At 46.1% G+C, this 373,690-nt stretch carries 347 protein-coding genes, 6 tRNA genes, 1 other RNA gene and 3 riboswitches (1 of these 357 only partly in view); of the genes, 181 read left to right on the top strand and 173 right to left on the bottom strand.

What is annotated here, in order from left to right; genetic code table 11:
* Positions 1-465: 465 nt before the first annotated feature.
* A complete protein-coding gene (locus tag WH96_RS03890; protein WP_047762734.1) occupies positions 466-1,452 on the bottom strand; it encodes a tyrosine-type recombinase/integrase in 987 nt (328 codons plus the stop codon).
* 101 nt (positions 1,453-1,553) lie between these two features.
* Positions 1,554-1,630 (bottom strand) — tRNA-Arg (locus WH96_RS03885).
* Between the two features lie 422 nt (positions 1,631-2,052).
* Here WH96_RS03885 and WH96_RS03880 point away from each other — a divergent pair.
* Positions 2,053-2,667 (top strand): septation protein A, encoded by a 615-nt coding sequence (locus WH96_RS03880; RefSeq protein ID WP_047762862.1) that lies wholly within the window; start codon positions 2,053-2,055, stop codon positions 2,665-2,667.
* 19 nt (positions 2,668-2,686) lie between these two features.
* On the opposite strand, the gene WH96_RS03875 is transcribed toward WH96_RS03880, so the two are convergent.
* Together WH96_RS03875 and WH96_RS03870 are read right to left on the bottom strand one after the other, a co-directional pair.
* A complete protein-coding gene (locus tag WH96_RS03875) occupies positions 2,687-3,775 on the bottom strand; it encodes an alpha/beta hydrolase (protein ID WP_047762733.1) in 1,089 nt (362 codons plus the stop codon).
* Between the two features lie 200 nt (positions 3,776-3,975).
* The gene (locus WH96_RS03870; protein ID WP_047762861.1) at positions 3,976-4,923 is read right to left on the bottom strand and encodes an ABC transporter ATP-binding protein; all 948 of its coding nucleotides are present in this window, start codon (positions 4,921-4,923) and stop codon (positions 3,976-3,978) included.
* Positions 4,924-5,316: 393 nt separating this feature from the next.
* On the opposite strand from WH96_RS03870, the gene WH96_RS03865 reads away from it, so the two are divergent.
* The 6 genes from WH96_RS03865 (at position 5,317) to WH96_RS03840 (ending at position 10,110) form a co-directional block, all read left to right on the top strand.
* Entirely contained in the window at positions 5,317-5,496 is a 180-nt protein-coding gene (locus tag WH96_RS03865) for a zinc-finger domain-containing protein (RefSeq protein WP_047762732.1), read from the top strand.
* Between the two features lie 169 nt (positions 5,497-5,665).
* Positions 5,666-7,030, top strand: a complete 1,365-nt coding sequence (locus WH96_RS03860; protein ID WP_047762731.1) for a DNA-3-methyladenine glycosylase 2 family protein — start codon at positions 5,666-5,668, stop codon at positions 7,028-7,030.
* The gene (locus WH96_RS03855) at positions 7,030-7,569 is read left to right on the top strand and encodes a methylated-DNA--[protein]-cysteine S-methyltransferase (RefSeq protein ID WP_047762730.1); all 540 of its coding nucleotides are present in this window, start codon (positions 7,030-7,032) and stop codon (positions 7,567-7,569) included. The genes WH96_RS03860 and WH96_RS03855 overlap by 1 nt, the downstream gene beginning before the upstream one ends.
* A 146-nt stretch (positions 7,570-7,715) precedes the next feature.
* Positions 7,716-8,624: a DUF4344 domain-containing metallopeptidase gene (locus WH96_RS03850; protein ID WP_082130308.1), complete on the top strand. Its 909-nt coding sequence runs from the start codon at positions 7,716-7,718 to the stop codon at positions 8,622-8,624.
* A 106-nt stretch (positions 8,625-8,730) separates the two neighbouring features.
* Positions 8,731-9,261 (top strand): RNA polymerase sigma factor, encoded by a 531-nt coding sequence (locus WH96_RS03845; RefSeq protein ID WP_047762728.1) that lies wholly within the window; start codon positions 8,731-8,733, stop codon positions 9,259-9,261.
* An 18-nt stretch (positions 9,262-9,279) separates the two neighbouring features.
* Positions 9,280-10,110, top strand: coding sequence for an anti-sigma factor (locus WH96_RS03840; protein WP_047762727.1), 831 nt, complete (start codon positions 9,280-9,282; stop codon positions 10,108-10,110).
* Positions 10,111-10,226: 116 nt separating this feature from the next.
* On the opposite strand, the gene WH96_RS03835 is transcribed toward WH96_RS03840, so the two are convergent.
* Both WH96_RS03835 and WH96_RS03830 read right to left on the bottom strand, forming a co-directional pair.
* Positions 10,227-10,571: a hypothetical protein gene (locus WH96_RS03835; protein WP_053005640.1), complete on the bottom strand. Its 345-nt coding sequence runs from the start codon at positions 10,569-10,571 to the stop codon at positions 10,227-10,229.
* A gap of 99 nt (positions 10,572-10,670) precedes the next feature.
* A complete protein-coding gene (locus tag WH96_RS03830; protein ID WP_047762726.1) occupies positions 10,671-11,993 on the bottom strand; it encodes a molybdopterin-dependent oxidoreductase in 1,323 nt (440 codons plus the stop codon).
* Positions 11,994-12,228: 235 nt separating this feature from the next.
* Between WH96_RS03830 and polA the strand changes: the two genes are divergently transcribed.
* Positions 12,229-15,009, top strand: coding sequence for a DNA polymerase I (gene polA / locus WH96_RS03825; RefSeq protein WP_047762725.1), 2,781 nt, complete (start codon positions 12,229-12,231; stop codon positions 15,007-15,009).
* Between the two features lie 53 nt (positions 15,010-15,062).
* Here polA and WH96_RS03820 read toward each other — a convergent pair whose 3' ends face one another.
* The 3 genes from WH96_RS03820 to WH96_RS03810 all read right to left on the bottom strand — a co-directional run bounded on the left by WH96_RS03820 (position 15,063) and on the right by WH96_RS03810 (position 17,288).
* Complete coding sequence (locus tag WH96_RS03820; RefSeq protein ID WP_047762724.1) at positions 15,063-15,842, bottom strand: HAD-IIA family hydrolase; 780 nt, start codon at positions 15,840-15,842, stop codon at positions 15,063-15,065.
* Positions 15,843-15,959: 117 nt separating this feature from the next.
* The gene (locus tag WH96_RS03815; protein WP_047762723.1) at positions 15,960-16,400 is read right to left on the bottom strand and encodes a DoxX family protein; all 441 of its coding nucleotides are present in this window, start codon (positions 16,398-16,400) and stop codon (positions 15,960-15,962) included.
* A gap of 102 nt (positions 16,401-16,502) precedes the next feature.
* Positions 16,503-17,288 (bottom strand): HugZ family pyridoxamine 5'-phosphate oxidase, encoded by a 786-nt coding sequence (locus WH96_RS03810; RefSeq protein WP_082130307.1) that lies wholly within the window; start codon positions 17,286-17,288, stop codon positions 16,503-16,505.
* Between the two features lie 391 nt (positions 17,289-17,679).
* Here WH96_RS03810 and WH96_RS03805 point away from each other — a divergent pair, with 391 nt between their 5' ends.
* Positions 17,680-17,901, top strand: coding sequence for a cold-shock protein (locus WH96_RS03805; RefSeq protein ID WP_342667206.1), 222 nt, complete (start codon positions 17,680-17,682; stop codon positions 17,899-17,901).
* Between the two features lie 92 nt (positions 17,902-17,993).
* Here WH96_RS03805 and WH96_RS03800 read toward each other — a convergent pair whose 3' ends face one another.
* Positions 17,994-19,028: an NAD(P)/FAD-dependent oxidoreductase gene (locus tag WH96_RS03800; protein ID WP_156176681.1), complete on the bottom strand. Its 1,035-nt coding sequence runs from the start codon at positions 19,026-19,028 to the stop codon at positions 17,994-17,996.
* Positions 19,029-19,358: 330 nt separating this feature from the next.
* On the opposite strand from WH96_RS03800, the gene WH96_RS03790 reads away from it, so the two are divergent.
* The 8 genes from WH96_RS03790 to ptsP all read left to right on the top strand — a co-directional run bounded on the left by WH96_RS03790 (position 19,359) and on the right by ptsP (position 26,535).
* The gene (locus WH96_RS03790; RefSeq protein ID WP_047762720.1) at positions 19,359-20,057 is read left to right on the top strand and encodes a response regulator transcription factor; all 699 of its coding nucleotides are present in this window, start codon (positions 19,359-19,361) and stop codon (positions 20,055-20,057) included.
* Between the two features lie 81 nt (positions 20,058-20,138).
* Positions 20,139-20,639, top strand: a complete 501-nt coding sequence (locus WH96_RS03785) for a hypothetical protein (RefSeq protein WP_047762719.1) — start codon at positions 20,139-20,141, stop codon at positions 20,637-20,639.
* A gap of 26 nt (positions 20,640-20,665) precedes the next feature.
* The gene (locus tag WH96_RS03780) at positions 20,666-22,318 is read left to right on the top strand and encodes a stimulus-sensing domain-containing protein (RefSeq protein WP_047762718.1); all 1,653 of its coding nucleotides are present in this window, start codon (positions 20,666-20,668) and stop codon (positions 22,316-22,318) included.
* Positions 22,319-22,771 carry an HPr kinase/phosphorylase gene (locus WH96_RS03775; RefSeq protein WP_047762717.1) on the top strand — a complete coding sequence of 151 codons (453 nt, stop codon included), beginning with the start codon at positions 22,319-22,321 and terminating at the stop codon, positions 22,769-22,771. It abuts the gene before it with no gap.
* Between the two features lie 45 nt (positions 22,772-22,816).
* A complete protein-coding gene (rapZ, locus tag WH96_RS03770) occupies positions 22,817-23,716 on the top strand; it encodes an RNase adapter RapZ (RefSeq protein WP_047762716.1) in 900 nt (299 codons plus the stop codon).
* A 238-nt stretch (positions 23,717-23,954) separates the two neighbouring features.
* Positions 23,955-24,347 carry a PTS sugar transporter subunit IIA gene (locus WH96_RS03765; RefSeq protein WP_047762715.1) on the top strand — a complete coding sequence of 131 codons (393 nt, stop codon included), beginning with the start codon at positions 23,955-23,957 and terminating at the stop codon, positions 24,345-24,347.
* 64 nt (positions 24,348-24,411) lie between these two features.
* Positions 24,412-24,660: an HPr family phosphocarrier protein gene (locus WH96_RS03760; RefSeq protein WP_047762857.1), complete on the top strand. Its 249-nt coding sequence runs from the start codon at positions 24,412-24,414 to the stop codon at positions 24,658-24,660.
* Positions 24,661-24,768: 108 nt separating this feature from the next.
* The gene (gene ptsP, locus WH96_RS03755; protein WP_047762714.1) at positions 24,769-26,535 is read left to right on the top strand and encodes a phosphoenolpyruvate--protein phosphotransferase; all 1,767 of its coding nucleotides are present in this window, start codon (positions 24,769-24,771) and stop codon (positions 26,533-26,535) included.
* Between the two features lie 24 nt (positions 26,536-26,559).
* Here ptsP and WH96_RS03750 read toward each other — a convergent pair whose 3' ends face one another.
* Complete coding sequence (locus WH96_RS03750) at positions 26,560-27,264, bottom strand: ureidoglycolate lyase (RefSeq protein WP_047762713.1); 705 nt, start codon at positions 27,262-27,264, stop codon at positions 26,560-26,562.
* A gap of 120 nt (positions 27,265-27,384) precedes the next feature.
* On the opposite strand from WH96_RS03750, the gene WH96_RS03745 reads away from it, so the two are divergent.
* The 8 genes from WH96_RS03745 (at position 27,385) to trxA (ending at position 40,770) form a co-directional block, all read left to right on the top strand.
* Positions 27,385-28,269: a LysR substrate-binding domain-containing protein gene (locus WH96_RS03745; RefSeq protein ID WP_047762712.1), complete on the top strand. Its 885-nt coding sequence runs from the start codon at positions 27,385-27,387 to the stop codon at positions 28,267-28,269.
* Positions 28,270-28,447: 178 nt separating this feature from the next.
* Complete coding sequence (gene ahcY, locus WH96_RS03740) at positions 28,448-29,743, top strand: adenosylhomocysteinase (protein WP_047762711.1); 1,296 nt, start codon at positions 28,448-28,450, stop codon at positions 29,741-29,743.
* Between the two features lie 211 nt (positions 29,744-29,954).
* Entirely contained in the window at positions 29,955-32,429 is a 2,475-nt protein-coding gene (locus WH96_RS03735; protein ID WP_053005639.1) for a PAS domain-containing sensor histidine kinase, read from the top strand.
* Positions 32,426-32,947, top strand: a complete 522-nt coding sequence (gene tsaE / locus WH96_RS03730) for a tRNA (adenosine(37)-N6)-threonylcarbamoyltransferase complex ATPase subunit type 1 TsaE (RefSeq protein ID WP_342667205.1) — start codon at positions 32,426-32,428, stop codon at positions 32,945-32,947. The genes WH96_RS03735 and tsaE overlap by 4 nt, the downstream gene beginning before the upstream one ends.
* Positions 32,948-33,033: 86 nt before the next feature.
* Entirely contained in the window at positions 33,034-33,771 is a 738-nt protein-coding gene (locus WH96_RS03725; RefSeq protein WP_047762710.1) for a nucleotidyltransferase family protein, read from the top strand.
* 3 nt (positions 33,772-33,774) lie between these two features.
* Entirely contained in the window at positions 33,775-36,870 is a 3,096-nt protein-coding gene (addB, locus tag WH96_RS03720; protein ID WP_047762709.1) for a double-strand break repair protein AddB, read from the top strand.
* The gene (gene addA, locus WH96_RS03715) at positions 36,867-40,346 is read left to right on the top strand and encodes a double-strand break repair helicase AddA (RefSeq protein ID WP_047762708.1); all 3,480 of its coding nucleotides are present in this window, start codon (positions 36,867-36,869) and stop codon (positions 40,344-40,346) included. Before addB ends, addA begins: the two co-directional genes overlap by 4 nt.
* A 100-nt stretch (positions 40,347-40,446) precedes the next feature.
* On the top strand, positions 40,447-40,770 hold the full coding sequence (trxA, locus tag WH96_RS03710) for a thioredoxin TrxA (protein WP_047762707.1): 324 nt from the start codon (positions 40,447-40,449) through the stop codon (positions 40,768-40,770).
* 164 nt (positions 40,771-40,934) lie between these two features.
* On the opposite strand, the gene WH96_RS03705 is transcribed toward trxA, so the two are convergent.
* The 16 genes from WH96_RS03705 to aroA form a co-directional block, all read right to left on the bottom strand.
* Complete coding sequence (locus WH96_RS03705; RefSeq protein WP_281175825.1) at positions 40,935-41,177, bottom strand: 2-hydroxymuconate tautomerase; 243 nt, start codon at positions 41,175-41,177, stop codon at positions 40,935-40,937.
* A 51-nt stretch (positions 41,178-41,228) separates the two neighbouring features.
* Positions 41,229-42,518, bottom strand: a complete 1,290-nt coding sequence (locus WH96_RS03700; protein ID WP_047762705.1) for a bifunctional folylpolyglutamate synthase/dihydrofolate synthase — start codon at positions 42,516-42,518, stop codon at positions 41,229-41,231.
* A gap of 86 nt (positions 42,519-42,604) precedes the next feature.
* Positions 42,605-43,531, bottom strand: a complete 927-nt coding sequence (gene accD / locus WH96_RS03695) for an acetyl-CoA carboxylase, carboxyltransferase subunit beta (protein WP_047762704.1) — start codon at positions 43,529-43,531, stop codon at positions 42,605-42,607.
* 23 nt (positions 43,532-43,554) lie between these two features.
* Positions 43,555-44,385 carry a tryptophan synthase subunit alpha gene (gene trpA, locus WH96_RS03690; RefSeq protein WP_047762703.1) on the bottom strand — a complete coding sequence of 277 codons (831 nt, stop codon included), beginning with the start codon at positions 44,383-44,385 and terminating at the stop codon, positions 43,555-43,557.
* A gap of 12 nt (positions 44,386-44,397) precedes the next feature.
* Positions 44,398-45,609 carry a tryptophan synthase subunit beta gene (gene trpB, locus WH96_RS03685; protein ID WP_047762702.1) on the bottom strand — a complete coding sequence of 404 codons (1,212 nt, stop codon included), beginning with the start codon at positions 45,607-45,609 and terminating at the stop codon, positions 44,398-44,400.
* An 87-nt stretch (positions 45,610-45,696) separates the two neighbouring features.
* On the bottom strand, positions 45,697-46,578 hold the full coding sequence (locus tag WH96_RS03680) for a phosphatase PAP2 family protein (RefSeq protein ID WP_047762701.1): 882 nt from the start codon (positions 46,576-46,578) through the stop codon (positions 45,697-45,699).
* Positions 46,579-46,592: 14 nt separating this feature from the next.
* A complete protein-coding gene (locus tag WH96_RS03675) occupies positions 46,593-47,240 on the bottom strand; it encodes a phosphoribosylanthranilate isomerase (RefSeq protein ID WP_047762700.1) in 648 nt (215 codons plus the stop codon).
* Positions 47,241-47,285: 45 nt separating this feature from the next.
* The gene (locus WH96_RS03670) at positions 47,286-48,254 is read right to left on the bottom strand and encodes a hypothetical protein (RefSeq protein WP_047762699.1); all 969 of its coding nucleotides are present in this window, start codon (positions 48,252-48,254) and stop codon (positions 47,286-47,288) included.
* 76 nt (positions 48,255-48,330) lie between these two features.
* Positions 48,331-49,188 carry a hypothetical protein gene (locus WH96_RS03665; protein WP_047762698.1) on the bottom strand — a complete coding sequence of 286 codons (858 nt, stop codon included), beginning with the start codon at positions 49,186-49,188 and terminating at the stop codon, positions 48,331-48,333.
* 46 nt (positions 49,189-49,234) lie between these two features.
* Positions 49,235-49,942, bottom strand: coding sequence for an orotidine-5'-phosphate decarboxylase (gene pyrF, locus WH96_RS03660; protein WP_047762697.1), 708 nt, complete (start codon positions 49,940-49,942; stop codon positions 49,235-49,237).
* A 131-nt stretch (positions 49,943-50,073) separates the two neighbouring features.
* On the bottom strand, positions 50,074-51,021 hold the full coding sequence (gene lhpI / locus WH96_RS03655; RefSeq protein WP_047762696.1) for a bifunctional Delta(1)-pyrroline-2-carboxylate/Delta(1)-piperideine-2-carboxylate reductase: 948 nt from the start codon (positions 51,019-51,021) through the stop codon (positions 50,074-50,076).
* A gap of 135 nt (positions 51,022-51,156) precedes the next feature.
* Positions 51,157-51,489 carry a lipopolysaccharide assembly protein LapA domain-containing protein gene (locus WH96_RS03650; RefSeq protein WP_053005638.1) on the bottom strand — a complete coding sequence of 111 codons (333 nt, stop codon included), beginning with the start codon at positions 51,487-51,489 and terminating at the stop codon, positions 51,157-51,159.
* A gap of 18 nt (positions 51,490-51,507) precedes the next feature.
* Entirely contained in the window at positions 51,508-51,801 is a 294-nt protein-coding gene (gene ihfB / locus WH96_RS03645) for an integration host factor subunit beta (RefSeq protein WP_047762695.1), read from the bottom strand.
* Positions 51,802-52,063: 262 nt separating this feature from the next.
* Positions 52,064-53,755 carry a 30S ribosomal protein S1 gene (gene rpsA / locus WH96_RS03640; protein ID WP_047762694.1) on the bottom strand — a complete coding sequence of 564 codons (1,692 nt, stop codon included), beginning with the start codon at positions 53,753-53,755 and terminating at the stop codon, positions 52,064-52,066.
* Between the two features lie 149 nt (positions 53,756-53,904).
* Entirely contained in the window at positions 53,905-54,546 is a 642-nt protein-coding gene (cmk, locus tag WH96_RS03635) for a (d)CMP kinase (RefSeq protein WP_047762693.1), read from the bottom strand.
* Positions 54,547-54,609: 63 nt separating this feature from the next.
* On the bottom strand, positions 54,610-55,935 hold the full coding sequence (gene aroA, locus WH96_RS03630) for a 3-phosphoshikimate 1-carboxyvinyltransferase (protein WP_047762692.1): 1,326 nt from the start codon (positions 55,933-55,935) through the stop codon (positions 54,610-54,612).
* Between the two features lie 347 nt (positions 55,936-56,282).
* Here aroA and WH96_RS03625 point away from each other — a divergent pair, with 347 nt between their 5' ends.
* Positions 56,283-56,612: an FYDLN acid domain-containing protein gene (locus tag WH96_RS03625; RefSeq protein ID WP_082130304.1), complete on the top strand. Its 330-nt coding sequence runs from the start codon at positions 56,283-56,285 to the stop codon at positions 56,610-56,612.
* Between the two features lie 117 nt (positions 56,613-56,729).
* Positions 56,730-56,805 (top strand) — tRNA-Ala (locus WH96_RS03620).
* A 114-nt stretch (positions 56,806-56,919) separates the two neighbouring features.
* Here WH96_RS03620 and WH96_RS03615 read toward each other — a convergent pair.
* A complete protein-coding gene (locus tag WH96_RS03615) occupies positions 56,920-57,885 on the bottom strand; it encodes a LysR family transcriptional regulator (RefSeq protein ID WP_047762691.1) in 966 nt (321 codons plus the stop codon).
* 203 nt (positions 57,886-58,088) lie between these two features.
* On the opposite strand from WH96_RS03615, the gene WH96_RS03610 reads away from it, so the two are divergent.
* Positions 58,089-58,844, top strand: coding sequence for a Stf0 family sulfotransferase (locus tag WH96_RS03610; protein ID WP_082130303.1), 756 nt, complete (start codon positions 58,089-58,091; stop codon positions 58,842-58,844).
* Positions 58,845-59,009: 165 nt separating this feature from the next.
* Positions 59,010-60,002, top strand: coding sequence for an MBL fold metallo-hydrolase (locus tag WH96_RS03605; protein ID WP_047762689.1), 993 nt, complete (start codon positions 59,010-59,012; stop codon positions 60,000-60,002).
* 98 nt (positions 60,003-60,100) lie between these two features.
* Here WH96_RS03605 and hutG read toward each other — a convergent pair whose 3' ends face one another.
* Positions 60,101-60,952 (bottom strand): N-formylglutamate deformylase, encoded by an 852-nt coding sequence (hutG, locus tag WH96_RS03600; RefSeq protein ID WP_047762688.1) that lies wholly within the window; start codon positions 60,950-60,952, stop codon positions 60,101-60,103.
* Positions 60,953-61,045: 93 nt separating this feature from the next.
* On the opposite strand from hutG, the gene WH96_RS03595 reads away from it, so the two are divergent.
* The 3 genes from WH96_RS03595 (at position 61,046) to WH96_RS03585 (ending at position 63,553) form a co-directional block, all read left to right on the top strand.
* Positions 61,046-62,428, top strand: coding sequence for a formimidoylglutamate deiminase (locus tag WH96_RS03595; RefSeq protein WP_047762687.1), 1,383 nt, complete (start codon positions 61,046-61,048; stop codon positions 62,426-62,428).
* Positions 62,425-63,126, top strand: a complete 702-nt coding sequence (locus WH96_RS03590; protein ID WP_082130302.1) for a GntR family transcriptional regulator — start codon at positions 62,425-62,427, stop codon at positions 63,124-63,126. Before WH96_RS03595 ends, WH96_RS03590 begins: the two co-directional genes overlap by 4 nt.
* Before the next feature lie 109 nt (positions 63,127-63,235).
* On the top strand, positions 63,236-63,553 hold the full coding sequence (locus tag WH96_RS03585; RefSeq protein WP_053005636.1) for a hypothetical protein: 318 nt from the start codon (positions 63,236-63,238) through the stop codon (positions 63,551-63,553).
* Here the strand turns inward: WH96_RS03585 and WH96_RS03580 are convergent.
* The 4 genes from WH96_RS03580 to WH96_RS03565 form a co-directional block, all read right to left on the bottom strand.
* Positions 63,550-64,080, bottom strand: coding sequence for a helix-turn-helix transcriptional regulator (locus WH96_RS03580; protein ID WP_162200109.1), 531 nt, complete (start codon positions 64,078-64,080; stop codon positions 63,550-63,552). The genes WH96_RS03585 and WH96_RS03580 overlap by 4 nt on opposite strands.
* Positions 64,081-64,163: 83 nt before the next feature.
* Positions 64,164-64,688: a cytochrome b/b6 domain-containing protein gene (locus WH96_RS03575; protein ID WP_047762686.1), complete on the bottom strand. Its 525-nt coding sequence runs from the start codon at positions 64,686-64,688 to the stop codon at positions 64,164-64,166.
* A 92-nt stretch (positions 64,689-64,780) separates the two neighbouring features.
* The gene (locus tag WH96_RS03570) at positions 64,781-65,050 is read right to left on the bottom strand and encodes a PepSY domain-containing protein (protein WP_082130300.1); all 270 of its coding nucleotides are present in this window, start codon (positions 65,048-65,050) and stop codon (positions 64,781-64,783) included.
* A 282-nt stretch (positions 65,051-65,332) separates the two neighbouring features.
* A complete protein-coding gene (locus WH96_RS03565) occupies positions 65,333-66,577 on the bottom strand; it encodes an aminotransferase class V-fold PLP-dependent enzyme (RefSeq protein ID WP_047762685.1) in 1,245 nt (414 codons plus the stop codon).
* A 279-nt stretch (positions 66,578-66,856) separates the two neighbouring features.
* On the opposite strand from WH96_RS03565, the gene WH96_RS03560 reads away from it, so the two are divergent.
* Positions 66,857-68,545, top strand: coding sequence for a sensor histidine kinase (locus WH96_RS03560; RefSeq protein WP_047762684.1), 1,689 nt, complete (start codon positions 66,857-66,859; stop codon positions 68,543-68,545).
* 11 nt (positions 68,546-68,556) lie between these two features.
* On the opposite strand, the gene WH96_RS03555 is transcribed toward WH96_RS03560, so the two are convergent.
* The 14 genes from WH96_RS03555 to WH96_RS03490 all read right to left on the bottom strand — a co-directional run bounded on the left by WH96_RS03555 (position 68,557) and on the right by WH96_RS03490 (position 84,380).
* Entirely contained in the window at positions 68,557-69,519 is a 963-nt protein-coding gene (locus WH96_RS03555; protein WP_047762683.1) for a carbon-nitrogen hydrolase family protein, read from the bottom strand.
* Between the two features lie 141 nt (positions 69,520-69,660).
* Positions 69,661-70,725 (bottom strand): putative transporter, encoded by a 1,065-nt coding sequence (locus WH96_RS03550; protein WP_047762682.1) that lies wholly within the window; start codon positions 70,723-70,725, stop codon positions 69,661-69,663.
* Positions 70,726-70,970: 245 nt separating this feature from the next.
* Positions 70,971-71,840, bottom strand: coding sequence for an NAD(P)-dependent oxidoreductase (locus WH96_RS03545; protein ID WP_047762681.1), 870 nt, complete (start codon positions 71,838-71,840; stop codon positions 70,971-70,973).
* Positions 71,841-72,106: 266 nt separating this feature from the next.
* On the bottom strand, positions 72,107-74,503 hold the full coding sequence (locus WH96_RS21065) for an ATP-binding protein (RefSeq protein WP_053005635.1): 2,397 nt from the start codon (positions 74,501-74,503) through the stop codon (positions 72,107-72,109).
* Positions 74,504-74,621: 118 nt separating this feature from the next.
* On the bottom strand, positions 74,622-75,053 hold the full coding sequence (locus tag WH96_RS03535; RefSeq protein ID WP_047762680.1) for an iron-sulfur cluster assembly scaffold protein: 432 nt from the start codon (positions 75,051-75,053) through the stop codon (positions 74,622-74,624).
* A complete protein-coding gene (locus WH96_RS03530) occupies positions 75,050-76,666 on the bottom strand; it encodes an NTP transferase domain-containing protein (RefSeq protein ID WP_047762679.1) in 1,617 nt (538 codons plus the stop codon). Before WH96_RS03530 ends, WH96_RS03535 begins: the two co-directional genes overlap by 4 nt.
* On the bottom strand, positions 76,663-77,340 hold the full coding sequence (locus WH96_RS03525) for an XdhC family protein (RefSeq protein WP_047762678.1): 678 nt from the start codon (positions 77,338-77,340) through the stop codon (positions 76,663-76,665). Before WH96_RS03525 ends, WH96_RS03530 begins: the two co-directional genes overlap by 4 nt.
* Positions 77,337-77,684 (bottom strand): XdhC family protein, encoded by a 348-nt coding sequence (locus tag WH96_RS03520; RefSeq protein WP_047762677.1) that lies wholly within the window; start codon positions 77,682-77,684, stop codon positions 77,337-77,339. Before WH96_RS03520 ends, WH96_RS03525 begins: the two co-directional genes overlap by 4 nt.
* Positions 77,685-77,709: 25 nt before the next feature.
* Positions 77,710-78,930, bottom strand: a complete 1,221-nt coding sequence (locus tag WH96_RS03515; protein ID WP_047762676.1) for a vWA domain-containing protein — start codon at positions 78,928-78,930, stop codon at positions 77,710-77,712.
* 6 nt (positions 78,931-78,936) lie between these two features.
* Complete coding sequence (locus WH96_RS03510; RefSeq protein ID WP_047762675.1) at positions 78,937-79,863, bottom strand: AAA family ATPase; 927 nt, start codon at positions 79,861-79,863, stop codon at positions 78,937-78,939.
* Between the two features lie 77 nt (positions 79,864-79,940).
* On the bottom strand, positions 79,941-80,720 hold the full coding sequence (locus WH96_RS03505; protein ID WP_047762674.1) for an FAD binding domain-containing protein: 780 nt from the start codon (positions 80,718-80,720) through the stop codon (positions 79,941-79,943).
* Between the two features lie 14 nt (positions 80,721-80,734).
* Positions 80,735-83,086 (bottom strand): xanthine dehydrogenase family protein molybdopterin-binding subunit, encoded by a 2,352-nt coding sequence (locus WH96_RS03500; RefSeq protein ID WP_047762673.1) that lies wholly within the window; start codon positions 83,084-83,086, stop codon positions 80,735-80,737.
* A gap of 2 nt (positions 83,087-83,088) precedes the next feature.
* Positions 83,089-83,556, bottom strand: coding sequence for a (2Fe-2S)-binding protein (locus tag WH96_RS03495; protein ID WP_047762672.1), 468 nt, complete (start codon positions 83,554-83,556; stop codon positions 83,089-83,091).
* Between the two features lie 230 nt (positions 83,557-83,786).
* Complete coding sequence (locus WH96_RS03490; RefSeq protein WP_047762671.1) at positions 83,787-84,380, bottom strand: SRPBCC family protein; 594 nt, start codon at positions 84,378-84,380, stop codon at positions 83,787-83,789.
* A 360-nt stretch (positions 84,381-84,740) separates the two neighbouring features.
* On the opposite strand from WH96_RS03490, the gene WH96_RS03485 reads away from it, so the two are divergent.
* On the top strand, positions 84,741-84,956 hold the full coding sequence (locus tag WH96_RS03485) for a hypothetical protein (RefSeq protein WP_156176680.1): 216 nt from the start codon (positions 84,741-84,743) through the stop codon (positions 84,954-84,956).
* A gap of 378 nt (positions 84,957-85,334) precedes the next feature.
* Here WH96_RS03485 and WH96_RS03480 read toward each other — a convergent pair whose 3' ends face one another.
* Positions 85,335-85,526 (bottom strand): hypothetical protein, encoded by a 192-nt coding sequence (locus WH96_RS03480; protein WP_047762669.1) that lies wholly within the window; start codon positions 85,524-85,526, stop codon positions 85,335-85,337.
* 109 nt (positions 85,527-85,635) lie between these two features.
* On the opposite strand from WH96_RS03480, the gene WH96_RS03475 reads away from it, so the two are divergent.
* A complete protein-coding gene (locus tag WH96_RS03475; RefSeq protein WP_047762847.1) occupies positions 85,636-86,562 on the top strand; it encodes a LysR family transcriptional regulator in 927 nt (308 codons plus the stop codon).
* Positions 86,563-86,572: 10 nt separating this feature from the next.
* Here WH96_RS03475 and WH96_RS03470 read toward each other — a convergent pair whose 3' ends face one another.
* On the bottom strand, positions 86,573-87,712 hold the full coding sequence (locus WH96_RS03470; protein WP_053005633.1) for a PQQ-dependent sugar dehydrogenase: 1,140 nt from the start codon (positions 87,710-87,712) through the stop codon (positions 86,573-86,575).
* A 288-nt stretch (positions 87,713-88,000) separates the two neighbouring features.
* Here WH96_RS03470 and WH96_RS03465 point away from each other — a divergent pair, with 288 nt between their 5' ends.
* From WH96_RS03465 to WH96_RS03450, 4 genes are all read left to right on the top strand, one after another.
* Positions 88,001-89,308, top strand: coding sequence for an aspartate aminotransferase family protein (locus tag WH96_RS03465; RefSeq protein ID WP_047762668.1), 1,308 nt, complete (start codon positions 88,001-88,003; stop codon positions 89,306-89,308).
* Between the two features lie 309 nt (positions 89,309-89,617).
* Positions 89,618-89,812, top strand: a complete 195-nt coding sequence (locus tag WH96_RS03460; protein ID WP_047762667.1) for a hypothetical protein — start codon at positions 89,618-89,620, stop codon at positions 89,810-89,812.
* Positions 89,813-90,044: 232 nt separating this feature from the next.
* The gene (locus tag WH96_RS03455) at positions 90,045-90,326 is read left to right on the top strand and encodes a hypothetical protein (RefSeq protein WP_047762666.1); all 282 of its coding nucleotides are present in this window, start codon (positions 90,045-90,047) and stop codon (positions 90,324-90,326) included.
* 285 nt (positions 90,327-90,611) lie between these two features.
* A complete protein-coding gene (locus tag WH96_RS03450) occupies positions 90,612-91,703 on the top strand; it encodes a glycosyltransferase family 87 protein (protein ID WP_156176679.1) in 1,092 nt (363 codons plus the stop codon).
* Here the strand turns inward: WH96_RS03450 and WH96_RS03445 are convergent.
* From WH96_RS03445 to WH96_RS03435, 3 genes are all read right to left on the bottom strand, one after another.
* The gene (locus WH96_RS03445) at positions 91,700-92,887 is read right to left on the bottom strand and encodes an NnrS family protein (RefSeq protein WP_047762664.1); all 1,188 of its coding nucleotides are present in this window, start codon (positions 92,885-92,887) and stop codon (positions 91,700-91,702) included. The two genes, WH96_RS03450 and WH96_RS03445, sit on opposite strands and share 4 nt — an antisense overlap.
* 116 nt (positions 92,888-93,003) lie before the next feature.
* Positions 93,004-94,353: an oxygen-independent coproporphyrinogen III oxidase gene (gene hemN, locus WH96_RS03440; protein WP_047762663.1), complete on the bottom strand. Its 1,350-nt coding sequence runs from the start codon at positions 94,351-94,353 to the stop codon at positions 93,004-93,006.
* A 106-nt stretch (positions 94,354-94,459) separates the two neighbouring features.
* Positions 94,460-94,996 carry a c-type cytochrome gene (locus WH96_RS03435; protein WP_047762662.1) on the bottom strand — a complete coding sequence of 179 codons (537 nt, stop codon included), beginning with the start codon at positions 94,994-94,996 and terminating at the stop codon, positions 94,460-94,462.
* Between the two features lie 317 nt (positions 94,997-95,313).
* Here WH96_RS03435 and acnA point away from each other — a divergent pair, with 317 nt between their 5' ends.
* Together acnA and WH96_RS03425 are read left to right on the top strand one after the other, a co-directional pair.
* On the top strand, positions 95,314-97,992 hold the full coding sequence (gene acnA / locus WH96_RS03430; protein ID WP_047762845.1) for an aconitate hydratase AcnA: 2,679 nt from the start codon (positions 95,314-95,316) through the stop codon (positions 97,990-97,992).
* A gap of 154 nt (positions 97,993-98,146) precedes the next feature.
* Positions 98,147-98,995, top strand: a complete 849-nt coding sequence (locus tag WH96_RS03425; protein WP_053005632.1) for a DUF1223 domain-containing protein — start codon at positions 98,147-98,149, stop codon at positions 98,993-98,995.
* Positions 98,996-99,095: 100 nt separating this feature from the next.
* Here WH96_RS03425 and htpG read toward each other — a convergent pair whose 3' ends face one another.
* Positions 99,096-100,997 (bottom strand): molecular chaperone HtpG, encoded by a 1,902-nt coding sequence (gene htpG, locus WH96_RS03420; protein WP_047762661.1) that lies wholly within the window; start codon positions 100,995-100,997, stop codon positions 99,096-99,098.
* A 234-nt stretch (positions 100,998-101,231) separates the two neighbouring features.
* Between htpG and WH96_RS03415 the strand changes: the two genes are divergently transcribed.
* The gene (locus WH96_RS03415) at positions 101,232-101,876 is read left to right on the top strand and encodes a hypothetical protein (protein ID WP_047762660.1); all 645 of its coding nucleotides are present in this window, start codon (positions 101,232-101,234) and stop codon (positions 101,874-101,876) included.
* Between the two features lie 66 nt (positions 101,877-101,942).
* On the opposite strand, the gene WH96_RS03410 is transcribed toward WH96_RS03415, so the two are convergent.
* Positions 101,943-102,620, bottom strand: a complete 678-nt coding sequence (locus tag WH96_RS03410) for a copper resistance D family protein (RefSeq protein WP_162200108.1) — start codon at positions 102,618-102,620, stop codon at positions 101,943-101,945.
* A gap of 213 nt (positions 102,621-102,833) precedes the next feature.
* Complete coding sequence (locus tag WH96_RS03405) at positions 102,834-103,193, bottom strand: copper resistance CopC family protein (RefSeq protein WP_053005629.1); 360 nt, start codon at positions 103,191-103,193, stop codon at positions 102,834-102,836.
* Positions 103,194-103,438: 245 nt separating this feature from the next.
* Between WH96_RS03405 and WH96_RS03400 the strand changes: the two genes are divergently transcribed.
* Genes WH96_RS03400 through WH96_RS03390 form a run of 3 tightly spaced genes read left to right on the top strand, consistent with a single transcriptional unit; the run spans position 103,439 to position 107,259 of the window.
* Positions 103,439-106,201, top strand: coding sequence for a helicase-related protein (locus tag WH96_RS03400; protein ID WP_047762659.1), 2,763 nt, complete (start codon positions 103,439-103,441; stop codon positions 106,199-106,201).
* 11 nt (positions 106,202-106,212) lie between these two features.
* Positions 106,213-106,608 (top strand): RNA-binding S4 domain-containing protein, encoded by a 396-nt coding sequence (locus WH96_RS03395; RefSeq protein WP_047762658.1) that lies wholly within the window; start codon positions 106,213-106,215, stop codon positions 106,606-106,608.
* Positions 106,609-106,620: 12 nt separating this feature from the next.
* Entirely contained in the window at positions 106,621-107,259 is a 639-nt protein-coding gene (locus tag WH96_RS03390; RefSeq protein WP_047762657.1) for a hypothetical protein, read from the top strand.
* 6 nt (positions 107,260-107,265) lie between these two features.
* Here WH96_RS03390 and WH96_RS03385 read toward each other — a convergent pair whose 3' ends face one another.
* Entirely contained in the window at positions 107,266-108,108 is an 843-nt protein-coding gene (locus tag WH96_RS03385; protein ID WP_047762656.1) for an EamA family transporter, read from the bottom strand.
* A gap of 141 nt (positions 108,109-108,249) precedes the next feature.
* Between WH96_RS03385 and WH96_RS03380 the strand changes: the two genes are divergently transcribed.
* Complete coding sequence (locus WH96_RS03380) at positions 108,250-109,167, top strand: LysR substrate-binding domain-containing protein (protein ID WP_047762655.1); 918 nt, start codon at positions 108,250-108,252, stop codon at positions 109,165-109,167.
* Between the two features lie 2 nt (positions 109,168-109,169).
* Here the strand turns inward: WH96_RS03380 and WH96_RS03375 are convergent, their stop codons facing one another.
* Entirely contained in the window at positions 109,170-109,841 is a 672-nt protein-coding gene (locus WH96_RS03375) for a DUF938 domain-containing protein (RefSeq protein ID WP_047762654.1), read from the bottom strand.
* Between the two features lie 179 nt (positions 109,842-110,020).
* Between WH96_RS03375 and WH96_RS03370 the strand changes: the two genes are divergently transcribed.
* The 5 genes from WH96_RS03370 to WH96_RS03350 all read left to right on the top strand — a co-directional run bounded on the left by WH96_RS03370 (position 110,021) and on the right by WH96_RS03350 (position 113,518).
* Positions 110,021-110,485 carry a tellurite resistance TerB family protein gene (locus WH96_RS03370; protein ID WP_053005627.1) on the top strand — a complete coding sequence of 155 codons (465 nt, stop codon included), beginning with the start codon at positions 110,021-110,023 and terminating at the stop codon, positions 110,483-110,485.
* A 75-nt stretch (positions 110,486-110,560) separates the two neighbouring features.
* Positions 110,561-110,899 (top strand): ferredoxin FdxA, encoded by a 339-nt coding sequence (gene fdxA / locus WH96_RS03365; protein WP_047762653.1) that lies wholly within the window; start codon positions 110,561-110,563, stop codon positions 110,897-110,899.
* A 468-nt stretch (positions 110,900-111,367) separates the two neighbouring features.
* Positions 111,368-111,865, top strand: a complete 498-nt coding sequence (locus tag WH96_RS03360; protein WP_047762652.1) for a CarD family transcriptional regulator — start codon at positions 111,368-111,370, stop codon at positions 111,863-111,865.
* Positions 111,866-112,031: 166 nt separating this feature from the next.
* Positions 112,032-112,832, top strand: coding sequence for a hypothetical protein (locus WH96_RS03355; protein WP_047762651.1), 801 nt, complete (start codon positions 112,032-112,034; stop codon positions 112,830-112,832).
* Positions 112,832-113,518, top strand: a complete 687-nt coding sequence (locus WH96_RS03350; protein WP_047762650.1) for a helix-turn-helix transcriptional regulator — start codon at positions 112,832-112,834, stop codon at positions 113,516-113,518. The genes WH96_RS03355 and WH96_RS03350 overlap by 1 nt, the downstream gene beginning before the upstream one ends.
* Here the strand turns inward: WH96_RS03350 and WH96_RS21060 are convergent.
* From WH96_RS21060 to WH96_RS21055, 4 genes are all read right to left on the bottom strand, one after another.
* Positions 113,515-115,401 (bottom strand): adenylate/guanylate cyclase domain-containing protein, encoded by a 1,887-nt coding sequence (locus WH96_RS21060; protein WP_053005625.1) that lies wholly within the window; start codon positions 115,399-115,401, stop codon positions 113,515-113,517. The genes WH96_RS03350 and WH96_RS21060 overlap by 4 nt on opposite strands.
* Before the next feature lie 14 nt (positions 115,402-115,415).
* Positions 115,416-116,900, bottom strand: a complete 1,485-nt coding sequence (locus WH96_RS03340) for a M48 family metalloprotease (RefSeq protein WP_053005623.1) — start codon at positions 116,898-116,900, stop codon at positions 115,416-115,418.
* 61 nt (positions 116,901-116,961) lie between these two features.
* Positions 116,962-117,381 (bottom strand): rhodanese-like domain-containing protein, encoded by a 420-nt coding sequence (locus WH96_RS03335; protein WP_047762649.1) that lies wholly within the window; start codon positions 117,379-117,381, stop codon positions 116,962-116,964.
* A 25-nt stretch (positions 117,382-117,406) separates the two neighbouring features.
* Entirely contained in the window at positions 117,407-118,291 is an 885-nt protein-coding gene (locus tag WH96_RS21055) for a thermonuclease family protein (RefSeq protein ID WP_053005621.1), read from the bottom strand.
* A 1-nt stretch (position 118,292) separates the two neighbouring features.
* On the opposite strand from WH96_RS21055, the gene pip reads away from it, so the two are divergent.
* From pip to WH96_RS03315, 3 genes are all read left to right on the top strand, one after another.
* The gene (gene pip, locus WH96_RS03325; protein ID WP_204248100.1) at positions 118,293-119,249 is read left to right on the top strand and encodes a prolyl aminopeptidase; all 957 of its coding nucleotides are present in this window, start codon (positions 118,293-118,295) and stop codon (positions 119,247-119,249) included.
* Between the two features lie 420 nt (positions 119,250-119,669).
* Complete coding sequence (locus WH96_RS22635; RefSeq protein WP_047762647.1) at positions 119,670-121,856, top strand: CAP domain-containing protein; 2,187 nt, start codon at positions 119,670-119,672, stop codon at positions 121,854-121,856.
* Between the two features lie 367 nt (positions 121,857-122,223).
* Positions 122,224-122,300, top strand: a tRNA-Arg gene (locus WH96_RS03315).
* Positions 122,301-122,316: 16 nt separating this feature from the next.
* Here the strand turns inward: WH96_RS03315 and WH96_RS03310 are convergent.
* The 3 genes from WH96_RS03310 to WH96_RS03300 form a co-directional block, all read right to left on the bottom strand.
* On the bottom strand, positions 122,317-124,230 hold the full coding sequence (locus tag WH96_RS03310; protein ID WP_204248099.1) for a patatin-like phospholipase family protein: 1,914 nt from the start codon (positions 124,228-124,230) through the stop codon (positions 122,317-122,319).
* Between the two features lie 745 nt (positions 124,231-124,975).
* Positions 124,976-125,581 carry a membrane protein YczE gene (yczE, locus tag WH96_RS03305; RefSeq protein WP_245629409.1) on the bottom strand — a complete coding sequence of 202 codons (606 nt, stop codon included), beginning with the start codon at positions 125,579-125,581 and terminating at the stop codon, positions 124,976-124,978.
* A gap of 132 nt (positions 125,582-125,713) precedes the next feature.
* The gene (locus WH96_RS03300; protein ID WP_047762644.1) at positions 125,714-126,577 is read right to left on the bottom strand and encodes a radical SAM protein; all 864 of its coding nucleotides are present in this window, start codon (positions 126,575-126,577) and stop codon (positions 125,714-125,716) included.
* Positions 126,578-126,868: 291 nt separating this feature from the next.
* Between WH96_RS03300 and WH96_RS03295 the strand changes: the two genes are divergently transcribed.
* Positions 126,869-127,180 (top strand): hypothetical protein, encoded by a 312-nt coding sequence (locus tag WH96_RS03295; protein ID WP_156176678.1) that lies wholly within the window; start codon positions 126,869-126,871, stop codon positions 127,178-127,180.
* Positions 127,181-127,199: 19 nt separating this feature from the next.
* On the opposite strand, the gene WH96_RS21050 is transcribed toward WH96_RS03295, so the two are convergent.
* Both WH96_RS21050 and WH96_RS03285 read right to left on the bottom strand, forming a co-directional pair.
* Positions 127,200-127,688, bottom strand: a complete 489-nt coding sequence (locus WH96_RS21050) for a PAS domain-containing protein (RefSeq protein ID WP_053005619.1) — start codon at positions 127,686-127,688, stop codon at positions 127,200-127,202.
* 201 nt (positions 127,689-127,889) lie between these two features.
* Complete coding sequence (locus tag WH96_RS03285; RefSeq protein ID WP_047762642.1) at positions 127,890-128,378, bottom strand: PAS domain-containing protein; 489 nt, start codon at positions 128,376-128,378, stop codon at positions 127,890-127,892.
* Positions 128,379-128,626: 248 nt separating this feature from the next.
* Between WH96_RS03285 and WH96_RS03280 the strand changes: the two genes are divergently transcribed.
* On the top strand, positions 128,627-129,472 hold the full coding sequence (locus WH96_RS03280) for a mechanosensitive ion channel family protein (protein ID WP_047762641.1): 846 nt from the start codon (positions 128,627-128,629) through the stop codon (positions 129,470-129,472).
* A 42-nt stretch (positions 129,473-129,514) separates the two neighbouring features.
* On the opposite strand, the gene WH96_RS03275 is transcribed toward WH96_RS03280, so the two are convergent.
* Positions 129,515-130,417, bottom strand: a complete 903-nt coding sequence (locus WH96_RS03275) for an ion transporter (RefSeq protein ID WP_218044991.1) — start codon at positions 130,415-130,417, stop codon at positions 129,515-129,517.
* A gap of 331 nt (positions 130,418-130,748) precedes the next feature.
* Between WH96_RS03275 and WH96_RS21045 the strand changes: the two genes are divergently transcribed.
* Positions 130,749-131,906 (top strand): GGDEF domain-containing protein, encoded by a 1,158-nt coding sequence (locus WH96_RS21045; RefSeq protein ID WP_053005617.1) that lies wholly within the window; start codon positions 130,749-130,751, stop codon positions 131,904-131,906.
* Between the two features lie 156 nt (positions 131,907-132,062).
* Here the strand turns inward: WH96_RS21045 and WH96_RS03265 are convergent, their stop codons facing one another.
* Entirely contained in the window at positions 132,063-134,006 is a 1,944-nt protein-coding gene (locus WH96_RS03265) for a methyl-accepting chemotaxis protein (protein WP_047762640.1), read from the bottom strand.
* Between the two features lie 332 nt (positions 134,007-134,338).
* Between WH96_RS03265 and acuI the strand changes: the two genes are divergently transcribed.
* Together acuI and WH96_RS03250 are read left to right on the top strand one after the other, a co-directional pair.
* On the top strand, positions 134,339-135,331 hold the full coding sequence (gene acuI / locus WH96_RS03255) for an acryloyl-CoA reductase (protein WP_047762638.1): 993 nt from the start codon (positions 134,339-134,341) through the stop codon (positions 135,329-135,331).
* The gene (locus WH96_RS03250; protein WP_047762637.1) at positions 135,318-136,253 is read left to right on the top strand and encodes a GNAT family N-acetyltransferase; all 936 of its coding nucleotides are present in this window, start codon (positions 135,318-135,320) and stop codon (positions 136,251-136,253) included. The genes acuI and WH96_RS03250 overlap by 14 nt, the downstream gene beginning before the upstream one ends.
* A gap of 95 nt (positions 136,254-136,348) precedes the next feature.
* On the opposite strand, the gene WH96_RS22740 is transcribed toward WH96_RS03250, so the two are convergent.
* Entirely contained in the window at positions 136,349-136,744 is a 396-nt protein-coding gene (locus WH96_RS22740; protein ID WP_407060093.1) for a DUF2946 family protein, read from the bottom strand.
* A 309-nt stretch (positions 136,745-137,053) separates the two neighbouring features.
* Here WH96_RS22740 and WH96_RS03240 point away from each other — a divergent pair, with 309 nt between their 5' ends.
* The 4 genes from WH96_RS03240 (at position 137,054) to WH96_RS03225 (ending at position 140,664) form a co-directional block, all read left to right on the top strand.
* Complete coding sequence (locus WH96_RS03240) at positions 137,054-137,980, top strand: carbohydrate kinase family protein (RefSeq protein ID WP_162200107.1); 927 nt, start codon at positions 137,054-137,056, stop codon at positions 137,978-137,980.
* A 28-nt stretch (positions 137,981-138,008) separates the two neighbouring features.
* Positions 138,009-138,935, top strand: coding sequence for a pseudouridine-5'-phosphate glycosidase (locus tag WH96_RS03235; protein WP_047762634.1), 927 nt, complete (start codon positions 138,009-138,011; stop codon positions 138,933-138,935).
* A 128-nt stretch (positions 138,936-139,063) separates the two neighbouring features.
* The gene (locus WH96_RS03230; RefSeq protein ID WP_047762633.1) at positions 139,064-139,702 is read left to right on the top strand and encodes a TetR/AcrR family transcriptional regulator; all 639 of its coding nucleotides are present in this window, start codon (positions 139,064-139,066) and stop codon (positions 139,700-139,702) included.
* Positions 139,699-140,664 (top strand): DUF7379 domain-containing protein, encoded by a 966-nt coding sequence (locus WH96_RS03225; RefSeq protein ID WP_047762632.1) that lies wholly within the window; start codon positions 139,699-139,701, stop codon positions 140,662-140,664. The genes WH96_RS03230 and WH96_RS03225 overlap by 4 nt, the downstream gene beginning before the upstream one ends.
* Positions 140,665-141,085: 421 nt before the next feature.
* Here the strand turns inward: WH96_RS03225 and WH96_RS03220 are convergent, their stop codons facing one another.
* A complete protein-coding gene (locus WH96_RS03220) occupies positions 141,086-142,537 on the bottom strand; it encodes an NAD-dependent succinate-semialdehyde dehydrogenase (protein ID WP_082130319.1) in 1,452 nt (483 codons plus the stop codon).
* A gap of 388 nt (positions 142,538-142,925) precedes the next feature.
* Here WH96_RS03220 and queC point away from each other — a divergent pair, with 388 nt between their 5' ends.
* From queC to WH96_RS03195, 5 genes are all read left to right on the top strand, one after another.
* The gene (gene queC / locus WH96_RS03215; RefSeq protein WP_047762631.1) at positions 142,926-143,627 is read left to right on the top strand and encodes a 7-cyano-7-deazaguanine synthase QueC; all 702 of its coding nucleotides are present in this window, start codon (positions 142,926-142,928) and stop codon (positions 143,625-143,627) included.
* A gap of 3 nt (positions 143,628-143,630) precedes the next feature.
* Positions 143,631-143,987 carry a 6-carboxytetrahydropterin synthase QueD gene (gene queD, locus WH96_RS03210; protein WP_047762630.1) on the top strand — a complete coding sequence of 119 codons (357 nt, stop codon included), beginning with the start codon at positions 143,631-143,633 and terminating at the stop codon, positions 143,985-143,987.
* Complete coding sequence (gene queE / locus WH96_RS03205; protein ID WP_082130297.1) at positions 143,984-144,772, top strand: 7-carboxy-7-deazaguanine synthase QueE; 789 nt, start codon at positions 143,984-143,986, stop codon at positions 144,770-144,772. Before queD ends, queE begins: the two co-directional genes overlap by 4 nt.
* Before the next feature lie 89 nt (positions 144,773-144,861).
* Positions 144,862-145,329, top strand: a complete 468-nt coding sequence (queF, locus tag WH96_RS03200; RefSeq protein ID WP_047762629.1) for a preQ(1) synthase — start codon at positions 144,862-144,864, stop codon at positions 145,327-145,329.
* A 263-nt stretch (positions 145,330-145,592) separates the two neighbouring features.
* Positions 145,593-151,793 carry a DUF5801 repeats-in-toxin domain-containing protein gene (locus WH96_RS03195; protein WP_047762628.1) on the top strand — a complete coding sequence of 2,067 codons (6,201 nt, stop codon included), beginning with the start codon at positions 145,593-145,595 and terminating at the stop codon, positions 151,791-151,793.
* 293 nt (positions 151,794-152,086) lie between these two features.
* On the opposite strand, the gene WH96_RS03190 is transcribed toward WH96_RS03195, so the two are convergent.
* The 4 genes from WH96_RS03190 to WH96_RS03175 all read right to left on the bottom strand — a co-directional run bounded on the left by WH96_RS03190 (position 152,087) and on the right by WH96_RS03175 (position 156,266).
* Positions 152,087-152,620: a PAS domain-containing protein gene (locus tag WH96_RS03190; RefSeq protein WP_162200106.1), complete on the bottom strand. Its 534-nt coding sequence runs from the start codon at positions 152,618-152,620 to the stop codon at positions 152,087-152,089.
* 187 nt (positions 152,621-152,807) lie between these two features.
* Positions 152,808-153,653 carry a fumarylacetoacetate hydrolase family protein gene (locus WH96_RS03185; RefSeq protein WP_047762626.1) on the bottom strand — a complete coding sequence of 282 codons (846 nt, stop codon included), beginning with the start codon at positions 153,651-153,653 and terminating at the stop codon, positions 152,808-152,810.
* 175 nt (positions 153,654-153,828) lie between these two features.
* A complete protein-coding gene (locus tag WH96_RS03180; RefSeq protein ID WP_281175821.1) occupies positions 153,829-154,926 on the bottom strand; it encodes a hybrid-cluster NAD(P)-dependent oxidoreductase in 1,098 nt (365 codons plus the stop codon).
* Between the two features lie 89 nt (positions 154,927-155,015).
* On the bottom strand, positions 155,016-156,266 hold the full coding sequence (locus WH96_RS03175) for an aromatic ring-hydroxylating oxygenase subunit alpha (RefSeq protein WP_047762625.1): 1,251 nt from the start codon (positions 156,264-156,266) through the stop codon (positions 155,016-155,018).
* Positions 156,267-156,414: 148 nt separating this feature from the next.
* Positions 156,415-156,654: riboswitch (cobalamin riboswitch) on the bottom strand.
* 162 nt (positions 156,655-156,816) lie between these two features.
* Between WH96_RS03175 and WH96_RS03170 the strand changes: the two genes are divergently transcribed.
* Positions 156,817-157,479, top strand: a complete 663-nt coding sequence (locus WH96_RS03170; RefSeq protein WP_047762624.1) for an O-methyltransferase — start codon at positions 156,817-156,819, stop codon at positions 157,477-157,479.
* Between the two features lie 47 nt (positions 157,480-157,526).
* Here WH96_RS03170 and WH96_RS03165 read toward each other — a convergent pair whose 3' ends face one another.
* The 3 genes from WH96_RS03165 to WH96_RS03160 form a co-directional block, all read right to left on the bottom strand.
* The gene (locus WH96_RS03165) at positions 157,527-158,486 is read right to left on the bottom strand and encodes an alpha/beta hydrolase (protein WP_047762623.1); all 960 of its coding nucleotides are present in this window, start codon (positions 158,484-158,486) and stop codon (positions 157,527-157,529) included.
* 27 nt (positions 158,487-158,513) lie between these two features.
* On the bottom strand, positions 158,514-158,678 hold the full coding sequence (locus WH96_RS21705) for a DUF3012 domain-containing protein (protein ID WP_082130294.1): 165 nt from the start codon (positions 158,676-158,678) through the stop codon (positions 158,514-158,516).
* 141 nt (positions 158,679-158,819) lie between these two features.
* On the bottom strand, positions 158,820-159,776 hold the full coding sequence (locus tag WH96_RS03160) for a PDR/VanB family oxidoreductase (protein ID WP_047762622.1): 957 nt from the start codon (positions 159,774-159,776) through the stop codon (positions 158,820-158,822).
* A 221-nt stretch (positions 159,777-159,997) separates the two neighbouring features.
* Here WH96_RS03160 and WH96_RS03155 point away from each other — a divergent pair, with 221 nt between their 5' ends.
* From WH96_RS03155 to WH96_RS03140, 4 genes are all read left to right on the top strand, one after another.
* A complete protein-coding gene (locus WH96_RS03155) occupies positions 159,998-162,964 on the top strand; it encodes an intermembrane phospholipid transport protein YdbH family protein (protein ID WP_047762621.1) in 2,967 nt (988 codons plus the stop codon).
* A gap of 102 nt (positions 162,965-163,066) precedes the next feature.
* Positions 163,067-163,297 (top strand): YnbE family lipoprotein, encoded by a 231-nt coding sequence (locus tag WH96_RS03150; RefSeq protein WP_047762620.1) that lies wholly within the window; start codon positions 163,067-163,069, stop codon positions 163,295-163,297.
* 25 nt (positions 163,298-163,322) lie between these two features.
* Positions 163,323-163,664 (top strand): YdbL family protein, encoded by a 342-nt coding sequence (locus WH96_RS03145; RefSeq protein ID WP_053005615.1) that lies wholly within the window; start codon positions 163,323-163,325, stop codon positions 163,662-163,664.
* A gap of 179 nt (positions 163,665-163,843) precedes the next feature.
* Entirely contained in the window at positions 163,844-166,036 is a 2,193-nt protein-coding gene (locus WH96_RS03140) for an RNA degradosome polyphosphate kinase (protein ID WP_082130292.1), read from the top strand.
* Between the two features lie 153 nt (positions 166,037-166,189).
* Here WH96_RS03140 and glpK read toward each other — a convergent pair whose 3' ends face one another.
* The gene (gene glpK, locus WH96_RS03135) at positions 166,190-167,680 is read right to left on the bottom strand and encodes a glycerol kinase GlpK (RefSeq protein WP_047762619.1); all 1,491 of its coding nucleotides are present in this window, start codon (positions 167,678-167,680) and stop codon (positions 166,190-166,192) included.
* 169 nt (positions 167,681-167,849) lie between these two features.
* Here glpK and WH96_RS03130 point away from each other — a divergent pair, with 169 nt between their 5' ends.
* The 3 genes from WH96_RS03130 (at position 167,850) to pyk (ending at position 171,659) form a co-directional block, all read left to right on the top strand.
* Entirely contained in the window at positions 167,850-168,614 is a 765-nt protein-coding gene (locus tag WH96_RS03130; protein WP_082130291.1) for a DeoR/GlpR family DNA-binding transcription regulator, read from the top strand.
* Positions 168,615-168,911: 297 nt separating this feature from the next.
* Complete coding sequence (gene gap, locus WH96_RS03125; RefSeq protein ID WP_047762617.1) at positions 168,912-169,919, top strand: type I glyceraldehyde-3-phosphate dehydrogenase; 1,008 nt, start codon at positions 168,912-168,914, stop codon at positions 169,917-169,919.
* A gap of 297 nt (positions 169,920-170,216) precedes the next feature.
* Positions 170,217-171,659: a pyruvate kinase gene (gene pyk / locus WH96_RS03120; RefSeq protein WP_047762616.1), complete on the top strand. Its 1,443-nt coding sequence runs from the start codon at positions 170,217-170,219 to the stop codon at positions 171,657-171,659.
* A gap of 116 nt (positions 171,660-171,775) precedes the next feature.
* Here the strand turns inward: pyk and WH96_RS03115 are convergent, their stop codons facing one another.
* Positions 171,776-172,636, bottom strand: a complete 861-nt coding sequence (locus tag WH96_RS03115; RefSeq protein ID WP_047762615.1) for an MBL fold metallo-hydrolase — start codon at positions 172,634-172,636, stop codon at positions 171,776-171,778.
* Between the two features lie 379 nt (positions 172,637-173,015).
* Between WH96_RS03115 and WH96_RS21040 the strand changes: the two genes are divergently transcribed.
* On the top strand, positions 173,016-174,227 hold the full coding sequence (locus WH96_RS21040; RefSeq protein ID WP_053005613.1) for a sensor histidine kinase: 1,212 nt from the start codon (positions 173,016-173,018) through the stop codon (positions 174,225-174,227).
* Positions 174,228-174,237: 10 nt separating this feature from the next.
* Here WH96_RS21040 and WH96_RS21850 read toward each other — a convergent pair whose 3' ends face one another.
* Complete coding sequence (locus WH96_RS21850) at positions 174,238-174,414, bottom strand: hypothetical protein (RefSeq protein ID WP_156176675.1); 177 nt, start codon at positions 174,412-174,414, stop codon at positions 174,238-174,240.
* Positions 174,415-174,711: 297 nt separating this feature from the next.
* Between WH96_RS21850 and WH96_RS03105 the strand changes: the two genes are divergently transcribed.
* Both WH96_RS03105 and WH96_RS03100 read left to right on the top strand, forming a co-directional pair.
* Positions 174,712-175,164, top strand: a complete 453-nt coding sequence (locus tag WH96_RS03105; protein ID WP_053005612.1) for an Hsp20 family protein — start codon at positions 174,712-174,714, stop codon at positions 175,162-175,164.
* 128 nt (positions 175,165-175,292) lie between these two features.
* Positions 175,293-175,511 (top strand): DUF1150 family protein, encoded by a 219-nt coding sequence (locus WH96_RS03100; protein ID WP_047762613.1) that lies wholly within the window; start codon positions 175,293-175,295, stop codon positions 175,509-175,511.
* A gap of 75 nt (positions 175,512-175,586) precedes the next feature.
* Here WH96_RS03100 and ptsN read toward each other — a convergent pair whose 3' ends face one another.
* The 8 genes from ptsN to WH96_RS03060 all read right to left on the bottom strand — a co-directional run bounded on the left by ptsN (position 175,587) and on the right by WH96_RS03060 (position 182,522).
* Positions 175,587-176,051, bottom strand: coding sequence for a PTS IIA-like nitrogen regulatory protein PtsN (gene ptsN, locus WH96_RS03095; RefSeq protein WP_047762612.1), 465 nt, complete (start codon positions 176,049-176,051; stop codon positions 175,587-175,589).
* A gap of 29 nt (positions 176,052-176,080) precedes the next feature.
* Positions 176,081-176,650, bottom strand: coding sequence for a ribosome hibernation-promoting factor, HPF/YfiA family (hpf, locus tag WH96_RS03090; protein ID WP_047762611.1), 570 nt, complete (start codon positions 176,648-176,650; stop codon positions 176,081-176,083).
* Positions 176,651-176,857: 207 nt separating this feature from the next.
* Entirely contained in the window at positions 176,858-178,387 is a 1,530-nt protein-coding gene (gene rpoN, locus WH96_RS03085; protein WP_047762610.1) for an RNA polymerase factor sigma-54, read from the bottom strand.
* A gap of 11 nt (positions 178,388-178,398) precedes the next feature.
* Positions 178,399-179,184, bottom strand: coding sequence for an LPS export ABC transporter ATP-binding protein (gene lptB, locus WH96_RS03080; protein ID WP_047762609.1), 786 nt, complete (start codon positions 179,182-179,184; stop codon positions 178,399-178,401).
* The gene (locus WH96_RS03075; protein ID WP_047762608.1) at positions 179,181-179,993 is read right to left on the bottom strand and encodes an LptA/OstA family protein; all 813 of its coding nucleotides are present in this window, start codon (positions 179,991-179,993) and stop codon (positions 179,181-179,183) included. Before WH96_RS03075 ends, lptB begins: the two co-directional genes overlap by 4 nt.
* Positions 179,990-180,694, bottom strand: a complete 705-nt coding sequence (gene lptC, locus WH96_RS03070) for an LPS export ABC transporter periplasmic protein LptC (RefSeq protein ID WP_053005610.1) — start codon at positions 180,692-180,694, stop codon at positions 179,990-179,992. Before lptC ends, WH96_RS03075 begins: the two co-directional genes overlap by 4 nt.
* A 14-nt stretch (positions 180,695-180,708) precedes the next feature.
* Positions 180,709-181,713 (bottom strand): KpsF/GutQ family sugar-phosphate isomerase, encoded by a 1,005-nt coding sequence (locus WH96_RS03065; protein WP_156176674.1) that lies wholly within the window; start codon positions 181,711-181,713, stop codon positions 180,709-180,711.
* A gap of 185 nt (positions 181,714-181,898) precedes the next feature.
* On the bottom strand, positions 181,899-182,522 hold the full coding sequence (locus WH96_RS03060) for a ribonuclease D (RefSeq protein WP_047762607.1): 624 nt from the start codon (positions 182,520-182,522) through the stop codon (positions 181,899-181,901).
* Between the two features lie 148 nt (positions 182,523-182,670).
* Here WH96_RS03060 and WH96_RS03055 point away from each other — a divergent pair, with 148 nt between their 5' ends.
* The 3 genes from WH96_RS03055 to gltB all read left to right on the top strand — a co-directional run bounded on the left by WH96_RS03055 (position 182,671) and on the right by gltB (position 189,886).
* A complete protein-coding gene (locus WH96_RS03055; RefSeq protein WP_245629407.1) occupies positions 182,671-183,681 on the top strand; it encodes a complex I NDUFA9 subunit family protein in 1,011 nt (336 codons plus the stop codon).
* Positions 183,682-183,905: 224 nt separating this feature from the next.
* Positions 183,906-185,333: an NAD(P)-dependent oxidoreductase gene (locus tag WH96_RS03050; RefSeq protein WP_082130290.1), complete on the top strand. Its 1,428-nt coding sequence runs from the start codon at positions 183,906-183,908 to the stop codon at positions 185,331-185,333.
* Between the two features lie 11 nt (positions 185,334-185,344).
* Positions 185,345-189,886: a glutamate synthase large subunit gene (gene gltB / locus WH96_RS03045; protein WP_047762605.1), complete on the top strand. Its 4,542-nt coding sequence runs from the start codon at positions 185,345-185,347 to the stop codon at positions 189,884-189,886.
* A gap of 73 nt (positions 189,887-189,959) precedes the next feature.
* Here gltB and WH96_RS03040 read toward each other — a convergent pair whose 3' ends face one another.
* Together WH96_RS03040 and WH96_RS03035 are read right to left on the bottom strand one after the other, a co-directional pair.
* Positions 189,960-190,292: a hypothetical protein gene (locus tag WH96_RS03040; RefSeq protein ID WP_047762604.1), complete on the bottom strand. Its 333-nt coding sequence runs from the start codon at positions 190,290-190,292 to the stop codon at positions 189,960-189,962.
* 86 nt (positions 190,293-190,378) lie between these two features.
* Positions 190,379-191,068: an ArsR/SmtB family transcription factor gene (locus WH96_RS03035; RefSeq protein WP_047762603.1), complete on the bottom strand. Its 690-nt coding sequence runs from the start codon at positions 191,066-191,068 to the stop codon at positions 190,379-190,381.
* A 215-nt stretch (positions 191,069-191,283) separates the two neighbouring features.
* Between WH96_RS03035 and WH96_RS03030 the strand changes: the two genes are divergently transcribed.
* On the top strand, positions 191,284-191,955 hold the full coding sequence (locus tag WH96_RS03030; RefSeq protein WP_047762602.1) for a glutathione S-transferase family protein: 672 nt from the start codon (positions 191,284-191,286) through the stop codon (positions 191,953-191,955).
* A gap of 42 nt (positions 191,956-191,997) precedes the next feature.
* Here WH96_RS03030 and WH96_RS03025 read toward each other — a convergent pair whose 3' ends face one another.
* Positions 191,998-192,777 carry a tetratricopeptide repeat protein gene (locus tag WH96_RS03025; protein WP_053005608.1) on the bottom strand — a complete coding sequence of 260 codons (780 nt, stop codon included), beginning with the start codon at positions 192,775-192,777 and terminating at the stop codon, positions 191,998-192,000.
* 102 nt (positions 192,778-192,879) lie between these two features.
* Here WH96_RS03025 and WH96_RS03020 point away from each other — a divergent pair, with 102 nt between their 5' ends.
* Positions 192,880-193,767 carry an SDR family oxidoreductase gene (locus tag WH96_RS03020; protein WP_047762601.1) on the top strand — a complete coding sequence of 296 codons (888 nt, stop codon included), beginning with the start codon at positions 192,880-192,882 and terminating at the stop codon, positions 193,765-193,767.
* A gap of 2 nt (positions 193,768-193,769) precedes the next feature.
* On the opposite strand, the gene WH96_RS03015 is transcribed toward WH96_RS03020, so the two are convergent.
* The 5 genes from WH96_RS03015 to WH96_RS02995 form a co-directional block, all read right to left on the bottom strand.
* Positions 193,770-194,144, bottom strand: coding sequence for a cupin domain-containing protein (locus WH96_RS03015; RefSeq protein WP_047762824.1), 375 nt, complete (start codon positions 194,142-194,144; stop codon positions 193,770-193,772).
* A 65-nt stretch (positions 194,145-194,209) separates the two neighbouring features.
* A complete protein-coding gene (locus WH96_RS03010; protein ID WP_047762600.1) occupies positions 194,210-194,527 on the bottom strand; it encodes an AzlD domain-containing protein in 318 nt (105 codons plus the stop codon).
* Complete coding sequence (locus WH96_RS03005; protein ID WP_082130289.1) at positions 194,527-195,339, bottom strand: AzlC family ABC transporter permease; 813 nt, start codon at positions 195,337-195,339, stop codon at positions 194,527-194,529. The genes WH96_RS03010 and WH96_RS03005 overlap by 1 nt, the downstream gene beginning before the upstream one ends.
* 10 nt (positions 195,340-195,349) lie before the next feature.
* Complete coding sequence (locus WH96_RS03000) at positions 195,350-196,312, bottom strand: bifunctional helix-turn-helix transcriptional regulator/GNAT family N-acetyltransferase (RefSeq protein WP_047762599.1); 963 nt, start codon at positions 196,310-196,312, stop codon at positions 195,350-195,352.
* 127 nt (positions 196,313-196,439) lie between these two features.
* The gene (locus tag WH96_RS02995; RefSeq protein ID WP_047762598.1) at positions 196,440-197,237 is read right to left on the bottom strand and encodes an alpha/beta fold hydrolase; all 798 of its coding nucleotides are present in this window, start codon (positions 197,235-197,237) and stop codon (positions 196,440-196,442) included.
* Between the two features lie 32 nt (positions 197,238-197,269).
* On the opposite strand from WH96_RS02995, the gene WH96_RS02990 reads away from it, so the two are divergent.
* Complete coding sequence (locus tag WH96_RS02990; protein ID WP_053005606.1) at positions 197,270-198,502, top strand: glycosyltransferase family 4 protein; 1,233 nt, start codon at positions 197,270-197,272, stop codon at positions 198,500-198,502.
* A 23-nt stretch (positions 198,503-198,525) separates the two neighbouring features.
* Here the strand turns inward: WH96_RS02990 and WH96_RS02985 are convergent, their stop codons facing one another.
* Positions 198,526-199,566 carry a D-cysteine desulfhydrase family protein gene (locus tag WH96_RS02985; protein ID WP_047762821.1) on the bottom strand — a complete coding sequence of 347 codons (1,041 nt, stop codon included), beginning with the start codon at positions 199,564-199,566 and terminating at the stop codon, positions 198,526-198,528.
* A gap of 303 nt (positions 199,567-199,869) precedes the next feature.
* Between WH96_RS02985 and thrS the strand changes: the two genes are divergently transcribed.
* The 3 genes from thrS to WH96_RS02970 all read left to right on the top strand — a co-directional run bounded on the left by thrS (position 199,870) and on the right by WH96_RS02970 (position 203,821).
* Positions 199,870-201,789: a threonine--tRNA ligase gene (thrS, locus tag WH96_RS02980; protein WP_047762597.1), complete on the top strand. Its 1,920-nt coding sequence runs from the start codon at positions 199,870-199,872 to the stop codon at positions 201,787-201,789.
* Positions 201,790-201,976: 187 nt separating this feature from the next.
* The gene (infC, locus tag WH96_RS02975; protein WP_047762596.1) at positions 201,977-202,498 is read left to right on the top strand and encodes a translation initiation factor IF-3; all 522 of its coding nucleotides are present in this window, start codon (positions 201,977-201,979) and stop codon (positions 202,496-202,498) included.
* 105 nt (positions 202,499-202,603) lie between these two features.
* Positions 202,604-203,821, top strand: a complete 1,218-nt coding sequence (locus WH96_RS02970; RefSeq protein ID WP_047762595.1) for an NAD(P)/FAD-dependent oxidoreductase — start codon at positions 202,604-202,606, stop codon at positions 203,819-203,821.
* 54 nt (positions 203,822-203,875) lie between these two features.
* Here WH96_RS02970 and WH96_RS02965 read toward each other — a convergent pair whose 3' ends face one another.
* Together WH96_RS02965 and WH96_RS02960 are read right to left on the bottom strand one after the other, a co-directional pair.
* Complete coding sequence (locus WH96_RS02965) at positions 203,876-207,019, bottom strand: efflux RND transporter permease subunit (protein WP_047762594.1); 3,144 nt, start codon at positions 207,017-207,019, stop codon at positions 203,876-203,878.
* Positions 207,020-207,021: 2 nt separating this feature from the next.
* A complete protein-coding gene (locus tag WH96_RS02960) occupies positions 207,022-208,131 on the bottom strand; it encodes an efflux RND transporter periplasmic adaptor subunit (RefSeq protein ID WP_053005604.1) in 1,110 nt (369 codons plus the stop codon).
* Positions 208,132-208,468: 337 nt separating this feature from the next.
* Here WH96_RS02960 and rpmI point away from each other — a divergent pair, with 337 nt between their 5' ends.
* From rpmI to WH96_RS02925, 7 genes are all read left to right on the top strand, one after another.
* The gene (rpmI, locus tag WH96_RS02955; protein WP_047762593.1) at positions 208,469-208,669 is read left to right on the top strand and encodes a 50S ribosomal protein L35; all 201 of its coding nucleotides are present in this window, start codon (positions 208,469-208,471) and stop codon (positions 208,667-208,669) included.
* Positions 208,670-208,686: 17 nt separating this feature from the next.
* Positions 208,687-209,043, top strand: coding sequence for a 50S ribosomal protein L20 (gene rplT / locus WH96_RS02950; RefSeq protein ID WP_046504215.1), 357 nt, complete (start codon positions 208,687-208,689; stop codon positions 209,041-209,043).
* Between the two features lie 198 nt (positions 209,044-209,241).
* Entirely contained in the window at positions 209,242-209,640 is a 399-nt protein-coding gene (locus WH96_RS02945) for a hypothetical protein (protein ID WP_156176672.1), read from the top strand.
* A gap of 43 nt (positions 209,641-209,683) precedes the next feature.
* Positions 209,684-210,754: a phenylalanine--tRNA ligase subunit alpha gene (pheS, locus tag WH96_RS02940; protein ID WP_047762591.1), complete on the top strand. Its 1,071-nt coding sequence runs from the start codon at positions 209,684-209,686 to the stop codon at positions 210,752-210,754.
* A gap of 14 nt (positions 210,755-210,768) precedes the next feature.
* Positions 210,769-213,177 (top strand): phenylalanine--tRNA ligase subunit beta, encoded by a 2,409-nt coding sequence (gene pheT / locus WH96_RS02935; RefSeq protein WP_047762590.1) that lies wholly within the window; start codon positions 210,769-210,771, stop codon positions 213,175-213,177.
* A gap of 229 nt (positions 213,178-213,406) precedes the next feature.
* Positions 213,407-214,054: a hypothetical protein gene (locus WH96_RS02930; protein ID WP_053005601.1), complete on the top strand. Its 648-nt coding sequence runs from the start codon at positions 213,407-213,409 to the stop codon at positions 214,052-214,054.
* A gap of 252 nt (positions 214,055-214,306) precedes the next feature.
* On the top strand, positions 214,307-215,035 hold the full coding sequence (locus WH96_RS02925; protein WP_156176671.1) for a hypothetical protein: 729 nt from the start codon (positions 214,307-214,309) through the stop codon (positions 215,033-215,035).
* On the opposite strand, the gene WH96_RS02920 is transcribed toward WH96_RS02925, so the two are convergent.
* Both WH96_RS02920 and WH96_RS02915 read right to left on the bottom strand, forming a co-directional pair.
* Positions 215,032-215,601, bottom strand: coding sequence for a nucleotidyltransferase family protein (locus tag WH96_RS02920; protein ID WP_053005599.1), 570 nt, complete (start codon positions 215,599-215,601; stop codon positions 215,032-215,034). The two genes, WH96_RS02925 and WH96_RS02920, sit on opposite strands and share 4 nt — an antisense overlap.
* 124 nt (positions 215,602-215,725) lie before the next feature.
* Complete coding sequence (locus tag WH96_RS02915; RefSeq protein WP_047762588.1) at positions 215,726-217,312, bottom strand: ATP-binding protein; 1,587 nt, start codon at positions 217,310-217,312, stop codon at positions 215,726-215,728.
* A 244-nt stretch (positions 217,313-217,556) separates the two neighbouring features.
* Here WH96_RS02915 and lepA point away from each other — a divergent pair, with 244 nt between their 5' ends.
* Complete coding sequence (gene lepA / locus WH96_RS02910) at positions 217,557-219,359, top strand: translation elongation factor 4 (RefSeq protein ID WP_047762587.1); 1,803 nt, start codon at positions 217,557-217,559, stop codon at positions 219,357-219,359.
* Positions 219,360-219,461: 102 nt separating this feature from the next.
* Here lepA and WH96_RS02905 read toward each other — a convergent pair whose 3' ends face one another.
* Entirely contained in the window at positions 219,462-219,776 is a 315-nt protein-coding gene (locus WH96_RS02905; RefSeq protein ID WP_047762586.1) for a hypothetical protein, read from the bottom strand.
* A 227-nt stretch (positions 219,777-220,003) separates the two neighbouring features.
* On the opposite strand from WH96_RS02905, the gene WH96_RS02900 reads away from it, so the two are divergent.
* Both WH96_RS02900 and WH96_RS02895 read left to right on the top strand, forming a co-directional pair.
* Positions 220,004-220,093: transfer RNA gene (locus WH96_RS02900), tRNA-Ser, on the top strand.
* 92 nt (positions 220,094-220,185) lie between these two features.
* The gene (locus WH96_RS02895) at positions 220,186-220,584 is read left to right on the top strand and encodes a DUF805 domain-containing protein (RefSeq protein WP_047762585.1); all 399 of its coding nucleotides are present in this window, start codon (positions 220,186-220,188) and stop codon (positions 220,582-220,584) included.
* A 21-nt stretch (positions 220,585-220,605) separates the two neighbouring features.
* Here WH96_RS02895 and WH96_RS02890 read toward each other — a convergent pair whose 3' ends face one another.
* The 4 genes from WH96_RS02890 to WH96_RS02875 form a co-directional block, all read right to left on the bottom strand.
* Entirely contained in the window at positions 220,606-221,181 is a 576-nt protein-coding gene (locus WH96_RS02890; protein WP_047762584.1) for a peroxidase-related enzyme, read from the bottom strand.
* A 136-nt stretch (positions 221,182-221,317) separates the two neighbouring features.
* The gene (locus tag WH96_RS02885) at positions 221,318-221,803 is read right to left on the bottom strand and encodes a YajQ family cyclic di-GMP-binding protein (protein ID WP_047762583.1); all 486 of its coding nucleotides are present in this window, start codon (positions 221,801-221,803) and stop codon (positions 221,318-221,320) included.
* 193 nt (positions 221,804-221,996) lie between these two features.
* Complete coding sequence (locus WH96_RS02880; RefSeq protein ID WP_047762582.1) at positions 221,997-223,148, bottom strand: methyl-accepting chemotaxis protein; 1,152 nt, start codon at positions 223,146-223,148, stop codon at positions 221,997-221,999.
* Positions 223,149-223,152: 4 nt separating this feature from the next.
* The gene (locus tag WH96_RS02875) at positions 223,153-223,686 is read right to left on the bottom strand and encodes a PAS domain-containing protein (protein WP_047762581.1); all 534 of its coding nucleotides are present in this window, start codon (positions 223,684-223,686) and stop codon (positions 223,153-223,155) included.
* Between the two features lie 409 nt (positions 223,687-224,095).
* On the opposite strand from WH96_RS02875, the gene WH96_RS02870 reads away from it, so the two are divergent.
* Positions 224,096-225,511, top strand: coding sequence for an MltF family protein (locus WH96_RS02870; RefSeq protein WP_162200105.1), 1,416 nt, complete (start codon positions 224,096-224,098; stop codon positions 225,509-225,511).
* 114 nt (positions 225,512-225,625) lie between these two features.
* Here the strand turns inward: WH96_RS02870 and WH96_RS02865 are convergent, their stop codons facing one another.
* Positions 225,626-226,114 carry a YHS domain-containing (seleno)protein gene (locus WH96_RS02865; RefSeq protein ID WP_047762580.1) on the bottom strand — a complete coding sequence of 163 codons (489 nt, stop codon included), beginning with the start codon at positions 226,112-226,114 and terminating at the stop codon, positions 225,626-225,628.
* Positions 226,115-226,345: 231 nt separating this feature from the next.
* Here WH96_RS02865 and WH96_RS02860 point away from each other — a divergent pair, with 231 nt between their 5' ends.
* Positions 226,346-227,422: a DmpA family aminopeptidase gene (locus WH96_RS02860; RefSeq protein ID WP_047762579.1), complete on the top strand. Its 1,077-nt coding sequence runs from the start codon at positions 226,346-226,348 to the stop codon at positions 227,420-227,422.
* Here the strand turns inward: WH96_RS02860 and WH96_RS02855 are convergent.
* Complete coding sequence (locus WH96_RS02855) at positions 227,419-228,351, bottom strand: LysR substrate-binding domain-containing protein (protein ID WP_082130287.1); 933 nt, start codon at positions 228,349-228,351, stop codon at positions 227,419-227,421. The two genes, WH96_RS02860 and WH96_RS02855, sit on opposite strands and share 4 nt — an antisense overlap.
* A 159-nt stretch (positions 228,352-228,510) precedes the next feature.
* Here WH96_RS02855 and WH96_RS02850 point away from each other — a divergent pair, with 159 nt between their 5' ends.
* The 3 genes from WH96_RS02850 (at position 228,511) to WH96_RS02840 (ending at position 233,035) form a co-directional block, all read left to right on the top strand.
* The gene (locus WH96_RS02850) at positions 228,511-229,509 is read left to right on the top strand and encodes an arginase family protein (protein ID WP_047762577.1); all 999 of its coding nucleotides are present in this window, start codon (positions 228,511-228,513) and stop codon (positions 229,507-229,509) included.
* A 141-nt stretch (positions 229,510-229,650) separates the two neighbouring features.
* A complete protein-coding gene (locus WH96_RS02845; RefSeq protein WP_047762576.1) occupies positions 229,651-231,447 on the top strand; it encodes a methyl-accepting chemotaxis protein in 1,797 nt (598 codons plus the stop codon).
* A gap of 94 nt (positions 231,448-231,541) precedes the next feature.
* Complete coding sequence (locus WH96_RS02840) at positions 231,542-233,035, top strand: alkaline phosphatase D family protein (protein WP_047762575.1); 1,494 nt, start codon at positions 231,542-231,544, stop codon at positions 233,033-233,035.
* Between the two features lie 29 nt (positions 233,036-233,064).
* Here WH96_RS02840 and WH96_RS02835 read toward each other — a convergent pair whose 3' ends face one another.
* Both WH96_RS02835 and WH96_RS02830 read right to left on the bottom strand, forming a co-directional pair.
* Positions 233,065-233,523, bottom strand: a complete 459-nt coding sequence (locus WH96_RS02835) for a methylglyoxal synthase (RefSeq protein WP_047762574.1) — start codon at positions 233,521-233,523, stop codon at positions 233,065-233,067.
* Between the two features lie 34 nt (positions 233,524-233,557).
* The gene (locus tag WH96_RS02830; protein ID WP_047762573.1) at positions 233,558-234,481 is read right to left on the bottom strand and encodes a LysR substrate-binding domain-containing protein; all 924 of its coding nucleotides are present in this window, start codon (positions 234,479-234,481) and stop codon (positions 233,558-233,560) included.
* Positions 234,482-234,583: 102 nt separating this feature from the next.
* Here WH96_RS02830 and WH96_RS02825 point away from each other — a divergent pair, with 102 nt between their 5' ends.
* The 3 genes from WH96_RS02825 (at position 234,584) to WH96_RS02815 (ending at position 239,585) form a co-directional block, all read left to right on the top strand.
* Complete coding sequence (locus WH96_RS02825) at positions 234,584-236,179, top strand: trimethylamine methyltransferase family protein (RefSeq protein ID WP_047762572.1); 1,596 nt, start codon at positions 234,584-234,586, stop codon at positions 236,177-236,179.
* Between the two features lie 55 nt (positions 236,180-236,234).
* Positions 236,235-237,419: a mandelate racemase/muconate lactonizing enzyme family protein gene (locus WH96_RS02820; protein ID WP_047762571.1), complete on the top strand. Its 1,185-nt coding sequence runs from the start codon at positions 236,235-236,237 to the stop codon at positions 237,417-237,419.
* Between the two features lie 126 nt (positions 237,420-237,545).
* Positions 237,546-239,585 (top strand): NADH:flavin oxidoreductase, encoded by a 2,040-nt coding sequence (locus WH96_RS02815; protein ID WP_047762570.1) that lies wholly within the window; start codon positions 237,546-237,548, stop codon positions 239,583-239,585.
* Positions 239,586-239,600: 15 nt separating this feature from the next.
* Here WH96_RS02815 and WH96_RS02810 read toward each other — a convergent pair whose 3' ends face one another.
* Together WH96_RS02810 and WH96_RS02805 are read right to left on the bottom strand one after the other, a co-directional pair.
* Positions 239,601-240,299 carry a GntR family transcriptional regulator gene (locus tag WH96_RS02810; RefSeq protein ID WP_053005596.1) on the bottom strand — a complete coding sequence of 233 codons (699 nt, stop codon included), beginning with the start codon at positions 240,297-240,299 and terminating at the stop codon, positions 239,601-239,603.
* A 110-nt stretch (positions 240,300-240,409) separates the two neighbouring features.
* The gene (locus WH96_RS02805; protein WP_047762569.1) at positions 240,410-241,315 is read right to left on the bottom strand and encodes a DMT family transporter; all 906 of its coding nucleotides are present in this window, start codon (positions 241,313-241,315) and stop codon (positions 240,410-240,412) included.
* Between the two features lie 114 nt (positions 241,316-241,429).
* Between WH96_RS02805 and WH96_RS02800 the strand changes: the two genes are divergently transcribed.
* The 4 genes from WH96_RS02800 (at position 241,430) to WH96_RS02785 (ending at position 244,793) form a co-directional block, all read left to right on the top strand.
* A complete protein-coding gene (locus WH96_RS02800) occupies positions 241,430-242,335 on the top strand; it encodes a LysR family transcriptional regulator (RefSeq protein WP_047762568.1) in 906 nt (301 codons plus the stop codon).
* 199 nt (positions 242,336-242,534) lie between these two features.
* A complete protein-coding gene (locus tag WH96_RS21035) occupies positions 242,535-243,107 on the top strand; it encodes an arsenate-mycothiol transferase ArsC (protein WP_053005594.1) in 573 nt (190 codons plus the stop codon).
* 89 nt (positions 243,108-243,196) lie between these two features.
* Positions 243,197-244,099: a MipA/OmpV family protein gene (locus WH96_RS02790; protein ID WP_082130286.1), complete on the top strand. Its 903-nt coding sequence runs from the start codon at positions 243,197-243,199 to the stop codon at positions 244,097-244,099.
* A gap of 169 nt (positions 244,100-244,268) precedes the next feature.
* Complete coding sequence (locus WH96_RS02785) at positions 244,269-244,793, top strand: CBS domain-containing protein (RefSeq protein WP_053005592.1); 525 nt, start codon at positions 244,269-244,271, stop codon at positions 244,791-244,793.
* 118 nt (positions 244,794-244,911) lie between these two features.
* Here the strand turns inward: WH96_RS02785 and WH96_RS02780 are convergent, their stop codons facing one another.
* Together WH96_RS02780 and WH96_RS02775 are read right to left on the bottom strand one after the other, a co-directional pair.
* The gene (locus WH96_RS02780; protein ID WP_047762566.1) at positions 244,912-245,736 is read right to left on the bottom strand and encodes a DUF4198 domain-containing protein; all 825 of its coding nucleotides are present in this window, start codon (positions 245,734-245,736) and stop codon (positions 244,912-244,914) included.
* A gap of 145 nt (positions 245,737-245,881) precedes the next feature.
* Positions 245,882-246,119: riboswitch (cobalamin riboswitch) on the bottom strand.
* Positions 246,120-246,155: 36 nt separating this feature from the next.
* The gene (locus tag WH96_RS02775) at positions 246,156-247,550 is read right to left on the bottom strand and encodes an aminotransferase-like domain-containing protein (protein ID WP_047762565.1); all 1,395 of its coding nucleotides are present in this window, start codon (positions 247,548-247,550) and stop codon (positions 246,156-246,158) included.
* Positions 247,551-247,631: 81 nt separating this feature from the next.
* Between WH96_RS02775 and WH96_RS02770 the strand changes: the two genes are divergently transcribed.
* The gene (locus tag WH96_RS02770) at positions 247,632-248,594 is read left to right on the top strand and encodes a DMT family transporter (protein WP_047762564.1); all 963 of its coding nucleotides are present in this window, start codon (positions 247,632-247,634) and stop codon (positions 248,592-248,594) included.
* Between the two features lie 65 nt (positions 248,595-248,659).
* Here the strand turns inward: WH96_RS02770 and WH96_RS02765 are convergent, their stop codons facing one another.
* Positions 248,660-249,271 carry a TetR/AcrR family transcriptional regulator gene (locus WH96_RS02765; protein WP_082130285.1) on the bottom strand — a complete coding sequence of 204 codons (612 nt, stop codon included), beginning with the start codon at positions 249,269-249,271 and terminating at the stop codon, positions 248,660-248,662.
* Positions 249,272-249,439: 168 nt separating this feature from the next.
* Positions 249,440-249,673: riboswitch (cobalamin riboswitch) on the top strand.
* A 200-nt stretch (positions 249,674-249,873) separates the two neighbouring features.
* Between WH96_RS02765 and WH96_RS02755 the strand changes: the two genes are divergently transcribed.
* The 9 genes from WH96_RS02755 to WH96_RS02715 all read left to right on the top strand — a co-directional run bounded on the left by WH96_RS02755 (position 249,874) and on the right by WH96_RS02715 (position 257,679).
* Positions 249,874-250,662, top strand: coding sequence for a DUF4198 domain-containing protein (locus WH96_RS02755; RefSeq protein WP_047762561.1), 789 nt, complete (start codon positions 249,874-249,876; stop codon positions 250,660-250,662).
* A gap of 12 nt (positions 250,663-250,674) precedes the next feature.
* Positions 250,675-251,472, top strand: a complete 798-nt coding sequence (cbiM, locus tag WH96_RS02750; protein WP_047762560.1) for a cobalt transporter CbiM — start codon at positions 250,675-250,677, stop codon at positions 251,470-251,472.
* The gene (locus WH96_RS02745) at positions 251,459-252,106 is read left to right on the top strand and encodes a transthyretin-like family protein (RefSeq protein WP_047762559.1); all 648 of its coding nucleotides are present in this window, start codon (positions 251,459-251,461) and stop codon (positions 252,104-252,106) included. Before cbiM ends, WH96_RS02745 begins: the two co-directional genes overlap by 14 nt.
* Position 252,107: 1 nt before the next feature.
* Positions 252,108-252,893 carry a cobalt ECF transporter T component CbiQ gene (cbiQ, locus tag WH96_RS02740; RefSeq protein WP_047762558.1) on the top strand — a complete coding sequence of 262 codons (786 nt, stop codon included), beginning with the start codon at positions 252,108-252,110 and terminating at the stop codon, positions 252,891-252,893.
* Positions 252,893-253,552 (top strand): energy-coupling factor ABC transporter ATP-binding protein, encoded by a 660-nt coding sequence (locus WH96_RS02735; protein ID WP_047762557.1) that lies wholly within the window; start codon positions 252,893-252,895, stop codon positions 253,550-253,552. Before cbiQ ends, WH96_RS02735 begins: the two co-directional genes overlap by 1 nt.
* A gap of 277 nt (positions 253,553-253,829) precedes the next feature.
* Positions 253,830-255,020 carry a TAXI family TRAP transporter solute-binding subunit gene (locus WH96_RS02730; RefSeq protein WP_082130284.1) on the top strand — a complete coding sequence of 397 codons (1,191 nt, stop codon included), beginning with the start codon at positions 253,830-253,832 and terminating at the stop codon, positions 255,018-255,020.
* Between the two features lie 244 nt (positions 255,021-255,264).
* Positions 255,265-256,644: a leucyl aminopeptidase family protein gene (locus WH96_RS02725; RefSeq protein ID WP_047762556.1), complete on the top strand. Its 1,380-nt coding sequence runs from the start codon at positions 255,265-255,267 to the stop codon at positions 256,642-256,644.
* A gap of 154 nt (positions 256,645-256,798) precedes the next feature.
* Entirely contained in the window at positions 256,799-257,245 is a 447-nt protein-coding gene (locus WH96_RS02720; protein ID WP_047762555.1) for a universal stress protein, read from the top strand.
* Between the two features lie 95 nt (positions 257,246-257,340).
* Positions 257,341-257,679 carry a MarR family winged helix-turn-helix transcriptional regulator gene (locus WH96_RS02715; RefSeq protein ID WP_156176669.1) on the top strand — a complete coding sequence of 113 codons (339 nt, stop codon included), beginning with the start codon at positions 257,341-257,343 and terminating at the stop codon, positions 257,677-257,679.
* A 73-nt stretch (positions 257,680-257,752) separates the two neighbouring features.
* Here the strand turns inward: WH96_RS02715 and WH96_RS02710 are convergent, their stop codons facing one another.
* The 7 genes from WH96_RS02710 to WH96_RS02680 all read right to left on the bottom strand — a co-directional run bounded on the left by WH96_RS02710 (position 257,753) and on the right by WH96_RS02680 (position 266,475).
* Complete coding sequence (locus tag WH96_RS02710; RefSeq protein WP_047762554.1) at positions 257,753-258,682, bottom strand: 2-hydroxyacid dehydrogenase; 930 nt, start codon at positions 258,680-258,682, stop codon at positions 257,753-257,755.
* Between the two features lie 157 nt (positions 258,683-258,839).
* A complete protein-coding gene (locus WH96_RS02705) occupies positions 258,840-260,501 on the bottom strand; it encodes an ABC transporter ATP-binding protein (RefSeq protein ID WP_047762553.1) in 1,662 nt (553 codons plus the stop codon).
* On the bottom strand, positions 260,498-261,520 hold the full coding sequence (locus tag WH96_RS02700; RefSeq protein ID WP_047762552.1) for an ABC transporter permease: 1,023 nt from the start codon (positions 261,518-261,520) through the stop codon (positions 260,498-260,500). The genes WH96_RS02705 and WH96_RS02700 overlap by 4 nt, the downstream gene beginning before the upstream one ends.
* A 48-nt stretch (positions 261,521-261,568) precedes the next feature.
* Positions 261,569-262,666 carry a microcin C ABC transporter permease YejB gene (locus WH96_RS02695; RefSeq protein WP_047762551.1) on the bottom strand — a complete coding sequence of 366 codons (1,098 nt, stop codon included), beginning with the start codon at positions 262,664-262,666 and terminating at the stop codon, positions 261,569-261,571.
* Positions 262,666-264,774, bottom strand: coding sequence for an extracellular solute-binding protein (locus WH96_RS02690; protein WP_047762550.1), 2,109 nt, complete (start codon positions 264,772-264,774; stop codon positions 262,666-262,668). The genes WH96_RS02695 and WH96_RS02690 overlap by 1 nt, the downstream gene beginning before the upstream one ends.
* A gap of 224 nt (positions 264,775-264,998) precedes the next feature.
* On the bottom strand, positions 264,999-265,796 hold the full coding sequence (hisN, locus tag WH96_RS02685; RefSeq protein WP_047762549.1) for a histidinol-phosphatase: 798 nt from the start codon (positions 265,794-265,796) through the stop codon (positions 264,999-265,001).
* A 136-nt stretch (positions 265,797-265,932) separates the two neighbouring features.
* Complete coding sequence (locus tag WH96_RS02680) at positions 265,933-266,475, bottom strand: c-type cytochrome (RefSeq protein WP_047762548.1); 543 nt, start codon at positions 266,473-266,475, stop codon at positions 265,933-265,935.
* A gap of 248 nt (positions 266,476-266,723) precedes the next feature.
* Between WH96_RS02680 and WH96_RS02675 the strand changes: the two genes are divergently transcribed.
* Both WH96_RS02675 and WH96_RS02670 read left to right on the top strand, forming a co-directional pair.
* The gene (locus WH96_RS02675) at positions 266,724-267,482 is read left to right on the top strand and encodes a 3-deoxy-manno-octulosonate cytidylyltransferase (protein ID WP_047762547.1); all 759 of its coding nucleotides are present in this window, start codon (positions 266,724-266,726) and stop codon (positions 267,480-267,482) included.
* A gap of 89 nt (positions 267,483-267,571) precedes the next feature.
* Entirely contained in the window at positions 267,572-268,420 is an 849-nt protein-coding gene (locus tag WH96_RS02670) for a prephenate dehydratase (RefSeq protein WP_047762546.1), read from the top strand.
* A 76-nt stretch (positions 268,421-268,496) separates the two neighbouring features.
* Here the strand turns inward: WH96_RS02670 and nudC are convergent, their stop codons facing one another.
* A complete protein-coding gene (gene nudC, locus WH96_RS02665) occupies positions 268,497-269,405 on the bottom strand; it encodes an NAD(+) diphosphatase (RefSeq protein ID WP_047762545.1) in 909 nt (302 codons plus the stop codon).
* A gap of 109 nt (positions 269,406-269,514) precedes the next feature.
* Between nudC and ffs the strand changes: the two genes are divergently transcribed.
* The 6 genes from ffs (at position 269,515) to WH96_RS02640 (ending at position 274,837) form a co-directional block, all read left to right on the top strand.
* An RNA gene (gene ffs, locus WH96_RS21700) (signal recognition particle sRNA small type) lies at positions 269,515-269,612 on the top strand.
* 151 nt (positions 269,613-269,763) lie between these two features.
* Positions 269,764-271,671, top strand: coding sequence for a DNA polymerase III subunit gamma/tau (locus WH96_RS02660; RefSeq protein ID WP_047762544.1), 1,908 nt, complete (start codon positions 269,764-269,766; stop codon positions 271,669-271,671).
* Positions 271,671-271,994 (top strand): YbaB/EbfC family nucleoid-associated protein, encoded by a 324-nt coding sequence (locus tag WH96_RS02655; RefSeq protein ID WP_047762543.1) that lies wholly within the window; start codon positions 271,671-271,673, stop codon positions 271,992-271,994. Before WH96_RS02660 ends, WH96_RS02655 begins: the two co-directional genes overlap by 1 nt.
* Positions 271,995-272,003: 9 nt before the next feature.
* Positions 272,004-272,600: a recombination mediator RecR gene (recR, locus tag WH96_RS02650; RefSeq protein ID WP_047762542.1), complete on the top strand. Its 597-nt coding sequence runs from the start codon at positions 272,004-272,006 to the stop codon at positions 272,598-272,600.
* 118 nt (positions 272,601-272,718) lie between these two features.
* Positions 272,719-273,285, top strand: a complete 567-nt coding sequence (locus WH96_RS02645; RefSeq protein ID WP_047762541.1) for a hypothetical protein — start codon at positions 272,719-272,721, stop codon at positions 273,283-273,285.
* 100 nt (positions 273,286-273,385) lie between these two features.
* Positions 273,386-274,837: a DUF4139 domain-containing protein gene (locus tag WH96_RS02640; protein ID WP_047762540.1), complete on the top strand. Its 1,452-nt coding sequence runs from the start codon at positions 273,386-273,388 to the stop codon at positions 274,835-274,837.
* A gap of 18 nt (positions 274,838-274,855) precedes the next feature.
* On the opposite strand, the gene rmuC is transcribed toward WH96_RS02640, so the two are convergent.
* Positions 274,856-276,352 (bottom strand): DNA recombination protein RmuC, encoded by a 1,497-nt coding sequence (rmuC, locus tag WH96_RS02635; protein ID WP_047762539.1) that lies wholly within the window; start codon positions 276,350-276,352, stop codon positions 274,856-274,858.
* 205 nt (positions 276,353-276,557) lie between these two features.
* Between rmuC and def the strand changes: the two genes are divergently transcribed.
* From def to truA, 3 genes are all read left to right on the top strand, one after another.
* On the top strand, positions 276,558-277,076 hold the full coding sequence (def, locus tag WH96_RS02630) for a peptide deformylase (protein WP_047762538.1): 519 nt from the start codon (positions 276,558-276,560) through the stop codon (positions 277,074-277,076).
* 78 nt (positions 277,077-277,154) lie between these two features.
* The gene (gene fmt, locus WH96_RS02625) at positions 277,155-278,108 is read left to right on the top strand and encodes a methionyl-tRNA formyltransferase (protein ID WP_047762537.1); all 954 of its coding nucleotides are present in this window, start codon (positions 277,155-277,157) and stop codon (positions 278,106-278,108) included.
* On the top strand, positions 278,108-278,908 hold the full coding sequence (gene truA, locus WH96_RS02620) for a tRNA pseudouridine(38-40) synthase TruA (protein WP_047762536.1): 801 nt from the start codon (positions 278,108-278,110) through the stop codon (positions 278,906-278,908). Before fmt ends, truA begins: the two co-directional genes overlap by 1 nt.
* Positions 278,909-278,934: 26 nt before the next feature.
* Here the strand turns inward: truA and WH96_RS02615 are convergent, their stop codons facing one another.
* From WH96_RS02615 to WH96_RS02600, 4 genes are all read right to left on the bottom strand, one after another.
* The gene (locus WH96_RS02615; RefSeq protein ID WP_156176668.1) at positions 278,935-279,477 is read right to left on the bottom strand and encodes a hypothetical protein; all 543 of its coding nucleotides are present in this window, start codon (positions 279,475-279,477) and stop codon (positions 278,935-278,937) included.
* A 29-nt stretch (positions 279,478-279,506) separates the two neighbouring features.
* The gene (dapE, locus tag WH96_RS02610; protein ID WP_047762534.1) at positions 279,507-280,670 is read right to left on the bottom strand and encodes a succinyl-diaminopimelate desuccinylase; all 1,164 of its coding nucleotides are present in this window, start codon (positions 280,668-280,670) and stop codon (positions 279,507-279,509) included.
* 20 nt (positions 280,671-280,690) lie between these two features.
* Positions 280,691-281,533: a 2,3,4,5-tetrahydropyridine-2,6-dicarboxylate N-succinyltransferase gene (gene dapD / locus WH96_RS02605; protein WP_204248098.1), complete on the bottom strand. Its 843-nt coding sequence runs from the start codon at positions 281,531-281,533 to the stop codon at positions 280,691-280,693.
* A gap of 181 nt (positions 281,534-281,714) precedes the next feature.
* The gene (locus WH96_RS02600; protein ID WP_047762533.1) at positions 281,715-282,413 is read right to left on the bottom strand and encodes a pyrimidine 5'-nucleotidase; all 699 of its coding nucleotides are present in this window, start codon (positions 282,411-282,413) and stop codon (positions 281,715-281,717) included.
* Positions 282,414-282,592: 179 nt separating this feature from the next.
* Between WH96_RS02600 and WH96_RS02595 the strand changes: the two genes are divergently transcribed.
* Together WH96_RS02595 and WH96_RS02590 are read left to right on the top strand one after the other, a co-directional pair.
* Positions 282,593-284,296 carry a sensor domain-containing diguanylate cyclase gene (locus tag WH96_RS02595; RefSeq protein ID WP_047762532.1) on the top strand — a complete coding sequence of 568 codons (1,704 nt, stop codon included), beginning with the start codon at positions 282,593-282,595 and terminating at the stop codon, positions 284,294-284,296.
* Positions 284,297-284,331: 35 nt separating this feature from the next.
* A complete protein-coding gene (locus tag WH96_RS02590; RefSeq protein ID WP_162200104.1) occupies positions 284,332-285,573 on the top strand; it encodes a DUF2336 domain-containing protein in 1,242 nt (413 codons plus the stop codon).
* A 68-nt stretch (positions 285,574-285,641) separates the two neighbouring features.
* On the opposite strand, the gene argB is transcribed toward WH96_RS02590, so the two are convergent.
* The 6 genes from argB to rpmH all read right to left on the bottom strand — a co-directional run bounded on the left by argB (position 285,642) and on the right by rpmH (position 290,169).
* Entirely contained in the window at positions 285,642-286,550 is a 909-nt protein-coding gene (gene argB, locus WH96_RS02585) for an acetylglutamate kinase (RefSeq protein WP_047762530.1), read from the bottom strand.
* A 118-nt stretch (positions 286,551-286,668) separates the two neighbouring features.
* Positions 286,669-287,349 carry a ribosome biogenesis GTP-binding protein YihA/YsxC gene (gene yihA, locus WH96_RS02580; RefSeq protein WP_047762529.1) on the bottom strand — a complete coding sequence of 227 codons (681 nt, stop codon included), beginning with the start codon at positions 287,347-287,349 and terminating at the stop codon, positions 286,669-286,671.
* A 175-nt stretch (positions 287,350-287,524) separates the two neighbouring features.
* The gene (gene yidC / locus WH96_RS02575; RefSeq protein ID WP_342667202.1) at positions 287,525-289,327 is read right to left on the bottom strand and encodes a membrane protein insertase YidC; all 1,803 of its coding nucleotides are present in this window, start codon (positions 289,325-289,327) and stop codon (positions 287,525-287,527) included.
* Positions 289,324-289,593: a membrane protein insertion efficiency factor YidD gene (yidD, locus tag WH96_RS21695; protein ID WP_245629404.1), complete on the bottom strand. Its 270-nt coding sequence runs from the start codon at positions 289,591-289,593 to the stop codon at positions 289,324-289,326. Before yidD ends, yidC begins: the two co-directional genes overlap by 4 nt.
* A gap of 26 nt (positions 289,594-289,619) precedes the next feature.
* On the bottom strand, positions 289,620-290,030 hold the full coding sequence (gene rnpA / locus WH96_RS02570) for a ribonuclease P protein component (protein ID WP_047762527.1): 411 nt from the start codon (positions 290,028-290,030) through the stop codon (positions 289,620-289,622).
* A 4-nt stretch (positions 290,031-290,034) separates the two neighbouring features.
* Positions 290,035-290,169 carry a 50S ribosomal protein L34 gene (gene rpmH / locus WH96_RS21690; RefSeq protein ID WP_082113995.1) on the bottom strand — a complete coding sequence of 45 codons (135 nt, stop codon included), beginning with the start codon at positions 290,167-290,169 and terminating at the stop codon, positions 290,035-290,037.
* A 391-nt stretch (positions 290,170-290,560) separates the two neighbouring features.
* Between rpmH and WH96_RS02565 the strand changes: the two genes are divergently transcribed.
* The 3 genes from WH96_RS02565 to WH96_RS02555 all read left to right on the top strand — a co-directional run bounded on the left by WH96_RS02565 (position 290,561) and on the right by WH96_RS02555 (position 294,309).
* Positions 290,561-291,295, top strand: coding sequence for a TVP38/TMEM64 family protein (locus WH96_RS02565; protein WP_245629402.1), 735 nt, complete (start codon positions 290,561-290,563; stop codon positions 291,293-291,295).
* A gap of 138 nt (positions 291,296-291,433) precedes the next feature.
* Positions 291,434-292,849 carry a dihydrolipoyl dehydrogenase family protein gene (locus WH96_RS02560; protein ID WP_156176667.1) on the top strand — a complete coding sequence of 472 codons (1,416 nt, stop codon included), beginning with the start codon at positions 291,434-291,436 and terminating at the stop codon, positions 292,847-292,849.
* 35 nt (positions 292,850-292,884) lie between these two features.
* On the top strand, positions 292,885-294,309 hold the full coding sequence (locus WH96_RS02555) for a sensor histidine kinase (RefSeq protein ID WP_047762526.1): 1,425 nt from the start codon (positions 292,885-292,887) through the stop codon (positions 294,307-294,309).
* A gap of 10 nt (positions 294,310-294,319) precedes the next feature.
* Here WH96_RS02555 and WH96_RS21030 read toward each other — a convergent pair whose 3' ends face one another.
* Both WH96_RS21030 and WH96_RS02545 read right to left on the bottom strand, forming a co-directional pair.
* A complete protein-coding gene (locus tag WH96_RS21030) occupies positions 294,320-294,805 on the bottom strand; it encodes a GNAT family N-acetyltransferase (protein WP_162200103.1) in 486 nt (161 codons plus the stop codon).
* Positions 294,806-294,810: 5 nt separating this feature from the next.
* The gene (locus WH96_RS02545; protein WP_047762525.1) at positions 294,811-296,016 is read right to left on the bottom strand and encodes a class I SAM-dependent rRNA methyltransferase; all 1,206 of its coding nucleotides are present in this window, start codon (positions 296,014-296,016) and stop codon (positions 294,811-294,813) included.
* 245 nt (positions 296,017-296,261) lie between these two features.
* Between WH96_RS02545 and panC the strand changes: the two genes are divergently transcribed.
* Positions 296,262-297,119 (top strand): pantoate--beta-alanine ligase, encoded by an 858-nt coding sequence (panC, locus tag WH96_RS02540; RefSeq protein ID WP_047762524.1) that lies wholly within the window; start codon positions 296,262-296,264, stop codon positions 297,117-297,119.
* 25 nt (positions 297,120-297,144) lie between these two features.
* On the opposite strand, the gene gpt is transcribed toward panC, so the two are convergent.
* From gpt to WH96_RS02520, 4 genes are all read right to left on the bottom strand, one after another.
* Positions 297,145-297,624 (bottom strand): xanthine phosphoribosyltransferase, encoded by a 480-nt coding sequence (gene gpt, locus WH96_RS02535; protein ID WP_047762523.1) that lies wholly within the window; start codon positions 297,622-297,624, stop codon positions 297,145-297,147.
* Between the two features lie 107 nt (positions 297,625-297,731).
* A complete protein-coding gene (locus tag WH96_RS02530) occupies positions 297,732-298,487 on the bottom strand; it encodes a sulfite exporter TauE/SafE family protein (protein WP_047762522.1) in 756 nt (251 codons plus the stop codon).
* Positions 298,488-298,545: 58 nt separating this feature from the next.
* Entirely contained in the window at positions 298,546-298,824 is a 279-nt protein-coding gene (locus tag WH96_RS02525) for a hypothetical protein (RefSeq protein ID WP_047762521.1), read from the bottom strand.
* Positions 298,825-298,968: 144 nt separating this feature from the next.
* Positions 298,969-300,132: a hypothetical protein gene (locus tag WH96_RS02520; protein WP_047762520.1), complete on the bottom strand. Its 1,164-nt coding sequence runs from the start codon at positions 300,130-300,132 to the stop codon at positions 298,969-298,971.
* Positions 300,133-300,437: 305 nt separating this feature from the next.
* Here WH96_RS02520 and WH96_RS02515 point away from each other — a divergent pair.
* The 3 genes from WH96_RS02515 to rfbB all read left to right on the top strand — a co-directional run bounded on the left by WH96_RS02515 (position 300,438) and on the right by rfbB (position 302,387).
* Positions 300,438-300,514, top strand: a tRNA-Arg gene (locus WH96_RS02515).
* Positions 300,515-300,812: 298 nt separating this feature from the next.
* A complete protein-coding gene (locus tag WH96_RS02510) occupies positions 300,813-301,226 on the top strand; it encodes a response regulator (RefSeq protein WP_053005585.1) in 414 nt (137 codons plus the stop codon).
* Between the two features lie 93 nt (positions 301,227-301,319).
* Positions 301,320-302,387, top strand: coding sequence for a dTDP-glucose 4,6-dehydratase (gene rfbB, locus WH96_RS02505; RefSeq protein WP_047762519.1), 1,068 nt, complete (start codon positions 301,320-301,322; stop codon positions 302,385-302,387).
* Positions 302,388-302,467: 80 nt separating this feature from the next.
* Here rfbB and WH96_RS02500 read toward each other — a convergent pair whose 3' ends face one another.
* The gene (locus WH96_RS02500; protein ID WP_047762518.1) at positions 302,468-302,863 is read right to left on the bottom strand and encodes a helix-turn-helix domain-containing protein; all 396 of its coding nucleotides are present in this window, start codon (positions 302,861-302,863) and stop codon (positions 302,468-302,470) included.
* A gap of 494 nt (positions 302,864-303,357) precedes the next feature.
* Between WH96_RS02500 and WH96_RS02495 the strand changes: the two genes are divergently transcribed.
* A complete protein-coding gene (locus WH96_RS02495; RefSeq protein ID WP_047762517.1) occupies positions 303,358-305,079 on the top strand; it encodes a putative bifunctional diguanylate cyclase/phosphodiesterase in 1,722 nt (573 codons plus the stop codon).
* A 145-nt stretch (positions 305,080-305,224) separates the two neighbouring features.
* On the opposite strand, the gene phaR is transcribed toward WH96_RS02495, so the two are convergent.
* Positions 305,225-305,848, bottom strand: coding sequence for a polyhydroxyalkanoate synthesis repressor PhaR (gene phaR, locus WH96_RS02490; RefSeq protein ID WP_047762516.1), 624 nt, complete (start codon positions 305,846-305,848; stop codon positions 305,225-305,227).
* A 226-nt stretch (positions 305,849-306,074) separates the two neighbouring features.
* On the opposite strand from phaR, the gene WH96_RS22100 reads away from it, so the two are divergent.
* The 6 genes from WH96_RS22100 (at position 306,075) to WH96_RS02465 (ending at position 310,746) form a co-directional block, all read left to right on the top strand.
* Entirely contained in the window at positions 306,075-306,503 is a 429-nt protein-coding gene (locus WH96_RS22100) for a hypothetical protein (protein WP_047762515.1), read from the top strand.
* Positions 306,394-307,560, top strand: coding sequence for an alpha/beta fold hydrolase (locus tag WH96_RS02480; RefSeq protein WP_162200102.1), 1,167 nt, complete (start codon positions 306,394-306,396; stop codon positions 307,558-307,560). The genes WH96_RS22100 and WH96_RS02480 overlap by 110 nt, the downstream gene beginning before the upstream one ends.
* A gap of 230 nt (positions 307,561-307,790) precedes the next feature.
* Positions 307,791-308,966 (top strand): acetyl-CoA C-acetyltransferase, encoded by a 1,176-nt coding sequence (locus WH96_RS02475; protein WP_047762513.1) that lies wholly within the window; start codon positions 307,791-307,793, stop codon positions 308,964-308,966.
* A complete protein-coding gene (locus tag WH96_RS21845; RefSeq protein WP_156176665.1) occupies positions 308,950-309,102 on the top strand; it encodes a hypothetical protein in 153 nt (50 codons plus the stop codon). The genes WH96_RS02475 and WH96_RS21845 overlap by 17 nt, the downstream gene beginning before the upstream one ends.
* Before the next feature lie 54 nt (positions 309,103-309,156).
* Positions 309,157-309,882, top strand: a complete 726-nt coding sequence (phbB, locus tag WH96_RS02470; protein WP_047762512.1) for an acetoacetyl-CoA reductase — start codon at positions 309,157-309,159, stop codon at positions 309,880-309,882.
* A gap of 180 nt (positions 309,883-310,062) precedes the next feature.
* Positions 310,063-310,746: an HAD family hydrolase gene (locus WH96_RS02465; protein WP_053005583.1), complete on the top strand. Its 684-nt coding sequence runs from the start codon at positions 310,063-310,065 to the stop codon at positions 310,744-310,746.
* A gap of 30 nt (positions 310,747-310,776) precedes the next feature.
* Here WH96_RS02465 and WH96_RS02460 read toward each other — a convergent pair whose 3' ends face one another.
* The 3 genes from WH96_RS02460 to gloB are packed head-to-tail and all read right to left on the bottom strand — an operon-like array spanning position 310,777 to position 312,646.
* Positions 310,777-311,205, bottom strand: a complete 429-nt coding sequence (locus WH96_RS02460) for a cupin domain-containing protein (protein ID WP_047762511.1) — start codon at positions 311,203-311,205, stop codon at positions 310,777-310,779.
* 3 nt (positions 311,206-311,208) lie between these two features.
* Positions 311,209-311,826, bottom strand: a complete 618-nt coding sequence (locus tag WH96_RS02455; RefSeq protein ID WP_047762510.1) for a glutathione S-transferase N-terminal domain-containing protein — start codon at positions 311,824-311,826, stop codon at positions 311,209-311,211.
* Positions 311,827-311,881: 55 nt separating this feature from the next.
* Positions 311,882-312,646, bottom strand: coding sequence for a hydroxyacylglutathione hydrolase (gene gloB / locus WH96_RS02450; protein WP_047762509.1), 765 nt, complete (start codon positions 312,644-312,646; stop codon positions 311,882-311,884).
* Positions 312,647-312,831: 185 nt separating this feature from the next.
* Here gloB and WH96_RS02445 point away from each other — a divergent pair, with 185 nt between their 5' ends.
* The 4 genes from WH96_RS02445 (at position 312,832) to WH96_RS02430 (ending at position 316,712) form a co-directional block, all read left to right on the top strand.
* Entirely contained in the window at positions 312,832-313,602 is a 771-nt protein-coding gene (locus WH96_RS02445; protein WP_047762508.1) for a class I SAM-dependent methyltransferase, read from the top strand.
* 204 nt (positions 313,603-313,806) lie between these two features.
* A complete protein-coding gene (locus tag WH96_RS02440) occupies positions 313,807-314,652 on the top strand; it encodes a chorismate mutase (protein ID WP_047762507.1) in 846 nt (281 codons plus the stop codon).
* 52 nt (positions 314,653-314,704) lie between these two features.
* Positions 314,705-315,787 (top strand): histidinol-phosphate transaminase, encoded by a 1,083-nt coding sequence (gene hisC / locus WH96_RS02435; RefSeq protein WP_047762506.1) that lies wholly within the window; start codon positions 314,705-314,707, stop codon positions 315,785-315,787.
* Positions 315,780-316,712 carry a prephenate/arogenate dehydrogenase family protein gene (locus WH96_RS02430; protein WP_047762505.1) on the top strand — a complete coding sequence of 311 codons (933 nt, stop codon included), beginning with the start codon at positions 315,780-315,782 and terminating at the stop codon, positions 316,710-316,712. The genes hisC and WH96_RS02430 overlap by 8 nt, the downstream gene beginning before the upstream one ends.
* Before the next feature lie 53 nt (positions 316,713-316,765).
* Here the strand turns inward: WH96_RS02430 and WH96_RS02425 are convergent, their stop codons facing one another.
* The gene (locus WH96_RS02425; protein ID WP_047762504.1) at positions 316,766-317,827 is read right to left on the bottom strand and encodes a DUF2125 domain-containing protein; all 1,062 of its coding nucleotides are present in this window, start codon (positions 317,825-317,827) and stop codon (positions 316,766-316,768) included.
* Positions 317,828-317,951: 124 nt separating this feature from the next.
* Between WH96_RS02425 and WH96_RS02420 the strand changes: the two genes are divergently transcribed.
* Positions 317,952-318,542, top strand: a complete 591-nt coding sequence (locus tag WH96_RS02420; RefSeq protein WP_047762503.1) for a gamma-glutamylcyclotransferase — start codon at positions 317,952-317,954, stop codon at positions 318,540-318,542.
* A 119-nt stretch (positions 318,543-318,661) separates the two neighbouring features.
* Here the strand turns inward: WH96_RS02420 and WH96_RS02415 are convergent, their stop codons facing one another.
* The 5 genes from WH96_RS02415 to ftsE all read right to left on the bottom strand — a co-directional run bounded on the left by WH96_RS02415 (position 318,662) and on the right by ftsE (position 321,865).
* The gene (locus WH96_RS02415) at positions 318,662-318,868 is read right to left on the bottom strand and encodes a hypothetical protein (RefSeq protein WP_047762502.1); all 207 of its coding nucleotides are present in this window, start codon (positions 318,866-318,868) and stop codon (positions 318,662-318,664) included.
* A complete protein-coding gene (locus tag WH96_RS02410) occupies positions 318,869-319,519 on the bottom strand; it encodes a lysophospholipid acyltransferase family protein (RefSeq protein ID WP_162200101.1) in 651 nt (216 codons plus the stop codon). It lies immediately after the preceding gene.
* An 88-nt stretch (positions 319,520-319,607) separates the two neighbouring features.
* Positions 319,608-320,237: a YdcF family protein gene (locus tag WH96_RS02405; protein WP_047762501.1), complete on the bottom strand. Its 630-nt coding sequence runs from the start codon at positions 320,235-320,237 to the stop codon at positions 319,608-319,610.
* A 21-nt stretch (positions 320,238-320,258) separates the two neighbouring features.
* Entirely contained in the window at positions 320,259-321,149 is an 891-nt protein-coding gene (locus tag WH96_RS02400) for a cell division protein FtsX (RefSeq protein WP_047762500.1), read from the bottom strand.
* Positions 321,149-321,865, bottom strand: a complete 717-nt coding sequence (gene ftsE / locus WH96_RS02395) for a cell division ATP-binding protein FtsE (RefSeq protein WP_047762499.1) — start codon at positions 321,863-321,865, stop codon at positions 321,149-321,151. The genes WH96_RS02400 and ftsE overlap by 1 nt, the downstream gene beginning before the upstream one ends.
* 177 nt (positions 321,866-322,042) lie before the next feature.
* On the opposite strand from ftsE, the gene WH96_RS02390 reads away from it, so the two are divergent.
* Together WH96_RS02390 and WH96_RS02385 are read left to right on the top strand one after the other, a co-directional pair.
* Positions 322,043-322,828, top strand: a complete 786-nt coding sequence (locus WH96_RS02390) for a zinc-ribbon domain-containing protein (protein WP_047762498.1) — start codon at positions 322,043-322,045, stop codon at positions 322,826-322,828.
* Between the two features lie 121 nt (positions 322,829-322,949).
* A complete protein-coding gene (locus WH96_RS02385) occupies positions 322,950-323,318 on the top strand; it encodes a response regulator (protein WP_047762497.1) in 369 nt (122 codons plus the stop codon).
* A gap of 32 nt (positions 323,319-323,350) precedes the next feature.
* Here the strand turns inward: WH96_RS02385 and WH96_RS02380 are convergent, their stop codons facing one another.
* The 4 genes from WH96_RS02380 to argH all read right to left on the bottom strand — a co-directional run bounded on the left by WH96_RS02380 (position 323,351) and on the right by argH (position 328,915).
* Positions 323,351-325,891, bottom strand: coding sequence for a TIGR02302 family protein (locus WH96_RS02380; RefSeq protein ID WP_047762496.1), 2,541 nt, complete (start codon positions 325,889-325,891; stop codon positions 323,351-323,353).
* A 74-nt stretch (positions 325,892-325,965) separates the two neighbouring features.
* On the bottom strand, positions 325,966-327,237 hold the full coding sequence (gene lysA / locus WH96_RS02375; protein WP_047762495.1) for a diaminopimelate decarboxylase: 1,272 nt from the start codon (positions 327,235-327,237) through the stop codon (positions 325,966-325,968).
* Between the two features lie 5 nt (positions 327,238-327,242).
* Complete coding sequence (locus tag WH96_RS02370; protein WP_047762494.1) at positions 327,243-327,548, bottom strand: hypothetical protein; 306 nt, start codon at positions 327,546-327,548, stop codon at positions 327,243-327,245.
* Positions 327,545-328,915 (bottom strand): argininosuccinate lyase, encoded by a 1,371-nt coding sequence (argH, locus tag WH96_RS02365; RefSeq protein WP_218045002.1) that lies wholly within the window; start codon positions 328,913-328,915, stop codon positions 327,545-327,547. The genes WH96_RS02370 and argH overlap by 4 nt, the downstream gene beginning before the upstream one ends.
* A gap of 92 nt (positions 328,916-329,007) precedes the next feature.
* Between argH and WH96_RS02360 the strand changes: the two genes are divergently transcribed.
* Positions 329,008-329,586 (top strand): TlpA disulfide reductase family protein, encoded by a 579-nt coding sequence (locus WH96_RS02360; RefSeq protein WP_053005578.1) that lies wholly within the window; start codon positions 329,008-329,010, stop codon positions 329,584-329,586.
* 129 nt (positions 329,587-329,715) lie between these two features.
* On the opposite strand, the gene WH96_RS02355 is transcribed toward WH96_RS02360, so the two are convergent.
* From WH96_RS02355 to WH96_RS02320, 8 genes are all read right to left on the bottom strand, one after another.
* Positions 329,716-330,600, bottom strand: a complete 885-nt coding sequence (locus WH96_RS02355; protein WP_047762492.1) for a 3-hydroxybutyryl-CoA dehydrogenase — start codon at positions 330,598-330,600, stop codon at positions 329,716-329,718.
* A gap of 139 nt (positions 330,601-330,739) precedes the next feature.
* Positions 330,740-331,672, bottom strand: a complete 933-nt coding sequence (locus tag WH96_RS02350) for an FAD-binding protein (RefSeq protein WP_047762491.1) — start codon at positions 331,670-331,672, stop codon at positions 330,740-330,742.
* Positions 331,673-331,674: 2 nt separating this feature from the next.
* The gene (locus WH96_RS02345) at positions 331,675-332,424 is read right to left on the bottom strand and encodes an electron transfer flavoprotein subunit beta/FixA family protein (protein ID WP_047762490.1); all 750 of its coding nucleotides are present in this window, start codon (positions 332,422-332,424) and stop codon (positions 331,675-331,677) included.
* Positions 332,425-332,574: 150 nt separating this feature from the next.
* Positions 332,575-333,138, bottom strand: coding sequence for a cob(I)yrinic acid a,c-diamide adenosyltransferase (locus WH96_RS02340; protein ID WP_047762489.1), 564 nt, complete (start codon positions 333,136-333,138; stop codon positions 332,575-332,577).
* Positions 333,139-333,331: 193 nt separating this feature from the next.
* Complete coding sequence (locus tag WH96_RS02335) at positions 333,332-333,529, bottom strand: twin transmembrane helix small protein (RefSeq protein ID WP_047762488.1); 198 nt, start codon at positions 333,527-333,529, stop codon at positions 333,332-333,334.
* A gap of 49 nt (positions 333,530-333,578) precedes the next feature.
* Positions 333,579-334,439 (bottom strand): DUF4743 domain-containing protein, encoded by an 861-nt coding sequence (locus tag WH96_RS02330; RefSeq protein WP_047762487.1) that lies wholly within the window; start codon positions 334,437-334,439, stop codon positions 333,579-333,581.
* 145 nt (positions 334,440-334,584) lie between these two features.
* Complete coding sequence (locus tag WH96_RS02325) at positions 334,585-334,764, bottom strand: hypothetical protein (RefSeq protein ID WP_047762486.1); 180 nt, start codon at positions 334,762-334,764, stop codon at positions 334,585-334,587.
* Between the two features lie 282 nt (positions 334,765-335,046).
* Positions 335,047-337,101: a methylmalonyl-CoA mutase family protein gene (locus WH96_RS02320; protein WP_245629419.1), complete on the bottom strand. Its 2,055-nt coding sequence runs from the start codon at positions 337,099-337,101 to the stop codon at positions 335,047-335,049.
* 189 nt (positions 337,102-337,290) lie between these two features.
* Between WH96_RS02320 and ccrA the strand changes: the two genes are divergently transcribed.
* Positions 337,291-338,574, top strand: a complete 1,284-nt coding sequence (ccrA, locus tag WH96_RS02315) for a crotonyl-CoA carboxylase/reductase (RefSeq protein WP_046504587.1) — start codon at positions 337,291-337,293, stop codon at positions 338,572-338,574.
* A 225-nt stretch (positions 338,575-338,799) separates the two neighbouring features.
* The gene (locus tag WH96_RS02310) at positions 338,800-340,458 is read left to right on the top strand and encodes an acyl-CoA dehydrogenase family protein (RefSeq protein ID WP_047762484.1); all 1,659 of its coding nucleotides are present in this window, start codon (positions 338,800-338,802) and stop codon (positions 340,456-340,458) included.
* Between the two features lie 43 nt (positions 340,459-340,501).
* Here the strand turns inward: WH96_RS02310 and gluQRS are convergent, their stop codons facing one another.
* Positions 340,502-341,362, bottom strand: a complete 861-nt coding sequence (gene gluQRS, locus WH96_RS02305) for a tRNA glutamyl-Q(34) synthetase GluQRS (RefSeq protein ID WP_047762483.1) — start codon at positions 341,360-341,362, stop codon at positions 340,502-340,504.
* A gap of 40 nt (positions 341,363-341,402) precedes the next feature.
* On the opposite strand from gluQRS, the gene WH96_RS02300 reads away from it, so the two are divergent.
* The 3 genes from WH96_RS02300 (at position 341,403) to WH96_RS02290 (ending at position 343,680) form a co-directional block, all read left to right on the top strand.
* A complete protein-coding gene (locus WH96_RS02300) occupies positions 341,403-342,032 on the top strand; it encodes a DNA-3-methyladenine glycosylase family protein (protein WP_047762482.1) in 630 nt (209 codons plus the stop codon).
* A 125-nt stretch (positions 342,033-342,157) separates the two neighbouring features.
* Positions 342,158-342,832: an alpha/beta hydrolase gene (locus tag WH96_RS02295; RefSeq protein ID WP_047762481.1), complete on the top strand. Its 675-nt coding sequence runs from the start codon at positions 342,158-342,160 to the stop codon at positions 342,830-342,832.
* 266 nt (positions 342,833-343,098) lie between these two features.
* Positions 343,099-343,680 carry an HNH endonuclease gene (locus WH96_RS02290; protein ID WP_047762480.1) on the top strand — a complete coding sequence of 194 codons (582 nt, stop codon included), beginning with the start codon at positions 343,099-343,101 and terminating at the stop codon, positions 343,678-343,680.
* Positions 343,681-343,732: 52 nt separating this feature from the next.
* Here WH96_RS02290 and WH96_RS02285 read toward each other — a convergent pair whose 3' ends face one another.
* The 3 genes from WH96_RS02285 to WH96_RS02275 form a co-directional block, all read right to left on the bottom strand.
* Complete coding sequence (locus WH96_RS02285) at positions 343,733-344,248, bottom strand: disulfide bond formation protein B (protein ID WP_047762479.1); 516 nt, start codon at positions 344,246-344,248, stop codon at positions 343,733-343,735.
* Between the two features lie 20 nt (positions 344,249-344,268).
* On the bottom strand, positions 344,269-344,850 hold the full coding sequence (locus tag WH96_RS02280) for a YqaA family protein (protein ID WP_047762478.1): 582 nt from the start codon (positions 344,848-344,850) through the stop codon (positions 344,269-344,271).
* Positions 344,851-345,004: 154 nt separating this feature from the next.
* Complete coding sequence (locus WH96_RS02275) at positions 345,005-345,511, bottom strand: cold-shock protein (protein WP_047762477.1); 507 nt, start codon at positions 345,509-345,511, stop codon at positions 345,005-345,007.
* A 323-nt stretch (positions 345,512-345,834) separates the two neighbouring features.
* On the opposite strand from WH96_RS02275, the gene WH96_RS02270 reads away from it, so the two are divergent.
* Positions 345,835-345,919: transfer RNA gene (locus WH96_RS02270), tRNA-Leu, on the top strand.
* Positions 345,920-346,059: 140 nt separating this feature from the next.
* Positions 346,060-346,518 carry a hypothetical protein gene (locus WH96_RS02265; protein WP_047762476.1) on the top strand — a complete coding sequence of 153 codons (459 nt, stop codon included), beginning with the start codon at positions 346,060-346,062 and terminating at the stop codon, positions 346,516-346,518.
* On the opposite strand, the gene WH96_RS02260 is transcribed toward WH96_RS02265, so the two are convergent.
* Positions 346,506-347,423 carry a LysR family transcriptional regulator gene (locus WH96_RS02260; protein ID WP_053005576.1) on the bottom strand — a complete coding sequence of 306 codons (918 nt, stop codon included), beginning with the start codon at positions 347,421-347,423 and terminating at the stop codon, positions 346,506-346,508. The two genes, WH96_RS02265 and WH96_RS02260, sit on opposite strands and share 13 nt — an antisense overlap.
* Positions 347,424-347,536: 113 nt before the next feature.
* Here WH96_RS02260 and WH96_RS02255 point away from each other — a divergent pair, with 113 nt between their 5' ends.
* Both WH96_RS02255 and WH96_RS02250 read left to right on the top strand, forming a co-directional pair.
* Positions 347,537-347,950 (top strand): VOC family protein, encoded by a 414-nt coding sequence (locus WH96_RS02255; protein WP_047762475.1) that lies wholly within the window; start codon positions 347,537-347,539, stop codon positions 347,948-347,950.
* The gene (locus WH96_RS02250; RefSeq protein ID WP_047762474.1) at positions 347,947-348,882 is read left to right on the top strand and encodes a 2-hydroxyacid dehydrogenase; all 936 of its coding nucleotides are present in this window, start codon (positions 347,947-347,949) and stop codon (positions 348,880-348,882) included. The genes WH96_RS02255 and WH96_RS02250 overlap by 4 nt, the downstream gene beginning before the upstream one ends.
* A gap of 8 nt (positions 348,883-348,890) precedes the next feature.
* Here the strand turns inward: WH96_RS02250 and WH96_RS02245 are convergent, their stop codons facing one another.
* Positions 348,891-350,141 (bottom strand): BaiN/RdsA family NAD(P)/FAD-dependent oxidoreductase, encoded by a 1,251-nt coding sequence (locus WH96_RS02245; protein WP_082130276.1) that lies wholly within the window; start codon positions 350,139-350,141, stop codon positions 348,891-348,893.
* 252 nt (positions 350,142-350,393) lie between these two features.
* On the opposite strand from WH96_RS02245, the gene WH96_RS02240 reads away from it, so the two are divergent.
* From WH96_RS02240 to WH96_RS02225, 4 genes are all read left to right on the top strand, one after another.
* The gene (locus tag WH96_RS02240; protein ID WP_047762473.1) at positions 350,394-351,044 is read left to right on the top strand and encodes an NnrU family protein; all 651 of its coding nucleotides are present in this window, start codon (positions 350,394-350,396) and stop codon (positions 351,042-351,044) included.
* Positions 351,045-351,104: 60 nt separating this feature from the next.
* Positions 351,105-351,797 carry a cyclic nucleotide-binding domain-containing protein gene (locus tag WH96_RS02235; protein WP_047762472.1) on the top strand — a complete coding sequence of 231 codons (693 nt, stop codon included), beginning with the start codon at positions 351,105-351,107 and terminating at the stop codon, positions 351,795-351,797.
* Positions 351,798-351,888: 91 nt separating this feature from the next.
* Positions 351,889-352,233 (top strand): ArsC family reductase, encoded by a 345-nt coding sequence (locus WH96_RS02230; RefSeq protein ID WP_047762471.1) that lies wholly within the window; start codon positions 351,889-351,891, stop codon positions 352,231-352,233.
* 9 nt (positions 352,234-352,242) lie between these two features.
* A complete protein-coding gene (locus tag WH96_RS02225; protein WP_053005575.1) occupies positions 352,243-353,835 on the top strand; it encodes an RsmB/NOP family class I SAM-dependent RNA methyltransferase in 1,593 nt (530 codons plus the stop codon).
* A gap of 116 nt (positions 353,836-353,951) precedes the next feature.
* Here the strand turns inward: WH96_RS02225 and WH96_RS21025 are convergent, their stop codons facing one another.
* On the bottom strand, positions 353,952-354,389 hold the full coding sequence (locus WH96_RS21025; protein WP_053005573.1) for a DUF2846 domain-containing protein: 438 nt from the start codon (positions 354,387-354,389) through the stop codon (positions 353,952-353,954).
* 246 nt (positions 354,390-354,635) lie between these two features.
* Here WH96_RS21025 and WH96_RS02215 point away from each other — a divergent pair, with 246 nt between their 5' ends.
* The 11 genes from WH96_RS02215 (at position 354,636) to WH96_RS02165 (ending at position 368,649) form a co-directional block, all read left to right on the top strand.
* Positions 354,636-355,067: a MaoC family dehydratase gene (locus tag WH96_RS02215; RefSeq protein WP_082130275.1), complete on the top strand. Its 432-nt coding sequence runs from the start codon at positions 354,636-354,638 to the stop codon at positions 355,065-355,067.
* A gap of 190 nt (positions 355,068-355,257) precedes the next feature.
* The gene (locus WH96_RS02210) at positions 355,258-356,259 is read left to right on the top strand and encodes a bifunctional riboflavin kinase/FAD synthetase (RefSeq protein WP_047762469.1); all 1,002 of its coding nucleotides are present in this window, start codon (positions 355,258-355,260) and stop codon (positions 356,257-356,259) included.
* Between the two features lie 24 nt (positions 356,260-356,283).
* Positions 356,284-359,142 carry an isoleucine--tRNA ligase gene (gene ileS / locus WH96_RS02205; protein ID WP_047762468.1) on the top strand — a complete coding sequence of 953 codons (2,859 nt, stop codon included), beginning with the start codon at positions 356,284-356,286 and terminating at the stop codon, positions 359,140-359,142.
* Positions 359,143-359,156: 14 nt separating this feature from the next.
* Positions 359,157-359,648 (top strand): signal peptidase II, encoded by a 492-nt coding sequence (gene lspA / locus WH96_RS02200; RefSeq protein ID WP_342667201.1) that lies wholly within the window; start codon positions 359,157-359,159, stop codon positions 359,646-359,648.
* A gap of 30 nt (positions 359,649-359,678) precedes the next feature.
* Positions 359,679-360,260, top strand: a complete 582-nt coding sequence (locus WH96_RS02195) for a DUF3035 domain-containing protein (protein WP_047762799.1) — start codon at positions 359,679-359,681, stop codon at positions 360,258-360,260.
* 202 nt (positions 360,261-360,462) lie between these two features.
* Positions 360,463-361,815 (top strand): M16 family metallopeptidase, encoded by a 1,353-nt coding sequence (locus WH96_RS02190; protein WP_047762466.1) that lies wholly within the window; start codon positions 360,463-360,465, stop codon positions 361,813-361,815.
* Entirely contained in the window at positions 361,815-363,167 is a 1,353-nt protein-coding gene (locus tag WH96_RS02185) for a M16 family metallopeptidase (RefSeq protein ID WP_047762465.1), read from the top strand. Before WH96_RS02190 ends, WH96_RS02185 begins: the two co-directional genes overlap by 1 nt.
* A 113-nt stretch (positions 363,168-363,280) precedes the next feature.
* Positions 363,281-364,582 (top strand): hypothetical protein, encoded by a 1,302-nt coding sequence (locus WH96_RS02180; RefSeq protein ID WP_047762464.1) that lies wholly within the window; start codon positions 363,281-363,283, stop codon positions 364,580-364,582.
* A 14-nt stretch (positions 364,583-364,596) separates the two neighbouring features.
* A complete protein-coding gene (gene mutL / locus WH96_RS02175) occupies positions 364,597-366,543 on the top strand; it encodes a DNA mismatch repair endonuclease MutL (RefSeq protein ID WP_047762463.1) in 1,947 nt (648 codons plus the stop codon).
* 98 nt (positions 366,544-366,641) lie between these two features.
* A complete protein-coding gene (locus WH96_RS02170) occupies positions 366,642-367,784 on the top strand; it encodes a DUF3095 domain-containing protein (RefSeq protein WP_047762462.1) in 1,143 nt (380 codons plus the stop codon).
* A gap of 118 nt (positions 367,785-367,902) precedes the next feature.
* On the top strand, positions 367,903-368,649 hold the full coding sequence (locus WH96_RS02165) for a hypothetical protein (protein WP_047762461.1): 747 nt from the start codon (positions 367,903-367,905) through the stop codon (positions 368,647-368,649).
* Positions 368,650-368,667: 18 nt separating this feature from the next.
* Here the strand turns inward: WH96_RS02165 and rsmD are convergent, their stop codons facing one another.
* Together rsmD and WH96_RS02155 are read right to left on the bottom strand one after the other, a co-directional pair.
* Positions 368,668-369,255, bottom strand: coding sequence for a 16S rRNA (guanine(966)-N(2))-methyltransferase RsmD (gene rsmD, locus WH96_RS02160; RefSeq protein WP_047762460.1), 588 nt, complete (start codon positions 369,253-369,255; stop codon positions 368,668-368,670).
* 27 nt (positions 369,256-369,282) lie between these two features.
* Entirely contained in the window at positions 369,283-370,353 is a 1,071-nt protein-coding gene (locus WH96_RS02155) for a pseudouridine synthase (RefSeq protein WP_053005569.1), read from the bottom strand.
* Between the two features lie 134 nt (positions 370,354-370,487).
* Between WH96_RS02155 and WH96_RS02150 the strand changes: the two genes are divergently transcribed.
* The gene (locus WH96_RS02150; protein WP_204248097.1) at positions 370,488-370,970 is read left to right on the top strand and encodes a nucleoside deaminase; all 483 of its coding nucleotides are present in this window, start codon (positions 370,488-370,490) and stop codon (positions 370,968-370,970) included.
* Positions 370,971-371,026: 56 nt separating this feature from the next.
* On the opposite strand, the gene purD is transcribed toward WH96_RS02150, so the two are convergent.
* A complete protein-coding gene (purD, locus tag WH96_RS02145; RefSeq protein WP_047762459.1) occupies positions 371,027-372,307 on the bottom strand; it encodes a phosphoribosylamine--glycine ligase in 1,281 nt (426 codons plus the stop codon).
* 215 nt (positions 372,308-372,522) lie between these two features.
* On the opposite strand from purD, the gene xseA reads away from it, so the two are divergent.
* Positions 372,523-373,690, top strand: the 5' portion of a protein-coding gene (gene xseA, locus WH96_RS02140; protein ID WP_047762458.1) for an exodeoxyribonuclease VII large subunit. It continues 470 nt past the right edge of the window; the window shows 1,168 of its 1,638 coding nt (coding positions 1-1,168); it begins with the start codon at positions 372,523-372,525; its stop codon lies beyond the right edge, outside the window.

Raw genomic sequence — 373,690 nt, 5'->3', positions numbered from 1 at the left:
TTGTTGTACTACTCGTCTGGGCATAAGCGCCACCAACAAAAGAGGCACAGAGACTTCCTGCCAAGCATATTCCCGTCAGACTTAACTTCGTCAGACGTGGCCCAGCCGCACGTAAACGCGATAGCAACAACATCTATGATGATCCCCCCAGATCGAACCTGAAAACTTTCAAAAACCAAGAACTAAAAAACGACGTTTTTCAGAAACCGAGAACTCGGCAACAAGAATAGAAACACTAGAAATAATTACCAATCTGTCAACTAGGGAGTGACAGCTGTCGTATTTATTGTCCCATAATCGGTTAAAACCACCGCATTCATGCGGTAAAACTAATTGAAGGTGCGTGCAAAGCACGCTCGTTATTCACATAGCCGACTTTTAGTCGGTCCTATGAGAAACCTACCGACTTTAGTCGGTAGTGGTTTAGTTCATACTGCTTGTTCGTCTGGCTCTTGAGCTGAGAAGTTATCCCATCTTTTTTGCTAGATCAGCTGCCTTTAAATTTGTATATCGTTTAAGGCTCTGAGGGTCTTTATGGCCAGAAACTGCGGCTACTTCCATGACGTTCCAATTTGCTTCAAATAGTCTTGAAATGGCTTCGTGTCTGAGGTCGTGAAAATTAAAGTGTTCTAGGTCAGCGCGTTTACGTGCTCTCTCAAAGGCATTTTTTATTCCTTCGGCGGTTGTTCGCAGAACTTGTCCACTTTCTTGTTGTGGTAAGTTTTTTAGAGTTTGTATTGCGATAGAGGACAAAGGAACATCTCTTGAGTGTCCGTTTTTTGTATCGGGGAGATGTGCTACTCGGGTTTCCAGGTCAATGTGTTGCCATTGCAAATTAAGTAATTCGCTTCGCCTCATTGCTGTTTCTAGGGCTAGAGTGACTGCAGGTTTAATCCAAGGGTTTCGGCAAGAATCAAGAGCGGTCATTAATCTTGCTTCATCATCTCCGTAGAAACGCATGATACGGTTATCATTCACTGTAGGACGCTTCACTTTCGTAACCGGATTTTCCAATAGGCCGAGCCTTCGTAGAGATGATTCTATAACGCTGTGAAGGAGGCCAAGTTCTCTTTTTACTGTGCCTGGTGCTTTGTTTTCGTTTAGGCGTTTATCACGATAGCTTTCAAAGTCTTCAATGGTTAGCGTTGCCATGATACGACAAGTTAGATCTTGTTCACCGTGTAAGAATTTTTTGAGACGCGCTATTTCTGCTCTGCCACCCTTATGCTTGGGGGCAATATCCTTAATGTAGCGATCGATGACATCTTCCAGAGTTTCTCGTTCACTCAAGGATCGATCAATGAAGACAGAGCGCGTCATTTCAGATTCAATAACAGACGCCCATGCTTCTGCCTCACGTTTAGAATCAAAAGTTTTACTCTGTACAGGGTAACCTTGTTTGCGAATCTTGGCCTGCCATTGATATGCCCCGCGTTTGGAAATAGTCGCCACTTTCCTGCTCCTAAAAGAAAAGACTTTAGAAGTCAGTGTCCCAAAATTGTCCCAAAAAGGCAAAAAAGAGATTCTTGAAAATGCTAAGTAATTGATTTTATTGGCGCACCCGACAGGATTCGAACCTGTGACCTTCGCCTTCGGAGGGCGACACTCTATCCAGCTGAGCTACGGGTGCTTAAGCATAGGGCCAATAGGGCGGACATTACTGCAAGCTATGGACGAGGTAAAGGGGCAAAATGGCTGTTTCCTTTGTTGTGGGTCATAAAGTTATTGAGTTGGTAAAATTATCTTAAAGAGCTTCGACATTGGTTATGCTTTACTTGGTAAGCCCATCTGTCTCGCGGTGAAAACCAAGATGTTGACGTCTCTAAAGAGGCCTTGGAATTTCCGATACCTTTCCTATATTGCTTTGATAATAAGTTGAACGCGCTGCGTTAGTGCTTTTTTCTTGTGTTCTACCTGTCCTTTGTGGCTTGTTGGGCAACAGATTTTTTGGATGTGGTAAGATGCTTTCTTCTGATTGAAGGCATTTATCGCTGGTTTGATGTTCTGATACCGCTGAGATTGCGTTTGATCAGAACAAAAAGGGAGTTAGGAATGGCGCGTCAAAAACCGAATTGGATGGGACCTGCAATTGAATATGGTCCAATTCTGATCTTTATGGGGATCTATTATGGTTTTGATCGTATTGTCGCCGCCTTCCCGCATGAGCTTCTCCAGAATACAACACAGTTGATTGCCGCGACTGTGGGCCTGATGATCACCACCGTGATCGGGATTGCCTTTTCACTCTATTATGATGGCAAGATTCCAAAGGTTCCCCTGATTACCGCTGTTGTGGTGATGATTTTTGGTGGTTTGACGGTCTATCTGAACGATGAAACTTTTATCAAAATGAAGCCAACGATTATCCAGACCATCTTTGCGTTGGTTCTTTTCGGTGGCCTGTTTATTTTCAAACGTCCATTGATCAAGCCTTTGATGCAAAAAGCATGGAACATGACCGATGAAGGCTGGCGCATTCTAACCATCCGTTTCGGTTTTTACTTTCTTGGTATGGCGGTGTTGAACGAGATTGTCTGGCGCACACAGTCTAATGATTTCTGGGTGAACTTCAAAGTTCTTGGGTCAATGGGTTTGATGGTGCTCTTTATCTTTAGCCAGTATCCTGTGATCCGCAGATATCATCTACCTGAAGAAGACGAGGCATAGCCCCCTCTTTATTTATAGCTCAATCTCTTTTTGCGTTTTGTTTCAGATCTTCCTGATCCAGTTTTTTCTGGGCGTTAAGGTCGGCGCTCGACGGCAAAGGCGTTGCCGGGTCTTTCACCCAGTTTGCAATGTCGGTAAGGACTGTTTCGGCTTGTAAATCCCGTAACAGCATGTGCCACCCTTCCGGGTAGAGCGCGGCCTTTTGCGGGCCGGAAATGCCGTTGGGCAATCGCTTCCAGACATCGCGCGTCGGGTGCCAGGGCACAACTTCGTCCTTTTCGCCATAGAGCAATAGTGCGGGCAGGGTCAGACTGTCGGGCGACCCATAGGCGGCATCCATTAAATCAGTCAGGCCATAGACGCTATCAATCCGGGTGCTTTTGATCACAAGGGGATCTTTGCCAAGGCCAATCAACATGGGAATATTGTCCGAGGCCTGTATCTTCAGCCCGCTGCCGGTAAAGCTTGCCCATGGGGTGGTATGGGCAACCAGCCACAACGATGCGCGTTGGTACCACGGCATGGTTTTTCTGGCCCATACAGCCGGCGCGGAGAGAATAACGCCATCAATATCTAACGTGGTAATCTTGTGAGGAGCTGAATCGCTTTGCTCTGACGCGTTTTGTTCTTCCAAAGCAGCCATGGCTACTGCGCCACCCATGCTGATACCAAGCACATAAAGCGGTGTATCGGGATGTCGCTGACGCAAAAGTTTAGCGGCCGTGCGCAGATCTGAGGTCATACGTTTATGTCCACCCCACAAGCCGGGATGAGGGGCTGCACCAAACCCACGTTGATCATAGGCATAGGTGGCAATCCCGGCGTCTTTCCAAAAGGTTCCGGGACCATCAAAGGCATTGGAATAGTCATTGAAGCCATGAAGACCGAGAATGATAACGGAGGGTTTCTCTTCGGGTAGCCAGCTTCGTAGAGGAAGCTGCAGACCATCGTCTGTAACCAGGTAATCATCGGTGAGCTCTGCGGCCTGTGTAAGTTCACCGACGGGACCAAGGCGCGGCGTACAGGCGGCAAGTGACGTTATCAGTATTAGGCACAAAAAAAGGGAGTGCCATAACCTGTTATCTAGAACTTTACCCGTACTAAACATTCCTAACCTTCAAGCTATTCTTCGTCTGGCAGTCTGACTTAGATATGAGACTGGGCGCCTGAATGAAGTATCTGATTCCTCGTAGTTTATGGCAAGAAATCAGTTTCGATATTTAAAAGGAATGAACTGGTAAAAGATAAATTGGGGGTACAGGGGGAAGATAACCTTCCCCCTGAATTATGTTCTTATACGGTCATATTCTATGCCGCTGCGTTATGCGCCCCGCGGGTCAGTTGCAGGAAGATATCTTCCAGATCGCCCTGATCCGTTGTCAGATCCAGAATGGAAAGACCGGCGTTATGCGTTGCTTTGAGGATCTCTGCGAGCTGGCCGTCATCTGACTTGTAGGTAAAGGTTAGCTCTCGGGCTGATTTTTGTTCAACGTGGAAAGCCGTAAAGCTGCCGGGCAGGCTATCAAGATCTTCGCCGAGGGTAAGGGTCAGCGTTTTGCTTTCGATACGTGCAAGCAGGGCTTGGGTGGTGTCACAGGCAATGACCTGTCCGTGATTGATGATGGCTATTTCATCACACAATTCTTCTGCTTCTTCCAGATAGTGCGTGGTCAGCAGAATGGTGGTGCCACGTTTGTTCAACTCGCGCACATAGGCCCAGAGCTGTTGGCGGAGCTCGATGTCCACACCTGCGGTTGGCTCATCAAGAACAAGTACCGGTGGGCTGTGCACCATGGCCTTACCAACCATCAAACGACGTTTCATACCGCCGGATAGGCTACGGGTATAGGTTTTTGCCTTGTCGGTGAGGCCCATAACATCCAGAATTTCTTCACTGCGGCGCTCGCTTTTGGGAACGCCATAAAGGCCCGCTTGAAGTTCGAGTAGTTCCAGAGGTGTGAAGAAAGGATCAAAGTTCAGTTCCTGTGGCACCACACCAATTGACATGCGCGCGGGACGCATTTCGTCCACAATGTCATGACCCCAGATCGTGGCAGAGCCGCTGGTTTTATTGACCAGACCAGCAAGTATGTTGATCAGTGTTGATTTCCCGGCACCGTTTGGTCCCAAAAGGCCAAAGATACTACCGCGCGGGATTTTGAGATCAACAGAACTCAGGGCGCGTTTTTCTTCGGCGTTTCCGGCGGCTTGATAAACCTTGGTCAGACCTTCGAGTTCGACGGCGTAAGTGGGCATGCCAGATGGATCCTTATCTGTTGTGTCCTTATGTGCAGAGTCTGGAAATTCAGACTGCTCCGAAGTGTTTTGTCCCAAGCTGTTTTGTGGGGAGGGATTGCTTGTTTGGGCGTAACTGTGATCGTCAGGCATAATATGTACTATCTGTCCGTCTTAAAAGGCTGTTTACCCAAAAAGGTCTAGAATGGTTTAAACTGTTGTCCGGCGGGGAAAAGGAAGCCGTTGGAAAAAGAGGCTGGAAACTTTCCTGTCTGGACGGTAAAAGAATTTCAGCATCATTACATAGTGACTATTGTCTCAATAATAAAGTCCCCCATGGAAAAGTGGGCTGAAAATCGCAAGGAAGACTTGCTGTTCAGTTCGAAAAACAAGGGGTGAAGTCAGGAAAGAATTATGGCCGTTACTGAAACGCAAGAGGTTGAAACCAACGTTGTTGCCTGTGATGGCGGCAGTGGTCCCGAGGGACATCCGCTCGTTTATCTCAACATGAACGGGAAGAATGAGATTACCTGCCCCTATTGCAGTAAGCATTTTACCCTTAAAGAAGGTGCTGGCGGTGGAATCGGTCACTAAGCCCTTCGGTTCAAGATATGTTCAAAAGCTCCATACTCTAGGTGTGGGGCTTTTTGTTTTTTGTGAGTCGGGTTGACTTTTTTTTGCGTTCAGTTCCGTTTTTAGCCAGAATTGTCCGGGTCGGGATTTAATATGATGTATGTATCTATTTAGCCCGTTAGAGAGTCCGATGCTTGATTCAAAAGTTTGCCAAAAAGCCCGATTATCCAGAGACCCTCGGTTCGATGGTAAATTTTTTACAGCGGTCAAAACCACAGGGATTTATTGCCGTACGATCTGTCCGGTCTATCCGCCGAAAGAAAAGAACGTCTTATATTTCCCTTCTGCGATAGAGGCGGCGAATGCTGGCTATCGGCCTTGTTTGAGATGTCGCCCTGACAGCGCACCGGGTTCACCAGCGTGGAAAGGAACCAATGCGACATTGGACCGTGCAATCAGGTTGATTGACGAAGGCGCTTTGCAGGATGGATCTCTTGAACAACTTGCTGATCGATTAGGGATTACAGACCGGTATTTGAGGCGTCTCTTTGATAAAAATCTTGGTATTTCCCCGAAGACTTATGCGCTTTATCAGCAGTGTCTGTTTGCGAAGCAGTTATTACATCAGACGAATTTGCCAATTATTCAGGTAGCGTTTGCGAGTGGTTTTAAGAGCCTGAGACGCTTTAACGATTGTTTTAAAACACATCTCAAATTGACGCCTTCACAGGTGCGGAAGAAAGGGCAATCAACTTCAAATATCCTGCAGCTAAATCTCTACTATCGTCCTCCCTACGATTGGAAATCCATGCAGAGGTTTTTAGCAAAGAGAGCTATAGGTAAGCTGGAATGGTGCGATGAAACCAGTTATGGGCGGACCTTTAACTGGCTTGGTTCTCAAGGTCATTTTACCGCACGTCATGATTCAGCAAAAAACCGCTTTATCGTTACGATTGCTCTGGATGATCTTTCTCATCTGAAAGCAGTGGTCGCCAACATCCGCAGGGTGTTGGATATGAATGTGGATATTCAAGCCATAGAATCAGATATTGAGGGCTGTATTTGTCCGTTGTTCCCGCTTAAATCCGGACTGCGATTACCGGGCATATGGTCTTCTTTTGAGGCGGGTGTCCGTGCCATTCTGGGGCAGCAAATTTCGGTTGTGGCTGCTCATGAACTGGTCAAAATTCTCGTAGAGGCGTTGGGGAGTTCCATGGGTGATAACAAGATTTTCCCAACGCCCGAGCGATTGGCCGAAAGTGACTTTGATTTTCTGAAAATTCCAATGTCACGGAAGCAAACGTTACGAAACCTGGCACACCACTATCTTGATCATAATACCCCGGATGATCTGTCCACTTGGCATAAGTTGCAAGGAATTGGACCGTGGACAATTGGCTATGTCCAGATGAGAGGGCAAAGTGACCCAGATGTTTATCTTGATAGTGATCTCGGTGTGAAAAACGCGCTGCAAAAATATACCACAGCGATCAATTCTGACATGGCGGCCCCTTGGCGAAGCTATCTAACCTTACAGTTATGGAACCAGTTATAATGTATACTGACTATATCGAAACACCCCTTGGCATGGTGGAAATCAAAGCGTCAGAAAAAGGTGTTCGACACATTATTTTTTGCGGTTCCGAACGAACAGCTGTCGAGCCGAACTCTATCACAAATCGCTGCAAACAGCAGCTTAAAGAGTATTTTGACGGTTCGAGAAAAGAATTTGATTTGCCGCTTGATCCTCAGGGAACTGATTTTCAAAAATCAGTTTGGGCTATTTTGGCCAAGATTTCCTTTGGGGAAACACTTTCTTATATGGATATTGCTGAGAAGCTGAACAATCCGAAGGGAGTACGCGCTGTGGGTGGTGCAAATGGCCGTAACCCAATTAGTCTCATTCTTCCTTGTCACAGGGTTGTTGGCAGCAATGGAACGCTTACGGGCTATGCAGGTGGTGTGGCCAGAAAGCAGTGGTTATTGGAACATGAAGGTATTCAGTTGAATTTTCTCAGGAAAAACGAGCAACTCGATCTTGGAGATGTGATCCATACCCGTCAGGATAAGACCCGGTTTTTAAATAAACCATAATCCTCATTAACATATTCACTTAGACAGATACTAAGGCAATCTTCATACCTTAAAAGTTATGCTGAAGCCCAATTTCGCCCTTTTTCGTTTTTTGAAAGTAGGCTTATACTTTTGCACGCAAGATTATTGATGAGGTTTCGCAAGAGATGAAGCTTATGTGGTGGCGTTTGGAAACTTTAGCCAAGCATGTTTATAGAACAGTTCATGGTTTGAAAATTTCTGTGTCCAAGAGTTGCGTTCTTGGAACTGTTGCGCTTGGTATCATTGGCTGTAGCACCTTGTTATCAACACAGCTACATGCACAGGATGAAGAAGAACTGTCCGCGCAGGAGTTTATCGCAGGAAATATTCTGCTGACACTCTATCACGAAGCAGGGCACGCCTTTGTGTCTATGTACAATCTTCGACTGACTGAAAATGAAGAAGATGCCGTTGATCACTTCTCTATCATCGCCCTGACCGAAGAACTTAACGAAGGTAATCTGAGAGAAGAGCGGGAAATTCAGCTCGATAACTATCTTTTTTCAACGGCTCTCTATTGGTTGGTCATGAGTGAGGATGAAAGCTTTGACGCCAGCAGTGAAGGTCGTGAGCATTCACTGGATTCAGAGCGGTTTTTGCAACACCTGTGTATGGTTTACGGATCAGATCCTGATGTCTATGTGGATTTGCCTGCGGACTTTGATGTTGCTGATTTAGTTACGTCGGAATGTGTTGGCGAGTACGAAGACAAAACCGATGAGTGGTATGACATGTTGGCATCACACTGGCTTGGAGATCGCATCCGTACAGACAGGATTGTAATTGCCGAAGATAAACCGGACCCGCGCTACAAGGGCTATCGTGAGTGGTTGCATGTACATGGTATTCTTGATGAGTTTGAAAGCTATGTTGAGGGAAACTTTTATCTGCCGCGTAAAATTACCCTGCGATTGATGTCCTGTGGCGAAGCCAATGCTTTTTGGGACCCGGAAAGCTTTGAAATTATCCTTTGTGATGAACAGATTGCAGAATACAGCCATATCTATGATCGCCTTGCGGAAGAGAACGGATAAGGCTTTGGACCTAACCTGATTATTATAGTATCTTTTCTTCTAAATAATACGCATCAGAGAGAATGATTTTGATCTTGTCTCAAGATGGTTTTGGTCAGGGAAGCCTTTGTTACGGTCATTTTTCGGCAGTCGTCGACGCATAGAAAAACTGGTTCCGGATTTGAAAGCCTATGCCATCGCCCTTTGTGGCGATCGGGATCAAGCTGAAGATCTGGTGCAGGAAGCAATCGCGCGGGCGTTAGAATCTGGATCACGATTAAAATCAGCAGACGAATTACGGCCCTGGCTGTTCCGTGTTCTTCGCAACCACTTCTTTGATGAACAAAGAAAAAAGACGGTGCGTAGGGAATATTTTGCACAGGAGAAACGTTGGGTAAGTGAGATCAACGACCAATCCCTTGATCCTGAAGATACTTTATCAATCAGAAAGGCTTATGAAGAACTCTCCGCGGATCATAGAGAGGTTTTGGCCTTGGTGGATATTTTGGGATTACGTTACAAAGAAGTGGCCGAGCTATTGGACATTTCTCCGGGCACGGTTATGAGCAGGATTAGTCGTGCACGGCAAGCGTTGTTGCAAAGGCTGGAAGATGAGGCGGAAGAAAAGATTGTTAAGTTCCCATATGAATACCGTTAATTGTGAGTACTGTTAATTATGTCCTCTAAGGATGGCCCCATCGGTGAAAAGCCGAATTGGGAAATACTAAATGCTTTTCTCGATGGTGAATTATCTCCGTCCCAAGAGGCATGGGTAGAAAGCTGTGCCAAAAAAGATCTGGATATTGCGTCTGAAATTGCACGACTTAAGCTTTTAAAGAACGCCCTGGCGGGGAGTGCTTTGATCAGTTCTGACGAACAGACATCTGCCACAGAGGAAAGAAAAACGACTGGGTACAAACAGATCGCGGGCGGGGTATCTGCTCTTGCTGCGGTTATTGTCTTGTTTGTGATGCTATTTCCTTTGGGGTATTTTTCTTCTCCCGATTTTGACTATTGGGCGCTGGACCGTCATGAAGATCTGTCCGGCCAAAGTTTTGTTGTATCGGAGCTTGAATACAAGCCTCTGATCGCGGCTGCAGTATCGGGCACGATACAAGCGCCGGACCTTACAGGCAGCAAGCTTTATCTTGTGGATTTGTCTATCAGCACTTTTGATCGTGATGACGCAATTGTTATGCATTATCGGGGCTTACGGGGATGTCGGGTTTCTTTGTTGGCAACGCCCCTTCAGAATGGTCAAAAGCTTCATAACAGTGAGATCGAGGAAGGGTTTTCTGATCGTGTCGGGGCAAAAAATCTAGTATCCGATTTCTGGAATGGGGAGCGTTTTCGTTTTGCTTTGCTGGCAACAGGTATGGAACAAAAGCGGTTTGATTCTATTGCGACTTATCTGAAGCTTGAAGGGGAAAGAAACCTTCCTTCTTCTAATGATGAAGTGCAGTACGCAATGCAGCAGGTCTACGCGCAGTCGACACCTTGTGCGTAGGTTGTTTGAGACTTCGCAAGCAGCCTAATCAAACAATATAACAAAGATGAAGCCGGACAAATATTTGCCCGGCTTTGTATTGAGCATATTCCCTGAAACAAATATGGTTTTCCAACTTAGTTTGTCGGGAAATTTGGACGATCGACGTTATAGTTCTTGGCGAGATAATCGAGAATTAAAGTTAAATCAGGTTCGTCAATCTCGCTCATGCCCTGATCTTCGACCATCCATTCCAGTGTTTCCGCCCACTCATCCCGAGACAACCCTTGTTGTTGGACAATTTTTGTTGAGTGGCAGGCGGAACAGTAAATCAAAACCTCTTCCTGTCCTGGGCCTGCGACAAGTCCTTCAAACTCGTCTTCGTCGGTATCTTGCCCGAGACTCGGAGCACTAAGGGCAAAAAAAGCGGAAACCAATAGGAAAGCTGTTGCAGCACCGCGACGCAGTGATGTTTTTGTCATCGTGTAATTATCCATACATAGAGTGTTCATGACCATAGCACGAACCACCTTGGCGGTGAAAATGACCGCCAAGGTACAAACAAAAAGAACTGGAAGAGTTTAAGAAACCCGAACAGCGATGCGGTGCATGGTATTGTTCAGATAGCCTTTGGGGTTCCAGTCAATCGCATGGGGTTGGCTTTCGCCTTCAGAATCTGTGGCTTTGGCCCAAATTTCGTAATAGCCCTTTTCTGGTAAGGCGATCTCAGCAGACCAATTTTGCCAAGCGCCTGTATTTGCCGCTGTGTTCAGTTTGGCATCCAGCCAAGTTGCCCCGAAATCAACAGAAACTTTCAACGAACTGATATCTCGATCCCCGGACCATGCGTGTCCGCGAACGGTAATGTTCTTATCTGCGGTTTCCAAACCGGATTGCGGGAAGGTAATAAGGGATTTAACTGGCATACGTTCGATAATTTCAAAGTCTTTTTTATCGACTTTTTCACCTGGGGAAACCGGATGATTAGGAACGCGGTAGGCTTTGCCTGTCATTTTAGGACCATCGTGAACCTGATCCCGTAGCCAGATGCGCGTTAGCCATTTCTGTGAACAGGATCCGGGCCAGCCCGGAACAACAAGACGCAAAGGTGCACCGTTCATGGGATGAATTGGTTCGCCATTCTGTTCAAAAGCAATCAGAATATTCGGATCCATTGCTTTAGCTATGGGAACACCACGAGAAATAGGCAGCTTTTCCGGATCCCCTGAAAGGTGGGCGTCTGCACCTTCATGTGCGGTATAAACCACACTGCTTTGAACACCAGCGGCTTCCAGAACATCCTTCAAACGCACACCTGTCCATTGAGAACAGGCAACTGCACCAAGGGTCCATTGGTTACCTTTTGCAGGTGGATTAAAATAGGCGCGTCCATTTCCGCCACACTCGATGACGAGTGCTTTGGTGACAACTTCAAATTTACTTTTTAGATCAGCAATTGAGAGCGTCATAGGTTTATCGACGAGGCCGTCAATGGTCAGGGTCCAGGTCTCTGGATCCATTTCTTCTGGTGGAATGCCGTTATTGCGAATGAAGTGATGATTTACTGGTGTTATAGCATCATCAAGAAGGTGTGGCGGTGTTTCTGCATTGAGAGGGCGATCATTGAGGAGCGTTAATCCGTCTTTCCCTTCGATGACACCATTTGTTTCAGCAAGGGCAACCGGGATTAAGCCGGATGGCATGTTTTTGCTAAAGGGAATTGAAGCTCCAAGCATTGCCCCCATTGTGGCAAGACCCGCACCTTTTAGAAAGCCACGGCGATTTTGATCGGGAACACGCCCGAAAATTTTGTAATCAGCGGCAGCTGGATCGGATGAGTAGAGGTCAAAAAGCTTTGGAATTCCAGAGTTTTTAGTAGGTTTTTTTGATGGTTTTTCAGTCATGTATTCCCCGTGTACGTAGTGAATTATTTATTTTTATTCTCTTTGTAACTGTTGGAATAACGTCTCGGACTTTGGTTTTATTCCATTTGGAATGAAAAAAATTGACTGATTTCGTCGGGTAAGTCTTTTTTGTATTTTATGCTGGATTTTCAAGAAATTAAATTTTTATGATTTCAGGGCATATTTCTATCATTCCTGCTCGACTTAACAGTGCCTCTTGGGCATTCTGTGCAGCATGACTGATAACGTACCTTTCAAGCACCTCTACCTCGTCGATGGTTCCGGATATATTTTCCGGGCTTTCTTTGGCATTCCCCCGATGACACGGCCTGACGGAACACCCGTTAATGCTGTTTTCGGATTTACCAATATGTTGCTCAAACTGCGCGACGATATGGAAGCTGATGGTATTGCGGTTATCTTTGACGCCGGACGCGAAAGTTTCCGGATGGATATCTATGAAGATTATAAATCCCATAGACCGGATGCACCTGAAGATCTGATCCCTCAATTTGCCCTTATCAGAGAAGCAACTGAGGCCCTGAACCTGCCGCAGGTGGAAATGAAAGGCTTTGAAGCGGATGATCTGATTGCGACCTACGCGCGTCAAGCCAAGGAAAAAGGCATTGATGTAACCATCGTGTCATCAGACAAGGATTTGATGCAGTTGGTCGAACCAGGCATCTCCATGATGGACCCGATGAAGAACAAAACCATTGGTCCGGCTGAAGTCTTTGAAAAATTCGGTGTTCAACCGGACAAGGTTGTTGATGTACAGGCCTTGGCAGGTGATTCCGTTGATAACGTACCGGGAGTGCCGGGTATCGGAATCAAAACCGCTGCCCAACTTATTACTGAATATGGGGATCTTGAAAGTCTGCTTGAACGTGCAGGTGAGATTAAACAGCCAAAACGCCGTGAAAAGCTTCAGGATAACGCAGAACTTGCCCGTATCAGTAAGCAACTGGTGACACTTAAACAGGATGTACCTGTCGAAATTCCGTTGGAAGGTTTTGCGACCCGGGAACCTGAGGCAGAAATTCTTCGTCCCTTTTTGGAAGTAAATGCTTTCAGATCTCTTTTGGCGAGAATGTCAAAGCGACTTGGGGATGCACCGATGGAAGTGGCTGACGAAGCTGCTTCTGAAGATGGCGATCCCGAATATGAATTGGTGCAGGATGAAGTCGCACTTATGCGCTGGATTTCTGATGCGAAGCTAAAGGGAACTGTTGCCGTTGATACGGAGACAACGTCACTGAATGCCATGAGCGCCAATCTTGTTGGCGTGAGTTTGTCCACTGGGGGCAACAGGGCTTGTTACATTCCGCTCGATCATATTGCGATCTCTGAAAGTGGTGATGGTGGGCTTGATCTGTTGGGCGGTTCAGCAGATCGCCCGACGCAAATACCGAAAGAGCGTGCCATAGAACTTTTGAAGCCGTTGCTGGAAGATCCGTCGGTTCTCAAAATCGGGCAAAATATCAAGTATGATATGGTGATTTTTGCTCAAAACGGTATCTCTGTCTCTCCGGTTGATGACACGATGCTGTTATCTTATGTGCTTGAAGGTGGTATGCACGGTCATGGCATGGACGAATTGGCTGAGCTTCACCTGGATCACACGACTATTAAATTCAAGGAAGTTGCCGGAACAGGGAAATCTCAGGTTACCTTTGATAAGGTGCCTTTGGATAAAGCCTTGGATTATGCTGCGGAAGATGCCTTGATTACCTATCGTCTTCATGCTGCTTTGAAGCCACGTCTGGTTCCTGAAAAGATGACAACTGTCTATGAGACGATTGAACGGCCTTTGGTAAAAGTGCTGTCGGATATGGAACAGCGCGGGATTAAGGCGGATCGACCTTTCCTGCATCGCCTTTCTAACAATTTTGCCCAACGTCTGGTCGAATTGCAATCCGAGATTCATGAAATAGCCGGTGAGCCCTTTACCATTGGATCCCCCAAGCAGTTGGGTGAAATTCTGTTTGATAAACTGGGATTACCGGGGGGTAAAAAAGGTAAAAGCGGTTCTTACAGTACCGGGGCAGACATTCTAGAGGGGTTAGCTGCCGAAGGTCATACTTTACCGACTAAAGTTTTGGAATGGCGTCAGCTTGCCAAGTTGAAAAGTACCTATACAGATGCTTTGCAGGATCAAATCAATAGCAAAACGGGACGCGTCCATACCTCCTATGCGCAGGCCGTGGCATCAACCGGGCGATTATCTTCATCCGATCCAAATCTGCAGAACATTCCTGTACGCACCGAAGAAGGTCGAAAGATCAGAGATGCTTTTATTGCTGAAGATGGTTTTAAACTGCTTTCTGTGGATTATTCTCAGGTAGAGTTACGGCTTGTGGCTGAAATCGCTGAAGAAGACGCTTTACGTCAGGCCTTTATTGAGGGGCAGGATATTCATGCCATTACGGCACATCAGGTTTTTAATACGCCAATTGAAGGCATGGATCCGATGATACGCCGACAGGCCAAGGCGATTAATTTCGGTATTATCTATGGGCAGTCGGCCTTTGGTTTGGCCGCGAGCTTGGGGATTTCCCGAAAAGATGCCAAAGATTATATCGATGCTTATTTCGGACGTTTTCCGGGGATCAAACGCTACATGGAAGAAACCAAAGAGTTTGCCCATAAACATGGGTTTGTGAAAACACTCTTCGGGCGTCATATTCATGTGCCGTCGATCAATGAGAAAAATCCAATGCGGAAGAACTTTGGTGAACGTGCAGCCATTAATGCACCAATTCAGGGAACAGCAGCAGATATTATTAAACGGGCAATGATCAGAATGCCAGCTGCGTTGGGCAATGCTGATTTAAACGCAAAAATGCTGCTTCAGGTGCACGATGAATTGATCTTTGAAGTTCCCGAAGCAGAAGTTGAAGCGACTTCAGAGGTTGTTCGTTCTGTTATGGAAAATGCCTGTGATCCTGTGCTGAAACTCTCAATACCTCTTACCGCAGATGCAGGTGTTGGACGTAGCTGGGGCGAGGCACATTAGAAATAAATGCTGAGTGATATTGAAAGAACCGGGTTTTATGCCCGGCTTTTCTATTATTCAAACAAGATGTCAGCGAGGTCTTTATAGTCTTCGGCAATCCAGGTTGGTTTATATTCAGCATGTTCGCCATCTTTGCGGCTGGCCACACCAGTCAGGATCAGAACAGATTTCATACCTGCCTTGTGTCCTGCAAGAATATCCGTGAAGAGGTTATCCCCGATAATGGCACACTGATCTGCTGGTTTCCTTATGCGTTTTAAAGCAGCATCCATAATGGGCTTTTCAGGTTTTCCAAAAATTTCAGGCTCTTTATTTGTTGCGGCCTGAACCGCGGCAACCAGTGGTCCGGCTTCGGGTAAAATGCCGTCTTCGACTGTGATCAAGCGGTCTGTATTGGTTGCAATGAAGCGTGCGCCTTTATCGATAAAACGAAGGGCATGGCTTAGTTTTTCATAATTGATGCCGCGGTCATAGCTGACGACAACGGCATCGACGGCATGATCCGTGGTACTTTCCATAATAACCATGCCAGCTTCTTTGAGTGTTTCTTTAAGTGGTTCCTCCCCTAGGCAATAGATTTTGGTTCCGGGGGTGAGCCCCATGGCAACGGCCTGTGCAGAGGTCAGGACATCATCTTCAGTGCAGGGGATGCCCATAGATACAAGCTGATCTGCGACGGCAGAGGGGTGTCGATTGCCACGATTGGTCACAAATAAAAAGGGAATGTTGCGCTCTTTCAAAGTGGTAATGAAATCACTCGCGCCGGGAATGGCATCTGTCCCTCGATAAACGGTGCCATCAAGATCAAATAGAAGGGCCGAGATATTATGCATTAACAAAGTCCTTTTGAAATCAATTGTGGCTTAATAGCAGACTTTATTGCCAATAAAAAAGCCCAACCTTTCGGTCGGGCTTTGGTATTTTCTATGTGGTCAATTTTGGAGATCGAATCACATATTGCTTGTACTAAATTTGGGGTCGGTTCCCAGATGTTTCAAGAGGGGAACAAACTCATCTCGACGCAGATACATGATGATCAGCCCGGAGAACCAGACGCCGACAGCTTGAGTGAAGAGTTTCCCGCCGTCATTATAAGGATCAATACCCAGTGGCGTGAAGACGTGGAAGAAAATAGCGCCTGTCATCAGGGCCAGTGACAGCAAGCCGCCAAGTGATTGAAGTCTTGGGATGAAAAGCAAAATACAGGCAAGTAACTCTGCACCACCTGTTAAGTAGCGACCATGCGGTTCAAACCACACAAGCCCACTCCAATCTTCGAGAACTTGAAAAAGATGACTACCCTTGGCAAATTTGAAGGGCAGGTATCTTAAAAAAACATAGGCGATAAATATTGCAAGCAAATATGGTAGTGCTTTTTTGATCATAGACATTTGTTTTATTCCCCAAGTCTGTGTTCCATGAAGTGCATATGACTTCTTAAGTGATCAAGCACCAGTAACATTTTTGATAACAAGATGTTATCAGGATGCGCCTTACTTTGTGGTTCGGGCCTCTTTAGTTTGGGATACCAGTGCATTCCTTGCTTCAGCTGGCGTGGTAACAAGTTGGTCAAATGAGCATCTGGCATGAACGTGGCCGTTGTGCAGATCCCACCCTTCAGGATCAATACCGCACATGCGCCATTTACCCGGATCCAACCGAAAAGTTTTTTCTGCAATCAGATTAATTGCATCTGCATGGTCGCTGTTCATATGGTCGATGATGGATGTTGCGGCTTCGATGAGTTCCTGAGATTCATTGCAATCCAGTTTTAGATCTTCCGCGGGGACCCAGATGGCTTTTGCAAACCCGCCGATAAGATGTGCTTCCTGTATGTTGTAACGATAGAGGCTAAAGTCTTTGAACTCGGCATAGAGTTTTGATGCAGGATGCCGGGTTAAAAAGCGTTGTAACATCCGGTCATTATTTACTTTGTGCATGGTGCCGATCAAAGTAACGCGCCCGCCGGCCAAGGGATCTCGATATCCAGCTGTACCATCAAACAGCATCCCGGTTTTGGGGTTCTGTGCCATGTTTTGGCTGTGATCGGCGAGATCGGATAGCATCATGTAAGGCGTTGCGTCATGATCCAGTGCAACAAGAGACAATGAGGCATAGGGATGCGAACTTGAAACGGTCATTGCTTTTCCGCCGGGAGCATCCGCTGGCTTGGTATTCGGGGAAAGCTCTGTTGCAATATAGGCTTTTGTTGCCCAACGCATTAGATTTCGTGCTTTTTCAGCTTCACTAGAATTGGGGTTGGGTTTAATTTTATTCATTTGGAGTACCTGATCTAGATTTCACTAGGTTAATGTGGTCAATATATTGAAATTAAATAGAAAAAAGTGAATTTGACAATTTGTCTCTGCTTCATTGGAGACAAGAAATTATTCACTAAAACAGAGTGTAGTATTTTGGAATACTTATAAAAATTAAAAAAGATGACGTTAAATGACAACCTATTATTGATATTAACCATAATTGAAACTATTATTTGAGGAAATGTTGCTGTTGATTTTCAGTGGCTTGATTTCTATCAAGCTGTTTGTGTGTATAGAAAATCCAGACATATTTGTTAACGATTGCCAGTATTAAGGGATACTGGTTTGGAAAAGCTACAATAAGCGGTGCACCTCTGGGGTGTGCCGCTTGTTTTTTAAGGAGTTAATCTTGATACAGCAGGGGATTGTCCGTTGGTTTAGCAGCCAAAAAGGATATGGTTTCATCACGCCGCAATCGGGGGGGGAAGATGCATTTGTACATTTTGCCGCGGTGCAGAAATCTGGACTGGCAGGCTTGGTAGAGGGGCAGCAGGTAGAATATGAACTGGTTGAAAGCAGAAAAGGGCGTCTGGCCGCTGATAACATCCGGTTGCTTCAGTCTGTTGGGTAGTACTGCAAAGTATAATCGACTTGATTGGCGATAGTAGAAAACAGGGCATGGTTCATTGCCCTGTTTATTAAAGCCTCAACCCTCAGGTTATTTTATTCCCCGGGAACGCCTTGTGATGTTGAATACTGAAAGTGTAGTTCCTGATCAGGAAACACTCTGGGGTGGATGGCGTGAGCTGCCATGGCTGCTTCGGAAAAGCCGCACAGGATAAGTTTCAACTTGTTTTCATAGGTTGCGACATCTCCGATAGCATAGATGCCGGACTGTTTGGTTTCGCAGGTAGCTGGATTGACAAGAATATGATTGCGTTCCAGTTCAAAACCCCAGCCTGCAATAGGACCAAGGTCTGTTGCCAGCCCATAAAAAGGTAACAGGATATCGGCCTCCAAGGCACGTTCATTTCCCTGTAGATCCTTGACGATGACGGATGAGAGTTTTCCGTCTGTTCCTTCCAATCCATGAAGCTGGTAGGGAACAACCATCTCTACTTTGTCAGTCTCTGCCAAGGCTCTCATTCTGGCAACTGACTCCGGCGCTGCCCGGAACTTGTCGCGTCTGTGGACGACATAAACTTTTTTGGCGACCTGTGGCAGGGACATGGCCCAATCGACAGCACTGTCACCACCACCCGCAATAACAACGGTTTTGTCTCTGAAATCTTCACGGCGTTTGACCAGATAGAAAACAGATTTGCCTTCAAATCTTTCGAGACCATCAAGAGGGGGACGGTTGGGGCCAAAAGCACCTGCGCCAGCCGCAATAATAACGGCTTTGCAGTCAATAACAGTGTCTTTTGTAGTTGTAACGCGCCATGTATTATCGCTCTGTTGCGTCAGGCCGCAGACTTGCTGATCTAAATGATATGCAGGATCAAAAGGTGCAGCTTGTTGTTCCAGATGTTCGATAAGTTCGGCTGCTGCGACGGTTGGAAAACCGGGAATGTCATAGATCGGCTTTTCGGGGTAGAGCGCTGTACATTGTCCGCCTGTAGCTTCCAGGGCATCTATTACATGAGCCTTCATGCCAAGCATGCCGCATTGGAACACGGAAAAAAGACCAGTTGGTCCTGCGCCGATAATTACAACGTCAGTTTTCTGGATAGTTTGACTCACGTAGATAATCCTCATGATCGCCATAAGAGGCAGTTAGAATAGCTCTATAAAAGGCGCATTGTATTTAAGCTTTGGGGCGATTCAATAGTAGAAAAACGCCAAAGCCATGTTTTTCTTCCATACAGAAACGTAATTTGATCGCAGATTTTACGTAAATCGATATATTTTTTACTCAAAGTTTGAAAATTATCTTCCCATAAGTGCCCATTCAGGAACAAAATGCTGCCATAGTCACGCGCCACATTGCTTAATGTGACAGGATACTTACTATTTGATTCGCTTAAGCGAAATAAGGGTGTCGCCCCGGATAAAGGCTCGACCCCTGAACTTGAAATGAGGAATGGCATGGAAGGCAATATCGTACTGGTAGATGACGACAGAAATATTTTAACGTCGGTATCTATTGCTCTTGAATCCGAAGGCTTCAAAGTTAGAACCTATACAGATGGTTCCGAAGCGTTGCGTGGAATGGCCTCCAATCCAGCAGATCTTGCTGTTCTTGATATCAAGATGCCCCGAATGGATGGCATGGAACTTTTGCGTCGTATTCGTGAGGGCAACTCTATCCCCGTGATTTTCCTGACATCGAAAGATGATGAAATCGACGAAGTTTTGGGACTTCGTATGGGGGCGGATGATTATATCACTAAACCTTTTTCTCAGCGATTGCTCGTTGAGCGAATCAGAGCATTATTGCGTCGGGAAAAAGCGAAGCAGGATTTCAGCGAAGGCAAAGAAGGCGAAAAGCCTATCCAGCGCGGTGAAATGATGCTTGATGCATCACGTCATCTCTGTACCTGGAAGGGGAAGCACGTCAATTTGACTGTGACAGAGTTTTTAATTCTCAAAGCCTTGGCCCAACGGCCTGGACATGTGAAAAATCGCGATCAATTAATGGATGCGGCATACGGCGATGCGGTCTATGTTGATGATCGAACAATTGACAGTCATATCAAAAGATTACGGAAAAAATTCAAAGAGTGTGATGACGATTTTGGCCAGATTGAAACGTTATATGGCGTTGGCTATCGCTATCGTGAATAGGTGGAATATCCAGCAAAATATCCAATGGGGGGATAGCTGTAAGAAAGAGCTTGAGGCTCTTGTGATACGGAGAACCTTTTGATGGATAGGATGGAACGCATAGGTCTGTTTATTGGGATGGGACTGATTGTTCTCGGACTGGTAACATTGTTTGACGGTACGAATGAACATTCAGATTTGAAGTCGAAGACGAATAGATCCGAATTGTTGAGTAATAATACCGGGGAGAAGACATCTGGCCCGGTATTACCCGACTACGATATTATCCTTGTGAACTCTGCTGGCGTCAGCAGTGGTTCACCTGCGCAGTCTTTGAGCCGACAGCAGGAAAAAGTAATCCGCTTGGCCCTTAAAACTGGTGGAACTGGTTCACCCTGTGATTTGCAGGGGAAACGCCCTGACCGCGTTTTATGGGGGCAACGGGGAAACCAGAAGCATTTGGATAGCCTGTCAGTTTTTTCTGATGAGAAATTGATTTATCTTGGTAGTTATCTTGAAGCCTGGAAAATACAGGCGACTGGTGGGACTGTGACTTGCTACAGTTTAAATGACCAGGCTGCCAAAATCTTGACTGAGCTATAATAATTTGATGTTGTTTGGGGGAAACTGTGGCTGACGAAAGCCATAAGCAAAAAGCAGAAATAGCACAGACCGTTAAAAAGCACCGTAAGGGGCGCAAGCGGGGATGGCGTTCGTCTTTAACACACAAAATTCTCCTGATTAACAGCTTTGTTCTGATGATCCCTGTTGTCGGATTGATGCACTTGGAACAGTACAGACTGAGCCTTATTGCGTCGGAACTGGATGCTTTGTCGATACAGGGTCGTGCTTTTTCTCTTAGTTTGGGATCAACGGCTGTTGTGGCCAGTCAAGTGGGAAGTGAAAAACTTGTGCCCGAACTGACGCGCAGTTTGATGCGGGCAATGCTGAATGACATCGGTGTCCGAGCCCGCATCTTTGCAACCAGCGGGGAAATGTTGGCTGATAGTCTCTATCTTGCCGGGGTTGGTGGTCCTGTTGAAGTCGGGGAACTTCCGCCGCCTGGGGGCATGGGGATGGTGGATCGCATCATTCTGTTTTACGAAGAGATCATTAACTGGCTGCCGGGGCATGATGATTGGCCTCTCTATAGAGAAGCGCAGCATCAAAGTGCAGAAGACTATACCGAAGTGCTTATTGCCTTGAACGGTGAACCTGCAGGCATGGTACGGACGGATACAACAGGCCGCCTTGTTCTGTCGATGGCAGTTCCTGTGCAACGATATCGCCAAGTTCTTGGCGCTTTAATGCTTTCAAAAGATGCGCAGGTCGTGACACAAGCGGTGCAGGATCGTCGCAGGGATATTCTCGCAGTTTGCGGTTTGGCGCTGGGTGTTACGGTTCTTTTATCTCTATATCTTGCGGGAATTATTGGGCGCCCGTTGCGTCGGTTGGCAAATGCAGCCGACTTTGTGCGGTATGGGAAAGGGCGTGAATACGAAATTCCCGACTTTACCCATCGTGGCGATGAAATCGGTGATTTGTCTGGCGCTCTGCGGGCAATGACCGAAGCATTGTGGGCCAGAATGGATGCCATCGAAGGTTTTGCTGCGGATGTTTCCCATGAGATCAAAAATCCACTGACGTCGCTTCGCTCAGCTGTTGAAACCGTTGCTCGTGTGAGTGACCCTGAACAACAAAAAAAGCTTTTGGCCATTATTATGGATGATGTTCAACGGTTGGATCGTTTGATCAGCGATATATCTGATGCATCACGTTTGGATGCAGAGCTTTCCCGGGCCAAGATGGAAGAGGTTGATGTTGGTAAGCTTTTGGAAGCTTTGGTCGAAATTCAACGTGTCGATAAAAATTGTCCTGTTTTTGAAACCGACATAAAAACGGATGAAAAGCTTTGTGTTCAGGGATTGGAAGGGCGATTGGGGCAGGTTTTGCGTAATCTGATGACCAACGCAAAAACATTCAGCCCGAAAGATGGTAAAATTCGCTTGGCAGCAAGATCAGAAGACGGGAAAGTGATCATTACTGTTGATGATGATGGTCCGGGTATTATCCCCGGTAAATTTGAAGCCATTTTTGATCGCTTTTACACCGAACGTCCTGAAGGTGAAAAATTTGGAACCCATTCTGGCCTTGGCCTGAGTATTTCCAAACAGATTATTGAAGCTCATAACGGAGCCATAACGGCAGAAAATAGGATGGATGAAAACGGTGATGTCCTTGGGGCACGTTTTATTATCTCTTTACCGGAAGAACTGCGATAGATGTCTGATAGTCAACTTGTACACAGCACAACGATTGCCTTTGAAAAAGGTGGATGGTTGACGGCTGTGCTGTTGCGGGGCGAACCTGGAGCGGGGAAATCGGACTTGGCGTTAAGGGTAATTGATGCTGGACGCGCTGAACTTGTTTCTGATGATCAAACCATTTTGGTTAGACAGGGAAATAAACTCCTCGCTTCGGCCCCCTCAACGATTGCAGGCAAATTGGAAGTCAGAGGCTTGGGAATTGTTTCTTTTTCCTATTGCTCTGATGTGCCTGTGGGGTTGATCGTGGATCTTGTATCTCGTGAAGAGGTCGAACGATTACCCGAATCAGCCAGAGAAGAAATTTTAGGTATTGAGATCTCACGGATGCGACTGCATAGCTTTGATCATTCAACTGTCGCAAAGCTGTTACTTGCCATATCCAATCCAGAAAGCGATATAGTAAGATAAAATATTGTTCTTTCTGTCATTTGCTGGGTACTGGGGCGCGCATTAATGTCAATCACTCAAGACAATAAAGTCGAAAATCCTCTTCGTGTCGTTTTGGTGACCGGGCTTTCCGGCGCGGGACGTTCCACTGCTATGAAAGTGCTTGAAGATCACGGATTTGAGGCAATTGATAATCTGCCCCTGAATCTGCTGGATCTTGTTATTGGTGATAAACCGCGCCGTCGTCCTCTGGCTGTCGGTATTGATATCCGTTCCCGCAACTTTTCTGCACCACCGCTTCTTGAGCATATTCGCGAACTGAAAAAACGGCCCGAGTTGGATGTTTCACTGGTTTTCCTAAACTGCTCGGTTGATGTTCTTGAAAGACGCTTCAAAGAAACACGTCGTCGCCATCCGCTTTCTGAAGATCGCCCCTTAAAGGACGGTATTCTTGCCGAACGTTTATTGGTTGCTCCGCTTCAGGCCCGGGCTGATTTTGCAATTGACAGTTCGGACACCACGTCGGCTGATTTCAGGCAAAATCTAACAAGTTTGCTGGGGTTGGAAGAAAGTGGTGTGATGACCGTACAGGTCATGTCTTTTTCTTATCGTTTCGGCGTACCAAGAGAAGCTGATCTTATGTTTGACGTGCGCTTTTTGCGAAATCCCCATTACGATCCTCACCTGCGGCCTTTATCGGGGAAAGACAAAGCTGTTTCGGACTATGTCCGCGAAGACCCGGATTTTTCCAGCTTTGCATCGCACTTAAAGGATCTGGTGATCCCCCTTCTGGCGCGCTATCAGCAAGAAGGCAAAAATTATCTGACCATTGCAATAGGCTGTACAGGTGGACGACACAGGTCTGTTGCTTTAACGGAATGGTTGGGCCGCGAACTGGATGATGTCTGGCCGCAAATGATTATTGCGCATCGGGATATGGACAAAGAACCTGACCGGTACAAATAAGCCCTGATTGTTAATTCTGATAATGCTCTGGCGTATTTATATAACCGAGTAGACGAAAAAACAGAGAAATAGCCATATAACAAATTGTAAGTTCTGTGTTCTTTCTACTGTTAAGTCTCAAAATCCCTTCTTTCTTGATAATATTTACCTTTAGTGCGCGGCTTCGCCTTGTATGAGGTCATGGTTTGCTGCTAATTTTCCCGTATACAAAGGGAAAGCGCCTGCGGAAAGGGAAGGCATGATAGGGATGGTTCTGGTCACACATGGTGACTTGGCTCTCGAATTCGTGGCAGCATTGGAACATGTTGTGGGACCACAAACACAGATAGAAACTGTGTGTATTGGCCCCGAGGATGATATGGAGCAAAGGCGTCAGGAAATTATCTCTTCTGTTGAAAAGGTAGAAGACGGTAGCGGTGTTGTGATTTTGACAGACATGTTTGGTGGTACTCCTTCTAACCTTGCCATATCAATTATGGATAAGGCCAATGTAGAGGTCGTTGCTGGTGTTAATTTGCCTCTTTTGATCAAACTGGCTGGCCTGCGAGAAACGAAAACCATGAAAGAAGCTGTTTTGGAAGCCCAGGAAGCTGGCCGTAAGTATATCCACGTTGCTTCCGAGCTGCTCTAAGCGTGCTTAAAACCAAATGCTGAAGGTTTTAAGGGGGAAATAGAAGTTGCTTACCAAAACATTGATGATTTTGAACAAGCGGGGATTGCATGCCAGAGCTTCGGCAAAGTTTGTAAAAGTTGCCGAAGTTTTCAATGCAGAAGTGACCGTTTGCAAGGATGGAACAAGTGTATCTGGTTGTTCCATTATGGGCCTGATGATGTTGGCAGCGGCACCTGGATGTGAAATAGAGCTGTCCGCCAGTGGACCTTCTGCCCAAGAAGCAATGGATGCATTGGAAGAGCTGGTTTTGAATAAATTTGACGAAGATTGATATGGTTAAGTCTGGCGGCACAAATTCTAACATCGGAAATTGCTGAGACATGTCGAAGTGAGCTGAAGTGACGATCATTTTGCATAAATTATGAGATAGGAATGCGCTGTGACCAATAAGTCCGGTGAACGTATATTCGAAGGTCTTGCTGTCTCACCCGGGGTGGTGATCGGTTCTGCTTATGTAAGTGAATCCAGTGACATCCAGATTTTGGAATATCGGGTTCCAACGGCAAAGATTTCTGCTGAACTAAAACGTTTGTCTGATGCGGTTCAAAAGGCGCAAAATCAAGTTCTCAAGCTGCACGGGCAGTCAAAGGATTTTCACGGTGCAGCAGGTGAAGAGCTTGGCTATTTGCTCGATGCGCATATGCAGATGCTCAAAAGTTCAAGCTTGATTGGTGGTATCGAAGCGCGGATTCAAACGGGGCAAAAAAATGCTGAAGCGGCTGTGATGGCCGAAGTCGGTCAAATTGCGCGTAAATTTTCGTCGATGGAAGATCCGTATCTGCGGACAAAGTCACAGGAAGTGCGTGAAGTCGGGCATCGTATTGTTCGCAACTTGACCAAGACAAAAGCAGATTCCTATTCTGGCCTGACCCGTAATTCAGTTATTCTTTCAGAAGAAATTACGCCTGCTGATACCGCGATGATGGATCCTAGCTACATTGGCGGGTTTGCCACTGTGCTTGGTGGTCCAGAGGGACACACCGCCATTATGGCACGTTCACTTGGCTTGCCTGCTGTTTTGGGGGTGCCGGGGCTTCTTAAGGGGGTGGAAAACGGCGAAGCAATAATTATTGATGGCACAAACGGGCGGGTGATTATTAACCCCAGTCCTGCGCGGATCAAAGATTACAAACTTCGTCTGAAGGATATCGAGCGTGAGGCCAAAGTTCTGGCAGGGTTACGCGATATTGCGGCTGTGACGATTGATGACGAAAGAGTTGGATTGCAAGCTAATGTCGAGTTGCCGCGCGAAACGGGACAGGCAGTTGCGAACGGGGCCGAAGGTGTCGGCCTGTTAAGGACCGAATTTCTGTTTATGAACAGAGAGGAACTACCGACAGAGCAGGAGCAGTATGAAGCGCTGGCTGAAATAATTGATGGCATGTCGGGTCGACCTGTGACAATCCGAACGCTCGATGCTGGGGGCGAAAAACTGGTTTCTGCTTTGGGAACACATCCTACAGAGTCACAAAATCCGGCGCTTGGACTTCGGGCAATCCGCTTGTCTTTGAAGCACCGTGATTTGTTGAAAACGCAATTGCGCGCCATCTTGCGGGCCAGTGCGCACGGTCCTCTGCGTATTTTATTACCGATGGTGACGACACCAAGTGAGGTTCGTGAAGTTCGCAAAGCCTTAACTGAAGTTGCAGAGGGTTTGAAAAAGCAGAATATTCGCATTGCTGATCCTTTACCACCACTTGGGATAATGATTGAGGTGCCCGGTGCTGCATTGGCAGCGGACGGACTTGCTAAAGTTGCTGATTTCTTTGCTATCGGAACCAATGATCTGACAATGTATACCCTTGCAATCGACAGGGCAGAGGAACAGGTTGCTTATCTTTATAATCCCCTACACCCAGCGGTATTACGCTTGATTTCCTTTGCTGTTGATGCCGCGCGACGGGCTCATATTCCGGTTTCAGTTTGTGGTGAGGTTGCTGGTGATGTGGACTACTTGCCATTGTTGCTTGGTTTGGGGGTCCGGGATCTTTCCATGAGCTCGAATGCCTTGCCGCGGGTTAAAAACAGAATTCTCAAACTGAATATGGAAGATGTGACTCGTCGTGCAGAAGCAATAATGACCCAGCACGATCCGGGTCGTATTTCGATTATGCTACAGGATTACAATGAACGCTATAATTCATAACAATCTTGTATCGGTCTTAATTGACTAATCAGATGGCGGCGTTAAAGGAATGCGGAGAAACACGCCAAATTCTTTTGTAAAATCGCAACTTACTCTGGCGTGAACGGCCCCTTGTTTATCGTAGAAACGGGATTTAGGGGAAAGTGGTGTGATGGCTTCGTGCCAGATGCCCGGGTGAATGCATAGTCCAAATGAACCGTCACAATAAAATGCGACCCAATCTTCGGGTTTCATATCATCCCCGGTTTTTGCCAGAGCTGCAATAAAGGGTTTGTTGTCCAAGGGATAAAAGAGCTGTGCGCCATCAGGATGGTAATTGGCGTGCCAGATCAAGAGCTGGGAACGATCCGGGGTGATGTTTTCTCGGGATGCCTTTCCCGGTTGCTCTGACCACCCCAGAATATAGCGATCATTCACCGCCATGTTTTGCCCTAACAGAACATCGCCTTCCCACCAGAATTCAAAAATACCTTCCAAATGTCCTGCTTCGTCACCAGTGCCTTCGTCAATTTTGCGCCATCCCTGCGCGGGCCATTGAACGATTTCTACGGGATGTGACATATAATCCGTCACGACGGTCCCAAAACCTTGGAGCGAATCAGATGTAGCTTTGATTAGGGGAACGTGGAAAAGAGGAAGCTCATCCGGCACAGCAGGGTTCATATAATCAAAGGATTTCTTTTCAGCATACTTCTTTGAGGTATCGTTCGGAGAAGGTGGTTTTGACATTAAAGTCTTCCTATGGATGTTCTGATCCTGCCATCAGTTTGTTATTTGAGGCTTATCAAGACAAATTAAATTCAGTATTTAATAAATTAAATAAAATTTAATTTAGGGTCTAACAAGAAAATGAGACATAGTCAGCTAAGAGCTTTTGATGCCGTGGCAAGAGAAGGGAGTTTTGCCAAGGGGGCTCATCTTTTAAGCCTCAGCCCTCCCGCAGTTACAATTCAGGTGAAAAGTTTAGAAGAATCTTACGGGTTGACACTTTTTATCCGCAGTGGCGGCAAGGCAATTCTCACATCGGATGGTCAGGGGCTGTATGATAGAACACGTCGATTTTTTATCGAAGAGGAAGATATTCAAAACTACCTGTCAGCATCTTCAGCTTTGGAAAAAGGGCATCTGAAAATAGCAGCAGATGGCCCCCATGCAGCCTTGAATATCATCGCGACATTTCGGGAAAAATATCCGGGTATCAAGTTGACCGTAATGCTAGGGAATGCTGAGACGGTGAGACAGGACATTCTAGGACAAAGAGCGGATGTAGGAATAACGGCTAATTGTCCTGAAAGTGACCGTCTTGTCATTGATGAACTCTCTGTACAGTCAATGACCGCTCTGATTCACAAGGATCATCCTTTAGCTGCTCGAAAGCTTCTTTGCTTGTCTGATTTGATGGATGAACAATTGATTTTGCGTGAACGAGGATCCAATACCCGGCGGGTCTTCGAAGGTGCCGTGAAAGAATTGTCTCTGAGTTATGAAAATGAGTTGGAATTGGGTAGCCGTGAAGCTGTACGAGAAGCTGTTGCTGTGGGGTTGGGCATCGGGTTCTTATTCGAGCATGAAATATTGGGGGATAATCGAACGGTCGCTGTGCCCCTGAAAGAGCTTGCGAATAGTAACCGTGACATGGTGATTTGTCTCAAAAGCCAGCTTAAGCGACGGGTCGTGGAAGCTTTTGTCTCATTAGCAAGAACATTTGCAGGATCATCAGGCGCTTTGCGATAAGATTATTGATAAAATATTGATATCAAATGAAGCCGGGCATTGTCATGTTTCGCGAATGTAAAGGATGGCTGTGATTTTAGGAAATGGGTTGCAATATTAATTCAAGACTGCTAATTATCTGTCAAAATCAACACATAAAGATTTCTTTATGTGACTGCAATAAACGAAAGCTAAGTACATGACAGAATTTACTGATTATAAAGTTGCGGATATGTCCCTTGCTGATTGGGGCCGTAAAGAAATCACTATTGCTGAAACAGAAATGCCAGGCCTGATGGCGCTTCGTGAAGAATTCGGCCAAAGCAAACCGCTTGCGGGTTCTCGTATTGCTGGTTGTCTTCACATGACAATTCAGACGGCTGTTCTTATTGAAACCCTTACCGCTCTTGGTGCTGAGATTCGTTGGTCTTCTTGTAACATCTTCTCGACCCAAGATCAGGCTGCTGCTGCGATTGCCGCAACTGGTGTTCCTGTTTTCGCCTGGAAAGGTGAGACCGAGGAAGAATTCAACTGGTGTATTGAGCAGACAATTGAAGGGCCTGATGGTTGGAAGCCAAACCTCATCCTTGATGATGGTGGCGATCTTACTGTTATGGTTCACGATCATTTCCCAGAGCTTCTTGACGATATCCGCGGTCTTTCTGAAGAAACGACAACAGGTGTTCACCGTCTGTATGAAATGGCGAAAAAAGGCACATTGAAAGTACCTGCGATCAACGTAAACGATTCAGTAACAAAATCTAAATTTGATAACCTATACGGTTGTCGCGAATCACTTGTTGATGGCATCAAACGTGCAACTGACGTTATGGTTGCCGGTAAAGTTGCTGTTGTTGGTGGCTTCGGTGATGTTGGTAAAGGTTCCGCAGCTTCCCTTCGTACACAGGGTGCACGTGTTCTTGTAACTGAAATTGATCCAATTTGTGCGCTTCAGGCCGCAATGGAAGGTTACGAAGTAACAACAATGGAAGACGCTGCTTCTATTGGTGACATCTTTGTAACAACAACAGGTAACAAAAACATTATTACAATCGATCACATGCGTGAGATGAAAGATCGCGCAATCGTTTGTAACATCGGTCACTTTGATTCAGAAATTCAGATCGCTGCTCTTCGCAACTACCCTTGGCACAATGTTAAAGACCAGGTTGATGAAGTAGAATTCCCGGATGGCAAGCGCCTGATCATTCTTGCCGAAGGTCGTCTTGTTAATCTTGGTTGTGCAACAGGTCACCCAAGCTTTGTGATGTCAGCATCCTTTACAAACCAGGTACTGGCACAGATCGAACTTTGGGAAAATTCAGCTAACTACGAAAACAAAGTTTATGTTCTTCCAAAATCGCTGGATGAAAAAGTTGCAATGCTTCACCTCGCAAAATTGGGTGTTAAGCTGACCAAATTGACAGACGAGCAGGCTGAGTACATTGATGTACCCGTAGAAGGTCCTTTCAAACAGGATCACTACCGTTACTAATAATATTGTCAGGGTTTGATTGTCGGTATTTACCGATAAGATAGCTGCTAAACGTTATATTCAAGGGGTGCAGATTAATTTCTGTGCCCCTTGATTGCGTTCAACATCTTGTTTTGACAAGATAAACTCATTACACTTAATTAGGGTTTTCTGACCGGTTCAAAAAATCCAAACAAAACTTGGATTTTCTGCACTTTTTGAGGGGAACGCAGTGTCGTCATTTTCGGCTTATCTGCCGGGTTTCTTTCTTACTCTCATTATCCTGCTTGGCTCGGGGTTAATTGTTTTTGCTTATCGTCATCGTTGGCGATCATTGCAACTAAAGCTCCATGATCTACAGATGAAATCGTCATTGGATCGTGCTGCTGTTTTGGCTGCGCCGCTTGGCTGTGTCACCTATTCTCATCATGATCATAAATCTCGTGCCAGTGTTGGTGTTGTCCGGGAATTTGGCCTTGATAAAGGAGAGATTGATTTTAATGCAATTTCGATTGCTTTTCAGCGAGGAACAGGTGAAGCAAACACCCTTACCGAGGCGTTCGAGAGTTTAAAGAGTGAAGGAAAACCTTTTACACTGACCTTGCGGGCAAAGGGGCGAAGCTATCGTATCCATGGGCAACGTATTGAAGCTGCGGGTGATAATCCACCAATAACAGATGTTGTTTGGTTTGCTGATGTCAGTGATTTGGAAAAGCAGGCGCGAACTGCGACAGAAGAATCTCGTCACGTTTCTTCATTGCTTGAAAATTTGCCGATCCCCGTCTGGATGCGCGATGAAAAACTAGCGCTTACCTATTGTAATCAGGCCTATGCAACTGCAGTAGAGGCCGAACAAAATGATATTCTTCAGCAAAATATAGAACTGGTTGATCGCTCAAAGGTTTCTCAGGCACATAATCTTGCCCGACAGGCCTTGGAGAGTGGTGAAAGCGCTAGCGAGAAACACCATGCGATTATTGCAGGGGAAAGGCGGCTTCTAGAATTCTGCGAAAGAAGATTGGACGATAAAACCCTTCTCGGATTTGCCGTTGATCAAACAGGTCTGGAAGAAGCAGAAAATAAACTGAACAGGCATATCGGGGGTCATGCCCAGGTTCTTGAGAATCTGGGAATCGCGATCTCCATTTTTGGTCCTGATGAGCGGTTGATTTTCTTTAATTCATCTTATGCAACGCTTTTTAAATTGAACGAAGATTTCTTGAAATCTGAACCTCATTTAAGCGAGGTGTTGGATACAATGCGCGAAAATCGTCGACTGCCGGAATACGCTAACTTTCCAGAGTTCAAGCAACAACGAATGCGGGATTATCGTACGATGATCGAGCCGGTTGAAGAGTTGTTGCACCTAACAGATGGAACAACGCTGCGTTCTGTTGCGACAGCACATCCCTTTGGTGGTGTGCTCGAAACCGTTGAGGACGTAACGGATCGGCTTGCGCTTGAAAGATCCTACAATACGCTAACAGCAGTACAACGCGAGACGCTGAACAAGTTGTATGAAGCTGTTGTCGTATACGGTGCTGATGGTCGTTTGAAACTGTTTAACCCTAATTTTGCTGAACTCTGGAAGCTTCCAGAAGATTTCCTCAATAGTGAGCCGCATGTTCGGGATGTCGTTCTACGAAGTCGTGATCTTTTTGAAGTTCGGGATGACGATTGGGATGATCAGCTTGAATTGATGGTCGCGCGTGTTTGTGAACCAGAAGCTCGATCCGGACGCAAATTCCGCTCAGATGGCGTTGTTCTTGACTGGGCACAGGTCATGTTGCCTGACGGGGCATCATTGTTGACGTTCCTTGATGTGACGGACTCATTTACCGTTGAACGTGCTTTACTTGAGAAAAACGAAGCATTGGAAACAGCAGATAAGCTGAAAACAGAGTTTATTGCCAATGTTTCTTATGAGTTGAGGACACCCCTTAATGCGATTGTTGGGTTTGCAGAAATTCTGGAAAATCAATTCTTTGGTGAGCTGAATAGCAGGCAAAGAGAATATAGTCAGGCGATTGTTGAATCATCCCAACGCTTGATGACCCTGATCAATGATATTCTTGATCTGGCAACAATTGAAGCAGGTTATCTGCATCTTGATCTGGCCGAGGTCAAAGTCGATCATATGCTTCAACATCTCTATACCATTGGGCATGAAAGAGCACGGCATCGGAATATTGAGGTTAATATTGTTTGTGATGACGACATTGGTTCTGTTCAAGTTGACGAGCGTCGACTTACGCAAGCGTTATATAATTTACTCTTGAATGCACTCAAATTCTCGCCTGAAGGGGCGAGGGTGAATATAACGGCAAGTCGCGATCATGAACTACGCATTGCGGTCAAAGACGAAGGTGTCGGGATCAGTAAGGAAGATCAGGAAAGAGTTTTTCACAAGTTTGAACGTGGTGAAGGGCGTGCAAAACAAGCCGGAGCGGGCCTTGGGCTTTCACTCGTAAAAAGTCTTGTCGAGCTGCATGGTGGTTGGGTTGAAATTGAATCAGAAATTGACGAAGGAACGATTGTAACTTGTCATATTCCATTGCTGGAAGATCTGGAAAAGCCTAGCGGCATTCGTCAAATTGTTGCCGATACAATTACTGAAAATGAAGAAGTTCGGGAAAGAGCGGAATCCCAAGAAAATATCGAAACAGGGGACGATGTTGAATCGCAGGATGAGGACAAGACCCGGTGACACATGAGAACGTGACACCAGAGAAGGCAACAGCAGAAAATTTGATTGGTGAAATAGTCTTTGCCGATGAAAATGAAACCCGGGAGTTTGCGCGAAAATTGGCGCCGTTTCTCCAAGAAGGCGATGTTCTGGCTTTGGACGGTGATCTCGGGGCTGGAAAGACAGCATTTTCTCGTGCCTTGATTAATGCTTTTCCAGCGATAGAGGGGGGGGAGCAGATAGAAGAAGTCCCCAGCCCAACATTTACCCTTGTTCAGATATATGACCGGGCTGAACAGCAGATTTGGCACTTTGATCTTTATCGACTAGAAGATCCGGAAGAAGCCTACGAGCTTGGTATTGAAGAGGCTTTTTCCGAAGGCATTTCACTGATTGAGTGGCCTGATCGGTTGGGTTTTTTAATGCCGCGCGGACATTTACAGGTAAAGCTGTCTTACGGACAGGGAGAAACCGCAAGAGCATTGAAGTTTTTAGGTGGGCCTAAGTGGCAAGAGAGATTAACTCCCTTATTTGCTTAAGTTTGGTATTTTCTTAAATCTGTTATTTTTTTAACTTGGCGTGCTCGCCGATAGATCTGGTTTATAGGCAGGATATAGTAACCGCAATGACGATAAAGACTGCGATGGTATTGGCGGCTGGTTTTGGTAAGCGGATGAGACCAATAACAGAGACAATCCCCAAACCTTTGGTGCCGATTCTTGGGGTACCGATGTTGGAAAGTATCATTGCGAAGCTTAGAACGGCGGGTATTCAGAAAATTGTGGTGAATGCCTTTTATTTGAAAGAACAGATTCAAGGTTTTGTCGATGCATATGATGATCCGATGATCATTCTTTCGGATGAAAGTGAAATTCTTGAGACAGGCGGCGGCGTTACGCAGGCCCTTCCACTTTTAGGGAATGATCCATTTGTTGTTGTGAACGGTGATGTTTGTTGGCTGGATGGTACCGAAGCGGCAATCGAACGTGTTGTCAAATCTTGGAATCCTGACGGGATGGATGCATTGCTTTTGGTTCATCCGAAATCCAAGGCCTATGGATATGAAGGGGCTGGCGACTTCTTTCTGGAAAATGATCAAAAATTAAGCCGCCGAGGTGATGCCACAGCTGCGCCTTATGTCTACGCAGGAATTCAAATTTTACATCCAAAGCTTTTCATCAATGCGCCTAAGGGAGCTTTTTCTCTAAACGAAATTTTTGACAAAGCTTTGGCATCTGACCGATTGTACGGGCTAGAGCATGACGGGGAATGGTTCCACGTGGGTACACCCGAAGGTCTTCGAGAAGTAGAAGGTCTTTTACAAAGCATGTTGCCAGTGGCATCCAAATCCTGCGGCGCCTAAATAATGACTTTTGAACTTCCCTTTCAGACAGAGCCTTTTGAGACGAGAGAAACAGTAACTGACGTTTATTCTATTGCGTCGAATGCTTCATTTGTTGATGCCTTGGCTAAGGGAATTTTAGTGCGTTGGGGTGGTGATCCCTTGGAGTTTTCCAAAGTGATGATCCTTTTGCCAACAAGACGGGCCTGCCGAAGCTTGCAACAGGCTTTCTTACGGGCGTCTGACGGTAAGGCCATGATGTTACCCCGTATGTTGCCCTTGGGTGATTTGGATCCTGATGAATTGTTGATGTCGGCATCTGATGTGGCTATTGGACAAGGTCAAGATCTTGACCTTCCGCCCGTACTCTCATCTTTAAGGCGTCAACTGCTGTTGAGCCAACTAGTATTGAAATGGTCCGCATCACAGGCCAAATCAAATGGCGGTGATATTATTCCCGAAGATCAGGCCGTACGTCTCGCTGGCGAACTGGGGCGCTTTTTGGATCAGGTGCAAACCGAAGGATTGAGCTTTACCGAACTGTCTGATCTTGTGCCGGAAGATTATGCGGTTCACTGGCAAATCACACTCGAGTTTCTGGAAATCTTAACAAAAATTTGGCCGACGGTTGAAGAGGCAACAGGCGGTATTGGTCCAGCAGAAAGACGGCGTCGCCTTTTAGAGGGACAGGCTGAATTTTGGCGTCAATGTCCCCCGGATCATCCGCTCATTGTCGCAGGATCAACAGGGTCGATCCCGGCGGCGGCGGATTTAATTGGCGTTGTTTCCAAATGTCCGCAAGGGGTGGTGATTCTACCGGGTGTCGATTTAACCGCAGACGATGATACTTGGCGTGAATTTTTAAAGGACAGCTCGCATCCCCAAAACGGATTGGCAAGGTTACTGAGACGCCTGGACATCCAAAGGTCAGACTTGAAATCTTGGCCTTATGGCACAGGCGAAACTGATTTAGGAATGTCTGAGCTAAAAGACAGAGCGCCGGAAACACGGGTTGATTTTGTGCATATGGCAATGCGTCCGGCACAGGCAACAACGCAGTGGCAAAAGTACATTGAGCAGTCAGATACTTCGATATTTCAGAAAGCTTTGGAAAAGGTGTTCCGGTTGGATTGTCCGGGATCGGGTGAAGAGGCCTTGGCCATTTCCCTTATTCTGAGATCAGTTTTGGAGACGCCAGAAAAAACGGCGGCTTTGATCACACCGGACAGAGATCTCGCACGCCGTGTTGCGGCAGAAATGGAACGTTGGTCTATTACAATAGATGATTCCGCAGGTGCACCGTTACCGGAAGCGGCCCCGGCAGTTTTCTTACGGTTGACCGCCGAAATGATGGTATCCGGTTTATCACCAATTTCTTTTCTGTCGGCAATGAAGCATCCTCTTTGCGCGGCGGGTATGCAAATAGGTGTTTTCAAACGGATTGTGCGACAACTTGAAATTACAGTGCTCCGTGGCGTGCGGCCTGCATCAGGTATTGAAGGGCTAATTACAGCTCTTGGTGACGATGCTGAGAAAGGTCAGGAAAGTAGGGAATTGTTAGAGCGTCTTCTCGCTGCGGGACAAACCTTTGATGATCATATTCGCGGTGGTACGCAATCCTTTCGCGCTTTGCTTGATTCGCATATCGAATTTGCAGAATTTTTGGCTTCTAGCGATGAACAAAGCGGGGCTGAGAGGCTTTGGGCAGGGGATGATGGTACTGCCGCGGCTGAGTTTGTTGCAGATCTGAGAGAAGCTGCTGGCGACGCCCCTGATGTATCTCCGCATCGCTATCCAGAGCTACTAGCGGCTCTTATGGTTGGTCGCGCTGTACGTGCACCTTTTGGCGCTCATCCAAGGCTGAGCATCCTTGGGGCAATTGAAGCCCGATTGCAGCACGCTGATGTAGTTATTCTTGGCGGTTTGAACGAGGGAAGTTGGCCTGCAGAGGCAAAACCCGGACCATGGATGAGCCGCCCTATGAGACGTGATTTCGGGTTGCCTCAACCAGAACAGCAAGTGGGATTATCAGCGCAAGATTTTGTTCAGGCTTTCTGTGCGCCAGAAGTATTCCTTACCCGATCGGAAAAGGTAGAGGGTGCACCAACGGTTCCTTCACGCTGGTTGCTCCGTATTGAAGCGTTGTTAGAAGGTAAGGGGCTTCGAGGCTTTTTGCAGAGAGACGCGAGGAAATGGCTCGGCTGGGTAGAGGCATTGGATTTACCAGAAAAACGTATCCAGATAAAAGCACCAGCACCGACCCCACCAGTTTCTGCGCGCCCAAGAAATCTGTCTGTGACTCGCATCGAAACGTGGATGCGTGATCCTTATGCGCTTTATGCCCAAAAAATATTAAAGCTTCGCAAACTTGATCCACTGGATGCTGATCCATCCGGAGCAGACAAGGGGAGCTTGATCCATGAAGCGCTCGAAAAATTTTTGAAAGAATATCCCGATACTTTGCCCGATGATGCAGAGCAACAGCTTTTAATGATTGGCGAAGCTGTTTTTACTGCGGTTAAAGATCGTCCCGGTATCTGGTCTTTCTGGTGGCCCCGGTTTCAGCGCATTGCCAAATGGTTTGTTGAACAAGAGGCTCTACGTCGGAAAGTGATTTCCAAGTCCCATGTTGAAGTGACTGGGAAGCTGGTGCTGAACGCGCCTGCTGGGGACTTTACTCTTACTGCCAAGGCGGATCGCATTGATGAACTGGCGACAGGTGGCTTGGCGATACTCGACTATAAAACGGGAACAGTTCCAAGTGCCAAAAATGTCCTGCAGGGGATTTCACCTCAATTACCGTTGGAAGCGGCCATCGCTATTGAAGGTGGTTTTGGCATTTTGTCTGATGAGGTGAAAGAGCTTCTTTATTGGCGATTAACCGGGGGTGACCCCGCGGGAGAAAACAAAAATGCACTGGGGCAACGCGGGGCAAAAGAAGGCGCCGGACAGATTGCAAAAATCGCAATCGAAGGGCTACAGGATCTGATCGCAGAATTTGATTATCAGGAAACTCCCTATGCAGCGCGCCCTCGGCCTAATCAAGCCTTGGTCTATAATGATTTTGAGCATCTGGCGCGGATTAAAGAATGGTCCACAGGTCGCGAGGGGGATCTATGACGCTGCGTATTGATGATATCCTCCGGCAAGCTACCAACGAACAAAGACAGGCCGCGGACCCAACTGCATCTGTTTGGGTTGGGGCCTCTGCAGGGGCGGGTAAGACAAAGGTTCTGACGGATCGCATTCTTAATCTGCTGTTGAGTGGATCAGAGCCGGGGAAAATTCTAGCGTTGACCTTCACCAAAGCAGCTGCGGCAGAAATGGCGAACCGTCTGTCTGACAAACTGGCTGGCTGGTCCACAATTCCTGAAGATGATTTGATAAAAGAGCTTGAAAAGCTGTTCGGTCGCGAGGCCTCTCTGGATGAATTACAGACCGCACGGCGATTGTTTGCCCGTGTTTTGGATACGCCAGGGGGTATGAAGATCCAGACAATTCATGCCTTTTGTCAGTCATTGCTCGGACGGTTCCCTCTGGAAGCGGGGGTTGCGCCGAACTTTCAGATTCTTGATGATCGTTCTGCGGAAGAACTTCTTTTCAGATCCCGTGAAGATGTTCTCTCTGGGCGCGGAGGATTGAACGAACAAGCTGTTACTGACGCACTGGAATGTATTACAGCCTACACGCAGGAACAGTCCTTTGGGTCGTTGGTGCAGGAAATCATCCGGGAACGCGGTCGGATTTCGGATCTTCTTGCTGAATATGGCGATCAGCAGGGGCTGAATAGGGTGATCTATGAAACCCTTGGCGTTGATTCGAACAGTAGTACGACTGATCTCTTGAATGCAGCCTGTGATGATGGTGCTTTTAATACGATGCAGCTTTCTCATGCTGCTGATGCTCTTTTGCAGGGCGCAAAGTCGGATCAGGAACGTGGTCATCTGCTCAAAGACTGGCTAGAGAGCCAGTCTGAAACACGGTGCGAAAAGTATAGTGATTATCGGGGAATTTTTTTCACGCAGGCCGGTGAAATAAGAAGTCGTTTGGCAACAAAGGGTGCTTTATCTGCATTACCGCAGCTACCGGACATATTGATTGCTGAAGCAGAGCGTCTTATTCGCTTGAACGAAAAGCTCAATGCCATTGGTGTTGCAAAAGCAACGTCCTCTTTACTTGATCTGGGTATTGCGATTTTATCGCGGTATGAGCGCTATAAAGAAATCCGTGCCTTTCTGGACTATGATGATCTAATTCTAAAAACCCGTGATCTTTTAAAGGGGGAACGGGCGGTTGCCTGGGTTCTCTTTAAGCTGGATGGCGGTATTGATCATGTCCTGATCGATGAGGCACAGGATACCAACCCGGAACAATGGGAAGTCGTTGCAGCACTTTGTAACGAGTTCTTTGACGGAGAGGGCGCGAGAGAAGACATCAGAACGATCTTCGCCGTTGGGGATGTGAAACAGTCTATCTACTCTTTCCAACGGGCTGATCCCGCCAAGTTTGAGCAAATGCGCGCGCACTTTGAGAAGCGCGTAGAGATCGCGCAACAAAAATGGCAACGTATCAGTCTGGATGTATCCTTTCGTTCAACACCTTCGGTGTTGGCAACCGTTGATCAGGTTTTTTCTTATCCCTCGTCGGCTGATGGTGTTTCCTTTCATAACGATCTTCTAAGGCATCAGCCCGTAAGATTGGGGCAAGCTGGTCGGGTCGAGCTTTGGCCGTTGATGGTCAGTGAAGGTGCTCCCGAAGATACGCCGTGGACTCTGCCGTTGGCTCAAGAAGCGGAAATGGAATCCAGGGCACGTCTTGCAAGTGTATTGGCTCGACGCATTCATTACTGGACTCTTGCCGAGGCTGGGATTGATGACCCCGTATGTCAGTTACCATCGCAGGGTCGGCGTATTGATCCCGGTGATATTCTGGTTCTTGTTCGCCGTCGGAATGCTTTTGTTGAAGAATTGGTGCGTGAACTCAAAACCTTGGCTGTTCCTGTTTCCGGTGTGGATCGAATGGTCCTGACGGATCAGATGGCGGTCATGGATCTTGTTGCCTTAGGTCGGTTTTTGTTGTTACCGGAAGATGATTTGACGCTGGCGACAGTTTTGAAGGGACCGTTACTTGGGCTGGACGAAGATCAACTTTTCAATCTGGCCTATAACCGCAAAGGAAGCCTGTGGTCCAGATTAAGGGATAGAGCCAAATCCAATGATACCCTTGCTCGTGCAGCAGGCTATTTGAACGGTTTGCTAGCACGAGCAGACTATACGCCGCCTTTTGAGCTTTTCTCTCACATTCTTGGTTCGCTGGACGGGCGAAAAATGCTTTTGTCCAGATTGGGACCTGATGCAAGAGATCCTATAGAAGAGTTCCTGTCTCTCGCGCTTGCTTATGAACGGGAAGAAACGCCATCACTAGAAGGTTTTCTACATTGGCTGGAGGTTGGTGACCAGGAGATCAAGCGTGACCTTGAGCAAGGTGGCGGTGCCGTGCGTATTATGACTGTGCACGGATCCAAAGGTCTTCAGGCACCCGTTGTTATTCTGCCGGATACAACACAAATACCCCAAGCGGATCGGGGGGTAGTTTGGCTAAAAGAACAGGGTAATCTACCAGTATGGTCACCGCGAACGGCCATGAATACAGAAATCATTTCTTCCGCGCGCGATCAGTTACGCAAGGATGCCTTGCGAGAATACCGACGTCTTTTATATGTGGCTTTAACCCGTGCCGAAGATCGCTTGATTATCTGTGGCTGGTCCGGTGCGCGTGAACCATCTGATGATAGCTGGTACGCTCTAGCACAAGCGGCTCTCAACGAGTATGGCAAAGAAGTTGAATTTGCCTTTCCCGAAGATCCGACAGGCTCTTGGCAAGCAATGGGGCGTGTTCAGGAAAATGCGCAGGAAGTGGAGACCCAAGTCGATAAAGAAGAAGCTGTTATTGATCACTTTGATGGTCATTTGCCAACATGGGCTTTTGTAGATCCGGATCAGGAACCGGTTCCTCCGCGCCCACTTGCGCCATCGCGGGCAAAGGATGATGAACCACCTGTGCGCTCACCTCTGGGACAGGACGACGGCGCACGGTTTAAACGGGGACGGATTATTCACCGTCTCTTACAGACGCTCCCGGATCTACCTCAAGAAAAATGGGTATCATCAGCTCGCCGTTTCCTGGAATCGCCGTTACACGAATTAGATTCTGATCAAATCAAGATACTGTTGGATGAAACTATATCGGTTCTTAATCATCCAAATTACCAAGATATTTTTGGTGAAGGTAGCCGTGCGGAAGTCCCCGTTGTGGGATTGGTTCATCGTGATGGGGATGTCGAAGTAATTTCCGGGCAGGTGGATCGATTAATCATAACAGATAATAAAGTAAAAATTATCGACTATAAAACCAATCGACCGCCCCCTAAAAATGTCGAAAAAGTGCATCGTTCTTATCTACGTCAAATGGCCGCGTATCGTACGGTTCTGAGGCAAATTTACCCGAATTATCAAATAGAAGCGCACCTTTTGTGGACCGATGAAGCCCGGTTAATGCACTTACCGGATAACATTCTTGTACAATATGAACCTTGACGTCGGGGGACCTGCATCCCTACATTCATGCTGACGATGTGATGAAAAAGACGAAGTGTGTTTATTTCATCGCACACAAACAAATGGCAAGAGGTATACTATGTCAACGATCGCAGTCAGCGATGATTCTTTTGAAGCCGACGTTCTTAAAGCGGATGTCCCTGTTCTTGTGGATTTTTGGGCAGAATGGTGTGGTCCTTGTAAAATGATTGCACCGGCACTGGATGAAATTGCTACAGAAATGGGCGGTTCTCTTACTATTGCCAAGCTTAACATTGATGAAAATTCAATGACTCCACAGCAGTACGGTGTTCGTGGCATTCCGACATTGCTTATCTTCAAGAGTGGTGAAGTTGTTGCTCAGAAAGTGGGCGCGATTGCTAAAGGCCAGCTAAAAGAGTGGATTACATCTTCTCTTGCATAAGACAGAACAGCATTTTTAACGCTCTGTCTCGAGATAAAAGCCCTGCATTTGCGGGGCTTTTTTGTGAAAAATTCCTGCGGGAAATTTTATGGACGCAAATAGGCTCGCAACTGGTGCGTTAGGTTTGTTTTTTTGTTCCAATACGGCGCAAGCTTGATAAAGGTTTAATGGTGCACTTTATCGGTGCAGAGAATCCCCCCGGCACCCCAGTTTTCTTTATGGACATCGTCAATAACGACATACACTGCTTCAGTGTTGCAGCCTGTGATTCGGGCCGTTTCTTCGGTCAGTGTTTTGACCAGAGCACGTTTTTGCTCAAGTGAACGACCTTGAAACATTTCCACACGTATGATTGGCATGGTTTCGTCCTCTTTCTGAGTAGAATCAGGATAGAGGGTTTTAACCAAAAAAGCTAGACAGAGTCTTTGGATAAAGAGTCGTGATAGCCAAAAATTAGATTAATGACTTTCTGCGAGAATATGCCCTGCGAGATAGAGGGAACCACATATCAGTATACGTCCAGGTTCTTCCTGGGCCAGAATCTCCTCAACAGCGTGTTGTGCGGAAGCGCTTGGCTTGGCTTCAAATCCGGCTTCGACAGCATGGGCAGCAGCATCCTCGGCACTAAGTGACGCAGCTTCAAAGGGGATTTCAATAGCTCTTAGGCTTGATCCTAGTGGTGCCAGAGGACGTAAGTAATCTGTGGCAGCCTTGGTATTGAGCATACCATAGATAATGTGGACTGGTTTGTCCTGCCACGTTTTGAGAATTGTTGCCAAAGCAAGTCCGGCAGATTCGTTGTGACCACCATCAAGCCAAAGTTCACAGTTATTGGGCAGGAGATCGGGTAATAAGCCTGTGGTCAACTTCTGCATACGGCCGGGCCAATAGGCCTGGGTCAAACCTTCTTTGATCTTGTCTGCCTTGAGATCAAAAGAATTTGCCAGAATATCGGTGGCAGCGACCGACAAAGCGGCGTTTTCTACTTGATGTTCGCCCAGAAGATTTGGGTTCGGATAGCGTGTTTCCCCGTTTCGGCCGTTAAAGAGGAAACTATTGGTATCAGGTGTTACTGTCCAGTCTTCACCCTCGATATAGAGTTCAGCACCAATCTCTGCGGCACGGGCTTTTATGACGTCGAGGGCAGCTTTAGGTTGTTTGCCAACGACACAAGGAACTCCGGATTTGAGGATACCTGCTTTTTCTGCGGCAATTTCCTCAATCGTGTCACCCAAGAATTGTGTGTGATCTACAGAAATAGGTGTGATGGCTGTCAGGGTTGGCTGTGCGACCATGTTGGTGGCATCCAGACGGCCACCCAAGCCTGTTTCAAGCAAGAGAGCATCCGCCTTGTGACGACTATAGGCAAGAAATGCTGCAACGGTTGTAACTTCAAAAAAGGTGATGGAATCCGGACCATTGATCTTTTCGCACTCTTCAAGCAATGCGACCAGTTCATCTTCGGAAATCAATTCCCCGGCCAACCTGATACGTTCGTGGAATTTTACCAGATGCGGTGATGTGTAGAGATGAACATCTTGATCGTGTGCTTCCAAAATTGCCCTGAGATAGGCAAGGAAAGATCCTTTGCCATTGGTGCCGGCAACATGGATAACCGGAGGCAATTTTTCTTCCGGGTGATCAAGTAACCTCAGCAAACGCTCTACGCGGCTGAGAGACAGGTCAATAATCTTTGGATGTAAGAGGCTAAGGCGCTCTAGGACGATATCACTCCGGCGCATGGTCATATCTCTACCTGATAGAAGTTTCTGGCTTGGTGTTTTAACCTCTAATGTTTAACTCCAGAGGGCTAGCATTAGGGGGGGGACCCGGCTTATTCAGCCGGGTCGCTCTGTTCCGTGGTTTCTTCTTTTGGTTCTTCAGCGCTTTTAAGCGGCAAAATTTCAGCTGAAGGACCTTTTTGAGTCAACAGGTTAAAAATTCTGATAAGAGTATCACGCATTTCGTGGCGATGAACCACCATGTCCACCATGCCGTGTTCCAATAGATACTCGGCAGTCTGGAAGCCTTCCGGTAGTTTTTCGCGGATGGTTTCTTCGATCACACGTTTCCCGGCAAAACCGATATTCGCCTGGGGTTCGGCAATGGCGATATCGCCAAGCATTGCAAAAGAAGCTGAAACACCACCAGTGGTAGGATCTGTCAATAGAACGACATAGGGAAGTCCGGCATCCTTAACCATGTCAACTGCGATGATCGAACGTGGCATTTGCATCAGAGAGAGAATGCCTTCTTGCATACGAGCACCACCAGAAGCTGGAATAACCAGCAAGGGTGCTTCCTGAAGCACAGCAAGTTTTGCTGCTGTCAGTAATCCTTCACCGACGGCTGTTCCCATAGAACCGCCCATGTACGAGAAGTTAAAGACGGCTACGACCGTTTGCATGCCACCCATTGTTCCACGGGCAACAAGAATGGCTTCTTTGTCTTCATTCTTGGCATTCGCATCTTTGATGCGGTCAGTGTATCTTTTCAGATCTTTGAATTTTAGCGGATCAGTAAGGGTCTTTGGCAACTCAACGAGTGTGTAGTCGCCGTCGTCAAAAAGAGTCTCAAGGCGTTTTCTCGCCGAGATCCGCATGTGATGCCCGCTATAGGGACAAACCCAAAGATTCTTTTCCAATTCCTTTTTGAAAATCATCTGACCTGTGGCAGGTGATTTTACCCATAGATCATCTGGTGTGTCTTTCTGTACCAGCGCACGGATCTTCGGGCGGACGTAGTTGGAAATCCAGTTCATGCTTTCTGCCTTACTTGTTTCAATTAAGTACGGGATCCACGTACACCATCAGCGAGTGTACGTACGTATTCCAGTACTGCTTGGCTGAGACCAGGTTTTGCCTGATTATCATCATCCAAGTTTTCTTTCAGTGTATCAATAATTGCAGAGCCGACCACAGCAGCATCTGCGACCGTTGCGACATTGGCTGCTTGTTCGGGGGTCCGAATACCAAAACCAACGGCAACAGGTAAATCTGTTTCAGCTTTCAGGCGCGCAACTGCGTCATGTATTGCACTATCAGACGCGGCGGCAGTACCCGTAATGCCAAGAATGGATACGTAATATACAAAACCACTCGTGTTGTTAAGTACTTTCGGTAGTCTGTCACCAACTGTAGTTGGTGTTGTCAGGCGGATGAAATGCAAACCCTGTTCCAAAGTCGGAATACAGAATTCTTCATCATGTTCTGGTGGCAGGTCAACAATGATGAAGCCATCGACGCCCGCTTCTTTGGCATCGACCAAGAATTTATCCACGCCATAGATGTAGATTGGGTTGTAATAGCCCATCAGGATAATTGGTGTGTCCTGATTATCTTGTCTAAAGGCGCGCACGAGGTCGAGTGTTTTGCTCAGGGTCATACCATTGCGCAAGGCGCGCAGGCTGGATGCCTGAATGGCGGGGCCATCAGCCATCGGATCGGAAAATGGCATACCGAGTTCGATGACGTCTGCACCGGCTTCGGGTAAACCCTTTACTATCTCGAGGCTGGTTTCGAAATCGGGGTCACCTGCAGTTACAAAAGTAACAAGGCCGCCTCTACCTTCTTCTTTCAGGTCCGCAAAGCGCTTTTCAAGTCTGGTTTGACTCATGATATCTTCCCCCTAGATCTCTACGCCGAGTGCTTCGGCAACTGTAAAGATATCTTTGTCACCTCGACCACAAAGGTTCATGAGGATGATTTTGTCTTTATCCATTTCCGGTGCGATCTTGGTTACATGCGCCAGTGCATGTGCAGGCTCAAGTGCCGGAATAATACCTTCGACTTTTGATAGCATCTGGAAAGCTTCCAGTGCTTCGCTATCCGATGCTGATGCGTAATTCACGCGACCAATGTCGTGTAGCCATGAATGTTCAGGGCCAATGCCAGGGTAATCAAGACCTGCGGAAATGGAATGAGCGTCTTGTATCTGTCCATCATCGTCTTGTAACAAGAAGGTACGATTTCCATGAAGAACACCGGGTTTACCACCTGTTAGCGACGCAGCATGTTTATCGGTTTTTACGCCGAAGCCAGCAGCTTCAACACCTGTGATCGCGACGTCCTTGTCATCTAGGAAAGGGTGGAACAGGCCGATGGCGTTCGAACCACCGCCAATACAGGCGACGAGTTGGTCTGGTAAACGACCTTCTGCTTCGTACATCTGCTCTTTTGCTTCGCGCCCAATAATGGACTGGAAGTCACGGACCATTACCGGATAGGGGTGAGGGCCAGCCGCAGTACCAATAATATAGAATGTCTCTTCGACATTGGTCACCCAATCACGCAGCGCATCGTTCATGGCATCTTTCAGGGTGCCTGTACCGCTTTCAACGCTGATAACCTCGGCACCAAGCAACTTCATGCGGAAAACGTTTGGTGCCTGTCGTGCGATATCAGTTGCGCCCATGTAAACAACACAGGGTAGATTAAACAGGGCACAGAAAGTTGCTGTTGCGACGCCATGTTGTCCAGCGCCAGTTTCCGCAATAATGCGTTTTTTACCCATGCGTCTGGCGAGAAGAATTTGTCCGAGGACATTGTTGGCTTTATGAGAACCAGTGTGGTTCAACTCATCACGCTTGAAGTAAATTTTTGCGCCGCCAAGTTCACGGGTCAGGCGTTCTGCAAAATAAAGTGGACTTGGACGGCCAACATAATGCTTGGCGTAATAGTCATAATCTTTTTGAAATGAAGGATCAGCCTTGGCTGCATTGTAGGCTTTTTCGACTTCGAGAATAAGAGGCATCAACGTTTCAGCAACATAACGTCCGCCAAAAATACCAAAATGCCCGCGCTCGTCAGGGCCGTTCATATAAGAATTAGGTGTTGTCATATCTACTCTGCAACCTTATCGGATCTTTATGATCTATGCTGGGCGGACTTTGCCTGAAAAGCCACCATCCTGCAAGGGATGCGATGCTCAGATCTTTAATATCTTGAAAAGAAAAGGTGCACCATAGCTGGACCACAATCCAGCAAGTACGCCAACTATGAAGGTGATAATTAAAATAAGCTCTATTTCTTTGCCCGGAGCTGTTTCCAATAGCAGAGCTATGGGCGGTAGGCCAAGCAATGGTCGTAAGGCTAACTTAAGTTTCTTTTCAGGCTTAGGTGGATAGTTTCCATCTAAAAGAGCAAGCCCAAGAAGCCAACCGAACAAAAGGCCAGGAACAATGATGATATTGTCAGCTTTGACAGGACGAAGAGGATGTCCTGCGTTTTCAACCCAGATCTGAGGAACGATCTGCTGACCAGCATGGAAGGCAGCCCACAGCCCAAATGCCATCAGAACAGCACAAAGGGCAAAAGAACCAGAAACCCTGACAATAAAGCGACTTCTTTGCCACCACTGGGTTGCTGGTTTTTCCAGTAAAAATATGGAAATGAGCAACAAAACGCCAATTGTCCAACCGGTGAGGACTTGTTCCAAACTGTGAACATTGCCGACAATCCTTGTCCAACCCGTAAGGATGACGATAGCAGCGGCAAGAAAATAAGCCCCACGCCGCCGCGAAGATTTGGCGAGAATGCCATAAAAAAGTGGCGGTGTTTGCGCGTGTCCAGAGGGCATGCCGTACGAAGTGCTTTTCTCAATGGCAACAAGGTCCGGATTTAACCAATAGGGGCGTGCTTGGGCAAAGGCCATTTTAAGCGTTTGTTGAACCGAACTTGAAAGACAGAGCGCAAACCACAAGCGTGTGCCTAATCTGGGGCAGATAAGCCAGTAGATGCAAACTGTCGCCACAATAAAAAGCTGTATCTCGCCAAAGTGAGTGAGGAAAGCGACGACAGAATCTGGCATTAAATACTCCGAGGTCAGATGCTCTTGGCTTTGGATGTAAAGGAATGAATTTTTTCGACTGATTTAAGTCCGGGTTTATCTTCGACACCGGAAGACACATCAACAGCGGGTGCGTCGGAAATTCGAACCGCATCCTGGACATTATCGATATTTAATCCACCAGCCAACATCCATGGTCGCTTCCAGCTTTTCCCCGCGAGTAAACGCCAATCAAAGGAGATGGCATTTCCGCCCGGTAATGCATCTTTAAGGTCTTTTGGAGGTTTGGCATCAAATAACAATCGATCAGAGACTTCTTCAAAAACAGATACTGTTTCGAAATCCTTTTGCTCTGAAACCTTGATCACTTTCATTACTTCAAGGCCAAAGTTGCGTTTAATCTCGGCAACTCGTTCCGATGATTCTCCGCCGTGGAGTTGCAAGATATCCAAAGGAACCTGTTCTGTGATCTGGCGAATATCATCGTCACTGGCATTAACAAGCAATCCAACCTTCTTAATTCCAGGTTTGACCTGTTTTGTAAGGACAGCAGCCTGTTCGACAGAAACATGACGCGGGCTTTTGGGAAAAAAGACAAAGCCTAGGTATTCTGCGCCAGCTTCCTGAGCAGCGTTCAGAGCTTCGTTACTGTTTATTCCGCAAATTTTAACTTCTGTTACCAAGAGGTTATCTCATTATTTCTTGTTGTCGGGTATATTTCTGATTTTTTACGCAAAGCGTTCTGTAATTTCTTCCGTACTTTGCCAGCCAGTATTGGTCGCAAAACAATAGTTGTGCATGTTAATAAATGGAATCATTGCGAGTAAAGACAAGATTGTGACCCCAAAGTATAGGGGGATAACGAGAAAAAGTGTCGACGTTGACGTCAACATCGTTGCGGGATCACTGGCTTGAAGGACATCGCTTGAGGAAAAAAGGGCGATGGAAAAAACACCTATCACAATCGATATAATAAAACCGGCTGCAAAACTCATGATAAAATATAGAACAAAGAAGGCTAGAAAGATATGCAATCCTTGCTTTCTCGTGTGTGCCCAACTCATAGAAAAACTATAAGGCTGGTCTAGGGCTGTTGCTGGAAATACATAAGACAGTTTCAAGACGATTGCGCTGAAGATGGCCATGAGTATTAGCATGATAGGGAAAATAAGAAATATCATTCCGCCGATCATAGATGGAGAGTAGCTTTCAGCTTCTAATGAAAAGCTCTCCATACCGAAGAAGAGTATAAAGCCTGCAATAACAAAAAGAGCTATCACGACGATGAAAGCGATATAGCTACCAATACCTAATAACAGCCCTTTTCCCGCAAGCAGAAAGTGCCTTTTGCTTAGTTTGAGAAACAGCGTTTCTGAAATTGCATCCTCATCTAAAAAAGTAAAGCGAACCCATGCGGCGTAAAATTGAAAGAAAATAAGTGAGGTCACGAGCAGAAAAAAGAGTTGCACAACGAAGAACAGCGGGAAAATTTCTGTTTCTAAAGATGTGCTATCTGGTGCAAGCACAGAAATTAAATATGTGCTTATACCCATTATGATGAGTAATGAAATGGCTGGCAAAAGAGTAAATTTTACAGCCGTTTTAAAGTTAGAAAATAGAGGTGCAAAAGCCATGTTCATAGCTTCGCCAAATCTAATTTTCTCTACCGGATGGTGAGAAGTCTGCTCAAAAGTCACGTGAAAACCCTTTACCTGTTTCTGCTATTTAGTAGCAATTGCAGATAAATTTGCAAGTAATACTGGCTTCAGCGTATTAACTTGCCTCTTCGTCTGTGGATGGTGTGGAAGCTTCAGGAACCCAACCTGTGCAGCCTTTGAAAGCTATTGAGAGCATGGAAATTACTGCAGCGGTTGGTAGATAAGTCACAATAAGAATAATGAGTTGCAGAAAGAAGAAAGCAGGCCCGTTGTTTTGAATAAAAGACAGAATGTTAAAATTGGCTGCTTCTTCCGGGGTTATCGGTATGCCGGTAAACAAGCTGCCAAAAGCGAACATTCCGATGAGGAGCATTAGGATGCCAAAAGGAATTGTGAGCATCAGAAAAGCAGCAACAATTCTCCAGCCTTGTTTGTTCGTATGTTTCCAGCTGGTATCAAGAGAATATTTTTCACCAACAGCAGTGGCGGGGAGTATAAAAGATAATCTTGCAATGACATATAGCATCGCGATCATTAATCCCAAGAATAAAAGAGGGACAAGAGAAGGTATCGCCGCACCGATGGTTAGGACGGGTAAGCTGCCGATCATACCCATGCCATAAAAGATGGCGAGCAGAATTATGATCTTTAGGAGAAACTGCCAATGGACCCGGTTCCAGCTCGTAATTGAAGTGGATTCAGGTGCTTGCAGATCCAGCAAGGTTCGGCGATGCCAGGCGACCGCAAATAAAGTATGGGGAACGTAAGCTAGGATACTTAATATCCAACTTGAGAGCGGATTACCAAGGGATGGGATCGACAATGCCGTAATAAGAGCTGAGAGAAGGAAGGGAAACAAAGCCATTTGTGTCAGAGCTGGCAAATTACCCATAACCGTTTTTATGGCTAGACCGCTTACGGTCTTAACAGGAATATCGTGAACGGCTTGCTCTGGAGGAATCTGGGATACCATACTTTCTTTTCCGGCTTTGTTTCGACCTTGTTTTCGGCCTTCTGGTTTAGTTTAACTCTTCAACAATTCTGCGTGCTGCTGCCACGGGATCTTCTGCGCCTGTGATCGGGCGGCCAATGACAAGATAATCTGCGCCAGCTTCAATAGCATCGCGCGGCGTCATGATCCGTTTCTGGTCACCTGCACTAGCCCATGTAGGTCTTATGCCAGGAACCACAAGCTTAAAATCAGGACCACAGGCCTTACGGAGCAATTTAATTTCCTGTGAAGAACAGACCACGCCGTCTATACCGCTTTTTTTTGCCAGCAATGCAAGACGCTCGACCTGTTCTGCTGCGGGGCCTTTCTGGCCGACATCAGATAGATCGCTATCGTCCATACTTGTCAAAACAGTAACCGCCAGTACGATCGGGCGAGGAATGCCGAGGTCTTCGGATGTTTCGCGTGCGGCTTCTGCTGCGGCTTGCATCATCGCTTTGCCACCTGATGCGTGTACATTCACCATAAAGGGGCGCATGTGTAACGAAGATCGGATTGCACCGGCAACAGTATTGGGAATGTCGTGAAACTTCAGGTCGACAAAAAGAGGTTCGCCACCAACGGCGCCTCTGACAGCATTGGGACCTTGAGCTGTAAAAAGCTCTTTGCCGATTTTAATGCCGCCCACTTCACCAGAGAGTGCTTTCGCCAGCTCTGTTGCTTTATTGATATCCGGGGTGTCAATGGCAACAAAGATACGTTCTTTTGGGGTCATATTCCGATCTCCAGTCAAGGTTGTTAATCGGAGCCCATTCCTAACAGAGGTAATCCCATTGGTCACCCCTGTTTCTGGAATAGTTCATGTTTAAAAGTGTTTAATTCACTTTGACCGTGCCAATATTGTACCTATGCGTTGTTAATACGCCTATCTACCAACTGGGCGGCTGCTAAATCTTCCAGCGCGTGGCCAACAGATTTGAAATAGGTGATTTCTTCTGCAGAGCTTCGGCCAGTGTGCTTACCTTGGGTAAGCTCGAAGAGATCTGCTTTGATATCTTCTTTCCTCAGAACGCCGCTTTGTAGGGGAATGACAACATCCCCGCCTTCTTTGGTTGCTCCTGCGTGAGTATCGACAAATATGCTACAGCGTTTAATGGCCTCATCATCTGCTTCGCGCATGTCCGGGCGATAGGCGCCAACCAGATCAAGATGCTGTCCGGGGGTCAGCCAATTGCCTGAAATAAGTGGTGTCTTGCTGAGGGTCGCGCTGGAAATGATATCTGCGGTACTTATAGCCTTTTCCAGGTTTTCTTCGGCATGGGCTGTGAAGCCGAGGCTGTTCATTTCCTGTGCAAGATCTTCCGCTTTTTTAAGGTCACGTCCCCAGATGGTGACTTCTTTAATGGGGCGTACAGCCGCGTGTGCCTGAATAAGGTTTGGTGCAAGTACGCCTGTACCGACCATTGTCAGCTTTGTGCTGTCCGCTCGCGCAAGATAGGACGTTGCCAGTGCAGAAGCCGCGGCCGTGCGCCGTGCCGTGAGGGTTTTGGCTTCGATAAGAGCTTTGGGAGTTCCGGTATCACCATCAAACAGGATGTAAATACCTTGAATGGCAGGTAAATCTTTCTCTCCGTTTTCCGGGCTGACGGTAACAAGCTTTACCCCGACGGATTTCCCGGATTCCCATGCTGGCATTAGCAAAAGTGTGGATTCCCTACGACCGTTGGGCTGTTCCATATCGTGATGGTGACGCATAGGAACGGTTATATTGCTCTGAAAAGCTTCTCTGAGGGCCTCTACAAGAGAAGGATAATCCAAACTTTCTGCAACCTGTTCAGCTGTGATGTTCTGCACGGAGGGTCCCCTGATTAAATCATGAATTTGAATATTTTATACAATGCTGATTGGTCAAGTGCCAGCATTAATCTAAAAGGGAGGGCATATAAGACGTTGTTGGCTTGATCACCACACCGAAGGGTCGAAAACGCCTTACGAAGCTTCTTTAACAGGAAGCTTCGATGCTTCTTTCTCGTGCAGTTTTTTGAGTTCCGCGCGCTCGAACGAGAGGTCACGCTGTAAATCCAGCACTTTCCACTCGGCTGCTTTTGCACGCCTTCGGGTTGCTGCACTGGATAGCCACGCTATGACAGCACCTGCCAGAATGCCGAGGCCGACTGAGATAAGGATGATCAGATATAGCGGGTAATCAAACTGGAGTCCAAAGGGCCAAATCTCTAGTGTGACATCCTGACGGTTGTTGACTGCCAAGAGTAAGATGGCCAGCGTAATGGGGGCTGTGAGTACCCAGCTAAATCGTTTCACGTATCTCAACCATATTGTTTATTCGCTATCTACGCCATTATTTAGACGTTCGCGAAGTTGTTTACCAGTCTTGAAGAATGGAATGTGCTTTGAGTCAACTTCAACAGACTCACCTGTGCGCGGGTTACGGCCGACACGGGCGTCACGATGCTTGACAGAAAAAGCTCCAAAACCGCGGAGTTCGACCCGATTGCCGTCTGAGAGAGCGTTTGAGATTTCGTCAAAGATAGTAGTGACGATTCTTTCAACATCCCGATGATAGAGGTGTGGGTTCTGCTCTGCGATATGCTGAATGAGCTCTGACTTGGTCATGCCTTACGTCTCCCTGTAGCTGTTACCGAAGTAGTTCAAATACCCGCCTCTAGTACCTCGGATTACCCGGCGTATAATTTTAAATCTAAGCTTTTCTTGCCGTGATTTTAGTCCTGTTCCGCTAAAGGGTGCCAGAGCCTGAAAAATCCGTCAAGTCTAAGTCATTAAGAATAAAGCATTTCCCATATAAAAAAGCGTTTTAGATGCAAAAAAGGCCCGGTGAATGAACACCGGGCCTTTCTTTTGAACCGAAAAAATAGGCTTATTTTTTGTCTTCAGCAGCTTTGGAGAGAGCTTCACCGAGGATATCGCCGAGGCTAGCGCCGGAGTCTGTTGAACCGTAATCAGCCATTGCCTGTTTCTCTTCAGCAGCTTCGTGCTGTTTGATGGACAGAGCAATTTTGCGTGATTTGGAATCGATGTTTGTGATCCGTGCGTCGATTTTTTCGCCAACTGCGAAACGATCAGTGCGCTGTTCACTACGCTCACGTGAAAGCTCAGTTTTACGGATTGTGCCAGTAGCACCATCAGCGATTTGAACTTCAAGAGCGCCGTCTGTAACAGATGTAATAGTACAGGTAACAACAGCACCTTTTTTCAGGCCTTCAACTGAACCTGCGAAAGGATCGTCGCTGAGCTGTTTGATGCCAAGGCTGATGCGTTCTTTATCAACGTCAACGTCGAGAACTTTAACCTTAACCATGTCACCTTTGTTGTACTCTTTTACAGCTTCGTCACCGGAAAGTTCCCAGTTCAGATCTGAAAGGTGAACCATGCCGTCGATTTCGCCAGGAAGACCAACAAACAGACCGAATTCGGTGATGTTTTTGATTTCGCCTTCAAGCTCGGATTCGGCAGGGTGGTTCGCCTGGAATGACTCCCAAGGGTTGGAAGAACACTGTTTCAGACCAAGGCTAATACGACGCTTTGATTCGTCAACATCAAGAACCATAACTTCAACTTCCTGGCTCGTAGAAACGATTTTGCCAGGGTGGATGTTTTTCTTGGTCCAGGACATTTCAGAAACGTGAACAAGACCTTCGATACCAGCTTCTAGTTCAACAAAGGCACCGTAGTCAGTGATGTTGGTCACGCGACCTTCAAGTTTCGCACCCATTGGGTATTTAGCTGCAACGCCATCCCATGGATCAGTCTCAAGCTGTTTCATGCCAAGGCTGATACGCTGTGTTTCAGCGTTGAAACGGATAACCTGAACATCAACCTGTTGGCCGATTGTCAGTTTTTCACTTGGGTGGTTGATACGTTTCCAGGAAATGTCAGTAACGTGCAACAGACCGTCAACGCCACCAAGATCAACGAAGGCACCGTAATCAGTGATGTTTTTAACAACACCCTGAAGAACCTGACCTTCATTAAGGTTCTGGATAAGCTCTGAACGTTGCTCTGCACGTGTTTCTTCCAGAACAGCACGACGGGAAACAACGATGTTACCACGTGCACGATCCATTTTCAGGATCTGGAATGGCTGCGCATTGCCCATCAATGGGGAAACGTCACGAACTGGGCGGATGTCAACCTGGCTGCCCGGCAAGAATGCCACGGCGCCTGAAAGGTCAACAGTGAAGCCACCTTTAACGCGACCAAAGATAACGCCGTTAACGCGCTCATTGTCGCCAAAGGATTTTTCGAGCTGTGTCCAGGCTTCTTCACGCTTCGCTTTATCACGGGAGATCATAACGTCCCCGTTTTTGCTTTCCATGCGCTCGAGGTAAACTTCTACCTCATCCCCGACTTTAACTTCGGGTGCCTGACCAGCGTCAGCAAATTCTTTAAGTGCAACTCGGCCCTCAGATTTGAGGCCTACATCAACAAGGGCAACGTCGCCTTCGATGGCAACGATCATGCCTTTAAGTACATTACCTTCCAGACGATCGGATTGACCGAGGGATTCGTCTAGTAGGTCGGCAAAGCTTTCAACAGCTGCTTCAGCCATGGGTTAATATTCCTTTCAAAAGGTTCGCACTATACAGGCCGGCCGGTTTTTCCGGCGGTCTACCCAGGACCATCCCGGGCTAGTAAAATTATACTGAGAGAAACGTGTCAGACGCTTGATTCGTAAATACCTGATCAGGATGTCGAACTTTAGAGAGAAAGGCGCTCGTTAACGAGTGACTTTGCAACTTCAAAAGCCTTATTGGCATCCATATCGCTGGTATCCAGAGTGACCGCATCTTCAGCTGCCCGTAAGGGCGCTGTGGCACGATTACGATCCCGCTCATCACGTTCACGCAAATCTTCCAGTACGCGGGCGTATATAGACTCATCGCCCCGATCAAGCAACTCTTTATGTCTGCGTTTGGCGCGGACTTCGGGCGTTGCAGAGATAAAGAGTTTGATTTCTGCGTCCGGACAGACGACGGTGCCGATATCCCTTCCGTCCAGAACAGCACCTAAGTGGTTGTTCGGTGGTGTTTTTGCGAAGTGGCGTTGGAATTCCAGCAGAGATTTCCGAACTTCCTGATTGGCGGCAACGACAGAAGCGGCCTGTCCAACTTTTTCGTCGCGAAGGTCGCTGCGATTAATATCATCTGCTGTAAAGCCGTCTGCAACCTTCGCGGCAACAACGGAGTCGTTTGGATCACTTCCCCGTTCTAGTATGAGGGATGCGACGGCTCTGTAGAGCAAGCCAGTGTCCAGATAAGCAAAATTCATAGTGGCGGCGAGACGACGCGCCAGAGTTCCTTTGCCCGAGGCAACAGGACCATCAATAGCGATAACAGGCAAAGTCTTTTCCTTTTAATCCAGCCGTTAGTTATGTTTCAGTGTTGGTTTGCTTTGGGCGTAAAACTACCCGATTTGAGCACCCAAACCGTTCATCAATTTGGCAAAGTCAGGGAAGCTGGTGTCAATTGCATCAGCATCCAGAACCTTCACGGGTTCTTTTGCCGCCATGCCCATGACAAGGAAGCTCATGGCAATGCGATGATCAAAGTGCGTTGTGATTGTCCCGCCGCCTTGTACACCAGCGGGTGATCCTTCGACGATCAGATAGTCATCACCTTCTTCACAGGTAACGCCACAGGCTTTGAGGCCATTGGCAACGGCAGAAAGACGATCGCTCTCTTTGACCCGGAGTTCGCCAAGGCCTTCCATGATGGTTTTTCCCTCAGCAAAAGAAGCGGCAATTGCCAGAACAGGATATTCATCAATCATGGAAGGTGCACGTTCTGCGGGAACTGTAATGCCTTTGAGTTTGCTTGCGCGAACAACCAAGTCTGCGACAGGCTCGCCTGCTTCTGTACGTTCGTTTTCCAGCGTGATGTCGGCACCCATTTCTTTCAATGTGATATAAATCCCGTTGCGATGTGGGTTCATGCCGATACCGGGAAGTCGAAGTTCAGACCCTTCATTGATCAAAGCAGCTACTGTTGGAAAAGCCGCTGAAGATGGATCTGAGGGGACGTGGACATCGGCAGCTTTAAGTTCAGGTTGACCAACAATGGTTGTTTCCCGGCCTTCGTCTGTTTGGGTGACGCGAACCTCGGCGCCAAAGTGGCGGAGCATAAGCTCGGTATGGTCACGGGTATGTTCTGTTTCGATGACCGTTGTCTCACCGGGCGTATTCAGTCCGGCAAGCAGAATACAGGATTTTACCTGCGCCGACGCCATTGGCAATTTATAACGGATGGGCATGGGCGTTTCGGCTCCCTGTACCATAAGGGGAAGGCGTTGTCCGGAACGACAGTGAACCTGCGTTCCCATTTCAGCCAATGGATTGGCAACGCGCCCCATAGGACGTTTTCTGAGCGACGCATCCCCGGTCATGAAGGTGGTGATGGGATGGCTGCCTAGAATCCCCATAAGCAGTCTGGCGGATGTACCAGAGTTTCCCATATCCAAAACGTCTTCGGGTTCGCAAAGGCCGCCGATACCGCGTCCTTCAATATGCCAAACGCCTTGGTCATCCCGTTCAACATGGGCACCCAAAGCGCGCATGGCCTTGGCCGTTGCCAGCACGTCTTCGCCTTCAAGCATACCGAATACATTGGTTTTTCCGATGGCGAGTGCCCCAAACATAAGGGATCTATGCGAGATAGATTTGTCGCCGGGAACTTTAACCGTGCCCTTGATGGAAGAACTTGGAGTTGAAGACAGAGAATTATCGCTGGTCATTAATGTATTCCGTATTTCGCATTCCAGATTCGCCTTGATTTTAAACCCTGCGAATCTGCGGTGTGTTCAAGTTCTGGTCCGGTTATCCCGATACAGAATCTCAACGTGCTGTCTGATCCTAAAAGATTGTTTCGGGTTCCTTTTATAGAGGAAAACAGCCTTTTACCAGAGCTTGATACGCATAAAGATAGAGTGTGGGCAGGAAAAAGGGGCGAAGGATAAAATTTTTTCTTATTATTTAAATTGTCATTCACCCTTTATTGACAGTCTGGGGTGATCATGGCATTTGCAGTTTTTTCGAAAGCCATTGTGTGGTTGTTACAAAATTCTAGTTGGAGGGTCTGGCTGTGAGTAAGCCGGAATGGGGTAGCAAACGTACCTGTCTAAGCTGTAAGGCTAAATTTTACGATTTTAAGAAATCACCGATTGTGTGTCCTAAATGTGGAACCGAATTGGATTTAACCGCTAAATCTGGCCGCCCAAAGCAATCTGCTAAGGCACCGGCTGAAGAAGCAGTTGAAACGCAGGATGTTGATCTGGAGACATCCGACAATGTTGTGGACTTCCCGGATGAGGAAGAATTGCTTCACATTGATGACGGTGATGATCTGGATCCTGATGATGACGAAGATCTTCAGAATGTAAGCGCCGGTGCTGGTGGTATCAGCGACGACTGAGTCGGTTAGATTCTGACAGGAAGAGTGCTTTTCTTTTGGCAAGGAAATATTTTTCTTGCCAAGGAGGAAAAGACGTCATATTTTCCGCCGCATCAGCTGCTTTGCGGCGGATAATTTGGGGCCATAGCTCAGCTGGGAGAGCGCTTCGCTGGCAGCGAAGAGGTCAGGAGTTCGATCCTCCTTGGCTCCACCATCAAAACCCACTGCCTAAAGCAGTGGGTTTTGTTTTTTCAAACCGAAAATATCCCTAAGAATTAGCTCTTTTTGTTCAAACTCCCCTTTTGTTCAAACTAAACTCCCCTTTTGTTCAAACTAGAGGGGCCAGCGTGTCGATAGTCTGCTCCGTTTCTGCACGCCATTTTCCACCGCGGGCTGGTGTGATGCCGTCCAGATTTATAATTGTTGAGAGTATTCGATCAATAAACACCTCGGTGCGTCGGGTCAGAGATTGTCGTGATGGATAGAGTAGATAAATCGGTTTGGAGGGAACTGTGTATTCTGGTAGTACCTGTTCCAGAGATCCTTGTTCAAGCTGTTCTCTTATCATGAGATAAGGCAGTTTTGTGTAACCGATTCCGCGTGATAGAGCGTTCAGGATGACATCCGGATTATCAAATGTGTAGTTTGACTGAACTGGTGCGCGATACTCTTGCTGATCTTTTCTGACAATTTGCTCGGTTATTTTTTTGTCATCCCGATACTGGATCATTGGTATTTCAGCCAAATCCTCTGGTCTATGAGGGCGGCCATATCTGTTCAAAAAATCAGGTGAAGCGACTAATAGAAGCTGTAAATCACCTATCTTGCGAGCCATAGCATCAAACTTTCCGAGTGATCCAACGCGAACAGCCAGATCAATGCGATCCTTTACTAAATCAGCAAGCTGGTCACTGAGCTTAAGGGAGATGTTGAGTTCGGGATACTGGCTTTGAAGTTCAAAAACGATCGGGGCAACCAGGCTCTGCCCGATTGCCAAAGGGGCCGTAATCCGAAGCGGGCCGGTGAGGCTTTCGTCCAGGTTTTTCAGTTCTTCGTGCAGTTTTGTAACCTGTCCCAGAATGGTTTGGGCATTGCTGTAAACAACCAGCCCTGCTTCAGTGGCTTTTACACCTCGGGATGTTCTGAACAGCAATTCTTTCTGAAGGATACTTTCCAGCAAGGTAATCTGTTGACTAACCGCTGGTTGGCTGATGTTCAATACCTTAGCTGCACCCGAGAGCGAGCCTTTGTCGATGGAAGCCATAAAGGTTTGAAAAAGTTGCAATCGATCCATTCATTTGGCCTTTTGATCTCACAAATTACGTAGCAATATTACGTGGGTTTGTTTTTTGCGGTTACATCGAAGAGGAACTCTGTTCATCGTTCAGTATATGTCATGAGTTATAAACGTACTTCAAATGGAACTTGTTCGTTCAATTAATGTAGGAGCAGGCACAATGAGATTCTATAAATTATTTATATTGAGGACTGTTCTCTGTGATTAAATATCAGTCCTATATCATCTGTACCAGCCCCAGAAGTGGTAGCACCTTACTCTGTAAATTACTTGCAGCAACGGGGAAAACGGGCAATCCGAACTCTCATTTTCATGTGCCTGAAATTGCTTCGTGGGTAAGGGATTATGGTGTTTGTGCAGAAAGTTATGAATCTGAACAATATCTATTAAGGGCTATATTTGCTGGTGCAAAAAAGCGAGGAATCGGTCAATCAGATATGTTTGGACTTCGGATGCAAAGAGGCAGTTTTCTCTATTTTGTGGCGAAAATGAAGATTTTATATCCGGGACTATCGAGTGATTTAAAGAGGATAGAAGCTGCCTTTGGAAACACACTCTTTATTTACCTGACACGTGAAAACAAAATTGATCAGGCTGTATCATTTGTTAAGGCTGAACAAACGGGACTTTGGCATCTGGCTCCAGACGGAACGGAGCTTGAGCGGCTTTCTGATCCTCAAACTGCTTCTTATGATGAAAATGAAATCAAGCGTCGTTTTGATGAATTTTCTTCATTTGATCAAGAATGGAAATCTTGGTTTGTGAATGAGGGCATAGAGCCTTTGAGAATAACTTATGATGAGTTATCGGCAGATCCGAAGTCGGTTTTATCCGAAGTTTTGGATAAGTTAAATGTGAACCAAAGAATGGCCGAAGAAATTGAAATTCCTGTTGCTAAACTGGCAGATGGTATCAATCGGGACTGGATCGAGCGTTTTCTTGGTAGGGGTAAGTAATCTTGAAAAATGTACTCATCTAGATAAAGTTGGAAGTTACTATCACATATCTTGTATAAGCAATGCTTATACAAGATATAGGCGCAAAGCCTCTCCCGATCCGGAAAAATATACTGATATTGAGCGGTATTGATTTGGATAACAGTGATATCGGGAAATTTGAACATGACACTTTCAAGACGCGATCTACTAAGAGGTTCACTTTTAACCGGTGGTGCAGGGCTGGTTGCTTCTATGGCATCGCTTTCTGTACCAATGCCGGGTTTCGCCGCGGCCCCCAAAGCGGGTGTGCAGACGACTGGCGCCTATCGGTTTTCTGTTGGCAGTTTTGAAGTAACAGCATTGCTTGATGGATATATTGATGCGGGTTCTGATTTGATCCCGAACTATGACTCTCAAGTCGCTGACCAGCTATACAAAGATCAGTTCCGTACACCGCCTGTTGATAAGATCCGGGTGCCGATTAATTCGTTTGTGGTGAACACAGGCGAAAAAATTATTCTGATTGATTCAGGAACAGCGGACAATATGGGGCCAACACTTGGACAGTTTACGGATAATTTAAAGGCCGCAGGTATCGCCCCTGAATCTGTCGATGCAATCCTGTTAACACACATGCATGTGGACCATATATCCGGGATTACGTCTAAAGACGGAAAAGCACATTTCCCCAACGCTGAATTGATTGTTCATAAAGACGATTGGGATTTTTGGCATGATGACGGCTATATCTCTCAGGCATCTGATTTTCTGAAAACGAATTCTGCAAATGCGAAGGCAATGTCTGCGCCTTACGCAAAGCGTTTGACCCTTATTGATAGAGATGGCGAGATTTTGCCGGGAATTGAGGCTGTGGCGTTGCCTGGGCATACGCCCGGTCATACGGGGTTCGTTTTACGTTCGGAAGGTCAGGAAGTCTTAATTTGGGGGGATGTTGTTCATTTCACCGCCCTGCAATTCCAGCATCCTGAATGGAGTATCGCATTTGATCTGGATATGCAGCAAGCTGAGAAAACCCGCCGCAGAATGCTTGATTGGGTGAGTGCAGACAGGGTAGCTGTTCTGGGAAGCCACCTTGAATTTCCGGGTCTTGGGCATGTCGCTCAGGACAAGGAGGCTTACAAATTTTATCAATCGAGCTGGCAGTATCAACTATAATCCCAGTATCAATTATAATTTAGAGTTATGGGCTGTGCACAGCCCATAACGCACATCAATGTTTTGAATATATTAGGTTATCAAAATTATTTGTAGAGCTATATTCTTTGTGGTGATGATTCGAGTTGATTTGTTTCAATAAGTTCTGTGAGCTTCTCTAAAATACTCTTGAGATAAGGGCGAAGGATTGCTGCCTTTTTTGTATCGTAATCGAAGGGCAGGTTTTCTTCTTTTAGGTGCGTACGCTGGGCCAGTTCCATTTGAATGGCGTGGATATTGTCGTGTGGCTGGCCGTAGTGTCGCGTTGTCCAACCACCTTTAAAGCGTGCGTTGAGAACTGTGTTGTATTCGGGGGCATTATTACAGATATCCCAAACATTTTTCTCGATCATACTGTCGCAAGTTTCCCCGTTGTTTGTGCCGATGTTGAATTCTGGCAGCAATCCGTCAAACAGAAAGGGGATAGTCGATCTGATGGAGTGGCAGTCATAGAGAATTGCCACACCATGGAGGCTGCGCACACGCTCTAGCTCACTCTGTAGCGCCGCGTGATAGGGCGCGTGAAAGAACTGGCGGCGTTTTTCAATTTCTGTGTCATCTGGCTCGCAACCGTCTTTGTAGATCGGTTGGTTGTCGAAGTCCGTTACAGGACACAGGCTGGTCGTGTTTTGTCCGGGGTAAAGGCTGATGCCGGAAGGATCGCGGTTGGCATCAATGGCATAGCGATGAAAGTTTGCTTTGACGATTGTAACATCGGGCAAGAGATCCGCGTAAAGGTGGTCAATATGCCAATCCGTATCGGCCAGTTTTTTTCCGTTCGCGTTTAGCTTGCTTAAAATTTCTTCGGGAAGCCAGGTTCCTGTGTGAGGCATGCCCAGTACAATCGGGCTATTCCCGCTGGTGATTGTTACCGGAGGAACGGGGGCTTCGAAAGCAGAGGCAGACGGCATGAGAAATACTCTTTCCTGACTTGATAAGATCTATCTTTATTGTATTATGTATGCACATAATATTTTGTCAAGCGATGGCGAGGAGCAGTAAAAGTGAGACATCTGTGGGCAAAACAGGCACTTACGCAAAGTGGATGGCAGCAAGACGTGCATGTCATAATTGGTGATGATGGACGTATCTCTTCGATAGAATCCGGTATTGCCATAAAATCCAGTGATGTTGTGCAGGGGGATAAGCTCGGAGTTCTTTTACCTTCGCCTACCAATCTCCACAGTCATGCTTTTCAACGCGCGATGGCGGGAATGACCGAAACCAGAGGCCGGGATCCTAAAGATAGCTTCTGGACATGGCGCAAGTTGATGTATCGCTTTCTGGATCATTTAAATCCGGATGATATCGAAGCAATTACAGCCTATATGCAGATGGAAATGTTGGAAGCAGGCTATGCAGCGGTCTGTGAGTTTCATTATTTGCACCACCAACCTGGTGGTGTGGCATATGATGATATTGGGGAACTGTCTAATCGCATCATTGCAGCATCCAAAGAAACTGGCATTGGTTTGACGCTTTTACCTGTTCTTTATGAACATGGAGGATGCGATGGCCGTACACTGGGGCCAGGACAAATCAGGTTCGGGAATACACCGGACCGGTTCCAAAAGCTCTTTGAGGCTGTAACAAAGCAGCTCAAAATATTGCCGGACGACACAATGCTCGGGATTGCGCCCCATTCTCTTCGGGCTGTTAGTCGGGACGGGATGCGTTTTGCAACAAGTCTCGCGCCGACAGCGCCCCTGCATATGCATATTGCAGAACAAACCGCAGAGATTGAAGAAATCAAATCAGCTTGGGGCAAACGTCCTGTGGAATGGTTACTGGAAAATCATTCTGTAGATGAACGCTGGTGCTTGATACACTGTACCCATATGGAGCCGCATGAAACCGAAGGTTTGGCACGGACAAATGCCGTTGCCGGTTTGTGTCCGATAACAGAATCAAGTTTGGGTGACGGTATCTTTGATGGCGTCCGCTATGTCAATGCTGGTGGACGTTTTGGTGTTGGTTCTGATTCCAATATTCGTATTTCCTTATCAGAAGAATTACGGACGTTGGAATATTCACAACGCCTTCGCGATCGAGGGCGTGCCGTGTTCGCGACGACAGAAAAATCGACAGGCCGGATTTTGATGGATGCTGTTGTTGCGGGTGGAACTCAGGCTGGTCAACGTGACTCTGGAGCGATTGTTGTTGGGCAGCGCGCGGATCTCTTTGCTTTGGATATGGATGCTGTTGATCTCTTAGGTAAAGAAGGGGACGCTATTCTGGACAGTTATATCTTTGCCGGGGATGACAAAATGATCACTGATGTCTGGTCCGCGGGTCGTCACGTGGTAAAAGAAGGACATCATATCAAGCGGGATCAAATTATTGCCCGTTATAAAAAAACAATGATGTCATTAAAGGGCCGGATTTGACCGTAACAGATATCAACAGCTGGCAAAGTGTAAAAGCCGAGGTAATGCGCCGGATTATTGAACGTATCTGGTTACCTGGTGACATGATCCCCAATGAAATTGACCTTGCAAAAGAATTTGGCTGTGCACGAGCGACGGTTAATCGAGCCATGCGTGCATTAGCTGACGAAGGTCTTTTGGAACGTCGCCGCAAGGCGGGAACACGTGTGGCATTAAATCCAATCCGTAAGGCAACACTGGAAATTCCGATCACAAGGCTGGAAGTTGAACAGCGGGGAGGGACTTGGCGTCATAGCGTTCTGGAAAGATCTGAGGTAGTGCCGCCGGTAAGTGTAGCAAGTCGCTTGGGTCTTTCAGACAAAATAGAAATGTTACACGTCCGTAGTCTGCATTATGCGGATAATCATCCTTTCCTCTATGAAGATCGTTGGGTGAACTTGTCTGAAGTTGCAGCTATTTGTGATGTGGACTTGCAAGAGATTGATGCAAACGAATGGTTGGTCCAAAACACGCCTTTAACAAAGGGAGATATTTCTTTCTCTGCGGCGAATGCGACTAAGCAAGAAGCCGAGTTGTTACAAACAAGCGAAGGGGAAGCGATTTTTGTAATAGATCGAACAACTTGGAATGGTGATGTTCCGGTAACAATTGTTCGTTTGGCTTATGCCCCCGGCTATCGCATGCATACTGAGATCTGAGCGATTTATACCTGAGTAATTTTCTGTGACATTCTGTCGCTTTGTTGTTTGATGAGAGCGTTCTTATTTTAGCAAGATCTTATACCTGACTAGAATACTGCGAGAATACATGGCCGATACAACAGCACAAAGTTTGTCTTCTTCAATAACTGACAAGCAGATATCTGATGAACCCAAAATCTTCCGGTTGATTTATGCTGTGCCGCTGATTGGATCGCTTTTCAAAGAGCTCCTTGATCCCAATTCGGATGCGACGTTGTATTTCCTGCTGAATGTGGTGTTGCTGTGGATTTTCAGCGGTGCTTTCTGGGGGCTCCAGGGCGTGTTCGCTGTCGCTTTAGGTCTTGTTCCTGTAATGTTTATTGTCATTCTTCGGATAACACTTGGGAAGGTGCCGGTTTCTGAAGCAGATAGCGAACAAAGCTAACTGCTGGCGATGAGTTCTTCACTCAGAAGTTCCTCGATAAAAAAGCTCAGGAGTTGGGATCGCCCTGTTACCTTTGCTTTGCTATAGATAGCGTTGCACTGGGCTTTGACTGTTCCTTCACGTGTTTGGCGCAAGGTTGCAATATCTGTGAAAGACATTCCTTTGATAAGAAACAGGGCAACGTCCTGTTCGGCAGGTGTTAATTTCCATTCCTCAAAATACTGATCAAGCATGGTGATAAAGGCTCCAGAGGCTATTTTTATTTGTTCCTCTATCCGACGTTGCCGATGGAGCATTTGTCGAATTTGTAAAACCGTAAAGGCGATACTGACCGAGAGTGCAATGACCACGAGCAGTTCAATGATATCGTGATCAAATCCTGCAAAAATGTCATGAGCAAAGAAAAGATCGCCAATAGCATCGAACAGGAAAAAGAGCGTGCAGATAATTTGTATGATTAACAATCCCCATAATGTTTCGGCTCTTTCATGAAAGGGCTGTGATGTATTATGGAGATTGTCATTCATAAGGTTGCTCTTGTTTGTTTTCATCGTGCCCTGTGTATTGGTTTTTGGGCCTATTGTCTTTTGCTTCTGGGTATTTAGATCTCTTAGTATTTAGGAAGAGATTTTTTACCCGTAATCATAGCTTTTACAATATTGATTTTAGATCGTTTTGTCTCCCAGGCAACGCCCAACAGATGAAATGCGACTGAGAGCATGGTGTAGTTTGCCAGAAATTCGTGAATTTCTTCGAGCCATTTCATTCCCCAAAACATATCTGTTTCAGCAAGAATGCCGGTTAAACATAATAGTGTAAGTGATCCCAGCAGGTTGAACACCATAATGGCGCCAAGCGGGTTGTGGCCAAGATGAACGTCCTTCTCTCTAAGCACTATACTACGTAGGTGTTCCTTTAGGCTTTCTTTACTTGGTGCGAAGTTTTCAAAGCGTGCGTGATAGCCGCCAATAAATCCCCAGACAAAGCGGAGGACTAACAGTCCAAGTAAAATATAGCCAAGATAGCTGTGAAGTGTGTTGCCATCTTCAATTACAAAGAAGTTAGCAAGAAAGAGGATTGCGACGCTGCCATGAAAAAGGCGGATAAACAGATCCCATACTTTTACATCTTGCATGAGGCCTCCGGTAATAACTGTTATCTGATGATAAGAAAAAGGAACGGAGAGGCATTACCGCCTCTCCGAGTAAGAGATCGAGCGAGAAGGAATTAATCGTCTTCTTCTACTTTGATGATGTTACCTGTTTGGGGATTAACATAAATTTCGTAGCGAATGCCGTCTTTCAAAGCATAGGCTTCAAGATATTCATCTTCGACTTCGATTTCCCGTACTTCATATCCCTGGGCTTGCAAAAGACCTGTGATTTCTGTTTCGGATTTTCCGGCATAGGTGCCATCCAAACTGTGAGCAAAAGCCACACCCGCGAGAGTGAAGATTCCGATGGAAGAAAAGAGGATGGTTTGTTTTAGCTGTTTCATGTTCTTGTCCTTTGGTTTTGTGTTCGTGATGAACAGAACCTGAGGAAGAACAGATGATAAATCTATTGAACTTTGGCTTATAAAGGGACCTCTATATCAAAAGTTTATGTCCGGTTTATAAGGGTTTATTCGTTGCACTCGACCGATTTTGACGTTTGATGGCGAGTGGTTCCATCACGGGAAATTAGCAGTAAGTGCGGGGAGTGTGTACCAAAACACGGCATCCCCTTCCTTGTGATGAAAACAGGAAAGGGGCTTTGGATATGGGAGAGATGTGTCTGTTTATAGAACCTGATCGAGTGCTTTGAGTAATTTTTGGATGTCGTCGGGGCTGGTGTAGTGAACAAAGGAAACGCGAAGTGCACCGGATTCAGGATCCAGATTCATCCCTTCAAAAAGTCGATAGGAATAAAAATGTCCGCCAGCTGCCATGATGCCGTGTTGTGATAAATCTTCGGCAACGGATCGTCCATTTCGTTTGGTAATCCCATTTTGTTTGATAATCAGGGAAATGGTTGGGGCTCTGTCTTCTGGTTTATCCGGGCCCAAAAGGCGTAAATCATTTCTGCCTCGGATATATTCAAGCAAGGGAACCATCAAGGCCTGTTCCTGTGCCTGAAAAAGATCATGCACATCCTGCCCCCGTTTTACAGAGCTTGTTTGCTGGCCAAAGTGGTGCGCATGTACGGTATCAAAATATTCTGTAATTCCGCTGGATGCAGCAACTTGGGCATGGTCTGGGCCCGCAGGCACAAATCGTTTGTGGGCAAGATCCTTGTTAAAGAAATGCCCCTGATAGGCCAACATGTCTCTTGTTTCTTGGCGAATAACCATTAGTCCTTGATGCGGGCCGTATGTTTTATAAAGTGAGAAAAGATAGACATCCGCCCCTAGAGCCGAAACATCAGGGAAACCATGTCCGGCATAGGAAACGCCATCGACAACAACCTTTGCGCCAATCGCATGCGCCCGTGCAGAAATTTCGGCAACGGGATTCACATAGGCAATGATATTTGAACAATGAGGGAAGGTTACGAGGCGGGTTTTGTCATTCAGTAAATTATCGAGATCGGAGAGATTCAGATATCCTGTTTCCGGATCAACACGCCATTCTCTGACGATGATACCGGTGTCGGATAATTTGCGCCAGACACCCGAATTAGCTTCGTGATCTTGATTAGTGACGATGATTTCATCGCCTTCTTGCATGGTTGCGCGAAAAGCCTGTGCCAGTACATAGGTATTCTGGCTGGTAGAGGGTCCGAGATCAATTTCTGATTCAGAAACATTTAGATAGGCTGCAAGGTTGATAAGTGCCTGATCCATTTCCCGACCCGCGGCTTCAGATGCAGGGAAAGGATGATAGGGTTGCAATTTTGTTTCTCGGTAGTAGCTGTTGAGACGGTCAATGACCTGATGACAGGCATAAGACCCCCCTGCATTTTCAAAGAATGACCAGTCTTGTAGAGAAGCTTCTTTGAAAGCCGGAAATTGGGAGCGAACAAAATCTAGATCTAATGTTGTCATGAAAGTCTTTTCTCTCTCTAGCGTGTACCTGTTAAAACCGGAATAATTCCAAGCTGATTGGATGGCGCTTGGATTTGAGAAATACAGTTGTTGAATGATAGTTTGCTATCGGGGATGGAAATAAAACTGATTAAGTGTTTCTGTTTGATATGTAACCGCGTTTATAGGCTTGAGGTCAAGAACCACCTTTAAGGGCAACTAATTTTTAAGAGTTTACCGTGTACCTTTTATGATCAAGGCTGGAAAACAAGCCATTGCTATATTTTTGAGGTCAACAGTATGGAGAAACAAAAGGTTACTCAGGCAGATAGCTCTGCGGAGTACGCCAGCCCGCTTTATCTGCCAAACCAAGCTGTTGCCTTTTTTAATCAAGATCGCAGATTGATTGGGTGTGACAATGATTTCCGGAAGCTTTTAGGCATAAGCAAAAGTCTTGTTGAGCCCAATGCCTGTCTGAATGATATTCTTCTAGAGTGTATCGGTAGTGATATTCGTGTTCCTGCAAAAGGAGCGGAAGTCGAAATTTTGGATGAATGGCTTCACTTTATGGAAATCGGGCAGCCCATCGTATTTCAAAAACCAAGCCTGAAATTAACCAAAATCAGAATGAATTTTTTGAATAATGGGGGGATATACTTACTGGTCAGCGATGCATCTGCGTCCATGATGGGTGGTGTGATTGCAATCGCAGGGCAGTTGAAAACCGTTATTGAAAATATCACCCAAGGTATTTCTCTCTTTGATCGTGACTGTAAGCTGGTACTGTGTAATCAGCGTTTTCTTGAGCTCATGGATTTTCCTCAAAAACTTGGTAAGCCCGGCACTTCTATGGCCGACCTTTTTCGCTATAATGCTGAACGGGGAGAATACGGACCGGGGAATATCGACCATCAAGTCAATGAACGTCTGGAACTGGCGTATAAGTTTGAGCCGCATCATCTTGAACGCACGCGAACCGATGGAACTGTTGTCGAGGTTTGTGGGAACCCACTTCAGGATGGATTTGTTACGACGTACACTGATATCACCGTCCAAAAGAAAGTTGCAGAGGCGTTGGAAGAGTCCAATCTTAGCCTCGAGCGACGTGTGAAGTTACGTACAGCGGAATTGCAGGCAGAATTGCAGACGCGCATTAACACAGAAGAGCAATTGCGCAATGCTATGAGTAAAGAACAGTTGGCAAGTCGTAGCAAAAATGAGTTTTTGGCAAATATGAGCCACGAACTCCGTACGCCGCTTAATTGTATTATCGGGTTTTCTGAACTTCTTAAAAATGAATCCTTTGGTCCTCTAGGGCAGGAAAGATACAGAGATTATTGTGTTGATATTAACAATGCAGGGGTGCACCTGTTAGAAGTCCTGAATGATATTCTCGATGTTTCCAAACTCGAATCAGGGGATATGAATCTTCTGGAAACAGAAGTGGATCTATCGGCAGTGATTGACTCATCCATGACAATGCTTGCAAACAGAGCAGACAGCCAAAACATTTCACTCATTACTGAGGTATCGAAAGATCTACCGTATCTTTATGCGGATGCACGCCGGATAAAACAGATATTGATTAATCTGTTATCGAATGCGATCAAGTTTTCAAGTGAACAGGGTGAGGTGATTATTACTGCCGCTGTGATCAAACAGGGTAATATTTGTCTTACTGTTGCCGATAAAGGTATCGGGATCAGCAACGAAGATTTGGCCAAGGTTATGGACCCGTTCCATCAGGTAAGTGAGGCTCTAACGCGTAACCACGAGGGAACTGGTCTGGGGCTTCATATTGTGAATTCTCTTGTCGAATTACACGGCGGACAAGTTGCCATCGAAAGTGAACTCGGAGTTGGCACAAGTGTTTGTGTCTCTTTTCCTCAAGAGAGAAGTTTAGACAGATCATCTGTCACATCTTCTGTCCAAGGGCCTAAAGCCGATCAGGATGCAGAGGCCAATCCGGATCATCGACCTCTGCATTAAGTTCCTTACTTTTATCCTGTGAATTTCACTGTGGACTGACGCTCTCTATTCACTGTTAGTTGTGTAACGTCTGGTCTTGAATAATGTCCGGCAGGATCAAAGTTTTGACGTTCTCTTCGAACCAATTTGTGGTCGATTGTTGCGACGGCTAAACGCTCTTCACCAACAATAGGTTCGATAATCCATTTGCCGTCCGGCCCCATCAGACAGCTGCCGCCATTGGCTAATAATCCGGTACTCTCACCTGCTCTGATAAGATCTGCGTGGGGAATATCATCTGTGATGTCTTCTATCTGCATTAAGCCACAGACAAACATTGTGTAGGATCGGGATTCCTTGGCAATAAAGCCGGGTAAATCATGGGTGTTGTGATCGCCACCGGGCCAACAGGAAAAGTGCAGATCTTCGCCTTGTGCATAGAGCGAAGCACGAGCAAGTGGCATCCAGTTTTCCCAGCAATTCAAACCACCAACGGTGAACTCCCCAAGGGCATGGGTGCGTAGGCCATGACCATCGCCGGGGGCCCATGCCAGACGTTCTTCGTAGGTTGGCATAAGTTTGCGATGGACTGAGCCGATTTGACCCTGCTTATCAATATAAACGAGGGTGCAATAAAGGCTGTGTCCAGCCCGATCAAGCGGACGTTCCATTATGCCGACATAGACGGCGATCTCTCGCACTTTTGCCGTTTCACAAACAGATGCAAGATCACCGCGTTCAATGCAGACGCCTTCATCTAGATACTTTGCATGGATTTCCTTTTGGATTTCGTTGTTAAAACGCGCGCCATCGGTTCGATCAAGCCAGAAGGGATATCCGGGTGCCAAGGCTTCACCAAAGCCAACGAGATCACAGCCTTGATCTGCCGCTTGGTTTATATAATCGATAATTTTCTCTATCGTCGCTTCACGATTGAGCCAGATGGGGGTAATCTGGGCAAGCCCAACGGTCAAAAGATCTTTATTGGCTGACATACTATAACTCCGAATAAAATGAACTTATCCAGAGTTAAGCATGCTGATTTCAGCGGATCAAAGTTTGATCTATAACTGGGCTCTCTTTACCGCAAGAATGTGAAAAAGCCCTCGTATAGAGGGCTTTTTGTTTGAGTTTGTTTATTCTTCAGCAGTAGTTATTATTTTTACTGGTTCTTTTTCTTCATACTTTTGTAAATTCTTCTCAAATTCATGAAGTCGTTTATGGATTGAACGAAGTTCGGTAATGATTACCCAGTTATCTAGAAAATAAGAAAAACTGCCATGCACCTGCCCAAAGGCGTTTGACGTTTGCATCAATACGCCAAGTAAAATAGTGCCAGTGAAAAGACTAGGGCCCATTACAATAAATGGCGCAATAATCATCAATTGTTTGTAAGAATATCTCCAGATATCGAAATAGCTATAGTGTTTAAAAAGCCGATGCGCGTTAAATTTAACACCAATAAAGAGTGAAAATAGGTTTTGGGGTTGGGCATATTTAGATTTATCCTCTTCTCCAAGGACTAGGTCTTTTCTAAATGCGGCTTCAGTTTTTTGTTTGTCATATTCAATGCCTGGTAATTTAGATCCGACTATCCATGAAACAACTATTCCCCCAATCGATACAATTAGGGATAACCATACCAGTGAACCTTCTATGTCTCTTATATAGGGAAGTTCTACTTTGTCACTTAGGGACCAGAGAATTGGTATGAACGCAATTAAGGTCAATAATGAATTGACGATATCAGTCCCTAGATGTTCGACAATACTAGCAAATCGGTAACAGTCCTCTTGAATACGTTGAGAAGCTCCTTCAATCTCTTCCTTCACCGTTCTCCAGCGAGGAATGAAGTTGAAAGTCATGGCTTGGCGCCACCTTAAAACGTAAATCCGTGTAAACCAGTTGGCAAAAGTCCCGAGAAGAATCATAGGCATAGCTGCTATAAGAAATGAAATATCTTCACGAGACCAAGTGTTTAGGAATTCCAAGCCAAAAAGAGTTTCGTAAAATAGTCGAATACCTTCCTCTGGATTATCTTTATAGTCTCCAGCGTTTTGAAGTAGATCGTAAAATCTTTGGTACCATTCGTTAAAAATAACCGAAAATTGTACCTGTATCCAAACTATTGAAAGCAGTAATAGGCCTCCACCATAGGCCCAAAGAGTCCATTCTTTGGATTTAAAAAAACTGTGAAACATGTGGTTCTTTCTCTGTGGCCCTAGTCAAATTGATTGCGGGTATCATGGCGATGGCTTGTGGTAGGATCAAGGCTGTATTTGCCTGTTAGATGTGATAAGGCGTGAAATCACAATAACTTGAAATGCGGGTAACATTATTGTCGCTAAGGATTGTCTGTTCCGGGATAACTCAGATCTGAATTGAATAGGCATAGAAAAACAGCAACAAGCCGTGATGACTTGTTGCTGTTTGGCTGAGTTCACAATTAATCGTTTTGTAGCAGGTGCACCAGGCTGGATGTATCCCAGCGATTGCCGCCACGGGCCTGAACCTGAGCGTAGAACTGATCGACAAGATGAGTAACGGGCAAGCGGGCACCATTTCGTTTTGACTCCTCGAAACAGATACCAAGATCTTTACGCATCCAATCGACGGCAAAGCCAAATTCGAACTCGCCCTGACACATGGTGGAGCCCCGGTTCTCCATTTGCCAGGAACCGGCGGCACCCTTGGAAATTACGTCAATGACCTTTTCCATATCCAGATTTGCTTTCTGGCCGAAGTTCATGGCTTCACTGAGACCCTGAACGAGGCCGGCAATTGCAATCTGGTTGACCATCTTCGTTAATTGTCCTGAACCCACAGGTCCCATCAGGGTGACAGCACGAGAGAAACAATCGGCAACTGGTTTGATGCGATCAAAGGCGACTTGTTCTCCGCCACACATAACGGTCAGAACGCCGTTTTCAGCACCGGCCTGTCCACCGGATACAGGCGCGTCGATAAAATGGATCGATTTCTCACGGGCGATAGCATCGAGTTCACGGGCGACATCGGCAGAGGCCGTCGTGTGATCTACCAGAATAGTATCTGCAGTCATGCCAGCGAAGATACCATCTTCGCCGAGAACAACAGAGCGCAGATCATCATCGTTACCGACGCAACAGAAAACAATTTCTGCACCCTCTGATGCCGCGCGAGGGGTTGTGCCGCTGCGACCGCCATGTTCTTTGACCCAGGCGTCGGCTTTGGCACTTGTGCGATTGTAAACACTGACGTCATGCCCTTTTGCGGCAAGGTGTCCTGCCATTGGATAACCCATAACACCCAAACCGATAAACGCAACCTTTGCCATATTTTTGCTCCCTAAGTTTTAAGCGAACATCATGGGGCTATAAAAGTGAGAGTGATTCCAAAGAAAAGGACCCGCCCTGACTTATTCCCCAGAGTTCATTTTTGTTGAATCGATGAGAGCTTAGGAACTTGAAAGGAGTAGGGCAAGAGGCAGGACACATTGTCCTCTAAATCATAGAGACAATGTGGAGACACTCGAAAAAGTACGGGAATTAAAAACTGGAGCTATCCAGTGTTCAAAGTCTCACAGCCTGTGACGATCCTTATCTAAGATACTTTCGCTGGGAGATACTGTTTAATCACGTCCATAAGAATGCTGAAATCGACAGGCTTTGCTACGTAATCATTCATGCCAGCTGCGATATAGGTATCCCGATCACCTTTCATGGCGTTTGCTGTTACGGCAATGATCGGAATTTGTGACTTGTAACCATCAAGTGCACGAATTGCCTTGGTTGCTTCGATACCGTCCATTTCCGGCATTTGGATATCCATGAGAATAATATCCGGGTCTTTGTGTTTCAGATACTCAAGCGCTTCAATGCCATTAAAAGCGACTTCTGGTTTGTGGCCGCGCTTTATCAAAAACTTTGTTAGAAGTATCTGATTAATTTTATTATCTTCGGCGATAAGGATATGCAGCTGCTCATTGTCTGGCAGAGTTACTGGCTTTACGACTGTCGCTGCAGGTATATCCGATGCTATCTCTTCTTGCTGGGCGGATTGCTCTGTCTGGAGAGGTGCGGCATCTGTTTCTATCGGTTCAACAACTTCCAATGGTATCGTGAACCAGAATGTACTGCCATTGCCGAGGGAACTTTCGAGACCAATCTCTCCGTCCATTTGTTTGCTAAGGCGTTTAACGATTGAAAGTCCAAGACCGGCACCACCATGTTTTCGAGAAGAAGTTCCGTCGGCTTGGGTGAAGCGTTCAAAAATGCGATCCTGATCTTCATCGCTGATACCAATACCGGTATCTTCTACGGAACATTTAATCCACTGCGTGTTTCCTGCACGTGGTTTGTCCGGAGATACCGTAATTTTGATATAGCCGGTATCCGTAAACTTGATCGCATTTCCCACAAGATTGAAAAGTACTTGGCGAAGTCTTGTTGGGTCACTCTTTACTAATTCAGGTAAAGCTGGGTCGATTTCTGAAATTAGGGCTAAACTTTTTGATGACGCTTTTGGACGTTGTGCAGATGTCACAGATTCCAGAATTTCTGGTAGATTAAAGGTGCTGATCTCTAATTTACTTACACCTGCTTCCAGCTTTGAAATGTCCAGAATATCGTTGATTAATAATATGAGATGATCTGCAGAATTTTTGATAGAATTGGTATATTCCAACTGTTCTTGATCAAGTTTACTTTCCAAAAGCAAGTTTGTCATGCCGACGACGCCGTTCATGGGCGTGCGAATTTCGTGGCTCATAGTAGCAAGGAATTCTGATTTGCTTCGACTTGCTTGTTCGGCTTCTATCTTTGCTGCGAGAAGGTGTTCTTCTGTACGTTGCCTTTCCGCAACTTCGTCTTCCAGTCGGTCATTGGTTTCCTGTAACCAATGAGTTCTGTCTCGTACCTTGTCTTCCAGATCACTTTGGTACTGACTAATTTCTGCTTCCATGGCATCAAAACTTTCCAATGCCAGTAATAATTCATTTGATTGGGTTTCTGAAATTGCCTCGGCTGTCAGAGTTTCGCTCATTTTCATGGCGTTTATTTTGTTCCTAAGCGTCGCCAGAGGATTGATAACAATTTTATGGAGAGAAACAACGATGAAAAATAAAGCGATCGCAAAAAAAGCAGCAAAAAGTTGCAAAACGGTTGCAATGGCAAATTGCCCCTTGTTCAAGATTTCCATCGCATGGGGGTGAACCAGACGCATCAGTTTTACATCGTTCATGGCGATGATATCGATATAGGAATAAAGCATCTTGTTATCTTGATCATCGTACAGGCCGATAGCGTCGATTTGAAGAGGATCTGAGATAACTGGGATAGGGAGGTTCTGTTTATCTGCGATGCTTTGATCAAGGCTGAAGACGGTATTGAACTCGGCGTTCAAATCTTCTGCAATCTTGCTCATGCGGGCTTGATCAAGGTATCTACCCGTTATGGCGATTCCCCGAGCTGGACCGTCCAAATTACTTTTAAGAATAGGATGAGCCGCGAGCATCATGGGGCCACGTGTCGTTTGTGCAAATCCAGCCATGCCATTACTTGCAACAACAGCCAGAGGTGACATCACAGTTCTGGTTTTGTTGTCGACGAAAGTGATTTCAAGATCGCTAAAGGCCTCTGCATCTTTATCAAACCAACGCCCCCATACGATATCATTGTTCATGTCATAAAAGGCTATGAGATGAATATCTGTTAACAGAAAAGTATCATCAGGTGCACTGGCTGAAATGAAATCAGGATCTTTTGATACCATATAGTTATAGGTATCATCCCACACACCCCAGTCACTAGAATAGATTTTCAGATCTTCCAATTCATCGTGGAGTGTATTTTGTATCTGCTGTGATCGGTGAATGGTATTTTCGCGATCAAGGTCGGCAAATTCTGGCGCAACAACAATATAGAGGATGCCAGCACTCGTAGCGATCAAGACAAGGAATAGTATAGCCAGGAGTGATCCAATTTTGCTCTGTATCGACATAATCTTTGCCAGCCCTTTCACGTGTTGACTTTGTAACGCACGCACTAGATTTGGAAATCTTGCAGATCAGGAAGCAAAACTTCTATTCGTAATCAGAGCAAGTATATAATTGATTGTTTTAATAAATTGTTTCTATTTTGGCGAGGGCCTGAAAGGGAAGTAATACACAGCTATGTCTGTTTTTGATTGCCGCAACAGGTTGGAAAATATGGAATGATTCCCATTTATTAGGAAGTGATATAGGTAAATTTTCCTTTAGCTGTAACTTCAAATGATTATGAATGTCTTGTAATTCTATGAGATCATGTCCAGAAGAAAGCTCTTTGATAAGTTGTGTCGATGCTTTGCAGAGCGCGCATGAACGAGCTTTGTAGCCAATTGTCTGAATCAGTTTTTGATCCATTCTCAGGTCAAGGGTAATTCGGTCCCCACAAAGGGGATTATCGTGAGTTATCGTATGATCAAAACCTTCCAGGCGACAGTCGCCCATAGCAGCAAGGCGCAGAAGCTCTTTGTTATAGAGGTCTTCATCAGGCATCAATTCAGTCATGTTGTGAAACTCGTTTTGCGTAGTGTCGATAACGCTTCAGGTGTGTCTATATCAGAAAGTACAGATGTATTATCCATAGTCACTTCCTGCAAGTCACCGGGATAGTTCCCCAGAAGATGTCTTGCACCGCTATCACCCTTTAGATTAAGCATTTCGGGAATGAAGGTTGTGCTCCATAACACAGGGTTTCCTCGTTTACCTTCAAATGTCGGAACACAGATAGCTGCGCCGTTTACCGGGTCATAGGCACTGATCAATTTATTCAGTTGTGTGCTATGGATCGACGGCATATCACCTAAACAGATCATGACGGCATCGCAGTCTGCTGGTACAGCCATTAATCCTTTGATCAAAGACGTACTGAGGCCTTCATCAAAGTCAGGGTTGTACACATATTCTACATCGTTGGACTGCAGATTTTCCTGTACTAAATCAGCTTCGTGTCCGGTTATCACAATTGTATGATCTACATTACTTTCGCCAATGTTATCTGCAACCCATTTTACAAGTGGTTTGCCGTGCCATTCCTGAAGGAGCTTATTTTCGGGACCCATCCTGCGGGACTGCCCTGCGGCAAGCAGAATAGCGGTCACTTTGGGGCGGTGAGATATTGAGTCTGAAAGCATTTTTTCTCTCGGTTGCGGGCGTGTTGGAATTTCAGAGAGCAAGCCGCCGCATCCCATTTGCATGATGGTATCTTTTGAGACATCCAACCCTGCGATAATACGTTGTAAAATCCAGTCAAAGCCGTTGAGTTTTGGTGACCTAGCACAACCGGGCAAACCGATTACAGCACTACCTGAATGATTACCGAGAAGAAGTAAGTTTCCCGGATCCACTGGCATTCCAAAATGTTCGATCTCGCCGCCCGAAAGCTCTAGACCCTTGGGTAGGGCATCTTGCCGATCCACAATCGCCGAGGCCCCAAAAATCAATATGAGGTTGTGATTGCTTTCGCGCAGGGTGTTTATGGCAGCGGCAATGGCGTTGGGATTGTGATCAACAATGGTTGTTGTTGCGAGTTCATTTGCGCAGGATTTGAGCCGCTGGTTCACAACCGTTTGTGTTTTCTTCAGAACAGATTTTTTGGTTTGGGGTAATTGGGTAAGGACCAGCCCGACTTTCAGCTTCTGGAAAGGGTGAACCGTAAGTTGAGCCAGTCCCCTAGCTGCGTCTAAAGCCTTTGACGATGCTGCGAGCGGAATAATTTTTGCTGTGGCGACAAGCTGATCTGGATGAACAACATTATAAGGTGAAAGCGTTGCCAACGTGATGGCTTCATCTATCGAATTGATGTTACCGACTTCTTGTGGTGTGGTTTCAAAGATGCCGTGTGCTGTGCTGTAAATATTACAGCGACCTGTAAAAGACGGGCTCGTTTTGACGCCTTTGCCAGAGACAAACTGACCAAGTTGTGCGGCAGCAATATCCTCGTGGACATCGTGTTCTTCAAGTCGAATAGTGGTTACGGTCACAATATCTGACAATAACAGTTCATTGATGTCAGGCGATGTCAGATGGTGCCCTTTGCTTAAGCGACCCTTGTGAGTGTTAATCGAGTGGGCCAGATAGGTGCCTTCGGCTTTCTGTGTTTTAATTTCAGCGAAAATCACTTCTTGTCCCCATGGCGCAGGAATTTCGTGATCGAAGCCAGAATAGATACGGCAATTTCAGCAGGGTTTTTAGCTCCGATATCCAAGCCGATTGGTCCTTCTATCCGTTTCAGATTGTTTAGACTACTCAAACGATCAAGTCTTTTGGCGTGGGTTCTTTTACTGCCCAGTGCACCGATATAAAAAGCGTCTGATTGTAAAGATGCTTCAAGTGCTGGATCATCCAGTTTGGGATCATGTGTCAACAAAACGACGGCTGTTCTGTGGTCGGGTTTAAGATCTTCCATTGCCTCATCAGGCCATTCGTTGGTGATTTCACAATTCGGAAAGCGGGTTTTGTTGCCAAAAGCACTACGTGGATCAATAAGGATAACCTCATAGCCCACTGATTGTGCCATTGGCACTAAGAATTGTGATATGTGAACGGCACCAACAATAATCAGGCGTAAGGGCGGATTAAAAACCTGAATGAATGTCTCTTCGTTTTCTGTTACGTGTACATAGGATTTGTCGTCTCGAATGGCTGTTTTGAGATCATCCAGAAGGGGATGTTTTACATCAGATCTTAGGGGGTAAATGAGTTCCTGTTCACCGTTTTTGAGATTGGTGAGAAGAACGGTGGTTTCTTTTCTTGCTTTGGCGAGGTTGAGCTCATCAAGGATTGCGCGCTTCATGTCGCTTCCAATCGTTCAACATAAACTTGGATGGTTCCGCCGCAGGCTAAGCCGACATTCCACGCCTGTTCGTCACCGACACCAAATTCCAGAATATCTGCCTTGCCGTGGTCCATAATTTCCAAAGCTTCCTGAATCACGGCACCTTCGATACAACCACCACTGACTGAACCGAGCATGGTCATATTTTGATCAATGATCATTATGCTTCCGGCCTGACGTGGTGATGAGCCCCATGTTTTAATAACGGTTGCCAAAGCGACTTTACGGCCTTCGTCGTGCCATGCCGCTGCGGTTTTCAACAGATCCTCGGTAGATGTTTCGTTTCCGTTTTCTTTAATCATTCCCTATGGATCCATTACTATGTCGTTACTGTGCGGGGCGGCTGTTATTTTGCAGGCTTTCGATCAAGCCTTCCAGACTATTTATATTGTGTGCACTTCTAAATTCATCAACGTGTGGTAACATTAATTTAATGCCACGGGCTTTTGCCTGAAATGCATCGTACCTGAGAAGGGGATTCAGCCATATAAGCTTTCGACAGGATTTGTGTAGCCGATCCATTTCTACTGAAAGATCGTATGCACCATCTCGTTCTAGGCCATCTGTTATTAAAAGAACGTTCGCACGTTGTCCCAAAACGCGTCGTGACCAGTGTTGATTAAAATCATGCAATGCGCTGCTGATTCGAGTTCCCCCCGACCAGTCATCAATTTGCTGGCCAACCGCAGCGAGAGCCTCATCGACATCCCGGTATTTCATTTGTCTAGTGATGTTGTGTAGCTCCGTGCCAAAGGTAAAACTATGAATACGATCACGTGCAGAGATAAGGCTATGAATGAAATGGAGTAACATTCGGCTGTATTCACTCATAGAACCGGAAATATCGCACAAAATAACCAGTGGGGCGCGTTGTATTTTTTTTGCTTTATACTTCAGCTCAATAATATCCGCGCCACGTCTCATGGATGCTTGCATTGTTCTGCGGGTATCGATGCGTTGCTTTTGGACTGACGGCGAAAAGCGCCGAGTTTTGATCTGTTCTGCGGGTAACTGCAAACGCTTGATGAGATTCAAAGCTTTTTGCTGTTCTTGGGCACTCATCTGCTCAAAGTCTTTATGGCGAAGAACTTTCTCATCGGAACTTGTTAGTCGTGCATCAAACTCGATTTCCGGTTCTTCTTCATCTTTCTCGGGAGCGGGTTGTTTCTTTTGTTCGGGTGCGAATGCCTGGCTCACACGCTTGAGGGCTTTGTCTTTTTCATCCTGAGGGGCGTTTTCCAGAAATGTTGTTGGCAACAGCAATGACATGGCGCGTTCCAGAAATTCAGGATTGCGCCAGAAAATATGAAAACACTGATCGAAAATCTCCTGCTGATCCCTGCTGTTGATAAAAAGGCACTGGAAAGTCGCATGGATATCGTCTCGTCTGGTGAGACCGGAAAAGGTGATGGCATCAATAGCTTCTAAAACCCGTGCAGGAGGCAGTGAAAGACCAGCCTTTCTCAATGTCCGGGCGAAGTGCATAATATTTTCGGCCAGATAGCCTTCTTTGAATTGACTGTTTTGAGAAGAGCGCTGTGAGGGCATAAGATACTAGCCTATTTGGTCAATCTCGGTCTGCACTTTTCTTAAAATATCAGAGGCCTCACTTCCCTGAATACGGCTTATATCATCTTGGTATTTTAAGAGAACACCCAAGGTGTCACTGACAATTTCCGGTGCAAGAGAAACGCGGTTTAATTGTGTTAACGCGTTCGTCCAGTCGATAGTTTCAGCAATACCGGGTTGCTTGAATATTTCCGGATTTTTTCTTAACTCCTGAACAAAAAGGACGACTTCATTACTGAGTTTTTCGGCTGCATCCGGTGCTTTGAGTTTTAGAATTTCAAGCTCTCTGAGGGCATCCGGATAATCAACCCAGTGATAAAGACATCGACGTTTTAAGGCGTCGTGAATTTCCCGGGTTCTATTGGATGTGATAATGACTATAGGTGGTTCTTCAGCCTTGATTGTTCCAAGCTCTGGAATAGTAATCTGGTAATCAGATAATACTTCCAAAAGAAAAGCCTCAAAGGCTTCATCCGCGCGATCCAACTCATCAATGAGCAGTACAGGGCTTTTGCCGTTGTGGCTTTCCAAAGCCTCCAGTAGAGGTCGTTTTATTAAAAACTCCGGGGCGAATATATCTTTGGAAAGCCCTGCTCTATCTGTATCGCCGGCAGCTTCGGCAATACGGATCTCAACCATTTGTCTTGTATAATTCCATTCGTAGACAGCAGTGTTGATATCAAGGCCTTCGTAACACTGAAGACGGACCAGAGGCCTGTCCAGGGTTGTGGAAAGCACTTTGGCAATTTCCGTTTTCCCGACCCCGGCTTCCCCTTCGAGGAACAGTGGGCGTTTCATGTTCAGCGCAAGGTGAATCACTGTCGCCAAAGAACGGTCAGCGACATACTTGCCGTCGGCTAATTTTTGAAGAACGTCATCAATGGAAGTGGAAATTTGAGACGATTTGGGCATGACGTGCTCCGGAAGCAGATGATCACAACATAAAAATGGCCGCAGCAGATTATAGAGATCCGCTACGACCAGATATTTTAGCCGTTTATTTGAACAACGGCGCGTTTAGCCAGAACTTTGATCAAGTTGGCACGATATTCTGCCGAGGCATGAATGTCGCTATTCAGGCCATCTGCGGACACAGCAATGTTTTCCAATGCCTGTGGTGTGAAGCTTGCCGAAAGGGCTGCTTCCATTTCTGCCTGCCGGAAAACACAAGGCCCTGCACCGGTGACAGCTACTCTGATGCCAGCGCTGGTTTTTGCAACCATCACACCGACAATGGCATAGCGTGACGCAGGATTATCGAACTTTATGTATGCAGCTGCTTCCGGTTTGGGGAAGGTCACATTGGTGATTATTTCACCCTCTTCCAAGGCTGTTTCAAAAAGATCGGTGAAGAAATCATCTGCGGCAATGGTCCGTCGATTGGTATTTACCACGGCGTTTAAACCGACTACCGCGGCCGGATAGTCCGCAGCAGGGTCATTGTTGGCAATTGATCCACCAATGGTTCCTCGGTTTCGAACCTGTGCATCGCCAATACCACCTGCAAGGGATGCCAATGCCGGGATTGTTGCTTTGTTTGCGACTTCGGCATGGGTTGTCATGGCCCCGATTGCCAGTTGATCACCATCGGGGCAAACCCCGCGCAATGATTCAATGGCACTGAGATCAACCAGTGTTTCAGGTTGAGCCAAACGCTGTTTGAGCGTCGGGATCAGGGTTTGCCCGCCAGCAAGCAGGACGGTGTCGTCGTTCAGGAGGCCAGCAACTTCGTCTATGGTGCCTGGACGTTTATAGTCAAATTCATACATGATCTATTCCTCCCTTACAGTCCTTGTGCCGCACGCCATACCTTTTCAGGTGTGGCTGGCATGTCGATTTCCTTGCCCAGTGCGTTGGTGATGGCATTCATCAATGCCGCGGGTGCAGAGATTGCGCCGGCTTCACCACAGCCCTTTACGCCAAGAGGGTTTGTTGTGCATGGCGTGTTGATGGTTTCCACCCGGAAGGTTGGCAAATCATCTGCGCGTGGCATGCAATAGTCCATGTAGGACCCGGTAAGAAGCTGCCCACTTTCTTTGTCATAGACGCAGTTTTCCAGAAGTGCCTGCCCGATACCCTGCGCAAGTCCGCCGTGAACCTGACCTTCGACAATCATGGGGTTAATGACATTACCGAAATCATCTACTGCAACCCAATCCAGGATTTCTGTCGTTCCTGTTTCGGGATCAATTTCCACTTCGGCAATGTGTGTGCCAGCGGGGAAGGTAAAGTTGAGGGGATCATAGAAGGCTGTTTCATCCATACCGGGTTCGACATCAGCAGGATAGTTGTGAGGCACATAAGCCGAAAAAGCGATCTCTGCCATGGTCATCTTTTTGTCTGTACCCGCAACAGAGAAAACACCACCGGAATGTTCAATGTCCTCGACAGATGCCTCTAGTGTATGGGCTGCGATTTTCTTACTTTTTTCGACGACTTTATCTATGGCCTTCATAATAGCAGAGCCGCCGACAGCAAGAGATCTGGACCCGTATGTACCCATGCCAAAGGGCACCTTGCCTGTATCGCCGTGCGAGATTTCTACCTGATCAATCGGCACGCCGAGCTGATCTGATACAATCTGTGCGAAGGTTGTTTCATGACCCTGACCGTGTGAATGGCTTCCTGTGAAGACAGTCACACTGCCAGTCGGGTTAAAGCGAACCTGCGCAGATTCCCATAATCCGACACCAGCACCGAGAGAGCCAACAGCCGCAGATGGGGCTATACCACAAGCTTCAATAAAGGCAGAATAACCTATACCGCGAAGCTTACCCCGTTGTGCTGATTCAGCTTTTCTGGCTTCGAAACCACTGTAATCAATGGCGGCCTGTGCCTTGTCCATCGCAAGGGCGTAGTTACCGCTGTCATATGCCATGATGACGGGCGTTTCATAAGGGTAGGCATCCGGAGGAATGAAATTTCGTTTGCGAATTTCACCGGGGTCGATCCCCATTTCACGGGCGCCAACTTCGATCATCCGTTCGACAACGTAGGTTGCTTCCGGACGTCCTGCTCCGCGATAGGCATCCACGGGGGCTGTGTTGGTAAAGCCTGCCTGAACCTCACAATAGATGGCTGGCATCGTGTATTGACCGTTGAGCAAGGTGCCGTAGAGATAGGTTGGTACAGCAGAGGCAAAAGTTGACAGGTAACAGCCGACATTGGCTTTGGTTGATACCTTGAAGCCGAGGATTTTGCCATCGGCATCAAACGCCATTTCTGCGTGGGTTTCATGGTCACGACCATGGGCATCTGACAAGAATGATTCTGATCGTTCTGCGGTCCATTTGATGGGCCGGTTCAGCTTTTTTGTTGCCCAGGCACAGACAGTTTCTTCGGAATAGATAAAGATCTTTGATCCAAAACCACCCCCGACATCCGGTGCTATAACCCGTAATTTATGTTCTGGTGCGACGGCATTAAAAGCGGAAAGAACAAGCCTGTGTACATGCGGGTTTTGACTGGTGGTATAGAGCGTTATTTCATCCGTTCCCGCATCATATTCTCCCAATGCAGCACGAGGTTCCATCGCATTTGGAATGAGACGGTTATTCCGAAGATCCATACGGGTGACGTGGTGCGCCGATGCTATAGCCTGTTCAGCGGCTGCACGGTCTCCGATTTCCCAATCAAAAGACAGATTTCCGGGGATGTCATCATGAATTTGCGGCGCATCACTTGCCAGGGCGTCGCCAACTTCGATGACGTGGGGGAGCTCTTCGTAGTCAATTTCTACAAGCTCGGCGGCATCTTTGGCTTCTTGTAGAGTTTCTGCGACAACAAGAGCAACCTGATGCCCGACATATTTGACATGGCTTACAGCCAAGGCGGGGTGCGCGGGGGCTTTATGTGGCGTACCATCTTTGGAGGTAATTCCCCAACCACAGATAATCGGTCCGATGCCATCGGCTTCCATATCCGGGCCGGTTAAAATGTCAACAACACCCGAGGCATTCAGTGCTTCGCTTGTATCTATACTGTTAATTTTTGCATGAGCGTAAGGAGAACGGACGAAATATCCATAGGTCTGCCCTGGCTTAGTGATATCGTCAAGATAACGTCCCTTGCCAATAATAAAGCGTTTGTCTTCTTTTCGGCGTACAGAGGCGCCGATGCCAGTTTCATTAGTCATGATTACGCCTCCATTTCTTTAGCGGCTGCTTGGATGGATTTGACAATGTTCTGATAGCCGGTACAGCGACATATATTGCCCTCAAGGCCCTCACGAATTGACGTATCATCCAGATCATCAGATTTATTTACCAGATCGACTGCACTCATGATCATGCCCGTGGTACAAAAACCGCACTGTAAGCCATGATTTTCCTGAAAAGATTTCTGCATGGGATGAAGATCATTGCCTTTTGCAAGGCCTTCAATAGTTGTGATCTCGGCACCTTCGGCTTGCACGGCTAGCATGGTGCAGGATTTGGCGCTGTTACCATTGACGTGGACAACACAAGCCCCGCATTGGCTGGTATCACAACCAACATGAGTACCGGTTAATCGTAAATTTTCGCGAATAAAAGTCACAAGTAAGGTGTTCGACGATACATCTGCCGAAACCTGCTTGCCATTAACTGTCATAGATACCGTTGGCATCGGTTTTCTCCTGTTCGTGGTGTGACAGCCCAGTTTGTTTTTAGTGTTATTTGTACTTTTAAATCTGTATTTTTATTTTTACTGGGTCTGTTGCCCCTAGGGGCGAATAGAGCATTGCAATGGCATACTTTTCCGTGCAACGCGATCTGAAGAGATGGTTCTTGATGAACTCTTTTTGGTATATGTTTTAATTGCAACGTAGTGTGTTTCGAAACGTCACTTTCGCGTGTCTAGCTCAGGGTGTAGATGACGACTGCTGCTATAATAACGCCCGCAAGTGTGAGATAGAGAGTAGTGTTGCTGGACGTGCTTTTTGTTGTTTCTGTATTGTTACTGGTTTCGACCAGATTTTCAGAAGAAACATTTGGAGTGGTTTCATTCCCATTTGAACTAACGTTTTGGGAAAAGGCTTGAAAGAAATCATCCGCCATTTTTTTTGCGGCTGAATCAACTAGACGAGATCCGATTTGAGCAAGCTTGCCACCTACTTTGGCATTTACGGAATAGTTGAGCAAGGTTTGTCCGTCTTGCTCTTCCAGAGAAACCTTGGCTTCTCCCTTGCCAAAACCTGCGGCCCCGCCCTTGCCTTCACCTATTAAGGTGTAGCTATTTGGCGGGTTCATGTCTGAAAGTGTTACTTGTCCTTTGAATTTTGCTTTCACCGGACCAAACTTGGCCGTCATGCTTGCCTGAAACTCGGTATCTGATGTTTTCTCGACTGTTTCACAGCCGGGAATAGAGTGTTTTAATATTTCTGGGTTATTTAAGGCTTCCCACACCTTTTGTTGTGGGGCGGGGATAAGTTGTTGCCCTTCCATCTTCATGACGATTTACCCTGTTATTTTCTGCCTTTGTTTTTGTTTTTTTCGGCAGCTATTGTTGAGTGTTGATTTCTCTACTCTAACTATTTGTGAAAAATTAGCTCCTTTCTAGTCCCTGATAGGAGTTGTTGCTGACGAGTGTTTCAACTTTGCGACAAATGTGAGAGGTAACTGTAAATGATATATATGGGTTGTATTCATATTACTTTCTCTCGTCAGTATGGGCAGCGGACGTCGTAATATCAAGCAGCGCTATTCTTTATGTCTGAGGTTGCCCATGACAATAGATGTTGGGGAGGGGACTCGAGCGGGAGATTTGCTGTGTGCTATACTGGGACTTGCATGTTTTTACAGGAGGGTGAAATGAATGCTCAGCAAAACTTTTCGACCCGTTCAAAAGCGATCGTTAACGATCCTCACAGAGATGGCAATCATGGGGCATTTTATTACAAACGCTTGATGATGGCGAAGATCGGACGTGAATATAAAAGCCCTTTAGCGCTTTTCCGGGCCATACGAACAAAACAGGATATGGACCGTCCGAACGGGGCGACAGACATGTTTTTCCATAAAAGATAACACCCAGGAAGTAACCTGACAAAAAAAAGCCAATCGGCGGGGGACCGATTGGCATAGTGGAGATGCGGAGACGCATGGGGGAAGACGTAAAAATCACATCAGCAGTGTCTCGGCATCAAGAGCATCGGGGTAAGATGCACTTTTGTGAAACTCTCTAAGTTACAGTTGTTTATTACTGTAAACAGAGGATTTCAAAACATGGTACAATTACTGGGGTACGGTACTAAGGACGCTTAGTTGGCCTACATTCTAATCAATTTATGATTGTAGTAAGCCTTATAAAAATTAAATAATAATTAATTTTAGTCGTAAATCAAAAGGAAAACACGCCCTAAGGTTGTTTTGGTGCGCCCTGTGAGTTTTGATCTACTGTAATCTTCAGGCTGTTCTGGAAAGGGCAAGAATATAGCGGGTTTTCCAACTGCTTACAGGCGCTGTCAAAGAGTTGAGGATTGCTTTGAATAATTTGTGCGCTTCCGCAGATCTGATTTTACGCGCGGTTTGGAAGTGAACGCTCATGTCCGCTGCGGCCAAATCGAAATCCGTTGTGCTTTGTGTAGTGTTTTTCATTGTCTGGTCCTTAATTTGCGTTCTTTCTTAAGTTTAAGGTATGTGAAATCACAGTAAATGATAATAGTCCTTGTTGGATAAGGATTATATCGTTTATTTTGATAATATTATGGATGTAATCAGTGATATGACCGTATTTGTCGAAGTCGTGGCCGCTGGCGGGATGACTGCTGCGGGGCGAAAACTCAACTTGTCTGCGGCAGTCGTCAGTAAGCGTATTGCCAATCTGGAAGAACGATTGGATGTGCGTCTTCTTAACCGGACAACAAGACGTTTAAGTTTGACGGATGAAGGGGCTGGGTATTACGTTCGCTGTAAATCTATCCTCGAGGATATTGAAGATGCTGAGGCCGCTCTTTCTGGTTTGGCTGGGCATGTGAAGGGAGTTTTGAAAATCACGGCTCCGTCGTCTTTTGGGCGTAAACATATATCTCGTCTGTTACCGGAGTTCTTGAAACAATATCCGGATGTGTCGATTCAAGTGAGTTTGACGGATCAAATTGTTGATATGGTCCAGTCTGGTTTTGATCTCGCCATACGAACGGGTGAGTTAAAAGACAGCAGCTTGATTGCAAGAAAGCTAAGCCCGGCAAGGCGTGTGGTTTGTGCCTCACGAGAGTATTTAACGAAAGAAGGAGTGCCGGAACACCCGCAAGATCTTATTCATCATAATTGCTTGGTACTTGGTTATCCCGGTGGTGTCCACGATCACTGGCACTTTAAAGGTCCCGAAGGGCAGATAGATGTAAAGGTCAAAGGCAATCTGGAAACAAACAATGGTGAAATTCTGAGGGATGCGACAAAAGCAGGGATTGGTATTGCGATTAAATCCACATGGGATATTGCAGACGAGCTGAAAGCGGGTGAATTAATCCCTATTCTCAGGGAGTTTGAGTTGCCAAGTGCTGCTGTTTATGCGTTGTATCCAAATAGAGAACATCTGCCGGCAAAAACCAGATCCTTCATTGATTTTCTGGAAAGCAAATTTGGTAGTGAACCCTATTGGGACCGGGGTATCAGCTTAAAAGATATTTGACCTATAGAGGTTATAAGTTTGGTGGTCTGAGACGATAGAGAGCACCGTTGTTTGTATCGGTTAGGATGTAAAGAAAGTCATCAGGTCCCTGTTCTATTGCCCGAATACGTCCAACTTCTTCTTCAAGCAGTCTCTCTTCGTGCACGATTTTACCATCTTGCAATTCCTGTCTCACCAAAAGTTTGAATTTTAAAGCTGTTGTGAACAGATTGCCCTGCCAGTTGGGAAACGCGACGCCTGAATAAAAGGTGATTCCCGCCGGAGCAATCGAAGGAGTCCATTGATGTATTGGCTGCTGCATTTCGGGATGATGAGTCCCTTCGCCAATTGTGCCCCCAATATATTCTTTGCCATAGGTTATGACGGGCCAACCATAGTTTGCACCGGCTTGGATTTGGTTTATTTCATCTCCGCCACGCGGACCGTGTTCGCTTACCCACATTTCCCCAGTTAATGGGTGTTGTGTGAGACCTTGTGGATTGCGGTGGCCATAGGAATAAATTTCGGGCAAAGCTTTACCAGTTTGGGCAAAAGGATTATCTGCAGCGGACTGTCCTTGGTCGTTTAATCTGAGTACTTTTCCTGCATGAGAATTCAATTTTTGGGCATTATGCCTATTCCCCCTATCCCCGATTGTCATAAATAAATGCCCATCGGGATCAAACCTGATGCGCGATCCATAATGTCTTGATGTGGCTGATCCCGTTTCCGCAATAAATATTGTTTGCGGATCAAGAAGCTTTTGGTCAACAAGCCTGGCTTGGGCAAGTGCAGTTGTCGAACCCTTTTTGAGTGGGTGGCTGTAGGTAAAATAGACGAGCCGGGTTTGTTTAAATGCGGGATGAATTGTTATATCGAGTAGACCGCCTTGCCCTCTGGTTCTAACCTTGGGGAAGTTATCCAACGAAATGTCATGAAGGTTTTTATCCCGGTAGAGTTTTAAGCCTTTTTCTCGCTCTGTAATAAGCAAGCTATCGTCAGGTAAAAAGACCATACCCCAAGGGTGATCCAATCCATCGACAAGTAGTTCAAGTTTAAATGTTTCTTTTTCGCTTTTGAATGTAACGGAGCTTCCCGCGGCGGCCTGTCCAGTGACAAAAACAACCACAAATAAGACAAGCCCGTGTACTAAATGCACTTTATGAAACATGTTGTGCTCCGATGAAGGCTTAATGACAGTTCTGAACCAAGGGTGCTTTGCTATATGGTCTGAAGGGACATGATAGTGGATAAAGCAAATCTATTTGAAATTATTTTGTTCAGAATTTCGTGAAGTAAATTTTCCTGAGAACATTTTCTCGCTTTATTAAATTGTTTCCAATCACTGTAACTTTTATGCCAATGGGGAAGATATTCTTAAGGTTCGTAAGCGGAGCCTGTTGGAAGGCAACTAGGCTGAGCGTCCCAACCTAGGATAAAGCAAAAGAGGAATTCGATCATGACTAAAGCCACACAGAATCTCAATAGTGTTCAGAAAAGAGCCTTGAGCGTTTTTACTGCAGGTATCTCCAACGGTGAATTTGGGTTTCCTTCTGAAACACTTATTGAGGTTTCAAAGGGAAAAGGAGCTAAGCTGTGGGATAGTCGTGGACAGGAGTATCTGGATTTCTCCATGGGTTGGGGATCTTGTCTTGTTGGCCACGCCCGGGAAGAGGTCGTTGACGCGGTTCAGAAACAAGCAGAATTGGGCTCAAACTTCGCTTATCTGAACACTCATGCGTTACAATTGGCCGAAGAGATCAAAAGGATTGCCCCGGCGGTTGATCGCTTGCGCTTTTGTGCTTCTGGGACGGAAGCAACAATGTATTGTCAACGGCTGGCACGGGCGTTCACGGGAAAGAAAAAAATCCTGAAATTTGAAGGGGCTTATCATGGTGCGAATGAAGCGGGCGTTACCTCTCTTTTTCCTCACCAGAATTTGGCTTTTCCAACCCCGGAACTCACTTCCGCAGGTGTACCAATGGCCCAGGAAAATCTTCTGATAGCTCCCTATAATGACTTGGAAACAACTGAACAGATTATTGTTACAAATGCGGATGAGATAGCCGGAATTTTGATGGAACCTTTGCAGCGGTGTACGCCACCGTTTCCTGGATTTTTACAAGGTATCCGAGCGCTTTGTGATCAGTATGGTATTCCACTGATTTTTGATGAAGTGGTGACCGGGTTCCGGTTAGCCTATGGCGGTGCGCAGGAAAAATACGGCGTGATCCCCGATCTTGTTGCCTATGGTAAAGCCTTGGGAGGTGGCTATCCTATCGGGGCTTTTGGTGGGCGTAGTGATATTATGGATCATGTTAATGAGCATTACATTGGTCAGGATAATTATGTGTGGATGGCCTCGACACTGGGCGGGAATCCTATTTCAACTTCGGCGGCGAATGCTGCGCTTTCGGTTTATCGATTGCCGGGAGTTTATGAAAAGCTATTTGAAACAGGGGAATATCTTCGTACAAATCTTAGGCGCATCTTAAAGGAACTGGAGGAGCCAGCGCAGGTGATTGGTGATGGCCCCTTGGCTCAAATCGTGTTTACTGATCAAGAGGTTTTCAACTATCGTTCAACAGCAACAGGTGACAAAAAGAAGGGGCGCGCCATGATGTTGGGCCTTTTCAAAAGAGGTGTCTTCCTTAACCCGATGGGAACCAAGCTTTATATTTCAATTGCACACGACAAAGGTGTCTGCGATAGCTTTCTGGTACGTTTTGAAGATTGTTTGAAAAATGATATCCTGTCGACAAGGTAATGCTGGTCACGAGATTCTTGACAGAAATGCTTGTCGATGACACTTGGGTCGATGCGCTGCAGAATGTTATTTTTGTGATTGTCTTAAAATGATCATATTATATGCATACTTTCCTTAATTGTTCAGTTAACTCTATGGGTAGTTAATTTTTTAGGAAACATGTTCTCAAGTTAGTTCGGGATTGTATTTTTTCTGTTTTTTTAGATAAAATTTATCTTAACGTTTGATCCATCGCGGTCAGCAGAGTATCAATCCCTGAAGAGATCATGAGAATAGTTTTAAGAATGATTTATGAGAGAGTTCGAGCATATGCCTGAGATCGGTGATATTTTTTCTAAAAGGCACGCATCGTACCAAGATTGGGAAGTTGTTGAGGTTTATAAATCGACAATTGACGGGCTGGAATATGCTCGACTCCGCAATAAAAACATTGGAGATAAATCGGTTAGTGCTGTTGAGTTGACGCGCCGTGGTTCAGATTGGCTTCGTAAAATGCCAGCATAAAGATTTATCTGATAAATTTTGTGCAATTAAAGCCCGCTTCATGGCGGGTTTTTTAATACCCAAATTTGATGCTTGAGGTCGAAAATAGTGTGGCTGGGTCTGATTTGTGTTCGTGAGGTGACAATTATATGTTAACCTCTCTAGTGCCTGTAGTTGACCTTGATGTGGTCGAAGATCCTTCATAATTTCGAGCGACTGTCATTGTTTCAATTCTGAACTACGAAGGTGCTCTATGAAGGAAAAAACTCCAGAAAAATTACCTGTTGTTGGCGATGTCTATTCAAAACGGACACGTTTTTTGCAAGATTGGATTGTGAGCGATATCTACAAATCGCATGTTGATGGCGTCACCTATGCGCGTTTAAAAAATCCATTGATGGGCGAAAAGAACGTTGGCGCGGCAGAATTGGTGCGAAAAAAATCTGACTGGACAAAGAAAACTGTTAACCAGTCTCCTGTTGATCCTGTTCTGGATTTTTCTTTGGATCAGCAAGTTGAGAAAGCGGCTTTTTAGGCGTTAGAATACAACGCGTTTTTTATGGCTGGTTTTGTCAAAGCTCAATTCTTGTACGCCCTGTTGTGTAAGAGTTGGTGTGGTATGCCTAATTGTTAATATTTATTTGTCATCTCTAAGTTAGTTTTGCGTATTCAAGAGTGGCAAATAAGTAGGCGTGATTTGATTTCAAAACATACAGAGGCAAAAAATACTGACTTATTCTTAGCCGTTTTTGATCCCGGTCGGCTGCGTTTGTATGCTTGCTTTATTTTGGGTATCTGCTTGTTACGGGCAATAGCGTTGATGTCTTCTATCGACAATATGCTTGATGCTAGTAATAGCCCGGTTGGTTATGATTTTATTACTTTTTGGTCTGCGGGTTACCTTGCTTTGGAAGGTGTACCCGAGGCGGCGTTTGTCCGGGAGAGAATTGTTGAAATCCAGCAATTGGCCGTTCCTGGAAATGATGCTGTATTTTTATGGCATTACCCGCCGACTTTTACCTTGCTTGCTACAGTTCTTGCCGCGATCCCATACTTAACATCATATTTTTTGTTTCTGGGAGGCAGCTTTCTTTTTTACGTTTATTCGCTGAAACGGTTATTTCAACACCGCTATGCGATATTACTCATTATTGCTTATCCTGCTGTGTACCTTACTATGGTTCATGGACAAAATTCGCTGTTGAGTACCGGGTTACTTGCTTGTGCGATTGTCTGTTTTCGATCCAAACCAGTTCTTGCAGGTATTTTTATTGGATTGCTGGCCTTTAAACCTCAGCTCGGCGTACTTATTCCGATAGTTCTTATTGTTTCCCAGCAATGGAGAGTGTTTTGGTCTGCGACCTTGACCACATGTCTCTTTGTTGGTGTGTCGCTGGCTGTATTTGGTTGGGAGCTATGGGGTGTGTTTTTTCAGAACATGGCTGTGGTTAAATCAATTATGGGGCAAGGGCTTTTGCTTTTCGAAAAAATGCCAAGCCTTTATATAACACTCAAAATGTTTGGTTTTGCGGATGATTTTTCTTACGTAATTCATTGGGGTATGGCATCTGGAGTTGTCGGTGTATTGATTTGGCTTTGGTATCGATATGGTCCAACAAATATGACTTTTGCTGCCCTTATACCCGCGATATTATTACTTCTTCCCTATCTCTTCGATTACGAGATGACACTACTTGCAATTCCGATTGCTCTGCTCGCCATGGACATGGCTGAAAAGGGTGGCGTGTTTTGGGAAAAGACTATTCTTGTCTGTGGCTTTGTTACGCCGCTCATTCTGGCTGGGATAGGGCAGAACTTTGGTATTCAGATCGGATTTCCTGTGATTTTTTCTCTGTTTGTTCTTGCTGTATCACGTGCAGTTTCACAAAACAGAAGATCCTGTGATCTTTAACCAGGTTTTCCGTCCAACCTGGGGCGAGTCATTAAAGGTAGAAAGTTGACGAGATAGAGGCCAAAGGCCAGAACCCAAAAAAGGGAAGACAGATAAAGCAACTGTTCAGAAAAATCGTTGTGGATAAAGGACTGGGCAACACGAAAGATTGCAGACAGTGTTAGTGCGTAAAGGGATACTGTCAGGTATGGATTTGTTCTCAGGGCGCTACCGGTATGGCCGAGACCAGCCCTTGCAGTTACAACAAGGATCATTGTTCCGATGGCTCCGGCTGTTAGTGCATGGAGTGCGCCTTCCCAAAAATAACCATAGGTGACAAAACCATAAGCTTTTAGAAAAAGCCCGATAGGTATCCATAAGTAAGCCGCATGCATTGCCCATAACAGGGGGTCAGAAAGCGTCATCCATCCCTTCCAGAAGTAAAGACGGGCGAGATGCAATCCTGCGAGTATGGCACAAAAACATGCAAAGAGTTCTGGCCAACCATCAGCGATGAATAAGTCACCAATCATCATTATAGCAGTGCCGGCAATACAGAGGATATTGAGTTTGGTTGGTGCGCCTATGTCGGCCTTGGTTCCTTTGGCTGCGAGAGCATTCCTTGTAAAGGCAGGGACAATGCGCCCCCCGATAATGGTGATTAGAAGCAGTAAAAGAGATATGGCGGCTTCGAGAACGGTTCTGGAAGAATGGGGCGCGATGCCTGCTTCAGATAGGTAAAAACACAGGTTAAAGATGGCAAGAATCATAAAGATACCGGGTAACATGAGATTACGTTTGTTGCCGGTTTTGAATAGTATTCGTGCGGTGTAGATAGACAAAACAGGTAAGAAAAGCAGATCAATAATGGCAAGGAAACTATAGGGAAGGAATGTCCCGGCCCATAAGGACAATCGTCCCAGGCACCAAAGACCAAAGAGTGCAATGAGGGCCTTGCCGGATAAAGGTACTGTATTCGTCCAGTTCGGCATGGCCGTTAAAATAAAGCCGGCAATTGCTGCAACACCAAAGCCATAGATCATTTCGTGCCCGTGAATGAGAGAAGGCGCGATATGTGTTTCGTAATCTATAACGCCAGCAAGTATCAGGATCCAGAGTGACAAGACAATCAGAGCATATAGGGCTCCGGCTGTGAAAAAGGGTCTGAAACCTGCCCGCCAGAAAGGTGAACTTGCTGTTACCATATTAATGTTATTCCTCGTATTTCCTTTTAATAATGTATATTAAATATATCTATTTGAATATGTGACAGAGGCGCGCAGTTTTACCTGCCCTATGGGCACTAAAACTTATTTAATGGCTATACCGCTTGTGAGTAGGTCATCTCTCTTGATCCATGATACTCATCAAACAAGGCACAAACGGCTCGAACCAAAGCCCGGGCATCATGCTCGACAAAAATAATACCATCTTGATAACGTGCGATTCTATCATCGACAAAAGATTGTAAGGCTTTGATCTCGTAGTCGAAATCAGTGATTGAACTTCCAAATTTATCGCAAATATTATTGAGGTCAACCTCGTGATAGCACATGAGTTGTTCTATAATTGCGGCTCTTAGTTTGTCTTGACCTTTAAAGGGGATAGACTTGGCTACGGCAAAATTTCCTTTGTCAATTGCTGCTCGATAATTTCTGATTGCAACAATATTTTGAACAAAACCGCTTGGAAGGGCACCGATTGACGAAGCGCCAAAACCGATCATGGCGTCCGCTTTATCGGTTGTATAGCCTTGGAAATTACGTCTGAGAGTACCATTTTTAAAAGCAATGGCCATGGGGTCGTCGGGCTTGGCGAAATGATCCAGACCAATCCGGACAAAACCATAGCCTTGTAATAATTCTGCTGCAGCTTCCTGTTGCTCAAACCTTTCGTTGAAGTCGGGCAGAACTTCTTCGGGAATCAATCGTTGATGAGGTTTTAGTGACGGTATGTGTGCGTAGCCAAAGAGAGCAATTCGTTCCGGGGCCATGCTCATAACTTGACGAATGGTTTCCAAAACTGATTCGACAGTTTGATAAGGGAGACCATACATCAAATCCATATTGATGCCATGAACGCCTTCTTCGTGTAGCCAGTTGGCAACCTTGGCTGTTTGTTCAATTGGCTGGATGCGGTTAATTGCTCTTTGGACCTTGTCTTGAATATCTTGTACGCCCAGGCTGGCGCGATTAACGCCACCTTTTGCCCAAGCCCTGATCGCTTCTTGGCTGATATCTCGCGGGTCGATCTCAACGGCGATCTCTGCATCATCCGTGAAGGTGAAAGCCTGATTGAATGTCTGGAATAGCGCGCTAACATCTTCTGGTATCAGAATTGTCGGGCTGCCGCCACCGAAATGCATATGATTAACGGGGCGGCCCCGTCCCATGGCATCTGCTGCCATCAGGATTTCTTTTTGCAAAGATCCCATATAGTCTTTTATGGGTTTGTATTTCTGAGTGATCTTGGTGTGACAGCCACAAAACCAACAGAGACTGTCACAATAGGGGATGTGAGAATACAAAGAGAGTGGCATTTCTTTTGGGATAGCCTGTAACCAGTCAGTGTAAGTACTGGTCTCAAAATCAGGCTTGAAAAGGTGTGCGGTGGGGTAGCTCGTATAACGAGGGACCCCTTTGTCGTATTTTTGTATGATCTCTGTTTTCATACGCTATGAAATAGCTGAACGTTTGTGTGTAATCCTTGATTTATGTCAAGAAAGGCCAGAGAGGGTTAATCCTTTCTAGTCAATCGGGATGGAAGTTAACCGGAGCTTACTGGGGTAGGGATGCTGCATCTTTGTTTGTTATATTCTGTTGGCGTTGGCGAATATCGTTTGGCCAATTGCTTTTTATAAACTCCAGAGTCGCAATTATCTCTTTATCACTCAAGACGTCTTGGAAAGCTGGCATATTGCTTTTAAATCCTTTGGGCGTAACCGAGGCACCGCCGAATTTGGTTATGTGAAACAGCAAACGGTCCGGATGATGCCAGGTGTGCCCATCTTGATTATGGGGTGGTGCAGGCAATGATCCGTCTTCTTTGGGACTCCGCCAGTTTGCTTCACCCTGAAGCATTGTGCCGTGACAAGAGGCGCAGTTTTGCAGATATAAACTTTCCCCACTGATATCATTTGAAGCACTGTTGATGCCAAGATCGGAATTGGTATCTGTACTATCTTGTTGGTCAAATGGTTTTGAGTAATGGAAAATAAAGTAACTTCCCGCTATGATAGCAGTTACAGCCAAGAGGATAATTTTGTAACGCGTGATGAAACTGCGTTGGAGGAGTGTCCAAAAATTAAAACCCATTTTTATCGTTCTCGTTAATGTAAACAGAAGTTCCTATAGATACTTCTAAATGTTCCTCCTGCTGTAAGCTCAAGAGGAGAAATTATCGGCCTTACCATTAGTGATTGCTAATGGTAAACTTAATTAATTCTTATTTTTTAGGTGCGGCGTATATTGATTTTTACCTCCAAAGAGCTAACTTGAATAACCAGAATATAAGTAGATGAGAAGGCTTGGTTGTTTATTGGATCGCGAGTGATTTTTTTGGTGATCTCTTTATCGATGAACATAATAAAAGCCCCATCTGGAGAGAAGCATACCAGCAAGAGGAGATTAAATTGGCTCTTGGTAAGGACACCCTGAATACCCGTCGTCAACTCACAGCAAATGGCAAAACATACGATTATTATAGTCTCGAGGAAGCTTCCAAGATTCTTGGCGATATTTCTCGCCTCCCATTTTCCCTGAAAGTTCTTTTGGAAAACCTGTTACGGTTTGAAGACGATCGCAGTGTTAAGGTCGACGATATCAAAGCAATGGCCGAATGGTTGAAAAACCGTACTTCGGATAGTGAAATTGCCTATCGCCCTGCACGCGTTCTAATGCAGGATTTTACAGGTGTTCCAGCGGTTGTTGATTTGGCGGCAATGCGTCAGGCAATGGTCGAGATGGGGGGGGATCCCAAGAAGATCAATCCACTTTCTCCTGTTGACTTAGTTATTGATCATTCCGTAATGGTTGATTCATTTGGCGGCGCAGATTCATTTCAGAAAAATGTTGATCTGGAGTTTGAACGTAACGGGGAACGCTATTCTTTCCTTCGCTGGGGACAAACTGCTTTTGATAACTTCCGTGTTGTTCCGCCGGGAACAGGTATTTGTCATCAGGTGAATGTTGAAAACCTCGCCCAGGTTGTCTGGACCAAAGAAGAAGACGGCGTAACGATTGCCTATCCGGATACCTTGGTGGGGACTGATTCTCACACAACCATGGTAAATGGCCTTTCTGTGCTCGGTTGGGGTGTTGGGGGTATAGAAGCGGAAGCGGCGATGCTGGGGCAGCCTGTGTCCATGGTGATTCCGGAAGTTGTCGGTATGAAACTTACTGGCAAGATGAAAGAGGGAACAACCGCAACCGACCTCGTCTTGACGGTAACGGAAATTCTTCGCGCCCATGGTGTGGTTGGCAAGTTTGTTGAGTTTTATGGTGCTGGCCTTGATAATTTGACACTAGCTGATCAGGCGACAATCGCAAACATGGCACCTGAATATGGGGCAACCTGTGGTTTCTTCCCTATTGATGAAGAAACCATCCGTTACCTGAGCTTTACATGTCGTGATGCTGACCGCGTTGCTTTGGTAGAAGAATACGCCAAGGCGCAAGGTATGTGGCGTGATACAAATACCCCTGATCCTGTCTTTACATCGTCACTGGAGCTTGATCTTTCTACTGTTGAGCCAAGTCTGGCGGGGCCAAAGCGTCCACAAGATCGTATTTCACTTAGCAATCTTGCCCCTAAATCCATTGAGTTGATCAATGAAGCTTTGGGTAATAAAGCGAGCGAGAAATCCCCCGTTGAAGGTAAAGATTACGCACTGAGCAATGGTGATGTGATGATCGCCGCTATTACCAGCTGTACCAACACGTCGAACCCGTCTGTTCTGATTGGTGCCGGTCTTGTGGCTAAAAAGGCCGTTGAGCTTGGTTTGACATCTAAGCCTTGGGTGAAAACATCCCTGGCGCCAGGATCGCAAGTTGTGACTGATTATCTCGAAAAAGCGGGACTTCAGGATTATCTCAACCAGATTGGTTTTGACCTCGTTGGGTATGGCTGTACGACCTGTATCGGGAACTCTGGTCCACTTGCTGATGAGCATATCGACGCGATTGATAACAAAGAATTACAGGTTGCGGCAGTGCTGTCCGGTAACCGTAACTTTGAAGGACGCGTCAGCCCACAGACGCGTTTGAATTATCTGGCATCACCGCCTCTTGTTGTTGCATATGCACTGGCTGGTAATGTGACTATTGATCTTCTGAATGATCCTATTGGTCAGGGTAAAGATGGGCAGGATGTTTATTTAAAAGACATCTGGCCTACGTCACAGGAAATTCAGGAAATCTCTAACGTTGCCTTAACACCGGAAATGTTTAAAGAGCGCTATGCAAATGTTTTTGAAGGTCCACAGCAGTGGAAAGAAATCGAAACTGCGACTGGCCTAACTTATGACTGGAATGATCAGAGTACTTATGTTCAGTATCCGCCATTCTTTCAGGGCATGAGCAAAGAGGCTGGTGATTTCAGTGACGTCGCTGGTGCACGACCACTGCTCGTTCTGGCAGACAATATAACCACTGACCATATCTCACCTGCTGGTGCAATCAAAGCAGATAGCCCTGGTGGTGAATACCTCACAGGTCATCAAGTACGCCCTGTTGATTTTAACTCATACGGGTCTCGTCGTGGTAATCACGAAGTTATGATGCGGGGTACCTTTGCCAACATTCGTATCAAAAACGAAATGGTCCCGGGGACAGAAGGCGGCTTCTCTAAATACAAGGGCGAAGTTATGCCAGTGTATGATGCGGCTATGAAGTACATAGATGATGGGACACCGCTGGTTGTTTTTGGTGGTAAGGAATACGGCATGGGATCTTCCCGTGACTGGGCGGCCAAGGGAACACGTTTATTAGGCGTTAAGGCTGTTATCGTTGAAAGCTTTGAGCGTATTCATCGTTCCAATCTTGTGTTCATGGGTGTTTTGCCGCTTGTCTTTAAAGATGGTGTGACTCGTGAAACATTGGGGATAACAGGTGATGAAACGGTCGACATCTCAGGCATCGAAAACGGGATTACGCCGGGAATGGATGTTGACTGCCGTATCAGTCGCCCCGATGGTTCTGTAGAAAACATCAAATTGATGTGCCGTATTGATACTGCTGATGAAGTCGAGTACTTCCGTCACGGCGGTATTCTTCATTACGTACTACGTAATCTGATGAACGACGCTGTATAAGATCGTCTGTATCTTTTATGGAAAGGCAGTTCCTGTGGACTGCTTTTTTCTTGAGTGAGAACTCGGCAGAATTATAGGCAAAGTTTGCCCTGCTCGCGCAAACTTGAAGTTGACGTGACTGGAGCTCTCGCTGAAAGAGGCATAGGCTTTGAATATGAAATATTTAAAGACCCTGTTCAAACGCCCATTAGTGAGACTTGCCTTTGTTGCACTTGGTCTCTCTTCAGCTTGGGCTTATATGGCCATAAGTGGTCCATCTAGTGAGATAGTTCAGGCTGCGGAAAAACGTTTGGCTCAGGGGCAATTGGTTGCACAGGCTGCCAATGTCGCGGGGCTTTCTGAAACAGCACCTGTTGTCATCGAGCTTTTTACGTCGCAAGGCTGTAGTTCTTGTCCGCCTGCTGATGCGCTTTTGACCGAACTTGCCGACCAGCCCGGAATCATTGCTCTGTCGTATCATGTTGATTACTGGGATTATATAGGCTGGAAAGATCCCTTTTCCAGTCCGGAAGCAACGCAACGACAACGTGACTATGGTTCCTCCATGTCATTACGATATGTCTATACGCCACAATTGGTTATTGACGGGCGCAAAGAGCTGGTGGGATCACGTCGGGGCGATGTTCTGCTCGGAATAGAAGAAGCCGCCAAAGCAGGTAAGGCAGTGTCTTTGTCTATTACGGGCAATACTTTGTCTGAACCAACCGTGAATTTTAACAAAGAGCTTCCTCTTGGAGGTTCCGCTACTTTGTGGGTGGCGGTATTTGATGAGCAGCATGAGACTGAAATTCAGCGGGGCGAGAACAAAGGATTGTTCATGGTCAACAAGCACGTTGTTCGCGGGTTCGAACGTGTTGGTGAATGGAACGGTATCGATGTTTCCCTTTCCTTCAGCTTTGCCTCATTGGGGCTATCACCGAAAGATGGTTATGCCCTGTTATTACAAGATGGCACCGGGGGCGCAATTCTTGGGGCAGTTCTGCACGAGAGCAATCCCAGTTAATTTTCGCTAAGAATAATTTGACAATTTTTATTGCATGAAGAAAAGGCGGCTGAAATACTCAGCCGCCTTTTTGATAAATATCTCATAGAGAAAGGTCTTATTATGAAAGACCCTTGCCCATAACACGGGACATGCGTTGTGCAAATGTCGCCGCGTCTGATGGAATCTGCCCTTCGAGAATTCTTGCCTGATCCAGTAGAAGCCAAGCGATATCTTCGAGTTCTTTGGCTGCACCGTCTTTTTTAATGAGATCTGAAAGACGTTTGACCAGGTCGTGTTTCGGGTTGATCTCGAGCACACGTTTACTGGCTTCATCGACCTGCTTGTGACTACGCAGGATACGTTCCAGATGAATGTCCATATCTCCTTCATCTGCCACAAGACAAACAGCAGAGTCCGTGAGGCGTTCTGAACTGCGGATATCCTTGACTTCCCCTTCCAGAGTCAGTTTCATGTATCCGAGCAGGGCACCGAGTTCCGCTTTGTCTTCTTCTTTATCTTTGGAAGCTTCACCTTTATCGTCAGCAGCGTTAATCTTATTGAGATCAGCGCCACCACGGGTGACAGATTTGAAGCCTTTGCCTTCGTACTCATTAATTGATGTTACCCAGAATTCATCAACTGGGTCATGAAGAACAAGCACATCCACATCTTTGGCTTTGAAACCTTCAATCTGTGGGCTGCGACGCAGAGCCTGCTCATCTTCACCAGAGATATAGTAGATATGTTCTTGTCCCTCTTTCATGTTCTCGAGGTAATCGGCTAGGCTGATCCAGCTATCCGTTTTTGTGGATTTAAAACGACAGAGTTTTAAGAGGGCATCTTTTTGCGGGAGATCTTCGTAAAGGCCTTCTTTGAGAACAGAGCCGAAATTTTCCCAGAATTTTAGATATTCTTCCTGCTCGTTCTCAGCTTTTTTATCGAGGATACCGAGAACGCGTTTCACAATGCCACCGCGAATTTTACGCAGCATCGGATTATCCTGAAGCATCTCACGGCTGATATTGAGCGGCAGGTCTTCTGAATCAATAACGCCTTTCAGAAACCGCATATAAGCCGGAATAAGTTCTTGGCAATCATCCGTGATAAAGACGCGACGGACATAGAGTTTTACGCCGTGTTTTCGATCTGGATGGAAAAGGTCAAAGGGCTTGCTGCCTGGAATATAAAGCAATCCGGAATATTCCAATACACCTTCTACACGGAAATGTTCACGTAACCAGGGATCATCATAGGCATGGGCAACGTGATGATAGAACTCTTTGTACTGTTCGTCTGTTACATCGGATTTGCTCCGTGTCCAGATTGCAGACGCTGAATTCAGCGTTTCCCATTCTGTATCGTTCTCTATGCTGCCATCATCGTTTTCTACGGGCGTTTTTTTGAGACGGATCGGAATTGGAATGTGATCGGAATAGGTTTTGATAATGGTGCGAAGACGTAGCTCTTCACTGTATTCTTTTTGCTCTTCTTTAAGGTGCAGCGTGATTGATGTTCCGCGTAGAGGTTTCTCTACTTCGGCAATAGTGAATTTACCTTTGCCATCTGAATCCCATTGCCAGCCCTGATCTTCGCCAGCGCGACGGCTGGTCACGCTAACCTTGTCAGCAACCATGTAGCTGGAATAGAAACCAACACCGAATTGGCCGATCAGGTTGTTTCCGTCCTTGCTGCTTTCCATCTGTTCCATAAAGGCGCTGGTGCCGGAACGCGCGATGGTACCAAGATTATCAATAAGCTCCTGGCGATTCATGCCAATGCCGTTATCACTGATAGTGAGCGTGTTGGCATTTGAGTCTATTTCCAAGTCGATCCTGAAATCCGGATCGTCTTTCATCAGGTCGCCATCTGTTACCGCTAAGTACCGAAGTTTATCGCAAGCGTCTGATGCATTGGAAATGAGCTCGCGCAGAAAGATTTCTTTATTGGAATAAAGCGAATGGGCCACAATGTCCAAGAGGCGAGAAACCTCGGCCTGGAAGGAAAGTTGTTCCTCAGACATGATTGTATAATCCACCTTTTAACTAGTCGAAGTAATATTGCTAATCTCTTGGCTGTTTATAGCAAGAGCAAAAAGACATATGGCTTAATCAGATCAGTTTTTCAAGTTATCTAGCAGATGAAAGGGTGTTGGTATATTGAAAGCTGTTGCAGGAATTTTGTGATCCTGTAAAAACGGTGAGATAATTTTTGTGATTATTAAGTCCGTTATGCTCGGACAAAGGGCTTTATCGTTATGTTTAATCGGTTCCCGAAATCGGTATTAATGGCTGTTTCTTTGGTGCTCTCTGGTTGTGCAGCCGGGCCGGATTCTTCGCCCAATATGGTTTTTGAACGCAAAGGAGTCACTGTACCAACCTTGGCGCAATATCAGTATTGCCATGGATATGGATGTTCAAGTCGGTTGAGCTTGACCATGAGTGAAACTGATAAACGGGGGCTTATTCAGGCTTTTGGTGTGGCGCAAACTGCGCAGCAAGAACGAGCTGCTATGGCAAAGGCGGTTGCTTATATGGAGCAAATGAATGCTCCAAAAGCAGGTACTGAAAATGATATCGGCGGCACCTTTACCGGCTATGGACAACCTGGACAGTTGGATTGTGAGGATGAGTCCGCAAACACAACGACCACGTTGATTTTTCTCCAGGAATTGGGACTGATCAAACATCACAAGCTAAGATCACAGGTTACCCGGGGATTTTTTATCGGTGGGTGGCCTCATACATCCGCAGCGGTTGTCGAAGCATCTACAGGGAAAAGCTTCGCTATTGATTCATGGTTTGAGAAGAATGGCGTAAAGCCGCATATCGTACCTTATGAAATGTGGTCTTCGGGGTGGGATCCTGGAAAGGACGGACCTGTTCCTGCAGAGTTACAATGAGTTGAGTTAAAAGATGATCGTTCCAGATGGTGATTAAGGCAAGCTACAACTAAATCCGTGTGCCAATTAACCAAGACGGTGTCCGAGATTTTCGGGCGGAATTATCGTTGTGATGGTTGCTGTGAAGGCCAAGATTATCAACACAAGCAGAATTTCAGTTTTGATTGAGCGGTTGAGTTTTTTGGCAGCTTGTGTCTGACCTGCTCTGAATTGTGGTACGAGACGCAATTTGTTTAAGGCGGCAAAGCATAACAACAGAGTGACGAGGCAGACCTTTCCCAGAAGCATTAATCCATAATCTGTTGTCAGGCCATCGATTCCCCCAGCGATTAACCATGCCATGCCTACTCCTGTCGCGAGCAGAAAAGGAATCAAGACAGTGGCTATGGCTCCAAAGCGTTCCAAGGTATCTGATGTGGTTTCTACTTTCTGATCAATAAGCGTGAGCAGAGGAATGAAGCTGCCAACCCAAAAACAGGCGATAGATAGATGGACAATAATAAAAATCTTCAAAAGCCAAGTTGGTGAATAGAATCCTGTGTGCCCGGATAAAGCATAGCTGATCGGGATTATTGCTAAGACCAGAAGACCATAAACGGGATAGTTTATTTTTGACGCAAAGGCTATACTGGCAAGCCCTAAGCCCAGAAATAATTGTGCATGTCCTGTTGAAGAAAACAGCACGAGAGCGAGCATATCCGGATCATGAAGCGCGCTTAAGTCTCCCGCAGAAAGCCAGATCACTTGTAATCCTAAATTTACAAGGATAAGCGCAATCCCTAATAAACTTGATCTTGTAATAAAAGAATATAGCTTTGAATGAACGTCTTGGGTTTCTTTGAAAAATATATGCAAGAAAAGTAAAGTGCCACCGGAAAAGAGACTGCAACCATAAATAACAGTCTTGAGAACTGTAAGTAAGTATTCTGTATTTTCGATCATCTGAGCGTTGCTGATTTATGGAGAAACAGTAAAAGTAATTTGCCCCTTAATTGGGTGCCCGTCTGCGGAAATTCCCCGCCAGATAACACGATAGGTTCCTGCATCTAAGGATGGGGGGATCGCTATTTTTTCCGTGACGGGATTCAGATTTTTATCTTGTTTTAGTGTGAGCTCGTTTCCTTGATTATCCAACAACTTCAAAGCCGTGATTTTGAGGGATTCCGGGAGGGTGAGTTTTATTTCATCCGGTGATTTTTTGAGGACGGCTTCGTTTGCGGGTACAGTACTTGTGACCTTTGTATGCGCAATACTTTCATTTGGAAGAGAGGTTATTAAAAATAAAACGGTCAATAGTGTCGAGAATATTGATTTCATAATCTTCCTCAAAGATTGCAAGTTTTGCCAATCGTTGAATAATATAATCTTTCCAGTAGGGGGAAGGTCAAATTACACTACGAGCTAAAAATTATTGCTTACTGTCGCAATAAGTTTTTGGCCTGTGAGGAATCGCATTTTCTTCCCTGATTTTCCCGTGTATAAACCTTCTTATTATTTAAGCTTTTTTGATTTGGATATTTACGTGTTTGTTTATCACTGCCTCCTTTGTGCGGGAGGGATAGATGAGTTTTCTGGCATCAGCTAAAATCACGGCAGTTCTTGGTCCGACAAATACGGGTAAAACCTATTTGGCTATGGAGCGGATGTTAGCTTATAGCTCGGGCATGATTGGCTTTCCTTTGCGGTTATTGGCCCGTGAGAACTATGACAAAGCTGTCGCCATAAAAGGTGCTGACAAGTGCGCACTGGTCACAGGTGAAGAAAAAATTCTGCCCAAAGCTGCGCGTTATTTCTTTTGTACTGTTGAATCCATGCCCGTGGATAAACTGGTCGAATTTCTCGCCATTGATGAAATACAGTTGGCGGCAGATGAGGAACGGGGACATATCTTTACCGACCGACTTTTGAATGCGCGCGGGACTTCTGAGACCATGTTTATGGGCTCGAATACAATCGCGCCAATCTTGAAGAAGCTTGTCAGAGATATCGAATTTATCGAGCGACCCCGTTTTTCAAGCCTGACCTTCTCAGGAAGTAAAAAGATCATTCGCTTACCGCCCCGATCTGCGGTGGTCGCGTTTTCTGCGGCAGATGTTTATCAGTTGGCGGAAACTATTCGACAGCACCGCGGAGGTACGGCTGTAGTTCTTGGTGCTCTGAGTCCGCGAACGAGAAATGCGCAGGTTGAGTTGTTCGAAAACGGCGATGTGGATTATCTGGTAGCAACCGATGCGGTTGGTATGGGGCTTAATCTGGATGTGAATCATGTTGCTTTTTCCCGGATGGAAAAGTTTGACGGGCGTATTTCGCGTTACCTCTATGCATCAGAGGTTGGCCAGATTGCCGGACGTGCCGGGCGCCATACCCGGGATGGAACCTTTGGCACCACAAATAATGTCGGGCCGTTAGACGAAGATTTGATTGCTCGTGTGGAAAACCACGATTATGACCCGTTACGTGTTATTTACTGGCGGAATAATGACTTAGACTATCGTTCGCCGGAACAGTTGATTAAATCTTTGGAGAGACGAGCTGACGACAAAATTCTGTCACGTGTGCGCAATGCCGAAGACCATCAGGCATTAATTGCGCTGGCACAGGAAAGTACGGTTCAGGACAGCGCCACAAACGCCGCGCGGGTAAAGTTACTTTGGGAAGTATGTCAGGTTCCTGATTTTAGAAAAATTCTGACGGATCAACATATTCGGTTGCTTTCTCAGATATATCATTATTTGATGGGCAACCATGGGGTGCTTCCTGAGGACTGGATTGCAACTCAAATCAAGCGTATTGATCGCATCGACGGTGACATAGATACTTTGGTCGCGCGCATTTCTCATATCAGAACTTGGACCTATATTAGTCATAGATCAGACTGGATAAGAGATAATGAGCATTGGCAAGGCGTCAGTCGTGCGATAGAAGATCGATTATCGGATGCGCTTCACGAGCGTTTAACTCAAAGGTTTGTCGATAGACGAGCAGCAAAATTGGTACGAAGCCTCCAGGCGGGAGAAAATATAGTGTCGACGGTTAAAGCAAATGGTGATGTTATTGTCGAAGGAGAACTCCTTGGACGTATCGTTGGGTTCTCTTTTGTTCTGGATGAAAGCCTTCAGGGGTCGGATATTAAACCGGGTCTGACGGCTGCGCGCAAAACGCTTTTAAGCGAAATGCCTGCGCGGGTTTCTGTGCTGGAAGAAGATAACGACGGGTCATTCCTGTTGAATGATTCGGGCGAGCTAACCTGGCGCGGTATTCCTGTGGGCAAGTTGATCAAAGGTGAGAGTTCACTCAACCCATCTGTTGATGTCTATTCGACCGAATTCATTGATAGCCCGATGCGCGAGAAAATCAGGCTGCGTCTAGTAGGATGGTTGGAACGTCATTTACGGGCACAACTCAAGCCTTTGTTTTATCTCTCTGATGCCGAGCTTGAAGGGACTGCCCGTGGTATTGCTTTCCAGGTTATTGAAGGCTTAGGGCTTGTGCCGCGTTATTTACTCCGAGACCAGATTAACGGCTTGAGCAAAGCAGATCGAAAAGCTTTAGCAGATCTTGGCTTACGCCTTGGTCGGGAAAGTGTTTTCTTGCCGAATTTGAATCGCCCAAGACCAAGCCGAATACGTGCTTTGTTATGGGCTGCCTGGAATGAAGTTACCGTTCCTGAACTTCCCGACTTTGAGAGCAAACATTTTACGCCATCCGACGCCCAGAAAGATATTTTCTGTGCTGCTATTGGGTATCGTCATCTTTCAAACCGCAAGGGGCGCGAGCTTGTTTTGCGGGCTGACATTCTGGAACGGATTTCTCATGAAGCCTATAAATTGCTTCGTTTGAGCAAAGATGACGGCGAAAAGAAACCGGATAACAAAAACGCTGATTCCAAGGCTAAGGTTGTTGAGATTGCAACGCCTGCTGTGGAGGCGCCAGTTGTAGATGATACGGCTGTATCTGCATCTGTTGGTGAACAGGATAGCACAGTTTTAGAATCTGAGGTGAATGCTGCGGATATAGTGGCCGTCGAAGATCAAAAGGAGCAGAAAGCAGATGACGATCTGAAGCTTCCTGTCGGATCGTTTGCCATTAATGGTGATATGCGAAAAGCTTCTGGCCTTGACGACCAGCAGATTGCGTTTGTCCTTAAATCTTTGAGATTTCATCCTAATAGACTAAAGGGTGGTGTGACTGCTTTTAGTCTCCGTGGACCCAAAAAGCAGGATCCCAAGAAAAAAGAAGCCCGGAAGAAACAGGTTGAAGCTGAAAAAGCCAGAATGGCCGATTCACCTTTTGCTGTGCTTCAGGACATGGCTTTTAAACGCTAAAGGCTTTTGCGATGGCTGGTGATGAAAAGGCAAGTCTTCGCATTGATAAGTGGCTTTGGTATGCGCGATTCTTTAAAACGCGTTCAATCGCCAGTACAGTTTGTACTGGCGGTCGGGTGCGTGTTGGCGGCAAGGCGATCAATAAAGCCAGTCAGTTGGTTAAGCCTGATGATGTGCTGACCTTTACGCAAGGGGCCAGCATTCGGGTCATCAAGATTTTGGCCTTGGGAGATCGGCGGGGACCTGCGCCTGAAGCACGCGAACTATATGAAGACCTTGCCCCGATAGACAATCAAAAAACTGGTAAGGCAAACCCGGTTGGGGATAACGCGATACGTGATATGGGTGCTGGGCGACCAACCAAAAAAGATCGTCGAGACATAGATAAACTTCGCCAGAATGATTGATGAGATCTTTTCATGTCTTGCTTAGGTGGTGTTTCTCCTGATCTAAATTATCAAGCTTTTCTTGCTGACATTTTATCCAAACATGATTTGAAGTCCGTTGTGGATGTCTATCATTTTGTGCGTCAAATGCCATATGGTGGCGCAGGGGTGAGGGATCCGCGTGCCGTGTATGCGAAGAGAAGTGGAACGTGTTCTGGTAAGCACATTCTTCTCAGGGATTTATTAAATTCTCTTGGGTGTAAAGCTGATGTTCTTCAGGTTTTTCTTTATTTCAACAGAGGTATCCCTGTGCATGCAACCATGCCAACAGAGCTCCAAAATATAATTCTTAACCAAGACGTATCGGACTTTCACAATATCGTTCAATTGAATGTGGATGACTGTGCGCAACCCCTTTTGTTGGATGCGACGTGGTCAGATGCAATGAAGCCTTATGGTTTTACGGTCAATGATAATTGGTCAGGAATGGGGGATACCCAGCTTGCGGGAAACATTATTCGGACAGAAGAAATCAGTGCGGATGTTGTGGATCAAAAAGAAAAGCTCCTTTCAGGATTGAGTGAAGATGAACTTGCTTTAAGAGGGCGTTTTCTCAATCTGTTGATATCCTGGATTTCTGCCTCGATCTCTGCTTCGACCTCTGGGCGTTAAGCCCCCTTAAAACCGGGTAAGAAGAATCCCTGTGCCAATAGAAAAAGCAGCTAACCACCTGATTATACCGGCTTTTTCTTTGAGCAGGAATACGGCGATAAACATGGCGAACAGCACACTGCTTTCTCTGAGGCCGGAAACCAAGGCAATTGGTGCTTTGGTCATTGCCCAGATGGCAATCCAGTAAGACCCGAGAGAAAGAGCCCCGGCGATTAAGCCACTTTTCCATTCCGGTAATGTTTTTGTTACAGCCCCTCTCCCCCGTAAAAATAGAGCAGACACCAGCATAATGAGACTGTCGCCGGCGAATAACCACAAGGTGAAGCTAGAAGCGTTAAAGGATACGCGGGCTCCTATTCCATCCACTAACGTATAGGCGGCGGTAAAAGAGGCAGTACAAAAAGCAAAGATCAGTGCTTTCCTGGAAAGAGGTGGTGTGTTGGGGCCTTTGCTTAGCGCCATGGCCATGATTCCCATACCAATAGAGACAATGCCAACGGCATTGGTAAGTGAAAGGACTTCGCCGAGGTATAGGGCGCTAATAACAGATACGATTAACGGAGCAGTTCCACGAGCGAGCGGGTATATCTGACTTAAATCCCCTAAGGCATAAGCTTTGATCAGGAAAAACTTGTATCCGACATGTAACAGGATAGAGGCCAATAACCATGGCCAGGCATCACTGGCGATGGTTGGGAAGAAGGGGATTAAAGCGAAAGAGATTGCACCTTGAAAAAGTGAAAGTAATAGAATCGCAGAGAAGCGATCCAAACCGATCTTGATAACGGCGTTCCATCCTGCATGCATAAGTGCACCAGCCATTATGGCAAGAAAGACGGTTGTGTCCATTTGGGAAGTTGCCTTCTACGTGTTGCTTCTGGATTCACAGAAAAGGATTTTTTCTCACTATTGAAAATACGAGTTGATTAAATCGCTTGATTTGCAAAGAATAAATCGATCATTTTTCTGATCTATGTGAGAAAAACTAGTATGAATAGATCATCGTTACCGCCATTAAATGCAATTCGGGCCTTTGAAGTAACGGCCCGAAAGGGGCGTATGGTCGATGCGGCCCAAGAGCTGAATGTCACCTATGGCGCCATCAGCAAGCAGATCCGTCATCTGGAAGATGTCATGGGTGTTCGCTTGTTTGAGGGCCCGCGTAACAAGTTACAACTCACAGACGCGGGATTGAAGTTACAGCCACAGCTAACGGCTATTTTTGATCAGCTTGAAGCGAGTATTTCCAGTGTGGTTGATAGTGAAGAGGGGGCATTGGATGTCGCTTGCATTGGAACCTTCATGATGCGATGGCTCTTGCCGCGTTTACATCGGTTCTCTGCGCATTATCCCAAGATTGATGTTCGATTGAGCACGACGACGGTGATCCCTAATCTGGCAAATGCTGCATGTGATTTGGCAATTGTTGTTGGTGAAAATAACTGGCCAGCAAATGTCGATGCGACCCCCCTGTTTGCTGAGTTGGTGGGACCGGTCATGACACCTGAACTGGAAGCGCGATTTGCTATTTCCGAGACGGAAAGTCTTTTGGAGCAGGAAGGCGTGCCTTTATTACATAGCTTAACCCGGAGGTCCGCTTGGCAGGATTGGTCAAAGAGGGTTGATATTCGAGTGTCTGATACTGATAAAGGGACTGAGCTGGAACATATTTATTTTATGTTGGAAGCGGCGATGGGCGGACTGGGGGCTGCGATAGCACCTTGGGCACTGGTCAGTGAGGATATTCGCGCTGGGCGGTTGGTTGCGCCGTTTGGTTTTGTCCCCAATGGTCAGGTTTATACTGTTATCTCCCGGGATGCTCAGCGAAAAAAGAACAAAGCATTCTTGTCATGGATTAAAAGTGAAGCAATGTCTTCTCCTCTTTGGAATGATTTTGGGAATGCGTAATTCTAAATCTTACTAATTTTTTTGAACTGCAAAAAAAGATTATTCGCAGGCATGGTGTGAATGTTGTGCAAAAGTAAGCCATGATCCTGAGCAAGGTTCTTTACATCATCGAGCTGCCGAATGCCCCAGGATGAATCCCGTTTTTTTAGCCAATTATCAAACTCAATGTTAGAGAGGGCAGTTTTCACACCACTTTGAAAGAAGGGGCCATAAATGAACAAAAAACCGTTTGGTGTCAGGAATTTTGATGCACCTTGGATGAGGCCGATAGCAACTTCCCATGGGGCGATGTGAATCATATTGGCGCAGATAATAGCATCGGTTTTGTTTTGAAGTTGAATCAGTTTTCCTTCTTCTAGGCCCCAATTTTTTTGCGTAGTATCAATATGAATCGGAGGTGTGATGTTTTTCGCTCCAGATGCCATAATGTGTGCTGTTATGCTTGGGAAAAGATCGGTGTCATATTCGCTGGTTTGCCATGTTAATGTTGGCAAGCGTGATCCTATCCATGCTGCGTGCTCGCCTGTCCCGCTCGCGATCTCTAACAATGTTCCCGCTTCGGGGGCATGGCCTTTTAAAATTTCAAAGATGACTTGCCTGTTACGTTCTGTTGCTGGCGCATAACGTCTTGCGTCGGGAGCAGGTGAAGATGTTTTTGTTGTCTGAGATGTCATGTTATGAGGTCTTGAGAAGTTGTTTATGTGTTGGGCTGATACTAGATTATAGATGTACTTCGAGGTTCCTGTCTTCAAGATACTTAATGATACCGGGACTCTAAAGGCGCTACATATTCAAGATCGTGCTTTTTTATAGAGGTTTGTTACTGAACTTTGTCATAGTTGAGGAAAGTTGATTGTTTGGTCGTATAAAAGAACTATTGGGTGAAATTACTCAAAAGCCACAGGGCGCTTTGGTTAGCCACAGTGACAAAAAAGTTGCTGCAGCTGCTTTAATGGTGGAAGCCGCAGGTATGGATGATGATTTTGGCCCGGAAGAGCGAGGGAAAATTATCGAACTTATTCAAAGTCGTTTGGGTTTGAGTGCTGAAGACGGTGCGGAATTACTCTCTCTCGCAGAGGAGAAAGCAGGTAGCTCGAGTCAGCTTTTTGCCTTTACGCGGGTTATCAACGACAGTCATAGCGCTGAAGAACGTAGGGAGTTTATGGAAATGATGTGGGAGGTTGTCTATGCTGATGGCGAACTGCATCATTACGAAGCTAGTTTGATGCGGCGAATTGCCGGGTTGCTCTACGTTTCTGATCGCGATAACGGTGATGCACGTAAAAAAGCTCTTGCTCGTTTGGGCCTGAAAGGGTAAGGCCCTTTTCATAAACCCAAAAGGGAACACAGGGTAAGTCCTGTGACTGGTCAGGAGCCAAGTGGAGATTAGACGATGACATATGTCGTCCTGGAAAATTGCATTAAATGCAAATATATGGACTGCGTCGAAGTTTGCCCCGTAGATTGTTTCTACGAAGGGGAAAACATGCTCGTCATTCATCCGGATGAATGTATTGATTGCGGTGTTTGCGAGCCTGAATGTCCTGCGGAAGCGATTTTGCCTGATACCGATCCTGCTTCAGAGACTGTTATGGACCTCAACAAGAAGTGGGCAGATATCTGGCCGAATATAACGCGTATGGGCGAAAAGCCTGCTGATGCAGACGAGTGGAATGGTGTGGCGAGTAAGCTGCAAGATCATTTCAGTGAAAAGCCTGGCGATACTGGCTGATAAGATGCGTGAGCACCTGTGACAGGGGTGCTCAACGAATTTGTTAATCCGTTGCTTTGAAATCATGATTTACTTGGCGCAAGTTTTAAGCGTTTAAGACTGCAAAATCCCTCTAAAATTCGAGTTTCTTTAAATTAACCGAACTATGCTCTAATCGCGTAGCTGGCATGTGCTATGCGAATATTGAAATTTTGCTGTAAATCCTGTATAACATATCTGTGACGGATGGATTGCTGGTGCGGTGCTGGGACAAGATTTTCCTGCATCTTTAGTAAGTTTCACTTAACAACTAACTTCTTCCCCTGCCAATTTTTATAGAAAATTGTGTGGGGAAATTGCGTCCATGCGTTTCTGGTATGTTTTCATCTGCATTTTTTGCAGGTCAAGGATAGCGAAAACAAAAAACATGCCTATATGAATGTAGGGTCTGGATAAATTCAGGCTGTCAAAACGGAGAGATGAGATCTAATGGGTAAACAAGCTGAATATAGTGCCGGTGATTACGTGGTCTACCCAACCCATGGTGTTGGACGCGTGCAGGGTATCGAAACCCAAGAGATTTCTGGCGTTACGCTTGAATTGCTTATTGTGACTTTTGAACAAGACAGAATGACATTGCGTGTGCCTTTGGCGCGTGCGGAGAGTTCTGGTTTACGTAAGTTGTCTAGCCGCAAACTTATGGAAGACGCCCTTACAACTCTTAAGGGACGTTCGCGCGCAAAGCGGACAATGTGGAGCCGTCGTGCTCAGGAATATGAAGCGAAGATTAATTCCGGCGACCCGGTTTCTATTGCGGAAGTTGTCCGTGACCTTCACCGTGGTCCGGAACAACCGGAACAATCCTTTAGTGAGCGCCAGATGTATCAGGCTGCTCTGGAACGCTTGGCTCGTGAATTTGCAGCTGTTGAAGATATCGATGAAGATTCAGCAGCAGTAAAACTAGAAGAAATGCTTGCAGCAGCCTAGTTTTACGGAGAACATGTGGAAACGCGGTTCCGTTAACGCGGGGCCGCGTTTATATCTTCTTCGTTTTTAATCGTCCGTTTATCGGACAATCAGGCGAGAATATAACGCTTTTCCTTATATAAGCACTCATTCTCGCTATAGCTGTAACAGGGGTACCGTCCTTTCCATGGGGGATATGCAAAAATTTGCGATCCTGACTGCCTCGCACCGTATTTGGGCTGTAAGCGCCATTCACGGTGAGCTTGATCTGTTGCGAAACATCCATGCCGCCCTTGAAACACGATTAAAACGCGGTGATCGTGTTATCTATCTTGGTAACTTTATGGGGCATGGCACCAAGGTGAGCGAAACCTTGGATGAACTAATTTCTTTTCGCCGCTTTTTCCTTGCCAGATATCAAAATTTTCCCAGGGATATTGTCTATCTAAGAGGCTCTCAGGAAGAGATGTGGCAAAAGTTGCTTCAGCTACAGTTTGCGACAGACCCAAGAGGCGTTCTTCAGTGGATGCTGGATCAGGGTGTTGGTGCGTCACTTCAGGCCTATGGCTTTAACCCGCAAGAAGGCTTCCGCGAAGCGACAGCTGGTGCCATGCAGTTAACGCGTTGGACGAACAAGGTACGCCGGGCCATGCAGGAAAAGCCCGGGCATTACCAGATTCTTGGTCAGCTTAAGCGTGCTGCTTATCCTGATAATGGGACAACGCTCTTTGTTAATGCAGGGATTAACCCCAGCCGACCTTTGGAAACCCAAAAAGATAGCTTCTGGTGGGCAAACAAAGGTTTTCAACAGGTTAAGGGTAACTTTGGCCCCTTTACGCGGTTGTTTCGAGGTTACGACCCGGAACAGGGCGGACCTAAATATGACGAATACGCCGTTACGCTTGATGGTGGCTGTGGGTTTGGTGGTAAGTTAATTGCCGCTTGTATTGGTTTGGATGGCCAGGTTCTCGAGGTGCTGGAAAGCTAATGCGACGGGCCGACCGTTTATTTCGTTTAGTTCAAATTTTACGCCGTGGCCGCCTGGTTACAGCCGATCAACTAGCCGAAGAGTTAGAAGTTTCCACACGCACAGTTTATCGTGATATCAAAGATTTAATCGGCTCAGGTGTCCCTGTTGAGGGAGAGGCGGGTGTTGGCTATTTACTTTATGAAGGCTACGATCTGCCGCCTTTGATGTTTGATGCGGAAGAGCTTGAAGCACTTACTTTTGGTATGGCGATGGTGCAGGCTTGGGCAGACCCGAAACTGGCACTGGCCGCGACAGATGTTATCCAGAAAATTGATAGTGTCCTTCCAGATCTTTTACGTCCGAGGTTAGCAAAGCCTAGTTTGGCCGCCCATGGGGATGCTTTTCCAGAGCCTATCGTTATCGATGTTGGTGATCTACGACATGGTATTCGTAATCAGAATAAGGTCTTGATTAATTACAAGGACGGCAAGGGTGATAAAAGCCAGCGCACACTCTGGCCACTGGGATTACAACTCTATCGCGCTATATGGATGTTGGGGGCTTGGTGTGAACTCCGTCAAGGGTTTCGAGTTTTTCGCCTTGACCGTATTGAGCAGATGATTGTCCTGGAAGAACGCTTCCCCCATGAAAAGGGGAAGACGCACGACGATTTTCTAAGACATCTGGATGAAAACAGTTCCTAGGCTTCTGGGTTTTTTAACTCATAGGCCTCTGTTTCAGTTTCTCTACCTCGTAGAGCAAAAAATCCTTTTGGTGTCGTTTTCATCTTGGGATCGTTTTTGATATCGTTCCACGTCGTGGATGAAATCAATGTTTTTGCGGTTTCTGAGCTGGTTGTCAGAACATCTTTTGCAAGACTTTCTAGGCGTTGTGCGGTGTTTACCGTATCACCAATCAAAGTGTAGTTAACACGTCCTTTGGCCCCGATATTGCCGGCAACGGCAAGGCCGCTATGAATGCCTATTCGAATGTTTATAGCAGGCAGGCCCATTTCTTTTCTGTGGTTATTGTCTTCTTGCAGTGCTTTTTCAATGCGCAAAGCTGCATTACAGGCATGTTTGGCGTGATCATCCATCTGTGTCGGAGCACCCCAGAATGCCATGACTGAATCGCCAATGTATTTATCGATTGTGCCGCCTTCTTGTTCGATAATGGCACCCAACAAATCAAAGTGATGATTGAGCAAGTTAGCAAGCTCTGTCGCGGGCATTGATTCGCTCAGCGGGGTAAAGCTGACAATGTCGGTAAACATGACAGTTATTTCCCGCTCTTCGGAAATAATGCCCTCGCCATTGGTTTCCATAAGCTGTTGCACGAGCTTCTTGGGAACATAGTTCTCAAACCATTTCAGTCCGCCAAGCATCGAATTATAAGCAGTTGCTGCCGTATCCAGCTCTCTGAATATACTGCCGGGTAGGCGTTGTGTGTGAACAAGATCCAGTTGACTAACTTGTTGCGATGTTTCGGCAAGACGTTGGAGAGGAATGGCAATAAATCTACCAGAGAAAAATATGATGATGACAGTAATCAAAGCAATAACCAGAGCAGCAAAACCGGTAAGATAAAGCCGCTCGTAATAGCCCTCCAACTCACCTTCCATGAAATAGATACCTAGGGTTAAGTCTTTAAAACCATAGTCAGAAAAACTGGTGTGAAGAAAAGAAAGTTCTCCAGAGAAAGAGTCAACCGCATGGCCCTTGATGTCACCATTGCCAAGTATATCGGTGAAATCAAACAGGGGCTCATTCCATATTCGCCGGAGATTACCATCAACAACCTGATTTAGAGTTGGAAGGGGGTTCTCTGCGGATAGTCCGGAACGGCTCATATCTATCAGGGACGGATGGGCCAGGACTTTGTTGCGGTCAAGCAAGAGGTAAGTGTGGTTGCCAGTCTCTTCATCCAACTTATTAAAGTAATCGGAAAGCGAACTGATAGAAATGACGGCCCCGATCGCACCGAGGTATTTATCACCTTGGTAGATAGGATGGAATACTGAAATATAAGGCTCTCCAAGCTCCTCTACCCAGACAACGCCACCCCAATAAACTTGTCGGGTTTGACCTATATTCTGTAGCAAAGCTGCAAAGCGGTATTCATTGTCACCCCTTTCGTTGTGACTGATAAAGGATGTGGCATCCGCCCAGCCCGCCCTCACAGATGAACCATTTGTTTTTAAAAGGATCATGCCATGAACCTGAGGTGTTGCGGCAAGAGCTCCTTTGATTGTTTGAGTTATGGCTTTTTCATCATCTGGATCCAACAAACCGTGTTCAATAAGATCTGCCATATAGGTCACTTGGCGTGCGGCCGCGTTTAGGTTTTTGTCCAGATGCGAACGAATGGAGCCGAAAGTTACTTCTGTGACTTCCCTTGTTAAAGCAAAGGTATTATCCCGGGCAGTATCGAAGGAAAGCCATATAACTATAGCCAGCGCGATCATTGTCATGCTGCCAAAGCCAAAAGAGAGAGCCATGGCAATTGAAGGACGCCAATGCTTTTTGACAGTACAGTCCATCCGAGGAGAGAACTCGTTTGGAACAGGCTTGTTTATAATATCTACCAAATTCAAAGTCCTGATTATTCGGTAACGAGTTTGATTTTCTGTCCGCGGACGAGTTGACTGTTTTTGGTCAAGCCATTGAGAACAAGGAGCCGTTCTAGCTTAAAGTCTGCGAAGGGCATTCTTTTGGCGAGACTTGTCAGTGTGTCGCCGGAACGGATGGTATGAATTTTGATTCGATAGGGCTTTAGTTTAGCAACTTCGGTATTTGATAGTTTTTTGAAAGAATATGTTGTTCGTCTGAAGTCTTCCGAAAAGCGGTTTGTTTGGCTTGGATCGGTAATAAAGGTAAAGCGGTACACCTTGTTTCCGGCAAACCGAATGGCAATTAGTCTGAAGTCTTTCTTGCCGCTTTTTGTGTTGATCTGCGTGCTGCCTGTTACGGCTTCCATGCCATTGATGGTGATTTTTTCAACACCTTTAAGACTAATTTTTTTAGCCCAGACATTGGTCATGTACCTTTTTAGGCTTCCGGTGACTTCTCCTTTTGCACCGTCAAAGATGATGAGTGAATCTTCGGGGCCGACAGCAGCAACTTTTGTTTTACTGTTGATCAGGCGAAAACCTTTGGGGGCCGTAAAGGTAAGTTTGAGCTCCGGATGAGAGAACTTTTGTCCGCGAATATACCCTTGCGATGGATCATCGCCATAGAGCATGCCATCAATTTTTTTGAGATAGACATCCCGCCCGATAATCGGGTTGTTGACTGTCTTTGTTCCTGCCTGTTGGATTGCACGCTGAATACGGTCTGCTGTTCTGGGGTGAGTTTGCATGATATTGAACTGGTCGGCGCGATCAGGATCACCTGCAATTTCAGCATCCAGGCGGCTACTGGCCTGTAATTGACTTAGAAATTCTCCCATACCATTGGGGTCAAAACCACCGCGAGAGAGGTACCGGACGCCCAAAAGGTCTGCTTCGAATTCCTGATCGCGAGAGAAGCTTTTGACGGCAACAGCACCGGCTGTTCCTACTGCCTGTGCCGCCTGTCCGCTGCCTGTTAGAATACCAACACCTGCAGCCAAAATGTTTGCGGTTAAGGTTGAGCCGTATCGCTCTGCGGAATGTTTTGCTGTGACGTGGCCGATTTCATGCGCGATCACACCGGCAACTTCTGCTTCATCGTTAGCCAATGCAAGAAGCCCGCGTGTGGTGTAAACGTATCCGCCGGGTAGGGCAAAGGCGTTGACAACTGGGCTGTCCAAAAGGGTAAAGGTGAATTTTTGATCGGGTGTCTCGGATGTCTTGGCAAGGAAGTTTCCTAGACTGTTGATGTAGTTTGTTAGCGCTGGATCTTCGTCATAGGTGCCGCCAAACTCTTTGATTATTTTCACATGCTCAGTTGCACCAACCTTCTGCTCCTGCGCTGGCGTCAAGCCACCATTAAAGAAGGTCCGCCCGGTTGCCTCGGATGTTGAACAGCCAGAGAGCAGAGGACCGCTGGAAATAAGGGCGAGAGCCAGAAGGGGTGTCTTGAAACGGGAAAGAGTTGTCATCGTCATGAGTTCACGCTGTTTCTTGAAATTATACCGTTAATTCCTTTATGAGGAATTTATAAAGGAATTATGTCTTTTCTTCGACTTCTAATCCACATTCTTTCCATGCGCTAAAGCCGCCTTTCATATGGCTGACCTTTGGTATCCCCATGTCTTGAAGGGTTTTTGCTGCAAGGGCAGATCGCCATCCTGATGCACAGTGTAAAATAAACTGATGATCAGGCGAAAGGGCAGGTTTGTAATAGGGGCTATCAGGGGCAATCCAGAATTCAAGCATGCCACGGGGACAGTGGTAGCTGCCCGGGATCATGCCCTCGCGCTGTAGTTCCCGGATATCTCTGATATCAAGCAGAATAACATCGTTTTGTGGCAGGAGTGCTTTTATTTCAACAGGGTCGAGTTCTGTTATTTCTGCTTTTGCTCTATCCAATAGCTTCTGCAAGCTTATTTCTGTGGGGGCTGTTTTCGCTGTATTATTGTCGGGCATCTGTGTCAGGTCCTGAATAGTTACATTACTCTGTCGATAGGAATTCTAACTGTTCCGGCGTATAGAGAGATATCATAGGTCCGTTTTCCCAGAACAGCCAGCCCCGTATTCGTACCCTTTTGCCAACCATCTCCAGCAGGTTTTTGCCTTTGTTGACAAAGGATGTGCGATGGTTTTTCTCCAGCTTTATCGTGAAGTCCTTCCGCCAGTCCTGCCCAAAGTTTAAATAGACTGTACCGCGCACTTCGGCTGTTTTCTGGATCGTGCCTTCAATAATCTGAAAACGATCGGTTTTGGTGTTGAGATTGTCCGTTTTTAAAACCTGAAAAGCCTTCAGGTGCCATATTCCCTTTTGAGCTACCCGGGCCTGATCTTCGATGCGGAGCATTTCTTTCAGATCTGTGGGGTGTGCTGTTGTCGTGATCACCCTGCCATAGCCCTGTTGCAGAATTCCTTTTTGTATCCAATTGCTTTCTTTGTTTTTTACCTGTGCCAACAACCGATCATTTCTGTCGAGATTCAGGGTGTTGCTGGCGATGTAGATCTGTTGTTGATCGAGTGTTGTCGCTAGATAACTTGTGAGCTGTTCAACAACGGGGCACACAACCGCTAATCGTTCACAGTCCTGCTGTGTCGGTAAAAGCAGGCCAGCCAGTTTGATGGTCGTATCATCAGCAAGTCTTAGGTGGTGGGCTGTTGTAATTGCCGTGACCTTAACTCGTTTGTCAAAGGCTGGCTCGAAAGAGGGGGGTGTTTCTTGTGCTGAAACGGGTTCACCGAATGAAAGCCAGCCGTATAAAGGCAAGGAAAGTAAAAATAATCTGGGGATGGAGGCTTTTAATGTGGGCATAGTCTCGTCATAGTAGGGTAGCAATAATATTTCAACCTTTAATGGTATTTCGAGCTGCATTATGAACCCAAAAGATCTGTATCCTGAAATCGAACCTTATGACATGGGCTTTCTCTCTGTGGGGGATGGGCACGAGATCTATTGGGAGGTCTCTGGCAACCCTCAAGGCAAACCGGTGCTGTTTGTCCATGGTGGTCCGGGCGCTGGCACCGGGGCAGCGCATCGTCGATTTTTTGATCCTGCGCACTATCGCATTGTTTTGTTTGATCAGCGTGGCTGTGGAAAATCCTTGCCGCTGGGATCACTCGAAAATAACGATACGCCTCATCTGATTGCCGATATGGAACTTCTGCGCGAGAAACTGGCCATTGAAAGCTGGATTGTTTTTGGCGGATCATGGGGATCAACATTGTCATTGGCCTATGCACAGGCGCATCCCGAGCGCACAGATGCATTGGTTGTGCGTGGTATTTTCCTGTCTCGCCCCAAAGAGTTGGATTGGTATTTGAGCGAACAGGGTGTCGGGTCGATTTTTCCGGAAGCATATGAAGACTTTGTCTCTCTGTTAAGCGAAGAAGAGCGTGAAAATATTCTTGGGTCTTATTATAAACGTCTGACAGATCCCGATCCGTCGATCCATTTGCCCGCTGCCAAGTCGTGGAGCAGTTACGAAGCCAGTTGCGTGACACTTTTGCCCAACCCGGAAATTGTCAAAGCTTCTCTGGATGATCAGCGCGCGCTCCCGGTTGGTCGCCTGATCGCACACTATTTTGTCAATGGATGCTTTTTACCCGAAGGCGGTTTGCTGGGCGGGATTGATCGCATCAGAAATATTCCAGCGGTTATTGTTCATGGCCGCTATGATATCGTCTGTCCTGCATCAACGGCTTATGATCTGCACAAAGCCTGGCCCGAAGCGGAATTTAAATTTATTGATGATGCCGGGCATTCTGCCTTTGAGCCGGGGATCACCAAGGCATTGGTTGACGCCATGAATAAATTCCGCGCGCTTGGCTGATGAGTTTGCTTGATTCGGTTCGATGGATTTTCACCCTGTGATTTCGTATCTGGCGGCGTACTTGTCTCGATAAATTGACGGTTACATGATCTGTGCGCGTGCTAGTGAAGCTTTTGCGTGCAGACTGTTTTGGCGATGTAATCATGACGGGATGGGATGCGTTCGCGCCAATCGTGGCGATGAAAAGGCACGTCTGGATTAAGACACAGCGTGCTCTATTCTTTCTGTTCAAATCGCCATCTGTGAATCGCAGATTTACGGTGTTTCTCGTTACATCGGTAATAATTTAGAGTCTGAAATGTGAGGAGATAAAGGCAATAAGATCCTGTTTAAGTCACAGATATATCTAGCTTTTCTCACAACATTTTTTTGCTGGTTCAGTCCATGGTTTGCACTCTTGAAAACCGAAAGGACAAACTTATGGCGAAACCGAGTGATCTCGAACAATATCAACTTGAACTTATAAATCGTGCCCGTCTCGACCCCGAAGCCGAAGCGGCGAGGCTGGGTATTGACCTTAATCAGGGGCTACCACCGGGGCAGATTTCTGGTGATAGCAAACAGCCGCTGGCATTTAATGAGCAGCTGATTGATGCCGGGCGAGAGCATTCAGACTGGATGCTCAATACCAACACCTTCAGCCATACCGGAAGCGGCGGTAGTGATCCGGGGCAACGCATGCGCGCCGCAGGGTATAGCACCCGCAATTGGGGTGAGAATATCGCCTGGCAAGGATCAACAGGCGAGCTTGACAAGCCAGCAACAACCCTGAGCGAACACGAAGGGCTGTTTAAAAGCTCTGGTCACCGTACCAATTTGATGAGCGACAACTTCACCGAAGTTGGCCTGGGTGTGCGCGAAGGCGATTTCACTGCGCGTAATGGTGTTTCTTATAACGCTTTGATGACCACCCAGAATTTTTCTGATCAGGGCGGCGATAAATTTCTGACCGGCGTTGCCTATAAAGACAGTGATGGTGACGGCTTCTATTCCGTTGGTGAAGGCCGTGGCGACATTACGGTTAGCACAACGCCTGTCGCAGGTGGTGAGGCCCAAAACACTCAAACTTATGAAAGCGGCGGTTATCAGAAACAACTTGCCGATGGAGATTATAACGTTCGTTTCTCTGGTGGCGACCTGTCCAAGTCTGTTGCCGTAGCTGTTGCGCTGGCGGGGGAAAATGCCAAGGTTGATCTGGTCGGCGATGATGTTGTGCAAACATCGGTTAGCGCGACTGCGGGTGAAAATCTGATCGGAATTAATCTGCTGGGTCTTGATAACATCAATGCTACAGGAAACGAGCTGGATAATGTTCTTCAGGGCAACAAGGGCAACAATGTGCTTTCTGGCGCTGCGGGGGCAGATACCCTGAACGGTGGGGCAGGTGACGATACGCTCAAAGGCGGTGAGGGTAATGACACTGCGGTATACGACGGTAATGCCAGCGATTATGAAATCACGGAAACCGAAGACGGTCACCAAATTCGCGATCTTCGTGGTAAGGAAGGCACGGACAAGCTGATCAATGTTGAAGCTGTGAAGTTCAACGACCAGACCGTCCAGCTTTCCAATACTCAGCCTACTCCTACGCCGGAACCAACTCCTGAGCCAACGCCGGAACCAACTCCTGAGCCAACGCCGGAACCAACTCCTGAGCCAACACCGGAACCAACTCCTGAGCCAACACCGGAACCAACTCCTGAGCCAACACCGGAACCAACTCCTGAGCCAACACCGGAACCTACTCCTGAGCCAACACCGGAACCAACTCCTGAGCCGACGCCGGAACCTACTCCTGAGCCAACGCCGGAACCAACTCCTGAGCCGACACCGGAACCAACTCCTGAGCCAACGCCTGAGCCGACACCGGAACCAACTCCCGAGCCAACGCCGGAACCAACTCCCGAGCCGACACCGGAACCAACTCCCGAGCCGACACCGGAACCAACTCCTGAGCCAACACCGGAACCAACTCCCGAGCCAACGCCGGAACCCACACCAGAGCCAACACCAGAACCCACACCAGAACCAAGCCCGGTTACAGGTACCCGCGGTAATGACTATCTGATGGGTGAAGATGGTAATGACACCATCACTGGCCTGCGTGGTCAGGATATCCTCTGGGGACGTGGCGGTGATGACGATCTGTCTGGTGGCAGAGGTCGTGACTTCCTCTTTGGCGATGAAGGCAATGATACGCTGGATGGCGGTCGTGGTCTTGATCTGCTGATTGGTGGTGAAGGTGATGACATTCTCATCGGCGGCGATGGCACCGACTATCTGCTGGGCGGCGCGGGTGCAGATACCTTTATGGTGACTTCTGACCGCGGTGTTGACTATATCTTTGACTTCAATGCGGACGAAGGCGATGTGATCAATGTTGCTGATCTCTTAGGCGATGTTGGCTACGAAGCAGGTGTTGAGGGTGATCCTCTTGAAAACTACCTGCGTGTCGATGGTAATAACCTGTTAGTCAACAATGGTGATGGCCCATCCTGTGGCGCAGACAGCGGTTGGGACCGCGTTGCAACCGCTGACTTTGGTGGTCAGAGCCTGCAGGATCTGTTGGATAACAACAGCATCATCACTGAAACAACAACTGTCTAAACGTGATCCCAAACTTGATTGTGTAATGATCTAAAAAACATAGCGATTTCAATTTCCTTCTACGCCTTGTTTTATGGTGGACCGCAAAGCGGGAAGTGTAACTTCACTACACAAGCAAATCAGCACCGCCAGGGGATGGTGAAGTGAGTAGGAAAAGCAATATGAGATCGCTATAGGGAAACTCCCAAAGGCACCCTGTCAGTAATGTGCCTTAACTCCCGACCCCGGTAGCCCAAAACTGCCGGGGTTCTTTTTATGGCTGCGCAAAAGGTGTGTTGCCTGTCATCAGATAGCACCTGAAAATGACAAAGAAGCCTGCATGGCCCCCTTGGCAGAAAAGAAACTCTCAACTATAAAAACACCCAGTGGTCCCGTAGCTCAGCAGGATAGAGCATCAGATTCCTAATCTGAGGGTCGCGCGTTCGAATCGCGCCGGGATCACCATTAAACTTATTTTTCTTTAAAACTTAAGTGCTTCTTGGATCTCATCTCTTGATTTCAAGATAGACCATGTCGTTAAAGCAGAAAGTGCATTAGTTTGTGCTGGATTAAGAGCTATTAATTGAAGACGCCGCTCTAAAAAAGTTCCATAATGTGGGAAATTTTTGAAATCTCTTTTGCCATTCACAAGGTCGCGATATTGTGTTGACGTGAAGCCAGATTTTCTAACTTCTTCTATCCAAGACTGTGCTCTGTCTAGATAATTCCAACATATCGTCGGCTTGTATTCTTCGTCATGTTTGATGTTATATACAGCATTGCTCTTTACTTTATATACTTTGCAGTAAGTTAGTGGAGCGCCTTTCGCCCGGTCTGCATTGAAAGCTTTGTAAATATTTTCAAGCTCTTCTTCACCGTTCTCAAAAACAACATTAAAAGGTTTCGCTTCGATTGGTCGGAACATTGCGATTAAGTCGTCAACGAGGACTTCGCCATATATTTCCTTTGTTCGGGGTGTATTTAATCTATCTTTTAGGAAGTTATTTGTTGGGCATAAATTATCAAATTCGCTTTTGTCCTCTATGTTGAGGCATTCATAAGGATTGAAAGGTTGAGGAGTGTTGATAAAGACCATTATTTTATCAACTTTACGGGCAAGCAGTGGCATTATACCTAAGTTGTCGAGATGTCCTCCATCGCCAAAGGTATATTCGTATGCCTTTGTAGGATCCTTATCCCCATCAGAGTCCGTATATTTCAAATCTGACAAACTTGACGAGATTGGCCAGTGTCGTAGTTCTGGGAAGCCTAAATCAAGTAAGCCCAATCCCGCCAACGTTTCTTGCGGTGCAGCACCGCTGATGCCAGCCATATCGGATAAGGTGAACTTGTATCGTGATTTTGATATATCAACGTTTACATATGGATCTGATGGATCTGATGGATCTGATTTTCGAGGCCTTTTTGAATCAAATGCAAATGAATCAATATAACCACCGCCGATATATCGGTGATGTGGTTCGATTTCAAGTTCAGGTTCAGGGTCTGGTTGATAAGGTCTTTTTTCAGGTATGCTCTTCTTTTTATTGTCAATTATGAAGCGTTCTTTAGGGCTTAACCCTCGTTCCCCATAAATTTTGTATTCAGCATCTTCCCCTTTCAATTTGTTGGATGACTTTATTAATCCTACTGTAATTCTCGCTTGAGAGGGGATGCCACTGTATAGAGGGGTCATCTCTACGTGATATATGTCATCTTTTAATTGGTCGTCGCGGGAAAATAATGTTCCCCCTACGATTAGATAAGGGCGATTATCTCGCTCGACAGTTATGAAGTCGTTTTCTGATAATTTCTCTTCTTCATTTCGTTCGATGATTTGATCTCGGCTGTCCGTATTCCACGTAAAAAATTTTGAACGATCATCTAAATCAAACTTACTTAAAAATATTCGACCAATTGTGCTACTGTAAGTCTCGTCACCACGGAGACTTAGTGCTTCGAATAAATAATAAGGAGCTATCATATTACTTGGTATGGTTGAAGCCATCATCCCATTGGGTTCGGCTTCTTTGCTTAACCATTCATCATTTAGTTGATCGGGTTTTAAATAGGCTCCTAAGAACTTATTATCTTCTTCATCATCATCTATCAATGAATGTTTAGGCAAGAAAGTATAAGGAATTGCTGTCCAAGACCCCCCCGAAACGGCTGCAATATAATCTACCTGCTTTATCCAACCTAGTTTGTGGAGAGCTCTTAGTTGGCCAATAGTTGCTGTTGCTGCTCTCGTTCCCCCTCCAGAAAAAGCAATGCCGACCGTTGTTTTGGATGATATTTTGGATCGCAATCCATCTTTATAATGCACTTCAGGATAATGCACTTCAGGGTATTGGGTGGGTTTAATATCAGATGTTTCCCAAACCTTTACAGTCAAATCTTCTAATCGTGACTCTGTGCACGCTCCAAGGATTAGTGTCGAGATTGTATATAGGATAGTACGGACAGGTCTTTTATGTTTAATATGTGGCATTATTGGCCCTATTAGTTCGTAATAATATACAAATTAACTAGGTGTGAATTTTGAAAGCCGATAGAAAACGGTAGACTCTCTATTGTAAAAAAAATTCCTAGCGTACAGTCTGTCAGCTATTCGGTATCTTCACCTAACCTGCGGCAAGAATTCTCAAGAAGTTGATCCCAAAATTTCCAATATTCTGAGGAGATAGTTAGGTTTGAGTTTTGGCGAGGGGCTTCATGGATTTTTTGTAAGAAATTGCGCATCTTTCAAATGTGCAGGGCAAAAATTATTAAGAATTACAACTTTACCTAAACCATTTCTCAGATGTTTCAGCGTGCTTTTTTTGCTCCCCTTTAGATCAATTTGTTTGTTTTTTTATGATCAGTATAAACATATTTTTAAAACTTAATCACCCGTAAAAAAATAATTATTATACTGTTATTCTCTGTATGCGAGTGGTGAGGGTTGCTTTTGGAGAGGTATTTTTCTACTGATTTGAGGATAAAACTCTAAATTTTTATAAATAAACTGAGAAGGTGAGAATATTTGAATTACTTCGATTGAGCCATAATGTTTAATGCGTCAATTTATCTGCATTATTATTTTGGAAACTGTTTAACGTTTCTAATTTAGTGAATTTCTATGATAGCTTGCCTTAATGTTACCTCTCTTCCCCACCAAACACCTTATCCAGAACAAACAGACTAAGTGCCACCGAAGGGCCGATCAAAACGGCGAATAGCACGGTGCCGAGGCCGACGACACCGCCGAGGGACCAGCCGGCGATTACGGCGGTTAGCTCTATACCGCTTCTGATCCATGCGATGGGAAGGTTGGTTTGTTGCTGTAACCCGGTCATCAGGCCGTCTCTTGGCCCCGGTCCTAAATTGGCGATCAGGTAAATACCGCTGCCCAACCCTGTTACCAGAATGCCCAGAAGGGTGAGCAAGATTTGGAATATATAGGCATCAGGTGTCGGAATGTAGGGCAGGGCGAATTCCAGCACGAGGGCGATAATAATGGCGTTCAGGATGGTACCGATACCCGGCACCTGTTTGAGTGGCCACCAGAGGATCAGCACGGTTATACTGACGATAAAGGTTGATAGACCGATGCTCCAGCCCGCCTGTTGACTGACGCCCTGTGCAAGGACTGTCCAGGGGCTTACGCCTGTTCCCGCCGCGATCAGAAGGGCTTCGCCAAGGCCAAATATTATCAGGCCGACAACCAACAAGATTACGGTGATAAGGTCAGGCCGCAAATTCAATGGCTTTGGCGAACTCCATGACAGGGTGGGGACACCCTTGACAGAAAGGAACGAGAGGCGGGGAAAGATTTTCATAAGAGTTTTAGTACCACAAATTACGCATATAGAGGTTTTGCATCACAGTTCCCTTTATCATAGGCCGCGCATAAAGGGAGAACGGCGCAAGTGGGTTTGCTCTTTAGCCGCAGTAATAATATCCAACAGTTTGTTCCGGTCCTTGGGCAGATTGCCCGCCAGTGGCAAACAGTTCGATGCATGGTTAGAACGGAAAATAACTGGCTTTGGCGGGTCCAGAAGCTTGAGTAGCTGTTCCTGTTCCTGAAGGATGGCATCATCATCTTGAAATTCAAACCCGGCTTCCTGCTCTGCCATGAACTCATCGATGGCGCCTTCATCGAGGGTGAGTTGCAAGGTTGAGAGATAGGTCGGCGGATGCTCGTTGATCAGTTGTGCCGTACTCGCAATATGATCTTTCCAGCCCGCCTGTCCTGCAAGCCCGAGGATCACCGTGGCGGATACTTTCAAGCCAGCCGCGGTGGCATTATCCAATGCCATGCCATGGGTCTTGTGCGAGGCACCTTTGATCACACGCTTGAGGACCTGTGTCGAGCCTGATTCGATGCCCATATATACGAGACTGAGTTTCATCGCTTTAAGCTCGCGTAACTCATCAACAGATTTGTCGATCAGGTTTTTCGGCGTGGCATAGGCCGATACCCTTGTCAGTTCGGGGAATGTTTCGTGGAGCTTGTTTAAGATCGCGCGCAGATTATCCATCGACAGGGTGAGTGCATCACCATCAGCAAGGAAGACACGGCTTGCCGTGGGCCATTCTTGCGCCGCTTGATCAATATCTGCGAAGACCTGGTCCAGCGGTCTTGCCCGGTATGTTTTGGTCTTGTACATGGAACAAAAGGTACAGTAATTCGCAGAGCACCCAAGCGTTGCCTGTATGATCAGGTTGTTCCCTTCACTCGGAGGGCGATAGAGCGGCATATCGTAATAGATGGTTCTTCCTCCAAGGTGTGGGCGTTAAAGGTCGATTTCATAGTTGGACAGGTGATGTACTGTAAATTCACCCGACAAACTCATACGTATGGGGTGTTTAGTCAAGTTTGTTGATGTTTGATGGGCATAGGAGAAAGCTTTTGTGTGATGGCTCCAAATTTATGCTAAATCGAAAGGATGCAGTATTACCCCTGTAAATAAGGTGGCTGTGATATTATATTGAGCTGTGCTTGGATATTCAGCTGTGGTTGGCTGATTTAAATGAGTTACAGTTAAGCGATGAATGATACTTCCAGATCGTCCAGAAATTCACCTGATAGCAATTCTAAAGTGTTTATTACGACATCGGTCGATAAGCTATACCGCTCTGATGCTTTTCAACAAGGCTACGAGGATTATCGTCGTGGCTTGCCGTTTGATTATCCCAAACGCTGTAAAGGCCCAAACCCCAGTCGTAAAAGTGCTGAGCTTGCATATGAAACAGGTCGGCAATTTGCGGCTTGGCTGGGGCCAAATTTTTACCGGTCCAACCTGATTTGCCTGCGATCCAAGTTTTCCGAGGCGATAGAGTCCAAAAGTATTGTTTTATAGCGATATCAATCTGCAGGACTTACGTGGAAGCTTTCCCTTGTATGCTATAGAGCATCACCATATTTACCTGCTCACCATCTGGCGACAGGGGAACAAAAATTGTTTCATCCCGGACCATGACATCGTTTGAATTTGGTATATCCGAATTGTCATAGGCGATGCCCTTGGTATCAATGACATGGCCGTAATTGCCCCAAGTATCTTCCCATGTATTTGCATGAAAATTATCCTTCACAGCCTCACCTGTCGGGTCTTTCCCCCGGACAGCGACTTCTTTTGTCCCGACGAGGCGATAAGTGAGTTCTTTGTTTTTGCTATTCACATCGACCAGCGTGATTCCGGGTAAAAATTCAACCATCTCGATTGGGTCGAAATCACTTCGGGCGGGAATGGTGTTGTCTTTGCATTTAGATTTCCACATTTCATAGAATGCGGCAATCCGTTGATCACATTGTTCGAGAAAACTCTCATCAAAAACCCGGGCGTTAAATTTCATAGGTTTTGTCATTCAAAAGTGCTTTCAAAAATGTACTTAAAGTGATGAGAGAGGGGATTAAATTTTAGATGCCCTGGAAAGATAGGTTTAAAAAGGTTGATAATATATATTCTATAAAACCGAAACCGTTTTGTGAAAGCCGAAGGTCAGGTTTTAGATTTATAGGTGTCTCGGGTTATTCATGATTTATTCCGGGCATAGCAAGCGGATGCCTTACTTGGAAGGTTCTCTCTGGATGCTGTAAAGCATAACCATGTTCACGTTCTTCCCATCTGGGGCTAAGGGAACAAATATCGTTTCATCGCCAACTATAATACCGTTCGCATTTGGCATATCCAGATCATCGAAGACTATGCCTAGATTATTGATGGCATGACTATAATTTTCCCAAGTATCTTCCCAGGTTGTTGCGTGGAAATGTTCCTGCACACTATCACCAGTGGGATCTTTGCCGCGAACGGCGACTTCGTTTGTGCCGACCAGTCTATACATCAGGCTTTGAGTATCTTTGTCGACATCAACCAGAGTTATGCCAGGCAAAAACTCAACCATCTCAATTGGGTCAAAATCAGCTCGGGAGGGGATGGTGTCATCTTTGCACTTTGATTTCCACATTTGATAGAATGCAGCAATTCGCACATCACATCGATCTAAAAAACTCTCGTCAAAACCCCGAGTATAAAACTTTATAGGCTTTGCCATTAAAAACTACTCTCAAACATTAAGCCAAAGGATGGCGGACAAATATCAAACCAAAGTGTAATGGGGGTAAGTTGTCATTCCCGACCAAGAGCATGGTGGAAAGAAGTTAAATATATATTCAGAAACCAATTTTTTTTGAGGAATGCTGATTAACAGTTGATGCACTCTTCACTTCACGCTTTGATGGGGGCCAGAAATTTAAGACCATAAACACGTAACGGTCAGATAATATTGGTGGTTGTTAGGCAATGGATGAAGAACTCAAAACAGCAGAAGCCCTAATCAATAAGGGAATTGAATTTGGGGTGGCTTATGGTTTCCAGATACTAGGGGCCATTATTGTTCTTATCATCGGCTTGAAAATTGCGGGCTGGATCGGTGGTAAGGTTACAGGACTTTGTTTGCGCAAAGAGTTTGATCAGACATTGTCGGGTTTTATCGGCAATATTGTCAAAGTTGTCCTGGTTGCTTTTGTAATCATTATTACCCTCGGCAATTTCGGGATCAGTACGGCACCGTTGATTGCGTTGGCGGGTGCTGGCGCTTTTGGTGCTACCTTGGCGATACAGGGACCTTTGTCCAACTATGGCGCAGGGCTTTCTATTATCCTCACGCGGCCTTTTACCATTGGCGATACCATTATCGTCAAAGGGGGCAGCGGTGTCGTGCATGAAGTCAAGCTGGCCTATACTCAATTGATCGGGGAAGACAAGGAGCTCATTACGATCCCGAACAAGCGGATTGTCGGCGAAGTCATTACCAATTCTCACCGCAACCGGATTGTAGAAACACGCATTCCTCTTGCCGGTTCTGTGGATGCAGATCGCGCGATTGAGGTGTTGCGAAATGTTTTAGAGAAGGATGATCTGGTTCCGAGTGAGCCGCGGGCACAGATCGGTGTGCATGACTTCACTTATGGTGGTGTTGTCATTGGCCTGCGCTATTGGGTGCCCAGCCAGTGTTATTATCAAGAACGGTACCGGGTAAACACAGCCTTGTTGAGCGCGCTTAAGACTGAAAAGATAGAGTTACTTTCTGGCGGGACTGCGATTGCCGTGAGCGATACCACAGCTGACTTTGAAGAGATGTATTAAACCAAATCCCAGTGACTTTCTGGGGCACCTTTCCTGGGTTATCTAGCTCTTGGTTGAAGGCTGCGTATCAGAATCAGATAGCTGGTCGATCTTGTTTTCCAGGACATCAAAACGGTTGATAAGAGTCTGGAGATCATCATGTGTGATGTTTGCCATTTCTGTTATCTTTTCGTCGGTGTCGCTTTCGTGTGATGTCTGCATGGCATCAACAATAATACCGATAAAGAGATTCAAGACTGCAAAGCTGGTTATGATGATAAAGGGAATAAAGAAAATCCAGGAATGGGGGAAAATTTCCATTGTTGGACGAACAATCCCCATGGACCAGCTTTCCAACGTCATAATCTGAAAGAGGGTATAAGCCGAGGATGAAACCGACCCGAACCATTCCTGCATGTTGGGATCGGGGTGTTGGCCAAAAAGCTTGGTGGTCAGAACTGCGGCCACGTAAAAGACGATGGAAAGCACGCCTACGACAGAAAGCATACCGGGAATAGAAGCAACGATTGCCCCGATGACCCGACGCATCTGCGGAATTACGGAAATCAACCTCAAAACACGCAGAATACGCAAGGCACGCAAGACTGCCAAAGCACCACTGGCTGGAACCCAAGCGATTGTGACAATGAGCAGATCAAAAATATTCCAACCAGACTTAAAGAAGCCTAATCGATAGGTGTAAAATTTTAAAGCGAGCTCCAGAGAAAAAATAACCAAGATAATCTTATCGACCCAATGGAGAAGTTCTGTCTGGAAAGGTGTTAGGCTGGAGTTGGTTTCTAGTCCTAATGTGACGGCATTGATCAAAATGAGAATGGTGATTACCCAAGTAAAGGTGTTGCCTTCTAAAACCACACGCAACGCTTTATTGGGAAGACTATTACTAGTCAACTCTTTTGAGGAGCTAATTGTTGCCTGGTCTTGAGTCGCTTTTTCCATCGTCATACTGATATCGTGCTTACCTTGTTATTACGCAATTTTCATTGTTTTCATTTCTGAGGCTCATTAATTAACGCAGGAAACCTATTGGTCAAGAGGGACATACTGAAAAGAATTCTTTAGCGAGGGAAAAGGTAATCGGGTATTCAGTTCCCATATTTTCAAACAGGGGCATGTTTTTTTGACCAAAATGTGTTAGGAGAAGGTGCAATAAGAAAAATAACACTATAATTACATATGATTGAAATCATTGTTTCATAAGAAATAGCACTCCACCATAGATTATAAGATCTGTCAGATCCATTGGTGCAAAAGGGCAGTGGGGGTAGTTTCGGTAATGTTAGCGTTCGGTAACCCCGAAGAGGAGCTCGGGGTAGAGTTTGAGGTTGAAGAATTTGTTCTTGGTCGGGGGACTGGTGATCAAAGCTATGTTATGCGTACGCTTGCGCCACGCTTTGTTGCCAAGGTTTATTCCGATAAAAACGCTCGTGCTAATGTAGGTCAAAATTCCAGCTCAAATTCCAGCTCAAATTCCAGCTCAAATTCCAGTGAAAACACCAAGAAAAACGAAACCAGGATTTCTGATGTTGTCTGGTGGGATGCCGAACCTTCCGCTAAAGAGATCGATGATTTACTTTCAAAAGCTTTGGTTTCAGTTCTGGAAATTGAAAAACAACAAAAGAATGAAATAAAGCAAAAGGTTAGGGATGCTCTAATTTTGGCGGAAGAGCGTTTTGATATCGAACGCCATAACTTCCGTGATATTGGGGAGCGCCTGGAAGCGCAGGCTGAAGAACTGGCGGTTATTGCCGAAGAGCAGCAACTGAATATTCAAAAGAGAATAGAAGCTGAAAACGCTTTACGTTTGTCCGAAGAACGCCTTCACGTCCAGGTTTCCGAGTTGATCGATAGTGAAGAACGGATGGCAACGCAGGCCCAGGAAATGGTTTGGCTTGCCGAGGATTTACAAGCCGCAGAACAGAAGATGAAGTTTCTGGCCAACCACGACGCGCTGACGTTGTTGCCAAGCCGCCGCCTTTGTTTGAAATACCTCAAGGATATTCTTGCAGAAGACAGAACTGCTGGCGAGAAAACGGCGGTCTTCTTTATAGATCTTGATGGTTTTAAAGCGATTAACGACACTCTGGGCCATGAAGCAGGGGATGCCATTCTGGTCGGGGTCGCTGATCGCATTCGCGCTATTTTAGCTCCTGAAGATATGGCTGCGCGTATAGGCGGAGATGAATTTATTATTCTGTTAAAGGAAGTGACCAGTCGGGATGGGGTTAAAGAGCTTGCCGAAACCTTGATAGAGCAGCTGAATGTTCCTTTTGTTCTTGATGATACAGAAGCCAGAGTTGGTGCTTCTATCGGGATTGCCTTCTCACTTGATGACGGAACAACGCCAGAACAGCTCTTGAACTGTGCTGATCAATCCATGTATGCAATTAAGAAAAAGGGTAAGAATAACTTTGGGTTTTTCTCTGATCTTTAAAATATCTGTAAAGATCAGTGCCAGGTCTTAAGTGCTTTTTATTAATTCAATTCAACGTAGATCAAGTAAACAAACAGGCTCCGCTTTTTGAGTGGAGCCTGTTTGTTTAAGTTTTTTTGCTGGAAATTACACCCCTAGAAGGTACCTCCCCGAAAATTAACTCTCTCGTACTGTGGACAGGAAGCTTTGGACTTCGGTACGCAGGTTCTCGGCCATGGACTGCATTTCACGAGATGATTGCAGAAGATTGTTTGCTTCAGCGCTGACTTGTGAAGATGCTTTGGTAACAACTTCAACATTGCTTGATACCTCTTGCGTACCTGCGGCGGCTTTCTGCACCGAGTTTGAAATTTCTTGCGTTGCGGCCCCTTGTTCTTCAATCGCAGCTGCAATTGCGTTGGCAAATTCGTTCATGCGTTCGATCGTTGAGCTGATGTTGGTGATTTCTTGCACCGATTGGCTACTTGCCCCCTGAATGCCATCAACCTGCGTCTGGATGTCTCCAGTTGCTTGATCGGTTTGGTTTGCGAGTGTTTTAACTTCAGAGGCAACAACGGCAAAACCTTTGCCAGCATCTCCTGCTCTTGCTGCTTCAATTGTTGCATTAAGAGCCAACAGGTTGGTTTGACCCGCAACATCTGAAATCAACTTCACAACTTCGCCAATACGTTGGGCGGCACCAGCAAGCTCTGTAACTGTTCCATTGGTTCGGTTAACGCCATCGACGGCTTCTGCCGTTACTTGAATAGATTGGGTAACCTGGACGCCAATTTCTCGGATGGCAGCAGAAAGTTCTTCTGTTGCTGCGGCCACGGTTTGCACGTTTTGACTGGTTTCAATGGCGGCGTTTGAAACGGCTTGGGTTCGTACATTGGACTCTTCGGCACTCGCCGTTAGCTGGCTGGCAACGTCCTGGGTATTGCTGGATGCCTGAACAACGGTTTCAACAATGGACAGGACAGACTGTTCAAATGAATCTGCCATTTTGTTCAGGGTTTCCCGGCGGTCACGCGCATGCCGTTCGGTTGATTCTTTGTTTTCTTGTGCTAAGCGTCCCATTTCTATGGCGTTGGTTTTGAAAACATTAACTGCAGCTGCCATTGAACCGATTTCGTCTTTTCGTTCTTGCCCGGGAATGTTGACATCAAGGTTACCACTGGCAAGGTTTGTCATTGAATCTGTCATCGCAATAACAGGCTTTGATACCCACAATCTGACGAGAACACCAAGGAGACCCATGATAGCAAGCACAGCAATAGCGGCTGTGATGATCGACGTTAACCTGAAATTGGAAAGCTCTTCAAAGGCAGCATTTCTGTCAATTGCTAATCCAAGATACCAATTCACGCTTGGGAGCCCTTCAACTTTAAAGAATGCGAAAATTTGATCTGAAGAACCTTCGGCAAAGTTTTGCATTTCTGTGGAAAGTACTGGTGTTTCTTCGGGATAAACTTCTCCAACTGGTTTTAGTGTCCATTGTTTATCCGGGTGTATTAGAACTGTGCCCTGATCGTTAATCAGAAAAGCATACCCAATACCGCCAAGATCAACACTTCGAATTAAATCTACTATGGTCGTTATTTCAATGTCCCCTCCAGCAACACCTAATAAGGCACTGTTATCTTGTACGGGGCTAGCCATAGTTACAATAAGATTACCGCTGAAAGCATCGACATATGGTTCTGTTAGAAAGCTGGCTTGAGTTTGCTTTGTACCTATATACCAAGGTCGTTTTCTGGGGTCGTAATCTTCGGGTAGAGGGTCATCGGGAAACAAAGTCATATCTCCCTCGTTGTTACCAAAATATGTAGATAAGAAAGCGGTTTTTAGTATTTCCTTATTAATCGTTTCCCAAGCGGTCTCATTTGTCGGTGATGATTGAATGTTTTCGGCTATGTTTTCGATAAGAAGTTGTCGTCCGCTCATCCAGTTGGAAATACCATTTGTTGCTAAATGACCTGTTTCAATCACTTTTGATTTCAATGATGAGCGAATTTCATTACTTTGATGAATATCAAAATAAAGAATAAAAGCGGAAAAAGTGACAACAACAATCAAGGCTGCTGCTGCTAAAATTCTGCTTCCTATATTAAAAGACATAGCTCCAGTCTCCTTTTGATCAATTTTTATTGACCTTTGTTTAATGACCCGGACCTATTATTTCTTGAATGTATAAAAAAAGTGATAAAATTTTAAAATTTATAAAGGAATACTTTCCTATGGAAAATGCAAATCTGTGTAATTTATTTGCTCAGGAGGATAGGAGCTGTGACTTTATGGTTCATAGTCCTTGTGCAAAATTCTCTCTTTCAGTTGAAAACGGGGCGGAGTACTCTTTTGGTGTTATGCTTATTTGATCTCAATATAATCCGTTATTAACGCATAAAAGATGCCCAATAGATACCAGCCACATCAGATTGTTAGGGAATAAAATGTTCAAAGCGCTCGTTGTTGATAAATCCGAAGAAGGTGTTGTTCGTTCTGAAGTCAAAGAACTGGAAAATAATAGTCTTCCTGTTGATGGCAATGTGACTGTGGCGGTGGAGTACTCTACTGTTAATTACAAAGATGGTCTTTGTATCACGGGCAACGGCGGTCTGGTTCGGAACTATCCCCATGTTCCGGGTATAGATTTTGCCGGAACGGTCGAAGAGTCTGATGATGATCGTTATAAAGTCGGTGACAAAGTAGTGCTAACCGGATGGCGCGTTGGTGAAGCCTGGTGGGGTGGCTATGCGCAAAAAGCACGTGTGAAGGCTGACTGGTTGGTGCCCTTACCTGATGGTTTGAGCACAAAGCAGGCGATGGCCGTGGGAACAGCAGGCTTTACGGCAATGCTGGCCGTAATGGCACTTGAAGATCATGGATTGAAACCGGATCAGGGTGATGTGCTTGTTACGGGGGCTGCTGGTGGGGTTGGTTCCATCGCTACGTCTATTTTGGCAAGCCTCGGCTATAGCGTTGCCGGTGTTACGGGGCGTCCAGATACAGCGGATTACCTCAAAGAGCTTGGAGCAAGCAGGATCGTCGCCCGGGATGAGTTGAATGAAGTCGTGAAGCGCCCGCTTGAGAGCGAAACATGGGCTGGTTGTGTTGATGCTGTTGGCGGGGCGATGCTGGCTCGTGTCCTTGGCCAGATGAAGTATGGTGCTTCGGTCTCTGCTGTTGGCCTTGCAGGAGGCGCAGCGCTACCTGCCACGGTTATTCCTTTCCTTCTTCGCGGTGTGAACCTCTTGGGAATTGATTCGGTCATGCAGCCTTTTGTAAATCGTCAAAGAGCGTGGCAACGTGTTGTTTCTGATCTACCACTGGGAAAGCTGGAAAAGATGGTACAGCATGCAACCCTCAACGATTTGCCTGATCTAGGGGCTGCCATTCTGAAGGGAGCTGTTCAGGGGCGCGTTGTTGTCGATGTTAACGGATAGGCCTGAAGCTGCCTTTTTTGACGTTTTAACGCCTGATGATGTGCCTGCGATCTATACCTTGGTTGAAAGCTTGGGCTGGACTCATGTCGTTAAAGATCTCGAAATTATGCTACAGGTTTCGGTTTTTCTCGGTGTTCGGGATAGCTGTGGCGGTATCATCGCTACTGGTGCTATTTTCCCCTATGGAGATGATCTAGCATCAATCGGGATGATTATGGTGAACCCAGGTCATCAAAGACGTGGATATGGTCGTGCTGTGATGGAAGCTTTGCATAGTCATGAAGCTGCACAGGGAAGAGTATTGTGCCTGATTGCAACAGAAGAGGGCGAGCCGCTCTATAGGAAGTGTGGTTATGAGGTCGCTGGCCGGATCAGAAAATTTTTTGGTTCTCCAGAGCAGTTTTTAAGTAGAGATTCTGAACCTGTTCTTCCTAATGTAACCTTACGGGCTATGTACAAAAATGACCTAGAGAATATTATCCGTTTGGATGCGAAGGCACTTGGTGCAAGTCGACACGGGTTATTGGAACAGAGATATCTTCAAGCCGATTACGCTATTGTTGTTGAGGATAAACAGGGCGAGATTATCGGGTTTACGCTTGCTAGCCCCCAACGTGAACAGCATCATTTGGGGCCAATGATTGCACCAGACAGTGAAACAGCATTGGCAATGATTAGGTATGTGGCAGAGCGTTCAGAGAAAGAATTGAGAATTGACGTGCCAGAAAAACAGGTCGAGTTACATAGTCGTCTACCTGATCTGGGATTTACCTTGATTGCAAACCCACCAGCCATGATTCGGTCACCTGAAGTGGTCCATCCGACCACAATAACCCTAAAGAGCTATTCCTCTTTAGGGGCATCGATTTATCCGGGATGCCGCGAGCTTTATTGGTCGATCATGAGCCAGGCCTACGCTTGATTTTTTTTCGTGCCCCAAATCATAGTCCTAGAACATTGTGTTGATAATGAGAAGAGGCTCAAAGCACAAAAAACAAAGACTGTGAAACAATGTGTTTACACAGTCTTTGATCTTATTAGGACTTCAGTATGTATTTTCGGTAGCAACATGAGAGGTGGTGCCCTGGCTGGTGGTGGTGGCGCTGGTCGATCATGGGATATTTCTGATAGCTCGACCCAATTATCCGCTATAGCAAAACGAGTTTGGTATAGGAAGGGATCATTGACGGGTAGAGGAGCAAGGGTTACCGAAGCCAATGAGCAAGCTGGGCACGATAGGTCCAGCGTACTTTCGATTGGTTGGCCATCATCTTCAGAGTTTAGTGAAAGAACTCTGAGCCCGGTCGGTGTACAGATAACAAAAACATCTTCTGAGTTGATATCCGGATTTTGTGGCGGGTTAGCCCAACTCTGTTCCAGCGGAATAAGGATTTGCAAGCATAGAGATATCATTGCTGTGAACGCAAAAAACGCGCGACGGGACAAAAAGCGGGGTGAGAAGCCGCTCTTTTTTGTCGTTGCTCTTTTTACGTTTTTTCTCACGCGATGCTCTGTGCTTAATGTTGTCGTAGTTGGTCTGAAAATGAGAGAGAAAAGATCGTTCAATCAGTCAAAAATCATTTTCACCTGTGATTTTAAGCAATATTGAGTAACAAACATTGATATTGATCAAATGCGCGAACATCTTCTGGTATTATGAGGCTGTTTCTGCGTAAAACGATTGCTATAACTGTCAGTAAGCCTATTTCGTGAGTTAATGTGTTGAAAGATAATACTAAGTCTGTGCTTTGCATTGGTGCAGCCCATTGGGATGTGCGCTCTGAATGTCACACAGCGATCCGACAGGGAACGTCAAACCCGGTCACTGTTTCTCGTTATCCCGGCGGGGTTGCTCATAATGTGGCAATGAATCTCAACAGACTTGGTGTTGAGGCAGGACTGTTGAGCTATTGGGGGCAGGATGTGGCCGGTGATGCCTTGGAGCAGCAGTTTATTGCGCAGGGACTCGATGTTTTAGCTTTACCTAGATCAAAGACCTTTTCAACAGCAACCTACACGGCTGTTCTACAGCCCGGCGGTGAATTGGCCTTTGGTTTGGCTGATATGGAAATCTATGACCATGTCAGCCCAGAGATGTTTGCCGGACTTAAGGACCGTATGGCTTCTTATCCAATCTTGTTCATCGATACGAACATGCCTGTTTCTGCGCTAGAAGCTCTATCCAGTCAATGTGGTCCTGATCAATTTCTGGCTGCAGATGCTGTTTCTGTCGCAAAGGCTACAAAGCTTAACTCTATTCTGCAGCATTTGGATATTCTGTTTTGTAATGTGGATGAAGCAAGTGAGCTGGTCGGGCTGACAATCGTATCAGAAGAGGACATTGTCAAAGCGGGTTCTGTACTTGCACGCAAAGGCGCAAAAGCAGTTGTGATTTCTGCGGGGATGAAAGGTGCTTATATTTTCGAAGGTGAAGATTTTAAACATGTTCCGGCGATTGAAGTCGAAATTACGGATGTAACTGGTGCCGGTGATTCGTTAATTGCCGGTACTCTTAGCGGCATAGCCGAAGGGTACAAACCGGATGTTGCCCTGAAGCGGGGCATTAATGCAGCAAGTATCACCGTAAAAGATCAAGGCGCGACATCTGCGAACTTGCGGGATCTTTCTTTGGGCGTTATTGGCTCTTGAACTCTTAAAATAAACTATTGGTAAAAGCATGAATCCGAAATTGGAAAAACACCTGAATATTGCCCCCGAAGTTGCGAATGCCCTTGCTGAGGGAAAAGCTGTCGTTGCATTGGAATCAACTATTATTGCACATGGTATGCCCTATCCTAAGAATGTGGAAACGGCTCGCGAGGTAGAAGATCTGATTCGTGCGCAAGGCGCAGTACCGGCAACAATTGCTGTGCTTGACGGTGTTATCCGTATCGGCCTGGACGAAGCTGCGTTGGAAAAGCTGGGCAAGGCCGAGAATGTTGCGAAACTATCCCGTCGGGATCTGCCATTGATCGTTGCGCAAAAGGGTGACGGCGCTACAACTGTTGCGGCAACGATGATTTGTGCGGCAATGGCTGGCATTTCTGTTTTTGCCACGGGGGGTATCGGGGGTGTTCATCGGGGTGCAGAAAACGATTTTGATATCTCTGCCGATTTGGAAGAACTGGCAAAGACACCTGTGGCTGTCATTTGTGCCGGGGCTAAATCTATTTTGGACTTACCAAAAACACTTGAATTTCTGGAAACCAGAGGTGTTCCTGTTGTTGGCTATCAAACAAAGCAGTTTCCAGCATTCTATTGCCGTGATTCCGGTTTGGATGCTCCTTTGACGGCGAATACGGCAAGCGAGATTGCCGGTATGCTGGCGGTACAACAGGACCTTGGCTATCAGGGGGGCGCTGTGATTGCGAACCCAATTCCTGAAAGCCATGCTATGGATAAAGCGGAAATGGATGGCGTCATTGCGTCTGCATTGGACAGCGCGACAAAAGACGGCATTTTTGGCAAGGAAATTACCCCTTATCTATTAGGAAAAATTGTTGAATTGACCAAGGGACGTAGTTTGGAATCCAATATAGCGCTTGTGAAAAATAATGCGGTATTGGCTGCTAATATTGCAAAGGATTTGAGCGCTTTAAGCTAACAAATGCGCTAAAATTATATAGCGCCATACGTCTTAATTGAAGGGTGGCGTTATTTTTTTATTGAATTTTGAACGGTGTTCACTATTCTATAGTTGTAACTTTAACAGGAAGAAAGAAGTCTTAACAGATGGCACGACGTGTTGATCATAGTCCTGATGAATTGAAAGTAATGATTCTTGATGCCGCTGAAGATTTAGTCATGGCCGGCGGAGTATCAGAACTTTCCGCCCGAAAGATTGCGCAAAAAATCGGCTATGCTCCAGGGACGATTTATAACGTTTATACAAATATTGACGAACTTATACTTATCCTGAACGGCAAAACCCTAGAACGGTTATATGATCACCTATCCATGGTTCGATTAGACGGCGAAGCGGACATTGGTTCTGCTAACGAAAACCTAGAAAAACTCTTAATTGGTTATCTCGCGTTCATTGATGAGAATAGAAGTCTGTGGCGCCTGCTTTTTGATCATGTGCCTTCCAGCGAAGATGACTTACCTGAATGGTATAATCAAAGAGTTTTGAAGTTACTAAGTGTCATTGATCAGGTTTTGCTTCCTCTTTTGTCCGGGAGGGGAGCAGAAGAACGAAGGGATGTGTCTGCAACGCTTTGGGCGAGCTTGCATGGTATTATTTCACTTGCAGACAAAAAGAAGCTGGATGTGGTTATAAGCCGATCCTCACACGATGTTTGTAGCTTGTTGATAACAACTTTCCTGAACGGTCTTAAAGATCATGCTGATTTTACGGGAAAAATCCAATGATTGACAATATTGAAAAATATCTGCGACAGGGTATGGAATTTGCAACTGAGAATTTGCGGACAAGCAGTGGCGCGCCTCTTAATATTCAAATGCCAACTTTGGGGGGCAAGCAATTCTGGCGTGATGAATTTATCTATGCCAGTTGGCGCATCCAGTTCAATCTTTACAGTGGGCACTTTCGTTTACTTGATCCCGATGACAAGCGTCAGGCATGGGGGACGTTTGAAGACTGCTTTTCTGTCTTTGAACATTATAAAGTTCAGAAACAAGTTGTGCCTCCAGTCCATCCGGAAACTGATGGCGTACATTTATTGGTGATGGTTCACGGCATCACGCGTTCAGGCGATACCTTCCAGAAGATGAAGCGTGCCTTTGCGGATGAAAGCTATGAAGTCGCTGCAATTACCTACCCCTCAACCAGAGCTTATATTCATGAGCATGCTGATCAGTTGGCACGAATTCTGTCCCATAGGAATGATATTAAAGCAGTATCTTTTATTACCCATTCTCTGGGCGGATTGGTTGTCAGGCAACTTCTGGCTAACCTGACATCATGGAAAGCAAGGGTAAATATTGAGCGCTTGCTTATGATTGCCCCGCCAAATCAGGGTTCTGCTATTGCAGAATGGGTCAAGCAACTAGCTTTGTATAAGCTTATCTATGGAAAGTCCGGGCAGGAATTGGTGCCTGAGTTTGCACAAAAAATACCAATGCCTGAATGTGAAACTGGAATTATTGCTGGGGGTAAGTCAGATGGGGAAGGCTATAATCCGTTATTGCCCGGTGACGATGACGGTGTGGTTTCTGTTTCAGAGGCTCGTATGTTGGGATGTGATCAGGTACTTGTTTTGCCCGGATTGCACTCGTCCTTGTGTGACAGAAATACAGTGGTGGCTGCGGCCCTTCGATATTTTAGGACGGGTGAGTTGATTGACCAAAATATTGAAAACGGAGTTCTTTAATAATGACAATAGCTATTCTTGTTTGGCTGGTTCTCCTCTTGCGACGAAACACATCGGGCAATAAATCTAAACGCGTACAGTTGATTCTTCTTAAGATAAGAAGAGGCAAAAGATCATTACTCCTGAAAGTAAGAATACAATTCTCTCGATTCATTAACGATCTGTGTTTGTCTAATATTGGAAGAGACCTCAGCAAAACTCTACAGCGGTTACGTTCATTATAAAATTATGAGTTGATCTACATAATTTTTGCCAATTGGCTCCTATTTGTTCTCTTTTTGGTCTTGGTATGTTTGCGTGAATTAACACGTGCCAAATACTATTTCGGTTTTTTTCTCAGTGTAGATCGTTTTGCTGAGGTCTCTGGAAAATAAAAAAGGAGCTCGAAAACTCCTTTAATATTTGATACTTGAGTGAAACCTTAAATGCCACCCATACAGAGGTATTTGATCTCGAGGAAATCTTCCATGCCGTATTTGGAGCCTTCTCGGCCTACACCACTTTCCTTGACGCCGCCAAAGGGGGCAACTTCGTTTGAGATGATACCTTCGTTAATCCCAACGATGCCGTATTCAAGCGCACGAGACACACGCCATACGCGCCCGATATCCCGACTATAGAAGTATGCTGCGAGACCAAAGGGCGTGTCGTTTGCCATTTTAACGGCTTCATCTTCGGTTTTGAACTTATAGAGCGGGGCCACAGGGCCGAAGATTTCTTCGCTGAAAATGCGCATGTCATCGGTTACGCCAGTGATAACGGTTGGCTCAAAGAAGGTTCCACCGAGATCATGCGGGTTACCACCGATTTCGGTTTTCGCACCTTTGCTGACGGCATCATCGATAAGTTCACTGACTTTGCTTGATGCAGCAGCATTAATAAGCGGTCCTTGCTGGGCGCCATCTTCAATGCCGGGAGCAACCTTTAGTGCCGCCGTTTTTTCGACAAGCTTTTGCGCAAAGGCTTCATAGATACCTTCCTGAACCAAGATCCTGTTAGAGCAGACACATGTTTGTCCTGCATTGCGGAACTTGCTCATCATTGCGCCTTCGACTGCAGCATCAAGATCTGCGTCATCAAAAACGATAAAGGGTGCGTTCCCTCCCAGTTCCATAGAGGTCTTTTTCACGGTATCTGCACACTGTTTCATGAGAAGCTTGCCGACGGGTGTCGAACCAGTGAAGGTCAGTTTTCTGATCGCTTTGCTTTCGGTCAGGGCCTTGCCAATTTGCTGTGGAATGCCGGAAACGATGTTCATAACGCCTTTGGGAATGCCAGCGCGTTCAGCAAGCTCTGCCAAGGCAAAAGCGCTTAAGGGTGTGTCCTCTGCCGGTTTGATCACGACAGTACAGCCCGCAGCGATTGCCGGGGCGCATTTGCGGGTAATCATGGCAATTGGGAAGTTCCACGGGGTAATGGCGGCGACAACACCGATTGGTTCTTTTGTCACAACAAGACGTCTGCCGGGCAGGTGCTCTGGAATGGTGTCGCCATAGATGCGTTTACATTCCTCAGCAAACCATTCGACAAAACTTGCACCATAGGCCACTTCACCCATGGCTTCTGCCAGGGGTTTTCCTTGCTCAAGTGTCATCAGTAACGCGAGATCGCGCTGGTTTTCCATAATCAGTTCAAACCATTTGCGCATAATCTGCGCGCGCTCTTTGGCGGTTTTGTCTTTCCAGGGACCAAAGGCGTCTTCGGCAGCTTGAATGGCACGGAGTGTTTCTGTCTCTCCCATCTTGGGAACTGAGGCCAGAACATCACCATTCGCCGGGTTGGTTACAGCAAAGGTTTCTCCACTGTCTGCATCAGCCCATGCACCATTGATGTAGCATTTATCACGTAACAAAGAGGGGTCTTGAAGTTCCATAATGGCCTCGAGGATTGAAGGGGAGGATAGATAAGCAAAAAGCATCATAACCACAGGCATTGTGAGAGGACAACGGCCCAGAGCGAAATTTTGTTTAGGGCCACAGTTTGGAGTGGTGACTTTAAATGTAATGTAGGAAGTGTATCTGTTTTCATGATCTGTTTTTATGTTTCACAGATCCATCATTCGCCTTGTTTTAAGGGCGACACGCTTGTTTTTGCCACCCTCGCATAGGTGGTCTTCGATTAGGGAATTGCTCTTGCCCTTTGCTTTTTTCTTCTTCTGGGGTATATCGGGGTGCGCGATTTAAATCGAAACTGGAGCCATCCGCGCATTGTCGGGCTCCCCGGTCGCAGCCTACCCGGTAGAAAAACAAGGATTGGAACGAATGAAAACACTCGTCATCTGTTCAGGTGGCTTGGACTCGGTTACGCTTGCGCACAAGGTTGCTGCGGAGGCTGAGTTAACGCGCCTGATATCTTTCGACTACGGTCAACGTCACAAGAAAGAACTCGATTATGCCCGCCGCTGTGCAGAACGCCTTGGGGTACCGCACAATGTCATTGATATTGCCAACGTAGGTGCTTTGCTATCCGGCTCTGCCCTTACCGACGATGTTGATGTGCCTGACGGACATTATGAAGAAGAAACCATGAAGGTTACGGTTGTACCGAACCGCAATGCGATTATGTTGGCAATTGCCTTTGGCGCTGCTGCGGCCGAGAATGCAGATGCTGTTGCCGCTGCGGTTCACGGGGGGGATCACTTCATTTATCCCGATTGCCGCCCTGCCTTCATTGATTCTTTCGAGGAAATGCAGCGGCATGCGCTGGATGGCTACGCGGCGGTTAAGCTCTATACGCCCTTTGTGCATCTTCCCAAAAGTGATATTGCGGCAGAAGGCAGCCGTTTAAAGGTTCCTTTCGAGGAAACATGGTCTTGCTATAAAGGCTATGAACATCACTGTGGGCGGTGTGGTACCTGTGTGGAACGTCGCGAAGCCTTTCATGTTGCTAATGTAGAAGATCCGACAATCTATCAAGATCCCGACTATTGGCTTGAAGCTGTTGAAAAAGCCAAGGGAGCCTGATGGATGTACCGGATTTCTAAGCAATTTACCTTTTCAGCGTCACATCAGTTGATGGGTGTTCCCGAAGGACATCCCTGTTCACGGTTGCACGGTCATAACTACATTGTTGAGATCGAACTCTCTGGTGAGAATTTGAACTCGGCTGGTTTTGTTCGCGATTACCTCGAATTAAGTGAGCTGAAACAATACATCGATGATGTCCTGGACCACCGTCACCTTAATGAAGTGTTGGGGGATGATAATGTTACGGCTGAGCGCCTGTCCAAGTATCTGTTTGATTGGTCGTTTGAGCGCTGGCCAGAGGTTACGGCGCTTCGGGTGAGTGAAACGCCCAAGACTTGGGCTGAGTACAGACCATGATTACCGAAACATCAAACGATAATACATCGGGCATGAAAGTGTTTTCCGATGTGCCTCCCAATGCGCGGACAATAAAGGTCAGTGAGATTTTTGGTCCTACAATACAGGGCGAAGGTGCTCTGACGGGACTACCTACCGTTTTTGTGCGTATGGGGGGGTGTGATTATCGTTGTAGTTGGTGCGATACACTCTATGCCGTGGATTCAAGTTTTCGCGATCAGTGGAAGCCAATGTCTCCGACTGCAATCATGACTGAAGTTGCATCGCTATCTGGTGGTAAGCCGTTGTTGGTCTCTCTCTCCGGGGGAAATCCGGCGATTCAACCGCTTGGGGCTTTGATTGATTTGGGGCATGAGCAGGGTTATCGCTTTGCCTTGGAAACACAGGGTAGTGTGGTCAAAGACTGGTTTTCAAAGCTGGATAATTTAACATTGAGTCCGAAACCCCCGTCGTCCGAAATGGAGACGGATTGGGATTTATTGGCGGGCTGTGTTGCTGCTGCGGGATCTGATACAGAAACCATTATGAAGGTGGTTGTTTTTGATGATCGGGACTATGCCTATGCCAAAGAAGTACATCGACGCTTCCCGGGCCTGAGAATGTATTTGCAACCCGGAAATCATACGCCAGGTACTGTAGAAGAAACGGAACCCACAATTGATCTGTCGGGTGTTATGAACCGGATGCGGTGGCTTATCGATAAAGTGGTTGAAGACGAGTGGTACGACGCAACAGTTTTGCCTCAGTTGCATGTTTTGATCTGGGGTAATGAACGCGGTGTTTAGTCTCGCCGAGACCCTGTTAATATTATAAATTTGGTCATCAGAATAAGAGATAACGGTGGCTGCTCTTGAACATTGGAGCTTGAAAAGAAATGACAGAAGAAAGCATCTATTCAAAACTGACCCAGTTGGGTGGCGACAGTAAGTTACCGGATAGTCCGGAAGAAGCCGTGATGGAACGTGTTGCCAATCCACAAAAGGGATCAGGCTATGTTGTCCGTTTTACGGCACCGGAATTCACATCCCTTTGTCCTATTACAGGTCAACCGGACTTTGCCCACCTTATGATCGACTACGTACCGGGTGACTGGCTGGTCGAAAGTAAGTCGCTTAAGCTTTTCCTTGGATCTTTCCGGAACCACGGTGCTTTCCATGAAGATTGCACTGTTTCCATCGGCAAGCGTATCGAAGAGCTTTTAGAGCCAAAGTGGTTGCGTATTGGCGGTTACTGGTACCCGCGCGGTGGTATTCCAATTGATGTTTTCTATCAATCAGGCCCAGTCCCAGAAGGTATCTGGATTCCAGACCAGGGCGTTCCTCCTTATCGAGGTCGTGGATAATACTTAAGTTTAAATTGAGTTTGAATTTTAACAAAGGGCACTCCTGTGAGTGCCTTTTGTTGTGTTTATAATCCTTGGGTTGTGTCCGGGTTTTCTCTTATGAAAAAAGTAGTTTAAATCATACATATTGGTATCGGTTGTGATGAAATTTTAATTGATCAAATCTCATCCTCAGGTAGTTTGGGGTAACTTTAAACTAATTGACTTAGGTGTTTTTGGCCGCGGCTATAAATTCACTTCCAAACATTGTACTGGAGTACCACATGGCTGTTAAGCAGACAGAGCATAAAGACGCACTGATTTCTGGAGAAGAAGGCAAAGATCTTCTGGTTGGGCAGGCTGCTTCTGCCCTTGAAGTAACAGCCCCGGCAGGTGGTGAAACCAAAACGATCTCTCTGGAAAAAGGTCAAACAGCGACCCTTAACTTTGATGCAACGGTAGCAACCCCGGTACTGGAAGGGAATGATTTTGTCCTGACCTTTGACAGTAACGGCGATGGTAGCGCCGACAGCCGTATTGTATTCCAGAATCTGGTTGAAAACGCACAGGGCGCAGACGCACCTGTTCTTGTAATCGGTGGCATTGAACTTTCTTCAAGCCTTCTGATCGGTCAAGCACAGGCTCTTGCTGAAGGTGAAACACTGGAAACTGCAGCCGGCGCTGGCGCAGGCCCACAAGGCGGTGGTGGTAGCATTTATGATGACGATCTGGGCGATGTCGATCTTGATGGCCTTTCTGCACAAGGGGGCCTTGCAGGTTCATTAAGTGGTTTGGCGGAATTGGTTATTGCGGCTAGTGCTGAAACCTTGATCAATTTCCCTACGATTGACGCCGCGAATGAAACAGTCATTCTGGACGATGATGATGTTTCTGGTCTTCAGGGCAATAATGGTGGTGTTGGTGATGATACTCCTATCAATGTTGCGGGAACACTTTCTCATAATTATGGGGGAGATGGTGCAGGTTCACTTCTATTGTTGGCAACAGGCGCACCAGCTGGTTTTGTTTATGAATTAAGCGCTGGTGGTACTGCCTTGACGGTAACACAAGACGGTACAGCTGTACTTAGTGTAACTCTGGCAGATACAACATCTGGTAACTACAGCATTACACAGCTTGCTGCGATTGCTCATCCTGAGGGAGAAGATGAGAACAACATTGAGTTTGTTTTTAATTATCGTGTGACTGATGCTACAGGTGATTCTGTTGACGGAACGTTATCCTTATCTGTCGACGATGATACACCTGTTACTGGTGATGATACCCTTGAAGTTACGGATGAAAACGCCGGGAATATTGTAACCGGAACTCTGCTCGATAACGGCGATAGCTTTGGTGCTGATGGTGCGGGTGTTGTACGTGAAGTGACACATGATGGTGTGACCTTCACCCTAGCTAATGATGGCCAGTCTGTAGTTTCCAGTGAGCCTTCTGACTACAGCTTTGATGCTGTAACTGGCATTTTGACAGTTTCAACAACTGCTGATGCGACGTTCACAGTTGATATGGCTGGTGAAAATCTTGGTGACTATAGCTATGAAGGTCCAGCAGATCACCCTGGAGAAGATTTTGCTCTTGGTGGTGGATCTTATAACGGTAACACCTATACTCAGGCTAATCCTGCGACAGGTGTAATTGTTACCCTGACAGGCGCAGGTGATCTGATTTCTGATGGATCTCCTGTTGATGTTATTTTAACAGGATCTGAATTCGGCGGTATTGGTATCAGTAACGTTAATCAGGGGACCGGAGATGCCACCTCCATTGATGATGGTGGGGTAATGGAAAGTATTACCGTAAGTTTGTCTGATGCTGGTGGGGCAATTTCTTCTGATTATCTTGCGATTACACTAGGTTCCATTTCCGATTCTGATCCTAATGATGTTGTGAATTGGACGGTTGAGGCACCTGGTGGTCCTTTCACTGGTACGACAGTTCAGGGGCAGACTGTTCTTGAACTAGAAATCCCGGGTATGACATCCGTTACTCTGAGCCCAACCGGGTTTGGTAATGGCTTTACTGTTGAAGCTGTTTCTACAGCGGCTGACACCATGAATGAAGTCTTTGACTACACAATCGAAGACGCCGATGGGGATCAGGCCTCTGCCAAGCTGACGGTAGCAGTAACCGATGATAATCCTACAGCGGATATCGCGCTTCTGAATGGCGTTGAGATTGATCTCGACGAAACTGAGAATGACGGTGATGACACTGAGAATGACGGCCTTCTGGCTGATGTAACTGTTTCTGCCGCTGACTTGTTTGTAAATAGCTCTATCTTTGGTGCTGATGGTGAAGCCGCTTCTGGTGCAACTGAATATGCACTGAACCTTACAGATCGTCATCCAGTTGATAGTGGTCTTGTTGATGCGATAACTAATGAAGAGGTTATCCTGACACTGGAAGCTGGTGGCGATATCGTCGGCTCTTCTACAACAGGCGGTGAAGTATTCCGTGTTTCAGTTGATGCTGATACAGGCGATGTGACTGTAACTCAGTCACGTGTGTTGGAACACGATGATACTGATCACGATGAGGCTGACACTCCGGAGATTATGAATTCTGGTATCTTGAACCTGATTGTTACTGTAACCGATGCTGATGGTGATCAGTCAGCTGACAGCGTTGATCTTGGTTCTGTTATTCAGTTTGAAGATGATGGTCCATCGATCTCTGATGACTATGCTGGTCGTATCAAGGAAAAGCGTCTGGATGACAACGATCCTGACAATACGACTCTGACCGGAAAAATGGACGTTGATTTTGGTTCAGATGGTGGTTCTGTTACCGGAATTGAATTCAAAGGCTGGACTGATAGTGAAGATCTGGATCCTTCTGGAATAACACTTTATTCGGGTGGAGTTGTTGTAATCTTTACATCAGCTGTTGTAGCAAGCGAACTGGTATACACTGGTTCAGCAGCAGGTCAGGATGTAATCAAGATTGTTATTGATCAAGCTACTGGTGATTACACTGTAACCCAGCTTGGTCCGGTTGATCATCCAGATGTATCTTATGACTCAGAACACGATGCGATCCCGGATGGTCAATCTCACAGTAATGATTACGATCCGATTGATTTACGTTTTGAAGTAACTGTTACCGACGGTGACGGCGATACTGATACTGCGGATCTAACAGTGCGTATCGAGGATGACGAAGTTGATTCCCGCTCTGTCTTTGCCGATGAGAATGTTTTCATTGACGAAACGACGCTGGTTGATGGCATTGATGACAACTCCTTCATTTCTGGCACGCTTGAGCTTGGCCTTGGTGCTGACGGTGGTTCTGTAACCGATATTTGGTTCGATAGCTGGGAAGACAGTGAAGACGGTAGACCAGACGGCGAAATACTACAGTCCGGTGGTCAGGATGTTATCTTTGGCGCAGTGACTGACGATGGTAACGGAAATCTTGTTCTTGTCGGTAAGGTTGGCGTTCAGGAAATCGTTGTCGTTACTATCAACAAGACATCCGGGGATTACACAATCGAGCTGAAAGGCCCGATTGATCATCCTGATAATGGTGGAAACCATGATCCTGTTACTCTGAGTTTCCGTTACGAAACCATTGATGGTGATGGTGATCAGGATATCTCTGCTCTTGAAATTATCATTGAAGATGATGTGCCAAGCGTTGTCGATGCATCTAATTCGACAGATGAGAGCAGCTTGCCGAGTGCCTGGGCAATAGCAACAGGTACAATCGTCGCTGACTTTGGTGCTGATGGTGGCGAGTTCACTGCGATTTCGCTTGAAGACTTCACAGATGCTGCTGGTAATCCGATTGATCTTGCTGATCTGTCATCTGGTGGCAACCCGATTACTGTGCATCAAACAGTTTCCACTGATGGTAAAAGTCTGGTTCTTGTCGGGTATGCAGATGGCAAAGCTGTCTTTGATGTTTATCTGAATAAGGAAACAGGTGATTACGCTTATCGTCAATACGGTGGTGGTTTGGACCATAAAGGCGACAAAGGTATTGGTGATGCCCTGAAATTGGTATTCGGTTACGAAGTAACCGATGGCGATGGTGATACCGATAATGGCCAGCTGACTATTGAGGTGTCTGACAGTGAAACCGTTGCCATTCTAGATGAAGATCACTCCTTTAATGGTGAAAGAATTGCCGGGAATGTGTTGGATAATGACACGGTTGGTGCTGATGGGGCCTCTGTCATTTCTTATACGTATGAAGGGAAAACTTACGACATCTCCGGAGCGTTGATCATTAAAGATGTGGGCCAGTTTTATCTGAAACCCGATGGGTCATATAAATTCTACCCCGAAGGTAATCCCGACCAGAATAAGCAGGTTGAGTTTGGCTATACCATCAAAGATGGTGATGGTGATGAAGCAAGCGCGAAACTGGTTATAGACATCGAAGATGCAGTGCCAACAGCCGGCGATGAGTATGCTGGCCATATTCGCGAGAGTGATATTGCTGCGGGCACTGCTAAACAATCAGGAACTCTGGAAGGTGATTTTGGTGCTGATGGCGCCGGAACGTTCGCGATTTCTGACCTGGAGCTTGTTGTTGATGTTGATTATGGAAATGGTGCGTCAGTAGATCTGACTTCCGGTGGTGAGGTAATTACCTTTGGTTCCCCTGTTGAGGTGAACGGCCTTATGGTTATCACAGGTGTGGCTGCGATTGGCGATAATGGGGAAGACGAAGATGTACTTACCCTGAGCATTAACCCTGCAACCGGTCGCTATGAAATCATTTTGCTGAGGCCAATTGATCATCCTGATGCGGCACGTACTGATATATCTGATCAGGTTGAATTAACATTCAGGGTTGTTCTAACCGATGCGGATGGAACAACTGCAGAGGGCTCTCTTCGGTTCCGGGTTTCTGATGATAATCCTGAAGCTGTTGTTGATGAGAATGTTGCTATTGCTGCTGGTGAGGGCCTTGGTGAAGCTAAGGGGAATGTGCTTGATAATGATCTTGCCGGTGCTGATGGTGGCGTCTGGGTGAATTCTGTAACCTTTGATGGTACTGAGATTACTCTGTCTAAGGAAAATACCAGTCAACAATCCATCGCTGGTACCTATGGTATGTTGTATATTACTTCTGAAGGGCGTTATTACTACGAACCATTTGAGGATGCAGGAATTCGTCCGAATGGCCCTATCATTGAAGATTTTAGCTATACCATTACAGATAACGATGGTGATGTAAGCGCTCCTGTAAATCTCAGCATTGAGGTTAAGGGCCTGGTTACCGCAAGTACCGAGCTTTACGAAGCTTCTGGCTGGAATGCACCGGGTGAAAAGTCAGTTGCTGTTGATACTGCTGCACATAAAACGGTTACGGTTCGTGATTTTGTTGAAGCATCTGTTGATTACTCTGCGCACAAGGATGAGGAAATTATCCTGAGTGTACAGAATGCCAAGCGTGGTGATATTACCCTTGGAGATAAAGATGACATCCTTGTCGTGACCAACTCTGCTAATGGCGCTGGTTCTTCTACTTATCCTGCTGAGTTTAATATTGATGCAGGTGAAGGTAATGACACAGTATTGATCAACAAAGGTGAAGTTCGCTCAGGTGCACCGCACACGACCAATGCAACCATTGTTGATGGCAGCTTGACCAACACAAATGTTGATCTTGGGGATGGCAATGACATCTTTGTGAATAATACCAAGGCTCGTGATATTGTTCGTGGTGGCACCGGTGATGATGATATCAATACAGGTAGTGGTAATGATATTGTTTACGGCGATGAAGGGGACGATGTTATTGATGGCGGAAGTGATAATGATATCATTTTTGGCGGTGATGATAACGACATTCTCGAAGGTGGGAATGGTAACGATATCCTCTATGGCGATGACGGTGATGATACTTTAAGTGGCGGGAATCATAAGGATATACTTCGCGGAGGTGAAGGGGCGGATGAACTCAGCGGTGGCAATGATGACGATATTCTTATCGGGGGCATCGGAAACGATATTCTCGAAGGTGGGAATGGTCATGATATCCTAAGAGGTGATGAAGGTGATGATGTCCTTGAAGGAGGTAACGACAACGATCTCCTTTATGGCGGTGATAACAATGATACCCTTGAGGGCGGAAACGATAACGATACTCTCCATGGCGGTACAGGCAACGATGTACTGGCGGGAGGGAATGATGCAGATATCTTTATTTTCTCTCTCAAGGGGACAGGCGTAAATGATATTTTTGGACAGGATGTTGTTACTGATTTTAACGCTTCCGAAGATGTTCTTCGTTTTACTGATGTGGTTGATAGCGGTGCAGGTGGTTTGGATCTGGCTGACCTCAATGCCATGATTTCGAACGTTACTGATAATGGTGAGAATGGTACCGTGGTTGTTGACTTCCACAACGGTTCTTCCATTACTTTTAACAATATGGGTACAGCTGGTGGAATGATCGACAGTATTGATGATCTGGTCAACAATCCTGCGTCCCAGATTATCATCGACTAAGTCAATTGGAAGTTTAAGGTTTCGGCCTGACGGTTATTCTATGTCTTTTTATAAAGCCAGCCGATTTTATTGGCTGGCTTTATTTTGTGTTAATTGGTTTGTGTTGCTTCAGTACGGTTGGGCCTGCAGGATGATGTTATAAAAGCCTTGTTAGATACTCAAAATCTAATTGTTGAATAGAAGGCTAAGCGTTGAAATGTGACGCTTCACTTGTATGATGATTTTAAAAAGGCTCTGAATAAATCATTCAGAGCCTTTTTGTATTGTTTTGTACTGGTTTGAGTGCATGCTCTTTAATGAACCATGGGTGAGAGAAGTGAGGTATTCCCCCATTGCTGGTACGGCCATATTTCCGGTTCTTTCGCGAGTTGGCTTTGATTAGGCACAAGAGCTCTATCAAAGATTTGTTCTCGACAGCACAGCAGCATATCGATTTTTTCCCCGTTCGTTGAAAGAGGCCAGATACAGCATACAAATGGTTGCTCTTTTTCGCCGTATTTAAAAAAGCTTGGATAAGCCAGAGGTTCCCCCGTTTTGAGAACCTTTTTGTAGGCGAGGCGCATCTTGTCGAGAGAATCCTGTTCTGGAAAATCATCAAGATTGCGGTTTGAGAAGGAGCTTCCAATACGCTCTTGAATGTTACTGCCGAGTAAGCGAACTTTATAAATCGGGTTGTGATCGTTTTCGCCCTGCTCGACGTCAATCAGAGAAACATCGCCCAGAGCATAGTGAAAATCGAGCGGATCAAGATCCTTTCGGGCTGGAAAGGGTCGTTGCTGTTTTTTCTCACTCCAATAGCTGTGGAGTTTTTTCAAGGTTGCTATCAACACGGGATCCAATTTTATGGCACGATTTCCTGTCGAGCTTTGTGCCTGTTCACTTTCTTATATTCAATTGGGAGCCAGTATTTATATGATTTAGAGCAAAACGGAAGCACAAATTTTCTGATCACATCTTTTTGATGCAGGGAAAATGCTCTTTATAGAAAACTGAACAGTGGTTTCCGCAAAATTTTCATGCGGATACTGCGGTTTGTTTTTGGGTGCCGAGACCGTCAATTCCAAGCTCCATTGTCATGCCCGGTTTAAGGAAAAGCGGATCTGGCTTTATTCCCATACCTACGCCGGACGGGGTCCCTGTCAAAATAACATCGCCGGGCAAAAGCGTCATGAAATGGCTGAGATGGGCGATTGTTTCCGGAATACGGTGGACAAGATTGCTTGTTGAGCTGTTTTGATAGCGGGTACCGTCAACTTCCAGCCAAATCGGAAGTTGGTGCGGATCTTCAATTTCATCTGGAGTGACTAACCATGGACCGAGGGGACAAAAGGTGTCATGGCTCTTACCCTTTACCCATTGTCCGGATCTATGCATTTGAAAATTGCGCTCTGACACATCATTCGCTAAACAATAACCAGCGATATGATCCATCGCCTGATCAATTTCGATGTATTTTGCTTTTTTACCAATAACGACACTAAGCTCGACTTCCCAGTCAGTCTTTTCTGATCCCCTTGGGATTTCAACATCATCATAGGGGCCGGATATTGAAGAGGTTGCCTTCATGAAGATACGCGGTTCGGGTGTTGGTTTCGCGCCGACCTCTTTGGCATGGTCGTGATAGTTCAGGCCGATACAGATGATCTTTCCGACACCGGTGACACAGGAACCTATCCTCGGTGTACCCTCGACCAATGGCAAGGTGGCGGGATTAATTTTCTGTATTTTTGATAGTGTCAGAGAATTGAGATTTTTGCCGTTGATATCGTCAACGATTGCAGAAAGATCACGGATATTCCCTTGTTCGTCCAATAATCCGGGTTTTTCCTGATCAATGGGGCCGTAACGCAGTAATTTCATGGTCTCTATTCCCTGTTTTTCTTTCTTTACGAGTACAATAACGTCAGAAATTTGAAGAGACGATAGAAAGTTTTGGAAAAGATTTGTGACAGTTGGGCACGAAAGAGATTTAAATGGTTTCAAAAAGTGGCCCAGAGGTGATCTTGCCCGTGATCACCTCTGCTGATGCAGATTCTTAGAAGTCGATAACAACGTCTCCCAATGGGTTGGAACAACAGGCAAGAACATAGCCGTCGTCGATCTGTTCCTGGGTAATCCCGCCGTTATGCATCATGTGAACTTCACCGGAGACCTTTTTGACCTTACAGGTTCCACAAACGCCAAACTGACAGGCACTTGGAATATGAAGGCCCGTTTTCTTTGCTGCGGTCAGAATGGTGTCTGATTCCTGAACCCGGGTATCTTTTTTGGATTTAGTGAAGGTGACAGAGGACTTTGCATCGTCATCAATGATAACGTCATCGTGTTCTGGGCGATCCTCTTCTTCGATGATTGGGGCCTCAAAGCTCTCTTCATGGTATTGGTCCATGTTGAAGCCAGCTGTATTGAGAATATCTCGAACAGCCTGCATAAAGGGTGCTGGACCACAGCAAAAAATCTCTCGCTCTTGATAATCGGGTGAAATCAGTTCCAACATCAATTGGTTGAGACGACCTGTATACCCGGTCCAGGCACCATAAGGATCAGGCTCTTCGCAGGCATAGGCAACTTTGATGTCGCTGACGCGGGCGCTCATGCTTTCCAGTTCGCGGCGGGCAATGATATCCGAAGGTGTTCGGGCGCAGTGGATAAAATGCACATCTGTATGGGTGCCTTGATCAAAAAGCCAGCGTGTCATGGAAAGTGTCGGCGTAATACCTGCCCCACCTGAAATAAAGAGATATTTATCTGCCATGTGGTTGTGCAGGGTAAAGAGACCTGCAGGGCCATGGGCCTTGATTTTATCACCTTCTTTCAGGTTTTCGTGTAACCAACAAGAGGCATAGCCATCTTTATTTGCCTTGACCGTAATGGAAATTGACAAGGGGCGCGATGGACTGGAAGACAGGGTGTAGGTCCGTAGAACAGGTTTGCCATCAATTTCCAACTCAATGGTAATGAACTGTCCGGGCAGGTAACGAAACCAGCTGTTGTCTGTGGTTTGAAAGCAAAATGTTTTGACGTCGTGCGTATCCTGAAGGATCATCACGCACTCTAGCATTTGAGAGTGGCTATCCCACGGCGTCGTTGTGTTCAAATCTCTAATAGCCTGCTTAACAGCCATTTCAGCCATTTTAGAGTTCCCCAATTAGTCGCCCTTTTGGGCTTTATTGATTTTGAGGACGCAGTCATTGCGCCCTCGTACAGTTTAAAAATGAATGCTTATTCGCTGGCGGCGAGCTGGAGCTTGGCAGGGTCAAACAACTTGCCGAGCATGTGGGCGCTATACCAGTTAATGAAATTGATAACGCCAAACTCGGCACCTTCTGCATAGGGGCCGGGCTGATAGGCTTTAGAGTTGATACCCAGTTGATTGTTTTCGGCCAGTTCTCTGTCCTGATGGTTTGTGGCGTTCCAGACTTTAACCATTTTCTCCAGGTCGTAATCGACACCTTCGACAGCGTCTTCGTGGACAATCCACTTGGTTGTCACCAATGTCTCTTGCGGACCCACAGGCATCACGCGGAAGACAATTGAATGGTCCCCCATGAAATGATTCCAGGTATTGGGCAGATGTAACAGGCGCATTGAACCCATATCCGGGTCGGTCAAATCACCCATTAGCTTTTGACAGGCAACAGAACCATCCATGGTCATGGAATGGATACCCTCTGCCAATGGCATGCGAACAGCACGGTATTCCAAATTGTGGAGGGTGCTTTCGTGGGCTATTCCTAAGGCATCCCAGTCGCGGGTTTTCTTGGCGACCAGTGCTTTGAATTCAGGGGTCGCGCGCGGATCATCTGTATTATCGAACTCTAGAAGGGAGTTCAGAAGCTCGGGGTGTGAGCCATTGCAGTGATAGCACTCGCGATTGTTTTCGATTACCAGCTTCCAGTTTGCTTTCTCGCTGATGGTAATTTCGTGAGCAACTTTGGCTCTGTCCAATGCGTGTGGCTTGAGGAAAGGTTCGACGGCTTCTTTGAAGGGGGCAAAGGCAGGGGGATTTTCATCAAGGCAGACAAAGATCATGCCGCCAGCAATGCCAATGTTTGCTTTCTTTAGGGGGAAATCGGCCGGGTTAAAACTTTCGCCCATGTTGCCGGCAAACAGCAGGTTGCCGTCGAGATTGTAGGTCCATTGGTGATAGGGACAAACCAGTTTTGCTGTATGGCCTTTTTCTTCCAGACAGACTTTGGAACCGCGGTGGCGACAGGTGTTGTAGATTGCATGGACTTCGCTGTTATCGTCTCTGACAATAACCAGAGGATTGTCACCGATTGATAGGGTGAAGAAGTTTCCGGGCTTGGGGATGTCGCAAACCAGACCAGCAAAAATCCATGACTTCCCGAAGATGTGTTGCATATCGAGTTTGAAGAAATCCGGATCGTTATAAAACTCTCGCGGCAGGCTGTAGTTCTGTTTTTTACTGCGAAGCAGGTCAAACATTGTGTCGTGGGCTGATACAGTCATCTCTCGGTCCTATCCAGCAACAAGCGCTACCCAGATATTATTTTCTGAGTGGTAAATTCTGACGAGCGACGGGGAGGGGAACAGCATTGTCTCTGCGCGCTTTTATGCTGCTTAGAGATCAACAGGTCGTTCCAATCGCCCACCGCGACTACTAGACTTGCCTCAGGCTGGTTTCCGGGCTCGAGAGGGCCATGAACTATGGCTAAGATCACACCCTTCCCAGAGCTTAATCCAGTGGATATCTTGTGATCTCTGGTCCTCTCCTACCGTTGCGGGGGCAGCGTCGGGTTTGCGCTGTGGGACGTAAAGTTGCGCGGACCGACTTCCCAATTATTTTCATGAAATCAAAATATTAACTTCATGAAACACCTGGAGGAGTTGTCATTTCTAAATTCATTACTAAGGCCGATTTTATGAAACCGTGCCTCGTGGTCGCCCTGAAAAACGACAGCGAGATCGACGTTTGCGACACTGTAATTTATGCTTGTGGAAATAGGTCGTTGCCATGGTAAAAGGTGTCGTGATTATTTGAAAACAATGGAATTTTTTTATGAATTCTCGTCATGTTTCTATTACCGATGAGTTGCAGGAGTATTTAATCAGTTTTGGTGGGCGTGAAGATTCGCTCTTGGCCCGACTGAGAGCAGAAACACTGCAGATGAGATTCGGCCATATGCAGGTGTGCCCGGAACAGGGACAGTTCCTGTTCTTTTTGGTGAAGTTGCTCAAGGCACGATCGGTTTTGGAAATTGGTGTTTTCACGGGCTACAGCAGTTTGTGTATGGCCAGGGCGTTACCTGATGATGGTGTTTTGCTTGGACTGGATAATCAAAAGAAGTTCACAGACATTGCCGAAGCTTTTTGGCTTGAAGCTGGCGTTGAGGACAAAATAGAACTCCGCCTGTGTGATGCCTTGGCAGAAGTTGCCAGATTGGAAGACAAAGGACTTGAGTTTGATCTGATTTTCCTTGATGCGGATAAAGAGAGATATCCAGAATACTACGAAGCTTGCCTCAAAATCCTGAAGCCTGACGGCTTGCTCGTGATTGATAATGTTCTTTGGTATGGAAACGTCGCCAAGGTAACTGTGACAGAACCGATTACAGACGCTATTCGTCGATTGAATGAAATCGTTGTCAAAGACGAACGGGTCGAAATGGTGACACTTCCCTTTTCAGACGGCATGACGCTGGTTCGTAAAAAAGACATTTAGTGCTAAAAAATATCAGATCATCTCCATAAATCTTACTAAAGTACATCTTAAGCGGATAGATCTCTGAGGGCCTGTACTATTCGGGCAAAGGCCTCTGCTGCTCTTGGGCTACTGTTACGTGCGCGCAGCCAGCCATGCATCAGACCCGGCTCAACAATGGATTTTACTTGAACGCCTTTGGCTTTCAGTTTGTCGGCGTAATCCGGTCCGTCATCAGCTAAGGGGTCAAGCTCTGCCGCACTGATAAAAGTTGCTGGAAGTTTTGAGAAATCGTCAGCTTGCGCCGGGAAAACTTTAAAGTCTTGCTTGTTTCCTTCGGTAGCTTTATGGCCGAGATAATAGTCGATGAAGGTATCCAAATCGGGCGTGCTGAACAAAGGTGCCTGTGCCTGTGTGGTCCGTGAAGGAAGATCTTCACTTGTCAGAGCAGGATAGATTAGTAACTGTCCTCTGAGTGATGGGGGGGTAAAACCAAGCAGGTTTATGTCCCGTGCAATAAGAGCAACACTTGCCGCCAGCGAAGCGCCAGCTGAATCTCCTCCGATGATTAGGCGATCACTATCGGCCCCGAAGATGTCCGGGTTTTCTGTAATGGCCTGATAAACGGCCCAGCAATCATCGAGAGCTGCTGGATACACATGTTCTGGGGCCAAACGGTAATCAACTGCTATTACCTGTATCTTTGCCTGACTGGCAAGATCAGCCGTAATAGAATCGTGACTATCCAGATCGCCAAGAACCCAACCACCGCCATGAAAATATAAGAGAGTTGGATATGGCTCCCCAATCGTATCAGTAGGGCGATAAACCCGGATAGGAATATCACCTTCCGGGCCTTCGACGGCGCCTTCGAGAACCTTAAGGTCCTCGGGGTGAGGGGTATTGTAATGCTGACACATCAGATTGTAACCGGCTCTGATATCATTCAATTCGGTTGTTCCTGGTATGGAAAAACTTTCTGATACAGAGACGAACTCTTGAAGTTCTTTATCCAACTCCTCACCCATAGGCATACCTTTGTAAAGTAGTGTGTTTTACAGAATACAGTGCTTTGCGAAATCAGTGGCTTCATTCGCAGACCAATCACCTTTTGGCTTTTCTTTCAATGCATCACACCATTCTGTGCTGCCAACTTCTGGTGAGCAGGCACTAAGGCCGGTAATGAAAAGAGCAGCAAGAACAAGTTTTAAATAGGTCATAAATTCCCCCGGAATAGATCATGAATGGGTAAAGGATTAAATTGCAAGCATGATAAGTCAGAAAACCGTTTGACGCTACCTCGTGATTTTACGTAAGGAGAAAACATTGTTTTGTTACAGCAACGTATTGGCAAAGATCTATTAGAGATCCAGTGTTAACGTTGGTGTTTTTGCTCTGGAACAACAAACCATGATCTGTTGGTTTTCCTTTTTTTCTGCCTCGGTCAGTATCATATCACGATGATCTGCTTCGCCGTGGATCATGCCTGTTTCACAAGTGCCGCAGATACCTTCGCAACAGGCATGATCTATAAAAAATCCGTTTTCTTCCAGAACGCTCAAGATGCTTTTATCAGCGGGGACTTTTAATACACGTCCTGTGCTTTGGATAATGATTTCAAAGCTACCATCATCGTCTCGTGGGCCGCTATCTTCGCTTGCAGAAAAATGTTCAAACCTGACGCTTCCCTCTGCCCATGAACTGGTCGCAAATTTAACCGCATCCATCAGGCCGGTTGGGCCGCAGCAGTATATTTTCACATCTGGTTCAGGGCGTCCGAACAGGACCAATGTGTTCAAGGGGCCGTGAACGTCATCATACGAAAACACAACATGCTTTGATAGTTCTGAAGACTTGAGTTCTTCTAAAAAAGCGGCGCGTTGTTCATTGCGACAGGCGTAATGCAGTTGAAAAGGTTTGTCGATAGCTTTCAAGCGGCGCGCCATAGACATGATTGGGGTTATGCCAATTCCACCCGCGATCAGTTTGTAACGTTGAGCTGTTTCATCGAGGGTAAAATTATTTCGGGGGGCAGATATTTCAACTGCATCGCCGACTTTAAATTGATCGTGAATGAGACGCGATCCCCCCCGACCGTGCTCTTCCTTTTGAATGCCAACGACGTATCGGTTTCGTTCCTGTGCAGAGTTCGACAAGGAATATTGCCTGATCAGGCCATCGGGCAGGAAAAAATCAATATGTGCACCGGGAGTAAAGGGAGGGAGTGGCTCGCCATCAGGGCTGACGAGTTCATAGGTCTTGATATTGAGGGCTTGATCCTTGATTGCATTAATAAGAACCTTGATCCTCTGTGCCATGGCCTCACGTGCTCCTGAAATATTATCTATTTGCTTTTATAGGTGTGTCTTTACGGAACAAAGTACAATATGCGACATGGGTTTACCACAAAGTGTTCTCGAGTAAGTGTTTGTTTCTCTGTTCAATTTCCACTTTCTTATTCTTGTGTTTCAAATGAATAGACACTTTCCTCCCGCGTCTCCTGTGTTAATCTGCAGCTATGATTGCAGAAAAAAATAGCATGAGAAAGTGGGGGCGCAGGCTCTTGTGGTTTGGGGCAGTGATGCTTTTGATCATTGGTTCCGCAATCTATTATCGTCTCCCACTTGCTCAGTATCTGTTGGATCAGGTTGCAGACAATTTGGCATTACCCGGCTTTTCAGCCGAAGTTTCGGAAGTATCCCACCGTGAAGTGATTATTCAGAATGTGGTTGTCGGGATTGAGAGCGAGGTTACCCTTGATCGTCTTGTTTTATCCTACGATCTGATGGATTTGTGGCAAGGTGGTGAGCTGGCGATTGGTTTGGATCGCCTGCTCTTGTCGCTTGATGTCACTGGACAAGGACCTGTATTAGGATCTTTGGGCAGTCTGTTTGGATCTGACGGACAAACAGAGACACAATCATCCCTACCGGTACTCCCCTTTAGACCAGCACTTAAAATCAATAACAGTAGCCTTCAAATCATGACGGATCTGGGGGCAGCACAGTTGCCCTTTGCTGTTGAAGTGAAAGGACACTCGGAAGATGATGTGCAGGGATGGATCAGCTTCGAAGGGGGGCGCTTAGCTGACTATGAACCAGAAGAATTTTATCTCGGCGCAATTTTTTCAAGTTCTGATCTGCAAATTGACTGGGATATCAAATGGCAGAAAGCTGGCCTTTCCGGCGAGGGTGCAGCATCTTTTTTTCTGGATGATCCTGGCCTGAACTGGAATGTTTTCGGGGATATAATTGGTAATATTCCAAAGGCCTTTTTGCCAGCTGATATCGAACATACCGGGATGAAGGTTAATCTGGATGGTGTCGGGCAGATTGATGTGGGGGAGGTCCAGCCGTCAAAGTGGCGTGAGGCAATTAATCCCCTGATGCTTCATTTTGGACAGGCGACAGTGAATTTGATTGCAAATATTGGGGTTGAAGGTCAACTGGTTTCAGGGACCCGTTTTGATGGGCAGATACCCTTAACGTTTATGCAAAAAGGTCCCGAGACCAAAATTGGCCTTAATGAAGTTGGACAGTTTAATTTAACGAATTGGACCGCCGATGAAATTATTCCTCCTGTCATAAAACAAATGTTTGGCCCGTCCTTATCGGGGCAAATCAATCCTGCCGAAACTGCGATTACTTTTCTCTTGAATGATGAGCAGCCTGTCGCAGGTAAGATTGGTGTTAAACTCCGCGGGGAAACACCTATTGAGATAACGTCTCTGATGAAGGCAACGGGAAGTATCAGTCAAGGATATGACCAAATACAACTCGAAAATGGAACTCTTGATCTCAGAGGAAAAGCATTAGAGCTTGTCGGGCATAAAATATCTGACGGGTCATTAACAGCCGCCGTATCAAAAGACACCTCTGAGGGGTGGCACGGTGAGTGGACGGTGAAAACAGAGAATGTTGATAATACTCAGTCAAAACAACATGCTGACTACCTGATAAAGGTTTCAGAAGGCACCGCACAAGGAAGCTTCTCCTTAGATAAAGATAGGTTGATCCTCAAAGGTGATGGGGGGCAAGTCGAGCTTGCAAAGTTCGAAGTCCCGGGCGTTATTCGAACTCAAGCTAAAGAGGTCTTCTCTTTTAAGAATCTCGAGAGTGAACTTCAACTTCTGCCGGATACAGCAGAAAATGCTGTCGAGCTCAGGGGTGTTTCCGCTGACTTCAGTGTTAAAGCCGTGAAGTTCAATCTGATCAAAGAAAACAAAGACATCATTGTTTCTAATTTTCTGAGTAGCCTTCGGGGACGCGAGGGAGGCAAGTGGCATATCGGGACAACAATATCCGAAATCGAGCTGCCTGATCAAAAGTTAAAGATCAGCTCTATTCGTAATGATATCTCCACGCCTTTTTTCCAACCTGCGAATGACTTTGATGTTAAGGCATTTATTCTTGATAGCCGATCGGAAGCAAACATCAAACAGGAAGATCCCGAACTTGGATTGCCCACATTTACTTTTAAGAGCGAGACATCAGGTCTTCCGGAAAAGACGGCTTTATCTGCTGAGATAAAACTCTTTGAAGGAACGAAATTATTAAACCTTGAAGGGGATATGAATTTAATCTCTCTTAACGGAGATATTGAGGCAGTTATCCCACCGATTTTGTTTAGCGAAAACGGCATCCAGCCAAAGATATTTACCCCGCACCTGTCTGACCTGAAAGTTCTTGATGGCACGGTTTCCGGACGCGTCGAGATAAAGCTAGATAAGGGTATCCCTGACGGGCACGGGTATTTGAATGTGGATCTATCCGATGCAGAGATTAACGAGCTTCCTTTTAAAGGTTTGGTGGGACGGTTTTTCTTTCAAGGCATAGCAGAGCCTGTTTTGCCACCGGGACAGAAACTTGAAATTGCGTCTTTTGATGCCGGGATACCAATCTCTGATATTGAATTGGTGTTTGGTGTTGTGCCCGAAGCAGATGATTTTATTGTTGATCTACGGACTGCCGTATTGATGATAGCTGGTGGTAATCTTGGCTTCGATCCTCAAAAAATTCCGATTCTTGCGGATCAAAAATCGGTACTTTTGCAAATTAAGAAATTGGATTTAAAAGAGCTCTTTGCCTTGATTGGACGCGAAGATTTGAGTGGAACGGGGCAATTAACAGGTGAGATTCCAATTAAGTTTGAAGGCGATCAGATTATTATTGAAAAAGGTGCTTTGTCGACAGAAGGACCTGGGGTCTTACAAATTCGTTCGCAACTGATAGCGGATGCCTTGGCGGTGGGCGGCGAACAGGTTGAACTCCTAGTAAAGGCTTTACACAATTTTGAATATACGGAACTCACGCTGGATATTGATAAACCAATCAATTCTGCGGCTCAGGTAAGTTTGGGTATTAGCGGTGCGAATAAAGATGTTCTCGATGGGCATCCTTTCCGATTGAACATTAATCTCGAAACGAAGGTAGAGCCTTTGCTTGAGGTTCTCTTGCAGGGGCAAAAGCTTTCAAGGGGATTGGTTTCCGGACTGTTGAATCAATGAGCAATAACAATGTCTGAAATGGTATTTAAATCATAAGGAGGCGCAAAAATGCCTTTCCCTTGCCTTATTTCGATGACTATTCTTCTGGGGATTTAATGATTAATGGCAGAGGATAACGCCTTGGGTGGCCTTCTGAATGAAAATATAAACAAGCAGCTTGTTCTTGTTGCCGCGGTTGTGATGGGACTTCAGGCTTGTACGCCAACGGTTAGGGTTGAAGCGCCGAAAGAGCCGATTACGATCAACCTTAATATCAAGTTGGACGCTGAAGTACGTGTCCGTCTGGAAGATCAGGCGAAAGATGACATTAATAACAACCCAGATCTCTTCTAGATTGTCGGTGGAGGAAACTGAAACAATGGTTTTTAAAAGCATGAAGATGTTGAGAGTTCTGTTTGTGGCTTTTGCATTTGCATCTGCATCTGTCATTCCAACAGCCTGGGCTGCTGATCTGGACGGTTTGCGCAGTTCTGGTGCAGTTGGTGAGCGTTATGATGGTATGGCGGTTGCGCGGGATGGTTCTGTATCTGACTTTGTGTCTGCAACAAATGCAAAACGGACACAAATCTATCAAGTACGTGCGAACAAAGAAGGTGTGAGTGTCAAGCAGGTTGGCATGGTTTACGCCAAACAGATTATGAGCAAAGCCCCAAGCGGAACCTGGTTCCAGGCCGAAGATGACTCTTGGGTTCAAAAATAAAAGCAACCTTATAAGAAAGCTAATCTAAGGTATAAAGCTCAGTTAAAAAGCCCCGCTATTCAGCGGGGCTTTTTCTTTACGTGTTGATTGTCAGATTCCTTTGGTTAATCTGACATGAAAATGAAACCTGATCTTGTTAATGCAATCAATCTGATTGTGTAAGAGGTTAGGAATTTACGATGGATGATCTGGCTGTTGAGCTTCCGGATGAGAAGCTCGAAAATTATGAAAAGCCTGAAAAGAAAGTGGATCATCCTGATTGTGATTGGCTGGCTACGAAATCATCAAAACGCTTTATTAATCGCGAATTATCCTGGCTAGCGTTTAATTTCAGAGTATTGGAAGAGGCCAGTAACCCCCAACACCCTCTGTTGGAGCGTTTGCGCTTTGCGTCGATTTCTGCGAGTAACCTTGATGAATTCTATATGGTTCGTGTCGCGGGGTTGATGGGACAGGTTGCCGCCGGCGTGACGAAGCTCAGTCAGGATGGTTTGACACCGGCAGAGCAGCTTCAGGAAATTTCAATTCAGGCAGGGCGTTTGATGCAGCAACAGCAAATTGCTCTGCAAGACGTGTTTGCCAAGCTACGAACCAAAAGCGTTTTTCTTTTAAATCCGGATGAACTTAATCCAGATGAAAAAAAGTGGCTGACATCATGGTTTCAGACACAGGTTTTCCCGGCTTTGACACCTTTGGCGGTTGACCCTGCCCATCCGTTCCCTTTTATTCCGAATAGAGGGTTGGTTCTGGCGCTGGAGCTTTCTCGAAATCAGGATAATCGCCAGATCAATGGTCTTGTTCCTATTCCCCATAATATCAAACGCTTTGTTAAATTACCTGGTAGTCAGGACCGCTTTATCGCTCTGGAGAATGTTATTCGTATGTTTATGGATACTTTATTTCCGGGGTTTGAACTCTTGGGGGATGGCCTTTTCCGTATCTTAAGAGACTCAGATGTAGAGGTCGATGAAGAAGCGGAAGATCTGGTTCGAACGTTTGAAACCATGCTGCGTCGTCGGCGTCGGGGCTCTGTCATCAGACTTCAACTTGATGCGTCAATGCCAGGCAGTTTGCGCGCGTTTGTCACAAAACACCATCTGGTCAATGAGAACGATGTTTTTGTCTTGGCTGGCATGCTGGGTATTTCAGATGTGTCCCAGATGATAGTTTCTTCACGGCACGAGTTACTATTTGAAAGCTATACGCCTCGCTTTCCGGAACGAATCAAAGATTTTGGCGGGGATTGTTTCGCTGCTATCCGGGCTAAGGATTTTATTGTTCATCATCCCTACGAGAGCTTTGATGTTGTCGTCCAGTTTGTGAAACAGGCTGCTCGTGATCCAAAGGTTGTTGCCATCAAGCAGACGCTTTACCGGACATCAAATCAGTCTCCGATCGTTCGGGCGTTAATTGATGCTGCAGAAGCAGGAAAGTCGGTGACGGCGCTGGTTGAGTTAAAGGCACGATTTGACGAGGCTGCCAATATTCGCTGGGCAAGGAACCTCGAGCGTGCTGGCGTTCAGGTCGTCTATGGCTTTGTTGATCTGAAAACGCATTCCAAGCTGTCGATGGTGGTGCGACGGGATGGTGATGGAATGAAAACCTATGTTCATTTTGGTACAGGTAATTACCATCCGATCAATGCCAAAATATATACTGATCTCAGCTTCTTTACCTGTGATGAGAAACTGGCGCGGGATGCGGCCTGTCTGTTTAACTTTACGACGGGGTCGGCAGCACCAAAGGAGATGGAAAAGCTGGAATATGCACCAAATACTTTGCGTCAGCGGATTAAAAAAGAGATTCAATCGGAAATCAAACATGCCAATGGGGGAAGGCCAGCCGCGATCTGGATTAAGGTCAACAGTCTTGTTGATGCAGATATTATTGATGCGCTTTATGAGGCCAGCAATGCCGGGGTGCAGATTGAAATTGTGGCCCGTGGAATCTGTTGCCTGAAAGCGGGCATAGTTGGCTTGTCGGAAAATATACAGGTCCGCAGTGTTGTTGGACGCTTTTTGGAGCATAGCCGCATTTTTTGTTTTGGTAATGGACAGGATTTGCCATCGCCAGATGCCAAGGTTTACATATCCTCAGCCGATTTAATGCCCCGAAATCTGGATCGTCGGGTCGAGGTGATGGTGCCGATCGAAAACGATACGGTAAAGCGACAGGTGCTGGATCAGGTGATGTTTGCCAACTTGCAGGACGAAGCACAGAGCTGGACTATGCAAGAAGATACGACCTTTAAGCGGGTCGAACCGATTGGTATCGGTTTTAGTGCCCATAATTTTTTTATGACGAACCCAAGTTTATCAGGGCGTGGCAAAGCCCTCAAAAAGAGTATGGGCAAAAAGCGCCGTAAGAAATAATGCCCGTAAAGCTGTCTGTATTTTACGCACGTTAGATTTGAATTGTAGAAACACTAACAAAAAAGCCGGACGCATAAGTTCCGGCTTTTTTGTGGTCTCGTAAATAACAGATTCAAGCAGAGATAGCCGTGAGTTCGTACTGAAATTGTATGTTTACGGCTGACATTGGGTTTTCTTGATTGCGAGATCCCAACCCGCAAGATTCTGTTTTCTGGTTGCGTCATCCATTTCTGGCGTAAAGCTTCGATCCAGCTTCCAGTTTTCTTTAATATCGTCGAGGGATTTATAGATCCCGTGCTGAAGGCCTGCCAGATAGGCTGCTCCCAGTGCGGTGGTCTCTGTGACGGCTGGGCGGTCCACTTCAAGGTCTAGCGTATCGGAGAGGAATTGCATAACCCAGTTATTAGCGACCATTCCGCCATCAACCTTTAGTGCTTTTGGGACGATGCCATCGTCAGCCATCGCTTCAAAAAGGTCTCTGGTCTGGTAACAAACTGCTTCCAGTGTTGCACGAACGATCTCTTCAGGGCCGCTGTCTCTTGTCAGGCCGTAGATTGAGCCGCGGGCATGAGGATCCCAGTAAGGGGCACCGAGACCGGTAAAGGCGGGAACAAGGTATACGCCTTTGTTATCTGGAAGGCTTTTGGCCATAGCTTCGGTCTCTGAGGCCGATTTGATTATTTTAAGGCCGTCGCGCAACCACTGAACTGCGGCACCGGACATGAAAATTGCACCTTCAAGAGCGTAAGATGTCTTGCCATTAATCCGATAGCCGATGGTGGTAAGTAATCGGTTTTTTGATGCTAGCGGTTTCTCGCCTGTATTGAGTAGAACAAAGCATCCTGTGCCATAGGTACTTTTGATGTCCCCTGCGTCATAACAGGTTTGTCCAAAGCTTGCGGCCTGTTGATCGCCCGCAATGCCCTGAACGGGGATGGGCGTTCCAAATATATCGGAGCTAGTTGTACCAAAATCAGCGGCAGAGTCTTTTACGTCGGGTAAAAGCGATGCTGGAATATTAAATAGTTCCAGAAGGTCATTATCCCATTTGAGATCATGGATATTATAGAGCATGGTTCTGGAGGCATTGGTGACGTCTGTTGCATGTACTTTGCCATCTGTCAGGCGCCAAAGCAGGAAACTATCTATGGTGCCAAAGGCGAGTTCGCCACGATCTGCTTTTTCACGGGCGCCATCAACATTATCCAATATCCAGGCGATTTTTGTTGCCGAAAAATAGGGATCCAGTAACAGGCCTGTCTTGTTAGTTACTTTTTCTTCGTGATTTTGCTCTTTCAGTTTTGAACATAGTTCTGCTGTGCGTCGATCCTGCCAGACAATCGCGTTATAAATCGGCGTTCCCGTAGATCTGTCCCAGATAACGGTTGTTTCCCGTTGATTGGTAATGCCGATGGTGACGACGTTTGCGCCTTTGGCCTGTGCTGCTTTCAGGGCTTCACGAGAAACTTCAAGCGTTGAAGACCAGATGGCTTCGGGATCGTGCTCGACCCATCCATCGTTAGGGAATAGTTGAGGAAACTCTCGTTGTGACGTTGCAAGGTTGTTGCCTTTGACATCAAAGATAATTGCCCGGCTACTTGTTGTGCCCTGGTCAATTGAAAGAATGTGTTGATTTTCGCTCATTCCGGCTTCCCTTTTGACTCCCCTTGGAATTTGATCTTTACTTTCGTATGTTCGTTTATGAAAGTAAAGTGAACATCGGCTTCTTTTTTGGTATAAATTGATTAAAAGGGGTCGGCTGATGGTACCGGGTGCTGGTAAGAAGCGCGAATTTGGTTAGTGGGGAATGCAGATGAATCTGGAAAATCTTAGCCGTCGTCAAAGGCAGATTCTTGAGTTGGCAAAGAATAATGGTTTCGTATCTATTGATTCTATGGCACAGGATTTTTCTGTAACAACACAAACAATTCGGCGCGATATAAACGAGCTTTGCGATGCCAAATTGCTCAACCGCTTTCATGGTGGGGCAAGTTTTAGCTCTTCTGTTCTCAATCTCGACTATACGCAACGCCAAGGTATCAATGCGCAGGAAAAAGAAGGCATTGCCCAGCTTGTAGCGCGGGAAATTCCGAACAATGCGTCGTTGTTTATCAATATGGGAACGACAAACGAAAGTGTTGCTCAAGCCTTGATGGGGCACACAGGCCTGCGGGTTATTACAAACAGTTTGAGTGTCGCCCATATTATGAGTCCAAATCCAAGTTTTGAAATTATTGTTGCGGGCGGCGTTGTTCGTAATGTTGATCGGAGCATTATCGGTGAGGCGACAATCGATTTCTTTCGTCAGTTCCGCGCGGATTATGGCGTGATCGCTGTTGGTGGTATTGATGAAGACGGTAGTCTTTTGGATTATGACTATGGTGGTGTCCGGGTTTCGCAAACGATTATAGAAAACGCGCGGCACACACTACTTGTTGCTGATAGCAGTAAATACGGACGAAATGCTTTGGTTCGTTTGGGGCATCTTTCTCAGGTCGATACATTGGTTACCGACAGCATGCCGACTGAGCCTTTGTCTTCTATTATTAAATCTCTGGATCTCGAAATTCTTTGTTGAGCCCGGATTCTCTCGGATTTTTGTAACTGAACTTTCACAATCACGCATAAATGTGTGGTGGTTGTTCTTTTCTGGTTCATGGAATCAGCGCTTACATTATAAATATATTTAGATAAACATTTGATATATAATGCTTATTGTTAATGTTTTATTCTGTGGGCGTTCAAGCTCTAGCTGCGTAAATCGAAATTCAGTGTCATAAAATATTCACTTTAGAAAAATATAACTTGCGTTTATGTTCAAAAATGAACATTTTATTATTAAGAATTACAAATTTAAGTCCCTGAGGAGCAGATTATGGCGGTTCGCGTAGCAATTAATGGTTTTGGTCGTATAGGCCGACTTGTGTTGAGGGCCATTATTGAATCCGGCCGTGACGATATCGAAGTTGTTGCAATCAACGATTTGGCGTCTGCCCAGGCCAATGCCCATCTTCTCAAGTATGATTCAGTTCATGGCACACTTCGCAAAGATATCAAAGCTGACGACAAGGCTTTGATCATTGAAGGCAAACGGATTGCGGCGCTGTCAGAACGCAACCCCGCTGATTTGCCCTGGGGCGAGTTGGGGGTTGATGTTGCTCTGGAATGTACCGGACTTTTCACCGATCGCGAAAAAGCCTCGCTTCATCTGGAAGCTGGCGCAAAGAAAGTATTGATTTCTGCGCCGGGTAAAAACGCTGACCTAACTGTTGTTTACGGTGTGAACCACGACAAGATTGCGCCGGAGCACACCATTGTTTCCAACGCGTCCTGTACCACAAACTGTCTGGCACCCGTTGCCCATGTTCTTAACCAGTTGGTTGGCTTGGAAGAAGGTTTTGTGACGACTGTTCACGCCTATACGGGGGATCAGAACACAGTTGATACAATGCACTCTGACCTGCGCCGTGCCAGAGCGGCTGCTCTTTCCATGATCCCAACATCTACGGGGGCAGCCCGTGCCGTTGGCCTTGTTCTGCCGGAACTTGATGGCAAACTGGATGGAACAGCTGTTCGTGTCCCGACAGCAAATGTATCCATGATTGATCTTGTCTTCACGGCAGGCAGAAAGACAACAACCGAAGAAATTAATGCAGCAATGGTAGCTGCTTCCGAAGGTGCTCTCAAAGGTGTCTTGGACACAAATGATGAGCCTTTGGTTTCAATAGATTTTAACCACTCTCCTGCCAGCTCGACCTTTGATCTGACGCAAACCCAACTTGTTGGTGATCGTTTGGTTCGTGTCTTGAGCTGGTATGACAACGAGTGGGGGTTCTCCAACCGTATGGTTGACACTGCTGTCGCCCTGGGGCTTAGCCTCTAGGTCTACTTGATCAGGAGAGAGTAGAGGGCTCTCTCCTGATCTTTTTTTGTCCCGATCTTTACTGATGACAATAAAAGCAGTGTTTTGAAGAGAAACATAAAAGTCAAAAAAATCGGCACGAATTTACGTGCCGATTTCTGTATTCTGGCTCTGAGTTTGGATATGGAATACAATCCAAGAGTTTCGTTGATCGAGACAAAACTGTCGTCGTTGAGCCAAGCTTTTGTAACAGAAAACTGATAAGACAGATAAAACAGGATATAATCCTGAAATAAACATAATGAAAAGGTTCCTGAAATGAAACGTAAGCGTCTTTGTAAGATTGTAGCGACACTTGGCCCGGCCAGTTCGGATAAGGAGACTATTACGGCGCTGTTCGAAGCGGGTGTTGATACTTTCCGTCTCAATTTCAGCCATGGAACCCATGCGGATCACAAAGAACGGTACGACTTGATCCGTGAGGTCGAAAAAGAATCTGATCGTCCGATTGCTGTTTTGATGGATCTACAAGGGCCAAAACTGCGTGTGGGTCGTTTCGTTAATGATTCAGCCGAGTTAACGAATGGTTCGACCTTCAAGCTCGATATGAAAGATGAACTTGGGGATGCAAACCGGGCAACTTTGCCACACAAAGAAATCTTTGATGCGCTGGAAGTTGGTACTGATCTCTTGCTTGATGACGGTCGGATCAGGTTGCGTGTCACAGGGCTAAGTGGCACAGAAGCTACAACAGAAGTTGTTGTCGGTGGTGTGCTGTCGAACAACAAAGGGGTGAATGTCCCGGGCGTTGTTTTGCCTCTGTCAGCTCTTACTGAAAAAGACTTGCTTGATATGGAGTTTGGTCTTGAGCTGGGTTGTGACTGGTGCGCGTTATCCTTTGTTCAGCGCCCAGAAGACGTCATGGAAGCGCGTAAGCTTGTTAACGGGCGTGCTGGCGTTATGGCCAAGTTGGAAAAGCCATCTGCAATCGAACAACTTGAAGCTATTGTTGAACTGACCGATGCCGTTATGGTTGCGCGCGGAGATCTTGGTGTTGAATTACCGCCGGAGAACGTGCCTGTTCTACAAAAACGTATTATAGGAACTTGCCGGGAACATGGGAAACCTGTGATCGTGGCGACGCAGATGCTGGAAACAATGGTTTCCGCGCCAACCCCGACGAGAGCAGAAGCATCTGATGTTGCGACAGCTGTTTATGATGGTGCAGATGCTGTGATGCTATCTGCTGAATCAGCCAGCGGTGCGTACCCTTTTGAGGCTGTGACGATGATGAACCGCATTATCGAAACCATCGAACAGGATCCACTTTATCTCAAGCTGGTACATGCAGATGAAGTGCTGCCTAATCCAACAGAGGCGGATGCGATTAGTGATGCAGCTCGCCATGTTGCTGATTTAGTTGATGCTAAGGCGATTGTCACCTTTACGACAACGGGTAGCACAGCTTTTCGGGCGGCTCGTGGTCGTCCTAATACACCGTTGCTGGGGTTAACCCCTGATTTACGTGTGGCAAGAAAGATGGCCTTGGTTTGGGGAGTCCATTCCGTTAATACACGTGATGTCAGTAGTTTTGGTGAGATGGTTGGGAAATCAACGCGTATTGCCCGCCGGGAAGGTTTCTGTGAAAACGGTGACAAAGTTGTCGTAACTGCGGGCGTTCCTTTTGGTACGCCTGGGGCGACAAATAATCTTCGCATAGCAACGGTTGGCCAGCATGAAAAGCCAGATCCCGTTGCGTGATATGGGGCCTATCACAGATAATAAAAAAGCAGCCGTCGGGCTGCTTTTTTATTGGGAGTTTTGTATTGGGAGTTTTCCGGTATAAGGCTTGATCCGCCCGACATTGCTCATGCGCTTTAAAGTTTGTTTAGGGGGATTTTTAGGTATCTGTCGCCGTCATCTTCTTTTGGGGGCAAGTCACCTGCGCGCATGTTGACTTGGATCGAAGGGATTAAAAGTGCGGGCATAGTTAGTTGTTTGTCTCGTTCTGTTCGCATCTTTATAAACTCTTCTCTGGTGATACCTTTGTGCGCATGCAGATTGTTATTCCGTTGTTCTTTAACGGTACTCTCCCAGGCAATTTGACGGCCGTTTGGGGCATAATCGTGACAGGTGTAAAGCTTTGTGTCGTCGTCCAATGACAAAATTGTTTTGATCGAATCGTAGAGTTGCCCAGCATCTCCCCCAGGAAAGTCTGTGCGTGCAGTGCCAAAATCAGGCATGAAGAGGGTGTCGCCGACAAAGGCATTTCCATCAATCAGATAGGTAACACAGGCAGGTGTATGTCCTGGAGTGTGGAGAACTTTACAAACTGTGTTGCCAAGTAAGAATTCTTCGTTTTCTTTGAACAGATGGTCGAACTGCTGACCTTCAGTGTTGAAGTTTGATTCAGCATTATAAATGGTTTTAAATGTTTTTTGAATTTCTGGGATATGGCTACCTACAGCCGTTTTCCCGCCAACGTGCGCTTTAATAAATGGGGCGGCACTTAAATGATCGGCATGTACATGGGTTTCGAGGACCCATTGGCAACTAAGTTTCTGTGCTTTAATGAAATCAATAATTTTCTGGGCGCTTTGTGTTGATGTTCTTCCTGAGCTGACATCAAAATCAAGTGCAGAGTCTATCACAGCACATTTTTTGGTCTTGATATCCCAAACAAGATAGGAAATCGTATTGCTTGCGTTATGAAAGAAAGCCTCAATTCTTACCTGCATGCTCATCTCCGTTTTGATAAAGTATGATAATACTTTTCTTATAATATAGTGAGTTTTGTTTTTGTTAGTAGTACGTTTGTCTGATGAATGAAAACTCTAGCTAAAAATTAAAGTCAGAGACCAGAGCCAAGGGTAAATGTTGTAAATAAAAAGGCTTTGAAGATTTTTCAAATAATCTCAAACAAAACTCGTGTCATAGACAGTTGTTAGAGGTATTTGCTATTCTAGCGTGAACAGCAAAGCAGTATATTTATAAAAAAGTACTTATTTTTAATGGTTTTATAACTCTCAGCACCTATTGTAGCTTTTCTAGGTTAATCAGACTTTCTGCCCGGTGGATTCGGATAGTGAGTTATTTTTATGGTTCAGGAAGACCTTGTTGTTACATCAAGATACTACACAGTCGCGAATTGTCATCATTGGTGATGACGAAGCCTTTTGCAAAGATGTTAGCATTGCGCTTAACGATGCTGGCTTCTCTCAGATTGTGGTGTCTGAAACATTTGATCTCGAAGCAAAAAACAAACCAGATCTCCTTTTGTTTTCTGCGGGCATGTTAAATCAAGATTTAACGCAGAAACTTAATCAATTTAAATCTTTGTCTTGGGCGCAGCGGTGTCCGTTTATTTGTGTCGCTGATAGTGAGCAGGGTGCTTTTGGGCAAGAGGTTCTTTCTCTATTTGATGACATTATTCTCTTCCCTCGGGACATTGATCGCCTTGGGCTGACATGTCGAACGTTGTTGAGTATTTCAAAAGATAGATCAAGGCTTGAGGCCGAGTTAGCGAAAAAGACACAAAAAGCTGATCTTGCCCTTGTACTGTTGAAGCAGGCTGAGCGAAAAATTTTACAGCAAAACCCTGAACTCCCGGAAGAGACCAAAGAGAATAATAATATTATTGCAGATATGAGCCACGAATTGCGCACTCCGTTGAATGCAATTCTTGGTTTTTCTGAGATCATGAAGCAGGAACGATTTGGTTCGCTTGGGCACGAAAAGTATCTTGGCTATGCTGATGATATTCATAATGCGAGTAGGCATTTATTGGGTATTGTGAATGATGTGCTCGATCTTGCTAAAACAGAATCAAGTGAAGAGAACCTTGAGATAACAGAAGTTTCTGCGCGTGATGCGGTGAATGAAACATTGCGTTTGATGGCTTTGCTTGCAGAAGAATCCGGGATTGAGCTTTCGGCAAATATTCCTGATGAGTTTCCTGATTTAAAAACCGATGAACGACGTTTTAAGCAGGTTTTGACTAACCTAGTCTCGAATGCAGTTAAGTTTACCCGTAGAGGAGGGCGTGTCAGTGTCGAAGGGCAGTGCGATACCGAAAATGGTGCTGTTTTGATGGTGATCCGTGACAATGGCATTGGTATGTCATCAGAGGAACTTGCCTTGGCCTTGTCCCCCTATGGGCAGGTTTTAGACGCTCAGACACACACTCATGTTCGTGGAACAGGACTTGGTTTGCCTGTTTCCAAGCGGTCGATTGAAGCCCTTGGCGGGGATTTTTCTATTACGAGTGAGCCTGGATTAGGAACTGCGATAACGCTCAGGTTCCCTCCTGATTTGGTCGTGGCGCAATAACGTTGCGGCTTTAATGCTTTTTGGTATCTTGCGTACGAGACATTTTATTGTGTCTTTTGTGGCGTTTTGCTTCTTCTAGTCTTCTTTTTTCATTCTGCTCAGCTTTAGCTTGAGCGATTGAACGTAAAGGTTTTGCTAAATAAGGACTTGAGGCAACTGACAACGAGCTTTTCATCATGTTATCCACAGAGTTTTCCACAAGATGTGGTGTTGAGCATGTATAGCTATACACAATTTACAGTAATTTGGAAAGAAATTAAATCTTGGGTAGTTAATTGGCTGTGAATGCAAATCTGTGGGTGCTTTTGTAACGTGCTTTGGTTATAAAGCATTTGGATTTTGTGTGTTGGCCTTGACCTATGAGAGGGCAGCCCCCAAATATGTATCACTATGGTGCTGCATGATGTGGGCCATGTGGTTGAATCTACTGGCTGCCTTATGGGGCCGCATTAAGAATGAGCCTTGCTCTTTCGAGGAGGTATAATTGTCGAGATTGTCTTTATTTAATAGTCCTCTTATGCTTGGGTTTGAGCAATTTGAACAAGCTGTCGATATGATTTCTAAAACAGCATCAGATGGTTATCCCCCATATAATGTTGAAAAAGTAAGCGAAAACAAGATACGTATAACGCTTGCTGTTGCAGGCTTTTCCCAAGAAGACATGCAGGTTCAGATCGAAAATAACCAACTTGTCATTAAAGGAAAGGCGAAATCAGATGATGATAAAGAATATCTTCATCGCGGGATCGCTGCCAGACAGTTCCGGCGCGCATTTGTTCTTGCTGAAGGGATCGAAGTTTTGGATGCAAAGCTTGAAAACGGGCTTTTGCATGTTGACCTCGAACAACCGCTGCAGAATATAGCTATTCGTAGTATTGAAATTCAAACAAGCAACGAAAAGCCCTCAACGACTGTGATTGAAGATAAACAGAGTTGATGCCAAAAAATAATAAGATTGTAAGAAATATTACTGATTGATGGTTCCTTAAGAATAGGGAACTATACTAACAATGAATTTTACAGTTCTCTTGAATGGACTGTCGCTGTTGAAGCTGGAAAAGAGTGATGATGATTAAGCAGGTAATATCAGAATTGATGACAGATCAGGACATGACTGCATTGGGCTTGGAAATCGTAGCCTATGTGAAGCCTGTGGATGTAGATGGTGATGCTTGCTTTGGTATTTTCGCAGCAGACGGAACTGAGATAACAGTTGTCAGTGACAGGGATGTTGCCTTTGCTGCTGTACGACAACAAGATCTCGAGCCGCTAAGTGTGCACTGACATCTGAGATAGTGGTAAAAAAAGGCTCCGAATTTCGGAGCCTTTTTTATTTGTGAATTAGAACTTTTATCCCTTTCAGGCTGCATGACTTGTGGCTGTTGCGCTTAATAATGCGTATATGCCGTCATTGCTTTCTGTTCCTCGTAGCTTTTCACAGGTCGACGCATTCCGAAGGAAGCGGGATACGCGTGCAAGAGCTTTGAGGTGATCAGCGCCAGCAGTTTCAGGAGCCAGAAGAAGGCAGATAAGGTCTACGGGCTGTTCGTCTATCGAATCAAAGTCGATCGGACGCTCCAGTTTAACGAAGAAGCCGTAGAGCCTATCCAAGTTCGGTAGCTTGCCATGTGGAATGGCAATGCCTTGACCGATACCTGTTGTGCCGAGTTTTTCTCTTTCGATGAGAACTTCGAAAATATGTCGTTCTTCTGTTCCGGTGATCTCAGATGCACGTTTTGCCATTTCCTGAAGAAATTGCTTCTTGCTGTTGACTTTCATGTCAGCAGCAACGGCATCTGGGCCGATAAGGTCGGTTAGTTCCATTACATGTATAGTCTTTAGTTATTCGCGTCTTAGCTCTTTGATGGGTCAACCCACCCGATATTTCCATCAGCACGACGGTATATCATGTTCAGACCACCGTGTTTGCTGTTGCGGAACATCATGGCTGGAAGGTCTTCCAAATCCATACGCATCACAGCCAATCCGGCTGTTAAGGTCGGGATTTCGGTTGCCATCTCTGCGACGATCAAGGGGCTGTCTTCGACTTCCTCCTGGTGATCATCCTTTTCTTCTTCGCCCGACAGAATGTAATGCTGGGCATGAGTGGCTTCTTTGCCGCCTTCAGCATGATCGTCACGAAGTTTGCGTTTATGACGGCGGAGACGTTTGGATAAACGTTCAGCTGCTAGATCAAACGCAGGATAAGGTTCTCCTGCCTCGCCATTTGCTTCCAGGCGAATATTTTTACCTACATGTGCAACCACAGTTGCTCGGTAAAGGTAGGCGTTTTTGGACATAGTGACATTTACATCAATGGCGTCACCAAAATACTTATCCAAAGTAGCGGAAAGGTTATTTTCTATATGAGTGCGCAGCGCGTCGCCAACGTCGAGCTGCTTGCCTTTAACGGAAAGCTGCATGTGAACAAATTCTCTGAATTGTTAAGGGGGTTAGCGTAATGGCCATATGTGCCAGTCAAGCCCCGCTATCTGGGGCGGCACCATAGTGACGTCGTTTATCGGAGTCAAGGATAGTAGGTTGAACCATGTTTTCCTCCCGTAGTGATACACGACATGGGTAGTATACATAGTCTTTTGGAATAAGTCGATTTTGTTACGCGAAAAAAATCAAAAAGAGAGCTTTTTTTCACGTCTTCTTTGCACTGAAGAAGGGATTCCCAAGGCTTCGCGATATTTTGCGACAGTACGTCGCGCGATATCGATTCCTTCTGCTTTAAGTTTGGTAACCAAAGCATCATCGGACAGAATCTTCTTTGCATCTTCCTGATCAATAAGGTTTTTGATACGGTCTCGTACGGCTTCAGATGAATGAGCATCACCATCTCCTCCACTAATGGAGGACGTGAAGAAGTACTTCATTTCAAAGGTGCCGCGCGGTGTGACCATATATTTGTTAGATGTAACGCGGCTGACCGTTGATTCATGCATTTCAATAACTTCGGCAATGTCCTTGAGTGTTAGTGGTTTAAGGGCTTGTACGCCTTTTTGTAAAAAGCCATCTTGCTGGCGTACAATCTCTGTCGCGACCTTAAGAACCGTCGTCGCCCGTTGATGGAGCGCTTTGATTAGCCAGTTTGCAGATTGTAGCTGCTCGGATATATAGGATTTATCTTCTTTTGTTCGGGCCAGGTCAGAAACAGTTCCATGATATTTATTATTAATCAGAACTTTGGGCAGAGCGTCATTGTTGAGTTCTATGCGCCACCCGCCAGCGTTATCTGATTTAATAATGACCTCGGGGATAACGGTCTCGACGTCGCTGGTGTCAAAGGTCGCTGCGGGGCGCGGGTTCAACGCGCGAATTTCCGCAATCATATCTGTTATGTCTTCTTCATCGACTCCACAAACCTGCTTTAAGCCTTTCAGGTCACGCTTTGCGAGAAGTTCAAGATTATCCAGTAAAGCCTGTATTGCCGGGTCTAAGCGGTTCTGTTCCGCAAGTTGGATGGCCAGGCATTCGCCGAGGTCGCGTGCACAGATGCCGACAGGGTCAAATGACTGGAGTGTTTGAAGTACAGATTCAACCAAATCTAACGGACATCCCAGCTGATCTGAAATTTCATCAAGTGAGGCTTTCATGTAGCCAGCTTCATCAACGTGGTCGATGAGGTGAACGCCAATCAGCCGCTCGGTTGGCTCGTCAACTTCCATTTGTAACTGTTCGCGAAGATGGTCGCGGAGAGTTACGGTATCACGCAACCTGTTTTCCAGTGAATACTCTGCATCGTCAAAGCGTGTGTTTCCACCTGCGCCCCAGCTCGAAAATGCCGTGTCCTGATCATTCCACTGATTGTCTGGACTGCTATCGTAGTAATTATCAAAATCATTATCCAGCGGTGCCTGGTTATTGTCAGGCAGAGTTTCGGCGTTTGATAGTTCTAACGAGTCTGGTTGCTGATTTTCGTTTTCTGAAGGGGCGGCGGCGGCGGAATGGAGGTCAGTGGAATCTGTGTCGACAAGCGTTGCGTTTTGGGTGCCATCATCCCGATCCAGAAGAGGATTTTGTTCGACCTCTTGTTGGACGTATTCTGCGAGCTCTATGTTTGACAGTTGCAGCAGTTTGATTGCCTGTTGCAATTGCGGTGTCATGACGAGGCTTTGACTCTGCCTCAGCTCTAGTCTTTGCGAAATTGCCATAGGTATAACCCTTAAAGGCTAAACCTTTCTCCTAGGTAAACGCGACGAACATCGTCATTGTTTACGATTTCGCCTGGTGTGCCTTCCATAAGCACCATGCCGTCGTGAATAATGTATGCTCTATCAACAATATCAAGAGTTTCACGCACGTTGTGATCGGTAATTAATACGCCGATACCGCGATCTTTCAGGTGCATGACAAGGTCGCGAATGTCGCCAACGGCAATTGGGTCAATACCAGCTAATGGTTCATCCAGCAAAATGAAACTTGGGTCTGAGGCGAGTGCACGGGCAATCTCAACACGTCTTCTTTCGCCACCTGAAAGGGCAATGGCAGGCGTGTTTCTAAGGTGTGTGATTGAGAATTCTGCTAGCAAACTATCCAGTTTTGCTTCTCTCTTGCTGCGAACTGATTCAACAACTTCCAAGACACCGCGAATGTTTTGTTCAACGGTCAGGCCTCTAAAGATGGAGGCTTCTTGTGGGAGGTAGCCAATCCCCATACGTGACCTGCGGTACATAGGAAGATCTGTAATGTCTTTATTGTCCAGGGTAACCCAACCTGAATCCGGAGAGAGCAGGCCGGTAATAATATAGAAGCTGGTGGTTTTTCCTGCACCATTGGGGCCAAGTAATCCGACAACTTCCCCTCGTTGGACGCGCATTGTAACAGCGCGAAGAACAGGGCGTTTTTTAAAGCTTTTTCCGATATTTGTGGCCATCAAGCCTTGATTGTCTGCAACAAGAGATGGTTTGGTGCTGCTTTCTTGATTGGTAGGATGTTGCTTGTCGGTCATGGGTTTTTCTTTTTGCTTGATGGTAGGATTAGACCTTGAACGGGCTTGCCACTCTTACTCACAAGCTTGCTGACGCCGGTTGCCAGATTAAACTGTGCTTCGTCCCCATTCATTTGGTTTTCCCCCTGAGTTATTTTCACGTTTCCAATCAGATTGGCTAACTCTTGTTTGACAAAATAGACACCTTTGTCTCCGGTAGCATACTCTGTTTTGGTGGCAACACGAACATCGCCATGAGCGTCAATACGTTCTATTTCCAGTTTATTCTCTGTGTCACGAACAAAGTGAGCTGTCAAAACATTGCCGTGTACGCGCTTGTCTTCGCGTATAGCAATTGCATTGCCGCGTGCCACCGCGAGTTGTTTGGTTTCCCAATATTCAAGACTGTCGCGTGCTGTAATGGTATCCGCGCCGCTAACCATACGCAGATTTTGACCGGTTAATACCATAACCTGTTTATCAATATCGTAGACTCCGTTGTCGCCATAGGCTACTTCACCGGGGGAGACAATTTTGACATTGCCAACAGCATCGACACGGTAAATCTCTGTACCTCCTTCTACACCTTCTCGGTAGTGGGCGACGAGTTGATCACCAAAGACTTCCAATTCGCCTTGTGCGGCACGGGCATTTCCGCTTGCGACGTATTGTTTGAGGTCTCTGCGCCATTCAATGCCTTCATCGGCATTGATTTCTAGGGGAACGTTGCTGTCGCCTAAACCTTCTGTCACGCCTTGGGCAAAAACTGAGTTGCCTTGCGCCATAGTAATGCTGAGAATTAAAGCCAAAGTTGTTACTAGACGGGTCATTGTTTCAGGGCCTCCTGAGCCCCAGGAAAGATGATCAGCTTACTTTTGCCAGTAAAGGTTATACGTTTTCCACGATCAGTGATGACAAAGCCTTCGGAATTTATTGTTCCGGCTGGCCCATGACCTTGAACGGACATTTGCCCGTAAGCCGAGCTGGCTTTTGCATCAAACATGGCTTCTTCGGTTACGATTTCAAAGCCTTGATCTTGAAAAATATTCACATTGCCATTCAGGTTCAGATATTTTGCATCTCTGTCATACATGCCTGTTTTTGCCGAGAGGGCAAGCCAAGTGCCATCTTCCAGTGTGATGTCAGCTTTGGGAAGGGTCAAAAAGATCTCGTTTTCACGTTCGCTGGACTGCTCGGCAAGGTCAGCGATAATCGTATAGGGCTGATTCTTTTCATCAAGTCCGAGGTATTTTGGGTTCAGAGCGCTCAAAGTATCTGGGGTACTTGATTCCAAAATGCTATTACCGATAGCTGTGCCTTCGGTAATTACTTGCTCTTCGAGTTGAGGCCAGACAATCACCAGCAGAATCAGAACGACAGCAAAAAAAGGAAGCGTTACTTTCGCAATGCTGACAAAAACGCTGTAAGCGTTACCGCCGGAAAACCGAGGAGGTTTAACGGGCGTTACAAGCTCCGGTTCATTCTGAGTGGCTGTGCTATTTTCTTTGTTAGATCTGGCGGTTGAACTCATGCCGTTTCGTAGCCTCAGGCAATCCCTGCGCGGAGGCAGTCGTGGATGTGGATGATGCCAACAGGGACTTCGTCTTCGGTGACAAAGAGGCTGGTGATTGAGCGTTCATTCATTTGCCCCAATGCCTCAGCTGCGAGAGCCGAAGGGCGGATGGTTTTAGGCGCGGGTGTCATGACGCTTTCTGCGGTCATTGATAGGAGGTCTGTGTCCATGTGTCGTCTTAAATCACCATCAGTGATGATCCCTGCCAGTTGACCGTCCTGATTCGTGACGCCAATGCAACCAAACGAGCGTTGTGTCATGATAAGAATGGTTTCAGTCATGGATGTATTGCCGGCACAGAGTGGAAGCTCATTGTTGTGCATAATGTCAGATACTTTTAGGAGTTGATTTCCAAGTGCACCGCCGGGATGAAAAACTTTAAAATCCTGTGGTTGGAAATTTTTTTGCTCCATTAGCGCAATCGCTAAAGCATCGCCGAGTGCTAGTGACATGGTTGTCGATGTTGTGGGAGCTAGACCATGAGGGCAAGCTTCGGGTAGTGATGGGAGGATAAGAGCAACGTCCGCCGCCTCGGCCAAAGCGGAATTCGCCCTGCTGGTCATTGCAATGAGAGGGATGCCGAAGCGCCTCGTATAAGTAATCAGATCACTAAGCTCTGATGTGTTTCCGGAATTTGACATGGCAAGGACGGCATCGCTACGGGTAATCATGCCGAGATCACCATGACTGGCTTCGCCAGGATGGACGCAATAGGCGGGTGTTCCCGTGGATGCCAATGTTGCCGCAATTTTCTTGGCAATATGCCCGCTTTTACCCATGCCGGATATAATGACGCGACCAGTTACTCCCGTCAGTATGTTCAGGGCCTCGACAAAGCTGCCGTTTAATTCAGCGCTTAATTGTTGAAGACCTTTTGCTTCTAAATCAAGAACCCGACGAGCTGTATCTATTGCTTGTGTGGCATTGTTTGGTGTTGTTGTCATTTCCGGCTCAGAATTATGAACTGCGTTAGCCATTTTCTAGATTTTTATCCCATTTCCTGGATTTGTGTTCCAGGCAAAATATAAACTGGCACTAATGGTGCATGTCATACTTAATTGGTACACGTTATTTAACGGGAAGTAAAACCGGCACCTTAAAAAAGTGCCGGAAAACGAATAGCAAAAATGTACTTCAAAAAGGGCGCAAAGATGGCGGATATTTATGAGTGTGCGAAAATGTCTGTTTCATCCCAGCCTGCTATGTCCAGCTTTGCTCTCCAGGGGAGGAAGTCAAAGCACGCTTTTGCCATTTCGCTGCGACCTTCTCTGGCAAGTCGTTCGTCCAGAATTTTTACCATACGGTGAAGGTATAGAACGTCAGAAGCGGCATAGCGAAGTTGATCTTCGCTGAGATCGGGAGAACCCCAGTCAGAGGATTGTTGTTGTTTGGAGATATCGACACTTAAGAGCTCTTTGCACAGTTCTTTGAGGCCATGGCGATCAGTGTAGGTTCTGATCAGTTTGGAGGCGATCTTTGTGCAGTACACTGGATTGCAAGTGACGCCGAGATAGCGCTCGATCGCTGCGAGGTCAAATCGGGCAAAATGGAAAATTTTTGTAACGTCTTGGTTTGTGAAAAGAGCTTTTAAGTTCGGTGCGTCAAAATTTCCATCTTTGAATTGTACCAAGTGGCAAACCCCATCGCCAGCGGAAAGTTGAACGAGGCACAGGCGGTCCCGGGAAAGATTAAGGCCCATAGTTTCTGAATCAACAGCTACGGACGAGCCAAAATCGATACCGTCTGGCAAATCTGTCTGGTGGAGATGAATTTTTACGTCGCTCACAATGTGGCTCCTGATTATCTGTGCCTCGGTAGTTGCTGGCAACAGGGTGGTTCGTCTGACAATAAAGTGAATAGTCTAATAATAAAACGTCGACTTTGTGTTAATCTCGGCATTCTCACCGCAAAGTTGTTTCTGTCAAGGATGATTGATGGTTTCAGGTGCTGGTTCGTATCGTTTGTTGGGTATCGTGTCCTCTAATAATTTAATAACAAGTGCAGATCGGGAAAATATGAGTGTTTCAAAGGTTGTGACAGTTTTTGGTGGGTCCGGTTTTTTGGGACGTTATGTCGTTTCCAAGCTTGCGAGAGCCGGGTGGCATGTGCGGCTTGCTGTTCGCGATAGCGCGCAGTCGTCGTTTTTGACCTGCTGCGGTGATGTTGGGTGTGTGACGTCTGTTTATACGAATGTGGGGGATAGGGCATCACTTGAGCAAGCGATTCGCGGCTCTTCCGCTGTTGTTAATTTGATCGGCATTCTGTTTGAAGGTGGAAAGCAGCGTTTTGATTATCTGCATAATAAATTGCCGGGCATGATTGCGGAAATTGCGGAAATGAACGGTGTTCCTGCATTTGTTCAGGTTTCTGCGATTGGTGCGGATGTTTCCTCTGCGTCGGCTTATGGTCGTAGTAAGGGAGAGGGAGAGGTTGCTGTTTTAGGGGCATTTCCAATGGCGAGTATCTTGCGGCCAAGTATTGTATTCGGGCCAGAAGATGATTTTTTTAATCGCTTTGCTCGGATGATGTCTCTGAGCCCCTTCTTACCTTTGGTTGGTGGTGGAGTGGCCAGATTTCAGCCTGTTTATGTTGGGGATGTGGCGGAAGTTATTGTTAAGTGCGTCGAGCAAGCTGATGAGTATGGCGGGCGAGTTTATGAGCTTGGTGGTCCTAGAGTTCTGTCTTTCCGTGATTGTTTGGATCTTTTGCAAAGGTATACGGGGCGATCGCGCCGATATCTTGCCTTGCCGTTTTCAGTTGCTTATTTGCAAGCCATCTTTATGGAGTTGCTGCCTCAGCCGCCTTTGACGCGAGATCAGTTAAAGATGCTTAAGAATGATAATGTGGTTGCTGAATCTGCTGCGGGCTTTGGGGTGTTTGGTATCTCACCGGTGGATGCGGAGGTCATTTTGCCGACTTATCTGGGGGTGTATCAAGGGAAATAATTGTTACTTAGTCTCAAATCGGAACTATATTCTATTGTTTAGAAATAGTTTGGGTTTTTTTTGCCATTATTTTGTGGTTAAATTTGACAAATAGGTCAAATGTAGTTACCTATATTGTCTATTGATCATTATTATGATTTGCGGGTGCGGCCCAAATTCCAAAGAAGTAACCAGCAAGCTTCTGTGAATAAAAATAAAATAGTTGCCCGATTAGGAGTGAGATGATGTCCGAAAAGATGCTGAAATTTGTTCAGCAAGGCAGAGAGATGCCTGAAAAGCGTCCAGCTGATCAGCGTAATGAAGATTTTCGTGAGATTTACGATTCTTTTTCAGAAGCTGCGGCGCAAATCCAGGCGAGCCGGTGTTCTCAGTGCGGAGTTCCTTTTTGCCAAATTCATTGTCCCGTCTCTAATAATATTCCTGACTGGTTGATGCTCACTGCTAATGGACGTTTGGAAGAAGCATACGAAGTCTCTCAGGCAACAAATAACTTTCCTGAAATCTGCGGACGTATTTGCCCTCAGGACAGGTTGTGTGAAGGGTCGTGTGTCATCCAGCAGTCCGGGCACGAAACGGTAACGATTGGTGCTGTTGAGAAGTATATAACGGACACGGCTTGGGATAATGGTTGGGTCCAGCCTGTCACACCTGTGCGCGAACGCCCTGAGACAGTTGGTATCATCGGTGCTGGCCCGGGCGGGTTGGCCGCTGCAGAACAGTTGCGACGCAAGGGATATCAAGTCCATGTCTATGATCGTTATGATCGTGCAGGAGGACTGCTTTCCTATGGAATTCCGGGGTTTAAGTTGGAAAAATACGTTGTAGATCGCCGGATCAAGCTATTGGAAGACGCTGGAATTATTTTCCATCTAGGCGTTGATATCGGCGGATCAACTTCTTTTGCTGAAATTCGCGAGCAGTACAATGCGCTTTTGATCGCGACCGGGGTTTATCAGGCCCGTGATTTACGTCTACCAGGTAGTGAGCTTGGTAATATTCTGCCCGCGCTCTATTACCTCACAGAAGCAAATCGTAGCGATCTTGGCATGAAATCCGACCATATGAGTGATGGTCTGAATGCCAAGGACAAAGACGTTGTCGTTATCGGTGGAGGTGATACCGCGATGGATTGTGTCCGTACAGCTGTTCGTCAAGGAGCTAAGTCAGTCAAGTGTCTTTATCGACGGGACAAAGAAAACATGCCGGGGTCCGAGCGTGAAGTGAAGAACGCGGAAGAAGAAGGCGTCGAGTTTGTATGGCTGTCATCGCCGGACGCTTTTGTTGGTGAGGAAAACGTTTGTGAGGTGCTTGTATCAAAAGTGCATCTGGGCATGCCTGATTCCTCGGGTCGTCAAGTTCCACAGATTGTTCCTGATTCTCGCGAGGCTATTCCTGCAGATCTGGTTATCAAGGCGCTTGGTTTCTCACCGGAAAACCTGCCCCAACTGTTTAATGAGCAAGGGTTGGAAGTTAGCAGCTATGGCACCCTTAGGGTCGATAACACAACGATGATGACGGCACTGGATGGTGTCTTTGCGGCAGGGGATATTGTCCGCGGTGCATCACTGGTGGTCTGGGCGATTAAGGATGCCCGTGATGCTGCCGATCAAATACATACTTATATCGAGCGCAGAAAAACTGCAGCCGCCTGAGGAGAGAGCACATGGAACGTAAAAAGATAACTCCGGACCCGATTGTCCAGTGGGAACAAAAGGCGGCGCATTACCAAAAACATGGCTTGTATAACCCAGAAGACGAGCATTCTTCCTGTGGTGTTGGATTGGTTGCTGCTATTGATGGTAAACCGCGTCGTTCTGTTGTCGAGGCAGGTATCGAAGCGCTTAAGGCTGTGTGGCACCGCGGTGCTGTGGATGCTGATGGAAAAACCGGCGATGGTTGTGGCATTCACGTTGAAATTCCTAAGGGGTTCTTTCAAGAGCAGATTGAGCACATTGGCTATGCCCAGAAAAATGAAGATCTTGCTATCGGTATGGTCTTTTTACCGCGAACCGATTTTGGTTCCCAAGAGCGTTGTCGGGTCATTGTCGAGCGTGAAATCCTGAACTTTGGCTATTCCATTTATGGATGGCGACAGGTTCCCGTTAATACGGCGATATGCGGAGAAAAAGCGAGTCTCAATCGCCCTGAAATCGAACAAATCATGATCGCGAATAGTAAAGGAGTCGATGCCGAGCGGTTTGAAACTGATCTCTATATTATTCGCCGCCGGATTGAAGCTGCGGTTGAGCGGGATTCAATCAAGGATTTTTATATCTGTTCGCTGAGTTGCCGCTCCATTATCTACAAAGGTATGGTTTTGGCCGAAAATCTGGCTGACTTTTATCCGGATCTTTTGGATGGACGTTTTGTTTCAAGCTTTGCAATTTTCCATCAACGTTTTTCGACCAATACCTTCCCGACGTGGCATCTGGCCCAGCCTTTCCGTGTCATCGCCCATAATGGCGAAATCAATACACTTCGGGGAAATGTCAATTGGATGAAATCACACGAGTGTCGTATTGATCACCCGAAATTCGGATCGCATGTTGAGGATTTGAAACCTGTTATTTTGCCAGGAAGCTCTGATTCTGCGGCATTGGATGCTGTCTTTGAGTTGATGATCCGATCTGATCGAAGCCTTCCAATGGCCAAGACGCTTTTGGTGCCGGAATCCTGGAGTAAAAACGATGCCGTTCCCCAGCATCACAAAGAGCTTTATGCCTATTGTAATGCAGTGATGGAACCTTGGGACGGCCCAGCCGCGGTGTGTGGATTCTCTGGTCCTTGGGCGCTTGCCGGTACCGACCGAAATGGTTTACGCCCAATGCGCTATGCAATCACCCGTGACGGCCTGCTTTTTGCCGGGTCAGAAACCGGTATGGTTCATATTGATGTTGAGCGTGTTATCGAGAAAGGGCGGCTTGGCCCCGGGCAGATGATTGCGGTTAATTTTGAAGAAGGTAAAATCTACAAAGATAAAGAAATCAAAGATCGTCTGGCAGCTCAACAGCCCTATGGGGATTGGCTGAAAAATATCCTTGTGATCGATGATTTGGTTAAGAAGCACAAGTACAGCAGAGAGCCTCTCTCTAAAGATGAACTGCGTCGTCGCCAATTGGATTTTGGACTGACCATTGAAGATATGGAGCTCATCCTACATCCAATGGTCGAAACAGCCAAAGAGGCCATGGGGTCAATGGGGGATGATACCCCATTGGCGGTTCTGTCCGATAATGTGCGGCCTATGCACCATTTCTTTCGCCAGAACTTTAGTCAGGTGACGAACCCGCCGATTGATAGTCTGCGTGAAAAACAGGTCATGTCCCTGATTACTCGTATTGGTAATCTCGGGAATGTTCTAGACGAAGAAGAAGGTCAGGTTACAATTCTTCAACTTGATTCTCCTGTCCTGACGAACTCGGAATTTGTTGCTCTCTCCAAGCATATGGGGCGTACAGTTGGTGTCGTTGACTGTACTTTTGAAGCCAATGGTAAACCCGGCGCACTTCGTCATGCGCTACATCGTATCCGCCGCGAAGCAGAAGAGTTGGTTCGCGAAGGTTTTGAACACGTTGTACTTACTGATGAGGCACAGTCCGCTGAACGGGTTTCTATACCGATGATCTTGGCAACAGGTGCCGTTCATACGCATCTGGTTGAACATAAGCTGCGGTCATTCTGTTCTATCAACGTGCGGAGTGCTGAGTGTCTAGATGTTCATTATTTTGCGGTCTTGATTGGTGTGGGTGCCACAACAGTGAATGCCTATCTAACGGAAGAAGCCATCGCAGATCGCCATCGTCGTGGTTTGTTCGATGATTTGTCGTTCGATGACTGTATGGAGCGTTACACAAAAGCTGTAGATGATGGCTTGCTCAAGATCATGGGTAAGATGGGAATTTCTGTTATTTCGTCTTATCGTGGGGGCTACAACTTCGAGGCACTCGGTTTGTCCCGTACACTTGTTGATGAGTTCTTTCCAGGTATGCCAAGCCGTATTTCCGGAATAGGAATGACCGGTTTGGAAGAAAAGGCCTTGGAGCTTCACGAAAAGGCGTGGGAATCTGATTCTACAGCTCTGCCAATTGGCGGTTTTTACCGTTATCGCGCTGGCGGTGAGGAGCATGCATGGGAAGGTCAACTGATCCATACCATGCAAACGGCAGTTACCAAGGGGTCTTATTCGCTCTTTAAGAAATACACCAAGGGATTGGAAAGTCGTCGACCGATTAACCTAAGAGATCTTCTGGACTTTAAGCGGGCAACGGATGGTGGCCTTGATGTTGAAGATACGGAATCTATCACGTCCCTGAGAAAGCGTTTTATCACACCGGCTATGTCTTTGGGGGCGTTGAGCCCGGAAGCGCACGGCACGCTCAATATTGCCATGAACCGGATTGGGGCGAAGTCTGATTCAGGTGAAGGTGGTGAGGTGCCAGAACGCTATGTGCCGCATCCAAACGGAGACAATGAAAACTCGGCTATTAAACAGGTTGCTTCGGGGCGGTTCGGTGTCACTGCAGAATATCTGAACAAATGTCGTGAAATTGAAATCAAGGTTGCCCAAGGTGCGAAACCGGGTGAAGGCGGTCAACTGCCGGGCTTCAAGGTGACAAAGCTGATTGCACGTCTGCGTCATTCCACGCCGGGGGTCACATTAATTTCTCCACCGCCACATCACGATATCTATTCTATCGAGGATCTTGCGCAGCTTATCTATGATCTGAAGCAAATTAACCCCAAAGCCAAGGTTTGTGTGAAGCTTGTTGCACGGTCCGGGATTGGTACGGTTGCTGCGGGTGTAGCGAAAGCAAAGGCAGATATTATTCTGATTTCCGGTAATGTTGGCGGAACGGGCGCGTCGCCGCAAACGTCGGTTAAGTTTGCGGGCGTGCCGTGGGAAATTGGCCTGAGTGAAGTTCAGCAGGTTCTTACACTTAACGGCTTACGAAATAATGTGACGCTCCGGACCGATGGTGGTTTGAAAACCGGACGTGATATCGTTATCGCAGCCCTTTTGGGAGCAGAAGAATACGGTGTCGGGACGGCGTCACTGGTCGCGATGGGCTGTATTATGGTGCGTCAATGTCATTCCAATACTTGCCCTGTTGGCGTGTGTACACAGGATGATGATCTTCGAGCGAAGTTTGACGGTACGCCAGAAAAGGTCGTGAATCTCTTTAGCTTTATTGCCGAAGAAGTGCGCGAGATTCTTGCCTCACTCGGTTATAAAACGCTGAATGAAATTATCGGTCGAACTGATTTGCTAAAACAGGTCAGCCGTGGTGCATCGCATCTTGATGATTTGGATCTCAACCCATTGCTTGCCTTGGCGGATAGCGGAACTTCTGAGCGTTATTGTACGTTAGAGGGGCGTAATGCCGTTCCGGATACGCTTGATGCGCAGATTATTGACGATGCCAATCCTTTCTTCGAGGTGGGCGAAAAGATGCAGTTGCAATATAACGTACGCAATACACACCGTGCTGTTGGAACCCGCTTGGCATCAAAAATTACAACGCGCTTTGGTATGAAAGAACTGCAACCGGGACATATTACGGTTCGATTGCGTGGTTCTGCCGGGCAGTCATTGGGGGCTTTTGCCGTTCAGGGTATGAAGCTGGAAGTCTTTGGTGATGCCAATGATTATGTTGGTAAAGGGCTTTCTGGCGGCGAAATCGTGGTACGGCCTTTGGCTTCAAGCAAATTGGCGACCCAGCACAACACGATTATCGGGAATACGGTTCTCTATGGAGCAACAGCGGGTAAGTTATTTGCTGCGGGACAAGCAGGTGAGCGTTTTGCGGTTAGGAATTCCGGCGCTCAGGTTGTAGTTGAAGGCTGCGGTTCAAACGGTTGTGAATATATGACTGGCGGAACGGCTGTTATTCTTGGTGAAGTGGGGATGAACTTTGCAGCGGGAATGTCAGGTGGCATGGCCTTTGTTTATGACCCAAGCCGCATCCTGCCAAGTCGCATCAATGACGAGAGCGTTATCTATCAGCAAGTTGAGACTGATCATTGGGAGGAGGTGCTCTTGGATTTGGTCAAGGAGCATCATGCGGAAACGCAGTCCGTTTACACGGAACGCCTGTTGAATGATTGGGCGCAAATCAAGGGTGATTTTTGGCAGGTTGTGCCAAAGGAAATGCTTTCCTTGTTAGAGCATCCTGTGACAGATTCTGCCGAACTTAAATCAGCTTAAAGTTCTATAAAATACTCATGTATCAAGGAGCTGTAACGAATACAGCTCCTTGTTGGTTATAGTTTAATATATTTTAAGTTAAATAATTTTCCAGCAATGATGCCAGCGTATCGGGTAACTCGTTTGGTCGATTACATTGCAGGGCGTGAGAGGTCTCTGTGTCGTAGAAACCGATATCGTCGTTGAAGCGAAGTTTACCTTCTTTAAACTCTCTTAATTGAAAACCGTTTTCTTCGTTCATGGAGACGAAAGTAAGTTTTTGAATGGAGCAATCATTGCCGAACAAAAGCCAGTGGAAAATATCTGACTTATCAGCCGTCTCGGGAAGATCCAATCGCTTGATTTCAACAATATTTACGTCTTCATTAGAGAGGTAAAAAAGAGTTTTAAAGCTAGATTTTTTCAAGGAAATATTGTCCTGTATTGTTGATTTAAGCTTGGTATGCTCGACGTTAAGTATGGGAGCTTCAAGTCTTATTGAGCGGGTTATTTCTAGTCGGTCAACCGGGGAAATTGATTGTGAAAAGCTGCTTCGCCTCGGCGTGAAAATTCAACGACCCTCACATCCTCAAGACGCTTCGCCCAGCCTTTTTCATAGATATGATTCAGCAAAGCAGTGCCGAGCGACCCGGCTAGATGGCTTCTGCGAGCACTCCAATCCAGACATGACTTACAGAGAGGGCGCTTGGCCTTTTGTAGTAGCTCAAGGTTAATGCCCAGTCCCCTAATAAAATCACGGCCAGAATCAGTAATTGCAATCTCATCCCGCTCTTCCAAAAGAAATCCTCTGCCAATCAGGCTATCGAACATTTGAACGCCGAATTCACCTGCAAGATGATTGTAACAGACTCTGGCTTTCCTCATCTCGGGTGCTTTTGGGCCGGTTCGCGTTCGGATATGTCCCTTTTTTGCAGCAAGACCCATCATGGTTTCTAATAACGTGGCCACGTCTTCGTCTGCGAGATTAAAATAGCGGTGTCGTCCCTGCTTGCGTTGACGTATCAGGCCACCTGCTTCAAGTTTTTTGAGGTGGGCGCTGGTTGTTTGTAGGGTGATATTTGCTTCGTTGGCAAGCTCACTGGCTGTGAGTGCTTTTCCGCTAATCAGGGCGGAAAGCATGTTTGCACGGGCTGGATCCCCAATGAGGGAGCCAATAAGGGTGATATCTGGTCCTTCTTTCATACTTCGATATTAATCTAACTATAATAGTTAGTAAAGAGTGTCTTGAAAGTGCAGTTTCAGAATCAAGCGTCATGTTTTCGTCAAAATTTAGATGGATTTATAATTCTTCATTTAAAAACAAAGTGTTTTATTCATTGTTATTTTGTGCTGGATCTTTTGTATAAACTTTTTTTACGCGGTTTTCTCGTTCGCTCAGTAGGGTTATAGTCCAGAAAATGAGAAAGCTTCATCACCTTCCCCTCGATTCTGGCTGCCGTAAAATTCGCATGTTATTGCGAGAGAAAAAGCTCGAGTTCGAATTGCATGCTGAAAAGGTCTGGGAACGCCGGGAAGCCTTTCTGGCACTTAATCCTGCGGGGGAAGTTCCTGTGCTTGTCGAGGATGATGGGACGAGTATAACAGGCGGTGCGCAAGTGATTTCCGAATACTTGGAAGAAGCTTATCCTGAGCAAAGCCTTTTGGGTGATAATCCATTGTGTCGTGCCGAAGTCAGGCGTTTGATCTCATGGTTTGATGATAAATTCCGGCGTGAAGTCACTGCAAATCTGGTCGAAGAGAAAATGTTAAAGCGTTTTCTTGGACTTGGGGAGCCAAACTCCCAAGCCATCCGAGCAGGCCACGCCAATATTCATTATCATTTGGAATACATCAGTTGGCTTACCGATCGCAGAACATGGTTGGCCGGGGATGACTTCTCGCTGGCTGATATAACGGCCGCATCTCACATCTCGTCCCTTGATTATATCGGGGATGTCCCTTGGAACGAGCATCAGGGGGCAAAAGATTGGTATGCGCGTATAAAATCCCGCCCCTGTATGCGGGGCGTTCTTACTGATTTAATACCGGGTGTTCCACCGCCCAAACACTATGCTGATTTAGACTTTTAAGTCGGCCTGGAAATCGTCACAGATAATCTTCACAGGCAAAAATTATTCTACCATTACGTCGAGCTTTTCGAGGTTTAGCTGCGCTGCATCGGCCGCAGGTGTGCCCAAGGCAATATTGACGATCTTTAGCCAGTCTTCCCGTGCGCCATTATTATCGCCAGCAAGGCGTTTTAGTATGCCACGTTCAAGCAGTGCTTCCAGATTGTCAGGTTCTAAATTCAGTGCGAGAGCGATATCTTTTAAGGCTTCGGTGTCATTACCCAAGAATCTTTTGGCTGTGCCGCGCAATGCCAGAATATCGGCCCTTTCCGGTTCCAGGCTGTGGGCAACTTCAAGATCAATCAAAGCCTCATCAAAGCGACCAAGTTCAGCCAGGATTTCTGCCCGATCGATGTAGTATTCTGTTCCATCAGGGAACAGCGTGATTGCCGTACTCTGTACCGCAAAGGCGCGTTCCAGATCGCCATGATCGTACCAGGCGCGTCCGGCTTGGTGCAGAAGTTGTGAGCGGAGTTCGACATTATCTGTCTTCATAACATCCGCTAACTTCTCGAGACGTATTGCAGCGGCATCATATATTTTAAGCGCATACAAAGCCTGCGTTGCGCAGTGTTCCGCAGGGAACCCACCGCCTTGGGACGCCCAGGAAAGAGCGGATTCAAATGCAGCGTCTGGGCGCCGTTCAACCAGCTTTATACAGGCTATGTACTGCTCTTCGTGATTGATAGGTTCTTTTGGTCCTGCCGCTTCACTCGGCAAAGTGAAGCCAAGAGCAAAAGGAAGTATAAAAAGAGTCGCGAAGAGTTTGTTTTTTTGTGTCATAGGCGCATTTGGACCATAAATTTATTACTTTGCAAGCTTTGCTTTTCAGTTTGTAAATGGACCCTATATAAGAAATTAGGCAATTTCGAGATCGAGAAACGTATGTCACATGATTCTAAGCATTTGTTTTGTTTTGGCCTGGGGTTTTCCGCCCTGACGTTTGCCAGAAAGATGCAGGCCAAGGGTTGGAAGGTGTCGGGCACAATCCGGCCTGATTCGCAAAAAGATCAGGGAAAGAGAGAACGGCTGGAAGCTGAAGGTATTGTCGTACACAGTTTTGAACGTACTCTGCCTCTGATTGAAGCTTCAACGGTGCTGGGTGATGTAACCCATATTCTTTCTTCCGTTCCGCCGGGCAAGGAAGGGGACTGTGTTCTAGAGTTGCATGCCGCAGAAATTGCTAAATGCAAAAATCTTGAATGGGTTGGGTATCTCTCAACGACAGGAGTATATGGGAACCGTGATGGCGGGGTGGTTTTTGAAGATGATTCACTGAACCCGTCAAGTCCGCGAAGTGAGCAACGCATACAGGCAGAAAAAGAATGGCTGGGGTTGACCGAAGTGCATGGCATTCCGGTGCATGTCTTTAGGTTGGCGGGAATTTATGGGCCGGGGCGAAGTCCTTTGGATTCTCTTAAATCTGGCAGGGTGAAGCAGCGAATAGACAAGCCTGGACATATTTTCAGCCGTATTCATGTCGAAGATATTGCAAACGTACTCGACGCATCTATTAAGAGGCCTCGGGCTGGGCGTATTTACAATGTTTGTGATAGCGCACCTGAAGAGCCATCCAAAGTCACCACTTATGCCAGCCGGTTATTAGGAATAGACCCGCCGCCTCTTGTGGCGTTTGATCAGGCCGAAATGAGCCCAATGGCACGGACTTTCTGGTTGGATAATAAGCGCGTGGATAACAGCCGGATTATAAGCGAGCTTGGTGTGAAACTCGATTATCCTGACTATCAATCGGGATTGAAAAGCTTGCTTTAGTTTCAAGCCTGTATCTGCTCTTCAAGACTACGCGTTCTATCAGTAACGATATCTCCTGTATGTGCTGTAGCAACGGGTTCAACCAGCATAATCCAGCACTCTTCTTTGGCAACAGGGTTATGCATGATGCCTTTGGGGACGACATGCATATCGCCTTCGTTCAACACGACTGTTTTATCCTCATACTGCATGAGTAGGTTGCCTTTGATAATGTAAAATAACTCATCTTCATCATCATGCTTGTGCCAGACAAATTCACCTTTGAGTTTGGCAATTTTCACAAATTGATCATTGACTTGGGCGAGGACTTTTGGCGACCAATGATCGGTTACTTGGTCTAGAGCATCTGGCAAATTTACAACGTTTCTCTCTGACATTTTTGTGGCGTTTCCTTTGTTCGCAGGGGTACTGAAGTTTTTAGATTCTCTTGAGGTGCTGCTTGTTACAAAAGCCATTTGAAAAGGCCAAAAGCGATCATGCCAATGACAATGGTCGTCAGCAGATCTTTGCGGATCAAGCCGACGATCACCGCCACGCAGGCTGCGAGCAGGGACGCATTTTGCAGACTGAATTCAATGTCGTCACCATTTGGCATAAGAACAGCTGGAACAATGATGGCTGTCAAAACGGCAGGAGGGACAAAATCTAGTGCGGTTTTTGCCCAAGCTGGAAAGGTGAAATGGCCAGCAGAAGCAAGAAGGACATAACGAATGCTAAAAGTGACAGCGGTCATGCCTGCGATCATAAGTGCTTCGGCCATTATTTTTTTCTCCGGCTTATAAGGTGATATGATAAACCAACAGCCAGTGCGCTGAGAGCCGAAACCATCAGGCCGAGTTTGTGTGGCATGTTTGCTGTTCCCAACGACATTGCGCCTGCTACCAAAACGCAGGCCAGCATGGGGCGAGTTGTCAGGTAGGGGCGAACCATGCCGATAAAGGTTGCTGACATGGCAAAGTCGAGCCCCCAGTTACCGATATCCGGAAAGAGTTCACCGAGGGTAATGCCGATGACAGTACAGAGGATCCAGTTGCCATACATTGTAGAGAAGGATCCAAGGTAGAACCACTGGACGTACTTTTGTCGCCAGATGTCATCTGACTTGCGAATTTTGTCGGCAATGGTGGCAAAACTTTCGTCCGTTAAGCCAAAAGCGATCAGCGCGCGCCAAGGGCCGGACAAGTGTTTGACATCATCTACCAGTGCTGCTGAATAAAGCAGATGACGCAGGTTCACGATGAAAGTGGTTGCGATAATAATCAGTGGACCAGTGCCCACAGCAAGCAACCCCAGGGCGATAAACTGCGAAGAACCGGCAAAGACAAAAATCGACATGGCAATTGCCCCAAGGGGAGAAAGCCCGCTTTGTTCCGCGAGAGTGCCAAAAATAATGCCGAAGGGAATTGCACCAACAACCATAGGAATGGTCGCCCGAGATCCTGCGAAGATTTCTCTCAGAATCTCTTTCCGAGGTAATTTTTGATCTTCGCCTGTTGCCATGTTGTTGGTATCTATCGGCTGTGTGATCATTGATATTGTCGCACAGTTGTCAGGATTGGGTACGTTACTCAATTGTTCATACTCATAGTGTTACAGTCATATAGATGTCAGAGCGTCTGTATTTTGATTTGCCATTGGGGTGAGGCACTTCGCAGAAACCCAGCTTTCTATAGAGCTTCTGAGCGTTAACCAGTTTGCGATTACTTTCCAGAAACACTTGTGTTGCACCAAGGCGGCGCGCTTCATTCAAGGCGGCAACAACAAGGCGACGTCCAATGCCTCTGGATTGGGCCGCAGGGGTGACACCTACTTTGGAAATTTCATAGAGATCATCAGTGACACGGGCGAGGGCACAGGTGCCGACAGGGGCTCCGCCACAAAGGCCAAAAAAGATTGTCCCACCACGTGAAAGATAATAGCCCCCAGGATTGTCCAAAGACTCTTTATCCCATTCTTCCTGAAGGTTGAGGAAATAGTAATCCAGCCATTCTTTGTTCAGTTCTTTGAATGATGTCGCGTACTGTGGATCCCAATTGATGATTTTTATGTCCCCGGACAGATAGGGGTCAGCCAAATTGTTCAAAACTCTTTGGCTGAGTGGCTTTTTCTCATTCAGTTGTTCGAGATTGAGAAGCTGATTAAGCAAATTATCTGGCTCAGTATCTGCTAACATGCTGTCCAGTGAGCGTTTGATCTCGTCCCAAATGGGAATAAGCTTGGGCAGGGCGTGTTTTGCCTGATCTGACAGGGTCAGCAGTTGTGTGCGTTCATCTTTCGGTGATGGCTTTTTTTCAATCCACCCCTCTTCAATCATCTTTCTTGCCATTTTACTGACTGCCGGATGGCTAACACCCGTAGCTGATGCACAATCAGACACAGAAACTGCACCTTCTTTGTAAAGCAGATAAAAGATTGGAAAATAACCCGCCTGAATAGTCAGACCGGTTTTCTCGTAAATGATGTTGACCTCATTAAAAAGCGTGTCGCTCAGACGTTTGAGGCGACTACCAAGTGTGAGGCTGCCGAGGGAGGCGAGGAAATTCATACTAAACCTATTACGTAACTGGTTACGTAATATTTTATCAAATAGATCTGTTTCGGAAAAGAAGAAAAAGCAGCCGAGATCAAATCGACTGCTTTGGATGAAGTGTAAAAGAGGCTAAGTCTGTGGCTTACCAACTGACCTCTTTAATGATTTTTTTAAGTCGCTGTAGATCTTGTGGTTCAGAAAGACGATGATCACCGCTTTTGACCAAGACGACTTCCATGTCGTCAGTTTCGAGCGACTCGACAATCCTGGGCACAATATTCCACGGAACATCGACGTCTTTCATGCCCTGAATCAAACGCACGGGACAGGTGATTGGCTGTTTCTTATCCAGCAAGAGATGTTGTCTGCCTTCTTCGATGAGCTTCAGGGTAATGGCGTAGGGTTCATCACCATATTCACTGGGTTCGTAATAAACGCCTTCGCTTAATAACGTATCTTTGATGTCTTGCGAGAAGGTGTCCCACATTAGATCCTGTGTGAAGTCGGGGGCGGCTGCAAGACCAACAAGACCTTTGGCTCTCTCTGGCCTTTTCAGGGCTGCGTTTAGCATTATCCAGCCCCCCATGGATGATCCGACCAAAATCTGAGGACCGCTTGTCAATTCATCAATAACGGCGATAGCATCTTCGGTCCACTGTCCGATTGTTCCATCTGTGAACTTGCCAGAAGATTGTCCATGCCCCATATAGTCAAAACGGACAAAATTTTGTTTACTGGATTTCGCAAATTCTTCCAGCGCAGTAGCTTTCGAACCCGTCATGTCGGACATATAACCGCCAAGAAAGACGATTCCCGGTAAATCATTATCGCCTTCTGTCTTTATATAGGCTATATGCTGCCCATTAGGGCGTTCGAGAAACTCTGGAACTTGTGGAGTGAACTCTGTATCACTATTGGGCGCTGTATCTTTATTGGACATGAATTAAATAGGACTCCTTGTAGTACCGACATATGACGGATGGTTCTCACCTTAACACTTTGATATCTGAAGCCGCTACCCCAGAGCTTCCTTCTCTTGTGAAATCTGATGGTACACCCATGACGGTGCTTCAGGTCGTTCCCGCTATGGATTCTGGCGGTGTGGAGCGCGGTACGCTGGATATGGCAAAAGCCATTATTGAAGCTGGCGGTAAAGCAATCGTTGCTTCCAAGGGCGGACAGTTGGTAGCGCGTCTGAAAATTGCGGGGGCAGAGCATGTTGAGCTGCCGGTGCACTCAAAGAACCCCTGGACTATGTGGCGGAATACAGGACGTCTTGCTCGCCTGATCAAAGATCGGGGCGTTGATCTGGTGCATGCCAGATCCCGCGCACCTGCGCGCCCAGCACATAGGGCGGCCCGTAAAACCGGGGTGCCTTTTGTGACAACTGTTCACGCGCCTTACAATATCAATAATGGTCTTAAGCGGTATTACAATTCGATTATGACCAAAGGTGATGTTGTTATCTCCATATCTGAATTTGTTGCGGACTATATCCGTAAAAACTATCAGGTTGATGAAAGTAAAATCCGCATTGTACACAGAGGTATGGATACAGATAGTTTCTCTCCGCATGCTGTTAGTGCTGAGCGTGTCATTCAATTATCGACACAATGGCGTCTCCCTGATGGCGTGCCGCTGATTATGCTGCCCGGTCGTTTGACCCGCTGGAAAGGCCAGAAGGTTCTTCTCGAAGCGCTTACGCATCTTCGCGATATTGATCTGTGTTGTGCGCTGGTTGGATCTGATCAGGGGCGAACAGCTTATCGGGATGAGCTGGAAAAGATGATTATGGATAATGATCTTTTGAGCCGCGCTTTCATCATGGACGACTGTAACGACATGCCTTCAGCCTATATGTTGTCTGATGTTGTCGTTTCTGCATCTACTGATCCAGAAGGGTTTGGCCGGGTTGTTTCCGAAGGACAAGCCATGGGTCGTCCTGTTGTGGCAAGTGATCATGGTGGCGCAAAAGAGCAATTGGTCCCGAATGAAACAGGATTTCTGTTTGAAAACGGTGATGCAGAAAGTTGCGCGCGCGCTATCCGGCGGGCTCTTAGTCTGAATGCGCGTGAAAGAGAAATCCTCTCACGCAAGGGGCAGGAACGGGTACAGCAGTTTTTTACGAAAAAACTGATGTGTGCCAAGACTGTTGGCATATATCACGAACTTATTTCTGAAAAAGAAATCATTGCGCAAAGCTAAATTAATTTTAGTTTTCGATTACCTTAGGAAAAGCTCTCTATCGCATTTTGGTAGGCGAATATTGCTGGATTACCACCAGTGTGGATAAAGAGAACCTTTGCATCTTGAGGGATTGCATCAGTGCGAACCTGATCAATTAAGCCAGCCATGGTTCTTGCGGTATAGACAGGGTCCAGAATAATCGCTTCCTGCTGTGCCGTTTTTTCAATGGCTTCTTTGACCTGCGTGTTCATTTTTCCATAGCCCGGCGCCAGTGCTTTATCTGATACAATGATGTCTTGATCGGTTATCAGCCCGGGGCGAGATATCATTTGCGCCAACTCGTTTGATCGTTGCCTGATACGATCTGCCTGGCTTTTATGGTCTCGCCTTACGCAAATACCAATAATGGGAACATTCCAACCGATGGCCCGCGCCCCAACTAGAAAGCCTGCATGTGTCAGGCCGCTACCGGATGGAATGACAACATAGTCTGGCTCATTACCTGTCTCGATGATTTGGGCGTAAGTTTCTGCAGCTGCCCTGATGTAGCCGAGGCCACCATAGGGCAGTGAGCCTAATCCGAGGTGGATGACATAAGGGCGTTTGCCTTGGCGCTTTAGCTGTTCGGCGTTGTCATCCAGTGCCTTGTCTGCGCCTGCTTCGTCTTCTCCTTCAGGGAAATAGCTGATTTCCGCGCCCAGTAAGTTGTTTAAAAAGATATTGCCTGATTTTCGGTAAAGTTGGTCATCGCTTGGCACGCGCTCTTCAAGTTGAACGTGAGCTTGCCAGCCGAGTTTAGCCGCTGCCGCTGCTGTTAGACGGACGAAGTTTGATTGTAAAGCGCCTGTAATCAGGACGGTATCAGCGTTGGCATCAACGCCGGGACCAAGATAGTATTCCAACTGGCGTACCTTGTTGCCGCCAAAGGCCAAGCCATTGCAATCGTCTCTTTTTGTCCAGAGTTCAATGCCTAGATCTTTTCCAAGTCTTGTCAGTGGATCAATTGGTGTTGGTCCGTGACCAAGTACGACGCGTCGATATTTCTTAAGCTCGGGAATAAGGTCTTCAGGTTGCTTGCTCATATGCATGATCTTTATACCAAGTGATATTAGCTGGATGTGCAATGAATAGATTCGGGAGTATCTTCACTATTTGAACATTAATTATGATTGCTGGAAAGGTTCGCTTGTTGCTCTGGTTAGTCATGAATTCTTCCGAATGGCTCATAATCGTTGATTGAAAAAACAAATAGAGGGATTCTTTTGATTAAAAGCGCGGAATCCTTGGTGGTGTGCTTGACAGGCGATGGAATCCTTTTACATTGCTGGAACTCTATAAGAGTTAATTTTCCTAGATGATAGAACAGTAACTGAGAACGATTTCCGATGGTCACAATTACATTGCCTGATGAAAGTCAGCGCAAATTTGATGGTCCTGTAACAGGGCATGAGGTAGCAGAATCTATTGGTTCACGTTTGGCCAAAGATGCTTTAGCTGTGGTGGTAGATGGCGAGTTAAGAGACACGACCTATCCAATCACGACGGATGCGACCTTAGAAATTGTGACCCGAAAGCACCCGCTGGCGCTTGATTTGCTGCGCCATGATTGTGCGCATGTGATGGCGGAAGCTGTTCAAGCGCTTTTCCCGGGGACTCAGGTAACCTTTGGGCCATCAACTGATGTTGGTTTCTATTACGATTTTGCTCGTGATGAACCATTTTCGACAAATGATCTGGAGAAGATCGAAGCGAAAATGCATGAAATCATTGCGCGTGATGAAACCTTTGTTCGCGAAGTCTGGGATCGCGAAAAAGCGAAAGAGCATTTTGCATCCAAAGGCGAAAAATATAAAGCCGAACACGTTGATAACATTCCGGGTAATGAAGATCTGACGATCTACCGTCAGGGTGATTGGCTTGATCTTTGTCGTGGACCGCACGCGCCATCTACCGGAAAGATTGGTAAAGGCTTTAAGTTGATGAAAGTCTCTGGCGCTTATTGGCGTGGAGATAAGGATAATGATCAACTGCAGCGTATTTACGGTACTTGCTGGTCTGATGAAAAGCAGCTGAAAAAATATCTTCAGATGCTTGAAGAAGCTGAAAAACGTGATCACCGCCGTCTTGGAAAAGAGCTGGGCCTGTTTCACATGCAGGAAGAAGCAACGGGTTCCGTTTTCTGGCACCCAAAAGGCTGGGCGCTGTATCGTTCGCTTGAAGAGTATATGCGTAAACGCCTTGAAGACGGCGGTTACCAGGAAGTGAAAACACCACAGCTAATCGATCGCGCCCTTTGGGAAGCTTCTGGTCACTGGGAAAAATTTCGCGAAGATATGTTCGTAGCGACATCTGAAGATGACCGTACACTTGCGGTTAAGCCGATGAATTGTCCGGGACATGTACAGATTTTTAAGCAGGGCCAGACCAGTTATCGTGACTTGCCGTTGCGTATGGCAGAGTTTGGTGCCTGTCACCGTAACGAGCCTTCTGGTGCATTACATGGTTTGATGCGGGTGCGTGCCTTTACGCAAGACGATGCCCATATTTTTTGTACTGAAGATCAGATCAACAGTGAAACTGTTGTCTTCTGTGATCTACTGAAAACTGTTTATAAAGACCTCGGCTTTGACGAGATCGTTGTGAAGTTTTCTGATCGTCCGGAAAGACGTGCGGGAACGGATGCATCCTGGGATAAAGCCGAGGGTGCGTTACGAGAGGCAGTTGAAGAAGCTGGCCTTGAGTACACAATGAATCCCGGTGAAGGCGCGTTCTACGGTCCTAAGCTTGAGTTCGTGCTCAAGGATGCGATTGGGCGTGACTGGCAGTGTGGAACCCTTCAGGTGGATGTGGTTCTACCAGAACGTCTGGATGCTTCTTATATTGGGGAAGATGATAAACGCCATCGTCCTGTTATGTTGCACCGGGCGATCTTGGGGTCTTTTGAGCGGTTCCTTGCTATTCTTATTGAGCAGCACGCGGGTAAGTTCCCATTGTGGATGTCTCCACAACAGGTGGTTGTGGCGTCGATTACATCTGATGCCAATGAGTATGCCGAAGAAGTTCGTGACAAACTGAAAGCTGCGGGACTCCGGGTGAAAGCTGATTTGCGTAATGAGAAAATTAACTATAAAGTTCGTGAACACAGCCTGAGTAAGACACCTGTGATTGCTGTGGTCGGCCGTCGAGAGGCAGAGGAAGGGAAAGTTGCTCTGCGTCGTCTCGGGGGTAAGAACCAAGAAATTATGTCTTTAGAAGAAGCGCTTAGCTCTTTGGCTGAAGAATCAAAGTCGCCTGCTGAGAAGTAAGCGATTAAAAAATAACTTTGTGGTTGCCGACTGGCATAAGATATTGGCATTATGCGCCCATTGTTTTTATAGGCGTAAACGCGATATAAACGGTTGGTATTTTAGAGTAACAGCCTATTACAGATCATAAGATCTGTAATTTTGGGATAACGGAAAAAACGGGAGCACGACAATAGCACGCGCACCAATGACGACACCCCCGCGCATCGACGGTCCGCGGGTAAACGAACGAATTACTATCAACACTGTACGTCTTGTTGACGCAGACGGCGAACAGGTTGGCGTAGTACCTACACGTGATGCAATGAAACGTGCATTTGATGAAGGTCTTGACCTTGTTGAGATTTCTCCGAATGCGGAGCCTCCAGTTTGTAAGATCATGGACTACGGCAGATTTCGTTTTGAAACGCAGAAAAAGAAAAACGAAGCTCGTAAAAAGCAAAAGATTATCGAGCTTAAAGAACTTAAGGTTCGTCCCAACATTGACACGCATGATTATGACGTGAAGATGCGGGCCGCGCACAAGTTCATCTCTGCAGGTGACAAGGTCAAAGTGACTATGCGCTTTCGCGGACGTGAAATCACGCACCAAGAAGTTGGCCTGGAAGTTCTCAGGCGTATCGAGACCGATTTAGTCGAGGTTGCCAAGATGGAACTAAGACCTAAAATGGAAGGCCGCCAGATGATCATGATCTTGGCGCCAAAATAAGCCCGACAGTACTAAGGTTAATAGCCTTTTTGAAAAGCCGCTCTTGAACAGGGCGGCTTTTTTGTTGCCTGTTTGTTATTGTTTTTACCTATGGAAGGTATCGCTATGGAGAAAGCATCTACGGTTATTATTGGCGGTGGTGTTCTCGGCTGTTCGGTTGCTTACCATCTGGCAAGACAAGGTGTCGAAGATGTTTTGCTTGTGGAACGTCAGAATTTGGCGACAGCTTCGTCGTCACAAGCTGCCGGATTGATGTTTCAGATATCTTCAAAACCTGCTGTTGATCTACTGAGCCGTCGTACTTTTACGGTACTTCCTGAACTCGAAAATATCACGGGTGAAGCCCTTGATTTCAAAGCTGTTGGAACGTTGAGAATTGCCGAGAGCGATGACAGTAAAGCCAGCTTGAAAAAGCTGTATGACCGTGCTGAAAACGAAAGCGTAACAGCTAAACAGGTCGATAGCGAATGGCGGTCTAAGCACTTGCCGTGGCTCAAAGTTAAAAATGAAGCCCTTATCGTTCATTTCAGTCACGAGGGGTATATAGATCCTTACCGTTTGACACATGCCTATGCGAAATCTGCCAGATCATTTGGTGCACAAATCCAGACTGGCGTAAGTGTATCTGGTATTAAAGTAATAAATGGCGCTGTGGTTGGTGTCGAGACGGATCAGGGGGTTGTTTCTTGTGAGAATGTGGTTGTAGCAGCTGGCTCTTGGTCCAACCATTTAACACTGCCATTGGGCGTAGCTTTACCTATGATCCCGACTCGCAGTCATTTCTGGATCGCAGCACCTGAAATCTATTTCGGTGATGATCAACCGATGATGGTTCATGCTGACGCCGGTGCCTATAGCAGACCCGAAGTTGGTGGCTTACTTCTGGGGATTCAGGAACAATATTCCCGTACGTTTGATTATAGAAAATTACCGGATGACATCGCTTCTTTCGCAGTAACGGAAGAAGGGGGCGAATGGGATGCCTTGATAGATGCTGAGCAACGGATCTCAGGTTTCTTTCCAAAACTCGATGGGGCACGCTTTGAAAGCTACATGGCAGGGCTTTCCGCGTATACTCCAGACGGACATTTTCTGTTAGGCGAAGTAGAAAGTGTTGACGGTGTGTTTGTTGCAGCGGGCTGTTGTGGTTCAGGTGTGATGGCCTCCGGCGGTATTGGAGATGCTTTGGCAGAATTGATCATAAAGAGCAAATCATCTTATGATTTGAGTGCTTTTGCTCTTAATCGGTTTGGGCAGGTTGATCCCAGCTCGGAAGAATTCCAGCTTCTTTGTGCAAAGGCACGCGCTAGAAAAGCGAAATAGAATAATGAGAGCCGGCGGTAATATGACCTCCGGCTCTCGTTCTTTTTGCTTTATCTAGGTTGACTCTTGCTCGCTTTCTTTCGTTTTCCATAACTTTTTATTGGTTGCTTCACGCATGGACTGGAAAGCAACATAAAGTGGCGGAATGAAAAGAAGTCCAATTGATGTCGCGGCGACCATGCCGCCAAAGACAACGAAACCCACCGCGACACGACTGGCGGCCCCGGCCCCGGATGCAAAGATCAGGGGTAAAACCCCAAGGATGAATGAAAGGGCTGTCATCATAACAGCTCTGAAGCGAAGGCTTGCAGCATCAAGGGCGGCTTCTGTTATAGAAAGGCCTTCTTCACGTCTGACCTTGGCAAACTCGACAATGAGAATGGCGCTTTTACTGGCAAGCCCAATAAGCATCACCATGCCGATTTGAGCATAGAGATTGTTATCGAGAAAAGGTAAGAGTGCCATGGGTACTAAAGCACCAAAAGCAGCGAGAATAACTGAGACTATAACCGATAGAGGGATGCTCCAGCTTTCATATTGGGCAACAAGAAAGAGGTACGCAAAGATCAGGGCCAGTGAGAATATGATAACAATATAACCACCAGCTTCCTGTTCCTGTTTAGAGGTTCCCGTCCATTCAATACCATATCCATCGGGAAGTGCATCAGCCGCGGCGCGTTCCAGTGCAGCAATGGCATCACCACTACTGTAGCCTGTCGCAGGTGATCCGGTTATGGATGCCGATTTGAACTGATTGTAACGAGCGACGGACAAGGGGCCTAAGATGGGCTCAATCTCGATCAGTGTTCTTAGAGGGATCATATCACCGCTATCGTTACGAACATGCAGATTATCGATATCTTCCAGTCCGTCTCGGAACTGTGCCTCTGCCTGGATCTGAACTCTGTACACCTTTCCGTAGAGGTTAAAGTCATTGATATAGGATGAACCAAGATTTGCCTGCAAGGTTGAGAAAATATCCGAGATCTTTACGCCGAGAACGAGCGCTTTTTCCCGATCAACTTCTAGGAATAGCTGGGGGATATTGGCAGAATAGGTACTGAATACAGATGTTAACTCTGGTTGCTGGTTAGCTGCAAAGGCCAAGCTGCGCACAGCCGAAGCAAGTTCTTGTGGCGTTCGTCCTAGATAATCCTGAACCTGGGCTTCAACGCCACCGCTTGTGCCGAGCCCCATAATAGGAGGCAGAGGGAAAGCAAAGGATTCTGCTGATGCAAGACCTGCTAAGCGACCATTAATGCGGCCTAGAATATTGAACCATTTTAATTCGAAAGAGCTTCGTTCTGACCAGTCACTTAATATCGGTATCAGAAGGGATGAGTTTGAAGCAGCGCCTGATATTATACTGAAGCCGGAAACAGAGATAACATCGGTGACGCCTTCTTCTTCGAGCAGCATATCTGTGACATCAGCGGTAACTTTATTTGTTCGCTCCAGTGATGCCCCATCCGGAAGCTGAACGTTCACGAAGAACACGCCCTTATCTTCCATGGGAATAAAGCCTGTAGGAACAATCTGGAACATATAGACGGTCACACCCGCAAAAATACCAAGTACGGCCAGGGAAATTGCAAGTCGTCTAATCATAAGAGCAACAACTCTGCTGTAGCCATTACGTGTACGATCGACGAGATTTGCGAACAGTTTCAAAGGACCTCGAGGTTCTCCGCTGTCAGGCTTTAAAAGAAGTGCGCAAAGTGCGGGTGATAGGGTTAAGGCGTTTATAGATGACAGAGAAACTGCAACACAGATCGTGAGTGAGAATTGCTTGTATAATTCCCCAGTAATGCCGGGCATGAAGGATACGGGCACAAAGACCGCCAGCAAAACCAGTGTTGTGGCGACGACAGGGCCAGTAACTTCTTTCATTGCCAGTAAAGTCGAATCTGGGGCTGACTTTCCGGTTTCTTTCATGATCCTCTGTACATTTTCGACAACGACAATACTGTCATCGACGACAATGCCAATGGCGAGGATAATGGCAAAAAGTGTGATCATATTGGCACTGAAGCCAACGGCATAAAGAACGGCAAAAGTACCAATAAGGGAAACAGGGATCGCAAGACTTGGGATCAGAGTTGAGCGCCAGTCACTCAAAAAGAGGAAAGTAACGCTGACAACAAGAGCAAAGGTAATCAGCAACGTTTCGATGACTTCTTTGACCGAGGCCCGAACGGCGTTAGTCGTATCGTAGAGTATTTTATACTCCACGCCTTGTGGGAAGTTCTCTGACAGGCGATCCAGCTCTGCATAGATGGCATCCGCGACATCTAGCGCATTTGCTCCGGGTGATTGATAGACCGCGATTGCTGCAGAAGGAGCGTTGTTAAGTTTTGAAGCTGATGAATAGCTTTGAGATCCAAGCTCTATGCGTGCGATGTCTTTTAATCGGACAAAGGAGCCGTCCTGATTAGCTCGAATAACGATATTTTCGAATTCTTCAACGGTGGTTAGGCGCCCTTTGGCCTGAAGGGTGTACTGAAATTGTGGTGTTCCTTCAAATGGCGGTGCGCCTAACTGTCCAGCCGTGGCTTGAATGTTTTGATTTTCAATCGCCTCGGTCACATCTTTGGTTGTGAGTTCGACGGCTGTCATACGATCCGGATTGAGCCAGACTCGCATTCCGTAATCCAGGGCTCCGAACTGAGAGACGCTACCGACGCCATTAATGCGTGCGAGTGAATCCTGAATATAGATTGAAGCGTAGTTACTCAGGAACAGTGAATCTTGCGAGTTATCAGGTGAGACCATATTGATTACAAGAAGCATTGACGTTGACTGTTTCTGCGTAATCACGCCTTGTCGTGTGACTTCTTGTGGCAGCGAGGAATTGGCTGTTGCAACTCGATTTTGGACATTAACTGCAGCAATATCCGGATCTGTTCCCACAGCAAAGGTGACTGTTAGTTCGTAACCGCCATCGTTACTGCTTGTTGAAGACATATATAGCATGTCGTCAACACCGTTGACTTTTGCTTCAATTGGGGCGGCGACAGACTGTTCAACAACAGTTGCATTCGCACCGGGATAGCTGGTGGTTACCTTGACCTGTGGTGGTGTAATGTCCGGGTATTCCGCGACGGGAATTGAGTTTAGGGCGATGATGCCTGCCAGAGAAATAACAATTGATATGACCAAGGCAAACTTGGGGCGATTGATGAAAAAGGCTGAAAACACGATTAGGCTCCTTCTTCAACCGGGTTAACCACCATATCTGGTTTTACCTTCTGGATGCCTTGGACAATAATGCGTTCTCCTTTGAGGAGGCCGTCTTTTACAACCCATTTCGTATCGACTTGCTCCCCCACTTGAACGCGACGGATTTCCACTTTGTTGCTACGACTAACAACCAGAGTAAAGTAACCTTGTTGATCTTTTTGAACTGACGCTTGAGGAACAACCAACTCACTTCGGGTTTTTTTGTCACGGACGATAACACTAACGAATTGTCCTGGAACTAATATATGTTTGGGATTGGGGAAAATTGCCCGGGTAATTATTGAGTTGGTGCTTTGATTAACTTGAGTGTTAATAAAGTCAAATCGGCCTTCACTCTCATAAGGTTTTCCATCTGAGAGAACCAAGGAAGGGATGACAGGAGTTTCGCTTGATAGGCCTTCGCGCCGAGCTTCCAGGATGAGTTTATCGCTCACAGGAACAGTAACATAAATTGGATCAAGGCTGGTGATTGTTGCAAGTGGTTCGCTGCTGGAATTGACCAAATTTCCAACACTATAGCGAGATAGGCTGATTTGACCATCTAGTGGGCTATGGATTTCGGTGTAGCTTAGATCAAGTTCAGCTCTGCGTAATGCTGCTTTTGCTTGCATCACAGTTGCTAGAGCAGAGGATTCACTGGCTTCTGAAGTGTCCAGGGACGCTTCGGAGACAACTTTCTTTTTGCGAAGATCTTTTTTTCGTTTTAGGTCCGATCTTGCATTTTTCAGGGTCGCGTTTGCCCCGGCAAGATCCGCTTTGGCTTGCTCGACGGCAATTTGATAAGGGGCTTTTTCCAAAACATAAAGCAAATCGCCTTGCTGGATATTTGCGCCTTCCTTAAAATGTCTTTCTTCGACGAAACCTTCAACACGTGCGCGCAAATCAACCGTATTGACGGCTTCAACACGACCCACAAAAGTTAGTTCTGGTGTAATATCCTGTGTCTGTACGGTGGTAACAATCACACTTGGAGGAGGAACGGAATTATCCTGTGCCGTGGCTAGCTGTGTACCAAATAAGATAGTTGAGGCGAAGATCAGTGCGGGTGTTTTTGTATAGGGAAACTTCATGGCTTGGTTCTCTTTTGATGTCCAGCAATAAGCGTCGGCAAGGAATGTGAGTTGTGATGCAAGAAGTATGATCTTTTAATTATTGTTCAATACTCTAGGGTATGTTTTCATCTTTTTATTCATAAAAATGCATTCAGGTCAGATATAACCTAGCATTAATGATAAAAAGATGTGAGAAAAAAGAACGGAAGCTTTGACTGGGGACTCCATATTTTCCCTATGTTTGAGCTTGCCAAAGGGGGGAAATGATACTATAACCCCCGCCATTGTCGGGTGGCATGTGCCAAAGGGTATGCCTAGTCACTCTGAAGAAGAACTTTATTTATAAGGAAAGAAAATGCCCAAACTTAAGACGAAATCTGGCGCGAAGAAACGCTTCCGCCTGACCGGAACCGGTAAAGTCGTTGCTGCTCAGGCAGGTAAACGTCACGGTATGCGCAAACGCTCACAAACAATGATTCGTAACGCTCGCGGTACGACAACACTTTGTGATTCTGATGCTCGTGTCATCAAACGTAATTTCCTCGTTAACGGTTAAGGTTAAGGTAGTAGCAAATGGCTCGTGTTAAACGGGGCGTGACAGCGCGTGCACGCCACAAAAAAATTGTTAAACTTGCTAAAGGCTTCCGCAGCCGTGGCAAAAACGTCTTCCGCGTTGCTGTACAGCGCCTTGAAAAAGGCTGGCAGTACGCATATCGCGATCGTCGTGTTAAGAAACGTACATTCCGTGGTCTGTGGATTCAACGTATCAACGCTGGTGCCCGCATGCATGGTATCACGTACTCTCAGTTCATGAATGGTGTGAAGAAAGCCGAAATCGGTCTTGACCGTAAAGTGCTTGCTGATCTGGCTGTTCGTGAGCCAGCTGCATTTGCTGCTGTTGTCGAAAAGGCAAAAGCAGCTCTGGCTTAACGCGCACTCGTTTTAGGCTTTATGACAGGGCAGCATCCGGTTTTCGGGTGCTGCCTGTTTGTCATTAAGGGCCTAAATTAATTTGTTAAAGAAAATGTATTCTATCTTTCGTATCACAGTCCTGCCTTAGCAGAATCCGCTGATTGAATTTACATAATCTGTTGCTTGTAATCGGAACGACGTCCCGTGGTCTCCTCTTTGAAGATCTTCACTTCTATTGCCCTTTGCTTGTCCCTGCTGTCTGGCTGTTTTGACGCTGGTGGTGCAACGAGTGCAAATTATTCCGATGATATAGACGCCGTGCGTGATTATGTTGCAGACGGACAGAGTAACGATGATTTAATCGGTGAGTTGGCGGGGCGTCATGGTAAAGTCACTTGGCTCGCGGGACCATGGGATGATAAACAGTCAGATCAACTGATACTGGTAAGTGCAAGTATTCGGAAAAAACTGGATAATGCTGACCGCGAATTAACACTTTTGTACCGCTATGATCGAACATCTCACGATGTGGTTTTGGACAAAGTCCTGCTTGATGGACAGGTTCAGAGTGTCGTGGGGGGGGCTGTTGCAATGCTGGCAATGAAATTAGAATAAACAAGATGACTGATTGAGGATACCCTCATGAACGGGAAGTATAATGGATAATCTGGAAGAACTTCGCAGTGATTTACTGCAAAGAGTCGAAGCCGCCACAGATCTGGATGCTTTGGATGCTGTGCGTGTTCAGGCACTGGGAAAAAAGGGTGAAATTACACAGCGCATGAAAACGTTGGGTAATTTGGCTCCTGAAGAGCGTAAAGAAGCCGGACAGGCATTTAATCTGATTAAGCAAGCCGTTGCCGAAGCAATTGAAATCCGCAAGGCTAGCCTGCATTCAGTTGCACTGGAAGCACGTCTTGCCGAAGAAAAAGTTGATGTGTCTCTGCCGCCAAGACCTACGACAATCGGTAAAATGCATCCCATAAGTCAGACTTTGGAAGAACTGGTGGCGATTTTTGGTGAAATGGGCTTTTCCGTGGCCGAAGGACATCATATCGAAGATGATTTCCATAATTTCACTGCGTTGAATATTCCGCCGGAACACCCTGCACGTCAGGAACTCGATACTTTCTATATGCCAGAGAGAGAAGATGGAACCCGATCCGTCTTGCGGACACATACTTCCCCTGTGCAAATTCGTGCAATGCAGAATACGACACCACCTATTCGGATTATCGCCCCTGGCCGGACATTCCGTGCCGATCACGATGCCACACACTCCCCGATGTTCCATCAGGTTGAAGGACTGGTTATCGATGAGAAAACCAACATGGGTCACCTTAAGGGCGTTCTCATTGAATTCTGTCGTGCCTTCTTTGGCGTGAAAGATCTGCCCTTACGCTTCCGTCCGAGTTATTTCCCGTTTACAGAGCCCTCTGCCGAAGTTGACATCGGGTGTTCCCGTTCTGGCGGGCAGCTGAAAATTGGTGCCGGCGAGGACTGGTTGGAAATTCTTGGCAGTGGCATGGTTCACCCCAAAGTGCTCGAGAATTGCGGTATTGATTCTTCCAAGTATCAGGGCTTTGCCTTTGGTATCGGGATTGAACGTCTTGCCATGCTCAAATACGGCATTCCTGATTTAAGAACCTTCTATGAAACTGATCTGCGCTGGATGAAACACTATGGCTTCTTGCCGATGGAAATGCCCAGCATGGTCCGTGGTCTGTAGAGAGGTTTGGGAAAATGAAATTTACACTTAACTGGTTGAAAGATCACCTCGACACAGACGCTTCTCTGGAAGCCATTGTTGAAAAACTTTCTCTCATTGGTCTCGAAGTTGAAGGTGTTGAAAATAAAGCCGACGAACTCAAGGCTTTTAAAACGGCAAAAGTTATTGAAGCTGTTCAACATCCTAATGCTGATCGCCTCAGAGTATGTCAGGTGCAGTCAGACGAGGGTATCAGTCAGGTTGTTTGCGGCGCGCCAAACGCCCGGACGGGAATGATCGGTGTGTTTGCACCTGTTGGGTCATACGTTCCCGGTATCGACCTCACGCTAAAGGCTGGAAATCTACGCGGCGAAGATTCCAACGGTATGTTGGTTTCCGAACGCGAAATGGGATTGTCTGATGAACATGATGGCATCATTGATCTTCCTGAAGATACCGAAGTTGGTGTGCCACTTGCTGAAATCCTCGGCCTTGACGATCCGATTATTGAAATTGCGATTACGCCGAACCGGGGCGATTGTCTTGGGGTGCGTGGTGTTGCGCGCGATCTTGCTGCCGCAGGTATGGGAACGCTTAAGCCTCTGAAGCTTGAAACAATTGAGGGCTCTTTTGAGAGTTCAATCAAATGGAAAGCTGATGCCGCTGTTGCCGATGATGTTCCCTATGTGGCTGGACGCTATTTTAAAAACCTGAAAAATGGTCCGAGCCCCAAATGGTTGCAAGAAAGGCTTCTTGCTATCGGGTTACGCCCGATTTCTGCTTTGGTTGATATTACCAACTACGTTTCGTTTGATCTTGGTCGACCACTGCATGTGTTTGATGCTGATAAGGTCAAAGGTGATCTGACCATGCGTTATGCCAAGAACGACGAAGAATTCCTGGCGCTGGATGAAGAAACATACAAGTTGTCTGAGACCATGGTTGTGATCAGCGATGATACCAGTGTTCAGGGTCTTGGTGGCGTTATGGGCGGTCTTAATTCCGGCTGTAGTGATGAAACCACAAATATGTTCCTGGAAGTAGCGTTGTTTGATCCGACATCAATTGCGATCACGGGTCGTAAATCCGGTATTCTCTCTGATGCACGATATCGTTTTGAACGTACCGTCGACAGCCAGTCAGCCGACTGGGGGGTAGATGTTGCAACACAGATGGTTCTCGATCTGTGTGGCGGTGAAGTCAGTAAGATTACATCCGCAGGATCAATTCCAGCAGAAAAACGTGTCATTGAGCTGCGTCCAAATCGTATCAAAGATCTATGCGGCGTTGCTGTTGAAAAAGACAATCAGATCGAAATTCTGTCTATTCTGGGTTTTGAGGTCGCCGAAAAAGATGATTTGATTTTGGCTACTGTTCCAAGCTGGCGCCCGGATGTTGAGCTTGAAGCCTGTCTTGTGGAAGAAATTCTGCGTATCCATGGGTATGAAAATATCCCGGAAACGCAAATGGAAATGCCAAGCTACCTGCCACAGGGTGTGCTGACTTTGGCACAACGTCGTGTGTCCAATACGCGAACAGCACTTTGCTGGCGTGGCCTTGACGAAGCTGTGACTTTCTCTTTTGTTTCTTATGCCCAGGCTGAACTCTTTGGTGGCGTTCCCGATAGTTTGCGTGTTGCCAATCCGATCTCTACCGATCTGGATACGATGCGCCCTTCTATTCTGCCGACATTACTTTCAGCTGCAGCGCGTAACACGGATCGTGGATTTGCTGATAATGCGCTTTTCGAGGTTGGCCCTCAGTATCAGGATGATACGGCCAAAGGACAAAAGCAGATGGCGACTGGTTTACGTTCCGGTAGCATTGCCGAACGTCATTGGGAAAACCCAAGCCGCCCTGTAGATCTCTTTGACGCCAAGGGTGATGCAATGGCGGCCTTGTCCGCAGCGGGTGCTCCGGTAGAAAACCTGCAGGTCTTCACATCGGCACCATCCTATTTCCACCCTGGCCGTTCCGGTGTTCTTGGTCTGGGGCCAAAGAATGTACTGGCTGCCTTTGGTGAACTCCATCCCCGTGTTCTAGAGGCGATGGATATCAAAGGCCCTGTTGTTGCTTTTGAAGTTTTCTTGGACAACATCCCGCAGCCAAAGATCAAAAAAGGCGAATCAGGTAAAATCAAGCCGGCGCTGGACCTTTCGCCGTTCCAGTCTGTTGACCGGGATTTTGCTTTCGTGGTCGATGATGGCGTTGAGGCAGGGAAACTTATCCGTGCTGTTAAAGGGGCGGATAAAAACCTGATTATAGATGTTGTTCTTTTCGACGTTTACAAAGGCAAAGGTGTTGAAGATGGGAAAAAGTCACTGGCTATTACAGTGACTTTACAACCCCGAGACAAAACCTTGACGGATGAAGAAATCGAAGCGGTTTCGCAGAAAGTTATTGCACAGGCCATGAAGGCAACGGGCGGTACGCTCCGGGGATAAATTTTTGTAAAATTGTTAAAATGAGAAGCTCGATAGAATTCTGTCGGGCTTTTCTTTTACCTGATTGCTTCTCATCATTCTAATCTCGATTATGTGAAATGCTAATTACTGATATCATCATAGATGTGTGTTATGATTATGTGCCGAACAAGGGGCGTAGCGTGCTTTCGGCACTTATTAATTCATTTGCAGAGAATTGATCTGGGGGCGTTATCTTAAGGAGGCGCTTATGTCTGAACACACCCCGGAAGAGGAAGAAATCCATCAAATGACTGTACGTGAAGCTGTTGGTGTTTTTCATAGTGCTGTGGATTTGGAGACCGCTGTCGATGAACTCCAGAATGCAGGTTTTGATCGATCTGAAATCAGCCTGTTAGCCAGCGAAGAAACGGTCACTGAAAAATTGGGCCATCGGTATGATTCTGTTACAGAACTGGAAGATGATGCCAATGTGCCACGAACGGCCTATGTTGAGCGTGATTCAATTGTTGAGGGAAAAACAACACTCATTGGTGGTTTGGCCTATATAGGTGCGATTGTGGCGGCAGCACCAATTGTAGCATCAGGCGGATCTCTGGCCGTTGCAACTATTGGCGCGGTGTTGGCTGGTGGATCGGCAGGTGTTTTTGGTTCTTTTGTCGCTGAATGGATTGGTCATAAATACGCAGAATCAATTGAGAGTCAGCTTCAACGCGGTGGCTTGTTGTTGTGGGTTACGCTTCGGGATCAGGAACAGGAGCAAAAGGCGTTGGCTATCCTGAACAAGCTGAAAGCAGATGACGTTCATTGTCATGATATCCTTGTAACTGATGATCCTGCGACAAATCCAGTGCAGGGGACGAGAATTGATCCCTTTTTACCCGGTGCTTCTATATAGGCGGGGATTATCTTACAGAAGTGAAATCAATAAACATCTCGCTACAGGTTGGCTAAGCTTTGAACCGAGATGAGCACATAACGAATGCTGGATCAACATTGTCATGTACCTTTTTTCCCCACGATAAAATTGTAGGGAAAAAATTGCTGATTTATGCTCATATAAAACACCTTTCCTATTGAAAAGTAACAATAAAATTTATGGCCTGATATTTGCTTCATAAATCCAAAGAGTTTTATGAGGTGGGAAAAGGTGAGCGTAAGTATGGATGTTGTTTCTCTCAGTACGGGTGTCGGCCATGGATTACCAAACGCTGTTGCCCCGGTACCGAGTGACGAACGCTTAACATCAGGTAATAAGGCTAAAAAAGAAGAAAGTCCCAGTTCGGCTGCCTATGAAATTACCTTATCTGACGAAGCAAAAGAACTCTTGGCGCGTATGGAAGGTTCTGTCCATCAGGTAGGGGACGTCCGTTTTGAAGATCTTTTACCAGCAGAACAAAACCGCATCCGAGATTTGGAAAGGCAACTAACCGAAATATTCGGAGAGCCTTCGCATAAAAAGCTAAGCACTGATGAAAAGGAGCAACTTACTGCTTTGCGCCGAAGAATGAGCGATGTTTTAGGGTTTGCACCAAAATCAGTTGACCCAATGCATCATAATCTTGTTCAGCGCCTGGAAGAAGAGGCGGGTCGTATGCTTGCTGATCCTCAGAAAATCATGACGGAGAATGAAGAACGACAATTGGCGGTGGTTTTTTCTCACCTTGAAAGTTTGCAGGGCGTTTCAGCTGTAAGCTATCAGGTTCCTACTGAATTGGCTGATCATATTGATGCTTTGCAGGGACAAGTTGACCAAATTTCAGGTGTTGCAGATATCAAAATGCCAAGTGCGAGCGACATGAAGCAGGCAACACAGATATTTCAGGACCTTGTGGGTATTTATGATGGCGCTTTCAAGCGTATGATGAAGGTAAATTAAATCAAAATTTCCAGATCAGACCAACGATCTTGCCACCGTTTTTTATCTTGCCGAACTTTGAATTCGAACAGTTTGTGTTCTTTAAAATAGGGACAGGGACGAATCCTCTTTTGATAGAGATCATCCAGCCCAAAGGGGTGTAAGAGATCTATGTTGCCCTCTGGTGTTAATCTGGCAGCTAGGGCGGTAACTGTTTCTGGCCAGTGCTGTAAGGCATCACGACAATCCAGATAGGGGCGGTCTCTATTGACCTGGTGCATTCGGGCCTGATTTTTTACAGACCAATTGCCAAATATTGCTTCTATCTTTGGGGCTACTGATCTCAGTTTTTCTTCATAGATTTGTTCTGTTCTCTGCCGTGTGTCCCGTGGGTCAAAATAGATGACATCAATGTCGCTTTTAAGCGGGGGAATTGTGAGATGATGCAAATGATCCCAAAAAGAGTTGCGTATTAACCCCGCCGCGATCCAACAGTCCGGGAGTTTTAAATCTCTGACGGTTTTCAGGCTATCCATAAGGAAGTCTGAAGAGTGTAAAAAATGTATAAGGCGCGCGCTGTCGGACACAGAATAACCCTCTGTTATTTTAAATCGTTGTTATCTCATTCAGAACAAATGTGCCGATTTCGAACTTTGAGATAACAGTCTGAATTCAGAGGTCCGTCAAGGTTGATTGCTGGTAATTTATGGGTCAGCTTTCACGTGATTGGGTTCGCCAGCGTTTGAGAGCATAGTTGATATGGTTGGCATCAAAGCGGTCTTCGGCCCAGTTATTGGCAAAGCTTGCGGTGTTACTCTCGGGTAATTCATTTGCGGAGAGTTCGTGGAACCTGATCCGGGTTGGGAAGTTCACACCTTCCCCGACCACAATTGCTTCTTGATTTCGAAGGGATGGAAGCGATTTCAAAAGACTGGATGATGACTGTGGCAGGGTGCGTTGCACAAACATCTGATCGCGCTCGTTACTCATCCGCAAAGAAAACATGGTATTGCATTGTGACAGGATGGTTTCGGAAAGTTCCGAAGGTCTCTGAGTGATTAATCCAAGTGAAACACCGTATTTTCGACCTTCTTTAGCGATTTGCTCAAGGGCCTTGCGTGTCGGGGCAAAGCCGGAATTTCGGTCGTAAGGTACGTAACGATGGGCTTCTTCGCAAACCACGAGAATGGGGATAGGGTCATGTCTGTGTCCCCAAACCGCTAGATCAAACATGGTCCGGCATAATAAGGATACCATCACATCCACAACTTCGGACGGAACACCTGACAAATCGAAAATTGAAACCGGTTTACCATCGTTTGGAATACGCATGAGCTGAGAGAGGATATAGCTCATGTTATCGCGCAGGGCGACGTTTCCGAACATAAAGGCGTAACGACGATCACTCCTAAGGTTTTCCAAACGATTTTTTAAGCGTTGAAATGGTGCAAGTTGTTCCGGTTTTCCCAACTGCCCCATCATTTCGTCAATGCGGTGAACAAGATCGGATAGTTTGTAGGGAACAGGAGTATCTACGGTTAGTGTATTGGCATCTTCCCCTTGTTCACCCCAATTCAATTTGGCTGTGAGGATCGCATCTTTAAGAATACCGGCTTCAATATTGCGGGCTGCAGGTTCTTTACTGCAGAAAATTTCAACAGATTCTTCAAAGTTCAAGAGCCAGTAGGGCAGTCGTAATGATTCGGGACTGAGAGATTCTGCCTTGTCCTTGAAGGCGGCTGAATATTCATTGTGCGGGTCAATAAGAATGATATGCCCGCAAGGGTGACTGTCGAGGATGGATTTCAGAATTACTGTGAGTGAGCAGGATTTACCGCTACCTGTTGTGCCGAGGATCGCAAAGTGCTTGCCGAGTAGGGCATCGGTCATGATGTAGGCGGGAAGCTTTTGTTCCTGAGACAGGGCACCGACCGTGAAGCAGGGTTTGTCAGGACGGGCGTAGATTTCCGCAAGCTCTTCGGTTTGAACGGGTTCGACCTCTGCGCCCAACACGGGAAAACGGGAAACGCCGCGTTGAAAACCGGGAAGCTCACCTTTGCCCGGATTGATCAATTTCTCACCCAGTAAGTCAATAGACATAACCTTGACGTCATCTGGACTTGGGGGATGAGAAGGCTTGGGAATTTCCATGTCACTGATCAAGCCAAAGGCGATGGCGGTTTCCGACTGGATTCTGATCATCTCTCCGATTGTGGGTAGATCTACATCTGGTGCAACAGAGGCCGATAAGCTGTCGCCGCTGATGGATGTGACATAACCGATGATGTTTGTGGACACGGGCAAGGTTCCCTCAAGAAAAACAAAACTATTTCAATATTAGCGCGGAAAAGTTTACAGGGGATTTAAGGGGCGGTATGGGGTCGAATAATCAAACTTTCCTCCCTTTGAGAGCCAGAATCTCCTTCGTAGGACAGAGTTCAGTCATTATTTTACTGCTGCAACCCCGCTATGATGTAGAGATAGATTGCGCATTGCGGCTTTAGGGCTTATCTTCCGCACGATTATTGATAGGCATGAAGTAATGGCTGACTTAAAACATATTCGAAACTTTTCAATTGTTGCGCACATCGACCACGGGAAATCGACCCTGGCGGATCGTCTGATTCAGCATTGTGGCGCGCTGAGTGATCGTGAAATGCAGGATCAGGTTCTGGATAACATGGAACTTGAGCGCGAGCGTGGCATTACCATTAAGGCCCAGACCGTGCGTCTGAACTACAAGGCCAAAGATGGTGAGGTCTATCAGCTCAATCTGATTGATACTCCGGGACATGTGGATTTCACCTATGAGGTCAGCAGATCGCTTGCGGCCTGTGAAGGATCTTTGTTGCTGGTGGATGCGTCGCAGGGGGTTGAGGCTCAGACGCTGGCGAATGTGTATCTGGCCATTGATAATGACCATGATATCATCCCTGTTCTGAACAAGATTGATCTGCCTGCGGCGGAACCTGACCGTGTGCGCGAACAGATCGAAGAAGTCATTGGCATTGATGCAACAGATGCGCTGACCGTTTCCGGAAAAACCGGCGAAGGTATCGAAGCAGTTCTGGATGCGATTGTTGAAAAGCTGCCAGCCCCAATCGGTGATCCTGATGACAAGCTGAAAGCTTTGCTGGTCGATAGTTGGTACGATAGCTATCTCGGCGTGATTACCTTGGTGCGCGTGGTTGATGGTGTCATCAAGCCGGGTATGAAGATCCGCATGATGGGAACAGGAACCACGCACCTTGTGGATGCTGTTGGCGCCTTTTCACCAAAACTGACCAAGTTAAAAGAGCTTCGTGCGGGTGAGATTGGTTATATCACCGCAGGTATCAAACAGATTACGGATACCAAGGTTGGGGATACGATCACAGACGAAAAGAACCTTGCTGTTGAACCCTTGGCGGGCTTTAAGCCTTCTGTCCCTGTGGTGTTCTGCGGTCTTTTCCCGATTGATGCCAATGACTACGAAATGCTGCGTGATAGCCTAGGTAAGTTGGCCCTGAATGATGCGTCTTTCCATTTCGAGCCAGAATCCTCTGCGGCGCTTGGTTTTGGTTTCCGCTGTGGTTTCCTCGGACTTCTCCACCTTGAGATTATTCAGGAACGCCTGGAACGCGAATTTAACCTCGACCTGATTACAACGGCGCCGAGTGTGGTTTACAAAATCCACATGACAGACGGGTCGTTGATGGAACTGCACAACCCGGCTGATTTCCCGGATGTGGTCAAGATCGATCATATTGAAGAACCGTGGATCAAAGCAAACATCCTGGTGCCGGATGACTATCTGGGACAGGTCTTGAAGCTGTGTGAAGATCGCCGTGGTATTCAGCAGGAACTGACCTATGTGGGCAGTCGTGCCATGATTGTTTACAAGCTGCCATTGAACGAAGTGGTATTCGATTTTTATGATCGCTTGAAATCCATTTCCCGTGGCTATGCCAGCTTTGATTATTCCATTGAAGGCTACGAAGAAAACGAACTGGTGAAGGTTTCCATTCTTGTGAACTCAGAACCTGTGGATTCTCTGTCGATCATCGTACACCGTTCTCAGGCAGAACCACGTGGACGTATCCTTTGTGAGCGCCTGAAAAGTCTTATCCCGCGCCAGTTATTCAAGATTGCTGTTCAGGCAGCAATTGGCGGCAAGATCGTTGCGCGTGAGACAATTTCAGCCATGCGTAAAGATGTGACTGCCAAATGTTACGGTGGCGATGTTTCGCGTAAGCGTAAGCTTCTGGAAAAACAAAAAGCGGGTAAAAAACGTATGCGTCAGGTCGGGAATGTTGAAATCCCACAGACGGCCTTCCTTGCGGCCCTTAAGATGGGTGACGATTAAGCTCTAAGGCTTTCGCTTTAACAGGCTAAGTAAAAAAAGCTCCGAACGATTTCTTCCTGCTTTAGGGATTTTATCGTTAGGAGCTTTTTTGTGCGGTATTTTTTAACGACGTCTTCTTCTGCTACTTTTAAACAGGTAGCCGGGTATTAAAAAAATCGCGGCGGCAACAAGGCCAAAAACAAGAGTCGGTACAAAGAGCAAGGGCGAGAACACATCATCCCATAGCCATAATCCGATGTAGCGTTCAGTGATGGCTTGCAACAGATTGAGCGAGCCGGGGTGCACTGCAAACCAGTTTTCCCCTAATAAAGAAAGTTGAAAGCTGTCTTGTTCCATCAACTGGAAGAGATTAAAGGCGAGTGACGCAATCGCGATTGCCAGAAAAAACCAGCCGATTATCCGCAAGACTAATGTCATACTTTTCAATTCCAATAAAATTTCAGCTCAAATTATGCTGATATTAATAACAGCATATAGCCTAACAGTATAATGATGAGTAAAGAAATTTTGTCTGTCAAAATCAAGACTTAACGGCTTTGGCGTGACTTCAATAATTGGTGTGCCCATCTGGTGCAAAAAATGGTTGCATCCTCTGCCCATACCCATTAAGTTCCGCCTCGCACCCAAGGGTGCCCTATAATGCTGGAGAGGTGGCCGAGTGGCTGAAGGCGCACGCCTGGAAAGTGTGTATACGTTAACGCGTATCGAGGGTTCGAATCCCTCTCTCTCCGCCATTATAATTTTAAGAGTTAACAGAGCGCCTTTTTGGCGCTTTTTTATTGTCTAAATTATCTTTGAATTTTCATGTTCTTTTTTGCGAGGGGTTATGGGTGCGTTTTCAAGCTTTCATTTCTTGATTATATTAGTGGTCTTTATTGTAATATTCGGAGTTCCAATTACAGCAATTCTGAGAGAAAACAGTGACAAAATTATAAAAAGAAGAGATTTTTTATACTGGGCAGTTGGCTATTTAAGTGTTCCTTTTTTTATTTCTTATATTGGAGAGTTCTTGAATATTGGGGATATCACAGATGCTGTAAGTTTGCTGTTCATTCTAGTTGGTTCTTACCCTTTTTATCAGCGTATAGTCCGTAGAGCGCGAGATGTTGGGATGAGTAAAAGAATAGCGTTTGTTTCTATGATCCCGATTGTATTTTTTGTTTGTATAGCAATTCTTGTGATTAAGCCCTCCAAAGAAGTTCTTTATGAAGAAGTGTTTGACTAAACGAGGTGGCTAGAAAAACCGCTAGCCCCCCCGTCCCATAGAATAGAACTCGTCATTCGGGCGCATGGAGGTGAAATTGGCCATGCGGTTGCTTAGGCCGAAGAGGGCGGTTATGGCGGCGATGTCCCAGATATCTTCATCCGTGAAGCCGTGGGCTTGAAGCTTTTCAAAATCTTCGTCGTTTGTTGCCTGGGCATTGTTCGAGACCTTGAGGGCAAAGTCCAGCATTGCCATTTCTCTTGGGGAGATATCTGCCTTGCGATAGTTGGTCGCGATTTGGTCGGCAATAAGGGAATTCTTGGCCCGAATACGCAGAACCGCGCCATGGGCGACGACACAGTACTGACACGCGTTGTCGCTGGAGGTCGCAACGATGATCATTTCCCGATCTGCCTGGCTCAGGTTGCTTTCTTTATTCATCACGGCATCATGATAGGCAAAGAAGGCGCGGAATTCCTCTGGTCGATGAGCAAGCACCAGAAACACGTTGGGAATAAAGCCTGCTTTTTCCTGAACGGCTAAAATCTTCTCTTTGATATCATCTGGAAGCGTGTTCAATTCTGGCACGGGGTAGCGGCTAATCGGGTGAGAAGACATTCATCTGTTTCCTTATTGAAGTGTGCATTCGAGCAGATAAGAGAGATTTGAGAGTGAAGAGGGTCGTGCTGTTGGTATCAGCTAAAAAAGCCCGACATGAATGCCGGGCTTTCGTAACTTTAGCTAGGCCTCAGTCTTAATCTCTGAAGTTTTCGAACTGTAGGGGCTGTTCGATGTTCAGTTCTTTAAGCATGGCGATGGCGCCCTGAAGGTCGTCGCGTTTTTTGCCGGTTATGCGGACTTCATCACCTTGAACGGCGGCTTGTACCTTTAGCTTGGATTGTTTCACGGCAGTGGTGATCTTTTTGGCCAGTTCACGGTCGATACCCTGTTTCAGGGTGACTTGCTGGCGGACCATGTTGCCGGATGCAGCTTCTTCCTTGCCGAAGTCCAGTGCGGCGGCATCAATCCCTCGGCGAGTGACGTGACCTTTCAGGAGTTCCTGCATCTGGGTCAATTTCAAATCGTCATCGGCCAGAATGGTGATGATCTCGCCCTCAATGGTGATTTCACAGCTAGAGCCTTTGAAATCGTAGCGCTGGGTAACTTCCCGACGCACACCATCAAGCGCGTTGTTGACTTCTGGCATATCGGTTTTTGAGACGATATCAAATGATGGCATCGTGAATTATTCCTTATGTATTGTGTGGTCTCTATCTATTGAGACCAGTCGTTATTGCGTATTCTTAGCTATTTCCAACAATCGAAACAAAACCCCCGCACCGTCGGTATGCTGTGACTGCCTAAGCAGAATAACCGAACTGTACGGGGGTTAAAATATAAAAGTCGTCACCTATTACAGCATGAGTCGTTTGCTAGAGAACGGTCCGAACTGATGAGAGGAAACTGGTTACTTCGGTGTTGAGGATTTCACCCTGCTTAGCAAGCTCGGCAGAGGCAATCAAGACATCTTGTGATGCATTGCCAGTTTCAACAGAACCCTGCGTTACTTTCTGGATGTTGGTGGTAACTTCTGTCGTCCCGGCAGATGCTTCGTCCACGTTGCGGGCAATTTCACGCGTTGCGGCCCCCTGTTCTTCGATGGCCGCTGAAATGGCCGTGAAACTTTTGTTGATCTGCTCAATAACCGACTTGATTTTATCAACGGCTGCGACGGCATTGTTGGTCGCATCCTGCACGCCTGAAATCTGATGAGCAATCTCTTCCGTTGCCTTGGCTGATTGATTGGCCAGGTTCTTAACTTCTGAAGCGACCACAGCAAAACCTTTTCCAGCTTCGCCCGCACGTGCTGCCTCGATGGTCGCGTTGAGAGCAAGCAGATTGGTTTGCTCTGCAATATCTTTGATCAGATGCATGACCTCGCCAATTTTTTGCGATGAATCCGACAGTGTTGAAATCATCGTGGCGGTTGCCTGTGCCTCTTTCACCGCCTCAATAGACACGCTAGAAGATTGCAGAACTTGTTGGTTGATTTCATTGATCGCACCGGAAAGTTGATCTGCTGCGGAAGCAACGGTCTGGACGTTAACCGAAGCTTCTTCTGCAGCAGCGGCAACCACAGTGGCCTGTTCACTGGTTTGGTTGGCTGTGCCTGTCATCGTTTCGGATGTGGCATTAAGTTCTGTTGATGCAGAGGAGACCGTTGATACAATTGATCCCATAGAGTTTTGGAATTGATCAATAATATCAGAGAAGGTCGTAACCCTGTTCTCCATTGAATCCATGGCTTGGTTTATGGTTTTACTGGCGACGCCAAAGGATCCGACCATGCCCTTTTCGGCAATACGGCGATAGTATTTATTTTGACTGATATATTCCAGCGAAGCTGTTGATTCGCGCATGAAGGCATCTGTACGATCAATCATAAGATTAATCGCATTCATAACCTCAGCGGTTTTGCCCTTGGCCTTGATGTTTGTAATCCGAGCCTCGAAATCACCGTTGGAAACAGCAATGCATACATCCAGTATTTGCTGTAGCTCTTTATCTGAACACTTCCCAAACATACCGTTACCCCGCTTTCCGCATGATGTCTGCCATAAATTCGTCATAGGCGAGGCCATGATCTTTCAGAATGTTGGCTAATTTGTCGTAGGAATTTTTTAATCCGGTCTTTCTATCCGATTTTTGCTCAATCGATAAAAGCTCTCGGTATAGAGGGATAATTGTTTCGTCCAGAATGGTGCGATCTGGGACCCGACGATTTGAATGATATCCGATAACTTTCCCCTGAGCATTCTTACTGGGGGTTACATGGGCAATTACCCAGTAATGATCACCGTTTTTGGCACGGTTTATCACATAAGCGAATATTTCCTGCTGTTTTTGGAGTGTGTCCCAGAGAAGCTTGAAAACAGCCCGCGGCATATCAGGGTGACGGATCAGGCTGTGTGGTTGCCCCAAGACGTCCTGTTCTTTGTAACCAGCGATGGAAAGGAAAATTTGATTGGCATAGGTGATACGACCTTTCAGGTCGGTTTTACTGACAATTATTTCATCGTCGGCAAAAAAACGTTCCTTATTTGTAATGGGTAAGTTCTTCATTTGGACCTCGGCAAAGGGGTGGCAAAGTTGTGTAAGATCCAGTCGTACTGCGAGCACTAAAATGAACGATTCGTTCCGTTCAATTTTCTGGTTTAACATCTAGAGGTTTTGGCCTCGTACACGTTAAGATTTTATGAAAAGAAGACACTATTTCACATATATTTTTATGTACAAAAAGATATATGTGAAATGCGGGTTTATTGAGATTTTAGCCGAAGTTTACTTTAGAAAATAATGTACTGTAATTTTGTTCATAATCAGCTGCTTAAAGGAAATTGTTTGAGATGCTAATCTTTTCACGGTTGTTTTTCGTGTTTTGTGGGTGAAGATTTTTTCAAAAACTCTGATAGAGTTCTAACAATTCAAAAAGGGGCAGGTTTTGTTGAGATGTTTTTTTCGAGTAAAGCGCTTGTTAAAATCGGTAACCCTGCTTGGTTTTTTTATCCAGCTTTTCCCTTGGGCAGTGGTTGCTGCACCAAGTCTTTTGATAGAATCTGGTGAGAATTATACAGGGGACCTGGATACCCTTGTTGAAAAACGCACTATTCGTATTCTGGTGAATTACAGTCCTACAAACTTCTTTATAGCTGATGGAAAACCACGCGGGTTCGAATACGATTTGATGGAAGAATTCCGTCAGTCACTTCAAAAGCAAATCCCTAGGGATAAATGGCCAATCGTTTTTATCTACAAGCCTGTAGCTTTTGGAGAACTTCTGCCATTGCTCAAAGCCGGATACGGGGACATTGCCGTTGGGGGGCTGACCATTACCAAAGAACGCAAGCAAGATATCGATTTCACCAAGCCTTATTTGCAGAATGTGGCTGAAATTATTGTTGGGCGAGCTGGGGCGCCCGTGATTGACAAGCTGGATGATATGTCGGGAAAGGCTATCTTTATCAACCCAGAAAGCAGCTTTGCCGAGGGTCTTGCATTGATCAATAACGATTTTGACGAGCGTGGCATTGCGCACATCAAGATGCTTCCAGCGAATATAAAATTAACTGATGAAGACATCCTGCAGATGGTGAATTCAGGCATTGTTGATTATACGGTTGCTGATTTGCATGTTGCTCAAAACTGGGCGGAAATCTTTCCGAATTTGAAGCTTTACGAAGGTATTAGGATCAGAGACGACGGTAAACTTGCGTGGGCTATTCGCAAGGATAGCCCAAAGTTGATGGCAGCAATCAACAAATCGATGAAATCTGTGAAGAAGGGAAGTTTACTTGGGAATATCTATTTCAAAAAATATTTTGAACAAACCAAGTGGATAGAAAATCCTTTGCATAGTAAAGAGAGTAAAAAACTTAAAACAAAGCGAAAGCTATTTGAGAAGTACGGGCTAGAGTATGGAATTGATTGGTTGGCGCTTGCTGCGCTTGGCTATCAGGAATCAAGGTTAGATCAGTCCGTTAAAAGCGATGCAGGGGCAATTGGCATAATGCAGGTCTTGCCAACGACAGCAGCAGGAAACCCGATCAATATCAATAATGTTAATGATATCGATGGTAATATTCATGCTGGCGCAAAATATCTGGCTCATTTGCGGGATGTTTATTTTGATGACCCTGACATCGCAGACGATGATCGCTTGGATTTTATGCTCGCGGCCTACAATGCAGGACCCAACAAGGTTCAGTCAATGCGAGAACAGGCTGCAAAAGAAGGTTTAAATCCCAACAAATGGTTCTCAAATGTAGAGCAGATTGCCCGTAAAATTATCGGCCGTGAAACTGTTGATTATGTGGCAAATATCACAAAATATTACAGCGCCTACCGACTTGCCTTTGACTATCATGTCAGTGATTTGGAGAAAGATTAGGCTATATTTGGTACACATAGGTATCAGATCAAAAAATCATCCCAAAAAAATCTTTAAGCAAAAATGACCCCAAACGGCTGATTAATCCATGATGTTTCAGTAACTCATCTGATTTTAATCGTTCAGAACTTTGGGCCAGTTACGATCACCTTTTTTGATGTTACCAGAAATATCTCGTTCCCATCGATTTTGAATATCAGCGCTATAGTTCAAATAGAGTTTGTTATCGACAATCTTCCAGGCATTGGGATCAGTAGAGGCTATGTCCCCCTGAGCCACCGCCCATGCGCAATAACCGCCATATTGTGGAGCATAAGCCTTAGGCGTTGCGATAAAGGCATTCAGGTTTTCTTTGTTCGCAAAATACCAGGTTGCACCCATCCATTCTGCCTTGTGGTCTTTGGACCCTTCTACGGGGGTGCCTGCTTTGAAATAGGCGACGGGATCATAACCATTAATGGCAACGGATGAGAGAAAACTGGTATAAACCGGATCCTGAGCGGCATAGGATGTTGTCGGCACAGATATAAGAGCGGCAGCAGCAAGTCCTGAACCTGTTATCTTCAGGAAGTGGCGTCTATTGATATCGTGCGAACGAGGCATTGTTTATTCTCCAAATAACTTTGCCTAACAAGGTAAGTAGTTTGGGGATAAAGTGCATATCACATTTCGTTGAGTGAATGCTCAAGAGCGTTGGATCTTTGGGGAAAGGTGTCGTGCCGAGCATTTTTAATAAACTACTTATGAGTATTAACTTTTTACTACCAATCTCTATACGGATCGGTCCGATTTGATTTAATGTCGGGGATCATGATTGAGCAGAAAGATTTGAGAATGGCGAACCAGAGAAAACGGTTACGTGATTTAGGCATAAAGGTTGGTGATTTACCCACTGGTCTCCTAAACGCAATCACAGACGTACCAGGCCTCGAAGTCGGGCACTGTACTGTTGTGGAAGAGACGCCATCAGTATTACGCACAGGTGTTACGGCGATCTTGCCATTGGGAAAAGAAAAGCTCTGGAGTCACGGTGTTTTTGCCGGATCAAGTGTCTTTAATGGCTATGGTGAAATGACCGGACGTGGCTGGCTGGAAGAAGCCGGGCAATTGTCATCACCAATACTGTTAACGTCGTATTATGGGATTGGCGCGGTTCATCGGGGGATAAACCAGCTTTGCGATGACAAAGATACGCATAGTGGCACGCACCCGATTGTTGCTGAAACCTGGGACGGTTGGTTGAGTGACCCCAATGCTTTTGCCTTGACGACCGACCATGTTGCCAAGGCCATGGACGATACACATTCTGGTCCTGTGGATGAAGGCTGTGTCGGTGGCGGAACGGGTATGGTTTGCCATGATTTCAAATCAGGAATAGGGACTTCTTCTCGGCAGGTGAGTGTTTTAGGGGAAACCTACACCGTGGGTGTGCTGGTACAGGCCAATTATGGTGATCGTAAAGATTTTCGTATCAATGGTGTTTCGGTTGGCGAGCAAATTCCGGGTTCAGAAGTTCCTGTACCAGATCGTAAAAGAGTCCCTCATGTCGAAGACGGGTCAATCATTATTGTTGTCGCAACCGATGCACCGCTTTCATCGAAGCAGTGTGACCGTCTTGCCCGACGGGCAACTCTGGGATTGGGGCGAACAGGGGGGTATGGGCATAATGGGAGTGGCGATTATGTTATCGCCTTTTCTACGGGGAATATTCTGAAATTGCGCGAAGAAGGGATGCACGAAGATTTAAAGATTATTCCAGAGAAAGATATCAATATGATCTTTCACGGTGTGGTTGAGGCTACCGAGGAAGCAATTGTTAATTCCCTTTGCAAGGCGACAACAACAACCGGCTATAAAGGCAGGGTAGTTCACGAACTACCGTTGGAGCGGTTAACTTCTATGCTGACCTAAGAAGATACTGAGATTAGATTGATTCCCAGATTTTGCGCAATAGTTTCTGCGTCTATTGTTTGTATTGGGCTCTGAGGTTGAAGCCAGTGCTTAAAGTCATCAATCGCACGCCCACATAGATGACTTGGTTCATGCACAAGATAATACCCGCGCCCGGTTTCAAGTATTGGCCCAAATGGTACCTTCAGGCTATTGGTACGAAAATTGTCATAGATTAAACTGAGATCACCCAGGGAAATGCCAAAGCCATTTTCTGCTGCACGTACGGCTAGATCAAGTGTTTCAAAGGTTGGCCCAGTCAGAGATATAGCCTGATCGTGGTTTGATTTTTCTACCCATAATTTCCAGTCTCGTTGATCTAGTGTGGTGTGTAAAAATGTAAGACCTTTAAAGTTTTCCAATGTTATTTTTGAAGCATCTGGTGATGCAACAGGAAGCAAATATTCGTTTGAAAGCTTTATGGTGTTGAGATTGGTCCATTGACCGTCCCCATAGATAATACCAGCATCAAAGCTGTAGTGGTCAAACTGATTATTTAGAAGTGTTGTTGTTACGCGCACATCAAGCAGGGGAAGGTCTTTTTGGAGCTGATCTAATCGTGGCATCAACCATCTGATGGCAAAGCTTGGTGCTACCTGTAACCTTATTCTTGCGGATTTGTTTTGGGCGTCAGAAACGGATTGATCAACAAGATCGAGGGCCGTTGTTAAATTTTGTGCGAGCGCGTTCCCTAAAGCAGTGGCTGCGATCGTCTGTTTATCTCGTCGAGCAAGTGGCAGGCCTAATACATTTTCAAGTTTCTTTATTTGCCGACTGATAGCACCTTCGGTTACGCAAAGTTCTTTTGCAGCGGCTTTAACACTCCCCAATCGAATGGTTGTTTCAAAAGCACGGATAGCGTTAAGAGGGATCATTGAATTTCGCGACATGCCTTAGGTTATCATTTTTTTGAAAAACGGTGAACTTGAATAAAACTCAATTAAGTTTTGATTTAAACTGAATATCTAATAAATCCAAATCGTTTAAAGTATTCCGAAGATTTTTTTCTTGAGTAAATATCAACTTGATATCTTCGGGAGTTCAGATAAATGCCACAGACTGACGGTGATCATAAAAAAGTTATGGAAGCCCTTTATTGGTGGGGAATTCCAACATTGTTTCGCTGCCCCTATGACGAAAATCCAACTGGTTGCGATATAGGATTAGTTGGGGTGCCGCATTCGTCGGGGAATGGGACAACTGAAAAAGATCAACATTTGGGGCCGCGTGCTGTTCGCGATGTCTCTCCAATTGGCAGGCGTGTTCATGGTAAATATCAACTTGACCCATGGGCTGAGAGCCGCATTTTTGATCTAGGAGATGTGCCTCTCCCCGAGGCAAATGATAATGAAGCGTCAATTCAGCGAATAACAGATTATTATGCACGTTTGGCACAAAGAGAAATATCAACCGTGTCCATCGGAGGGGACCATTCGGTAACAGGGGGAATACTTCAAGGCCTTGCCTGTGAAGGATCAAAATTAACGAAAGGAAAAAAAGTAGCTCTGTTACATTTTGATGCGCATACAGACACTTTTCATAACTTGGATCATTGGTTGGGTGCTAAAAAATCTGCGGCACATTGGGCGAGTTATCTCGTTCAGCAGGGGCAGGTTGACGCAAATTTAAGTTCGCAAATCGGTATCAGAGGAAACTTACGGACGCTGGACTGGACAACTACGAGTGCTGATCTGGGTTATCAATTGATAACGAAAGAACAGTTTGACGAGATTGGGACGGAAGAAACAATTCGACGGTTTCGGGATCGTATTGGGGATGATCCTGTCTATGTCACCTTTGATTTGGATTGTCTTGATCCATCTATCGCTCCTGCTGTTTCTAATCTCGAGGCAGGATCGAATGGTTTCTCAATAGATCAAGCCAATAGCCTTTTACGTGGGATAAGAGGTTTGAATGTCATTGGGGCTGATGTCGTCTGTCTGATGCCTACAAAGGATAATCCCAATAAGATTACTTCTATGGTCGCTATGTCTATTATGTTCGAATTGATTTGTTTGATCTCAGACAAACAAAGAAGATTACGCTAAAGTGTAGTGATAGAAAGTGCCTGAAATTTAATGGTAATTTAGATTTAGAGTCATCGAACCATCTTCAATGTGTAATACTTTCGCTTTACCGATCACAAACTAGAAAGATCTTGTTTTCTTTGTCGTTGGTGTGAGGTCGTTATGTTTACCGTTATAAAATCCCGAATTGATATCAAATTGATTATTGCTTTGATTGCTGTGCTGGTTCCTCTTATGGCTGGAGTGCTTTTCGGATTTGAGCTTCTGATGAAAACCATCATGCAGAAAGAAGAAGCTCGTACCCAACTACTACGCGAAATGAATCAGATGCTGCGGGCAGAAATCACTGACCTGCAAGCAAGTTATCTTTCGATCGGGGCTCACCTGGAAGTCAATGCCACCAGAGAAATAGAAAATTGGGCGTTATCTCAAGGTGCAAGCGTTACAATTCATGATGGGCGAAACAGTATTAAAAACCGCTATAAAAAAAGAAATCAACGCAGGGATCTATCTAAGAACGGTTTTTTTGTTATTGATGATGGGGCAGGAAAACCTGCGTTATCTCTTGGCGTTTTTGCGGGTACTAAATATCAGAACCAGGTGAAAGAATTTCGTTTCTCTAATCTTGTTCTTGCAGATATTAAGCGGGAAGTGACAAGGGTTTCTCAGGAAAATTCGGGCGATGATGCTTTGGGGCGAAAGGTATTGTCACTCAAAGGAATACTCGCTGATGCAACGTTGGAAGCAGAACAAAAACGTATTGCAATCCTTGAGCATGTCGATGTGATTCGTGAAAAGGATGTAGAAGTGAAAGCTTTTGCGGATTTGGCGCTTTTCATTTCAATCGGTCTTGGCAGTGTTGCTGTCATTTTGATCCTGGGTGTTACCTTTGGTGTTAATCGCAGTCTGGTTACTCGATCTTTAGTTCGGTTGCAGACGGCTGCCCGCGACGTTGCTGATGGTGAAAATGTGACCCTGCAAGAAACAAAACGTATTGATGAGATCGGTTCTCTTGCCCGGGGGATTGAACGCTTTCAACAAGCAAGAGACGAAGCGGTTGTTTTACGGGAAGAGAACGAAAAAGAACGTCTTCGTAATCAAAAGGCGGTCGAAGACAGGCTTACTAATGTAGCTTCTCAATTGGAAAGCGGTATGAATTCCAGTGTGAAAAGCGTCAGGTTACATGCGGATGACTTGGCAATCATGTCGGATCAATTACAAAATTTTGCAACCAATACCAATCACCAAGCTGGAGAGACGATAGAACTGGCAGATATCAATGCCAAAATGGCCGGTGAAATAAGAGAGCTTTCGGAAGATCTTATATCCTGTAGCTCAGAAATGTCGGAAGCCGTAGATCAACAAATCAAACTAACTTCTTTGGCGACAAAAGATACCAGAGAAGCCCACTCTACTGTCGAAGATCTTTATGAAACGGCTAATCAGGTGGACGGAATCATTGAAATGATTCAGAAAATTGCCGGGCAAACGCACCTTCTGGCTTTGAACGCAACGATTGAGGCTTCACGGGCCGGGGTGGCTGGGGCCGGTTTTGCCGTTGTTGCCGAAGAAGTTAAAAAGTTATCTGCGGAAACATCACAAGCCACAGATGCGATTGCCGTCAGAGTTAAGTCTATTCGTGACGTGTCTGAGCAGGCAGCGCAGGGTATTACGACTATTGAGGGGCGAATCAATCAGGTGGATCAATCAATGCGCGGCCTTGTACAGCTGTTTGAAGCCCAATCAAATGCTTCTAACGGCATTGCCCGATTTGTGAAGGATTCTGTGGAAAATGCCAACAAGGTATCCGGCAGTACAGCAGCCATGCGGGATGCTTCGCGGACCACAGGCGATGCAACCGATAAATTGATGAAGACGTCGGATATGATTAAATCTGCTTTGGGGCATATGCAAAATGATTTGAAGTTGATCCTAAACGCGGCATCATCGCCTGTTTAGGGATTTGGTTTCTTTTTAATTCAACTTAATGTGGAATAGGCTTTCCAAGTCCGATACCCTCTTTAAATAAAGATAAAATTTAGGGAGCGATATCATGAACCTCAAGCTTGGACCAATTTTGAATCTGCGAGTTGCGGAAGATGACTTTTGGGATTTGTCGATATTAGTTGTGTCAAAGACACCGACTGCTGATGTGGTCTTCAAGCTGGAAAAAGGGGAATGTGTATCTCGTTCAACATTATATGAGGCCAAGGGTTTTATCACATCGCGGTTTGATGTTCGTGTGTCGCGCGAAAAGGAAGCCGTAGAGGTTAAATATTTTGTTGGATTTGATTTTTGGATGTTCAGTGTACCGGCTCGCGGGACTGATCCCCAAATGACTTTTCTTTCCTGTAACGGTTTCTCTGCCCCGAGTGAAATCAAAAAAGTGGATGATAAAAATGCTATGTGGAAGACTCTTCTCTTTCAGCATAGGATAACGCCTTACAATTTGATGATTATGGGCGGCGATCAGGTTTATGCTGATGAAATATGGGAACGATGCTCTGAAGTTAAAAAATGGGTTGAATTGCCTCGTCGAAAGCGAAGAGAACGCAAGTTCACGACGGTGATGCGGGATCAGGTTGATCGCTTCTATTTTGATCTTTATTGCCAACGATGGAAACAGCCTGTTGTGGCTGAGGCACTTGCTTCTATTCCCACCGTTATGATGTGGGATGATCATGATATTTTCGACGGTTGGGGGTCTTATGCTGCCGAAGATCAGGAGTGCGAGGTTTATCAGGGCATCTTTAGCATCGCACGTAAGTACTTTGCTCTGTTCCAGCAACAGCTTTCGGTAATAGAAGGTGAAAAGCACCCCGCAGCTTTACCGACCAAAGGTTTTTCAACGATCCACCGGGTTGGAAATTATTTGGTGTTATCATTGGATGCTCGAACGGAAAGAACACAAAAACAAGTTCTCTCTCGGGAAAGTTGGGATTTGATTTGGCAATATCTTGATGGCTTGAAGTCTGTTAGCGAGGGGGGGGCTAAACATTTACTCTTTGTTTCTCCTGTACCTGTTGTCCATGCGGACTTTGGGTCTATTGAAAGTCTTATGGGATGGTTGCCTGGTGAACAGGAACTTGAAGATGATTTAAGGGATCACTGGCAAAGTCCTAATCATCGTGCAGAGCGGTTGCGAATGATTCATCGATTACTTGGATTAATGACTGATAAGTCTTGTCGTGTGACCATTCTTTCTGGCGATGTGCATGTTGCTTGCCTGGGTGTTATTGAAAGCGAGCGGGGAGAAACTGCGCCCGGGCGATCAAAGGTTATAAATCAGCTCACAGCCTCTGGTATTGTCCATCCTTCCCCGCCGAAGTTGATGGGGTGGCTGTTAACGCAATTAAGCGACGAAGTTGAGCCGATTGAGCAAGGTATTACAGCCCGGATGATGGAGTTACCAACACAGCGAAGAAAATATATTCTTGCCCGAAATTTTCTGAGCTTGGAACCGGATAAGGAAAATCGCTTGTGGGCGAACTGGTACGTCGAGGGGCTGGATACCCCTGTTACAAAAGTAATCCACGCTATTCAGTGATATGTATTTAAGGGATTGGCCTGCAGCTTTTAAACCGTGCGGGTGACGTATTCTTCGATCATGGGATGAGCAGGACGTTTTTGATAGCCTTCTTCAGTAATGCCGCGGAGGATAAAATCTGCAGTTGTTCGATTACAGGCGACAGGTGTTTCATAAAGGGTAGAAATTCTGATTAGGGCTTTGACATCAACATCGTGTGGCTGTGGCGTCATGGGGTCGACGAGAAAGAACAATGCATCCAGTTCGTCGTTAGAGATCAAGGCACCAATCTGCAGATCCCCACCAAGCGGACCGCTTTTGAACGCGGTTATATCATGTTCAGGAAGGTTTTCTGCCAACAGACGGCCTGTTGTTCCCGTAGCAACGATGCGAAATTCTTTTAGCTGTTCTTGGTTTTCGTCTGCCCATTCAAGAAGCACAGGTTTCATTCGATCATGGGCAACCATTGCAATCGTTCGTTTGGGGCTATTGGCGGAACTGCTGGACATTATTATCTCCTTGTTTGTTAGGCATAATATCGCGTTAATAGAGACCATTGTCCAAGGAATTTTGCGAAGATGTTAACCAATCCCGCACACGTTCAGCCTGTGGACTCAATGGTTTGTGATTGGGCCATAAAACCCAGAAGTCTCCACCAAAATGAACTGGTTCGTCATCCAGCTTTACCAAAAGGCCATGTTCAACCAGATGATCAACCAGATGCCACCACCCCAGGGCAATACCGCCACCCGCCAGTGCAGCCTGAATAACCAGGGCGTAATCATTAAGACGTAATCCTTCGCCGTAATCTTTCCAAACCAGTCCTTTGGCCTGAAACCAGGTATTCCAGTTCGGTCGATCCCGGTAAGGTTCTTCCAGATATATCAAGCGTCGTTCTGCGAGTTCAACTGCGTCTTTGGGGCGACCATTTTCTGCTAGATAGCGTGGACTGGCAACGGGGTAAACTTCTTCATTGGCAATCTGAATGGCATCGTGCCCGGGCCAATCGCCTGTGCCACGTCGTATCCCCAGCGGGATCCCTTCAATTGCAGGATCAATATCTTTATCAGTCGTTTGTAATCGCAGATCAATTTCAGGGTTTTTTGCCCGAAGTGTGCCCAACCTTGGCACGATCCAATAGTTGGCAAAAGCAGTTGAACAAGAAAGGGTGATGCTACCTTCACTATCAGAGCGCGATAGTTCTTCTGCAGAACGGTGGATATGGCCAAGGCCCATGGTGACGTCGTTATGAAAGCGTTTTCCCGCATTTGTTAATTCAACCGAGCGATGTCCGCGATAAAAGAGCTGCACATTCAACGCGCTTTCTAACTGTTTGATTGCATAGCTTATGGCTGCTTGGCTGACATTGAGTTCTTCTGCGGCCCGGGCAAAAGATAAATGACGGCCTGCCGCTTCAAAAGAGAAGAGAGATGCGGGCGACTGGATAAGTGATTTTAATTTTCGCATAAATTAAACTTAGCCTAAGAATAAGATTTTTAGTCAGTCACAACTATATTGCATAAGTATACCATATGCCTATTCCTATTATTCTCGGAAGAAAGTAAGGCAATGGAACAGTCGGTCGATCATGTTGATAGTAATGAGCATCGTGTAGGAAGGGCCCGAAACCGTGGCCGCGCAGCCAGGCAAGCAAGTCGTATGGATGGGGCAGGACAAAATTCACACCTGAAGACTCCTTTTATAAGTCGTAAAATTCCAACCTATGATCTTCTTGATGAAGAGAACCTGATTAAAATCGAGAAAGCCGCGGATACCATTCTGGCAGAGATTGGTATCGAGTTTCGAGAAGACCCTGAAACAGTAGAGCTATTTCGAAAGGCGGGCGGGCAAGTCACAGATATTTCTGCTGAAGCCTGGAATATCAAATTTGAACCCGGCATGATCCGGGAACTTCTTAAAACAGCACCTGAACGTTTTACGCAACATGCGAGAAATCCGGCAAAATCAGTTGAGATCGGTGGTGATGCCATGGTTTTTGCTCCGGCCTATGGTTCACCTTTTGTGATGGATATGGATAAGGGGCGGCGTTATGGAACCCTTGATGACTTTGAAAATTTTGTGAAGTTAGCACAATCCAGTCCATGGCTTCACCATTCCGGAGGAACGATTTGTGAACCGACGGATATACCGGTCAACAAACGCCATCTTGATATGGTCTATGCCCATATTCGTTATTCTGATCGTCCGTTTTTGGGATCAATTACGGCACCCGAGCGAGCAGAAGATAGCATAGAAATGTGCCGTATTCTTTTTAGCTCTGAGTTTGTTGACCAGAACTGTGTGATCATGGGGAACTTTAATTCTACATCACCCTTGGTCTGGGATGGTATTTCTACCCAAGGCATTCGGGCTTATGCCGCGGCGGGGCAAGGTTCCATTCATTTACCTTTCTTACTTGGTGGTGCGGTTTGCCCAGTGACAATGCCGGGTGCTGTGGCGCAAGGGTTGGCTGAGTCCATGGTTGGCTGTGCCTTGACGCAGCTTGTGAGGCCCGGTGCGCCGGCTATTTTGGCTTCTTTTCTCTCGTCCATGTCGCTGAGGTCAGGTAGCCCGACCTTCGGAACGCCTGAGCCTGCTTTGGGAAGCTTGGTTATGGGGCAGTTGGCGCGCCGATTAAAATTACCTTTGCGTTGCGCAGGTAACTTCGCGACATCAAAATTACCTGATGGGCAGGCAATGGTGCAGGCCATGATGTCGATGATGTCCGCGGTACAGGGCGGCGTTAATTACGTGTTGCACTCCGCGGGTTTCTTGGATGGTCTGCTCTCAATGTCTTATGAAAAATTCATGATGGATACCGATCTTTGCGGGGCATTGCATGCTTACCTTGAAGGCCTAGAGATCAATGATGATACTTTGGGTATTTCTTCTTTGCGCGAAGGTGGGCCAGGGCAACACATGTTTGGAACCGCACATACGCTTTCACATTATGAAACGGCATATTGGGATACGGAACTCAATGATGATCAGCCTTTCGAAAGTTGGAGTGAGCAGGGTGGCGATGACGCAATGATCCGAGCCAATCGCAGATGGAAAAAGATATTGGCAGGCTATCAGGCACCGTATTTGGACGAAGATACTGACGCAGCATTGCTCGATTTTATGAATCGGCGCAAAGCTGAAATGAAAGACGCTTGGTACTAAAGAGTATCCTGTCAGGTATGTGGAATTGGCGAGAGAAATTTGTGAGGCCTAAGTCATGAAAATTACGGATATTAAAGTTACTCATGTAAACGTACCTTTTGATGCGCCTTTCTGGTGGACGGCAGGGCTTTACCCCGGGGCATCAAAATCGATTATCGAAGTTTTTACTGACGAAGGTGTCGTGGGCTTAGGGGAAGCGCCCTGGTGGCATTTTGGTGAAATCATTAAGGATGAGATCGCGCCTGCCCTTATTGGTGCTGATCCACTGGATATCGCTAATTGTGAAGCGCGCTGTGTCCCGCCGTGGCAGATAACGGCAAATACAGGCGAAAATGCGATCTCTATAGCTTTTGGTGCGTTGGAACTCGCGCTTTGGGATATCCGTGGAAAAGTGATGAATATGCCGCTCTATAAATTATTGGGTGGTGCCGTCAGAAAAGAGATTCCCTTTACGGAGTATTTTGCTTTCCGGCCAGAGAACGATGGAGCAGGTGGCGAAATGACTCCTGAAGCTATTGTCGATTACTGCTTGGAGATGAAAGAAGAACACGGTTCGAGCTATTTTGAAGGCAAGCTTATTCAAGGTGCTCCCGAACTTGAAATCAAAACGGTTCGCCTTTTGCGAGAAGCACTTGGGCCTGCCGCTATGTTGCGGCTTGATTCAAATATGCAGTGGTCTTTAACAACGGCACGTTGGGTTTTAAGGGAACTGGAACCCTACAATATCCGAAACTATGAGGACCCGGTTGCGACCTTTGAGGAAATGGCCGAGTTACGCCGCCATTCGATAATTCCCTTTTCGACCCATGTACCGGATTTACGGCGCGCTGTTGCCTTGGGTGCACCTGACTATTTTGTCTGTAACTTTGCGGCGCTGGGTGGCATTGGGAAAACAATGAAATTCATTGCAGCCTGTGAAGCCATGGGTAAAGGTTTTTGGTGCTATTCAAATGATCTGGGCATTATGACAGCGGCCTATTTACATGTTGTTGCTGCAACGCCGTGGATTACAGAGCCATCACAATCCTTGTTCCGTTGGCAAATTGGGGATGTCATTGAGAATGGCCCCTTCCGTCAGACAAATAACACCATAGCAGTACCCGAAGGGTTGGGACTGGGTGTGGAACTGGATACAGAAGCGATGAAGCGCTGGCATGGACACTTCGTTGAACATGGCCCTATGAGCCATTTCAATGATCCCAAAAATCCCGGCTTGTTTCGTCAGTTGCCACTTAATTAACCAGTTAAGCTCGGCATAAAATATTCTGCCGAGTTTCCACTTTGATATTACATTGATGAAAATCTCGGATAGGCAAAAAGCCAGATCAACAAACTGAACCGGGACAAGAATAAACAGGAGAGAGAAATGGCCAGTAATGATCCTTTGTTACAGCCCTATAAGCTGAAGCATTTGACTATTAAAAACCGGATCATGACGACAAGCCATGAACCTGCGTACCCAGAAGACGGGATGCCCAAGGATCGTTACCGTGCCTATCATGAAGAGCGGGCAAAGGCGGGTGTGGGTATGACCATGACGGCGGGGTCTGCCGCCGTATCCCGTGATAGTCCCCCTGTGTTCAACAACGTGTTGGCCTATAAGGACGAGGTTGTGCCCTGGATGAAAAAAGTTACGGATGCATGCCATGAACATGGCTGTGCCGTGATGATCCAACTGACGCATTTGGGCCGCAGAACAGGATGGAACAAAGGGGACTGGTTACCAGCAGTTGCGCCGTCACATCATCGTGAAGCGTCTCACCGAGCCTTTCCCAAACAGATGGAAGACTGGGATATCCTTCGGATTATTGAGGATTACGCGGATGCAGCTGAGCGGATGAAAGCTGCTGGACTGGATGGCATTGAACTGGAAGCCTATGGTCATCTGATGGATCAGTTCTGGTCTCCGCGCACCAATACACTGGATGGTGAATACGGCGGGTCGCTAGAAAACAGAATGCGGTTTTCGCTCAATGTGCTTGAAGCTATTCGAAAACGTGTGGGCGATAAATTTATTGTTGGTATACGTTATACCGCAGATGAAGCAGACAAGGATGGAATCTCTGCTGCAGAAGGAATTGAAATTTCAAAGCGTTTACAGCGTTCTGGGATGGTTGATTTTCTCAACGTTATTCGCGGGCATATTGATACAGATCCGGGCTTAACAGATGTTATTCCCGTACAGGGAATGAAATCAGCACCTCATCTGGATTTTGCCGGGGAAGTTAAAAAAGTCACAGGTATGCCAACCTTTCATGCTGCCCGTATTCCCGATGTTGCGACAGCGCGTTATGCAGTTGCCGAAGGGCTTTTGGATATGGTTGGCATGACCCGGGCTCATATGGCTGATCCACACATTGTGAGGAAAATCATGGCAGGGCGCGAGGACGATATCCGACCCTGTGTTGGCGCTACCTATTGTCTGGATCGCATCTATCAGGGCGGAGACGCTTTGTGCATACATAATGCGGCGACGGGGCGCGAGTTGACCATGCCGCATGATATTCCGCTCGCAGACAAGAAACGTAAAATTGTCATCGTCGGAGCTGGACCTGCAGGGCTTGAAGCTGCGCGTGTCTCCGCCGAGCGAGGGCATGATGTCATTGTCTTCGAAGCTGCGCCGGAACCGGGAGGACAAATTCGCCTGTCTGCACAAAGTCAACGGCGGGCTGAGATGATTTCGATCATTGACTGGCGTATGGCGCAATGTGCTGCCCGCGATGTTGAGTTTCGATTTAATACCTGGGCAGAAGCAGCAGATATTGAGGTAGAAAACCCCGATGTCGTTATTATCGCGACAGGTGGTTTACCCCACACCGAAGTTCTCAAAAACGGCAATGAGCTGGTGGTTTCCAGTTGGGATATCATTGCTGGTGACGTCAAACCGGGACAGGATGTGTTGGTCTATGACGACGCTGGTGATCATGCCGGACTGCAAGCGGCCGAAGTCATTGCCAACACGGGGGCAAAAGTTGAAATTATGACACCGGACCGTAGTTTTGCACCTGATGTCATGGCGATGAACTTGGTTCCTTATATGCGATCGATGCAGGAAAAGGATGTGACCTTTACGGTTACTTATCGCTTGAAGGATGTTGTGCGTGATGGCAATCGGTTACGGGCCAAAATCGGTACTGACTATAGTGATTTGATCAAAGAAAAAAACTACGATCAGATTGTCGTCAATCACGGAACCATTCCGATGGATGAGATTTATTTTGATCTCAAGCCAGCGTCGGTAAATCTTGGTGAGCTTGACCACAAAGCCTTTATTAACGGACAGCCGCAAAGCATTGCGGCGAATGCTGATGGCAAGTTTCAGCTTTTCAGAATTGGTGATGCCGTTGCCGCTCGGAATACCCATGCGGCGATCTATGATGCGCTGAGACTTGCGAAAGATTTATAAGAAAACTTTGCAAGCTTACGGATCTACGGATTTATCCTGCTTGAGCTTCTCGTGAATAACATTCTGAGCTGATTCCAGGTGTTTGACGAGGAGCTCTTTTGCTCTATTGCCATCGCGGGCAATACAGGCGGTAACTAATTGCTGGTGCTCTGCATTGCTTCGGGTTTGAGAAGAGGGTTCTTTTAAGCTCAATCTCAAATAGCGTTCTGATGTGGTAAAAAGAATACTTTGGAATTTATACCCGATGGTTTCTTTGGCGCCGGATAGAATGATTTCATGGAATTGACGGTTAAGCTCGCCCAGTTCTTTCTGGTTTGTTGACTGGGCTTCACGGGTAATCAGATTTTGGGCGTTGGTGAGATCTTCATCCGTAAGGTTCGGGATCGAGAGCTGCAATAAATGTGGTTCTATCACTTTTCTGAGTTCAAAAATTTCAATCATTTCGCGAATAGATCCCGGTAAAACCCGTGCGCCTCTGTTCCGTTCAAAGCTAATCAGGTTTTCACCTTCCAGTGTTCTTAGAGCTTCCCGGACAGGAATTTTGCTGACCCCCATTGCATCGGCAGCTGTATCCTGTCGGACAAGGCTGTGAGGTGGCAACGTGCCTGAAATAATTGCTTCACGCAGGACGTTGGCGACAAAAACAGGGGTTGATACCTGCTCATCGGTAAAACGAGAGACAATGCTTTTCAAGTCGCTGTGATCGTTGGTCATAGAGTGTTTTTATCAACCCTTGTCGTTCGGGAGGCTTTGGGCGTTACCGGAAGAACATCACCGAGAAAACATTACCGAACTATAATACACCAAATTCAGAGATTAATATCTCATTGAGATTGTGGAAGACTTTTACGATAGATGCCCATCCCAATCAAACAACCCGTGATAATGATGATTGCCCCGAGAGCTGTGTGCCAACTCAAATGCTCATCAAAGAGAAGAAAGCCTAACAGCGCTGAAAATAAGATCGAGCTATAGGTTAAGGGTGTCAGCAGAACCACATCTGCTTTTCTGAAGGCGAAGAGGTTAAGGGCCTGCCCGAGAATGGCAATGGGGCCCATAAGAAGAATCGGCCACCAATTTTCCAAACCTTGCCATTGTCCCCAAATCAATGATGGGATCAGCAATAAGAGGCTTGCGATACCATTGACGTACAGGAGGGTTACGGGAATGGTTTCCCGTTCACTAACGAATTTAATAACGATTATTTCAATAGCCATACAGCAAGCCGCAAGTAATGCAATGAGGGCAGCTGTGCTAAAAAAGGAACTTTGACTCCCTTCTGCGCTGTTGGCAGCAACAAGGCTTGCACCAAAGATGGTGATGATAATTGATGCCCAATGGCGGGGGAAAACACGCTCACCTAGTATGATGCCTGCAAGTATAAGGACAATGGCACCATTGGAGAAGCTGATGGTTATGACATCAGCAAGCGGGATCTGTGAAGAGGCAATAACAACACAGGCAACTGAACCAATCCCGGCAATTGAACGCCCGATATGTAAAAGACCGAAACTGCTTCTCAGGCTGTTACCTTTGTAGTGCCAGCGCCACACGGTTGGCAGCAGAAAAATTAATCCTCCTGTATAGCGTATGAAAACGATTTGAAACCATTGTAGGTCTGTGGCGCTTCCTTTTGGAAGCGCAAACATAGCCGAGAATAAAAAGGCAGCAAACAATACGGCCAGCATGGCCTGAAAATTTGTTTTGTTTTGATCTGCGCTTACGGACATCTATCTAACCTTTAGATCGTCTGATTATTTATATATCTATAAAATAGATCTATTCATAAATGTATGGTATGAAAATAATTGTAACTTTGATATTCATTATTGAATGGATGCGTGATGCTTAAGTCACCTTATGACTGGGATGATATAAGAGTCTTTCTTTCCGTTTATGAAATGAGGTCTTTTTCTGCCGCGGCAAGAGAACTGGGCATTAGCCAACCTACTGTGGGGCGCCGTATAAAATCGTTAGAGGATGGATTGAAGAGCCGTCTGTTTGAGCGATTGTCAGAAGGCTTATCGCCTACGGAAGCTGGTGTAATGCTGGCGTCAAAAGCCTTTCCCATGGCTGAGGCTGCTGAAACATTAAATCGTCAAAGCACACTTTTAGCAGCGGACTCGGTCGGGACCGTTAGAGTGTCAATGAATGAACAGGCCGGGATGTTGCTTTCCAAGCATGTCCATCAAATTAGAAAAGTGCTCCCCGGAATTGAACTGGAACTAATCACGACACATGTTGAGGCGAGCCTCTCAAGGCGTGAAGCGGATTTGCTCATCCGCTTTTGCAAACCGAAGCAAGGAAATCTCTATACACAAAAATTAGCCGAAATGCCTTTTGCCGTCTTTGCATCGAAGAAAAGCGATATTGATCCTTTGCCACAAGAAGAGGATTTGGGGGCGTGGCTTTGGCAAAAAGATTTACCGTGGGTCGGATGGGATGAAGAACATAGCTATCAGCCCGATGCAGCCTGGATGCGATCAACCTTGAAAATGGTAACTCCGGTTATTCGAATTAACCACGCGATGATGATGCAAGCAATGTTGCGGGAGAATTTAGGTATTGGTTTGCTACCTTCGGCGGCAGGTGATCATGATGCAGAGTTGAAAAGGTTAACGCCTGATATTCCGGGTTTGGTTTCAAATCTTTACCTGATTGTACATGGTGATTTGCGCTTTGTGCCCGCCATCAGATCCGTGATGAATGAATTTTTGAAAATTTTTAAGACGGCTCAAGCCATACATTAATGGCCATACATTGATGAAGGCAGCCATTTATAAAAAAGAGTAACGCGAGTAAGTCATAAATAGGTCATGTGATTTTCATCTAATTGATATTTTCCTGATGTATCAATTCCCAAGATATTAATCCCCAGCGTGTCAATCTAGATATTCTGGACCAAACAATTGTTCGTTAAGGCCGGAATATTCGCAAAGGTTTGGAATAATGGTGCATAAACCAGTTCATATTCTTTTTTTAAGTACAGCTAATTCTGTGAGAAGCTTAATTGCCGAAACTCTTCTCAGGGATTTTGGGGGTGGGCGTGTTCGGTCCTTTAGCGCAGGAACGCAACCTGATGGACAGATGTTGCCGATGGTTGAACAGTTTCTTGATGCCAAGGGATATGACACTGCGGGACTTTTTTCAAAAACACATAAACTTTATATGGAAGATGGATCTCCGGATATTGATCTCGTCATCAGCATGAGTGCGCCAGATGAAAATCAACCTGTTTTAGGCCCTTTAGGTGCATTGCGAGTCCATTGGAAAATGCCAAGTGTTTATTCTCTGAAAGCATCTTCTGATCAAAAAACCTTTATCAAAGCTATTTATAAGCAACTGGAAGATTCAATTTGTCGGGCTCTACAACCGTCATGGGATGGATTATCAGTAAGAGATGTCCAACGACTTTTTGAACAGGTGGGACCTGAGACGCATAGTAGTGATAAACCTCACAAAACAATCATTCCTGAATGCTATATCGGCGATTTTTCTGGCACGGAATTGGCCCTGGCTTAAAATAATTTTCTTTAAATCAGGACGGTCAGCTCTCTGTCAGAAAACCCCTTTATAACGACGATATATTTTCGCTGTTTAATGAGGGAATCATGCTTAGGCGCCGTTCAATATGTTCTTATATGTCTTCATCTGTTGCGACAGCCGTAGGTGTTAAGGCGAGTTATATTATTCAAAGTAAACTGGCTAGGTTTGCTCTTCTCACATCATTTATTTCTATAGGTTTTGTGTCTCCGGCTATCGCGGGCGATCAAATTGCGCCAGATAATACTGAATCAGACAGCGTTGTAGATGCAGCATTAAGTGATTGGGATTTTACCATTGGTGCTGGTGCTGGGGTTGGGCCTGATTATGAAGGTTCTGACGATTATGATGTTGGGGCAATGCCTATTCTCGAAGCTTCCTGGCGTGATGATACCTTTTTTATCTCTGTTGACCGCGGCATAGGCGCGACATTATTACGTTCAGAGCATTTTAGTGGGGGCATTTCCCTGAATTATGATGGTGGACGAGACGAAGATGATAACTCTGCCCTTAAAGGGCTAGGAGATGTCGATGACGGGCTAGAGGGTACTGCCTTTGCTGAAATTGATTTGGGAATGTACGCGTTAGAGTTGGACGTTACCCAGGATTTGAGCGGCGAAGATAAGGGGCTTCTTGCTAGTTTTAGCGCGGAATATCGTCATAGCTTTTTTGACGAACGTCTTTGGATTTCAGCCGGACCATCTGTTAGTTGGGCATCAGAAGATTATATGCAGTCCTATTTTGGCGTAAACAGTAAACAGGCTTCGAGAAGTAAGTATAACCAACATGATGCTGATGCTGGTTTTAAAGATGTGGGGCTGAATCTTAACGCGATCTACAGCTTTGACGAAAACTGGGCAATGACAGGGTCATTGGGCTATGCACGTTTGCTCGGGGATGCTGCAGACAGCCCCTTCGTTGAGAGCAAAAACCAGTTCTTCAGCGGCCTCGCCATTACTTATCATTTCTAACTTTACCTAAATTCTCAAGCAAGCTTTCCGATCCGCCAACTGTCCCGGAAGTTTTTTTAGGGAAGTTATCTTTGATTAGATCTTCCGGGAACTTTTTTGAAACAAAAGTTATGTCCTAAAATTCTTGTGCTATACTCTAAAAAACAGCAGAACACGAGGAGGATGATAAATGCTATTTTCCGGTGATTTCAGTGCCGCAGTTTATCAAAGTGATAGCGGTTCTGGCTCAGGGCAGGTTAGTGGTGCTTCTGGGGGAGCTTCCGGTGGTGCGGTAAAGGATATTCTCGCTGACAAAGGCGGGGAGATTCATACAATTACAACGGGGCATACGGTTCAAGAAGTAATCGATATGCTCAATTCATTTAAGATTGGCGCCCTGGTTGTTGCGGATGACAGCAATCGACCTATCGGTATCGTGTCCGAGCGCGATGTTGTGGTTGGAATTGGTCAAAAAGGTCCAGAGCTATTTGCGGAAAAGATTGATACGATTATGACAGCTAACCCTGTGTGCTGTGCGCCGGATGCGCGAGTGCACGAGGTTATGCAAAAAATGACAGATGGTCGTTTTCGTCATATGCCTGTCGTTTCTGATGGCAAGCTATGCGGCATGATTTCTATTGGTGATGTCGTGCGTAAACGTCTTTTAGAGCTAGAGTATGAAAACGAACAGATGATGGCTTATATGTCAGGCTAAGGCTGTTTTACGTATATATAGTTGGAATAATTAAGCGGTGGACTCTATAGCTGTGCCCACCGCTTTGTTGTTTATCTAGAGCACTATTGATTAAGAAAATAATTCTTAATCGACAAACCTATTCCGGCATGTCTTGGGTGTGCACCCAAATCAATCCACCTTCTTCTACCTGTGCTTCTGTTCCGTCCGGTGCCGGTAACATTTTGCCGTTATCAAGTAACGCAGCAAACCCCCACCACCCAGCTTTTGGCATTGCATAGTGAAAAATACCATTTTTGTCAGCGCGAACAATCTGGGTGATAAAGGGTGTGGCTGGAACCGCGATTTTTCCTTCTCCCCTATACTCAATTTCGATGGTAGCACTGGGTTCTGGCTGTCCGTTATTGAGCACTTGGCCGGAAAATATATTATTAGTCCACAGGCCATATGGTCTGCTTAAGGGGATGATTTCGACAGGCAACCCGACGGGTGTCTCCCACCCATTCTCCAAACCATAGGCATTCACCACAACTTTTGTGTAATGAATGATCATCGCCTGTTCTTCAGGTTCCCAATAGGGTTTGGGGACGAGGTAGAAGCTATAATCGCCTGCACGCTTTATTTTGTGATTGGCTTTATAAGATGTCGCATTTGCAGGGTTGAGTTTGCCTTTAAGTTTTGCGGATTGAAGGGCCGTTGTTAAATCATACTTTTTACCAGCGACTTGAACGCCGAATAAATCGGGGCGTTCCATTTCCATAATGGGTGCCCCTTCCATGGGATGGGTGAAGCGGATATCAAATGAAAAATCACTCTCCGCACTTTTGGTAATCAATGAAGATGAAGGAATAAGCTCTATAAAATGAGCGATAGCTGAATGAGAGAAAAATATTGTTAAAGGGAGGGTGAAGATAAGAGCCCGCAACGAATGTGAGGGCCTTTTTTCTTTAGATCGTAAAAACATGGTACGCGCCTTGTCAAAAAAGTTATGACAATGGCAGTGCGAGTTTAGGTGCTGATCTCAATATCAGCATAGAACCGCGCCTTGCCAGTGTCGACAGGCACGTCACTCGACGGAAAACCGCCCTAATGAACACCCCGTTCATCAGACAGGTGACGTTAAATCGGCAGGTCTCCTGGCTTCCGACGTAAGAGCAGTGTCCCTTCCCGATGCGTTCCAGAAATTAGATGTCCGAGAACGTTACCAGTGGTTATAACAAGCTTTAAGTCGTTTACAGTTGCGGGGGCAGCCACGATTCAAGATCCCCTGATGGGTAGATCTCTCCATGTTCCCTATTATTTCCGGATCAAATTTTCATCCGGAAAACCGATTCCAGCGCAGTGTCTCTTTTTCATAAGAACAGATCAATTGAAATGTTCTATTTAGAGATTAAGCTTCCATTCGTTTGGTTTGAGATGGAGTAAATCCGCAATCTTTTTTAGGCCTTCCGTGAGTCTTGGCTCTTCGGGTTCGTGACTTAAACAGATTCTTATCGCTTCGGGAGCATTACTTGCTTCATAGGTAAAGCTTCTACCTTCGTTAATCAGCACACCATGGCGAAGACATTGGTCTCGAAAGATGTCTGCTCGCCAGCCATCTGGAAGTGGCATCCAGATATGGAACCCGTTTGGGTTGGCCGCAAATTTTGTTTGCCCAAAAATGAATTTAGCTAATGATTGCCGATGTTTTGCAGTTTCTCTTTGTTGTGTTGTTAGGTGCGTAACAGATCCATCGTGTATCAGTTTTGTTGCGATTTCTAATGTTATAGGAGGTGTCATCCAGACACTCAAATTTACGGCATTACGCAAAGCGGGAACCAAATGGGGGGGAGCGTGTAAAAAGCCAACACGTAACCCTGGCGCAACGGATTTCGAAAGGCTTGTGACATAGATCGTATTCTGAGGAGCTGATTTTGCAATTGGGGCTGGGCTGTCTGGGTTTAACAGTCCAAAAACATCATCTTCAATGATGAGGACAGTATTATTCTCAGCTATTCTGGCGATAGCTTCTCGCCGTGCTTTTGAAAGCGTCAATGTGGTCGGGGCTTGCAATGTTGGTGTAAGATATAAGGCTTTCGGTTTTGAATGTTTGCAAAGTTCTTCAAACGCTTCCGGGATAAGACCTTCATCATCCATGGCGACGGTTTTTATATGTACTCCTAATCTCTCGGCCATGACCCTAAAGGGCATGTAGGTTAGAGCCTCTGTTAATAATAGATCACCTGCTTGCAGTAATCCCATTAAAATACAAAGTAAACCATGTTGCCCACCCATTGTTGTAATTATTTGATCTTGTTTTGTTTCAAGATCACAGCTTTCTAGCCAAATTTTTCCAGCATCACAGTGATGTCGCAGGTCTTCTTCTGTTTGATAGTCCATTAATGGGGAGAGGTTTTTAGTACTTGAAATCTCTTCTAAGGCACGACGGACATAAGGTTCCGCAAAGCCAGCGAATGGTAAATTTTGCGATAAATCAATTGGTCCTGTATTACGTCGATGTAAGTTACTTGGCTTATCCTCCTGTAAGGTGGAATGCAGAGATCTAACAAATGTCCCACGCCCAATTTCCCCTCGTAGCAGAGCTCTTTTAACCGCTTCGGCATAGGCGCGGCTCGTTGTGTTTGCTGAAAGGCCAAGCTGATACGCAAGTTCCCGATGGGGAAGCAGCTTTGTGCCAAAAGGTAACTTCCCTGATGAAATATCCTCTGCCATAGCTTCAACGATTTGAAGATATTTAGGGCCGCGTCGGCCATCAAGATTGGGTATCCAAATTGCCATCAGATCAATGTTTTAATTGTTTAAGTGCAATAATAATATCAATAATAAGTGCAATTAAGCAATAGGTGACGGGGTTTTCTTATGGCACTTACATCAACTTCTGTTGGAAAAGGCATCGTTTTATCTTTAGTTAGTTTGGCACTGCTTGGTGCCATGCCGATCATCTCTAATCTTCGTTCTCCTGAGGTTGGGGCGCTATCTTTTGCATTTGCTTTATCAGTTTGGCAGGTGGTTTTTGCTTTGCCAGTTTTTTGGTTTGAGCTGAAAACGGGGACTAGAGGGATTCTGGGATTGAATCTATCGCAAAAGGAGCGGAGGCGGATGATCCTGATGGGCCTCTTTACTGGGGTATTGTTCGGCTTATCAACTTATCTTTATGTTTTGAGTGTTGAGAAGGCCGGGGCAACAAATGCTGCCATTGCGATTCAAGCTTATCCCTTATTCGCTATTTTGTGGGAAAGAGTATTCTTTAAGCGACAAAAATCCCTTTTGGAACTGATCCTGACAGGAATACTAATCGGTTCGCTATATTATCTTGGAACGGGAGGCACTTTTCAGATGGCGGGTCTATCATTCTGGTTTCTTGTATCTTTAGGTGTGCCGTTACTCTGGAGCATAGCGCATGTCATTATTAAAGAAGAATTGAGCCGTACTGCCATCACCCCAGTACAAGTTACGTTTTTCCGCGTGGCAATTTCGACTGCTTTTTTGTGTGTTGTTGTTATTATTGCTGAACCATCAAAAATAATGAATGCAGTTGATGTAATTCTTCACCCTATATCAGCTGTTATGGGGTTTGTTTATTTTCTTGAATTGATCGTATGGTTTTACGCTGTTCGACATATTGATGTGTCTTTGGCCAGCTCAATAACCACGCCTTGGCCAGGTCTAACGATGGTGTTGGCTGTAATCTTTTTACATGACACAATTGAAATTTACCAAATTGTAGCATTGCTTATTGTTGTACTTAGCATTTACGGATTGACACTGGCTAGTTTACGACAGGCAAAAGCTGCACCAAAAAAATCAGAGCTTACTCATTAATTTCTGGGGCAATAAAAACTCTACTGATTATGCTTGGCGATGACGTTTCTGAGTTCTCTGAAAAGTTATAACTTGCCACGCGTCATTTTACTATCAGCAAGAAGTGACCTTGTCTGAATAGAGGCGAGGTCACGTGCCCAACTATCTGGAGCATCAGGAAACAAGCTGTAGAACCCGATATAGCCTGTATAATCGATCACGGCATAGTTACGTGCAGCTTCCTGAGACAGATCAGACGTTTTTTGATACATTTCGGTCAGAATGCCAATGCGCATTTCATCTACTTTAGAGACAATGTCTTTGACCTGATTATCTGCCTGTGCCCAGGAACGTATGGCTAAATCTACCGCGAGATCTTTTTCGAAGGCGAGGTTGAAAAGCATTTCATACTGGGCCTCGGGGTCCTCGACTTCTTTTATTTCATCAAATATGTCCTGGGTAAAATCCTTTTCCCAAAAGGCGAGCAGGTCCTGCTTGAATGTCGCGAAGTTTTTGAAGTGGTGGTAAAAACTACCTTTGGTTAATTGAAGTTTTTGGCATAAACGGGGAATATTAAGGGCCTGAAATCCTTCTTCGGACAAAATTTCCGTGGCTGCATTAAGCCAAACCTGACCGCCGTTTAAGGGTTTTGATGTGGTTTTTGAAGGGGACATCATTTTTACTCGTATCGAACTCATTCAAAGACATACTCATAAGTATGCTGAATGATTTGAAATGCCAAGCAAAATAGGCAGCAAAGGGCTCTATAAGATGTTAAGCAAAACCCAGAAATAAAACACAACAAGAACGATCAAGTCTTCTTCGGTTTATTGAAATCTTGGGCTTGCAGGATTTTTTTTCTGCGCATAAACTCGCGGCATGCATGGTTCCCCTTGGATGAAGTCGTCCGGGGATTAAAAGGGAACACGGAAAGATCTACCCATCAGGGGATTTTGAACCGTGGCTGCCCCCGCAACTGTAAACGGTGAGTTCTTACCAATTATAACCACTGGCAAGATCGAAAGGTTTGGCGCCGGGAAGGTTTGGTAATTGAGCAACGATCCGTGAGCCAGGAGACCTGCCGGCATAATGTCACTGGACCAAAGGGCGGGGAGTACCATTGGTGACGGACATCCGTTTGTGGCGTGCCTTTGAGCCGAGCTGCTGGAATAAGCGTAATCAGTAATATCTGTATTATGCTTTGACGAGATGTCTGACGTATCTCTCAGAATCCAATTAGCTTATTTTAGGAACGTTGTCTTCAATGAATCGCATTGAAGATGGGGGATTTTAGAACGTGATGAAAAAAGTTCTTTTTTGTGGAGCCGTTGCTGCGGGACTGGCAACATTTATTTCTGGTGCTCAAGCACATTTTCAATTGATTTTTACACCTGAAACCATGCTTGAAAAGGGCGGGGAAATAACGTTGAAGATGCCATTTACGCATCCTGCTGAATCAGGCCATGTGATGGAAATGGGAACACCGGAAGAGTTTTACGTTATTCGCAAGGGTAAAAAGAAAAACCTGATGGATAGCTTGAATATTATCGACTGGACCAGTCGTGAAAATACAGGAAAAGCCTATGAGGCTTCTGTGAAATTACGTGGTCTTGGGGATAATATTTTTGTTCTGAAGCCTGCTCCTTTTTACGAAGCAAGCGAAGATATTTTCATCCAACAAATCACAAAATCCTATGTGAATGTTGGTGATCTTCCAACGGACTGGGCAGAACCCCAAGGATTGAAAACAGAAATCCGTCCTCTGACAAAACCTTATAATGTTATCGAAGGGGGGACTTTCTCTGGGGTAGTTCTATCCGACGGGAAACCTGTTCCTTTTGCCGAAATTGAGATTGAATATCTCAACTATCCCGCAGATCCCGAAAACAACCGCTTTGAAAGTGAAGGTAAAATTTCTTCACCTGCGCATGCAATTTTAGCTGATGCATCCGGCACCTTCACCTTTGGTATTCCCGAAGAAGGATTCTGGGGCTTTGCTGCTCTTGGTGTCGGGCCAGACAAAGAGCATGAAGGTAAAGAGCTTTCTCAGGATGCTGTCATTTGGGTTCAGGCCCGTGATATTGATTAAGGATAAATAACGATGCACATCGTTGATGGTGCCTTATCAAATCCAGTTCTCATCGGTGGTGGCGTTATTGCCGCTGCCGGTGTGGCCTACAGTTTGAAAAAGCTGGAACCGGAAGATTTACCCCGTGTCGGGGTGCTGTCTGCTGTCTTTTTCGTGGTTTCCTTGATTCATGTGCCACTTGGTTTTTCTTCTGTACATCTTATCCTAAACGGATTGCTGGGTATTATTCTCGGGTGGGCAGCTTTTCCTGCTCTCGTTGTTGCGTTGTTGCTGCAGGCTGTTTTCTTTGGCTTTGGCGGCTTGACCGTACTTGGTGTGAATGCGGTTAATATCGCGTTTCCTGCCGTAATGGTCTTCTTTATCTGTCGGTGGGGAATTACTGCCCAACAACAAAATCTTGCCAAGCTTGTGGCTGATGTCCTGTTTGCCATTTTCTTTATATTGTCTATCTGGGCGGGTGTTTCTCTTTACGAGGCCTATCAGGTTGAAGGGGCAACATGGCGTGTTTCTGTGAACAGCATATCTTTGGCACTTTTTGCGTTGGTGATGATCTATGGTTATGTCCTTTATCGTCAAAAAACTCTTTCTGTTGCAGGGTTCTGGGGTTTTTTAGGTGGATCTTTATCTATTTTCTTTACCGCGGTTATGGTTGCAATGTCGCTGGCTCTTTCCGGCGATGAGTTTGCCAAGGCAGCGGAGTTTGTCATTGTTGCACATTTCCCGGTTATGGCTGTCGAAGGCATTTTGACCGCTGCGACTATTCAATTAATTACAAAGGTTAAACCGGAGCTGATCAATGCTGTACGGTAATTTCAAATTTACGACACTCTTGCTGACATCATTTTTAACGCTTGGCCTCTATTCCAATGCATGGGGGCATAAAGTCATTTCCGCTGCTTATCCTGATGGAAATTTGATTGAGGGTGAAATTGGGTTTTCCAATGGGGATATGGCTAAAAACCTTCTTGTTGAAGTTTTTGACCCGGAAGATAACAAACTCGGTGAAACGACAACGGATGAAGAAGGATTTTTTGTTTTTACAGCTACGAAAAAAATCGATCATATTTTTCGGGCAAATTTAAGTGCAGGCCATATTGCGACGTTCAGGGTGACCGCGGATGAATTGCCGGATGACCTGGAGGGGGGAAGCGTTCGCACGGCTAATACTTCATCGAGTTCAGAAGCTGTATTGTCTAATGAAGATACTGCGGTTCAACCCGTTGTGTCAGATGCAGATACCAATTTTGTGGTCATTGATCAGATTGCTTTAGAGAAGCTTGTTTCAAAAACGTCAAAAGAAGTTCGGTCTTTGCGCAAAGAACTGGCACAATATAAAGAAGAACGTCGTATGCAGGATATCCTGGGGGGTATTGGTTATATCCTTGGAATCTTTGGTATAGCATCTTTCCTTCTGGGTCGCTTCAAGACAACAAAAGGCGCGTAATATGACACAGGTTTTGGGCGATGTTTCGCAATCCTGGACGGTTAAAAATGAACAGAGTAAACCTGAAGCATTTTTAAAGAGTCTGGATCCGCGCGTACGTCTTGTTTCCTGTGTATCCTTTGCGTTTCTTATTTCGGCAATGCACGATTTGAGCGCTCTTACCCTTGCTCTTGGTATTGGGTTGGGGCTCTCGCTGTCCTCGCGCTTGCCGCTATGGACAACAATCCGCAAGGTTGTTGTTGTCGACTCATTTATTGTTGTCTTGATGCTGACGCTGCCCTTTACGATGCCGGGGGACCCCCTTTTTTCTGTCTGGGGATGGGATGCCAGTAAAGAAGGTCTCTACCGTGCGGCAGAGGTTGGGCTCAAAGCAAATGCGATATTGTTTTCTTTGATGGGATTGGTGGGGATTATGGAGCCGTCGGTCTTGGGGCATGCACTTTATCGCCTTAAAGTTCCGGCAAAACTGGTACACCTTTTCCTTTTTACTGTACGCTATATTGATGTGTTCTATAAAGAATACAAAACCATGCGTCTGGCGATGAAAGCCCGTGGCTTTGTCCCCCGGACGGATATACATACATTGCGCTCTATTGGATACTTGATCGGAATGATGTTAGTCCGAAGTCTTGAAAGATCTGACCGTATTATGGAAGCTATGAAATGTCGGGGCTTCGATGGCCGGTTCCATATTTTGAATAATATGAAGATCGAAATGCGTGATCGTATTTTTGCCGTTTGTACTGCTGTGGTTATTTTAGGCCTGTTGGCTATAGAGTACTTTTGATGGCGTCGCTGATTTCGCTCCGTGGTCTGCATTTTTCCTATGCAAGTGGTTTGGATGTCCTCAAAGGTGTGAACTTTGAACTGAATGCGGGAGATCGTGTCGCTTTAACAGGTAGTAATGGCGCTGGGAAGAGTACGCTGCTTCGCTTGATCAATGGTCTGGAAACGCCTGACAGCGGCGAAATTCATGCTTTTGGAGCAGTGCGGCAGCAAGAAAAAGATTTTCGTGATGTTCGTGTCCGTGCCGGGTTAGTTTTTCAAGATCCTGATGATCAACTTTTTTGCCCAACGGTTGCCGAAGATCTTGCCTTTGGCCCTCTGAATCTTGGGAAGTCAGCGGAAGAAGTTGGTGAAATCGTTCGGCGGACACTGGAACTTTTAAGGTTGGAGCATCTGGCGGATAGAATTACGCATAAATTATCTGGTGGTCAAAAGCGTTTGGTTGCCCTGGCAACTGTTATGGCGTTGGAACCAGAAGTTCTTTTACTTGATGAGCCTACAAATGACTTGGACAGGGACACGAAGCAACATTTGATCTCGTTGCTGACAGAACTACCGCAGGCCATGATCATCGTGTCGCATAATCATCACTTTCTGAACAGAGTAGCGACACGACAGGTTGAATTGTCTGATGGTGTTCTCATGGAGCAGGCTGCCTGATTATCACTTCTCACTCGATGCACCAATTACTGCCACAATTATACCAATTCCCTGTCATTATTGATTGCTAGGTTCTTATTCAACGGTGGAAATCCGGATGAGGAAGGCTTTGCTTTTATGAGGTTTGATCTCATCAAAAGGCATTTTGGGTCGCTGAATTTTTGAGTAATAAAAAAATCGATAGTGACACAAGGTTATAATTAACTTTTAACTAGTTATGTCGTAGGATAAGAAAAGCTTCCCAGCGACTAATCTGTTATAAGAGAAAGGCAGTCGGTTGTTTTCGACGTCCTCAAGGTACCGTTTCTTTCTAAAGAACTTTCAAAACTTCGTTTTTGTCGCTTTCACTCTATGTATATCAATATTCTCGAGCATCAGTTTTGCTCAGGATACGCCTGTGTTTCGAATAGGAACCGGGGCGACCATTGGAAACTACTTCCCATTGGGTGGTATTATTGCCAGTTCCATCAGTAAGCCAGTTGGTTCGCGTGCATGTGAAAAAGGTGGAAGTTGCGGCGTTGACGGCCTTTTATCTGTGAGTGTCTCTACACAGGGTTCTGTGTCTAATGTTATCGGCATCTCTAATGGCACGCTTGAAGGGGGCTTCGCGCAAGCTGATGTTGTCTTTTGGGCGTTGCGAGGCGAACATGTTTTCCGTACGCGTGGGGCAATTGGCAATTTGAGAAGTGTTGCAAACCTTTATCCGGAAGCAATGCATCTTGTTGTCGGTATCAACAGTGGCATTCGCTCGCTTGAAGATCTTGCTGAAAAAAATATCTCTATCGGACCAACGGGTTCCGGTACAAATGCAGCTGCTCAATTGTTACTGGAAACCCGTGGCGTCAGAGTCCCGAAAGAAAAGATGTTCACGTTGTCTGACAGCGAGTCATACGAAGCGATAACAAGCGGTGAGATTGATGCTTTCTTTATCATTGCTGGAACACCGGCCAGATTGGTCACTGTTCTGACTGAACGACACAAGGCAAGGCTTTTATCCCTGAGTAAAACAGATGTTGAAATTCTGGAAGAAATCTACCCTTTCTTTTCGGGGGGAACGATTGGAGTAGGGACCTATAAAAATACATCAGACACTTTGGCTTTGATGGTTCCGGCACAATTTCTGGTGCGTGAGGATCTGGACGATGATTTGATTTATGGCATAACCAAAGCATTGTGGCATGAAACAACCGCGGCAAACCTTGCAAAAGGTCATACACTTGGTCGATTTATTACTAAAGAAACGGCATTGGATGGATTGATTTTGCCTTTGCACCCTGGAGCAAAAAGATTTTATCAGGAAATAGGTATGATCCCGGAAGAGGAAGAAACCTTTGAGGATGAAATCTTAGACGAAGAGCCGATGAGTGCTGCCGAAGATGACCAGACCGAAGACAAGGAGACCGTGGGTAATGATGACACATCAACAGATAGTGAACTTGTTGATGGCGAAGAAGTCGTTGAGGAATAACACATATATCACGTGTTGATCATTCTGGAGACAATCAGGAACTATTGAAGTACAGACATCATTATCTGGTTGAGGGGAAATGGTTGAAATGTAGGTGCCTTTTTCAATGTTTTGTCGCAGCTTTATATTGTTTACGGCCTAAAAAAGCTGTGCACTCATCCCTATCTGACTGTAATATCAACGGCATTCTTTTCTATGTAAGCGCTGTCTTTCTTGTCACTATCCGGTAATTTGTAGGTAAAATATGAGTTTTCAGCTGATTGATTCTGCATCAAAGCAGACTATTCCTTTAGTATTTTTGAATAAAATGAAATTTGATGATCACTGCCAAGATAATGTCGATGGGACATCTTGGATGATTGCCAATGGATTTAAAGCAGATGAAGGAGCCGTTTGCTCTCTTCCTGATCAAAGTGGTGGTATCAGAACCGTTGTCGTCGGATTAGGGGATCGTGATGTCCCCGGGATTTGGACAGTTGCGGGATTGAGCCAGAGCCTTCCTGAAGGAATTTATTGCCTTGCAGAAGATCTTCCTGCCGATATCGCAACACAGGTTGCTTTGGGATGGGCGATCGGAACCTATCAGTTCACGCGCTATAAAGAGAGCAGCAAAACTCTTTCCACTCTGGTTTGGCCAAAGGGTGCGGATCAGACACAAGTTCGGGCCCTTGCTGGCGGTGTCCACCTGACACGGGATCTTATCAACACGCCAAGTAATGACATGGGCCCGGAAGAACTTGCAACGGCGGCAGCCCAGCTTGCTGGTGAATATGAAGCTGATTGTAATGTTATTGTTGGCGACGAGCTCATAGAGGCAAACTACCCGGCGATCTTTGAGGTTGGTAAAGCTTCTGTTCGAGCGCCTCGATTGATTGATTTCAGGTGGGGAGATACGGGCCCCAAGGTGACATTGGTGGGCAAAGGTGTTTGTTTTGATACCGGTGGCCTGGATTTAAAATCGCCGGCTGGCATGCTCTTGATGAAAAAGGACATGGGCGGTGCTGCACATGTTTTGGGAATTGCTGCTGCGATCATGCAAAGTGACCTACCTTGCCAGTTGCGGGTTCTTATTCCTGCTGTTGAAAATTCTGTCGCTGGCAATGCCTTCAGGCCATCTGACGTGATTAAAACCCGAAAGGGTTTAACTGTTGAGATCGGAAATACAGATGCCGAGGGTCGTTTGGTCCTGTGTGACGCTCTTGCCGAAGCGAGTCGTGCAAAACCGGATCTTATCATTGATTTTGCTACCTTAACAGGTGCTGCACGCGTGGCACTGGGCACTGATCTACCTGCGATGTTCTGTAATGACGATGGCACAGCAGAAAAACTACGTCATCATTCTGTAGAGACTGGTGATGAAGTCTGGCGCATGCCGTTACATCAGCCTTATCGCAAAATGCTGGATAGCAAGATTGCTGATTTGAACAATGTTGCTTCCGGTCCTTATGCCGGGGCGATCACAGCAGCGCTGTATCTGCAAGAGTTTGTCGAGAAAGATATTCCGTGGGCGCATTTTGATGTCATGGCTTATAACAACGCCTCCTCTCCAGGAAAACCGGAAGGCGGGGAAGCTCTTGGTTTAAGGGCGGTTTACTCTATGATCAAAGAAATGGTTGGGGAATAAGGTCGGGATTGGTACAGATTTCTTATATCGTATTTTCTGTATCTCATTTTATGCACTTCTGGGTTGCTAATAGAGATTGGGAAAATTCTCTTATTTTGTGCTAATGTTCTTTTGAATTTGGTTTTAATTACTGTCTTACAGATGGAGTATGGCAATGTTCAATAAAATCCTTTGTGCGGTTGATGGTTCCGAGCACAGTATGCGTGCCGTTGAAAAAGCGGCAGCCCTTGCCCTTAAGTTCGAAGGTGAGCTTGTTTTTCTAACAGTCGCAAAGGCTGTGAAAATGAACGAAGGGTTACGCCGTTTTATGGAAGTTGAACATGTGTCTGGTCAGGACGCGCAATATGTTCTTGATTCCTTTAGTCAGGAAGTTCTGAACGAAGCAAAGGAAATTGCCAAAAAGGTTGGTGTCCAAAACATCAAAACCGAAGTTAAAGTTGGCCCGCCTGCTCGGTCTATCGTTGAATTTGCCGATAAGAACAAGATTGATGCTATTGTGATGGGAAGCCGTGGTCACGGAGATCTTGAATCTCTCCTTCTTGGATCTGTTTCCCACAAAGTTGCAAGCTTGAGTAAAGTGACTTGTGTTACTGTTCGCTAAGGAAGCCTTTATAAATGCTTATTGCAGGAATGTCTTGAGTTTGATCGGGATTGTGTTCTAGAATCATTGCGATTGCGGAACGTTTAGGAACGATCGTGGACATACCAGCAAAACAGGCTTTAGAATTATGGCGAGGCGTAATGGTCACAGCCTTGCAAAAGGGGCTTCCGGACCTGACGTCTCGCCAATTTACTTTATTGCTCCACGTGTACCTAAAAGATCAGGCACATACAGTTCGCGGGCTGGCCGAAGAACTGAACATGTCAAAACCTGCTGTAACCCGTGCTTTGGACCGTTTGGGGAAGTATGATTTTATTCGACGTAAAACAGATGAGAACGATCGTCGATCCATCCTTGTGCAGCGAACGATCAAAGGGTCTGTCTACCTACGTGAGTTTGGCGATATGGTCGAAGATTATGCCGAAGAAGTCTAAGGTTTATGCTGTCTAGATGTAGGATTCCCAGACTCTTAAACCCTAATTCCGCGAAGACTTCAGTATACTAGGCTTAATAGCCTCGTTTCATATCCACAATATTCAATAAGTCATCCCCGCTTTCAAAGCGCTTGATGCCATCGGCTACATTTCGAGCGCTGGAACTCGGATGCGTTGTACTGGCTGCATGGGGGGTGATGGTGATTTTTGGGTGTTCCCAAAAGGGATGATGCTGATCCAGCGGCTCTGATTTGAAAACATCGAGGGTTGCTTCTGATAGATGTTCTGAATCCAGTGCCTCAATTAAATCTTCTTCAACCAGATGCCCACCCCTTGCGGCGTTGATAATGCTTGCTTCCTTGGGAAGCATGGCAAAAAGATCTTTATTGAGAATATCTTCTGTTTCGTCTGTCAGAGGTAACAAGCAAACCAGAATTTCTGTTGTTTTCAGGAAATCTTCGAGCTGGTCTGTGCCGGCATAGGTTTTTATCCCCGGCCGTTCCCTGTGGGTTCTACTCCAACCCGCGACGTCAAAACCGAGATAGCTGAGTTTGCCAGCAACATCTGATCCCAAGACGCCCATACCCATAATACCGACCCGCCTATCCCAAGTTACAGGTGGTTCATGCAGCGTCCATTCTTTACGACTTTGTTGTTCACGATATAATCGCATGTTCTTGTGGTGGTTCAAGACAGACATGACGACATATTCGGTCATACCTGACGTCAAAGACGAATCGACCATTCTCACAACGGGCACGTTTTCCGGTAAATCCGGGTCTGAAGCGAGATGATCAATGCCAGCCCCTAGTGAGAAAATAACTTTTAAATTGGGAAGGGTTTTGAGCAACCCTGCGGGTGGTCGCCAGACAAGGGCGTATTCAATGTCCTCTTTATTTCCGATTTCTGGCAACAGACGCATATCAAGATCTGGAATTTCAGCAAGCAGATACTTGCGCCATAAATCCAACCTGTCTGTCTCGGAAATAAAAAGCAGTGCCATCAAGAGCCTCTAATGATCAATCGTTGAGCAGACAGTGTAGGGGATGCGGGAAAGGAATGGCAATCCGGCAACAAAAGTTTTTTATTTCGCAGTAGTTTATCCCGAAATAAATCTCCTTGGAGTCCCGGAACAATATATAATTATCATTAAGTGCTTTTTATGCACTTATGGCGTCCTGATTAACAGCTTCGATATCAAAGGCAGCTTTGATCAGAGCCTGGGTATAGGTAGTTTGCGGGGTCTCGAAGATTTCTTTGGCGGTGCCTGTTTCTACTGCTTTGCCGTCTTTCATGACAATCACATTATCGGCAAGCGTGCGAACCACCTTCAGGTCGTGACTTATGAACAGATAGGTGAGGTCGTGTTTGACTTGTAGGCTGCGAAGCAAGTCAACGATCTGAGCTTGCACAGACATATCAAGCGCTGAAGTTGGTTCGTCCAGTACCAGAAACCGTGGCTTCAAGACCATGGCGCGGGCAATGGCTATTCTTTGACGCTGACCGCCAGAAAATTCATGAGGATAACGGTGGCGGTTTTCCGGATTAAGACCGACTTCGTTTAAGGCCTCAATAATCAATGCTTCTCTTTCCTTCGCATTGCCGCCCAGGCGGTGAACTTTCAGACCTTCTTCTATAATCTGCCCTATAGAGAGACGCGGGCTGAGGGAGCCATAAGGGTCCTGGAAGACAATTTGCATTTCCTGCCGAAGTGATCTGAGTTTTGATCCTTTGGAATTGGCGATGGATTTTCCGTCGAAACGGATTGCACCTTTACTTGATATCAGCCGTAAAAGGGCGAGGCCCAGAGTTGTTTTTCCTGATCCTGACTCGCCGACAATGCCAATTGTATGCCCCTGTTGCAGCGTGAGAGATATACCATCAACTGCTTTGATGTAGCTGACGGTTCTTCGCAATATCCCGCGTTTAACCGGGAAGTGGACCTTAATATCTTCGCAAGCCATGATTTCCGGCGCATCAGAATTGGTTTCGACGGGTTTTCCCTGTGGTTCTGCCGCGAGCAATTTTTGGGTGTAGGAGTGCTCTGGTTGCGAAAAGATTTTTTCAGTTGGACCTTGTTCGACAATCTGTCCCTCTGTCATGACGCAAACGCGGTCGGCCATTTTTCTGACAATACCAAGATCGTGCGTGATCAACAAAATGGACATACCGAGTTTTTCTTGAAGCTCTTTCAAAAGTTCAAGAATCTGCGCCTGAATGGTCACATCCAATGCCGTTGTTGGTTCATCGGCAATTAAGAGATCCGGTTCATTGGCAAGCGCCATGGCAATCATAACGCGTTGCCGTTGCCCACCGGATAGCTCGTGCGGGTAGGATTTAAGACGTCCAGCGGGGTCTTTTATGCCGACCAGCTTTAGAAGTTCGAGAGTTCGTTTACGAGCTTCTATCTTCCCCATGCCTTTATGAATAAAAAGAACTTCGTTTATTTGCTTTTCGATCGTGTGCAGCGGGTTCAACGATGTCATAGGTTCCTGGAAGATGATCGAAATCTTGTTCCCCCGGATATCCCGCATGGTGGCATCGTCAGCACCGATGATTTCCTTGCCCCTGTATTTTATAGAGCTCCCTTGGGGGTGCTGCGCTTGAGGATATGGAAGCAGTTGCAATATAGACAACGCACTAACCGATTTACCCGATCCTGACTCCCCTACTAGGGCAACGGTTTGCCCTTCCATCAACTTATAGGTAATCCCGGCGACAGCATCGACAGTTTCTTCTTCCCCATGAAACTGAACAGAAAGACTGGTGATGTCCAAAAGAGCTTGCTCTTCATCGGCAGAATGGTCGACGAGAACACTCATGAGCGACCTCCGTTAAAAAGCTTTCTAGGGTCAAAGGCATCACGCACGGCTTCGCCAATAAAGACTAAAAGGCTAAGCATCACAGCGAGTGAAACAAAAGCGGTTAAGCCTAACCACGGCGCCTGAAGATTTGCTTTACCCTGAGCAAGAAGTTCGCCTAGCGATGCAGATCCTGCAGGAAGTCCCAAACCAAGAAAATCTAGCGATGTCAGGCCTGTAATTGCCGCGGTCAACGTAAAAGGTAGAAAGGTGAGTGTTGCGACAATCGCATTGGGGAGAATATGACGATACATGATCATCCTATCGCTGACTCCCAATGCCTTTGCCGATCTGATGTAGTCATAGTTTCGAACTTTGAGAAACTCGGCCCTGACCACACCGACAAAACCAACCCAGCTAAAGAGCATCAATATACCCAGAAGCGTCCAGAAACTTGGCACGAGAACAGAGCTAACGATAATGAGAATATAGAGAGTTGGCAGGCCACTCCAGATTTCGATAAATCGCTGGGCAACGAGATCGAGAACACCACCAAAATAACCTTGGATTGCCCCGGCTGTTACACCTATAACAGCGCTGATGGCGGTTAATAATAAACCAAATAAAATTGATATTCGCATGCCGTACAAAAGGCGCGCAACAACATCCCGGGCCTGATCGTCCGTCCCGAGCCAATGATCAAAATCAGGGGCTGAGGGCGCTGGCGTGGGCAGCTTATAGGCTACAGTTTTATAGTTGTATTGAATTAGCGGCCATATCATCCACCCTTTAGCTGAGATTAGACTCTGAACATAAGGGTCGTGGTAGTCTGTTTCAGTCTCGAATTCGCCACCGAAATGAGTTTCTGGTAGAGCTTGAACAATGGGGAAGTATGGCTTGTCATCATAGAAAATGACAATCGGTTTGTCGTTGGCAATCACTTCTGCAACTAAGCTCAATCCAAAAAGGATAATGAAAATCCAAAGAGACCAATATCCACGGCGATTTTTTTTAAAGTTTTGTAACCGTCGTTGATTCATCGGGGCCAGTGTTATGCCAAATAGTTTCTGTGTATTACCTCTCACTGATCAACCCTCCCGACTTTCAAAGTCAATTCTGGGGTCGACGAGCATGTAAGCAAGATCGCCGATGATATTCATAAGAAGTCCAACAAGCGTGAAGAAATAGAGGGTGCCAAAAATAATGGGATAATCGCGATTGAAAACAGCTTCAAAGCCTAAGCGACCCAATCCATCAAGGGAGAAAATAACCTCTATCAATACTGACCCAGTAAACAAAACACCGATGAAACTGGCGGGGAAGGCTGCAATAACGATGAGCATGGCATTACGGAAGATATGTCCATAAAGCACGCGACTTTCTGTAAGGCCCTTTGCTCGTGCCGTTGTGACGTATTGTTGACCAATTTGGTCCAGAAATGAATTCTTGGTTAGCATTGTCAGACTGGCGAAACCGCCGATGACCATCGCTGTGACTGGTAAAATGATGTGATGCAGATAGTCGAGTATTTTATTGGGTGTCGATAGATCATCCCAGTTATCCGATGTTAATCCGCTAAGAGGGAAAATTGTCAGATAGCTGCCTCCGGCAAATACGACGAGCAATAGAACGGCAAAGATAAATCCGGGGATAGCGTAGCCAACGATAATGACGCCGCTGGTCCATATATCAAAAGAAGATCCGTCGCGGGTGGCTTTCTTTATGCCAAGAGGAATGGAGATTAAATAGACAAGGAGAGTGGTCCAGATGCCCAGAGATATAGAAACTGGCATTTTGTCTATGACGAGATCAACAACCTTCCGATCTCGAAAAAAGCTATCGCCAAAATCAAATGTTAAATAGTTACCCATCATGACAATAAACTGTTCATGTAAAGGCTTATCGAGACCAAACTGAGCTTCAAGTTCTTTAATTAATTCCGGGTCCAGGCCCTGCGCGCCTTTATATTTGCTGGTATTTGCGGATTCAATATCACTGACGGGGGCCAGATCATCTTTGTTCTGGGTTATACGTTCTGATATCTCTGCGCCTTGCCCTGACAGCTTGGCCAGCACTTGTTCTACAGGACCGCCTGGGGCAAGTTGAATGATGGCAAAATTCAGAATCATAATCCCCAGAAGAGTTGGGATCATCAATAAAAGTCTGCGAACAATATAGGCCAGCATCAGATTTGCCCCCTGTTGCGTCGGCGTCTTCGAATAAACCAGCGGACGATAATCAACAGGCTGATGCCCAGTGCATAGGGCCGCCAGTTATCTTTTTTGAAAAAAGCATTGGGGTCGGCGAAGATCTGAAAAGTGAAAAGATCTTTTATAGTTTCAGGGTTCAGGCCCAGTTTTTCGAAGTTATTCAAAAAGGTATCAACAATTAACGGATCAAAAAACGGTTCATTAGTCGCCGGTGATTCAGCAACGGGTTTTTCATCATTGTCTGTTGTTTTAGCTTCTTGTGTAAGCTCGTTCTTTGCCATTGATGCCATCAACGCAGCTTCTTTATCGCTATCAAACCACCAATAGGATGTACTGGTTCCACGCCATGGCGTCACGTTGGGACGAGAAAATTTATCCCAATAAAGCACGCGATCATCTTCGGTATGGAATTGTGGGATAACATAAAACCCCCAGAGTAAAACCCGGTCTAATGCGCGCACAGTAGCAACCAATTCTTCACGATCATCAGCATTTGCAATTGCTTCTACCAGTTCATCAATAACAGGATCTTTGATACCAGCAAAATTACCGCTTCCCTTTTTATCTGCGGTTTCACTTGTCCAAAATCCACGTTGTTCTGTTCCTGGGGTAATGCTGGCAGAAAGTTTGATAATAACGATGTCATAGTCAAAATCTCTGATACGGTTGATGTATTGGGATCGATCAACAAGTCGAATTCTGGCATCAATACCGAGCTTGCTTAAGCTCGTCACAAAGGGAAGTATAGTTCTTTCCATGCCTTTGGACGAAACAAGCATTTCGAAAGACATTTGCTCCCCGGTTTTTTCATTTACCAGTTTCAGGTCCTTTACGACCCAACCTGCTTCGGCAAGAAGTTCGAAAGCTTTGCGGTAATTATGCCGAGGCCATCCACTACCATCAGATGTGGGGACATGAAATGTTTCTGTAAAAAGACTGTCGGGTACTTTGCCGCGATACTTTTCGAGTATTTCCAATTCACGTCCTTTGGGGATTCCTGTTGAGGATAACTCAGAGTTCCCAAAATAATTGGTGGTGCGGGTTAGCAACCCAAAAGATAGATTCTTATTGGACCATTCAAAATCATAGACATATCCAATAGCTTTTCTGACTTTAGGATCTTTGAATATGTCCCTTCGCGTATTGTAGAAAAAGCCTTGAATGCCCTGAGGACGTTTATGGGGAATTGATTCTTTCTTCAACCAGCCCTTGTTAATGGCTGGGACATCATAATCTTGTGCCCAAGCGCTGGATGAGCGTTCGTTCCGGTAATCTATTTCCCCTGATTTGATAGCTAGTTTGATGACATCGTCATCATGGTAGTAGGTGGTTTTTATCTTATCGAAATTATCCTGGCCCTTGTTTACGGGCAGATCTTTTCCCCAGTAATCCTTAACTCGTTCTTGGACTACATACCGGCCAGCTTCAAAGTCGGTCACTTTATAGGGGCCACTTCCCAAGGGAGGCTCCAGCGTGCTTTTAGAAAAATCTTTGTTTTCCCAATAATGCTTGGCGAAGATTGGCAGAGAGCCGGCACGGATGGGAAATTCTCTGTTTCCGGGTTCGCCGGAAGTAAACTTAACCTGATTATCCCCGACCTTTTCAACTTCTTTCAGGATTGCGTAATAATTTTTTACATAAGGCCCGGCGTCATTACGTATGGTTTCCCAAGAAAAAATAACATCGTCGACGGTTATGGGGACACCGTCGTGCCATCTTGCTTCCGGGCGCAGGGTGAAGGTAACCCAGGATCTATCCTCGGGCCATTCAAGGCTTTTGGCTATTAGCCCATAGGCACTGGCTGCTTCATCAGCACTCGAGACCAAGAGGCTTTCCGGTGTAAAGCCGGGGCCGGGCACGCCTTTGATGATATAGGGGTTAAAGCTGTCAAAAGTACCTTCGCTGGCAATACGAATTTCGCCCCCTTTGGGGGCATCGGGATTAACATAATTAAAGTGGGTGAAGTCAGCGGGATAACCCGGTTCCCCATGGATGGCAATGCCGTGGGATTTTGTCGTTTGTGCGGTAGCTGAAAACGGCAAGAGGATGCAGAGGACAAAGTTGACCAGAAAGAGTGCGCGCATCGTCTTGTCATAACCCCCGGAATATCTATTTTAGAGGGCGAAGGCCCCTAGGTGGGTAGTCTGAGGTGTTTTGGTTTTATGATCAAGGACTTCGTTAACCATTTTTCGCACCTCAAACAAAGTTGAACAAGGATATTGGCAGGTGAGTAATGAAAAATGGTTAACATGACGGCTAAATCGAAAGCTTTATCTGTTAAGGATAAAGGTGTTGAGTGCTTAAAGTGCTATTGATTTATGAGATCACAAACTTCCTGATGCACACGGGTATCACCAGCAGCGATAACTTTTCCATCAGAATGCATGCCAAGGGCGTTGCCTTCCCAGTCTGTCATGATACCACCCGCGCCAGTGAGGATCGGGACTTGCGCCAGGAAATCATAGACACCCATACCGGCCTCTACCGTTAGGTCAATCAATCCACTACTGACGAGGCCATAGTTATAACAGTCTCCGCCGAAGAGCGGCATTTTTGCATTCTTGCGCACCTTGTCGAATTTTGGAAATTCGTCTTCTTTAAATAGATGGGGCGAGGTGGTGGCAATCGTGACATCGGATAGTTTAGCGCAATCGCGTGTTTTTGCTTCAGTGATGCCCCGGAAATCCTTAAAAAGGGTTTTATGTCCTGTTGCACCAACCCAGCGCTCGCCTAGAACAGGCATTGCCAGAATGCCCATGACAGGTTGGTTGTTTCGTAAAAGAGCAACAAGGGTACCAAAAATTGCGTGCCCGGAAATAAAACTCCGAGTGCCGTCGATTGGATCTAATGCCCAAACAAATTCTGCATCAAGCTTTTCAGATCCATGTTCCTCGCCAACAATCCCATGATCAGGATAGGCAGTATTGATGAGGTCACGCATGGCGCTTTCTGCATTTCTATCTGCAATAGTGACGGGAGAGTCATCGCTTTTTCCCTCGACATCAAGCGGCTGTCTGAAATGTTTGAGGATAACGTCCTGTGCTGCGTCGCAAAGTTTTTCTCCAAGTTGAATAAATTCATTGGGGCAAAGGAAATCGGAACTCATCGTATAGGAATCCTGTTTGAAATTTGATTTAACTCGTTGTTGTCAAATTTTGCTTTTCGTAGCGATACATAAAAAGAGCAAGACATAAAAAAGGCGATCCGTTGGATCGCCTTTTTTTGAATGCAAATTATTCAGTTTATTCTGGTAGAGCAGCAGGATTGTCGCTCTGCTCACGCATGTAGGCGATCAGGTTTGCACGGGCACCAACTTTCTTGAGGCCAGCAAAACCCATCTTCGTTCCCGGTGCAAAAGCTTTTGGCTTTGTCAGAAACTCGTTGAGAGCTTCGTAGTCCCAAGTCTCGCCATTCATGGCAGTTAGTGCGTCAGAATAGGAATATCCGTCAACTGCAGCACGTTGTGCACCAACAATTCCCCAAAGTGCGGGGCCGACTTTGTTAGCGCCACCGCTTTCAACCGTATGGCAGGAAGCACATTTCTTGAAGCCTTTTGCACCGGCAGCTACGTCGGCAGAAGCAAGAAGGGCGCTTACTGGTTCAATAGCCGGGCCAGCAGGGGCTGTAGATGCTACTTCAGCACCGCTATCAGCGACTTCAACTTTATAGGCATTTTCTTCCAAGTCTTTTGGTTGGTAGAGCATATTCGCTGCAAAACCAGATGCCATTAAGATGATGCCGGCAGTTAGTACTGAGGCAAAAGCCTTATTATTCTCTAAAGACATTCTTCCTGACCCTTTGGGCTTATATTTGAATTTCCGGCAGACAATAGCGTTCTGAAGCCAAGCATTCAATAGTTTCAATTGATTTTTGCCAAGCTTAAGCAGATTTTTTGAATAGTTATAGTGAAAAAAGCGCAAAGCACTTTGTTTCGAAGCTGTTTGTTAACTATGTTAGCGCGAAGAATACGATTCTCTCTATAGGTGAAGTGGAGATGAATCCGCGCATTAAATACAATTATTAAAGGCCTTTCATGTCTTGTCCTCAAAATCCTGTTGTTCTAATTCCCGCGCGTATGGCCTCTTCGCGTTTGCCGAAAAAGCCTTTGGCGGACATTGCTGGCTTGCCGATGATTGTCCAGTGCTACAACCGCGCTGTTGAAGCTGAGGTGGGGCCTGTTGTCGTTGCCTGCGCAGAACAGGAAATTGCGGATGCAATTGAAAAGATTGGGGGACATGCTGTTTTGACGTACCCTGACCATCCTTCAGGTTCTGATCGGATTCATGAAGCTCTGCAAAAGTTTGATCCAGAAAACAGGTATGATGCAATCATCAATGTGCAGGGGGATTTGCCAACTGTTGAGCCGAGATTGATCCGGCAAACGTTCGAGCTTTTGGCAACTGAGGGCGTTGATATCGGTACCTTGGCTGTTGAAATATCTGAATTGACTGAGCGGGATAATCCAAATGTTGTAAAAGCTGTCGCCGGTTTTGAATCGGGACAGACCGTTTCACGTGCACTTTATTTTACAAGAAGCAAGGCCCCCTGGGATGAAGGTAATGATGATCAACCGCTCTATCATCATATCGGTATGTATGCCTATCGCAGAGAAGCGTTGGAAAAATTTGTCACCTTGCCAGCATCGCCTTTGGAAAAACGTGAACGATTAGAGCAGCTTCGGGCGTTAGAAGCTGGGATGCGTATTGATGTCGCCCTCGTTGACACTGTTCCGCTGGGGGTTGATACTCCTGCGGATCTTGAAAAAGCGAGACAGATTCTCGCCGGATACTGAGGTTTTTCAAATTTAAATGGCCAGATTCAAATGGCCAAATTGAAATGAGAGACCCAAAACGATTAACAATATAATTAAGGCCTAAACCAATGACCGAAGCTGATAATCTGATCGCCTTTCAGGGCGTCAAAGGTGCAAACTCTGACATAGCTTGTCGAGCGGTATTTCCAGACATGGAAACACTGCCCTGCTATTCATTTGAGGACACCTTTGCAGCAGTTCGGAATGGCAAAGCCCGCCTTGCAATGATCCCGATTGAAAATTCCAGTGCGGGGCGTGTGGCTGATAACCATCATCTGATGCCAGAATCGGGGTTGCACATCATTGGTGAGCATTATCAGAAAATTGAACATCAACTGCTCGCCCCAAAAGGTGCGACCCTGGAAGGGTTAAGTCAGGTTCATTCCCATGTTCAGGCTCTTGCTCAGTGTCGTGAGTTTTTACGAGAGCACGATATAGAACCAATTGTTGCGGCAGATACGGCTGGTGCTGCCGAGCAAGTTTCTTTGTGGAACAACAAGGATGTCGGTGCTATCGCAACCTCTATGGCTGGCGAAATATACGGCCTTGAAACATTGGGCACGGATGTAAACGATAACGCAGATAACACCACTCGCTTTTTGATTATGGCGCGGGATCCGATTGATCCCGATCCCAAAGACGGTATGGTTGTCACGACTTTCGTTTTTAAAGTACGGTCTGTTCCGGCAGCACTTTACAAAGCTCTTGGGGGCTTTGCGACAAATGGTGTGAATATTACCAAGCTTGAAAGCTATATCACGGATGGAAGTTTTTCAGTAGCGCAGTTCTATGCTGATGTGGAAGGCCATCCTTCCGAGCGCCTGGTGCGACTGGCGCTTGAAGAGCTGAGCTTTTTCTCGAAAGAAGTTAAAATACTGGGTGTTTATCCTGCTAATTCTTTCAGGACACCATCTTGATATTAAAAGCCTTGTGACGGCAAAAAAACAAAAGAAAAGCTGGGTTTGTTGCCCAGCTTTTTTACATGAATAAAGATTATTTCTCTTTCAGCCAATCATCGACAAGAACTCGGGAAATAGAGTCTTTACGTGGAAGGTTAAAGGTTTCGTCTTCCGGTGAGGCAAGTAGTTCATCGCGGTGAAACCATCTGGCTGCTTCAATTTCATTTGAATCCAGAACCAGCGGGTCGTGGCGTGAGCCTTCTGCGGTAAAACCAACCATTAACGAAGCTGGGAAAGGCCAAGGTTGGGAAGAATGATAACGGACGTTTTCAACAGTGATTCCAACTTCTTCTTTGACTTCCCTGATAACGGTCTGTTCCAGACTTTCACCTATTTCAAGGAAGCCAGCCAGAACAGAGTGACCTCCCGGGCGCCAGCCTGCATTGCGCGCTAACAAGCACCAGTCGCCATCGGTAACACGCATAATCACGGCGGGATCCGTGCGAGGATAGTGTAGTTTGCCACAGTTACTACCCGTACATTCCAGAACGTGCCCACCTTCTGTGGCACGGGTCGGATTCCCGCAATGTCCACAAAAACGATGATGTTTGTGCCAATGACTTAGCCCGCGTGCATAAGCCATGATGGCGGCATCATCATGATTTAATAGGGACCAGTGATCCCGAAGATCAAGGAATGTCCCTTGTGAAAGTTCCGGTGCCGTTTCGCTGTTGGGTAGCATCGCGGCGAGGATTGGCTTGTCGTTTTGCAGGCCGAGGAAAACAACTTCCTCTGCAAGCTCAAAAATTTCTCCGGCATCGCTGGCAGAGATAAAGAGGGGATTAATGTTATCTTGAGATGAAAACAGGCCCATATGTCGCCAAACGATGGTAACAAGGCTGTCTGGTGAATTACGATAACTTTGTAGCGTGTCGGGATGAACGCGCAAGTGAGCTGCACGATCAAGTTTGGATGAGGTATAAATATGTAATTTTGTGGTCATGGTCAGAGGGTGTACCAGAGAAGCCGATCTGTAAACATTTAGAGCGTGTGAAAATTAATTTCCTGCAAAAGGGCTTGCGTTCGAGGCAGAGAAGTCCGATATAGGGGGCGAGAGGTTGGCTATGGGCGTAGCGCTCGCCAACCCGGTCAGATCCGGAAGGAAGCAGCCGTAACGAGTTTGCCGCGGGTCGTGGTTCAGCCTCTCACCTATTGTGTTCATGATAAGTTACTGTAATAACGAGCTTCTAGCTCGTTTTTTTGTGTCTGCTCTTCTCTTTTTCAAGAACTTTACTGTGGATGATTGCCTTGATGCTTCAATGGGGTAAAGTGGGGTTAAATGAGACAACTCTAGCAGTAGTATGAACGATATTTCTACAGAACAAGCAGACTCGGAAAGCGAATCCAGCGCGGCTTATCAGGTCTTGGCGCGAAAGTATCGACCTGCCTCTTTCAGTGATCTTTATGGGCAAGACGCACTTGTTCAAACGATAACAAATGCAATTGATACAGATCGTTTGGCCCATGCCTTCATTTTGACGGGGGTCCGTGGGGTGGGGAAGACAACATCTGCCCGTATTATTGCCAAAGCGCTGAACTGTATCGGTGTCGATGGGCAAGGTGGCCCCACAGCTGATCCCTGCGGTGTGTGCGAGAGCTGTACATCTATTGCCCAGGATCGTCATGTCGATGTTATGGAAATGGATGCGGCGAGCCGTACTGGTGTTGGTGACATTCGAGAGCTGATCGAATCTGTGCGCTACCGCCCGGTCTCCGCCCGTAAGAAAGTATATATCATTGATGAAGTTCATATGCTTTCCAACAGTGCCTTTAATGCACTGTTGAAAACACTGGAAGAACCGCCGGAGCATGTGGTTTTTATTTTCGCGACGACCGAAATTCGCAAAGTCCCGGTAACGGTTCTCTCCCGTTGTCAGCGTTTTGATCTCAGACGGTTGGAACATGAGGAACTCATCAAACTTTTCACCATGATCCTTGGTAAAGAGAAAATCGAATTTGAGGACGAAGCTATTGGCCTTCTTGCTCGCGCGGCCGATGGGTCTGCGCGTGATGGCCTGTCACTTCTTGATCAGTCGATTGCCTTGGGCGGCGGCGAAAAGATAGAGAGCGAACCGATCCGTCATATGCTTGGTATGGCGGATCGAACTCGAATTTTCGATCTTTATGATGCTTTAATGCAGGGTGACTGTCCGGAATCTTTGAACATCTTGTCCGATCTCTACAACGGTGGTGCAGAACCTCTTGTTGTGATGAAGGATCTTTTGGAATTGAGTCATCTACTAACCCGTGCCAAGCTGGTTCCCCAAACTTTGGAAGCGCCGGGGATCCCCGAAGCCGAAAGAGTTCGGGGTGGCGAGATGTGTACAAAGCTCTCTATGCCGCTACTTGCGCGAACCTGGCAAATGTTGCTGAAAGGATTGGGCGAAATTCAAATTGCGCCTCACCCATTACAGGCAACCGAAATGGTTATTATCCGTCTGGCTTATGCGAGTAATCTTCCCACACCGGGGGATCTCATAAAAAAGCTCCAGGACGCTCCAGCGGGTAACGCCCCTGCTGGCGGCGTCCAAAATAGAGCTGGCGGTGAAGGTGCAAGAATAACAACAGGTCCACAAACATCTGCTCGCGGAATAGCACGTGGTGGTCAGGCTGTCGCCGTTGATACCGATGTTACTGTTTCATCCAGTGCCACGACAAAACCAGAGTTGGTCGTGGATAATACTTCCCCCGACGTGGGATTTGAAGAAGAGGTTTACGCATCGCCGCAAACCTTCCGGGATGTGATTAATCTGGCTCGGGATCAAGGCGAGAGAATTTTGTCCGCTTATCTTGGAAATGATGTACATCTGATTCGCTTTAGCCCGGGCGAAATAGAATACAAACCCGCAGAGAATGCGCCGCGTGACCTATCCGCAAAAATCCAACGTCATCTGAGTGAGTGGACAGGAAAGAAGTGGAAAGTTACCGAGACGGTAAAAGACGGTGTCGATACCATTCGGGCGCAGGAAAAACAGATCAATCAGGCGCTTGATGATAAAGCAATGCAAGACCCGCTTGTTTTATCTGTTCTCAAATTATTCCCGGGGACAAAACTAATCAGCCGAAAAGGCTTGATGCCTGATAACTATGTAGTAGAAGGCGTTGATGAAAAGTCCTTGATTGATCAAATCATGGACCCAGATATGGAAGATCCGGATCTTGATGATGCGGAGTTGCTACAACGGCTTAATAACGGAGATGAAATCTGATGAAAAATCTGGCCGGCTTAATGAAGCAAGCTCAGCAGATGCAGAGCAAAATGGCGGAAATGCAAGAAGCTTTGGCTGACTTGGAAATCGAAGGTGCTGCCGGTGCTGGTATGGTCAAAGTGGTTATGAGCGGCAAGTACAACTTGCGTTCGATCAAAATTGATCCATCACTGATTAATGCTGATGATGTTGAAGTCCTTGAAGATTTGATCATGGCTGCTGTGAACGACGCAAGTTCAAAAGTCGAGGCGACAACACAGGAAAAAATGCAGGACGTGACCGGTGGTCTTAATCTTCCTGCCGGCATGAAGTTGCCTTTCTAGGTCACATGCATGGCTAAAACCGAGATTGACCGTCTGACACAACTTCTTTCGCGCTTACCTGGGCTAGGCCCTCGGTCGGCGCGAAGGGCTGTGCTTTTTTTAATGAAAAAGCGCGAAAGTCTGATGCTGCCGCTTGCCAAAGCAATGACTGATGCAGCAGCCAGCATTGTGAACTGTCCAACATGTGGAAATCTCGATACTGAAAATCCCTGCGCTATTTGTCAGAGCCCGAAGAGAGATCACAGTAAGATCTGCGTTGTTGAAGAGGTTGGAGATCTTTGGGCTTTGGAGCGAAGCGGCGCTTTTAAAGGGCTATATCATGTACTGGGTGGTACCTTATCAGCGCTTGATGGGCGAGGCCCAGCCCAGTTGAATGTTAATCAATTGTTGGATCGAGCTGGCGAAACACATGTGCAGGAAATTATTCTTGCTCTAAGTGCGACAGTGGATGGACAAACGACAGGGCATTATCTCACAGAATGTTTGACGGGATACGAAGTTGATGTCTCTAAATTGGCCCACGGTGTTCCTGTCGGGGGAAGTTTGGATTATCTGGACGATGGAACTCTTACTGCGGCATTGAAAGCCCGAAGACCAACGAATTAAGCTATTTGAAGTAACAAAACATTCATTTTTAATCACAATTAGTGATTGCAAGCAGCCATCATTCTCATTACGAAATAGATGCCGGAATTTATCTATTACGTTATATTTGTGGGGAAATATGTCTAAGGTTGCGTTATCTCTGTCAACAGCTTCGCTGCTCGTTCTTGCTGCTTGCCAAACTACTGGTAACAAAGATTACTGGAGTGATTGGGAGGCGGTTCCTAAATCAGAAACCGTACTTGATTGGAACTTTTCAAAACCAACCGATGTTTTGACGAGAAGAGTCTCTCATTCAGGTACACGCCAAGAGCAATGGAGCTGGGATGATGGCACGGTATTTGTCACGAAAGCCGGTTTTGCCCGACACTATCGCATCAAAGTTGATGAAAACGAGTTTTCAAAACACCTAAGTGAATGGGATAGCTTTGGTAAACATAGCCCTTCTCTGAGCGTATCGGATATTCAAGAAACAACAAATCGTCATGGACGTTTCTATTTTACTGAGTTGAAAAATAACGATGGTGATGATTGCTGGGTCTTTATGCAGGCGGTCAAAGGTGTCGTCGCTGCAAATTATATTGATTCAGGACATCCGACTGGCTTTTTAATGGGGTATGATTGTGGTGCTTCACGTTACAGCAGCACAGATTTTAATCAATTTGCAGCTGGGTTGAGATATCGGTAGTCGTAACCAATCGTCTTAATACTGACATTCTTTTGCTCTATTTAATTCTTAATACTTTAGAATAGTTTGGCATCAAAACTCAATAATGGAACATGAAGACATGGCACAGGATTTAAAAGCAATAAAAAGACCAAATTTGGCTCTAATTGTTACAGGAGCAATGTTTGGAGGGGTAGCTTTTGGTGCTTTGGCGGTTGCGAATGCTCAGGAAATTCCAATTGGTGCTGATGCCAATCAATCTACCGAGTTGGTTTTCTATAGTAATAATTTAGGGCAAGTCAGCCAGACGCGGCGCAGTAAGTTGTCAGCAGGTGGTAGTACTTTGGCGCTGGAAGATGTCAGTCCTCACCTTCTACTTGATAGTCTTTTCATCGCGGGAGAAGGTTTGCGCGTTCGAGAGCAACGTCTCGATCAACAGGTCCTTTCTCCGCAACGATTGCTTGAAGCTTCTCTTGGTAAAACGGTGACCCTGATACGTAGCAATCCGAAGACAGGTGAAGATCGTGAACTCAAAGCCGATGTTCTCGCTGTTCGTGAAGGCGTGGTTCTTAGAGTTGAGGATAAAATTGAAACCGGTGTTTCCGGGCGGCTTGTTTATGATGAAATTCCGGAAGGGTTGAGGGCGGGACCGACCCTACTCGCTGTTGTCGATAGTGCAAAAGAAGGCAACAAAGACCTTAAACTGACTTATCTGACGGGTGGTTTGGATTGGCGAGTTACTTACGTTGCAGATCTAGATCCCAATGGTGAGAAATTATCATTAAAAGCAATGGCGACTTTGACAAACCAGACTGGTGTGGAATTTGTTGATGCTGATGTTCGACTTGTTGCGGGTAATGTTAAGCGTGTTCAGGCTGCACCAGCACCACGGATAGCGATGATGGGGGCCGAAAGCGACATGATGCATGCCAAAGCTGCGATGCCTCAACGACAGTCTGTAGCGGATAGAGATGTTTATCGCTTGCCAGGCAAAATCAATATTGGTGGCGTCGAAACCAAGCAGGTGACATTGCTTGAAAATGATGCTGTTGAAATTGAAAAACGCTATCGCTTTCAACAGTTGATTCAACCCTACCCAGGTGCCGACGAAACTGGTCGTCAACAGGCGGATATTGTCCTGAAAACTGAAAACACCGAAAGTAAAGGTCTTGGCCAACCACTTCCCGGCGGGACAATCCGTGTCTATCAGCAAGTTAAAGATGCAAATTCATCCATTTTCATGGGTGAAGAGCACATGCGGGCGGTTCCGAAAGGCGAAGAAGTTGAACTGGTTATTGGTACTGCCAATCAAGTGACAGGACGCGGGAAACAGCTTTCGTATGAAAATATTTCCCGAAACAGCTATCAGCTTACGCAGGAAATTACTTTAAGAAACAGCGGTAACAAAGCCGTATCTGTGGATGTTATCGGGAATATGCCTAGAAACTGGAAGATTCTGCACGAAAGCCTTAAGCACGAGAAAAAATCAGCGAACAAGGTTATCTGGACGTTGAATATTCCCGCTGAAGGCAAAGTCTCTTTTGACTACAAACTCAGGGTTTCCAATGAATAGTTTTGATGGTGAGTTCATTTACTTGTCAGAAATGAGAGTCGATTCTTCATTCTGAGATTCATCTGTCTCATCACTATCCAAAAACTCTGTCAGGCTTTCTGGCAGAGTTTTACTGGTTTTAGCACCCATCTTTTGTAGCTTGCTGACACGTCCGATCAGATTTCCACTGCCTGTTTTAAGTTTGTTGAATGCTGCGTCGTGACTTTTCTGAGCGCTATTCAAAAACTTACCAACTTTTTCAAGATCTTCGGTGAACCCGACAAACTTATCAAACAATTGTCCGGCACGTTTCGCTATTTCCTGGGCATTCTGATTTTGGTCTTCGTAACGCCATATGTTTTCAACGGTTCTCAAAGCGAGTAATAGTGTTGAAGGGGTTACAAGAACAACATTTTTCTCCAGTGCTTGCCCCACAAGATTAGGTTGACTTTGAACAGCAACACTAAAGGCTCCTTCGATTGGCATAAAGAGTAGGACGTAATCCAGCGAACGAATACTTTCCAGCTCGTGATAGGATTTTTGAGAAAGGTCTTTCACGTGGTTCTGGATAGAGATGACATGTTCGGAAAGGGCAATATTCTTTTGGTCTTCTTCTTCTGTAGAATGAAAGCGCTCATAGGCGGTCAGGGATACTTTTGAATCAATAACAATATCCTTGCCATTGGGGAGGTGAACAACAACATCTGGACGATAACGCTTACCTTCTTCGGTGTTCATGGATTGTTGAACGTCGTATTCCCGTCCTTTACTCAAACCGGATTTCTCAAGAACCATTTCCAGGATCATTTCTCCCCAGGCTCCTTGAGTTTGGCTTTGTCCTTTGAGTGCTTTGGTCAGGTTATTGGTGTCTTCACTGACCTGCTTGTTTAGATCGGCCAGCCTTTGCACTTCTTTATGGAGAGAAAATCGTTCTTTTGATTCCTTGTCATAGGTTTCTTCAACACGTTTCTGGAAGCCCTGAATGTTTTCTCTTAAAGGATTTAAAAGCGTTTCCAGCCCTTTTTTGTTTTGCTCGGTAAATTTCTGTGATTTTTCGTCCAGGATGCGGTTCGCAAGATTTTCAAACTGTTCTGTCAGCTTTACGCGGGCTTCGTCCAGAATTTGTAACTTCTCAACTTGTGCTTCACGCTCTTTGTTGAGTGTGGTCCGCATTTCTGTTTTTTCACTTTCTTGACGTGCCAAGAGATTTCGTAAATCCAGATTATCCTGCTCAAGGGTTTTGACTTGATCGATTAGTTCCGGAATACGTGATGCTCTTTGTTCTTCCGTGGCGGCACGGGTCGCTGCATCTGTATAGGCTTCATGTATTTCTTCGCGCTCTGTGCGTAACTTAATATACTCAGCTTGCTGTTTTCCCAGCTCTTGGGATAGTTCCTGTTTTCGGCTATCCAAGCTTTGGTTTAATGCGCTTAACTCGGCCGCCTGACTTCTTGTTTTAAGGTTGATAAGCAGGCCGATGATAAGTGCTATACCGAAACCAGCGGTGCCGCCAGTCAAGAGAACAGTGAGATCCATAGGTTATCCAATTGAGTGTAAAAGAACATTTTGCGATTCTAGTCTCAGTCTAGCATGGGCTATATAGCTTCGTCAGCAGAGGTTTTTGATCAAGGCTTTGCTTGACCTGACGGCTATGAGGCAATACCTAAGAGAAAAGAGCTGAAGTTTCCAGTGGTAGAGGCGTCAGCAGGTTAATTTTAATATGTGAAAATAGCGAGTAATCATGGCTATTCTTGATATCGTCATTGCCCCAGATCCGGTTCTTAAAGTCGTTTGTGAGCCAGTTAAAGAAGTGAACGATGAAATTCGTGAACTGCTGACGAGTATGCTTGAGACAATGTACAAAGCACCAGGGATCGGTCTTGCGGCCTGTCAGGTTGGTGTGACCAAGCGGGTTATTGTTGTCGATGTTAGTGATGATAAAGAAGAAAATCAGCCCTATTGTATGGTAAACCCAGAAGTCACGTGGGAATCAGACGAGTATTCGGTTTATCAGGAAGGGTGTTTGTCTTTACCTGAACAGTATGCAGATGTGGAACGACCTGCTGCGATAAAAATGACCTATCTTGATGAAACAGGGAAAAAGATCGAGCTTGAGGCTGATGGCCTTTTGGCTATCTGTATCCAGCATGAGATTGATCACCTTGATGGTGTCCTTTTTGTTGATCATATCTCAAAGTTAAAGCGTGGCATGATCATGAAAAAGTTGAAGAAAGTTGTTGCGGCCAAGGCTGCGGGATAATTTCTCTTTTCGTTCGTACCTGTCTCGTAAACGGATTTTTGTAAATATCGCGGTAAAGAATATAACAAGGAATATGGGATGAAACCGTTACGTATCGTTTTTATGGGAACTCCTGATTTTTCCGTTCCTTGTTTACGGTCTCTGGCGGAAAACGGGCACGAAATTGTCGCTGTCTATAGCCAGCCGCCACGCCCGGCAGGAAGAGGACAGAAGGAAAAACGGTCACCCGTTCATACCTTTGCTGTTGATCAGGGGTGGCCCGTCTTTACACCCAAAACATTCCGAAATTCTGAAGTTCAGGATTCTTTTAGAGAGCATAATGCTGATGTGGCTGTGGTGGTCGCTTATGGCCTAATCCTACCGACCGAGGCTCTTTATGCACCGAAAATGGGATGTATCAATGTGCATGCCTCGTTGTTGCCGCGTTGGCGCGGGGCTGCACCGATTCAACGTGCGATAGAAGCGGGCGACCAGCAAAGCGGTGTTTGCATTATGCAAATGGTTGAAGAGCTTGACGCGGGGGATATCATTCTTGAAGGTAGGGTCGATATCACATCTGCAACAACAGCATCCTCCTTGCATGATGCGCTTTCGGCGCTTGGTGGGAAATTGATTGTCAAAGCGCTTGATGGACTCGAGAGTGGTTACTTGGCGCCAACTCCCCAACCCGAAGACGGTATAACTTACGCCAAAAAATTATCCCGTGATGAAAGTGAATTGGACTGGGCGCAACCAGCTCAAAACCTTGAGCGCAAGGTACGTGCCTTGACCCCTTGGCCTGGTGTACATTTCACCTATCAAGGGGATCGCTTTAAAGTTCAGGAAGTCTCTTTTGTTGAGAAGCCTCAAGCCGCGCTGCCGGGAACTTTAATCGACGATGACCTATTGGTCGCCTGTGGAGAGAATGCACTTCGGATTGAGCGATTGCAACGTCCGGGCAAAGGTATGATGGATCGCCAGGCATTTTTGAACGGGTTTCCTCTCAAAAAGGGGACGAATTTGGCGCAAACGTGTGAGGCTCAAGACCTATAATGCCTCGCTATAAGCTCATCATTGAATATGACGGCACGGATTTTTTTGGCTGGCAACGCCAAAAGGAACAGATCTCTGTTCAGGAAGTACTGGAAGAAGCCATTTTTAAATTTAGTGGTGAGCGAGTACAGGTTTTTGCCTCGGGACGAACGGATAGTGGCGTGCATGCGCTAGGGCAGGTTGCGTCAATGGACTTGGAAAAAGATTTTCCTGCGCACAAAGTCAGGGAAGCAATCAACTTCCATATACGTCCGGCCAAGGTTGCCGTGCTGGATGCAGAGCTTGTCGATGATGATTTTCATGCACGATTTTCTGCGACGGAACGCAGTTATCTCTACCGCATAATAAATCGTCGGGCGCATCTTGTTCTTGATCATAATAAAGCATGGTTTGTACCCCAAAAACTGGATATACGTGCGATGCACGACGCTGCCCAAATCTTGGTTGGTGTTCATGATTTTACATCTTTTCGTGCAAAGGATTGTCAGGCTAAATCTCCTGTAAAATCCATTAACCGGATTTCCGTTACACAACAGGGCGAAGAAATTCGTATTGAGTTATCTGCCCGTTCATTCCTCTATCATCAGGTGCGTAATATCACGGGATCTTTAAAAAGGGTCGGAATGGGGAAGTGGACAAAAGAAGATTTGAAGCGAGTTCTGGAAGCTAAAGACCGTAGTCAGGCTGGCGAGATGGCTCCGGCTTGGGGATTGTATTTTGTCTCTGTCGGTTTTGATCCTCTGTCTGAAGATGATGTTGCTCATAATCCAACTGTTGGTAAAGAGCCAACAGTCCAGTAGTAATAGTTAATCTTCAGTTGGGATGCCTACAAGTACATCATGTCCTGATTCAGTGCGAGTATCGCCTGTGCCAGAACAAGATTGAAAAATACAAAAGCAGTTGCTGAAAACCAGCCTGTTTCAAGCGTCGTTTTCGTCATATACGCTTGCGCCATGAGGACGTACAATAGGGTGATTAGATATAGAAAGGCTCCTAAATAATCCGGTAGGAGATCTGTTTGTAAAATAAAGAACAATAAAGTGAAGGCAAGTAATTGCCATACTTGAAGCCAATTATAATGAATTATAAATACGCCAAATTGTTTTTCTTTTTTATGCAGAAGCAACAGCAGATGCATGATAATCGGATAGGCAATCCAACTTATGACATAAAAAAGCGAATCAATAAGGAATAGAGCAAAGAGATCAATGGTTGGTTCTGTTTCGAGCGGTTGGGCAATTGTTAAATAAATTGTGCTGGGGATACAGAGAACTGCGGCAAAAAACGACTTCCAGAAGTTCTCTTCATTAACAGGCGTGGGCGCTATTTGTACGCTATTAAAGCGCATATACAGCAGGGCATTTCCCAAGTTTATTTTTATTTCTGCGAGAGTAGGGATCACGCGTTGAAATATCCCCTCAGCATTGTTTCATAAATTTTGGATAAATCTTCCAGTTCCTGAACTGTACAGTGTTCATCCACTTTGTGGGCAGTATCGTTCAAGAGGCCAAATTCAGCAACTGTCGCGTAATCTTTGATAAATCGTGCATCAGATGTGCCGCCGGATGTTCCCAATTCAGTTTTCACACCGGTTACATCAAGAATGGAATTACCTATCAGATCGCTAAAAGGACCTGGTGGACACAAAAATGACTCTCCTGACACGCGAATTTTCAGATCATAGTCAAAATCGGCGCGGTGAAGGCGTTCCCTGACCCAGGCTTCTACTTGTTCAGAGGTATAGAGATCATTAAAGCGCACGTTAAAATTGGCTGTAATTTCTGCCGGGATAACGTTTGTAGTAGGATTTCCCACATCAACACTTGTTAGCTGAAGGCTGGAAGGAGGGAAGTGCTCTGTGCCGCTATCCAAGGGTTCTTGCAATAAGTTGTGCAGCATGTTTATAGCGGGATGCAACGGGTTGTTAGCCAGTTGTGGATAGGCTGTATGTCCTTGAATACCGCGAACGGTTAGGGCGAAATTCATAGATCCACGACGGCCAATTTTGACCATGTCGCCGAGGGCTGTATTACTGGTTGGTTCGCCGACGAGACAAACGTCCATTTTCTCGCCTTTGTCGGTCATCCAGTCGAGAACTTTGCGGGTTCCGTTCAGACCAAGACCTTCTTCGTCCCCTGTGATGATCAGGTTCAGCGAACCATTCAAACTTTTGCCTTCAGGTGACTTCAAAAAGCGGGTCAGAGCGGCAACATAGGCCCCTATAGATCCCTTCATGTCCACTGTACCACGGCCAATCAATTTGCCATCAACAACCGTTCCACCAAAAGGATCGACACTCCAGGCATTTGCATCTCCGATGGGAACCACATCGGTATGCCCTCCATAGCCAAATACAGGGCCGTTTGTTCCCAAACGAGCATAGAGATTATCGACACCGTAAGTTTCTTCACAGCTAAAGGGAAGACGATGACATTCAAACCCCAAAGGTTTTAAAAGCGATTCCATGAGGTCGAGAGCCCCGCCTTCCTCTGGAGTAACAGAGGGGCATCGGATAAGTGCCTGGCTGACTTCAAGTGCAGAGGCAGGGTTCTCGACAGTCATTTATTTTCGCTCCGGTCTGGTTAGTCGCGTAAGAGATCGTTAATGGATGTTTTTGAACGCGTGCGCTCATCAACACGTTTAACAATAACAGCACAGTACAGGTTTGGCCCCGGTGTTCCATCCGCAAGAGGTTTGCCGGGAAGTGTGCCGGAAACAACCACAGAATAAGCTGGAACGCGACCCATGAAAATTTCACCAGTTTCGCGATCAATAATTTTGGTGGATGCGCCGATGTAAACGCCCATGGAAAGGACGGAACCTTCCTCTACAATAACACCTTCAGCTACTTCGGCGCGGGCGCCAATGAAGCAATTGTCTTCAATAATAACCGGGCCAGCCTGTAAGGGCTCCAGAACACCACCGATACCGGTTCCGCCAGATAGGTGAACATTCTTACCAATTTGAGCGCAAGAACCAACGGTTGCCCAGGTATCAACCATGGTTCCGCTATCAACATAGGCGCCTAGATTGACAAAACTTGGCATCAAGACAGCACCGGGCGCGATATAGGCTGAACGACGAACGATACTGCCAGGGACGGCGCGGAAGCCAGCAGACGCAAATTGCTCTCCAGACCAACCTTCAAATTTTGAGGGTACTTTATCCCACCAGTTTGTCGCTTCGCCGGGGCCGCCAGCAATAAGAGACATATCATTTAGTCTGAATGACAGAAGCACGGCCTTTTTAAGCCATTGATTAACTACCCAGCCATCAGGTCCTTTTTCGGCAACACGGCGCTGACCGGAATCCATCAACATAAGAGCTTCGTCTACGGCTTCGCGAATTTCACCTGTTGTTGCTGCGCTTACCTGGTCTCTATTTTCCCAGGCACTTTCAATGCTATTCTGGATATCAGCGTTCATAATGATATGTCCCATCGTCAACGATTGTCGGATTGAGCCCTCACGGCTTTGGAGGGGACAATGCGGCAGAGGTTATTAGCTTGTCAAACGCTTACAGGCCTAGAACCGGATGTTATACGATTCATCCTCTTTTGGCCCCCAATTTGGGGAGGGTGGTTTCTATAATGGATTATCTCTGGCTTTATAAAGCGTTTAACCATTTAACTAAGTTATCAGTATGATGATGGATAAAATCAGCAACTTTTCCTTCATCATCTGTGGCGCCAACCGATGCCCAGTCTGTATCCGTTTTCACCCAAACCGTTGTCATACCCATTTCAGCAGCAGGTTTTAGATTTTTGGCTGAATCTTCAAAAAACACCGAGCGTTTTGGGTTTATGTTATGTCTTTTGATAATGTCGTCGTAGGGAAACTGTGCTGGCTTGGGAATGTAGTCTGCATCAGCAATATCATAAATACCTTCGAAATGATGACTAACACCCAAACGTTCCATTACGTTTGATGCATGAATGTTTGATGCATTGGTGAAGATAAGCTTTCTACCGGGTAAATCAGAGAGTGCTTGATTCAAGGCAGCGTTGGGTGAAATCACGTCAAAATCTATATCGTGCACATAATTCAGATAGCGATCCGGTGCCAAATTATGATTGACCATGAGGCCTTTGAGTGTGGTGCCATAGCGATGGAAATAATCTTTTTGAACTTTTTTTGCAGCGATAGGATCAAGGTCGAGAAATTCTTGTATAAAACTCCCCATACGCTGTTCAATTTGTCCGAATAAATTGGATGAGGCAGGATAGAGCGTATTATCCAAATCAAATAACCAAACATCTCTGTCGTCTAGACTTGCCATTTTTGCTGCTTCCAAACTGTCGTACATTTCATTTTCTATTAGAGAATGCCTAGTCAGATTTTTAGCATTAGCCAAGTGAGAATCGTCTTTGCAGAATTAAATATGCAAAATTAGAAGTTTAAGTCGGTGTTAACTGTGCTGATTTAGACTTGGACGAAAATAGCTTCTGTCGGCTGCTGTGAAAGCATCACCAGGAAAAGTATAACATGAACAAGAGTGGTAATTTGCCGAATAAAACCGATAAGGAACAGTGGGGTGTTACAATTCCTGGCGGGCCTTTTTCAGACTTTCCTGGGGCTGTACTTTTTGTTGAAAGAAACGGCACCGTTTCCAGTGCGAATGAGCAAGCAGATCTGTTATGCACGTTTATTAAACGTGGTGGATCGGAAGAATATCATGATGCTCTACAATCTGCGCTGAGTGGCCGTGCCGCCCAGGTTAACCCTTTGCTGGTCCGCGCGGGACGTGATGAAGCCAGTAGAGTTCTTGGCGCATTTGATCTTGCTTTATTACCTTGGTCTGATGGTGCATCAGCACTTTTACTCGGTCGTAATATCTCTCTTGAGCGGAACTTGCGTGCTGCGCTTATTGAATCCCGACAACGCTATCGTGATCTTTTGGAAGCCGCCTGTGATTTTGCTTGGGAAACAGACAGGGAAGGAAAGATTAGCTTCATAACACCCGAAGGTGGCGTGGGTTTCTCAGCTGCAGAGTTATCAGGGTCGGATGCTGTAAGTCTCTTTGCTGATCCGTCTTCAATTATCACCAATCCTTTCTCTTGCAGAGTCCCTTGTGAGGAAGAAGAGATATGGGTCAAAGATAGCTTTGGTGACGAACGTTGTTTGTTGGTGACGTCGATGCCTCTTTGGGGGGATTATGAGACATGGCATGGAAACCGTGGATTCTGCCGTGATATTACCAAGTTACGTCATGACGAATTGTTGCAGGCAAACGAAATTCATCGCGAGCGTGTTTACAATCGAATTTTAGAAATAGCCCGTAGCGAAATGGTGCCCATGAAAATGCTGGTATCTGTCGCGTCCTGTCTTATTCCTGCATTGCCGGTTGATGCTGTCATGATAAGTCATTTTGATGGTGATGTTTGGCAACCAGTTGCAGAAGAAGGAGAGGCCTTACAGCTTGATGCTATTGCACGGGTTCAAGCTGCTCTGGAAATGGGTGAAACTGTTTATCAAGAAACCAGTTCAGATGGTGTTTTGGTTGCAGTAAGCGCTAAATTCAGAGATCAAGTGAATGGATCTATTTGTTTGTGGCGCAAAGGAGGACGAGTGTCTTGGTCACCAGGCGAAGGCGAGCTTCTTGAACGAATACAGATTCAGATTGGTATCTCATTACAGCAATTTGGACATCATAAAGAACTTCAGGCTCTTTCCAGCACAGACCCATTAACGGGGCTTTTAAATCGCCGGCACTTTGAACACCTTCTTGATGGCTTTATCGCAGATAATATTGGCGATGAAAGAACACATTTATTGCTCTATCTGGATCTTGATAATTTCAAGTATGTAAATGATGCTTATGGGCATCAGGAAGGGGATAAAGTTCTAAAAGATTTTGCCGAAGTTTTGAAGAGTAAGACAAGACGGAATGACTGGATTTGCCGCTTGGGTGGAGATGAGTTCGTTCTGTTTTTACCTGCGGTTCCTGAACGTGAAGCAACAGGAAAGGCTCAAGACCTTCTGGAAGCTCTTATTCCTGCGTTTTCGAGGGAGGATGATCCTAAATGGTCTTTAAGTGCTTCTGTTGGTGGGTACCTTTTTATAGCGCGCGAAGAACAGAATTTGGCTGATCTGTTGATACATGCGGACGAAGCGATGTACCGGGTGAAACGATCCGGTAAAAACGGTGTTTACATTGTTGGTGAAAAAAATGATGAGGTTGGCTCATGATAAAACCAACCGATTCTTCAAAGGATAGTAAAGGAATGCAACCAGCGTTAGCGTACGAAGATGCCAAGGAAATGGCAGAAAGTAAGGATCGTAATGTCAGGTTATCTTTGGCTAGTCGCCAGGATATTCAGCCTGAAATTCTTTACTATCTAGCTGATGATGGTGATGCTAATGTACGTCAGGCAATTGCATCAAACGCTTTAACGCCAAAGCAAGCCGATTTGCTACTTGCAAAAGATAAAGATGGTCAGGTTCGACTGGAACTGGCAGAGAAAATTAGCAAACTGGCACCTGATCTCGATCAAAAATCACAACGAAAAGCACATGATTTCGTTATAAAAACACTCGAAATCCTTATTGAAGATCAGCAAGATAAAATTCGTACAGTTATTTCTGAAGCCGTGAAAGACTTGGATACGATACCTGTGTCTATCGTGCGTAGACTTGCGTCTGATGATGTTGATAGTGTGGCGTCGCCTGTGCTTCAATCATCCCCGATTTTAACAGACGAAGATCTGTTGAAAATCATCTGGGATGGTGTTCGTGGATCGAGACTAAAAGCAATTTCTCGTCGGTCGAATCTTGGCGAGAAAATTACCGATGCAATTGTCGAGACTAAAGATAATGATGCGATTGCATCCATGTTGGATAATCAATCGGCACAAATTCGCGAAGAAACGCTGGATCAGTTGGTTGAGCAAGCCCCTGGGGTTGAAGTTTGGCATAAGCCCCTTGTGAAACGTCCAAAGCTTTCTCCTTTATCTCTAAAGCGTTTGGCAGGATTCGTTGCAGAAACTCTTTTGGAGAATTTACTGGATCGGCCTGATTTGGATCCTGAAGTCTCTACAGCTATTGGACTGGAAGTCCGCAAGCGGATGGAAGTTGATGATGTCCTTGACGAGAATATCAGCGATGAAGATGAAAAGGCCATAGAGGCCGAAGTTGAAAAGCTACATAAATCAAGGAAGTTGACTGAAGATCGCATTACCACACGACTGCACTGTGGTGATCGTGAGTTTGCTATTCATGCTCTTGCCAAGGTTGCTGAGCTTCCACCGCTCGTTGCTCGGAGAATGATTCTCTCAAGAGCTGCTAAAACGGTGGTTGCCTTGGTTTGGAAGGCCGGGTTTTCTATGGAACTTGCAAATATCGTCCAGTTGCGTCTTGCAGGCATCCCGCCGCAACAGTCAATTAAGGCCGATGAAAATGGTGATGTTCCGATTTCGGATAAAGAACTTGAATGGCAAGTTACTCTTTACATCGATGATGCAGAGTAACTTGTTAACTCAGTTTATCTATTGAAGGTGTTCGGTTATTACCAAGATATTTAATCTCACTTTTAATCTCAGGCTTTTTTAATCATCGTACCGATTCCACAATCAGTAAAGATTTCCAGCAGCATGGAATGTGCGATACGCCCGTCCAGAATAACGGCGGCATCTACACCGCCACGAACAGTTTCCAGACAGGTTTCAAGTTTGGGAATCATTCCGCCACTGATTGTTCCGTCCTGTGTCAGCTCTTGCGCTTCTGGAATGGTTAGTTCTGAAATCAGGCTTCCCTGTTTATCCAGAACGCCGGCAACATCTGTCATCAACAACAAACGTGAGGCACCAACCGCTGCGGCAATGGCCCCGGCTGCCGTATCTGCGTTGATGTTGTAGGTCTCTCCGTTCGGCCCATAGCCGATTGGCGCGATAACGGGGATCATACCAGAGCGATCAAGTTCGAGCAGAAAATCGGGGTTAATTTCTTCTGGCTCACCAACAAAGCCGAGATCAAGAACCTTTTCTATATTTGAATCCTGATCTTTAATCGTCCGCTGCAATTTACGAGCTTTGATAAGACTTCCGTCTTTTCCGGAAACGCCGACGGCGGTACCACCGGCCTTGTTAATTGCGGCTGTAATGCTTTTATTGATTTTGCCGGACAGGACCATTTCAACGATTTCAACAGTCTCGGCATCAGTCACCCGCAGGCCGTCAACAAATTCGCTGTTTACAGCAAGTCTTTTCAACATCTCGCCAATTTGCGGGCCACCGCCGTGAACAACGATGGGGCTTATGCCAACTTGTTTTAACAGAACGATGTCGTGGGCGAACTTGTCTGCAAGATCTGCATCCCCCATGGCATGACCACCGTACTTGATGACAACTTTTTTGCCGGAATAACGTCGCATAAACGGCAAGGCCTCTGAAATTGTCTGGGCTGTTCTAAGCCACTTTCTGGGGTCCTTGGCATGTTTGCTTGTCATCTTGGCGACCTTTGAATTCGTTATGTTTGAGTATGGAATAAGGTACTTGATAGGGATGTGATGGTTATTGTGTTTAACAGCTTATAGCGAAATATTTCACAGGTGAAAACATAGTCGTTTATCCCCCTTGTTGTGTAAGCGCGGCGATACTTGCTCTGAGTTCGGCGATGCCCACGGATTTTGCGGATGACGTTTTCATAATTTGCGGATGTGCAGCTGGACGTTTGGCAAGTTCGGCTGCGAGCTTTTTTTCAACTTCAGCCAGCGGAGTTGGCTTGATTTTGTCCGTTTTTGTCATGACAATCTGGTAAGAAACAGCCGAGGTATCGAGTTCATCCATGATTTGGCGGTCACTGTCTTTTGCACCGTGCCGTGAATCGATCAGAAGCAAAATACGCTTTAGTTCAGCCCGCCCGCGCAGGTAGTTACGGGTAAGGTTTGTCCAATAGGCGATGTCAGATTTTGAAGCCTGTGCATAGCCGTACCCCGGCAGGTCAACCAGTATGAGCTTCTGACCAAGATCAAAGAAGTTCAATTGACGGGTGCGTCCGGGTGTGTTCGAGGTACGCGCCAGTGTTTTTTGTCCTGTCAGCGCATTGACCAAGCTTGATTTTCCCACATTGGATCGTCCAGCAAAGGCTATTTCTGGCAGGTTATAGCTTCCAATATGCTCATCTTTTGTGGCGCCTAAGATAAAGTCACAGGGCTTTGCGAAAAGCAATCGACCAGCTTCCAGCATTGCGGGATCCTCTTCGGGGTTATCGAAGCGGTTGCCGAAGCTTTGAATATCGTCAGTCATATTTTCTCTCCTTTGACCCTGCATCTCAGGCCCAGCATTCTATCGTGGGAAATATACTATTACATTTGAGAGCGGGATGATGAATAGTCTTTGTTCCGGCTTTCAGCAAGGATTAACACAAAAGGCCCTGACATCTGTGTCAGGGCCTTTTGAAAGTGTCGTACAGAAACGTTGATTAGCTTTTTGTTTCTGCCGCTGCTGTTCGTCCCAAAGGAACGCCAGCTTTTTTCATAATCACAGCTTGCTGAATAATTGAAAGCAGGTTGTTCCAGGTCCAGTAAATCACAAGTCCGGCCGGGAATGTCCCAAGAAGGAAGGTGAAGAACAATGGCATGAACAGAAAGACTTTTGCCTGTACAGGGTCTGTCGGTTGTGGATTCAACTGTTGCTGTAGGAACATTGAGATACCCATGAGCACAGGCCAGATACCGATATTCAGGAAGGCAATCAGTGTGTCTGCTTCTGGAATTCCCCATGGGAACAGACCAAAGCCGTTCACCAGTGAAGTAGGATCAGGAACAGATAGATCATGAATCCAGCCATAGAAAGGTGCCTGACGCATCTCTAGAGTTACAAAGAGAACTTTGTAGAGAGAGAAGAAAATCGGAATCTGGATAACAATGGGCAAACAGCCGGCCATTGGATTGACCTTCTCTTGCTTGTAGAGAGTCATCATTTCCTGATTAAGCTTCTGACGATCATCGCCAAACTTTTCGCGCAGGGTCACCAACTTTGGTTGTAGCTTACGCATTTTAGCCATGGAAACATATGATTTGTTTGCCAAGGGGAATAGGAAAAGCTTGATAATAACGGTCAAGGCCATAATCGAAAGGCCAACATTACCAACAATTCCTGTTAGCCAGTGAAGCGCATAGAAGAAAGGTTTGGTGATGTAGTAGAACCAACCAAAATCCACAGCAAGATCAAGATCTTGAATGCCGAGGTCATCAGTGTACTGATCGATAAGAGGAACTTCTTTCGCGCCAGCAAACAGGTTACTGCTGAATTCGAGTGTTCCACCTGCTGCAACAGCTTCTACGTTATAGAAGTAATCTGTTTGATACCGATCTGGGCCGTTTTTACCGCTATAGATAAACCGCGTGCTGACTTCTTTGCTTTGATCCGGGATCAGGGCCGTCAGCCAATATTTATCTGTGATACCGAGCCATCCACCTGTACTTGGAAGCGCAACGTTGCCATCTTCTTTGAGGTCTGAGTAATCAACTTCGGTCAGGCTGCCGCCCAGAACACCGATTGGACCTTCGTGTAGAATGTAGTATCCAAGTGTTTCGGGTGTGTTTGTGCGGGAAACAAGACTGTAAGGAGCCAGATCGACGCGCTCGTCAGACGTATTTACAACGCGTTGTTTTATGCTGATCATATAGCCATCATCAATAGAAAGCTCACGCTCGAACTTCAGGCCAGAACCATTGTTCCATGTCAGAGTGACAGTGTTTTCCGGTGTCAAGCTTGCGTCTGTTGTCGTCCAAACTGTTTTATTGTCTGGTACAACAAGCTTTCTATCAGAAGAAATCCATCCGAAATCTGCATAATATGGATTTTTAGTTTGTGCAGGAGAGAGAAGAACAACGTTCGGGCTGCCTTCTTCAATGCTTGTCTGATAATTCTTGAGAACGAGATCGTCGATCCGACCACCTGTGAGGGAAATACTACCCTCAACCGTCGGGGTGTCGATTATTATCCGCTTAGCATCGGCTAAAGCTTCTTCTCTTGGACGACCTTCGATTAGCTTCAGAAGGTTGTTAGTTCCGCCTGGTACTTCTGGAATTGAACTGTCAGAAGCAATGTTTGCTTGTGTTTGCTGCTGTTGTGCAGCTTCTCTGGCAGCAATCTGTTCCTGGCTTGGTGGGAAGAAGTAATCTTGCGCAAAGGTCCAGCCAAAAAGAATGACGGCGGACAAGACGACAGCAAGAAGAATATTACGTTGATCTTCGTTTTGCATCAGTGATCGGCTCAACGGTTGTTCGTGACATGACAATCATGGGAATGATTGCTGTCAGATGGTTCTGGTACAGGATCATATCCGTGGCCACCCCAGGGATGGCAACGAGAAAGACGTTTTAGAGCTAACCAGCTACCCCGCAATGCATCATGCGTGACAATAGCCTCGCTTGCATATTCAGAGCATGTGGGGTGGTAACGGCAGCTTGCGGGAGTATAGGGAGAGATTCCGTATTGGTACAGCTTTACGAACCCTAAAAGGAGTGCACGTAATATTTTCAATATTGTGTCCTCTCGTTAATCGGGTATCAGCTCTGTGGTCTTTTGGGACCTGATGCTTTCTTTCGATCTGTCTTAACTCGTTGCAGAGCTATTTTTAGATCGTTTTTAAGATCATCATATGGACGAAAGAGTGTTGTTTTTCGTCCTATCAGAACATAATCGTGTTCGGCTTTCCCATATTCGGAAAGTATTTCTGCTGCAGCGGCACGTAAACGGCGTTTTACCCGATTTCTGATCACAGCATTACCAACTTTTTTGGTAACGGTAAAACCAATGCGAATAGCGCCAGACCTATAAAGCTCTTCTGAGTTAGAAGAGCTTTCAGGTTGACGCCGCATGGCTTGAATAATCAAGCCGGGTGTGACCCATTTATTATGCGTCGCTGCTACCCGAAGAAACTCGGACCGCCTTTTAAGCTTTCCGATTTCGAGCATCATAGTCTTAAGCGGATAGACGCTTACGACCTCTTGAGCGACGGTTAGCTAGGACGCGGCGACCGCCTACGGTAGCTTTACGGGCGCGAAAGCCATGGCGGCGTTTGCGAACCAATACGCTCGGCTGAAAAGTGCGCTTCACTTTAATTCTCCGTTATCCGGAAGGTTGTCGAAAATAGTGGTCGGTGTATAAGCGGGCACTGAGCATCTGTCAACGCCTGTCAGCCCGATTCAATGGATTCCCTCGAAAAACAGAAGCTTTTCTCTGAATTATCATGGGGAATACCCTGAATTTTCAGTAGAAACACAATGAACGAAGACCGTTACCAACCACCGTTGGGCAGGTTCTATCAATGTTTTAAGGTAATTCACAGCACTTTTTACTGTTATAAAGATAAAAGTAGGAAGTTTCGTTGTAAACTTGGTGCTTAGCCCCTCTCGTTTGATCACATCCCTGTGTGATTGGCTTGATAGGCTTGTATTTTAAGCTATTACATCAAAAATGTATTTCCATGATAGATACCGATACCAGTATGACTGAAACAAATAACGATGATAAAGAACAAGCTTCCTTGCTGAAGCGTATGTTTCCGCTGCTTATATTAGTTGTGGGCTTGATTATCGTGTATTCATTGGGGTGGCACCAATACCTCAGCTTTGATGCGCTGAGAGAGAACAGGGAAACCTTGAACGGATTCGTCGAGGAACGGGCCTTTGTTGCTATTCTTTCTTTTGTTGCTCTCTATACCGTGGCAATTGCTTTCTCTATTCCTGGTGGTTCTTTCCTGACTATTGCTGGCGGATTCCTTTTCGGGACTTGGTTTGGCGGAATTTATGCTGTTGTTGCCGCAACTATAGGATCAACGTTGGTGTTTCTGGCAGCAAAGACAGCATTTCGGGATATTCTGCGAGAAAAAGCACAGGGGTATCTGAAGAAAATGGAAGAAGGATTCCATGAAAACGAATTGAGTTATCTTCTTGTCCTTAGGTTAGTGCCTTTATTCCCTTTTTGGTTGGTTAATCTTGTTCCTGCCTTTGTCGGGGTTTCGCTTCGGAACTATATTGTCGCAACATTTATCGGCATTATTCCCGGAACCTTTGTCTATGCATCTGTTGGCAATGGCTTGGATGCACTGTTCCGTAGTGGTGGTACACCTGATTTGGGTATTATTCTGAAGCCAGAGATTCTTTTGCCAATTCTGGGGCTGGCGTTACTCTCACTCATTCCTGTCCTTTACAAAAAATTCTGCAAAAAGAAACAGGCCTAAATTTCGACGTTAACGGGTCATTGAAGTTGCTTGGCAAATTTCAGGTATGTTGTTTGCGGTGTTGCTGATCAACTTATTTGAGATAGAGAGCGGTGTCTTGTGTATAGTTTGCAAAAAGACGCACATATGGGGAAGAACATGATCAAAACAGATATCTGCGTTATCGGTGGTGGTTCAGCTGGTTTATCTATAGCTGCAGGCGCTGTTCAGATGGGCGCTGATACGGTTCTTGTCGAAGCTGGTAAGATGGGCGGGGATTGTCTGAACTATGGCTGTATCCCCTCGAAAGCGTTACTTACTGCAGGAAAAGTTGTGCGGACTTGGAAAAAATCACCTGAATTTGGCGTGAATTATGGCGCACCAGAGGTGGATTTCCAAAAAGTCCATGATCATGTCAAAGACGTAATTGCAGATATAGAACCTCATGATTCGGTCGAACGTTTTGAAGCTTTGGGTGTGAAGGTTATTCAAGCATCCGGGCAGTTTGTTGATTCTAAAACCCTAAAGGCTGGAGATGTCACAATTCGGGCGCGACGCTTTGTTATTGCGACGGGATCCCGTGCAATGGTGCCGCCAATCGAAGGGATTGAAAGCGTTTCTTTTCTAACTAATGAATCTGTTTTTGATCTGACTGACTTGCCCAAAAAAATCATTATTGTTGGCGGTGGTCCAATCGGTTGTGAGTTGGGACAGGCTTTCCGCAATTTGGGGAGTGAGGTCTCTATTGTTGAGATGGCAAGTATAATGCCAAAGGACGATCCGGATCTGGTGTCTGTTATTCGTGATCGCCTAGAGAATGATGGTATTTCCTTGTTGGAGCAAACCAAAGTCCTCTCTGCAGAGAAAAGTTCAGAGGGGGTTATCCTGCGCGTTGAGACCAATGGCGAAGAGCGCGACATCAGCGGGACGCATCTTTTACTGGCTGCGGGACGTATTCCTAATCTTGAGAAGCTCAACCTTGAAGCTGCAGGGGTCAAGGTTGAACGTCAGGGAATTGCGGTTGATAAAGGCCTTCGTACGTCCAATCGAAAGATCTATGCGGCAGGGGATGTAACCGGTGGCTATCAGTTTACGCACATGGCTGCCTATGACGCGGGTATTATCATCCGAAGCGCTTTGTTCCGGTTGCCAGCGAAAGTTTCGTACAACGCAGTGCCGTGGGTAACCTATACGGATCCTGAGTTGGCCCACGTTGGTCTGTCGGAAACGGATGCGAAAAAACAAGGTGTTCAGCACAAGGTTCTTAACTGGTCTTTTGCGGATAATGATCGCGCCCGAGCGGAACGCCGGACTGAAGGCAAGGTCAAAGTGATTACGAGCCAGAAAGGTAAAATTCTGGGGGCGTCTATTGTCGGGCTTCAGGCTGGTGAGTTGATACTTCCTTGGGGCCTCGCTTTGTCCAAAGGGATGAAGATTGGCGATATGGCAAACGTTATTGCTCCCTATCCAACACTCTCGGAAGTCAGTAAACGTGTCGCGGGCAGCTATTATACAGAGTCGCTTTTTAGTGATCGTGTGAAGAAGATTGTTCGTTTCCTTGCCAAATTTGGATAAGCTTCCCTTCGTCTTTAAAATGAAATAGTGGTTCCATGGCCGGAAAAATTCAACTGCCACCCTTTATTACCAGCTTGTCAGCAAAACTTCTGATTCTGACGGCTATCTTTGTTCTGCTTGCTGAAATTCTTATTTTCGCACCATCCATTGCGCGGTTTCGTCTGGTTTACCTTCAAGAGCATCTGGCGGATGCGCACCTTGCCATTCTCGCACTGGATGCGACCGATGATATGATGGTGAGTGAGGATCTGGAAAAGGAATTGCTGAGCCATGTGAATGCTCTGGCCGTGGCCTTGCAGCGACCCGGGCAAGGTAAGTTGAAGCTGATGAGCAGTGCAGAGGTCGAGATTGATGCGACTTACGACCTGAGGGAAGAAAGTTTCTTTGGTCTGATTAAGGATGCTTTTGTTGCGCTGGGGCAAACTCGACATCGAGTCCTACGAATCGTAGGCCCTTCGCCAAAAAATGAAAACGTTCTTGTCGAAGTGGTAATGAGTGAAACACCTATGCGCTGGGACATGTATGAATATTCCTGGCGTATTTTGGCACTTTCTTTGGGCATTGCCTTGATGACCGCCGCACTTGTTTTTGTCAGCCTGCATTGGTTAATGGTGCAACCTCTACGGCGAATCACACGAAGCATGATCCAATTTCGAGATGCACCGGAAGATGCGACTCGCATTATCAGGCCCTCTACACGTACAGATGAAGTGGGGGTTGCCGAATCCGAACTGGCGTCTATGCAGGTATCTTTACAATCGTCTTTGGGACAGAAAACCCGACTGGCGGCTATTGGTACGGCTGCGGCCAAGATAAATCATGATCTGAGAAACGGATTGGCCACGGCCCGATTGATTTCTGATCGGTTGAATAGAAGTGAAGATCCTGAAGTTCGCGAAGTCGCGCCTGTCTTACTCGCGGCGATTGATCGGGCGGTACATATCTGTGGGCAAATGCTGAATTTTTCCAAAGAAGGGGCGCCTCAGCTTGATATTATGGACTTTGATCTTCATGAATTGGCTGGCGAGGTTGCTGATACACTTAAGGTTGCTGAATCCGTTGATATTACCGTGCAAAACCATATTCCGCCGGGAACAAATGTTTCCGGAGATTGGGAACAGCTTTATCGAGTCTTTGAGAATCTTGCCCGTAACGCAGAACAAGCCGGAGCTAAGACTGCGGAGATACGATTGCAAACCGAACTCGACTGTTTAATTGTCTCAATCGCGGATGATGGCCCGGGAATCCCATTGGAAATCAGAGCCAATCTTTTCAAGCCTTTTAAGGGCTCTACACGCAAAAATGGTTCAGGCTTGGGTCTTGCAATTACCCGTGATTTGATGCGAGCGCATGGGGGGGATATCTGGCTTGATGTTTCTGAGCTGGGCGGTGCATGTTTCTGTCTGGAGCTTCCTATCAAGTCTAGTGTAACGAGCGCAAAATCACAGATGTTCGGTTAATCATCTGTTCTTAAAAAATGATTTTCATAAGAAATTTGTTATCCCCGAATTGTTCCACGATTTTCCATCCCATTGCCCGGTATATTTCTGGTGTAAGGGTATAGAGAAATAGTTGTTTTTCACCTCGCTCATGCGCAGTTTTTTCGACAAGCTTCACCAATTTTCGGGCAACACCTTTGCGGCGATGAGGGGCGTCAACATAAAGTGCCGCAAGCCACGGACGAAAGTGCTTGTAGTCTTTGTGGTCATTTTCAATTAAGAGGGCTGTCCCGACTGGTTTGCCTTCAGATAAGGCGATAAATGCCTGTTCAACATTATCGTCCTCAGTCATGTCATGATAACTTTTGAGAACGTTTTCCCTTGTCCAGCCGTAACTCTTTCCCCAGGTCACGTATTCCCAATCAGCACAGATTTCTAAGCAATCACGATGATTACGAAGGAAATCTACGCTGATTGTTCCGGTGGTTGTCCCCGGGATTGTCCCCGGGATTGTCACAGGCATTAATCCAGAATGTAGAGCTGAAGCTTGAGGTATTCGGATTCGGGTAGGAACGGATGTACGGGATGATCAGGACCAGCACCACGGGTAAAGAGTAGGCGAGATTTTCTGGTCGCATCCAAAAGCCCTTTGCGTGTTTGATCCGCAAAGTTATCTATATCCATGTGATGAGAACAAGAAGCAACAACCAGGTAGCCCCCGGATTTAACAAGCTTTGCGGCTAATCTGGCGAGCTTGCGATAGCCTTTTGACCCTTGTTGGATATCTTTTTTGCTTTTCACAAAAGCCGGAGGGTCAACAATTACGAGATCAAAGCTCTCGCCATCATTCGCAAGCTTGGCGAGGTGGTTGAATACTTCAGCTTTTACAAAGTTACATTTATCTGCAACGCCGTTTTCTTCTGCTGCTTTGGCTGCCAGATCCAGTGCAGTCTGGCTGCGATCAACAGTTGTGACTGACTTGGCACCTGCCAGGGCGGATTGAACTGTGAAGCCACCTGCAAAGGAATAACAATCAAGTACATCTGCATCTTTGGCGAAGCGAGCGGCCAGTTTTCTGTTATCCCGCTGGTCAAAGAACCATCCGGTTTTCTGGCCTTCCTGAAGTTCGGCAAAGAAAGTCGCCTCGTGCTCAATGACCTTGATCGGACCATCCAGTTCGCCTTTGACGACTTTGTCATAACATTCGAGTCCTTCAAGTAAACGAGAAGGCGTATCGTTGCGGAGTACGATGGTTTTGGGATCCAGCACACGATCCAGAGCCGTGAGTAGTACAGGCAGAAGATTCTCTATACCTGCGGTATTAACCTGCAGAACCAAGGTGTCGCCATAACGATCAATAATAGTGCCGGGGATACCGTCCGCTTCAGCATGGATCAGGCGATAGTAGGGGACATTAAACAGAGTTTCACGAAGTGAGAGTGCTTTTTGTAGGATTTCGACAAAGAAATCCTCGTCAATAATTGTTTTGGCACTGGGGCTTAGTAATCGAGCCGCAATTAGTGGTTGGCGATTGTATATAGCTGTTCCCAGTGGTTGTTCATCATTGGCTTCAATTCTAACAACCGTTCCGGCTGGAATTTGTTTTGTTTCAGCGTTGACTTCAATCTCGTTGGAAAAAACCCAGGGATAGCCATTCAGAAGTCTTTTTTGTGCCTTTGGTTTCAGGCGAATGGTGGGGCGTTGTTTGAGATCGAGAGCAGCGCTCATAATAATACTTTCGTTAAGATGTAAATTTGACGGCAGTCTAGTGAAATCTAGCGTGCCTGCAAGCTTAGCCTTATATCCGAGTATAACGGAGATTATGGGGTAGGGGGAGTTGTTGCAGTGCAACAAGCCCTTTGTTAGGATTTGTGGCAAAGCTATTTGTGTCGCGATTGACGTTTGTTTATAAGGTCGCGCAAGTATTTTATTTTAAGGCAATGCCCCCTTATCAGGGTTTAATGGGAAGAGTAATGCGTATTGTAAAATCCAAACGGGATCTTCGCGCTCTGGTTTCTGACTGGAAAGCTGATAAGCAGGAAATTGGCGTAGTGATGACCATGGGGGCGCTACACGAAGGCCATCTCTCGTTGGTGGATGCTGCTAAGACAGATAATGATCGCGTTATTGCTACGATTTTTATTAATCCCAGACAGTTCGATAATAAGAGTGACCTGGCTACCTATCCTGTAGATACGGATGCCGATCTGAAAAAGCTGGAAGAGGCTGGTGTAGACCTAGTCTACTTGCCTCAGGTTGATGAAATCTATCCCAATGGGTATAGCACCACAGTTGCAGTGGGGACTATGCAGGATTGTCTTTGCGGGGCAACGCGCCCGGGACATATGGACGGGGTTACAACGGTTGTCTCTAAGCTGCTTATTCAAACGTCGCCGGATCGGGCTTATTTCGGACAGAAGGATTTTCAGCAGTACCTCTTGATCCAGCGTGTCGCCAGTGATCTGGATTTAAGCGTTGATGTTATCGGTGTTCCAACAGTTCGCGAAGACGATAATCTTGCCCTGTCTTCCCGTAATCGCAGGCTATCAGAAGAACAACGAGCGATTGCGCCAACTTTATACAAGGTTGAAAGCACCATTGCTGATCTGATTCGTCAGGGTGAAGCCGTTGATCACGTTTTGGAATGGGGACGGAAGGTTATTCTGGATAGCGGATTTGAGCGAATCGATTATCTCGAAGTCAGATCAGAAGAAGATCTTGAACTTCTGGGGGATGTCGCAGACCGGGATAATCTTTTGAATGGACGGGTTTTTGTCGCTGCTTGGCTTGGCAATACCCGACTGATTGATAACTACCCAATCAGCCGGTAGAGCCGAATATTTTTGCGACGTTGGCTTAGTCGTATTTACCCTTAACCAACGGTGGAACAGTCTGTAGAGCAAGATCCCAAGGGAAGTAAATCCAGGTATCCTGGCTGACCTCTGTAATGAAGCTATCAACGATATCGCGGCCAGCAGGTTTTGCGTAAAGCGTGGCGAAGTGAGCGTCTGGCATCATCTCACGAACAGCGCGGGCTGTTTTTCCTGTGTCGACCAAGTCGTCAACAATCAGCCAGCCTTTACTTTCTTTTGGTGAGTCTTTCAGAACTTTAAGTTCACCCTGTTTGTTGTCGCTGGAATAGCTGACAATACAAACCGTGTCGATAAGGCGGATATCCAGTTCGCGCGCGATAATGGCTGCTGGGACCAGGCCGCCACGTGTGACAGCAAGAATGCCTTCAAAGGGGCCTTCGTTCATCAGGCGCCATGACAGGGCCTTGGCATCACGGTGTAATTGTTCCCAGGATACGGGAAAAGTTTTTGGTTGTTCGGACACGGTTTTCGACTCCAATTTTAAATGATGCCGGAATAAAGCAGAACTGGCGAAAAATCTCAACCTCTAGAAGGGCAAACCTCGTCTACTCAGGCTGCAATGCTATTAAATTAGTGTAACAGAGGTGCTGCGATGGATGAAAGAGAGCTTATGGCAAGGATTGAAAAGGCGATCGTTCGAAGCTTTTCTGGAGAGAACGCGTGGCCGAGTTTTACGCCTAGATGAGATCCAAGGGCAATCAGGGGAGAGAAGGCAAAGCCATAGATCATGGGAGATAAGACGTTGTCGCCAAGAACATAATACAAGGTGATGAAGTTAATTGGTGCAGAAGCGAGAAAACTTGCAAAAAGGAAGCTTCTAATCTGTTGGTTTGTCCATTTGTGCGCCATGACCCATAAGACAATCGGAGGGCCGCCAACGGCAATTAGACCTGCAAAAAATCCGCTGGCGCTAAATGCAAGGGAAGTCCAGAGCCAATGTAATTTATCTCTTGGAATAGGGCGTACAATAATTTGGACTGCAACAATTGCCAGAATTAAAACTCCGACCAATTGCTCTATCTGTGTTTTATCAATCGTTGCGGTTATGTAACCAAGAGAAAGAATGCCTAGAGGGAGGGTGATATAGCGTATAAGAGAACCCTTTATCAGGGGGGGATATTTGATGTGCTCTCTTAACTTGTAAACGCCAACGACAAGTTGGGCGATACTTGCAGAGAGAAGTAGGGGAACTATTACGCTTAACTCTATGCCAAGCAGTGTTAGGAACGTTAAGGCGATGAGGCCAAATGCAAAGCCAACAGCGCCTTGAATCAGGCTGGAAACAAAAAGAATGACGCCGATAAGGGGGAGAAGTTCCTGAGGCAAAGGAGAATCCAAACTATAAATTATTTATCATGTTTTGTTGTTAATTTTTGGTGGAGTGCTACCAAGAGCCAGAAACTTTAGCGTAACGAGTTAATTGATAAATGGCTAAGTTTTCCAGCGACAGTTCTCTGACAAGATCTGGAGCCGCTTGAATTGGCATTATCAATTCATACCCATGATCGATGGGGGTTATGAAGCTAGCTCTCGCTTCACCAAAATATGTTTTGACTATTTTCAGTACCGTGCCGTCAAAATCAACAACCTCTAGATAAAACTTATAAAGGTTTGCGCTATAGTCTTTGGGTGTGCCTAGTGTAGCAATATCGTCAGGGTGCATGATGTTATTTCAATTCAAAACTATTTTCGAGATTGTTCGTATGGGCTAATTCGAAGCACATCTCTTGTCTGTGAAGTACATAAATTTTATGCAAAAAAAAGCGGTATCAAAAATGATACCGCTTTTTATCATTATCAGATCAAGTTACCGAAGGTAAACATGAACTTCTGGAACCTGAGCGCCTGGATTGCTGGTTGATGAAAGCGACACATGAGAAGCTGGTAAGCCAAGCTTCGTCAACGAACGCATAACATCTTCACCGTATTTGCGGGATTTGCTTGTTGCCAAAGCAATTTGAGCTGAGTTCCCACGCGCAGGTGCAACCGTTACCAAATCAAAAGCAGAACTCGGGCGACGATCCAATGCGCGGCTTACGGCAGTGAAAAGTGCTTGTTCGTAATTCACATTTGGCTGATCAAAACGAATGATTGCCAAAGGTGGTTGACGACCGACAAGGCCAGCAGGCCCGCCCGGGGGCGGAGGTACAGGAAGACCAAAAGTCCTGCTACCGAGGTTGCCGCCGATGAATTCACCATTATCTACTGCAACCTGAAGTGCCGTCAGATTTGTACGTTCCGCAGAGAAATAGTTCTGCGTACGTGCAATATCTTCGGTTAGCTCGTTCATAAGGCGGTCGAGGATAACAACGGTCTGATTCGCTTCGTCTTCCAGAACAGCAAGCTGTCTGTGATCTTCGTCTAAAGCACCACGCAGTTCGTAGGTGGATTTCGCTGAATCCAGAACAAATGCTGCAAGCGCCGAAGTTGATCCGGCTTCATTAGAGAGACTGTTCAAGTTGGTAATACTTGCGCCAACAGCTTCCAATTCTTGCTGGGCTTTATTCCACCCGTTCACCATCTGCGGGTTACCCGGTGTGGTTCCAACCTGAAGACGCGTATTCATTGCGGCAATAATGGAATGGTAAGTTCCAGCGCTGCCACGTGCGTTGTTACGCTGTGTCTGCAAATTATTATTATGATGTATCAAGCGAGCCTGAAGTCTCGAAAGATCACCGCGTAGCTCTTCAACCTTTTTGCCAACATGCGTCCCTGTTGGTTGTCCCGGTGTAACACCAGGAGATTCAAAAATGGTTGAGCCCAGCAAAGGCAAGCCAGAGATGTTATCGGTTACAACTGTATCAGGAACGACAGGTGCCTCTGCAGCATTCGTCGTTGCTTCTTCCGCAGCTTCTTCCCCGGTGATAGAAGGCCACAAGGCTTCTTCGGTAAAAGAACAACCATTTAATAACATCACCGCAGCCAAAGCTGTAACGGTATTACGCAAAACAGAGGATTTAATGGATCCCATTGACAAGTCCGCACTGTTGATTGTGGTCAGCCAAATATATCATCTCTCAAATCTAGTATTATTACTATAATTGATACGGGAAAAACGCCCGAAAAGATACACGAGTTGACCAACCCCCCAAAATACTTAGGCCAGATACTACTTGAAGGGAGTCTCAGGGACAAGAGTTTTCCCACCAAGTAATTGATAGTTAGGCATGAGATTAAAAAAAAACACGAATCTGCGATTTAGGGCTTGCGTCCTCATAGAAGCAGGGGTAAGTTCCGCCTCGTTTTCAGGGATCTACTCTGGAGACGCTTTGAAACGCACCCGTAGCTCAATTGGATAGAGCACTTGACTACGAATCAAGAGGTTTCAGGTTCGAGTCCTGACGGGTGCGCCATTCTGATAAAGCTCGGCCTAAAGCCGGGCTTTTTTCTTGCCCATTTTTTGAGTTCTGTTTCTTCTCTATATTTTTGCAAATAGCCTGCCTTACCTAAATTCAAATTATCTGTGACCTGAATCAAATGATAATTTTTGTTTAGGATTCACATCGTGACTTTTTTTTATGTCTGGCTTCGGGCTATAAGTCTGAGATCACTCTATGAAGCAGATATTTCTGCTATAGTTTTGTTCAAGACGGTTTTAAGGAAGCTTGCGAGGTTAATTTGTCCGCCTACGACCTGTCGGGATTGAATGTAATGGTTATCGATGACAGTGTGCACATGCTGCGCATTGTGAAGACGATCTTCAATGCGATGGGGATTTATAGCGTTCAATATATCTCTGATGTTGAAGAAGCTCGGAAAGAGCTAAGATTTAAGAAGCCTGATATTATTATCACGGACTGGGAAATGGAGCCTGTAAATGGCTTGGATTTCACCCGTGATCTCAGAAAAGAGGGTGGTTTCTATAGTCGGGTACCAATTATTCTCTTAACAGGGCACACCGAATATGAACGCGTGATGGAAGCAATTCAATCAGGTGTTAGTGACGTTTTGGCAAAACCTGTTTCGATTGAAATCCTTCATCGACGTCTATGTCGAATTGTTGATATTTCATCCATGTCCGTCGCCGATGATTCGAGCGATGAAGAATTTTTGGAAATCGGCTAGTATTTTCAAATATTTGTCCGTGTAAACTGGTGAAGAGTTTAATTATTTGTTCTTCTTGTTTTATACCCATCCCATTTTAATTGAGGTCTCTCAATGAGTGTCGAACGTTATTGGAAAGACAAAAGGGTTCTTGTGACAGGTGGTGCCGGGTTTATCGGGGCAGAGATTGTCCGACAATTAAGTTGTTTGAATATTAAGGAGATTACGGTCCTGGATAAGCTGACTTATGCTGCTGATTTAGGGAGGTTAGAGGGCTTTCAGAATCGTTTTTCTTTAAAAAAGGCAGCCCTTGAGAACAGTGTTTCTGTTAAAGACGCATTTAGGGATGCTCAGCCAGATATTGTGATTCATGCAGCTGCAGAAAGTCATGTGGATCGGTCGATTGATGGTCCGGGTGACTTCATACAAAGTAACGTGATTGGCACATTTAACCTGTTACAAGCAGCGTTGAATTTTTGGAACGAACAGGGTAAATCGAATCAATTTCGCCTGCTGCATATTTCTACTGATGAAGTCTACGGATCGTTGGGGGAAAGCGGTTTTTTTAGTGAAACCAGTTCTTATGATCCACGATCGCCCTATTCAGCTTCCAAAGCAGCCTCGGATCATCTTGCAAAAGCTTGGTGGCATACTTATGGATTGCCAACGATTACGACAAATTGCGGTAACAATTACGGGCCATGGCAATTTCCAGAGAAATTAATTCCTCTAATGGTTGCTAATGCCATTGATAATAAGTCGCTGCCTCTCTATGGAGATGGAAGTCAGATTCGAGAATGGATACATGTTACTGACCACGTTGAAGCTTTACTTTTAGCAGTGGAAAAGGGTGATATTGGTGACACCTATTTAATCGGGTCTGGAGAAGAGCAAACAAATCGATCTGTGGTTGAGGGTATTTGTGATCGTATGGATCAGACTTATTTAGAACGGGCGCCGTTTTCTGGCTTAATCAAAAGCGTTGAAGATCGTCCGGGGCATGATCAGCGTTATGCCCTTGATGCTTCTAAATTCAAGGCAAGAACAGGATGGTTCCCAAAGATAACTTTCGATAAAGGGCTGGCAGATACCGTTGATTGGTATATTGAAAACCAACCCTGGTGGCGTCAAATCCAAGCTGAAACATATAATCAGGAAAGATTGGGTGTTATTTTTAAATGAAGCGGGTAATGCCTACTAGATATATCTACTCACTACCCGCTTGATAAATGGTCTTTGTTTATGTTCAGGAGGGATGATGTTTAAGCTGCTTCGGGATCTGACAATGATTGCTCGGATAAAACTCTGCACAACATGCTTAGGGCATCTTGATGCTTTTCATTTCTGATATTGGTGAAGTTTCTGGCAAGATCTAGGCACATGCGTTGACGTTCGTTGACGGCATCGTGATTGTTATCCAGTCCTTCGTAAAAAAAGCTTACTTCAACACCTAAAACCTGTGATATCTCAAACAGGCGGCCCGCAGAGACCCGATTTATACCGCGCTCATATTTATGGGCTTGCTGATAGGTAACACCGATTAAATCAGCCAGCTGTTGCTGTGTCAGGCCCAGCATGGTTCTACGTTCACGTATTTTCTGTCCTACATGGTTTTCAATACGGTGTGTAGTCGTTGGATTTTTTTTTACGCTAGTCACTAAATTTACTCACTTAAAACCAATGCTTACATAGCAGGCGTTTACATTATTTTAGTGTGAAATAGACCTTTTGATAACGGATTTCAATAGATGTTGTAGAAAATAATTGAAAAATAATTTTTTATACTTTCCATGAATGTGTATTAACTTTTTGTTAACCAATATTGGTAAGTTAATTTGTTTTTAGTGTTAAGTATATTGTGCTTTGTTGTCTTTGCTTATTTTGTAAACCGCTTTGCGTAATTTATTTACTTTCTGTGTATTGTATTTGGTTTTCTAAGGTTTTGTTCTCAAAGAAAAAATAAGTTCCTTGCAACTGAGTTTCAAAAAGCCAATATACAAAAACAATCATTTGTTTTTTTGCGATTAATTCTGAGTCAGATTCAGCATTCGTTAATGACTTAATCGCTATTATTTAATGAAATTTAACGTGAATATCAGTGTTTCGTACGGGTATTTATAGTTGTCCATCTTCAGGTAGGAGTAGACAGACCGTGCTCCGGTCCGCTCGTGATAATAACATAGATCTTTCTCTTCTGGATCAGATGACCACCGCATTGGAGTCATCTGGCGATGTCATGTACGAATGGGATTTGGCAACAGATAGCCTTATGTGGTTGGGCAGGGCAGCTTCCTTGTTTGGCCTGGAGGCTAATTTGATTCCGGCAACGGGCGAAACCTACCACAACCGTATCAATCCAGAAGATCTTCCCGCCAGGATGCGGAACCTAACGGATCATTTTGCCGGCGAGGCCTATTACGATTGTGAATATCGTATTCGTGATGGAGCGGGTAATTTTCAATGGGTACATGATCGTGGTGCTGTTGATGTTTCTACCACAGGCGCGCCAACGCGGTTAACTGGCGTCTTGCGACCTGTTACAGTCAAAAAACAGGCTGAAGCCCGGCTTGAATATTTGGCCAGTTATGACGAGCTTTCCGGGCATTTTAATAAATTAAGATTACGGGAATCTCTGGATTTCTCTCTCGAACAGGCTATTAGATATAGTAATGTCGGCGCGTTTTTGGCTGTTGGTGTAGATCATCTTGGTATGATTAATACGGCTTATGGTTTTGAAGCCGGGGATGCAGTCTTGGTTGAAGTTGGTGAGCGACTGGATAAGAGTATTCGTGGTGCAGATATTGTCGGTCGTCTCGGTGGAGATCGATTCGGTGTTATTATGAGTGTGGCTTCTCATGACGAAGCTGATGCGATTGCAGACCGGATTTTGCAGACCGTTCGCGAAACTCCTTTTGAAATTAACGATGAACGTATTTATGTGACTGTATCTGTTGGCTTCGTTGATTTTCCCGAGCAGACCAAAACAAGCTTTGATGCTTTTGCCAAGGCAGAGAGTGCTTTGCTGGATGCGAAGTCTAACGGACGTGATTGTGTTAAGCCGTACAAGTTGACGACGGAACAGTGTGAGAACTATCGAACCAGTATGATTATTGGTGAGGAAGTGAAGCTTGCGCTGAAAGAAGATCGTATTGCTTTGGCCTATCAACCGATAGTGGATTCTGAAAGTCACGAACTCGTTTTGGTCGAAGCTCTTTTGCGTATGTTTGATCGCGACGGCAAGATTGTTCCTGCGGGCAAGTTCATTCCTGTGGTCGAACAGCTAGGTATGATGCGGGTCATTGATCGAAGAGTTCTCGAGTTGGCCTTGGAAGATCTCGTCCGGTATCCGAACATTACGATGTCTCTGAACATATCGGGTTTGACGGCGTCGGATCGTAGTTGGCTTAGAGCATTATCATCGCGTGTCAAGTCTCGACCTGATATCGCCAAGCGCCTGATCGTTGAAATTACTGAAACGGCGGCGCTCCATGATTTGGAAGAATCAGCGCGCTTTGTTTCTGCTGTACGTCAATTGGGCTGTAAAGTTGCGATAGATGATTTCGGTGCGGGCTATACGACATTCAGGCATTTGAAAACGCTGACCGTTGATATTATTAAAATTGATGGCTCTTTTATCGCTGGTATTCTTGATAATGAAGAAAACCAGATTTTTGTACGAAACCTACTTGGTTTGGCGAAAGCATTGAACCATACAACAATTGCCGAATTCGTAGAGACTGCCGAAGAAGCTGTTTTTCTTTCTCGTGAAGGGGTTGACCTGCTTCAGGGATTTTATTTTGGGAAACCGGAGATTAAGCCTGATTGGCTTGTCGAAAATGCAACTACGAAGAAATCGATCATTTTTCCAAACTAATATTAATACCCAAGCTAACAACAAAATCTGAACGAATAACAAGCCAGGTTTTGGTGAGAGTAAAAGGGGCCCGATATTATTCGGACCCCTTCTTAAGTCTGATCGATGGATGTCTTTTTTGCTGAGCTGGCCTTAATCCTATCTGCTATTTCTTTTTACTTAGAGCATCAAGTTGCTTTTGTAGTTGTTCAACTTGAGTTTTTAGATCGTCAAACCCGCCGTTGTCTGCCTGAGGTGCAGTTTGAGGTGCAGTCTGTTTTTTGGTTGGTTCTTCGTCCCTTGGAGGGGGCGAAGCATTGGCATTTTGGAAAGGAGATAGCATCTGCATGGCATTCTCAAAAAGAGCCATGTTTTGCTTGTTCATCTCATCCAGATTGCCAAAAGGAAAAATACCGCCAAAGGTTTCTTGCATAGACTGGCGCATTTTATCCTGATTTTCAGAGAAGCCTTCCATCATGTGTTCCAGATATTTGGGAACAACCCATTGCATGGAATCGCCATAAAGGCTGATCAACTGGCGTAAGAAGGAAATCGGTAGTAGATTTTGCCCTTTGGCCTCTTCTTCGACAATGATCTGGGTTAAGACTGATCGTGTGATGTCGTTTCCTGATTTTGCATCATAGACAACAAAGTCGACATCATCTTTGACCATCTGACATAAGTGGTCGAGGGTGACGTAACTACTGGTTGCCGTATTATACAAACGTCTGTTCGCATATTTTTTTATGACGATTGCGTCGTCGGTATTCCCTGATTTTGAGGTCGCCAAGATCCTCGCCTCCAATGCTTATTATATACGCCAGTTTCTAGTGCTGGCTCATTGCTGTTTGTGCACTGCTTATTAAATATTGCTGCGCTGCGATGCTCTCTGTCAATGAATAGGGCGTAAAAGCCTTAAAAAAAGAGAATTTTTTGTCTGTTTTTCTCATTGCTTGTGCGAATATAGCTTTTAGCCAACGCAATACGAATGCTTATATTATGTGAGAGAGGGCTTCTTGGACAGAGAAAAAGACATTGATCTACTTGCTGATGAGTATCTTGATCTATGGATTACCCATCTTTCCAGTTTACAGCTTACGCCATGGCATCTGATGGCTGATTTGTCGGTTGATATAGATCCGGCCATAATTGATCTGTACAGACAATGGGAAGCTTTCTACCATAATACTTATCGTCCAGATGCGCCGGAGGGGCCTTCCCCTTTCCAAATGATGTTGAACCAAGGTTTTGGGCAAGAAAAAGGGACTGAAACTGGTGGGAGCCAATCGCAAGAAAAGTCCGATTCCGTTGCCAATGCACATGATGTCTGCCCTGATGACATTGCAGAGCTCAAAACTCGGCTTGGGGATCTTACAAGACAAATTGCCAAGCTCGAAGCTGGTTCCAAAAATTCCGGAAACGATGAAGGCACAGATCGCGAGTAAGATTGCTGGATCAGATCCGTTGGAATTCCCACAGGCGATAGATCGTGCCATTGCGCGCCGATTTTCTTTCTATCAAGAGGGAATCAAGAAATATCAGAATGCAAATTTCGTAAACTCGCGAAACGAAATGCCTGTTGTCTGGTCCCAAGGTTCTGCGTCGCTTTTGGATTACTCTGAAGCTAGGGGAGGGTATCCTCTCTTTATCATCCCTTCTTTGGTCAATCGCTACTACATTCTTGACTTAATGCAGGAAAAAAGTTTCCTCAGGTGGTTAGCCGGAGAAGGCTGGGCGCCTTACGTTATGGACTGGGGGCAGCCTGATTTAGCAGAGCGTGATTTTGGGCTTGAAGATTATATTGTTCAGTATCTACAGCCTGCTTTGGACAATATTGTAGAACAATGCGGTCAAAAGCCAAACGTCGTTGGTTATTGCATGGGGGGAACCTTAGCGACGGCTTTGACTGTATTAAGTCAGCCAAAGATCCGTTCCTTGGTTTTGATTGCCAGTCCCTGGGATTTCCACGAGGACGAGGACGAAAGAGCGATGCAACAGGGGAAATGGCTTCAATGTCTTATGCCCTTGGTTCAGTCGATTGGGCACCTGCCGAGTGAAATACTACAAGGTTTGTTTGCCTCGTTAGATCCGACACTGTCTTTGCGAAAGTTTTCTCGCTTCAGATCACTTGATGAAAACACAGAACAAGCAAAAACTTTTGTATATCTGGAAGATTGGTTGAACGATGGTGTGCCTCTTACGCACAGGGTTGCCAAAGAATGCCTGCTGGAATGGTACGGAGAAAACCTGACTAAAAAAGGTCTCTGGTCTATTGCAGGTGAAGCGATTACCTTAGACAGAGTGCAATTGCCAACACTATCTGTTGTGTCTGATAATGATCGTATTGTCCCAAAAGCTTCGTCTCTTGCTGCGGCAGAATTAATCGCGAACAGTACCGTTGTTCGCATCTCTTTAGGGCACATTGGCATGATGGTTAGTCGCGGTGCACAATCAAAATCATGGATTCTAGTGTCAGATTGGATGAAACAAATAATAGCATAAAAATGCAATATAATTTCAATAATTATGTGAAAAAATAAATTTATATGTCATAATGACGTAATATTCTCTTGATTTTTCATAGCTAGCTTCGTTATGGTTTGTGTAATAATTTTGCAGTGCAGCATGCGCTGGTAGTGAATAGGGTAGTGCGAGCTGGTCGCTCTAACAAAACGGGCCTCTGGTTTTTTGATCATATTGTTTGAGATACAGTTTTCTGAAAGGTATCTGTAATGTCTGGTGTTGTTATTGTTGGGGCCGCGAGAACCCCGGTTGGCGCTTTCGGGGGGGGGCTTTCGACGGTTCCGGCTGCGGAGCTTGGAACGGTTGCTATTCGCGAAGCTCTGGCGCGGGCAGGTGTTTCACCTGAAGATGTTGACGAAGTTATATTGGGGCAGATTCTTACTGCCGGAGATGGACAAAACCCTGCACGTCAAGCTGCTTTAGGCGCAGGTATTCCAAACGAAAAGACTGCCTATCTCATTAACCAGATTTGTGGGTCGGGTTTGCGGACTGTGGCTTTGGGATATCAATCCATTGCTTTGGGTGATGCAGAGGTTGTTGTTGCTGGTGGTCAGGAGAATATGAGTTTGGCCCCGCATGTTTCCCACATGCGCACGGGGACCAAAATGGGTGATGTCAAACTTGTTGATACTATGATCAAGGACGGATTGTGGTGTGCAATGAATGATTATCATATGGGAAAAACAGCAGAAAATATTGCCACGAAGTTTAATATATCCCGCGAAGATCAGGATGCTTTTGCTGCAGGGTCTCAGCAAAAAGCGGCGATTGCTCAGGAAGCTGGGTATTTCAAAGATGAGATTGTTCCCGTTACAGTGAAAACGCGTCGTAGCGAAGTTGTTGTGGCGGCTGACGAGCATCCAAAACCGGACACAACGGCAGAAGGTTTGGCCAAACTAAGAGCTGCTTTTGATCGTGAAGGTACGGTCACCGCTGGTAATGCATCTGGTATCAATGATGGTGCGGCGGCGGTTGTGATGATGTCGGAAAGCAAGGCGCAAGCTGATGGCATTAAACCGCTGGCAAAAATTGTGTCTTGGGCGACGGCTGGCGTGGACCCCGCCATTATGGGGACTGGCCCTATCCCGGCCAGCCGCAAGGCACTAGAAAAAGCCGGGTGGTCGATTGATGATGTAGAGTTGGTTGAAGCCAACGAAGCGTTTGCTGCACAAGCTATTGCCGTTAACCGGGAGCTTGGCTGGAATGAAGATATTGTGAATGTAAACGGTGGCGCAATTGCCTTGGGGCATCCAATTGGAGCTTCTGGTGCACGTGTGCTGGTGACGTTGCTTCATGAAATGCAGCGACGTGATGTGAAAAAAGGGCTTGCAACCCTTTGTATCGGCGGCGGACAGGGAATTGCTCTTTGTGTCGAGCGCGATTAAGGAAATCAGGGAGACTGTTGATGAAGCAAAAACAAAAATATCATCGGCAGCAACTCTTTGTGGATGGGCTGCCTTTGTTTTTGGGGCGGCCTTTTTTGTAGATGCCTCTCGATTTTATCAAAAAATCCTGGGTTAAGTTACAGAAAGTTAGGGCTATGCCCTGAGACAGCAAATAACGAAGGGAAATAAAATGTCTCGTGTTGCTCTTGTGACCGGAGGTACCAGAGGAATTGGTGCGGCCATTTCGATTGCCTTGAAAAAGGCTGGGTACAGTGTTGCAGCCAGTTATGCTGGAAATGACGAAGCTGCGCAAAAGTTCCGGGATGACAATAAAATCGCGGTTTTTAAATGGGATGTTGGCGATTTTGATGCCTGTCAGGAAGGCATTGTCCAAGTAGAGAAAGAATTGGGTGCAATAGACGTTCTTGTGAACAATGCGGGTATTACACGGGATACAACGTTGCATAAAATGGATCAGGCCAAGTGGCAGGCCGTGATCGACACCAATCTCAATTCCCTGTTCAATATGACGCGGGGCGTTATTGATGGCATGCGTGAGCGCAAGTACGGGCGAGTGATCAGTATTTCATCGATCAATGGCCAAAAGGGACAGTTTGGTCAGGCAAACTATGCGGCGGCGAAAGCCGGTGTCATCGGATTTACCAAGTCTGTTGCGCAAGAGAATGCAAGTAAGGGCATCACAGCAAATGTTGTGGCACCGGGATATATCGGAACAGAAATGGTGCGGGCTGTTCCCGAGGAAATTCTCAATAGCAAGATTATCTCTCAAATACCTGTTGGGCGTTTGGGCGAGCCAGAAGAAGTGGCTGATTGTGTCGTCTTTCTGGCTTCTGAAAAATCCGGCTTTGTGACAGGTTCGACCCTTAGCGTGAATGGTGGCCAATATATGGATTAAAACTCCATAGATTAAGCGGGGGTGGGCTTAAGTGAAACAGTGCCCTTGTCGTGTGATTAATAACCCGTTGTTTCAGCCCTCTACTGAGACAACGGGTTTCTTTTATCAGTCTTGTTTCCGCCATAAATCACTAGTAAATCATTGGAATACAAAAATCTTAGGGTAAGTGAGAAGAAGCTGATGACGATTTTTCCAGAGCTGGTTATTTTTGATTGTGATGGTGTTCTTGTCGATAGTGAGTCATTGGCAGCAAGGGTCGTTTCCCAGGCGCTTGCGGATTACTCTGTTACCTTAAGTCCGAAAGAAGTCGCCAATCAATTTGCAGGCTATACGGATGAGGCTATCAGGGATCATTTCAACAAGATTTCTGATACGAAGTTGCCGGAAGACTTTGCGCAAATTGTTGAACGTGCCACGATTGATCAGATGGCGGGTGAACTTAAAACGCTTCCCTTTATCAAAGAGGCGCTTTCAACTCTCGACTATCCTTTTTGCGTAGCTTCAAACAGCCGAACTGATCGATTGGATAGTGCGCTGGATGAAACGGGTCTCGGGATGTTTTTTCCGCAAGAGAGGCGCTTTAGTTCATCTATGGTCAAACACCCAAAGCCTGCGCCGGATTTGCATCTGATGGCTTGTGAAATGATGAAAGCAAAACCTGAACAGGCTCTGATTATTGAAGATACAGTGACAGGTGTAACCGCGGCCAAAAATGCAGGAATAGCTGTTCTTGGTTTTGTTGGTGCGGGTCATATTTCGGATAAAGAGGGGCAGGGGCGAAAGTTGATAGAAGCTGGTGCTTATGCCGTTTTTGACGATATGCGCCAGCTTTTAATGATGTTAAAGGACTATGCCGGGGCGTAAACACATGCTTTTGGTTTGATAGGGAGAGCACTATTTTCCCGGTGTCCAATCTGGGGGAGCCAGCTCGAACCCATCAAATTCAAAAGCGGGCGCGACAGTGCATCCAACAAGAACCCACCCCCGCTCTGCACTGGCGGCCTGCCAATGGTCTTTGGGAATGATGTGTTGTGGCGTTTGCCCTGCAATAACGTCCGGCCCTAATGTAACGATGGTCTCTGCTTTATCATCATGAGATTTCAGGGTAAGTGGGCTACCTGCATACCAATGCCACATCTCTACCGCATCTACTTTGTGCCAGTGCGAACTTTGGCCCTTTTCCAGTAAAAAGAAAATTGCCGTTTGATCTCCTCTGCCGCCATCAGAAGGTTGGTGGCGATAGGTTTCTTTGTACCAGCCCCCTTCCGGATGAGGCTGAAGATCTAGATACTTGATTATCTCTTGTGCTGAATAGCTGTTCATATTTTATGAGCCTGCTGGCGGGGATGTTTTAACAAAGGAAGCTCGTTCTGAAACGCCTTTGAACCAACGGCTAAGACCAGGGCGACCTGTACGCCAGTCTTCATCTGCATATCTGAAATCCAGATAAGCCAGAGCACAAGCGAGACTGATTTCTGCGAGACCAAAACCTTCCCCGAGAGCTTTGTCTATAACTGCTTGCTCAAACACATCCAATGTTGTGTCGATTTTGAATTTTTGTGCTTCATGTACAGATTCAAGTTGATGTTCACTTGGGCGTTGACGGCGTTCCATTGTTCTCAAAAGGCTGGCATCCATAATGCCATTTGCAAGAGCATGAAAATTCAGAGCTTTCCAGCGGGCATCGCCTGATGGGGGAACAAGCGCAGGAGATTGGTTCAGACTCTCCAGATATTCACAGATCAGCGGTGAATCACATAGAACAGTTCCTTCACGTGTTTCAAGTGCGGGAACTTTCCCCAACGGATTTTTCTGCCAAATCTCAGAATCCTTTGTGAAGGTTCCCATGGGAACGAGATGAAGCTCACTATCCAGTCCTTTTTCCATGGCAAGCATGAGTACTTTACGGACATAGGGAGAGGTGGGCGAAAAACATAAATACATTGATGGCTCCGATATTAGGATACGGGTAAAGGATCGTTTGGCTTTTAAGAGGACGTTAAAAGTTGTCTTTGCGTTTCCGGATTTCCTTGAACACATCTGCATCTGTTGCGGAGAGCATGCTCAGGTTTTTTCTAATTCCGATATCGTTGGGTCTCAGGAAAGGGTTGGTTTTTAGTTCTTCACCTAACAGGCTTGGTACTGTCGGTTCGTTATTTTTCCGCAGGCTTTTGATTTTTTCAACTCTGTTTTTCAAATCTGAATTATCGGGATCAATTGTCAGCGAAAATTCGGCATTTGAAAGAGTATATTCATGTGCCGAATAGATGCACGTTTTTTCAGGAAGAGGTAGATATTGTTGCAGAGATTGCCACATCATTTCCGGCGTGCCCTCGAAAAGACGCCCGCATCCCAATGAAAACAGACTATCTCCGGGAAATAGAATATTATCTTCCTCGAACCAATAGGCGATGTGTCCCAATGTATGACCGGGTACATAAAATACTTTTGCTGTTCTCGATCCAAACTGGATGTTATCTCCGCCGTCGACCAGCGCATCCATACCCTCAATGCGGTGTTGATCCCTTTTGGGACCTGTTACCTTTGCATTGGTTTTCTGCTTTATGTCAGCCAAGCCATCAATGTGGTCATAATGATGGTGTGTCAGAATTATATCTGTAATCTGCCAGCCGAATTCATCTGCTTTATCCAGAATTGGGTCCGAAACACCGGGATCAATGACGGCAACCGCGCCTGTTTCAGTGTCTTTGATCAAATAGCTGTAATTATCACTGAGTATGGGGATTTGTCTGACATCAAGCATTGTATATTTGTCCCAATTGAACGCTTGCGATAGTTCGCAAGCGAGAAGTGTTTTTGGCTTTTCATTTGTTAAGGTGATCTTAGCGCCCTATGTTTTAAAGATCGACCATCGTTTTTATTTTTGGTTATGATCTCTGTCGCTGGTTTTTGGCGACAGAAAACATTAAGTGAGAAGCAGGGAAAATAATGTGGACTGACGTTGTTGATCTTCAGGGATTTTACGGCACCCGATTGGGGGAGACCGCCGCACACGTCATCCGTGGAAATATTCGTGATCATTGGAAAAATCTGAAAGGTAAGTCAGTTCTGGGGCTTGGCTATACCACGCCCTATCTCACACAATTCGAAGATGAAGCTGACCGAGTGTTGGCCTTTATGCCTGCGTCGCAAGGTGTCTGTCACTGGCCCCGTGGCGGACCAGGCAAGACGTCCTTGGTGGATGAAACAAAACTTCCTCTGCCAGATTATTCTATTGACCGGGTCTTGCTGGTCCACGGCCTGGAAAGCAGTGAATACCTGCGGGATATGCTGAGGGAAATATGGCGTGTTCTGACAGGCGACGGCCGATTGTTAATTGTTGCTCCGAATAGACGAGGTATTTGGGCACGTGTGGATAAAACGCCCTTTGGCTGGGGGCATCCCTTTAGCCGGTCACAAATTTCACAGCTTTTGAACGATACGCTATTCGTACCGATGCGTACCAACCGCTCGCTTTATGTGCCGCCAAGTCAGCGTCTAACATTTCTTCAATCGGCACCAGCTTGGGAGAGAATGGGTAAAAGGTTCTTCCCAACCTTTGCAGGTGTTTTGACTGTTGAGGCTGGCAAGCAGTTATATGTTCCGGGAACACCGAAAAAAGTTCAAAGTATTCGCCGCCCGAGCCTGGTGAGTGCTCCTCAGGCTTTTCAAAATACATCAAATGCTGACCGTGTATCAAAGTCGCAGCAAGATTCGTGATCTCAAATTTTACCTTTAGCCTGAAGTTGGCAGCTGGAAACTCGGTTTAGAACAAGGCGTGTCTCTGTTACGCTTCTTTGTTAGGGACCTTTGGTGATAATCAGACGTGAAACAGTGCTAAATTCCTGAATCTTTCCTTTTACTTTTTGACTTCGCTATGTCTATCTCTTCTCTGGAATAGAGAATCACAGGCCTTTAAAAATTATGTCTGAAAAAGATAAACTTTCTTCTTTACGAAGCCAGATTGACGATATTGATAACCAACTTCATGATCTTCTTATGAGACGGGCAGAGGTTGTCCAGTCTGTCGTTCAGGAAAAAGGAAAATCTTCTACAAGTCTTAATGCGGGAAGAGAAGCGGAAGTTTTACGCTGTCTTGTCAAACGGCATGACGGTATTCTTCCCAAATCCGCGATTGTCCGCCTTTGGCGAGAAATTTTTGCAAGTACATTACAGTTGGAAAGCAGATTTTCAGTTTCTGTGCATGTCCCCGAAGCCGATAATACTTACTACGATCTGGCACGGGAACATTTTGGCATGGAAACGCCGATTTCCAGTCGACAGACCGTAATGAGTGTTCTTCGGGAAGTCACAGATGGTGATGCAACGGCGGGCGTTCTTCCTTTGCCGCAGGCCGGCGAAGGTAATCCCTGGTGGCTTTCTCTTGCTCAGGGTGAAGCTGCAACGAACGCCAGAATTATTGCACGCTTACCGTTTTATCAGATGTCTAGTACGGATGGACCAGAGGCCGTTATCGTTGGATTGGGCGCGCAGGAAAGAACAGATCATGATCGCAGTTATATCGTGGTCGAATCTGCTGAACCTTTGTCCCGTTCGACCTTGACGAGTTTGTTGGAAAAATCTGACTTGAAACCAATTAACATTCAGATTCATACGCCTGATCCATCAGTTTGTTTGCAACTGATCGAGGTGGATGACTATGTGGCCCCGGGCGATGAGCGCCTGGCCAAACTAGCCGAATTGTCTGATCAGAGGATTACACATGCCTGGACAATCGGTGGTTATGCCGTTCCGTTAATGGGCGCATAATTTCGTCGGTACGTTGCCGATAACTATTCAGTAAAATAAGAGAGTTTTTACAATGGCTTTAAAACCGCAACCCGGAATTATGGATGTATCCCCATATGTTGGTGGAGAATCTAAAGTTGAAGGTGTCGATCGGATTTGCCGCTTGGCTTCGAATGAAAACCCACTTGGTGCTTCAGACACGGCTAAGAAAGCTTATCTAGCGATTGCAGAAGACCTTCATCGATATCCGGACGGCGGCTCTTATTTACTGAGAACAGGGATTGCAGAAGCAGAAGATCTGGACGCAGACAGAATTGTGTGCGGGGCCGGTTCTGATGAATTGTTAGGTCTTTTGATTAACGCATATGTCGGTGTTGATGATGAAGTCGTTTATAATGAACACGGCTTTTTAATGTATCCTATTGGGACCAAGATTGCCGGTGGTGTTCCTGTCAAAGCCGGGGAAAAAGATCTGCGTATTGATGTTGATGCCATGCTGGCAGCTGTGACGGATAAAACGCGCATTATGTTCTTGGCAAACCCGAACAATCCAACCGGAAGCTATGTTACGGAAACAGAACTGCGCAAGCTGCGTGCTGAATTACGGGATGATGTGCTTCTGGTTATCGATGCAGCCTATTGTGAATATGTCGATAACGCGGATTACATTAGTGGTGCGATCTTGGTTGAAGAGAATGACAATGTTGTCATGACACGCACCTTCTCTAAGATCCACGGTCTTGCGTCGCTTCGCTTGGGATGGGCCTACTGTTCCACAGAAGTTGCTGATGTTCTTAACCGTGTTCGCGGACCGTTTAATGTCAGCTTGGCGGCACAGTCCGCTGGTGTTGCCGCGATCAAGGACAAAGAACACATTGCCCGATCAAAAGAGCTTAATAGTCGTCTGCTTAACTGGTTCCGCCAACAGGTGTCTGAACTTGGTTTGGTGACGCATGATTCTGTTGGCAACTTTGTTCTTGTGAACTTTGGTTCTGGCGAACGTGCCGCAGCTGCTCTGACATTCCTGAAAAATAAAGGCGTTCTGGTGCGTGGTATGTCGGCCTATGGATTGGCAGAACATATACGTATTTCAATCGGAACCGAAGATGAGATGAGGGTGGTGGTCGATAGTCTCACCGCATTTATCAATGACTGAAAAAAAAGAACCACTGTTTAATAAAATCGCGCTGGTCGGGATTGGGCTGATTGGCTCGTCCCTAGCCCGCGCAACTCGCAAGAATGGCTTGGCGAAAGAAATTACCGCCTGTGCTCGTAGCCAAAGTACACGAGACACAGCCATGCGGTTAGGTTTGGTCGATGCCGTTTATGAAACACCTGCTGAAGCTGTGGTTGATGCTGATCTGGTTATCCTTTGTACGCCGGTTAGTACCTATGATGATTTGGCCTGTGCTATGGCTCCGGCCTTGAAAGAAGGGGCAATCGTCACGGATGTTGGTTCGGTCAAAGAGTCTGTTATTCGTGACGTGGGACCGCATTTACCTGATGGTGTGCATTTTGTTCCGGGGCATCCGATTGCAGGTACAGAGCATTCAGGCCCCGAGGCCGGATTTGCAGAATTGTTTGAAGGTCGCTGGTGTATTTTAACGCCTGTTCCCGGAACCAATAGCAAGGCGCTTGATCGTATTACTGATTACTGGGCTGCTATGGGCAGCATGGTAGAGACAATGACGGCTCATCATCATGATAAGGTTTTGGCCATTACGTCTCATTTACCACACTTGATCGCATACACAATCGTGGGGACGGCAACGGATCTAGAGGAAACTCAACAGGCTGATGTTGTGAAGTTTTCAGCGGGTGGTTTTCGCGACTTTACGCGTATTGCCGCCTCTGATCCCATTATGTGGCGTGATGTGTTTTTGAATAATCGCGAAGCCGTTCTGGAAATGCTGCAAAGATTTTCCGAGGACCTATCCGTGTTGCAGAGAGCTGTGAGATGGGGCGAAGGGGACGTCCTGGAAGATCGCTTTCGGAAAACCCGTGATATACGCCGTGGCATTGTTGATGCTCATCAGGCGGGTACGTTTGATGCTCGAGAGCCTGATAGTCCTCAGGATTGATTGTAATAAAAGAGCTCACTTCTTTTGAAGTGAGCTCTTTTATTAAGAGTTATCTATTGGGAGACAGGCGGTAGGCGAAGTAATGTAACGGGGCCAATTGATAGCCAGCCATCTTTCATAATAAGCGGAACTGCTATTTCATGGCGCCCGCGTTCATTTGTTTTTCCTAAAGCGGCTAATGATAGCTTTATGCCAAAGCTTTGGCCTTTGTTTATAATGCCAGTTTTTTCAAGCTTTTTGACAACTGCACCAGCTCCTTCAATCCTGCTATCAAGATGCCCCGAAGGTCTGAGTTGGTTGTCCACGGTTATTTTTCCCCTGGCATCCAGCAAGAGAGGTCCCCAGCGTAAGCTCATATCATGTAGAGATAAAAATCCACCAGTATCTCGCCATATATGGAGAGCTTTTTTGAGCTTGGTTTTTGGAATTGCACCATAAAGCGTGCCATCCAGATTCAATTGGGATATCGGGCTCTCTAAAGGTGTTTTGTTCAACTCTGGATGATTAATATCCTGTGCTTTGATTAAAATATTGAATTCTTGAAGCGAATTACCGGCCGACGCTGGTTTCAGGGGGCCTAGTGTTGTGTCCAGTGTCGCCACTGTGAGTGGGTGATGACTTTTACGCGTGATAACGAGTTTATCTGCCTGAAGGCGGGCGTTGAGTAACTCACCTTCCAGGGTTAGCTGGGCAGTAGATTTTGCCCATTCACTTTCGATCGTTATGGCGGGGTGATTGTTTGGAAGGCCATCAATGATATGGTTTGCGCTGAGGTCTATGATCATGCTCAAAGGCGACCAGGGCGTTGCTTCTGCGCTGAGACGAGATGTTTGCCAATACCACCCTTCGGGGGATTTTATCCGTGCTTCTTCCAACTCTGCGCGAACCAGAAAGGGAAAACCGCTTACGGATAGAGGACTATGTGAAATCTCAAATCCTCGGGATCGTTGTTTTTCACTCCACCGATTCAGGCTTGTTTCCATCTGATTTGCTGCCCAAAACCAAAAGGCAACAGAAAAGGAAAGGCAGAGTAGGCATAAGATCAGACCAGATGTGATCAGCTTCTTTGCAATGCTTGATGACTGACGGACGCTTTTGTCAGTATCTACCATCATTTTATCTCGACCCTTGGTTCTGTGGAACTAAATCATTTTAATTGTGGGCGTCGCTTTTCGTTTTGATAAGCAATCGTTACACTCACCTTTCCCTAAGCCATAGACGATTCGGAGAAACAGAGCAATGTCGACCCCTGAATTAAGGGCCTTTTATGATTCGAAATTACCGCTCGAAGAGGGCCAGGATTTCTGGGTATTTGGTTATGGCTCCTTAATGTGGAACCCCGGTTTCCCACATATCGAGGTCCAGCCTGCTGTGTTGAATGGCTTTCATCGGCATTTTTGTATCTATTCTTTCTTTTACCGTGGAACACCAGAATGTCCGGGACTTGTTCTCGGGCTGGATGAAGGCGGTTCCTGTGTTGGAATGGCTTATAAAGTTCCTGCGGCAGAACGTGCTGTGGTGATGGATTATCTTTTTGAACGAGAAATGATTTCAGGCGTGTATCATCCTGGATGGTATGAGATCTCTCTGAAATCAGGAGAGAAGGTAATTGCGGCAACGTTTGTCGCGGACACAAAGCATGATCAATATGCAGGTCGCTTAAATAATCAACAACTGATTGCACACATTCTACAGGGTGTAGGCAGTAGTGGTAAATGTATTGAGTATCTTGAAAATACCGTCTCCCATCTCAAAGCACTGAGTATTGATGATCCCGGCCTTGAAGACCTTTTGAATAACGTGGTTGATGCGCAAAAACACATTCCCTGATATTAGAGAAGCAGTGATCTAAAGAAAAATCACGATACCTAAAACGATGGCTATAGATTTATTCCTGTTGCCTGTGCGTTTTGAATGTTTTGGGGGAGTTTTGTTTCATTTGCCTGGCTTTATTTATCGGGGATGCTTTGCATTACGTATTGGATCAGTGCATCAAAATCAGTCAGAAGCCAGAAGAGACCAATAACAATAATGCCCCCTACGGGCATTATGTACCAAGGATGGTTAAAGGGAACATTCTCACCACAGGCGTAACAGATGTCTTCGTCAATACCGATTTCTGTTGAACATTTTGGACATTTCCGTGGCTTTGCCATTTACGCCTCTTGTTTCTGTTCAGCTTCGTTCATAAGGCGATTACTGGCGTTCTCAATGGTGTCCTGCATTGTTTTCATGAACACTTTCTTGTTAAGACCCGCGGGGATAACAGGCAGGTATTCCAGTACAATGTTCCCGGGCTTTTTAACAAAAGCATCTTTGCCCCAGAATAATCCCGAATTTACAGCAGCAGGACAAACAGGAACATTCAAGCCACTGTAGAGCGCGATAATTCCGGTCTGATAGTTTGGTTCCTGATGCGGGGTTGCTCGTGTTCCCTCGGGAAAGATGATAACCGGACGGCCATTGTCCAAGGGCTCTTTTGCTTCCTTAATCATCTGGCGAAGCGCTTTGATTCCCGCCTTGCGATTAATGGCAACAACGCCGCCTTTCCATAAATACCATCCAAAAAAAGGTATCATCAGGAGTTCTCTTTTCAGAATAAAGCAGGGGTTGTCTGAGAAAGCCATTAAAGCAATGGTTTCCCATGCAGATTGATGCTTGCTGACCAGCAAAAAGCCACCTTCTTTGGGGATATTCTCTTGTCCGCGAATTTCATAGGTGGTGCCGCAGATGACCTTGAGCAACCAGAAAATTACAAGCGCCCAGTAGTGTCCTGCCTGTAACATAAATCGCTGTGGAAAAACCATGAGTATAAGGCATGGCGTGAAGAAAATGGCGCACCAGATTAAATAGCAAATATTGAACGTAAGGGATCTTAAAAAAATCATCGGGTCTTTATCCAATCAATATTGCCTGTAAATCTTCAAGCCAGATCCTGACATGAGCCATCAGAAACTTAACATATTCTGATAAAATCAAGGTCATGCTACCGGGCCAGAGCCACCAGTCTTTTTGTTTCACATGTTGCGGAAAGACAGGGTGAGGCAGAATTTTAATGTTCGGCATCGCATTTCTGAATTCCAGAAGACTTCTTGGCATATGGTAGGCGGCTGTGACAAGTCGTAATGAGCTGTAGCCCTCTTCTTCGATCCAGTTTTGGCTTTCGAGTGCATTTCCCCGCGTGTCATCGGCCTGATATCCCAGTTTGACACAACATTCCAAATTTTTGGGCGCACGCTGTGATAATCTCAGAAGTTCCTGAACTTCAACGCCTTTATAAACGCCTGATATGAAAAGTTTTTTGGCTGTACCGAGTTCTAATAAATCAAGGCCAGTGTTTATGCGGTCACTTCCCCCTGTCAGTACAACAATAACATCGGCTGCTTCTGTATCATTTGTGACTTCTTCTGGCAGGTTGGTTGCAAACCAGAAAAAACCAAGCACGCATGATAATAGGACAGCGACGGTGATGAAGGATCCGAGCTTTAAAAGAACATATCTTTTACGAATAGGTTTATTGAACAACGAAAAAGTCTTCCCTGATCATTACGGCATTAAAGCCAAACTTCTTAATACAGTTAACCTAGCGGTCATCATTGCAATTAAAGAAGCAGATAATGGCATTAATAAGAGTAAACCCCATTCACCAGAAGTGAATGTGAGTGTCGGAAGAATAGCACTATTTGCCTGTCCTAATAGAGAACTGAAGCTGGCAACTGTGATGCCCGCAAGAAGTAGTCCTGAAAGGCCGCCGACGATGCTGAGCTTCAAGGCGTGAAACTGAAAGCGTGAAGCGATGTATGAATCATGTGCACCCATATGGTGGAAAAGTTCAACAACCTGACGATGAATCGCGAGGCCCATACGAGTGACGAGAATAACCATTAAGGCTGCTGCTCCGCCAACCAAGATTACGACCAGTAGGGCAATGATTTGAATGATTTTGGTTAGGCCTAACAGATTGCCAAGCCATCGTTGATGATCATCAACACTGGCATTAGGAATATCTTGTGCCAGAATAAGCTTTATTTCATCAATTGTTTTGGCGCTGGAACTGTCTAGTTCGATTGAGATCAGGTAAGGAATAGGTAAATCATGAAGTAATATATCCTTGCCTAACCAGGGTTCCATAAGTTTGTTTAACTCGGTGTCATTTAGCTGTTCAACCCGTGAAATATTATCCAGGTTTTCGATCTTCGTAATAAAGGTTTTGAGTTGTTTTTCTAGGGTTCGACGCTTTTCTGCGGAAGGTTCGGCAGGAATTTGTATTGTTAAGCTACTTGAAAGACCCTGGTCCCAGCGATTGGCAAGTTTGTTCATTGTGATTGCGATAATCAGCGACATGGTGGCCAGATAAACCATCATGGCGATCAACCAAGGTAAAAACCTGCTGGATGCGTCTCTGTCGAGAGGCACATCGTTTTTGTTCCCAAACATTACATGTTCTCCGCTGTCGGTGTTACAGGAGAATTTTGTTGGTTCCGGATCAGTCTTACTTCGCCATTCACTATTTTAAAAACGGGGTGATTAAAACGGTTTACCAGTCCTTCATTATGGGATGCCACGACAATGGTTGTGCCGCGTTTATTCAGTTCTTCAAACAGGAAGAGTAACCGCTCAGCGATCTTATCATCCAGATTCCCTGTTGGTTCATCAGCTAAAAGCAGGCTGGGACGTGCAATAACAGCGCGTGCAATCGCAACACGTTGCTGTTGACCGCCAGATAATGTTGGCGGTTTCGCATCCAGATAATCAGCAAGGCCAACCCAGGAGAGTAATTCACTTACATTTCGTCTGACTTTATCTAGTGACTGCCCGGTAATCGTGAGCGGCAGGGCAACATTTTCCAATGCGGTCAGATGATCAAGTAGTCGAAAATCTTGAAAAATAATGCCAATGCGTCGTCTTAGCATGGTCAGTTCTTTTCGGTCTTGTTGGGATACGTCCCGTCCAAAAATACTGAGACGACCAGAAGACGGACGATGTGCCAGGTACATCAAGCGCAATAGGGATGATTTTCCTGCACCACTTGGCCCAACCATAAAGTGGAAAGAACCCGGTGCGAGAGTTAAATTGACCTGATGCAGGACATCGGGGCCAGAGCCATAACGCAAATGAACATCTTGAAAGCGGACCAAAAGTTTGAAATCCATAGTGGTGAATGACGGAGAAACAATGACATATTTTGTCCGCTAGCGTAAAGCCTTGTCCCCTGATAAATCATTGATCAGAGAACAAAAACGTCCGTTGTGTAAGGCCTTACTTGCCATCGTATTTTATGGCCCGTATAAATTAAGGCCAATTTAGTTTCTTCGCTGGTGAAAAATCGCATGATTGTTTCTTGTCCTGAATGCAGTAGCAAATTCCGAATTGCCTCTGAAGCCTTGGGTGATTCCGGGCGAAAAGTTCGATGCAGTAGCTGTCGGCATACATGGTTTCAGGAGCCAGAGCTTGAATTTACGCCGACGGATGCGGACATTCCTACTGATGAAAATGTAGCGGCATCTTCTGCGGATACACCCTCACCAATGCCACCGGAACCTTCGCCGTTGGATGATGATTTTGTTGAGCCTGGGAATGTACGCTCCAAGCGCCCGAAAGGCTTTGCGGCGGATAAAAAGAAAGAGAAGAAGAAAGGCAAAGGTGGGCTCATTGCCTGGCTATTGCTTCTTATCTTGGGTGGAGGCGCGGGTTACGCTGTTGCTGATCAATCTGTACGTATTCAAATTGTAAATACCGTCCCCGAGGCAATGAAGGTTTATGACTTTCTCGATCTCCAAGTTTATCCTGTTGGTTATGGGCTTGCGATAGAAAATCAAGAGATTGAGCGGGCCTCGCGGGATGGTCAGAAGCTTATTGTTATAACTGGTGAAATTCAGAACACGACCGATAAGAAGGTTGTTGTGCCTAAATTACTTGGTGCAATGAGAACAGAGAGTGGTGAGGCTGTATCTCGTAAGACGATTATTGCTGATGTCGCTTATCTTGATCCGGAAGAAAAAATTACGTTTTTAATTGAACTGGTGAACAGTTCCAAAGCTAAGCTGGTCAATGTGAACTTTATATCGGACGAGGATGCTTTACAAAATCCGGATTTTTCTCCTGTTGCAGAATAAATCCATTAGCTGTGGTCTTTCAACGCGTTATTTTTCAAGCATGGCGTCACTGGTAACTCCGTGATATCCTCTAATTAACGTAATGTTAACCATAAGTGTAACGTGTTAGCGGTGGGCCTGTATGTCGAAGATTTTGATAGCTGAAGATGATAATGCTGTTCGTAGTTTTGTCGCACGGGCTTTGACGCATAAAAATCACGATGTAAAAGCCGTTGGCGACGGAATGCAAGCCTTAGAGGCTCTTGGTGAAGATACATATGATTTATTGATCACTGATATTGTTATGCCGGGATTGGATGGTATCGGGTTGGCTCTCAAGGTCGCAAAAGATGCACCTGATATGCCCGTGTTACTTATGACCGGTTATTCGGCAGAAAAACAACGGGCGCATAATCTGGAAGAATTGATTTTTAAAGTTGTGACAAAACCCTTTAGCCTTCAGGAAATTTGCGACGCAGCAGAAGAAGCCTTAGGTGTAAAAGAAAGTTAGACCTGAACGATTCTGTTTCCTGCGAGATACCTCTAAAAGCGCTCCAGCAGTTTCTGTATATAGGTTCTTTCTTCTTGAGAGCGTTGACGGTCATTGCGCCTGTTTCTTAGTTCTTCCAAGATAGACCTACTTCTCATAACATCGGTTTCGTTTGGTAGGGGAACGCCTTGCTTGGCGATGCTTCCTCCTTTGTTTCCGATGTTTCTTCCAAATGGATCTCGGCCAGATCCATCTTTACCTCTGACCCAGCCGCTCCCCCGCTCAGGAGCCTGGCTGAGCATTTTTAAATATTTTGCAGCTGCTTGCTCAGTACCATTTTGCAGTTTTCGCAAGCTTCTAGTCTGTGCGCGAACAGCTTGTTCATTCTCTTTTCCTTCACCATCCTGACCTTGAAGGGCGTCACGGGCAATCCCCATAGATTGCTCGGCCTGATCAAAATCTTCGGGTAAATTACCAAGCAGTTCCTGAATATTTTCCATCATCTGTTCAAGCTCTTGCCGAATACGTTCCTGGCTTTTGGCATCACGATAGCGTTCATTTTTTTGTTCTCTGGCCTGCTCGCCGGGACGACCATCGCCTGGCATGGTCTGAGGTGAGGGTTTAGATCCATTTCCGTCTTGCTGCTTCTGAGCTTCTTGTTGCCGTTTGTAGCTATTTTCCAGAAGTTCTTCCTGTCTCTTTGTGAGTTCTTGAAGTTTTTCGAATGTTTCCCGACCTACATCGTTAGCATTGTTGCCAGGTTGCTGCCCCTGCTGGAACGCAAGGTTTTCAAGCATATTCTGAAGCTGGGATAACATCTCCATTGCTTCTTCCATTGAACCGTTTTCAGCAAGCATGCGAGCTTGCTCAATCATGTTCTGGAGATCTTTACTTTCAATTGTTTGGGCATTGTCGGATGCTTGTGCCGGAGCCTTTTTGTCAGCGTTGTTTAAGAAATCTTCCAGCATGTTTGTCAAAAGTTGATCCACAGCCTGTTGTAATTGATCCATAAGGCGAGAGATTTCATCTTGATCTGCATTTGAACTCAGGGCATCTCGTAGCTGCTGCTGAATGTTTCTTAGTTCTCTTTGTGCGGTACTGATGCGACCATCTTCAAGATGCAATGCTGTTTTCCAAAGGATACTTTGACTTTCTTTGACTGCCGGTGGCGTGTGATTAAAAAGCAGATGTTTCCCCGCAATACTCATTGTTAAGGCCACAAGGCTATCGTGATTGTAGGTTTCCGGTTTTTTCACCAGCAATCCCAGTGTTGCGATAACATCTAGTTTGCTTCCTGGAGTGTTCAGATCTTTGCGGAGCTGTACAAGCTGTTGGGCTAGGGGGTGTGTAAAATCACGTTCAGGTATTATAATTTTTATAGCGTCAGTTTGGCTTTGTTGCTCGATAAGATCTTGTACAGAAAGTTGAAACCAGACTTCTTCCCCAGCAAGAATATTGTCTGTGAGGTCAAGATAATGTTGCCCCTTGTATTCAGTCACTTTACTTGCAGGCAGGGGAAGCTTTATTTGTGTTTTTTCGGCTTCCGACGTGTCGCCCATGGGCCAAAGTTCAATGGTGAGCAGATTGGTGCCGTAGTCATCGTGTGCCTCATAACTGATCCTAAGCAATCCCAGATCGTTACCTTGCGGTTGTTCGGTGAGAAAGATCTTTGGCGGAGAGTCTTCGATAAGATTAATCTTGGTACTGATCAGTGATGAAAATGAACTTCCAATCTCTAATGTGCCGCTTTGTTCAATCACAAATTCGCTTTGATGGTTGAGCTTGCCCGTTTGCTCTGTTGGGAAGGTATGCGCGCCGAGTTGAATATCCGGTGGGGTTTCTTCGCCGTGGAACTGGGCGATTACTTTACTTCCTTTTGGCAGATTTATTTCTTCAGGCGGGGTAAAGCTCTGGTCATAAAAAAGAGGTGACATTCCGGTGTAATCTGGTGGGGTCAACCACAAGCTAAAGGTTGTACCTTGTTGGTTCGCCAATGAAGTTAGTTTTTTAAATTCAAAGGCAGAAGTCAGACGACTTGGCCATTGATGAAATGAAAAAGCGGCAATGAACAATCCCATGATGATTAATGACCGTAACCCATAAGGATCCAGTTTAAAAATCTGTGGTTTTGGTGATGTTAATTTGAGTGAATTGAGCGAAGCAGCCAGACGTTTTTTGTTGTTGAGCCAAAGACCTAGACCTGTCTTTGATGTTTTTATTGGCCGATCATCAAGGCTGCTTAAGGGACGATGAGAGAGTTGATTGTCTTGCTCAAGGCGTCGTAAGGTTTGGTAACGAGTTGGCATCTTTGTCGATAAAAGTGCCTTAATGCCGGCGTAGATAATTAAGATCCCTGATAAAACAAGAAAGGAAATATGCCCCCAAACCGGGATTTGGGCCGGAAAATCCAGAAGGATAAGTGTAATTACAGCGCCAAGTATTCCCCAAAAAAGCGAGGATGCCTTCCAGAAATTTTCCCAAAAGAGGATGATTTTGGTCAGGTTGGTTTTTGCCTGAATTTTCCACGGCAACCCAAGCTCGGGCCTGATCGCCTGTTTCTTTAATTGAGGTCTTCTTCGGGCGGTACTATCCATCGGTCCATATGTTCCTTTGGTAGGCTCATTTGGACATACCGCCCCTTTAAAAAGAAGGGAAAAGGTCGCTTATATTATTCTGACAACCACTGAGGCAGAATGTCCTGTTTTATCAGTGTATCATAATCAATACGCTTACGTACAATCGCATATTGATCACCTTTAACCAAAATTTCGGGAGCATTAAGTCGAGTATTGTAACTCGAAGCCATTACTGCACCATAAGCACCAGCGGATTCCATGGCGAGTAAGTCACCTGCGTCTATTTCTGGAAGAGGTCTTTGGGTGGCAAAAGTATCACCAGACTCACAAATTGGCCCAACAATATCGCATGGTGTGAGCGTGGCACTTTCATCGGGCTGTTTTAACGGTGTGATGTCGTGCCAGGCATCGTAAAGTGAAGGCCTGATCAAATCATTCATGGCTGCGTCGATGATTAAAAAACGACGATTTGTACCGTCTTTTACATAGATGGTTTCTGTTACCAGAACACCAGCGTTGCCAACCAGAAAACGTCCGGGCTCAAAGATACATTCTGCATCCAAACCTTGCATGGCTTCACTAACGGCTTGAGCATATTCGCTTAAATCCGGAGGTGTTTCATCATTGTATTGAATGCCAAGACCGCCGCCAAAGTCGATCCGTTTTAACGGTAGACCAGCAGTTTGTAACTCACTGTAGAGACTTGCCAATCTTGCAAAGGCATCTTTGAAGGGACTGGCATCTGTTAACTGTGATCCAATGTGGACAGCCAGACTTTCGACAGCAATATTAGGAAGCACCTTGGCTTGTTCTACAAAGTTCCGAACGCTTGGTATATCAATGCCAAATTTGTTTTCTGCTTTTCCAGTCGAAATTTTTGCATGGGTTTTTGCGTCGACGTCAGGATTGATTCTGAAAGCAACTGGGGCCGTAACCCCCATTTTTTGGGCGACAGCAGACAGAGCTTCTAATTCAGGTAAAGATTCAACGTTGAACTGTAAAATGCCTGCTTTCAAACCGACAGCCATTTCGGATGGTTTTTTACCGACGCCAGCAAAGACAATTTTCTTCGGGTCAACGCCAGCTTCCAATGCACGTCGAAGTTCTCCTTCAGAGACCACGTCTGCACCTGCACCTGCCTTGGCAAGGGTTTGGATAACAGACTGGTTAGAATTTGCCTTCAGTGCATAACAGATTGTGCCTTTGACGCCTGCTTTTGCAAGAGCATCAGAAAAAGAGTTGTATGCATTCACCATAGCTTGGGTGGAATAACAAAAGAAAGGTGTTCCAACTTCTTGGGCGATTTCTTCCAGTGGCAGGTCTTCGACATGAAGCTGACCATGGCGGTATTCAAAGGCACTCATAATTTTTACTGTCCGTATGTCTTTGTCTTGACCTTCGAATTTTTACGTATTTGTAAACTCTCGGGTATAGCGTTTTGTTGATCCGTAGTTTGCGTGCCTGTCGTTGAAGAGTTTGGTGTTACAGCAGGTGGATAGGGGTACTGCTGTGGATATTCCCAATCTCCGCCGGGGCGATCAAGGCTCCCGACTTTACCGCACGCGGCAAGAAGCAAACCTGCGCCAATAAGAGTTGCTGTTGCAAGAGATCTTTTATTGAAAAGGTGTTGTCCTGGTACAATCCAACTTTTTCTTATGGCCCGGCTTTGTTTCATGACAAAAATCTCTCTCTGGCGGCTTTAGCAGCGGCCTTAACATTTTCAGGGGCTGTGCCGCCAAAACTTGTTCTGCTTTGTGCAGACTGTTCAACAGTAAGAACTCTGAATATATCCTGAGAAATGCGGGCTTCTACAGTTTGCATTTCTTCTAAGCTCAAATCACTTATATCACAGCCTTTGTCTTCGGCTAACTTTACAATTGTACCTGTAACATGATGGGCATCTCGGAAAGGAAGATTAAGCTCCTTGACCAACCAGTCAGCGAGGTCTGTTGCCGTCAAGAAGCCATCAGCTGTTGCAGCATGTAGCTTGTCACGGTTGGCTATCATGTCGCTAACCATTCCGGTCATAGCCGTAACACTTAAAATCAATGTATCTGCAGCATCAAATACAGGTTCTTTATCTTCCTGCATATCCTTGCCATAGGTCAAAGGCAGGCCCTTCATGACGACAAATAACGTGTTCATTGCACCTATAACCCGGCCAACTTTTCCGCGGATAAGCTCTGCCGCATCCGGATTTTTCTTTTGCGGCATAATCGAGCTACCCGTAGTGAAAGCATCGGAAAGGGTGACAAAGCCGAAACCTTGAGAACACCAGATCACAAGCTCTTCTGCAAAACGTGACAGATGGGTTGCCAGAATTGCACCAGAGGACATGAACTCAAGCGCATGGTCTCTGTCAGACACAGAATCCAGCGAGTTTGCCGTAGGACGGTCAAAGCCAAGCGCTTCGGCAGTCATATGCCGATCAATAGCGAAGGATGTTCCTGCGAGTGCAGCAGCACCGAGGGGACATTCATTCAATCTTTTGCGGCAATCTTGTAGTCGGCTTCTGTCGCGCCCGAACATTTCGACATAGGCAAGCATGTGGTGACCAAATGTCACAGGCTGTGCTGCCTGAAGATGGGTGTAGCCGGGCATAATAACGTCAAAATTTTCTTCAGCTTGCTTGATCAGAGCTTCAATCAGAAGACCAGTTTGCTTATCTAGCTCATCAATTGCACTGCGAACCCAAAGCTTGAAATCTGTTGCTACCTGGTCGTTTCGCGAGCGTGCGGTGTGTAGTCTGCCTGCTGCGTCGCCGATGAGTTCGCGCAATCTGTTTTCGATATTCATGTGAATATCTTCCAGAGCAGCAGAGAAGGTGAAGCTGCCGTTTTCAATTTCTCGCGAAATTGTGTCTAGACCCTTAAGTATTGCATTGCCATCTTCGGTGTTGATAATACCTTGTTTAACCAACATGCTACAGTGAGCTTTTGACCCGGCAATATCTTGTGCGGACATGCGTTTGTCAAAATCGATGGAAGCGTTGATTTTTTCCATAACTTCGGAAGGTCCAACGCTAAAGCGTCCGCCCCACATTGCATTCGCAGACGTCTCACTGGTTGTTTTTGGTTCTGACACGGTATTCTCTTTCGCCTTATTCGGTCTTACGACTTTATGGACTTATACAAATGATCCAGATTAAAGCCCTTCGCCTGTCCGGTTTTCTTCACATGCTATGCGCAGCATCTGTAACGCTTTTGTTGAATGCGTCATCTGCTGGAGCAGTGGATAAACCTCCACTTGAAGGGCGACTCGAGGGGAACTTTACTCTGTTCGATCCACCTATTCCAGTGCCGATCGAAACCTTTCAGGATGAAGAGGGAAAACTACGCTCATTCAAGGAAATGGAAGGGCAGGTAATTCTCTTGAATTTTTGGGCTACATGGTGTGCTCCTTGCGTAAAGGAGATGCCGGATCTGGACCGATTACAGGCTGAATTGGGCAGTGATCTCTTTCGGGTGGTCACCCTTTCAGAAGATAGGGCCGGACTAAAGAAAGTACTGCCTTTCTTCGAAGATAAAAATTTGGAAAATTTACCGGCATATGTGGATCCAAAGGGGCGGGTTTCTCGTGCTTTTGGATTGCGAGGCTTGCCTTCAACCTATTTGATCAGCAAAGAGGGTATGATTGTCGGTGCCTTAATCGGCCCCTTTGAATGGGATGCGCCGGAAGTAAAGACGCTGGTTGACTTCTATACCGTCAAATAGCCAAATAGAAAGCCTGATTTAAAGAAAATATAGGATTAAAAACAAGATCAGATTTTTTGAACATTAGAAACAAGAAGAGCCATCTACGAGTATACGATGGCTCTTCTTGTTTTGGTATTCTATATACGTTTAACGCGTTGGTACAGGTGTCTCGCCGCCGTAATCATAGAAGCCACGGCCTGATTTTTTGCCAACCCAACCTGCTTCTACATACTTCACCAGTAGCGGGCAGGGACGGTATTTGGTATCGGCAAGACCGTCATAAAGGACGGACATGATGGCAAGACAGGTATCAAGCCCGATAAAGTCAGCCAGTTCCAACGGTCCCATGGGATGGTTCGCGCCGAGCTTCATCGCGGTGTCAATTGAATCAACTGTGCCGACACCTTCGTAGAGGGTGTAAACTGCCTCGTTGATCATAGGCAGAAGAATACGGTTTACAATAAAGGCCGGGAAATCTTCGGATGAAGCAGATGTTTTGCCCAGCTTGTGGGTCATATCCTTTATTGCTTGGTAGGTATCTGGCTCTGTCGCAATGCCACGAATCAATTCTACAAGCTGCATGATTGGAACAGGATTCATGAAGTGCATGCCCATGAACTGTCCTGGGCGACTGGTGACAGCAGCCAAGCGTGTAATGGAAATTGACGAGGTGTTAGAGCAAAGAATGGCTTCCGGTTTCATCAAAGGACAAACTTTGCGGAAGATATCTTTTTTTATTTCTTCATTTTCAGTGGCAGCTTCAATAACGACATCACAATCAGAAAGGCTTTCCAATTGTTGTGAGCTTTTTATTCTTCCCAAGGCCGTTGCGATGTCAGATTCAGATATCTTTCCCTTGGAAGCCTGGCGCTGCATGTTCTTTTTGATGGTGGCGAGTGCTGCATCAAGTTGATCTTGATTAACATCGACCATGTGAACATCAAAGCCAGCAATTGAGCTAACGTGTGCAATGCCACTGCCCATTTGCCCTGCGCCAATAATGCCAACGGATTTAATATCCTGAATAGTCATACTCTTCACGAGCCTTTCCGCTACTCTATAATTTAAAACAAGACGCTACCATGTTTGATAGCGTCTTGTCGTAGGGTATCATTGCAGATCGATTTTTGAAATATCAAGTCTCAATAAGTGAGAGAGATAAGACAAAAAATTATCCAAGCTCGTTTTCAAGCTCGGGAACCGCATCAAAAAGATCCGCAACCAGGCCATAGTCAGCAACCTGGAAGATTGGAGCTTCTTCGTCTTTATTGATAGCAACGATGACCTTTGAGTCTTTCATCCCGGCAAGGTGCTGAATCGCGCCAGAGATCCCTACAGCAATGTAGAGATCTGGTGCGACAACTTTACCTGTCTGGCCGACCTGGTAGTCATTCGGTACATAACCGGCATCAACAGCGGCACGAGACGCGCCAACAGCAGCGCCAAGCTTATCTGCAACGCGTTCCAGCATTGCAAAGTTTTCGCCGTTCTGCATACCGCGACCACCTGAAATAACAACGCCAGCGGTTGTCAATTCAGGGCGCTCGGATTTAGTCAGTTCCTGTCCTTCAAACGTGGAAAGACCGGCATCGCCTGTTGCGTCAACAGTTTCAACTGGTGCTGATCCGCCTTCTTCTGCTGCAGCATCAAAAGCTGTACCGCGAATGGTAATAAGCTTGATTGCATCAGAAGATTGAACCGTTGCCAGCGCATTACCAGCATAGATCGGGCGAACAAAAGTATCTGCAGATTCAATTGCTGTAATCTCTGAGATCTGTTGCACATCCAACAGTGCTGAAGCACGGGGAAGAATATTTTTACCATAGGTCGTTGCCGGTGCCAGTACGTGGCTGTAACTAGACGCAAGATTAACGATCAATGGCGCAATGTTTTCTGCAATGTCCTGAGCATATTCAGATGCGTCAGAAACAAGAACCTTGGAAACACCGGCGATTTTTGCAGCAGCTTCGCCAGCTGCAGCACAGCCAGAGCCCGCAACAAGAATATGAACATCATCACCCAGCTGTGTTGCTGCGGTAACGGTGTTTAGCGTAGCAGGCTTGATGCTTGAATTGTCGTGTTCGGCGATAACTAGAATAGACATCGTTAGATCACCTTTGCTTCGTTCTTGAGTTTGTCGACCAGTTCGGCAACGGAACCAACGATAACACCGGCATCACGTGCAGGCGGTTCGGTAACCTTCAGCGTGCTGACACGTGGGGCAGCATCAACGCCAAGATCAGCAGGCGATGTTGCGTCGATAGGCTTCTTCTTCGCTTTCATGATGTTTGGAAGCGATGCATAGCGTGGCTCGTTCAAACGAAGATCCACTGTCAGAACCGCTGGCATTGGAAGGCTTGCGTTTTGCAGGCCGCCATCAACTTCACGTGTGATGTTCAGTTTGTCACCTGCCACTTCAACAGCAGAGATGAAAGTGCCTTGTGACCAACCAAGAAGGGCAGAAAGCATCTGACCTGTTTGATTGTTGTCACCATCAATTGCCTGTTTCCCAAGGATAACGAGACCGGGCTCTTCATTGGCAACAACAGCTTTTAGCAGTTTGGCAATTGCCAATGGCTGCAGGTCTTCGTCGCTCTGAATGTGAATGCCACGATCTGCGCCCATAGCAAGGCCAGTACGGAGAGTTTCTTGAGCCTGGGCTGGTCCAGCTGAAACAACAATGATCTCACTGGCAATGCCAGCTTCTTTCATGCGTACAGCTTGCTCAACCGCAATCTCACAGAACGGGTTCATCGCCATTTTGACGTTTGTTAATTCAACGCCAGTCTGGTCAGATTTAACCCGAACCTGCACGTTCGCGTCTATAACGCGTTTGATTGGGACGAGTACTTTCATCTAGAAGTATCCTTAATATTCGCGCTTTACCTAAGCAAAATGACAAGAATCTAAAGACCCGTCACTTTACTCTCTAACAGCCAGTCGCCGGGAACCTTAGGCCCGCCGACATACCCTGTCAATGATCCCCTGAAGACTTTCTCCCGAAGATTATCGGTTTGCCCCGGGTACCCAGAGCACGTCCTTTGCTCCCTTGTCATTGACATGGCGAGAAAGAACAAAAAACAAATCGGAAAGACGATTGATATATTTCAATCCCTCAGGGTTGATTTCTTCTGTTTGACTCAGGGCCGATACCAAGCGTTCGGCTCTGCGTGAAACGGTTCTGGCCTGATGCAGGTAAGCTGCAATTTCACTCCCGCCGGGAAGAATAAATGACTTCAAAGGCGCTAAATCAGCATTTAAATCATCTATTTCCTGTTCAAGTCTCTCTACCTGCTCGGCAGTGATTCTTAACGGAGGGTATTCAGGGTCTTTTTCTTCCGGGCAACAGAGGTCTGCGCCAAGATCGAAAAGATCATTTTGAATACGAGCTAGAATGTCATCAACAAGATCTTTGCTGTGCAGCCGTGCAATACCTACGATGGCGTTTGTTTCGTCAACGGTTCCATAAGCTTCAACACGCAGGTCGTGTTTATGGACGCGTTTACCGGATCCAAGCGACGTTTTACCTTTGTCGCCGCCTCTTGTGTAGATACGTGTCAATTGGACCATTACAGCAAGCTCTCTTTCTAACGGATTGAGTTTGTCGTCCTTCCTTTTCTTTTAACAGTTGGCCTTTTTCTTTAACTGTTTGACAGAATACCTTGGAAGGAGTTCGGGGATATATCACCGATGCGACTGACTTTTGATGAATTAAGCTGAAATTTTCAGTCGCAAAGGTGTGTTCAACTATTTTGGCATTTGATCATTGGCCTTTCGCCCAAAAAGCGATCATGAAAATAATAAGTGCAATACCTTGAGCCAAGACACGATAGCGCATGAATTTGTTGGCGTGTTCTTTGTTATATTCACCGCCACGGGCCATGCTAATAAGTCCGGCAAAAAGAATAATGACGACTGCAACAAGCGAAAGCCCCATCAAAATGTTTAGAAAACTGTCCATAATTGTTTTTCCTGGAATAATCTTTTTGTGCTGATCTTTATTTTCGGCCTTATGACGCCATGTCTTGGCGGTGCATACCTTTTATAAGATCTGAATAGGTGTCTTCATCAGGTGCAAGATATCCTTCTCTGATAAGGAAATGTATCAAAACAAGGCTGACATTGTATTTGAAATCATCAGTATCTGTGATGCGGTCAATGATTTTTTCTATGGGCCAAAGGTAGAATTCTTCTACCTCTCCGTCCATGTTTTTTGGGGTGAAGCTTTCGTCAAGATAAAGATCATAGGTGTAGAGATGATCATTTTTCAGGCCATCGGGGCGTTCGCAGCGATAGGTAACCATGCCTGTTGCTTTGGCCGCTGATGATATTGCGCGCGGTATATTGGCCTCTTCTTCGGCTTCTTTGATCAGATTTTCCAGTATGCTCAGGCCATAGGGTTGGCCACCTGCCACGATATGGTCAAGTTCTCCCGGTGCATTGGGTTTGGATAATGAGCGCTTTCCTACCCAAACCTTTAAGCCTTCTTCGGTCTTTACAAGACCGTTGACGTGAACACCATAACTTCGAATGCCAAAATGGCCAGAAGCGCCGCGATCCATTTTAAAAAGAGGTGGCCGATGCCAGCTATTGGTTACCGCGTACTCTTCATCCCGCCATCTTGGAATAATACCTTCTTTTACCAAGGTCTTGATCACGTTCTCGACTTCGTTGGTGCGATCTTTAAATGTTGTTAGTTCGGAAGAAAGAGCGACGCTTTGTGATGAAACGTTAAAGACATTGGAAAAATCTTTTAGCTTCGTCGAAAGATCATGTGTGATGTGCCCGTGAACTTCATTATTGATGATAAAGGAACGGTAGTTTTCTGGCTGCCAGATATGGCAAGTTTTGACGCGCTCTAACAAAGACAAAGAGAACTCCTGAATTATTCGCTGCGGGGAGGCACTATTTCAGGAGTATATTGCGATTTCCCAGATTTATTGGCAATGGAATTTATATGTAATGGTTAGGGGGAAAGCGCTTGTTTTGAATCGAAATTCGTTTCGAAAGCTTATTCTAGCCGTGGATGGTTGTTTCTGACTTTTTAAGCTCCATTAACTCTTGTGGTGTTTCAAGGGAGCTTTTTGATTCAAGAATGGCTGTTGGTTGCACGCTAGGTGCGTGAGATCGCCCCAGAAACATAACACCGAAGACAAGAAGGGCTGCTGAAAAAGCGATGCGAAATATAAGGTTCATTTTGATCTCTTTGCTCATCAATTGAGCTGAAAAGTACTGACAAAACAAATGTCTAAGTACGAAAAAATTGAATTTGATGATCTATGTATGGATGGCATCAACTATTACAAGGGCCATGCATAAACTTTCTTAAGATTAAATGGGAGCAGTCTTTTAAGATTAGAACTCACTTTTTAGTGAGCGCGAAGAAATACTCAAGCTTGTTTCTTTATGGTTGAGAAATTCTTGCCCGAGTTATTTTCTTTAAAGCGACTTTTCTCTTAACGAGAGAATTACAGAATGTTATTCCGCAGCCGTTTTATAAGGGGCAGATAATATGCCCGTTATATCGCTGAGTATGGAGCCGAGATCGAAATCCTTTGGCGTATAGACGGCGGAAACACCTAATTCCAATAGATGTTCGGCGTCTTTCTTTGGGATGATGCCGCCAACGACCAAGGGGATGTCCGCAATTCCTGCCTTTTCCATTTTCAGTATAATCTCTTTTACCAAGGGGACGTGCGACCCGGAAAGAATGGATAGACCTATAATATGGACCCCTTCTTCCAATGCGGCATTTACAATTTGTGCCGGTGTTAAGCGAATACCTTCGTAGACGACTTCGTATCCAGCTTCTTTTGCGCGTACAGCAATCTGCTCTGCACCGTTTGAATGACCATCAAGGCCCGGCTTGCCAACGAGCATCTTGGGGCGGCGGCCAAGTTTTTCTGCTAGTTGATTTAGATCCGAGCGTATTTTTGTCATGCTATCCAAATCACTTTCGTTGATCGTACTTTGTCCAACACCTGTGGGGGCGCGAAACTCGCCAAAGATTTCTCGGAGTGTTTGTGCCCATTCACCCGTTGTGACGCCTGCGTGTGCACAAGCGATGGAGCTTTCCATGATGTTATTGTTTTCCATCGCTGCGGCTCTGAGTTGAGAGAGTGCTTGCGTAACGTCATCAGCATTTCTGTTTTTACGCCAAAGCTTTAATTTTTCAACCTGTTGGGCTTCTGCTGCGTCATCAGTTTTTAAGAAACCGTTGTCTTCACCAGTTGTTAGGGGAGAGGGCTCTGTTTCGGTATGCTTATTGACGCCAATTACCGTGAGGTCGCCGTTTTCGATGTCTCTGAATCTTTGTGCCGCTGATTCAACCAACTTGCCTTTCATGTAAGAACTTTCTACCGCGGCGACCGCACCGCCCATTTCTTCTATGCGGGCAAGTTCTTCCTTTGCTTCGGCCATCAATGCCTGAACTTTATTTTCAATCTCAGTAGAGCCGTTGAAAATATCGCCATATTCAAGAAGATCAGATTCAAAAGCCACAATTTGTTGCAATCTCAGGGACCACTGTTGGTCCCACGGGCGTGGCAGTCCCATGGCCTCATTCCAGGCCGGAAGCTGGACAGCCCGGGCTCTGGCGTCTTTGGATAGGACAACAGCCAACATTTCAAGCAAGATGCGATAGACGTTATTTTCAGGTTGTTGTTCCGTGAGACCAAGTGAATTAACCTGTACGCCATATCTGAAGCGTCGATATTTTTCTTCTGTTACGCCGTATCGTTCCTGACAGATTTCATCCCAGAGCCGTGTAAACGCGCGCATCTTGCAAAGTTCGGTTACAAAGCGCACCCCGGCGTTTACGAAGAATGAAATCCTGCCGACCACCTTGGAGAAATCATGATCGGGCACTTGCCCGGAAGCTTTCACCGCATCAAGCACGGATATGGCCGTTGCCAATGCGTAAGCAAGTTCCTGAACTGGTGTCGCCCCAGCTTCCTGAAGGTGGTAGGAGCAGACATTCATAGGGTTCCATTTAGGTACTTCGCTATAGGTAAAGGAAATCACATCGGTGATAAGGCGCATGGATTGCTGTGGAGGGAAAATATAAGTACCACGAGACAGATATTCTTTGATTAGATCGTTTTGTGTTGTTCCCGAAAGTTTGCTTCGGTCCGCACCTTGTTTTTCTGCGCAGGCGATGTAGAGCGCCAATAACCAAGGGGCAGTTGCATTAATAGTCATAGATGTATTCATTTGATCCAATGGGATCTCGTGAAACAGTGTTTCCATATCCCCCAGGTGAGAGATGGGAACACCTACTTTACCCACTTCGCCCTGAGCGAGGATATGATCCGAGTCGTAGCCTGTTTGCGTCGGAAGATCAAAGGCGACAGAAAGGCCTGTTTGCCCTTTTTTCAGATTCGTTTTGTACAGTTCATTGGATGTCTTCGCAGTGGAATGACCTGCATAGGTCCTGAATAACCAGGGGCGATCAGCTGTTTTTGCTGCATGTGCGTTGTTGGTTGTTTTTTTTGAACCATCAGACATTCGAAATTTCCCTGAATTTTTCGTTATTGTCGCTATTATGTTAAAATATAGACATAAAATTACTATATTATCCAGTGTTTAGTAAAAATATAATAATTGTGCATTGCAAAAAAATCAACTCAAGCTAAACTGATTTTTAACAGTGAGAAAGTTTTTGCCGCTCCGGGCGATATCAAAGACCACCAAAAAGGTGGCAGGAATGGGGATAAGGCTAAGATGAGTGAAACAGCAAAAGTCGTGGACATAACGGCGCACCAGGAAAAAAAAGATCTCTATGAAGTTGGGGAAATTCCCCCGATGGGACATGTGCCTAAGCAGATGTACGCCTGGACCATTCGTAGAGAACGACAAGGTAATCCTGAACAGGCGATGCAGGTTGAGGTCGTCGATATTCCAAAGTTGGAAAACAACGAAGTTCTTGTTTTAGTCATGGCAGCGGGCGTTAATTACAACGGTGTCTGGGCCGGTCTTGGCAAGCCAATTTCAGTCTTTGATGTTCATAAAGAGCCCTATCACATTGCCGGATCTGATGCGTCTGGGATTGTCTGGGCTGTGGGATCAAAAGTGACGCGCTGGAAAGTTGGCGATGAAGTCATTGTTCATTGTAATCAGGATGACGGGGACGATGAAGAGTGTAATGGTGGTGATCCCATGTTTTCTACCTCCCAACGTATTTGGGGTTACGAAACACCTGATGGATCTTTTGCGCAATTCACGCGGGTTCAGTCTCAACAGCTTATGCATCGGCCCCGTCACCTGACATGGGAAGAGTCCGCTTGTTACACCCTGACCTTGGCCACGGCCTATCGTATGTTGTTTGGACATCGCCCTCATATTCTAAGACCCGGACATAATGTATTGGTCTGGGGGGCATCCGGTGGTTTGGGATCAATGGCAATTCAGCTCATAGCCACTGCTGGCGCAAATGCAATTGGTGTTATTTCTGATGAAACCAAGCGTGATTTTGTAATGTCTTTGGGGGCGAAGGGTGTTTTGAATCGTCGTGACTTCGATTGTTGGGGGCGTCTGCCCGAGGTAAATGATGTCGAGGGCTATAAGGATTACATGAAAGAAGTCCGCAAGTTTGGTAAGGCGATTTGGGATATTACGGGTAAGGGCAATGATGTTGATTTTGTCTTTGAACATCCGGGCGAACAAACCTTCCCGGTAAGTTGCAATATTGTGAAACGCGGTGGCATGGTTGTTTTTTGTGCCGGAACAACGGGCTTTAATCTGACCTTTGATGCGCGGTTCGTCTGGATGCGTCAAAAGCGAATTCAGGGCAGTCACTTCGCCAACTTGAAGCAAGCGTCGCAGGCAAACCAACTGGTTATTGAGCAGCGTCTTGATCCTTGCATGTCTGAAGTTTTCTCGTGGGATGATATACCGCGGGCTCATACCAAGATGATGAATAATGAACACAAGCCGGGGAATATGGCAGTGCTCGTTCAATCAACGCGGCCGGGCTTACGCACGTTGGAAGATGTGATTGACGCCTAGAGTTTCCTGCTGTCGATAAGCGCGATGGTTATGCTTATACGGATGCATTTCTCTGTCGCTACTAGCCATAGAGAGCTATTGCGCTTATCGACCTTTTTCATTGTTTGTTTTTGTTTCGATAGATCGTTGCCCAGCTATTTTTGACTCAACTCTTTTTTGTTTGGTTATTTTTGTCTGGGTTATTTATTTGATTATTTTTGGTGTTATTTCTCTAGAGGCAGAAAAATGTCTGAAACTTATGTGTTTTTTTCTCGTTGCGAAAAAGCGATTACATCAGCCAAATCTTTACAGGAAAAAGCACGTAATTATTTGCTTGAGCAAACACTAGATGGTGATCGTATTTCTGCTGTGCGCATCGAAGAAAATCAATTTGCAGCACATGGCTATGCTTGGATGGCGACGTATGTATCAGCATTGGAAAACATGCTTCTTTGGGCGCAGAGAGTGGATAGTGAAAACCAATTCCGTGAAACAGAGTGTCTCATCCTCAAAATAGCTTTTGGTGAATACTTGTCCCAGCTATCTGGTGGGATTGCAATCAGCCAAGTTGAAATTCTTCGTCCGCAAGACTTGGGAATAGGTGAAGCCGATGTGCTGAATTTCCATACGAATGATGTTCGGGCATTGGTTGCTGATGGTAATACTAAAGAGAATAGAAAGGCTTTGGCTGATCTGTTGGTTAATAGCCTTGAGAGTAAAGATTTCGGTGCTTTAGGGCTTGGCGATGAAACGCTTGAAATGGTCAGGGATCAATTTGGTAAAATTGCAGATGATTATAGCGATGCAGCGCATGAATGGCATTTAAAAGATGAACTCATTCCAATAGGAGTTGTTGAGCAATTGGCGGAGTTGGGCATTTTTGGACTTACTGTGCCTGAAGAGTATGGTGGCCTCGGGATGGGGAAAACGGCGATGTGTGTTGTGACTGAGGAGCTGTCTCGTGGCTATATCGGTTTAGGTTCTTTGGGGACCAGATCTGAAATTGCCGCAGAACTCATTCGTTTGGGGGGAACTGAAGAGCAAAAGCAGAAGTGGCTCCCACAAATTTCTTCGGGTGAGATTTTGCCAACGGCCGTCTTTACGGAACCCAACACCGGGTCCGATTTGGGATCTTTAAAGACACGGGCAGTGTTGTCTGGGGATTGCTATAAAATAACAGGTAACAAGACCTGGATCACGCATGCTTCGCGTAGTGATGTCATGACTTTGTTGGCAAGAACCAATCCGGATGAGCCCGGCTACAAGGGGCTTTCCATGTTTATTGCGGAAAAACCAAGAGGCAATGAGGTCGAAGATTTCCCGGCAGAAGGCATGACTGGTGGGGAAATCAAGGTGTTGGGCTATCGCGGGATGAAAGAGTACGAGCTTGGTTTTGATGGTTTTGACGTTAAGAAGGAAAACCTGCTGGGGGCCGAAGAAGGGCAGGGGTTCAAACAACTAATGGCAACTTTTGAATCTGCGCGAATTCAAACTGCCGCTCGAGCTGTGGGTGTCGCCCAATGTGCCATGGAACTTGGGATGCAGTATGCTCATGACCGTATTCAGTTCGGAAAGTCTCTCTATAATTTCCCCAGAGTTTACGGAAAATTGGTCTGGATGGTCGTTGAAACCATGATTGCCCGTCAATTGACATATGCTTCAGCGCGCGAGAAAGATTCAGATCGCCGCTGTGACATTGAGGCAGGTATGGCTAAACTTTTGGGGGCGCGTGTTGCATGGTCGAACGCGGATAACGCCTTACAAATTCACGGTGGTAATGGCTATGCAGAAGAATATAAAATTAGCCGTGTACTATGTGATGCACGTATACTGAATATTTTTGAAGGTGCGGCAGAAATACAGGCACAGGTCATAGCTCGCGGGCTTTTATCCGGGCGTAATTAAATTGAGCCTCTGAAATTGAGACGGCTGAATGTTCAACGAAATTTCAGCTTAGATTTTTGATTCCAACCATCTCTTTGATGTCTTCTGGGCTTTTTCCCTGACCTCTGAGCTCTCTGATCGCGAGGGAGTTATGTCGTTTGGCGAGTCGGTTGCCTTCTTCATCGTGGATCAGTTCATGGTGGTGCCACGTTGGTACAGGCAATTTAAGCACGGCTTGTAGAAGCCTGTGAATATGGGTGGCTTCAAAAAGATCTGTGCCTCTTGTGATACAGGAAATATTTTGTAAGGCATCATCAACTGTGACAGACAGATGGTAACTGGTGTGGATATCTTTTCTGGCAAGTACAACATCGCCAAAAATTTCCGGTGTTGCCTTGATATTCCCTTCCCTCTCATCTAGCCAATATAGCTCTCCCGTTAGAGTCCTTGCCCGCGCCATGTTCAGGCGGAGGGCATAGCTCTCTCCTTGTGCGATACGCTCTTCCCTCTGTGACAATGAAAGGTTTTTGCAGGTGCCGGGGTAAATTAATCCGTCCGGTCCATGTGGGGCGCGATTAGACTGTCGGACTTCGTTTTGAATGTCTTTGCGTGTACAAAAGCAGGGGTAAAGAAGATCTTGTTCTTTTAATTTTATGAGAGCCTGATCGTAATCCTCTGTATGTTCAGATTGAATACGAGGAGGCTTGGTCCAATTTAAGCCGAGCCATGACAGATCTTCGTATATCGCGTCCGCGTATTCCTTGCGGCATCGTGTGGTGTCTATATCTTCGATCCTAAGGATAAACTGGGCATTGTGTTTTTGTGCTTGTGTCCAGCTAAAGAGCGCGGAATAAGCGTGTCCTAAGTGCAGGTGCCCGCTGGGCGAAGGCGCAAAGCGAAAGATCTGTGAGGGTAATGATGTCATTAAATGAAATGTGCAATGAGAAGTGGGGGAAAGTCCAGTCGTGAGTGATAAAAAAATACCTGATGAAGCTCTGCGTGCCCCCTTGGAAGCACTTTCAAGGCAAGATCCCGATGTAGCCAAAGCATATATTGAATGTGGTTTGCCGCCAACAAGATCACAGGATGCCGGGTTTAATGGCTTGGTTGGGATGATTATTTCCCAGCAGGTTTCTGTTCAGTCGGCAAAGGCTATTCTGGGTCGGTTATTAGAACAGGTTGGGGAAATCACACCGGAAAACATTTTGGCTTTGGATGATGATGGTATGAAGGCGGCGGGCCTCAGCCGTCCAAAACAGCGCTATACACGTGCGCTGGCGGAGGACGTGTTGTCGGCACGCTTACAATTGGAGCGTTTATCTGAGATGGCGGATGATGATGTTATTGATCACTTGATACAGGCTAAGGGGATTGGGCGCTGGACGTGTGAAGTATATCTTTTGTTTGCTTTGAAGCGGCCAGACGTTATGCCCGCTGCGGACCTGGCTTTGCAAGAGGCGATGAAGCACTTAAAAGGACTGGAAAATCGCCCAACACCAAAAGAAATGTATGAACTTTCCGAAAGCTGGCGTCCCTTTCGCAGCGCTGGTGCCCGGTTCTTGTGGCATTATTATCGCCATGCCGGTATTGCCTGATTTTAGAGAATTTTGTTTCTTCAAATGGCGCTATTATTGAGAATTTGTTAACCATTTGGCTAAAATTGATGACCTGCAGAAAAAAATCGTGTAAAAGTAGGTAGTTATTCATGGGGGGCATGTAAATGTCAGAGGTAACATTAACTGGACCTCGTCACGAGCCTAGCTCGGGTGGGCCAGCAAAAGAACTAATAATCATGCTGCATGGTCTTGGTGCAGATGGGCAGGATTTAATTGGTCTTGCGCCCTATTTTGCAAATGCTCTTCCGCATTGTGCGATTGTTTCTCCCGATGCTCATCAGCCATGTGATATGGCCCCGATGGGACGTCAGTGGTTTAGTTTGATGAGCAGGGATCGCGATCTTATTCTTGATGGCATTCAAAAAGCAGCTCCTATTGTGCAAGCTTTTATTGATCAAGAGATAGCACACTATAAATTGTCGCCTGAGCGCGTCTTCCTTATGGGGTTTTCCCAAGGGGCCATGATGGCTTATCATTTGGGCTTTAGGCAGAAATTACCGCTTGCTGGCATGATGTGTTTCTCTGGGATGTTGGCAGCTCCTGATTTGCTTAAGGATGAGTTGTCCAGCAAATGCCCGGTTCTTGCCATCCATGGTGACCAGGATGAAGTTGTTCCACCTGAGGCGCTTCCTGCTGCAGTTGAAGCGATGGGAGAACATGACATTACCGTATATCAGGAAATGATTTCCAAACTTGGGCATGGTATTGATGAAAACGGTATTCGAATGGGTGTTGGCTTTGTGACAGAAATTCTTGGGTATGCTGTTAAAGATAAATAGGCGGCGGAAAGCGCGCTTTTTACGGTGTTGAGCAGAGGCTCTTTTTCTTGCTGAAAAGGAGCCTTTTTTGCATCCAATTGCGTGAGCTGTGGTGGATTGAATTGTGACAGTGGAGTCTGAATTTTGTGTTTCTTTTGTTACTCTGACACAAAATGTTGTATGTTGGTAAAAAGAGCATTACTTTTAACTAGATACTTCAGTATCGTTCAGTTTAGGTGCTTTGGTATCATTCGCCCCGGTGTTTTGAGATCCCACGGAGGAAAAACGTGGTTTCCTTTTCAGCTAATCCGGCGTTGGTCCTAAATGCGGACTTTCGTCCACTCAGTTACTTTCCTCTCTCTCTCTTGTCTTGGCAAGATGCGATCAAAGCTGTGTTTCTTGATCGTGTTCAGATTGTTTCTGAATATGAGAGCGAGGTTCATTCTCCGTCTTTCCAGATGCGTATTCCAAGTGTTGTTGCCCTTAGAAGCTACGTTGAAATGGATCGCCGTCCGGCATTTACCCGTTTTAATGTCTTTTTGCGAGATGGCTTTACCTGTCAGTATTGTGGGGTGCAAGAGGCTTCCGAATATTTAACTTTTGATCATGTCATTCCCCGTTGTCAGGGGGGCGGTACGTCTTGGGAGAATATCATAACGGCCTGTGAGTCCTGTAATCTGTCCAAGGGGGGACGGTCACCATCTGAAGCGCGTATGATGTTAAAATCCTGGCCTCGTTGCCCGACTGTTCATGAGCTTAATCAGAATGGCCGTGGTTTTCCACCAAATTACCTTCACGAAAGTTGGCATGATTTTCTTTACTGGGATGCAGAGCTTGAGCGAGATAGTGGCACGTTGTCTTTTGATTAACGCTTACTATAAAGCGGTGCGAGAGAGGATGTTGAGTGGAGACGCTGGTGTATTAAACTTGTTTTGACGCTTTGATTGTCCCTAAGCAGAGCAAGGCAAGAGCTAGGGATATGACGATGTTGTAGCCAGCCATTGATATGCCAAAGAGTTCCCAAGGCACGACATCGCAGCGAACAATAGGCTGATCCATAAGTTGGCTTGTCAGATCTTCTATTGAAGCGGAAAGATCAAGGGCATCACCCTGGCACTCGCTTGTACCTTCCCACCATTGTTTCTCAACACCAACGTGAAAACCTGCAATACCAGCGCCTGTTAGAAATGACAGACTGCTAGCCCCCAGGGTCAATCGGGCCAGTGTGGGGTTTTTCCTCAAAAGCCAAGCTAGAAAAGCGAAGCCTGCGGCAACAACATAAGCCCAACGTTGATACATACAAAGAACGCAAGGGTACAGGCCGCCAACATATTGGAATACTAAAGCGGCCCCCAGTACGACTGCACAGGATGCAATTGCAATCAATGCCATTGACCCTGTTTTGATATCTTTCGCAATTGCAATAAGTGCAGTCATTTTTTACTGACCTGTGATTTCTATAAAAGGTATTTCAGAGCAACAAAGCCACCGATCAGCAGTATACAGAAGATTGTGGCAAGAATATTGAGGTATTTCTCAATAAATATTTTGATTGGTTGTCCGAAATACCATAGTAGGCCAGCAACACAGAAGAAGCGAAGTCCACGTGCGCCGAAGGATGAAATGCTGAAAACAGCAAAATCAAGTTCAAAAAAGCCAGAGGCGATTGTGATTACCTTATAGGGAAAAGGTGTTACACCTGCGATAAATACAATCCAGGCACCCCAATCGTTATAGCGGGCTCTGAAATCTTCCAGGTATTCTGCCTTCCCATAAAATTCGATGATTGGTTGGCCAATAGATTCAAACAAGAATGCGCCAATCCCGTAGCCAAACATACCGCCCAAAACAGACATAACAGTCGCAATAAGTGCTATTTTCCATGCTTGATCTCGTGCCGCCAATACCATCGGAATAATTAATATGTCCGGTGGGATAGGGAAAACTGAACTTTCAATAAAGGCGATAAGGCCGAGAGCTAAAAGCGCATGCGGGTGCGCTGCGAGACCCATGGTCCAGTTATAAAGGCTACGAAACACGGTGAGCTTCCTTTTGTTAATCAGGAAGCGAAGAAAACAGGACTAAAGCACGAAGGTCAAGCAGAGATACGAGGTAAGAGGGTTACCTCGTATCTTCAGCGCTTGAGAATTGTTATTCTTACGTCGCTTTGGCGGGGTCTATAGACAGGCAGAGTTATTCGAGGAGTTGGACGATTGTTGCCAAGGGGCCTTTGTCACCATCCTCTGTTTCCATCTTAATGCGTTGATTCTGGGCAACACGGAAAATTCCGGATCGCTCTAGAATACGTGCAGAAATAAAAATATCTCTGCTCCCGTCATCAGGGGAAACAAATCCATACCCTTTGTCGGCATTGAAAAACTTCACAATACCTTCGATAGTTGGTTCCCCACTTTCACTACCCGGTGGTGGCGGTGGTTCCGGCATGGATTCAACACTATGAATGTGTTTGACCTGCAAACCTTTATCTCCGTTGGTCAGGTCACAGATTAATTCTGCACCTTCTGGTAGAGAGCGATGACCTGCTTTCTCCAAAACGGATATATGGAGGAATGCGTCGGGTAATTCTTCCCCCGCCTGGACAAATCCAAATCCTTTGGTGGCATTGAACCATTTAACACGTGCCTGTATGTCAGGCATTTCAATTTCTGTTTGATCTACTATTACACTGGTATCCAACATGGCGCACGGTTGCTCCAGACTAACCTATATGTAGAACTCAAATATAACCCCTCCCGAGGGTGTAATTTGAGCTTTCGGGGGGAATCGGATGATTTATGAACGGCCATTATTTATGAAATTCTTCCCCCCAAGAAAGAAGCCGTTTAAACCAATAGTAACCTTAATCAATGGTTAAGTTCTAGTCATAGTTTACTAAAATCCTTAATGAAAAGCAAAAACCTCTGATTTGTGTGTTATTTTTGTGCCTAATTTTAGATAAATTATAAAAATGAAATCGAGACTTGCCAAAGGCGTAAGCATCAGTAATATGCGCATCCACAAGTGCCCCCGTGGCGGAATTGGTAGACGCGCGTGACTCAAAATCTCGTATCTTCGGATGTGCCTGTTCGACTCAGGCCGGGGGCACCATTTATTTCCGCAAACCGCCGTTCAATAGGCGTTTAGCTTCGTTTATTCGATAGCGGACTGACCCAGCAAAACAGTACAATATGTTTTCTACGGAATTGGGAAAGTATTCCCTTTGTTTCCTTGGTGTTGGGAGAAACTAGATGTCCGAAATTGATAGTGTGAAAGCTCAGGTTCTGGCCGAGTTGGCGAAGGAACAGGGCGAGCAGCTTAGGTTTATGGCGAATCTGGATCTGCGCCTTGTCTTTGGATACCTGACGGCGCAGTTTATTCTTGTCGGTTGGATCACGAATCAAGCTGAGCTGGCTGTTCCGTTGGTTAGCGCGATTCTTTTAGTTAATGGACTTCTATTTGGCGTTATCGTGATGCTTTTGGTTCGCCACGGGCGCCGTCGGCATCATGCATCGCAAACTTCCCGAAATATCGATTCGGCATTACAGCTTTATGAGACAGGAATCTATTTCGAGGGTCGCATCAAGAATCCGGATAGGCAACGGGAAAAGAATCCTTTATTTCTCTATTGGCACCCGATTTATATTTTTATCTGTGGCGTCGCCTTCAGTGGTGTAAGTATCTTGATTGCTATATCCTATCTGGTTTGAAGATCATTAAGCGTTTTTCCGAAATAAGAAATAGCGGTTTCTTTCACGGTCGACATTTTACGCAACAAAATTGTTTTTCTATAATAGCGTGTATCTGTGATTGTGATTTTATTCAAATCTAAGCCTCCAGGCCAAGGCCCTTGCCAGTCAGGAATAAGAGCCAAGCCAAGGTCTGAATTCACGAGTACGGTGATGGCCTCCAAGGCGTCCAGTTCACAAAATTTCTGAGTTGAGATTTTATGATCACGCAAAAACTGTGTGACCAGTTTACCTCCCCATGAGTTGTGATCGTATTGAATAAAGGGTTTTTGCCGAAGTTCTTCTATTAACTCAGAAGATAGCATTGGTCGTTCCATATGATCGTCTATAAACAAGTACTCAGATAAAGATCCTTTGGCCGCGATAAGACAAAGTGGTTCCTGTGTTATCACTTCAACTTTAAGCTCTTTCGACAGTGAAAAAGGTGGCGCACTAATTACAATTGCGTCCAGATCATCTGAAAGCAGGCGATTATAAAGCTGTTTTGATGTCCCGGGATGTAATTGCACTTCCAGATCGTGTTTATCGTTGCGTATAAGGTTCAAAGCCCCGGGGATTATCCCTGTCATTGCTGTAGAGATGACACCTAGCTCTAACTGACCGGATATCCGGTTGTGGTTTAAACTGTTCACCAGATCTTGCTCAGCCCTGAGTAACTGCTTTGCGTGGGGCAGAATGCGTTGCCCGGCTTCTGTCAGTTGAATGGTTTTCCCAGACCGTATGGTCAGGCAAGATCCTATCTGTTCTTCAAGTGCTTTGATGCGTTGACTTATTGCTGTGGCTGTAAGCCCCTGAGATTGTGCAGCCCGTGCAATAGACCCCTCTTGCGACAAGGCGATCAGACTTCGAAGGAAATCACTATTCAAACCAAAGATATCCTGTTGTTTGAAGGAACAATAATACAGTAATTGTTTCTTCTTGTTTGTGCTAGACAGTTTTGAATCAATAAATTGGTTTCGGTTAATCAGGAGAATTCACGATGCAAAGCCTTTTCCATCTAGCTTACAATGTTCGAAGTTTGGAAGATGCACGTTCTTTTTACGGCGGTATTCTTGGCTGTGAAGAAGGACGATCATCTGAGAGCTGGGTAGATTATAATTTTTTTGGGCACGAGATCTCTTTGCATCTTGGCACTCCTTTTGATGTTCAAGCCACCGGTAAGGTCGGGGAGCATTTGGTACCGATGCCGCATTTCGGGGTGATACTTGAATATGCTGATTGGGTCAGTGTTGCTGAAAAACTAAAGCAGGCTGGAATTGAATTTCTGTTAGAGCCTATGGTGCGCTTTGAAGGGGAGCCGGGCGAGCAATGGACAATGTTTTTCTTTGATCCGTCGGGAAATCCGATAGAGATTAAAGGTTTTAAATCTATGGATAAGGTTTTTGCGTCATGAGTATTCTTTTGCTGACATCAGTCTCTTCCGAAGAAGAAGCAATGTGGTTAAGCAAACTCAGATCTGCCTTACCAGAAGAAGATGTTGTTCTCATGTCTGAGTTGAGTGATAAAGCTGAGGTTGATATGGCGATTGTTGCCAATCCACCTCAAGGCGTGCTGCACACACTTTCCAATTTAAAATGGATCCAGAGCTTATGGGCAGGGGTAGATGCACTCTTGGTTGATCCAACCTTGCCCGAGGATGTGCCTCTTGTCCGTTTGATTGATCCGGCGCTATCCGCTTCTATGGCTGAAGCGACGGCAACACATGTCCTTGCTTTGCATAGGGATTTGCCCCGTTATGCCCGTCAGCAACAGCGTCAGGAATGGCGACAACATGAGTTGCTACGGTCATCTGAGCGTAGAATCGGTATTCTAGGGCTCGGAGAAATGGGTGTTGCTTCTGCTCAGCAGCTACGGGCATTGGGCTTTAATGTACGTGGCTGGAGCAGGTCGTTGAAAACGCTGGAAGGCATTGAGTGTTTTGCAGGGCAAGGTGGTCTTCGCAAATTCCTTAATGGGTTGGATGTGTTAGTTAACCTTTTGCCTTTGACACCGGAAACAAAAGGCATACTCGCAAAGGACTTGTTTTCTCAGCTTCCCAAAGGAGCTGGGTTGATCAACTTTGGACGTGGTGGGCATCAGGTCGAGGGGGATGTGATTGCGGCATTGGATGCCGGACAGTTATCCCATGCTGTACTCGATGTTTTTTCACAAGAGCCTCTTTCATCGGATAATCCTTTGTGGCGTCATCCGCACATCACACTTTTACCGCACGTCGCAGCGCCGACAAACTCCGGAACAGCTGTTGGGATTGTCGCTAACAATATCAAGAACTATAGGAAAACCGGACAGTTACCAAAACAGGTTGAACGATCTGTTGGTTATTGAGGCCAGGATTAAACAGCGCGACCTGCAGCATGTCCCGATGCCCATGCCCATTGGAAGTTGAAGCCACCGAGGTGCCCGGTTACATCGACGACTTCGCCAATAAAGAAGAGCCCCGGTCGGGTTTTACTTTCCATTGTATTGGATGAAAGGTCTTTTGTGCTTACGCCACCAAGTGTAACTTCTGCCTTGGCGTATCCTTCATCCCCTGATGGGGTGATGGTCCATTTGTGGATAGATTCGGCAACACTATGCAACTTTTTGCTACCCATATCTGCAGGAGTTCTGTTCTCGCTGAATCTGTCGACCCATTCCTGGGCAAAGCGTTTGCTCATAAAAGGAGCGAGAACATTGGTCAGCGTCTTTTTCTTGTTCGCGTCTGCGGTCAGTTCTTCTTCAATGTTCTGTCCAGGAAGCAGGTCGATCGAAAGTGATTTTCCCGGTTCCAGATAGGAAGAAATTTGTAAAATAGCCGGGCCACTTAAGCCACGATGAGTGAACAGCAGATTTTCACGAAAGCCTTGTTTTTTTACTGATGCAATACAGTCCTGTGAAACGCCGCTAAGAGTTTTACAGAAGGCTTTATCATTGTCGTTCAAGGTTAAGGGGACAAGTGCGGGGCGGATTGGAGTGACTGGCACATCAAATTGTCGGGCAATCCTGTGACCGAAATCTGTGGCACCGATCTTTGGTATGGAAAGTCCGCCCGTTGCGATGACCAAAGAATGGCAGACTACAATGCCATTATCAGTTGCCAGAGAAAATTTAGGCGCGTTAGCTTTTTCAGGCAGAGGGCGGACACTTTTAACCGAGACTGGGTTTTGGATCTCGACGCGTGCGTTACGACATTCTGCGAGCAGCATGTCAATGATATCTTGTGCGGAATTATCGCAGAAAAGCTGCCCTAGTGTTTTTTCGTGATACTTGATTCCGTGCTTTGCCATCAGATCAAGGAAGTCATATGGCGTATAGCGTGCCAGTGCAGATTTACAGAAGTGTTTATTGCCGGAAATGAAGTCGCTGGCTGTGGTATGTATGTTGGTAAAGTTGCAACGTCCACCGCCAGAAATACGGATTTTTTCACACAGCTTTTTGGCGTGATCAATGACGAGAACGCGCCGTCCCCTTTTCCCTGCTTCAATTGCACACATAAGACCCGCAGCACCTGCGCCGATAATAATAACATCTCGGTTATCTGTCGCGGTTTCTGACCTCTTCTCAGGGTTCTTTTTCGATCCCTTTTCTGGGGAAGCGTTTTGCATAGCTCTCTCTTTTGGTCTTATGCTGGTTGAGGTTCGGCAATGTTGCAGAAACTTTAAGCGGGGTAATACCCGAATTCAGAAAAAACGCCAAGCTGTAACAATATTTTGAGGTCGCTGTTAATAAGACGTCGGGTGTTGCAACCCTATATGTAAGGGAGCAGAAATTGTCTCAGATGAAAAAACGGCTCTGGTGTTGTATTTAAAGTTATTCAGTAAGCTCATTGCAGCACAATACAGTTGAATGGAAAGCGAATGACGACTTCTTTAATTATTGGTGGGCTGGTTCTGTTTTCCTTGTTGCACCTGGTAACAGCAACGAGGTCGATAAGGTCTGCAGCCGCTGAACATTTAAGTGAATTACAATACAAGAGCCTCTTCTCGCTTTTGTCCCTGGTAACGTTTGGCGGAGCTATTTATGGCTATATTGAAAGCTCTTATGTTGAGTTTTGGGTGCCGGAAAGTGCTGTTGTTCTTTTTCAAAGCTTTGTATTGATGCCGATTGCAATTATTTTGCTGGTGAGTTCGTACATTTCGAGAGGCACACAACGATTAACACGTCATCCGATGCTTATGGGCGTTGCCATTGCGTGTTTCAGCCATGTGCTTGTGAACGGGGATCTGGCTTTTATTCTCTTTTTTGGTGGATTAGGAACCTATGCGGTTCTTGCAATGATCTGGTCCGATTATCAATGCCGGATATCCAAAGGCCCAAAGGATCAACTGTTTCTTGAGCAGACTGGGTATTTTCCTTCTTTTGGACGATTGTATCCAGAAGAGGGCGACATTTTGCCAAGAGTAGGAACCTTAGGACCTGTTATCGGGGCTGTGAGCTACGGGTTAGCAATAACATATCATGGACAGCTTTTGGGCGTATCGCCCCTTTCTTCATTGCTGGCATCATAGGGGGCGAGATCTGTATGGGCAGGGGAGCTTAGTGGCAATTAATAGAGTGGAGTTAGTGCAATGTCCTTTATTCAGGAAAACCTTTCAAGTCTCCCTGAAATTCTTGTTGCCATAGGTTTTTTACTCACGTTTATCGCCTTTGTTGTTCGTGATATTCTATGGCTTCGAATTTTTACAATCGTCGCCAAGTTCGCGATGGCGGTTGCTGCCCTGTTGCCCGAAGGTGGCCCGATGTGGCTTTCTTTTTCCGGGAATATGCTTCTTATTGCAGTGAATTTGTTCCACTCGACGCTTCTGGTTATGGAAAAACGCCGTTCCAGTTTCTCGAACGAGGAGCAGTCTTTAAAGGATGCGGCCTTCCCTTCTATGGAGCGCGTGTTTGTGAAGCGCCTTTTTAGCGCGGCCAGTTGGTCTGAATTTGATCAGGGTGAAACACTTCTTTTTGAAGGAGAATGCCCGGATAGGTTATTTCTTCTGTTTGAAGGAAAAGCTTTTGTATCTGTCAGGCACAAGCGTGTTGGCGAAATTAGAGCCGGACAATTTGCTGGCGAGATGTCTTTTCTGACGATGGAAAAAGCCGGTGCAACGGTGACAACCCGTGAAAAGACAAAGTGTTTGGTTTGGGAACGATCAGCCCTCGAAAAACTTTATCATAAAGATAAGGATCTTCAGGCTGTTCTGATCGCCGCTATCGGGGCGGACTTGGTGACAAAAATTCTCTCCCAAAATAGAAGAACTGCGAAATTCGGTTAGGTGCTATGTTTCTTGAAATGACAACTTTGCTTGCATTTCGTGATCAGAGGTTTACCTAGATGTCAGAATTTATTTAAGAACGGAAAGATTGATGATCAAACTTTATGGAATTAAGAACTGCGATACATGCAGAAAGGCACTCAAGACGTTGTCTGCTGCAGGTCTTGATCATCAATACCATGATTTCCGCGTAGATGGTCTGTCTGCTGAAGATCTTGATAAATGGATAGCTGCCGTGGGCTGGGAGAAGCTTCTCAATAAAAGAGGCACGACCTGGCGGAATTTATCTGATGATATTAAGGATTCAGTGAATGAAACTGTTGCCCGTGATTTAATGTTGGAAAACCCTACGCTCATTAAGCGCCCGGTTTCTGATACGCCACAAGGTGTCATTGTCGGGTTTACCAATAACGAACAAACCCTTTTGGGGCTTTAGGAGCGTATTGTGACAGATCAACCCAATGATAAAAATCCTGCTGGCGGCAAGGGACGTTCTGAAAAGCAGCAAGCGCGCAAAGAACGGTTTGTTGCGCAAAAACACGGAAAAGATACGGATCAGCGATATGATTCCAGTTACCCAAAAAAGCGTGAGCAGGGCAGATCGGGTGATGATCGAGACAAAGAACGAAATCCCTCGGGCGAGAGAAATTTTTACACAAAACGGTCAGATATTGAGCCGCTAAAAAGCGGTGCAAGACTGGCGCGTGGTGCAGAACGTGTTGACTTGCCAATGGGGCGTTTGTTGTTCCATGTCTTGGCTGTTCTGGAAGAAGCCACGAATTCTGATAGTCCCATAGACCGGGCACTGGCATCTCACTTTTCGAACATTAAAGGCCGTTTGACGCCGCGTGATCACGATCGTATTCGCGATATGGTGTGGGGTGTCGTTCGTCGTTATCGCCGTTTGTTATGGTGGTTGGAAATCAACGGGCAAACACCACAGGTACGTAAACTTCTTCTTGCCGATCTTGTACTGACCCATGGTAAGAATGTTCAGGACATTACGCATTTTTGCAAAGGTGGTGGCGGATACCTGAAACGTTTGACAGATTCCGAAGCTCGCGCGTTGAGCGCAATGGATGGAAAGCGTCTCGCAGATGAAACCATGCCTGAGGCTGTAACTCTGGAATGTCCGGCGTGGGCGGAAAAGGGATTGCGAGAAGTTTTTGGAGATCGCTTTACCGTAGAAATTGAGGCTTTGCGACAACCTGCGCCATTGGATATCCGAGTGAACCCCTTTAAAGGTAATCGCGATGAGCTGATCCCAAGATTGGAAAAGGCGGGATGCAAGGTCGAAAAGCTTGATTGGCTTCCCTATGGTTTGCGTATTACGGACGCTGGTCGAAAGGCGCACTTACCTTTCTATGAGCGGGGCGAGTTCGAAATTCAGGATGCTGGGTCACAGGTTTTGGCGGCAATGGTTGCTGTTGAACCAGGGCAACGGGTTATTGATTTTTGCGCCGGTGCAGGTGGTAAAACCCTGGCGTTGGCTGCAGAGATGAATAATCGGGGACAGCTGATTGCTGCGGATGTTCACAACAAACGCCTCGCCCGGGCAGCACTGCGACTGAAACGTGCTGGTGTCTTTAACGCTGAACGTAAAGTGTTGGGTAGCGAGCGTGATCCTTGGGTCAAAAAGAACAAAGGTAAATTTGACCGCGTTCTTGTGGATGCACCTTGTAGCGGGATAGGTTCCTGGCGTCGTGCCCCTGATTCGAAATGGCGCAGGGATGAAAAAGATCTGGAAGAATTGGTTGCGTTACAGGAAAGCATTCTAACCTCGGCGGCTCGTTTGGTTAAGCCGGGTGGACGCCTAGTTTATGCTACTTGTTCTCTCTTGCCTGTTGAAAATGAAGACCAGGTGGCAAAATTGCTTCGTTCTCGTCCTGACTTCAAGCTGGTGCCTGTGAAAGGTATCTGGGCAGAGAAAATGCCTACGTCCATGCCCGAGGCGATGGGGGACATGCTTCGCTTAAGCCCAGCAACAAACGATACCGATGGGTTCTTTGCGGCTGTTCTTGAGCGAGAAGCAGAGTAAACAACGGGCCAATTACTCAGATATAATTATGGCGATCTTTGTCGTTACAGCCTGTTGCCAGAGTGAAACTGTCTTTATTTCTGTGCCGTAGAGCTGTCGTGAGTCTAATTCGGGTTTTATTCTGGGGCCAAAAGTTTTTGCCCCTGAATTTCTTTTAGGGCCGCGTCTTCCGCAATTTCTTTGATAGCGTGATAGCTACGGATGATTGATGTCGTACCGTAGGCTTTGAAAAAGCGCGTTTCTCCAGGTTTTAAGAGTATTGAAATCGGATTTTCTATGTCAGATGATATCTTGATCTCATAGTTACCGGGCTGTGCGTTGCGGTAAAGAACCTGATTGATTTTGACAAATCCGACGGACTTCCCATTTACGAGAAACTCAGGCTCTACGGCCGCGAGAAAAGGAACCTGAGAACGATAAAAATATATTCGGGCATTCTCTGGTGAAATTGCTGGCAAGCTTCCGGTTATAGGTTTTGCTCGTTTGCTGGCTCCGCAAGCTGTGAGTATTAGAAGGGTAGAGATAATCGCAAATGTTTTTGTGAGTGAGTGCACGGGATAAGCCTCTATATGAAACGAATTTGTATCTTAGATCACTTTTAAAAAAATGCCAAAGCTCGTAAATCATATTTAATGGACTATGTTGCGCTGCAAAATAATACTTGTTTGCATGTGCGAAAAAACGTATTTTTTTGTAAAATTATCGTAAGGGTGGTTTTGGGGAAATAATAATACAAATCTCAAGGTCATTTAAATAACAATAAACTTAAAATAATAGACCTAAGGCGAAGGGAAGAGCTGATGTTCGGGCAACAAGGGTATTATATCGAAGATCTGAGTGAGGGAATGGAAGCGTCATTTTCCAAGACAGTTACCGAAGCTGATATTGTCTTGTTTGCGGGGGTGTCCGGCGATACTAATCCCGTTCATATTGATGAAGAGGCCGCAAAAAAGAGCGTTTTTGAAGGGCGTATTGCTCATGGCATGCTAACGGCCTCTTACCTGTCGACAGTTTTGGGAACCAGATTACCGGGCCCAGGATGCATTTATCTTTCTCAATCGCTCAGATTCAAGGGGCCTGTACGTATTGGTGATACTGTCACGGCTATTGTACGGGTGAGAGAAATAATGACATCGAAAAAACGCGTAATTCTAGAGACTCTTTGTCAAGTCAGGGGGAAAGATGTTCTGGATGGTGAGGCAACCGTGATGGTGTCTTCGCGGGATCAATAAGATCGTTGTTGCCAAATCTTTTGATAAAAAAGCTATAAGGCTGTTTTCAAGTAGCCTTTGACCTAGTATTCATAGGCCTTTCGGACACATTCATGGTGCGACTGCTAATATTAGGAGCCCGCCAAGAGTATTTCCTATGCGAATTATAGAATATTTCTGGAGCTTGAAGGCGGAAAGCCTAGGTTAATAAATGGCAGTTTTTCATAACTTTACCAATCTACCGGATGATGCACGGGGAGCCGTTGTTGCTATTGGCAACTTTGATGGTGTTCATCTGGGGCATCAGGCCGTGATTCGTCAAGCCGGTGTGATTGCGGAAAAGCTGAATCGTCCGTTGGCAGTCTTAACTTTTGAACCTCATCCTCGATCTCTGTTTAAACCTGATCAACCTTGTTTTCGATTAACGCCAATGATCGCGAAAGCACATGCCTTGAAAAAGGTCGGTGTTGATCATGTTTATATACAAGATTTCACCCTTGAGTTTGCGAAGCAGTCCGCTGAAGCATTTGTTCTCGATACTTTGGTGCGGGATCTCGGCGCGAGACATTTGGTTATTGGCGGCGATTTTTGTTTTGGTAAAGATCGTCAAGGTAATGCAGTCTTGCTGGAGGCCATGGGCAAAGTGCACGGCTTTGGGGTGACGGCTGCAACTCTGGTTGAAGATAAAAACGATGTGGTGTTGTCTTCATCGCGCATTCGGGAATATCTCAAAGCTGGTAAACCAGCCGATGCGGCAAGAATCCTTGGTCGCTATTGGGAAATAGACGGGACTGTAATGCATGGATTTAAGCGCGGAAGAACAATTGGCTTTCCCACCGCGAATCTATCCATGGAAAATTATCTCGTTCCCAGTTTGGGCGTTTATGCCGTACGTGTTGCCAAGGCCGGTGTTGAAGGCTTTGGATTAACCCATTGGTACAATGGTGTAGCAAATATTGGCGTGCGACCGACACTCAATGGTGAAGGTGTCAATCTGGAAGTTTTTATCTTTGATTTTGATGAAGACATTTATGATATGGACCTTCGGGTACAAATCGTGGAATATCTGCGCCCTGAAAAGAAATTTGATGGCCTTACGGCCTTGACTGAACAGATCAAAATAGACAGTGAGCAGGCACGTAAGCTTTTACTGGAATTACCTGATCACCCAATTGATCCCGTTGTTTCGACAACAGATGAACAACAAGCATAATTGTTAAAATGGAAGAGTGGCTCCATGAGCACGGATTATAAAGATACTGTTTTTCTCCCCAAGACTGATTTCCCTATGCGCGCCGGGTTGCCCAAAAAGGAACCTGAGATTTTACAGCGCTGGAGAGATATTGGGCTGTTTGAAAAACTGCGTGCACAAAGTAAGGGGCGTGAAAAGTTCACACTTCACGACGGACCTCCCTATGCCAACGGTCATCTTCATATGGGGCACGCTCTTAATAAAGTTTTGAAAGATGTGATCAACCGTTCCCAACAGATGTTGGGGAAAGATGCGCACTATGTACCCGGTTGGGATTGTCACGGTCTGCCGATTGAATGGAAGGTCGAAGAAGGCTATCGCGAACGCGGTCAGGATAAAGACGAAGTTCCTGTTGTTGAATTCCGTAAGGAATGTCGCGAGTTTGCTGACAAATGGATCAAAATTCAGATCGAAGAATTCAAACGTCTCGGCATCGAAGCGGACTGGGAACAGCCCTATAAGACCATGAACTATCAATCAGAATCTCTGATTGTAAAGGAAATGGGCAAGTTCTTGATGAACAAAGGCCTCTATATGGGGACCAAGGCTGTTCTGTGGTCGGTTGTCGAGAAAACTGCTTTGGCGGATGCAGAAGTTGAATATCATGAGCTTAAGTCACCAACGATATGGGTGCGTTTTCCGATTGCCAGCAGTAATGATAAGCTGCTCGACGGCGCATCGATCATTATCTGGACAACCACACCGTGGACAATTCCTGCGAATAGAGCTGTAGCCTGTGGTGACGCGTTTGAATACGTGGTTTACGAAGTTACCGAGCTTGGCGAAAACAGCATTGCAAAAGTTGGTGAACGCCTTGTTCTGAACCGCGAACTTTCTGAGCAGGTTAGAATAGATGCGAAGATCGAAGCCTGGACCGAAGTTGGTGTGGTTTCTGATCTCTCTGACGTTAAAGTTAAACACCCGCTTAATGGATTAGAGGGTGCTGATGGTGGATATGATTACGAAGTGCCTTTGCTAAACGCAGACTTTGTAACTAACGACGCTGGTACAGGATTTGTTCATATCGCGCCAAGCCACGGTGCGGATGATAATGAACTTGGTCGTCAAAAGGGCCTTGAAGTTCCAATGATGATTGATGAAGCGGGTGTTTATTACGATCACGTTCCATTCTTTGCGGGTGCTTGTGTTTATACGCAAGAAGGCAAAGCCGGCGATGCTAATGGTCGTGTGATTAAAGCTTTGATTGAATCAGGCTCTTTGTTGGCAAAAGGATCCATGCGTCATAGTTACCCGCATTCTTGGCGTTCCAAAGCGCCGTTGGTATTCCGTGCCACGCCACAGTGGTTCATTTCAATGGAAACCAACGAGTTGCGTGACAAAGCGCTTAAAGCTATTGATGATACGCGGTTTATTCCTGAAAAAGGATCGACCCGTCTTTATAAAATGATCGAGGGTCGTCCGGATTGGTGTGTATCTCGTCAGCGTGTATGGGGGGTTCCCCTGCCGATCTTTATGGAAAAGAAAACGGGTGAGCCACTGCGGGACCAAAAAGTTCTTGATCGTATCGTAGACGCTTTCGAACAAGAAGGCGGCGATGCCTGGTTTAACAGCCCACCAGCACGCTTCCTTGGTAACGAATATAACCCGGATGACTACGAGCAAATTCAGGATGTTATTGAAGTGTGGTTTGATTCTGGGTCAACCCACAGCTTTGTTCTGGAGGCACGTCCGGAATTGAAATGGCCGGCTGATCTTTATCTTGAAGGATCGGATCAACACCGTGGCTGGTTCCATACGTCTTTGTTGGAATCTGCAGGTACACGAGGTCGTGCCCCGTATGATGCTGTTTTAACCCATGGCTTTGTTCTTGATAACAAGGGCCGCAAAATGTCTAAGTCCTTGGGCAACATTACGGCCCCTGCGGAAATCAATGCCAAATACGGTGCTGATATTCTGCGCCTCTGGGTAGTTGCTTCTGATTACTCTCAAGATTTGCGTGTTGGCGATGAAATCCTGAAGTATCAGGCAGATGCCTATCGTCGTCTTCGAAACACGCTTCGGTTCCTTTTGGGAAGTCTTGATGGTTTTAATGATGCTGAGCGTCTGCCTGTCGAGGAAATGCCTGAACTTGAAAAATGGGTTCTACACCGTTTGACCGAATTGGATACCATCGTTAGTAAGTCCTGTGATGACTATGACTATCATGCGATGTTCCAGGCTTTGCACAACTTCTGTGCGCTTGATCTTTCGGCTTTCTATCTCGATATCCGCAAAGATACGCTTTATTGCGACGGAACAGGCACGCTGGAACGTCGGGCCTGTCGTACGGTAATTGATATACTTTTTGATGCACTTACTGCTTGGTTAGCACCGATCTTGTGCTTTACGACCGAAGAAGCATGGTTGGCGCGGGGGAAAACAGATATTGCTGAATCTGTTCATTTACGTACTTTCCCTGAAATTCCAGCGGGGTGGAAAAACGACACGCTGGCCGAACGTTGGGACAATGTGCGCGAAGTTCGTCGTGTTGTGACTGGTGCTATTGAAGTTTTGAGAGCTGAAAAGAAAATTGGTTCCAGTCTTCAGGCTCGTCCAGCAGTTTATATAAGTCGTCCAGAATTGCTTTCAGCCATTGGTGATCTTGATATGGCTGATATCTGTATTACGTCCCAGATTGAATTGGTCGAAGCAGATGCGCCGCAAGAAGCTTATCGCTTGAACGACGTTGATGGCGTCGGTGTTGTGGTTGATGGTGCCGAAGGTGAAAAATGTGAACGCTGTTGGAAAGTACTCCCCGATGTGGGAAGTCATCCGAATGCCGAAGCTACCTGTAGCCGTTGTGCCAGTGTTCTGGGTGCCAGTGTTCTGAACGCATCTTCTTAAAGCAAGGTGATTTAATGATGCTCCGTGCTTTGATATTGGCAATTTTGATTGCTGGAATTGATCAAGCTAGTAAGTGGTATGTCTTGCTGGATGTGATGAACCCGCCCCAAGTTATCGAGGTGACTGGTTTTTTTGATCTCGTTTTGGCTTACAATACCGGAGTGAGTTTTGGTCTGTTTGGTAGCGATTCTGAATGGCGCCCTTTTCTGTTGGCGGGGGTTGCCATTGCCATCGTGATAGCATTGTTTGTTTGGCTCTATAAAGAACCGGGCAAATTGATTGCTGTATCTGTCGGCCTTATCAGTGGTGGCGCAATCGGGAATGTAATCGACAGGTTTATTCATATTGGCGTGGTTGATTTTTTGAGTTTCAGCATCTCATTCCTGCCGTGGCGAATATTTAACCCCTGGCCCGCATTTAATCTCGCAGACAGTTTTATTTTTATCGGGGTTATGGTTTTGCTCTTTGACGGCTTGTTCTTGACGCAATCTAAGGGTAATAAGTAGGGACCTTGAAAAAGGATGCGGACCGAAAGCATGAAAAATATCAAATTTTTGGGGTTAATTGTTCTTTCCCTAATCGTCGCTGGTTGTAGTGATGGCTTAAAAGAGCAAATAGGACTAGGAAAGCGTGCGCCCGACGAATTTAAAGTCGTGTCCAGAGCTCCTCTTAGTCTTCCTCCTGATTATAATCTTGCACCACCTCGCCCTGGCGCGCTTCGTCCACAAGAAGGCTCAGCTCAAGGACAAGCGAAACGTGCTGTCTTTAATCTTGATGGTACTGCGGGACCTCAGAAAAACTCTGCACTGGAACAAGCTGGTCGTAGTGATGGCGAAATGGCATTGCTGGAATCTGCTGGAGCAGATGAAGCGCCGGATGATATTCGTTTGCTTATTGACCGCGAGACACGGCAGCTTAATTCTGAAAGTGAACGCGTAGTTGATACGTTGATTTTCTGGAAGGATCAGCCTAGACCTAACAGTGTGGTTGACCCTGTAAAAGAGGCAAAACGCATTCAGGAAAACGCAGCGCTTGGCACGCGAGGTAAAGGCGAAACGGAAAGTATTACGATTGAACGCGAAGCGCCACTTGAAGGCGTGTTTGATAATATCTTCTAATATTTTTTGTGATGTTCATGAATTAAAAAGCTCCGATTTTCTCGGAGCTTTTTTGTTTTATAGGGCAGGTTGAGGGAAATAAGTAGTTCTGCCCTAGTTTTGCCAGATTAATGGGCCATGAATGCCATTGATTGATCGTGTGTTCTCTATGACTTGCGACTATATTCAATGTAATTTTTTATAATGACCTGGCTATCTTAATATGCTTTCCAGATTTAAACGTATCGGTTCTCTCAACATTATAATTTGTAGCTTTGTTCTACTGTTTTCTCCTGTTCAAGGGGCTGTCTTTAATCCAGAGGTATTTAAGCTGGATAATGGGCTTGAGGTCGTAGTTATTCCTAACCATAGAGCGCCAATTATCACGCAGATGCTTTGGTATAAAGTCGGGGCTGCGGATGAAGAAGTTGGCGAATCAGGTAATGCGCACTTTCTTGAGCATCTTATGTTCAAGGGTACTGAACGTTTCAAATCTGGTGAATTTTCGGCGTTGGTTGCCAAAAATGGTGGCCAGGAAAATGCATTCACATCTTGGGATTACACGGCCTATCATCAAACAGTTGCCAAAGACCGTCTTGAAATGGTGATGGAACTGGAAGCAGACAGAATGACGGGGTTACTTCTGGATGATGAGAAGGTATTGCCTGAACGGGAGGTCGTTCGAGAAGAAAGACGTAGCCGCGTCGGTAATAGCCCGGGGGCGCAGTTGGGCGAAGTCATGCGGGCAAGCCAGTTCCTTAACCATCCTTACCGTATTCCCATTATCGGATGGGATCATGAAATTGAGGCGCTAAATACAGAAACGGCACTTTCGTTCTATAGAAAATGGTATGCGCCTAATAATGCGGTCCTTGTTATTTCCGGTGATGTGACTGCCGATGAAATCAAACCCCTTGCTGAAAAGTATTTTGGATCTATTCCTCGCCGGGAGATACCTGAACGGAAAAGGATCTCTGAACCGCCGCAAAATGCCGCGCGACGCGTTATCAAAGATAGCCATTTGGTAACGAACCCATCCGTTACGATTAGATACATCGCCCCGAGTTATCGGACGGCTGAAAATAACGATGCCTATGCGTTGCAGGTGCTGGATGAAATTATTGGTTCAGGAGCGACCAGCAAGCTATACAAAAAGCTGGTTATTGAAGAAAAATTAGCTGCATCCGTTGGTACATCTTATAGCCCCAATGCCTATGATTTGAGTACATTTACGCTTTATATCTCTCCGCGCCCTGATATCGAAATTGATGTGGCTGAAAAACGTTTGCGTGAAGAACTCTTTGATTTGATTGGACAGGGAGTAACAGAGGAAGAGGTTAAAAAGGCTAAAACCGGCATGGTCGATGCAGCTGTTTTTGCGCGGGATTCTCTTTCGGCTGCTCCTAATGTCATAGGTCGTACTTTGACAACAGGTGGCAGTGTCGAAGATATTGAAGCTTGGCCCGAACGTATTTCTGCTGTTACTCCTGATCAAATCAATGATTTGCTGAAAAAGCTCTTTATTGAGAACCAATCCGTTACCGGTATTTTGTTACCTACAGGGGAGTCAAAATAATGAAATCTTCTGTAAAACTTGGAATTGTTACTGTCCTCTCAATCTTGCTGAGCTTTTATAACCTTTCTTCCGCTTTTGCTGTTGATATCACTGAGGTTACCAGTCCCGGTGGGATAAAAGCGTGGCTTATAGAAGATCGTAGTAATCCGATTATTTCAATGAAGTTCGCCTTTTCGGGAGGTTCATCTGTCGATCCTGATGGTAAAGAAGGTCTCGCTAACTTGGTTGCGGCGACAATTGATGAGGGGGCAGGAAATCTTGATTCGCAAACTTTTCAAGCGGAACTGAATGACTTGTCTATTTCCCTGGGTTTTAATGCAGGGCGTGAGTTTTTTAGTGGCGAGCTTGTCACATTGAAAAAAAACAAGGTTAAAGCATTTGAGCTGCTGAATCTGTCTTTGACAGCACCAAGGTTTGATAGTGAACCTGTTGAGCGCATTCGAACGCAAATTTCACTGGTACTCGAGCAAAGACTGGATGACCCAGGATACAAAGCCCAAAGTACCTTGAGGGATCTCTATTATCCCAATCATGTTTATGGGCGCCCCAATGATGGTACGCTTGCGAGTCTCAAGAACATAACAGTTCTGGATATGAAAAACTATCTGAATGAAAATATCTCACGTGACAACCTGACCGTAGCTGTTGTTGGCGATATTGATGCTGTTGAACTTGGCCAGTTTTTGGATCAGGCTTTTGAAGGAATTATACAGAAAGCCAAACCATTTCGAGTTCCTGGGGCGAAGCCAGCAATTAAAGGCGGAACCATTATTTTGGATGAAGATATTCCACAGAGTGAAGTCTTAATGGCACAGCCTGGTATTTCTCGTGATGATCCTGATTACTACGCCGCTTTTATTGTTAATCATGTTCTTGGGGGCGGTAGTTTTTCTTCGCGTTTGTATCAGGAAGTTCGAGAAAAAAGAGGATTAGCCTACTCAGTAGGGAGCTATCTTTCCCTTCTGGATCAGGCACCGCTATTGATGGCGTCTGTTGCCACGCAAAATGAACGGGTGGCGGAAACGATCCGGATTATGAAAGAGCAATGGTCGCTAATGGCCGAAGAAGGACCTAGTGAGCAAGAATTGAATGATGCCAAAACCTATTTGACCGGCTCTTTCCCCCTAAGCTTTACGAGTACCGGACGGGTTGCAAATATTCTTTTGGCCATGCAGTTAAATGATCTGGGAATTGATTATCTAGATCAGCGCAACGAATATTTGGAAGCAGTATCACTGGCTGATGCAAAGCGCGTTGCAAAAAGGCTTTTCGATACAGATGCACTTACTGTCGTTATTGCTGGCCGTCCTGAAGGTATTGAGCAACAAACGCCGTTATCTATAGCCCCATAAAGGTTCTTTTTGGGGCATAGACCTAATAGTAATGTTTTAGAGGATGAAGGCTTTCGTCGTCGGTTACAAATAGGTAATACTACAAGCATATTCTTAGATAGATAAAAGAGACAATGTCCTACACGCACGATGCAGAGTTTTGCCTTGCCAGAACACTTGGTGAAGGTGGTTTGGAACAACAGATTTTTGAAGAGCAGCTTCAAGGATGCAAGGCTAGTTTAGCCCGTCTTAAAGATGATAAAGATAACGGACGATTGCCATTTCTGACAACCCCTGGTGAGCGGGATGATCTTGTGGCTTGCCAAACGGTTGTCTCTTCCTATCGTGAAAATTGTGATGATGTGATCGTTCTGGGAACAGGCGGTTCTTCGCTTGGTGGACGAACACTTTATGGCCTGGCGACCAGTGCTTTCGGACCGATCAATGGGGGACCACACCTTCATTTCATTGATAATATCGATCCGCATAGTTTTGATGTTCTTTTGAAGCACGTTGACATTTCTCGCACGGGATTGATTGTCGTTTCCAAATCCGGCTCAACCGCTGAAACAGTTTCCCAGTTCATGGCTTTGTTACCTATATTCCAGAAGGAGTATGGGCCGGACAAATTATCAGAACGAGTGACTGTTATCACTGAACCCCGTCCAAATCCGCTAAGAAAATTGGCCAGAGATCTGGGGCTTGAATGCCTTGATCAAAATCCGTTAATTGGCGGACGTTTCTGTATTCTTACTCTGGTCGGGTTGCTACCGGCAATGATTGCAGGATTGGATGCCGCAGCCTTGAGAAATGGTGCGCAGAAAGTTGTGGATCAAGCCTTCTCTGGGGCGCAAATGGAAGATATTCCTGCAGCGGTGGGTGCCGCTATTGCTACAGGGTTACAACGCCAGCGCGATATTCGCCAAACCGTCATTATGCCCTATGAAGATAGACTTGCAGATTTTGGGCTCTGGTATAATCAACTATGGGCAGAGAGTTTGGGTAAAGAGGGTAAGGGAACGACGCCAATTCGTGCCCTTGGAACTGTAGATCAGCATAGTCAACTGCAACTCTATCTGGATGGACCTCAGGATAAGATGTTCACCATGATCTATCATGATGCCAAGGGGATGGGGTTGCCCGTTGATTCTGTTCTGCCAAAAGGCGAAGATTCATTGAGTTATCTTCGTGGACGAACTTTGGGCGACCTGTTGACGGTTTCCGCAGAAGCCACCATGCAAACTTTGGCTAAAAATGGTCGTCCGGTAAGAAAATTCCTGCTGGATAAAATTGATGAAGAAACCTTGGGTGCGTTGACCATGCACTTTATGTTGGAAACTGTGATCACAGCTGATCTCCTCGGTGTAAACCCCTATGACCAGCCCGCAGTTGAACAAGGCAAAGTCCTTGCCCGTCGTATGCTAAAAGATCTTTAATCAGGAGCCTTTCAGTGCTTATCCGTCGTTTACCCAACACCCTTGTTAATCAGATCGCTGCCGGTGAAGTTATCGAACGCCCCGCTGCAGCAATTAAAGAATTGGTGGAAAACGCACTGGATGCCGGATCACATAATGTTGATGTTGTGATGCGCGATGGCGGGCGTAGTTATATCTCGGTGACAGATGATGGCTGTGGTATGAGCCGAGAAGGACTTGGCATTTGTATCGAGCGCCATGCGACATCAAAGCTGCCTAGTGATGATCTTGTTCATATTAAAACGCTGGGGTTTCGGGGCGAAGCTCTGCCATCTATTGGTGCTGTTGCGCGTCTTCAAATTACAAGCCGTGAAGCGGATGCCGAGGATGCCTGGACAATTAAAGTCGAAGGTGGTGTGGTTACTGATCCACAACCTGCGGCATGTAACGTCGGGACACGGGTTGAAATCAGGGATTTATTTTTTGCAACACCCGCCCGGTTGAAATTTTTAAAAGCAGCGCGGACAGAAGTCAGCCATGCTGAAGATGTTTTGAAACGTCTTGCTATGGCCAATCCGGAAGTTGGGTTTTCGCTTTCTGATGAAAAAAGAACAATCCTTCGCTTGCCTGCCAATAGTGGCGATTTGTTTGAAGTCAGATTGAAACGCCTTTCATCCGTAATGGCGCGTGAGTTTGAAGAAAATGCGCTACCTATTGAAGCCGAGCGCGAATATTTGAAACTTTCCGGTTATATCGGATTGCCGACCCTCAATCGAGGAAATGCACAGCACCAGTATCTTTTTGTGAATGGTCGCCCAGTAAAAGATCGTTTATTACAAGGTGCTGTGAGAGGTGCGTATCAGGATTTTCTTGCTCGTGATCGGCATCCGCTTCTTGCTTTGTTTTTGGAACTACCGTCCGAAATGGTTGATGTGAACGTTCATCCGGCCAAGACAGAGGTTCGTTTTCGGGATGCGACCTTGGTCCGTGGTTTGATTGTCGGTGCCTGCAAACATGCGTTGGCAGAAGCAGGACATAGAGCCTCTACTTCGGTGGGTAATGCGGCTTTGGGGATGCTGGAAGCTGCGCGTGCTCGGGGCGAACAGGGCGGCGGGTATGCGTCAGCACGCCCAAATACAGATTATACGTGGCAATCCAAGTCCTCGATTAACTATCCTTCTGGGCGTTTGTCAGACGCAGTTATGGATTACCACGCACCTTTATCGGATGGTCAAACAGGATTTACACAATCTGCCTTACCCGGAGCAGAAGATTTTATTCCAGAAGCCAGACAAGAACATTTCCCATCAGGCTTGTCAGAAAGGCCGACGGAATGGAACGGGGATCCCGGGGAATCTAACAGTTATGACATTAATGTTGATAACTTTGACCATACGGCCCACCCCCTAGGGGCGGCACGGGCGCAATTTCACGAAAACTACATCATCACGCAAACCGCGGATGGCATTGTTGTTGTTGACCAGCATGCGGCCCATGAAAGACTGGTTTTAGAGAAGATGAAGGCACAAATGGCGGAACAGGGTGTTAAAACCCAGATGTTGCTGTTGCCTGAAGTTGTCGAACTGGACGAAGATGCGGCGCACCGTTTGGTCAAGAGAGCAGATGAGCTGTCTGAACTGGGGCTGGTACTTGAAGGATTTGGAGCCGGAGCTGTTGTCGTACGCGAAGTGCCAGCTATCCTAGGCGAGCGTGCGAATGCAGTTGCATTGGTCAGAGATCTTGCTGATGAGTTGGCAGAGTTAGGGGAAACTCTTGCACTGAAAGAACAGATTGAACGGGTTTTGGGTACCATGGCATGTCATGGATCAGTTCGATCCGGTCGTCGTCTCAACGGGGAAGAAATGAATGCTCTATTGCGACAGATGGAAGTGACGCCGCATTCCGGACAGTGCAATCACGGACGTCCGACCTATATTGAATTGAAGCTTGCTGATATAGAAAAACTCTTTTCCAGAAGATAATCGTTCCTACTTATAAGTTGTATCGCGTATGCGGCTGGTTACTTCTGTGTCGATTGATAAGAAGTATTTTGAGGTTTGGATCACAATGGGAGACTTTTTTGAGTTTTGACTTTTTAAGCCTTAAGCCCGCAACGCGATTTATACATGCCTTTACGGATGACTTTTATCAGGAAGTTCCTGATGACTGGTGGGTTATTGTTACAGATGTTGTTAGCTCAACCAGGGCTATCGAAGCCGGTCGCTATAAAGATATTAACATGCTGGGGGCAGCATGTATCACGGCTGTCTTTAATACAGTAGGGGGTGCGATAATTCCCTTTGTTTTTGGTGGCGATGGCGCATCTTTTCTTTGCTCATCTCAGGATCGTGATGCTCTGATTGATGAATTGCTTGCTGTTAGAAGCTTTGGTCTGGATTTTTACGATCTGGAACTAAGAGTGGGATGTGTTCCTCTTTCCGAGATTAGAAGGGAGGGAAAAAACATTCAGGTTGCCCGGTTAGAGCTATCTCCCGGTAATAATCTCGCTCTGTTTAATGGTGGTGGTCTGGCTTTGGCTGATACAATTATCAAAGCAGATCAAACTGGTGAGTTCTGTAAACAGAATATTGAAACCCGTTTGCCTAATCTGGAAGGGCTTTCTTGTCGTTGGCAACCTCTAAAACCTGTAAATGGGCAAATCATCACATTGCTGGTACATGCGAATCATGATGATGATTATGCCAGTATTGTCGAACATATTCAGCGTATTCTTGATCAAGCGAGTGCTGATATAAACCCTGTTAAGATTCAACAGATGAAGTTTAGAGGGTTTTTGGAAAACTTTTCTTTAGAAAAATTTGCGGCTAGTAAAGCTGCGAGTACTCATATTCGTCCCATTTTAAAGACTCTTTTTGAAAAAATATTTCAGAGATTTGCCCATTTTGTAAATTTGAAATCAGGTCCCTATCAACCAGAAACGTATTTGACAGAATTACGTAATAATTCTGATTTCAGAAAGTTTGATGACATGGTGCGAATGGTTTTAGATTGTAGCTCTGACGTCATAGAAGAGCTACAGGCTTATCTTGAAAAAGAAAGGCGTGCAGGACGAATTACCTACGGAGTCCATCTCTCAGATGAAGCCTTAATGACATGTTTGATGTTGGATCTCCATCACGCTCAACATATCCACTTTATCGATGGGGCCGACGGTGGCTATGCAATGGCTGCAAAAAAATTGAAAACTCAGATGATGGAATAATTGTCAAAGCTCTAGAATCTTTCGTGATGAATTGAAGCTGAAACCTGTTTTTACCTATTCTTTATGTGCCGCCTTCTAATAGATGAGTGGCCATTTTTTTGTGAAAGGATAAGCTGTTTTGCCTCAAGTAAAAGAAAGTGATCGTGAAAGACATGAGAGAATTTTGTATCCTCAACAAACTGATCAAGAAGGGATGCTTGATCAAGTCGGTCGTGGCCTGAAAACACACTTGAAAATTCTTTTTCCTATTTTTAATGAAAATCCGACAGATCATGAACAGCGAGAGTTTGAGACTGAACTGGATGCGTCTTTGAATCACTGGGGAATTAATTCACAGATCCCCGGAATAAAAGATCCGAGTACAGGGCCTTTGGTTTTTATGTTCCTAAAGGAAATGGAAAAGTTTCCTCACATGACTGATACGGAGAGAGGCGAGTTTTTTGATAGCTTAGATGAGTTTGGAAAACTACCCGGACAAGGAACAATTGCTCAAACAATTCGGCTGAAAAGTCAACGAATTGAGCGTAAGGGTGATGAAGCGATTAAATTTCCACGAACTATGACGGATACAGAGCTTCTGGACGAAATAAAAAATAATTATGATCGAATTGATCAAACAAAACAGCTCATGGATTTATTGGAATTTAAACCAAAAAAATCTAAATCCAAAGCAAGTAAACCTAAAGGATTTAAACCTAAGAGTATATATGGAGTTGGCAAAGAAATCGCCGAGAAAATGGCTGTTGTTAATTTGAATAGAGAGAGGAAGGCAAATGACAGACTTTTTGAAGAGTTAAATAGGAGACCTTCTCTAAGCTTTGGAGATGAAGAGACTCGAATTTTAAAACAGTCATTATTTCCGTAACGAAAAGTTCTCAACCATCTATCTAACTTCTACTCTGAGGAAGAATAAAATTCTGGCTTTGCCGTACTTTCGGTTATCAACTTCTTCGAAACCGGATGGCGGTGTGATGTTTTCTTTGGCATCACACTCGGCAACGATCAATGATGTTCTTGCAATCCAGCCCGCTTTGTCCAGTGCGCTGATTGTCGGCTCGGTCAGATCCTGATTGTAGGGCGCATCCATAAGAACAAGAGAACAGGCTTCCCGAGCTTTTGGCGGCGTTAAGGCATCGCTTTGAATGATTTGGGTGGCCTGTTGTTCTTTCAGGTTTTTAATATTGTCCCGGAGGGCGGCGAGGCTATCCGGGGATTTTTCTATAAAGGTTACTTTTTGCGCACCGCGTGACAGAGCTTCGAGGCCCAAAGCACCTGTCCCGGCAAAAACATCAAGAACATGCCCACCTATAAGTAACGATTTAGTCCCCGTTGGTAGTAAGCCTTTACTAACATCGCCCTGTAAAAGGATGTTAAAGAGCGATTCGCGCGTTCTATCAAGCGTTGGACGCGCTGTTTTCCCTGTTGGACAGGTTAAAGATCGCCCTCTGTGTTTGCCTCCGACAATCCTCATGCGAACACCATTATCTCGAGATCAATTTTAGGAGCGTTTGCCACGAGGGCCTGATGTTGGTTTCCCGCGCGAAGGACCTGTCTTCTTTCCAGTTGGCTTGTCGGACGGTTTTCGGCCAACTCTACCCTGTGGCTTTTTCCCTGATAAATTTGGTTTACTATTTGCCTCTTTTGGCGCACTAGCTTTACCCTCAAGACCAAACTGATCCCGGATAAGCTTGGCAGGTAGCTCGACAATATCACCGGGTTCAATTTCACCAAGCTGGAAAGGACCGTAGGAAACCCTGATCAATCGGTTCACGATCAGTCCAAGGTGTTCACAAACGCGGCGAATTTCCCGGTTTTTGCCTTCTTTCAAAGACATCAGCATCCAGGCATTGGTCTTGGCTTGATGGGAAATACTGGCTTCGATTGGGGCATAGTGAACGCCGTCAATCGTAATACCCTCGGCAAGTGTCTTGATATGTCTTTCATCGACCTGACCATGGACCCTGACACGATAACGTCGGGTCCAGCCTGTGGCAGGTAATTCCATTTTGCGCTTCAGGCCACCATCGTTGGTGAAGAGCAACAAGCCTTCCGAATTATAATCCAATCGCCCAACGGGTTGGAGCCGCGGAAGATCTTTGGGAAGGTGGTCAAAAACAGTGTCCCGTCCTTCGGGGTCGCGAGCGGCCGTTATCTGTCCTTTTGGTTTGTGGTATTTCCACAGGCGGGGGCGTTCCGGTAGAGGAAGCGGTTCACCATTGACCTCAATAGCATTGTCGGGACCAACAACAATTGCAGGCGTTTCCAATACTTTGCCATCAAGTTTGACACGACCTTCTGCAATCCAGCGTTCGGCATCACGTCTGGAACACAGCCCTGCACGCGCAATAACCTTGGCAATACGTTCTTTCTTGTCGGAAAGCTCGAATGTTTCAACGGCAGGTTTGCTTTCGTGCTGTGCGCTCTTACCAGAAGGCTTGCCTTTGTAGGGGCGATTGACTCCCTTACTCTTAAAGGCATTTCCTTTGGTGCCTGATCCTTTGGGATTCGAGCCCTTGGAATCTTGACGGGACTTCTGGCGATTTGGTCGTGTCGATTTTGAGTTTGTCATGGCCGGAATGTATGCTCGACTTTGGCTTCTGTCTACTGTGAATAAAACAAACGTCCTATGCAATGGTGATCTTAGGGGCGCTCTTTTAGTCTTCTGCTTGACCAATTCATGATTTCGAATGAGAGTCCTTTGCTATGGAGTCGAATCAGAAATCACAAATTTGTAAAAAGCCGGGCGAAGCTATGATGCTTGCTTTGAAGGAAGCAGAAAAGGCGGTAGAAGCTGGCGAAGTGCCTGTTGGGGCCGTGATTGTGGATCGCGAAAGCGGTCAGGTATTGGCGCAGGCGCATAACCGTGTGGAACGTGATCATGACCCGACGGCACACGCTGAAGTTCTGGCGATAAGAGCCGTTGGCGAGCGACAAAACAGTGCTCGACTGGAGAACTGTGATCTCTATGTGACGCTGGAACCATGCCCCATGTGCGCTACGGCAATTTCTTTTGCCCGTATCAAACGGGTTTATTACGGTGCCTATGATCCCAAAGGGGGCGGTGTCGATCATGGTCCCAGAGTTTACGAGCACTCAACCTGTCATCATGCCCCCGAAGTGTACGGGGGAATTAGCGAAGAGAGTTGTGCTGAAATTCTCAGGACCTTTTTTCAAAGTCGCCGATAAAAACCAAATCTTGTGCTGTGTATTAGATGTTGTCTTGGATCTTTTCGCGAATCTGATCAGGCATTACGGGCCAGTTCTCGCCAACCAATATCACGACGACAGAAGCCTTGGTCCCATGTGATTTTATCCACGGCCTTATAGGCTTTTTCCTGGGCGTCTTTGATATCAGACCCCAGAGCCGTTACCCCGAGTACACGCCCGCCGACAGCTTGTAGACTGCCGTCATCGCCTCTGGCTGTGCCAGCATGGAATACTGTGACCGCTTGGTCGGAACCGGCATCTTCAACACCTTCGATAACAGTGTTCTTTTCATAGGATGCCGGATAGCCTTTTGCAGCCATGACAACCAAAAGGGCAGTTTCGTCATGCCATTCAAGCTTGATATCTTTTAGGTCACCTTGTGCAGAAGCCAACAGGGCGGGAAGAATATCTGATTTTAGACGCAGGCAAAGGGCCTGACATTCCGGATCGCCGAAACGAACATTGTATTCGACCAACCGTGGTCCGGTTTCCGTAAGCATAAGGCCGGCAAAGAGAACGCCTTTGTATACATGCCCTTCAGATTTCATGCCTTCTATGGTGGGTTTGATGCACTGTTCAATTACCTGCTGCTCAAGCTCTGGCGTCAGGATCGTCGCGGGAGAGTAAACACCCATACCACCTGTGTTCGGGCCTGTATCCCCTTCGCCAACACGTTTGTGATCCTGGGCGGATGCTAGAGGCAGGTAATTTTCGCCATCGGTCAAAACAAAGAAGCTGACTTCTTCACCTTGCATGAATTCTTCAATAACAACTTCTGCGCCTGCAGCACCAAATGCGCGCCCCGATAGTGCTTCTTCAACAGCGGTGTGGGCTTCTTCCAATGTCATGGCAACGGTAACGCCTTTACCTGCGGCTAGACCATCAGTTTTGATAACAATTGGTGCGCCTTGCTCGTTGAGGTATTTTTTTGCTGCGTCAAGATCCGTAAAGCGTTGATAGCTGGCCGTTGGTACATTGTACTTTGCACAGATATCTTTCATAAAGCCCTTTGAGCCTTCCAATTCGGCTGCGGCTGCTGAAGGGCCAAAGGCGGGGACGTTAATGGCGTTCATACGATCGACGAGACCGTCAACCAGCTGAGCTTCTGGGCCGACAACAACAAATCCGATGTCATTCTCCTGTACAAAGGAAACCAAGCCATCGAGATCTTCTGCTTTAAGGGGCAGGCACTCAGCAACATCGGAAATTCCGGCGTTCCCAGGGGCACAATAAAGTTTTTCGCACAGGGGAGACTTGGCAATAGACCAACACAGGGCGTGTTCACGGCCACCAGATCCAACGACGAGAATTTTCATTTTGTGCTCCCGATTTTTAGGCTCAGTTAATCTGGCTAGCTTATGCCCTATCCGATCTTAAAATACTAGTACTTGTAAGGAAAAGTTTGGATAAGAATTTTACCTGTGGAGCAGAACTTCGCAGAGAAATTTATTTTCATAAACGACGTGAAAAACGAAGTCTAATCAGTGATTGCTCTGTCGACTTTAATGGAACGGATGTTTAGGATAGCCGAATGAATGATTTGTTTTCTACACCCCGACCTAAAACAGCTCCGTCTAAAGCAGCCCCATCTAAAACGGCAGGATCCAAATCTGCTGATAAGGGTAATAATCCAGCGGATGCACGTGGTACCAATGCGCCAGCACTGAGCGTCAGTGAGATTTCCAGCTCTATCAAGCGGGAACTTGAAACCCGTTTTGACCGCGTTCGTGTTCGCGGTGAAATTTCGGGCTTAAAACGTGCAGCATCGGGGCATATTTATATGTCTTTGAAAGATGAAAACGCTGTTCTAAGTGTGATCTGTTGGCGTGGGCAGGCAAGTAAATTGTCTGTAGATCCCCAAGACGGCTTGGAAGTTATCGTTACGGGGCGAATTACCAGTTATCCCGGGCGATCCAACTATCAAATTGTTATTGATAGCATGGAGGTTGCGGGCGAAGGCGCTTTGCTCAAGCTTTTGCAAGAGCGCAAAAAGAAATTGGCTTCGGAAGGATTGTTTGCAGACGAACGGAAGCGAGTTATCCCATTTCTGCCAGAGGTCATTGGCGTTGTGACCTCGCCAACGGGGGCAGTCATTCGTGATATTATGCACCGTTTGTCGGATCGCTTTCCGCGACGTGTTCTGGTTTGGCCAGTGTTGGTCCAAGGGGACGGTGCAGCAGAACAGGTTGCCAACGCAATTGACGGGTTTAATGCGTTGGATCCTAATGGCGATATTCCCCGCCCGGATACGCTGATTGTCGCACGTGGTGGTGGTAGCCTCGAAGATCTTTGGGCCTTTAACGAAGAAGTTGTCGTCAGAGCCGCGGCAAACTCGAAAATTCCACTGATTTCGGCGGTTGGTCATGAAACGGATACAACGCTGATTGACTTTGCGTCTGACAAGCGTGCGCCGACCCCAACTGCTGCAGCCGAAATGGCGGTGCCGGTAAGGGCTGAGTTGATTGGCGAAGTCCAGAACATCGGACGGCGGATTTATGCCGGAGCAAACCGTTTGATGGGCGAGCGTCGGATGCAGGTTGAAGCCCTTGCTAGAGGACTCCCTGATCCAAGGCGCCTGATAGAAGAAAAGACTCAACGGTTGGATGATCGCGTTGAACGTATGCGTAATGCCATGAAGGGCTTTTTACGTCATCAAACATCGGAATTGTCAGAACTGTCGGCACGACTACCTCATCCTA

Origin of the sequence: Kiloniella spongiae (assembly GCF_001026905.1) — a bacterium.
Lineage (GTDB): Bacteria > Pseudomonadota > Alphaproteobacteria > Kiloniellales > Kiloniellaceae > Kiloniella > Kiloniella spongiae.
The sequence above is the reverse complement of the archived record's forward strand: the minus strand, read 5'-3'. Positions and strand labels throughout refer to the sequence as shown.

Coding starts and splice junctions, on each gene's coding strand:
- WH96_RS02155 (WP_053005569.1), bottom strand. CDS start 370,353: ATGACAAACTCAAAATCGACACGACCAAATCGCCAGAAGTCCCGTCAA.
- lptB (WP_047762609.1), bottom strand. CDS start 179,184: ATGACCGACAAGCAACATCCTACCAATCAAGAAAGCAGCACCAAACCA.
- thrS (WP_047762597.1), top strand. CDS start 199,870: ATGGTCACAATTACATTGCCTGATGAAAGTCAGCGCAAATTTGATGGT.
- WH96_RS03815 (WP_047762723.1), bottom strand. CDS start 16,400: ATGTCTATGATCAAAAAAGCACTACCATATTTGCTTGCAATATTTATC.
- WH96_RS03360 (WP_047762652.1), top strand. CDS start 111,368: ATGGGTAAACAAGCTGAATATAGTGCCGGTGATTACGTGGTCTACCCA.
- WH96_RS02655 (WP_047762543.1), top strand. CDS start 271,671: ATGAAAAATCTGGCCGGCTTAATGAAGCAAGCTCAGCAGATGCAGAGC.
- WH96_RS02565 (WP_245629402.1), top strand. CDS start 290,561: ATGACTGAAACAAATAACGATGATAAAGAACAAGCTTCCTTGCTGAAG.
- WH96_RS02855 (WP_082130287.1), bottom strand. CDS start 228,351: ATGTCGCGAAATTCAATGATCCCTCTTAACGCTATCCGTGCTTTTGAA.
- WH96_RS02180 (WP_047762464.1), top strand. CDS start 363,281: ATGTCCTACACGCACGATGCAGAGTTTTGCCTTGCCAGAACACTTGGT.
- WH96_RS03165 (WP_047762623.1), bottom strand. CDS start 158,486: ATGGGTGAGGAGTTGGATAAAGAACTTCAAGAGTTCGTCTCTGTATCA.
- WH96_RS02240 (WP_047762473.1), top strand. CDS start 350,394: ATGACGACTTCTTTAATTATTGGTGGGCTGGTTCTGTTTTCCTTGTTG.
- pheS (WP_047762591.1), top strand. CDS start 209,684: ATGGATAATCTGGAAGAACTTCGCAGTGATTTACTGCAAAGAGTCGAA.
- rplT (WP_046504215.1), top strand. CDS start 208,687: ATGGCTCGTGTTAAACGGGGCGTGACAGCGCGTGCACGCCACAAAAAA.
- WH96_RS02345 (WP_047762490.1), bottom strand. CDS start 332,424: ATGAAAGTACTCGTCCCAATCAAACGCGTTATAGACGCGAACGTGCAG.
- ftsE (WP_047762499.1), bottom strand. CDS start 321,865: ATGGATTTCAAACTTTTGGTCCGCTTTCAAGATGTTCATTTGCGTTAT.
- WH96_RS03425 (WP_053005632.1), top strand. CDS start 98,147: ATGAAATATTTAAAGACCCTGTTCAAACGCCCATTAGTGAGACTTGCC.
- WH96_RS02735 (WP_047762557.1), top strand. CDS start 252,893: ATGGCGTCGCTGATTTCGCTCCGTGGTCTGCATTTTTCCTATGCAAGT.
- WH96_RS21035 (WP_053005594.1), top strand. CDS start 242,535: ATGGTGCATAAACCAGTTCATATTCTTTTTTTAAGTACAGCTAATTCT.
- WH96_RS02525 (WP_047762521.1), bottom strand. CDS start 298,824: ATGCACCCTGACGATATTGCTACACTAGGCACACCCAAAGACTATAGC.
- WH96_RS03775 (WP_047762717.1), top strand. CDS start 22,319: ATGTCTGATAGTCAACTTGTACACAGCACAACGATTGCCTTTGAAAAA.
- pyk (WP_047762616.1), top strand. CDS start 170,217: ATGAAACGTAAGCGTCTTTGTAAGATTGTAGCGACACTTGGCCCGGCC.
- WH96_RS03020 (WP_047762601.1), top strand. CDS start 192,880: ATGTCACATGATTCTAAGCATTTGTTTTGTTTTGGCCTGGGGTTTTCC.
- WH96_RS02840 (WP_047762575.1), top strand. CDS start 231,542: ATGAACCTCAAGCTTGGACCAATTTTGAATCTGCGAGTTGCGGAAGAT.
- WH96_RS02465 (WP_053005583.1), top strand. CDS start 310,063: ATGACGATTTTTCCAGAGCTGGTTATTTTTGATTGTGATGGTGTTCTT.
- WH96_RS03180 (WP_281175821.1), bottom strand. CDS start 154,926: ATGGCTGAAATGGCTGTTAAGCAGGCTATTAGAGATTTGAACACAACG.
- WH96_RS02805 (WP_047762569.1), bottom strand. CDS start 241,315: ATGTCCGTAAGCGCAGATCAAAACAAAACAAATTTTCAGGCCATGCTG.
- WH96_RS02780 (WP_047762566.1), bottom strand. CDS start 245,736: ATGTTTTTACGATCTAAAGAAAAAAGGCCCTCACATTCGTTGCGGGCT.
- WH96_RS03010 (WP_047762600.1), bottom strand. CDS start 194,527: ATGGCCGAAGCACTTATGATCGCAGGCATGACCGCTGTCACTTTTAGC.
- WH96_RS03580 (WP_162200109.1), bottom strand. CDS start 64,080: ATGAATGACAATCTCCATAATACATCACAGCCCTTTCATGAAAGAGCC.
- WH96_RS02480 (WP_162200102.1), top strand. CDS start 306,394: ATGACATTGCAGAGCTCAAAACTCGGCTTGGGGATCTTACAAGACAAA.
- def (WP_047762538.1), top strand. CDS start 276,558: ATGGCTATTCTTGATATCGTCATTGCCCCAGATCCGGTTCTTAAAGTC.
- WH96_RS03565 (WP_047762685.1), bottom strand. CDS start 66,577: ATGACAACATTAGATCTAGATTTTGTTCGCTCCCAATTTCCGGCTTTC.
- WH96_RS02710 (WP_047762554.1), bottom strand. CDS start 258,682: ATGGCACTGCTTTTTATTTCCGAGACAGACAGGTTGGATTTATGGCGC.
- WH96_RS02390 (WP_047762498.1), top strand. CDS start 322,043: ATGATTGTTTCTTGTCCTGAATGCAGTAGCAAATTCCGAATTGCCTCT.
- WH96_RS03300 (WP_047762644.1), bottom strand. CDS start 126,577: ATGCCGCTCTATCGCCCTCCGAGTGAAGGGAACAACCTGATCATACAG.
- WH96_RS02705 (WP_047762553.1), bottom strand. CDS start 260,501: ATGAGTGTTCTCGTCGACCATTCTGCCGATGAAGAGCAAGCTCTTTTG.
- WH96_RS21705 (WP_082130294.1), bottom strand. CDS start 158,678: ATGACCTATTTAAAACTTGTTCTTGCTGCTCTTTTCATTACCGGCCTT.
- hisC (WP_047762506.1), top strand. CDS start 314,705: ATGGCTTTAAAACCGCAACCCGGAATTATGGATGTATCCCCATATGTT.
- WH96_RS03605 (WP_047762689.1), top strand. CDS start 59,010: ATGACACTTTCAAGACGCGATCTACTAAGAGGTTCACTTTTAACCGGT.
- dapE (WP_047762534.1), bottom strand. CDS start 280,670: ATGACTGTCGAGAACCCTGCCTCTGCACTTGAAGTCAGCCAGGCACTT.
- WH96_RS03790 (WP_047762720.1), top strand. CDS start 19,359: ATGGAAGGCAATATCGTACTGGTAGATGACGACAGAAATATTTTAACG.
- WH96_RS03340 (WP_053005623.1), bottom strand. CDS start 116,900: ATGACGATGACAACTCTTTCCCGTTTCAAGACACCCCTTCTGGCTCTC.
- WH96_RS03585 (WP_053005636.1), top strand. CDS start 63,236: ATGGCCGATACAACAGCACAAAGTTTGTCTTCTTCAATAACTGACAAG.
- WH96_RS03750 (WP_047762713.1), bottom strand. CDS start 27,264: ATGTCAAAACCACCTTCTCCGAACGATACCTCAAAGAAGTATGCTGAA.
- recR (WP_047762542.1), top strand. CDS start 272,004: ATGGCTAAAACCGAGATTGACCGTCTGACACAACTTCTTTCGCGCTTA.
- WH96_RS03870 (WP_047762861.1), bottom strand. CDS start 4,923: ATGCCCACTTACGCCGTCGAACTCGAAGGTCTGACCAAGGTTTATCAA.
- WH96_RS03065 (WP_156176674.1), bottom strand. CDS start 181,713: ATGGCTAACGCAGTTCATAATTCTGAGCCGGAAATGACAACAACACCA.
- WH96_RS02960 (WP_053005604.1), bottom strand. CDS start 208,131: ATGAAGTTTCCCTATACAAAAACACCCGCACTGATCTTCGCCTCAACT.
- WH96_RS22635 (WP_047762647.1), top strand. CDS start 119,670: ATGGCGAAACCGAGTGATCTCGAACAATATCAACTTGAACTTATAAAT.
- cbiQ (WP_047762558.1), top strand. CDS start 252,108: ATGACACAGGTTTTGGGCGATGTTTCGCAATCCTGGACGGTTAAAAAT.
- WH96_RS02215 (WP_082130275.1), top strand. CDS start 354,636: ATGTTCGGGCAACAAGGGTATTATATCGAAGATCTGAGTGAGGGAATG.
- WH96_RS02755 (WP_047762561.1), top strand. CDS start 249,874: ATGAAAAAAGTTCTTTTTTGTGGAGCCGTTGCTGCGGGACTGGCAACA.
- WH96_RS03025 (WP_053005608.1), bottom strand. CDS start 192,777: ATGACACAAAAAAACAAACTCTTCGCGACTCTTTTTATACTTCCTTTT.
- WH96_RS03485 (WP_156176680.1), top strand. CDS start 84,741: ATGAATGCTCAGCAAAACTTTTCGACCCGTTCAAAAGCGATCGTTAAC.
- WH96_RS03030 (WP_047762602.1), top strand. CDS start 191,284: ATGAGAAAGCTTCATCACCTTCCCCTCGATTCTGGCTGCCGTAAAATT.
- WH96_RS02785 (WP_053005592.1), top strand. CDS start 244,269: ATGCTATTTTCCGGTGATTTCAGTGCCGCAGTTTATCAAAGTGATAGC.
- WH96_RS03865 (WP_047762732.1), top strand. CDS start 5,317: ATGGCCGTTACTGAAACGCAAGAGGTTGAAACCAACGTTGTTGCCTGT.
- WH96_RS02895 (WP_047762585.1), top strand. CDS start 220,186: ATGGGTGCGTTTTCAAGCTTTCATTTCTTGATTATATTAGTGGTCTTT.
- WH96_RS02995 (WP_047762598.1), bottom strand. CDS start 197,237: ATGTCCAATAAAGATACAGCGCCCAATAGTGATACAGAGTTCACTCCA.
- fmt (WP_047762537.1), top strand. CDS start 277,155: ATGAAACCGTTACGTATCGTTTTTATGGGAACTCCTGATTTTTCCGTT.
- hutG (WP_047762688.1), bottom strand. CDS start 60,952: ATGCCGTCTGCCTCTGCTTTCGAAGCCCCCGTTCCTCCGGTAACAATC.
- WH96_RS02680 (WP_047762548.1), bottom strand. CDS start 266,475: ATGTCTTTAGAGAATAATAAGGCTTTTGCCTCAGTACTAACTGCCGGC.
- WH96_RS03350 (WP_047762650.1), top strand. CDS start 112,832: ATGCGACGGGCCGACCGTTTATTTCGTTTAGTTCAAATTTTACGCCGT.
- WH96_RS03400 (WP_047762659.1), top strand. CDS start 103,439: ATGAGTTTTCTGGCATCAGCTAAAATCACGGCAGTTCTTGGTCCGACA.
- WH96_RS03490 (WP_047762671.1), bottom strand. CDS start 84,380: ATGAAGATGGAAGGGCAACAACTTATCCCCGCCCCACAACAAAAGGTG.
- gloB (WP_047762509.1), bottom strand. CDS start 312,646: ATGCTTGATGTCAGACAAATCCCCATACTCAGTGATAATTACAGCTAT.
- WH96_RS03385 (WP_047762656.1), bottom strand. CDS start 108,108: ATGGACACAACCGTCTTTCTTGCCATAATGGCTGGTGCACTTATGCAT.
- WH96_RS03235 (WP_047762634.1), top strand. CDS start 138,009: ATGAATCCGAAATTGGAAAAACACCTGAATATTGCCCCCGAAGTTGCG.
- WH96_RS02695 (WP_047762551.1), bottom strand. CDS start 262,666: ATGCTGGCCTATATTGTTCGCAGACTTTTATTGATGATCCCAACTCTT.
- WH96_RS03510 (WP_047762675.1), bottom strand. CDS start 79,863: ATGCCCAAATCGTCTCAAATTTCCACTTCCATTGATGACGTTCTTCAA.
- trpB (WP_047762702.1), bottom strand. CDS start 45,609: ATGACAACACCTAATTCTTATATGAACGGCCCTGACGAGCGCGGGCAT.
- WH96_RS03445 (WP_047762664.1), bottom strand. CDS start 92,887: ATGGTAACAGCAAGTTCACCTTTCTGGCGGGCAGGTTTCAGACCCTTT.
- WH96_RS03375 (WP_047762654.1), bottom strand. CDS start 109,841: ATGACATCTCAGACAACAAAAACATCTTCACCTGCTCCCGACGCAAGA.
- WH96_RS02700 (WP_047762552.1), bottom strand. CDS start 261,520: ATGAATCAACGACGGTTACAAAACTTTAAAAAAAATCGCCGTGGATAT.
- WH96_RS03505 (WP_047762674.1), bottom strand. CDS start 80,720: ATGTATGAATTTGACTATAAACGTCCAGGCACCATAGACGAAGTTGCT.
- phbB (WP_047762512.1), top strand. CDS start 309,157: ATGTCTCGTGTTGCTCTTGTGACCGGAGGTACCAGAGGAATTGGTGCG.
- nudC (WP_047762545.1), bottom strand. CDS start 269,405: ATGACCACAAAATTACATATTTATACCTCATCCAAACTTGATCGTGCA.
- WH96_RS03075 (WP_047762608.1), bottom strand. CDS start 179,993: ATGACCCGTCTAGTAACAACTTTGGCTTTAATTCTCAGCATTACTATG.
- WH96_RS22740 (WP_407060093.1), bottom strand. CDS start 136,744: ATGATATCTCTATGCTTGCAAATCCTTATTCCGCTGGAACAGAGTTGG.
- WH96_RS02340 (WP_047762489.1), bottom strand. CDS start 333,138: ATGGTCCAATTGACACGTATCTACACAAGAGGCGGCGACAAAGGTAAA.
- WH96_RS03250 (WP_047762637.1), top strand. CDS start 135,318: ATGTTAACGGATAGGCCTGAAGCTGCCTTTTTTGACGTTTTAACGCCT.
- WH96_RS03130 (WP_082130291.1), top strand. CDS start 167,850: ATGAATCTGGAAAATCTTAGCCGTCGTCAAAGGCAGATTCTTGAGTTG.
- rnpA (WP_047762527.1), bottom strand. CDS start 290,030: ATGATGCTCGAAATCGGAAAGCTTAAAAGGCGGTCCGAGTTTCTTCGG.
- WH96_RS02475 (WP_047762513.1), top strand. CDS start 307,791: ATGTCTGGTGTTGTTATTGTTGGGGCCGCGAGAACCCCGGTTGGCGCT.
- WH96_RS03860 (WP_047762731.1), top strand. CDS start 5,666: ATGCTTGATTCAAAAGTTTGCCAAAAAGCCCGATTATCCAGAGACCCT.
- WH96_RS03495 (WP_047762672.1), bottom strand. CDS start 83,556: ATGCCAACGGTATCTATGACAGTTAATGGCAAGCAGGTTTCGGCAGAT.
- WH96_RS02810 (WP_053005596.1), bottom strand. CDS start 240,299: ATGACCAACGATCACAGCGACTTGAAAAGCATTGTCTCTCGTTTTACC.
- ptsN (WP_047762612.1), bottom strand. CDS start 176,051: ATGGAACTAACCGACCTTATCGGCCCAGATGCCGTTGCTGCTGACATG.
- WH96_RS02245 (WP_082130276.1), bottom strand. CDS start 350,141: ATGCAAAACGCTTCCCCAGAAAAGGGATCGAAAAAGAACCCTGAGAAG.
- gluQRS (WP_047762483.1), bottom strand. CDS start 341,362: ATGACATCATTACCCTCACAGATCTTTCGCTTTGCGCCTTCGCCCAGC.
- WH96_RS02645 (WP_047762541.1), top strand. CDS start 272,719: ATGTCTAAGGTTGCGTTATCTCTGTCAACAGCTTCGCTGCTCGTTCTT.
- WH96_RS02560 (WP_156176667.1), top strand. CDS start 291,434: ATGATCAAAACAGATATCTGCGTTATCGGTGGTGGTTCAGCTGGTTTA.
- WH96_RS02265 (WP_047762476.1), top strand. CDS start 346,060: ATGTCCGAAATTGATAGTGTGAAAGCTCAGGTTCTGGCCGAGTTGGCG.
- WH96_RS03760 (WP_047762857.1), top strand. CDS start 24,412: ATGATTTTGAACAAGCGGGGATTGCATGCCAGAGCTTCGGCAAAGTTT.
- WH96_RS03745 (WP_047762712.1), top strand. CDS start 27,385: ATGAGACATAGTCAGCTAAGAGCTTTTGATGCCGTGGCAAGAGAAGGG.
- WH96_RS03480 (WP_047762669.1), bottom strand. CDS start 85,526: ATGAAAAACACTACACAAAGCACAACGGATTTCGATTTGGCCGCAGCG.
- gltB (WP_047762605.1), top strand. CDS start 185,345: ATGGAACGTAAAAAGATAACTCCGGACCCGATTGTCCAGTGGGAACAA.
- pheT (WP_047762590.1), top strand. CDS start 210,769: ATGAAATTTACACTTAACTGGTTGAAAGATCACCTCGACACAGACGCT.
- WH96_RS02415 (WP_047762502.1), bottom strand. CDS start 318,868: ATGGCAAAGCCACGGAAATGTCCAAAATGTTCAACAGAAATCGGTATT.
- WH96_RS03015 (WP_047762824.1), bottom strand. CDS start 194,144: ATGTCAGAGAGAAACGTTGTAAATTTGCCAGATGCTCTAGACCAAGTA.
- WH96_RS03335 (WP_047762649.1), bottom strand. CDS start 117,381: ATGCCCGACAATAATACAGCGAAAACAGCCCCCACAGAAATAAGCTTG.
- WH96_RS02765 (WP_082130285.1), bottom strand. CDS start 249,271: ATGAGTTCGATACGAGTAAAAATGATGTCCCCTTCAAAAACCACATCA.
- WH96_RS03220 (WP_082130319.1), bottom strand. CDS start 142,537: ATGGAACTTCAAGACCCCTCTTTGTTACGTGATAAATGCTACATCAAT.
- dapD (WP_204248098.1), bottom strand. CDS start 281,533: ATGAACGCTGATATCCAGAATAGCATTGAAAGTGCCTGGGAAAATAGA.
- WH96_RS02590 (WP_162200104.1), top strand. CDS start 284,332: ATGCAACCAGCGTTAGCGTACGAAGATGCCAAGGAAATGGCAGAAAGT.
- hemN (WP_047762663.1), bottom strand. CDS start 94,353: ATGAAAACAGAGATCATACAAAAATACGACAAAGGGGTCCCTCGTTAT.
- htpG (WP_047762661.1), bottom strand. CDS start 100,997: ATGTCTGAGGAACAACTTTCCTTCCAGGCCGAGGTTTCTCGCCTCTTG.
- WH96_RS02195 (WP_047762799.1), top strand. CDS start 359,679: ATGAAAAATATCAAATTTTTGGGGTTAATTGTTCTTTCCCTAATCGTC.
- WH96_RS02745 (WP_047762559.1), top strand. CDS start 251,459: ATGCTGTACGGTAATTTCAAATTTACGACACTCTTGCTGACATCATTT.
- hisN (WP_047762549.1), bottom strand. CDS start 265,796: ATGAGTTCCGATTTCCTTTGCCCCAATGAATTTATTCAACTTGGAGAA.
- rpoN (WP_047762610.1), bottom strand. CDS start 178,387: ATGGCAATTTCGCAAAGACTAGAGCTGAGGCAGAGTCAAAGCCTCGTC.
- WH96_RS02425 (WP_047762504.1), bottom strand. CDS start 317,827: ATGATGGTAGATACTGACAAAAGCGTCCGTCAGTCATCAAGCATTGCA.
- trpA (WP_047762703.1), bottom strand. CDS start 44,385: ATGAGTCAAACCAGACTTGAAAAGCGCTTTGCGGACCTGAAAGAAGAA.
- WH96_RS02725 (WP_047762556.1), top strand. CDS start 255,265: ATGAGTTTTCAGCTGATTGATTCTGCATCAAAGCAGACTATTCCTTTA.
- WH96_RS02815 (WP_047762570.1), top strand. CDS start 237,546: ATGGCCAGTAATGATCCTTTGTTACAGCCCTATAAGCTGAAGCATTTG.
- WH96_RS03700 (WP_047762705.1), bottom strand. CDS start 42,518: ATGACCATGCGCCGGAGTGATATCGTCCTAGAGCGCCTTAGCCTCTTA.
- lspA (WP_342667201.1), top strand. CDS start 359,157: ATGATGCTCCGTGCTTTGATATTGGCAATTTTGATTGCTGGAATTGAT.
- WH96_RS03295 (WP_156176678.1), top strand. CDS start 126,869: ATGAATGATACTTCCAGATCGTCCAGAAATTCACCTGATAGCAATTCT.
- WH96_RS02430 (WP_047762505.1), top strand. CDS start 315,780: ATGACTGAAAAAAAAGAACCACTGTTTAATAAAATCGCGCTGGTCGGG.
- WH96_RS03115 (WP_047762615.1), bottom strand. CDS start 172,636: ATGCAGGTAAGAATTGAGGCTTTCTTTCATAACGCAAGCAATACGATT.
- WH96_RS03230 (WP_047762633.1), top strand. CDS start 139,064: ATGGCACGACGTGTTGATCATAGTCCTGATGAATTGAAAGTAATGATT.
- WH96_RS03535 (WP_047762680.1), bottom strand. CDS start 75,053: ATGACTGAATTGATGCCTGATGAAGACCTCTATAACAAAGAGCTTCTG.
- lptC (WP_053005610.1), bottom strand. CDS start 180,694: ATGAGTTCAACCGCCAGATCTAACAAAGAAAATAGCACAGCCACTCAG.
- WH96_RS03575 (WP_047762686.1), bottom strand. CDS start 64,688: ATGCAAGATGTAAAAGTATGGGATCTGTTTATCCGCCTTTTTCATGGC.
- WH96_RS02930 (WP_053005601.1), top strand. CDS start 213,407: ATGTCTGAACACACCCCGGAAGAGGAAGAAATCCATCAAATGACTGTA.
- WH96_RS02370 (WP_047762494.1), bottom strand. CDS start 327,548: ATGAAACAAAGCCGGGCCATAAGAAAAAGTTGGATTGTACCAGGACAA.
- trxA (WP_047762707.1), top strand. CDS start 40,447: ATGTCAACGATCGCAGTCAGCGATGATTCTTTTGAAGCCGACGTTCTT.
- ahcY (WP_047762711.1), top strand. CDS start 28,448: ATGACAGAATTTACTGATTATAAAGTTGCGGATATGTCCCTTGCTGAT.
- WH96_RS02510 (WP_053005585.1), top strand. CDS start 300,813: ATGGTTATCGATGACAGTGTGCACATGCTGCGCATTGTGAAGACGATC.
- WH96_RS03615 (WP_047762691.1), bottom strand. CDS start 57,885: ATGGATCGATTGCAACTTTTTCAAACCTTTATGGCTTCCATCGACAAA.
- WH96_RS03810 (WP_082130307.1), bottom strand. CDS start 17,288: ATGAATAAAATTAAACCCAACCCCAATTCTAGTGAAGCTGAAAAAGCA.
- WH96_RS03140 (WP_082130292.1), top strand. CDS start 163,844: ATGGATGATCTGGCTGTTGAGCTTCCGGATGAGAAGCTCGAAAATTAT.
- WH96_RS02860 (WP_047762579.1), top strand. CDS start 226,346: ATGGCGAACCAGAGAAAACGGTTACGTGATTTAGGCATAAAGGTTGGT.
- WH96_RS02595 (WP_047762532.1), top strand. CDS start 282,593: ATGAACAAGAGTGGTAATTTGCCGAATAAAACCGATAAGGAACAGTGG.
- WH96_RS02255 (WP_047762475.1), top strand. CDS start 347,537: ATGCAAAGCCTTTTCCATCTAGCTTACAATGTTCGAAGTTTGGAAGAT.
- accD (WP_047762704.1), bottom strand. CDS start 43,531: ATGAACTGGATTTCCAACTACGTCCGCCCGAAGATCCGTGCGCTGGTA.
- WH96_RS03280 (WP_047762641.1), top strand. CDS start 128,627: ATGGATGAAGAACTCAAAACAGCAGAAGCCCTAATCAATAAGGGAATT.
- WH96_RS03840 (WP_047762727.1), top strand. CDS start 9,280: ATGTCCTCTAAGGATGGCCCCATCGGTGAAAAGCCGAATTGGGAAATA.
- acuI (WP_047762638.1), top strand. CDS start 134,339: ATGTTCAAAGCGCTCGTTGTTGATAAATCCGAAGAAGGTGTTGTTCGT.
- rsmD (WP_047762460.1), bottom strand. CDS start 369,255: ATGAGGATTGTCGGAGGCAAACACAGAGGGCGATCTTTAACCTGTCCA.
- WH96_RS03500 (WP_047762673.1), bottom strand. CDS start 83,086: ATGACTAATGAAACTGGCATCGGCGCCTCTGTACGCCGAAAAGAAGAC.
- pip (WP_204248100.1), top strand. CDS start 118,293: ATGAACCCAAAAGATCTGTATCCTGAAATCGAACCTTATGACATGGGC.
- WH96_RS03055 (WP_245629407.1), top strand. CDS start 182,671: ATGGTTTCAGGTGCTGGTTCGTATCGTTTGTTGGGTATCGTGTCCTCT.
- WH96_RS03160 (WP_047762622.1), bottom strand. CDS start 159,776: ATGGCACAGAGGATCAAGGTTCTTATTAATGCAATCAAGGATCAAGCC.
- WH96_RS03545 (WP_047762681.1), bottom strand. CDS start 71,840: ATGGCAAAGGTTGCGTTTATCGGTTTGGGTGTTATGGGTTATCCAATG.
- WH96_RS03285 (WP_047762642.1), bottom strand. CDS start 128,378: ATGGCAAAGCCTATAAAGTTTTATACTCGGGGTTTTGACGAGAGTTTT.
- WH96_RS03455 (WP_047762666.1), top strand. CDS start 90,045: ATGAAGGAAAAAACTCCAGAAAAATTACCTGTTGTTGGCGATGTCTAT.
- WH96_RS02660 (WP_047762544.1), top strand. CDS start 269,764: ATGAACGATATTTCTACAGAACAAGCAGACTCGGAAAGCGAATCCAGC.
- WH96_RS02380 (WP_047762496.1), bottom strand. CDS start 325,891: ATGGATAGTACCGCCCGAAGAAGACCTCAATTAAAGAAACAGGCGATC.
- WH96_RS03150 (WP_047762620.1), top strand. CDS start 163,067: ATGGCAGAGGATAACGCCTTGGGTGGCCTTCTGAATGAAAATATAAAC.
- lepA (WP_047762587.1), top strand. CDS start 217,557: ATGGCTGACTTAAAACATATTCGAAACTTTTCAATTGTTGCGCACATC.
- WH96_RS02350 (WP_047762491.1), bottom strand. CDS start 331,672: ATGTCTATTCTAGTTATCGCCGAACACGACAATTCAAGCATCAAGCCT.
- WH96_RS02830 (WP_047762573.1), bottom strand. CDS start 234,481: ATGCGAAAATTAAAATCACTTATCCAGTCGCCCGCATCTCTCTTCTCT.
- WH96_RS02865 (WP_047762580.1), bottom strand. CDS start 226,114: ATGCCTCGTTCGCACGATATCAATAGACGCCACTTCCTGAAGATAACA.
- WH96_RS02325 (WP_047762486.1), bottom strand. CDS start 334,764: ATGAACCTTATATTTCGCATCGCTTTTTCAGCAGCCCTTCTTGTCTTC.
- polA (WP_047762725.1), top strand. CDS start 12,229: ATGACTGATAACGTACCTTTCAAGCACCTCTACCTCGTCGATGGTTCC.
- WH96_RS02875 (WP_047762581.1), bottom strand. CDS start 223,686: ATGAAGAACTTACCCATTACAAATAAGGAACGTTTTTTTGCCGACGAT.
- WH96_RS03450 (WP_156176679.1), top strand. CDS start 90,612: ATGTCTTCTATCGACAATATGCTTGATGCTAGTAATAGCCCGGTTGGT.
- WH96_RS03680 (WP_047762701.1), bottom strand. CDS start 46,578: ATGCCAGATTCTGTCGTCGCTTTCCTCACTCACTTTGGCGAGATACAG.
- WH96_RS02360 (WP_053005578.1), top strand. CDS start 329,008: ATGATCCAGATTAAAGCCCTTCGCCTGTCCGGTTTTCTTCACATGCTA.
- truA (WP_047762536.1), top strand. CDS start 278,108: ATGCCTCGCTATAAGCTCATCATTGAATATGACGGCACGGATTTTTTT.
- argB (WP_047762530.1), bottom strand. CDS start 286,550: ATGACAAGCAAACATGCCAAGGACCCCAGAAAGTGGCTTAGAACAGCC.
- ihfB (WP_047762695.1), bottom strand. CDS start 51,801: ATGACCAAGTCAGAGCTCATTCAGCATATCGCAGAGCAGAACCCACAC.
- rpmI (WP_047762593.1), top strand. CDS start 208,469: ATGCCCAAACTTAAGACGAAATCTGGCGCGAAGAAACGCTTCCGCCTG.
- WH96_RS02230 (WP_047762471.1), top strand. CDS start 351,889: ATGATCAAACTTTATGGAATTAAGAACTGCGATACATGCAGAAAGGCA.
- WH96_RS02385 (WP_047762497.1), top strand. CDS start 322,950: ATGTCGAAGATTTTGATAGCTGAAGATGATAATGCTGTTCGTAGTTTT.
- WH96_RS03880 (WP_047762862.1), top strand. CDS start 2,053: ATGGCGCGTCAAAAACCGAATTGGATGGGACCTGCAATTGAATATGGT.
- queD (WP_047762630.1), top strand. CDS start 143,631: ATGTACCGGATTTCTAAGCAATTTACCTTTTCAGCGTCACATCAGTTG.
- WH96_RS02410 (WP_162200101.1), bottom strand. CDS start 319,519: ATGGTTTTTCCACAGCGATTTATGTTACAGGCAGGACACTACTGGGCG.
- WH96_RS03195 (WP_047762628.1), top strand. CDS start 145,593: ATGGCTGTTAAGCAGACAGAGCATAAAGACGCACTGATTTCTGGAGAA.
- WH96_RS02355 (WP_047762492.1), bottom strand. CDS start 330,600: ATGACTATTCAGGATATTAAATCCGTTGGCATTATTGGCGCAGGGCAA.
- WH96_RS02310 (WP_047762484.1), top strand. CDS start 338,800: ATGTCTGAAACTTATGTGTTTTTTTCTCGTTGCGAAAAAGCGATTACA.
- WH96_RS03725 (WP_047762710.1), top strand. CDS start 33,034: ATGACGATAAAGACTGCGATGGTATTGGCGGCTGGTTTTGGTAAGCGG.
- glpK (WP_047762619.1), bottom strand. CDS start 167,680: ATGAGCGAAAATCAACACATTCTTTCAATTGACCAGGGCACAACAAGT.
- hpf (WP_047762611.1), bottom strand. CDS start 176,650: ATGCAGCTTTCCGTTAAAGGCAAGCAGCTCGACGTTGGCGACGCGCTG.
- WH96_RS03850 (WP_082130308.1), top strand. CDS start 7,716: ATGAAGCTTATGTGGTGGCGTTTGGAAACTTTAGCCAAGCATGTTTAT.
- WH96_RS02640 (WP_047762540.1), top strand. CDS start 273,386: ATGGCACAGGATTTAAAAGCAATAAAAAGACCAAATTTGGCTCTAATT.
- WH96_RS02790 (WP_082130286.1), top strand. CDS start 243,197: ATGCTTAGGCGCCGTTCAATATGTTCTTATATGTCTTCATCTGTTGCG.
- WH96_RS03225 (WP_047762632.1), top strand. CDS start 139,699: ATGATTGACAATATTGAAAAATATCTGCGACAGGGTATGGAATTTGCA.
- WH96_RS02820 (WP_047762571.1), top strand. CDS start 236,235: ATGAAAATTACGGATATTAAAGTTACTCATGTAAACGTACCTTTTGAT.
- panC (WP_047762524.1), top strand. CDS start 296,262: ATGCGTATTGTAAAATCCAAACGGGATCTTCGCGCTCTGGTTTCTGAC.
- WH96_RS02885 (WP_047762583.1), bottom strand. CDS start 221,803: ATGCCATCATTTGATATCGTCTCAAAAACCGATATGCCAGAAGTCAAC.
- queF (WP_047762629.1), top strand. CDS start 144,862: ATGACAGAAGAAAGCATCTATTCAAAACTGACCCAGTTGGGTGGCGAC.
- WH96_RS03405 (WP_053005629.1), bottom strand. CDS start 103,193: ATGAAATCAATATTCTCGACACTATTGACCGTTTTATTTTTAATAACC.
- WH96_RS02275 (WP_047762477.1), bottom strand. CDS start 345,511: ATGTTGGATACCAGTGTAATAGTAGATCAAACAGAAATTGAAATGCCT.
- WH96_RS03520 (WP_047762677.1), bottom strand. CDS start 77,684: ATGATTAAAGAAAACGGAAACGAAACATCTACCGAGGATCTGTTGAAA.
- WH96_RS02880 (WP_047762582.1), bottom strand. CDS start 223,148: ATGTTTGGGAAGTGTTCAGATAAAGAGCTACAGCAAATACTGGATGTA.
- queC (WP_047762631.1), top strand. CDS start 142,926: ATGAAAACACTCGTCATCTGTTCAGGTGGCTTGGACTCGGTTACGCTT.
- WH96_RS03155 (WP_047762621.1), top strand. CDS start 159,998: ATGAGAAAGTGGGGGCGCAGGCTCTTGTGGTTTGGGGCAGTGATGCTT.
- WH96_RS02210 (WP_047762469.1), top strand. CDS start 355,258: ATGGCAGTTTTTCATAACTTTACCAATCTACCGGATGATGCACGGGGA.
- fdxA (WP_047762653.1), top strand. CDS start 110,561: ATGACATATGTCGTCCTGGAAAATTGCATTAAATGCAAATATATGGAC.
- WH96_RS02335 (WP_047762488.1), bottom strand. CDS start 333,529: ATGGACAGTTTTCTAAACATTTTGATGGGGCTTTCGCTTGTTGCAGTC.
- WH96_RS03515 (WP_047762676.1), bottom strand. CDS start 78,930: ATGCCCTCACAGCGCTCTTCTCAAAACAGTCAATTCAAAGAAGGCTAT.
- WH96_RS03185 (WP_047762626.1), bottom strand. CDS start 153,653: ATGAAATTACTGCGTTACGGCCCCATTGATCAGGAAAAACCCGGATTA.
- WH96_RS03665 (WP_047762698.1), bottom strand. CDS start 49,188: ATGGTATCCCAGATTCCTCCAGAGCAAGCCGTTCACGATATTCCTGTT.
- WH96_RS21050 (WP_053005619.1), bottom strand. CDS start 127,688: ATGACAAAACCTATGAAATTTAACGCCCGGGTTTTTGATGAGAGTTTT.
- WH96_RS02600 (WP_047762533.1), bottom strand. CDS start 282,413: ATGTACGACAGTTTGGAAGCAGCAAAAATGGCAAGTCTAGACGACAGA.
- WH96_RS03390 (WP_047762657.1), top strand. CDS start 106,621: ATGTCTTGCTTAGGTGGTGTTTCTCCTGATCTAAATTATCAAGCTTTT.
- WH96_RS02185 (WP_047762465.1), top strand. CDS start 361,815: ATGAAATCTTCTGTAAAACTTGGAATTGTTACTGTCCTCTCAATCTTG.
- WH96_RS02285 (WP_047762479.1), bottom strand. CDS start 344,248: ATGACTGCACTTATTGCAATTGCGAAAGATATCAAAACAGGGTCAATG.
- WH96_RS02770 (WP_047762564.1), top strand. CDS start 247,632: ATGGCACTTACATCAACTTCTGTTGGAAAAGGCATCGTTTTATCTTTA.
- WH96_RS02295 (WP_047762481.1), top strand. CDS start 342,158: ATGTCAGAGGTAACATTAACTGGACCTCGTCACGAGCCTAGCTCGGGT.
- WH96_RS02720 (WP_047762555.1), top strand. CDS start 256,799: ATGTTCAATAAAATCCTTTGTGCGGTTGATGGTTCCGAGCACAGTATG.
- WH96_RS02420 (WP_047762503.1), top strand. CDS start 317,952: ATGTCGACCCCTGAATTAAGGGCCTTTTATGATTCGAAATTACCGCTC.
- WH96_RS03820 (WP_047762724.1), bottom strand. CDS start 15,842: ATGCATAATATCTCGGCCCTTCTATTTGATCTTGATGGCACCGTTTAT.
- WH96_RS03355 (WP_047762651.1), top strand. CDS start 112,032: ATGGGGGATATGCAAAAATTTGCGATCCTGACTGCCTCGCACCGTATT.
- yihA (WP_047762529.1), bottom strand. CDS start 287,349: ATGACTGACGATATTCAAAGCTTCGGCAACCGCTTCGATAACCCCGAA.
- WH96_RS02190 (WP_047762466.1), top strand. CDS start 360,463: ATGCTTTCCAGATTTAAACGTATCGGTTCTCTCAACATTATAATTTGT.
- WH96_RS02455 (WP_047762510.1), bottom strand. CDS start 311,826: ATGTATTTATGTTTTTCGCCCACCTCTCCCTATGTCCGTAAAGTACTC.
- WH96_RS02460 (WP_047762511.1), bottom strand. CDS start 311,205: ATGAACAGCTATTCAGCACAAGAGATAATCAAGTATCTAGATCTTCAG.
- WH96_RS03465 (WP_047762668.1), top strand. CDS start 88,001: ATGACTAAAGCCACACAGAATCTCAATAGTGTTCAGAAAAGAGCCTTG.
- WH96_RS03100 (WP_047762613.1), top strand. CDS start 175,293: ATGATGATTAAGCAGGTAATATCAGAATTGATGACAGATCAGGACATG.
- ileS (WP_047762468.1), top strand. CDS start 356,284: ATGAGCACGGATTATAAAGATACTGTTTTTCTCCCCAAGACTGATTTC.
- WH96_RS02825 (WP_047762572.1), top strand. CDS start 234,584: ATGGAACAGTCGGTCGATCATGTTGATAGTAATGAGCATCGTGTAGGA.
- WH96_RS21045 (WP_053005617.1), top strand. CDS start 130,749: ATGTTAGCGTTCGGTAACCCCGAAGAGGAGCTCGGGGTAGAGTTTGAG.
- WH96_RS03525 (WP_047762678.1), bottom strand. CDS start 77,340: ATGAAGCGCGCAATCCTTGATGAGCTCAACCTCGCCAAAGCAAGAAAA.
- WH96_RS03560 (WP_047762684.1), top strand. CDS start 66,857: ATGGAGAAACAAAAGGTTACTCAGGCAGATAGCTCTGCGGAGTACGCC.
- WH96_RS03835 (WP_053005640.1), bottom strand. CDS start 10,571: ATGACAAAAACATCACTGCGTCGCGGTGCTGCAACAGCTTTCCTATTG.
- WH96_RS02445 (WP_047762508.1), top strand. CDS start 312,832: ATGTGGACTGACGTTGTTGATCTTCAGGGATTTTACGGCACCCGATTG.
- WH96_RS02675 (WP_047762547.1), top strand. CDS start 266,724: ATGTCTTGTCCTCAAAATCCTGTTGTTCTAATTCCCGCGCGTATGGCC.
- pyrF (WP_047762697.1), bottom strand. CDS start 49,942: ATGACCCCAAAAGAACGTATCTTTGTTGCCATTGACACCCCGGATATC.
- WH96_RS02800 (WP_047762568.1), top strand. CDS start 241,430: ATGCTTAAGTCACCTTATGACTGGGATGATATAAGAGTCTTTCTTTCC.
- WH96_RS02545 (WP_047762525.1), bottom strand. CDS start 296,016: ATGAGCGCTGCTCTCGATCTCAAACAACGCCCCACCATTCGCCTGAAA.
- WH96_RS02985 (WP_047762821.1), bottom strand. CDS start 199,566: ATGAGCAAGCAACCTGAAGACCTTATTCCCGAGCTTAAGAAATATCGA.
- WH96_RS03875 (WP_047762733.1), bottom strand. CDS start 3,775: ATGTTTAGTACGGGTAAAGTTCTAGATAACAGGTTATGGCACTCCCTT.
- gap (WP_047762617.1), top strand. CDS start 168,912: ATGGCGGTTCGCGTAGCAATTAATGGTTTTGGTCGTATAGGCCGACTT.
- WH96_RS03265 (WP_047762640.1), bottom strand. CDS start 134,006: ATGTCTTTTAATATAGGAAGCAGAATTTTAGCAGCAGCAGCCTTGATT.
- WH96_RS03550 (WP_047762682.1), bottom strand. CDS start 70,725: ATGTTTCACAGTTTTTTTAAATCCAAAGAATGGACTCTTTGGGCCTAT.
- rpsA (WP_047762694.1), bottom strand. CDS start 53,755: ATGGCTGAAGCAGCTGTTGAAAGCTTTGCCGACCTACTAGACGAATCC.
- WH96_RS02990 (WP_053005606.1), top strand. CDS start 197,270: ATGACGGATGGTTCTCACCTTAACACTTTGATATCTGAAGCCGCTACC.
- WH96_RS21055 (WP_053005621.1), bottom strand. CDS start 118,291: ATGCAGCTCGAAATACCATTAAAGGTTGAAATATTATTGCTACCCTAC.
- WH96_RS02440 (WP_047762507.1), top strand. CDS start 313,807: ATGTCTGAAAAAGATAAACTTTCTTCTTTACGAAGCCAGATTGACGAT.
- WH96_RS03570 (WP_082130300.1), bottom strand. CDS start 65,050: ATGAAACAGCTAAAACAAACCATCCTCTTTTCTTCCATCGGAATCTTC.
- WH96_RS03145 (WP_053005615.1), top strand. CDS start 163,323: ATGGTTTTTAAAAGCATGAAGATGTTGAGAGTTCTGTTTGTGGCTTTT.
- WH96_RS03380 (WP_047762655.1), top strand. CDS start 108,250: ATGAATAGATCATCGTTACCGCCATTAAATGCAATTCGGGCCTTTGAA.
- WH96_RS02670 (WP_047762546.1), top strand. CDS start 267,572: ATGACCGAAGCTGATAATCTGATCGCCTTTCAGGGCGTCAAAGGTGCA.
- WH96_RS03415 (WP_047762660.1), top strand. CDS start 101,232: ATGTTTAATCGGTTCCCGAAATCGGTATTAATGGCTGTTTCTTTGGTG.
- WH96_RS03785 (WP_047762719.1), top strand. CDS start 20,139: ATGGATAGGATGGAACGCATAGGTCTGTTTATTGGGATGGGACTGATT.
- WH96_RS03175 (WP_047762625.1), bottom strand. CDS start 156,266: ATGACTGTATCAGCCCACGACACAATGTTTGACCTGCTTCGCAGTAAA.
- WH96_RS03765 (WP_047762715.1), top strand. CDS start 23,955: ATGATAGGGATGGTTCTGGTCACACATGGTGACTTGGCTCTCGAATTC.
- ccrA (WP_046504587.1), top strand. CDS start 337,291: ATGAGTGAAACAGCAAAAGTCGTGGACATAACGGCGCACCAGGAAAAA.
- WH96_RS03275 (WP_218044991.1), bottom strand. CDS start 130,417: ATGACGATGGAAAAAGCGACTCAAGACCAGGCAACAATTAGCTCCTCA.
- WH96_RS02905 (WP_047762586.1), bottom strand. CDS start 219,776: ATGACATTAGTCTTGCGGATAATCGGCTGGTTTTTTCTGGCAATCGCG.
- WH96_RS02970 (WP_047762595.1), top strand. CDS start 202,604: ATGGAGAAAGCATCTACGGTTATTATTGGCGGTGGTGTTCTCGGCTGT.
- WH96_RS02555 (WP_047762526.1), top strand. CDS start 292,885: ATGGCCGGAAAAATTCAACTGCCACCCTTTATTACCAGCTTGTCAGCA.
- WH96_RS03170 (WP_047762624.1), top strand. CDS start 156,817: ATGAATTCTCGTCATGTTTCTATTACCGATGAGTTGCAGGAGTATTTA.
- queE (WP_082130297.1), top strand. CDS start 143,984: ATGATTACCGAAACATCAAACGATAATACATCGGGCATGAAAGTGTTT.
- rfbB (WP_047762519.1), top strand. CDS start 301,320: ATGAGTGTCGAACGTTATTGGAAAGACAAAAGGGTTCTTGTGACAGGT.
- cbiM (WP_047762560.1), top strand. CDS start 250,675: ATGCACATCGTTGATGGTGCCTTATCAAATCCAGTTCTCATCGGTGGT.
- lysA (WP_047762495.1), bottom strand. CDS start 327,237: ATGAGTGCCTTTGAATACCGCCATGGTCAGCTTCATGTCGAAGACCTG.
- purD (WP_047762459.1), bottom strand. CDS start 372,307: ATGAAAATTCTCGTCGTTGGATCTGGTGGCCGTGAACACGCCCTGTGT.
- WH96_RS03395 (WP_047762658.1), top strand. CDS start 106,213: ATGGCTGGTGATGAAAAGGCAAGTCTTCGCATTGATAAGTGGCTTTGG.
- WH96_RS02400 (WP_047762500.1), bottom strand. CDS start 321,149: ATGTTTGGGAACAAAAACGATGTGCCTCTCGACAGAGACGCATCCAGC.
- WH96_RS03830 (WP_047762726.1), bottom strand. CDS start 11,993: ATGACTGAAAAACCATCAAAAAAACCTACTAAAAACTCTGGAATTCCA.
- WH96_RS03855 (WP_047762730.1), top strand. CDS start 7,030: ATGTATACTGACTATATCGAAACACCCCTTGGCATGGTGGAAATCAAA.
- WH96_RS03000 (WP_047762599.1), bottom strand. CDS start 196,312: ATGAATTTCCTCGCCTCCCTCGGCAGCCTCACACTTGGTAGTCGCCTC.
- rmuC (WP_047762539.1), bottom strand. CDS start 276,352: ATGGATCTCACTGTTCTCTTGACTGGCGGCACCGCTGGTTTCGGTATA.
- WH96_RS02235 (WP_047762472.1), top strand. CDS start 351,105: ATGTCCTTTATTCAGGAAAACCTTTCAAGTCTCCCTGAAATTCTTGTT.
- infC (WP_047762596.1), top strand. CDS start 201,977: ATGACGACACCCCCGCGCATCGACGGTCCGCGGGTAAACGAACGAATT.
- WH96_RS02890 (WP_047762584.1), bottom strand. CDS start 221,181: ATGTCTTCTCACCCGATTAGCCGCTACCCCGTGCCAGAATTGAACACG.
- WH96_RS03555 (WP_047762683.1), bottom strand. CDS start 69,519: ATGTCAGCCAATAAAGATCTTTTGACCGTTGGGCTTGCCCAGATTACC.
- WH96_RS02520 (WP_047762520.1), bottom strand. CDS start 300,132: ATGGGATCCATTAAATCCTCTGTTTTGCGTAATACCGTTACAGCTTTG.
- WH96_RS03800 (WP_156176681.1), bottom strand. CDS start 19,028: ATGAGGATTATCTACGTGAGTCAAACTATCCAGAAAACTGACGTTGTA.
- WH96_RS02835 (WP_047762574.1), bottom strand. CDS start 233,523: ATGTCCAGCAGTTCCGCCAATAGCCCCAAACGAACGATTGCAATGGTT.
- addA (WP_047762708.1), top strand. CDS start 36,867: ATGACGCTGCGTATTGATGATATCCTCCGGCAAGCTACCAACGAACAA.
- aroA (WP_047762692.1), bottom strand. CDS start 55,935: ATGACCAGCGATAATTCTCTGTCTTCAACTCCAAGTTCTTCCATCAAG.
- addB (WP_047762709.1), top strand. CDS start 33,775: ATGACTTTTGAACTTCCCTTTCAGACAGAGCCTTTTGAGACGAGAGAA.
- WH96_RS02850 (WP_047762577.1), top strand. CDS start 228,511: ATGCCACAGACTGACGGTGATCATAAAAAAGTTATGGAAGCCCTTTAT.
- rapZ (WP_047762716.1), top strand. CDS start 22,817: ATGTCAATCACTCAAGACAATAAAGTCGAAAATCCTCTTCGTGTCGTT.
- WH96_RS03035 (WP_047762603.1), bottom strand. CDS start 191,068: ATGAAAGAAGGACCAGATATCACCCTTATTGGCTCCCTCATTGGGGAT.
- WH96_RS21065 (WP_053005635.1), bottom strand. CDS start 74,503: ATGTCGATACAGAGCAAAATTGGATCACTCCTGGCTATACTATTCCTT.
- WH96_RS02250 (WP_047762474.1), top strand. CDS start 347,947: ATGAGTATTCTTTTGCTGACATCAGTCTCTTCCGAAGAAGAAGCAATG.
- WH96_RS03460 (WP_047762667.1), top strand. CDS start 89,618: ATGCCTGAGATCGGTGATATTTTTTCTAAAAGGCACGCATCGTACCAA.
- WH96_RS03435 (WP_047762662.1), bottom strand. CDS start 94,996: ATGGGTTTTAATTTTTGGACACTCCTCCAACGCAGTTTCATCACGCGT.
- WH96_RS03050 (WP_082130290.1), top strand. CDS start 183,906: ATGTCCGAAAAGATGCTGAAATTTGTTCAGCAAGGCAGAGAGATGCCT.
- WH96_RS02775 (WP_047762565.1), bottom strand. CDS start 247,550: ATGGCAATTTGGATACCCAATCTTGATGGCCGACGCGGCCCTAAATAT.
- WH96_RS02690 (WP_047762550.1), bottom strand. CDS start 264,774: ATGCGCGCACTCTTTCTGGTCAACTTTGTCCTCTGCATCCTCTTGCCG.
- WH96_RS02845 (WP_047762576.1), top strand. CDS start 229,651: ATGTTTACCGTTATAAAATCCCGAATTGATATCAAATTGATTATTGCT.
- WH96_RS03475 (WP_047762847.1), top strand. CDS start 85,636: ATGGATGTAATCAGTGATATGACCGTATTTGTCGAAGTCGTGGCCGCT.
- WH96_RS03470 (WP_053005633.1), bottom strand. CDS start 87,712: ATGTTTCATAAAGTGCATTTAGTACACGGGCTTGTCTTATTTGTGGTT.
- argH (WP_218045002.1), bottom strand. CDS start 328,915: ATGTGGGGCGGACGCTTTAGCGTTGGACCTTCCGAAGTTATGGAAAAA.
- WH96_RS02150 (WP_204248097.1), top strand. CDS start 370,488: ATGGAGTCGAATCAGAAATCACAAATTTGTAAAAAGCCGGGCGAAGCT.